The 461373-nt window shown below is 71.5% G+C and carries 416 protein-coding genes, 6 tRNA genes and 1 pseudogene (2 of these 423 only partly in view); 271 read left to right on the plus strand and 152 right to left on the minus strand.

Going from position 1 to position 461373, the window contains the following annotated elements:
• On the plus strand, positions 1-845 hold the 3' portion of the coding sequence (locus tag QOM21_RS19550; protein ID WP_407551806.1) for an RtcB family protein. 349 nt of this gene lie to the left of the window's left edge; 845 of the gene's 1194 nt are visible here — the last part of the coding sequence; its start codon lies beyond the left edge, outside the window; its stop codon occupies positions 843-845.
• Between the two features lie 127 nt (positions 846-972).
• On the opposite strand, the gene QOM21_RS19555 is transcribed toward QOM21_RS19550, so the two are convergent.
• Positions 973-1722, minus strand: a complete 750-nt coding sequence (locus tag QOM21_RS19555; protein WP_407551808.1) for an SDR family oxidoreductase — start codon at positions 1720-1722, stop codon at positions 973-975.
• Between the two features lie 124 nt (positions 1723-1846).
• Entirely contained in the window at positions 1847-2182 is a 336-nt protein-coding gene (locus QOM21_RS19560; protein WP_398553481.1) for a YnfA family protein, read from the minus strand.
• Positions 2183-2321: 139 nt separating this feature from the next.
• Here QOM21_RS19560 and QOM21_RS19565 point away from each other — a divergent pair, with 139 nt between their 5' ends.
• Positions 2322-3050, plus strand: a complete 729-nt coding sequence (locus tag QOM21_RS19565; RefSeq protein ID WP_407551811.1) for an AAA family ATPase — start codon at positions 2322-2324, stop codon at positions 3048-3050.
• Here the strand turns inward: QOM21_RS19565 and QOM21_RS19570 are convergent.
• Entirely contained in the window at positions 3007-4683 is a 1677-nt protein-coding gene (locus QOM21_RS19570) for an FAD-dependent monooxygenase (protein WP_407551813.1), read from the minus strand. The genes QOM21_RS19565 and QOM21_RS19570 overlap by 44 nt on opposite strands.
• Before the next feature lie 115 nt (positions 4684-4798).
• Here QOM21_RS19570 and QOM21_RS19575 point away from each other — a divergent pair, with 115 nt between their 5' ends.
• Entirely contained in the window at positions 4799-5440 is a 642-nt protein-coding gene (locus QOM21_RS19575) for a TetR family transcriptional regulator (RefSeq protein ID WP_407551815.1), read from the plus strand.
• A gap of 28 nt (positions 5441-5468) precedes the next feature.
• Here the strand turns inward: QOM21_RS19575 and QOM21_RS19580 are convergent, their stop codons facing one another.
• Positions 5469-6344 carry a DUF6597 domain-containing transcriptional factor gene (locus QOM21_RS19580; protein ID WP_407551816.1) on the minus strand — a complete coding sequence of 292 codons (876 nt, stop codon included), beginning with the start codon at positions 6342-6344 and terminating at the stop codon, positions 5469-5471.
• 94 nt (positions 6345-6438) lie between these two features.
• Between QOM21_RS19580 and QOM21_RS19585 the strand changes: the two genes are divergently transcribed.
• The 3 genes from QOM21_RS19585 (at position 6439) to QOM21_RS19595 (ending at position 8835) form a co-directional block, all read left to right on the plus strand.
• A complete protein-coding gene (locus QOM21_RS19585; RefSeq protein WP_407551818.1) occupies positions 6439-7071 on the plus strand; it encodes a TIGR03086 family metal-binding protein in 633 nt (210 codons plus the stop codon).
• A gap of 253 nt (positions 7072-7324) precedes the next feature.
• Positions 7325-7963 carry a cupin domain-containing protein gene (locus QOM21_RS19590; RefSeq protein ID WP_407551820.1) on the plus strand — a complete coding sequence of 213 codons (639 nt, stop codon included), beginning with the start codon at positions 7325-7327 and terminating at the stop codon, positions 7961-7963.
• Entirely contained in the window at positions 7960-8835 is an 876-nt protein-coding gene (locus QOM21_RS19595) for an SDR family NAD(P)-dependent oxidoreductase (RefSeq protein ID WP_407551822.1), read from the plus strand. The genes QOM21_RS19590 and QOM21_RS19595 overlap by 4 nt, the downstream gene beginning before the upstream one ends.
• A 96-nt stretch (positions 8836-8931) precedes the next feature.
• On the opposite strand, the gene QOM21_RS19600 is transcribed toward QOM21_RS19595, so the two are convergent.
• Positions 8932-9492, minus strand: a complete 561-nt coding sequence (locus QOM21_RS19600) for a hypothetical protein (protein ID WP_393892856.1) — start codon at positions 9490-9492, stop codon at positions 8932-8934.
• A gap of 307 nt (positions 9493-9799) precedes the next feature.
• Between QOM21_RS19600 and hemL the strand changes: the two genes are divergently transcribed.
• The 8 genes from hemL (at position 9800) to QOM21_RS19640 (ending at position 18300) form a co-directional block, all read left to right on the plus strand.
• Positions 9800-11125 carry a glutamate-1-semialdehyde 2,1-aminomutase gene (gene hemL, locus QOM21_RS19605; RefSeq protein WP_407551824.1) on the plus strand — a complete coding sequence of 442 codons (1326 nt, stop codon included), beginning with the start codon at positions 9800-9802 and terminating at the stop codon, positions 11123-11125.
• Positions 11126-11241: 116 nt separating this feature from the next.
• Positions 11242-11922 carry a histidine phosphatase family protein gene (locus QOM21_RS19610; protein WP_407551826.1) on the plus strand — a complete coding sequence of 227 codons (681 nt, stop codon included), beginning with the start codon at positions 11242-11244 and terminating at the stop codon, positions 11920-11922.
• A gap of 146 nt (positions 11923-12068) precedes the next feature.
• Positions 12069-13289 carry a hypothetical protein gene (locus QOM21_RS19615; RefSeq protein WP_407551828.1) on the plus strand — a complete coding sequence of 407 codons (1221 nt, stop codon included), beginning with the start codon at positions 12069-12071 and terminating at the stop codon, positions 13287-13289.
• Positions 13290-13410: 121 nt separating this feature from the next.
• Positions 13411-14025, plus strand: a complete 615-nt coding sequence (locus QOM21_RS19620; RefSeq protein ID WP_407551830.1) for a TlpA family protein disulfide reductase — start codon at positions 13411-13413, stop codon at positions 14023-14025.
• 7 nt (positions 14026-14032) lie between these two features.
• Complete coding sequence (locus tag QOM21_RS19625; protein WP_393892855.1) at positions 14033-14794, plus strand: cytochrome c biogenesis CcdA family protein; 762 nt, start codon at positions 14033-14035, stop codon at positions 14792-14794.
• A 3-nt stretch (positions 14795-14797) separates the two neighbouring features.
• Complete coding sequence (locus QOM21_RS19630) at positions 14798-16603, plus strand: cytochrome c biogenesis protein ResB (protein ID WP_407551832.1); 1806 nt, start codon at positions 14798-14800, stop codon at positions 16601-16603.
• The gene (gene ccsB / locus QOM21_RS19635; protein WP_407551834.1) at positions 16600-17682 is read left to right on the plus strand and encodes a c-type cytochrome biogenesis protein CcsB; all 1083 of its coding nucleotides are present in this window, start codon (positions 16600-16602) and stop codon (positions 17680-17682) included. Before QOM21_RS19630 ends, ccsB begins: the two co-directional genes overlap by 4 nt.
• A gap of 87 nt (positions 17683-17769) precedes the next feature.
• The gene (locus QOM21_RS19640) at positions 17770-18300 is read left to right on the plus strand and encodes an SRPBCC domain-containing protein (protein ID WP_407551836.1); all 531 of its coding nucleotides are present in this window, start codon (positions 17770-17772) and stop codon (positions 18298-18300) included.
• A gap of 19 nt (positions 18301-18319) precedes the next feature.
• Here the strand turns inward: QOM21_RS19640 and QOM21_RS19645 are convergent, their stop codons facing one another.
• From QOM21_RS19645 to QOM21_RS19660, 4 genes are all read right to left on the minus strand, one after another.
• Positions 18320-19747, minus strand: a complete 1428-nt coding sequence (locus QOM21_RS19645; RefSeq protein ID WP_407551838.1) for an alkaline phosphatase family protein — start codon at positions 19745-19747, stop codon at positions 18320-18322.
• 212 nt (positions 19748-19959) lie between these two features.
• On the minus strand, positions 19960-20604 hold the full coding sequence (locus QOM21_RS19650) for a DUF4291 domain-containing protein (protein WP_407551840.1): 645 nt from the start codon (positions 20602-20604) through the stop codon (positions 19960-19962).
• Positions 20605-20687: 83 nt separating this feature from the next.
• Entirely contained in the window at positions 20688-21116 is a 429-nt protein-coding gene (locus tag QOM21_RS19655; protein ID WP_393892853.1) for a nucleoside deaminase, read from the minus strand.
• Between the two features lie 247 nt (positions 21117-21363).
• Positions 21364-21807, minus strand: a complete 444-nt coding sequence (locus QOM21_RS19660) for a PLD nuclease N-terminal domain-containing protein (RefSeq protein ID WP_407551842.1) — start codon at positions 21805-21807, stop codon at positions 21364-21366.
• A gap of 88 nt (positions 21808-21895) precedes the next feature.
• Here QOM21_RS19660 and QOM21_RS19665 point away from each other — a divergent pair, with 88 nt between their 5' ends.
• A complete protein-coding gene (locus tag QOM21_RS19665) occupies positions 21896-23353 on the plus strand; it encodes a menaquinone biosynthesis decarboxylase (RefSeq protein ID WP_393892790.1) in 1458 nt (485 codons plus the stop codon).
• Entirely contained in the window at positions 23350-24252 is a 903-nt protein-coding gene (gene mqnP / locus QOM21_RS19670) for a menaquinone biosynthesis prenyltransferase MqnP (RefSeq protein ID WP_407551845.1), read from the plus strand. Before QOM21_RS19665 ends, mqnP begins: the two co-directional genes overlap by 4 nt.
• A 70-nt stretch (positions 24253-24322) precedes the next feature.
• Here mqnP and QOM21_RS19675 read toward each other — a convergent pair whose 3' ends face one another.
• Together QOM21_RS19675 and QOM21_RS19680 are read right to left on the minus strand one after the other, a co-directional pair.
• Positions 24323-24961 carry a DUF4870 domain-containing protein gene (locus QOM21_RS19675; protein WP_407551846.1) on the minus strand — a complete coding sequence of 213 codons (639 nt, stop codon included), beginning with the start codon at positions 24959-24961 and terminating at the stop codon, positions 24323-24325.
• Between the two features lie 80 nt (positions 24962-25041).
• Entirely contained in the window at positions 25042-25635 is a 594-nt protein-coding gene (locus QOM21_RS19680) for a rhomboid family intramembrane serine protease (RefSeq protein ID WP_407551847.1), read from the minus strand.
• Between the two features lie 110 nt (positions 25636-25745).
• Here QOM21_RS19680 and QOM21_RS19685 point away from each other — a divergent pair, with 110 nt between their 5' ends.
• Positions 25746-26468, plus strand: coding sequence for a UbiX family flavin prenyltransferase (locus QOM21_RS19685; protein WP_393892786.1), 723 nt, complete (start codon positions 25746-25748; stop codon positions 26466-26468).
• On the opposite strand, the gene QOM21_RS19690 is transcribed toward QOM21_RS19685, so the two are convergent.
• Complete coding sequence (locus QOM21_RS19690) at positions 26465-26599, minus strand: hypothetical protein (protein WP_407551849.1); 135 nt, start codon at positions 26597-26599, stop codon at positions 26465-26467. The two genes, QOM21_RS19685 and QOM21_RS19690, sit on opposite strands and share 4 nt — an antisense overlap.
• A gap of 122 nt (positions 26600-26721) precedes the next feature.
• Here QOM21_RS19690 and QOM21_RS19695 point away from each other — a divergent pair, with 122 nt between their 5' ends.
• From QOM21_RS19695 to QOM21_RS19715, 5 genes are all read left to right on the plus strand, one after another.
• Entirely contained in the window at positions 26722-27180 is a 459-nt protein-coding gene (locus tag QOM21_RS19695; protein ID WP_398553506.1) for an Lrp/AsnC family transcriptional regulator, read from the plus strand.
• A gap of 187 nt (positions 27181-27367) precedes the next feature.
• Positions 27368-28531 carry an aminofutalosine synthase MqnE gene (gene mqnE, locus QOM21_RS19700; protein ID WP_407555728.1) on the plus strand — a complete coding sequence of 388 codons (1164 nt, stop codon included), beginning with the start codon at positions 27368-27370 and terminating at the stop codon, positions 28529-28531.
• Positions 28532-28597: 66 nt separating this feature from the next.
• Positions 28598-29122: a GNAT family N-acetyltransferase gene (locus QOM21_RS19705; RefSeq protein ID WP_407551851.1), complete on the plus strand. Its 525-nt coding sequence runs from the start codon at positions 28598-28600 to the stop codon at positions 29120-29122.
• 113 nt (positions 29123-29235) lie between these two features.
• The gene (locus QOM21_RS19710) at positions 29236-29526 is read left to right on the plus strand and encodes a DUF4229 domain-containing protein (RefSeq protein ID WP_407551853.1); all 291 of its coding nucleotides are present in this window, start codon (positions 29236-29238) and stop codon (positions 29524-29526) included.
• A gap of 395 nt (positions 29527-29921) precedes the next feature.
• The gene (locus QOM21_RS19715; protein ID WP_407551855.1) at positions 29922-31280 is read left to right on the plus strand and encodes a dicarboxylate/amino acid:cation symporter; all 1359 of its coding nucleotides are present in this window, start codon (positions 29922-29924) and stop codon (positions 31278-31280) included.
• Positions 31281-31313: 33 nt separating this feature from the next.
• Here the strand turns inward: QOM21_RS19715 and QOM21_RS19720 are convergent, their stop codons facing one another.
• Positions 31314-32231, minus strand: coding sequence for an alpha/beta fold hydrolase (locus QOM21_RS19720; protein ID WP_407551857.1), 918 nt, complete (start codon positions 32229-32231; stop codon positions 31314-31316).
• A 146-nt stretch (positions 32232-32377) separates the two neighbouring features.
• Here QOM21_RS19720 and QOM21_RS19725 point away from each other — a divergent pair, with 146 nt between their 5' ends.
• A complete protein-coding gene (locus QOM21_RS19725) occupies positions 32378-33046 on the plus strand; it encodes a TetR/AcrR family transcriptional regulator (RefSeq protein ID WP_407551859.1) in 669 nt (222 codons plus the stop codon).
• A 39-nt stretch (positions 33047-33085) separates the two neighbouring features.
• Here the strand turns inward: QOM21_RS19725 and QOM21_RS19730 are convergent, their stop codons facing one another.
• Together QOM21_RS19730 and QOM21_RS19735 are read right to left on the minus strand one after the other, a co-directional pair.
• Positions 33086-34009 carry a MaoC family dehydratase gene (locus tag QOM21_RS19730; RefSeq protein ID WP_407551861.1) on the minus strand — a complete coding sequence of 308 codons (924 nt, stop codon included), beginning with the start codon at positions 34007-34009 and terminating at the stop codon, positions 33086-33088.
• Positions 34009-35337 carry a 3-oxoacyl-ACP reductase gene (locus QOM21_RS19735; RefSeq protein WP_407551863.1) on the minus strand — a complete coding sequence of 443 codons (1329 nt, stop codon included), beginning with the start codon at positions 35335-35337 and terminating at the stop codon, positions 34009-34011. The genes QOM21_RS19730 and QOM21_RS19735 overlap by 1 nt, the downstream gene beginning before the upstream one ends.
• A 71-nt stretch (positions 35338-35408) precedes the next feature.
• Here QOM21_RS19735 and QOM21_RS19740 point away from each other — a divergent pair, with 71 nt between their 5' ends.
• On the plus strand, positions 35409-36710 hold the full coding sequence (locus tag QOM21_RS19740) for an acetyl-CoA C-acetyltransferase (protein ID WP_407551865.1): 1302 nt from the start codon (positions 35409-35411) through the stop codon (positions 36708-36710).
• 218 nt (positions 36711-36928) lie between these two features.
• Positions 36929-38869, plus strand: a complete 1941-nt coding sequence (locus QOM21_RS19745) for an AMP-dependent synthetase/ligase (RefSeq protein WP_407551866.1) — start codon at positions 36929-36931, stop codon at positions 38867-38869.
• Between the two features lie 426 nt (positions 38870-39295).
• On the opposite strand, the gene QOM21_RS19750 is transcribed toward QOM21_RS19745, so the two are convergent.
• On the minus strand, positions 39296-39499 hold the full coding sequence (locus QOM21_RS19750) for a cold-shock protein (protein WP_003984261.1): 204 nt from the start codon (positions 39497-39499) through the stop codon (positions 39296-39298).
• 249 nt (positions 39500-39748) lie between these two features.
• On the opposite strand from QOM21_RS19750, the gene QOM21_RS19755 reads away from it, so the two are divergent.
• The 6 genes from QOM21_RS19755 (at position 39749) to QOM21_RS19780 (ending at position 48297) form a co-directional block, all read left to right on the plus strand.
• Positions 39749-40639, plus strand: a complete 891-nt coding sequence (locus QOM21_RS19755; protein ID WP_407551868.1) for a menaquinone biosynthetic enzyme MqnA/MqnD family protein — start codon at positions 39749-39751, stop codon at positions 40637-40639.
• 101 nt (positions 40640-40740) lie between these two features.
• Positions 40741-42711, plus strand: coding sequence for a protein kinase domain-containing protein (locus tag QOM21_RS19760; RefSeq protein ID WP_407551870.1), 1971 nt, complete (start codon positions 40741-40743; stop codon positions 42709-42711).
• A 140-nt stretch (positions 42712-42851) separates the two neighbouring features.
• Positions 42852-44051 (plus strand): cyclic dehypoxanthinyl futalosine synthase, encoded by a 1200-nt coding sequence (gene mqnC / locus QOM21_RS19765; RefSeq protein ID WP_407551871.1) that lies wholly within the window; start codon positions 42852-42854, stop codon positions 44049-44051.
• A 39-nt stretch (positions 44052-44090) separates the two neighbouring features.
• Entirely contained in the window at positions 44091-44756 is a 666-nt protein-coding gene (locus QOM21_RS19770; RefSeq protein ID WP_407551873.1) for a hypothetical protein, read from the plus strand.
• Between the two features lie 149 nt (positions 44757-44905).
• Positions 44906-45604: a demethylmenaquinone methyltransferase gene (locus QOM21_RS19775; RefSeq protein WP_407551875.1), complete on the plus strand. Its 699-nt coding sequence runs from the start codon at positions 44906-44908 to the stop codon at positions 45602-45604.
• Between the two features lie 251 nt (positions 45605-45855).
• Positions 45856-48297, plus strand: coding sequence for a hypothetical protein (locus tag QOM21_RS19780; protein ID WP_407551877.1), 2442 nt, complete (start codon positions 45856-45858; stop codon positions 48295-48297).
• Positions 48298-48357: 60 nt separating this feature from the next.
• Here QOM21_RS19780 and QOM21_RS19785 read toward each other — a convergent pair whose 3' ends face one another.
• Positions 48358-48867: a GNAT family N-acetyltransferase gene (locus tag QOM21_RS19785; RefSeq protein ID WP_407551878.1), complete on the minus strand. Its 510-nt coding sequence runs from the start codon at positions 48865-48867 to the stop codon at positions 48358-48360.
• A 104-nt stretch (positions 48868-48971) separates the two neighbouring features.
• Here QOM21_RS19785 and QOM21_RS19790 point away from each other — a divergent pair, with 104 nt between their 5' ends.
• A complete protein-coding gene (locus QOM21_RS19790; RefSeq protein WP_398553520.1) occupies positions 48972-50285 on the plus strand; it encodes a geranylgeranyl reductase family protein in 1314 nt (437 codons plus the stop codon).
• A gap of 64 nt (positions 50286-50349) precedes the next feature.
• Here the strand turns inward: QOM21_RS19790 and QOM21_RS19795 are convergent, their stop codons facing one another.
• The 3 genes from QOM21_RS19795 to QOM21_RS19805 form a co-directional block, all read right to left on the minus strand.
• Entirely contained in the window at positions 50350-50913 is a 564-nt protein-coding gene (locus QOM21_RS19795; protein ID WP_407551880.1) for a hypothetical protein, read from the minus strand.
• 510 nt (positions 50914-51423) lie between these two features.
• Positions 51424-52263 carry an ATP nucleotide 3'-pyrophosphokinase gene (locus QOM21_RS19800; RefSeq protein WP_407551882.1) on the minus strand — a complete coding sequence of 280 codons (840 nt, stop codon included), beginning with the start codon at positions 52261-52263 and terminating at the stop codon, positions 51424-51426.
• Positions 52264-52626: 363 nt separating this feature from the next.
• On the minus strand, positions 52627-53421 hold the full coding sequence (locus tag QOM21_RS19805) for a C40 family peptidase (protein ID WP_393892765.1): 795 nt from the start codon (positions 53419-53421) through the stop codon (positions 52627-52629).
• A 724-nt stretch (positions 53422-54145) separates the two neighbouring features.
• Between QOM21_RS19805 and QOM21_RS19810 the strand changes: the two genes are divergently transcribed.
• From QOM21_RS19810 to nuoN, 14 genes are all read left to right on the plus strand, one after another.
• Positions 54146-54505: an NADH-quinone oxidoreductase subunit A gene (locus QOM21_RS19810; protein WP_030262580.1), complete on the plus strand. Its 360-nt coding sequence runs from the start codon at positions 54146-54148 to the stop codon at positions 54503-54505.
• Between the two features lie 9 nt (positions 54506-54514).
• Positions 54515-55069, plus strand: coding sequence for a NuoB/complex I 20 kDa subunit family protein (locus QOM21_RS19815; protein ID WP_407551885.1), 555 nt, complete (start codon positions 54515-54517; stop codon positions 55067-55069).
• Entirely contained in the window at positions 55066-55806 is a 741-nt protein-coding gene (locus tag QOM21_RS19820) for an NADH-quinone oxidoreductase subunit C (protein ID WP_407551886.1), read from the plus strand. The genes QOM21_RS19815 and QOM21_RS19820 overlap by 4 nt, the downstream gene beginning before the upstream one ends.
• Before the next feature lie 91 nt (positions 55807-55897).
• Positions 55898-57220: an NADH-quinone oxidoreductase subunit D gene (locus QOM21_RS19825; protein WP_407551888.1), complete on the plus strand. Its 1323-nt coding sequence runs from the start codon at positions 55898-55900 to the stop codon at positions 57218-57220.
• A 17-nt stretch (positions 57221-57237) separates the two neighbouring features.
• Positions 57238-58059: an NADH-quinone oxidoreductase subunit NuoE gene (nuoE, locus tag QOM21_RS19830; protein WP_407555729.1), complete on the plus strand. Its 822-nt coding sequence runs from the start codon at positions 57238-57240 to the stop codon at positions 58057-58059.
• Complete coding sequence (gene nuoF / locus QOM21_RS19835; protein WP_407551890.1) at positions 58059-59441, plus strand: NADH-quinone oxidoreductase subunit NuoF; 1383 nt, start codon at positions 58059-58061, stop codon at positions 59439-59441. The genes nuoE and nuoF overlap by 1 nt, the downstream gene beginning before the upstream one ends.
• Positions 59438-61945: an NADH-quinone oxidoreductase subunit G gene (locus QOM21_RS19840; protein WP_407551892.1), complete on the plus strand. Its 2508-nt coding sequence runs from the start codon at positions 59438-59440 to the stop codon at positions 61943-61945. Before nuoF ends, QOM21_RS19840 begins: the two co-directional genes overlap by 4 nt.
• On the plus strand, positions 61945-63357 hold the full coding sequence (gene nuoH, locus QOM21_RS19845; protein ID WP_407555730.1) for an NADH-quinone oxidoreductase subunit NuoH: 1413 nt from the start codon (positions 61945-61947) through the stop codon (positions 63355-63357). Before QOM21_RS19840 ends, nuoH begins: the two co-directional genes overlap by 1 nt.
• Entirely contained in the window at positions 63350-63967 is a 618-nt protein-coding gene (nuoI, locus tag QOM21_RS19850; RefSeq protein WP_407551894.1) for an NADH-quinone oxidoreductase subunit NuoI, read from the plus strand. Before nuoH ends, nuoI begins: the two co-directional genes overlap by 8 nt.
• A complete protein-coding gene (locus QOM21_RS19855) occupies positions 63964-64833 on the plus strand; it encodes an NADH-quinone oxidoreductase subunit J (protein WP_407551895.1) in 870 nt (289 codons plus the stop codon). Before nuoI ends, QOM21_RS19855 begins: the two co-directional genes overlap by 4 nt.
• Positions 64830-65129: an NADH-quinone oxidoreductase subunit NuoK gene (gene nuoK, locus QOM21_RS19860; RefSeq protein WP_393892757.1), complete on the plus strand. Its 300-nt coding sequence runs from the start codon at positions 64830-64832 to the stop codon at positions 65127-65129. The genes QOM21_RS19855 and nuoK (QOM21_RS19860) overlap by 4 nt, the downstream gene beginning before the upstream one ends.
• Positions 65130-65142: 13 nt before the next feature.
• Positions 65143-67086, plus strand: a complete 1944-nt coding sequence (gene nuoL / locus QOM21_RS19865; RefSeq protein ID WP_407551897.1) for an NADH-quinone oxidoreductase subunit L — start codon at positions 65143-65145, stop codon at positions 67084-67086.
• Positions 67087-67089: 3 nt separating this feature from the next.
• Positions 67090-68769: an NADH-quinone oxidoreductase subunit M gene (locus tag QOM21_RS19870; RefSeq protein ID WP_407551899.1), complete on the plus strand. Its 1680-nt coding sequence runs from the start codon at positions 67090-67092 to the stop codon at positions 68767-68769.
• A 32-nt stretch (positions 68770-68801) separates the two neighbouring features.
• Entirely contained in the window at positions 68802-70418 is a 1617-nt protein-coding gene (gene nuoN / locus QOM21_RS19875; protein ID WP_407555731.1) for an NADH-quinone oxidoreductase subunit NuoN, read from the plus strand.
• 93 nt (positions 70419-70511) lie between these two features.
• On the opposite strand, the gene QOM21_RS19880 is transcribed toward nuoN, so the two are convergent.
• The 3 genes from QOM21_RS19880 to fahA form a co-directional block, all read right to left on the minus strand.
• Positions 70512-70997, minus strand: coding sequence for a hypothetical protein (locus tag QOM21_RS19880; protein ID WP_407551901.1), 486 nt, complete (start codon positions 70995-70997; stop codon positions 70512-70514).
• Between the two features lie 300 nt (positions 70998-71297).
• Positions 71298-71951, minus strand: coding sequence for a GPP34 family phosphoprotein (locus QOM21_RS19885; protein ID WP_407551902.1), 654 nt, complete (start codon positions 71949-71951; stop codon positions 71298-71300).
• On the minus strand, positions 71948-73210 hold the full coding sequence (gene fahA / locus QOM21_RS19890) for a fumarylacetoacetase (protein WP_407551904.1): 1263 nt from the start codon (positions 73208-73210) through the stop codon (positions 71948-71950). Before fahA ends, QOM21_RS19885 begins: the two co-directional genes overlap by 4 nt.
• A gap of 614 nt (positions 73211-73824) precedes the next feature.
• On the opposite strand from fahA, the gene QOM21_RS19895 reads away from it, so the two are divergent.
• The 4 genes from QOM21_RS19895 (at position 73825) to QOM21_RS19910 (ending at position 78651) form a co-directional block, all read left to right on the plus strand.
• Complete coding sequence (locus QOM21_RS19895; RefSeq protein WP_407551906.1) at positions 73825-74838, plus strand: polyprenyl synthetase family protein; 1014 nt, start codon at positions 73825-73827, stop codon at positions 74836-74838.
• A 276-nt stretch (positions 74839-75114) separates the two neighbouring features.
• Positions 75115-76458: a LolA family protein gene (locus tag QOM21_RS19900; protein WP_407551908.1), complete on the plus strand. Its 1344-nt coding sequence runs from the start codon at positions 75115-75117 to the stop codon at positions 76456-76458.
• Between the two features lie 245 nt (positions 76459-76703).
• Complete coding sequence (locus QOM21_RS19905) at positions 76704-77798, plus strand: ABC transporter ATP-binding protein (RefSeq protein ID WP_407551909.1); 1095 nt, start codon at positions 76704-76706, stop codon at positions 77796-77798.
• Complete coding sequence (locus QOM21_RS19910) at positions 77785-78651, plus strand: ABC transporter permease (RefSeq protein WP_407551911.1); 867 nt, start codon at positions 77785-77787, stop codon at positions 78649-78651. Before QOM21_RS19905 ends, QOM21_RS19910 begins: the two co-directional genes overlap by 14 nt.
• 30 nt (positions 78652-78681) lie before the next feature.
• Here QOM21_RS19910 and rarD read toward each other — a convergent pair whose 3' ends face one another.
• From rarD to QOM21_RS19950, 8 genes are all read right to left on the minus strand, one after another.
• Complete coding sequence (gene rarD / locus QOM21_RS19915; RefSeq protein ID WP_407551913.1) at positions 78682-79731, minus strand: EamA family transporter RarD; 1050 nt, start codon at positions 79729-79731, stop codon at positions 78682-78684.
• 111 nt (positions 79732-79842) lie between these two features.
• Positions 79843-80715 (minus strand): NAD(P)H-binding protein, encoded by an 873-nt coding sequence (locus QOM21_RS19920; RefSeq protein WP_407551915.1) that lies wholly within the window; start codon positions 80713-80715, stop codon positions 79843-79845.
• A gap of 226 nt (positions 80716-80941) precedes the next feature.
• Positions 80942-82036 (minus strand): 2-oxoacid:ferredoxin oxidoreductase subunit beta, encoded by a 1095-nt coding sequence (locus QOM21_RS19925; RefSeq protein WP_407551916.1) that lies wholly within the window; start codon positions 82034-82036, stop codon positions 80942-80944.
• The gene (locus QOM21_RS19930; protein ID WP_407551918.1) at positions 82029-83981 is read right to left on the minus strand and encodes a 2-oxoacid:acceptor oxidoreductase subunit alpha; all 1953 of its coding nucleotides are present in this window, start codon (positions 83979-83981) and stop codon (positions 82029-82031) included. The genes QOM21_RS19925 and QOM21_RS19930 overlap by 8 nt, the downstream gene beginning before the upstream one ends.
• Positions 83982-84275: 294 nt before the next feature.
• The gene (locus QOM21_RS19935; RefSeq protein WP_407555732.1) at positions 84276-84935 is read right to left on the minus strand and encodes a response regulator; all 660 of its coding nucleotides are present in this window, start codon (positions 84933-84935) and stop codon (positions 84276-84278) included.
• 298 nt (positions 84936-85233) lie between these two features.
• Positions 85234-86127, minus strand: coding sequence for a D-alanyl-D-alanine carboxypeptidase family protein (locus tag QOM21_RS19940; RefSeq protein WP_407551919.1), 894 nt, complete (start codon positions 86125-86127; stop codon positions 85234-85236).
• A gap of 240 nt (positions 86128-86367) precedes the next feature.
• Positions 86368-87072, minus strand: a complete 705-nt coding sequence (locus tag QOM21_RS19945; RefSeq protein ID WP_407551921.1) for a sensor domain-containing protein — start codon at positions 87070-87072, stop codon at positions 86368-86370.
• A 210-nt stretch (positions 87073-87282) separates the two neighbouring features.
• Positions 87283-88476, minus strand: coding sequence for a sensor histidine kinase (locus QOM21_RS19950; RefSeq protein ID WP_407551922.1), 1194 nt, complete (start codon positions 88474-88476; stop codon positions 87283-87285).
• 424 nt (positions 88477-88900) lie between these two features.
• Between QOM21_RS19950 and QOM21_RS19955 the strand changes: the two genes are divergently transcribed.
• From QOM21_RS19955 to QOM21_RS20020, 14 genes are all read left to right on the plus strand, one after another.
• Positions 88901-90268: an EsaB/YukD family protein gene (locus QOM21_RS19955; RefSeq protein WP_407551923.1), complete on the plus strand. Its 1368-nt coding sequence runs from the start codon at positions 88901-88903 to the stop codon at positions 90266-90268.
• Positions 90269-91643: 1375 nt separating this feature from the next.
• A complete protein-coding gene (locus tag QOM21_RS19960) occupies positions 91644-93275 on the plus strand; it encodes a hypothetical protein (RefSeq protein WP_407551925.1) in 1632 nt (543 codons plus the stop codon).
• 194 nt (positions 93276-93469) lie between these two features.
• Positions 93470-93871, plus strand: coding sequence for an NADH-quinone oxidoreductase subunit A (locus tag QOM21_RS19965; RefSeq protein WP_407551927.1), 402 nt, complete (start codon positions 93470-93472; stop codon positions 93869-93871).
• Positions 93862-94635, plus strand: a complete 774-nt coding sequence (locus tag QOM21_RS19970) for an NADH-quinone oxidoreductase subunit B (protein ID WP_407551929.1) — start codon at positions 93862-93864, stop codon at positions 94633-94635. Before QOM21_RS19965 ends, QOM21_RS19970 begins: the two co-directional genes overlap by 10 nt.
• Positions 94632-96053 (plus strand): NADH-quinone oxidoreductase subunit C, encoded by a 1422-nt coding sequence (locus QOM21_RS19975; RefSeq protein ID WP_407551930.1) that lies wholly within the window; start codon positions 94632-94634, stop codon positions 96051-96053. Before QOM21_RS19970 ends, QOM21_RS19975 begins: the two co-directional genes overlap by 4 nt.
• Positions 96050-97015, plus strand: coding sequence for a complex I subunit 1/NuoH family protein (locus QOM21_RS19980; protein WP_407551932.1), 966 nt, complete (start codon positions 96050-96052; stop codon positions 97013-97015). The genes QOM21_RS19975 and QOM21_RS19980 overlap by 4 nt, the downstream gene beginning before the upstream one ends.
• A gap of 110 nt (positions 97016-97125) precedes the next feature.
• Positions 97126-97650, plus strand: a complete 525-nt coding sequence (locus tag QOM21_RS19985) for a NuoI/complex I 23 kDa subunit family protein (RefSeq protein WP_407555733.1) — start codon at positions 97126-97128, stop codon at positions 97648-97650.
• A complete protein-coding gene (locus QOM21_RS19990) occupies positions 97647-98255 on the plus strand; it encodes an NADH-quinone oxidoreductase subunit J (protein ID WP_407551934.1) in 609 nt (202 codons plus the stop codon). The genes QOM21_RS19985 and QOM21_RS19990 overlap by 4 nt, the downstream gene beginning before the upstream one ends.
• The gene (gene nuoK / locus QOM21_RS19995; RefSeq protein ID WP_407551936.1) at positions 98255-98635 is read left to right on the plus strand and encodes an NADH-quinone oxidoreductase subunit NuoK; all 381 of its coding nucleotides are present in this window, start codon (positions 98255-98257) and stop codon (positions 98633-98635) included. The genes QOM21_RS19990 and nuoK (QOM21_RS19995) overlap by 1 nt, the downstream gene beginning before the upstream one ends.
• Positions 98632-100629: an NADH-quinone oxidoreductase subunit L gene (locus QOM21_RS20000; RefSeq protein WP_407551938.1), complete on the plus strand. Its 1998-nt coding sequence runs from the start codon at positions 98632-98634 to the stop codon at positions 100627-100629. The genes nuoK (QOM21_RS19995) and QOM21_RS20000 overlap by 4 nt, the downstream gene beginning before the upstream one ends.
• A 99-nt stretch (positions 100630-100728) precedes the next feature.
• A complete protein-coding gene (locus QOM21_RS20005; protein ID WP_407551940.1) occupies positions 100729-102393 on the plus strand; it encodes a NuoM family protein in 1665 nt (554 codons plus the stop codon).
• Complete coding sequence (locus QOM21_RS20010) at positions 102393-103943, plus strand: NADH-quinone oxidoreductase subunit N (protein ID WP_407551942.1); 1551 nt, start codon at positions 102393-102395, stop codon at positions 103941-103943. The genes QOM21_RS20005 and QOM21_RS20010 overlap by 1 nt, the downstream gene beginning before the upstream one ends.
• A gap of 258 nt (positions 103944-104201) precedes the next feature.
• Positions 104202-105062, plus strand: a complete 861-nt coding sequence (htpX, locus tag QOM21_RS20015) for a zinc metalloprotease HtpX (protein WP_407551944.1) — start codon at positions 104202-104204, stop codon at positions 105060-105062.
• Positions 105063-105195: 133 nt separating this feature from the next.
• The gene (locus tag QOM21_RS20020) at positions 105196-105588 is read left to right on the plus strand and encodes a YccF domain-containing protein (protein ID WP_407551946.1); all 393 of its coding nucleotides are present in this window, start codon (positions 105196-105198) and stop codon (positions 105586-105588) included.
• 19 nt (positions 105589-105607) lie between these two features.
• Here QOM21_RS20020 and QOM21_RS20025 read toward each other — a convergent pair whose 3' ends face one another.
• Positions 105608-106342 carry an antibiotic biosynthesis monooxygenase gene (locus QOM21_RS20025; RefSeq protein ID WP_407551948.1) on the minus strand — a complete coding sequence of 245 codons (735 nt, stop codon included), beginning with the start codon at positions 106340-106342 and terminating at the stop codon, positions 105608-105610.
• 143 nt (positions 106343-106485) lie between these two features.
• Positions 106486-106974, minus strand: a complete 489-nt coding sequence (locus QOM21_RS20030) for a YajQ family cyclic di-GMP-binding protein (RefSeq protein ID WP_407551950.1) — start codon at positions 106972-106974, stop codon at positions 106486-106488.
• Positions 106975-107162: 188 nt separating this feature from the next.
• Here QOM21_RS20030 and QOM21_RS20035 point away from each other — a divergent pair.
• Positions 107163-107244 (plus strand) — tRNA-Tyr (locus tag QOM21_RS20035).
• Between the two features lie 86 nt (positions 107245-107330).
• Here QOM21_RS20035 and QOM21_RS20040 read toward each other — a convergent pair.
• Positions 107331-107993, minus strand: coding sequence for an SDR family oxidoreductase (locus tag QOM21_RS20040; protein ID WP_407551952.1), 663 nt, complete (start codon positions 107991-107993; stop codon positions 107331-107333).
• A gap of 99 nt (positions 107994-108092) precedes the next feature.
• The gene (locus QOM21_RS20045) at positions 108093-109367 is read right to left on the minus strand and encodes an amidohydrolase family protein (RefSeq protein ID WP_407551954.1); all 1275 of its coding nucleotides are present in this window, start codon (positions 109365-109367) and stop codon (positions 108093-108095) included.
• Positions 109368-109548: 181 nt separating this feature from the next.
• Between QOM21_RS20045 and QOM21_RS20050 the strand changes: the two genes are divergently transcribed.
• The 6 genes from QOM21_RS20050 (at position 109549) to QOM21_RS20075 (ending at position 112129) form a co-directional block, all read left to right on the plus strand.
• Positions 109549-109621 (plus strand) — tRNA-Thr (locus QOM21_RS20050).
• Between the two features lie 44 nt (positions 109622-109665).
• Positions 109666-109738 (plus strand) — tRNA-Met (locus QOM21_RS20055).
• 88 nt (positions 109739-109826) lie between these two features.
• Complete coding sequence (gene rpmG / locus QOM21_RS20060; protein WP_006604855.1) at positions 109827-109991, plus strand: 50S ribosomal protein L33; 165 nt, start codon at positions 109827-109829, stop codon at positions 109989-109991.
• 86 nt (positions 109992-110077) lie between these two features.
• Complete coding sequence (locus QOM21_RS20065) at positions 110078-110530, plus strand: MaoC family dehydratase N-terminal domain-containing protein (protein WP_407551956.1); 453 nt, start codon at positions 110078-110080, stop codon at positions 110528-110530.
• Position 110531: 1 nt separating this feature from the next.
• On the plus strand, positions 110532-110966 hold the full coding sequence (locus tag QOM21_RS20070) for a MaoC family dehydratase (RefSeq protein ID WP_407551958.1): 435 nt from the start codon (positions 110532-110534) through the stop codon (positions 110964-110966).
• A gap of 107 nt (positions 110967-111073) precedes the next feature.
• A complete protein-coding gene (locus QOM21_RS20075) occupies positions 111074-112129 on the plus strand; it encodes a UDP-N-acetylmuramate dehydrogenase (RefSeq protein WP_407551960.1) in 1056 nt (351 codons plus the stop codon).
• Here QOM21_RS20075 and QOM21_RS20080 read toward each other — a convergent pair.
• Both QOM21_RS20080 and QOM21_RS20085 read right to left on the minus strand, forming a co-directional pair.
• Positions 112119-113159, minus strand: coding sequence for an adenosine deaminase (locus QOM21_RS20080; protein WP_407551962.1), 1041 nt, complete (start codon positions 113157-113159; stop codon positions 112119-112121). The two genes, QOM21_RS20075 and QOM21_RS20080, sit on opposite strands and share 11 nt — an antisense overlap.
• A 152-nt stretch (positions 113160-113311) precedes the next feature.
• A complete protein-coding gene (locus QOM21_RS20085; protein ID WP_407551963.1) occupies positions 113312-114574 on the minus strand; it encodes a pyridoxal phosphate-dependent aminotransferase in 1263 nt (420 codons plus the stop codon).
• A gap of 183 nt (positions 114575-114757) precedes the next feature.
• On the opposite strand from QOM21_RS20085, the gene QOM21_RS20090 reads away from it, so the two are divergent.
• The 50 genes from QOM21_RS20090 to truA all read left to right on the plus strand — a co-directional run bounded on the left by QOM21_RS20090 (position 114758) and on the right by truA (position 154630).
• Positions 114758-114830, plus strand: a tRNA-Trp gene (locus tag QOM21_RS20090).
• Positions 114831-114940: 110 nt separating this feature from the next.
• On the plus strand, positions 114941-115237 hold the full coding sequence (secE, locus tag QOM21_RS20095; protein ID WP_407551965.1) for a preprotein translocase subunit SecE: 297 nt from the start codon (positions 114941-114943) through the stop codon (positions 115235-115237).
• 72 nt (positions 115238-115309) lie between these two features.
• Entirely contained in the window at positions 115310-116179 is an 870-nt protein-coding gene (gene nusG / locus QOM21_RS20100) for a transcription termination/antitermination protein NusG (RefSeq protein WP_407551967.1), read from the plus strand.
• A 169-nt stretch (positions 116180-116348) separates the two neighbouring features.
• Positions 116349-116783 carry a 50S ribosomal protein L11 gene (gene rplK / locus QOM21_RS20105; protein ID WP_401474424.1) on the plus strand — a complete coding sequence of 145 codons (435 nt, stop codon included), beginning with the start codon at positions 116349-116351 and terminating at the stop codon, positions 116781-116783.
• An 80-nt stretch (positions 116784-116863) separates the two neighbouring features.
• Positions 116864-117580 (plus strand): 50S ribosomal protein L1, encoded by a 717-nt coding sequence (gene rplA / locus QOM21_RS20110; protein WP_407551969.1) that lies wholly within the window; start codon positions 116864-116866, stop codon positions 117578-117580.
• Between the two features lie 145 nt (positions 117581-117725).
• Positions 117726-118580 (plus strand): hypothetical protein, encoded by an 855-nt coding sequence (locus tag QOM21_RS20115; protein ID WP_407551971.1) that lies wholly within the window; start codon positions 117726-117728, stop codon positions 118578-118580.
• 292 nt (positions 118581-118872) lie between these two features.
• Positions 118873-119424: a 50S ribosomal protein L10 gene (gene rplJ, locus QOM21_RS20120; RefSeq protein WP_393892715.1), complete on the plus strand. Its 552-nt coding sequence runs from the start codon at positions 118873-118875 to the stop codon at positions 119422-119424.
• An 81-nt stretch (positions 119425-119505) separates the two neighbouring features.
• Complete coding sequence (rplL, locus tag QOM21_RS20125) at positions 119506-119889, plus strand: 50S ribosomal protein L7/L12 (protein WP_393892714.1); 384 nt, start codon at positions 119506-119508, stop codon at positions 119887-119889.
• A 625-nt stretch (positions 119890-120514) separates the two neighbouring features.
• Positions 120515-124000, plus strand: a complete 3486-nt coding sequence (gene rpoB, locus QOM21_RS20130; RefSeq protein WP_398553592.1) for a DNA-directed RNA polymerase subunit beta — start codon at positions 120515-120517, stop codon at positions 123998-124000.
• 97 nt (positions 124001-124097) lie between these two features.
• Positions 124098-127997 (plus strand): DNA-directed RNA polymerase subunit beta', encoded by a 3900-nt coding sequence (locus tag QOM21_RS20135; RefSeq protein WP_398553963.1) that lies wholly within the window; start codon positions 124098-124100, stop codon positions 127995-127997.
• Positions 127998-128336: 339 nt separating this feature from the next.
• Positions 128337-128816 (plus strand): DUF1707 and DUF4190 domain-containing protein, encoded by a 480-nt coding sequence (locus QOM21_RS20140; RefSeq protein ID WP_407551973.1) that lies wholly within the window; start codon positions 128337-128339, stop codon positions 128814-128816.
• Between the two features lie 392 nt (positions 128817-129208).
• On the plus strand, positions 129209-129580 hold the full coding sequence (rpsL, locus tag QOM21_RS20145) for a 30S ribosomal protein S12 (protein WP_003948652.1): 372 nt from the start codon (positions 129209-129211) through the stop codon (positions 129578-129580).
• Between the two features lie 2 nt (positions 129581-129582).
• The gene (rpsG, locus tag QOM21_RS20150; RefSeq protein WP_085925683.1) at positions 129583-130053 is read left to right on the plus strand and encodes a 30S ribosomal protein S7; all 471 of its coding nucleotides are present in this window, start codon (positions 129583-129585) and stop codon (positions 130051-130053) included.
• 39 nt (positions 130054-130092) lie between these two features.
• Positions 130093-132216 carry an elongation factor G gene (fusA, locus tag QOM21_RS20155; RefSeq protein WP_407551975.1) on the plus strand — a complete coding sequence of 708 codons (2124 nt, stop codon included), beginning with the start codon at positions 130093-130095 and terminating at the stop codon, positions 132214-132216.
• Between the two features lie 155 nt (positions 132217-132371).
• On the plus strand, positions 132372-133565 hold the full coding sequence (tuf, locus tag QOM21_RS20160; protein WP_398553595.1) for an elongation factor Tu: 1194 nt from the start codon (positions 132372-132374) through the stop codon (positions 133563-133565).
• A 204-nt stretch (positions 133566-133769) separates the two neighbouring features.
• On the plus strand, positions 133770-134192 hold the full coding sequence (gene panD, locus QOM21_RS20165) for an aspartate 1-decarboxylase (RefSeq protein ID WP_407551977.1): 423 nt from the start codon (positions 133770-133772) through the stop codon (positions 134190-134192).
• Positions 134193-134718: 526 nt separating this feature from the next.
• Positions 134719-135027: a 30S ribosomal protein S10 gene (gene rpsJ, locus QOM21_RS20170; RefSeq protein WP_014054162.1), complete on the plus strand. Its 309-nt coding sequence runs from the start codon at positions 134719-134721 to the stop codon at positions 135025-135027.
• Between the two features lie 14 nt (positions 135028-135041).
• Complete coding sequence (gene rplC, locus QOM21_RS20175; protein WP_398553597.1) at positions 135042-135686, plus strand: 50S ribosomal protein L3; 645 nt, start codon at positions 135042-135044, stop codon at positions 135684-135686.
• Between the two features lie 7 nt (positions 135687-135693).
• Positions 135694-136353, plus strand: coding sequence for a 50S ribosomal protein L4 (gene rplD / locus QOM21_RS20180; protein WP_393892707.1), 660 nt, complete (start codon positions 135694-135696; stop codon positions 136351-136353).
• A complete protein-coding gene (gene rplW / locus QOM21_RS20185; RefSeq protein WP_393892706.1) occupies positions 136353-136676 on the plus strand; it encodes a 50S ribosomal protein L23 in 324 nt (107 codons plus the stop codon). The genes rplD and rplW overlap by 1 nt, the downstream gene beginning before the upstream one ends.
• A gap of 39 nt (positions 136677-136715) precedes the next feature.
• The gene (gene rplB, locus QOM21_RS20190) at positions 136716-137552 is read left to right on the plus strand and encodes a 50S ribosomal protein L2 (protein ID WP_393892705.1); all 837 of its coding nucleotides are present in this window, start codon (positions 136716-136718) and stop codon (positions 137550-137552) included.
• Positions 137553-137564: 12 nt separating this feature from the next.
• Positions 137565-137846, plus strand: coding sequence for a 30S ribosomal protein S19 (gene rpsS, locus QOM21_RS20195; RefSeq protein ID WP_052859621.1), 282 nt, complete (start codon positions 137565-137567; stop codon positions 137844-137846).
• A 43-nt stretch (positions 137847-137889) separates the two neighbouring features.
• A complete protein-coding gene (gene rplV / locus QOM21_RS20200) occupies positions 137890-138237 on the plus strand; it encodes a 50S ribosomal protein L22 (RefSeq protein WP_006604878.1) in 348 nt (115 codons plus the stop codon).
• Positions 138237-139079, plus strand: a complete 843-nt coding sequence (gene rpsC, locus QOM21_RS20205) for a 30S ribosomal protein S3 (protein ID WP_407551981.1) — start codon at positions 138237-138239, stop codon at positions 139077-139079. Before rplV ends, rpsC begins: the two co-directional genes overlap by 1 nt.
• 5 nt (positions 139080-139084) lie before the next feature.
• Entirely contained in the window at positions 139085-139504 is a 420-nt protein-coding gene (rplP, locus tag QOM21_RS20210; protein WP_006604880.1) for a 50S ribosomal protein L16, read from the plus strand.
• Positions 139504-139728, plus strand: coding sequence for a 50S ribosomal protein L29 (gene rpmC / locus QOM21_RS20215; protein WP_030074787.1), 225 nt, complete (start codon positions 139504-139506; stop codon positions 139726-139728). The genes rplP and rpmC overlap by 1 nt, the downstream gene beginning before the upstream one ends.
• Positions 139728-140009 carry a 30S ribosomal protein S17 gene (rpsQ, locus tag QOM21_RS20220; protein WP_248865559.1) on the plus strand — a complete coding sequence of 94 codons (282 nt, stop codon included), beginning with the start codon at positions 139728-139730 and terminating at the stop codon, positions 140007-140009. The genes rpmC and rpsQ overlap by 1 nt, the downstream gene beginning before the upstream one ends.
• A gap of 127 nt (positions 140010-140136) precedes the next feature.
• Positions 140137-140505: a 50S ribosomal protein L14 gene (rplN, locus tag QOM21_RS20225; protein WP_003974257.1), complete on the plus strand. Its 369-nt coding sequence runs from the start codon at positions 140137-140139 to the stop codon at positions 140503-140505.
• A 3-nt stretch (positions 140506-140508) separates the two neighbouring features.
• A complete protein-coding gene (gene rplX / locus QOM21_RS20230; protein ID WP_393892702.1) occupies positions 140509-140832 on the plus strand; it encodes a 50S ribosomal protein L24 in 324 nt (107 codons plus the stop codon).
• A complete protein-coding gene (gene rplE / locus QOM21_RS20235; protein WP_393892701.1) occupies positions 140832-141392 on the plus strand; it encodes a 50S ribosomal protein L5 in 561 nt (186 codons plus the stop codon). Before rplX ends, rplE begins: the two co-directional genes overlap by 1 nt.
• A gap of 2 nt (positions 141393-141394) precedes the next feature.
• Positions 141395-141580, plus strand: a complete 186-nt coding sequence (locus QOM21_RS20240) for a type Z 30S ribosomal protein S14 (RefSeq protein WP_004571834.1) — start codon at positions 141395-141397, stop codon at positions 141578-141580.
• Positions 141581-141817: 237 nt separating this feature from the next.
• Entirely contained in the window at positions 141818-142216 is a 399-nt protein-coding gene (gene rpsH, locus QOM21_RS20245; protein ID WP_393892700.1) for a 30S ribosomal protein S8, read from the plus strand.
• Positions 142217-142238: 22 nt separating this feature from the next.
• Complete coding sequence (rplF, locus tag QOM21_RS20250; RefSeq protein WP_393892699.1) at positions 142239-142778, plus strand: 50S ribosomal protein L6; 540 nt, start codon at positions 142239-142241, stop codon at positions 142776-142778.
• A gap of 3 nt (positions 142779-142781) precedes the next feature.
• Positions 142782-143165 (plus strand): 50S ribosomal protein L18, encoded by a 384-nt coding sequence (gene rplR / locus QOM21_RS20255; protein ID WP_393892698.1) that lies wholly within the window; start codon positions 142782-142784, stop codon positions 143163-143165.
• A 46-nt stretch (positions 143166-143211) separates the two neighbouring features.
• Entirely contained in the window at positions 143212-143814 is a 603-nt protein-coding gene (gene rpsE / locus QOM21_RS20260; protein ID WP_006604888.1) for a 30S ribosomal protein S5, read from the plus strand.
• The gene (gene rpmD / locus QOM21_RS20265; protein WP_362701420.1) at positions 143814-143996 is read left to right on the plus strand and encodes a 50S ribosomal protein L30; all 183 of its coding nucleotides are present in this window, start codon (positions 143814-143816) and stop codon (positions 143994-143996) included. The genes rpsE and rpmD overlap by 1 nt, the downstream gene beginning before the upstream one ends.
• A gap of 1 nt (position 143997) precedes the next feature.
• A complete protein-coding gene (gene rplO, locus QOM21_RS20270) occupies positions 143998-144453 on the plus strand; it encodes a 50S ribosomal protein L15 (RefSeq protein ID WP_393892697.1) in 456 nt (151 codons plus the stop codon).
• 406 nt (positions 144454-144859) lie between these two features.
• Entirely contained in the window at positions 144860-145276 is a 417-nt protein-coding gene (locus tag QOM21_RS20275) for a hypothetical protein (protein ID WP_407551986.1), read from the plus strand.
• 359 nt (positions 145277-145635) lie between these two features.
• Entirely contained in the window at positions 145636-146289 is a 654-nt protein-coding gene (locus tag QOM21_RS20280) for a hypothetical protein (protein WP_407551988.1), read from the plus strand.
• Positions 146290-146622: 333 nt separating this feature from the next.
• Positions 146623-147936 carry a preprotein translocase subunit SecY gene (gene secY / locus QOM21_RS20285; protein ID WP_407551990.1) on the plus strand — a complete coding sequence of 438 codons (1314 nt, stop codon included), beginning with the start codon at positions 146623-146625 and terminating at the stop codon, positions 147934-147936.
• Positions 147936-148589, plus strand: a complete 654-nt coding sequence (locus QOM21_RS20290) for an adenylate kinase (protein ID WP_407551992.1) — start codon at positions 147936-147938, stop codon at positions 148587-148589. The genes secY and QOM21_RS20290 overlap by 1 nt, the downstream gene beginning before the upstream one ends.
• 152 nt (positions 148590-148741) lie before the next feature.
• Entirely contained in the window at positions 148742-149584 is an 843-nt protein-coding gene (gene map, locus QOM21_RS20295; RefSeq protein WP_407551994.1) for a type I methionyl aminopeptidase, read from the plus strand.
• A 179-nt stretch (positions 149585-149763) separates the two neighbouring features.
• A complete protein-coding gene (infA, locus tag QOM21_RS20300; RefSeq protein ID WP_003956442.1) occupies positions 149764-149985 on the plus strand; it encodes a translation initiation factor IF-1 in 222 nt (73 codons plus the stop codon).
• A 60-nt stretch (positions 149986-150045) separates the two neighbouring features.
• Positions 150046-150159: a 50S ribosomal protein L36 gene (rpmJ, locus tag QOM21_RS20305; protein ID WP_003956441.1), complete on the plus strand. Its 114-nt coding sequence runs from the start codon at positions 150046-150048 to the stop codon at positions 150157-150159.
• Positions 150160-150358: 199 nt separating this feature from the next.
• Positions 150359-150739, plus strand: coding sequence for a 30S ribosomal protein S13 (gene rpsM / locus QOM21_RS20310; RefSeq protein WP_006604894.1), 381 nt, complete (start codon positions 150359-150361; stop codon positions 150737-150739).
• A gap of 101 nt (positions 150740-150840) precedes the next feature.
• Entirely contained in the window at positions 150841-151245 is a 405-nt protein-coding gene (gene rpsK / locus QOM21_RS20315) for a 30S ribosomal protein S11 (RefSeq protein WP_004571845.1), read from the plus strand.
• Positions 151246-151271: 26 nt separating this feature from the next.
• Positions 151272-151898 carry a 30S ribosomal protein S4 gene (rpsD, locus tag QOM21_RS20320; protein ID WP_393892692.1) on the plus strand — a complete coding sequence of 209 codons (627 nt, stop codon included), beginning with the start codon at positions 151272-151274 and terminating at the stop codon, positions 151896-151898.
• A 109-nt stretch (positions 151899-152007) separates the two neighbouring features.
• Positions 152008-153030 carry a DNA-directed RNA polymerase subunit alpha gene (locus tag QOM21_RS20325; RefSeq protein ID WP_003956430.1) on the plus strand — a complete coding sequence of 341 codons (1023 nt, stop codon included), beginning with the start codon at positions 152008-152010 and terminating at the stop codon, positions 153028-153030.
• Positions 153031-153157: 127 nt separating this feature from the next.
• Positions 153158-153649: a 50S ribosomal protein L17 gene (gene rplQ / locus QOM21_RS20330; protein ID WP_398553608.1), complete on the plus strand. Its 492-nt coding sequence runs from the start codon at positions 153158-153160 to the stop codon at positions 153647-153649.
• Between the two features lie 105 nt (positions 153650-153754).
• Positions 153755-154630: a tRNA pseudouridine(38-40) synthase TruA gene (truA, locus tag QOM21_RS20335; protein WP_407551999.1), complete on the plus strand. Its 876-nt coding sequence runs from the start codon at positions 153755-153757 to the stop codon at positions 154628-154630.
• A gap of 89 nt (positions 154631-154719) precedes the next feature.
• Here the strand turns inward: truA and QOM21_RS20340 are convergent, their stop codons facing one another.
• Complete coding sequence (locus QOM21_RS20340; protein WP_407552001.1) at positions 154720-155586, minus strand: hypothetical protein; 867 nt, start codon at positions 155584-155586, stop codon at positions 154720-154722.
• A 56-nt stretch (positions 155587-155642) separates the two neighbouring features.
• Between QOM21_RS20340 and QOM21_RS20345 the strand changes: the two genes are divergently transcribed.
• The 8 genes from QOM21_RS20345 (at position 155643) to QOM21_RS20380 (ending at position 164219) form a co-directional block, all read left to right on the plus strand.
• A complete protein-coding gene (locus tag QOM21_RS20345; RefSeq protein ID WP_407552003.1) occupies positions 155643-157271 on the plus strand; it encodes an ABC-F family ATP-binding cassette domain-containing protein in 1629 nt (542 codons plus the stop codon).
• A gap of 24 nt (positions 157272-157295) precedes the next feature.
• Positions 157296-158567: a glycosyltransferase family 87 protein gene (locus QOM21_RS20350; RefSeq protein ID WP_407552005.1), complete on the plus strand. Its 1272-nt coding sequence runs from the start codon at positions 157296-157298 to the stop codon at positions 158565-158567.
• Positions 158568-158807: 240 nt separating this feature from the next.
• On the plus strand, positions 158808-159251 hold the full coding sequence (gene rplM, locus QOM21_RS20355) for a 50S ribosomal protein L13 (RefSeq protein ID WP_393892686.1): 444 nt from the start codon (positions 158808-158810) through the stop codon (positions 159249-159251).
• 41 nt (positions 159252-159292) lie between these two features.
• Positions 159293-159811 (plus strand): 30S ribosomal protein S9, encoded by a 519-nt coding sequence (rpsI, locus tag QOM21_RS20360; RefSeq protein WP_393892685.1) that lies wholly within the window; start codon positions 159293-159295, stop codon positions 159809-159811.
• Positions 159812-159952: 141 nt separating this feature from the next.
• On the plus strand, positions 159953-161359 hold the full coding sequence (gene glmM / locus QOM21_RS20365) for a phosphoglucosamine mutase (RefSeq protein ID WP_407552007.1): 1407 nt from the start codon (positions 159953-159955) through the stop codon (positions 161357-161359).
• A gap of 731 nt (positions 161360-162090) precedes the next feature.
• Complete coding sequence (locus tag QOM21_RS20370) at positions 162091-162429, plus strand: hypothetical protein (RefSeq protein WP_407552009.1); 339 nt, start codon at positions 162091-162093, stop codon at positions 162427-162429.
• 14 nt (positions 162430-162443) lie between these two features.
• Positions 162444-163688, plus strand: a complete 1245-nt coding sequence (locus tag QOM21_RS20375; protein ID WP_407552011.1) for a putative T7SS-secreted protein — start codon at positions 162444-162446, stop codon at positions 163686-163688.
• Between the two features lie 39 nt (positions 163689-163727).
• Positions 163728-164219, plus strand: coding sequence for a hypothetical protein (locus QOM21_RS20380; RefSeq protein WP_407552013.1), 492 nt, complete (start codon positions 163728-163730; stop codon positions 164217-164219).
• Between the two features lie 91 nt (positions 164220-164310).
• On the opposite strand, the gene QOM21_RS20385 is transcribed toward QOM21_RS20380, so the two are convergent.
• From QOM21_RS20385 to coaA, 3 genes are all read right to left on the minus strand, one after another.
• Entirely contained in the window at positions 164311-165024 is a 714-nt protein-coding gene (locus QOM21_RS20385) for a hypothetical protein (RefSeq protein ID WP_407552014.1), read from the minus strand.
• Positions 165025-165169: 145 nt separating this feature from the next.
• A complete protein-coding gene (locus QOM21_RS20390) occupies positions 165170-166120 on the minus strand; it encodes a DUF389 domain-containing protein (RefSeq protein WP_407552016.1) in 951 nt (316 codons plus the stop codon).
• A gap of 55 nt (positions 166121-166175) precedes the next feature.
• The gene (gene coaA / locus QOM21_RS20395; protein WP_407552018.1) at positions 166176-167165 is read right to left on the minus strand and encodes a type I pantothenate kinase; all 990 of its coding nucleotides are present in this window, start codon (positions 167163-167165) and stop codon (positions 166176-166178) included.
• Between the two features lie 234 nt (positions 167166-167399).
• Here coaA and QOM21_RS20400 point away from each other — a divergent pair, with 234 nt between their 5' ends.
• The 9 genes from QOM21_RS20400 (at position 167400) to QOM21_RS20440 (ending at position 176313) form a co-directional block, all read left to right on the plus strand.
• Complete coding sequence (locus QOM21_RS20400) at positions 167400-167702, plus strand: hypothetical protein (protein WP_407552020.1); 303 nt, start codon at positions 167400-167402, stop codon at positions 167700-167702.
• 83 nt (positions 167703-167785) lie between these two features.
• The gene (glmS, locus tag QOM21_RS20405; protein WP_407552021.1) at positions 167786-169633 is read left to right on the plus strand and encodes a glutamine--fructose-6-phosphate transaminase (isomerizing); all 1848 of its coding nucleotides are present in this window, start codon (positions 167786-167788) and stop codon (positions 169631-169633) included.
• A 4-nt stretch (positions 169634-169637) separates the two neighbouring features.
• Positions 169638-170006, plus strand: a complete 369-nt coding sequence (locus tag QOM21_RS20410; RefSeq protein WP_398553623.1) for a holo-ACP synthase — start codon at positions 169638-169640, stop codon at positions 170004-170006.
• Positions 170007-170120: 114 nt separating this feature from the next.
• Entirely contained in the window at positions 170121-171545 is a 1425-nt protein-coding gene (locus QOM21_RS20415; protein ID WP_407552023.1) for an NAD(P)H-hydrate dehydratase, read from the plus strand.
• Positions 171546-171779: 234 nt separating this feature from the next.
• Positions 171780-172547 carry a L,D-transpeptidase gene (locus QOM21_RS20420; RefSeq protein WP_407552025.1) on the plus strand — a complete coding sequence of 256 codons (768 nt, stop codon included), beginning with the start codon at positions 171780-171782 and terminating at the stop codon, positions 172545-172547.
• 81 nt (positions 172548-172628) lie between these two features.
• A complete protein-coding gene (gene alr, locus QOM21_RS20425; RefSeq protein ID WP_407552027.1) occupies positions 172629-173804 on the plus strand; it encodes an alanine racemase in 1176 nt (391 codons plus the stop codon).
• Positions 173801-175165, plus strand: a complete 1365-nt coding sequence (locus tag QOM21_RS20430; RefSeq protein ID WP_407552029.1) for an alpha/beta fold hydrolase — start codon at positions 173801-173803, stop codon at positions 175163-175165. The genes alr and QOM21_RS20430 overlap by 4 nt, the downstream gene beginning before the upstream one ends.
• 117 nt (positions 175166-175282) lie before the next feature.
• A complete protein-coding gene (gene tsaE / locus QOM21_RS20435; protein WP_407552031.1) occupies positions 175283-175819 on the plus strand; it encodes a tRNA (adenosine(37)-N6)-threonylcarbamoyltransferase complex ATPase subunit type 1 TsaE in 537 nt (178 codons plus the stop codon).
• Positions 175820-176034: 215 nt separating this feature from the next.
• A complete protein-coding gene (locus QOM21_RS20440; protein ID WP_407552033.1) occupies positions 176035-176313 on the plus strand; it encodes a hypothetical protein in 279 nt (92 codons plus the stop codon).
• Positions 176314-176360: 47 nt separating this feature from the next.
• On the opposite strand, the gene QOM21_RS20445 is transcribed toward QOM21_RS20440, so the two are convergent.
• On the minus strand, positions 176361-176933 hold the full coding sequence (locus tag QOM21_RS20445) for a L,D-transpeptidase (protein ID WP_407552034.1): 573 nt from the start codon (positions 176931-176933) through the stop codon (positions 176361-176363).
• A 145-nt stretch (positions 176934-177078) separates the two neighbouring features.
• On the opposite strand from QOM21_RS20445, the gene tsaB reads away from it, so the two are divergent.
• The 4 genes from tsaB to QOM21_RS20465 all read left to right on the plus strand — a co-directional run bounded on the left by tsaB (position 177079) and on the right by QOM21_RS20465 (position 179968).
• The gene (tsaB, locus tag QOM21_RS20450) at positions 177079-177777 is read left to right on the plus strand and encodes a tRNA (adenosine(37)-N6)-threonylcarbamoyltransferase complex dimerization subunit type 1 TsaB (RefSeq protein WP_407552036.1); all 699 of its coding nucleotides are present in this window, start codon (positions 177079-177081) and stop codon (positions 177775-177777) included.
• A gap of 68 nt (positions 177778-177845) precedes the next feature.
• Positions 177846-178358 carry a ribosomal protein S18-alanine N-acetyltransferase gene (gene rimI, locus QOM21_RS20455; RefSeq protein ID WP_407555734.1) on the plus strand — a complete coding sequence of 171 codons (513 nt, stop codon included), beginning with the start codon at positions 177846-177848 and terminating at the stop codon, positions 178356-178358.
• 5 nt (positions 178359-178363) lie between these two features.
• Positions 178364-179488 carry a tRNA (adenosine(37)-N6)-threonylcarbamoyltransferase complex transferase subunit TsaD gene (gene tsaD / locus QOM21_RS20460; protein ID WP_407552038.1) on the plus strand — a complete coding sequence of 375 codons (1125 nt, stop codon included), beginning with the start codon at positions 178364-178366 and terminating at the stop codon, positions 179486-179488.
• Between the two features lie 114 nt (positions 179489-179602).
• Positions 179603-179968: a hypothetical protein gene (locus tag QOM21_RS20465; protein ID WP_407552040.1), complete on the plus strand. Its 366-nt coding sequence runs from the start codon at positions 179603-179605 to the stop codon at positions 179966-179968.
• Here the strand turns inward: QOM21_RS20465 and QOM21_RS20470 are convergent.
• Positions 179938-181176: a THUMP-like domain-containing protein gene (locus QOM21_RS20470; protein WP_407555735.1), complete on the minus strand. Its 1239-nt coding sequence runs from the start codon at positions 181174-181176 to the stop codon at positions 179938-179940. The two genes, QOM21_RS20465 and QOM21_RS20470, sit on opposite strands and share 31 nt — an antisense overlap.
• 82 nt (positions 181177-181258) lie before the next feature.
• Between QOM21_RS20470 and QOM21_RS20475 the strand changes: the two genes are divergently transcribed.
• A complete protein-coding gene (locus tag QOM21_RS20475; protein WP_407552041.1) occupies positions 181259-182158 on the plus strand; it encodes a polysaccharide deacetylase family protein in 900 nt (299 codons plus the stop codon).
• Here QOM21_RS20475 and QOM21_RS20480 read toward each other — a convergent pair.
• On the minus strand, positions 182149-183564 hold the full coding sequence (locus QOM21_RS20480; protein WP_407555736.1) for an FtsW/RodA/SpoVE family cell cycle protein: 1416 nt from the start codon (positions 183562-183564) through the stop codon (positions 182149-182151). The genes QOM21_RS20475 and QOM21_RS20480 overlap by 10 nt on opposite strands.
• A 495-nt stretch (positions 183565-184059) precedes the next feature.
• Between QOM21_RS20480 and groES the strand changes: the two genes are divergently transcribed.
• Both groES and groL read left to right on the plus strand, forming a co-directional pair.
• Positions 184060-184368 carry a co-chaperone GroES gene (groES, locus tag QOM21_RS20485; RefSeq protein ID WP_251419252.1) on the plus strand — a complete coding sequence of 103 codons (309 nt, stop codon included), beginning with the start codon at positions 184060-184062 and terminating at the stop codon, positions 184366-184368.
• Between the two features lie 135 nt (positions 184369-184503).
• Entirely contained in the window at positions 184504-186129 is a 1626-nt protein-coding gene (gene groL, locus QOM21_RS20490) for a chaperonin GroEL (protein WP_407552043.1), read from the plus strand.
• 182 nt (positions 186130-186311) lie between these two features.
• On the opposite strand, the gene QOM21_RS20495 is transcribed toward groL, so the two are convergent.
• From QOM21_RS20495 to QOM21_RS20520, 6 genes are all read right to left on the minus strand, one after another.
• Complete coding sequence (locus QOM21_RS20495; RefSeq protein WP_407552045.1) at positions 186312-186998, minus strand: ester cyclase; 687 nt, start codon at positions 186996-186998, stop codon at positions 186312-186314.
• Between the two features lie 147 nt (positions 186999-187145).
• Positions 187146-188204, minus strand: coding sequence for a hydroxyacid dehydrogenase (locus QOM21_RS20500; protein WP_407552046.1), 1059 nt, complete (start codon positions 188202-188204; stop codon positions 187146-187148).
• Between the two features lie 41 nt (positions 188205-188245).
• Entirely contained in the window at positions 188246-189205 is a 960-nt protein-coding gene (locus tag QOM21_RS20505; RefSeq protein ID WP_407552048.1) for a carbohydrate ABC transporter permease, read from the minus strand.
• Positions 189205-190110 carry a carbohydrate ABC transporter permease gene (locus QOM21_RS20510; RefSeq protein ID WP_407552050.1) on the minus strand — a complete coding sequence of 302 codons (906 nt, stop codon included), beginning with the start codon at positions 190108-190110 and terminating at the stop codon, positions 189205-189207. The genes QOM21_RS20505 and QOM21_RS20510 overlap by 1 nt, the downstream gene beginning before the upstream one ends.
• Complete coding sequence (locus tag QOM21_RS20515; protein WP_407552052.1) at positions 190107-191438, minus strand: ABC transporter substrate-binding protein; 1332 nt, start codon at positions 191436-191438, stop codon at positions 190107-190109. The genes QOM21_RS20510 and QOM21_RS20515 overlap by 4 nt, the downstream gene beginning before the upstream one ends.
• A 192-nt stretch (positions 191439-191630) precedes the next feature.
• Positions 191631-192773: a LacI family DNA-binding transcriptional regulator gene (locus tag QOM21_RS20520; RefSeq protein WP_407552054.1), complete on the minus strand. Its 1143-nt coding sequence runs from the start codon at positions 192771-192773 to the stop codon at positions 191631-191633.
• 174 nt (positions 192774-192947) lie between these two features.
• Between QOM21_RS20520 and QOM21_RS20525 the strand changes: the two genes are divergently transcribed.
• Positions 192948-194924 carry a DUF2264 domain-containing protein gene (locus QOM21_RS20525; protein ID WP_407552056.1) on the plus strand — a complete coding sequence of 659 codons (1977 nt, stop codon included), beginning with the start codon at positions 192948-192950 and terminating at the stop codon, positions 194922-194924.
• Positions 194925-195019: 95 nt separating this feature from the next.
• Here the strand turns inward: QOM21_RS20525 and QOM21_RS20530 are convergent, their stop codons facing one another.
• On the minus strand, positions 195020-195793 hold the full coding sequence (locus QOM21_RS20530) for an SDR family NAD(P)-dependent oxidoreductase (RefSeq protein WP_407552057.1): 774 nt from the start codon (positions 195791-195793) through the stop codon (positions 195020-195022).
• Between the two features lie 321 nt (positions 195794-196114).
• Positions 196115-196783, minus strand: coding sequence for an MOSC domain-containing protein (locus QOM21_RS20535; RefSeq protein ID WP_407552059.1), 669 nt, complete (start codon positions 196781-196783; stop codon positions 196115-196117).
• A gap of 80 nt (positions 196784-196863) precedes the next feature.
• Here QOM21_RS20535 and QOM21_RS20540 point away from each other — a divergent pair, with 80 nt between their 5' ends.
• Positions 196864-197775, plus strand: a complete 912-nt coding sequence (locus tag QOM21_RS20540; RefSeq protein WP_407552061.1) for a LysR family transcriptional regulator — start codon at positions 196864-196866, stop codon at positions 197773-197775.
• A 176-nt stretch (positions 197776-197951) separates the two neighbouring features.
• On the opposite strand, the gene QOM21_RS20545 is transcribed toward QOM21_RS20540, so the two are convergent.
• Positions 197952-198284: a WhiB family transcriptional regulator gene (locus tag QOM21_RS20545; RefSeq protein ID WP_393892655.1), complete on the minus strand. Its 333-nt coding sequence runs from the start codon at positions 198282-198284 to the stop codon at positions 197952-197954.
• Between the two features lie 380 nt (positions 198285-198664).
• Here QOM21_RS20545 and QOM21_RS20550 point away from each other — a divergent pair, with 380 nt between their 5' ends.
• The 4 genes from QOM21_RS20550 (at position 198665) to QOM21_RS20565 (ending at position 203081) form a co-directional block, all read left to right on the plus strand.
• Positions 198665-199276, plus strand: a complete 612-nt coding sequence (locus QOM21_RS20550; RefSeq protein ID WP_003948568.1) for a response regulator transcription factor — start codon at positions 198665-198667, stop codon at positions 199274-199276.
• Positions 199277-199556: 280 nt separating this feature from the next.
• The gene (locus QOM21_RS20555; RefSeq protein WP_393892654.1) at positions 199557-200132 is read left to right on the plus strand and encodes a sigma-70 family RNA polymerase sigma factor; all 576 of its coding nucleotides are present in this window, start codon (positions 199557-199559) and stop codon (positions 200130-200132) included.
• Positions 200133-200326: 194 nt separating this feature from the next.
• Positions 200327-201832, plus strand: coding sequence for an IMP dehydrogenase (gene guaB, locus QOM21_RS20560; RefSeq protein WP_393892653.1), 1506 nt, complete (start codon positions 200327-200329; stop codon positions 201830-201832).
• Positions 201833-201953: 121 nt separating this feature from the next.
• The gene (locus QOM21_RS20565; RefSeq protein WP_393892652.1) at positions 201954-203081 is read left to right on the plus strand and encodes a GuaB3 family IMP dehydrogenase-related protein; all 1128 of its coding nucleotides are present in this window, start codon (positions 201954-201956) and stop codon (positions 203079-203081) included.
• A 107-nt stretch (positions 203082-203188) separates the two neighbouring features.
• Here the strand turns inward: QOM21_RS20565 and QOM21_RS20570 are convergent, their stop codons facing one another.
• Positions 203189-204436: a nucleotide sugar dehydrogenase gene (locus QOM21_RS20570; protein WP_407552065.1), complete on the minus strand. Its 1248-nt coding sequence runs from the start codon at positions 204434-204436 to the stop codon at positions 203189-203191.
• Between the two features lie 192 nt (positions 204437-204628).
• On the opposite strand from QOM21_RS20570, the gene QOM21_RS20575 reads away from it, so the two are divergent.
• Entirely contained in the window at positions 204629-206335 is a 1707-nt protein-coding gene (locus QOM21_RS20575) for a glycerol-3-phosphate dehydrogenase/oxidase (protein WP_393892650.1), read from the plus strand.
• Positions 206336-206467: 132 nt separating this feature from the next.
• Here QOM21_RS20575 and QOM21_RS20580 read toward each other — a convergent pair whose 3' ends face one another.
• Positions 206468-207742 (minus strand): serine hydrolase domain-containing protein, encoded by a 1275-nt coding sequence (locus QOM21_RS20580; protein WP_407552067.1) that lies wholly within the window; start codon positions 207740-207742, stop codon positions 206468-206470.
• Positions 207743-207934: 192 nt separating this feature from the next.
• On the opposite strand from QOM21_RS20580, the gene QOM21_RS20585 reads away from it, so the two are divergent.
• Entirely contained in the window at positions 207935-209980 is a 2046-nt protein-coding gene (locus QOM21_RS20585) for a protein kinase domain-containing protein (RefSeq protein WP_407552069.1), read from the plus strand.
• 182 nt (positions 209981-210162) lie between these two features.
• Entirely contained in the window at positions 210163-213426 is a 3264-nt protein-coding gene (locus QOM21_RS20590) for a protein kinase (protein WP_407552071.1), read from the plus strand.
• A gap of 44 nt (positions 213427-213470) precedes the next feature.
• On the opposite strand, the gene QOM21_RS20595 is transcribed toward QOM21_RS20590, so the two are convergent.
• Both QOM21_RS20595 and QOM21_RS20600 read right to left on the minus strand, forming a co-directional pair.
• Positions 213471-214667 carry a winged helix DNA-binding domain-containing protein gene (locus QOM21_RS20595; protein WP_407552073.1) on the minus strand — a complete coding sequence of 399 codons (1197 nt, stop codon included), beginning with the start codon at positions 214665-214667 and terminating at the stop codon, positions 213471-213473.
• A gap of 41 nt (positions 214668-214708) precedes the next feature.
• Positions 214709-216244, minus strand: a complete 1536-nt coding sequence (locus QOM21_RS20600; protein ID WP_407552074.1) for a class I adenylate-forming enzyme family protein — start codon at positions 216242-216244, stop codon at positions 214709-214711.
• Between the two features lie 230 nt (positions 216245-216474).
• Here QOM21_RS20600 and QOM21_RS20605 point away from each other — a divergent pair, with 230 nt between their 5' ends.
• The 3 genes from QOM21_RS20605 to QOM21_RS20615 all read left to right on the plus strand — a co-directional run bounded on the left by QOM21_RS20605 (position 216475) and on the right by QOM21_RS20615 (position 219540).
• A complete protein-coding gene (locus QOM21_RS20605; RefSeq protein ID WP_407552075.1) occupies positions 216475-217629 on the plus strand; it encodes an acyl-CoA dehydrogenase family protein in 1155 nt (384 codons plus the stop codon).
• A gap of 7 nt (positions 217630-217636) precedes the next feature.
• The gene (locus QOM21_RS20610) at positions 217637-218596 is read left to right on the plus strand and encodes an acyl-CoA dehydrogenase family protein (RefSeq protein ID WP_407552077.1); all 960 of its coding nucleotides are present in this window, start codon (positions 217637-217639) and stop codon (positions 218594-218596) included.
• Positions 218597-219066: 470 nt separating this feature from the next.
• Positions 219067-219540, plus strand: a complete 474-nt coding sequence (locus QOM21_RS20615; protein ID WP_393892643.1) for an ATP-binding protein — start codon at positions 219067-219069, stop codon at positions 219538-219540.
• A 48-nt stretch (positions 219541-219588) separates the two neighbouring features.
• Here QOM21_RS20615 and QOM21_RS20620 read toward each other — a convergent pair whose 3' ends face one another.
• Positions 219589-220515, minus strand: a complete 927-nt coding sequence (locus QOM21_RS20620; RefSeq protein WP_407552079.1) for a cyclase family protein — start codon at positions 220513-220515, stop codon at positions 219589-219591.
• A gap of 97 nt (positions 220516-220612) precedes the next feature.
• Here QOM21_RS20620 and QOM21_RS20625 point away from each other — a divergent pair, with 97 nt between their 5' ends.
• From QOM21_RS20625 to QOM21_RS20635, 3 genes are all read left to right on the plus strand, one after another.
• Complete coding sequence (locus QOM21_RS20625; RefSeq protein ID WP_407552081.1) at positions 220613-221527, plus strand: SDR family oxidoreductase; 915 nt, start codon at positions 220613-220615, stop codon at positions 221525-221527.
• Positions 221528-221628: 101 nt separating this feature from the next.
• Positions 221629-222816, plus strand: coding sequence for an acyl-CoA dehydrogenase family protein (locus QOM21_RS20630; protein WP_407552083.1), 1188 nt, complete (start codon positions 221629-221631; stop codon positions 222814-222816).
• A complete protein-coding gene (locus QOM21_RS20635; protein ID WP_407552084.1) occupies positions 222816-223886 on the plus strand; it encodes a Zn-dependent alcohol dehydrogenase in 1071 nt (356 codons plus the stop codon). The genes QOM21_RS20630 and QOM21_RS20635 overlap by 1 nt, the downstream gene beginning before the upstream one ends.
• A gap of 57 nt (positions 223887-223943) precedes the next feature.
• On the opposite strand, the gene tsaA is transcribed toward QOM21_RS20635, so the two are convergent.
• On the minus strand, positions 223944-224372 hold the full coding sequence (tsaA, locus tag QOM21_RS20640) for a tRNA (N6-threonylcarbamoyladenosine(37)-N6)-methyltransferase TrmO (protein ID WP_407552086.1): 429 nt from the start codon (positions 224370-224372) through the stop codon (positions 223944-223946).
• 173 nt (positions 224373-224545) lie between these two features.
• Between tsaA and QOM21_RS20645 the strand changes: the two genes are divergently transcribed.
• Positions 224546-225973 (plus strand): MFS transporter, encoded by a 1428-nt coding sequence (locus QOM21_RS20645; RefSeq protein ID WP_407552088.1) that lies wholly within the window; start codon positions 224546-224548, stop codon positions 225971-225973.
• A gap of 70 nt (positions 225974-226043) precedes the next feature.
• On the opposite strand, the gene QOM21_RS20650 is transcribed toward QOM21_RS20645, so the two are convergent.
• Positions 226044-226688, minus strand: a complete 645-nt coding sequence (locus QOM21_RS20650; RefSeq protein WP_407552090.1) for a flavin reductase family protein — start codon at positions 226686-226688, stop codon at positions 226044-226046.
• Between the two features lie 235 nt (positions 226689-226923).
• Here QOM21_RS20650 and QOM21_RS20655 point away from each other — a divergent pair, with 235 nt between their 5' ends.
• From QOM21_RS20655 to QOM21_RS20665, 3 genes are all read left to right on the plus strand, one after another.
• On the plus strand, positions 226924-227517 hold the full coding sequence (locus tag QOM21_RS20655; protein WP_407552092.1) for an RNA polymerase sigma factor: 594 nt from the start codon (positions 226924-226926) through the stop codon (positions 227515-227517).
• Positions 227514-228245 carry a hypothetical protein gene (locus QOM21_RS20660; protein WP_407552094.1) on the plus strand — a complete coding sequence of 244 codons (732 nt, stop codon included), beginning with the start codon at positions 227514-227516 and terminating at the stop codon, positions 228243-228245. The genes QOM21_RS20655 and QOM21_RS20660 overlap by 4 nt, the downstream gene beginning before the upstream one ends.
• 189 nt (positions 228246-228434) lie before the next feature.
• Complete coding sequence (locus QOM21_RS20665) at positions 228435-228671, plus strand: hypothetical protein (protein WP_407552095.1); 237 nt, start codon at positions 228435-228437, stop codon at positions 228669-228671.
• Here QOM21_RS20665 and QOM21_RS20670 read toward each other — a convergent pair.
• On the minus strand, positions 228668-229582 hold the full coding sequence (locus QOM21_RS20670; RefSeq protein WP_407552097.1) for an enoyl-CoA hydratase/isomerase family protein: 915 nt from the start codon (positions 229580-229582) through the stop codon (positions 228668-228670). The genes QOM21_RS20665 and QOM21_RS20670 overlap by 4 nt on opposite strands.
• Positions 229583-229754: 172 nt before the next feature.
• A complete protein-coding gene (locus QOM21_RS20675; protein ID WP_407552098.1) occupies positions 229755-232013 on the minus strand; it encodes an acetate--CoA ligase family protein in 2259 nt (752 codons plus the stop codon).
• 511 nt (positions 232014-232524) lie between these two features.
• Between QOM21_RS20675 and QOM21_RS20680 the strand changes: the two genes are divergently transcribed.
• From QOM21_RS20680 to QOM21_RS20690, 3 genes are all read left to right on the plus strand, one after another.
• On the plus strand, positions 232525-232974 hold the full coding sequence (locus QOM21_RS20680) for a DoxX family membrane protein (protein WP_407552100.1): 450 nt from the start codon (positions 232525-232527) through the stop codon (positions 232972-232974).
• Positions 232971-233450: a Zn-ribbon domain-containing OB-fold protein gene (locus QOM21_RS20685; RefSeq protein WP_407552101.1), complete on the plus strand. Its 480-nt coding sequence runs from the start codon at positions 232971-232973 to the stop codon at positions 233448-233450. Before QOM21_RS20680 ends, QOM21_RS20685 begins: the two co-directional genes overlap by 4 nt.
• Before the next feature lie 158 nt (positions 233451-233608).
• Positions 233609-234097: a GNAT family N-acetyltransferase gene (locus QOM21_RS20690; protein ID WP_407552103.1), complete on the plus strand. Its 489-nt coding sequence runs from the start codon at positions 233609-233611 to the stop codon at positions 234095-234097.
• Between the two features lie 10 nt (positions 234098-234107).
• On the opposite strand, the gene QOM21_RS20695 is transcribed toward QOM21_RS20690, so the two are convergent.
• A complete protein-coding gene (locus tag QOM21_RS20695) occupies positions 234108-234839 on the minus strand; it encodes a pyridoxal 5'-phosphate synthase (RefSeq protein WP_407552104.1) in 732 nt (243 codons plus the stop codon).
• Between the two features lies 1 nt (position 234840).
• Entirely contained in the window at positions 234841-236196 is a 1356-nt protein-coding gene (locus QOM21_RS20700; protein ID WP_407552106.1) for an FAD-dependent monooxygenase, read from the minus strand.
• Between the two features lie 311 nt (positions 236197-236507).
• Between QOM21_RS20700 and QOM21_RS20705 the strand changes: the two genes are divergently transcribed.
• Both QOM21_RS20705 and QOM21_RS20710 read left to right on the plus strand, forming a co-directional pair.
• The gene (locus tag QOM21_RS20705) at positions 236508-237302 is read left to right on the plus strand and encodes a VOC family protein (RefSeq protein ID WP_407552108.1); all 795 of its coding nucleotides are present in this window, start codon (positions 236508-236510) and stop codon (positions 237300-237302) included.
• Between the two features lie 549 nt (positions 237303-237851).
• Complete coding sequence (locus tag QOM21_RS20710) at positions 237852-239012, plus strand: macrolide family glycosyltransferase (protein ID WP_407555737.1); 1161 nt, start codon at positions 237852-237854, stop codon at positions 239010-239012.
• 51 nt (positions 239013-239063) lie between these two features.
• Here the strand turns inward: QOM21_RS20710 and QOM21_RS20715 are convergent, their stop codons facing one another.
• On the minus strand, positions 239064-239363 hold the full coding sequence (locus QOM21_RS20715) for a DUF6506 family protein (protein ID WP_407552109.1): 300 nt from the start codon (positions 239361-239363) through the stop codon (positions 239064-239066).
• Between the two features lie 164 nt (positions 239364-239527).
• On the minus strand, positions 239528-240712 hold the full coding sequence (locus tag QOM21_RS20720) for a thiolase C-terminal domain-containing protein (RefSeq protein WP_407552111.1): 1185 nt from the start codon (positions 240710-240712) through the stop codon (positions 239528-239530).
• Positions 240713-240950: 238 nt separating this feature from the next.
• Between QOM21_RS20720 and QOM21_RS20725 the strand changes: the two genes are divergently transcribed.
• Both QOM21_RS20725 and QOM21_RS20730 read left to right on the plus strand, forming a co-directional pair.
• Positions 240951-242228 carry an acyl-CoA dehydrogenase family protein gene (locus QOM21_RS20725; protein WP_407552113.1) on the plus strand — a complete coding sequence of 426 codons (1278 nt, stop codon included), beginning with the start codon at positions 240951-240953 and terminating at the stop codon, positions 242226-242228.
• A complete protein-coding gene (locus QOM21_RS20730) occupies positions 242228-242698 on the plus strand; it encodes a nitroreductase family deazaflavin-dependent oxidoreductase (protein ID WP_407552115.1) in 471 nt (156 codons plus the stop codon). Before QOM21_RS20725 ends, QOM21_RS20730 begins: the two co-directional genes overlap by 1 nt.
• Before the next feature lie 239 nt (positions 242699-242937).
• Here the strand turns inward: QOM21_RS20730 and QOM21_RS20735 are convergent, their stop codons facing one another.
• A complete protein-coding gene (locus QOM21_RS20735) occupies positions 242938-243585 on the minus strand; it encodes a TetR family transcriptional regulator (RefSeq protein ID WP_407552117.1) in 648 nt (215 codons plus the stop codon).
• 1242 nt (positions 243586-244827) lie between these two features.
• On the opposite strand from QOM21_RS20735, the gene QOM21_RS20740 reads away from it, so the two are divergent.
• The gene (locus QOM21_RS20740) at positions 244828-247410 is read left to right on the plus strand and encodes a PQQ-binding-like beta-propeller repeat protein (RefSeq protein WP_407555738.1); all 2583 of its coding nucleotides are present in this window, start codon (positions 244828-244830) and stop codon (positions 247408-247410) included.
• Between the two features lie 81 nt (positions 247411-247491).
• On the opposite strand, the gene QOM21_RS20745 is transcribed toward QOM21_RS20740, so the two are convergent.
• Positions 247492-248349 (minus strand): hypothetical protein, encoded by an 858-nt coding sequence (locus tag QOM21_RS20745; protein WP_407552119.1) that lies wholly within the window; start codon positions 248347-248349, stop codon positions 247492-247494.
• 319 nt (positions 248350-248668) lie between these two features.
• Here QOM21_RS20745 and QOM21_RS20750 point away from each other — a divergent pair, with 319 nt between their 5' ends.
• The gene (locus QOM21_RS20750; RefSeq protein ID WP_407552121.1) at positions 248669-249235 is read left to right on the plus strand and encodes a hypothetical protein; all 567 of its coding nucleotides are present in this window, start codon (positions 248669-248671) and stop codon (positions 249233-249235) included.
• A 36-nt stretch (positions 249236-249271) separates the two neighbouring features.
• Here the strand turns inward: QOM21_RS20750 and QOM21_RS20755 are convergent, their stop codons facing one another.
• The 3 genes from QOM21_RS20755 to QOM21_RS20765 are packed head-to-tail and all read right to left on the minus strand — an operon-like array spanning position 249272 to position 251745.
• Positions 249272-250054, minus strand: coding sequence for an enoyl-CoA hydratase/isomerase family protein (locus QOM21_RS20755; protein WP_407552123.1), 783 nt, complete (start codon positions 250052-250054; stop codon positions 249272-249274).
• Positions 250051-250587, minus strand: coding sequence for a Zn-ribbon domain-containing OB-fold protein (locus tag QOM21_RS20760; RefSeq protein WP_407552125.1), 537 nt, complete (start codon positions 250585-250587; stop codon positions 250051-250053). Before QOM21_RS20760 ends, QOM21_RS20755 begins: the two co-directional genes overlap by 4 nt.
• A 6-nt stretch (positions 250588-250593) precedes the next feature.
• Positions 250594-251745: a lipid-transfer protein gene (locus tag QOM21_RS20765; RefSeq protein WP_407552127.1), complete on the minus strand. Its 1152-nt coding sequence runs from the start codon at positions 251743-251745 to the stop codon at positions 250594-250596.
• 91 nt (positions 251746-251836) lie between these two features.
• On the opposite strand from QOM21_RS20765, the gene QOM21_RS20770 reads away from it, so the two are divergent.
• A complete protein-coding gene (locus tag QOM21_RS20770) occupies positions 251837-253480 on the plus strand; it encodes a FadD3 family acyl-CoA ligase (RefSeq protein WP_407552129.1) in 1644 nt (547 codons plus the stop codon).
• A gap of 18 nt (positions 253481-253498) precedes the next feature.
• Here the strand turns inward: QOM21_RS20770 and QOM21_RS20775 are convergent, their stop codons facing one another.
• The 4 genes from QOM21_RS20775 to QOM21_RS20790 all read right to left on the minus strand — a co-directional run bounded on the left by QOM21_RS20775 (position 253499) and on the right by QOM21_RS20790 (position 259539).
• On the minus strand, positions 253499-254089 hold the full coding sequence (locus QOM21_RS20775) for a TIGR03086 family metal-binding protein (RefSeq protein WP_407552131.1): 591 nt from the start codon (positions 254087-254089) through the stop codon (positions 253499-253501).
• A gap of 208 nt (positions 254090-254297) precedes the next feature.
• Positions 254298-255890 carry a class I adenylate-forming enzyme family protein gene (locus QOM21_RS20780; RefSeq protein ID WP_407552132.1) on the minus strand — a complete coding sequence of 531 codons (1593 nt, stop codon included), beginning with the start codon at positions 255888-255890 and terminating at the stop codon, positions 254298-254300.
• A 302-nt stretch (positions 255891-256192) separates the two neighbouring features.
• Complete coding sequence (locus QOM21_RS20785) at positions 256193-256375, minus strand: hypothetical protein (RefSeq protein ID WP_407552134.1); 183 nt, start codon at positions 256373-256375, stop codon at positions 256193-256195.
• A gap of 221 nt (positions 256376-256596) precedes the next feature.
• Positions 256597-259539 carry a BTAD domain-containing putative transcriptional regulator gene (locus QOM21_RS20790; RefSeq protein WP_407552136.1) on the minus strand — a complete coding sequence of 981 codons (2943 nt, stop codon included), beginning with the start codon at positions 259537-259539 and terminating at the stop codon, positions 256597-256599.
• A 305-nt stretch (positions 259540-259844) separates the two neighbouring features.
• Between QOM21_RS20790 and QOM21_RS20795 the strand changes: the two genes are divergently transcribed.
• Positions 259845-261083 (plus strand): amidohydrolase family protein, encoded by a 1239-nt coding sequence (locus QOM21_RS20795; RefSeq protein WP_407552138.1) that lies wholly within the window; start codon positions 259845-259847, stop codon positions 261081-261083.
• 24 nt (positions 261084-261107) lie between these two features.
• On the opposite strand, the gene QOM21_RS20800 is transcribed toward QOM21_RS20795, so the two are convergent.
• Positions 261108-261887 (minus strand): GntR family transcriptional regulator, encoded by a 780-nt coding sequence (locus QOM21_RS20800; protein ID WP_407552140.1) that lies wholly within the window; start codon positions 261885-261887, stop codon positions 261108-261110.
• Entirely contained in the window at positions 261884-262426 is a 543-nt protein-coding gene (locus QOM21_RS20805; protein ID WP_407552141.1) for a UTRA domain-containing protein, read from the minus strand. The genes QOM21_RS20800 and QOM21_RS20805 overlap by 4 nt, the downstream gene beginning before the upstream one ends.
• 518 nt (positions 262427-262944) lie before the next feature.
• Here QOM21_RS20805 and QOM21_RS20810 point away from each other — a divergent pair.
• The 7 genes from QOM21_RS20810 (at position 262945) to QOM21_RS20840 (ending at position 271714) form a co-directional block, all read left to right on the plus strand.
• Complete coding sequence (locus tag QOM21_RS20810) at positions 262945-263241, plus strand: hypothetical protein (RefSeq protein ID WP_407552143.1); 297 nt, start codon at positions 262945-262947, stop codon at positions 263239-263241.
• A 99-nt stretch (positions 263242-263340) separates the two neighbouring features.
• Entirely contained in the window at positions 263341-264288 is a 948-nt protein-coding gene (locus QOM21_RS20815) for an LLM class F420-dependent oxidoreductase (RefSeq protein WP_407552144.1), read from the plus strand.
• 96 nt (positions 264289-264384) lie between these two features.
• Positions 264385-265182, plus strand: a complete 798-nt coding sequence (locus QOM21_RS20820) for an SDR family NAD(P)-dependent oxidoreductase (RefSeq protein WP_407552146.1) — start codon at positions 264385-264387, stop codon at positions 265180-265182.
• A gap of 254 nt (positions 265183-265436) precedes the next feature.
• Positions 265437-266564: an LLM class flavin-dependent oxidoreductase gene (locus QOM21_RS20825; RefSeq protein WP_407552148.1), complete on the plus strand. Its 1128-nt coding sequence runs from the start codon at positions 265437-265439 to the stop codon at positions 266562-266564.
• A gap of 88 nt (positions 266565-266652) precedes the next feature.
• Complete coding sequence (locus QOM21_RS20830; RefSeq protein WP_407552149.1) at positions 266653-268392, plus strand: amidohydrolase family protein; 1740 nt, start codon at positions 266653-266655, stop codon at positions 268390-268392.
• A complete protein-coding gene (locus QOM21_RS20835; RefSeq protein ID WP_407552151.1) occupies positions 268389-269867 on the plus strand; it encodes an aldehyde dehydrogenase family protein in 1479 nt (492 codons plus the stop codon). The genes QOM21_RS20830 and QOM21_RS20835 overlap by 4 nt, the downstream gene beginning before the upstream one ends.
• A 275-nt stretch (positions 269868-270142) precedes the next feature.
• A complete protein-coding gene (locus tag QOM21_RS20840) occupies positions 270143-271714 on the plus strand; it encodes an APC family permease (protein WP_407552153.1) in 1572 nt (523 codons plus the stop codon).
• A gap of 534 nt (positions 271715-272248) precedes the next feature.
• On the opposite strand, the gene QOM21_RS20845 is transcribed toward QOM21_RS20840, so the two are convergent.
• Positions 272249-273766 carry a CehA/McbA family metallohydrolase gene (locus tag QOM21_RS20845; RefSeq protein ID WP_407552155.1) on the minus strand — a complete coding sequence of 506 codons (1518 nt, stop codon included), beginning with the start codon at positions 273764-273766 and terminating at the stop codon, positions 272249-272251.
• Positions 273767-274297: 531 nt separating this feature from the next.
• Here QOM21_RS20845 and QOM21_RS20850 point away from each other — a divergent pair.
• From QOM21_RS20850 to QOM21_RS20870, 5 genes are all read left to right on the plus strand, one after another.
• Complete coding sequence (locus QOM21_RS20850) at positions 274298-275122, plus strand: TIGR03619 family F420-dependent LLM class oxidoreductase (RefSeq protein ID WP_407552157.1); 825 nt, start codon at positions 274298-274300, stop codon at positions 275120-275122.
• A 202-nt stretch (positions 275123-275324) separates the two neighbouring features.
• A complete protein-coding gene (locus tag QOM21_RS20855; RefSeq protein WP_407552158.1) occupies positions 275325-275726 on the plus strand; it encodes a VOC family protein in 402 nt (133 codons plus the stop codon).
• A 132-nt stretch (positions 275727-275858) separates the two neighbouring features.
• A complete protein-coding gene (locus QOM21_RS20860; RefSeq protein ID WP_407552160.1) occupies positions 275859-278507 on the plus strand; it encodes a bifunctional FO biosynthesis protein CofGH in 2649 nt (882 codons plus the stop codon).
• Between the two features lie 195 nt (positions 278508-278702).
• Entirely contained in the window at positions 278703-279722 is a 1020-nt protein-coding gene (locus tag QOM21_RS20865) for a carbohydrate kinase family protein (protein ID WP_407552162.1), read from the plus strand.
• 121 nt (positions 279723-279843) lie between these two features.
• Positions 279844-282054 carry an HAD-IIB family hydrolase gene (locus tag QOM21_RS20870; protein ID WP_407552164.1) on the plus strand — a complete coding sequence of 737 codons (2211 nt, stop codon included), beginning with the start codon at positions 279844-279846 and terminating at the stop codon, positions 282052-282054.
• A gap of 77 nt (positions 282055-282131) precedes the next feature.
• Here the strand turns inward: QOM21_RS20870 and QOM21_RS20875 are convergent, their stop codons facing one another.
• Both QOM21_RS20875 and QOM21_RS20880 read right to left on the minus strand, forming a co-directional pair.
• Positions 282132-282386 carry a hypothetical protein gene (locus tag QOM21_RS20875; protein ID WP_393892596.1) on the minus strand — a complete coding sequence of 85 codons (255 nt, stop codon included), beginning with the start codon at positions 282384-282386 and terminating at the stop codon, positions 282132-282134.
• Positions 282387-282468: 82 nt separating this feature from the next.
• On the minus strand, positions 282469-283428 hold the full coding sequence (locus QOM21_RS20880) for a D-2-hydroxyacid dehydrogenase family protein (protein ID WP_407552166.1): 960 nt from the start codon (positions 283426-283428) through the stop codon (positions 282469-282471).
• Between the two features lie 240 nt (positions 283429-283668).
• Here QOM21_RS20880 and QOM21_RS20885 point away from each other — a divergent pair, with 240 nt between their 5' ends.
• Complete coding sequence (locus QOM21_RS20885; protein ID WP_407552167.1) at positions 283669-284790, plus strand: ADP-ribosylglycohydrolase family protein; 1122 nt, start codon at positions 283669-283671, stop codon at positions 284788-284790.
• Positions 284791-284868: 78 nt separating this feature from the next.
• Here QOM21_RS20885 and QOM21_RS20890 read toward each other — a convergent pair whose 3' ends face one another.
• The 3 genes from QOM21_RS20890 to QOM21_RS20900 all read right to left on the minus strand — a co-directional run bounded on the left by QOM21_RS20890 (position 284869) and on the right by QOM21_RS20900 (position 289175).
• Positions 284869-286473 carry a sodium:solute symporter family protein gene (locus QOM21_RS20890; RefSeq protein ID WP_407552169.1) on the minus strand — a complete coding sequence of 535 codons (1605 nt, stop codon included), beginning with the start codon at positions 286471-286473 and terminating at the stop codon, positions 284869-284871.
• Positions 286474-286970: 497 nt separating this feature from the next.
• Positions 286971-287756 (minus strand): SDR family oxidoreductase, encoded by a 786-nt coding sequence (locus QOM21_RS20895; RefSeq protein WP_407555739.1) that lies wholly within the window; start codon positions 287754-287756, stop codon positions 286971-286973.
• Between the two features lie 183 nt (positions 287757-287939).
• The gene (locus QOM21_RS20900) at positions 287940-289175 is read right to left on the minus strand and encodes a PLP-dependent aminotransferase family protein (protein WP_407552170.1); all 1236 of its coding nucleotides are present in this window, start codon (positions 289173-289175) and stop codon (positions 287940-287942) included.
• Between the two features lie 271 nt (positions 289176-289446).
• Here QOM21_RS20900 and QOM21_RS20905 point away from each other — a divergent pair, with 271 nt between their 5' ends.
• Positions 289447-290331 carry a hypothetical protein gene (locus QOM21_RS20905; RefSeq protein ID WP_407552172.1) on the plus strand — a complete coding sequence of 295 codons (885 nt, stop codon included), beginning with the start codon at positions 289447-289449 and terminating at the stop codon, positions 290329-290331.
• 275 nt (positions 290332-290606) lie between these two features.
• Here the strand turns inward: QOM21_RS20905 and QOM21_RS20910 are convergent, their stop codons facing one another.
• The 3 genes from QOM21_RS20910 to QOM21_RS20920 form a co-directional block, all read right to left on the minus strand.
• Entirely contained in the window at positions 290607-290816 is a 210-nt protein-coding gene (locus tag QOM21_RS20910; RefSeq protein ID WP_407552174.1) for a DUF397 domain-containing protein, read from the minus strand.
• 279 nt (positions 290817-291095) lie between these two features.
• Complete coding sequence (locus tag QOM21_RS20915; protein WP_393892589.1) at positions 291096-291962, minus strand: helix-turn-helix domain-containing protein; 867 nt, start codon at positions 291960-291962, stop codon at positions 291096-291098.
• 406 nt (positions 291963-292368) lie between these two features.
• Complete coding sequence (locus tag QOM21_RS20920; RefSeq protein ID WP_407552176.1) at positions 292369-293145, minus strand: GPP34 family phosphoprotein; 777 nt, start codon at positions 293143-293145, stop codon at positions 292369-292371.
• 239 nt (positions 293146-293384) lie between these two features.
• On the opposite strand from QOM21_RS20920, the gene QOM21_RS20925 reads away from it, so the two are divergent.
• A complete protein-coding gene (locus QOM21_RS20925) occupies positions 293385-296564 on the plus strand; it encodes a D-alanyl-D-alanine carboxypeptidase (protein ID WP_407552177.1) in 3180 nt (1059 codons plus the stop codon).
• A 289-nt stretch (positions 296565-296853) separates the two neighbouring features.
• Positions 296854-298326, plus strand: a complete 1473-nt coding sequence (locus QOM21_RS20930) for a glycosyltransferase family 39 protein (RefSeq protein WP_407552179.1) — start codon at positions 296854-296856, stop codon at positions 298324-298326.
• 6 nt (positions 298327-298332) lie between these two features.
• On the opposite strand, the gene QOM21_RS20935 is transcribed toward QOM21_RS20930, so the two are convergent.
• Positions 298333-299052: an ArsR/SmtB family transcription factor gene (locus tag QOM21_RS20935; RefSeq protein WP_407552180.1), complete on the minus strand. Its 720-nt coding sequence runs from the start codon at positions 299050-299052 to the stop codon at positions 298333-298335.
• 63 nt (positions 299053-299115) lie between these two features.
• On the opposite strand from QOM21_RS20935, the gene QOM21_RS20940 reads away from it, so the two are divergent.
• Complete coding sequence (locus QOM21_RS20940) at positions 299116-300189, plus strand: isocitrate lyase/phosphoenolpyruvate mutase family protein (protein ID WP_407552182.1); 1074 nt, start codon at positions 299116-299118, stop codon at positions 300187-300189.
• 33 nt (positions 300190-300222) lie between these two features.
• Here QOM21_RS20940 and QOM21_RS20945 read toward each other — a convergent pair whose 3' ends face one another.
• Positions 300223-300543, minus strand: a complete 321-nt coding sequence (locus tag QOM21_RS20945; RefSeq protein ID WP_407552184.1) for a hypothetical protein — start codon at positions 300541-300543, stop codon at positions 300223-300225.
• A 475-nt stretch (positions 300544-301018) separates the two neighbouring features.
• Here QOM21_RS20945 and QOM21_RS20950 point away from each other — a divergent pair, with 475 nt between their 5' ends.
• Positions 301019-301726: a hypothetical protein gene (locus QOM21_RS20950; protein WP_407552186.1), complete on the plus strand. Its 708-nt coding sequence runs from the start codon at positions 301019-301021 to the stop codon at positions 301724-301726.
• The gene (locus QOM21_RS20955; RefSeq protein WP_407552187.1) at positions 301723-303042 is read left to right on the plus strand and encodes a sensor histidine kinase; all 1320 of its coding nucleotides are present in this window, start codon (positions 301723-301725) and stop codon (positions 303040-303042) included. Before QOM21_RS20950 ends, QOM21_RS20955 begins: the two co-directional genes overlap by 4 nt.
• 82 nt (positions 303043-303124) lie before the next feature.
• On the opposite strand, the gene recQ is transcribed toward QOM21_RS20955, so the two are convergent.
• On the minus strand, positions 303125-305176 hold the full coding sequence (gene recQ / locus QOM21_RS20960) for a DNA helicase RecQ (RefSeq protein ID WP_407552189.1): 2052 nt from the start codon (positions 305174-305176) through the stop codon (positions 303125-303127).
• Positions 305177-305653: 477 nt separating this feature from the next.
• Here recQ and QOM21_RS20965 point away from each other — a divergent pair, with 477 nt between their 5' ends.
• From QOM21_RS20965 to QOM21_RS20975, 3 genes are all read left to right on the plus strand, one after another.
• Positions 305654-307327, plus strand: a complete 1674-nt coding sequence (locus tag QOM21_RS20965) for a PP2C family protein-serine/threonine phosphatase (protein ID WP_407552191.1) — start codon at positions 305654-305656, stop codon at positions 307325-307327.
• Positions 307324-308370, plus strand: a complete 1047-nt coding sequence (locus QOM21_RS20970) for a B12-binding domain-containing protein (protein WP_407552193.1) — start codon at positions 307324-307326, stop codon at positions 308368-308370. Before QOM21_RS20965 ends, QOM21_RS20970 begins: the two co-directional genes overlap by 4 nt.
• 187 nt (positions 308371-308557) lie before the next feature.
• Positions 308558-309502, plus strand: coding sequence for a hypothetical protein (locus QOM21_RS20975; protein WP_407552195.1), 945 nt, complete (start codon positions 308558-308560; stop codon positions 309500-309502).
• A 24-nt stretch (positions 309503-309526) separates the two neighbouring features.
• Here the strand turns inward: QOM21_RS20975 and QOM21_RS20980 are convergent, their stop codons facing one another.
• Positions 309527-309814: a hypothetical protein gene (locus tag QOM21_RS20980; protein WP_407552197.1), complete on the minus strand. Its 288-nt coding sequence runs from the start codon at positions 309812-309814 to the stop codon at positions 309527-309529.
• On the minus strand, positions 309814-310467 hold the full coding sequence (locus QOM21_RS20985; RefSeq protein WP_407552199.1) for an HNH endonuclease family protein: 654 nt from the start codon (positions 310465-310467) through the stop codon (positions 309814-309816). The genes QOM21_RS20980 and QOM21_RS20985 overlap by 1 nt, the downstream gene beginning before the upstream one ends.
• Positions 310468-310624: 157 nt before the next feature.
• Between QOM21_RS20985 and QOM21_RS20990 the strand changes: the two genes are divergently transcribed.
• Positions 310625-310837 (plus strand): hypothetical protein, encoded by a 213-nt coding sequence (locus QOM21_RS20990; RefSeq protein WP_407552200.1) that lies wholly within the window; start codon positions 310625-310627, stop codon positions 310835-310837.
• A 322-nt stretch (positions 310838-311159) separates the two neighbouring features.
• The gene (gene rsgA / locus QOM21_RS20995) at positions 311160-312320 is read left to right on the plus strand and encodes a ribosome small subunit-dependent GTPase A (RefSeq protein ID WP_407552202.1); all 1161 of its coding nucleotides are present in this window, start codon (positions 311160-311162) and stop codon (positions 312318-312320) included.
• A gap of 141 nt (positions 312321-312461) precedes the next feature.
• Here the strand turns inward: rsgA and QOM21_RS21000 are convergent, their stop codons facing one another.
• The 5 genes from QOM21_RS21000 to QOM21_RS21020 all read right to left on the minus strand — a co-directional run bounded on the left by QOM21_RS21000 (position 312462) and on the right by QOM21_RS21020 (position 315752).
• A complete protein-coding gene (locus QOM21_RS21000) occupies positions 312462-313214 on the minus strand; it encodes a thioesterase II family protein (protein ID WP_407552204.1) in 753 nt (250 codons plus the stop codon).
• A gap of 14 nt (positions 313215-313228) precedes the next feature.
• Positions 313229-313552 (minus strand): ferredoxin, encoded by a 324-nt coding sequence (gene fdxA / locus QOM21_RS21005; RefSeq protein ID WP_407552205.1) that lies wholly within the window; start codon positions 313550-313552, stop codon positions 313229-313231.
• A 41-nt stretch (positions 313553-313593) separates the two neighbouring features.
• Positions 313594-314076, minus strand: coding sequence for a hypothetical protein (locus QOM21_RS21010; RefSeq protein WP_407552207.1), 483 nt, complete (start codon positions 314074-314076; stop codon positions 313594-313596).
• A gap of 123 nt (positions 314077-314199) precedes the next feature.
• Positions 314200-314376 carry a hypothetical protein gene (locus QOM21_RS21015; RefSeq protein ID WP_407552209.1) on the minus strand — a complete coding sequence of 59 codons (177 nt, stop codon included), beginning with the start codon at positions 314374-314376 and terminating at the stop codon, positions 314200-314202.
• A 326-nt stretch (positions 314377-314702) separates the two neighbouring features.
• On the minus strand, positions 314703-315752 hold the full coding sequence (locus QOM21_RS21020; protein WP_407552211.1) for an aldo/keto reductase: 1050 nt from the start codon (positions 315750-315752) through the stop codon (positions 314703-314705).
• 886 nt (positions 315753-316638) lie between these two features.
• Here QOM21_RS21020 and QOM21_RS21025 point away from each other — a divergent pair.
• From QOM21_RS21025 to QOM21_RS21085, 13 genes are all read left to right on the plus strand, one after another.
• A complete protein-coding gene (locus QOM21_RS21025) occupies positions 316639-317769 on the plus strand; it encodes a cytochrome P450 (RefSeq protein ID WP_407552212.1) in 1131 nt (376 codons plus the stop codon).
• 29 nt (positions 317770-317798) lie between these two features.
• The gene (locus tag QOM21_RS21030; RefSeq protein WP_407552214.1) at positions 317799-319448 is read left to right on the plus strand and encodes a condensation domain-containing protein; all 1650 of its coding nucleotides are present in this window, start codon (positions 317799-317801) and stop codon (positions 319446-319448) included.
• 56 nt (positions 319449-319504) lie between these two features.
• Entirely contained in the window at positions 319505-322927 is a 3423-nt protein-coding gene (locus tag QOM21_RS21035; protein ID WP_407552216.1) for an amino acid adenylation domain-containing protein, read from the plus strand.
• Positions 322928-322959: 32 nt separating this feature from the next.
• Complete coding sequence (locus tag QOM21_RS21040) at positions 322960-326586, plus strand: type I polyketide synthase (RefSeq protein ID WP_407552218.1); 3627 nt, start codon at positions 322960-322962, stop codon at positions 326584-326586.
• On the plus strand, positions 326573-327874 hold the full coding sequence (locus QOM21_RS21045; protein WP_407552219.1) for an MFS transporter: 1302 nt from the start codon (positions 326573-326575) through the stop codon (positions 327872-327874). The genes QOM21_RS21040 and QOM21_RS21045 overlap by 14 nt, the downstream gene beginning before the upstream one ends.
• Positions 327871-329178 (plus strand): cytochrome P450, encoded by a 1308-nt coding sequence (locus tag QOM21_RS21050; RefSeq protein WP_407552221.1) that lies wholly within the window; start codon positions 327871-327873, stop codon positions 329176-329178. The genes QOM21_RS21045 and QOM21_RS21050 overlap by 4 nt, the downstream gene beginning before the upstream one ends.
• Positions 329179-329182: 4 nt before the next feature.
• Positions 329183-330196 (plus strand): NAD-dependent epimerase/dehydratase family protein, encoded by a 1014-nt coding sequence (locus QOM21_RS21055; protein ID WP_407552223.1) that lies wholly within the window; start codon positions 329183-329185, stop codon positions 330194-330196.
• Positions 330193-330990 carry a hypothetical protein gene (locus QOM21_RS21060; protein WP_407552224.1) on the plus strand — a complete coding sequence of 266 codons (798 nt, stop codon included), beginning with the start codon at positions 330193-330195 and terminating at the stop codon, positions 330988-330990. Before QOM21_RS21055 ends, QOM21_RS21060 begins: the two co-directional genes overlap by 4 nt.
• Positions 330987-333338 (plus strand): amino acid adenylation domain-containing protein, encoded by a 2352-nt coding sequence (locus tag QOM21_RS21065; RefSeq protein WP_407552225.1) that lies wholly within the window; start codon positions 330987-330989, stop codon positions 333336-333338. The genes QOM21_RS21060 and QOM21_RS21065 overlap by 4 nt, the downstream gene beginning before the upstream one ends.
• A gap of 114 nt (positions 333339-333452) precedes the next feature.
• Positions 333453-334736 carry a homoserine dehydrogenase gene (locus QOM21_RS21070; protein ID WP_407552227.1) on the plus strand — a complete coding sequence of 428 codons (1284 nt, stop codon included), beginning with the start codon at positions 333453-333455 and terminating at the stop codon, positions 334734-334736.
• A 40-nt stretch (positions 334737-334776) separates the two neighbouring features.
• On the plus strand, positions 334777-336102 hold the full coding sequence (ccrA, locus tag QOM21_RS21075; RefSeq protein WP_407552229.1) for a crotonyl-CoA carboxylase/reductase: 1326 nt from the start codon (positions 334777-334779) through the stop codon (positions 336100-336102).
• 72 nt (positions 336103-336174) lie between these two features.
• Complete coding sequence (locus tag QOM21_RS21080; protein ID WP_407555740.1) at positions 336175-337074, plus strand: 3-hydroxybutyryl-CoA dehydrogenase; 900 nt, start codon at positions 336175-336177, stop codon at positions 337072-337074.
• Positions 337075-337099: 25 nt separating this feature from the next.
• Positions 337100-338098, plus strand: coding sequence for a 3-oxoacyl-ACP synthase III family protein (locus QOM21_RS21085; protein WP_407552231.1), 999 nt, complete (start codon positions 337100-337102; stop codon positions 338096-338098).
• Between the two features lie 100 nt (positions 338099-338198).
• On the opposite strand, the gene QOM21_RS21090 is transcribed toward QOM21_RS21085, so the two are convergent.
• Positions 338199-340277, minus strand: coding sequence for a restriction endonuclease (locus tag QOM21_RS21090; protein WP_407552232.1), 2079 nt, complete (start codon positions 340275-340277; stop codon positions 338199-338201).
• 237 nt (positions 340278-340514) lie between these two features.
• Here QOM21_RS21090 and QOM21_RS21095 point away from each other — a divergent pair, with 237 nt between their 5' ends.
• Complete coding sequence (locus QOM21_RS21095) at positions 340515-341189, plus strand: hypothetical protein (RefSeq protein WP_407552234.1); 675 nt, start codon at positions 340515-340517, stop codon at positions 341187-341189.
• A 204-nt stretch (positions 341190-341393) separates the two neighbouring features.
• Entirely contained in the window at positions 341394-341591 is a 198-nt protein-coding gene (locus QOM21_RS21100; protein ID WP_407556028.1) for a LysM peptidoglycan-binding domain-containing protein, read from the plus strand.
• A gap of 157 nt (positions 341592-341748) precedes the next feature.
• Here the strand turns inward: QOM21_RS21100 and QOM21_RS21105 are convergent.
• Positions 341749-342087 (minus strand): annotated as a pseudogene (locus QOM21_RS21105) (peptidoglycan-binding domain-containing protein); the annotation flags it as partial.
• Positions 342088-342224: 137 nt separating this feature from the next.
• On the opposite strand from QOM21_RS21105, the gene QOM21_RS21110 reads away from it, so the two are divergent.
• Positions 342225-342434: a hypothetical protein gene (locus QOM21_RS21110; protein ID WP_407552236.1), complete on the plus strand. Its 210-nt coding sequence runs from the start codon at positions 342225-342227 to the stop codon at positions 342432-342434.
• Between the two features lie 90 nt (positions 342435-342524).
• Here the strand turns inward: QOM21_RS21110 and QOM21_RS21115 are convergent.
• The 3 genes from QOM21_RS21115 to QOM21_RS21125 all read right to left on the minus strand — a co-directional run bounded on the left by QOM21_RS21115 (position 342525) and on the right by QOM21_RS21125 (position 343207).
• Positions 342525-342597 (minus strand) — tRNA-Arg (locus QOM21_RS21115).
• A gap of 62 nt (positions 342598-342659) precedes the next feature.
• Positions 342660-343031: a hypothetical protein gene (locus QOM21_RS21120; protein ID WP_407552238.1), complete on the minus strand. Its 372-nt coding sequence runs from the start codon at positions 343029-343031 to the stop codon at positions 342660-342662.
• On the minus strand, positions 343028-343207 hold the full coding sequence (locus QOM21_RS21125; protein WP_398553990.1) for a hypothetical protein: 180 nt from the start codon (positions 343205-343207) through the stop codon (positions 343028-343030). The genes QOM21_RS21120 and QOM21_RS21125 overlap by 4 nt, the downstream gene beginning before the upstream one ends.
• A gap of 86 nt (positions 343208-343293) precedes the next feature.
• On the opposite strand from QOM21_RS21125, the gene QOM21_RS21130 reads away from it, so the two are divergent.
• Entirely contained in the window at positions 343294-344064 is a 771-nt protein-coding gene (locus QOM21_RS21130; RefSeq protein WP_407552239.1) for a TetR family transcriptional regulator, read from the plus strand.
• 9 nt (positions 344065-344073) lie between these two features.
• On the opposite strand, the gene QOM21_RS21135 is transcribed toward QOM21_RS21130, so the two are convergent.
• Together QOM21_RS21135 and QOM21_RS21140 are read right to left on the minus strand one after the other, a co-directional pair.
• Positions 344074-345321, minus strand: a complete 1248-nt coding sequence (locus QOM21_RS21135) for a M6 family metalloprotease domain-containing protein (protein ID WP_407552241.1) — start codon at positions 345319-345321, stop codon at positions 344074-344076.
• Between the two features lie 97 nt (positions 345322-345418).
• A complete protein-coding gene (locus QOM21_RS21140; protein WP_407552243.1) occupies positions 345419-346261 on the minus strand; it encodes a rhomboid-like protein in 843 nt (280 codons plus the stop codon).
• Between the two features lie 367 nt (positions 346262-346628).
• Between QOM21_RS21140 and QOM21_RS21145 the strand changes: the two genes are divergently transcribed.
• Entirely contained in the window at positions 346629-347279 is a 651-nt protein-coding gene (locus QOM21_RS21145) for a TetR/AcrR family transcriptional regulator (RefSeq protein ID WP_407552245.1), read from the plus strand.
• A gap of 180 nt (positions 347280-347459) precedes the next feature.
• The gene (locus QOM21_RS21150; protein WP_407552247.1) at positions 347460-348983 is read left to right on the plus strand and encodes an MFS transporter; all 1524 of its coding nucleotides are present in this window, start codon (positions 347460-347462) and stop codon (positions 348981-348983) included.
• Positions 348984-349104: 121 nt separating this feature from the next.
• Here the strand turns inward: QOM21_RS21150 and QOM21_RS21155 are convergent, their stop codons facing one another.
• A complete protein-coding gene (locus tag QOM21_RS21155; protein WP_407552249.1) occupies positions 349105-349602 on the minus strand; it encodes a MarR family winged helix-turn-helix transcriptional regulator in 498 nt (165 codons plus the stop codon).
• Positions 349603-349777: 175 nt separating this feature from the next.
• On the opposite strand from QOM21_RS21155, the gene QOM21_RS21160 reads away from it, so the two are divergent.
• Positions 349778-350545: a DODA-type extradiol aromatic ring-opening family dioxygenase gene (locus QOM21_RS21160; protein ID WP_407555741.1), complete on the plus strand. Its 768-nt coding sequence runs from the start codon at positions 349778-349780 to the stop codon at positions 350543-350545.
• 38 nt (positions 350546-350583) lie between these two features.
• On the opposite strand, the gene QOM21_RS21165 is transcribed toward QOM21_RS21160, so the two are convergent.
• Complete coding sequence (locus tag QOM21_RS21165; RefSeq protein WP_407552251.1) at positions 350584-351633, minus strand: questin oxidase family protein; 1050 nt, start codon at positions 351631-351633, stop codon at positions 350584-350586.
• A 341-nt stretch (positions 351634-351974) separates the two neighbouring features.
• Here QOM21_RS21165 and QOM21_RS21170 point away from each other — a divergent pair, with 341 nt between their 5' ends.
• Together QOM21_RS21170 and QOM21_RS21175 are read left to right on the plus strand one after the other, a co-directional pair.
• A complete protein-coding gene (locus tag QOM21_RS21170; RefSeq protein ID WP_407552252.1) occupies positions 351975-352400 on the plus strand; it encodes a pyridoxamine 5'-phosphate oxidase family protein in 426 nt (141 codons plus the stop codon).
• A gap of 124 nt (positions 352401-352524) precedes the next feature.
• On the plus strand, positions 352525-353061 hold the full coding sequence (locus QOM21_RS21175) for a pyridoxamine 5'-phosphate oxidase family protein (protein ID WP_407555742.1): 537 nt from the start codon (positions 352525-352527) through the stop codon (positions 353059-353061).
• A 29-nt stretch (positions 353062-353090) separates the two neighbouring features.
• On the opposite strand, the gene QOM21_RS21180 is transcribed toward QOM21_RS21175, so the two are convergent.
• From QOM21_RS21180 to QOM21_RS21190, 3 genes are all read right to left on the minus strand, one after another.
• Positions 353091-353846, minus strand: a complete 756-nt coding sequence (locus QOM21_RS21180) for a YoaK family protein (protein ID WP_407552254.1) — start codon at positions 353844-353846, stop codon at positions 353091-353093.
• Between the two features lie 260 nt (positions 353847-354106).
• Entirely contained in the window at positions 354107-354628 is a 522-nt protein-coding gene (locus tag QOM21_RS21185) for a hypothetical protein (protein WP_407552256.1), read from the minus strand.
• Between the two features lie 65 nt (positions 354629-354693).
• Positions 354694-355305, minus strand: coding sequence for a GNAT family N-acetyltransferase (locus QOM21_RS21190; protein ID WP_407552258.1), 612 nt, complete (start codon positions 355303-355305; stop codon positions 354694-354696).
• 172 nt (positions 355306-355477) lie between these two features.
• Between QOM21_RS21190 and QOM21_RS21195 the strand changes: the two genes are divergently transcribed.
• From QOM21_RS21195 to QOM21_RS21210, 4 genes are all read left to right on the plus strand, one after another.
• A complete protein-coding gene (locus tag QOM21_RS21195) occupies positions 355478-356479 on the plus strand; it encodes an RNA polymerase sigma factor RpoD/SigA (protein WP_407552260.1) in 1002 nt (333 codons plus the stop codon).
• 302 nt (positions 356480-356781) lie between these two features.
• Positions 356782-357624 carry a DeoR/GlpR family DNA-binding transcription regulator gene (locus QOM21_RS21200; protein ID WP_407552261.1) on the plus strand — a complete coding sequence of 281 codons (843 nt, stop codon included), beginning with the start codon at positions 356782-356784 and terminating at the stop codon, positions 357622-357624.
• On the plus strand, positions 357621-358568 hold the full coding sequence (gene pfkB / locus QOM21_RS21205) for a 1-phosphofructokinase (protein WP_407552263.1): 948 nt from the start codon (positions 357621-357623) through the stop codon (positions 358566-358568). The genes QOM21_RS21200 and pfkB overlap by 4 nt, the downstream gene beginning before the upstream one ends.
• A gap of 472 nt (positions 358569-359040) precedes the next feature.
• The gene (locus QOM21_RS21210) at positions 359041-361167 is read left to right on the plus strand and encodes a fructose-specific PTS transporter subunit EIIC (protein ID WP_407552265.1); all 2127 of its coding nucleotides are present in this window, start codon (positions 359041-359043) and stop codon (positions 361165-361167) included.
• A gap of 116 nt (positions 361168-361283) precedes the next feature.
• On the opposite strand, the gene QOM21_RS21215 is transcribed toward QOM21_RS21210, so the two are convergent.
• From QOM21_RS21215 to QOM21_RS21225, 3 genes are all read right to left on the minus strand, one after another.
• Positions 361284-361544, minus strand: coding sequence for a DUF397 domain-containing protein (locus QOM21_RS21215; RefSeq protein WP_407552267.1), 261 nt, complete (start codon positions 361542-361544; stop codon positions 361284-361286).
• 198 nt (positions 361545-361742) lie between these two features.
• Positions 361743-363086: an Ig-like domain-containing protein gene (locus QOM21_RS21220; RefSeq protein ID WP_407552268.1), complete on the minus strand. Its 1344-nt coding sequence runs from the start codon at positions 363084-363086 to the stop codon at positions 361743-361745.
• Between the two features lie 82 nt (positions 363087-363168).
• Complete coding sequence (locus QOM21_RS21225) at positions 363169-364410, minus strand: CaiB/BaiF CoA transferase family protein (protein WP_407552269.1); 1242 nt, start codon at positions 364408-364410, stop codon at positions 363169-363171.
• Positions 364411-364714: 304 nt separating this feature from the next.
• Here QOM21_RS21225 and QOM21_RS21230 point away from each other — a divergent pair, with 304 nt between their 5' ends.
• On the plus strand, positions 364715-364975 hold the full coding sequence (locus QOM21_RS21230; protein WP_407552270.1) for a hypothetical protein: 261 nt from the start codon (positions 364715-364717) through the stop codon (positions 364973-364975).
• A 91-nt stretch (positions 364976-365066) separates the two neighbouring features.
• Here the strand turns inward: QOM21_RS21230 and QOM21_RS21235 are convergent, their stop codons facing one another.
• Entirely contained in the window at positions 365067-365669 is a 603-nt protein-coding gene (locus tag QOM21_RS21235; protein ID WP_407552272.1) for a YIP1 family protein, read from the minus strand.
• Positions 365670-365753: 84 nt separating this feature from the next.
• On the opposite strand from QOM21_RS21235, the gene QOM21_RS21240 reads away from it, so the two are divergent.
• A complete protein-coding gene (locus QOM21_RS21240; protein WP_407552273.1) occupies positions 365754-366470 on the plus strand; it encodes a VIT family protein in 717 nt (238 codons plus the stop codon).
• Positions 366471-366557: 87 nt separating this feature from the next.
• On the opposite strand, the gene QOM21_RS21245 is transcribed toward QOM21_RS21240, so the two are convergent.
• The 4 genes from QOM21_RS21245 to QOM21_RS21260 form a co-directional block, all read right to left on the minus strand.
• Positions 366558-367790, minus strand: coding sequence for a P1 family peptidase (locus QOM21_RS21245; RefSeq protein WP_407552275.1), 1233 nt, complete (start codon positions 367788-367790; stop codon positions 366558-366560).
• 40 nt (positions 367791-367830) lie between these two features.
• Positions 367831-368634 carry a L,D-transpeptidase family protein gene (locus QOM21_RS21250; protein WP_407552277.1) on the minus strand — a complete coding sequence of 268 codons (804 nt, stop codon included), beginning with the start codon at positions 368632-368634 and terminating at the stop codon, positions 367831-367833.
• Positions 368635-369096: 462 nt separating this feature from the next.
• A complete protein-coding gene (locus tag QOM21_RS21255; RefSeq protein WP_407552279.1) occupies positions 369097-370257 on the minus strand; it encodes a low temperature requirement protein A in 1161 nt (386 codons plus the stop codon).
• A gap of 42 nt (positions 370258-370299) precedes the next feature.
• Positions 370300-370635, minus strand: a complete 336-nt coding sequence (locus tag QOM21_RS21260; RefSeq protein ID WP_407552281.1) for a nuclear transport factor 2 family protein — start codon at positions 370633-370635, stop codon at positions 370300-370302.
• A gap of 188 nt (positions 370636-370823) precedes the next feature.
• Between QOM21_RS21260 and QOM21_RS21265 the strand changes: the two genes are divergently transcribed.
• Together QOM21_RS21265 and QOM21_RS21270 are read left to right on the plus strand one after the other, a co-directional pair.
• Positions 370824-372083, plus strand: coding sequence for an amidohydrolase (locus QOM21_RS21265; protein ID WP_407552283.1), 1260 nt, complete (start codon positions 370824-370826; stop codon positions 372081-372083).
• 111 nt (positions 372084-372194) lie between these two features.
• Positions 372195-373298: a MerR family transcriptional regulator gene (locus QOM21_RS21270; RefSeq protein WP_407552285.1), complete on the plus strand. Its 1104-nt coding sequence runs from the start codon at positions 372195-372197 to the stop codon at positions 373296-373298.
• Positions 373299-373378: 80 nt separating this feature from the next.
• Here the strand turns inward: QOM21_RS21270 and QOM21_RS21275 are convergent, their stop codons facing one another.
• The 3 genes from QOM21_RS21275 to QOM21_RS21285 form a co-directional block, all read right to left on the minus strand.
• The gene (locus QOM21_RS21275) at positions 373379-374593 is read right to left on the minus strand and encodes an FAD-dependent oxidoreductase (protein WP_407552287.1); all 1215 of its coding nucleotides are present in this window, start codon (positions 374591-374593) and stop codon (positions 373379-373381) included.
• 77 nt (positions 374594-374670) lie between these two features.
• Positions 374671-375492 (minus strand): sulfite exporter TauE/SafE family protein, encoded by an 822-nt coding sequence (locus QOM21_RS21280; protein WP_407552289.1) that lies wholly within the window; start codon positions 375490-375492, stop codon positions 374671-374673.
• Positions 375477-376277, minus strand: coding sequence for a GntR family transcriptional regulator (locus tag QOM21_RS21285; protein WP_407552291.1), 801 nt, complete (start codon positions 376275-376277; stop codon positions 375477-375479). Before QOM21_RS21285 ends, QOM21_RS21280 begins: the two co-directional genes overlap by 16 nt.
• Positions 376278-376483: 206 nt before the next feature.
• Here QOM21_RS21285 and QOM21_RS21290 point away from each other — a divergent pair, with 206 nt between their 5' ends.
• Both QOM21_RS21290 and QOM21_RS21295 read left to right on the plus strand, forming a co-directional pair.
• Entirely contained in the window at positions 376484-377857 is a 1374-nt protein-coding gene (locus QOM21_RS21290; protein WP_407552293.1) for a rhodanese-like domain-containing protein, read from the plus strand.
• Between the two features lie 191 nt (positions 377858-378048).
• Positions 378049-378561 (plus strand): AMP-binding protein, encoded by a 513-nt coding sequence (locus tag QOM21_RS21295; RefSeq protein WP_407552295.1) that lies wholly within the window; start codon positions 378049-378051, stop codon positions 378559-378561.
• Positions 378562-378581: 20 nt separating this feature from the next.
• Here the strand turns inward: QOM21_RS21295 and QOM21_RS21300 are convergent, their stop codons facing one another.
• The 10 genes from QOM21_RS21300 to QOM21_RS21345 form a co-directional block, all read right to left on the minus strand.
• Positions 378582-380336: an ABC transporter ATP-binding protein gene (locus tag QOM21_RS21300; protein WP_407552297.1), complete on the minus strand. Its 1755-nt coding sequence runs from the start codon at positions 380334-380336 to the stop codon at positions 378582-378584.
• Positions 380333-381292: an ABC transporter permease subunit gene (locus QOM21_RS21305; protein WP_407552299.1), complete on the minus strand. Its 960-nt coding sequence runs from the start codon at positions 381290-381292 to the stop codon at positions 380333-380335. The genes QOM21_RS21300 and QOM21_RS21305 overlap by 4 nt, the downstream gene beginning before the upstream one ends.
• Positions 381289-382242 carry an ABC transporter permease gene (locus tag QOM21_RS21310; RefSeq protein WP_407552300.1) on the minus strand — a complete coding sequence of 318 codons (954 nt, stop codon included), beginning with the start codon at positions 382240-382242 and terminating at the stop codon, positions 381289-381291. The genes QOM21_RS21305 and QOM21_RS21310 overlap by 4 nt, the downstream gene beginning before the upstream one ends.
• A complete protein-coding gene (locus QOM21_RS21315) occupies positions 382239-383903 on the minus strand; it encodes an ABC transporter substrate-binding protein (RefSeq protein WP_407552302.1) in 1665 nt (554 codons plus the stop codon). Before QOM21_RS21315 ends, QOM21_RS21310 begins: the two co-directional genes overlap by 4 nt.
• Positions 383904-384024: 121 nt before the next feature.
• Complete coding sequence (locus QOM21_RS21320) at positions 384025-384888, minus strand: class I SAM-dependent DNA methyltransferase (protein ID WP_407552304.1); 864 nt, start codon at positions 384886-384888, stop codon at positions 384025-384027.
• The gene (locus QOM21_RS21325) at positions 384885-386225 is read right to left on the minus strand and encodes an MFS transporter (protein ID WP_407552305.1); all 1341 of its coding nucleotides are present in this window, start codon (positions 386223-386225) and stop codon (positions 384885-384887) included. Before QOM21_RS21325 ends, QOM21_RS21320 begins: the two co-directional genes overlap by 4 nt.
• The gene (locus QOM21_RS21330; RefSeq protein WP_407552307.1) at positions 386209-387306 is read right to left on the minus strand and encodes a dipeptide epimerase; all 1098 of its coding nucleotides are present in this window, start codon (positions 387304-387306) and stop codon (positions 386209-386211) included. The genes QOM21_RS21325 and QOM21_RS21330 overlap by 17 nt, the downstream gene beginning before the upstream one ends.
• The gene (locus QOM21_RS21335; RefSeq protein ID WP_407552309.1) at positions 387303-388577 is read right to left on the minus strand and encodes a PLP-dependent cysteine synthase family protein; all 1275 of its coding nucleotides are present in this window, start codon (positions 388575-388577) and stop codon (positions 387303-387305) included. Before QOM21_RS21335 ends, QOM21_RS21330 begins: the two co-directional genes overlap by 4 nt.
• Positions 388574-389395 carry a Rossmann-like domain-containing protein gene (locus QOM21_RS21340; protein WP_407555743.1) on the minus strand — a complete coding sequence of 274 codons (822 nt, stop codon included), beginning with the start codon at positions 389393-389395 and terminating at the stop codon, positions 388574-388576. The genes QOM21_RS21335 and QOM21_RS21340 overlap by 4 nt, the downstream gene beginning before the upstream one ends.
• A gap of 116 nt (positions 389396-389511) precedes the next feature.
• Entirely contained in the window at positions 389512-391026 is a 1515-nt protein-coding gene (locus tag QOM21_RS21345) for an ATP-grasp domain-containing protein (RefSeq protein ID WP_407552311.1), read from the minus strand.
• A 234-nt stretch (positions 391027-391260) separates the two neighbouring features.
• Here QOM21_RS21345 and QOM21_RS21350 point away from each other — a divergent pair, with 234 nt between their 5' ends.
• Both QOM21_RS21350 and QOM21_RS21355 read left to right on the plus strand, forming a co-directional pair.
• Entirely contained in the window at positions 391261-392733 is a 1473-nt protein-coding gene (locus tag QOM21_RS21350) for an alpha/beta fold hydrolase (protein ID WP_407552313.1), read from the plus strand.
• 465 nt (positions 392734-393198) lie between these two features.
• Positions 393199-393507, plus strand: coding sequence for a hypothetical protein (locus tag QOM21_RS21355; protein WP_407552315.1), 309 nt, complete (start codon positions 393199-393201; stop codon positions 393505-393507).
• A gap of 40 nt (positions 393508-393547) precedes the next feature.
• On the opposite strand, the gene mscL is transcribed toward QOM21_RS21355, so the two are convergent.
• The 5 genes from mscL to QOM21_RS21380 form a co-directional block, all read right to left on the minus strand.
• Positions 393548-394045, minus strand: coding sequence for a large conductance mechanosensitive channel protein MscL (gene mscL / locus QOM21_RS21360; protein WP_407552317.1), 498 nt, complete (start codon positions 394043-394045; stop codon positions 393548-393550).
• A 786-nt stretch (positions 394046-394831) separates the two neighbouring features.
• On the minus strand, positions 394832-395665 hold the full coding sequence (locus QOM21_RS21365) for an S-methyl-5'-thioadenosine phosphorylase (protein WP_407552318.1): 834 nt from the start codon (positions 395663-395665) through the stop codon (positions 394832-394834).
• 111 nt (positions 395666-395776) lie between these two features.
• A complete protein-coding gene (locus QOM21_RS21370) occupies positions 395777-396142 on the minus strand; it encodes an FmdB family zinc ribbon protein (protein WP_407552320.1) in 366 nt (121 codons plus the stop codon).
• Positions 396143-396211: 69 nt separating this feature from the next.
• Positions 396212-397603 carry an MFS transporter gene (locus tag QOM21_RS21375; RefSeq protein ID WP_407552322.1) on the minus strand — a complete coding sequence of 464 codons (1392 nt, stop codon included), beginning with the start codon at positions 397601-397603 and terminating at the stop codon, positions 396212-396214.
• A gap of 339 nt (positions 397604-397942) precedes the next feature.
• Positions 397943-399562 carry a potassium/proton antiporter gene (locus QOM21_RS21380; protein WP_407555744.1) on the minus strand — a complete coding sequence of 540 codons (1620 nt, stop codon included), beginning with the start codon at positions 399560-399562 and terminating at the stop codon, positions 397943-397945.
• A gap of 184 nt (positions 399563-399746) precedes the next feature.
• On the opposite strand from QOM21_RS21380, the gene QOM21_RS21385 reads away from it, so the two are divergent.
• Positions 399747-402464 (plus strand): penicillin acylase family protein, encoded by a 2718-nt coding sequence (locus QOM21_RS21385; RefSeq protein ID WP_407552324.1) that lies wholly within the window; start codon positions 399747-399749, stop codon positions 402462-402464.
• A gap of 104 nt (positions 402465-402568) precedes the next feature.
• Here the strand turns inward: QOM21_RS21385 and QOM21_RS21390 are convergent, their stop codons facing one another.
• Entirely contained in the window at positions 402569-403213 is a 645-nt protein-coding gene (locus QOM21_RS21390) for a 5-formyltetrahydrofolate cyclo-ligase (protein WP_407552326.1), read from the minus strand.
• 111 nt (positions 403214-403324) lie between these two features.
• On the opposite strand from QOM21_RS21390, the gene galU reads away from it, so the two are divergent.
• From galU to QOM21_RS21425, 7 genes are all read left to right on the plus strand, one after another.
• Positions 403325-404227 (plus strand): UTP--glucose-1-phosphate uridylyltransferase GalU, encoded by a 903-nt coding sequence (gene galU / locus QOM21_RS21395; protein ID WP_407552328.1) that lies wholly within the window; start codon positions 403325-403327, stop codon positions 404225-404227.
• A 4-nt stretch (positions 404228-404231) separates the two neighbouring features.
• Positions 404232-405548 carry a gephyrin-like molybdotransferase Glp gene (gene glp / locus QOM21_RS21400; protein ID WP_407552329.1) on the plus strand — a complete coding sequence of 439 codons (1317 nt, stop codon included), beginning with the start codon at positions 404232-404234 and terminating at the stop codon, positions 405546-405548.
• Positions 405549-405607: 59 nt separating this feature from the next.
• Complete coding sequence (gene moaC, locus QOM21_RS21405) at positions 405608-406090, plus strand: cyclic pyranopterin monophosphate synthase MoaC (protein WP_393892519.1); 483 nt, start codon at positions 405608-405610, stop codon at positions 406088-406090.
• Complete coding sequence (locus QOM21_RS21410) at positions 406087-406587, plus strand: molybdenum cofactor biosynthesis protein B (protein ID WP_407552332.1); 501 nt, start codon at positions 406087-406089, stop codon at positions 406585-406587. The genes moaC and QOM21_RS21410 overlap by 4 nt, the downstream gene beginning before the upstream one ends.
• A 14-nt stretch (positions 406588-406601) precedes the next feature.
• Positions 406602-407207: a GNAT family N-acetyltransferase gene (locus QOM21_RS21415; protein ID WP_407552334.1), complete on the plus strand. Its 606-nt coding sequence runs from the start codon at positions 406602-406604 to the stop codon at positions 407205-407207.
• 151 nt (positions 407208-407358) lie between these two features.
• The gene (locus QOM21_RS21420; protein ID WP_407552336.1) at positions 407359-408396 is read left to right on the plus strand and encodes a hypothetical protein; all 1038 of its coding nucleotides are present in this window, start codon (positions 407359-407361) and stop codon (positions 408394-408396) included.
• Between the two features lie 75 nt (positions 408397-408471).
• Positions 408472-408544, plus strand: a tRNA-Ala gene (locus QOM21_RS21425).
• Positions 408545-408815: 271 nt separating this feature from the next.
• On the opposite strand, the gene QOM21_RS21430 is transcribed toward QOM21_RS21425, so the two are convergent.
• The 4 genes from QOM21_RS21430 to QOM21_RS21445 all read right to left on the minus strand — a co-directional run bounded on the left by QOM21_RS21430 (position 408816) and on the right by QOM21_RS21445 (position 411865).
• Positions 408816-409211: a GntR family transcriptional regulator gene (locus QOM21_RS21430; protein WP_393892514.1), complete on the minus strand. Its 396-nt coding sequence runs from the start codon at positions 409209-409211 to the stop codon at positions 408816-408818.
• 112 nt (positions 409212-409323) lie between these two features.
• Entirely contained in the window at positions 409324-410364 is a 1041-nt protein-coding gene (locus QOM21_RS21435) for an ABC transporter permease subunit (protein WP_407552337.1), read from the minus strand.
• The gene (locus QOM21_RS21440) at positions 410361-411287 is read right to left on the minus strand and encodes an ABC transporter ATP-binding protein (RefSeq protein WP_407552339.1); all 927 of its coding nucleotides are present in this window, start codon (positions 411285-411287) and stop codon (positions 410361-410363) included. Before QOM21_RS21440 ends, QOM21_RS21435 begins: the two co-directional genes overlap by 4 nt.
• Before the next feature lie 98 nt (positions 411288-411385).
• Entirely contained in the window at positions 411386-411865 is a 480-nt protein-coding gene (locus QOM21_RS21445; protein ID WP_407552341.1) for a GNAT family N-acetyltransferase, read from the minus strand.
• Between the two features lie 67 nt (positions 411866-411932).
• On the opposite strand from QOM21_RS21445, the gene QOM21_RS21450 reads away from it, so the two are divergent.
• Positions 411933-412736, plus strand: coding sequence for an exodeoxyribonuclease III (locus QOM21_RS21450; protein ID WP_407552343.1), 804 nt, complete (start codon positions 411933-411935; stop codon positions 412734-412736).
• 42 nt (positions 412737-412778) lie between these two features.
• On the opposite strand, the gene QOM21_RS21455 is transcribed toward QOM21_RS21450, so the two are convergent.
• Entirely contained in the window at positions 412779-413579 is an 801-nt protein-coding gene (locus QOM21_RS21455; protein WP_407555745.1) for a MerR family transcriptional regulator, read from the minus strand.
• Positions 413580-413786: 207 nt separating this feature from the next.
• On the opposite strand from QOM21_RS21455, the gene QOM21_RS21460 reads away from it, so the two are divergent.
• The 4 genes from QOM21_RS21460 (at position 413787) to QOM21_RS21475 (ending at position 417496) form a co-directional block, all read left to right on the plus strand.
• On the plus strand, positions 413787-415316 hold the full coding sequence (locus QOM21_RS21460) for a flavin-containing monooxygenase (RefSeq protein ID WP_407555746.1): 1530 nt from the start codon (positions 413787-413789) through the stop codon (positions 415314-415316).
• A complete protein-coding gene (locus QOM21_RS21465) occupies positions 415313-416293 on the plus strand; it encodes an alpha/beta fold hydrolase (RefSeq protein WP_407552345.1) in 981 nt (326 codons plus the stop codon). Before QOM21_RS21460 ends, QOM21_RS21465 begins: the two co-directional genes overlap by 4 nt.
• Positions 416290-417171, plus strand: a complete 882-nt coding sequence (locus QOM21_RS21470) for an SDR family oxidoreductase (RefSeq protein ID WP_407552347.1) — start codon at positions 416290-416292, stop codon at positions 417169-417171. Before QOM21_RS21465 ends, QOM21_RS21470 begins: the two co-directional genes overlap by 4 nt.
• A gap of 130 nt (positions 417172-417301) precedes the next feature.
• Positions 417302-417496, plus strand: coding sequence for a hypothetical protein (locus tag QOM21_RS21475; RefSeq protein WP_407552349.1), 195 nt, complete (start codon positions 417302-417304; stop codon positions 417494-417496).
• 93 nt (positions 417497-417589) lie between these two features.
• Here QOM21_RS21475 and QOM21_RS21480 read toward each other — a convergent pair whose 3' ends face one another.
• Positions 417590-420961: a S41 family peptidase gene (locus QOM21_RS21480; RefSeq protein WP_407555747.1), complete on the minus strand. Its 3372-nt coding sequence runs from the start codon at positions 420959-420961 to the stop codon at positions 417590-417592.
• 239 nt (positions 420962-421200) lie between these two features.
• On the opposite strand from QOM21_RS21480, the gene QOM21_RS21485 reads away from it, so the two are divergent.
• The 6 genes from QOM21_RS21485 (at position 421201) to QOM21_RS21510 (ending at position 427166) form a co-directional block, all read left to right on the plus strand.
• The gene (locus QOM21_RS21485) at positions 421201-421773 is read left to right on the plus strand and encodes a TetR/AcrR family transcriptional regulator (protein ID WP_407552350.1); all 573 of its coding nucleotides are present in this window, start codon (positions 421201-421203) and stop codon (positions 421771-421773) included.
• A 482-nt stretch (positions 421774-422255) separates the two neighbouring features.
• Positions 422256-423446 (plus strand): energy-coupling factor ABC transporter permease, encoded by a 1191-nt coding sequence (locus QOM21_RS21490; protein ID WP_407552352.1) that lies wholly within the window; start codon positions 422256-422258, stop codon positions 423444-423446.
• Between the two features lies 1 nt (position 423447).
• Complete coding sequence (cbiQ, locus tag QOM21_RS21495; RefSeq protein WP_407552354.1) at positions 423448-424209, plus strand: cobalt ECF transporter T component CbiQ; 762 nt, start codon at positions 423448-423450, stop codon at positions 424207-424209.
• Positions 424197-424970, plus strand: a complete 774-nt coding sequence (locus QOM21_RS21500; RefSeq protein WP_407552356.1) for an energy-coupling factor ABC transporter ATP-binding protein — start codon at positions 424197-424199, stop codon at positions 424968-424970. Before cbiQ ends, QOM21_RS21500 begins: the two co-directional genes overlap by 13 nt.
• A 77-nt stretch (positions 424971-425047) precedes the next feature.
• Positions 425048-426301, plus strand: a complete 1254-nt coding sequence (locus QOM21_RS21505; RefSeq protein WP_407552358.1) for a serine hydrolase domain-containing protein — start codon at positions 425048-425050, stop codon at positions 426299-426301.
• Positions 426302-426380: 79 nt separating this feature from the next.
• Positions 426381-427166, plus strand: a complete 786-nt coding sequence (locus QOM21_RS21510; protein ID WP_407552360.1) for an SDR family NAD(P)-dependent oxidoreductase — start codon at positions 426381-426383, stop codon at positions 427164-427166.
• A gap of 46 nt (positions 427167-427212) precedes the next feature.
• On the opposite strand, the gene QOM21_RS21515 is transcribed toward QOM21_RS21510, so the two are convergent.
• The 4 genes from QOM21_RS21515 to QOM21_RS21530 form a co-directional block, all read right to left on the minus strand.
• Positions 427213-428091, minus strand: a complete 879-nt coding sequence (locus tag QOM21_RS21515) for an EamA family transporter (RefSeq protein WP_407552362.1) — start codon at positions 428089-428091, stop codon at positions 427213-427215.
• On the minus strand, positions 428088-428231 hold the full coding sequence (locus QOM21_RS21520; protein WP_407552363.1) for a hypothetical protein: 144 nt from the start codon (positions 428229-428231) through the stop codon (positions 428088-428090). The genes QOM21_RS21515 and QOM21_RS21520 overlap by 4 nt, the downstream gene beginning before the upstream one ends.
• 79 nt (positions 428232-428310) lie before the next feature.
• Complete coding sequence (locus QOM21_RS21525; protein ID WP_407552365.1) at positions 428311-429966, minus strand: penicillin-binding transpeptidase domain-containing protein; 1656 nt, start codon at positions 429964-429966, stop codon at positions 428311-428313.
• Positions 429967-430110: 144 nt separating this feature from the next.
• Positions 430111-430998 carry a LysR family transcriptional regulator gene (locus tag QOM21_RS21530; protein WP_407552367.1) on the minus strand — a complete coding sequence of 296 codons (888 nt, stop codon included), beginning with the start codon at positions 430996-430998 and terminating at the stop codon, positions 430111-430113.
• Between the two features lie 816 nt (positions 430999-431814).
• Between QOM21_RS21530 and QOM21_RS21535 the strand changes: the two genes are divergently transcribed.
• The 10 genes from QOM21_RS21535 (at position 431815) to QOM21_RS21580 (ending at position 440537) form a co-directional block, all read left to right on the plus strand.
• Positions 431815-432600, plus strand: a complete 786-nt coding sequence (locus tag QOM21_RS21535) for an alpha/beta fold hydrolase (protein ID WP_407552369.1) — start codon at positions 431815-431817, stop codon at positions 432598-432600.
• Entirely contained in the window at positions 432597-434159 is a 1563-nt protein-coding gene (locus tag QOM21_RS21540) for an amino acid adenylation domain-containing protein (protein ID WP_407552371.1), read from the plus strand. Before QOM21_RS21535 ends, QOM21_RS21540 begins: the two co-directional genes overlap by 4 nt.
• Positions 434156-434419 (plus strand): acyl carrier protein, encoded by a 264-nt coding sequence (locus QOM21_RS21545; RefSeq protein WP_407552373.1) that lies wholly within the window; start codon positions 434156-434158, stop codon positions 434417-434419. The genes QOM21_RS21540 and QOM21_RS21545 overlap by 4 nt, the downstream gene beginning before the upstream one ends.
• Complete coding sequence (locus QOM21_RS21550; RefSeq protein WP_407552375.1) at positions 434416-435570, plus strand: acyl-CoA dehydrogenase family protein; 1155 nt, start codon at positions 434416-434418, stop codon at positions 435568-435570. Before QOM21_RS21545 ends, QOM21_RS21550 begins: the two co-directional genes overlap by 4 nt.
• Before the next feature lie 14 nt (positions 435571-435584).
• Positions 435585-436775, plus strand: coding sequence for an acyl-CoA dehydrogenase family protein (locus QOM21_RS21555; protein ID WP_407552376.1), 1191 nt, complete (start codon positions 435585-435587; stop codon positions 436773-436775).
• On the plus strand, positions 436769-437293 hold the full coding sequence (locus QOM21_RS21560) for a flavin reductase family protein (protein ID WP_407552378.1): 525 nt from the start codon (positions 436769-436771) through the stop codon (positions 437291-437293). Before QOM21_RS21555 ends, QOM21_RS21560 begins: the two co-directional genes overlap by 7 nt.
• 88 nt (positions 437294-437381) lie before the next feature.
• On the plus strand, positions 437382-437798 hold the full coding sequence (gene panD / locus QOM21_RS21565; RefSeq protein WP_393892490.1) for an aspartate 1-decarboxylase: 417 nt from the start codon (positions 437382-437384) through the stop codon (positions 437796-437798).
• Positions 437799-437829: 31 nt separating this feature from the next.
• A complete protein-coding gene (locus QOM21_RS21570) occupies positions 437830-438564 on the plus strand; it encodes an SDR family NAD(P)-dependent oxidoreductase (RefSeq protein ID WP_407552380.1) in 735 nt (244 codons plus the stop codon).
• Positions 438565-438621: 57 nt separating this feature from the next.
• Entirely contained in the window at positions 438622-439434 is an 813-nt protein-coding gene (locus tag QOM21_RS21575) for a phytanoyl-CoA dioxygenase family protein (protein WP_407552381.1), read from the plus strand.
• On the plus strand, positions 439431-440537 hold the full coding sequence (locus tag QOM21_RS21580; RefSeq protein WP_407552383.1) for a zinc-binding dehydrogenase: 1107 nt from the start codon (positions 439431-439433) through the stop codon (positions 440535-440537). The genes QOM21_RS21575 and QOM21_RS21580 overlap by 4 nt, the downstream gene beginning before the upstream one ends.
• Positions 440538-440606: 69 nt before the next feature.
• Here QOM21_RS21580 and QOM21_RS21585 read toward each other — a convergent pair whose 3' ends face one another.
• Complete coding sequence (locus QOM21_RS21585; protein ID WP_407552385.1) at positions 440607-441491, minus strand: helix-turn-helix domain-containing protein; 885 nt, start codon at positions 441489-441491, stop codon at positions 440607-440609.
• Positions 441492-441700: 209 nt separating this feature from the next.
• Between QOM21_RS21585 and QOM21_RS21590 the strand changes: the two genes are divergently transcribed.
• The gene (locus QOM21_RS21590) at positions 441701-442924 is read left to right on the plus strand and encodes an MFS transporter (RefSeq protein ID WP_407552387.1); all 1224 of its coding nucleotides are present in this window, start codon (positions 441701-441703) and stop codon (positions 442922-442924) included.
• 87 nt (positions 442925-443011) lie between these two features.
• Here QOM21_RS21590 and QOM21_RS21595 read toward each other — a convergent pair whose 3' ends face one another.
• Positions 443012-444748, minus strand: coding sequence for a dolichyl-phosphate-mannose--protein mannosyltransferase (locus QOM21_RS21595; RefSeq protein ID WP_407552389.1), 1737 nt, complete (start codon positions 444746-444748; stop codon positions 443012-443014).
• A 99-nt stretch (positions 444749-444847) separates the two neighbouring features.
• Between QOM21_RS21595 and rsmI the strand changes: the two genes are divergently transcribed.
• From rsmI to QOM21_RS21625, 6 genes are all read left to right on the plus strand, one after another.
• A complete protein-coding gene (rsmI, locus tag QOM21_RS21600) occupies positions 444848-445714 on the plus strand; it encodes a 16S rRNA (cytidine(1402)-2'-O)-methyltransferase (RefSeq protein ID WP_407552391.1) in 867 nt (288 codons plus the stop codon).
• A 252-nt stretch (positions 445715-445966) separates the two neighbouring features.
• Entirely contained in the window at positions 445967-446425 is a 459-nt protein-coding gene (locus tag QOM21_RS21605; protein WP_407552393.1) for a hypothetical protein, read from the plus strand.
• A 33-nt stretch (positions 446426-446458) separates the two neighbouring features.
• Positions 446459-447370 carry a TatD family hydrolase gene (locus QOM21_RS21610; protein WP_407552395.1) on the plus strand — a complete coding sequence of 304 codons (912 nt, stop codon included), beginning with the start codon at positions 446459-446461 and terminating at the stop codon, positions 447368-447370.
• A gap of 121 nt (positions 447371-447491) precedes the next feature.
• A complete protein-coding gene (locus QOM21_RS21615) occupies positions 447492-448940 on the plus strand; it encodes a ubiquitin-like domain-containing protein (RefSeq protein ID WP_407552396.1) in 1449 nt (482 codons plus the stop codon).
• 73 nt (positions 448941-449013) lie between these two features.
• On the plus strand, positions 449014-449922 hold the full coding sequence (gene rsmA, locus QOM21_RS21620) for a 16S rRNA (adenine(1518)-N(6)/adenine(1519)-N(6))-dimethyltransferase RsmA (RefSeq protein ID WP_407552398.1): 909 nt from the start codon (positions 449014-449016) through the stop codon (positions 449920-449922).
• A complete protein-coding gene (locus QOM21_RS21625) occupies positions 449919-450818 on the plus strand; it encodes a 4-(cytidine 5'-diphospho)-2-C-methyl-D-erythritol kinase (RefSeq protein WP_407552399.1) in 900 nt (299 codons plus the stop codon). The genes rsmA and QOM21_RS21625 overlap by 4 nt, the downstream gene beginning before the upstream one ends.
• A gap of 307 nt (positions 450819-451125) precedes the next feature.
• Here the strand turns inward: QOM21_RS21625 and QOM21_RS21630 are convergent, their stop codons facing one another.
• Positions 451126-451863: an alpha/beta hydrolase gene (locus QOM21_RS21630; protein ID WP_407552401.1), complete on the minus strand. Its 738-nt coding sequence runs from the start codon at positions 451861-451863 to the stop codon at positions 451126-451128.
• A gap of 181 nt (positions 451864-452044) precedes the next feature.
• Here QOM21_RS21630 and QOM21_RS21635 point away from each other — a divergent pair, with 181 nt between their 5' ends.
• A complete protein-coding gene (locus QOM21_RS21635; RefSeq protein ID WP_407552403.1) occupies positions 452045-453844 on the plus strand; it encodes an ABC-F family ATP-binding cassette domain-containing protein in 1800 nt (599 codons plus the stop codon).
• A 328-nt stretch (positions 453845-454172) separates the two neighbouring features.
• On the opposite strand, the gene QOM21_RS21640 is transcribed toward QOM21_RS21635, so the two are convergent.
• Genes QOM21_RS21640 through QOM21_RS21655 form a run of 4 tightly spaced genes read right to left on the minus strand, consistent with a single transcriptional unit; the run spans position 454173 to position 460431 of the window.
• Positions 454173-454592 carry a hypothetical protein gene (locus QOM21_RS21640; RefSeq protein ID WP_407552405.1) on the minus strand — a complete coding sequence of 140 codons (420 nt, stop codon included), beginning with the start codon at positions 454590-454592 and terminating at the stop codon, positions 454173-454175.
• A 26-nt stretch (positions 454593-454618) separates the two neighbouring features.
• Positions 454619-459415 carry a putative T7SS-secreted protein gene (locus QOM21_RS21645; protein WP_407552407.1) on the minus strand — a complete coding sequence of 1599 codons (4797 nt, stop codon included), beginning with the start codon at positions 459413-459415 and terminating at the stop codon, positions 454619-454621.
• A complete protein-coding gene (locus tag QOM21_RS21650) occupies positions 459412-460029 on the minus strand; it encodes a hypothetical protein (protein ID WP_407552409.1) in 618 nt (205 codons plus the stop codon). Before QOM21_RS21650 ends, QOM21_RS21645 begins: the two co-directional genes overlap by 4 nt.
• On the minus strand, positions 460030-460431 hold the full coding sequence (locus QOM21_RS21655) for an SseB family protein (protein ID WP_407552410.1): 402 nt from the start codon (positions 460429-460431) through the stop codon (positions 460030-460032). It abuts the gene before it with no gap.
• Between the two features lie 443 nt (positions 460432-460874).
• Between QOM21_RS21655 and QOM21_RS21660 the strand changes: the two genes are divergently transcribed.
• Positions 460875-461373, plus strand: partial view of a response regulator transcription factor gene (locus QOM21_RS21660; RefSeq protein ID WP_407552412.1) — the 5' portion only. The gene runs 239 nt beyond the window's last position; the window shows 499 of its 738 coding nt (coding positions 1-499); the start codon lies at positions 460875-460877; the stop codon falls past the right edge of the window.

Here is a 461373-nt window from a genome sequence, read left to right on the forward strand (position 1 = left end):
TCGAGCCGGGCCGGATGCACGGATTCCCGTCGGCCGGGTGGGACGACTTCTGGGCGCGGTTCGACGGGGTCGCGTCGGCGGTCAAGTTCCGTGAGGAGCGGGCCGTGAAGCAGATGGGCTCGCTGGGCGGCGGCAACCACTTCATCGAGTTCTGCCTGGACGAGTCGGGCGCGGTGTGGCTGATGCTGCACTCCGGCTCCCGGAACATCGGCAAGGAGCTGGCCGACTTCCATATCGGGCAGGCGCAGAAGCTGCCGCACAACCAGGGGCTGGTCGACCGCGACCTCGCCGTCTTCGTCTCGGACACCCCGCAGATGGAGGCGTACCGCAACGACCTGTTCTGGGCCCAGGAGTACGCCAAGAACAACCGCGCGATCATGATGGCGCTCTTCCAGGACGTCGTCCGCAAGGAGTTCAAGAAGGCGCGTCCGACGTTCGAGCCGGTGATCTCCTGCCACCACAACTACGTGGCGGAGGAGCGGTACGACGGGATGGACCTGCTGGTGACCCGCAAGGGCGCGATCCGGGCGGGCAGTGGCGAGTACGGCATCATTCCGGGCTCCATGGGCACCGGTTCGTACATCGTCAAGGGCCTCGGCAACTCGGCGTCCTTCAACTCCGCCTCGCACGGCGCCGGTCGGAAGATGAGCCGGAACGCCGCGAAGAAGCGCTTCTCCACGCGGGATCTGGAGGAGCAGACGCAGGGCGTGGAGTGCCGTAAGGACTCCGGTGTGGTGGATGAGATCCCCGGTGCGTACAAGCCGATCGAGAAGGTCATCGATCAGCAGCGGGACCTGGTGGAGGTCGTCGCCAAGCTCAAGCAGCTGGTGTGCGTGAAGGGCTGAGCCGGTGGGCGGGGCCGTTCGTGGACGGTCGCGCTGCCGATGTGGCAAGGAGCCGGGACGCCCGAGGAGGGTGTCCCGGCTCCTTGCCGTGCGGGGTCCGGTGCGGACGGGGTGCCGCACCGAGGTGTCATGTCGTGCGGTGCACCTTGGAGTTGGATGCCTGGGCGCGCGGGCGGACCACCAGCAGGTCGATGTTGACGTGCGAGGGGCGGGTGATCGCCCAGGCGATGGTGTCGGCGACATCGTCGGCGCTGAGCGGTTCCGCGACGCCTTCGTAGACCTTGGCGGCCTTGGCCTCGTCGCCGCGGAAGCGGGTCGTGGCGAACTCGTCGGTCTTGACCATGCCGGGGGCGACCTCGATGACGCGTACGGGCTGTCCGCACAGTTCCAGGCGGAGGGTCTCGGCGAGGACGTGTGCGCCGTGCTTGGCGGCCACATAGCCGCCGCCGCCCTCGTAGGTGGCGAGGCCGGCGGTGGACGACAGCACCACGACGGTGCCGTCGCCCGAGGCCGTCAGCGCGGGCAGCAGCGCCTGGGTGGTGTGGAGGACGCCGAGCACGTTGACCTCGTACATCGCGCGCCAGTCGGCGGGGTCCCCGGTGGCGACGGGCTCCGCGCCGAGGGCTCCGCCGGCGTTGTTGACCAGGACGTCGCAGCGGTCCAGGCCGGCCGCGAAGGCGTCGACCGCCGCGCGGTCGGTGACATCGAGGGCGTACGCCTCGGCGTGCGGCAGCTCGGCGGCGAGTGCCTCGATGCGGTCCTTGCGGCGGGCGGTCAGCACCACGCGGTAGCCGGCCTCGGCCAGCGCTCGCGCGGTCGCGGCGCCGATGCCGCTGCTGGCTCCGGTGACGACGGCGGTACGGGCGTCGGCGGTCATGGCGCTCTCCTCGGGCCTGTGGCGTGTGGTGCGCGCCGCTTCGGGTGCGGAACGGCGGCTGCGGTCTGCCGGATCGCGGTCCGCGGGTGTGCCCGCGGTGCCCGGCCAGGATATGCAGCCGTGGTCAGCGGCCCCGCGGCGCATACATGATCACGGCCATGCCGGCCAGGCAGATCAGGGCGCCGATGACGTCCCAGCGGTCGGGGCGGTAGCCGTCCGCGACCATGCCCCACGCCAGCGAGCCGGCGACGAACACGCCGCCGTACGCGGCGAGGATCCGGCCGAACTCGGCGTCCGGCTGGAGCGTGGCGGCAAAGCCGTACACGCCGAGGGCGATCACTCCGGCGCCGATCCAGAGCCAGCCCCGGTGCTCGCGGACTCCTTGCCAGACCAGCCAGGCGCCGCCGATCTCGAAGAGGGCGGCCAGGACGAACAGCAGGACGGAGCGGGCGATCAGCATGCGGACAGCGTAAGGACGGGACGCGAGGCGTCGGGAACGTCGGGGGAACGTTGGGAAACGGAGGCGTAGGGAGGAGTCGTGGGCGGGCGCGCCCGTCGGGTGCGGGGCGGGTGTCAGTGGGGTGTGAGAGCTTCGGGGCATGCTCATCGAACGTGCTTACGTGGACCTTCCGCAGGGGGAGGGGACGGCGGAGGACGGCTGGCCCTGGACGGTGCCGTGTGTGCGGCAGCTGGTGGAGGAGGGGCTGCCGTTCCGCGCGCCGGTGACGTTCCTCGTGGGGGAGAACGGCTCGGGGAAGTCGACGCTGGCGGAGGCGCTGGCGGAGGCGTTCGGGGTGGATCCCTACGGCGGTTCGGCCGGGTACAAGTACGCGGGATCGCGGGAGCCGTCGGTGCTCGGCCGGGCGATGCGGTTCGACCCGACGTCGGTGGGGCGCCGGATGGTGCGTGGACCGCGCACCTGCAGGCGTGGCTTCTTCCTTCGGGCCGAGACGGCTCTGGAGGCGCTGAGCCGGGAGCGGCTGTCGCAGTCCCCGGGCGACATGAGCCATGGGGAGGGCTTCTTGATGGCCTTCCGGGAGAAGTTCGCCCAGCCGGGGCTGTATGTGATGGACGAGCCGGAGGCCGCGCTGTCCTTCACGTCCTGTCTTGAACTGGTCGGGTTGATGAGCGACTTGGGGAGCGGTGGTGCGCAGATCATCTGCGCCACGCACTCACCGCTGCTGACGGCGCTGCCCGGTGCCGCGATCGTCGAGGTCGGCGACCACGGCATGCGGCAGGCGCAGTGGGCGGAGCTGGGTCTCGTCGATCACTGGCGCCGCTACCTCAAGGACCCGCAGGCGTATCTACGGCATGTGCTCCCGGGGTGAGGCTGCCGGGCGCGCGGGCGGCTTCGGGAGCCGGGGTGGCGCCGGTCCAGTGGCTGAGGGCGTCATGGAGCGCTGAGGCACGCTCGGCGGGGGCGGCGGAGTCGTCGGCCCAGGCGATGTAGCCGTCCGGGCGCACCAGGAGCGCCGTGCGCCGAGCACCTTCCCAGGAGGTGTGCAGGAAGCGGTCGTCGGCGGGCTGCCCGGCGGTTTCGTCGGCCGGGGTGATGAGGACGAACCTGCCCTGGCGCAGGAGTGCGTAGAGGCGGTTGCCGTCGGCGAGGCGGAGGTCGGGGGCGCGGCGGCCGGTGAGCGGGTGGGCGCCGGGCGGGGCCGCGTAGGTGATGCCGATACCGGAGAGGTTGAGCATCGCGCGCCGGGAGAGCGGCCGAAGACGGTTGAGGAGCTGGGCCACGAGGGCGCGGGCCACGCGCCCCGGCGGGGTGTGCAGCAGCGCGAGCCGGACGATGGCGCCGCTGCTGCGCAGGACCTGCTTGCCCACCGGGTGACGCTCGGCGTGATAGCTGTCCAGCAGGCTGTCGGGGGCGCGGCCGCGCAGCACCGCGGCGAGCTTCCAGCCGAGGTTGGCGGCGTCCTGCAGCCCGGTGTTCATGCCCTGGCCGCCGGCGGGGGAGTGCACATGGGCGGCGTCGCCTGCGAGGAAGACGCGGCCCACGCGGTAGTCCGGCACCTGGCGTTCGTCGCTGTGGAAGCGGGAGATCCAGCGGGCGTCGTGCATGCCGTAGTCGCTGCCGAGGGCGAGCCGGGTGACGGTGCGGACCTCGTCGAGGTCGGCCGGGACGGAGTCGTCGGCCTGGCGGTGGCGGTTCCAGCCGATGACGCGGTACCAGCCGTCGCCGAAGGAGCCGATCAGGGCCAGTGCGTCACTGGTGGCGTTGACGGTGAAGGGGGAGTCGGGCTCCTGCGCGAGGCGAACGTCGGCGAGGACGAGGGAGCGGATGACGGACTTCCCGGGGAAGGGCAGACCGAGGGCCTCACGGATGGTGCTGCGGAGGCCGTCGGTGCCGACCAGATACGCGGCGCGGATGCCGCGGACGCCCCGCGGGTCACGGACACGGGCCGTCACGCCGCCGGCGTCCTGCTCCAGGCCCAGCACCTCGCTGTCGTACCGGAAGGTGACGCCGGCCCGGCGGGCGCGCCGCTCCAGCAGCCTCTCCACCTCGAACTGCGGGGTGATCAGCACGAACGGGAATCGGGACGGGAGTGCCGTCGGGTCGAGGGTGGCGCTGCCGAAGAGGCGGAGCCCGCTGAGCGGGTGGCCGCCGGCGACCAGCTCGTCGGCGAGTCCGCGGGCGTCGAGCTGCTCCAGGGTGCGGGCGTGTACGGCCAGCGCGCGGGTGAGGTTGCTGATCGTGTCGGGGCGCCGCTCCAGGAGGGTGACGCGCAGCCCGGCCTCGGCGAGATCCCCGGCCAGCAGCAGGCCCGTGGGACCTGCCCCGACGACGAGGACATCGGCGTCCTGGGCATCGGCCCGGTCGCCGGGCGGGCGGACGGGGGAGACGCCCGGGCCGGGGCCCGCGCCGGTGTCCGGAGTGGCGCTCCGGCCGGTGTCCGGATCGGTGTGCGTGGCGCTGCTCGGGTCGGTGGTGCCGGGTTCGCGGTGGGTGTCCGTCATGGCTGCCCCTCCTGTGCCAACGCATGTGGGTCAACGCGTGTTGGTCAACGCTTGTTGGCAAGCGTAGAGCGGCCGCTTCTGGCATGTCAACGAGCGTTGGCCTACATTTGTGGGCATGGCCGAATCCGCACCGCCCGCCGAGGCCGCGCCCGCGCCCGGGGAACCCGCCTCCGGGGGCCCCGCCCGCCCCCGCCGCTCCGAGGTCACCCGCGCCGCGATCCTCGCCGCCGCGAAGGACCGCTTCGCCGCCGACGGCTACGAGCGCGCCACCATCCGCGCCATCGCGCGCGAGGCCGGCATCGACCCGTCGATGGTGATGCGCTACTACGGCAACAAGGAGGGCTTGTTCGCGGCCGCTTCGGAGATCGAGGTGCGCGCCCCCGACCTCAGCGGAGTGCCGCGTGACGAACTCGGCGCCCGGCTCGTACGCCACTTCCTGGAGCGCTGGGAGGGCGACGAGACGCTGACCGGCATGCTCCGCGTCGGCGTCACCAACGAGGCGGGCGCGGACCGGGTGCGCGGCGTGTTCGCAAGCCAGGTGCGCCCGGTGCTCGCCGCCGTGTGCCCGGTTCCCGAGGAGGCGCCGGCCCGTGCCGCGCTGATCGCCTCGCAGATCCTCGGGATGGCGCTGTGCCGCTATGTGCTGCACTTCCCGCCGGCCGTCGGCCTCGGCCACGACGAGGTCGTCGCCTGGCTGGCCCCCACGATCCAGCGCTATCTGACGGCCGAGAGCCCGGACGGACCGGAGCCCTCCTGACGGTCGGGGCCGGTGTCCGCCGGGGGCGTCAGCGGGCGTAGGCCGTGGGAGGGACGCCGACGGTCGCGGTGACATCGCGGACGAGATGCGCCTGGTCGCTGTAGCCCAGCTCGGCGGCGAGCGCGGGCCAGTCGACCTCCGCGTCGGACGCGGCGCGCTCCAGGGCCTCGTGGACGCGGTAGCGCAGCAGCACCCACTTGGGGCTGACCCCGACGTATCCGGCGAACAGCCGCTGCAAGGCCCGTACGGACATGCCCTCGGCCCGCGCGAAGTCCGCGACGCGGCGGATCGAGCGGTCCGCGCGGATCCGGCCGGCCAGCCCCATCGCGAGTTCGGTCTGTTCCAGGAGCCGCGGCTCGGTGTGCAGCAGCGAGGTCAGCAAGGTGTCGAGCGCGGCCACCCGGTCGTCCTCCACGTCGGGTCCGAGCACCGCCCGCGCGGCTTCCGCCGCGGCGGCCCCGCGCCCGCCTTCCGGGCTCCCGGCGGCGAGGGACACGCCCGCCGCAGGGTCCTCGCCGGTCTCGAAGAGCACCTCGAGCGGCAGCCGGCGCCCGGTCCAGTCGGTGGCCGGCCGCGACGGGGCGAACGGGCGGAAGCCGCCCGGCCGGAACTGCACCCCGCACACCCGGCCGCGCCCCGTCAGCTTCTTGGAGAACAGCTCCAGCCCGACGCCCGCGACCTCGCCGAATCCGGGGCGGTCCGCATAGCGCTGGAGGACGAGGTTCACGCACGGGTGCGGGACGACATGGGTGGCGTACGGCTCGGAGAGATCCCAGTCGATCAGCCAGTAGTGCTCCACATACGGGCGCAGCGCGGCGGCGGGGGTGCGGCGGCGGAACTGCACCCGGGTGAAGAGTTCCGGGGCGTCGACGATGCCCCGGGTATCGCGCCGTGGAGCGGCCATGCAATGAATCCTAGGCGCGGCCGCGAGCGGGCGGCGGCCGGCGCTGTCGCGTTTGTTCAAGCCGTCCCAGACGCCCGGTCGTAGCGTCATCGGCATGACGGACATCACAGGCAGGACGGACGAAGAACAGCGCACTCAGCGGCGGGCGGAGCATCCCGCCCCGATCAGCGAGCTGCTCGACGCGGCGGCGGAGGCGGCGCTTCCGGTGCTGCGCGAGGTCACCGACGACCAGCTGGGGCGGCGGACACCGTGCGCCGAATACGACGTGCGGTCGCTGATCAACCACCTCTTCCAGGTGGTGGTCGCCTTCCAGACGCTGGCCGGCAAGAAGGAGGTGGACTTCCGGTACACGCCCGACCGGCTCGCCGAGTTCGGTGCCCGGTGGCCCGACCGCTTCGCCGAGGAGAGTGCGCTGCTGGTCGGGGCATGGGCCGCACCGGGCGCGGAGGAGGGCCTCACCGGCGGGATGAACCTGCCCGCGCGGACGGTCGGCCGGATGGCGCTGCTGGATCTGACGGTGCACGCCTGGGACGTGTCCCGGGCGATCGGCCGGCCGTACACGCCGGCCCCCGGATGCGTGCCCGAGCTGCGGGAACTGGCCGCCGAGATGGGGCCGACGGCGCGGAAGATGCAGGTCTTCGGTGAGCCGGTCGCGGTGCCGGCCGGTGCGTCCGAGTTCGACGAGCTGCTGGCGGCCACCGGCCGTGACCCGGGCTGGACCGGCTGAGGCGCGTCCCACGGGAGGTGCGCCGAACGCTTCCGGTCCGGTGACGGCGGGTCGCCGGACCGGCCGAGCGGTGCACGCCGCTCCTCGTCACCTCCTTGATCAGCCGTATGCGCTGCTTGCGCCCCACTCGACGGCACCCCGGCGCGTCGCGCTCCTTCGGGACGGACCGCCGGACACGGCGCGGACGTGTCCCGATAGCGCCCGTGCCGCCCGCCCCCTGCCTAGGGTGTGGACCGAGACGGGAGGCCCGCACATGCATCAGCCCGGCCCGAGCGCCCAGCAGCCGAATTCCGTGACACGGCCGAAGCCCGCGACCGCACCGGGGCACCGGCCCTCGGACGCGCCGCCGGCGGGGCCGCCGGCCGGTGACGACCCGCTCCCCCGAGCGCTGATCGACTTCTACGGGCTGGCGCCGCTGCCCCGCGAGGGCGGGCGGTTCCGGCGTACCTGGGCGGGGCCGGAGCGGGCCGACGGGCGGCCCGAGGGATCGGCCATCGTCATGCTGCTGACCTCGGAACCCGGCGATTTCTCGGCCCTGCACCGCCTGCCGACCGACGAGATCTGGCACTTCTACCGCGGCGATCCGCTCACCCTGCTCCTGCTGCCCGATACCGGCCCGGAGGGCGCGCGGGACGACGGCCGGGGAGCCGGTGGCGGCGCCAGGTCCGTCGTGCTGGGCCCGGACGTACTGGGCGGGCAGCATGTGCAGTTCACGGTGCCGGCCGGCACCTGGATGGGCGCCTCGGTCGCCGACGGCGGGGCCTGGACGCTCTTCGGCTGCACCATGGCGCCCGGCTTCACCTACGCGGACTACGAGCACGGGGACGCCGCGGAACTGGCCGCGCGCTTTCCCCGGGAGGCAGCGCGGATCGCCGCGCTGAGCCGCCCATGACCGGACAGCCCGAAACTCCTGGCACTCCTGACACTCCTCCGCTCACCGGCACGCCCCGGGCCGGCGCGACCGCGGCCGATACCGCGGCCGCTGCCGCGGACGGCCGCCGGGAGCTCCCCGACCTCACCGGCCAGGTCGTCCTCGTCACGGGGGCGGGCGGTGGGATCGGCGGCGGCATCGCCCTGCGGTTCGCCGCCGCGGGCGCCGCCGTGGTGGCGCACTTCCGTACGCGGGGCGACGCTGCGCGGGCGCTCGTCGCGCGCATCGTGGACGCCGGCGGCAGCGCGCTGGCACTGGGCGCCGACCTGGCCGAGGAGGCGGAGTGCCACCGCCTGGTGCGGTCGGCCGCCGACTGGCGTGGCCGGCTGACCACGCTGGTGAACAACGCGGGGGTGCAGCCGGTCCAGGAGCTGGCGGGGATGTCCCTCGCGGACTGGCGGGCGGTGGCCGATACCAACGTCCACAGCGTCTTCGCCTGCACCCAGGCAGCGGCCGCCGTCATGCGGGAGGGCGGCGGCGGGTCGGTGACCCATGTCGCCTCCATCGAGGCGGACCGCCCGGCACCCCTGCACGCCCACTACAGCGCGTCGAAGGCCGCGGTGGTGATGCACGCGCGCTCCGCGGCGCTGGAGTACGGGGCGTACGGCATCCGCGTCAACAGCGTCTCGCCGGGGCTGATCGCGCGCCCCGGTATCGAGGCCGACTGGCCGGAGGGGGTGCGGCGCTGGCAGGAGGCGGCACCGGCGCGCCGGTTGGGGCGGCCCGAGGACGTCGGCGACGCCTGCGTCTTTCTCGCCTCGCCGATGGCTTCCTGGATCACCGGTCACGATCTTGTCGTCGACGGCGGGGTCTCGGCCCGCCCCACCTGGTGAGCGAAGGCCGCCCGGACCCCGGGCGCGGCACCGGACGGCGCGTGCACGAACTCGGGGACCACCCCGCTCGGCCCGCCGCCGCACCGGGGCGGTGGCTCAGGGCCAGACCAGGCAGTACGCCTCGTGCCCCGCTTCGTGCAGCCGGTGGCTGAAGTCCTGCCACTCGTGCAGGAGCTGGTAGACGGTGAAGGCGTCCTGCGGGCCGCCGCGGTCGGGGACGGTGGACCAGATGAAGGCCGCCGCGCCGACGGACTCCTCGCCGACCCCGCGCAGCGGGTCGACCACGGTCATGGGGAGTTTGACGACGGCGTAGTCGGGGTGGAGGACGACGAGTTCGAGCGGCGGAACCTTGTGAAGCGGTATGCCCTCTATACCGGTGAGGACCATGGCGGCCATCGTCTCGGGCTTGATCTTCGTGAACATGCCGCCCATGCCGAGTTCATCGCCGCCGAGTTCCTCAGGACGCATGGAAATCGGCACCCGGGCCGCAGTCGCGCCGTTCGGCGCGCCGAAGTATTTGTACGTCACCCCCATGCGGCCGCCTCTGTTTTCCCCACCCTGGATGCCCTCGGTGTCCTCACGCCGGTGGCGACCGCGCTGGGCGCGCTCGGGACCCCGGTCGTCGGTCCCCTCGCCCAGTCCGCCACCGCGATGCATATCTCCACCCGACCACTCGCAGCTACAGCCGCGCAACCCGATCATCGTCTCAGAGACCTCCCCAGTAACCGGCGTGTGAAACGCCCGGCCGCACGCCCCTGCGCGCCTCTGAGACCATTGCTTGCGTGACTTACTCGTACGACGGCCCAGTTTCGCAGATGCGAGGGGGCTGACGCCCGGTAGAGAGCAAGAGGAATCAAAAAGGGACCGAGTGGGAACCGAGCGGCGCCTACAGGTGGTACGCGAGGGGATTCCCGCACCGTTGTCAGCCGGGCCGCGTCCGAGTGCCGCCGCCCTCCCTCCGTTAATGCAGGTCAGGATCACAGTGTCTTTTCCGTATGAAGCCCCTGTTTCGCAGTCGCTGTTCGACCGCGCGTCCGCGGTGACGCCCGGCGGCGTCAACTCTCCGGTGCGGGCGTTCCGCGCCGTGGGCGGTACGCCCCGGTTCATGGTGTCCGGTACCGGTCCGTACCTCACCGACGCCGACGGTCGCGAGTACGTCGACCTCGTGTGCTCGTGGGGACCGATGATCCTCGGCCACTCGCATCCCGCGGTGATCGCCGCGGTCCAGGAGGCGGTCGCCCGCGGCACGTCCTTCGGTACGCCCGGCGAGGGCGAGGTCGAACTGGCCGAGGAGATCGTGGCGCGGATCGCGCCGGTCGAGGAGGTGCGGCTGGTCTCCAGCGGCACCGAGGCGACCATGTCGGCGATCCGCCTCGCCCGCGGCTTCACCGGCCGGGCGAAGGTGATCAAGTTCGCGGGCTGCTACCACGGGCACGTGGACGCGCTGCTGGCAGCGGCCGGCTCGGGCGTGGCGACCTTCGGCCTGCCGGACACCCCGGGGGTGACCGGTGCGCAGGCCGGCGACACGATCGTGCTGCCGTACAACGACATCGAGGCCGTCCGCGCCGCGTTCGCCGCGCACCCGGGGGAGATCGCCTGTGTGATCACCGAGGCATCGCCCGGCAACATGGGCGTGGTCCCGCCGCTGCCCGGTTTCAACCAGGGACTGAAGGACGCGTGCGCGGAGCACGGCGCGCTCTACATCTCCGACGAGGTGATGACGGGCTTCCGCGTCAGCAAGGCCGGCTGGTACGGCATCGACGGGGTGCGCCCCGACCTGATGACCTTCGGCAAGGTCATGGGCGGCGGCTTCCCGGCGGCGGCGTTCGGCGGGCGTGCCGACGTGATGGCGCACCTCGCGCCGGCCGGCCCCGTCTACCAGGCGGGCACCCTGTCCGGGAACCCGGTCGCCACCGCCGCCGGTGTCGCGCAGCTGCGGCTGCTGGACGACGCCGCGTACGAGAGCGTCGACGCGGTCTCCGCCGAGGTGCGCGGGCTGGTCACCGCGGCGCTGGCGAAGGAGGGTGTGGCGCACCGGCTGCAGGTCGCGGGCAACATGTTCTCGGTCTTCTTCACCGACGCCGAGGTCACCGACTACGACGCGGCCAAGACGCAGGAGGCTTTCCGCTTCACCGCCTTCTTCCACTCGATGCTGTCGCAGGGGGTCTACCTCCCGCCGTCCGCCTTCGAGTCGTGGTTCGTCTCCACCGCCCACGACGCCGCCGCCGTCGAGCGGATCGCGGCGGCGCTGCCGGCCGCCGCGCGGGCCGCGGCCGAGGCGACCGCCTGACCGACGGCGGTGCGGCCGTGGACGTGTCGTGCGACGCGCCGTGTGACGTGCCGGAGCCCGGCCGGGGGACCGGCCGGGCCCGCGACTGCATGCAGAGGACTGAATGAATGGGTGACATGAGCAGCGAAGACATGACCGTCGTGCACCTGATGCGGCACGGCGAGGTGCACAACCCCGACGGCGTTCTCTACGGGCGCCGGGCCGGCTACCACCTCTCCGACCTCGGTCGGAAGATGGCCGACCGGGTCGCGGAGCATCTCGCGGAGCGGGACATCACGCATGTCGTCGCCTCCCCGCTGGAGCGCGCGCAGGAGACGGCGGTGCCGATCGCCGGGGCGCACGGTCTGGAACTGGCCACCGACGAGCGGCTGATCGAGGCGGCCAACGTCTTCGAGGGGAAGACCTTCGGGGTCGGCGACGGCGCGCTGAAGAAGCCCGGCAACTGGAAGTACCTGACGAATCCGTTCCGGCCGTCCTGGGGCGAGCCGTACATCGAGCAGGTCGTCCGGATGATGGCGGCGCTCGCCACGGCGCGGGACGCGGCCCGTGGACACGAGGCGGTGGCGGTCAGCCATCAGCTGCCGATCTGGATCGTGCGCAGCTTCGCCGAGCGGCGCCGGCTGTGGCACGACCCGCGGAAGCGGCAGTGCACCCTTGCCTCGCTGACGTCCTTCACCTTCCACGGCGACCGGATCATTTCGGTCGGCTACAGCGAGCCCGCGCGCGACCTGGTTCCCTCCCACCTGCTGGCCGGCGCCAAACCCGCCAAGGGGAAGTCCAAGGCTTTCGGAGCCTGACTCTCCATCAATTGGCGGCACGTCAACAACAGGCAAAATAACAAACATGAGCGATTAATTCGGAACCGCCGTGCCCGGCATGCCCTCTTCCCCGATGTCCGTTTATATGGATATTGAGTTCGGCGAGCACGGATGGGGACGACGGTATGCACGCGATCAGTCGACGGGGCCTGCTGGGCACGATGGTCGGGGCGGCTGCGGCGATGGGGGTCGGCGGCTGTTCCCTGGGCTCGGACGACGCCGCGGACAAACAGCGGGTGAAGAATTCGGTACAGGCCAGGTCGAGGCCCATCGGTGACGGCTCGACCGCCAATTCCGGACCGCAGCCCCATCAGCCGGAGAAGCCCGTACGGCTGGAACCGGGGCAGACCCCGCCGCAGTTCGTCGTCTTCTCGTGGGACGGCGCGGGAGAGGTCGGCAACGGCCTCTTCCCGCGCTTTCTCCGGCTCGCCAAGGACCATGGCGCGGCCATGACCTTCTTCCTGTCCGGGCTGTATCTCCTGCCGGAGTCGAAGAAGCACCTCTACCGCCCGCCGAACAACCGCACCGGCGCCTCCGACATCGGCTACCTCACCGATGGGCACATCAAGGAGACGCTGAAGAACGTACGCGCGGCATGGCTGGACGGCCACGAGATCGGCACCCACTTCAACGGCCACTTCTGCTCGGGCTCCGGGACGGTCGCGCAGTGGACGCCCGAGCAGTGGCGCTCCGAGATCGACCAGGCGATGGACTTCGTCACCAAGTGGCGTACGAACACCGGCTTCAGCGACATCGAGCCGCTGCCGTTCGACTACCGCAAGGAATTGGTGGGCGGCCGCACGCCCTGTCTGCTCGGCCAGGAAAATCTGCTGCCGACGGCCAAGGATCTGGGCTGGCGCTATGACGCGAGTTCACCCGGCGGACTCCAGATGTGGCCCAAGAAGAAGCAGGGAATCTGGGACTACCCGCTCCAGCAGATTCCCTTTCCGGGTCACTCTTTCGAGGTCCTCTCGATGGACTACAACATCCTCGCCAACCAGTCGAAGAACTCGACAAAGGCCCCCTCGTCCAACTACCCGGGGTGGCGGCAGCAGGCCACCGACGCCTATATCTCGGGATTCCAGCGGGCGTACCAGACCAATCGCGCGCCGTTTTTCATCGGCAACCACTTCGAGCAGTGGAACGGCGGCATCTATATGGATGCCGTCGAGGAAGCCCTCAAGCACATCGCGAACGAGCAGAACAAGGATGTGCGGCTGGTGTCCTTCCGGCAGTTCACCGACTGGCTCGACGCACAGGACCCGCAGGTCCTGAGCAAGCTCCAGGGGATGGGCGTCGGGGAGCGGCCGGCCGGCGGCTGGCGCACGTTCCTGTCCGCGGCCTGAAGCCCGGCCGGCCGGGGCGCCCACCGGCTCCCGGGGGCCCGTGACATGCCGATTCGCGTGGCGTGCGACGGTGTGAGGGGGGCGCGGAAGATCCGGAAATGGCCCATGCGAAACTTTTCACATGAGTGCTTGCCGCGCCCCACGCCGCCTCACGAGCCGACGCCGCATCACCCTGCTCGCCGCAGGGGCCGCGGCTGCTTCGCTGACGCTGAGTGCCTGCGGCGACGGCGCCTCCGGCGGCTCGGCGCAGACCCGCTTCGTCCAGGGCAAGAACGGCGTCGACACCGTCCCGAAGAACGAGCGGCAGCCCGCCCCGGCCCTCTCCGGTGAGACCACCACCGGAAAGCAGCTCGACGTCGCGGACTACAAGGGCAAGGTCGTCATCCTCAACGTGTGGGGATCGTGGTGCGGGCCGTGCATCGCCGAGGCGCCGAACTTCACCAAGGTCGCCAAGGACACCGCGGACAAGGGCGTGCAGTTCATCGGGATCAACACCCGTGACTCGGAGAAGTCGCAGGCGACGAGCTTCGAGGAACAGCACGACGTGCCCTACCCGAGCCTGTTCGACCCGACGGGCAAGCTGATGCTGCGCTTCCCCAAGGGCAGCCTCAACCCGCAGTCCATCCCCTCCACGATCGCCGTCGACCGCCACGGCAAGGTGGCCGCGCGCTCGATCGGCCCGCTCGCGGAGGACGATCTGCGCAAGATGATCGAACCGCTGATCGCCGAGAAGTGATCGCGTGATCGAGCTCGCCGCCGAGGCCGCGCAGAACCAGACCGTCCTGACCGGCGCCCTGCTGGCCGCCGTCCCCGTCGCACTGCTCGGCGGGCTGGTCTCCTTCTTCTCCCCCTGCGTCCTGCCGCTGGTCCCCGGCTACATGTCGTACGTCACGGGCGTCACCGGTACGGACCTCGCCGAGGCCCGACGCGGCCGGATGCTGGCCGGTGCCTCGCTCTTCGTCCTCGGCTTCACCGCCGTCTTCGTCTCCGGCGGCGCCCTCTTCGGCTTCTTCGGCCAGACCCTGCAGGAGTACAAGGACGTCATCTCGCGGGTCCTTGGCGCGCTGATGATCCTGCTCGGCCTGGCCTTCGCGGGCATCCTCAAGCGTTTCGGGCAGCGGGAACTGCGGTTCCACAAGAAGCCCGCCATGGGGCTGCTGGGCGCGCCGGTGCTCGGGGTGCTGTTCGGCGTCGGCTGGACGCCGTGCCTGGGCCCCACCCTCACCGCCGTCAACACCCTCTCGATCTACCAGGCGAGCGCGGCCCGCGGCGCCCTGCTGACCGTGGTGTACTGCCTGGGCCTCGGCCTGCCGTTCATCTTCGTGGCGCTGGCCTTCCGCCGGGCGCTCGGCGCGTTCGGCTGGGTCAAGCGCCACTACCTGTGGGTCATGCGGGCCGGCGGCGGCATGATGGTCGCGCTCGGCATCCTCCTCGTCACCGGCGTCTGGGACAGCCTGATGTCCGAGCTCCAGGGCTGGACGCAAAGCTTCACCGTTGGGATCTGATTGATGTCCACCAAGACCGACACGCCCCGCGACCCGGGCGGCGGCCCGGACCCCGGCGCGCAGGCCGCCGCGGACGCGGGCACGGATCTCGGCGCGGCCGGATCCCAGCTCTCCACCGCCCCCACGGAGGACGTCAGCTTTCCCTCGCTAGGCCCGGTCGGCTGGGCGCGGTGGTTCTGGCGGCAGCTCACCTCGATGCGGGTGGCGCTGCTGCTGCTGTTCCTGCTGTCGATCGGCGCGATCCCCGGTTCGCTGATTCCGCAGACCGGCATCGACCCGGTGAAGGTCGACCAGTTCAAGGCCGAGCACGACACCCTGGGCGCGCTCTACGACAAGCTGGGGATGTTCCACGTCTACAGCTCGGTGTGGTTCTCGGCGATCTACCTGCTGCTGTTCATCTCCCTCATCGGCTGCATCGTGCCGCGCAGCTGGCAGTTCGTCGGGCAGCTGCGCAGCCGTCCGCCGGCCGCCCCGCGCCGGCTCACCCGGCTGCCCGCGTACACCACGTGGCGTACGGACGCCGACCCCGAAGAGGTGCTCGGCGCGGCGCAGCGGCTGATGCGCAAGCGGCGGTTCCGGGCGCACCGGGCGGGCACGGCGGTGGCCGCGGAGAAGGGCTATCTGCGCGAGACCGGCAATCTGCTCTTCCACCTCGCGCTGATCGTGATGCTGGTCGCGTTCGCCGTCGGCAGCCTCTGGAAGTCCGAGGGCGGCAAGCTGATCACCGAGGGGGACGGCTTCTCCAACAGCCTCACCCAGTACGACGACTTCAAGTCCGGCGCGTTCTTCGACACCGACACCATGGAGCCGTTCGGCTTCTCGCTCGACAAGTTCGAGGCGACCTACGAGCGCTCCGGCCCGCAGAAGGGCACCCCGCGCGTCTTCCGCGCCCATGTGCGGTACTTCTCCGGCGCCGACGGCAAGGAGCACAAGACCGCGATCGAGGTGAACACCCCCCTCGACATCGCGGGCTCGAAGGTCTACCTGCTCTCGCACGGCTACTCGCCGGCGGTCACCGTCAAGGACGGCCGCGGCAAGGTCGTCTACAAGGGCGCGGTGCCCTTCCTCCCGCAGGACCCCAAGAACTTCACCTCCACCGGTGTGGTGAAGGTGCCGGGCGCGCGGACCGAGGACGGCAAGCGCAACCAGCTCGGCTTCCAGGGCTTCTTCGTGCCGACGTTCGGCGGCAAGGGCTCCGGCTCGATGTTCTCCCAGTTCCCGGCGCTGGACTATCCGGTGCTGACGCTGACCGCCTACCACGGTGACCTGGGCGTCGACTCCGGACTGCCGCAGAACGTCTACCAGCTGCAGAAGAAGAACCTGAAGCAGTACAAGGTCAACGGCGCCCCGTTCGCCAAGATGATGCTGCCCGGCGAGACCATGAAGCTGCCGGGCGGTGACGGCAGTATCAAGTTCACCGGCATCAAGAGCTGGGCCAGCTTCAAGATCACTCACCAGCCGGGCAACGGCCTCGCGCTGGGCGGCGCGGTGGCGGCCCTGGTGGGCCTGGCCGGTTCGCTGTTCATCCAGCGGCGCCGGGTGTGGATCCGGGTCGAGCGGGTCGAGGAGAACGGCGTCGGCGTCACCGTCGTCGAGCTGGCCGGCCTCGGCCGCAGCGAGTCGCCCCGGCTCCCGGAAGAGCTGGGTGATCTCGCCGAGGCACTGGCGCCGCACGCCCCCGTCGTGCCGGACGGGCCCGACGCGTCCGGGACGGGTGCCGGATCCGGCACCGGCCCCGAGTCCGAAGACCCGGCGGAGCCCACCGACTCCACCGACCCTGCTGACCCCTCTGAAGGAGCGCGCGCGTGAACATCGCTGCCGCAGCCAACGAGACGCTGGCGCACAACAGCAATCTGCTGGTCTATTCGGCGATGGCGGTCTACACCCTCGCCTTCCTCGCGCACCTCGCCGAGTGGGTGTTCGGCAGCCGCAGCAAGGTCGGCCGCACCGCCGCGGCGCTGACCGCGACGGTCAGGGCCCCCGCCGCGGCGAGCACCACGGCGCAGAAGGGCGGCACGGCCGTACTGGAGCGCCCGAAGGTCATCACCAAGAGCGCCGCCGGCAGCCGCGACGTCCCCGACGGGCCGGGCGCCGCGGGCGGCACGGAGAAGGGCGACCTCTACGGCCGGATCGCCATCTCGCTGACCGTCCTGGCCTGGGCGATCCACGTCGCCGGCGTGGTCGCGCGCGCCCTGTCCGTGCAGCGTGCCCCGTGGGGCAACATGTACGAGTTCTCCACCACCTTCGCCGCGGTCGCGGTCGGCGCGTATCTGATCCTGCTCGCGCTGAAGAAGAACGTCCGGTGGATCGGGCTGCCGCTGATCACCACGGTCCTGCTGGACCTCGGCCTGGCCGTCTCGGTGCTCTACACCGCCAGCGACCAGCTGGTGCCCGCGCTGCACTCCTACTGGCTGTGGATCCACGTCAGCTGCGCGATCATCTCCGGCGCGGTGCTCTACCTCGGCGCGGTCGCCACCCTGCTGTTCCTCTTCCGCGACCGCTACGAGGCCAAGCTCGCCCACCCGGCGGGCCCGCAGCCCGGCGCCTTCGCCACGTCGGTGCTGGAGCGGCTGCCGTCGGCGGCCTCGCTGGACAAGTTCGCCTACCGGGTCAACGCCACCGTCTTCCCGCTGTGGACATTCACCATCATCGCGGGCGCCATCTGGGCCGAGGCCGCGTGGGGCCGCTACTGGGGCTGGGACCCCAAGGAGGTCTGGTCCTTCATCACCTGGGTCGCCTACGCCTGCTACCTGCACGCCCGGGCCACCGCGGGCTGGAAGGGCCGCAAGGCCGCCTGGCTCGGCCTGGTCGCCTTCCTCTGCTACCTCTTCAACTACTACGGCGTGAACATCTTCGTCACCGGCCTGCACTCCTACGCGGGAGTCTGAGGCCCGCCGCCCGGCGGGTTGCTCCGACCGGCGGCGCACGCCGCGCGCTGCTCTGCGCATCACGGTGCCGTACGCGATCGTGGGCTCATGGAGAGTCCGATCCCGTACGGCACCGTCGTTTCCGGCGGGGAGACGCAGACCATTTCCTTCGCGCTGCGTTTTCCCCAGCCTGTGGAGGAAGTCTGGGCGGCGGTCGCCACGCCCGGAGGGCTGGCCTGCTGGCTCGCCGCCGCCGCGCCCTTCGAGCAGCGCCAGGGCGGCGAGATCACCTTGCGCTGGCTGGACCCGGACGAGCACGGCGCCGCGACCGTCGCCCCGGGCCGGGTGACCGGCTGGGGCCCGAGCCGGCTCGCCGAGTACACCGTCGACGCGCACGGCCGGATCCGGTTCGAGCTGATCGCGGATCCCGGCCGGGCCGCGGACGACGCCTCCGGCACCCGGCTGCGCTTCACCAATGAACTGGCCGCGCCCTACAGCGCGGCCCTGCGCCATCTGGCCGGCTGGCACCAGCACTTCGAGTGCCTGGCCGAGGCGCTGTCCGGCCGGTCCGCGGACTGGCGGGCCTGGAACCTCGAACGCTGGCGCGCGCTGCACGGCGCGTACGAGCGCGCCCGCTGAGCACCTGCCCGGCAGTCCGTCAGCGGCGCTTGCGGTCGCCGTGCTCCTGGACCGGCGGCTGCTGGCCTCCCCCTGGCAGCGTCGGCTTGGGCAGCCGTGTCAGGTCCTGCTGTGCGGCGGCCAGCTGCTCCGCGGTGTCCCGTGGCAGCGGCGGGGGGAGGCGTGCCGGGCGGCGGAAGCCGAACGCCGACGTCAGGTCCCCGAAGGTCTCCCGCCGCCAGTCGCTGATGTTGGGCTCCTGCACGCCCGTCCAGCGCTCCAGGAACTGCAGTACGGAGGTGTGGTCGAAGGCGTCGCCGGCCGCCCAGCCGCCCACCGTCCACGGCGAGACGATCAGGCAGGGGACGCGGAACCCGCCGCCGATCGGCAGGCCCCGGACGAACTCGTCCGGTGTCCCCGGCGGGGGCACCGGCGGCGGAACATGGTCGAACAGGCCGTCGTTCTCGTCGTAATTGAGGATGAAGACAGTCTTGCGCCACACCTTCGGGTTGGCGGCGATGGCCTCGATCTTGCGCGCGACGTAGGCGGCGCCGGCGGCCGGCAGGTACTCCGGGTGCTCGGACTGCGGGCCGGTGGGGATCAGCCAGGAGACGGCCGGCAGCCGGTCGAGGCGGGCGTCGTCCTCGAAGGTGCCGGCCGGCTGCGCGCGCATCCCGCGCTCGTACAGCGGATCGCCCGGCCCGGCCTCCCGGAAGCGCTGGAACTGCTCCAGCAGATTGCAGCCGTAGTCGTCCTCCTCCTGGTAGACCCGCCAGCTCACACCGGCCTCCTGGAGCCGCTCGGCGTACGTCTTCCAGCGGTAGGGCTGGGGCGCGGTGTTGTTGAGGACCGGGCCGCCCAGGGTGCCGCCCGGGTCGAGGGTGCCGGTCATCCAGTAGAGCCGGTTGGGCCAGGTCGGGCCGAAGACCGAGCAGAAGTAGTTGTCGCAGAGGGTGAAGGTCTCGGCGAGGGCGAACTGGAAGGGGATGTCCTCGCGGGTGTGGTAGCCCATCACGTACGGACCGTTCAGCCCGTCGGCCTTGCGGTGCGCGGGCAGCCAGCGGTCCATCTTCCCGTCGTTCCACGCCTCGTGCTGCACAGACCAGGCGTGGCTGGTGGACGGGATGGCCTGGGCGCTGGAGGTGCGGGTGTTGAGGCGGAACGGCAGCAGAAAGCCGTCCGGGTGCTCCGCGTCCGGCTGGTGGAAGACCGATCGCCCGCTCGCCAGGGTGAGCGCGCCGGGATCGGCGAAGCCGCGGACCCCGCGCAGGGTGCCGAAGTAGTGGTCGAAGGAGCGGTTCTCCTGCATGAGCAGGACGACATGCTCGATGTCGTGCAGTGAGCCGTGCGGTGGGGGTCCGGCGGCGACGGCCTTTTGGACGCTGGGCGGCAGCAGTGACAGCGCGGCGGCGCTGCCGATCGCGCCGGCCGCGGAGCCGAGGAGTCTGCGTCGGGTCATAGCGGGCATATGGGTCACTCTCCCTGAGGGGCGTGAACCCTGGGCGCACCGTGTTGACGGCGACGGCGGCCGGGTTCCCCCGCGGCAGGGGGATAGCTGGATGGTGCATCAATGCGCCGCGCGAAGGCGCCAGTTGGCCGGGGGCGGGCGCCCGCGAAGGTGCGACACGCGGGCCCGCGGGGGCCCGTCAGCAGGGCGCGCACCGGCCTCCCGGCGCCGTGTCAGGACACGCGGTCGAGGCCCGGAGTTCCCTCGGGTGCAGGGTAGGGCTGCTCCACCGGAAGCAGCGCGGCCGCCCGCGCCGTCTCGCCGGAGCGGACCAGTGCGTGGATCTCGTGCGCCAGCGGCGTCACGTCGGTGATGCCGACCGTCCACTCGTCGGCGTAGCGGCGCGACGCCTCACCGGCGAGGCCCAGCTGCAGCGAGCGGTACGGCAACTGCTGGAGCCGCAGATCGCGCTCCGGATCCCACTGCACCCGCGCCGGCGACGCCTTCAACTGCTGCTGCCAGGCCGCGCGGTCGGGGTGCCGGGCGGCGTCGTGGTGCGACAGGCAGGCGTGGCGCAGCGCCCAGTCGAAGCCGGCCCGGTCGATCTCGACGGCGAGCACCGTCTCCTGGTCGGCCTTGGTGCCCCAGCCGCAGCGGTACATCATCCACAGGAACGACGGCTTGATCCATGTCATCCGCTCGCGCTTCCAGGCGGCCGGGAAGCGGCCCTCCCGTGCGGCGGGGAGGCCGAGCGCCGGAGCGTACGCCTGGTAGACGGTGACGGTCCGTGCGGTGTGCAGCGCCCGGATGCGGCGCCGCGGCTCGGCCGGGGCGGCGGGTGCGGAGTGCGGGGCCGGGGCGTGCGGAGTGGTGCTCATGGGGCGTCATCGTCGCGGACGCCGCGGTCGGGCTGCCAGCGAATTTCCGTGCGGGGCAGGCCGGTTGCCGTCCCCGCGGCGGCTCACTCGTCGCCGATGTCCTCGTTCCACAGCGCCGGGTGGGCGCCGATGAAGTCACGCATCATCGCCGCGCATCCGGGGTCGTCCAGCAGGACGATCCGTACGCCGTGCCGGGCCAGCCAGTCGTGCCCGCCGTGGAAGGTCCTGGCCTCGCCGATCACCACCCGGGAGATGCCGAACTGGCGCACCAGCCCGCTGCAGTACCAGCAGGGCGAGAGGGTGGTCACCATCGTCGTGCCGCGGTAGCTGCGCTGCCGGCCTGCCGCGCGGAAGGCGGCGGTCTCCGCGTGCATCGACGGGTCGTCGTCCTGGACGCGGCGGTTGCGGCCGCGGCCGAGCAGGGTGCCGTCCGGCCCGTAGAGCGCCGCGCCGATCGGGATGCCGCCCTCGTCCAGCCCGGCGCGCGCCTCGGCGACCGCGGTCTCCAGCATGGCGCGGGCATGTTCCTGCAGGTGGTCCGGGTGCCCGCACGGGTCGGAGTGGCCCGCGGTGCCGTGCAGCCGGAACTCGTCGCGGTCCTGTGCCCAGTCCTGATCCCGTGCCTGGTCCATGCCGGTCACTCTCCTCGCTCGGGGCCGACCCGGCAACGTGCGAACGGGCGAAGTACGGCGGTGACCGGCGGTGCGGCGGTTGCCGCGCCCGCTCCGGGCCCCCGATGCGGCGGGCTCCGGGAGCGTGTCAGCCCTTGCCGGGCGGCGGCGTGTCGTCGGGTCCCGGCGTGCCGTCTCGGGGGCCGTCCTCCTTGCGGCGCAGCTCCTCCTCGCGGCGGCGCAGGTCGGCCTCCCAGTCCTTGAACAGCGCCTCGTCCTTGGTGGCGCCGTCCTTGGAGTGCTCGTCCCCGAGCGACTTGAGGAACTCCGGGTTGTCGTCCGGCGCGACCCACCGGGCGCGGCGGCCGCGGAGCCGGTCGGAGGGCGTGTCACCGTCCGCCGGCGCATGCCTGACCTTGCCGGCGAACAGCCAGGCGACCGGCCCGATGAGCACCTCGCCGAACAGCAGGATGATGATCACCCAGATCACCTTGGGCAGCCCGCGCACCTGTGATTCCGGCGTGTTGAGGCAGTCGATGAACGCGTAGATCCACAGTGCCAGCACCAGAAGGAACGGCAGATACCTGAGCATTGCGGAACGGGCCCCCTGCGAGCGGCGGCGGGCCCGCGGCGGGGCCCGGTGACCCGTACAGGGTAGTGCGTACCGGATACTGGGACGCATGGCTTATGACGATCTTCGCTCGTTCCTGCGCGCGCTCGACAGGGAAGGCGACCTCAAGCGCATCAAGGCCGAGGTCGACCCGTATCTCGAAGTCGGCGAGATCGTGGACCGGGTGCAGAAGGCCGGCGGCCCCGCGCTGCTCTTCGAGAACGTCAAGGGTTCGGCGATGCCGCTGGCCATGAACGTCTACGGCACCGACCGCCGGCTGCTGAAGGCCCTGGACCTCAAGGCGTACAGCGACATCAGCGACAAGATCGGCGGGCTGCTCAAGCCGGAGCTGCCGCAGGGCTTCGTCGGGGTGCGGGAGGCGTTCGGCAAGCTCGCCGGGATGACGCACGTGCCGCCCAAGAAGGTGAAGAGCGAGAGTGCCCCCGCCCAGGAGGTCGTGCTCACCGGCGACGATGTCGACCTCGACGCGCTGCCCGCGCTTTTCACCTGGCCGGAGGACGGCGGCTCGTTCTTCAACCTGGGGCTGACGCACACCAAGCACCCGGAGACGGGCGTGCGCAACCTCGGCCTCTACCGCCTCCAGCGCCACGACAAGCGCACCATCGGCATGCACTGGCAGATCCACAAGGACAGCCGCAACCACTACCAGGTCGCCGCCAAGCGCGGTGAGCGGCTGCCGGTCGCCATCGCCTTCGGCTGCCCGCCGTCGGTGACCTACGCCTCGACCGCCCCGCTGCCCGGAGACATCGACGAGTACCTCTTCGCGGGCTTCGTCCAGGGCAAGCGGATCGAGATGGTCGACTGCAAGACCGTGCCGCTGCAGGTCCCGGCGAACGCCGAGGTGGTGCTGGAGGGCTGGCTGGAGCCGGGCGAGATGCTGCCCGAGGGGCCGTTCGGCGACCACACCGGCTTCTACACGCCGCAGGAGCCGTTCCCGGCGCTGACCATCGACTGCGTCACGATGCGCAAGCGGCCGCTGCTGCAGTCGATCGTGGTGGGCCGGCCGCCGACGGAGGACGGGCCGCTGGGGCGGGCCACCGAGCGGTTCTTCCTCCCGCTCCTCAAGATCATCGTGCCGGACATCGTGGACTACCACCTGCCGGAGTCCGGCGGCTTCCACAACTGCGCCATCGTCTCGATCGACAAGAAGTACCCCAAGCACGCCCAGAAGGTGATGCACGCCATCTGGGGCGCCCACATGATGTCGCTCACCAAGCTGATCGTCGTGGTCGACGCCGACTGCGATGTGCACAACCTCCACGAGGTCTCCTGGCGGGCGCTGGGCAACACCGACTACGCCCGCGACCTGACCGTCGTCGAGGGCCCCGTCGACCACCTCGACCACGCCTCGTACCAGCAGTTCTGGGGTGGCAAGGCGGGCATCGACGCGACGAGGAAGTTGCCCGAGGAGGGGTACACGCGGGACGGGGGCTGGCCGGAGATGGTCGAGTCCGACCCGCGCACGGCGGCGAAGGTCGACCGCCGGTGGAAGGAGTACGGCCTGTGACCAGCGCCGCCGCCGCAGTCCCGCAGCCGGGCAGGACCAGGTCCTTCCTCCGGCTGGTGATGATCGAGCACTCGGTCTTCGCGCTGCCGTTCGCCTATATCGCCGCGCTCACCGCGATGTTCCAGTGGGACCGGAACATCCACTGGGGCCGGCTGCTGCTCGTCACCGTCGCGATGGTCGGGCTGCGGACGTTCGCGATGGCCGCCAACCGCATCATCGACCGCGAGATCGATGCACGGAACCCGCGCACCGCCGGCCGTGAGCTGGTCACCGGCGCGGTGACGGTGCGGTCGGCGTGGACCGGTGCGCTGATCGCCGTCGTCGTCTTCCTCGGCGCGGCCGCGCTGCTCAACCCGCTGTGTCTGGCGCTGGCGCCGGTCGCGGTGATCCCGATGGTGGTCTATCCGTACGGCAAGCGGTTCACGCACTTCCCGCACGCGATCCTGGGGCTGGCCCAGGCGATGGGCCCGGTCGGCGCGTGGATCGCGATCAGCGGCACCTGGTCGTGGGACGCGGTCATCCTCGGCCTCGCGGTCGGGGTCTGGATCGGCGGCTTCGACCTGATCTTCGGCTGCCAGGACGTGCAGGCCGACCGGGCGCACGGCGTGAAGTCGGTGCCGGCCCGCTTCGGCATCCCGGCGGCGCTCCACGGCGCCCGCGCCTGCCACGCCGTCACCACCGGCCTGCTGGTCTGGTACGCGCTCGCCACCGGCGCCGGGGTCTGCTTCTGGGTCGGTCTGGTGGTCGTGGCCGCGGCGTTCCTCTACGAGCACACGATCGTCCGCCCGCACGACCTGTCCCGGCTCAATCGGGCGTTCTTCACCGTCAACGGCTTCATCGGCATCGCGCTCTTCGCCTGCGCGCTGCTGGATCTGCTGGTGCGGGGCCTGTCGGTCTGACGGCCCGTGAGCGGCGGGAGCGGGGGTCGGGCCGTGGGCCCGGCCCCCGTTCGCCGTGCGGCCCGGGCCGTCAGCCCTTGCTGATCGGCCAGGCGATCAGCCGCGGGTACGTCCACAGCTCGCCTCGGGTCGCCTTCACGGTGGCGATGATGGCGCAGACGATGGCGGCGATGCCGTTGGCCGCCATGATCCCGATGACCGTCAGCAGCGGGACGGCGAGCCCGGCGCCGGCGCGCTGGGCCTCGTCCGCGGCGACCGAGAAGATGATGCCGCTCGCGACGTACAGCACCACGCCGATGACCGCCATGATGGCCTGGGTGATGCCGAGGTTCAGCGCCTGGGTGGCGTGGTGGCGGACGTAGGGGTCGTGCTGGTGGCGGTCGTTGCCCCGGATCGTCATGGGGGCGATCCAGCCGGTGACGGCGCCGATCCCGCAGCACATCGCCGAGCCCACGGTGATCGTCAGCAGCGCGCCCAGATGGGCCCACATCGCGGGGCTCGTCGACGGCGACGGCGGCTGGGGACCGTAGCCGGGGTTGGGGCCGTAGGCGGGCCCGGTGGGGTAGCCCGGCGCCGGCGGAGGCCCTGCCGCACCCGGGTAGCCGTAGCCACCGGGCGGTACGCCGGTGTCCCACCCCGGCTGCGCGCCGTACGGCTGCTGCGGTCCGCCCGCCTGGGGCCCGTAGCCGGACTGGTGGTAATCGGACATCTCTGCTCACCCCGTGATCGCTGCGTGCTGCCGCGTCGTGGCCGTGCATCGGCAGGCCCCGCGGCTCGTGCCCGCTGAGACTACGGGACCTGACGGACAGTGGCCCCTGCCGGGACGGGGCGGCTGCGCTCCTTGAAGGCGAAGGCCGCCAGCACTCCGCCGAGCAGGCCGAAGAGGTGCCCCTGCCAGCTGATGCCGCTGTCGGTGGGCAGCGCGCCCCAGACGATGGAGCCGTAGACGGCGGCGACGACCACGCCGATGCCGATGTCGAGGAGCTTGCGGTCGATGAAGCCGCGCACCACGAGGTAGCCGAAGAGGCCGAAGACCACGCCGGAGGCGCCGGCGGTGTTGCTCTGCGGCGGCGCGGTCAGCCATACGCCCAGGCCGGAGGCGAGGATGATCAGCAGGACCACCGCGAGGAAGCGGCGCACCCCGCTGCGCAGCGCGGCGACGAAGCCGAGCAGCAGCAGCGGGAGGGTGTTGGCGCCGAGGTGCCCGAAGCCGAAGTGCAGGAAGGCGGCCGGGACCACATCGACCAGTTCCGCGGGATCGCGCGGCTGGATCCCGAAGGAGTCCAGGGCGTTCCCGGTGGCGACGTCGAGGCCCTCCAGCAGCCACAGCAGCGCCACCCAGCCCAGCATCAGGCAGATGGCGGGCTTCGCACGTCGTGTCATCTCCCGGCCCTCTCTTCTCTCCCGGCGGGCCGCCCGGTGGCGGCTTCGCGGGGTGCATCGTTAAGAACGGCCGTGAAGGGGTCCGTGGTTCCGCCGGATAGGCTCGATGCGTGGAGCCGCCGCACAACAACACCAGTCAGCAGGCCCCCGGCCGACGCCGCCCGTGGGTCGTGGGGATCTCCGGCGCGTCCGGGACGCCGTACGCGGCGGCCGTGCTGCGCGGGCTGCTCGCCGCCGGGGAGGCGGTGGATCTGATCGTCAGCCGGGCGTCACGGCTGACGTTGCTGGACGAGACCACGATCGCGTTCCGGGACGCCCATTGGCGTACCGACCTGCGGCAGTGGCTGGCCCGGGGGGCCGACGGCAAGCCCGACACCTTCCCCGTGACCGAGGCGTCGCTGGCGGATGTCCGCCATTGGGCGGCCGGGGACCTGGCAGCCGGACCGTCGTCGGGTTCGTACCCGGTGAAGGGGATGCTGATCGTCCCGGCGAGCACGGCGTGTGTCGCCGGGGTGGCGCTGGGACTGTCGAAGGATCTGCTGCAGCGGGTGGCGAGCGTGACGCTCAAGGAGCGGCGCCGGCTGGTGGTCGCGGTGCGGGAGACCCCGCTGAACGGACCGACGCTGAAGCAGTTGGTGACGCTGGACGAGGCGGGCGCCGTGGTGCTGCCCGCCTCTCCGGCGTTCTACGCGGGGGCGACTCACATCCAGGATCTGGTGGACTTCGTCGCCGGCCGGGTGCTCGATGCGGCCGAGGTGCCGCACGGGCTGTACCGGCGTTGGGAGGGGGAGCTCGGGGGTGGCTCCAAGGAGGAGGCCCCGGACGCTTCCTAGCGCTTCTCGGCTGCGGCGGCGCGGCCGAAGCGGCGCCGGGCCCGCGGGGCCGCGGGCTGGTGGGCACGGGAACGATTGGCCTGGTCCTGCAGCTCGCGCATGCGGGCGTAGGCCATCTCGATCGAGTACACGGTGACAACTCCTGTGAGATCGTCTCTGATCTTTTGAAAGATTTACAGGGTCTGAGGCCCTGTATGCCTTAGATTCTACATGCAGAACTCGAAAATGCGTAAAGATTGGAAGGCTTGAGGGCATGGACGCGGTGGATAGGCAGCTCATCCAGGCACTTCGCGAGAACGGCAGGGCCTCCTATGCGGAGCTCGGCCGGCTCGTCGGCCTCTCCGGGCCCAGCGTCACGGACCGGATCAACCGCCTCGAGGCGGCCGGTGTGATCACCGGGTACCGCGCGACGGTCGACGCCGCGTCCCTGGGGCTCGGCGTCACCGCGCTGGTCGGCATCTCGCTGTCGGACGCCACCGACCACGAGGACGTCGCGCAGCGCCTGCGCGCCCTCGAAGAGATCGAGGACTGCTGGTTCATCGCCGGCGACGACTCCTACATGCTCAAGGTGCGGGTGGGCGACGTCGACGGCCTGGAGCGCACCATCCGAAGGCTGTCCGGCACCAAGGGCGTCTCCCGCACCCGCACCACGATCGTGCTCTCCACCAAATGGGAGAACCGCGTCGGCGAGCTGCCCGAAGAGGCCGAATAACTCCGGCGGCAGGGGCCGCACACCGGGCGGACGGAGCGCGGCCAGGGGGCTCCGTCCGCTCCGGCATGCAGGGAGTAGGCTCGGCGAAGCTCGTTTTGGCACAGAAATGCCAGAGATACGGCAGAGATACGGCAGATACGGCAGAGGTACGGCCGAGACACTGGGAGGCGACCGGATGGCTGCGTCGATGGATGTGGGCCTCAAGCGCGAGCTGGAGGCGAAGGTCCACGCCGGGGAGCGGCTGACCCGCGAGGACGGTATCGCCCTCTACGAGTCCGACGACCTGGCATGGCTGGGCGGTCTCGCCCACGAGGTGCGCACGCGTAAGAACGGCGACGTCGTGCACTTCAACGTCAACCGTCACCTCAACATGACGAACGTGTGCACCGCGTCCTGCGCCTACTGCTCCTTCCAGCGCAAGCCGGGCGAGAAGGACGCGTACACGATGCGCATCGAGGAGGCCGTCCGCCTCGCCAAGGCGATGGAGGGCGAGAACCTCACCGAGCTGCACATCGTCAACGGCCTGCACCCGACGCTGCCGTGGCGCTACTACCCCCGCTCGCTCAAGGCCCTCAAGGAAGCCCTCCCGCAGGTCTCCCTCAAGGCGTTCACCGCCACCGAGATCCACCACTTCGAGACCATCTCCGGACTCGACGCGAGCGACATCCTCGACGAGCTGATCGAGGCCGGCCTGGAATCGCTGACCGGCGGCGGCGCCGAGATCTTCGACTGGGAGGTGCGCCAGCACATCGTCGACCACGCCACCCACTGGGAGGACTGGTCGCGCATCCACCGCCTGGCACACCAGAAGGGGCTCAAGACCCCGAGCACGATGCTGTACGGCCACATCGAGGAGCCGCGCCACCGCGTGGACCACGTGCTGCGGCTGCGTGAGCTCCAGGACGAGACCGGCGGCTTCCAGGTCTTCATCCCGCTGCGCTACCAGCACGACTTCGTGGACATGCAGGACGGCAAGGTCCGCAACCGGCTGCAGGCCCGCACGACGATGGCGAGCGGCGCCGAGGCCCTGAAGACCTTCGCGGTCTCCCGGCTGCTCTTCGACAACGTCCCGCACGTCAAGGTCTTCTGGGTGATGCACGGTCTGCAGACCACCCAGCTCGCCCTCCAGCACGGCGCCGACGACATGGACGGCTCGGTCGTCGAGTACAAGATCACCCACGACGCGGACAACTTCGGTACGCCGAACAAGCTCACCCGCGACGACCTGCTCGACCTGATCCGCGACGCAGGCTTCCGCCCCGTCGAGCGCAACACCCGCTACGAGGCCATCCGGGAGTACCCGGGACCGGACCCCGAGCGCCGCGAATCACCGCAGCCGATGCGCCTGTGACCAGGCCGTTGTCCGCTCCGTGAACCCTTCGGAACACGGTCGGCGGGGAGAGTTAGGGTCCGGGTCATGGACGTGCGCTTCGACCTGGACCCTTCTGTCACCCCCGAACTGCGGGACGGGATCTGCGCGCTGTGGGCGGATGTCTCCAACGCCGGCGGCGCGGTGGGCTTCGTCCCGCCGGTCACCCGCGAGGACATACGCCCCGACCTTCTCAAGCACCTGACGGCGATGGCCGAGGGGCGCGAGCGGCTGGTGGTGGGCCGCGACGGGGACGGCCGGGTGCTGGCGACGGCGTTCCTCACGCTCAACTCCCACCGCCTGATGCGGCACTGGCTGTGGGTCTACACCGTGATGGTCCACCCCTCCCTCCAGGGGCAGGGCGCCGGCCGCGCGCTGATGACCGCGGTCGCGGACTCCGCCCGCGGCATCGACGGCGTCACCGCTCTCCGCCTCACCTGCCGCGGCGGCACGGGCGTCCGCCGCTTCTACGAAGCCTGCGGCTACAAGGAGGTCGGCCGCGTCCCCGGCGCCATCAAGGTCGCCGACGGCGACTTCCGGGACGACATCACCATGTGGCTCGAACTGGCCTGAGGGCTCCGGCCAGGGCTCTTGCGGGCCGGGCGGGGGCCGGGAAGATCGCTTCCGGGGCTGTGCTTGACTGGACGGAGACCCTTTCGGTTGCCGTTGAGAAGAAGGTCCCTTCCGTGAGTAGCTCCAAGTTCGCCACGCTCCGCTACACCGCCCTTCGCATCGGCCTGTTCGTCGCCTCGTTCGCCGTCGTCTGGGTGCTGGCCTACTTCCGGATCATTCCGCTCGGCATCGGCAGTGCCAACACCGTGTGGCTGCTGCTGCTCGCCATCGTGATCTCCGCGCCGCTCAGCTTCGTGCTGCTGCGCAAGCAGCGGGACGCGATGTCCGAGCAGATCGTGGCGAAGGTCGACCGCCAGCGCGACCGGCTCGCGGCCAACCGCAGCCAGGAGGACGGGCTGCTGTAGCCCGCCCCGGTCCCGACGGCACCGCCCCGACGGACGGGGCGGAAGCCGGGTAAGACACCTCACACACGACAGGCGCCCGGCCGTGGAGTCCCGCTCCACGGCCGGGCGCCTGCCCCGTTCTGCCCGAAATTCTCCGGCGGGGACCGTCGTGACCCAAAGATCTTCTTTGGGTTCCTCAAAGTTGAAGTGTTAACGTACGCGATGTGAAGACTGCAGCAGCGCCTCCGTTCCCCACGAGCATCCCGCTCGTGGCGCGCCTGCATGTCGATCTTTGCCGCTGTGTTTCCGCGGCCTGTTGTCGCCGTTGACCCGATCGCAGCGGCCGGAGATCCTACGGACCTCCTGGCGCCCATCGCCGAATCCCGACGTCTCGATTCGTACCCGGAGTGTGTCCGTTGTCCACGTCTGCCGAGACCTCTGCAGCGCCAGAGGCCCCCAAGACCCCGAAGTCCCGAATACCGAAGATCCCGTTCTGGGCGCAGATCCTGGCCGGTCTCGCCCTGGGTGTGCTGCTCGGCTGGATAGCCAAGAGCGGTGACGTCGGCTGGCTGACGTCCACGCTCCAGCACGTAGGCGACCTCTTCGTCCAGCTGCTCAAGCTGGCCGTCGCCCCCCTGGTCTTCTTCGCGATCCTGGTGTCCATCACCAACCTGCGGCAGGTCAACAACGCCGCCCGGCTCGCCACCCGCACCCTGCTGTGGTTCATGGCGACCTCGCTGATCGCCGTCGCGATCGGTCTGGCCATCGGCCTGCTGACCAACCCCGGCGCCGGCACCGGCCTGACTCCCAAGGACGGCAAGGCCCCCGAGGAGGCCGGGTCCTGGATCGACTTCCTGACCGGCATCGTCCCCACCGACATCATCACGCCGTTCACCGAGCTCAACGTCCTGCAGATCGTCTTCATGGCCGCCGTCGCCGGTATCGCGGCGCTCCAGCTCGGCGAGAAGGCGCAGCCGGTCCTCAACATCAGCCGTTCCGTCCTGGAACTGCTGCAGAAGGCCCTGTGGTGGGTCATCCGCCTCGCCCCGATCGGCACCGTCGGCCTCATCGGCCACGCCATCGCGACGTACGGCTGGAACCTCATCGGCAAGTACGCGACCTTCACCGTCGACATCTACGTCGGCTGCGCCCTGGTGCTGTTCGGCGTCTACCCGCTGCTGCTCGCGACGGTCGCCAAGGTCAACCCGGTGCAGTTCTTCAAGGGCGCCTGGCCCGCGATCCAGCTGGCCTTCGTCTCCCGCTCCTCGGTCGGCACCATGCCGGTCACCCAGAGGGTCACCGAGCGCCTCGGCGTGCCGAAGGAGTACGCCTCGTTCGCGGTGCCGTTCGGCTCGACGACGAAGATGGACGGCTGCGCCTCGATCTACCCGGCGATCGCCGCGATCTTCATCGCCCAGATCTTCGATGTGCAGCTGGGCGTCGGTGAGTACATCCTGATCGCCTTCGTGTCGGTCATCGGCTCCGCCGCCACCGCCGGTCTGACCGGCGCGACGGTCATGCTGACGCTGACCCTCTCCACGCTGGGCCTGCCCCTGGAGGGCGTCGGCCTGCTGATGGCGATCGACCCGATCCTGGACATGATGCGCACGGCCACCAACGTGGCCGGGCAGGCGGTCATCCCGATCCTGGTCTCCGCCAAGGAGAAGATCCTGGACCGCGACGCCTACGCCACCGCGGCCGGCACCGGTCTCGACGGCGACGCCGAGCCGGAGCAGGCGGCCACCGCCGTGCCGGCCACGGCCGGCGTGAGCTGACCCGCAAGGCACCTCACGGCGCCCCCGCAGCCCCTACGGCTGCGGGGGCGCCGTCGTGCTGCCGGGGAGTGCGGCCCGGTCCGCGGCCTCCGTGTGCGCCAGGATCGCTTCGGCCAGCGGGCCCTGGACGGCCGGCGGCAGCGCATGCCCCATGCCCGGGATCTCGACCAGGTGGGCGCCCCTGACGGACTGCGCGAGGTGCTGGGCGTGGGGCGGCGGGAAGACCGGTTCTGCGGGGGCGTGGACGACGAGGGCCGGTACCCGGTTCTCGGCGAGCCGGTCGGTGCGGAGCATGCCGCCGTCGTCCGCACGGCCGTGCGCGGTGTTGGTCCCGTGGTGCCCCGTGTGCGCGATGACCTGTTCCTCCAACGCGCGGAAGTGGTCGGCGTCGAAGGGGAGTTGATCGCCGGCGAGCACCCGCCAGTGCGCGATCCGCCGCTCGATCTCGGCCGCCGGGCCGTGGTCCTCGACCGGGCGGGCCCACATCTCCAGCACCTCGGGCGCGATACCGGGGAGTTCGCCGGCCGGGACCGTGCTGCCGTCGGGCCGGGTGTAGGGGGCGGTGCTGAGGGCGAGGGTGCCGATGAGGGTGGCGCTGAGCACCCGGTCGGGATGGTCGGTGAGCACCATCTGGGCCAGCATGCCGCCCAGGGACATGCCGACGATGTGTGCCCGTGCGATCCCCAGCCCGTCCAGGACCCGGATCGCGTCCTCGGCGAGGTCCGCGATCCGGTAGGGCCGTTCGTCGAATGCCCAGGTGGAGCGGCCGGTGTCGCGGTGGTCGTAGCGAATGACCCGGTGCCGCGCGGCCAGCGCGTCGACCAGCGGGTCCGGCCAGCCGAGCCCGCCGGCCTGGGCGCCCATGATCAGCAGGAGCGGGGGTGCGTCGGGGGCGCCGCGCTGCTCGGTCCACAGCCGGATGCCGGGGGCGGCATCGATGAACTGCTGCATGGTGTGTCCTCCGGAAGGTGCGAGCGGTCAACGCGACGATACGTATCGTCTCGCTCAGCTCCCGTCACGTCAAGACAGCGGGGTGCGGAGGCGGGAGATCGTAAACTTACTAGGCAGTAATGGGGCGGGACGGAAGGACATTCAGGGTGGGAGCTGTGAAGAGCAAACGGATGCCGCGGGCGGTCCGGGAGCGGCAGATGCTGGACGCCGCGGTGCTGACCTTCGCCCGGCGCGGCTATCGCGCGGCCTCCATGGACGAGATCGCCGAGGTCGCCGGGGTCTCCAAGCCGCTCGTCTACCTCTACCTGAACTCCAAGGAGGAGCTGTTCAGCGCCGTCATCAAGCGGGAGTCCGACGCGCTGGTGGACGCCGTCACCGCCGCCGTCGAGCCGGACGGGCCGGCCGACCGCCGGCTGTGGAGCGGGCTGCAGGGCTTCTTCGCCCACACCGCCGCGCATCCGGACGGCTGGGCGGTCCTGCATCAGCAGGCCCGCACCCACGGCGAGCCGTTCGCGCGCGAAGTGGCCACGATGCGCGCCCGGATCGTCGACCTGGTGACGGGCCTGATCGGTGCGACGGCGAAGGAGGCCGGCTGCGCGGGCGAGCCGGCCGACCGGGAGGCGGCCGCGCTCGCCCACGCGCTGATCGGCGCGGCCGAATCCCTCGCCGAATGGGCCAACGGCCCCACGGGCGAGGGGGCCAGGAGTGAGCTTGCCCGCCCTACCGCCAAGGAGACGGCGGCCACGCTCATGAACTTCGCCTGGGCGGGACTCGGCCGTCTGCGGGCCGGCGAACGCTGGAAGCCGGGGGACTGAGGGCGGCGGGCCCTCGGTCCACCCTGCCGCCCTGCCGCCCTACGGGATGTGGACCTCTCCACCGAGGTGGAGCCGAGGCCGGTCGGCCGGGCCGCCGTGCAGGCGGAACGCCGTGCCCTGGCCGTCCTCGCCCGGCCCTTGGGAGTACGAGACGGTCGCCGGCAGCAGTACCGGAGCGCGGAATTCGGCGCCGATGCGGAGCGTGGCGGCGCCGGGCGGGACGGCTTCCGCCGCGCAGCGGGCGAAGGTCCACATGCCGTGGGCGATGGCGCGGGGGAAGCCGAGCAGCCGGGCGGTGAGCGGGTGCAGATGGATCGGGTTGTAGTCGCCGGAGACGCCGGCGTGGCGGCGGCCGAGATCCGCGGCGAGCTGCCATTCGGCGCGTACGGGGAGGTCGGGGGAGTGGCCGGCGGGTGCGTCCGGGGCGTCGCCGGGCGTGGTGGCGGCCCGGTCCGCGGCTGCCCGATGGCGGGCCAGATAGGTGCTGCGGTCGGACCAGACCAGCCGGCCCTCGCGACGTGCCTCGGTGGTCATCACGACCTCCGTGCCACGTCGGTGGGCACGCAACTCCTCGGCGTATACGGAGAGTTCGAGCCGGTCGTCGAGATGCAGCGGGGCCCGCTGGTCGATCGTGATGCCGGTGTGCACCAGCCCGAGCAGCGGCAGCGGGAAGGCGCGGGCGCTCATCAGGCGGGCGGCGAGCGGGAAGCCGAGGATGTGCGGGTAGGTGACGGGCAGCGGCCCGGCCGCCGGGAAGCCGCAGAGCCGGGCGTACGCCGCGACGGCCGCCGGGTCGATCCGCGCGGCGGACAGCACCAGGCGGGTCGGTGGCAGCGCGGCGTCCGGATGCGGGCGTTTGCCGATGCCGGTCAGGACGCCCTTGCCGAGGGCGGGCATCAGGCGGGGCGCGTGGCGCAGCGGCACGGTGTCGGCCGTCGCGGCGGGGCGGGGCGCGTCGCTCATCAGGCCCCCAGCAGGCTCTGCCCGCACACGCGGACGATCTGGCCGTTGATGCCGGAGGAGGCCGGGCTCGCGAGCCAGCCGATGGTCTCGGCCACGTCGACCGGCCGGCCGCCCTGGCCGAGCGAGCTCATCCGGCGGCCCGCCTCGCGGATGAACAGCGGCACCGCGGCGGTCATTCCGGTCTCGATGAAGCCGGGCGCGACCGCGTTGACGGTGACGCCGTGCCGGTCGGCGGCCCGTGGCGCCAGCGAGCGGACCAGGCCGATGACACCGGCCTTGCTCGCCGCGTAGTTGGTCTGCCCGGTGTTGCCCGCGATGCCGGCGATGGAGGAGGTGCCGATGACGCGGCCGGTGTCCCGGCGCAGCGCATCCGCCGACAGCAGGTGGTCGGTGGTGCGCAGTACCGCGCCGAGGTTGACGTCGAGGACCGAACTCCAGCGCTCGCCGGGCATGTTGGCGAGCCGCCGGTCCCGGGTGATGCCGGCGTTGTGGACGAGGATGTCCAGGCCGTCGGCGGGGAGCGCGGCGGCGATCCGTTCGCCCGCGTCGGGTGCGGTGATGTCGAGGGGCAGGGCGCTGCCGCCGAGTCGGCCGGCCACCTCCGCCAGATCCGCCTCGGCCTGCGGGACGTCGAGGCAGATGACCTGGGCGCCGTCGCGGGCCAGCGTCCCGGCGACGGCGGCGCCGATGCCGCGGGCGGCGCCGGTGACCAGCGCGGTGCGGCCGGCGAGCGGGCGCGCCCAGTCGTCCGGCGCGGTGTGCCGGGCCGCGCCGATCTCGATGACCTGGCCGCTGACGAACGCTGACCGCGGGGAGAGCAGGAAGCGCAGGGTGGATTCGGCGGGGTCCGCCGAACCCGGTGCCAGCCGCAGGAGTTGAGCGGTTCTCCCCTTGCCGAGTTCCTTGCCCAGGGAGCGGACGAAGCCCTCCAGCGCCTGCTGGGCGGCGGCCTGGTGGTGGTCCAGCGGGTCGGGGGCGGCACCCAGGACGATGACGCGTGCATGGTCGTCGAGCTCCCGTATGACGGGGTGCAGAGCCGCGTGCACCTCGCCGAGGCCGCCCACGTCTCCGACCCCGGTCGCGTCCAGGACGATGCCGGAGTGGCGGGTGCCCGGGGCACGGTCGGTGTGCACCGTCAGGCCCGTACGGGCGAGGACGGCGGCCGGGTCGGTGGCGGACCTGCCCGCGGTCAGATGGAGCACCGGCCCGGCCGGGCCGGGGTGTTCGGCGCTCCAGCGGCGCAGTGGGGTGGGCTGCGGCAGGCCGAGCCGGCGGGCGAGGAATCGGCCGGGGCGGGAATTGGTGAGACGAAGGTAGTGATCGGGCATTGGCCAACTCCTGGTCCTCGCGTAAATTTACTTCGAAGTAAGGTTACTGTCGGGTCAGGAGTTGGTCGAGGATGCTCAACCGGGATCGGTCAACCGGCGGCACCATCCGGCGGGTTGCCGTCATCGGGGGCAGCCGGATCCCGTTCGCACGGGCGGACGGCCCCTACGCCGCCGCGTCGAACCAGGGCATGCTCACCGCCGCGCTCAACGGCTTGGTCGAGCGGTACGGCCTGGCCGGCGAGCAGGTCGGCGAGTTCGTCGCGGGCGCCGTGCTCAAGCACAGTCGCGACTTCAACCTCGCCCGCGAGACGCTCCTCGGCTCCCGGCTGGACGCCCGCACGCCCGCCTACGACATCCAACAGGCGTGCGGCACGGGCCTCCAGGCCGTCATCGCGGTCGCCAACAAGATCGCGCTGAGCCAACTGGAATGCGGCATCGCCGGAGGCACGGACACCGCGAGCGACGCCCCGCTGGGCGTCAACGACGCGCTGCGCAAGATCCTGCTGGCCGCCCGACGCGCGACATCGACGGGCGACCGGCTCCGCCAGATCGCCCGTATCCGGCTGCGGCACCTGCTGCCCGAGATCCCGCGCAACGCCGAGCCGCGCACCGGCCTCTCGATGGGCGAGCACGCCGCCCGTACCGCGAAGGAGTGGGGCATCGAGCGCGCCCCGCAGGACGAACTGGCCGCCATCAGCCACCAGCGGCTCGCCGCCGCGTACGACCGCGGCTTCCTCGACGATCTCGTGGTGCCCTTCCAGGGGCTGGTGCGCGACCACCAGCTGCGCCCGGACTCGACGGCGGAGAAACTCGCCACGCTCAAGCCGGTGTTCGGCACCGGGACGGCCGGCGCCACCATGACGGCGGGCAACTCGACGCCGCTCACCGACGGCGCGGCGACCGTCCTGCTGGCGAGCGAGGAGTGGGCCCGCGAGCGCGGCCTGCGGCCCCTGGCCTACCTGACCGAGTACGAGACCGGCGCGGTGGACTTCGTCGACGGCGACGAGGGGCTGCTGATGGCTCCCGCGTACGCGGTGCCGCGGATGCTGGAGCGGGCCGGCCTGGGCATCGAGGACTTCGACCTGATCGAGATCCACGAGGCGTTCGCCTCCCAGGTCCTTGCCACCCTCGCCGCCTGGGAGAAGCGGGGTCTCGCGCCGGTCGACCGGGCCCGCCTCAACGTCGCCGGCTCCTCGCTCGCCACCGGCCACCCCTTCGCGGCCACCGGCCCCCGCATCGTCGCCACCCTCGCCAAGCTGCTCGACGAACACGGCCCGGCACGGGACGGCGGTCCCGTCCGCGGGCTGGTGTCGATCTGCGCGGCCGGCGGACTGGGGGTGACGGCGATCCTGGAGCGGGCCGAGGGAGAGTGACGACGACGCCGCCCTTCGGCGGCACCTGTCGGACGACACCCGCAGAGCCCGCTCCGCCCGAACCGACCCGTAGGCCGGGAGAGCGCCCCCACCGCGCCCGCCTCGCGACGAACGCACCGTGCCCCGCAAGAACAGCCGTGCCGTGCCGCCGTCCGCTCCGTCAGTGCGGGAGCCCCCGGTGGCCGGCTCCACTTCGTCCGAGAGATGAGGAGCCGCTCGTGTTCAGCCAGGACAGCCAGGACAGCACAGCCCCCCGATCAGCTACCGGCCCGGCCGCCGGTGGCGGCCCCGCCGAGCCGGAGCAGACCGTCGTCGACGGCATCGTGCGCGAGGTGTCGGTGCCCGCGCTGGTGCCACCGGTGCCCACCGGTTCGCTCGGCGACCTCCCCTTCATCAACGCCGCCGAGGCGCCCGGCGACATCGTGCTGGCCCGCAAGCAACCCAGCGGCGCCTGGCGGGACATCAGCGCCGCGCAGTTCGCCGCCGAGGTCCGCGCGGTCGCCAAGGGCCTGATAGCCCACGGCCTGCGGCCCGGCGACCGGCTCGCGATCATGGCCCGCACGACCTACGAGTGGACCCTCGTCGACTTCGCCGCCTGGGCCGCCGGCCTGGTCACCGTCCCCCTCTACCCCACCTCCTCCGCCCACCAGGCGCAGTGGATCCTGTACGACTCGGGCGCCACGGCCTGCGTCGTGGAAAGCGTCGAGGAGGCCCGGCTGATCAGCGGGATCCGCGGTGAGCTGCCCGGACTCGCGCACCTGTGGCAGTGCGACGCGGGCGCCGTCGCCCAACTGGTCTCGGCGGGGCGCGACCTGCCGGACGCGGCGGTCGAGCAGCGGCTCGCCGCGGTCGGCCCGGACGTCATCGCCACCCTCATCTACACCTCGGGCACCACCGGCCGCCCCAAGGGCTGTGTGCTCACCCACGCCAACTTCTTCGCCGAGGTCGACAACGCCGTCGCGCTGCTGCACCCGGTGTTCACCTCGGTCAGCGAGGAGCCCGCCTCGACACTGCTGTTCCTGCCGCTGTCGCACGTCTTCGGCCGCATGGTCGCCATCGGCTGTCTGCGCGCCCGGGTCCGCCTGGGCCACGCGCCCAGCATCCAGACCGACGAGCTGCTCGGCGACCTGGCCACCTTCCGCCCCACGTTCCTGCTGGCCATCCCCTACGTCCTGGAGAAGGTCTACAACACCGGGCGGGCCACCGCGGAGAAGATGGGCCGGGCCGCCTCCTTCGACCGGGCCGCGCGGATCGCCCGCTCCTACGGCGAGGCGGTCGAGGCCCGCGAGCACGGCACCGGCCCCGGCCCGGGACTCGGCCTCAAGGCGGCCCGAAAGCTCTACGACCCCCTGGTCTACCGCCGCATCCGGGACGCCCTCGGAGGCAAGGTCCGCTACGCCATCTGCGGCGGATCCCCCCTCGGACACCGGCTCGCCGCCTTCTACTCCGGCGCCGGCATCGAGATCTTCGAGGGCTACGGGCTGACCGAGACCACCGCCGCGGCGACCGTCACCCCACCGCTGCGCCCCCGGATCGGGACGGTCGGCCGGCCGCTGCCGGGCACCGCGGTACGGATCGCCGAGGACGGTGAGGTGCTGCTGCGCGGCGGCCAGGTCTTCGCCGGCTACTGGGACGCGGAACAGCTGGGCACGGCCCGCCCGGCGACCGACCGGGGCTGGTTCGCGACCGGCGACCTCGGCGCGCTCGACGCGGACGGCTACCTCACCATCACCGGCCGCAAGAAGGAGGTCCTCGTGACGACGGGCGGCAAGAACGTCGCCCCCGCGCCACTGGAGGACCGGCTGCGCGCGCATCCGCTGGTCGGCCAGTGCATGGTGGTCGGCGACAACCGCTCCTACATCGCGGCGCTGCTCACCCTGGAGCCGGACGGGCTCGTCCACTGGCAGCAGATGCACAAGAAGCGGGACGTACCGCTCGCGGAGCTGGTGCGCGACGAGCGGCTGCTCGCCGACCTCCAGCACGCCGTGGACGACGCCAACAAGCTCGTCTCGCGCGCGGAGTCGATCCGCCGGTTCGCCGTGCTGCCGGTGGACTTCACCGAGCAAACCGGGCATCTGACCCCCTCCCTGAAGCTCCGGCGGGCCGCCGTCGCCCGCGACTTCGCCAAAGAGATCGAGGGGTTGTACCAAAGGACCTGACCCCGCTCTGGAGTCCACGCCCCGAGCGCGTCAGACTGGAACCCCGTGTCACCTCTGTGGGGGAGGTGGCACGGGGTCTTTTTCGCTGCCCGCTTTCGCCGCGGATTCGCCACGGGCGTCACCGCGGGCGGCATCCGGTGGCTCCCCGGGCTCTCCCGGCCGCGTCCGGCACCCCGCCGAAGGCGGAAGCGGAGCCGCGCCGCGCCCGGCCGCGCACACCGAAATCGCCACGCGCTATTCATATCTTCGATGGGGTCCGATTCCGCTCCGGCAAAGAAGACGCAGGCGTCCGCGGAAGGGTTCCGTGGCGTTCTCGCGTGTCTTTCCGTTTGTCGACAAAAGGCAGGAGCCCCTCTCCCCACCGAAGTGGAGGAGCGGGGCTCCTTGGGTACTGCTTAAGTCGACCTAAAGGTCGGACCGGGCAACTCAGACCGGCGTAACGTTCTCCGCCTGCGGGCCCTTCGGACCCTGCGTGACGTCGAAGTTCACCTGCTGGTTCTCCTCCAGGGAGCGGAAACCAGAGGCGTTGATCGCCGAGTAGTGGACGAAGACATCCGGGCCGCCGCCGTCCTGGGCGATGAAGCCGAAGCCCTTTTCAGCGTTGAACCACTTGACGGTTCCGGTAGCCATAAGCCCTCCTTGGGCCAAAGGGTTGCCCTGCTCCAGAACCTGCAAACAAGTCTGAAAACTACAAAAGCCTGCGGGTCACATGCTCCGCAGGCTCTGTACTGCAAGGGAAACCAAACTGCAACTTGCGCTGAGCGTAGCATGCAGCGCTCGTGAGGTGGAAGAGCCAAAGATCACGTTTAGCCGACACGGCCGTCGGCCATAGGTCGCCCCGCCGCTTCGCGGCCCGCCCGACAGGTCTAGCCTCCGCATGTGGACAATTCAACCTTCACAGACGGACCCGCGGAAGCCGCAGCCGATCACCATCGGAGCCGGCCGCGGGTGGGCCACATCCAGTTCCTGAACTGCCTGCCCCTGTACTGGGGCCTCGCCCGCACGGGCACCCTGCTCGATCTGGACCTCACCAAGGACACGCCGGAGAAGCTCAGCGAGCAGCTGGTGCGCGGGGACCTCGACATCGCACCGATCACCCTCGTCGAATTCCTGCGCGCCGCCGACGACCTGGTGGCCTTCCCCGACCTCGCGGTCGGCTGCGACGGCCCGGTGATGTCCTGCGTGATCGTGTCGCAGAAGCCGCTGGACCAGCTGGACGGCGCGAGGGTCGCCCTCGGGTCCACCTCGCGCACCTCCGTCCGCCTGGCCCAGCTGCTGCTCGCCGAGAAGGTCGGCGTCCGGCCGGACTACTACACCTGCCCGCCCGACCTGGGGCTGATGATGCAGGAGGCCGACGCGGCCGTACTGATCGGCGACGCCGCGCTGCGCGCCAACCTGCACGACGGTCCGCGCCTCGGCCTGGAGGTCCATGACCTCGGCCAGATGTGGAAGGAGTGGACCGGGCTGCCGTTCGTCTTCGCCGTCTGGGCCGCCCGGCGCGACTACCTGGAGCGCGAGCCCGTGGTCGTACGCAAGGTGCACGAGGCGTTCCTGGCCTCCCGCGACCTGTCGCTGGAGGAGGTCGGCAAGGTCGCCGAGCAGGCGGCCCGCTGGGAGACCTTCGACGAGCCGGTGCTGGAGCGCTACTTCACGACGCTGGACTTCCGCTTCGGCCCCGACCAGCTGCGCGGGGTCACCGAATTCGCCCGCCGGGTCGGCCCGACGACCGGCTTCCCCGCCGACGTGAAGGTGGACCTGCTGGGGGCCTAGCCCCGCCGCCCGACCGATGCCGAAGCGACGCACAGTTTTCGGTGGCCCGGCACGGCCCGGGTTCTAAGCTGTGGGGGCCGTCGCGAGGGGGAGGCAACGCCATGGAGCCGCTGGCAGGGGACGACCCACGGGTCCTGGGCGGGTACCGGCTGCTGGGCCGGCTCGGCGCGGGCGGGATGGGCCGGGTCTATCTCGGGCGCAGCGCGGGCGGGCGCACCGTCGCGGTGAAGGTCGTCCACGCGCATTTCGCCGCCGACGACCAGTTCAGGGCCCGCTTCCGGCGGGAGATCGAATCGGCGCGGCGGGTCGGCGGCGCCTGGACCGCCCCGGTGCTGGACGCCGACCCGGACGCCGCCGTCCCGTGGATCGCCACCGGCTACGTCGCCGGTCCCTCGCTCGCGCAGGCCGTCGCCGACGTCGGACCTCTGGCCGAGCACTCCGTACGCGCCCTGGGCGCCGGGCTCGCCGAGGCGCTGGCCGCGGTGCACGCGCTAGGGCTGGTGCACCGCGACGTCAAACCGTCCAATGTGCTGCTCACCCTGGACGGCCCGCTGCTGATCGACTTCGGGATCGCGCGGGCCACCGAGGGCACCGCCTCGCTGACGTCGACCGGGGTCTCCGTCGGCTCGCCCGGCTACATGGCGCCCGAGCAGATCCTCGGCAAGGGCACGTCGGGCGCCGCGGACGTCTTCTCGCTCGGCGCGGTGCTGGCGTACGCGGCGACCGGCGCGGGGCCGTTCTCCGGCGACTCCTCGGCCGCGCTGCTCTACAAGATCGTTCACGAGGAGCCGGAGCTCGGCGGCCTGCTCACCGGCGAGCTGCGCGAACTGGTGGCCGGCTGCCTTGCCAAGGACCCCGCGGCCCGGCCCGCGCCGCACGACCTCGCGGCCGGCCTCGCGGGCGAGGGCGGTGCCGCGGGCCTGGTGCGGACCGGCTGGCTGCCCGCCGCCCTGGTCGAGCGGGTCAGCAGGCAGGTGGTGGAGCTGCTGAACCTCGACACGGGCGAGGGCGGTGCGGGCGCGGCGGCGGAGACCGGGCAGGCGACCGAGGGCGGTGCGGCGTCGTGGACCGGCGGGCGGGCCCCGTCACCTTCCCCGCTCGGGGGCGCGTTCGGCCCACCCGATCCCTCATACGGCGCGGCGTCCGGGCTGGTGCCGTTCGACGCTCAGGTGCAGTTGCCGGCGGCGCAGGGGCGCGACGTGCCGGGGGAGGCGGCGGTGGCGCAGGAGTCGCGCGCCGGGCAGGGAGGCGGACCGGGTCCGGCGGGGGGCGCCTCGGCGCCCACGCCAGGGGCCGTCTCCGAAGTCCCCGCGTTCCCCGGTCAGGCACCCGGTCCGCCGCCGCACGCCTCCTGGCCGGTGGCCGGGGCGCCTCCGGCCGCCTCGGGTCCCCAGGTGACCGGCCACGGCCCCGCCCCGGGCCACGCCGAGCTGCCCACGGCCGGGCCGGGCGCGGCGTCGGCGACCTCGGGCGGCTCCAAGGAACGGCGGATCGCGCTGACCGCGGCCGTCGGGGGCCGGAACCGGCCGCGCCGGGTGAGCTGCTCGCTCGTGCTGTCCGTGGCCGGTGCGCTGGCCGCAGCGACGACCGCGGTCTTCGTCTTCCAGCTCCTCCCCGGCGACCACGGCGGCAACGACACCAGCGCGCGGCCGCCCTCGGACACCGGGCGGACGCCTTCCCGCGGGCCCGGCGACACGGGGAGCGGAGGGGCGGCGCCCACCGTCGCCAAGGGCTTCCTCGGCACCTGGACGGGCAGCGTCCGGATGGCGAACGGCTTCCCGAACGGCACGATGACCAGCGTCGTCAAGGCCGGCGGCAAGGGCGACTACGTGATCCACACGACGTACGACGTGGCGGGGGTGCTGAGCTGCGAGGCGAAGTCGAAGCTGGTCTCGTCGACCGGCACGCGGCTGCGGCTCGTCGAGCGCCCCGACGGCAAGCAGGGGCCGGGCTGCACCGGCACCACGTCCGAGGTCACCTACACCCTCGGCAAGGGCGGCACCCTCTCCTTCGTCTCCGCGGACGACGCGGGAGGCAAGCCGCGGGCGACGCTCACCAAGGGCGGCGGCTGACCGGCGGGCGGGCCGCACCCGCCGCCGGTTCATGGCCCCCGCCACCCGCCGCCCCGGGCGGCCCGGCCGCCAACGAGGCCGTCAGACCCCTGGCGTAGGCTGGTTCGGTCGTTATGCCCGCCTCCGAAAGGGACGCCCCGGTGACCGAGAACGCCGACCTCCAGTCCGTACTCGACCGCGCCGCGCAGGGCGGCCGTATCACTCCGGAGGAAGCGCTCGACCTGTACCGCTCCGCACCGCTGCACGCGTTGGGCAAGGCCGCCGACGCGGTGCGCCGCCGGCGCTACGCGGGCACCGAGCACATCGCGACGTACATCATCGAGCGCAACATCAACTACACCAACGTCTGCGTGACGGCCTGCAAGTTCTGCGCCTTCTACGCCGCTCCCAAGGACACCGCCAAGGGCTGGACCCGCGACCTCGACGACATCCTGCGCCGCTGCGCGGAGACCGTCGAACTGGGCGGCACCCAGGTCATGTTCCAGGGCGGCCACCACCCCGACTACGGCGTCGAGTACTACGAAGAGCACTTCTCCGCCATCAAGAAGGCGTACCCGCAGCTGGTCATCCACTCCCTCGGCGCCTCCGAGATCGAGCACATGGCCAGGATCTCCAAGGTGACGCCCGAGGAGGCGATCCGCCGGATCCACGCGGCCGGCCTCGACTCCTTCGCCGGCGCCGGTGCCGAGCTGCTGCCGGCCCGCCCGCGCAAGGCCATCGCGCCGCTGAAGGAGTCCGGTGAGCGCTGGCTGGAGATCATGGAGACGGCCCACGGCCTCGGCGTGGAGTCGACGTCCACGATGCTCATGGGTACCGGCGAGACCAACGCCGAGCGCATCGAGCACCTGCGGATGATCCGCGACGTCCAGGACCGTACGGGCGGGTTCCGCGCCTTCATCCCGTACACCTACCAGCCGGAGAACAACCACCTGAAGGGCCAGACGCAGGCCACCCTCTTCGAGTACCTGCGCATGATCGCCATCGCCCGGCTCTTCCTCGACAACGTCGCGCACATCCAGGGCTCGTGGCTGACCACCGGCAAGGAGGTCGGCCAGCTCTCGCTGCACTACGGCGCGGACGACCTCGGTTCGATCATGCTGGAGGAGAACGTCGTCTCCTCGGCCGGTGCCAAGCACCGCTCCAACCGCATGGAGATCATCGACCTGATCCGTAGCGCGGGCCGCGTCCCGGCGCAGCGCGCCACCACCTACGAGCACCTCGTCGTGCACGACGACCCGGCGAACGACCCGGTCGACGACAAGGCCGTCTCGCACTTCTCCTCGACCGCCATCGAGGGCGGTACGGCCCACCCCGAGCTGAAGCTCGTCGAGGCCAACTGAGCGGCGTACGGCGGGAGTTGAGGGCAGGCTGAGCCGGTCGTGCTGACGATCCACGCCGCCGACGCGGTGTTCGCGCGCGGCGCCCGGTGCGAGGCGGTGGCCGTCGACGGCGGTCTGATCGTGGGCCTGGGCGCGGCGGCGGAGCTGACCGCCGCCCGGCCGCAGGCCCGGGTGCGCCGCTGGCCGGGCCTGCTGACCCCCGGCCTGTTCAACCCCTGGGCCGCCGCGCTGCTCGAAGCGGCCTACCATCCCGACCCGCGCGAGGCCGACGCGCTCGGCACCGCACCCCTCACCGGTGACGCGTTGGCCGCTCTGGCGATGGACGACGCGCGCTGGGGCGCGAGCGCCAGGCGCGGACTCCAGCGGATGCTCCAGCACGGCACGACCGCCGTGGCCGGGCCGTTCCGGCGGCCTGCCGTGCGCAGCGCCGTGACCCGATCCGGCCTGCGGGTACGCGAGCCGGAGACGAGCGCGGAGCCGGCGCGGGGGCGGGCGGACGCGCCCAGCCTGGACCCGTTCGCGGTGCTGCCGCCCGGTATGGCCCTGGACGGTGAGCTGGCCGTCGGCGGCCCGGCCGATTTCGCGGTGTTCGACGTCCCCGTGGGCGAAGGTCCCGAGCTGCCCGACGGAGCGCTGCGGCAGCAGGGCGCGGGCAGCTGCGTGGCCACCGTGCTGGCCGGCCGTCTGGTGTTCCGGCGGCGCTGAGCGGGTGCCTACGGTCCCGCATCGAGGGCCGTGCCGCCGCGCTGCGCGGCCCGCCGGCGCCGGGCCGCGGACCCGCCGCGTGGGCGCCCGGCCGCGACGCCGGGGCGGGCCGCTGCCGGGTGCGGCGGGGCACGGTGGACAATGGCCGGGTGACCCGAGCATCCCTGGACAAGCAGCCGCACGAAGTCGCCGCGATGTTCGACGGCGTGGCGGCGCGCTACGACCTGACCAATGACGTGCTGTCCCTGGGGCAGGCACGCCTGTGGCGCAAGGAGGTCGACCGCGCGGTCGCCGCCCGGCCCGCCGAGCGGGTCCTCGACCTCGCGGCCGGTACCGGCACCTCCTCGCTCCCGTTCGCCAGGACCGGCGCCTACGTCGTGCCCTGCGACTTCTCGGTCGGCATGTTGCGGGAGGGCAAGAAGCGGCACCCGTGGCTGCCGTTCACCGCGGGCGACGGCACCCGCCTGCCGTTCGCGGACGGGGTGTTCGACGCCGTCACCATCTCCTTCGGGCTGCGCAACATCCAGGACACCGACGCCGCGCTGGCCGAGCTGTACCGCGTCACCAAGCCCGGCGGCCGGGTGGTCATCTGCGAGTTCAGCGAGCCGACCTGGGCGCCGTTCCGCACCGTCTACACCGAGTACCTCATGCGGGCGCTGCCGCCGGTGGCCCGCGCGGTCAGCAGCAACCCCGACGCGTACGTCTATCTCGCCGAGTCCATCCGCAGCTGGCCCAACCAGCCCGAACTCGCCGCCCGCATGCAGGGCGTGGGCTGGACGAAGGTCGCCTGGCGCAACCTGACCGGCGGCGTCGTGGCACTGCACCGGGGGACCAGGCCGGCCAACTGACCGCGCCACAGCGGTGACCGCGGGCCCGGGGCGACCCGGGCCGGGGCGGTCGCCGCGTCGCGTCGGGGGCGGTCTCGCTCGGGTAACGACCCTTCACAGCGAGTGAAACGCCGGGAACCATGCGTACGACAGCCGTGTCTGTACGTTCGCCAGTGGCAGTTGTCCGCACTGCCCTTGAATTCCCGGAGTCCGCCTTGTCATCGTTCTGCCCGGACTGTGGTTCTTCGTCGCCGCCCGAGGCGCGGTTCTGCATGGGGTGCGGCCGGGAGCGGCAGGCCGCCGCGCCGCCCACGCCGAGCGGACCGCCGCCCGCTCCGGGAGCGCCGCCGGCGCCCGCGGCCCCGCCCGGACACCCGCCGTACGCCGCCCCCGCCCGCCCTTCGCCCCTGGGCGCCTTCCTCACCCGTACGGCGAAGGGCGACTGGGTTGCGGCACTGAAGGTCGCCGGGTGGCCGACCCTGGTGCTCCTCGTCCTCGCCTGCCTGCTGGGGATCTTCTCCTCCGACGACACCGACGAGGCCGGTCTCGGCTGGGGCACCCGGATGCAAATCGCCCTGGCGCTGCTGTTGCAGAGCGTCGGTGGCGGGGTCAGCTTCTCCGGCAACGCCGGTGCGTCCCTGGGGTCGTTCGGCGAAGGGCTCGCGGGCGAGGCGTCGCTGTCGCTGGTGCCGCTGGTGGCCACGGCGATGTGGGTGGGCGCGCTGGTGATCGCCGCCCGCCGGGGCGGACCCGCCACCACGGTGCCGGAGGCCGCCGTGCCGGGGGCGCTCCCGCAGAGCGCCGTCCTGGAGAAGATCCTGCGGATCGCGGCGCTCTGCGGCGCCGGCACCTTCCTGCTCGGACTGCTGGCACAGCCGTCGTACGGCGGCATCGAGTTGTCGTCGTCGCCGTGGCTCGCGCTGCTGTGGTCCTTCCTGCTGGCCGCCGTGGTGAGCGGTGCGGTGCTCGCGCGGACCGAGGCCCGTGCCTGGCTCGCCACCCGGCCCGCCTGGCGGACCGCCACCGGGGCGCTGCGCAGCGCCCTGTTCGCGCTGCTCGTCGTCCTCTCGGTGTCCGCCGCGGTCACCTTCGTGACCTTGCTGGCCACGGCGGACGACCTCGACGGCGGCCAGGTGCTCGGCATGCTGGCGCTGCTGCCCAACCTCGGTGCGCTGGCCCTCGCGTTCGCGTGGGGCGCGCCGCTGAACGCCGAGTGGAACCTCCCCGACATGCCTTTCCTCGGGTCGGGACGAGAATCCCTCGGCTACTCCGAGCTGGGTGAAATCAGCGGCGGATGGACGGTGTTCGGCGTCATCGTCGGCGCTGTGGTGTGTGCGCTGCTGGTGGGCCACCTGGTCGTACGGCGCAGCGCCGACCGGCGGGAGGCCCTGCTGGCCGCCGGGCTCTTCGTCGTCGCGCTGGTGTGCGTGGTGCTGGTCGCGGGCGCGAGCGTCTCGGCGACGTTCCACGACGGGAGCGACGGCGGCGGCTACGGCGGTGGCCCCGGCTACGGCAGTGGTTACGGCGCGAGCGGCCCGAGCATCGGCGCCCACGCCGAACTGACGGCGAGCCTCGCCGAGACGCTGCTGTTCGCGCTGCTGTGGACGTTCGGCGCGGTGCTGCTCGTGCCGTACCTGCTGATGATCGTGGGACGCGGTGGCCCCTCCGCGCCGACCGCTCCCCACGGCGGCCCGGCGGCCACGCCCGGCTACGGCTATCCGCCCGCGAGCGCCTACGGCCCGCAGGCCGCGGGCGCCCCGTCTCCGGTAGCCCCAGCAGCACCGGCAGCCCCGGCAGCCCCGGCTACCCCGGCCGAGGACGCCGCGGCGCCCTCCGCGCCTCCGCCCGCCGCACACCCCGCATCCGCCACACATCCCACCCCGACCGCACCCGACCTCCCCGCGGTCCGGCCCGGCAACCCCCCGCCCGCCGACGCGACCCCGCCCTTCACCCCGGCCGTCATCACCCCGGCCCCGGGCGACGAGCCCCGGCCGCCGCGGCGCGGTGCCGTGAAGTGGGTGGCGCTGGCCCTGGCCGCGTTCCTGGTCGGCGGCGGCGGCACGGCCGGCGCGCTCTACTTCAAGAACCGGCAGGACGACACCGGCGACAAGGCCGACAAGCCCGCCGCGGTCACGAGCGCATCGCCCGGCGACGACCGCCGCCCCTCGGCGAGCCCGACCGCCTCGGCCACGCCCACCGGCGGCCCGTCCGGCAGCCCGACCGCGGACCCCACCGCCGGAGCCCCGTCACCGGACGCGCAGCTGCCGGACGGCTTCGTCCGGCAGCAGGACCCCAAGGGCTTCTCCATGGGTGTGATGCGCGGCTGGAAGCGCTCGCAGAAGGGCACCCAGATCGACTACAAGGCCCCGGCGGGCAGGTCGTATCTGCGCATCGGGGTCATCCCGGACGCCCCGCAGTCCTCCTACGAGAACTTCAGCACCCTGGAGAAGGGCGCCAGGAAGCGGACGAACTACCAGCGCACGGAGCTGGCGCAGAACACCTTCCGCAACAGCGCCGGTGCCCGCTGGGAGTTCACCTACGTCAACGACGAGACCGGCAACACCATGCACGCCATCGACCAGGCGTATGTCGCCGCCGACGGCACCGAATACAGCATCTACTACGAGTGCGTGGACTCCCTCTACGACCCGGTCGAGGACCAGGTGTTCAGCACGGCGCTCAACACCTGGACGGTGGGCGAGTCGAGCCCGTAGGAGAGGTCGGCGGGCCGTGCCGGGCGGATGCGCCCGGCACGGCCGACAGCCCGAGGGACCTCAGACGTCCAACCGGTGGCAGTAGGCCGTCCGTTCCCCCGTCGGCGTGCGCAGCGTCTCCGCGAGCCGCATGCCCAGTCGCCGGGTCACCGCGAGGGAGCGCTCGTTGCGGGAATCCACCATCGCCACCACCTCCCGTACGCCGGCCTTCCGTACGGAAACGAGCGCCGCCTGTGCCGCGGCCGTGGCGTAGCCCTTGCCCCAGTACGCGCGGCCCAGCCGCCAGCCGATCTCGATCTCGCCGACCGGGCCCCAGTCACCCGGCCAGGGCTGGGCGCCGGTGAACCCCATGACCGCGCCGTCCGCCGGATCCAGCAAGGTGTAGAAGCAGAACCCCCGTTCCGCGTGGTGTCTGCGCTGGCGTGCGGTGAGCTCCTCGTAGACCGACAGCTCGGCCGCCTTGCCGCCGTGGAATTCCATGACGTCGGGGTCGTTGAAGACGTGGTGCCAGTGCCACGCGTCCTCCTCGGTGGGCACCCGCAGTTCGACGGCGGGGAGCGGTGTATTCATCGGCCAACCCTTCAGGTTCTGATCACCAAGGCCCCCATAGACTGCATGTGCCCAGTGCCCGTCGGCACCCAGATATCCAGATATCGACTTCCGGGAGACCCCCCGTGACCGAGCCCGCGTCCGTGACCGAGTCCGTGACCACGCCCCGATCGGAGCACAGCGCGGATGTGATCGTCGTCGGTGCCGGCCCCGCCGGCTCGGCCACCGCCTACCACCTCGCCAAGTCCGGTCTGGACGTGCTCCTTCTGGAGAAGACCGCGTTCCCCCGCGAGAAGGTGTGCGGTGACGGCCTGACCCCGCGCGCGACCAAGCAGCTCGTCGCGATGGGCATCGACATCTCCGAGGAAGCGGGCTGGCTGCGCAACAAGGGCCTGCGCATCATCGGTGGCGGCTCCCGCCTGCAGCTCGACTGGCCGGATCTCGCCTCCTTCCCCGACTACGGACTCGTCCGCAAGCGCGACGACTTCGACGAGCAGCTGGCCCGGCAGGCGCAGAAGGCGGGCGCGCGGCTCCACGAGCGTTGCAACGTCGGCGCCCCGATCATCAACGAGCTGACCGGCCACATCACCGGCGTGCACGCCAAGCTCGGCGAGGAGAAGACCCCGGTCACCTTCCACGCCCCGCTCGTCGTCGCGGCCGACGGCAACTCCACCCGCCTCTCCCTGGCGATGGGGCTGCACCGCCGCGAGGACCGCCCGATGGGCGTCGCGGTCCGCACCTACTTCACCTCGCCCCGGCACGACGACGACTACCTGGAGTCCTGGCTGGAGCTGTGGGACCGCCGCGGCGCCCAGGACCGCCTGCTCCCCGGCTACGGCTGGATCTTCGGCATGGGCGACGGCACGAGCAACGTCGGTCTCGGTGTCCTGAACACCTCCAACTCCTTCAAGGAGCTGGACTGGCGGGAGATCCTCAAGGCCTGGTGCGCCTCGATGCCCGCCGACTGGGGCTACACCCCGGAGAACATGACGGGACCGATCCGCGGCGCGGCCCTGCCGATGGCCTTCAACCGCCAGCCGCACTACACCAAGGGCCTGCTCCTCGTCGGCGACGCCGGCGGCCTGGTGAACCCCTTCAACGGCGAGGGCATCGCGTACGCCATGGAGTCCGGCAGCATCGCCGCCGAGGTCATCGTGCAGGCCCACGCCCGGCAGACCTACGCGCAGCGCGAGCTGGCCCTGCACCGCTACCCGAAGATCCTCAAGGACACCTACGGCGGCTACTACAACCTCGGCCGCGCCTTCGTGAAGCTGATCGGCAACCCGAAGGTCATGCAGATCGCCACCCAGCGCGGTCTGACCCACCCGCTCCTGATGCGCTTCACCCTCAAGATGCTCGCCAACCTCACCGACCCCACGGGCGGCGACGCGATGGACCGCATCATCAACGGCCTCAGCAAGGTCGCCCCCAAGGCGTGACGCGGGCCCGCCGAGGGGGCGTCACCGCCGCCCCCGGCGGGCCTCTGCCGAGGCCGGGGCCTGGTCAGCCGTCCTCGCGAGAGCGGCGGCGGGCCAGCAGGTAGCAGCCGCAGGCCGCGGCGGCGAGGGCGGTGGAGCCCGCGGTGATCATGGTGAGGTCGGCGTTCCCGGCGGCGCCGCCGGCGCCGGCCTGCATCGCGCCGTGCGGGCTCCCGGCGTGCGACGTGGTCACCTGGGGGCGGACCGTGGCGCTCCAGGACTTGCCGCCGGGGCAGGTGCCGTCGATGGCCCACACGGCTCTCTCGCCCGCGCGGTCCTGGTTGCCGGCGATCTTGTCGGTGACGCGGCCGGAGCCGGTGTAGGTGCCGTTGGCGTCCCGGCGCGTCAGCTGGACGCTGCCACGGGTCAGGACCTGGCCGTGACCGGTGATGGTCTCCGGCGGGTGGCCGCCGCGCCGTCCGCACAGCACGGTGACGGTGATGGTGCCCCCGGGGCCGACGGCCGCGGGGCTGACCGCGGCGGACGGGCTGACCTCGCCGACCGGATCGGCGAGCGCGAGCGGGACGGCCGTGCCGAGTGCCACGACGGCGAGCGCGGACGCGGCCAGAGTGCGGCTGACGAGACGCATCGGGTTCCCTCCAAGAAGGACGCTGCGGAGGCGGGCCCGCAGCCGTGGGGCGTTCTTTTCCTGATGCCATGTCAAAGGAGCCGGTCGCGTCACGCATGTCGAACCGTGGGAAGGAGCGGCCACGGACCGGTGACCGAAGGGCCTGCAGAGGAGCGTTCGCGCATGTCGGACCGCGTGTCGCGGGCAGCGGGCGGTCCGCCCGTTCGGCGCATCCCCGGATGCGCGGGAGAAAGGGCGCACTGTCGGCGTGGCGCGGGCGGTGGACGGGCAGCGACGAGGCCGGGGAGGGGCCGGGCGGAGCGGTTTCCGGCTTGGCGGCCGCGGGTCGCCGAGGACGGCGGCCGGCTCGGATGGGCACGAGGGCAGGCCGTCGCGCAGGAGCCGTCGCTCCGGGACCGCGATGCGGGCGGCCGGCGTACCCGAGCCGGTGACGCCGGCGGAGAGCCCTCGGGAGCGTACGGCGCCCAGGTCCGAAGGGGCGCCGTACGGAGACTGAATACCCGCCGGGCGTCAGCCCACGGGAACGGACGCCGGAGCCGACCGGCGTCCGTTCGGCCCGGTCAGCTGTTCGGCGCCCTCCGGTACGGGGACCGCCGCGAAGATGGCGTTCTGCTGCTCCTGAAGTTCGCGTGCGCGCTCCGGCGGGGTGCCGGGCAGCCGCTGCTCCTCGTACAGCTTGTGCGTCTCCAGCTGGGCCGCCTTGCTCTGCGGGGTGTGGAACTGGACCTCGAAGAGCTGGCCGGAGCGGGGCGCGCGCCAGGCGGAGTTGATCGCCTTGTAGCCCGCCTTGCGGTGCCAGGTGTTGGACCAGCGGGTGCTGTCGTTGCCCCACGCGGAGAGCAGCCCGGCCGCCGTGGTGACGCCGGTGCTGTACTCGTCGGCGGGCCACTGCAGGGTGAAGCGGACGGCGTCGTTGATCGCGGCGAGCGACCTGTCCACCGTCTGCCCCGGGGCCTCGCGCATCGCCGTCGCGACCTTGCGCTTGAGCGAGTCGGGTGACTTCAGTCGCTGGTCGAAGCCGATCAGCCGGGCGTCGCTCAGCTCCGCGGCGGCGCGGATCCGGGGGCTGATCGAGCGCTCGGCCTGGCGTGCCCGGGTGACGAACGCGTCGACCTTCTGGTTGTCGGCGGCGGTCAGCTCCAGCCCGTCCTGGTGCCAGCCGCCGTCCGGGTCGGTGGCCGGCCGGTCCGCCGCGGGGGCGGACCGCGGGGCCGCGGCCCCGGTGGGCGGCGAGGCGACCGCGACGGAAGCGGTCGCGGTGTGGACGGCGCCGAGGCCGAGGGCGGAGGCCAGCGCGGCGGCCGTCGCGGCACGGGTGACGAGGCGCCGGGTGAGGCGATGCGTGTTCATCGGAGTGCGGGGTCCCTCTCGCTACGGGGTACCGCGGGTGCCGAAGTGGCATTTGTGCGGCTTGTAGGAGAAGTGAACGATGTGCACCGTCTGTGGAGAGATGTACACGCGGCGGCCGTGCGGTACGTGGCCGGAACATGGCGCTGTACGGCGCAAATCGGACGCCGAGCGCCGCGCGCCGGTCCCCGGAGCGCACGAAGGACCGCCCCTCCCGAGCGGCGGGAGGGGCGGTCCTTTCAGCGGTCCGTCGATGCGGCCGACGGCGGCCGGCGCCGCGGACGGGGCATTCGGCGCGGCTGCTTCGGCCGGTCGAGGCCGAGCGAGCGCCTCAGGTGAAGCAGGTGCCGGAGAGTCTGCAACGCCTCAGAGCACGCGCACGGCGCCGGTCGGCTGGTCGTAGTCCAGCGGACGCTCGACGATGCCGGTGCTGGAGTTCTGCGCGCCGATGAAGTTGCCGTCACCGACGTAGACGCCGACGTGGTAGGCGCTGCCCGCGCTGCCCCAGTACAGGATGTCGCCGACCTGGAGGTTGTCGAGGCCGACCTGGGTGCCGGTGGTCGACTGGTCCTGCGAGACGCGCGGCAGGTCGACGCCGATCTGGCGGAAGGCGGCCTGGGTCAGGCCGGAGCAGTCGTACGCGGAGGGGCCGCTGGCGCCCATCACGTACGCCTTGCCGAGCTGGGCCTTCAGGAAGGAGACCAGCGTCGCGGTGCTGCCGGTGGCGTTGGACGTCGAGAGGGAGGCGGACAGCGTCGAACGCTCGGAGGAGCGCGAGGCGCGGGCCTCGGCGGCCTCCTTGGCCTTGCGAGCCTCCTCGGCCTTCTTCTTCGCCTCGGCCTTCTTCTCGGCGACGGCCTGGTTCTTCTTCGCGGCCTTCGCGGCGTGCGAGACGGCGCTGTCCTGCAGGGCCTGGCGCTCGTAGCTGAACGCGACCTGCTGGGCGGCGTCGGCGCTCTTGGCGGCGCTGGTCGCCAGCGCCGTCGTGATGGTGGGCATCTCCTGGGTTTCGGAGACGGGCTTCTCGGCGGCGTTGGCCGGCAGGGTCGCGCCGGACACCGCGAGGGTGAGGATGCCACCGGTCACGCCCGCACGCAGTGCCCGCGAGGACGCGGAACGGCGGGGCTTCCGGTGGCTGGGTATGAGTGCGTTCGGGGACATGGCACCACGGCTATCAGGAGCCGAAGGTTGCTGCCAACAAAGGTGGAGTGCACCACACTTGACGCGTACGCGATGAACAAAAGGGACTTTTGGCTGCCCGTTGACCCGCCGCCGCGATGTCCGAATTTCGCGATCATGCACCTACGCATGGCATTTGCAGCTCGATGCGGGGTCCGACGGCACTTATCACCTGGCCATCCGCCACGCCAAGGCTTCCCAGCCGTCAAGGACTTAGAGGTCGAAACCTCGTGGGATAGGTCACTCTTGAGTGTCCGTTATGTTCCCGTGACCCGCGGGTGGCGCGACCGCTCGTGAATGCGGGCACGTACCGATGATCACGGTCGGGTCACGGCGGGCCTCCCCAGCGGGTGGAACCCCTATAGCAGTTGACCCCGTCCAGCGCCAATTTGCCTGCACCGCACACGGCTTGATAGTGACGCTGCCCCTCTGACCAGCGGTAACCCGGGTGAATGTCACCTCTCGTGATCACTCGCGCGCTTCACGTATGAAGATCACCGCTCATCCGACTTCATGATCGTTCGTCGGGTGGTGGAGATCACAAAGGCGTTGTCGTACCCCGTGTCGCAGATCACAGACCGACGGGCATAAGATGCAGGCGGTTCGGGCTTGTGAACTGCCTCACATGTGCACGATCTCCACGGGGCGGCCACACGGCCCGAGCGGACCGCCATCCAGTCATCGTCGACTGAAGGGAGCGAGGACGGTGAACGCTTACGCGCCCATCCTCGTACTGGGAGCCCTCGGGGCAGGCTTTGCGATCTTCTCTGTCGTCATGGCCACGCTCGTCGGACCCAGGCGCTACAACCGGGCCAAGCTCGAGGCGTACGAGTGCGGAATCGAGCCGACCCCCCAGCCGTCCGGCGGCGGTCGCTTCCCGATCAAGTACTACCTGACGGCGATGCTGTTCATCGTCTTCGATATCGAGATTGTCTTCCTCTATCCCTGGGCCGTCACCTTCGACGCCCTGGGGCTGTTCGGGCTCGTCGAGATGCTGCTCTTCGCGCTCACCGTCTTCGTCGCCTACGCCTATGTATGGCGTCGTGGCGGCCTGGAATGGGACTAGGGGTCACCCATGGGACTTGAAGAGAAGCTGCCGAGCGGCTTTTTGCTGACCACTGTCGAGCAGGCCGCGGGCTGGGTGCGCAAATCCTCGGTCTTCCCCGCGACCTTCGGACTGGCCTGCTGCGCCATCGAGATGATGACGACCGGCGCCGGGCGCTACGACCTCGCCCGCTTCGGCATGGAGGTCTTCCGCGGGTCGCCGCGGCAGGCGGATCTGATGATCGTGGCCGGCCGGGTGAGCCAGAAGATGGCGCCCGTGCTGCGGCAGGTCTATGACCAGATGCCGAACCCGAAGTGGGTGATCTCCATGGGGGTTTGCGCCTCGTCGGGCGGAATGTTCAACAACTACGCCATTGTGCAGGGTGTTGATCACATCGTCCCGGTGGATATCTATTTGCCCGGCTGCCCGCCGCGCCCCGAGATGCTGATGGACGCCATTCTCAAGCTGCACCAGAAGATCCAGGACACCAAGCTCGGGGTCAACCAGCGGGAGGCGGCCCACGAGGCGGAGGAAGCGGCACTCAAGGCGCTCCCGCTGATCGAGATGAAGGGGCTGCTGCGGTGACCGATCCGAAGAACGCCGACGGTCCCGGCACCCCCGAGGACCAGGACGACAACGTCCCGGCACCACGCGAGGACGCCGGCGACCTCATCGCCACCCGCCGCGGCATGTTCGGCGCGAACAACGGCGGCGACACCTCCGGATACGGCGGGCTCGTCCGCTCCGTCCGGCTGCCCGGCGCCACCGGCCGGCCGTACGGCGGCTGGTTCGACGAGGTCGCCGACGAGCTGGAGGGCGCGCTCGACGAGCAGGGCCTGGTCCCCGAGAACGTCATCGACAAGACGGTCGTGGACCGCGACGAGCTCACCTTCCACATCGAGCGGGAGTACCTGCCCACCGTCGCCAGGACCCTGCGCGACGACCCGGCACTGCGCTTCGAGCTCTGTACGGGCGTCAGCGGGGTGCACTTCCCCGGCGACAAGGGGCGCGAACTCCACGCCGTCTACCACCTGCGCTCGATCACCCACAACCGGCTCATTCGGCTGGAGGTCTCCGCGCCCGACGCCGATCCGCACGTGCCCTCGCTCGTGGAGGTCTATCCGACCAACGACTGGCACGAGCGCGAGACCTACGACTTCTTCGGCATCGTCTTCGACGGCCACCCCGCGCTCACCCGGATCATGATGCCCGACGACTGGCAGGGCTTCCCGCAGCGCAAGGACTACCCGCTCGGCGGCATCCCCGTCGAGTACAAGGGCGCCCAGATCCCGGCTCCCGACCAGCGGAGGTCGTACAGCTGATGCTGCCTTTCCCCGGGGGGCGACCCCCGTTCCAGCAGGAAACTCCCACGTGGCACGGGCCGTCGGTATCGGCACCGCGAGGAGGAGCCCGATGAGTACCTCGCACGCAACGCCCCGCGAGACGACCGAAGGCACGGTCTACACCGTCACCGGCGGCGACTGGGACGAGGTCGCCGCGGCGGCCGCCAAGTCCGACGACGAGCGGATCATCGTCAACATGGGGCCGCAGCACCCCTCCACGCACGGCGTGCTCCGGCTGATCCTGGAGATCGACGGCGAGACCGTCACCGAGGCCCGCTGCGGCATCGGCTATCTGCACACCGGCATCGAGAAGAACCTCGAATACCGCACGTGGACCCAGGGCACGACCTTCGTCACGAGGATGGATTACCTCACCCCCTTCTTCAACGAGACGGCGTACTGCCTGGCCGTGGAGAAGCTGCTCGGCATCACCGAGCAGGTGCCCGACCGGGCGACCGTCATCCGCGTGCTCCTGATGGAGCTCAACCGGCTCTCCTCCCACCTGGTGGCCATCGCCACCGGCGGCATGGAGCTGGGCGCCACCACGATCATGATCTACGGCTTCCGCGACCGTGAGCTCATCCTCGACATCTACGAGTTGATCACCGGCCTGCGAATGAACCACGCCTACATCCGCCCCGGCGGACTGGCGCAGGACCTGCCCGCGGGCGCCGTCGACCAGGTGCGCGCCTTCATCAAGACGATGCGCAGGAACCTCCACGAGTACGACAAGCTCGCCACCGGCAACCCCGTCTTCAAGGGCCGGATGGAGGGCATCGGCCACCTCGACCTGGCCGGCTGCCTGGCCACCGGCGCCACCGGCCCGGTGCTGCGCTCCGCCGGACTGCCGCACGACCTGCGCAAGACCCAGCCCTACTGCGGCTACGACACGTACGACTTCGAGGTGCCGACCGCCGACACCTGCGACTCCTACGGCCGGTTCCTGATCCGGCTGGAGGAGATGCGCCAGTCGCTGCGGATCGTCGAGCAGTGCCTGGACCGGCTGGAGCCGGGACCGGTGATGGTCGCGGACAAGAAGATCGCCTGGCCCGCCCAGCTCGCCATGGGGCCGGACGGACTCGGCAACTCCCTCGACCACATCAAGAAGATCATGGGCACCTCGATGGAGGCCCTGATCCACCACTTCAAGCTGGTGACGGAGGGCTTCCGGGTCCCGCCGGGGCAGGCGTACACCGCGGTGGAGTCGCCCAAGGGCGAGCTGGGGGTGCACGTCGTCAGCGACGGCGGCACCCGCCCCTACCGCGTGCACTTCCGCGACCCGTCCTTCACCAACCTCCAGGCCATGGCGGCCATGTGCGAAGGCGGCCAGGTCGCCGACGTCATCGTCGCCGTCGCATCCATCGACCCCGTGATGGGAGGCGTCGACCGGTGAGCGACGTCAGTTTGGGGATGCCACAGCTCCCCGCCCCCGATTACCCGGCAGACGTACGCGCCCGGCTGGAGGCCGACGCCAAAGAGGTGATCGCCCGCTACCCCGACTCGCGCTCCGCGCTGCTGCCGCTGCTGCACCTCGTGCAGTCCGAGGACGGGCACGTCACCCGCACCGGTGTCCGCTTCTGCGCCGAACAGCTCGGCCTGACCACGGCCGAGGTCACGGCGGTCTCGACCTTCTACTCCATGTACCGGCGCAAGCCGGGCGGCGACTACCAGGTCGGGGTCTGCACCAACACCCTGTGTGCGGTGATGGGCGGCGACGCCATCTTCGACGAGCTGAAGGAACACCTCGGCGTCGGCAACGGCGAGACCACCGACGACGGCGCCGTCACGCTCGAACACATCGAGTGCAACGCCGCCTGCGACTTCGCGCCCGTCGTGATGGTCAACTGGGAATTCTTCGACAACCAGACCCCGCAGAGCGCAAAGCAGCTGGTCGACGACCTGCGTGCCGGACGGGCCGTCGAGCCCACGCGGGGCGCGCCGCTGTGCACGTACAAGGACACCGCGCGGATGCTCGCCGGGTTCCCCGACGAGCGGCCCGGTGCCGTCGAGGCGTCCGGCGGGGCGGGCGCCGCCTCCCTGATCGGGCTGCGCCTGGCCAAGGGGGAAGGCGCCCCCGGACGCGGCGCGGACCACGTCATCTCCCCGCGCACCGCCGACCACCCCAAGGGGCAGCAGCGGCCCACGCACCCCAGCTCGCACGACGCACCACAAGAGACCTCGGCCTCCGATCCGCACCACCCGGCCGGGCCCGCAGCCGAGGAGGGGGAGTGATGACCGTGGCAGCCGAGAACGGCGGTACCGCCGGGCCCGAGGTCGGGGGAGAGGTCAGCCCCGAGAAGCTCCTCACGCCGGTGCTGTCCGCCTTCTGGGACCAGCCCGAATCCTGGACGCTGGAGACCTACCGGCGGCACGAAGGATACGAGGGCATGCGCAAGGCGCTCGCCATGCCGCCGGACGACGTCATCGCCTACGTCAAGGACGCCGGCCTGCGCGGCCGCGGCGGCGCGGGCTTCCCGACCGGCATGAAGTGGCAGTTCATCCCGCAGGGCGACGGCAAACCGCACTACCTCGTCGTCAACGCCGACGAATCGGAGCCCGGGACCTGCAAGGACATCCCGCTCCTCTTCGCCAATCCGCACTCCCTCATCGAGGGCATCGTGATCGCCTGCCACGCGATCCGGTCGAACCACGCCTTCATCTACCTGCGCGGGGAGGTCGTGCCCGTCCTGCGGCGGCTGCACGAGGCCGTGCGCGAGGCGTACGCGGCGGGCTACCTCGGCAAGAACATCCTCGGCTCGGGGCTCGACCTCGATGTCATCGTGCACGCGGGCGCGGGCGCCTACATCTGCGGTGAGGAAACCGCGCTGCTGGACTCGCTCGAAGGCCGGCGCGGACAGCCCCGGCTGCGTCCCCCCTTCCCGGCGGTGGCGGGCCTCTACGCCTGCCCCACCGTGGTGAACAACGTCGAGTCCATCGCCTCGGTTCCCGCGCTCATGAACCGCGGCAAGGACTGGTTCCGGTCCATGGGCAGCGAGAAGTCCCCGGGCTTCACGCTCTACTCCCTCAGCGGCCACGTCACCAACCCCGGCCAGTACGAAGCCCCGCTGGGCATCACCCTGCGCCAGCTGCTGGACATGAGCGGCGGCATGCGGGCCGGCCACCGGCTGAAGTTCTGGACGCCCGGCGGCTCCTCCACCCCGATGTTCACCGACGAGCACCTCGACGTCCCCCTCGACTACGAGGGCGTCGGCGCGGCCGGATCGATGCTCGGCACCAAGGCACTGCAGTGCTTCGACGAGACCACCTGCGTGGTGCGCGCGGTGACCCGCTGGACGGAGTTCTACGCGCACGAGTCCTGCGGCAAGTGCACACCCTGCCGCGAAGGCACCTACTGGCTGGTGCAGTTGCTCCGCGACATCGAGGCCGGCAAGGGCCGGATGGACGACCTCGACAAGCTCAACGACATCGCCGACAACATCAACGGCAAGTCCTTCTGCGCCCTCGGCGACGGCGCCGCCTCGCCGATCTTCTCCTCGCTCAAGTACTTCCGCGAGGAGTACGAGCAGCACATCACCGGCAAGGGCTGCCCCTTCGACCCCGCCAAGTCGACCGTCTGGGCGGACCACAACGCTCACCTGGGGGTGAATGCATGACCGTCACGACAAATGCCCCCAACGGGGGTGGCGAGGCGGCGATCCCGCCGGAAGACCTCGTCTCCCTGACGATCGACGGCATCGAGATCTCCGTCCCCAAGGGGACGCTGGTCATCCGCGCCGCCGAACTCCTCGGCATCGAGATCCCGCGCTTCTGCGACCACCCGCTGCTCGACCCGGCCGGCGCCTGCCGGCAGTGCATCGTCGAGGTCGAGGGCCAGCGCAAGCCGATGGCCTCGTGCACCATCACCTGCACCGACGGCATGGTCGTCAAGTCGCAGCTCACCTCCCCGGTGGCCGAGAAGGCCCAGCGCGGTGTGATGGAACTGCTGCTGATCAACCACCCGCTGGACTGCCCGGTCTGCGACAAGGGCGGCGAGTGCCCGCTGCAGAACCAGGCGATGCAGGTCGGCGACCCGGAGTCGCGCTTCGAGGGCAAGAAGCGCACCTTCGAGAAGCCGGTGCCGATCTCCACGCAGGTGCTGCTGGACCGTGAGCGGTGCGTGCTGTGCGCGCGCTGCACCCGTTTCAGCAACCAGATCGCCGGCGACCCGATGATCGAACTCCTCGAACGCGGTGCCCTCCAGCAGGTCGGCACCGGCGAGGGCGACCCGTTCGTGTCGTACTTCTCAGGCAACACCATCCAGATCTGCCCGGTCGGCGCGCTCACCTCGGCCGCCTACCGCTTCCGCTCCCGCCCCTTCGACCTGGTCTCCTCGCCGTCGGTGTGCGAGCACTGCGCGGGCGGCTGCGCGACCCGCACCGACCACCGGCGCGGCAAGGTCATGCGGCGGATGGCGCAGAACGACCCCGAGGTCAACGAGGAATGGGTCTGCGACAAGGGGCGGTTCGGCTTCCGCTACGCGCAGCAGCGCGACCGGCTGGAGCACCCGCTGGTCCGCAACGCGGAGTCCGGTGAACTGGAGCCGGCGAGCTGGCCGGAGGCCCTGGAGGCCGCCGCCCGCGGTCTGACGGCCGCCAAGGGGCGCACCGGTGTCCTGACCGGCGGCCGGCTGACCGTCGAGGACGCCTACGCCTACGCCAAGTTCGCCCGGGTCGCCCTGGACACCAACGACGTCGACTTCCGGGCGCGGCCGCACAGCGCGGAGGAAGCCGACTTCCTGGCGGCCAGGGTCGCCGGCCGCGGCCGGGACCTGGACGGCGGGGGTGTCACCTACACCTCGCTGGAGAAGGCACCGGCCGTACTGCTGGCCGGTATCGAGGCCGAGGAGGAGGCCCCGGGCGTCTTCCTGCGGCTGCGCAAGGCACACCGCAAGAGCGGGCAGCGCACCTACGGCCTGGCGCCCTACGCCTCCCGCGGACTGATCAAGGCCGGCGGGACGCTGCTGCCGGCCGCGCCCGGCACCGAGACCGAATGGCTGGACGCGCTCGCGGGCGGCGTCGGCCTGGAGGGCGAGGGGCGGGTCGCCGCCGAAGCGCTGCGGGCCGAGGGCGCGGTCATCGTCGTCGGGGAGCGGCTGGCCTCGGTGCCCGGTGCGCTGACCGCCGCGGTCCGTGCCGCGTCCGCCACCGGCGCCGAACTGGTGTGGATTCCCCGGCGGGCCGGTGAACGGGGCGCCATCGAGGCCGGCGCGCTGCCCGGACTGCTGCCCGGTGGCCGGCCGGCCACCGACCCGCGGGCGCGCGACGAGGTCGCCGCGGCCTGGGGTGTGGCGGCGCTCCCGCACCGGCACGGCCGGGACACCGGCCAGATCATCGAGGCCGCGGCCACCGGCGAGATCGGCGCACTGCTGGTCTCCGGCGTCGAGATCGCGGACCTGCCGGACCCGGCCCGCGCGACGACCGCGCTGGACGAGGTCGGCTTCCTGGTCAGCCTGGAGCTGCGGCCCTCGGCGGTCACCGAGCGGGCCGATGTGGTCCTGCCGGTGGCGGCCGTGGTCGAGAAGGCCGGCACCTTCCTCAACTGGGAGGGCCGGGCGCGGCTGTTCGAGGCCGCACTCAAGCCCGACCAGATGACCCGCAGGCACCTGCTGCCGGACGCCCGCGTCCTGCACATGCTCGCCGACGCCCTCGACGTGCACCTCGCGCTGCCCGACATCCGCTCGGTACGCCGCGAGCTGGACCGGCTCGGCGGCTGGAGCGGACCGTACGCCGGTGAGCCGCTGGAGACCGGACGTCCGCTGCCCCGCCCGGAACCGGGCGAGGCGGTCCTCGCCGGGCACCGGCTGCTGCTGGACCGGGGCCGGCTCCAGGAGGGCGACGAGGCGCTGGCCGGCACCCGGCATCCCGCCGTGGCCCGGATGTCGCAGGCCACCGCGCAGGAGAGCGGCGTCAAGGACGGCGACCTGCTGGCGGTCACCGGGCCGGCCGGCTCGGTGCGGCTGCCTCTTCAGGTCACACCGATGCCCGACCGGGTGGTGTGGCTGCCGCTGAATTCCGTGGGCGGTGGCGTGGCCGCCGACACCGGGGCGCGCCCCGGTGACCTGGTGAAGGTCTCCGCCGTCGCCGGTACGCCGGAGCCGGTTGAGGAAGGGGACGCATGATGGAGCGGCTCGATCAACTGGCCGTCGCGGGAACGGCGCTGGCGCAGGAAGACCTGTCGATGTTCGGCCGCGACCCGTGGTGGCTCGTCGTCATCAAGGCGGTCTTCTGCTTCGCGTTCCTGATGCTGACGGTGCTCTTCTCCATCGTCTGGGAGCGCAAGGTCGTGGCCTGGATGCAGCTGCGCATCGGGCCCAACCGGCACGGCCCCTGGGGCATGCTCCAGTCCCTCGCCGACGGCATCAAGCTGATGCTGAAGGAGGATCTGGTCGTCAAGCGGGCCGACAAGGTCGTCTACATCCTCGCGCCGATCGTGGCGGCCGTACCGGCCTTCATGGCCGTCGCGGTGATCCCGTTCGGCCCCGCGGACAATGAGATCTCGATCTTCGGTCAGCGCACCCCGATGCAGCTCACCGACCTGCCGATCGGCATCCTCTACATCCTGGCGACGGCCTCCATCGGCATCTACGGCATCGTGCTGGCCGGCTGGTCGTCGGGCTCGACGTACCCGCTGCTCGGCGGTCTGCGCTCGTGCGCGCAGATGATCAGCTACGAGATCGCGATGGGTATCTCCTTCGCGGCGGTCTTCCTCTACTCCGGGTCGATGTCGACCTCGACGATCGTGGAGGCGCAGCAGAGCAAGTGGTACGTCCTCCTGCTGCCGGTGTCCTTCATCATCTACATCGTCGCGATGGTGGGCGAGACCAACCGCGCGCCGTTCGACATGCCGGAGTCCGAGGGCGACCTCGTCGGCGGGTTCAACACCGAGTACTCGTCCATCAAGTTCGCGATGTTCATGCTCGCCGAGTACATCAACATGGTCACCGTCTCCGCGGTGGCGGTGACGCTCTTCCTGGGCGGCTGGCGGGCCCCGTACCCGATCACCGCCTTCTGGGAAGGCGCCAACCACGGCTGGTGGCCGCTGCTCTGGTTCGTCATCAAGGTCCAGCTGCTGCTGTTCTTCTTCATCTGGCTGCGCGGCACCCTTCCGCGGGTGCGCTACGACCAGTTCATGAAGCTGGGCTGGAAGGTCCTCATTCCGGTCTCGATGGTCTGGCTGATGCTCGTCGCGACCGTCCGGGCGCTGAAGAACGAGGGCTACCAGTTCCAGGAGATCGTGCTGTACGTCGCCGGGGCCGCGGTCGCCCTGCTGCTGGTCTCGCTCGTCGTGGACTTCTTCCGACGCGGCGAGAAGGAGGAGGAGACGGACGGCGACGGTGTCTTCGACCCGATGGCCGGTGGCTTCCCCGTACCCCCGCTGCCCGGACAGAGCCTGCCTCCCGTGCCGCGCCGACGGCCCCGCTGGGGGTCCTCCCGGGCGACGGGCGAGGAGCGCGAGTTGATTGTCAGTGGCGGAGTGGGCACTGTCAGTGACGGAAACGGAATCGATGGAAAGGGGGGCGACGGTGCCTGAGTTCCAGAACCCCGTGGCCGGCTTCGGCGTGACCTTCAAGGCCATGTTCAAGAAGCGGCTGACCGAGCAGTACCCGGAGGAGAAGAAGCCGACGGCGCCCCGCTTCCACGGCAGGCACCAGCTCAACCGCCATCCGGACGGGCTGGAGAAGTGCATCGGCTGCGAGCTGTGCGCCTGGGCCTGTCCGGCGGACGCGATCTACGTCGAGGGCGCGGACAACACCGAGGAGGAACGCTACTCCCCGGGGGAGCGCTACGGCCGCGTCTACCAGATCAACTACCTGCGCTGCATTCTGTGCGGCCTGTGCGTGGAGGCCTGCCCGACCCGCGCACTGACCATGACCAACGAGTACGAACTCGCCGACAGGTCCCGCACCTCGCTCATCTACACCAAGGAAGAGCTGCTCGCGGGCCTGCAGGACACGATGGTCGACTCACCGCACGCGATCTTCCCCGGCATGACGGAGAAGGACTACTACAACGGTCTGGTGACCGAGGCCGCGCCCGGCACCGTCCGGCAGACCGCCGTCTCCAAGGGGGAGGCGCCGCAGGAAGCCGCCGCCACGACCGGTCCGGACGAGCCCGCGGCGCGGGAGGTGACCGAGCGATGAACTCCCTGGCCGCCGCTGCGGCTTCCACGACCTCGACGGGGGAGGCCGTGCAGTTCTGGATCCTGGGCATCGTCGCCGTCCTCGGCGCGCTGTGCACGATCTTGATGAAGCGGGCCGTGCACAGTGCCCTGTCGCTCGCCGGGACCATGATCATCCTGGCGGTCTTCTACCTCGCCAACGGGGCGTACTTCCTCGGCGTCGTGCAGATCGTGGTCTACACCGGCGCGATCATGATGCTGTTCCTCTTCGTCGTCATGCTGGTCGGTGTCACCGCGGCCGACTCCCTCAAGGAGACGCTCAAGGGCCAGCGCTGGCTCGCCGCCGGTGTGGGCATCGGCTTCGGCATCCTGCTCATCGCGGGCATCGGCAACGCCTCGCTCAAGGAGTTCAACGGCCTCGGCGAGGCCAACGCCGGCGGCAACGTACAGGGCCTGGCCGCACTCATCTTCACCAAGTACGTCTTCGCCTTCGAGCTCACCGGCGCGCTGCTGATCACGGCGGCCGTCGGCGCCATGGTGCTCACCCACCGGGAGCGCACGGAGCGTGCCAAGACCCAGCGCGAGCAGGCCGAGGCGCGGGTCAGGGAAGGCAAGCAGGTGCCGCCGCTGCCCGCCCCGGGTGTCTACGCCCGGCACAACGCGGTGGACATCCCCGGGCTGCTGCCGGACGGCACCACATCCGACCTGACCGTCAGCCCGACACTGCGCCAGCGCGGCCAGATCCGCGATGTCTCGGGTGAGTCGCTCGCCGAACTGAAGGCGCTGGAGCGGCGCTCCGAGGAGTGGCTGGAGCGGGATTCCGAGCCCGAGGCTCCCAGGACCTCGGGACCGGGCGCCGCCTCGCCGAAGGAGGAGGCCAAGAAATGAACCCGGTCTACTACCTCTATCTCGCCGCCCTGCTGTTCACCATCGGCGCGGCCGGGGTGCTGATCAGGCGGAACGCCATCGTGGTGTTCATGTGCATCGAACTGATGCTGAACGCCTGCAATCTCGCCTTCGTGGCCTTCTCGCGGATGCACGGAAATCTGGACGGCCAGATCATCGCGTTCTTCACGATGGTCGTCGCCGCGGCCGAGGTCGTGGTCGGCCTGGCGATCATCGTGTCGATCTTCCGCACCCGTCATACGGCCTCGGTCGACGACGCCAGCCTGATGAAGCTGTAAGGGGTCGCACAAAGTGGAGAACTTGATCGCGCTGCTTGTCGCGGCACCGCTGGTCGGTGCGGCCCTGCTGTTGTGCGGCGGCAAACGACTCGACCGCGCCGGCCACTGGATCGGCACGCTCCTGGCGGCCGCGTCCTTCGCCGTCGCGGTGGTGCTCTTCGCCGACATGCTCGGCAAGGGCGCCGAGGACCGTGCCCTGCACCAGCACCTGTTCAGCTGGATCCCGGTCGGCGGCTTCCAGGCCGACCTCGCCTTCCAGCTCGACCAGTTGTCGATGACCTTCGTCCTGCTGATCACCGGGGTCGGATCCCTGATCCACCTCTACTCGATCGGCTACATGGAGCACGACGAGCGGCGACGCCGCTTCTTCGGCTACCTCAATCTCTTCCTCGCGGCGATGCTGCTGCTCGTCCTCGCGGACAACTACCTCCTGCTGTACGTCGGCTGGGAGGGCGTCGGCCTCGCCTCGTATCTGCTGATCGGCTTCTGGCAGCACAAGCCCAGCGCGGCCACCGCCGCCAAGAAGGCGTTCCTCGTCAACCGCGTCGGTGACGTCGGCCTGTCCATCGCGATCATGCTGATGTTCACGACGTTCGGGACGTTCGCCTTCGGGCCGGTGCTCGCCGCGACCGGCGAAACCGGCGAGGGCACGCTGACGGCCATCGGGCTGATGCTGCTGCTGGCCGCCTGCGGCAAGTCGGCGCAGGTGCCGCTGCAGTCCTGGCTGGGGGACGCGATGGAGGGCCCGACCCCGGTCTCGGCCCTGATCCACGCCGCCACGATGGTCACCGCCGGCGTGTATCTGATCACCCGCTCCGGAGCGATCTTCAACGCCGCCCCGGACGCCCAGACGGCCGTCGTCGTGGTCGGCACGGTCACGCTGCTCTTCGGTGCGATCGTCGGTTGCGCCAAGGACGACATCAAGAAGGCACTGGCCGGTTCGACGATGTCGCAGATCGGCTACATGGTGCTGGCCGCCGGCCTCGGCCCGATCGGTTACGCCTTCGCGATCATGCACCTGGTCACCCACGGCTTCTTCAAGGCGGGCCTCTTCCTCGGCGCCGGTTCCGTGATGCACGGGATGAACGACGAGGTAGACATGCGCCGTTACGGCGGCCTGCGCAAGTACATGCCGATCACCTTCATCACCTTCGGCCTCGGCTATCTGGCGATCATCGGCTTCCCGGGCCTGTCCGGGTTCTTCTCCAAGGACAAGATCATCGAGGCGGCTTTCGCCAAGGGCGGCACCGAGGGCTGGATCCTCGGCGGCGCGGCCCTGCTGGGCGCCGCGATCACCGCGTTCTACATGACGCGGGTGATGCTGATGACGTTCTTCGGCGAGGAGCGCTGGCGCAAGGCGCCGACCCCGTCGCCGGCCGAGTCCGCCGAGTCCGCGGCGCAGACGAGCGGCGAGTACACCGCCCCCCATCCGCACGAGTCCCCGAAGACCATGACGATCCCGATGATCGTGCTGGCCTTCGGATCGGTCTTCGCCGGCGGGCTGTTCAGCATCAACGAAGTCTTTGTGAAGTGGCTGGAGCCGGTCACCTCCTTCGAGCACGGCCACTCGCCGCTCAGTGCCACCGCGGTCACCTCCGCCACGGTCGTGGTCATGCTCATCGGCGTCGGCATCGCCTGGCTGATGTACGGCCGCAAGCCCGTCCCGGGCCTCGCCCCGCGCGGCTCGCTGCTGACCCGGGCCGCCCGCCGCGATCTGCTCCAGGACGACTTCAACCACGTCGTCCTGGTGCGGGGCGGCGAGCATCTCACCCGCACGCTCGTCTACCTCGACCACTCCCTGGTGGACGGCGCGGTCAACGGCACGGCGGCCACGATGGGCGGACTCTCCGGCAGGCTGCGCAAGTTGCAGACCGGCTTCGTCCGCTCCTACGCAGTCCAGATGTTGGGCGGGGCCGCCGTGCTCGTCGCCGCGACCCTGCTGATGAGGGGTGTCTGAGCCATGTCCTTTCCTCTGCTGACGGCGACCGCCGTGGTGCCGGCGATCGGAGCGATCGCCACCGCCGCGGTGCCCGCCGCCAAGCGCACCGCGGCCAAATGGCTGGCGCTGCTGTTCTCGTTGGCCACCTTCGTGCTGGCCGTCGTGATCGCGGTCCGGTTTCGGCCCGGGGCCGAAGGCCCCTTCCAGCTGACCGAATCACACGCCTGGATCAGCGACTTCGGAGTCCGCTACGAACTCGGTGTGGACGGCATCGCGGTCGCCCTGATCGCGCTGACCGCCCTGCTGATCCCGTTCGTGATCCTGGCGGGGTGGCATGACGCCGACCCGCTGGAGACCGCGCCGGGCGACGACGCGGCCGCGGCGGAGGCGAGCCGGCGCTGGCGGCCCACCCAGGGCTTCTTCGCGCTGATCCTGGCCGTCGAGGCGATGGTGATCATCTCCTTCGAGGCCACCGACGTCTTCCTCTTCTACATCTTCTTCGAAGCCATGCTGATCCCGATGTACTTCCTCATCGGAGGCTTCGGGGACCGCGCCGGGCAACACGGCGAGGAGCAGGCCGCCACCCAGCGCTCGTACGCCGCGGTGAAGTTCCTGCTCTACAACCTCGTCGGCGGCCTGATCATGCTGGCCGCGGTGATCGGGCTGTACGCCGCCACCGCCGACCAGCTCGGCACCGGCACCTTCTCGCTGCAGCAGATCGTCGAGGCGCGGGCGTCCGGCCGGCTGGACCTCGGCACGGGCACCGAACGGCTGCTCTTCCTCGGCTTCTTCTTCGCCTTCGCGGTGAAGGCGCCGCTGTGGCCGCTGCACACCTGGCTGCCCAACGCCATGGGCGAGTCGACCGCGCCGATCGCGGTGCTGATCACCGCGGTCGTCGACAAGGTCGGCACGTTCGCGATGCTCCGCTTCTGCCTCCAGCTCTTCCCCGAGGCCAGCAGCTGGGCCACCCCGGTCATCCTGGTCCTCGCGGTGATCAGCGTGATCTACGGCGCGCTGCTCGCCGTCGGCCAGCGGGACATCAAGCGTCTGATCGCCTACGCCTCCATCTCCCACTTCGGGTTCATCGTGCTGGGCATCTTCGCGATGACCTCCCAGGGCCAGGGCGGCGCGACGCTCTACATGGTCAACCACGGCATCTCGACGGCCGCGCTGATGCTGGTGGCAGGCTTCCTGATCAGCCGCCGGGGCTCGCGTCTGATCGCGGACTACGGCGGTGTCCAGAAGGTCGCCCCGGTCCTCGCGGGCACCTTCCTCATCGGCGGGCTCGCGACCCTCTCACTGCCCGGCCTTGCACCGTTCATCAGTGAATTCCTGGTCCTGGTAGGCACGTTCAGCCGCTATCCGGTCATCGGCATCATCGCCACGGCCGGCATCGTCCTCGCCGCGCTCTACGTCCTCGTCCTCTACCAGCGGACGATGACCGGGCCGGTGAAGGCCGAGGTGCGGGGCATGCCGGACCTCAAGGTCCGCGAGCTGGTGGTGGTCACGCCGCTGATCGCGCTGCTGCTCTTCCTCGGGGTGTACCCCAAGCCGCTCACCGACATCGTCAACCCGGCGGTGGACCACACCCTGTCCGTCGTGGACAAGAAGGACCCCAAGCCCGCTGTGCGGGTGGACGCCGTGCCCGGCGGAGGCCACGGCCACGCCGCGCGTGATCAAGACGTGGAGGCCGCGAAGTGAGTTCCGTGGCAAGTGTCCACAGCCTGTGGACAATGGCGGCCGAGGCGCCGGGCAGGATTCCCGCGCCGCACATCGAATACGCCCAGCTGTCGCCCACCCTGATCGTCCTCGGCGCCGCGGTCGTCGGGGTCCTGTTCGAGGCGTTCCTGCCGCGCCGCAGCCGCTACTACGCCCAGCTGCTGCTGTCGGTGGTGGCGCTGGCAGCAGGGTTCGCCGCGGTGATCGGTCTGGCCGCCGGCGGCTTCGGCTCGTCCAAGGCCCACGTCGCCGCGATGGGCGCCATCGCCGTCGACGGGCCCGCACTGTTCCTGCAGGGCACGATCCTGCTGGTGTCCCTGGTCGCCGTCTTCACCTTCGCCGAGCGCCGGCTCGACCCGGCGGCGCACGGCAAGCGGGTGGACTCCTTCGCTGCCCAGGCCGCCGCGGTGCCGGGCGGACAGGCGGAACGGGCCGCGGTCAAGGCCGGTTTCACCACCACCGAGGTCTTCCCGATCGCGCTCTTCGCGGTCGGCGGCATGCTGGTCTTCCCGGCGGCCAACGACCTGCTGACGCTGTTCATCGCGCTGGAGGTCTTCTCCCTCCCGCTGTACATCCTGTGCGCGCTGGCCCGCCGTCAGCGGCTGCTCTCGCAGGAAGCGGCGGTGAAGTACTTCCTGCTCGGTGCGTTCTCCTCCGCCTTCCTCCTGTTCGGCATCGCCCTGCTGTACGGCTACTCCGGCACGGTCACCTACGCCGGGATCGCCGAGGTCGTCGCGGACGGCGCCAAGCAGATCGATCCGGCGCTGGCCGGGACGATGGGCAATGACGCGCTGCTGCTGATCGGCGCGGCGCTGGTGCTGATGGGCCTGCTGTTCAAGGTCGGCGCGGTCCCCTTCCACATGTGGACCCCGGACGTCTACCAGGGCGCCCCGACCCCGGTCACCGGCTTCATGGCGGCGGCCACCAAGGTCGCGGCCTTCGGTGCGCTGCTGCGCCTGCTGTACGTCGTCCTCCCGGGCATGCGCTGGGACTGGCGGCCGGTGATGTGGGGCGTCGCGATCGTCACGATGCTGGGCGGTGCGATCGTCGCGATCACCCAGACCGACATCAAGCGGCTGCTGGCGTACTCCTCCATCGCGCACGCCGGCTTCATCCTCGCCGGTGTCATCGCCACCAGCGAGGACGGCGTCTCGTCGGTGCTCTTCTACCTCGCCGCCTACTCCTTCGTGACGCTCGGCGCCTTCGCCGTGGTCACCCTGGTGCGGGACGCGGGCGGCGAGGCCACACATCTGTCCAAGTGGGCGGGGCTCGGACGGCGTTCGCCGCTGGTGGCCGCGGTCTTCGCCGTCTTCCTGCTGGCCTTCGCCGGTATCCCGCTGACGTCCGGCTTCGCCGGAAAGTTCGCGGTGTTCAAGGCGGCGGCGCAGAGCGGCGCGGGCTGGCTGGTCGTCGTGGGTGTGCTCTCGTCGGCGATCGCCGCGTTCTTCTACATCCGGGTGATCGTGCTGATGTTCTTCAGCGAGCCGAAGGCGGACGGCCCGACGGTCGCGGTGCCCAGCCCGCTGACGACGACGGCCATCGCGATCGGGGTCGCGGTCACCCTGGTGCTCGGCCTGGCGCCGCAGTACTTCCTGGATCTGGCAGGCCAGGCGGGGGTCTTCGTCCGCTGAGGACCGCCCGCCGCCGCGGGCCACGCGCAGACGGACGGCCGCCGCCCGGGACCCCGAGGGGTGCCGGGCGGCGGCCGTTGCCGTCGGTGCGGGTCAGCTGCCGTCGGGCACGCCGCTGGGCAGCTGCGGCATGTCCGGGATCTTCACCTTGCCGTCGGTGGACTTGGTGTACTTCTCGGTGGGGCCGTTCTTCCAGTTGATCGTCAGGCTGTTGCCGTCGGAGCCGGACTTGAGCGTGCCCATGGTGCGGGTGGTGTCCCCGTCGGTGCACTTGAGGGCCGCCATGGTCATCCCGGCCATCTCCTGGATCTTGCCGATGCAGGCCGCCTTGTGGCCGTTGCTGAGCGCGACGGTGCCCTTGCTGATGGCGAGGATGAGCTGCCCGTCCGCCGACTTCGTCGTCCAGGCGCCCTCGATCGTCTTGCTGTCCGCGGGCTTGTCGCTGTCCGGAGTCGACGTTCCGGCCTCCGGCTGCTTGCTCGGAGCGCTCTCCTTGCCGTTGTCGCCGCTGCTTCCGCAACCGCTGAGCAGCATCGCGGCGATGGCGGCCGCCCCGGCGAACTGTGCTGCCTTGCGCACGTACGTCTCCTCCGTTGTGGGACAGGGAGACGTGAGGCTAGCAGCCGGACCCCGGCCCGGGGCGGTGGTGAGCGGGTGCGCGGCGGGTTGCGGCAGCGCCGGTACGGAGTTGGTGTCCGGCTGTGACGTGGTGGGACGACGCGTGGGACGAAACGGGCGGGGCCCGGCCGTGGGCCGCACCGGTCCTGCCCGGCAGCCACTCCGATCGCGGCGCCCGTGGGGCACCGTCCCACAGGCCGTGTCCCCCTGGCGCCTCCCGCCCCGCTCGGCCGTAGCCCGCCGCCTCTGCGGCCGTTCCCGCTATCCCCCGGCGTTCGCGGAGTTCTTGTCCTCCTGGACGGCGCGGTGCACCGCCCGCACCGTCCACACCTCCTTGCCCAGACGCTTGAGGTCGCGGCGCAGGGGCCGGAAGCCGCTGCCGGGCAGCAGCTTCGCGTCCAGGCCGGTCGCCGAGGCCAGGGCCGCGAGGAGGCGCGCGCGGTGGTCGGGGAGGCCGGCCTCGACCGCGGCCCGGAAGCGGGCGTGTGCCGGGCCGAGATGGTCCACCGGGCCGGCCGGGTAGCGGGTGTGCGGGAAGAGGCCCAGGGCGCGCCGGGCCTCTCTGCGCAGCGCGCCGCGCTCCTCCAGCCGCCGCAGGCACAGCCCCTGGGCGGACCTGCCCATGCGGCGGACCCACCGGTGGGCGCGTACGCCGTTGCGCTTCGCGGGCCCGGGGAGGGCCGTCAGCGCCGCGTCCAGCACCGGATCGTTCAGCGGCAGCGGTGCGGTGACGGCTATACGGTCGCCGCGCTCGACGGTGACCCGGCCGGCGGCCTCCAGATCGGCCAGCGCGGCGCCGGCCAGGCCGTACCCCAGATACGCCTGCCGGATCACGGGCCTGCCGCGGACCGGGTCCCACGCCAGCAGCAGCAGTTCCTCGGCGAGGGTGAGGGGAGGCGGCGCGGTGCCCGTCACGTCGCTTCGGGGGCCGGGGTGCGCCGCCCGGCCGATCCGGCGGGCCCGGCCGCGTCCGCCCCGGGAGCCGGTGCGGGCAGGACCCGGCCGGTGACCTCGCCGAGGCCGATCCGGGCGCCGTCGGGGCCCGGTGCCCAGGCCGTGAGCGTGACCTCGTCGCCGTCCTGGAGGTAGGGGCCCTTGCCCTGGGTGAGTTCGAGGAGGCAGCCCAGCTGGTCGGGCTCCGGCCCGGAGACCGTGCCGGAGGCGAACAGATCGCCGGTGCGCAGCGAGGCGCCGTTGACCGTCATATGGGCGAGCTGCTGGGCGGCCGTCCAGTACATGGCGGAGAAGGGCGGGCGCGAGACGGTCTCGCCGTTGACGGTCACCTCGATGCGCAGATCGAGTCCGCCCGGTTCCGTGTCCGCGTCGTCGAGGTAGGGCAGCAGCGGGAAGTCCCGGGCGGGCGGCGGGGTCCGGGCCTCGTCGAGGGCGTCGAGGGGCGTGATCCAGGCGGAGACGGACGTCGCGAAGGACTTGCCGAGGAAGGGGCCGAGCGGCACGTACTCCCACGCCTGGATGTCGCGCGCGGACCAGTCGTTGACGAGGCAGACGCCGAAGACGTGGTCGCGGAAGGCGTCGAGGCCGACCGGCTCGTGGAGGGCGGACGGGGCGCCCACGACGAACCCGACCTCGGCCTCGATGTCCAGGCGGGCGGAGGGGCCGAAGGACGGAGCCGGATCCGCCGGGGCCTTGCGCTGGCCGTTGGGGCGCACCACCGGGGTGCCGGTGACGACGACGGTGCCGGAGCGGCCGTGGTAACCGATCGGCAGGTGCTTCCAGTTGGGGGTGAGCGCCTCGCCGTCCGGGCGGAAGATCCGGCCGACGTTCGTGGCGTGGTGCTCGCTGGCGTAGAAGTCGACGTAGTCGGCGACCTCGAAGGGGAGGTGCAGGGTGACGTCGTCCAGCGGGTGCAGGAGCGGGGCGACGGCGGGGCGGTGCGCGGGGTCGGTCAGGGCGCCGCGGACGGTGGCGCGGACCTCCTGCCAGGCGGTGCGGCCGGCGGCCAGCAGCGGGTTGAGCGTCGGCGCGGCGAGCAGCTCGGCGTGCGGGGTGAGGACGGCGCCGGAGAGCGCGCTCAGGTCGAGGACGTGGCTGCCGTAGCGGACGCCGAGGCGGCGCCGCTCGGGTGCGTCGGCGGTGCTGAACACGCCGTAGGGCAGGGTGTGCGGGCCGAAGGGATCGCCTTCCGCCAGGTCGAACGGGCTCTGCTCGGGCATGGACAGCTCCTCGCGTGCGTCGTCGCCGGTGGGCGGCCGGGCCGGCCGGGGTTCGGGTGTCCTGGCCGGGCGGTCGGCGGGCCGGCCAGGGCCGGCCCGTCCGAGGCTCAGCGTACGGGCGGGCGGGGCGTCGCGGGGCGGCCTGTGGACGGACGAACCGGGCAGTGGGCAAGGTGGCCGGTACGCCGTGCCCCATGTCGGCGCAATGTCCGGAAAACCCGGCAGGGCAGGGGCCGTACGCGTGCTGCCCGATACGTTGCGAAAGCCCTGCGCGCGCGGGGGAAGCGCAGGCACCCCCGCCTCTGTGCGGTGGGTGGGCCATCAGCGAGGATGGCCGAAGAAGGCAGGGTCCAAACGGCAGTCCGGTCCTCGGGCACCGGCGTGACAGCAGGGACTCCTGGGGGCCATGGTGGCCTTGCCGCCTCGTCCCGCGTACGGCAAATCCGCATCAATAGGTGATCAAGAACATTCCGGCCCCGTGGTCGGTTGCTTCCGAGGTGGTTCGAGGGGCGGGCGCTCACGGTGATCGAACTGGGACCGGATACGCTGACCAATGGTGGAGACAGCGACAGATCGACATTCCGTTTGATCGTCAGCAGACAGGAGTACCCCTCGTGACCGTCGTCGGGCCCTTCGGGCTGAGCGTGCGGGACCAGGCTCTTGAGGCCGATGTCCAGGCCGGGTTGGCGGCTGTCGAGGAGGGCCTGCTGGAGGCCACCAAGAGTGACGTGCCGTTCATCACCGAAGCCGCGCAGCATCTCGTGCGCGCGGGAGGCAAGCGGTTCCGTCCGCTGCTGGTGATGCTGGCCGCGCAATTCGGTGACCCCTACACGCCCGGCGTGGTGCCCTCGGCCGTCGTCGTGGAGCTGACGCACCTGGCGACGCTCTATCACGACGACGTGATGGACGAGGCCGATGTGCGCCGTGGTGTGGCCAGCGCCAACGCCCGCTGGGGCAACTCGCTCGCGGTCCTGACCGGCGACTTCCTGTTCGCGCGCGCCTCCCACATCCTCGCCGACCTCGGTCCCGAGGCGGTCCGGATCCAGGCCGAGGCGTTCGAGCGCCTGGTGACCGGGCAGATCCTGGAGACCGCGGGACCGCGCGACGGCCGCGACCCCGTCGACCACTACCTCGACGTCCTCGCCGGCAAGACCGGCTCGCTGGTCGCCGTCGCGTGCCGCTTCGGCGCGATGATGTCGGGCGCCGAGGAGTCCACGGTCAACATCCTCACCCAGTACGGCGAACGGCTCGGTACGGCGTTCCAGCTGGCCGACGACGTCCTGGACATCGCCAGTGACTCGCACGAGTCCGGCAAGACGCCCGGCACGGACCTGCGCGAGGGCGTGCCGACACTGCCGGTGCTGCATCTGCGCGCGCGGGCCGAGAGCGACCAGGGCACCTCCGAGGACCGCGCGCTGTGCGAGCTGCTGGCGGGCGACCTCACCGACGACGCCCGGCACGCCGAGGCGCTGGCCGGGCTGCGCGCCCACCCGGCGCTGGAGCAGGCCCGCCGGGACACCGTGCGCTACGCCGAGGAGGCCCGCGCGACGCTGGCCCCGCTGCCGGCGTGCACGGCCAAGGCGGCCCTCGAAGGTCTGTGCGACGCGGTGGTGCACCGCGCGGGGTGACCTGTGTCGGTGCCGATTTCCCCGCGTTGCCGGATTCTCCGTGATGTCCTGGTCATCCCCTAGGGAATGAGCAGTCTCCAGTCGTACGGGCTACGCCGTGCGGTGACCCGGCGTCATCCCTCAGCAGTAGGACGAGTTGCACCCGCGGGCTGACGCCATGCGCCGTTGCATTTGGTGGGATGGAGAACACCACAACGCGGCGGACGGGCCACCATGAGCCCGAGGGTGGACGAGTGCACAGCGCAGCAGCCGCCGCATACGACGGAGGTAGGGCAGATGCCACGGAACGAACCGACCGAGGTCACCGACGAGTGGGGCGAGGGGCGCTCCCCCAGGCGCCGTAAGGCGGTCCGGTACGCCGTGCCGGCCGCGGTGGCGGGGCTGGCGGCGGCGACGATCGGGCTGGTCCCGGCGTTCGCCGGAGGTTCTCCCGAGCTGCCGCAGATCTCGGCGCAGGAACTGATAGCGAAGATGGCGAAGTCCGATGTCCGGCAGCTGTCCGGCACGGTCCGGGTCAGCGCGGATCTGGGCCTGCCGTCGCTGCCCGGCGGTGGCATCCCCGGCGGCTTCGGCGGCTCCGGCGACCGGGGCAAGAGCAGCGCGTCCGCCGACCCGCAGGCGAAGCTGCTGGAGCTGGCGTCCGGTGCGCACACCCTGCGCGTCGCCGCCGACGGGCCCGAGAAGCAGCGGGTGTCGATCGTCGGTCAGGCCGCCGAGTACAGCCTCATCCACAACGGCGACGAGGTCTGGGCGTACGACAGCGGCAGCAACACCGTCATGCACCGCAAGGCGCCCGGCGGCACCGAGCGCGGCAAGCGGCACGGCCTGCCCGGAGGCATGCCCAAGGACCTCCCGCAGGGGTTGCAGCACGCCACCCCGCAGGACCTCGCCAAGGAGGCCCTGAAGGCGGCGGGTGACACCACGTCGGTGAAGGTCGACGGCACGGCGAAGGTCGCCGGGCGGGACGCCTACCAGCTGTCCATCAAGCCCAAGCAGGCCGGCTCGACGATCGGTGCGATCCGGATCGCCGTGGACGCGGACAACGGCGTGCCGCTGAAGTTCACCCTCACCCCCAAGAGCGGTGGCGCGGCGGTGATCGACGTCGGCTACACCAACGTCGACTTCGCCCGGCCCGACGCGAGCACCTTCGCCTTCACGCCGCCCAAGGGCGCGAAGGTGGTCAACGCCGAGGACGCCGCCAAGGACGCGGCAAAGGAGGCCGCGAAGGAGAAGGCCGGTGCCGCCGGCCACCCGGGCGGCAAGGACCGTGCACCGGGCAAGCACGGCGCGCCGGGCAAGGACCTCACGCCGGGCAACCACGGCCCCCAGGGCAAGGACCTGAAGGACGCCGGCGGACCGGAGGTCATCGGCAAGGGCTGGACCTCGATCGCCACGATCAAGGGTGCCGGCGCCGGGCTGCCCTCCGGCAAGGACCAGGGTGAGGCCGGGGACGCGGGCAAGTTCCTGGACAGCATCGGCGAGAAGGTGTCCGGCGACTTCGGCTCCGGCCGGGTCTTCAGCACCCGCCTGGTCAACGCGCTGGTCACGGACGACGGCACGATCTACGTCGGTGCCGTCGACAAGGAGTCCCTGATCGCGGCGGCCGACGCCGCCAAGTAGCGGACACCGGCGGCCCTGGCGCACCAGGGCCGCCGCCGTGTCCCGGCGGAAGGAGCAGCCGGGGAGCCCGCGCGGCTCCCCGGGGGACGGCCCGGCGCGCCGGAGCTCCGGTGCGCCGGGCACCGGACGATCCTGCGGCAGGATGAGCCGGGTGGGCCGTCACACCGGGCCCGCCCCGTACGGCGCCCGCGGGCGGTGCACCTCGCAGGCACGCCGTACGCCACGCCCATGACGAGGGGGAGCCGATGACACAGCCGCCCTACGCAGGCGCCCGCGCCCGTCCGCAGGCCAGTGAATCCGTGCCCGCGCAACAGCAGCCGGCCGAGGAACGGGTGATCGAGACGCGCGGGCTGACCAAGTCCTACCGCGGCGGCACGCTCGCCGTCGACGGCCTGGACCTCGCCGTACCGCGCGGCAGCGTCTTCGGCTTCCTCGGCCCCAACGGGTCGGGCAAGACCACCACCATCCGCATGCTGATGGGGCTTATCGAACCGACCGCGGGCCACGCCCGGGTGCTCGGCCACCCGATGCCCGACGCCGGCCGCCTGGTCCTGCCCCGGGTCGGCGCCCTCATCGAGGGACCGGCCCTCTACGGCTTCCTCAGCGGCCGCGGCAATCTGCTGCGCTTCGACGCCGCCGACCCGACCGCCGACCCCCGCACCCGCAGGCAGCGGGTGGGGCTGGCGCTGGAGCGGGTGGGACTTGCCGCCGCGGCGGGCAAGAAGGCCCGCGCCTACTCCCTCGGCATGAAGCAGCGGCTCGGCCTGGCCGCGGCCCTGCTCCAGCCCCGGGAGCTGCTGGTCCTCGACGAGCCGACCAACGGCCTCGACCCCCAGGGCATGCGGGAGATCCGCACCCTGGTCCGGGAGCTGGCGGCGGACGGCACCACCGTCTTCCTCTCCTCCCACCTCCTCGACGAGATCGAGCAGGTCTGCACCCATGCCGCCGTGATGTCCCGCGGCCGGCTGGTCACCCAGGGCACGGTCGCCGAGCTCTCCGCCACGGTGCCGGAACCGCGCGGCCCCGGCACGCTGACGGTGACGACGCCCGACACCGCCGACGCGGTCCGGGTCCTGAAGGAACACGGCGTGCGGGGTGTCCAGGTCGCCGACGACCGGGTGACCGGTGAGCTGCCGACGGCGGCCGGTCTGCCCGGTCTGCCGGGGCAGGCCGGGGGCCCGGACCCACGCCGGAGAACCGAGACCCCTCTCGAACTCGCCGACCTCAATGCCGCGCTCGTCCACGCCGGGGTACGCGTGCGTGCGTTCGGCGCCGACCGCGCCTCGCTGGAGGACGTCTTCGTGCATCTGACCGGAGAGGGCTTCGATGTCGCAGGCTGAGGCGGTTCTCTACCGCCCCCGACCGCTGTGGTCGCTGGGGCTGCTGCGGAGCGAGATCGGGATGACCTTCCGGCGGGCGCGCACCCTGGTGCTGCTCGCCGTACTGGCGGGCGTCCCGGTCCTGATCGGTATCGCCGTGAAGATCGAGACCGGCGCCGGCGGCTCCGTGGGGGGCGGGGGAGGCCCGGCGTTCCTCTCGCAGATCACCAACAACGGCCTCTTCCTCGTCTTCACCTCGCTGGCGGCGACGATGCCGCTCTTCCTGCCGATGGCCATCGGGGTGATCGCGGGCGACTCGATCGCGGGCGAGGCCGGCAGCGGAACGCTGCGCTACCTCCTCGTCGCCCCCTCGGGACGCACCCGCCTGCTGCTGGTCAAGTACGCCGCGACGATGGCCTTCTGCCTGGTGGGCGCGCTGGTCGTGGCCCTGTCGGCGCTGCTGACCGGCGCGTTGCTCTTTCCTCTGGGCGAGGTGACCCTGCTCTCCGGTGCGACCGTGTCCTTCGGTGAGGGGCTGCTGCGCGCGCTGGCGATGGCGGGAGTGGTGGCGCTCTCGCTCATCGGGGTGGCCGCCATCGGCCTGTTCGTCTCGACGCTCACCCACAGCGGCATCGCGGCGATGGCGACCACGGTCGGGCTGCTGATCACGGTGCAGCTCCTGGACACCGTCCCGCAGTTGGGGTCCCTGCAGCCGTATCTCTTCCCGCACTACTGGCTGTCCTTCGCGGATCTGCTGCGCGACCCCGTCTACTGGGACCAGTTGCAGAAGAACCTCGGGCTCCAGGCGCTGTACGCCGCGCTCTTCGGCTCGGCGGCCTGGGCGCGGTTCACCACCCGGGACGTCACGGTCTAGCGGGGCCGGGAGGCGAACCGCGACCCGCCGTCAGGGCTTGGCGGCGGGCCCCGTGGGGGCCTCCGGGGCCTGCTGCGGTGTCTCCAGCACGGTCGCCTCCACCGCGCCCTGAGCCGCCGCTGCCTGCGCTGCCGCTTGTGCCGCCTCCGCGGCTGCCTCGCCGGCCCGCGCGCCGGCCGCGGTGAGGGCGCTGCGACCGCGCCGGGCGGTCCGCAGCGCGTCGAACGTCAGCACCGAAAGCGCCAGCCACACCAGGGCGAATCCGGCCCAGCGCTCGGGCGGCATCTCCTCGTGGAAGACCGTCAGTCCGAGGACGAACTGGAACGTCGGCGCCAGATACTGCAGCATCCCGAGCGTCGTCAGCGGCAGCCGCACCGCCGCGGCGCCGAAGCAGATCAGCGGCACGGCGGTCGCGATGCCGCAGGCCGCGAGGAGCAGCGACTGGCCCACGCCGCCGCTGGTGAAGCTGGACTCGCCACGGCTGCCGAGGAAGAACAGGATGCCCAGGGCCGGCAGCAGCTGGAGCGCCGTCTCGGCGCTGAAGCCCTCGATGCCGTCGAGCTTGATGCCCTTCTTGACCAGCCCGTACGTGGCGAACGAGAAGGCCAGTCCGAGCGCGATCCAGGGCACCTTGCCGTAGGCGACGGTCATCACGACGACGGCGGTGGTGCCGACGCCGACGGCCGTCCACTGCAGCGGCCGCAGGCGCTCGCGCAGCACCAGCACGCCGAACGCGATGCTGACCAGCGGGTTGATGAAGTAGCCCAGGGAGGCTTCCAGGACGTGCCCGGCGTTGACCGCCCAGATGTAGAGGAACCAGTTCACCGAGATGACGCAGGCGCAGACCAGGATCAGCCCGAGCCGTCCGGGGCGGCGCAGGAGCGGGCGTATCCAGGCCCAGCGGCGCAGCACGGTCAGGATGATGACGGCGACGGGCAGGGACCACGCCATGCGGTGGGCGAGGATCTCCGACGGCGAGGCCGCGTCCAGCAGGTGCCAGTAGAGCGGCAGCAGTCCCCACATGCCGTACGCGGCGAAGCCGTAGGCGAGTCCTGTGCGCTGATCGCTTCGAAGCTGCAAGGGGCCCTCCCGGTGGCGCTGCGTCGACCTGTGAAAGGTAGCGTCGTCCGGCGTTCCTGTCATGCCCGTAAAGAAATACGGTCATGACCTCCGGGGCGGGGCGGGAGCGCGTCAGCTCTGCGCCGGCAGGTCCTTGAGCGCCTCGGCGATCGCCTCGGCGATGGGTGTGGTCGGGCGGCCGAGCAGACGGGACAGGTCGCCGGGGGTGGAGCCCAGCTCGCCGCGGGCGATCCCGGCGTCCGCGTCGGCGGCCAGCTGCGCGCCCATCGCCGGCACACCCGAGTCGATCAGCAGCGCGGCGTACCGTTCCTGCGGCAGATCCTGGTAGCGGATCTCCCGTCCCGTCTGCCGGGACACCTCGGCCGCGTACTCGGCCATCGTCCACGCGGTGTCCCCGCTCAGCTCGTGGACGGACCTCTCGTGGCCGCTGCCCGTGAGGACGGCGGCGGCCGCCTCGGCGTAGTCCCGGCGCGCGGCGGTGGCCACCCGCCCGCCGCCGGCGCTGCCGACCACCGCTCCGGTCTTCAGGGTGGTGGCGAGCGCGCCGGTGTAGTTCTCGTGGTGCCAGCCGTTGCGCAGCAGGCTGTAGGGCACTCCGGACGCGAGCAGCGCCTGCTCGGTGGCGATGTGCTCCTCGGCGATGCGGAAGGTGGCCGTCGGCCCGCCCAGGATGCTGGTGTAGGCGAGCAGCCCGACGCGGGCCTCCCGGGCGGCGTCGATGACCGCGCGGTGCCGGCCGACGCGCTGCCCGGCCTCGTTCCCGGAGATGAGCAGCGCCCGGTCGCCGGCCGAGAAGACGTCCTGGAGCGTCTCGGGCCTGCGGTAGTCGGCGATCCGTACGTCGACGCCGCGGGCCGCGAGGTCCGCGGCCCTGGCCCGGTCGCGGGCGACCGCGACGATCTCGTCCGCCGCCGACCGGTCCAGCAGCGCGTCGATGACGAGCCGGCCGAGGGCCCCGGTGGCGCCGGCGACGACGATGGGCATGTGCAACCCCCAGGCGGAGTGGAAGCCGCCAGCATCGCACTCGCCGTCCGGCCGCAGAAGAGACGCGCCGCACCTGTCGCCCCCGCCCCGCCGGACGGATCGATGCGGCCGTTCCCGCGCCCGCCGGCAGCGCTCCGCGCACGACGAACGGGTGCCCGGTTAAGGAGAGCGCGATGCGGGCGCTGTCCTGCCGGACACCCGTAGGCGTCGCGAAGGGGATCCTCGGTCAGCCGACGACCGTCCAGGTGTCGTTTCCGGCCAGCAGGGAGGCGAGGTCGCCCTTGCCCTTCTGCTCGATGGCGGAGTCGAGCTGGTCGGACATCAGCGTGTCGTAGACCGGCCGGTCGACGCTGCGCAGCACACCGATGGGGGTGTGGTGCAGGGTGTCGGGGTCGGCCAGCCGCGAGAGGGCGAACGCGGTGGTGGGCGAGGGGTTGTGGGCGTCGTGCACCAGCACACCGCCGGCGCCCTCCTCCCGTACGTCGATGACCTTGAGGTCGCCGGTGGCGGGGTCGCGGACGACGCCCTTGGAGCCGAAGCCGTCGGGAGCGAGCGCACCGAAGCGGATCGGCTGGCCGTGCTCCAGGCGGATGACGGCTTCCTCGGCCCGCTCCTTGTCCTTGAGGGCCTCGAACGCGCCGTCGTTGAAGATGTTGCAGTTCTGGTAGATCTCCACCAGCGCCGTCCCCGGATGGGCGGCGGCCTCGCGCAGCACCGAGGTGAGGTGCTTGCGGTCGGAGTCGACGGTGCGGGCGACGAAGGACGCCTCGGCGCCGATCGCCAGCGAGACCGGGTTGAACGGCGCGTCGAGCGAGCCCATCGGCGTCGACTTGGTGATCTTGCCGACCTCGGAGGTGGGGCTGTACTGGCCCTTGGTCAGCCCGTAGATCCGGTTGTTGAACAGCAGGATCTTGAGGTTGACGTTGCGCCGCAGGGCGTGGATGAGGTGGTTGCCGCCGATGGACAGCGCGTCGCCGTCGCCGGTGACGACCCAGACGGACAGGTCGCGCCGCGAGGACGCCAGGCCGGTGGCGATGGCCGGGGCGCGGCCGTGGATGGAGTGCATCCCGTAGGTGTTCATGTAGTACGGGAAGCGGGAGGAGCAGCCGATGCCGGAGACGAAGACGATGTTCTCCTTCGCCAGGCCGAGTTCGGGCATGAAGCCCTGCACGGCGGCGAGGACGGCGTAGTCACCGCAGCCGGGGCACCAGCGCACTTCCTGATCGGACTTGAAGTCCTTCATGGACTGCTTGGCGTCGGCCTTGGGCACCAGGGAGAGTGCCTCGATCTTCGAGGAGCTCTCCGCGATCGTCTCAGTCATTGATGGCCTCCTTAAAGACCTCCGCGAGCTGCTCGGCCTTGAACGGCATGCCGCTGACCTGGGTGTGCGAGCGCGCGTCCACGAGGTACTTGGCGCGCAGCAGTGTGGCGAGCTGTCCGAGGTTCATCTCCGGCACGATCACCTTGTCGTAACGCGCCAGGACCTCCCCGAGATTCCGCGGGAAGGGGTTGAGATGGCGCAGATGGGCCTGCGCGATGCGCTCCCCCGCGCCCCTTACGCGCCGTACCGCCGCGGTGATCGGGCCGTAGGTCGAACCCCAGCCCAGGACAAGGGTGTCGGCGCCCTCGCCGGTCGCGTCCGCCGGATCGTCGACCTCGACGTCGGGCACCTCGATGCCGTCCACCTTCGCCTGGCGGGTGCGCACCATGAAGTCGTGGTTGGCGGGGTCGTAGGAGATGTTGCCGGTGCCGTCCTGCTTCTCGATACCGCCGATGCGGTGCTCCAGGCCCGGTGTGCCCGGCACCGCCCAGGGGCGGGCCAGGGTCTGCTCGTCGCGCTTGTAGGGCCAGAAGACCTCGGTGCCGTCCGCCAGCTGGTGGTTGGGGCCGGAGGCGAACTGGACGCGAAGATCGGGCAGTTCGTCGATGTCGGGGATCCGCCACGGCTCGGAGCCGTTGGCCAGGTAGCCGTCGGAGAGCAGGAAGACCGGGGTGCGGTACGTGAGCGCGATACGGGCCGCGTCCAGGGTCGCGTCGAAGCAGTCGGCGGGCGTCCGCGGGGCCACGATCGGCACCGGCGCCTCGCCGTTGCGCCCGTACATCGCCTGGAGGAGGTCGGCCTGCTCGGTCTTGGTCGGCAGGCCCGTCGAGGGGCCGCCGCGCTGGATGGCGACCACGAGCAGCGGCAGCTCCAGCGACACCGCGAGCCCGATGGTCTCCGACTTCAGCGCGACACCCGGGCCGGACGTCGTGGTGACCGCGAGCTGCCCCCCGAACGCGGCGCCCAGCGCCGCCCCGATGGCCGCGATCTCGTCCTCCGCCTGGAACGTCCGCACACCGAAGTTCTTGTGCTTGGACAGCTCGTGCAGGATGTCGGAGGCCGGGGTGATCGGGTACGAGCCCAGGTACACCGGCAGGTCCGCCTGCTTGCCCGCGGCGACGAGCCCGTAGGACAGCGCCAGGTTGCCGGAGATGTTGCGGTACGTGCCGGTGGGGAACGCCTTCGTGGCCGGTGCGACCTCGTAGGAGACCGCGAAGTCCTCGGTGGTCTCGCCGAAGTTCCAGCCCGCGCGGAACGCGGCGACATTCGCCTCCGCGATGTCCGGCTTCTTGGCGAACTTCGCCCGCAGGAACTTCTCGGTGCCCTCCGTCGGCCGGTGGTACATCCACGACAGCAGGCCGAGCGCGAACATGTTCTTGCTGCGCTCGGCCTCCTTGCGGGAGAGCCCGAAGTCCTTCAGCGCCTCGATCGTCAGCGTCGTCAGCGGCACCGGGTGGACGTGGTACGCCTCCAGCGAGCCGTCCTCCAGCGGGCTGGTCGCGTAGCCGACCTTCGCCATGGGGCGCTTGGTGAACTCGTCGGTGTTCACGATGATGTCCGCGCCGCGGGGCACATCGGCGAGATTCGCCTTGAGGGCGGCGGGGTTCATCGCGACCAGCACGTTGGGCGCGTCACCGGGCGTGAGGATGTCGTGGTCCGCGAAGTGCAGCTGGAAGCTGGAGACGCCCGGCAGGGTGCCGGCAGGGGCCCGGATCTCGGCGGGGAAGTTCGGCAGCGTCGACAGGTCGTTGCCGAAGGTCGCCGTCTCGGAGGTGAACCGGTCGCCGGTGAGCTGCATACCGTCACCGGAGTCGCCCGCGAACCGGATGATGACACGGTCCAGCCGGCGGACTTCCTTGCCTCCGCCGCCGTCCCCGGATGAGCGCTGCTCCCCGACAAGCGCTCCGTCGGCCTGCTCGGCTGGGCTACTGACCTGGCTCGTCACTGCTTCGGACCTCCCTCGAGGCGTGGGGCGTCCCCGCCGGAGGCAGGGCCTGGGACGTGTCGTACCGACTGGTTGTCCCCGCTGCATCGTACGTGGGTAAGGGTGTCCTTCCCTGGGCCGATCACATATTGGACGTCAATATGAGACGCAAATTCGTCCTTATTTGTCATGAAATCATCCCCCTCGTCCCCTCTTCTTCAAGACGCTCCGGACTCCTCCGTTGGTTCTGGGTCCCGCGTCCTGGTCCTCTTCCGGCGGTCCCCCGGCCTGCACTACTGACAGCCTGTCAGCAGGTCATGACCTGAGGTAGGTGAGTACGGCGAGGACCCGGCGGTGATCCCCGTCACTCTGGGACAGGCCCAGTTTCAGGAAGATATTGCTGACGTGCTTCTCGATCGCACCGTCGCTGACCACCAGCTGCCGGGCGACCGCCGAGTTCGTCCGCCCCTCGGCCATCAGCCCCAGCACCTCCCGCTCCCGGGGGGTCAGCTTGGCCAGTACGTCCTGCTTGCGGCTGCGGCCGAGCAGCTGCGCCACCACCTCCGGGTCCAGCGCGGTGCCGCCTCCCGCCACCCGCGCGACCGCGTCCACGAACTCCCGGACCTCGGCCACGCGGTCCTTGAGGAGGTAGCCGATGCCCCGGCTCGATCCGGCCAGCAGCTCGGTGGCGTACTGCTCCTCGACGTACTGGGAGAGCACCAGGACGCCGAGATCCGGGTGGTCCCGGCGCAGCCGGATCGCGGCGCGCACCCCCTCGTCGGTGTGCGTCGGCGGCATCCGTACGTCCGCGACCACCACGTCCGGCAGCGCCCCCGCGGCCGCCAGCTCCCCGATCGTCCTGATCAGCGCCTCGCCGTCGCCCACGCCCGCCACGACATCGTGCCCCCGGTCGGTGAGCAGCCGGGTCAGACCCTCCCGCAGCAGCACCGAGTCCTCGGCGATGACCACCCGCACCGCGCGTTCCACGTGTTCCACGAACCGATCCCCCGCGTCTTTCGAAGCTGCGCCCGGACGGCCTCAGCATTTCAGGATGCGGACGCGGGTGGGGCGGGTGAGGCGAATTGGGGTGCAGGGGGCGGGATGGGCGTCCGGGGGGGGCGAGCCGGGACGGCGGAGAGGGGCTCGACGACACGGCGGAGGGCCCGCTCGTGACCGGGTGTCGCGAGCGGGCCCTCGTGCGTCCGTCGTCCGGACCGCCTCGTGCGCCGGGATTCGTCAGCCGGCGCTTTCGGCGGCGGGACGGCTTCCGGGACTACTTCTTGAAGCCGTAGTCCATCAGCTTCTTCGCGTCCGACGTGCGGTTGGCCACCGAGGAGGAGGTGAGGACGGTGCCGATGACCGTCTTGCCGTTCCGCGTGGCGGCGAAGACCAGGCAGTACTTGGCCTCCGGGCCGGAGCCGGTCTTGACGCCGATGGCGCCGGAGTAGCTGCCGAGCAGGCCGTTGGTGTTCTCCCACGGCATGTAGCGGTAGCCGCCGCTCTTCGTCACGACCTTCTGCTTGGTCGTCTTCGTCTTCACGACCGTGCGGAAGGTGGAGTACTTCATCGCGCTGCTCGCGAGCTTGGTCAGATCGCGCGGCGTCGAGTAGTTCGAGCCCTGGCCGATGCCGTCGAACGAGTCGAAGTGGGTGTTCTTCAGGCCCAGGGTCTTGGCGGTGCTGTTCATCTTGCCGATGAAGGACTTCACGCGCGCGGCCCGCGTGGACCCGCTGCCGAACTTGTCGGCGAGCGCGTAGGCCGCGTCGCAGCCGGACGGGAGCATCAGCCCGTACAGCAGCTGTCGCACGGTGACCTTGTCGCCCACGATCAGCCGGGCCGACGAGGCCCAGTTGTTGTTGACGATGTAGTCGCTGTACGCCTTCTGGATCGTGACCTTGGAGTCCAGGTTGAGGTTGCTCTGCGCGAGCACCACCCGGGCCGTCATGATCTTGGTGGTGGAGCCGGTGGAACGGCGGGTGTCCGCCGCCTTGGTGTAGAGGGTCTTGCCGGTGCCGTTGTTCATCACGAAGCCGCCCTTGGCGACGATCGTGGGCGGCGTGACCGTGGCGGCCTGTGCCGGCGCGGCGAACGCCCCCGCCGCCAGCACGGCTCCCGCGGTGACGACTACCGCAGATACGCGGCGAAAGCCCTTATTGCCGATTTTCAACGTAAATGCTCCAAACGCCCCTGCAGTGCGGACACATGAGAATCCGCTTCACCCTTGAGACGCGTAAACGGCGCCGATGGATGCGCTTCGTGACCGCATCTTCATCCGGTCGAGGACAAGATCCACGTGAACGCCCTACGCGGCGCCGTCGACGGCCGGGGGAGCGGTGGGGTGCCGGGCCCGCCGATTCCTCGACGCGGGCAGGGCGCGCCCGTCGCATCCGGGCAGGGCGTGCCGGGGTCAGCCGTCGTGCCGTGAGGCGCTGAGCAGGCCGCGGGCCATCATCCGGTCGACCTGCGTCAGACCGTGGATCACCCACGGTGTCACCAGGACGAGCACCAGGCCGACCGCGCTGGTGGCCCCCACCTCCCACGGTGTGTCGAGGTACCTGCCGTTGCCGTGATCGTCCCCCCACACCTGGAGGCCCGGCCGGCTGAGGTAGTCGGTGAACGTCCACCGCCACAGCGGATAGGCCAGCATGGCCCAGCCGGTGGTCCACAGGGTCACCGAGACCACGAAGGCGAACACGGCCCAGGGGAAGCGCAGGAGCGAGTGGAGAAGGTGCCGCCAGGACGCCCCGCTCCTCAGCACGGCCGCCATCCAGCCCGTCGCCCCCGGCCTGGTCGCGCGGACGGGCGCCGGACCGGCGATGCGTACCCCCAGCAGCGTGCGGGCCAGGCCGCGCTCGACACCGCCGAGCGCCCGGCAGCCGGCCAGCCCGCCCGCCAGCAGGGGAAAGCCGAGAAAGGTGACCAGCAGGCCGGCGCCGAGCGAGATCACCGCCACCGCGTAGCCGAACATCACCACCGACAGCGGGAGGCCGAGGAGGAGGAAGAGGAACTCCCGCCAGGTGCGCCCGGAGAACGGGGCGCGCAGCCCCACGGGCACGCGGGAGTCGCGGGGCTGCGGTGCGTATGTGCTGTGCGTGCTGTCCGTGGTGTCCATGGTCTCGTCGTCCGTTCCGGCCGGTGGACTCGGCCTGGTTCGCGTTCCGGCCGGCCGCTATGCGGTGGCTCCGGCTGCCACACGCCCAGAGTCCGCGATCGCCGGAGGTCGCACCATGAGGGTCTTCGCCCTCTTCTCCGGGGGTTTTCCCTACCTGCCCGCAGGCGTCCCGGCCGCTTCGGACCTCAGCCGCTGCCGATGCTGCGGCCTTCAGCCCTTCGCCGGTACCCGGGCCCGCCACGGCAGTTCCGCCGTCACTTGGGTGGGCCCGCCGGACGGCGAATGCACCAGGAACCGGCCGTCCACGGACCCCAGTCGCTCCGCCAGGCCGGCCAGCCCGCCGCCGCGGGCCACGCGCGCCCCGCCGCGACCGTTGTCCTCCACCCGCAGCAGCAGCCGGTCCTCGACCCGCCGGATCTCCACAGACGCCTGACCCGCCCCGCTGTGCTTCGACACGTTCTGCAGCAGCTCGGAGACGGTGAAGTACGCGATCCCCTCGATGGCGGGGGCGGGCCGCTCGTCCAGGCTCACCGACGTCGTGACCGGGACCGTGCAACGGCCTGCCAGGGACGTCAGGGCGGGCCCCAGCCCGCGGTCCGTGAGGATCGCCGGATGGATGCCACGGGCGAGGTCCCGCAGTTCCTGAAGCGCCAGCTTCACCTCGCCGTGCGCCTCGTCGACCATCGCCGCCGCCGATTCCGGGTCCTCCAGCAGCTTCTCCTTAGCCAGGCCCAGGCCCATGGCGAGCGCCACCAGCCGGGCCTGCGCGCCGTCGTGCAGATCGCGCTCGATGCGCCGCAGGTCGGCCGCCGCGGTGTCGGTGACCGTCATCCGGTCCGATTCCAGTTCGGCGATCCGCCGCTCCAGCCCGTCGGAGGGCGAGAGCAGTCCGCGGGTCATCGCGCGGTCGACGTTCGCCAGCCCCCGCGTGACCCAGGGCAGGGTCGGCCAGCCCACGAAGAGCAGGACGAGCGTGACCGCGAAGGTGAAGACGGCCCAGGGCAGCCGGACGAAGGCGAACAGCGCGTGCCGCCACGCGACGGAGTCCTGCAGGGAGGCCCACAGCCAGGGGAAGAATCCCCGGTCCCGTGGCCGCAGCGGGCTCGGCTCGTCGACCCGCACCCCGAGCAGCCGCCGCGCCCGGCCCCGCTCCAGCTTCCCGTACTGCCGGCACACCTTCAGGCCCGAGGCGAGCAGCGGCAGCCCGATGACGGTGACGGACAGGGCGAGCCCCAGCACGAGCCAGACCACCAGCAGCACGAACGCGAGCACGCCCAACGGGAAGTTGGTCAGCAGGTGCAGGATCTCCCGCCATGTCCAGGAGCCGAGGGGCGCTCGGGGCGGCGGAGGTGAGGTGCCGTCAGCGGCGCCGTCGGCGGCCCTGGTCCGGGAACTGTCGGTCATGGGCCCCAGATTGCCCGGCCGCGGCCGCCGGTGCCATGGGGTATCCGGGGTGGTGGGGGTGGGGTTTCCCCCACCACCGCGCCGCGGCCGCCGTGCCGGGAGGCGGGGTCCGCGACGCCGGGAAAAGGGGCATTGGTGCAGGCCGGTGGCTATCTCGTTACCGCCGTGGTGGTCGCGGCGCGGCGACGGGACCGTATGGTGTTGCGGAGGAACGGGAGAGGCGAGGGCCGATGGCGCGGGGTGACGACAGCGAGTTGCTGCCGCCGGACTCCGTGCGGCGCCGCAGGCCGCGACACGCGCTGCGGACCAACGAGCAGCGGACCTGCCGGTGCTGGGGCGACACCTCCTCCGTCGGCCGGCGGACGCGCGCGTTCCATCGGCCCGGAGCGGGTCCCGCGGACAAGAACACAGGGACCGCGTCGACATGGTGAGTGTGAGTACGGGCGTGAGCGCCGGGGCGGAACAGCGGACCGGGCTCAGCCGGGTGACGCTGGTCGGGGACCGGCGCCGGATCGAGCTCGTCGTTCCCGCGCACGAATCCCTCGGGGCGCTGCTGCCCGACATTCTCCGGCTGCTCGGTGACCGGGCGAGCGGCGGCCCGGCCGCGCAACGGCTGATCACCTCCGACGGCGCGGTGCTCGCCCCGCACGATTCGCTGGCCTCCGCGCGGGTGACCGACGGCGCCGTGCTGCGCCTCGTACGGGAGCAGGACGGCGTGTTGGCCCCGGCCGGACACGACCACGACCACGCCGAGGACGCGGCCGACCCCCTGGACGTGCGCGGCTGGGGATGGGGCGCGCGGAGCAGGGCCTGGACGGTGGTGACGGCGGGCGTGCTGCTCGCGGCGACCGCCGGCATCGGCGCGGCTTCCTGGTATCCGGGCGGCGCAGTCGCCCTCTGGCTCGGCGTCGCGGCGGCGGTCCTGGCGGGCGCCGGAGCGGCGATCAGCGCGGTCACCGGCCGGCCGGGGCACCGTGCGCCGGGCCTCGCGCTGCTGCTGCAGGGCGGCACGCTCGGTGTGATCGCCTCCTGGCACGCGGCCTCCGGCGGCAGCGCCCGGCTGGCCACCGTCGGGCTCACCGTCGCGGCCGCGCTCGCCCTGCTCGGCCTCTGCACCCCGCTGGGGCGCGGCGGCCTGATCGGCGCCGTTTCGGTCGCGCTCGCGGTGGGCGCCTGGGAGCTGGGCCTCGCGTCGGCCGGCCCGGCGCAGGCGGGCGTGGCGCTCGGCTTCGTCTCCGTCGTCGTCCTCGGCAGCCTTCCGCGGCTCGCCCTCATCGGGGCCGGACTGACCCGGCTGGACGACCTGCGCTCCGGTGGTACGCCGGTCAGCAGGCACCAGGCGGCGGCCGCGCTGGGCGCCACACATCGCGGACTCGCCCTGGCCACGGTCGCGATGGCCGTCTCGGCGGGCGCCGCGGGGGTGCTGGCCCTGGGGGAGCCGAGCGTCTGGACCGTACTGGTCGCGCTGCTGCTCGCCGGGCTGCTGTTCTCCCGCGCCCGCGCCTATCCGCTGGCGGTGGAGGTCGTCGCGCTGCTGGGAGCCGGAACGGCCGTGTGCGTACGGCTCGTTCTGCTGTGTGCGCACGACGGCGGCGCGCCGGCGGGCGCGTTGGCCGCGCTGTGCGCGTTGGCCGGGCTCGCGGTCGTGGTGCTGACGGTGCGTGTGCCGGAAACCATGCGGGCGCGGCTGCGCCGGTGGCTGGACCTGCTCGAATCGACCGGCGTGGTGGCGCTGATCCCGGTGTCCCTCGGGGCTTTCGGGGTCTACGGGCTGCTGTTCGGCGCGTTCTGACCCAGAGGGCGGTGGAGGAATCATGGCGGTGGGTGAGGACGCGGGCGCCGGTGCGGGGGCCCGCGTGAGCGCGGGCGCGGGCGCGGAACGCGGCGTGGACGCGGGAGCCGTTGCGGGTTCGGACGCGGATGCCGGTTCGGACGCGGGCGGGAGCGCTGCGCCCTCGCGGCCGATCGGCCACCGGCCCGCGGGACTCGCCGAGCCGGCCGAGCCCTCGCTCCGGACGCCGTCGCCGCCTCGGCCGGTGAGCCTTTCGAAAGCGTCGGGGGCGCCGGAACGTTCCGGGAGACCCGACCTTCCCGCGCCCTCGGAAGAGCCGGAGCGGGCCGATCGGTTCGAGCGGGAACGCCCTGTGCCGGGGCGTCAAGGTGCCCGGATCGACGGCACGTTGGACGACCGGGAGGGGGGTGTGAGTGCGGTGGATGTGATGAACGTGGCTCCTGAGGCGCGTGAGAAGAGCGAGTGGAGCGGCATGGCGAACGAGGTGGCTGCGGTGGACGGCATGAACGAGGTCGCGACCGGGACCGAACGCGGCACCGGACCGCTTCCCCCGGCGCGGCCGATGCCCACCGCCGACGCACCTGCCGGACGGCTGCCCGCGCCTACGGACGAAGCGCGGCGGCCTGCGGCTCCGGGCGAAGCGTCTCGGTCCGGGCCTACGGACGAAGCTCCTCGGCCCGAGCCGACGGGCGAAGTGCCGCGGTCCGCGGTGGTCGAAGGGCCCGCCGAGCCCGTTGCGGCTCCGCGGCCCGCTGCCCCGCTGCCCTCGCCCTCGGCGTCTGCCGCGGCGTCCCGGCCGACGGGCACGTTGCCGACGCCCTCCGGGCCCGCCGCGGCGTCGGCGCCGGAGGCGGAGCCGTCAACCCAGACACCTTCCGCAACCCAGGCACCTGCTGCCCAGGCACCTGCCGCCCAGGTACCGGCTGGGCCTGCGGCTCCGGCTCCGGCTGCGACCGGAACGGCGACGTTCGAAGCGGAGGAGCCCGGGACCGTGGATGCCGTGACCGCGAGCGCAGACTCGGCGCAGGATTCGACGCAGGCGCCGGCCCCGGCCCAAGCGTCGGCCCAGGCTCCGGCCTCGCCTCCGTCTCCGGCCTCGTCCCCTGCCGCCTTCGACGAGACAGCGGCCCAGGCCGCCCCCGCACCCCAGCCCTCCCCGCTCGCCGACGAGTCCCCGGCCACCAACGAGATCCCCTCGCCGTCGGCGCAGGCGACCACCCCTCAGCCCCCGGCTCCGGCCCCCGCCCAACCGGCTCCGGCCCAACCGGCCCAGGCCCTTCCGCCCGCTCAGCCTCCTGCCCCTCCTGCCCCGAGCCCGTCGCCCGCGGCACCCGCTCCCGGGCGCTACGGGTCCGGGCTGCCGGCGCGGACGCCCGTGTCCGTGCCGCTCCTGCCGCCCGAGCTGGCCGACGGGCAGCCCAAGCCGCGCCGCGGCGACCCGCTGTCGCGGCGGGCCGGGCGGGCGCTGCGCCGGGTGTTCGCCTCGTCCCCGGCGGCCGAGACCGCCGCCGTCACCCGGGCCGCGCACGCCATCCAGCAGCCCGTGACCACCGGCAGGCAGATCGCCGTCTCCAGCATCCGCGGCGGCGCGGGCAAGTCCACCGTCGCCGCCCTGCTGGCGCTCACCTACGCGCACTACCGCTCCGACCCCGTGCTCGCCGTCGAGGCCGACCCGGCGCTCGGCACCCTGCCGCACCGGCTCGGCGCCCGCGAGGTGCGCTGGTCGGGCAGCGATCTCGCGCAGATCGTCGATCCTTCGATGCTGATCACGGACCTGACCGGCTATCTCCTGCCCTTCGCGGGAGGCGGCTGGCTGCTGCCCGGCAGCCAGGGCGCCATCGGGACCCGGCTGGACCTCGACGCGTACCGGGTCGTGATGACGTCACTGCGCCGCCACTTCTCCACCACGGTCGTGGACTGCGAGACGCTGCCCGCGGAGGTGGCGCGCACGGCGCTGGTGACGACGCAGGCACGTGTCCTGGTCACCCCGGCGACCCCGGAGGGCGTGGCCGCCACGCGCTCCGTCGTGGACTGGATCGGCAGCCTGCACCCCGGGCTGCTGCCGACCACGGTGGTCGTCCTCACCCACTCGTCCCCGGACACCGGCGTCGACGTCCGCAAGGCCGCCGAGCACCTCGGGGCCGGCGGCGCGGCGGTCCTTCCCCTCCCCTATGACCGCCACCTCGCGGCGGGCGGCGCCATCCGCACCGAGCTGCTGGGGGAGCGCACGCGTGAGGCGGCGGCGCGGATCGCGGCCGAGACGATGGACCGCGCGGTCTCGCGGGAGCGGGGCAGGCGGCAGCAGCAGTCCGGGGAGCTGCCGGGTGCCGTGCCGACGCAGCCCGCCGCGCCGTCGGCGCCGGCCGGGGCGAGTCCCCCCGGCGGAGCCATGGGATACCCCTCCCAGCCGCAGGCTCCGCAGACGGCCCACTCCCCGGCGCACCCGCCGGTTCCGCCGCCGCAGGGGGGACCGCAGCATGCGCAGGCGCCCCAGCAGCCGTACCAGCCACACCAGCCGTACCAAGCACACCAGCCGTACGAGCCCCACCAGCCGTACGAGCAGCCGTACGCCCGGGCCCAGGCTCCGGGGCAACAGCCTCACCCCCAGCAGCAGCCCCAGTCGTACGAGCCCTACCAGCCCTATCAGCCGCACCAAGCCCAGCAGCAATCCCCGTACCAGCCGTACGGGCAGCCGATGCCGCACAACGCGCAGCCGCAGCAGGCTGTGCAGGTCTCGCAGACTCCGCAGACCCCGCACGGTCAGGGCGCACAGCACCCGCCCGTGGTGCAGTCCCAGGTGGTGCGGTCCCAGCCGGTCGCGGAGACCCAGCCGCTGCCGGTCGTCACGGTTGCGGGGCAGCCGGCGCCGGCCGAGCCGCTCCCGTCGTCGGGCGTCGCGGAACGCCCGGCCGCGAGCGAAACGGGCAGCGGGGCGGGCAGCGCCACTCCGGGCGGCGACGGTGGCCCCGACCTGCGCAGTCCGTTCGACGGCGGCCCGATCCACTGAGGCGCGGTGCCCCGCGCCGCCGCGCGGGGCCGCTCCGCCGCCACCGGGCGCAGGCCCCCAGGTAGGGCGAAGTAGGGACAAGCCCACCGTCGGCCTGACGCGGCTGCTCGGGGCACACGGGGCAGGGCCTAGACTCCCGTCCGTACAGATCGTCGAAGTCGTTGAACAAGCGCAGCAGGGAGCGAGGGGCGGACGTGCCGGACGCGACCGTACGCACCACCATCGCCGCGGACTATTTCCAGGCCTATTCGGTCGTGGGGATCATCGCCGTGATCGGCGTGCTTTTCGTCGCCGTGGCCTTCGGGGCCGGGCGGCTGCTGCGGCCCGTCGTGCCGACACCCGAGAAGCTGCTCACGTACGAATGCGGCGTGGACCCGGTGGGCGAGGGCTGGGCACACACCCAGGTCCGCTATTACGTCTACGCTTTTCTGTACGTCATCTTCGCCGTCGACTCGATCTTCCTTTTCCCTTGGGCGACGGTCTTCGCGGCCCCCGGATTCGGCGGCGTGACGCTCGTGGAGATGTTCATCTTCCTGGGCTTCCTGACCGTCGGCCTGCTCTACGCATGGAAGAAGGGCGTCCTGGAATGGACGTGACCCCCGCCTCCGACGGCTCCGCAGCCGTGCCCGAGAGCTCCGTCCCGCAGTTCGTGCCGGAGCCGCGACGCCTGGGCACACTGGCCCGCCTGGCGCCGGAACCGATGAAGGTGGTCCTCAACTGGGGCCGCCGCTACAGCCTGTGGGTCTTCAACTTCGGGCTCGCCTGCTGCGCCATCGAGTTCATCGCCGCCTCCATGGCACGGCACGACTTCATCCGGCTCGGCGTGATCCCGTTCGCGCCCGGCCCGCGCCAGGCCGACCTGATGGTCGTCTCCGGCACCGTCACCGACAAGATGGCGCCCGCGGTCAAGCGCCTCTACGAGCAGATGCCGGAGCCGAAGTACGTCATCTCCTTCGGGGCGTGCTCCAACTGCGGCGGCCCCTACTGGGACTCGTACTCCGTCACCAAGGGCGTCGACCAGATCATCCCGGTCGATGTGTACGTGCCGGGCTGCCCGCCGCGCCCGGAGGCGCTGCTGCAAGGCATCCTCAAGCTCCAGGAGAAGATCGCCCGCGAGTCGCTGGGCGAGCGGTACGCCCCGAGCGGCGGCGGCGGCGCCGCCGGCGGCGGACGGCCCTCGGCGGCCGCGCTGCGCAGTGGCCTGGTGACGCCGCCGGCCCTGCCGAACACCGCGGGTACGCAGGGCGACGCCGCGACCACCGACGCGGCATCTGACGGTGCGACCACCGGCGCGCAGGGTGATGCCGTGACCGGTGAGGCGAAGAGCGGCAAGAAGACGGCGGGGGAGGAGCCCCGATGAGCGAGCAGCCCGAGCAGCCGGCGCGCTCCGGGCAGCCCAACGGGCCCGAGCAGCCCGGACAGGCCGAGCAGCCCGAAGGGAACGAGACCCCGCAGGCCGCGGCCGGCGAGGAGGCCGCGGCGGACGCTGCCGCCGAGCCCGAGCCCGAGCCCGAGCCCGAGCCCGTCGTCGAGCCCGTTGTCGGCTGGCTGCCGAGTCCCGCGAGCGAGATCTTCGGTACCGGCGCCTCGGCCGAGCTGGCGTACGACCTGCTGACGGTCGACGTACCGGCCGACGGCTGGCTGACCGCGCTCACCGCCGCCCGCGACGACCTCGGCTGCACCTATTTCGACTGGCTGAGCGCCGTCGACGAGCCGGCCACCGGCTTCCGGATCTGCGCGCACCTCGCCGATGTCTCGCACCCCGGTGCCGTCCGCCGGCTGATCGTCCGTACGACCGTGCCGCACGACGGCGCCGCGCTGCCCACCGCTGTGGGCGTGTTCGCCGGTGCGGGCTGGCACGAGCGCGAGACCCACGAGATGTTCGGTGTCGACTTCACCGGCCACCCGCACCTCGTGCCCCTGCTGCTCCCGGAGAACTTCGAAGGGCACCCGCTGCGCAAGGACTTCGTGCTGGCGGCCCGCGTCGTGAAGGCGTGGCCGGGCGCGAAGGAGCCGGGCGAGTCCGAGCACGGCGGGCCCAAGCGCCGGCAGATGCTGCCGCCCGGCGTCCCCGACCCGAACGAGTGGGGCCCGCTGAAGGGCCAGCTGCCGCCCGCGCCCGCGCGGCCGGCTCGTGGTGCGCGTGCGGCGGGCGGTGCGCGCGCGGCGGGTGCTGCCGCGGGCGAGCGCCCGGCACGGCGTACCAGGACGGCGAGCGCAGGCTCGGCCGGCCAGCGGGAGGCGGCCGCCGAACCGACCGCCACCGAGGCGACGGCTTCCGGGGCGGCCAAGGCCGCTGCGGCAGAGTCCGCGCCGGCGGCCGAGCCGCCCGCGCGCACCGAGCGCCCGGAACCCCGTACCCCTGCGGCGAGCGAGGAACCGGCCGGCAGCGGTCAGGCGGACGCGGCCGAGGCCGGGGCGGCGGAGGCTGCCGCGGCCGAGGTCTCGGCACGCGAGGCGGCACCGGCCAAGGAAACCCCCGTCAAGGAAGCCGACGCCCCGGCCGAGGCGGCCCCGGCCGCGGACGCGCCGTGGCACCACGCGCGCCCCGCCTTCGACGACCCGAAGCCGGCGCAGCCCCGTGAGCCGGAGGAAAACGGGCAGCCGGAACCGGATCCCGAGTCGGCCCCGCGGCAGGACAAACCCGCGGCGCCGGCTCCGTCCCAGGACCGGGCCGGAGAGCCCGGGCCCGAGACGGAGCAGGCCCCCGAGCCGGATCCCGGCTCCTCCCACCCCCCGACCACCCCCGAAGACCCGGCAGGAGGCAACGCCCCGTGAGCGACGCTCTCGACATCGCGCTGCGCCTCGTCGCCGTCTTCGTGATCTTTCTGGTGTTCCCGCTGGTCATCGGGCAGACCGAGCACAAGGTCATGGCGCACATGCAGGGCCGGCTCGGCCCGATGTACGCGGGCGGGTTCCACGGCTGGGCCCAACTCGTCGCCGACGGCGTCAAGTTCGTGCAGAAGGAAGACATCGTCCCGGCCGGCGCCGACCGGCGGATCTTCCAGCTTGCGCCCGCCGTCGCCCTGCTGCCGTACCTCCTGGTCCTCGTCGCCATCCCCATCGGCCCCGGCAACGCCGTGGGACAGGTCGTCGACGCCGGCATCTTCTTCGTGCTCGCCGTCATGGGGGTCGGCGTGCTCGGCTCGCTGATGGCGGGCTGGGCCTCGGCCAACAAGTTCTCGCTGCTCGGCGGCCTGCGCACGGCCGCGCAGCTGCTCGCCTACGAGCTGCCGATGCTGCTCGCCGCCGCGTCCGTCGCGATGGCCGCCGGCACGGTCTCGCTGCCCGGCATCATCGAGGCCTTCCACTGGTGGTGGGTGCCGTGGCAGATCGTCGGCGGACTGGTCTTCTTCACCGCCGGCCTCGCCGAGCTGCAGCGCCCGCCGTTCGACATGCCGGTCGCCGACTCCGAGATCATCTTCGGCGCCTACACCGAGTACACCGGCCTGCGCTTCGCGCTCTTCCTGCTCGCCGAGTACGCCGGGATCGTCATCCTCTGCGCCCTGACCACCGTGCTCTTCCTCGGCGGCTGGCACGGCCCGTCCGGCGCCGACGGCCTCGGCTGGCTGTGGACGCTGCTGAAGACCGCGCTCCTCGCCTTCGGTGTCATCTGGCTACGGGTGACCTACCCCCGCCTCCGCGAGGACCAGCTGCAAAAGCTCGCCTGGACCGTCCTCATCCCGCTCGCCCTCGCCCAGATCGCCCTCACCGGCGTCGTCAAGGTGGTGATCTCCTGATGGCCTCGGACCACCAGCATGCCCACGGCACGACCGGAGGCAAGCCCGCGAAGAAGTCCGGCTTCCCCGGATCCGGGCTCGCCAAGGGCTTGGCCGTCACCCTTCGGACGATGACGAAGCGGACGGTCACCCAGCAGTATCCGGATGTCCAGCCCGACCTCCCGCCGCGCACCCGCGGCGTCATCGGGCTGTTCGAGGAGAACTGCACGGTCTGCATGCTGTGCGCCCGCGAGTGCCCCGACTGGTGCATCTACATCGACTCCCACAAGGAGACGGTGCCGCCCGCCGCCCCCGGAGGCCGCGAGCGCAGCCGCAACGTACTGGACCGCTTCGCGATCGACTTCGCGCTGTGCATGTACTGCGGCATCTGCATCGAGGTCTGCCCCTTCGACGCGCTGTTCTGGTCCCCGGAGTTCGAGTACGCCGAGACCGACATCCACGAGCTGACCCACGAGCGCGACAAGCTCCGCGAGTGGATGTGGACGGTCCCCGAACCGCCCGCGCTCGACCCGGCGGCCGAGGAGCCCAAGGAAATCGCCGCCGCCCGCAAGGCCGCCGACAAGCTCGCCGCCCAGCAGCAGGCCGAGGCGGACCGGGAGCAAGGACCACAGGAGACCCCCGGGGAGGGAACGTGACGCTCGCCGCCGCAAGCCACGGCTTCCTGTCGCCCACCGGTGTCGAGATCGCCTTCCTGCTCGTCGGCATCGCGACCCTCGGCGCGGCCGTGGTGACCGTCACCACCCGCCAGCTGGTGCACGCCGCGCTGTGGCTGGTGGTCGCCCTCGGCGGGATCGCCGTGGAATACCTCCTGCTCACGGCCGAGTTCATCGCCTGGGTGCAGGTCCTGATCTACGTCGGTTCCGTCGTCGTCCTGCTGCTGTTCGGACTGATGCTCACCAAGGCGCCGATCGGTCGCTCCCCGGACGCCGATTCGGGCAACCGCTGGGCCGCGCTCACGGTGGCCGTCGCCTCGGCCGCCGCGCTGGTCTGGGTCGTCGTGGACGCCTTCCGCGCCACCTGGATCAACCTCGACGGCCCCTCCCAGGGCTCCACCGAGGTCTCCGGCCGCTCCCTCTTCCAGCACTGGGTACTGCCCTTCGAGGCGCTGTCCGTGCTGCTGCTCGCCGCGCTCGTCGGCGCGATCGTGCTGTCCCGCAGGGACAACGGCGCGGCCACCGGCGCGGCGCCGACCGCGCCCGGGGCCGGTGCGGCTCCCGCCACGCGAGAGGACCAGCGCTGATGCATCTCGCCTACCCGGCCGTCCTCGCCGTCCTGCTCTTCTGCACCGGTCTGTACGGCGTGCTCGCCCGCCGCAACGCGATCCTGGTGCTGATGTCCGTCGAGCTGATGCTCAACGCCGTCAACCTCAACCTCGTCGCCTTCGACGTCTGGCTGCGCGACACCCTGCACGCCGGCCAGTCCCTCACCCTTTTCACCATCGCCATCGCCGCCGCCGAGATCGGCATCGGTCTGGCGATCGTGCTGCTCGTCTACCGCAACCGCGGCAGCTCCGACATCGACCGGCTCCGCGACCTCTCCGAGACGGCGGTCGAGACGGACGCGGCGGACGGGGACACGCAGCAGCCGCAGCCGGACACCAAGGCGGAGGCCACCGCGTGACGCTCACGACCACCGCCGTCCTCGTCCCGCTCCTGCCCTTCCTCGGGGCCCTCGCGGGCCTCTTCCTGGGCCGGCGCGCGCCCGGCTTCGTCCGCCCGCTGGCCGTCCTGCCGACGCTGGCCGCGGCCGCACTCGCCATCTCCGTAGCCGTCGATCAGGGCGGTGGCCCGTCCACCGACGTCGCCGTGGAGCTCACCCCCACCGGCTCGATCCCCATCGACCTGGCCCTGCACATCGACGGCTTCGCCGCGCTGCTCGCCGTCCTGGTCGGTTGCGTGGCGACCTGCGTGCAGATCTACTCCACCGGCTACCTGCGCGACGACCCGCGCTACCCCTCCTACGCCGCGCTGGTCTCCCTCTTCACCTCCGCGATGCTGCTCGTCGTCTACACCGGCGACCTGATGATGCTGCTGGTCGGCTGGGAAGTCATGGGCATCTGCTCCTACTTCCTCGTCGGCCACTACTGGGAGACCGAGGCCGCCCGCGCCGCCTCCCTCAAGGCGTTCCTCGTCACCAAGCTCGGCGATGTCCCCTTCCTCTTCGGCATCTTCGCGCTGGCCGCCGATACCGGCACCTTCCGCATCACCGGCATCCTCGGCTCCGTCGCCCGGGACGGCCTGGACCACCCGACCCTGATCGCGCTGCTGCTGCTCGCCGGTGTCGCGGGCAAGTCGGCGCAGTTCCCGCTGCACACCTGGCTCCCCGACGCGATGGCCGGTCCGACGCCCGTCTCGGCGCTGATCCACGCCGCGACGATGGTCGCGGCCGGTGTCTACGTCGTGGCCCGTCTCCTCCCCGTCTTCGCGGCCTCCGCCGCCGCGCTGGTCGTGCTCGCGGTGATGGCCGCGGTCACCATGGTCGGCTCGGGCCTCGCGGCCCTCGCCCAGGACGACATCAAGCGCGTCCTGGCCTACTCGACCGTCGGCCAGCTCGGTTACATGACCGGCGCGCTGGCCGTCGGCGACCGCGGCGCGGCCGTCTTCCACCTCATCGCGCACGGCGCGTTCAAGGCCCTGCTCTTCCTCGGCGCGGGCGTGATCATCCACGCCGCGGGCACCAACTCGCTCGCCGCCATGTCCCGGATGAGCGGCCTGTCCCGGCGCGTCCCGGACGCCTTCTGGACCATGACGGTCGCGCTGCTCGCGCTCGCCGCGATCCCGCCCTTCGCCGGCTTCTTCTCCAAGGAAGCCGTCCTGGGCGCCGCCGAACACGCCGCCACTGGTGACGCGCACGGCATCCCCGGCGCCGCCGGCTGGACCGTCCTGATCTCGGGTCTGCTCACCGCCCTCCTCACCGCGGCCTACGCCACCCGCCTGTGGCTGCTCGCCTTCCGCGGCAAGGGCGCCGAGGTCCCCGACCACGGCCCGCAGCCGATCTCCATGAACGCCGTGCTGTGGTTGCTCTTCCTCCCCACCGCCGCGCTCGGCCTGGCCGCCCCCTTCCTGCCCGACTGGTTCGACGGGCGTTCGCTGGCCCCGACCCTCACCACCTCCGTCCTCGGCACCGGCATCGCGCTCGTGGGCGGCCTGGTCACCTACGGGGCCTGGCGGCACACCACCGCCCTCGCCGCACGCTTCCCCCTCGGCGCGGTCGTCGCCACCCCGGACGTCACCCCCGCGGTTGCCGAGGAGACGGCCATCGACACCCACGCCCCGGCCTACGGCGACATCGCCGCGGCCCCGGACCCTGCCGACCCCGGCCGGCTGCTCCTCGGCCGCCTGCACCGCCACGCCGCCGTCGGCTTCCACCTCGACGCCGTCTACTCCGCCCTCTTCGTCCGGCCCGTGCGCGCCGCGGCCACGCTCGTCCGCTTCCTCGACCGCGAGGTCGTCGACACGTACGTACGCGGCGCGGGCACCGCCCCCCGCTGGCTGGGCGCCGCCGTCCGCCGCGCCCAGACCGGCAACGTGCAGACCTACCTCGGCGCCCTGGTCGCGGGCTCGCTCGTGCTGGCCGTCGCCGCCGTCCTCGTCGCTACGGGCACGGGAGCCTGACCGATGCCGCACACTCCCGGGGCACGCGCCCCGCATCGCCGGCCGACGCCCCCCGCGGCCGGGCTCGCCGGAGCCGCAACCCTGAGGAGGGCCTGACCCGTGAACCCCACCGCTCTGCAGATCCTCCTCGCGGCCGTCGTCGTGCTGCCCCTGCTGGGAGCCGTCGGCGCTCTGCTGCCGCCCCCGCCGGGTCTGCGCGGCCGCAACCCCGACCAGGCCGTACTGCGCCACGGCGTGACCGTCACCGGCGCCGTCCTCGCCGCGTCCATCGCGCTGGCCGCCGGCTTCGACCACGACCACCCGGCCCGTATGCAGGCCACCACCGACATCAGCTGGATCCCCGCGCTGGACATCCGCATCCACCTCGGCATCGACGGCATCTCGCTCCCCCTTGTCGTGCTGACCGCGCTGCTGACCTTCCTCTGCGCGCTCTACAGCTACTTCCACATGCCGAAGGGCCCGTCTCCCAAGGCATTCGTGGCCCTGCTGCTCGTCCTGGAGGCCGGCACCCTCGCCAGCTTCGCCGTCCTCGACCTGATGCTGTTCTTCCTCGCCTTCGAGATGGTCCTCATCCCGATGTACTTCCTCATCGCCCGCTGGGGCGGTGCGCAGAAGCAGGCGGCCGCTTGGAAGTTCATCCTCTACACGCTGCTCGGCTCCGTCGTGATGCTGCTCGGCCTCCTCCTCCTCGGCGTGACGTCCGGCACGTTCGACATGGTGGCACTCGCCACTGACAACGGCCCGAAGTCCCAGATCAGCCACACGGTCCAGCTGCTCGCGGTGCTCGCCATCGGCATCGGACTCGCCGTCAAGGCACCGATGTGGCCGCTGCACAGCTGGCTGCCGGACGCCCACACCGCCGCACCCACCGTCGGTTCGGTGCTGCTGGCCGGCGTCCTGCTGAAGATGGGCACCTACGGCTTCGTGCGCATCGCGCTGCCCATCGCACCAGAGGGCATGCACACCTTCGCGCCGTACCTCGCCGCGCTGGCGGCCATCGGCATCGTCTACGGATCCCTCGCCTGCCTCGCGCTGGTGCGCAGGGGCGCCAAGGGAGACCTCAAGCGCCTGATCGCCTACAGCTCCGTCGGCCACATGGGCTTCGTCCTGCTCGGCATCGCCAGCCTGACCCCCACCGGCGTCAACGGCGCGCTGTTCGCCAACATCGCGCACGGCCTCATCACCGGCCTGCTGTTCTTCCTCGTCGGCGCGCTCAAGGACCGCTACGGCACCACCGACCTCGACTCCCTCGCCGGCGAGACGGGCGCCGCCCTGTACGGCAGGGCACCGCGCTTCGGCGGCCTGCTCGCCTTCGGCGCCGTCGCCTCCCTGGGCATCCCGGGCCTGGCCGGCTTCTGGGGCGAGATGCTCGCGATGTTCGGCGCGTTCCGGCCGGCCGAGGGCCTCAGCCGGCCCGCCTTCCTGACGTTCATGGTGATGGCCGGTCTCGGCACCCTGCTGACCGCCGCGTATCTGCTGCTCGTCGTCCGCCGCGTCTGCATGGGCGGCTCGCTGCCCTCCGCGGCACCCGCGACGGCATCGGAGGCAGCAGCCGGCACCGCCTCCGGGGGCGGAGCCTCCGCCGAAGCGGCCACCCCGGAAGCCGCGGCCCCGGCCGCGCCCCACATCCCCGACATCGCACGCTACGAATACGCGGCCTGGACCCCCCTCGCCGCGCTCACCGTCCTCGCCGGACTGTGGCCCGCGGCCCTCCTCGGCCTCACCGACCCGGCCGTCCAGCAGCTCCTCGGAGGCGGTAAGTGATGAGCTCGATGACCTCCCTGGTCCAGTCCGTCGACTGGCTCGCCGTCGCGCCGCCCACCATCGCCGCGGCGGTCGCCCTGGTGGTGCTCGTCGCCGACCTGTTCCTCCCGGTGGCCAGGAAGCCGCTGCTCGGCCGGATCGCGACCGCGGGTCTCGCCCTCGCCGCGCTCTCCCTGCTGCCCCTCCTGGGCGACGACCGCCGCACCTTCTGCCTCACCGGTGCCCCCGATGTGTGCAGCTACGTGGCCGACCCCTTCGCCCTCGTCATCCAATTCCTGGTGCTTGCCGGGGCGTTGCTGACCGCCCTGCTGTCGATCGACACCATCAAGGACCACGACCTGCCCGCCGGCGAGTACTGGTTCCTGCTGCTCTCCTCCGCGGCCGGTGCCGCCCTGCTGCCCGCCTCCAGGGACCTCGCGACCCTCGTCATCGCCCTCGAAGTCGCCTCCCTGCCCGCCTTCGCTCTGGTCGGCCTGCGGCGCGGCGACCGCCTCTCCTCCGAGGCCGCGCTGAAGTTCTTCCTGTCCTCGGTGGCGGCCACCGCGGTGATGCTGCTCGGCGTGAGCTTCCTGTACGCGTCCACCGGCAGCCTGCACCTCGCCCGGGTGGCGCAGACCCTCACCGACCTCCCCGACCCCCGGCTGGCCACCCTCGCCACCGCCGGTGTGGCCCTCACCCTGGTCGGCTTCGCCTTCAAGACCGCGGCCGCGCCCTTCCACTTCTGGGTGCCGGACACCTACGTCGGCGCGCCCCTCCCGATCGCCGCGTACCTCTCGGTCATCGGCAAGGCGGTCGGCTTCTCCGGCCTGATCCTGGTGGCGATCGAGGGCTTCCCCTCGTACGCGCACGTCTGGGGCCCCGCGCTGGCCGTCATCGCCGCGCTCACCATGACCGTGGGCAACGTCGCCGCGCTGCGCCAGAAGCCGGACCGGGCGCACAGCGCCGTGCGGCTGCTCGCGTGGTCCTCGGTCGGTCAGGCCGGCTACCTCCTGGTCCCCATCGGGGCCGCCGGATACGCCGACGACCCGGCGCGGGCCATCGGCTCCACGGTCGCCTACGCGCTGATGTACGCGGCGGTGAACCTCGGCGCCTTCGCGGTCGCCGCCCTGGTGGCCCGCACGAGCCCGGCCAACCGCATCAGCGACTACCGCGGCCTGTACGCCCGGCGCCCGCTTGCCGCCCTCGCCCTCGGCTTCTTCCTGCTCTGCCTCGCCGGACTGCCGCCGGGCATCATCGGCCTGTTCGCCAAGGTCACGGTCTTCTCCGTGGCCGTCGACGCGGGCCTGGGCTGGCTCGCGGTGATCATGGCCGTCAACGTCGTGATCGCGCTCTACTACTACCTCCAGTGGACCGCGGTCCTCTTCCGGGGCCCCGCGACCGCCAAGGACGGTGCCGCGCAGGCAGCGGACGGAGCACCGGCCCCGCAGCCGGCCCGCCCCCGGATCCCGGCCGCCCTCACCGCCGCCATCGCCCTCGCCACGGTCCTCGGCATCGCGCTCTCCGGCTACCCGCAGCTCGTCCTGCGCTTCGCCTCCGGAGCCCTGCTCTAGCCGACGGAGCTCCGCTGCGGCCGACGCGGTCCGACTTCAGCTGAAGCCGGACCACGTCGGCCGCAGCGCGTCGCCGCTCACCCGTACGGCGGTACATCGGGCATGCTCCACGACGCGACCCGGGTGCCCCACCTGGCCCCGTCCCCGTGCACAAGGGAACCAGCCCTCCTCATCTGGCGTTGACCGGTGAGTAAGGGTCCACTGGAGAGTGGAGTTCGAAGCAAGGGTTCCCCTGCCGCACCGCTTGGAGGGCGTACCGTGCACCGCCGGCACAACGGGCTCAGGACCGCCGTACTCCTCGGGGGACTGTCCGCCCTCATCATCGTCATCGGCGGCCTCTTCGGCCGTACGGGCCTCATCGTCGCCGTCGTCGTCGCCCTCGGCACCAACGCCTACGCGTACTGGAACAGCGACAAACTCGCCCTCAAGGCCATGCGGGCCCGCCCCGTCAGCGAGTTCGAGGCGCCCGGGCTCTACCGCATGGTCCGCGAACTCTCGACGGCCGCCCGCCAGCCCATGCCGCGCCTGTACATCTCCCCGACCCAGGCGCCCAACGCCTTCGCCACCGGCCGCAACCCCCGCAACGCCGCCGTCTGCTGCACCGACGGGATCCTGCAACTGCTCGACGAACGCGAGTTGCGCGGCGTCATCGGCCATGAGCTGAGCCATGTCTACAACCGCGACATCCTGATCTCGTCCGTCGCCGGCGCCCTCGCCTCCGTCGTGATGTTCCTCGTCAACTTCGCCTGGCTGATCCCGATAGGCCGATCCGACGACGACGAGGGCCCCGGCCTCCTGGGCATGCTGCTGATCATGATCCTCGGGCCGGTGGCGGCGTCCCTGATCCAGCTCGCCGTCAGCCGCTCCCGCGAGTACGCCGCGGACGCCTCGGGGGCCCAGCTCACCGGCGACCCGCTGGCCCTCGCCTCCGCCCTGCGCAAGCTGGAGGCGGGCACCAAGCAGCTCCCGCTGCCGCCCGAGCCGCGTATCGAGACGGCCAGCCACATGATGATCGCCAACCCGTTCCGCGCGGAGGGCATGTCGAAGCTCTTCGCCACCCACCCCCCGATGCGCGAGCGCATCGCCCGTCTCGAAGAGATGGCGGGCCACCGCCCATGACGCCCGGTGGCCGTCGTCCACCACCGCCCCGCCCCCGGTGCACCGGACCTCCGCCGGCGCAACGCCGCAGGGCACTCAGGGCGTCCTTCACCCCAGACACATTTCTCGCCGTGCCCGTGGAAGGCTGACGATCATGAAGTTCCTCCTCAACATCCTCTGGCTGATCCTGAGCGGCCTGTGGCTGGCGATCGGCTACGTCATCGCGGGTCTCATCTGCTGCATCCTCATCATCACGATCCCCTTCGGCATCGCGTCCTTCCGGATCGCCGGCTATGCCCTGTGGCCGTTCGGCCGGACCACCGTCGAACGACGCGACGCCGGCGCCGGCTCGGCGATCGCCAACGTCATCTGGATCGTCTTCGCGGGCTGGTGGCTCGCCCTGGGCCACATCGTCACCGGCCTGGCCCTGTGCGTGACGATCATCGGCATCCCCTTCGGCATCGCCAACTTCAAGATGATCCCGATCTCCCTGCTGCCGCTGGGCCGCGACATCGTGCCCACCGACCAGCCCTTCAGCGTCCGCTGACCGGCGGCCTCCCGGCAGATCAGGCCCGCACGAGCCCCCGGGGCGACGTATACCGCCGGAAGCCGAGCGGTTCGACGCCCGGGAGGCTCGCGATCAGCCGCATCACCTGCCCGCCACTCCTCAGCTTCGCGACGGCCACCCGCTCGTGCGACTCCGCATCCGTCCACTCGCTGTAGTTGACGACCCGGGTGCCGTCCTCGGAGAGATGGAAGTGCGAGGCGATGCCGCCCGCCCCGCTCTGCCGGCCGTCGAACATGTCCATCAGCCCGTCGACGAGCTGCCGCGCGTCGCCTTCCCCCGCCGTCCGGAAGGCGACGCGCACCACGCACCCCGACGCGGGCGCCGCGCCCTGCGGCAGCAGGCTGCGGTACAGCCGGAAGCGGCCGGGCCCCGCGTCACCTTCACCCCCGACACCGACCGGAGCCGCCGCGAGCCCCTCACGCGGCCGGTTCTCCTCGCGCGATACGAACTCCCGGTGGGCCGCGCCGCTCGTCCACTGCGCGTAATCGAGCACGCTGCGCCCGTCCGTCCCGGCGAACATCACCCGCGACAGGAAACCCGCCGGCAGCGGCGTCTTCTCCCAGGCGCGCGCCACCCCGTCCTGGGCCGCCCGCTGCCCCTCGGGGCCGCCCGCGTCCCACTCGCCGATCAGCACGAGGCCACTGTCCGGCCGCCGGATCTCGGGAAACACGTCCGTGCGAAAGGCGTCGCCGGACCCGGAGTCCACCCCATCCGGTGAATGCGTCGATGTCATGGCAGCACCCTCCGGCCTCAACCGGACTTGAGGTCAACCCCCGCCACCGCCGTACAACGCCGGTGGGGCGGCGCGCCCCTGGCACACCGCCCCACCCGGTCCGACCCGCCGGCAGCACTCCTGCCGCCGCCGGCCGCCGGCTGCTACCGGTAGTTCGCGAACTGGATCGCGAAATCCAGGTCCTTCCCCTTGAGCAGCTGCTGCACCGACTGCAGGTCGTCCCGGCTCTTCGAGCTGACCCGCAGCTCATCGCCCTGCACCTGCGCCTTCACGCCCTTGGGGCCCTCGTCGCGGATGATCTTGGCGACCTTCTTCGCGTTGTCCTGCGAGATCCCCTCCTCGATCGAGGCGGAGATCCGGTACTCCTTGCCCGAGGCCTGCGGCTCGCCGGCGTCCAGCGCCTTCAGCGAGATCCCGCGCTTGATCAGCTTGGACTGGAAGATGTCGAGAACGGCCTTCACCCGCTCCTCGGCGTTGGCCTTCATCTCGATCTTCTCGCCCGACCACTCGATCGACGCACCCACGCCCTTGAAGTCGTAGCGCTGCGAGATCTCCTTGGCGGCCTGGTTGAGGGCGTTGTCGACCTCCTGCCGCTCGACCTTCGAGACGATGTCGAAACTGGAGTCGGCCATGTTGAGTTGGCTCCTCGTACGTAGATCCGTCAGGGCTACGGCCCGTGCCGGACCGCCCCGCCAGCCTAGCCACCCACCGGTGATCCGGCGCCGCGGAATCGAGTGGCGAACCACCCCCGGCCATCAGGTATGGTTTACGTCGTTGCCACAGAGCGCCGCCCACAGCGGATCTCCCGGCAGCAAACCCTGGCGGTGTGCCCGAGCGGCCAAAGGGAGCAGACTGTAAATCTGCCGGCTTCGCCTTCCCAGGTTCGAATCCTGGCGCCGCCACAGGTGTGAAGGGGCCCCCGGATCGTAGAAATACGGTCCGGGGGCCCCTTTCGTATGGGCGCGGCGGCCGCCCGTCCGGCCCGGACTCAGTGCGCGGCCACCGCGCGGACCGCCTCGGCGACCGGGACATCACCGTTGATCAGTTCCAGCGTCCGGCCGATCATGCCCGGCTCGGCGAGCAGCTCCGCGAGGACGGCCGCGACATCGTCCCGCGTCACCTCGCCCCGGCCGGTCGCGTCGGCCAGGGTCACCAGGCCGGTGCCGGGGTCGTTGGTCAGGCGGCCGGGCCGCAGGATGGTCCAGTCGAGGCCGGCCCGCGCCCGTACGTCCGCGTCCGCGGCGCCCTTCGCCCGCAGGTACGCCGCGAAGACCGGGTCCGTGCCCTCCGGCGGCTCACGGTCCGCGCCCATGGACGACACCACGAGGAAGCGCCGTACGCCCACGGCCTCGGCCGCGTCGGCGAAGAGGGAGGCCGCGCCGCGGTCCACGCTCTCCTTCCGCTCGACGCCGCTGCCCGGCCCGGCGCCCGCCGCGAAGACGGCCGCGTCCGCGTCCTGGAGGTGCCGCGAGACCTCCTCCACCGACGCCGACTCCAGATCGCAGACCACCGGCTCGGCACCCGCGGCCAGCAAGTCCCCGGCCTGCTCCGGCCGGCGGATCATGCCCGCGACCTCATCCCCGCGCCCGGCGAGCAACCGCTCCAGCCGAAGCGCGATCTGACCATGTCCACCTGCGATGACAATGCGCATGGTGCCGACCGTACGCCGAAGTGGGCCGCACGCCGAAGGACCGGGCCGGGCTCACGGGCCGTCAGGGGCAGTGCACCGCACCGCTGTCGGGGCCACGGCTCAGCGCTGTGACTGCCGGGGCAGATCCAGCGCCACCTCCGCCGCCGAATCGCAGTACTCCCGCACCGCGCTGGTGCGCGCGACAACTCGCCCCCGGTGCACCACGATCCGGCTGTAGGCGAGCGAGAGCACACCGGCGATCCGTTCGCCGCGTACCGCCAGCAACTCGGCGGGGAAGCCCGCCTCGACACGTACCTCCGGCAGGCCCAGCGTCGCCCGCGCCGCGCCGCTCACCGCCTCGTAGGCCGCCTCCGGCGTGGCCTCCCCCAAGGAGGCCAGCAGATACGCCGCCTCAAGGGGGTCGCCGCGGCCCACCGGGTTCGCCACGTCGCGCAGCGCCCCGCTGCCCGCCGCGACCCGCACCCCGGCCGCGCGCAGCAGCCGCACCGGCGCAGGCCGGGACACCCGGGAGCCGTAGCGCTCCAGGGCGGTGCAGTCGCCCTGCGGGAGGCAGACGACGGCGACGTCGGCGGCGGCGAGCTGCTCTGCCACCCGGGACGCGACGCTGCGCGGCATCCGCGCCATCCCGGCGCACGGCCCCAATGCCACCCCGGACCGCAGCCCGCCGGCCATCGCGGCGAAGCGCGCCAGCCGCGCCGGGTCGTCGCCGTCCGTGTGCAGGTCCACCGGGCAGCCGTGCTCCCCGGCCATCTCCAGGACCGTCTCCATGTACCCGGCCGGGTCCGGGTCGAGATCCGGGCAGCCGCCGATGACCGAGGCGCCCATCTTCACGGCGTCCCGCAGCATCGCCAGCCCGTCCGCGCCGGCCACCCCGGTCAGCACCCGCGGGACCGCGACCGCCGCCAGCTCCGCGAGGCCGCGCAGCGACCTGCGGGCCGCGAGCACCGCCTCCAGCGACCGCAGGCCCTGGACGTCGCCGATCCGTACGTGGCTGCGCGAGGCGGTGGCCCCGTGCCCGAGTTGCAGCAGCGCGGCCTCCGTCGTGCGCCGTTGGACGTCCTCGGGCGAGTCGGAGGCGGGCCCGTCGGAGTCCGCGGTCAGGGCCGTGTCGCAGTGTGCGTGGGGTTCGGCGGGGGCGGGCAGCAGGAGATAGCCGGCGAGGTCCACGCGGGAACTCTGCGCCGGGAGGCTGCCGGTCGTCCCGACGGCCTCGATGTGCCCGCCGCCGAGCCGTACGTCCACCGTGCGTCCGTCGGCGAGGCGGGCGCCGCACAGCAGCAGCGCTCCGGCGTCCGACCTTGCAACTCGACCGGAACGATCGGGCTTCCCGGGCTGTCCCGGCTGTGGTTGCGGCTGCGGCGAACCGTCGGACATCGCGCTCCTCGAAGGCACGGGCGTGCAAGATCACGCAGCGTTGCGCCGAGCCTAGGGGGCCGCCGGGAGAGCTTCGAGCAGGCGCGAAAAGTCGTACCGGTGTGGTGCGCGAGGCGGCTGGGGGACGGCCCGGATACGGATTTCACCTTTGGCTGCGGGCCGTGTAATGTCTTCATCGCTCGCCCCAATAGCTCAGTCGGCAGAGCGTCTCCATGGTAAGGAGAAGGTCTACGGTTCGATTCCGTATTGGGGCTCTGGTGTGAGGTTCCTCGCCTTCGGGCGGGGTCTCCCACATCGCAGCGGTGTAGCTCAGTCGGTAGAGCAAGCGGCTCATAATCGCTGTGTCACCGGTTCAAGTCCGGTCACCGCTACTGACAGTAGCCGATTGTGGGCTCGGTCCTCCGATCGGCTACTCTTTTATGCGTTCACCCGTCCATCCGTCCGTCAAGGAGCACTCACGTGGCTGCCACAGACGTCCGCCCGAAGATCACGCTGGCCTGCGTGGAGTGCAAGGAGCGGAACTACATCACCAAGAAGAACCGGCGCAACGACCCGGACCGTCTTGAGATGAAGAAGCACTGCCCCCGTTGCAACTCGCACACTGCGCACCGCGAGACGCGATAACTCAGGCTCGTTCGTGAGGCCGTCCCCATTTCTGGGGGCGGCCTCACGGCGTTGTCACCACTTCTGTACAGGGAGGTTGCGAGCCCATGGCGCTCGACCCGTCTTTTGTCGGACGCACGTACCCGCCCACCGACCCGTACGAGGTCGGCCGGGAAAAGATCCGCGAATTCGCCGAGGCCATCGGTGACAGCAATCCCGCATACACGGACACCGAGACGGCCAAGGCCCTCGGCTACCCCGATGTGATCGCGCCGCCGACCTTTGTGTTCGCGATCAGTTTCAAGGCCGCGGGACAGGTCGTCGAGGACCCGCAACTGGGCCTGGACTACAGCCGGGTGGTGCACGGCGACCAGAAGTTCGCCTACACCCGGCCGGTGCGCAGCGGCGACCGACTGGCCGTCACCTCCACCATCGAGGCGATCAAGACCATGGCGGGCAACGACATCATCGACATCCGCGGTGAGGTGCACGACGAGGCCGGCGAACACGTCGTGACCGCCTTCACCAAGCTGGTGGCCCGCGCCGCCGAGGAGGCCTGAGATGCCCGCGAAGATCTCCTACGACGACGTCGAGGTCGGCACCGAACTCCCGGCGCAGTCCTTCCCCGTGAGCCGCGCCACCCTCGTCCGGTACGCGGGCGCCTCCGGTGACTTCAACCCGATTCACTGGAACGAGAAGTTCGCCAAGGAGGTCGGACTGCCGGACGTCATCGCGCACGGCATGTTCACCATGGCCGAGGCGATCCGGGTGGTCACCGACTGGGTGGGCGACCCCGGCGCCGTCGCCGAGTACGGCGTGCGCTTCACCAAGCCCGTCATAGTCCCCAACGACGAGACCGGCGCGCTGATCGAGGTCAGCGCCAAGGTGGCGGCCAAGCTCGACGACGACGACCGCACGGTCCGCGTCGACCTCACCGCGACCAGCGCGGGCCAGAAGGTGCTGGGCATGTCCCGCGCCGTGGTCCGGCTCGCCTAGGGCTGACCCCGAAGGACACGCCCGGGCGGGGCGTACGCAGGCCCGGAGCCGCCCCGCCCGGGGCGGCCGGCCGACGGCTGCCGGGCCGCCCCCGTACCCTTGGGCGCGTGCAGGAACTCCACGACGCCCCCCTCGCCCCGCTGACCACCTTCCGGCTCGGTGGTCCCGCCTCCCGCCTCGTCACGGCCACCACCGACGACGAGGTGATCGCGGCCGTCCGCGCGGCAGACGACGCCGGCACCCCCCTGCTGCTCATCGGCGGTGGCAGCAACCTCGTCATCGGCGACAAGGGCTTCGAGGGCACGGCGCTGCGCATCGCGACCCGGGGCTTCGCGCTCGACGGCACGACGCTGACGCTGGCCGCGGGCGAGAACTGGTCGGACGCGGTGGCCCGCACGGTCGAGGCCGGACTGGCCGGGATCGAGTGCCTGGCGGGCATCCCGGGGTCCGCGGGCGCCACGCCGATCCAGAACGTCGGCGCGTACGGCCAGGAGGTCTCCGCGACCGTCACCGAGGTCGTCGCCTATGACCGCCGCGCCGGGGAGACCGTCACGATCCCGAACGCCGACTGCGGCTTCTCCTACCGTCACAGCCGCTTCAAGCAGGACCCCGACCGGTTCGTCGTGCTGCGGGTGCGCTTCGCCCTGGAGGACGCCGGCGGGCTCTCCGCGCCCCTGAAGTACGCCGAGACCGCCCGCGTCCTCGGCGTGGAGCCGGGCGACCGGGTGCCGGCCGCCACCGCCAGGGAGACCGTCCTGGCCCTGCGCGCGGGCAAGGGCATGGTGCTGGACGCCGCGGACCACGACACCTGGTCGGCAGGATCCTTCTTCACCAACCCGATCCTCACCGAGGAGGAGCACGCCGCCTTCGTGCAGCGCGTCCACGACCGCCTCGGGCCCGACACCGCACCGCCGGCCTTCCCGGCGGGCGACGGCCGGGTGAAGACCTCCGCCGCCTGGCTCATCGACCGCGCCGGCTTCACCAAGGGCTACGGCAGCGGCCCGGCCCGCATCTCCACCAAGCACACCCTCGCCCTCACCAACCGCGGTGAGGCCACCACCGAGGACCTCCTCGCCCTGGCCCGCGAGGTGCGCGACGGTGTGCACGCGGCCTTCGGTGTCGCGCTCGTCAACGAGCCCGTGACGGTCGGCGTCAGCCTGTAGCCGACGCCGGGTCGTCCGCCAGCCAGGCGTCGATCCCCGCCAGCAGCCGCCGCTGCTCGTCCTCCGGCGCCCGCGAGCCGCGGACCGACTGCCGGGCCAGCTCCGCCAGCTCGGCGTCGGTGAAGCGGTGCGCGGAGCGCGCGATCTCGTACTGCGCGGCCAGCCGCGCGCCGAACAGCAGCGGGTCGTCCGCCCCCAGGGCCATCGGCACCCCGGCCTCGAACAGCGTCCGCAGCGGCACGTCCTCGGGCTTCTCGTAGACCCCCAGCGCCACGTTCGACGCGGGACACACCTCGCAGGTCACACCTCGGGAAGCCAGGCGGCGCAGCAGTGCGGGGTCCTCCGCCGCCCGTACGCCGTGGCCCACCCGCCCGGCGTGCAGATCGTCCAGACAGTCCCGCACGCTCGCCGGCCCCGACAGCTCACCGCCGTGCGGCGCGGCGAGCAGACCGCCCTCCCTGGCGATGGCGAACGCGCGGTCGAAGTCCCTTGCGAAGCCCCGGCGTTCATCGTTGGACAGGCCGAAGCCGATGACGCCGCGATCGGCGTAGCGCACCGCGAGGCGCGCCAGCGTCCGGGCGTCCAGGGGGTGCTTCATCCGGTTCGCGGCGACCAGCACGCGGATGCCGAGGCCGGTGTCCCGGGAGGCGCTCGCGACGGCGTCCAGGATGATCTCCAGTGCCGGGATCAGACCGCCGAGCCGCGGTGCGTACGACGTCGGGTCGACCTGGATCTCCAGCCACCCCGACCCGTCCCGGACGTCCTCCTCGGCCGCCTCGCGCACCAGTCTCTGGATGTCCTCGGGGGACCGCAGACAGGACCGCGCGATGTCGTAGAGCCGCTGGAAGCGGAACCAGCCCCGCTCGTCGGTGGCGCGCAGTTGGGGCGGCTCACCGCCGCGGAGGGCCTCGGGCAGATGTACGCCGTACTTGTCGGCGAGCTCCAGCAGCGTCGTGGCCCGCATCGAACCGGTGAAATGCAGGTGCAGATGGGCCTTCGGCAACCGGCGGACCTCACGAAAGCTCTCCATCCAGAGATCTTGCCGCATGCACCCGGCGCGCCGGTAGGGCCTTTCCCGAAGGGGTGTCCAAGGGAACGTGCGAGCGGGCGCCCGGAACCCTCCGGACGCCCGCTCGCACACGTCGGCTCCCGCCCGCCCGAGGGCGGCGGGGAGCCGCGATGTCAGTCCTTCGCCTCGGCCAGCAGCTTCTGCAGCCGGGAGACGCCCTCGACGAGGTCCTCGTCGCCGAGCGCGTAGGAAAGCCGCAGGTAGCCGGGGGTGCCGAAGGCCTCGCCGGGAACGACGGCGACCTCCGCCTCCTCCAGGATCAGGCCGGCCAGCTCGACGCTGGTCTGCGGGCGCTTGCCGCGGATCTCCTTGCCCAGCAGCTCCTTGACCGACGGGTAGGCGTAGAACGCGCCCTCCGGCTCGGGGCACAGCACGCCGTCGATCTCGTTGAGCATCCGCACGATCGTGCGACGCCGCCGGTCGAAGGCGACCTTCATCTCGTCGACGGCGGCGAGGTCACCGGAGACCGCCGCGATCGCCGCCGCCTGCGCGACGTTGGAGACGTTGGAGGTGGCGTGCGACTGGAGGTTCGCGGCGGCCTTGATGACGTCCTTCGGGGCGATCGCCCAGCCCACCCGCCAGCCGGTCATCGCGTACGTCTTGGCCACGCCGTTGACGATGATGCACTTGTCGCGCAGCTCCGGCACGACGACCGGCAGCGAGCTGAACTCGGCGTCGCCGTAGACCAGGTGCTCGTAGATCTCGTCGGTCATGACCCACAGGCCGTGCTCCGCGGCCCAGCGGCCGATGGCCTCGACCTGCTCGCGGCTGTAGACCGCACCGGTCGGGTTCGACGGCGAGACGAACAGCACCACCTTGGTGCGGGCCGTGCGGGCCGCCTCCAGCTGCTCGACGGTCACGCGGTACCCGGTGGTCTCGTCGGCGATCACGTCGACCGGCACGCCGCCCGCGAGGCGGATCGACTCGGGGTACGTCGTCCAGTACGGCGCCGGGACGATGACCTCGTCGCCCGGGTCGAGGACGGCCGCGAACGCCTCGTAGATGGCCTGCTTGCCGCCGTTGGTCACCAGGACGTTGGCGGCCTCGATCTCGTAGCCGGAGTCACGCAGCGTCTTCGCGACGATCGCGGACTTCAGCTCGGGGAGGCCGCCGGCCGGGGTGTAGCGGTGGAACTTGGGGTTGCGGCAGGCCTCGACGGCCGCCTCGACGATGTAGTCGGGCGTGGGGAAGTCGGGCTCACCGGCTCCGAAGCCGATCACCGGACGCCCGGCGGCCTTGAGGGCCTTCGCCTTGGCGTCGACGGCCAGGGTCGCGGACTCGGAGATCGAGCCGACGCGAGCGGATACCCGACGGTCGGTGGGCGATCCCTGGGGAGGGGTGGCGGGGGACGATGCAGAAGGAGTAGCAGCGCTCATATATGCATCGTCGCAGACCGCCGACCGGCCGGACACATGGGTTTGGCGGCACCACCCGGGACGTTTCTGTTCGACGCCCGGCCCGGAAGCACGTACACTCGCTGACCGTTGGCTCCCAACAGGCCGCCGCGACTCACGCACTTAGTGCAGTCGGCCGCATGCGGTAGGTTGGGGGAACCACAAAGGGTCGTAGCTCAATTGGTAGAGCACTGGTCTCCAAAACCAGCGGTTGGGGGTTCAAGTCCCTCCGGCCCTGCTACACGCACTTGATCACTCAAAGTGCGTGCACGCGTACGTACTGAAATGCACCGCCGTGCGGCTCAACCGGGCGCGGCACGGCCACGACCCGGATTCAGGTGAGGACGAGTGACGGACGCCCTGGGCTCCATCGACATGCCTGAGCGCGGTCGTTCCGACGATGCATCCGAGGAATCCCAGAAGAAGCCCCGTCGCGGCGGTAAGCGCGGCAAGAAGGGCCCCTTCGCGAGGCTCGCGCTCTTCTACCGCCAGGTCGTGGCGGAACTCCGCAAGGTCGTCTGGCCGACGCGCAGCCAGCTGTCGACGTACACCAGCGTGGTGATCGTCTTCGTTGTCATCATCATCGGTCTCGTAACCGTGATTGACTTGGGTATCAACCGAGTCGTCGGGTACGTCTTCGGCTGACCCCCGCGGAGGGCGCCTCAGCGGGCGCCTTTTCGCATGTTCAACCCCTTGAAGCAAGGAAGAAGCAGCCACGTGTCTGACCCGAACCTGAACGACGCCGCCGAGCCCGTCGCGGCTGCAGAGGCCGACGTTGACGAGGCCGTCTCGGCCGAGGTCGAGGGCGACGACACCGCTCTGGAGATCGTCGAGAACGCCGACGGCGCCGACGAGATCGACGCCGAGAACGCTGCTGCCGGCGAGCCCGCCGAAGAGGCCGCGGTGCACGTCGAGAACGACGCGGCCGACGAGGACGAGTCGGCGGAGCCGGCGGAGGAGCAGGAGCCGGTCGACCCGGTGGCCGCCCTCCGTGACGAGCTGCGCACCCTCCCCGGCGAGTGGTACGTCATCCACACCTACGCGGGTTACGAGAACCGTGTGAAGACCAACCTCGAGCAGCGCGCCGTCTCGCTCAACGTCGAGGACTTCATCTTCCAGGCCGAGGTGCCGCAGGAAGAGGTCGCCCAGATCAAGAACGGCGAGCGCAAGACCGTCCGGCAGAACAAGCTCCCCGGGTACGTCCTGGTGCGCATGGACCTGACGAACGAGTCCTGGGGCGTCGTCCGCAACACCCCGGGTGTCACGGGCTTCGTCGGCAACGCCTACGACCCGTACCCGCTGACGCTGGACGAGATCGTCAAGATGCTCGCCCCGGAGGCCGAGGAGAAGGCCGCCAAGGAGGCCGCCGCGGCCGAGGGCAAGCCGGCGCCGTCCCGCAAGGTCGAGGTCCAGGTCCTGGACTTCGAGGTGGGCGACTCCGTCACCGTCACCGACGGCCCGTTCGCGACGCTGCAGGCGACGATCAACGAGATCAACGCCGACTCGAAGAAGGTCAAGGGCCTCGTCGAGATCTTCGGCCGCGAGACCCCGGTCGAGCTCAGCTTCGACCAGATCCAGAAGAACTAGTTTCTTCCGGACCACCAGCCATACCGAGCAGGTCAGACGGGCTTCGCAGCCCTTCTGACCTGCTCGGTTTTTGGCCGCGCGACTATACCCGTTATCGTTGTGCGGTATGCCTCCATCCGGATGACCGGATTGCGGGGCGAAACAACTCTCACTAGGACCCGGAGAGAGCATGCCTCCCAAGAAGAAGAAGGTCACGGGGCTTATCAAGCTCCAGATCAGCGCCGGCGCCGCAAACCCGGCTCCGCCGGTCGGCCCCGCGCTGGGCCAGCACGGCGTCAACATCATGGAGTTCTGCAAGGCCTACAACGCCGCGACCGAGTCGCAGCGTGGCATGGTCGTGCCGGTGGAGATCACGGTCTACGAAGACCGCTCCTTCACCTTCATCACCAAGACTCCGCCGGCCGCGAAGCTGATCCTCAAGGCCGCGGGTGTGGAGAAGGGCTCCGGCGAGCCGCACACCAAGAAGGTCGCCAAGATCACCGACGCCCAGGTGCGCGAGATCGCCACGACCAAGATGCCCGACCTGAACGCGAACGACCTGGACGCCGCGGCGAAGATCATCGCCGGTACCGCGCGTTCCATGGGCGTCACGGTCGAGGGCTGACCGCCACCTCGTAGGCACCCCGTGGCAGGGCCAGGCGCTGGCCCGCACCACGACTCCATCTCCAGCACTCAGGAGCAGCAGTGAAGCGCAGCAAGACTCTTCGCACCGCGGACGCGAAGATCGACCGGGAGCGTCTGTACGCCCCGCTCGAGGCCGTCCGTCTCGCCAAGGACACCTCGTCCGTCAAGTTCGACGCGACCGTCGAGGTCGCCATGCGTCTGGGCGTTGACCCGCGCAAGGCCGACCAGATGGTCCGTGGCACCGTGAACCTTCCGCACGGCACCGGTAAGACCGCCCGGGTCCTGGTCTTCGCGACCGGTGACCGTGCTGCGGCCGCGGAAGCCGCCGGCGCCGACATCGTCGGCTCCGACGAACTGATCGACGAGGTCTCCAAGGGCCGTCTGGACTTCGACGCCGTCGTCGCCACCCCGGACCTCATGGGCAAGGTCGGCCGCCTCGGCCGCGTGCTCGGTCCGCGTGGTCTGATGCCGAACCCGAAGACCGGCACCGTCACCCCGGATGTCGCCAAGGCTGTCACCGACATCAAGGGCGGCAAGATCGAGTTCCGCGTGGACAAGCACGCGAACCTCCACTTCATCATCGGCAAGGTCTCCTTCGACGAGACCAAGCTGGTGGAGAACTACGCCGCGGCGCTCGAGGAGATCAACCGCCTCAAGCCGTCCGCCGCCAAGGGCCGCTACATCAAGAAGGCCACCATCACCACCACGATGGGCCCCGGCATCCCGCTGGACTCCAACCGCACCCGCAACCTCCTCGTCGAGGACGAGGCCGTCTGATCTCCTTGATCGACGCCTCGTAGCGCGTACGTCCCTCAGGCCCCGCTCTCCCCAGGGAGAGCGGGGCCTGAGGCGTTCGGTGTCGGTGCCCTGCACTACAGTCACCCCCGAGGTCCATAAAGGAGATCTAAAGGGGGAGCCTCAAGTGCGTAGCACTCGTATGACCGCCGCTGTGGCGGGAGTTGTCATGATGGCCGGTCTCACCGCCTGTAACGGCGGCAGCGGCGGCAGCGGTGGCGGGAGCGACGCGGCGGGGGAGAAGCAGTCTCCGTTGCAGGCCGCGCTGGCCTCGCTGCGGACGGCCTCGCAGCAGACGGACGGCGAGAAGTCCGCCAAGGTCGACGGCACGGTCAAGAACGGACCGTCGAACCAGGCCATGAAGGGCGCCCTGGACTGGTCCCAGGGCATGCGGATGAACGTCGACATCACCCAGTCCGGGACGCAGTCCCCGGTGGCGGGCAAGCCCATCAAGGCGCTCTACACGCCGCAGGCGATGTTCATGAACATGGGCGCCGCCGGAATGCCGCTGGGCGGCAAGTCCTGGGTGAAGTACGACTACGACGCCCTGGCCCAGAAGATGGGTCCGGCCGGCGCGCTGCTCAAGGACCAGATGCAGAACAACAACCCGACCCGTGCGATGGAGCTGCTGATCGCCTCGGGCAAGGTCAAGGAAGTCGGCAAGGAAGACGTCCGCGGCGTCCAGGCGACCCACTTCACCGGCACGCTTTCGGTGGCCGAGCTGACCCGTATGCAGTCCAAGAACATCAGCGAGTCGGACATGAAGGCCCTCCAGCAGCAGCTGGAGCAGTCGGGTACGAAGAACGAGACCATCGATCTGTGGATCAACGCGGACAACCTGCTGGTCAAGAAGCGCGAGCTGACCGACAGCAAGACCGCCGTCTTCGACTCGACGGTGTTCTACTCCGACTACGGCACCAAGGTCACCGTCGAGGAGCCGCCGGCGGGCGAGACCGTCGACTTCGACAAGATCTCCCAGTAGCCGGGCCGAGGGGGCGCCGTTGCCGCCCCCTCTTTGCCGATTTGCCTGAGCGCAGGCCGTCCCGTACCGTATCCGAGAAGCCAAAGACCGCTGGTTGTCTCTGCGCGTCCGATCTCGGGCGTGTGGTGGCCGAAGGATCCGCTAGCTATTGCGGACGGCCTGCGCAGGTATGTGTGGATGAACTCCCGGACGTATGCCCGGTCGAGTCACGCCCCGTGCGCCTGCGCCGGGGCGTTTGTTTTGCCCAGCCCCTTCTGCGCGGTCCTCATCACCCGGAAGGAGGCCGAGGCTCATGGCGAGGCCCGACAAGGTCGCAGCCGTCGAGGAGATTACGAACAAGTTCCGTAACTCCAACGCTGCTGTAGTGACCGCGTACACCGGTCTTACCGTTGCGCAGCTCAAGGAGCTGCGTCGTTCGCTCGGTGAGAACGCTCAGTACCGTGTGGTGAAGAACACGCTGACCAAGATCGCGGCCAATGAGGCCGGGATTCAGCTGGACGAGCACCTCAAGGGCTCGACCGCTGTTGCCTTCGTTACCGGTGACCCGGTCACGGCGGCGAAGGGTCTTCGTGACTTCGCCAAGGAGAACCCCGCTCTCGTCATCCAGGGCGGTGTCCTTGACGGCAAGGCGCTGTCCGCCGACGAGATCAAGAAGCTTGCGGACCTCGAGTCCCGCGAGGTTCTGCTCGCCAAGCTGGCGGGTGGCATGAAGGCGTCCATGGCCAAGGCCGCGGCGACCTTCCAGGCCCCGCTCACGAAGTTCGCCCGCACCGCGGACGCGCTTCGCAGCAAGGTCGAGCAGGGCGGTGCCGGTACGCCGGCTCCCGCCGAGGCTGCCGAGTAACCACTCGTCCGCCCAGCGGGCCCGTACGCCCGCCATTCATGTACATCCGGCACCAGCCGAATTAGTGGAAGGACCGCCACCATGGCGAAGCTCAGCCAGGAAGACCTGCTCGCGCAGTTCGAAGAGATGACCCTCATCGAGCTCTCCGAGTTCGTGAAGCTGTTCGAGGAGAAGTTCGACGTCGAGGCTGCCGCCCCGGTCGCCGTTGCCGCCGCCGGTGCCCCGGGCGCCCCGGCCGAGGCTGCCGAGGAGCAGGACGAGTTCGACGTCATCCTCACCGGCGCCGGCGACAAGAAGATCCAGGTCATCAAGGTCGTGCGTGAGCTGACCTCCCTGGGCCTGAAGGAGGCCAAGGACCTCGTCGACGGCACCCCGAAGCCCGTCCTCGAGAAGGTCGACAAGGCCGCCGCGGACAAGGCTGCCGAGTCCCTCAAGGGCGCCGGCGCCTCCGTCGAGGTCAAGTGACTTCACTGAGTCTCCGACTCACGTCCTGAGCGCCTGAGGCGCTCGGGGCACAGCGAAGGGCGATCACCCATGCGGGTGGTCGCCCTTCGGCGCTCTCGGCCACGGCTGCGTTGCCCCGGCCCGACGTGCGAGTATGGTGATCTTCGTCGTCCGGACAGGCCCTATGTGACGATCTCCCTGAGGTGGGGGGCCTTGACGAACCGGACGCGGCGCGCAATTCTCGGGACGCGACGCAGAAGCGATCCAGGGTCCGAGGCATGGATCGCGGACGAAGAGGGAAGCATCGGTGTGCGCCACTGGCGCAGGGCTTTCGGCAGGCGCAGGGCATTGGGCGTAGAGAAGAACAACGAGGAGTTCCTCCGGTTCGGAGGGCGAGACCTCCCGGAGGGAGAAGATCGGTATCACGGTGCTGAGCCGGTCTCCGGAACCTCGCTCTGGACATCAGTGTGCCAAGTGGCTACACTGACCCTTTGCGCTGCCTGTTAGCTGCTCCCTGCCCGTCACCAGGGGCATACCTGAATCCGAGTTCAGCTGGATGACCGCCCTGACCAGGGCTTTCCTTCCGACTGCTCGATCCGGGACCGGTACGCGCGTAGTGAGTCCGAGCCCTCGGAAGGACCCCCTCTTGGCCGCCTCGCGCAACGCCTCGACTGCCAATACGAACAACGGCGACAGCACCGCCCCGCTGCGCATCTCTTTTGCGAAGATCAAGGAGCCCCTCGGGGTTCCGAACCTCCTTGCGCTGCAGACCGAAAGCTTCGACTGGCTGCTCGGCAATGCCGCATGGAAGGGTCGCGTCGAGGCTGCGCTGGAGAGTGGGCAGGAAGTCCCCACCAAGTCCGGTCTCGAAGAGATCTTTGAAGAGATCTCCCCGATCGAAGACTTCTCCGGGTCGATGTCGCTGACGTTCCGCGACCACCGCTTCGAGCCCCCGAAGAACTCCATCGACGAGTGCAAGGAGCGCGACTTCACGTACGCGGCTCCGCTCTTCGTCACCGCTGAGTTCACCAACAACGAGACCGGCGAGATCAAGTCCCAGACGGTCTTCATGGGCGACTTCCCGCTCATGACGAACAAGGGCACCTTCTGCATCAACGGCACCGAGCGTGTCGTCGTCTCGCAGCTGGTCCGCTCGCCGGGCGTCTACTTCGACAGCTCCATCGACAAGACGTCCGACAAGGACATCTTCTCGGCCAAGGTCATCCCGTCCCGTGGTGCCTGGCTGGAGCTGGAGATCGACAAGCGCGACATGGTCGGTGTGCGCATCGACCGTAAGCGCAAGCAGTCCGTGACCGTCCTGCTCAAGGCTCTCGGTTGGACGACCGAGCAGATCCTTGAGGAGTTCGGCGAGTACGAGTCGATGCGCGCCACCCTGGAGAAGGACCACACCCAGGGCCAGGACGACGCGCTGCTCGACATCTACCGCAAGCTGCGTCCGGGCGAGCCGCCCACCCGTGAGGCCGCGCAGACGCTGCTCGAGAACCTCTACTTCAACCCCAAGCGCTACGACCTCGCCAAGGTCGGCCGCTACAAGGTCAACAAGAAGCTCGGTGGCGACGAGCCGCTCGACGCGGGTGTGCTGACCACCGACGACGTCATCGCGACGATCAAGTACCTGGTCAAGCTGCACGCAGGCGAGACCGAGACGACCGGCGAGTCCGGCCGGACGATCGTCGTCGAGACCGACGACATCGACCACTTCGGCAACCGTCGTCTGCGCAACGTCGGCGAGCTCATCCAGAACCAGGTCCGCACGGGTCTGGCTCGTATGGAGCGCGTCGTGCGTGAGCGCATGACCACCCAGGACGTCGAGGCGATCACGCCGCAGACCCTGATCAACATCCGGCCGGTCGTCGCCTCCATCAAGGAGTTCTTCGGCACCAGCCAGCTGTCGCAGTTCATGGACCAGACCAACCCGCTGTCGGGTCTGACCCACAAGCGTCGTCTCTCGGCGCTCGGCCCGGGTGGTCTGTCGCGTGAGCGGGCCGGCCTGGACGTCCGTGACGTGCACCCCTCGCACTACGGCCGCATGTGCCCGATCGAGACCCCCGAAGGTCCCAACATCGGTCTGATCGGCTCGCTGGCCTCCTACGGCCGGGTCAACGTCTTCGGCTTCATCGAGACGCCCTACCGCAAGGTCGTCGACGGCCAGGTCACCGAGGAGGTGGACTACCTCACCGCCGATGAGGAGGACCGCTTCCTGATCGCGCAGGCCAACGCGCCGCTGACCGAGGACATGCACTTCGCCGAGCAGCGTGTGCTGGTCCGTCGTCGTGGCGGCGAGGTCGACCTCGTCACCGTCGACGAGGTGGACTTCATGGACGTCTCGCCGCGCCAGATGGTGTCGGCCGCGACCGCCATGATCCCGTTCCTCGAGCACGACGACGCCAACCGCGCGCTCATGGGATCGAACATGATGCGCCAGGCCGTTCCGCTGATCAAGGCGGAGGCCCCGCTGGTCGGCACCGGCATGGAGTACCGCTGCGCGGTCGACGCCGGTGACGTCATCAAGGCGGAGAAGGACGGTGTGGTCCAGGAGGTCTCCGCGGACTACGTCACCGTCGCCAACGACGACGGCACGTACACCACGTACCGCGTCGCCAAGTTCACCCGCTCCAACCAGGGCACCTCCTTCAACCAGAAGGTCGTCGTGGACGAGGGCGCGCGGGTCATCGAGGGCCAGGTCCTCGCCGACGGTCCGTCCACGGACGAAGGCGAGATGGCGCTCGGCAAGAACCTGCTCGTGGCGTTCATGCCCTGGGAGGGTCACAACTACGAGGACGCGATCATCCTGTCGCAGCGCCTCGTGCAGGACGACGTCCTCTCCTCGATCCACATCGAGGAGCACGAGGTCGACGCCCGTGACACCAAGCTGGGCCCCGAGGAGATCACCCGGGACATCCCGAACGTCTCCGAAGAGGTCCTCTCCGACCTCGACGAGCGCGGCATCATCCGTATCGGTGCCGAGGTCGTCGCCGGCGACATCCTCGTCGGCAAGGTCACGCCCAAGGGTGAGACCGAGCTGACCCCCGAGGAGCGCCTGCTCCGCGCGATCTTCGGTGAGAAGGCGCGCGAGGTGCGCGACACCTCGCTGAAGGTGCCGCACGGTGAGATCGGCAAGGTCATCGGCGTCCGCGTCTTCGACCGCGAAGAGGGCGACGAGCTGCCCCCGGGCGTGAACCAGCTGGTCCGCGTCTACGTCGCCCAGAAGCGCAAGATCACCGATGGTGACAAGCTCGCCGGCCGTCACGGCAACAAGGGCGTCATCTCGAAGATCCTGCCGGTCGAGGACATGCCGTTCCTGGAGGACGGCACCCCGGTCGACATCATCCTCAACCCGCTGGGTGTCCCGTCCCGAATGAACCCGGGCCAGGTCCTGGAGATCCACCTCGGCTGGCTCGCCAGCCAGGGCTGGAAGGTCGAGGGTGTCGAGGAGGAGTGGAAGAAGCGTCTCCACGCCATCTCCGCCGACGAGGTCGCCCCCGGCTCCAACGTCGCCACCCCGGTGTTCGACGGTGCGCGCGAGGACGAGATCTCCGGTCTCTTCGAGTCCACGATCCCGAACCGCGACGGCGAGCGCATGGTGAAGGGCTCCGGCAAGGCGCGGCTGTTCGACGGCCGCTCCGGTGAGCCGTTCCCCGAGCCGATCTCGATCGGCTACATGTACATCCTCAAGCTCCACCACCTGGTCGACGACAAGCTGCACGCGCGCTCGACCGGTCCGTACTCGATGATCACCCAGCAGCCGCTCGGTGGTAAGGCCCAGTTCGGTGGCCAGCGCTTCGGTGAGATGGAGGTGTGGGCGCTGGAGGCTTACGGCGCCGCGTACGCCCTCCAGGAGCTGCTGACGATCAAGTCCGATGACGTGACCGGCCGCGTGAAGGTCTACGAGGCCATCGTCAAGGGCGAGAACATCCCTGAGCCCGGCATCCCCGAGTCCTTCAAGGTGCTCATCAAGGAGATGCAGTCCCTGTGCCTCAACGTGGAGGTGCTGTCCTCGGACGGCATGTCCATCGAGATGCGGGACACCGACGAGGACGTCTTCCGTGCAGCGGAAGAGCTCGGTATCGACCTGTCCCGGCGCGAGCCGAGCAGCGTCGAAGAGGTCTGACGGGTCTGGCCGGGGCTCCCACAAGGAGCCCCGGCCGTCCCCGGACCCCCAGTCAGACCATGATTGAGACTCGACCCTGAAAGAGGGATTGACGACAGTGCTCGACGTCAACTTCTTCGACGAGCTGCGGATCGGCCTCGCTACCGCTGACGACATCCGTCAGTGGTCCCACGGCGAGGTCAAGAAGCCGGAGACCATCAACTACCGCACCCTCAAGCCCGAAAAGGACGGACTCTTCTGCGAGAAGATCTTCGGTCCGACCCGGGACTGGGAGTGCTACTGCGGTAAGTACAAGCGCGTCCGCTTCAAGGGCATCATCTGCGAGCGCTGCGGCGTCGAGGTCACTCGCGCCAAGGTGCGTCGTGAGCGGATGGGCCACATCGAGCTGGCCGCTCCCGTCACCCACATCTGGTACTTCAAGGGTGTGCCGAGCCGGCTGGGCTACCTGCTGGACCTCGCGCCCAAGGACCTCGAAAAGGTCATCTACTTCGCCGCCTACATGATCACGTGGGTGGACGAGGAGCGCCGTACGCGCGACCTGCCCTCGCTGGAGGCGCACGTCTCCGTCGAGCGTCAGCAGATCGAGCAGCGTCGCGACTCCGACCTGGAGGCCCGCGCCAAGAAGCTCGAGACCGACCTGGCCGAGCTGGAGGCCGAGGGCGCCAAGGCCGACGTGCGCCGCAAGGTGCGCGAAGGTGCCGAGCGTGAGATGAAGCAGCTGCGCGACCGTGCGCAGCGCGAGATCGACCGCCTCGACGAGGTCTGGAACCGCTTCAAGAACCTCAAGGTCCAGGACCTGGAGGGCGACGAGCTCCTCTACCGCGAGCTGCGTGACCGCTTCGGCACGTACTTCGACGGCTCCATGGGTGCGGCTGCTCTGCAGAAGCGCCTGGAGACCTTCGACCTGGAGGAGGAGGCCGAGCGCCTCCGCGAGATCATCCGGACCGGCAAGGGCCAGAAGAAGACCCGTGCGCTCAAGCGCCTCAAGGTCGTCTCCGCCTTCCTGCAGACCCGCAACAGCCCCAAGGGCATGGTGCTGGACTGCATCCCGGTGATCCCGCCGGACCTGCGTCCGATGGTGCAGCTGGACGGTGGCCGCTTCGCGACCTCCGACCTGAACGACCTGTACCGCCGTGTGATCAACCGCAACAACCGCCTCAAGCGTCTCCTTGACCTCGGTGCCCCCGAGATCATCGTGAACAACGAGAAGCGGATGCTGCAGGAGGCCGTCGACGCGCTGTTCGACAACGGCCGCCGTGGTCGCCCGGTCACCGGTCCCGGTAACCGCCCGCTGAAGTCCCTGAGCGACATGCTCAAGGGCAAGCAGGGTCGTTTCCGTCAGAACCTGCTCGGTAAGCGAGTCGACTACTCGGCGCGTTCCGTCATCGTCGTCGGCCCGCAGCTCAAGCTGCACCAGTGCGGTCTGCCCAAGGCCATGGCGCTGGAGCTCTTCAAGCCGTTCGTGATGAAGCGCCTGGTCGACCTGAACCACGCGCAGAACATCAAGAGCGCGAAGCGCATGGTCGAGCGCGGCCGCACGGTCGTCTACGACGTGCTCGAAGAGGTCATCGCCGAGCACCCGGTGCTGCTGAACCGTGCACCGACCCTGCACCGACTGGGCATCCAGGCCTTCGAGCCGCAGCTGGTCGAGGGCAAGGCCATTCAGATTCACCCGCTCGTCTGCACCGCGTTCAACGCGGACTTCGACGGTGACCAGATGGCCGTCCACCTCCCGCTGTCCGCGGAGGCCCAGGCCGAGGCCCGCATCCTGATGCTGTCCTCGAACAACATTCTCAAGCCGGCTGACGGCCGTCCGGTCACCATGCCCACCCAGGACATGGTGCTCGGCCTCTTCTTCCTCACCACGGATGAAGAGGAGCGCAAGGTCATCGGCGAGGGCCGGGCGTTCGGCTCGACCGCCGAGGCGATCATGGCGTTCGACGCCAAGGAGCTCTCGCTCCAGGCGAAGGTCGACATCCGCTTCCCGATCGGCACCGTCCCGCCGCGTGGCTGGACCCCGCCGGTTCCGGAAGAGGGCGAGCCGGAGTGGCAGCAGGGCGACAGCTTCCGGCTGCGTACGACCCTGGGCCGCGCGCTCTTCAACGAGCTGCTGCCCGAGGACTACCCGTTCGTCGACTACTCGGTGGGCAAGAAGCAGCTCTCCGCGATCGTCAACGACCTGGCCGAGCGCTACCCCAAGGTCATCGTGGCGGCGACGCTCGACAACCTGAAGGCGGCCGGCTTCCACTGGGCCACCCGTTCCGGCGTCACCGTCGCCGTTTCGGACATCGTCGTCCCCGAGGCCAAGAAGGCCATCGTCAAGGGCTACGAGGACCAGGACGAGAAGGTCCAGAAGCAGTACGAGCGCGGTCTGATCACCAAGGACGAGCGCACGCAGGAGCTCATCAACATCTGGACCAAGGCGACCAACGAGGTTGCCGAGGCGATGAATGAGAACTTCCCGAAGACCAACCCCATCTTCATGATGGTGGACTCCGGTGCTCGCGGAAACATGATGCAGATGCGTCAGATCGCGGGTATGCGTGGTCTGGTGTCCAACGCCAAGAACGAGACCATCCCGCGACCCATCAAGGCGTCGTTCCGTGAGGGTCTCTCCGTGCTGGAGTACTTCATCTCCACCCACGGTGCCCGTAAGGGTCTGGCGGACACCGCCCTGCGTACCGCCGACTCCGGCTACCTCACCCGTCGTCTGGTCGACGTCTCCCAGGACGTCATCATTCGCGAGGAGGACTGCGGCACGGAGCGTGGCCTCAAGCTGCGGATCGCCACGAAGGGCGCCGACGGTGTCCTGCGCAAGGCGGACGACGTCGAGTCCAGCGTGTACGCGCGGATGCTGTCCGAGGACGTCGTCATCGACGGCAAGGTCGTCGGCCCGGCGAACGTCGACCTCGGTGACGTGCTCATCGACCAGCTGGTCGCGCACGGCGTCGAGGAGGTCAAGACCCGCTCGGTCCTGACCTGTGAGTCCGCGGTCGGCACCTGTGCCTTCTGCTACGGCCGCTCGCTGGCCACCGGCAAGCTCGTCGACATCGGTGAGGCGGTCGGCATCATCGCCGCCCAGTCCATCGGTGAGCCCGGCACCCAGCTGACGATGCGTACCTTCCACACCGGTGGTGTGGCGGGTGACGACATCACCCTGGGTCTGCCGCGTGTCGTCGAGCTCTTCGAGGCCCGTACGCCCAAGGGCGTCGCCCCGATCTCGGAGGCGGCCGGCCGCGTCCGGATCGAGGAGACCGAGAAGACCAAGAAGGTTGTCGTCACCCCCGACGACGGCAGCGACGAGACCGCCTACGGCGTCTCCAAGCGTGCCCGTCTGCTGGTGGGCGAGGGCGACCACGTCCAGGTCGGTCAGCCGCTGACCGTGGGTGCCATCAACCCGCACGACGTGCTGCGGATCCTCGGCCAGCGTGCCGTCCAGGTCCACCTGGTCGGCGAGGTCCAGAAGGTCTACAACAGCCAGGGCGTGGCGATCCACGACAAGCACATCGAGATCATCATCCGGCAGATGCTGCGCCGTGTGACGATCATCGAGTCCGGCGACGCGGAGCTGCTGCCGGGCGAGCTGGTGGAGCGCACGAAGTTCGAGGGCGAGAACCGTCGCGTCGTGGCGGAAGGCGGCCACCCGGCCTCCGGCCGTCCGCAGCTGATGGGTATCACCAAGGCTTCGCTGGCCACCGAGTCCTGGCTGTCGGCGGCGTCCTTCCAGGAGACGACGAGGGTTCTGACCGACGCGGCGATCAACGCCAAGTCGGACAGCCTCATCGGCCTCAAGGAGAACGTCATCATCGGTAAGCTCATCCCGGCCGGTACGGGCCTGTCCCGCTACCGCAACATCCGGGTCGAGCCCACCGAGGAAGCCAAGGCCGCGATGTACTCGGCCGTCGGTTACGACGACATCGACTACTCGCCCTTCGGCACCGGCTCCGGCCAGGCGGTCCCGCTGGAGGACTACGACTACGGTCCGTACAACCAGTAAGCCCGGACCGGGACACCTCCCGGAACGCGCTGTACGCAGGGCGGTCACCCCGATGGGGTGGCCGCCCTGCGGCGTTCGAGGAGGGCAAGGACGTCGCGCGATCCCCGTACGGGTGGTATTGGCGTGGGCGCCCAGCGCGGGCCGCCCACGGACGGCCGCCGCCCGTCCGCGGCCCAGGCATACCCGCACCACCCGTCCATCCGCGGGAACTTGTCCTCCCATTGCTGCGTCTCTGATGAGAAGATGGGGAGAACTGTCGAGCGGGGGGAGGTTCGCGAAATGGCATTCCAGCCGTGGCAGGGTGGCCAGCCCGTCCAGCCGTCGAATCAGGTGCCGGCCATGCGTGCCTCGCATGCCGATCGTGAACGTGCGGTCGATGTGCTGAAGGCGGGCTTCGCCGAGGGCCGGCTCGGGCAGGCGGAGTACGAGCAGCGGATCACCCGCGCCTATCAGGCGCAGACCCACTCCGAGCTGCAGATGCTGGTCGCGGATCTGCCGCAGGGGCCGGTGCCGCAGGCGCAGTTCCAGCCGCGGCCGCTGCCGGCGACGTTCATGCCGATGCCCATGCAGATGCCGATGCCGGTGCAGACGAACGGCTCGGCCACGGGGGCGCTGGTCTGCGGGATCATGGCGCCGGTGACGTGGGGCCTGACGTCGATCCCGGCAGTGATCCTGGGGCACAAGGCGCGCGCCGAGATCCGCAGGACCGGGGAGCGCGGGGACGGCCAGGCGATCGCCGGGCTGGTGCTCGGCTGGCTGGGGATCGGCGCCTGGGCGCTGTTCTTCCTGGTGTTCATCCTGCTCGCCGCTGTCAACTGACGGCGGGCGCGGGGCGTGGGGCGCCCGGTGGCCGGGGATGTTGCGGGAGTGTGGCGCCTTCTTCCGTACCGCCGTTCATCCCACTACGGTGGCCGCAACGCCGTGAGGAGTCCGGCGTGTCCTTCGCGTGTGCATTTGTTTTGACCGCAGCCCATGCGGTAGGTACGCTCTGACCTTGTGCCTGGGGTGTCCCTGGGCTGCCGCGCGCGCATTCTTCCCCAGCTACGGCCGGGAGCGCACCGAGCACGGCAGCCGGGTTTTGACACCGCAATCTGTCGCCTCCCTCGTTCCAGCGGGGGGTTGGTCTGCAGTGTTCGACACACCCGACCGCGTGGGTCGGGAATGTTCCAGGTTAGCTTTACCGAGACTGGCACACAGAAACCGGAGAAACGGTGCCTACGATCCAGCAGCTGGTCCGAAAGGGCCGGCAGGACAAGGTCGAGAAGAACAAGACGCCCGCGCTCGAGGGTTCCCCCCAGCGCCGTGGCGTCTGCACGCGTGTTTTCACGACCACCCCGAAGAAGCCGAACTCGGCCCTGCGTAAGGTCGCGCGTGTGCGTCTGACCAGCGGGATCGAGGTCACCGCTTACATTCCGGGTGAGGGCCACAACCTCCAGGAGCACTCGATCGTGCTCGTGCGTGGCGGCCGTGTGAAGGACCTGCCGGGTGTTCGGTACAAGATCATCCGCGGCTCCCTCGACACGCAGGGCGTCAAGAACCGCAAGCAGGCTCGCAGCCGCTACGGCGCCAAGAAGGAGAAGTAAGAATGCCTCGTAAGGGCCCCGCCCCGAAGCGCCCGGTCATCATCGACCCGGTCTACGGCTCTCCTCTGGTGACCTCCCTCATCAACAAGGTTCTGCTGAACGGCAAGCGCTCCACCGCTGAGCGCATCGTTTACGGCGCCATGGAGGGTCTGCGCGAGAAGACCGGTAACGACCCGGTCATCACGCTCAAGCGCGCGCTCGAGAACATCAAGCCGACCCTTGAGGTCAAGTCCCGCCGTGTCGGTGGCGCGACCTACCAGGTCCCGGTCGAGGTCAAGCCCGGCCGTGCCGGCACGCTCTCGCTCCGCTGGCTCGTGGGTTACTCCCGCGCCCGTCGCGAGAAGACCATGACCGAGCGCCTCATGAACGAGCTCCTCGACGCCTCCAACGGCCTCGGTGCTTCGGTCAAGAAGCGTGAGGACACGCACAAGATGGCCGAGTCCAACAAGGCCTTCGCGCACTACCGCTGGTAGTCGCAACCCACATCGAGACCGAGAGAAGATTGAGCCGATATGGCCACCACTTCGCTTGACCTGGCCACGGTCCGCAACATCGGGATCATGGCCCACATCGACGCGGGCAAGACGACCACCACCGAGCGGATCCTGTTCTACACCGGTGTCTCTTACAAGATCGGTGAGGTCCACGACGGCGCTGCCACGATGGACTGGATGGAGCAGGAGCAGGAGCGCGGCATCACCATCACGTCTGCCGCGACGACCTGCCACTGGCCGCTGAACGACGTCGACAACACCATCAACATCATCGACACCCCGGGCCACGTCGACTTCACGGTCGAGGTGGAGCGCTCGCTGCGCGTCCTGGACGGTGCGGTGACGGTGTTCGACGGTGTCGCCGGTGTCGAGCCCCAGTCCGAGACCGTTTGGCGTCAGGCGGACCGCTACGGCGTGCCGCGCATCTGCTTCGTCAACAAGCTCGACCGTACGGGTGCCGAGTTCCACCGCTGCGTGGACATGATCGTGGACCGCCTCGGCGCGGTGCCGCTGGTCATGCAGCTCCCGATCGGCACCGAGATGGACTTCAAGGGTGTCGTCGACCTCGTCCGCATGAAGGCCCTGGTCTGGTCGGCCGAGGCTGCCAAGGGCGAGATGTACGACACCGTCGACATCCCGGCCTCGCACGCCGAGGCGGCCGACGAGTGGCGCGGCAAGCTGCTCGAGGCCGTCGCCGAGAACGACGAGGAGATGATGGAGCTGTACCTGGAGGGCAAGGAGCCCTCCGAGGAGCAGCTGTACGCGGCGATCCGTCGCATCACCATCGCCTCCACCGGCGCCGAGGGTTCCGTCACGGTCACCCCGGTGTTCTGCGGTACGGCCTTCAAGAACAAGGGCGTTCAGCCCCTGCTCGACGCGGTCGTGCGCTACCTCCCGTCGCCGCTGGACATCGGCGCCGTCGAGGGCCACTCCGTGAAGGACTCCGACGAGGTGCTCAAGCGTGAGCCCTCCGACGACGCCCCCTTCTCCGGCCTGGCCTTCAAGATCGCGAGCGACCCGCACCTCGGCAAGCTCACGTTCATCCGTGTGTACTCCGGCCGCATGGAGGCAGGCACCCAGGTGCTGAACTCCGTGAAGGGCAAGAAGGAGCGCATCGGCAAGATCTACCGGATGCACGCGAACAAGCGTGAGGAGATCGAGTCGGTGGGTGCCGGTGACATCGTCGCCGTCATGGGTCTGAAGCAGACCACCACCGGTGAGACCCTGTCCGACTCGGGCAGCCCGGTGATCCTTGAGTCGATGGAGTTCCCGGCCCCGGTCATCCAGGTCGCCATTGAGCCCAAGTCCAAGGGCGACCAGGAGAAGCTGGGTGTCGCCATCCAGCGCCTCGCCGAAGAGGACCCGTCGTTCCAGGTCCACACCGACGACGAGACCGGCCAGACCATCATCGCGGGTATGGGCGAGCTGCACCTCGACGTGCTGGTCGACCGTATGCGCCGTGAGTTCCGGGTCGAGGCCAACGTCGGCAAGCCGCAGGTCGCGTACCGCGAGACCCTGCGCAAGCCGGTCGAGCGTCTCGACTACACGCACAAGAAGCAGACTGGTGGTTCCGGCCAGTTCGCCAAGGTGCAGATCGCGATCGCGCCGCTCGAGGGCGACGGGTACGAGTTCGAGAACAAGGTCACCGGTGGCCGTATCCCGCGGGAGTACATCCCGTCCGTGGACGCGGGCTGCCAGGAGGCCATGGAGTTCGGTGTTCTCGCCGGCTACCCGCTGACCGGCGTCAAGGTCACGCTCCTCGACGGTGCGTACCACGAGGTCGACTCCTCCGAGATGGCGTTCAAGATCGCCGGTTCGATGGCCTTCAAGGAGGCCGCGCGCAAGGCCTCCCCGGCCCTGCTCGAGCCGATGATGAAGGTCGAGGTCACCACGCCCGAGGACTACATGGGCGACGTGATCGGCGACATCAACTCCCGCCGTGGACAGATTCAGTCCATGGAGGAGCGCAGCGGCGCCAAGCTCGTCACGGGCCTGGTTCCCCTCTCGGAGATGTTCGGCTACGTCGGCGACCTCCGCAGCAAGACGTCGGGTCGCGCAAGCTACTCGATGCAGTTCGACTCCTACGCCGAGGTTCCCCGGAACGTCGCCGAGGAGATCATCGCGAAGGCCAAGGGCGAATAGCTCCGTCTCCCGATAGTCGGAACACGCTTTAGGCTTGACACCGTCTGCCGGGGTAGACCCCGCAACCCGTGAGGAATACCCCGGCAGCCGGCATCCCAGCAAAGATCACCTGGCGCCGATGAGTAAGGCGTACAGAACCACTCCAGGAGGAACCAGTGGCGAAGGCGAAGTTCGAGCGGACTAAGCCGCACGTCAACATCGGCACCATCGGTCACATTGACCACGGTAAGACGACCCTCACGGCCGCCATTACCAAGGTGCTGCACGACGCGTACCCGGACCTGAACGAGGCCTCGGCCTTCGACCAGATCGACAAGGCTCCTGAGGAGCGCCAGCGCGGTATCACGATTTCGATCGCGCACGTCGAGTACCAGACGGAGAACCGTCACTACGCCCACGTCGACTGCCCCGGTCACGCGGACTACATCAAGAACATGATCACGGGTGCGGCGCAGATGGATGGCGCCATCCTCGTGGTCGCCGCCACCGACGGCCCGATGCCGCAGACCAAGGAGCACGTGCTCCTGGCCCGCCAGGTCGGCGTTCCGTACATCGTTGTCGCGCTGAACAAGGCCGACATGGTGGACGACGAGGAGATCCTGGAGCTCGTCGAGCTCGAGGTCCGTGAGCTCCTCTCCGAGTACGAGTTCCCGGGCGACGACGTTCCGGTCGTCAAGGTCTCGGCGCTCAAGGCGCTCGAGGGCGACAAGGAGTGGGGCCAGTCGGTCCTGAACCTCATGAACGCCGTCGACGAGTCGATCCCGCAGCCCGAGCGCGACGTCGACAAGCCGTTCCTGATGCCGATCGAGGACGTCTTCACGATCACCGGCCGTGGCACCGTTGTCACCGGTCGTATCGAGCGTGGTGTCCTCAAGGTCAACGAGACCGTCGACATCATCGGCATCAAGACCGAGAAGACCACCACCACGGTCACCGGCATCGAGATGTTCCGGAAGCTCCTCGACGAGGGCCAGGCCGGTGAGAACGTCGGTCTGCTGCTTCGCGGTATCAAGCGCGAGGACGTCGAGCGCGGCCAGGTCATCATCAAGCCGGGTTCGGTTACGCCCCACACCTCCTTCGAGGCCCAGGCGTACATCCTGTCGAAGGACGAGGGTGGCCGTCACACCCCCTTCTTCAACAACTACCGCCCGCAGTTCTACTTCCGTACCACCGACGTGACCGGCGTCGTGACCCTCCCCGAGGGCACCGAGATGGTCATGCCGGGCGACAACACCGAGATGAGCGTCGAGCTCATCCAGCCCGTCGCCATGGAAGAGGGCCTGAAGTTCGCCATCCGTGAGGGTGGCCGGACCGTCGGCGCCGGCCAGGTCACCAAGATCAACAAGTAATTGTTGATCGGGGTAACCCGGTAGCTCCCCGGAGCGTTCGAGCCTCGGCTCGGGAAAGCGCCCGTACGACTTCTGTCGTGCGGGCGCTTTCCGCTGTCCGCGGCCGGGAACGGGGCTTGTCAGGGGGGCCGGGGTCGCCGACCATGGGCGGGTCGGCGCGTACTCCCTCGCGGAGGCGCGACCCTTTTTCCCAGGAGTGACGCCGTGCTGCGCACCATGTTCAAGTCCAAGATCCACCGTGCCACCGTGACCCAGGCCGATCTGCACTACGTCGGCTCGGTCACCGTCGACGCCGATCTGCTGGACGCCGCCGACCTGCTGCCGGGCGAGCTGGTCCACATCGTCGACATCACCAATGGCGCGCGCCTGGAGACGTACATCATCGAGGGCGAGCGCGGCTCGGGCGTCCTGGGCATCAACGGCGCCGCGGCCCACCTGGTCCACCCCGGCGATCTCGTGATCCTCATCAGCTACGCACAGGTGGACGACGCGGAGGCGCGGGCGCTGCGGCCGCGGGTGGTGCACGTCGACGCGGAGAACCGCATCGTGGGGCTCGGATCGGACGCGTCGGAGCCGGCGCCGGGAAGTGGTGCGGTGCGGGGGCCGGGAGCGGTGGCGCGCGCTTAGCGGGGGAGAGGCGGCGCCGGGTTGGTTCGAGGGCGGCTGCCGTGGTAGAGGCGCCGGGAGCGGCTGTGGCCGTGTGGCCGCCGCCCCGGCTCTGTCAACGGGGCCGGATTCGTCGCGCGGATCCGGTGATCTTTGCCCGCTCGGCGTGCACGCGGGGGTTGACCGTCGTCGGACTCGGGTAGTGTGTTCGGCCCGATTGGCGGGTGTGGTAGCCCGTATGGCACACTAGCCAGGTTGCTCGGTTGAGTGCCGATGCTGCGCGCCTCCCGCCGGGAGGACCGGAAGCGAGTCCCAGGTATTCGTCGTCCCTTATCAGGGGCGGAAATACGGGAATCTTCCGGGAAGTGTCAGCGGGGTACCAGCCAGGCGCCCGGTGGGTGTTTCACCCCCTCTTCTCCTTCTCGAAGGATCTCCCTTGTGGAGAAACGCGGGAAGGGATGCGACACGCCCGACCGCGTGGGTCGGAGGTGGAACGGAAACGTACCGGGTCCCAGAGCGTTACGAGAGACAGGACTACTGAGTAGCCATGGCGGGACAGAAGATCCGCATCCGGCTCAAGGCCTACGACCACGAGGTCATCGACTCCTCGGCGAAGAAGATCGTCGAGACGGTGACCCGCACTGGTGCGTCGGTCGCAGGCCCGGTGCCGCTGCCCACTGAAAAGAACGTGTACTGCGTCATCAAGTCGCCGCACAAGTACAAGGACGCGCGCGAGCACTTCGAGATGCGCACGCACAAGCGCTTGATCGACATCCTCGACCCGACGCCCAAGACCGTTGACTCGCTGATGCGCCTGGACCTTCCGGCCGGCGTTGACATCGAGATCAAGCTCTGAGAGGCGCGGAACAGATGGCTAAGCAGATCAAGGGCATCCTGGGCGAGAAGCTCGGCATGACCCAGGTCTGGGACGAGAACAACCGTGTCGTCCCGGTGACCGTGGTGAAGGCCGGCCCCTGCGTCGTTACCCAGGTGCGCACCAATGACCAGGACGGCTACGACTCCGTCCAGATCGCCTTCGGCGAGATCGACCCGCGCAAGGTGAACAAGCCCCTCAAGGGCCACTTCGCCAAGGCCGACGTCACTCCCCGCCGCCACCTCGTCGAGGTCCGTACCGCCGATGCCGGCGAGTACACCCTCGGCCAGGAAGTGAACGCCGAGACCTTCGAGTCCGGCGTCAAGGTGGACGTGACCGGCAAGAGCAAGGGCAAGGGCTTCGCCGGTGTCATGAAGCGTCACGGCTTCGCCGGCGGTAAGGCCTCCCACGGTGCCCACCGCGTGCACCGTAAGCCTGGCTCCATCGGTGGCTGTGCCACCCCGGGCCGCGTGTTCAAGGGCATGCGGATGGCCGGCCGTATGGGCAATGAGCGGGTCACCACCCAGAACCTGACCGTCCATGCCGTTGACGCGGAGAAGGGTCTGCTGCTCATCAAGGGCGCAGTTCCTGGTCCGAACGGCGGCCTCGTCCTGGTCCGTACCGCGGCCAAGGGGGCCTGAGGTAACGATGAGCACCATTGACATCCTTTCGCCGGTAGGCGACAAGGCCGGGACCGTCGAACTCCCCACGGAGATCTTCGACGCCAAGGTCAGCATTCCGCTGATCCACCAGGTCGTTGTCGCCCAGCTGGCCGCTGCCCGTCAGGGCACGCACAAGACCAAGACTCGCGCCGAGGTCCGCGGCGGTGGGCGCAAGCCGTACCGCCAGAAGGGCACCGGCCGTGCGCGCCAGGGCTCGACCCGTGCGCCGCAGTTCGCCGGCGGTGGCGTCGTCCACGGCCCCGTGCCGCGTGACTACTCGCAGCGGACGCCCAAGAAGATGAAGGTTGCCGCCCTGCGCGGTGCCCTCACCGACCGGGCCCGCAACAGCCGCATCCACGTCGTTTCCGGCGTGGTCGAGGGCGCGATCTCCACCAAGTCCGCCAAGGACCTCCTCGGCAAGGTCAGCGAGCGCAAGAACGTGCTCCTGGTCGTCGAGCGCAGCGACGAGGCCGCGTGGCTGTCCGCCCGCAACCTGCCCCAGGTTCACATCCTGGAGCCGGGCCAGCTGAACACGTACGACGTGCTCGTCTCCGACGACGTGGTCTTCACCAAGGCCGCCTTCGAGTCCTTCGTGTCCGGCGCGCCTGCTGGACAGAACGATGAGACCGAAGGGAGCGACGCCTGATGAGTGAGGCCGTCGTCACCAGCAAGACCTTCTCGGACCCGCGCGACATTCTCGTCAAGCCGGTTGTCTCGGAGAAGAGCTACGCCCTGCTGGACGAGAACAAGTACACGTTCATCGTCGCACCGGGCTCGAACAAGACCCAGATCAAGCAGGCCGTCGAGGCGGTCTTCTCGGTCAAGGTCACCGGGGTCAACACGATCAACCGTCAGGGTAAGCGCAAGCGCACCAAGACCGGTTTCGGCAAGCGCGCGGACACCAAGCGCGCCATCGTGACCCTCGCCGAGGGCGACCGTATCGACATCTTCGGCGGCCCGACCTCCTGACGGAGGTCGAGTCGTCCGGAATCGGACGAGGACTGAGAAATGGGTATCCGCAAGTACAAGCCGACGACCCCGGGCCGTCGTGGCTCCAGCGTCGCCGACTTTGTCGAGATCACGCGGTCCACGCCGGAGAAGTCGCTGGTCCGCCCTCTGCACAGCAAGGGCGGCCGTAACAACGCCGGTCGTGTGACCGTTCGCCACCAGGGCGGTGGCCACAAGCGCGCCTACCGCGTGATCGACTTCCGTCGTCACGACAAGGACGGCGTGCCGGCCAAGGTCGCGCACATCGAGTACGACCCGAACCGCACCGCGCGCATCGCGCTGCTGCACTACGCAGACGGCGAGAAGCGCTACATCATCGCGCCCCGTGGCCTGGCCCAGGGTGCCCGGATTGAAAACGGCCCTGGTGCCGACATCAAGCCGGGTAACAACCTGTCGCTGCGCAACATCCCCGTGGGTACGACCATCCACGCCATCGAGCTGCGGCCCGGTGGCGGCGCGAAGTTCGCCCGCTCCGCGGGTGCCTCCGTGCAGCTGCTGGCGAAGGAGGGCACCATGGCCCACCTTCGTATGCCCTCCGGCGAGATCCGTCTGGTCGACGTCCGCTGCCGCGCCACTGTTGGCGAGGTCGGCAACGCCGAGCAGTCGAACATCAACTGGGGCAAGGCCGGCCGTATGCGCTGGAAGGGCGTCCGCCCGACCGTGCGTGGTGTCGTGATGAACCCGGTCGACCACCCGCACGGTGGTGGTGAGGGCAAGACCTCCGGTGGTCGCCACCCGGTCTCGCCCTGGGGCAAGAAGGAGGGTCGTACTCGCTCGCCGAAGAAGGCCAGCAACAAGTACATCGTCCGCCGCCGCAAGACGAACAAGAAGCGCTAGGAGCGGGTTTAGATGCCGCGCAGTCTCAAGAAGGGGCCCTTCGTCGACGGACACCTCACCAAGAAGGTGGATGTCCAGAACGAAGCCGGCACCAAGAACGTCATCAAGACCTGGTCCCGCCGCTCCATGATCGTCCCGGCCATGCTCGGCCACACGATCGCGGTGCACGACGGCCGCAAGCACGTCCCGGTGTTCGTCACCGAGTCGATGGTCGGCCACAAGCTCGGCGAGTTTGCGCCGACCCGCACCTTCCGCGGCCACGAGAAGGACGACCGCAAGTCGCGGCGTCGTTGATCGGCGGAGTGCGAAGACTATGACTGACACCGAAGGGACAACCATGGAAGCCAGGGCCCAGGCGCGGTACATCCGCGTCACGCCCATGAAGGCCCGCCGCGTGGTGGACCTTATCCGTGGCATGGATGCCACGGAGGCTCAGGCGGTCCTGCGTTTCGCCCCGCAGGCCGCGAGCGTGCCCGTTGGCAAGGTGCTGGACAGCGCCATTGCCAACGCTGCGCACAACTACGACCACACCGACGCCGGCAGCCTCGTCATTTCCGAGGCGTACGTCGACGAGGGCCCGACCCTGAAGCGGTTCCGTCCGCGTGCCCAGGGCCGTGCCTACCGGATCCGCAAGCGGACCAGCCACATCACCGTGGTCGTCAGCAGCAAGGAAGGAACCCGGTAATGGGCCAGAAGGTTAACCCGCACGGGTTCCGGCTCGGCATCACCACCGACTTCAAGTCGCGCTGGTACGCCGACAAGCTGTACAAGGACTACGTCAAGGAAGACGTCGCCATTCGTCGCATGATGACGAAGGGCATGGAGCGCGCCGGTATCTCCAAGGTGGAGATCGAGCGCACCCGTGAGCGCGTCCGCGTTGACATCCACACCGCTCGTCCGGGCATCGTCATCGGCCGCCGTGGCGCCGAGGCCGACCGCATCCGCGGCGAACTGGAGAAGCTGACCGGCAAGCAGGTCCAGCTGAACATCCTCGAGGTCAAGAACCCCGAGACCGATGCTCAGCTCGTGGCCCAGGCCGTCGCCGAGCAGCTCTCCTCCCGCGTCTCCTTCCGTCGCGCCATGCGTAAGAGCATGCAGTCGACGATGAAGGCCGGCGCCAAGGGCATCAAGATCCAGTGCGGTGGCCGTCTCGGCGGCGCCGAGATGTCCCGCTCGGAGTTCTACCGCGAGGGCCGCGTGCCCCTGCACACGCTCCGTGCGAACGTCGACTACGGCTTCTTCGAGGCCAAGACGACCTTCGGCCGTATCGGTGTGAAGGTCTGGATCTACAAGGGCGACGTCAAGAACATCGCCGAGGTTCGCGCCGAGAACGCTGCCGCCCGTGCGGGTAACCGCCCGGCTCGCGGTGGCGCTGGCGGCGGCAGCGACCGTCCCCGTCGTGGCGGTGGCGGCGAGCGTGGCGGCCGCGGTGGCCGCAAGCCGCAGCAGCAGAACGCCGCAGCCGAGGCCCCCAAGGCCGAGGCCGCAGCCGCTGCTCCGGCGGAGACCCCCGGAACGGAGGCCTGACCGACATGCTGATCCCTCGCAGGGTCAAGCACCGCAAGCAGCACCACCCGAAGCGCAGTGGCATGGCCAAGGGTGGCACCGAGCTGGCCTTCGGTGAGTACGGCATTCAGGCCGTGACCCCGGCTTACGTGACGAACCGTCAGATCGAGTCCGCTCGTATCGCGATGACCCGTCACATCAAGCGTGGCGGCAAGGTCTGGATCAACATTTACCCGGACCGCCCGCTCACGAAGAAGCCGGCCGAAACCCGCATGGGTTCCGGTAAGGGTTCTCCCGAGTGGTGGGTCGCGAACGTCAAGCCCGGTCGGGTGATGTTCGAGCTGTCCTTCCCGAACGAAAAGGTTGCCAAGGAGGCGCTGACCCGCGCCGCCCACAAGCTTCCGATGAAGTGCCGCATCGTGCGGCGCGAGGCAGGTGAGTCGTGATGGCGGCCGGTATCAAGGCGACCGAGCTGCGCGAGCTGAATGACGAGGACCTCGTCGGCAAGCTTCGTGAGGCCAAGGAGGAGCTGTTCAACCTCCGCTTCCAGGCGGCGACCGGACAGCTCGAGAACCACGGTCGGCTCAAGTCCGTCCGTAAGGACATCGCCCGGATCTACACCCTGATGCGCGAGCGCGAGCTGGGCATCGAGACGGTGGAGAGCGCCTGATGAGCGAGAAGAATGTGACTGAGACCAACGACCGCGGCTTCCGCAAGACCCGTGAGGGTCTCGTCGTCAGCGACAAGATGGACAAGACCGTCGTCGTCGCCGTCGAGGACCGTGTCAAGCACGCGCTGTACGGCAAGGTCATCCGCCGTACGAACAAGCTCAAGGCGCACGACGAGCAGAACGCTGCCGGTGTCGGCGACCGTGTCCTCCTCATGGAGACCCGGCCGCTGTCCGCCACCAAGCGCTGGCGCATCGTCGAGATCCTCGAGAAGGCCAAGTAGGCAGTTCCCGCAAGGGAATTTCCGTTAGTTCAGCCTGAGCGTTTCCGCTCAGGTCAGTTCCGCCAGGCTCGGCAGGGACTTCGTTCGAAGTCCCTGCCGGGAACCGGCAGACGATCAGGAGATAGACGTGATCCAGCAGGAGTCGCGACTTCGGGTCGCCGACAACACGGGTGCGAAGGAAATTCTCACCATCCGTGTTCTCGGTGGCTCGGGTCGCCGCTACGCGGGCATCGGTGACGTCATTGTCGCCACCGTGAAGGACGCGATCCCCGGTGGCAACGTGAAGAAGGGTGACGTCGTCAAGGCCGTCATCGTTCGCACCGTCAAGGAGCGCCGCCGTCCCGACGGCTCGTACATCCGCTTCGACGAGAACGCGGCCGTCATCCTCAAGAACGATGGCGACCCCCGCGGCACCCGTATCTTCGGCCCGGTGGGCCGTGAGCTGCGCGAGAAGAAGTTCATGAAGATCATCTCGCTCGCGCCGGAGGTGCTGTAACCGATGAAGATCAAGAAGGGCGACCTGGTCCAGGTCATCACCGGTAAGGACAAGGGCAAGCAGGGCAAGGTCATTCAGGCCTTCCCCCGCGAGGACCGTGTCCTGGTCGAGGGTGTCAACCGGGTCAAGAAGCACACCAAGGCCGGCCAGACCGCCCGCGGTTCGCAGACCGGCGGCATCGTCACCACCGAGGCCCCGATCCACGTCAGCAACGTTCAGCTGGTTGTGGAGAAGGACGGCAACAAGGTTGTCACCCGCGTCGGGTTCCGGTTCGACGATGACGGCAACAAGATCCGCGTTGCCAAGCGGACCGGTGAGGACATCTGATGACTGCCACCACCAACGCGCCGCGCCTCAAGCAGCGCTACCGCGAAGAAATCGCCGGGAAGCTGAAGGACGAGTTCTCGTACGAGAACGTCATGCAGATCCCCGGCCTGACCAAGATCGTGGTCAACATGGGTGTGGGCGACGCCGCCCGCGACTCCAAGCTGATCGACGGTGCCATCAAGGACCTCACCACGATCACCGGCCAGAAGCCGGCCGTCACCAAGGCCCGTAAGTCCATCGCGCAGTTCAAGCTGCGCGAGGGCCAGCCGATCGGTGCCCACGTCACCCTCCGCGGTGACCGCATGTGGGAGTTCCTGGACCGCCTGCTGTCGCTCGCGCTGCCGCGCATCCGCGACTTCCGTGGTCTGTCCCCGAAGCAGTTCGACGGTCGGGGCAACTACACCTTCGGTCTCACGGAGCAGGTCATGTTCCACGAGATCGACCAGGACAAGATCGACCGGACGCGGGGCATGGACATCACCGTGGTCACCACGGCGTCCAACGACGATGAGGGCCGTGCCCTGCTTCGTCACCTCGGCTTCCCGTTCAAGGAGAACTGACCGTGGCGAAGAAGGCTCTGATCGCTAAGGCGGCTCGTAAGCCGAAGTTTGCTGTCCGCGCGTACACGCGTTGCCAGCGCTGCGGCCGGCCGCACTCCGTCTACCGCAAGTTCGGCCTGTGCCGCGTGTGCCTTCGTGAGATGGCTCACCGTGGCGAGCTGCCGGGCGTGACCAAGAGCTCCTGGTAAACCCCTAGTCGGGTTTACCCAGAGGCTCTCGGTAAGCATCGGTCGGCAGGTGCCCCGCCCTTTATCCCGTAGGGTAGAAGGGTTGGGCGCCCCGCCGCCCGAGACCGACCGCGGGCACCGCCCGCATAACGTCGCTTACTACGCCGTAGGTCCCCGCGCCGCACCCGTCCCGACTCTGATCGGGGAGAGGGATGGCGCACATAGGAAACCCCGGCGAGAGAGGCCGAAGGCCAATTCATGACCATGACTGATCCCATCGCAGACATGCTGACCCGTCTGCGTAACGCGAACTCGGCATACCACGACACCGTCGTGATGCCGCACAGCAAGATCAAGTCGCACATCGCGGAGATCCTCCAGCAGGAGGGCTACATCACCGGCTGGAAGGTCGAGGACGCCGAGGTTGGCAAGAACCTCACTCTCGACCTGAAGTTCGGCCCGAACCGCGAGCGCTCGATCGCCGGCATCAAGCGGATTTCGAAGCCGGGCCTGCGGGTCTACGCAAAGTCCACCAACCTGCCGAAGGTCCTCGGCGGCCTGGGCGTGGCGATCATCTCCACGTCCCACGGTCTCCTGACCGGCCAGCAGGCCAGCAAGAAGGGCGTGGGTGGGGAAGTCCTCGCCTACGTCTGGTAACCAGGGAACGGAGGAATAGCTAATGTCGCGTATTGGCAAGCTGCCCATCCAGGTTCCCGCTGGTGTGGACGTCACCATTGATGGCCGCAAGGTGTCGGTCAAGGGCCCCAAGGGTTCCCTTGAGCACACCGTCGCCGCGCCCATCGAGGTCGCCAAGGGTGAAGACGGCGTCATCGCCGTCACCCGCCCGAACGACGAGCGTCAGAACAAGGCCCTGCACGGCCTGTCCCGCACGCTGGTGGCGAACATGATCACCGGCGTGACCACGGGCTACAGCAAGGCACTTGAGATCAGCGGTGTCGGCTACCGAGTTCAGGCGAAGGGCTCCAACCTGGAGTTCGCGCTGGGCTACAGCCACCCCATCGTCGTCGAGGCACCCGAAGGCATCTCCTTCAAGGTCGAGTCCCCGACCAAGCTCAGCGTCGAGGGCATCGACAAGCAGAAGGTGGGCGAGGTTGCGGCCAACATCCGCAAGCTCCGCAAGCCCGACCCGTACAAGGCCAAGGGCGTCAAGTACGCCGGCGAGGTCATCCGCCGCAAGGTCGGAAAGGCTGGTAAGTAAGCCATGGCATACGGTGTGAAGATCGCCAAGGGCAACGCCCGTAAGGGTGCCGCCCTCAAGCGGCGCCACATCCGCATCCGTAAGCGGATCGCGGGTACCCCGGCGCGTCCGCGCCTCGTCGTGACGCGTTCCAACCGCGGCATCACCGCTCAGGTCATCGACGACATCGCGGGCCACACGCTCGCGTCGGCGTCGCACCTGGACGCGTCGATCCGTGGTGGCGAAGGCAGCAAGGGCGACCAGGCCAAGCAGGTCGGGTCCCTGGTCGCCGAGCGCGCCAAGGCCGCAGGTGTCGAGACCGTCGTGTTCGACCGCGGTGGCAACCAGTACGCCGGGCGCATTGCCGCTCTGGCGGACGCCGCCCGCGAAGCCGGGCTGAAGTTCTAAGCCCCGGTTCCGGAGCTAGCGGACGTAACAGAGAGAGGTAAATCCAATGGCTGGACCCCAGCGCCGCGGGAGCGGTGCCGGTGGCGGCGAGCGGCGGGACCGGAAGGGTCGCGACGGTGGCGCTGCCGCCGAGAAGACCGCATACGTTGAGCGCGTTGTCGCGATCAACCGTGTCGCCAAGGTTGTCAAGGGTGGTCGCCGTTTCAGCTTCACCGCGCTGGTCGTGGTGGGCGACGGTGACGGCACCGTAGGTGTCGGTTACGGCAAGGCCAAGGAAGTTCCGGCTGCCATCGCCAAGGGCGTGGAAGAGGCCAAGAAGAACTTCTTCAAGGTCCCCCGTATCCAGGGCACCATCCCTCACCCCATCCAGGGCGAGAAGGCTGCGGGCGTTGTCCTGCTCAAGCCGGCTTCCCCCGGTACCGGTGTGATCGCCGGTGGCCCCGTGCGCGCCGTTCTGGAGTGCGCGGGCATCCACGACGTCCTGAGCAAGTCGCTCGGCTCGTCGAACCCGATCAACATCGTGCACGCCACGGTGACCGCGCTTCAGGGCCTTCAGCGCCCCGAGGAGATCGCGGCCCGTCGTGGCCTGCCGCTGGAGGACGTTGCTCCCGCCGCTCTGCTGCGGGCGCGTGCAGGGGTGACCGCGTAATGGCGCACCTCAAGATCACGCAGACGAAGTCCTTCATCGGTAGCAAGCAGAACCACCGCGACACCCTGCGTTCGCTCGGGCTCAAGCGCCTGAACGACTCGGTTGTCAAGGAGGACCGCCCCGAGTTCCGCGGCATGGTGCACACCGTCCGCCACCTCGTGACGGTTGAGGAGGTCGACTGACATGGCGGAGAACAACCCGCTGAAGGTCCACAACCTCCGTCCTGCCCCGGGCGCCAAGACCGCCAAGACCCGTGTGGGTCGTGGTGAGGCGTCCAAGGGTAAGACCGCTGGTCGTGGTACCAAGGGCACGAAGGCCCGTTACCAGGTTCCGGAGCGCTTCGAGGGTGGGCAGATGCCCCTCCACATGCGTCTCCCGAAGCTCAAGGGCTTCAAGAACCCCGCCCACAAGCAGTTCCAGGTCGTGAACCTGGAGAAGCTGACCGCGCTGTACCCCCAGGGTGGCGAGGTTACGGTGGCCGATCTGGTCGCCAAGGGCGCTGTTCGCAAGAACGAGCTCGTCAAGGTGCTCGGCGCCGGCGAGGTCTCCGTGGCGCTGCAGGTGACGGTTGACGCCGTCTCCGGCTCCGCCAAGGAGAAGATCGCCGCTGCCGGCGGCACCGTCACCGAACTCATCTGAGTCCTTCAGACGTCTCGACGACGTGAACGATCCCGACCGGGGACGCCCTTGCACAGGGCGTCCCCGGTCGGTCTTTTTGTAGAGAATGAAATGCGCGTAGTTTCGTCGGCAAGATGTACATATGGGTAAGCCGTCTCAGGTCCCGCCCCCCCCGTCCTGGGAAAGTTTCCGCCCTCAATGGCCGGTTTTCTACTGAGTTCCGTAATCCCGTTGACAGTGCGAACCGGTAACATTATCTTTATTAAGTCGTCAGCTTGGTCGTAATGAAATGAGTTGACGGTGAATCTCTAGGGGGAGGGTATGTCTACCTGCACATGACCAGGCAGGCTAGGTATCCGAATAGGCCTTCTTCCTGTTCGTCTGATTCTGGCGTTTGTGCGCCTCATCAGGAAGAAAGGAATCTGAAGTGCGAAAGACTCGCATGCTCGGCGTGACGGCGGTAGCGATGGTCACGGGGGCCATCGGCGCCCTGGGTGTTGCAGCGCCTGCAAGTGCTGCGAATGGGAAGTGCTCCAGCTCTGAGCTCTGCGTGTACCGGAACTTCGACCGGCACAAGAGCCAGGGTTATTTCGACCTCAGTTCGCCGGACAGTAACTTCGCGAACGGCAATAACAACTGGTACAACGCCGGCGGAAACCTCAACGATGATATTTCGTCGTACACGGCCGGCACAGGTACGTCCTGTAAGGGCTACAGCCTCTTTGCCGACAAGGACATGCACGGTTCGAAGTTCGACATCCCGAAGGGGTGGGGCGGTAACCTCCTCGGCGCTTACGCGAACTACAACGACGATTTCTCGTCGTACTCGAAGTACGGTTGCTAAGCGACCTACCGGAGCGGCCAGCCCTCATGAGGGCTGGCCGCTCCGGCGGATGTGGAAGCGAATCAATGCGCAAGCGTTTCTTGATTGTCCTCTCGATCGGCGTCACCACAATTACCGGTTGCTCAGCGGGGGGCCCTGCGCAACGGCCCCAGGTCGGCGTGACGCGTCCTGCCGATGCGCTGGACTCGACAGCCGTGGCCACTCCCTTGGACGCGTATCTGCCTGCGCCGACCCTTACTCGAGCCCTGGAGCGAGCCGAGGTGCTGCTTACCAACCGATGCCTGAAGGCATTGGGGTACAGCCGTCACCCGATGCCGACCCCTAAGTCATCGGCTGGCCCGAGGCACCCAGAATTTCTCGTGTTTTCGATAGCGCAAGCTGAAGCGGTCGGATACAACCACCCGAAGGAAGGCGCTACGGCGAGCGAATCCGGCTGGGACGAGAAGGCGCCAAAGGTGCAACGCGACCTTCTCGATGGGAGCCTCAAGGAGTATCGAGGCTCACCCGTACCTAAGGGAGGATGTGTTGCAGATACGGCAGACGAGTTGACAAAGAACTCAAGGGTCCCAAAGAAGATCGAAGGCGGCGGGGTTCAACTCAAGCAGCTCCAGAAGTCCAGCCCAACCTCATTGGGTAGTGCGCAAGTCGGAATTATTCGGCTTGACGCAATATTTTCCACAAAGAAGAACTATCAGTATATGGAAATGATTCGTTCTTGGTCCTCGTGCATGTCCAAGAAGGGGTACATCTACAAGATTCCGGAAACTGCTGTGAACGATGACCGTTGGCGTGGAGATGAGGCTAGCGAAAGGGAGAAGAGGACTGCGGTCGCCGATATGCGGTGCAAGGACCAGGTGAACTACCTAGGGGTTTCAGCCGCGATTCAGTCTGCATACGAAGAGAAGGTGGTCAAGGAGAGGCGGGGGGAGCTCACTCAGCTACGCCGAAACTTGAAAGCCTGGAAGGCGAATGCAGAGGATGCGCTCAGGGGGCCGGGCGGCGACAAAACATAGTCGCTCACTTTGAACGCACGTCTCGGGTGCGCTGAAATAGCTTGATCGCATCGCAGCTCTGCTCACGAGGAGACGTTCGGTGCGTTGGGATGCCGTGTGCGTGGATGTGTGCCAGGCCATCGGGGCGAGGGCTTGGCCTCGCCGGAGAGGCTCGGGTGCGGGACGTCGCGAGGCGCGGCTACAGTCGACTGTTCCCCGGTGGGTACTTGGCGCCGGTAAGGTATGGCAGGTCGCTGTGTCACGGGTGAAGCCCCCGTGCGCACGTCCCATGAGTAATTATCGATACTTGACACCGTCACCTACCGCGCTAACGCGGGGGTCGCAGGAGGCACCGTGCTCACCGCGTTCGCCCGAGCGTTCAAGACGCCCGACCTGCGCAAGAAGCTGCTGTTCACATTGGGCATCATCGTGCTCTACCGGATCGGAGCGCACGTCCCGGTCCCCGGGGTGAACTACGCGAACGTCGAGACCTGCATGAAGCAGGCCGGCGGCAACAGCGGGTTGTTCGCCCTGGTGAACATGTTCAGCGGTGGTGCGCTGCTTCAGATCACGATCTTCGCGCTGGGGATCATGCCGTACATCACGGCGAGCATCATCCTCCAGCTGCTGACCGTCGTGATCCCCCGTCTGGAGGCCCTCAAGAAGGAGGGGCAGACCGGCCAGGCGAAAATCACCCAGTACACGCGCTATCTGACCGTGGCGCTCGCGATCCTGCAGGGCACCGGCCTGGTGGCCACCGCCCGAAGCGGTGCGCTCTTCCAGAACTGCCCGGTCGCCAGCGAAATCGTTCCCAGTGAATCGATCTTCACCACCATCACGATGGTCATCACGATGACCGCCGGTACGGCCCTGATCATGTGGCTCGGCGAGATGGTGACCGACCGCGGCATCGGCAACGGCATGTCGATCCTGATGTTCATCTCGATCGCCGCCGGTTTCCCGGGCGCGCTGTGGCAGATCAAGCTCCAGGGCAAGCTGGCCGACGGTTGGATCGAGTTCTTCGCGGTCATCGCGGTGGGGCTGGCGATGGTCGCCCTGGTGGTCTTCGTCGAGCAGGCCCAGCGGCGGATTCCGGTGCAGTACGCGAAGCGGATGATCGGCCGCCGGTCCTACGGCGGTACGTCCACTTACATCCCGCTCAAGGTGAATCAGGCGGGTGTGATTCCCGTCATCTTCGCGTCATCGCTGCTCTACATTCCAGCCCTCGTTGCACAGTTCAGCGGGTCGAAGGCGGCATGGGCGACCTGGATCGCCACCAACTTCACCAAGGGAAATCACCCGGTTTACATCGTTACGTACTTCCTGCTGATCGTCTTCTTCGCGTTTTTCTACGTCGCCATCTCCTTCAACCCCGAAGAAGTTGCCGACAACATGAAGAAGTATGGTGGCTTCATCCCGGGCATCCGGGCTGGTCGCCCGACGGCCGAGTACCTCAGCTACGTGCTCAACCGGATCACGTGGCCGGGCTCGCTGTACCTGGGGCTGATCGCGCTCGTACCAACAGTGGCGTTGGTGCTTTTCAACGCGAACCAGAACTTCCCGTTCGGTGGGACGAGCATCCTGATCATCGTGGGTGTGGGTCTGGAGACCGTTAAGCAGATCGAGAGCCAGCTCCAGCAGCGCAACTACGAAGGGTTCCTCCGCTGATGCGAATCGTCCTCGTCGGACCTCCGGGGGCCGGCAAGGGTACGCAGGCTGCGTACCTTGCCAAGAACCTCGAGATCCCGCACATCTCCACGGGCGACCTTTTCCGCGCCAACATCAGCCAGGGCACGCCCCTGGGGGTCAAGGCGAAGTCGTTCATGGACTCCGGAAACCTGGTACCGGACGAGGTCACGATCGGCATGGCCGAGGACCGCCTGGAGCAGCCGGACGCTGCCAAGGGATTCCTCCTGGACGGGTTCCCGCGCAACCTCAAGCAGGCCGAGGCGCTCGACGTCTACCTCAAGGGCAACGGCATCAAGCTGGACGCGGTGCTCGATCTCGAGGTGCCCGAGGAAGAGGTCGTGAAGAGGATCGCCGGACGGCGCATCTGCCGCAGCAACTCCGCGCACGTATTCCACGTCGAGTACAAGAAGCCGGCCGCCGAGGGTGTCTGCGACGAGTGCGGTGGCGAGCTGTACCAGCGTGACGACGACCACGAGGACACGGTCCGCAAGCGCCTCGAGGTCTACCACTCGGAGACCGAGCCGATCATCGACTACTACAAGGCCCAGGGCCTCGTGGTCACGATCCCGGCCCTCGGCAAGGTCGAAGAGGTCACCCAGCGCTCGATGACGGCGCTGGGCCGCGGCGAGTAAGCACGCCGCACAGGCTCCGTATACGGCCGCGATGCCCGGCAAGGGCGTCGCGGCCGTATCGTATGGAGGGGGCGGGCGCGCCCGCGCGGTGCCGGTCGGCACGCGTGAAACGCAGTTGTCGTAATCGTCGGTTCAGGAAGGCGTCAGGCGCCATGGTGGAGATCAAGACCCCGGAGCAGATCGCGAAGATGCGTGAGGCGGGGCTGGTGGTCGCCGCCATTCACGCGGCGACGCGGGAGGTCGCGGTGCCCGGCGCCTCGACCAAGGACCTGGACGACGCGGCCCGCAAGGTGCTCGCCGATCACGGCGCGAAGTCGAACTTCCTCGGCTACGGCGGCTTCCCCGCCACGATCTGCACGTCGGTGAACGACGTGGTGGTCCACGGCATCCCCGACGCGGAGACGGTGCTGAAGGACGGCGACGTCATCTCCATCGACTGCGGCGCGATCATCGACGGCTGGCACGGCGACGCCGCGTACACCGCGTTCGTGGGATCCGGTCACTCGGCGGAGCTGGTCGAGCTCAGCCGGGTGACCGAGGAGTCGATGTGGGCCGGTATCGCCGCCGTTGCCAAGGGCAACCGGCTGGTGGACATCTCCAAGGCGATCGAGGGCTACATCCGGCGCCAGCCGCGGCCGGCCGGCGGTAAGTACGGCATCGTCGAGGACTACGGCGGCCACGGCATCGGCTCCCAGATGCACATGGACCCGCATCTGCTGAACTACGTCGACCGCAAGCGCGGCCGCGGCCCGAAGCTGGTGCCCGGTTTCTGCATCGCGATCGAGCCGATGGTCAATCTCGGCACCGCCAAGACGCACGTCCTCGACGACGACTGGACGGTCAAGACGAACGACGGCAGCTGGTCCTCGCACTGGGAGCACTCGGTCGCGCTGACCGAGGACGGCCCGCTGGTGCTGACCGCCGTGGACGGCGGCAAGGCGAAGCTCGCGGAGCTCGGAATCACCGTCGCTCCGGACCCCGCAGCCAAGGCATAAGGGGCCCGAGCGGGCCCGCTGCGCTTAAGGATCACGGCTGGTGGGCAATAATCGTGGATTCGTCTTTTCGAGAGCGCTGACGTAGACTGACGCGTCGGCTCTCGTGCATCCGTGTGTCTGCTTCTCGAAGCGGCCCCCGCAGGAGAGTCGATCAAGGTAGCCGATTCGAAAGGCGAAGCGTGGCCAAGAAGCAAGGTGCCATCGAGATCGAGGGCACCGTGATCGAGTCTCTGCCGAACGCAATGTTCAAGGTAGAACTCCAGAACGGTCACAAGGTCCTCGCGCACATCAGCGGCAAGATGCGGATGCACTACATCCGTATTCTTCCTGATGACCGGGTTGTGGTGGAGCTTTCTCCCTACGACCTCACGCGTGGCCGGATCGTCTACCGCTACAAGTAGATCTTGTCGGCGCCCCGCTCCCGTGGGGTGACGGCACTGACCCGGAGAACCTCACATCCCATGAAGGTCAAGCCGAGCGTCAAGAAGATCTGCGACAAGTGCAAGGTGATCCGCCGTCACGGCCGGGTCATGGTCATCTGCGACAACCTGCGCCACAAGCAGCGCCAGGGCTGACGCACGCCGACCAACCTGCATTTCGCAGTACTTCGCGCGACGCAACACATACGTACATACGCAGTCACCCGACCCCCGCATTCCTTGCGTGGGGACGACACCCCCGGCTCGGAGGCCGGGGACCCGGCTCGTAATTCTTCAGAGTCTTACGGGAACGGTGCTGCGGAAGACCTCCGAATAGCCATCAGGAGCCACATCAATGGCACGCCTCGCAGGCGTTGATCTCCCGCGCGAAAAGCGCGTGGAGGTCGCCCTCACCTACGTCTTCGGTATCGGGCGCACGCTGTCGCAGCAGACCCTCGCCGCCACCGGCGTGAACCCGGACACCCGGGTCCGCGACCTGGCCGAGGAAGACCTGGTCAAGATCCGCGAGTACGTGGACAACAACCTCAAGACCGAGGGTGACCTCCGTCGCGAGATTCAGGCCGACATCCGCCGCAAGGTCGAGATCGGCTGCTACCAGGGTCTGCGTCACCGTCGCGGTCTGCCCGTGCACGGTCAGCGCACCAGCACGAACGCCCGTACCCGCAAGGGTCCGCGTCGCGCGATCGCCGGCAAGAAGAAGCCGGGCAAGAAGTAGTCCTCACCGGACGCACTGCGGTGTTCCGGGGGTCACCTCCGAACCACCGCAGGCCATCGCGGTCCGAGTAGTAGGACCGACCACCTCCACGGGAGTAATGAATGCCTCCGAAGGGCCGTACGGCCGGCGCCAAGAAGGTGCGCCGCAAGGAGAAGAAGAACGTCGCCCACGGGCACGCTCACATCAAGAGCACGTTCAACAACACCATCGTTTCGATCACGGACCCCACGGGCAACGTGATTTCCTGGGCCTCTGCCGGCCACGTCGGCTTCAAGGGCTCGCGCAAGTCCACCCCCTTCGCCGCGCAGATGGCCGCCGAGTCGGCCGCCCGCCGCGCGCAGGAGCACGGCATGCGCAAGGTTGACGTCTTCGTCAAGGGTCCCGGCTCCGGCCGTGAGACCGCGATCCGCTCCCTCCAGGCCACCGGCCTCGAGGTGGGTTCGATCCAGGACGTCACCCCCACTCCGCACAACGGATGCCGGCCGCCCAAGCGTCGCCGCGTCTGACCCGCTGAAGTAGGAGACAAAATAATATGGCGCGTTACACCGGGGCCGACTGCAAGCGTTGCCGTCGGGAGAAGCAGAAGCTGTTCCTCAAGGGCAGCAAGTGTGAGAGCGCAAAGTGCCCGATCGAGATTCGTCCTTACCCCCCGGGTGAGCACGGACGCGGGCGCACCAAGGACAGCGAGTACCTGCTCCAGCTTCGTGAGAAGCAGAAGTGCAGCCGTATCTACGGTGTCCTTGAGAAGCAGTTCGTGAACTACTACAAGGAAGCGAACCAGAAGACCGGCAAGACCGGTGAGAACCTTCTGCGCATCCTTGAGACTCGTCTCGACAACGTGGTCTACCGGGCCGGCTTCGCCAAGTCCCGCGACCACGCGCGTCAGCTGGTCCGTCACGGACACATCAACGTGAACGGCCGCAAGACCGACATTCCGTCGGCTCGTGTGGCGGCGAACGACATCATCGAGGTCCGCGAGGGCTCTCGGAACCTGACCCCGTTCGCGGTGGCGCAGGCCGAGGCCGGCGACCGGACGGTTCCGGCCTGGCTGGAAGCGATCCCGTCGAACCTCCGGGTTCTCGTGCACAGCATGCCCGAGCGCCAGGTGATCGACACCCAGGTGCAGGAGCAGCTGATCGTTGAGCTCTACTCCAAGTAGTAGCGCAATGGTCCGGGCGGTACGGAGCCATTGGCGCCGTACCGCCCGTACCCTTTGAAGTACAGCGGACGTCAAATAGCGGGCGTCCACGACTGAAGGATCGAACACCATGCTGATTGCTCAGCGTCCCTCGTTGACCGAAGAGGTCGTCGACGAATACCGCTCCCGGTTCGTGATCGAGCCGCTGGAGCCGGGCTTCGGCTACACCCTCGGTAACTCCCTGCGTCGTACGCTCCTCTCCTCGATCCCGGGTGCGGCGGTCACGTCCATCCGCATCGACGGTGTCCTGCACGAGTTCACCACCGTGCCGGGCGTCAAGGAGGACGTCACCGACCTCATCCTCAACATCAAGCAGCTGGTCGTCTCCTCGGAGCACGACGAGCCGGTCGTGATGTACCTGCGCAAGCAGGGTCCCGGCCTGGTCACCGCTGCTGACATCGCGCCCCCGGCCGGTGTCGAGGTGCACAACCCGGACCTGGTCCTCGCCACGCTCAACGGCAAGGGCAAGCTGGAGATGGAGCTGACCGTCGAGCGCGGTCGCGGCTACGTCTCCGCCGTCCAGAACAAGCAGGTGGGCCAGGAGATCGGCCGTATCCCGGTCGACTCCATCTACTCGCCGGTGCTCAAGGTCACGTACAAGGTCGAGGCGACCCGTGTCGAGCAGCGCACCGACTTCGACAAGCTGATCGTCGACGTCGAGACCAAGCAGGCCATGCGTCCGCGTGACGCCATGGCGTCGGCCGGTAAGACCCTGGTCGAGCTGTTCGGTCTGGCGCGCGAGCTCAACATCGACGCCGAGGGCATCGACATGGGCCCCTCGCCCACGGATGCCGCCCTGGCCGCCGATCTGGCGCTGCCGATCGAGGAGCTGGAGCTCACGGTCCGCTCGTACAACTGCCTCAAGCGTGAGGGCATCCACTCGGTGGGCGAGCTCGTCGCCCGCTCCGAGGCGGACCTGCTCGACATCCGCAACTTCGGTGCGAAGTCGATCGACGAGGTCAAGGCGAAGCTGGCCGGCATGGGCCTGGCGCTCAAGGACAGCCCGCCCGGATTCGACCCGACCGCCGCCGCCGACGCCTTCGGCGCCGACGACGACGCGGACGCCGGTTTCGTGGAGACCGAGCAGTACTGAGCCTGTCCGGCGAAGGTCCGGGGTCTTCCCCGGGCCTTCGCCGTGTGAATCTTCCGCGGGGCGGCCGCCTCGTGGGAACTGACACCGGTACCTGATACGGCCGGTGCAGCAATGAAGGAGAAACACCATGCCGAAGCCCGCCAAGGGTGCCCGTCTGGGCGGCAGCGCCGCGCACGAGCGTCTGATGCTGCGGAACCTGGCCACCGCTCTCTTCGAGCACGGTCGCATCACCACGACCGAGGCCAAGGCCCGTCGTCTGCGCCCGTACGCCGAGCGTCTGGTGACCAAGGCGAAGAAGGGTGACCTTCACAACCGCCGTCAGGTCATGCAGCTGATCTCCGACAAGAGCGTCGTCCACACGCTCTTCACCGAGGTCGGTCCGCGGTTCGAGAACCGCCCGGGTGGCTACACCCGTATCACCAAGATCGGTAACCGTCGTGGCGACAACGCTCCCATGGCTGTCATCGAGCTGGTGGAGGCGCTGACCGTGGCCCAGCAGGCCACCGGTGAGGCCGAGGCCGCCACCAAGCGTGCGGTCAAGGAAGACGCGCTGAAGAAGGACGAGGCCGTCGAGGCCAAGGCCGACGAGGCGCCGGCCGAGGAGTCCAAGGACGCCTGAGGCTGTCTGTGTGCGCGGACGGGTCCGTTCCCTCTGGGGAGCGGGCCCGTTCCGTATGTCCGGGGGCAGGTCTGTCGAGGGTGTGGGTTTTGAGAGGATCGCGGCGTGAGCGATGAGGTGGAGCCCGGGTACGTACGGGTGCGGCTGGATCTTTCCTATGACGGGAAGGACTTCTCGGGCTGGGCGAAGCAGCGCGAGCGGCGCACCGTGCAGGGCGAGGTGGAGAGCGCGCTGCGGACGGTGACGCGGTCGGACGAGACGTACGAGCTCACGGTCGCCGGACGGACCGATGCGGGGGTGCACGCGCGCGGGCAGGTGGCGCACGTGGATCTGCCGGAGCCGGTGTGGGCCGAGCACGGCGACCGCCTGCTGCGCCGGCTGGCCGGGCGGCTGCCCAAGGACGTCCGGGTGTGGCGTGCCGTGGAGGCGCCGTACGGCTTCAACGCGCGGTTCTCGGCGATCTGGCGCCGCTATGCCTACCGGGTGACCGATCACCCGGGCGGTGTGGACCCGCTGCTGCGCGGCCACGTGCTGTGGCACGACTGGGAGCTGGACGTCGACGCGATGAACGCGGCGTCGCAGGCGCTGCTGGGGGAGCACGACTTCGCGGCGTACTGCAAGCGCCGGGAGGGCGCGACGACGATCCGGACGCTGCAGACGCTGAGCTGGGAGCGCGGCGCGGACGGGATCGTCACGGCGACGGTGCGGGCCGACGCGTTCTGCCACAACATGGTGCGGTCGCTGGTCGGCGCGCTGCTGTTCGTCGGGGACGGGCACCGGCCGGTGGAGTGGGCGGGCAAGGTGCTGGCCGCGGGGGTGCGGGACTCGGCGGTGCATGTGGTGCGGCCGCACGGGCTGACGCTGGAGGAGGTCGGCTATCCGGCCGACGAGCTGCTGATGGCCCGCAATCTGGAGGCGCGCAACAAGCGGACCCTGCCCAGTGCGGCGGGGAGCGCCCCGGGGGCGGGCGGCTGCTGCTGAGGCGGGCGGGGGCGCCGCGCCCGCGGGTGCCACCGGGAGGGTGGCGCCCGCGTGGGGGGGGCGGCTCGGGCGGCGGCGCCCGGCCCGGTTCAGGACTGCTTCTGGGCCCGTTCCTGGGCTTCCTTCGCCTGCTCCCGGGCGGCCTGGGTCGCCTGGTCCTTGCCGCGCTGGGTGATCTGGTTGAAGGCGTACCCGGCGGCGTCCCCGCCGATCCGGCGGGCCTGGGCCTCCGAGCCCGTCACGGGCTTGCCGTTGGTGAAGCCGGCGATCGTGAAGTAGGCGTAGCGACCGGTGGCGTTGGTGTTCATCAGGCATTTCGTGCCCTGGCAGAACGACGCGGGGATGCCGTCACCGGCGAGCGGGGCGAGGTTGGGCTTGCTCTGGTTCTTGACCCGCTCCGCCTTCGCCGGGGAGTCGAAGACCGCGATGCCGACGGTGACAGCCATGCCGCCCTTGGAGTAGGTGGCACGCAGCAGCTGTGAGCAGCCGTTGTGGGACAGCAGGGAGCCGAGGGCGCCCTGGGCGGCGGCTGTGCAGTCCTTGGTGGAGGAGGTCTTCGCGCGCGCGTAGGTGTTCTCGCCCACGATCATCTTCTTCTGCGGGAAGAGAGTGGCGGGAGTGAGAGGGGCCTTGTCCTTCGCCGGGTCGGAGATGTAGTCGCGAGGGTTCGGCGGGGGCGGGACGGAGACATCCGGGAAGGACGGTTTGTCGTCCGGTTCCTCGGTCAGGCCGGACGCCGAGGGCGGCGCCGACGCGCTGCCGCCCTTCGGGTCGCTTCCGCTGGTCATGACCGCGGCGGCCACGATGCCGGCCACCGCGACCGTCGCGAGCGCGCCACCGCCGATGTACATCCAGCGCTTGCGGCGGGCGCGTGCTTCGCTCTCTTCGGCGAGTGCGTCCCAGTCCGGGGTCGTGCCCCCGGGGCCGTCGAACGGCCCCCCTTGCCCAAAGCTCATGCCGCGCATCCTAAACCGATTGGTGGAATGCGCGACGGGCCGTGAGAATCCAGCCCATGGGACATCTTGAAGCCGGGCATCTGGAGTACTACCTGCCGGACGGGAGGGTCCTGCTGGGGGATGTGTCCTTCCGGGTGGGGGAGGGCGCCTCGGTGGCGTTGGTGGGGGCCAACGGCGCGGGGAAGACGACGCTGCTGCGGCTGATCGCGGGGGAGCTGCGGCCGCACGGCGGGGCGGTGACGGTCAGCGGCGGCCTGGGGGTGATGCCGCAGTTCGTCGGGTCGGTGCGGGACGAGCGGACGGTGCGCGATCTGCTGGTGTCCGTAGCGCAGCCGCGGATCCGGGAGGCGGCCGCGGCGGTGGACGCCGCCGAGCTGGCGATCATGACCTCGGACGACGAGGACGCGCAGATGGCATACGCGCAGGCGCTCAGCGACTGGGCCGAGGCCCGTGGCTACGAGGCGGAGACGGTCTGGGACATCTGCACCACGGCCGCGCTGGGCATGCCGTACGAGAAGGCGCAGTGGCGGCAGGTCCGGACGCTGTCCGGGGGCGAGCAGAAGCGGCTGGTGCTGGAGTCGCTGCTGCGGGGCACCGACGAGGTGCTGCTGCTGGACGAGCCGGACAACTATCTGGACGTGCCGGGCAAGCGGTGGCTGGAGGAGCAGCTGCGCGAGACCCGTAAGACGGTGCTGTTCGTCTCGCACGACCGGGAGCTGCTGGCCCGTTCCGCGGAGAAGATCGTCAGTGTCGAGCCGGGGCCCGCGGGCTCCGACGTGTGGGTGCACGGCGGCGGCTTCGCGACCTACCACGCGGCGCGCAAGGAGCGCTTCGCGCGCTTCGAGGAGCTGCGGCGGCGGTGGGACGAGAAGCACGCCCAGCTCAAGAAGCTGGTGCTGTCCCTACGGCAGGCGGCCTCGGTCAGCCACGAGCTGGCCTCGCGCTATGCGGCGGCCCAGACCCGGCTGCGGAAGTTCGAGGAGGCCGGCCCGCCGCCGGAGCCGCCGCGCGAGCAGGACATCACGATGCGGCTGCACGGCGGCCGTACCGGCGTCCGGGCGATCACCTGCGAGGGGCTGGAGCTGACCGGCCTGATGAAGCCCTTCGACCTGGAGATCTTCTACGGCGAGCGGGTCGCGGTCCTGGGGTCGAACGGCTCGGGCAAGTCGCACTTCCTGCGGCTGCTGGCCGGCGACCAGGAGAATCCCGTGGCGCACTCCGGGAAGTGGAAGCTGGGCGCCCGCGTCGTCCCGGGGCACTTCGCGCAGACACACGCGCATCCGGAGCTGATGGGCCGCGCGCTGCTGGACATCCTCTGGACCGAGCACGCCAAGAACAAGGGCCAGGCGATGTCGGCGCTGCGCCGCTACGAGCTGGAGAAGCAGGCGGAGCAGCGCTTCGAGAAGCTCTCGGGCGGCCAGCAGGCGCGCTTCCAGATCCTGCTGCTGGAGCTGTCCGGTACGACGGCGCTGCTGCTGGACGAGCCGACCGACAACCTGGACCTGGAGTCGGCGGAGGCGTTGCAGGAGGGGCTGGAGGCGTACGACGGGACGGTGGTGGCGGTGACGCACGACCGGTGGTTCGCGCGCTCCTTCGACCGGTTCCTGGTCTTCGGGCAGGACGGGCTGGTGCGGGAGACCCCGGAGCCGGTGTGGGACGAGCGCCGTGTCGAGCGGAAGCGCTGAGCGGGCGGCTCATAGCCTGACCGCATGACTGCGGACGAAGCGGGCATTTCTGGCGGCAAGGGAATCGCGGAACTGGCCACGGAGGGCGCGGCGGGGCAGGTCGCGGGAGGCGGTCAGCCGCCGGTCGGCTGGCTGCTCGCCCCGGCTTCGTGGGTGCTGCGTGCGGTGGCGCTCGGCCTGCTGGCCGTGCTGGGTGCGCAGATGTACCGCACCAGCCCGAACGTCGGGATGGACAACGACTTCGTGGTGCGGGCCGCCCGGACGTTTCTGGACGGCGGCGCGCCGTACACCGACAGGCGGTTCCTGTACCTGCCCAGCGCGGTGCTGGCGGCGGTGCCCGAGGCGCTGCTCTCCCGGGGGCAGCTGCGGATGCTGGTCATCGGGGTGGGGCAGGCGGCGGTGCTCGCGGGGTGGTGGGCGTCGCTGCGGATCTTCAAGGTGGCGGCGGGCAGCCGGCTCGCGGCGCTCGGCGTCGTCGGGCTGGTGTTCTTCGAGCCGTTTCGCAATGTGGTGAACATCGGGAACTGGACGCTGGCGTCCGTGGTCGCGCTGCCCTTCGCGCTGCTGTGTGTCCAGCGCGCGCGGTGGGGGGCGGCCGGGCTGGTGGTCGGGCTCGCGCTGGCGGTCAAGCCGATGCTGGTGCCGCTGTTGCTGCTGTTCGTCTTCGGGCGGCGGTGGCGGGCGCTGGCGGTGGCGCTCGTGGTGCCGGTGGCGGCGTCGGTGCTCGCGGCGCTGATGATGCCGCGGCCGGGGATGTTCTTCACGCGGACGCTGCCGTTCCTGCTCCACGGGCAGGACGCCTTCGCCCGGCCCTTCGACGCTTCTCTCGGCATGATCCTGACGCGGTTCGACGTGCCCGGGGCGCTCGCGTACGGGGCGGCCGCGGTGGTGGCCGCGGCGGGCGTGGGCTGCGCCTGGCTGCGGTGGCGGCGGGGGGAGCACGGGCCGCGGCGGCCGGTGGAGACCGCGGCCATGCTGATGCTGGCGGCGTTCCTGGTCTCCCGGCCGTCCTTCGACCACTACCTGCTGGTGGTGCTGCTCCCGCTGCTGGCGTCGGTGGCGGTGGCCGGCTCGGTGCCGCGTACGGTGTGGTTCTGGGTGGCGCTGGTGCCGCAGGTCTCCGGCTTCGCCTGGCCGTATCTGGAGGCGATCCAGCGGCGGGCCTTCCGGGACGCGGCGACGCTGTGGCTGCTCGCCGCGGTGACCGCCCGGGCCTGTGCGCGGCGGCGGGTGGTGCGGACGGTGACCCTGGCGGAGACGGGTCAAGATCGTACGCCGGTTCGGGACGCGTTTTGACCCGTACGGGGTCGGGTCGGTATTCTGCGAGTTCGTTATGCGTATTGGCTTGCTCTATCTCACGTGAGGGGGCCTTACGCCGGTCCACCGGGCCGATTCCCAGAGGCGGACGATCGGGTTGCGTCACCCGTAGTGCCGCCAATGCTGGTGTGATCGACCGTGGTGACCAGTACAGGACCCTTCCCCGAGGTCTTCGGACCGACGGGAGACCCCACCTCTGAAGAAGCGAAGGCTACGACCGTGCGTACGTTCAGCCCCAAGCCCGGCGATGTTCAGCGCCAGTGGCACATCATTGACGCGCAGGACGTTGTCCTGGGCCGTCTGGCCACCCAGGCCGCGTCCCTCCTGAGGGGCAAGCACAAGCCGGTGTACGCGCCGCACGTTGACACCGGTGACTTCGTCATCATCGTCAACGCCGACAAGGTGCACCTCTCCGGCAACAAGCGGAGCCAGAAGATGGCCTACCGCCACTCCGGCTTCCCGGGTGGTCTGCGCTCCGTCCGCTACGACGAGCTGCTCGAGAAGAACCCCGAGAAGGCCGTCGAGAAGGCCATCAAGGGCATGCTTCCCAAGAACACCCTCGGCCGCCAGATGCTCTCGAAGCTGAAGGTCTACGCGGGCGCCGAGCACCCGCACGCTGCTCAGCAGCCGGTCCCGTTCGAGATCACCCAGGTCGCGCAGTAAGTCCGGCCACCCCCTAAGACGAAAAGAATCTGAGGAGCATCGTGGCCGAGACCACTCCCGAGACCCCCGTCGTCGAGAACGAAGACGTGGCCGTCGAGGAATACACCACCGAGACCGAGGTCGTGGAGTCGGAGTACACCTCCGAGTCCCTCGCCTCCCGCTTCGGCGACCCCCAGCCGGCTGCCGGCCTGGGCCGTCGCAAGAACGCCATCGCCCGCGTCCGGATCGTTCCGGGCACCGGTCAGTGGAAGATCAACGGTCGCACCCTTGAGGGCTACTTCCCCAACAAGGTGCACCAGCAGGAAGTCAACGAGCCCTTCAAGGTGCTCGAGCTCGACAACCGCTACGACGTCGTCGCCCGCATCTCCGGCGGCGGCATCTCCGGCCAGGCCGGTGCGCTGCGTCTGGGCGTCGCCCGTGCGCTGAACGAGGCGGACGTGGACAACAACCGCGCCCCGCTGAAGAAGGCCGGCTTCCTCAAGCGCGACGACCGTGCGGTCGAGCGCAAGAAGGCCGGCCTCAAGAAGGCCCGCAAGGCGCCGCAGTACAGCAAGCGCTAACCGCGCTCGCTGCAGCTTGCAGCTCTTGGCGAACGCCCCGGTGGCACACTCCGTGCAGCCGGGGCGTTCGGCTTTCCACGACCAGGGGCGTATACCTGGACTTCAGTCTCTGGTCCAAGCTCATCTACTCGGAGGACACCAGTGGGACGACTCTTCGGCACGGACGGTGTGCGCGGTGTCGCCAATGCCGATCTGACAGCGGAGCTCGCGCTCGGCCTGTCGGTCGCTGCGGCGCATGTACTCGCCGAGGAGGCACCAGGGCGCAGCCCAGTAGGCCAAGGGGGACGGGCGAGCGACGGATCGGCGCTCGAAAGGCACCGGCCGGTGGCCGTCGTCGGGCGCGATCCACGCGCGTCCGGGGAGTTCCTGGAGGCCGCGGTCGTCGCGGGCCTGGCCAGCGCCGGTGTCGACGTCCTGCGGGTGGGTGTGCTCCCGACCCCGGCGGTCGCGTATCTGACCGGCGCGCTCGGCGCCGACCTCGGCGTGATGCTCTCCGCAAGCCACAACCCGATGCCCGACAACGGCATCAAGTTCTTCGCCCGCGGCGGCCACAAGCTCGCCGACGAGCTGGAGGACCGCATCGAGGAGACCTACCGCGGCCACAGCACGGGTGAGCCGTGGGACCGGCCGACCGGCGACGGCGTGGGCCGGGTCACCGTCTACGACGAGGGCTTCGACAACTACGTCGCGCACCTCGTCGGGGTCCTGCCCAACCGCCTGGACGGGCTGAAGATCGTCATCGACGGTGCGCACGGCGCGGCCTCCCGCGTCTCGCCCGAGGCATTCGCCCGGGCCGGTGCCGACGTCATCACCATCGGCACCGACCCCGACGGCCTGAACATCAACGACGGCTGCGGCTCGACCCATCTGCAGCTGCTGCGCGAGGCCGTCGTCGAGCACGGCGCCGACCTGGGTGTCGCGCACGACGGCGACGCCGACCGCTGCCTGGCCGTCGACCAGGACGGCAACGAGATCGACGGCGACCAGATCCTGGCCGTCCTCGCCCTCGGCATGCGCGAGTCCGGCGCGCTGCGCAAGAACACCGTCGTCGCCACGGTCATGTCCAACCTGGGCTTCAAGCTGGCCATGGAGCGCGAGGGCATCGAGTTCCTCCGGACGGCGGTCGGCGACCGCTACGTCCTGGAGGAGATGAAGGCGGGCGGCTACGCGCTGGGCGGCGAGCAGTCCGGTCACGTCATCGTGCTCGACCACGCCACGACCGGCGACGGCACCCTGACAGGTCTGATGCTGGCGGCCCGGGTCGCCGCGACCGGCCGGTCCCTGGCCGAGCTGGCGGGCGTCATGGAGCGGCTGCCGCAGATCCTCATCAACGTCCCCGACGTCGACAAGTCGCGGGTGACCACCTCGGCCGCGCTGACCGCCGCGGTCACCGACGCGGAGCGGGAGCTGGGTGCGACCGGCCGGGTGCTGCTGCGCTCCTCCGGCACCGAGCCGCTGGTCCGGGTCATGGTCGAGGCCGCCGACATCGAGCAGGCACGGTCGGTCGCCGAGCGGCTCGCGGATGTCGTGAAGTCGGCGCTGGGATAGCGCCTCCTGGAACGCCCGCAGCGGGCCCGCTCCCCTCGTCCGGGGGGAGCGGGCCCGCTGTCGTATGCGGGGGGGGGGCGGGGATCGGGGGTCGGGGGAGAACCGGGCGGGCTGCGCCTTGAGGGGCTGTCAGGGGGCATCACCAACTACGCGTCCACCCACGCCACATGATGCGTGGGGCACCGTATTCGGGTGCGGGATGGTGGGCGGATGCAGTGGAAGCGATGGCGGATCTCCACACCGGGGCCCTGCCCGCGCGATGTGACGCCGCCTCGGTTCCTGGAGGCGGAGAAACCGCGGTCACTGCTCTGCTCGGGATCCTTTACCTGGTTGCCCCTCATTGAATCCGTATCGTCCCGCGATTTCCGATATCGATGAGCGTGAGCGCACCGTCGGAAGATTCGGTGAGGGAAATATGGAGACTGCCAGAGACTTCGGGGGAGGTACGGGGAAAACGTTCTGCGTACTCGTGAAGAGGGAGTTTCCCGAACTCGGCGATTTCCACGCCCACTTGAGGCCAATCGGCAGCCGCCCGCTTTGTAGCGTGGCGTCGAACGGACAATTCACCGATACGGCGACCTGCGCAACCAGCCGGATTTATGGGGTGAGTTGCGGACGGAGGGTCCGAAGTGACCCAGTGATCTGACGGGCCCACAGATAGTGATAGATTCGCCAGAACGACAGTGTCAACTCGCCTGTCATTTGCGCATGTTCACGGGGGTGGTTCGAGGGTGTCCGTCAGTCGCGAGGATTTCAAAGCCGATCCGGAAGAGATCAGGGCCGGCGCTTCGGCTGTACTGAAGTCTCTTAACCCGGCCAAGGGCGCAGATTTTGGAGCGCTGAATGATGACTTTGACGGGTCCGATCAGGGCGACAAGATTCTCGCCGATAAGTTTGAGGCTTTTTGCGAGACGTGGGAAGTGGCTTATCTCGTTCTCGGTGACCGCGCAGGCGACATGTCGGACAAGCTGAAAAGCCAAGCGGACACCTATGAGCAAAACGAATCCCATATCGACGAGAACATCAAGTACATAAATCAGCGTCAGCATGAGAACGGTTCGGGGCTGTAACAGCGGGGGCGGGCATGACGGAAGAGCTGGGCGAAACAAAAGACCCCAAGGGGCTCATCCCTGGCAACGCAGGGGACGTCGAGGGCGTTGCGCAGGCGTTGAAGAAACAATCCGGAAAATTCGAGACCGTCGCACGGGAGCTGGGTGCCGTACGAATATCCGGCTGGAACGGTCAAGCCGGCGACCGGTTCTACGAAAAACTTTCCGGTGAGAAGAAGAATTGGCTCTACGCTTCCGATGCGCTGTCCGACGCGGCCGCGGCCGTCAGTGGGTACGCCTCGGCGTTGAGCGCGGCGCAGGGGCAGGCGCGCGAGGCGATCGAGCTGTGGGACGGCGGCGATGAAAGCCAGGCCCAGCAGATTCTGAAGACCGCGCGACAGCATGTGCGGGACGAAGCCGAGTCGGCGGCGGGGAAGCTCAAGGACGCGTCCGGTGGTGCTTCCGACGCGCCGTCCTGGCTGCAAAGGGCGGGCAAGACCGCCGAACAGCAAAAGGAATCGGGAAAGGCCAGTGCCAGCCTCAGGGAACTCTACGAATCCAGCCCGCTGACCGACAGGCCGAACAGCAGGAAGAAGTACTACGGCGCGGCGGGCCCTGAGGACCCCAATGCCAAGAAGCCCCGGGCCACTGAGGTCAAGCTGTGGGAGCGGAAGGCGGAGGTGAGTGCTTGGGAGAAGGAGGCCGAAGGCGAGTCACAGTTCGGAGACGACGGGAAGGTGTCCGGAAAGGCCGGCCTCAAACTTCTCGGCGCGGAAGGCACAGTGGGTGCGTCGGTCACGGACGGCAGAGCCCAGATCGCAGCCGGCGGTAAGGCGTACCTGGCGCAGGCATCCGCGGAGGGCGGCGTCGAGTACGGCCCCGCCGCGATCAAGGCGGATGCCACGGGGTTCGTCGGGGCTGAAGCGGCGACGAACGCATCCGTGGGTAAGGACGGTGTGCACGCGGGTGCCGAGGCTTTCGCGGGCGCCAAGGCAACTGCGAGTGCCCACGCGGATGTGGCCGGTGTCGGGGCCGGTGCCACCGCTGAAGGGTGGGCCGGAGTCGGAGCCGCTGCTCATGCGGACGCCGGCATGAAGGACGGAAAGTTCGTCATCGGCGCCGATGTGGGCGTCGGACTCGGCCTCGGGGGCAAGGTCGGCTTCCAGGCCGAAATCGACCCACAGAAGTTCGTGGACACGGTCGGCGACGTAGGGGACGCGGTAGGTGACGGCCTCGACGCAGTGGGTGACGGGTTGGAGTCCATCAACCCCTTCGGATGACACTGGCCTCGGATTTCGCACGATAGGAGTTGATCCACGATGGCGACCACGCTGCCGGTAAAGATCGAATTTTCGCTGCCGGAGGGCTGGCAGTCTGCACCCCCCGATGAGGTGGGTGCTCCCGGAGCGGCCTTCATCGCACTCCACCTCGAGTCACGGGACACGTTCACCGCGAATATCACGATCGCCGGTAAAATCCGGGATGAAGCCGACCTGGTGACATTCGCGCACGAGTCGGTCGAGCGGCTGCGCGAGGGGGCGGCCGTGAGCGTCGTCAAGCAGGCTCAAGGGGGCTCCCCGGAGGTTCCTGCGTTGACCCAGACGCTGCGACTCTCCACCACATTGCGCGGGTTTCCCGTGGAGCTGGTCCAGAGCCAGGTCTATCTGGTCATGCACGATGCGCACAATCCGACCGAACACGCGGTGATCGAGCTGGCATTGACGGCCAAGCAGTCCCAGCTGGATCAGGTCGCGGACGACTTCGAGGAGTTTGTCCGGTCCATTCGCCCGGCGGGCCCTGACGCGGTGTAAGTCCGGTGCGTCTCGGCCCTCATGGGTGAGCCCCTCGCGATCCGAATCAGCGAGGGGCTCACACGTGGGCACATGTCCTTCGGGCTGCGTGTTACGCCTGCGCCGGCTGGTGGTCCAGGACGTCGCACAGATAGTTCAGCTTCTGCTCGATCTGTTCCGCCCGGAGTCGCCCCCGATGCCAGGTGATCAGATCGTTTCCCTGGAACCGGAGCGGCTCTTCCTTTGCGCGGGGGTCGGACATGAGGAACTGCGCCAAAGAGCCGGTCAGGACATTGCGTGCGAACTCTTCGTCGTTGGCGATCACTCGAAATGCCTCGTCGAATTCGGGGACGCCCAGCTCCATCACCTTGCCGCCGCCGAACAGGGCGCCCACGCGCGCGTTCCACTTGTCCAGCGCCCGCGGCCGTTTAATGACCATCCGAGGTACGGGCGTCGCCGACGCCACGGTGAACACCGTGGAGCGCTGCACCGTGTTCGGGCCGTCCACGTCCGTTCCGCGCGAGTTGTACTCGAAGCAGCAGATGGCGCGACCCCGGAACTCACCGACGATTTGGTCTGCTATGGGGATATTGGTGCCCTGTCCTGGTAGCGGCTCCCCGCCGCAGTAGCGGTCTCCGCCGCCGGGAACCCAAGCGGTGTGGCTCCAGCCCCGGCTCGCCACCAACTGGAGCAGCTCGTCCCGTTGTTCGGTGCTTTGGCCATCCCTTTTCTTCACGTACCGCGAGGCCCAGATGTAACCCCCGAATATGGCGGCCATGAACAGGACCATGCCGATAAGAATGAGTACTTCCCATGCCTCGTTCATGCGGCACGAGTATGTCGGACGGTCCGACGAACGGACGTGTCGGGGCGGCCGGTGGGGTGGGTCGACCCCGTTTGCCCCGCTCCGCAGATGACCTCTTAGGACGTGCCGTCACCTGGGTCTCGGCGGCCCCGTTCGTCCCGTCGGGTCACTTGGCCGCGGCCGTGCCGCCGCGGCGGCGTCGCTGTCCGGACCACAGGGCCTTCTGGGCCAGCAGGGTGGCCACTCCGGCCAGCACGATTCCCACGAGGTTGAGCAGCAGCTGCTCCGATGAGCCGCGGGCCTGGGCGAACTGACCGTAGCTGAGGGCGACCGCGGCGTTGGCGGCGGCCGGGACGGTGGTCACCGAGATGGCCACGCCGACCAGGGCGCCGGACTTGGAGGAGGTCAGCGAGAGCACACCGGCGATACCAGCGAGGACGGCGACGACGAACGAGAACCAGTCGGGCCGGTAGATGAAGTTGGTGTTGGGCCGGGTCGCCTTCAGGGCCTCGGACTCGAAGAGCCCCACCGCGTCCATGAAGAAGGCGAACCCGACCGTCACCACCATCGCCACCGCGAAGCCGACGACCAGCGCCACCAGGGAGCGCCAGGCCAGCCGCGGGGCACGCTGCACCAGCGCCGTGCAGATGCCGGCCACCGGGCCGAACTCCGGGCCGACGGCCATCGCGCCGACGATCAGGATCGCGTTGTCCAGCACCACGCCGCAGGCCGCGATCATCGTGGCGAGCGTCAGGAACGCCAGGTAGGTGACGGAGAGGGTGGACTCCTCGTGGGTGGCGTCGGTGAGCGACTCCCACAGGACGGCGTCGGCGCCCTCGCCCGGTGCGTCGTCCTCCGCGCGGTCGGCGCGCCGGGAGAGCGACAGGTCGATGTTCTCGACCGCGATCGAACCGGCCCGGTCCAGGCCCAGCTTGCGCAGCCGGTCCAGCAGCTCGTCGCCGGCCTCCCGGGCGACGTCGCACATCACCACGTCGCCCTGCGGATCACGGGCGGCGCCGGTCAGGACGACCAGGTGGGCGGTGCCGACAGTGCTCTCCAGCAGCCGCACCACCTCGTCCGTAAGGTCCGTCGGGACGATCAGACGCAGATGCAGCACGGGACAGGCTCCCAGGGGTCGTGGGTGGGGACGGGGCTCCGGGCGGCGCCCGCGGTCAGAGCTTGCGCAGGGACAGCCGCTGCACCTTGTGGTCGGGTCCCTTGCGCAGTACGAGGTTCGCGCGGCCGCGGGTGGGAGCGACATTCTGCTGGAGGTTGGGCTTGTTGACGGTGCGCCACATCATCCGGGCGTAGTCCAGCGCCTCGTCCTCGGAGACCTGGGTGTACTTGCGGAAGTACGAGAACGGGTTCTGGAACGCGGTCTCGCGGAGCTTGCGGAAGCGGCCGAGATACCACTTCTCGATGTCCTCGGTGCGGGCGTCGACGTAGACGGAGAAGTCGAAGAAGTCGGCCAGTCCCAGGCGGGTGCGGCCGTCCTTGCCGGGCAGCGCGGGCTGCAGGACGTTCAGGCCCTCCACGATGAGGATGTCCGGGCGGCGTACGGTCAGCCGCTCGCCGGGCACGATGTCGTAGATCAGGTGGGAGTAGACCGGGGCGCCGACCTCGGCCTTGCCGGACTTCACATCGGCGACGAAGCGGGTCAGTGCCCGCCGGTCGTAGGACTCGGGAAACCCTTTGCGGGACATCAGGCCGCGCCGGTGCAGTTCGGCGTTGGGGAAGAGGAACCCGTCGGTGGTGACCAGCTCGACCCGCGGGTGCTCCGGCCATCGTGCGAGCAGCGCCTGGAGGAGCCGGGCGGTGGTGGACTTGCCGACCGCCACACTGCCCGCGACCCCGATGACGAACGGGGTGCCGGGCTGGGAGCCGTGGCCGCCGCCGGCGTCGCCGAGGAAGGTGTTCAGCGCCCCGCGCAGGTTGCTGCTGGCGCCGACGTAGAGGTTGAGCAGGCGGGACAGCGGCAGATAGACGTCGCGTACCTCGTCGAGGTCGATGACATCGCCCAGACCACGCAGCCGTTCGACCTCCTCGGCGGTCAGTGGCAGGGGGGTCTTCTCGCGCAGGGCGCTCCACTGCTCACGGGTCAGATCGACGTACGGCGAGCTGTCGGCGCGGCGGCGCTGCTGCGGATCGGTCGTCAGGGGCACGCGCCCATTGTGCGCAGCCGCGGCGCACGCTTCATCCCGGGGTGGCTCCCCGGGGGCCGGGGGTGTGGAGACACGCCGCAAGGGGCGGCTTGTGCGTGTCGCGGCCGGGTTGTGGATGTGGGGGTGTGGTTGGGGTGTCTCGACCGGCATGTCTGTACCGGGCAGGTATTCGCCGGTACGGTCTGCGGCGGGACACGGCGCCGATCGCGCGCCGGTGCGAAAGAGGGGGTGGGCGTGCGAGCGCGCCTTTTAGGTCTGCTGCGTCTGCGGGCCAGTGAGGAGAGCCGGAACCGGGGGCGGACGGGCGTGCCGGACGGGTACGCGGACCGGGTGCACGCCGAGCTGGCCGAGGAGCTGCCGGACGAGGACCTGGGTGAGGATCTCGCCGACTTTCTGGACAGCTACGAGCGGGGCAGCAGGCCGGGTCCGGACGAGGAGGAGTTCCTGGCGACGGTGCGCGACGCGCTGGAGCGGATAGAGCGCGGGCGTGGGCGGCCGGGGATCGGGCCGGGGAGCTGCCCCGAGGGCCTGACCTGATCGGTGGGCCGCACGTCGGCGCCCGGTGAGGGGCGTGGCACGTGGTGCGGCGCGCTCCCGGGCCCCCGTCGTAGGGTGCCTTCATGTGCGGAATCGTGGGTTACGTGGGCGGGCAGTCCGCTCTTGACGTCGTTCTCGCCGGGTTGAAGCGGCTGGAGTACCGCGGCTACGACTCGGCGGGGGTCGCCGTGCTGGCCGACGGCGGGCTGGCGGCGGCCAAGAAGGCGGGCAAACTCTCCAACCTGGAGAAGGAACTGTCGGCGCGTCCGCTGCCGGCCGGGTCGACGGGTATCGGCCATACCCGGTGGGCCACGCACGGCGGGCCGACCGACGCCAACGCGCACCCGCATCTGGACAACGCCGGCCGGGTGTCCGTCGTGCACAACGGCATCATCGAGAACTTCGCCGGGCTGCGCGCCGAACTCACCGACCGTGGACACGAGTTGGCGTCCGATACGGACACCGAGGTCGTCGCGCACCTGCTCGCCGAGTGCTACTCCTCCTGCGGGGACCTGCCGGAGGCCATGCGGCAGGTGTGCCGACGTCTGGAGGGCGCGTTCACGCTGGTCGCGGTGCACGCCGACGCGCCGGACCTGGTCGTCGGGGCGCGCCGCAACTCGCCGCTGGTGGTGGGGATCGGTGAGGACGAGGCGTTCCTGGCCTCGGATGTGGCGGCGTTCATCGCGCACACCAGGGAAGCCGTCGAGCTGGGGCAGGACCAGGTCGTGGAGCTGCGCCGGGACGGGGTGACGGTCACCGACTTCGACGGCGCGCCGGCGGAGGTCCGTGCGTACCACGTCGACTGGGACGCGTCGGCCGCCGAGAAGGACGGCTACGACTACTTCATGCTCAAGGAGATCGCCGAGCAGCCGAAGGCCGTCGCCGACACGCTGCTGGGCCGGATCGACGCCTCGGGTGTGCTCTCCCTCGACGAGGTGCGGATCCCGCCGGAGGTGCTGCGGGAGGTCGACAAGGTCGTGATCGTGGCGTGCGGGACGGCGTACCACGCGGGCATGATCGCCAAGTACGCGATCGAGCACTGGACGCGGATCCCGTGCGAGACGGAACTGGCCAGCGAGTTCCGCTACCGCGACCCGATCCTGGACCGGCACACGCTGGTGATCGCCATCAGCCAGTCCGGCGAGACCATGGACACCCTGATGGCGCTGCGGCACGCCCGTGAGCAGGGCGCGAAGGTGCTGGCCATCTGCAACACCAACGGCTCGACCATCCCGCGGGAGTCGGACGCCGTGCTCTACACGCACGCCGGGCCGGAGGTCGCCGTCGCCTCCACCAAGGCGTTCCTGACGCAGCTGGTGGCCTGCTATCTCGTCGCGCTGTACCTCGCCCAGGTGCGGGGCACCAAGTGGGGCGACGAGATCCGGGCGGTGGTGCGCGAGCTGGCGGCCATCGGCACCCAGGTGACGCAGGTGCTGGCCACGATGGAGCCGGTGCGGGAGCTGGCGCGTGGGCTCGCCGACAAGAAGACCGTGCTGTTCCTCGGGCGGCATGTCGGCTACCCGGTGGCGCTGGAGGGCGCGCTGAAGCTGAAGGAACTCGCGTACATGCACGCGGAGGGCTTCGCGGCCGGTGAGCTCAAGCACGGGCCGATCGCCCTGATCGAGGAGGACCTGCCGGTGGTCGTGGTGGTGCCGTCGCCGCGCGGACGCTCGGTGCTGCACGACAAGATCGTCTCGAATATCCAGGAGATCCGGGCCCGCGGGGCGCGCACCATCGTCATCGCCGAGGAGGGCGACGAGGCCGTCGTGCCGTACGCCGACCACCTGGTGCGGATCCCGCAGACGCCGGTGCTGCTCCAGCCGCTGGTGTCGGCGGTGCCGCTGCAGGTCTTCGCCTGCGAGCTGGCCACCGCCCGCGGCAACGAGGTCGACCAGCCGCGCAACCTCGCCAAGTCCGTGACGGTGGAGTGAGCGCGTGATCATCGGAGTGGGGATCGACGTCGCGGAGATCGAACGCTTCGCCGCGGCGCTGGAGCGGACGCCCGAGCTGGCACAGCGGCTGTTCATCGAGGAGGAACTGCTGCTGGAGAGCGGCGAGCGCCGGGGGGTGGCCTCGTTGGCGGCGCGCTTCGCCGCCAAGGAAGCCGTCGCCAAGGCGCTCGGTGCGCCCGGCGGGCTGCACTGGACCGACGCCGAGGTGTACGTCGAGGACAGCGGGCAGCCGCGGCTGCGGGTCCGCGGCACGGTCGCGGCGCGGGCGGCGGAGCTGGGCGTACGGTCCTGGCATGTGTCGCTCAGCCACGATGCCGGGGTCGCCTCCGCCGTGGTGATCGCCGAAGGCTAGCGGGCCGACCCCCCTTCCTCACCCGGCCCGGGGCGGCCCGTCGACACGTCCGGGGCCGCAGTGGCCCTCGCGTGTGGCGGGGGCCGTGCGGCGCCGGGGTGTGAGACTGGCCGCATGAGGACTGCCTACAGCGTGGAGACCGTGCGGGCCGCCGAGCGGGAGCTGATGGCCCGGCTGCCGGAGGGGACCTTGATGGGGCGGGCCGCGGCCGGACTGGCCGTCGCCTGCGGGGAGTTGCTGGGGCGGGTGTACGGCACCCGGGTGACGCTGCTGGTCGGCAGCGGTGACAACGGCGGCGACGCGCTGTACGCGGGCGCCCGGCTGGCGCGCCGCGGCGCGGGCGTCGTCGCGGTGCTGCTGTCCCCCGAGCGGACGCACCCGGGCGGACTCGCCGCGCTGCGGGCCGCCGGCGGGCGGGTGTCGGCCGATGCGCCGCGGGACATCGCCTGGGCCGATCTGGTCGTGGACGGCATCGTGGGCATCGGCGGTCGTGGCGGGCTGCGCCCGCAGGCGGCCGAACTCCTCGGCGCGGTAAGGGAGTCGGCCCTGGTGGTCGCGGTCGATCTGCCGAGCGGGGTGGACGCGGACACCGGCGAGGTGGCGGGGGACGCCGTACGGGCCGACGCGACGGTGACGTTCGGGGCGTACAAGCCCGGGCTGCTGATCGATCCGGCGCGGGGGCGGGCCGGTGCGCTGCGGCTCGTCGACATCGGTCTGACGCTGCCCGAGGACGCCGAGGCGGAGGCGCTGCAGCACGCGGACGTGGCGGATCTGCTGCCGCGCCCGGCGGCCGAGAGCGACAAGTACCGGCGTGGCGTGGTGGGCGTGGTGGCCGGATCGGCGCGCTACCCGGGCGCCGCGGTGCTGGCGGTCGCGGGTGCGCTGCGCGGCGGCGCGGGGGCCGTGCGGTACGTCGGCCCGGCCGCCGACGCGGTGCTCGCGAAGTTCCCCGAGACCCTGGTGCACGCCGGGCCGCCGCACAGGGCGGGCCGGGTGCAGTCCTGGGTCATCGGCCCCGGCCTGGGGGACGAGTCGGACGCGCTGGAGGACGTGCTGGCGGCGGAGGTGCCGGTGCTCGTGGACGCCGACGGGCTGCGCTTCCTGACGCCGCAGCGGGTCCGCGACCGGGCCGCGGCCACGCTGCTCACCCCGCACGCCGGCGAGGCCGCGGCGCTGCTCGGCAGCGGCCGGGAGGAGGTCGAGGTGGCCCGCCTGCACGCCGTGCGGGAGCTGGCCGGGCGATTCGGCGCCACGGTGCTGCTCAAGGGCTCGACGACGCTGGTCGCGGATGCCACCGGGCCCGTACGGGTCAACTCCACAGGGACCGGCTGGCTGGCGACGGCCGGCAGCGGCGATGTGCTCTCCGGGCTGACGGGATCGCTGCTCGCCGCCGGGCTGCCGGCCCGCGACGCGGCATCGGTGGGCGCGTATCTGCACGGCCTCGCGGCCCGCCGCGCGGCAGGCCCGCGGGGCGCCCCGATCGTGGCCACGGAGGTCGCCGACCAACTCGGCGCCGCCTGGCGGGACGTCCTGGACTGACGGCGGCCGGACCGGGCCGGGATCCGGGCGCGGGCGGCGACCCTGCGCGGGTGGCCGGGGGCCGGTCGTTTCGGGCCGCCGTGTCCGGCCACGGCCCGCCTCCGGGCGCCCGGGTCCCGTAAGCGCCTTGCTCCGCACCGCCGTTACGCCCGGTGGGCGAACGCCGCGCGGCACCAGGGCGAAACTGCCGCGGGCCGGGACGCGCGGGCGTCCGGCCACGGCATGAGTGAGTCCATGAAACGCACCCTGCCGGCGCTGCTGGTCGGCGCCCTGCTGCTCACCCTCGACGGTGCGCCCCGGGCCGCCATCGCGGTGCCGCCCGTCCCGGGCGCGGCGGCGGAGACGGCGGCGGCTCCCCGCAGCCCTCAGCGGCCGCACCAGAAACGGCAGCGCGCGGTCCCCGGCGCGGCGTCGGCGCGGTGCAGCAGGTCCGCCGGGCCCTACCAGCAGCAGGCCGAGCGCCATCTGCGCCGCGCGGTGGACGGCCGGCAGTCGGCCGCCGACTGCAAGGCCATCCGCCGATTCCAGCGGGCACACCACATCACGCCGGCGAACGGTTTCGCGGGCCGGGTCACCGGCGCCGTGGTGCGGCTGCTGCGGGCCCAGCGGAACCCGAACAAGGCCGGTCACTGCCCGGTCCGCGCCCGGCGGGTCGCCTGTGTCGATCTGTCGCGGCAGATCATGTGGGTGCAGCGCGGCCGGAAGGTGATCTTCCGGCCGGTGGCGATCCGCTCCGGCCGGCCGGCCTCGAAGACCCGCACCGGCACGTACCGGGTCTACCTGCGGGTGCGGAACCACACCTCGACGCTCTACAACACGCCGATGCCCTTCTCCCAGTTCTTCGACGGTGGGGAAGCGCTGCACGGCGTCTACGGCGACATCTACGAGTCCCCCGGGTCGCACGGCTGCGTCAACCTGAAATGGATGGACGCGGAAAGGTTGTGGGATGTGCTGAAGAAGGGCGACACGGTCCGCGTATGGGGTCGCAGGACCGGAGTGTGAGCGCGCCCGGTCCGGGTGCCGCGGGGCGCGCCACCGCCGGTCCCCCGGGGCTCCGCGGCGCCGCCTGAGACACTGAGGGCGATGAACGAGACAGCGAAGCGCGCCCGCGCCACCGTCGACCTCGCCGCCGTGCGGTCGAATGTGCGTGCCCTGCGGGCCCGTGCACCCCGGGCAGAGCTGATGGCCGTGGTCAAGTCCGACGGCTACGGGCACGGCGCGGTGCCCTGCGCCCGCGCCGCCCGTGAGGCCGGCGCGGCCTGGCTGGGCACGGCGCTTCCCGAGGAGGCGTTCGCGCTGCGCGCCGCGGGCGACACCGGCCGGCTGATGTGCTGGCTGTGGACCCCCGGAGGCCCGTGGGGCGAGGCGGTCGAGCAGGACATCGACGTCTCGGTGAGCGGGCTGTGGGCGCTGCGCGAGGTGACCGAGGCGGCCCGCGCGTGCGGCCGTACCGCCCGCGTCCAGCTGAAGATCGACACCGGTCTCGGCCGCAACGGCTGCCCGCCCGCCGACTGGCCGGAGCTGACCGCGGCCGCCCGCGCCGCCGAGGTCGAGGGCGTGCTCACCATCACCGGCGTCTGGTCGCACTTCGCCTGCGCCGACGAGCCGGGTCACCCCTCGATCGCGCCCCAGCTCACCGCCTTCGACGAGGCCCTCGCGGTCGCGGCGGCGGCCGGGCTGCGGCCCGAGGTGCGGCACATCGCCAACACCCCGGCGCTGCTGACCCTGCCGGAGGCCCGGTACGACGTGGTGCGCGCCGGCATCGGCGTCTACGGCATCTCGCCGAGCCCCGAGGTCGGCACCCCGCAGGACTTCGGGCTGCGGCCCGCGATGACGCTGGAGGCGTCGCTGGCGTCGGTCAAGCGCGTCCCCGGCGGCCACGGCGTCTCCTACGGCCACCACTACACGACGCCCGGCGAGACCACCCTCGCGCTGGTCCCGCTCGGCTACGCCGACGGCGTCCCGCGGCACGCCTCCGGCAGCGGCCCGGTGCTGGTCGCCGGCAAGTGGCGGACGGTCGCCGGCCGCATCGCGATGGACCAGTTCGTCGTCGATCTGGGCGGGGACCGGGCGCAGCCGGGCGACCCGGCGCTGCTGTTCGGGCCCGGGGACCGCGGTGAGCCGACCGCGGAGGACTGGGCCGTCGCGGCCGGAACCATCGGCTACGAAATCGTCACGCGGATCGGATCCAGGGTGCCGCGCGTCTATGTGGACAGCGATGTCGAAGGGGACACGACGGTCACGGGGAGTACGGCATGACGGACGGCACGGGCGCGGCGAAGGCGGTCGAGGCAGCGGTGGAGACGGCCGTGGAGAGCGCCGCCGACGCGGCCGGCAACTGGGCGCGGGCGGGGCGCAGCGCCGGCATCGCCGGTGCCGCGATCGGCGTGGTCGCGGCCGGGGCGGCGGCCGGTGTGGCGATAGAGCGGCTGACGGTCGGCCGGGGGATGCGGCGCAAGGCGCGGCTGGCCCTGGACGCGGCCGGCCCGTTCGGCACGCTGCGCGGCACCCCCGGCACGGCGATCGCCGAGGACGGCACCGCGCTGTACTACGAGGTCGACGAGCCGGGGGAGACCGCCCCGGGGCCCGAGGACGACGGCCCGGGCAAGGGCGGCACCGCCACGGCCAAGACCGACAAGAACGCCAGGGCCGCCCGCGGCGGCAAGAACGCCCGGCCCGCCCAGGACGGCCAAGCCGGCGCCCAGGGCGGCTTCCGCAAGCGGCTGCTCTCGGCCCTGGGGCGACGCTCCGCGGCCCCCACGGTGGTCTTCTGCCACGGCTACTGCCTCAGCCAGGACTCCTGGCACTTCCAGCGCGGCGCGCTGCGCGGCACGGTGCGCACGGTCCACTGGGACCAGCGCAGCCACGGCCGCTCGGCGCGCGGCCATGCCCAGATGGACGGCACCGAGCCGGTCACCATCGATCTGCTCGGCCGTGACCTCAAGGCGGTGCTGGACGCCGCCGTGCCCCAGGGGCCGATCGTGCTGGTCGGGCACTCCATGGGCGGGATGACGGTGATGGCGCTGGCCGATCAGTTCCCCGGGTTCGTGGCGGAGCGGGTGGTCGGGGTGGCGCTCATCGGCACGTCGGCGGGCCGGCTCAGCGAGGTCGCCTTCGGACTGCCGTCGCTCGGCGTCAAGGCATTCCACCGCTTCGCGCCGGGTGTGCTCAAGGCACTGGGCGCCCAGAGCGAGATCGTCGAGCGCGGCCGGCGGGCCACCGCGGACCTGTTCGCGGGGCTCGTCAAGCGCTACTCCTTCGGCACGCCCAAGGACGTCGACCCGGGGGTCGCGCGGTTCGCCGAGCGGCTGATCGAGGCCACCCCCATCGACGTGGTCGCCGAGTTCTTCCCGGCGTTCGCGGTGCATGACAAGACCGAGGCGCTGGTGGCGTACGACACCCTGCCCGCGCTGGTGCTCGCCGGTGACCGTGACCTGATCACCCCCGCCGACCACAGCCAGACCATCGGCGAGCTGCTGCCCGCCGCCGAGCTGGTGTGCGTCGACGGGGCGGGGCATCTGGTGATGCTGGAGCGCCCCGAGCTGGTCAACGACCATCTGGTGACGCTGGTGGAGCGGGCGAGCGCGGGGAGCCGCAGCTCGCGGTCGGCCCGGGCCTGAAGCCTCCGGCGGGCCGGGCGCCGGATGCCGCGCCGGGAGCCAATGAGCCCCCGGACCGTCCCGGCCGCTCCTTCGGGTCCGGGACCGGCATGCCGGGCGGGCCGTACCATTTGCGGCATGAGCACCACCGACGCGACCGCCCGTGTAACCGTCAAGTCACCCGACAAGATGCAGGAGTTGGGTCGCCGCCTCGCCACCCTGCTGCGCCCCGGCGACCTGGTACTTCTCACCGGCGAGCTGGGCGCGGGCAAGACCACGCTGACCCGGGGCCTGGGCGAGGGGCTGGGCGTGCGCGGCGCGGTCACCTCCCCGACCTTCGTCATCGCCCGTGTGCACCCCTCCCTGAGCGGCGGCCCCGCGCTGGTGCATGTCGACGCCTACCGGCTCGGCGGCGGCCTGGACGAGATGGAGGACCTGGACCTCGACGTGTCGCTGCCGGAGTCGGTGGTGGTCGTGGAGTGGGGCGACGGCAAGGTCGAGGAGCTGTCCGACGACCGGTTGCACGTCGTCATCGGCCGGGCCGTGGGTGCGGACGCCCCCGGGGGGCCGGAGGGTGCACCGGAGGCCGACGTGGACGACGTCCGCGAGGTGACCGTCACCGGCCTCGGCCCGCGCTGGGCCGGCACCGGTCTGCCCGCACTCGAAACCTGCTGACCGGGCGCTGCGCGCCGTACGCCGTCGCGGGTTCGCGGCCGCCGCCCCGGGAGCGGCGTGCGAGGGGAGCCCGCCGGGTGCGAACGTCCGGTAGTTTCCGACAAGCCGTCGGTAAGATGTTGCGCGCGCGGGTCCGGGCATGGTCACATGGGTGCAGAGCACCGGTTAGGGCAGCCTAACTTCTGCCGCTTGCCCCAGGAGCCCCGGAGGCGACCATGTCGGCCCACCAGTCCTCCCCCACATCCGAAGGGCGCGGGGGGACCCCCTTCGCGGCGGCCCGGCGCGCCGCCGAGCACGAGGCGCCCGAGCAGTCACCCACGATGCATGAGCTGCTCGCGGCCTGCGCCGCGGCCAGCGCCGTCTCCACGCCCCCCGACGCCCCCTCCCAGGCCGCGCAGGACAGGCCCGCGCGGCGCGCGGACGGAGCGGCGGACGAGGCCGGAACGGACGGCGAGGCCACAGCCGCGTCCACCTCGGGGCGCGACGCGGCGTAGCCCGAACGGGTCAAACCGACGGCGCGAGCCGGTCGGCGGCGGCGGGGTCAGTTGACGACGACGACCTTGGTGCCGTGCAGCGCGAAGTCCCACATCGCCTTGCCGTCGTCCCGCGACTCACGGATGCCACCGGTCTTCTTCTTCGGGTCCGGGTCCGGCTTCGAGCCGTCCACCGCCGCGCTGAAGCCGATCACGACGCCGTCGACACCGGCGAACCGTACGACGTGCTCGATCGCGACGCCGTCCGAGCCCGTGACGCTGACCGAGCGCGAGGTGACGCGGTAGCTCCCGACGGGCGGGCTGACGGTGCTCGGCGCCACCTCGTAGGTGCGCCGTGCCTTGTCGTCCGCGCCCACCAGCCAGACGCGCTCGGCGCCGAGGGAGTACACCACCCGCTCGCCCTTGCCGGAGCCCGCGGGGATCGTGACGGCCTCGGGGGACTTGGCCTTCTTCTTCTGCCGGTCGTGCTTCGTGGGGCTCTTGGTCGCGTGACTGCCGTCGCTGCGGACCTGGGTGAGCGGGTCCGCGGCGGACGCCGACGCCTGGTAGCCCACCACGCCGACCACGACCAGGGCGGCCGCGGTGAGAGCGGTGACGATCGAGCTGCTCCTAGCGGGCACCGCTGTGCCACCTTTCCCGTTCCCGTACTCTCCCCGCCGCCGGCGGGGAGGCCCGTGCCTTGCCGCCCCACTGCCCGGCCGCGCGATTACGGGGCGACGGTAGCACCGGGACGGGCACCGCCGGCCGAGCCGTAGTCTTAAGGGCGTGCTGCTGCTAGCTCTTGACACCGCCACCCCCGCCGTCACCGTCGCGCTCCATGACGGCTCCCGCGTCCTCGCCGAGTCCCGGCAGGTGGACGCGCGCCGGCACGGCGAGCTGCTGCTGCCCGCCGTCGACAGGGTGCTGGCCGAGGCCGGCCTGAAACTCGACGCGGTCAGCGACATCGTGGTCGGCGTCGGCCCGGGCCCGTACACCGGCCTGCGGGTCGGACTGGTCACCGCGGCGACCTTCGGTGCCGCGCTGGACATCCCCGTCCACGGCCTGTGCTCACTGGACGGCATCGCCCACGCCGCCGGGCTGGACGAGCCCTTCGTCGTGGCGACGGACGCCCGCCGCAAGGAGGTCTACTGGGCGCGGTACGCCCCGGCGCCCGGCGACCGGCCCCAGGGGGACGGTTCCCCGGCCCGCCCGGTCCGGCTCGGCGAGCCCGCCGTGGACCGCCCCGCGGACATCGCCGACCAGGTGGCCGGCGTCCCCGCGGTCGGCGCGGGCGCGCTGCTGTACGACACGGTCTTCACCGGCGTACGCCGCGAGGGGCCCGAGCACCAGTCCGCCGGCGCGCTCGCCGCGCTGGCCGCGGAAAAGCTCGCGGCGGGCGAGGAGTTCCTGCCCGCCCGGCCGCTGTATCTGCGCCGGCCGGACGCCCAGGTCCCGGCCAACTACAAGGTGGTCACCCCCAAGTGACGCCCGCCGCGACGCACGGACAACCGGCCGGCGGCCCGGCGGCGCGCGGTGCCGCCACCCTGCGCCGGATGCGCTGGTGGGACCTGGACGCGGTACTCGACCTGGAGCGCGCCCTGTTCCCCGACGACGCCTGGTCGCCGGGCATGTTCTGGTCCGAGCTGGCGCACGCCCGCGGCTCGGACGCCAACCGGCACTACGTCGTCGCCGAGCTGTCCGGCCGGCTGGTCGGCTACGGCGGGCTCGCCGCCGTGGACGGTACCGGCGACGTCCAGACCATCGCCACCGCCCGCGACCAGTGGGGCAGCGGCCTCGGCGCCCGGCTGCTGGGCGACCTGCTGTCCGCCGCCACCGCCTTCGAGTGCCGGGAGGTGCTGCTGGAGGTCCGGGTCGACAACCTCCGCGCGCAGCGCCTCTACGAACGCTTCGGCTTCGAGCCGATCGGCTTCCGGCGCGGCTACTACCAGCCGGGCAATGTCGACGCCCTCGTCATGCGCCGTACCGCGACGGACACCGACACCGAACCGGGCTCCCGGAGCGACGCCCCGTCCGCTCCCTGCGCCCCCTCCGCACAAGGATCGTAGAAACCATGGCTGACTCACGCGGCGGACCGCTCGTCCTCGGCATCGAGACCTCCTGCGACGAGACCGGCGTCGGCATCGTCCAGGGCCACACCCTCCTCGCCGACGCGATCGCCTCCAGCGTCGACGAGCACGCACGCTTCGGCGGTGTGGTGCCCGAGGTGGCCTCCCGGGCGCACCTGGAGGCGATGGTCCCCACCATCCAGCGCGCCCTGAAGGACGCCGGCGTCGCGGCGAAGGACCTGGACGGCATCGCGGTCACCGCAGGGCCCGGCCTTGCGGGCGCCCTGCTGGTCGGCGTCTCGGCCGCCAAGGCGTACGCCTACGCCCTCGGCAAGCCGCTCTACGGCGTCAACCACCTGGCCTCGCACATCTGCGTCGACCAGCTGGAGCACGGCCCGCTGCCGGAGCCGACGATGGCGCTGCTGGTGAGCGGCGGCCACTCGTCGCTGCTGCTCGCCCCGGACATCACCACCGACGTCCGCCCGCTCGGCTCGACCATCGACGACGCCGCGGGCGAGGCGTTCGACAAGATCGCCCGGGTGCTGCACCTCGGTTTCCCCGGCGGTCCGGTCATCGACCGCTACGCGCGTGAGGGCAACCCCGACGCGATCCGCTTCCCGCGCGGGCTGACCGGCCCCCGCGACCCCGCCTACGACTTCTCCTTCTCCGGCCTCAAGACGGCCGTCGCGCGCTGGATCGAGGCCAAGCGGGCGGCCGGCGAGGACGTCCCGGTCGCGGACGTCTCGGCGTCCTTCCAGGAGGCCGTCGTCGACGTGCTGACCCGCAAGGCCGTACGGGCCTGCAAGGACAACGGGGTGGACCACCTGATGATCGGCGGCGGGGTGGCCGCCAACTCCCGGCTGCGGGCCATGGCCGAGCGCCGCTGCGAGGACGCCGGCATCGTCCTGCGGGTGCCGCGGCCCAAGCTGTGCACCGACAACGGGGCGATGGTCGCGGCGCTGGGCGCGGAGATGGTCGCCCGCAACCGGCCGGCCTCCTCCTGGGACCTTCCCGCGGACTCCTCCCTGCCGGTCACCGAGCCGCATGTGCCGGGCGTGGCGCCCGCACCGCACCACGGGCACGACCACGATCACGTTCATGAGGTGAGCAAGGAAAACCTCTACTCCTGAGAGGGCGCGGCCGCCGCGGCGACCGTCGGGCCCGCGGCGCCTGCCGTCTCCCTCCCCCGGACCCGCCGGAAGTCCTACGCTGGTCCCGGCACCGGCGCGGGGAGGCGGCAGGCTGTGGACTGGTTCTGGTGGGTCTTCATCTTCTTCATGGCGGGCGGCTTCGCGAAGGTGGCGGACACCGCCCGCACGGCACTGCGCACCCGCCACGAGCGCAAGATGGAGCGGCTGGAGGGCGCCCGCCGGGAGCGGCAGGAACTCGCCGCGGCCCACAAGCCGCCGGAGCCGGTGTGCGGCTGCACCCACCACCTCGCCAAGCACGACAAGCGCGGCAAGTGCCATGAGCTGGTCGAGGTGGCGGTCGCCTGGGACGCGGACCGCAAACCGGTGCAGTACGAGGCCGGGCAGTGCACCTGCCAGCAGTACATCGGCCCGCAGCCGCTCTCCCAGATCTACGCCGAGGACCTCACCGACCTGGCCTGAGCGGGCTGCCCCAGCAGCATGGTGGGGGCCCCGGCCACCCGGGTGAGGAAGATCGTGCAGGACTTCCCGCCGCCACCGAGCTTCAACTTCCTGCGCAGCTCCTCCGGTTCGACGGCCGAGCCGCGCTTCTTGATCACCGCGATGCCCACCTCGCGCTCCCGCAGCAGCGCCTTGAGCTTCTTGAGGTTGAACGGCAGCACGTCCGTGATCGCGTAGGCGGTCGCGTACGGCGTCCCGGTCAGCCGGTCCGCGGTGATGTACGCGATCGTCGGGTCGATCAGCCGCCCGCCGACCTGCCGGGCGACATCGGCGACGAGATGGGCGCGGATGACCGCGCCGTCCGGCTCGTACAGCCAGTCCCCGACCGGGCCCGGCTCGGGGTCGGGCAGATCCGCACCGAGCAGGGAGCCGCCGGAGGGCAGCAGGGTGGCGCGGCGCGCGCCGGGAGCGAGGGCGGGCGCGGCGCCGGGCGGTGTCGTCCCGAACCACAGGACGGCCTCCTTCACCTCGCCGGAGTCGGAGATCCACTCCGTCTCGGCGTCGGCGGGCAGCGCGTCGTGCGGCACCCCCGGGGCGATCTTCAGCGCTGCGAACGGCGCCGCCCGCGCCGCCTCGACGGCCCAGGACAGCGGCGGCGAGTACGCCTCCGGGTCGAAGATCCGCCCGCCGCGCACCCGGCTCCTGCGTGCCGGGTCCACGAACACCGCGTCGTATCCGGCGGTGTCCACCTCGGTGACGTCGGCGCACCGCACCTCGATCAGCTCCGCCAGCCCCAGCGCCTCGGCGTTCGCCCGCGCCGCGGCGCAGGCCAGGGGGTCGCGGTCGACGGCGAGGACACGGATCCCGGCCCGTGCCAGGGCGATGGCGTCGCCGCCGATGCCGCAGCAGAGGTCGGCCAGGGTGCCGATGCCCAGCGCGGCGAGCCGGGCGGCGCGGTGCGCGGCGACCGTCGCGCGGGTGGACTGCTCGACGCCGTTGGGCGTGAAGTACATCAGCTGCGCGTCCGCCCCGAACTTCGCCGCCGCCCGCTGCCGCAGCCGTGCCTGCCCGAGGGCGGCGGAGACCAGCGGCGCGGGGTGGTCGCGCCGCAGCCGGGTCGCGGCCGCCAGTTCGTCGGCCGGATCGTGGTCACGCAGCGCGGTCAGCAGCGCCTGTCCCTCGGGGGCCAGGAGCGCGGAGAAGGTGTCGAGGTCGGTCACCTTCCCCATTGTGGGCCAGCCGGTGGACCGCGCCGCGTGCCGGTCGGCGGCGCCGTCGCGGCGGCCGGCCGCGCTGCCAGAATCCGGCGTCATGCGGCTTGTCGGACTTCTGCGGGGCAGACCGGTCCGGGACGTGGTGGTGTGGTGCGTACTGGGTGCGGCGGCCGGCTACGGCGCGGTGGCAGGAGGGGGCGGGCGGGACGACGAGCCGGTCAGCGGCTCCGGCATCGCCGCCCCGGCCGCCGGTGCGGCCCTCGGCCCGGCACGCGGGCAGGAGGGCGCATCGGCCCGCAGGGCGGCGGTGGCCCGGCGGTGGGGCCTGGCGGCGCCGCCGCTCCGCGCCCCGAAGCCGCCCAGCGAGAAGCCGGACCTGGTCCCTGCGCGGCGGGCCGGCGGCCGCGAGCTGCCGGCCGTCGTCTCCCGGGTGCCGACCGATCAGCGGGTGGTCTTCCTGACGATCGACGACGGGGACGACAAGGACCCCGAGTTCGTGCGGATGATGCGCGAACTCGACGTCCCCTACAGCGCGTTCCTCAGCCACTACCTCGCCAAGGAGGACTACGGCTACTTCCGCGGCATGCAGAAGCTCGGCACCGGGCTGCACAACCACACCCTGAACCACCCCTTCCTGCCGGGGCTGGACGCGGCCGGGCAGCGCAAGGAGATCTGCGGGCAGCAGCGCAACCTGCGGCGCGAGACCGGCCGGCGGCCTCGGCTGTTCCGTCCGCCCTACGGCGAGTACACCGCGCAGACCCTGCGCATCGCGCGCTCCTGCGGCATCCGCGTCGTGCCGCTGTGGACGCAGGAGGTCTTCCCCGACCGGATGGACCACGGCGGAGCGGACCGGCGGCTGCACCCGGGCGACATCATCCTGACCCACTTCCGGGGCCGCGGGGACTGGCCGGGCTCGATGCCCGACGTGGCGCGCAGGGTGCTGCGTACGGCCACCGAGCAGGGGTTCGCCCTCGCCCGGCTGGAGGACTACGTGTGAGAGCGGCCGGGCTGCCTGCGCCGCCGCCGCGACCTGCCGGCGCCGGGGCCCACCGGTTCGCGCCGGCGCTGGGCGGTGTCGCTGATCCGCAGCAGCAGCGCGATCATCATCCAGTTCGCGACGAGTGACGAGCCGCCCTTGGCGAGGAAGGGCAGGGCCTTTCCGGTCAGCGGGATCAGGCCGGTGACGCCGCCGGAGACGACGAAGACCTGGAGCACGAGCGCCCCGGAGAGCCCGACCGCCAACAGCTTGCCGAACGGATCGCGGGCGGTGAGCGCGACCCGCAGGCCGCGCTGGGCGAGCAGCGCGTACAGCAGCAGTACGGCCATCACCCCGGCCAGGCCGAGCTCCTCGCCGACGGTGGTGAGGATGAAGTCGCTGTTGCCGGCGAAGCCGACCAGTTCCGGATGGCCGCGGCCCAGGCCGCTGCCGCCGATGCCGCCGCTGCCGAAGCTGAACAGCGCCTGGGCGGCCTGGTCCGAGATCAGCCCCGGCGGCCGCTCGGACTCCGGCAGGAAGATGTCCATGGGATGCAGCCAGGCCATGATCCGGCCCTTGACGTGTGGCTCGACGGAGCCGACGACGGCCGCGCCGACCGAGGCCATGGCCAGGCCGCAGAGCACCCAGCTGGTGCGCTCGGTGGCCATGTAGAGCATGATCACGAAGACGCCGAAGAAGATCAGCGAGGTGCCCAGGTCGCGTTCGAAGACCAGCACCAGGAGGCTGATGACCCAGATGGTGAAGATCGGCGCGAGCTGCCGGCCCGGCGGCAGCTGCACCCCCATGACGCGGCGTCCGGCCAGCGCCAGCGCATCGCGGTTGACGGTGAGATAGCCCGCGAAGAACACCGAGATCATGATCTTCACGAACTCGCCGGGCTGCAGGGACAGCGGCCCCAGCAGGATCCAGCGCTTGGCCCCGTACATGTCGGCGCCGAAGAAGGCCGGTGCCATCAGCACGACCAGCGCGACCACCATCGTCAGATAGATGTAGCGCTGCAGGATCCGGTGGTCGCGCAGGAGCATCAGGATGCCGATGCAGACCCCCACGCCGATCACCGTCCACACCAGCTGACCGTCCGCCGCCTGGGCGGTCTTCAGCCGGGGGTCCGCGGCGTAGGTGATGTCCAGGCGGTGGAGCAGGACGAGGCCGAGACCGCTCAGCAGGGTGGCCAGCGGCAGGATCAGCGGATCGGCGCGCGGCGCGAAGCGGCGGATCACCAGATGCGGGATCAGCGCCACGAAGAACATGGTGGCGGCGAACGCGGCCAGGCCCTCGGGCGGCCGGCCGGTCATCGCCAATCCGGTGGAGACGTAGCCGAACACCGCTATCAGCACCACGAAGCCGAGCAGCCACGCCTCGGTCCTGCGGCGGTCCGGTGCCCGGGCGAGCGCGGCGAAGGTCATCGTGCGCTCGGCGTCGCTCTCGGGCTCGCCGGCCGCCCGGGGCGCGCTGGTCGGTCCACGCACGGTTTCCTCCGCCATCGGTTGTCGGAGCCGCGGCCCGGACGGAGCCGTCGGGGCTGTTCGGAGCTGTCGGGGGTGCAGGGGCCGCGGGCTCAGCAGTCGAGGAGGTAGACGGGGCAGCCGCGGGCAGGGTTGCGGCGGCAGCGGAAGGTGTGGCCGATTCGGTGCGGGACAAGGGCCGGCGGGGGGCGGCCGGTGTGCGGTGCGGCCCGACCGGGGGAGGTGCCGCGTCAACCAGCCGTGCACGACGCGCGCAGCACAACTGGCACTCCGCTTGACCGAGTGCTAACCGCGTCATAGTCTCGGCATTGGCACTCTCCACCGGGGAGTGCCAAACACAGCGACGGGCAGGTCCGGCACCCGCGACGACGGATCCACCTGGTCGCCACCTCAGACAGTTAACCCCGTGAGATCTCCGAAGGGGGAGGTCGGATCGTGACGACCGCCAGCACCAAGGTTGCCATCAAGCCGCTCGAGGACCGCATTGTGGTCCAGCCGCTCGACGCCGAGCAGACCACGGCCTCTGGCCTGGTCATTCCGGACACTGCCAAGGAGAAGCCCCAGGAGGGCGTCGTCCTGGCCGTGGGCCCGGGTCGCTTCGAGGACGGCAACCGTCTTCCGCTCGACGTTTCCGTCGGCGACGTCGTGCTCTACAGCAAGTACGGCGGCACCGAGGTGAAGTACAGCGGCGAGGAGTACCTCGTCCTCTCGGCTCGCGACGTTCTCGCGATCGTCGAGAAGTAATTCACCCAGAATTGCCTAGATCTGCGCCCCTGGTTCCCGCGTCTAAACAACCCGGGGCAGGGGCGCAGTTCGTTTGAGCGATAGCGGCCACCGCTGCGTGGCCGAGGATCGCAACGAGAGGACTTGAAGCAACCCATGGCGAAGATCCTGAAGTTCGACGAGGACGCCCGTCGCGCCCTCGAGCGCGGCGTCAACAAGCTTGCCGACACGGTCAAGGTGACGATCGGCCCCAAGGGCCGCAACGTCGTCATCGACAAGAAGTTCGGCGCGCCGACCATCACCAACGACGGTGTCACCATCGCCCGTGAGGTCGAGGTCGACGACCCGTACGAGAACCTCGGTGCCCAGCTCGTGAAGGAGGTGGCGACCAAGACCAACGACATCGCGGGTGACGGCACCACCACCGCCACCGTGCTGGCCCAGGCGCTGGTCCGCGAGGGCCTGCGCAACGTCGCCGCGGGTGCCTCCCCGGCCGCCCTCAAGAAGGGCATCGACGCCGCGGTGAAGGCCGTGTCCGAGGAGCTCCTCGCGACCGCCCGCCCGATCGACGACAAGACCGACATCGCCGCCGTGGCCGGCCTGTCCGCGCAGGACAAGCAGGTCGGCGAGCTCATCGCCGAGGCGATGGACAAGGTCGGCAAGGACGGTGTCATCACCGTCGAGGAGTCCAACACCTTCGGTCTGGAGCTGGACTTCACCGAGGGCATGGCCTTCGACAAGGGCTACCTGTCGCCCTACATGGTCACCGACCAGGAGCGTATGGAGGCCGTCCTCGACGACCCGTACATCCTGATCCACCAGGGCAAGATCGGCTCGATCCAGGACCTGCTGCCGCTGCTGGAGAAGGTCATCCAGGCCGGCTCCTCCAAGCCGCTGCTGATCATCGCCGAGGACGTCGAGGGCGAGGCCCTGTCGACCCTGGTCGTGAACAAGATCCGTGGCACCTTCAACGCCGTGGCCGTCAAGGCCCCCGGCTTCGGTGACCGCCGCAAGGCGATGCTCGGCGACATGGCCACCCTCACCGGTGCGACCGTCATCGCCGAAGAGGTCGGCCTCAAGCTCGACCAGGCCGGTCTCGACGTGCTCGGCACCGCGCGCCGCGTGACCGTCACCAAGGACGACACCACCATCGTCGACGGTGGCGGCAACTCCGAGGACGTCGTCGGCCGCGTCAACCAGATCAAGGCCGAGATCGAGTCCACCGACTCGGACTGGGACCGCGAGAAGCTCCAGGAGCGCCTCGCCAAGCTCGCCGGTGGCGTCTGCGTCATCCGCGTGGGTGCGGCCACCGAGGTCGAGCTCAAGGAGAAGAAGCACCGTCTGGAGGACGCCATCTCCGCGACCCGCGCCGCGGTCGAGGAGGGCATCGTCTCCGGTGGTGGCTCCGCTCTGGTGCACGCCGCCAAGGTGCTGGAGGGCTCCCTCGGCAAGGAGGGCGACGAGGCCACCGGTGTCGCCGTCGTCCGCCGCGCCGCCGTCGAGCCGCTGCGCTGGATCGCGGAGAACGCCGGCCTCGAGGGCTACGTCATCACCGCGAAGGTCGCCGAGCAGGACAAGGGCCAGGGCTTCAACGCCGCCACCGGCGAGTACGGCGACCTGGTGAAGGCCGGCGTCATCGACCCGGTCAAGGTCACCCGCTCCGCCCTGGAGAACGCCGCGTCGATCGCGTCGCTGCTGCTCACGACCGAGACCCTGGTCGTCGAGAAGCCGGCCGACGAGGAGCCCGCCGATGCCGGTCACGGCCACGGTCACTCCCACTGACGCCTGACGCACCACTGCCGCCCCGGCGGCACGGAAAGGCCCCTGTTCCCGCTCGTGAGCGACGGGAGCAGGGGCCTTTTCGTCTGTCGGCTCCGGTTGTCGGTTGTCGGCCCGGTTCGTCGGGCCGGCCTCGTCCATCCGTCCTGTCGATCGGTTCCGCGGCCGGTCCTGGGCCGGGACCGTCAGCCGGTGAGCTGCCGCATCAGGCCCATCAGGTCCTCGTGCCACCAGCCTTCCTGGATCTTGCCGTCCTTGAACCGGAAGATCGTGGTGCCGGTCATGATGCACTGCCTGCCGGTCGGCGCGATGCCCATGAAGTCGCCCTTGTGGGTGCCGGTCCAGGTCCACAGCGTCACCACGTCGTCGCCCTGGCAGATCTCCCGCTCCAGGCTGAAGGTGAAGTCGAAGGCGGCACGCCAGCCGCTGACGTCGTTGCGGATGTGCTGCGAGCCGACGGTCTCCGTCGGCTTCGCGACATCGTGGTCGCGGTAGTCGGACGCGAAGATCTCGTCGACCGCGTCGAGGTTGCCGCCGACGGCGACCTCGTGGAAGAACCGGCGGGATGTTGCCTCGTTCAACTGTTCTTCACGGACCACGTCGAGGTCGGTGAAGGTGGGCACCCCGTCGCAGAGCGCCACCATGTCCTGGAAGATCCGCTCCGTCTCCGGCAGCCGGGAATTCTTCATGGCCTCGTCGTACGACGGGAATTCGACGATCTCGACGATATGTGCGTCGTCGGAGCGGTCCTTGCCGATGAGGCTGTGGGTGGCGGTCCGCCTGCCCTTGGTCTGGTCGACCCATTCGTCCATGAGCCGGTCCATGTCATCGAAGTGGTCGGTCTTGAAGTCGATTATCTGTGCGAATCGCATGGCGTCTCCCGGGGTGGGTGGGACACTGCCATTTTAGTGGTTATGGGGTGATTCGAGGCCGGGCCTTTCCCTCGGATCGGCCCGGTTCGGTGAGCGGTGCCGGGCCTCGCGAGCCCGGCAAGATCCAACCGACTCTGCGGGCACTCCCTAAGCCGAGTGGTGCAGCGACTCCGGGAGCACCGGGTGCGCGAAGGGCAGCCCGGACGCGTAGCGCTCCAGCTCGTCCAGGGCCTGGTCCGTCATCCGGTGCAGCTCGGTGCCCAGTGAGCCCGCGATGTGCGGGGTCAGCAGCACGTTCGGCAGCTCGTACAAGGGGGAGGCGGCGGACGGGACTTCGGGCTCGGTGACGTCGAGTACGGCGTTCAGCCGCCCGGAGACCAGCTCCGGCAGGAGCGCCGCCTCGTCGACCAGTGAGCCGCGGGAGGTGTTGATCAAGGTCGCGCCGTCCGGCATCCGGGCCAGTTCGCGGGTGCCGAGCAGATGGCGGGTGGCAGGCAGCTCAGGGGCGTGCACGGAGACGATGTCGCTGTCGGCGCAGAGGGTGTCCAGCGAAACGGGCGTGACGCCCAGGGCGGCGGCCCCGGCGGTGTCGACGTAGGGGTCGTGCAGCAGGACACGCAGGTCGAACGGGCGCAGCAGTTCGATGACGCGGCGGCCGATGCGGGAGGCGCCGATGATGCCGACGGTACGGCGGTAGTTGCCGGCGTCGGCCAGCTCGCGCTGCCAGTCGTGCGGAGCGCGCAGGGCGCGGTGGCGCCGCGCGCTGTGCAGCACCTGCTTGTTGGCGAGAAGGATCATGGCCAGGGTGTATTCGGCGACCGGCAGGGCGTTGGCGGCGGCCGCGGAGGTGACGGCGATGCCGCGGGCCCAACACGCCTCCGTGACGTGGTGTTTGACCGATCCGGCGGCGTGGATGACCGCGCGCAGGCGGGGGGCCGCGGACAGTACGCGCTCGGTGAGCCGGGGCGCACCCCAGCAGGTGAGGAGGACCTCGGCCTCGGCGAGGGCGGCGGCGATCTCCGGCGCCGGGTCGGCCAACTCGTGTGCGACGAGCCGGTGGTCGGTGCGGGCGAGGGCCGCGAGGCGGGTGTGGTGGCGCTCCGCGATGAGCCGTTCGGCGATGCCGGGGCCCATGGCCAGCAGCAGGGTGGGCCGGGCCGGCGGGATACCGGCAGGTCCGGGGGCGTTGTCGGTGGTGGGGTGCATGGTGGTACCGGTGCTCCTTCACGGTCGCCCGACGTCCGTCGTCATTTGACGCTGCCGGCGGCGAGGCCGGCCTTCCAGTGTCGCTGGAGGGCGACGAAGGCGATGATCAGCGGGATGACGGCGAGGAGTGATCCGGTGACGACGAGGGGGTAGTAGGACGGCTCGGCGTGGGTGTTGCTGTTCCATGCGTACAGGCCGAGGCTGAGCGGGAAGAGCTGTTGGTCGGAGAGCATCACCAGGGGGAGGAAGAAGTTGTTCCAGATGGCCGTGAACTGGAAGAGGACGATGGTCACGAAGCCCGGCATGATCATGCGTAGGCCGATGGACCAGAAGATCCGCAGTTCGCCCGCGCCGTCCATCCGCGCGGCCTCGATCGCCTCGCGGGGGAGGTACCCGGCGCTGAAGACCCGCGCGAGATAGACCCCGAAGGGGTGCGCGAGGACGGGTATCAGCACCGCCCAGTAGGTGTTGACCAGACCGGTCCTGGCGGCGAGCAGGTACAACGGCAGCGCGAGCGCGGTGGTGGGCACCAGCACGCCCAGCAGGACGACACCGAACAGCTTCTCCTTACCGGGGAAGGTGTAGACGTCGAAGGCGTATCCGGCGGCGACCGACACCAGCGCGGAGAGCAGTGCGCCACCGCCCGCGTAGAGCAGGCTGTTGGCGTACCACCGCAAGTAGAGGCCGTCGTGGAAGGACGCCAGCCGGGAGAGGTTGCCGCCGAGGTCGAAGCCCTCGAAGGAGAAGGCGTCGCCGGCCAGCAGCCCGCCGGCGTCCTTGGTGGCGGCGGTGACCAGCCACACCAGCGGCAGGAGTGTGTAGACGACGGCGAGGACGAGCGTGCCGTTGACGGCGGCCTTGGACAGCCGGCGGCCGGGGGCCGGGCGAGCGGCTCCGCGGAGGATCCCGCGGGGCGGCCGCAGGGGAGCCGGCCCGGCGACGGGCGCGGTGTCCCGCTCCGCGAGGTCGCCGGCCGAGCGGGCGGCCGGGGTGTGGGTCATCAGGTCGTCCTGCCCTTCTTCCGGGTCTTGGGTGCGCGCCGCGAGAAGCGTGTGACGGCGAAGGACAGCGCCGCGGCGGTGAGCGCGAGCAGCACGGAGGCGGCCGCCGCCAGGCCGTAGTCGTTACGGGTGAAGGCCGCGGCGTAGGCATACATGTTCGGGGTCCAGGCGGAGTTCAGCGCGGCGGACGAGGCCTGGTTGATGATGAGCGGTTCGGTGAAGAGCTGGAGCGAACCGATCACCGTGAAGAGGGCGACCATCACCACCGAGGAACGGATCAGCGGGATCTTGATGCCGGTCGCGATCCGCCAGGCGCCCGCGCCGTCCACCGTCGCCGCCTCGATCACCGAGCGGTCGATGGCCTGGAGGGCGGCGTAGAAGATCACCATGTTGTAGCCGAGCCACTCCCACAGCGCGATGTTGACGACGGCGGGCAGCGCGCCGGAGGGGGAGAGAAAGCTGAAGTCCAGCCCCCCTGACCGCAACACGCCCACGACCGGGCTGAGTTGGGGCGTGTAGAGGTAGACCCAGATCAGCGCCGCGATGATGCCGGGCACGGCGTGCGGGAGGAACAGCGCGAGCTGGAAGAAGCGCCGGGCGCGGGCCAGGGTCGAGTCCAGCAGCAGGGCGAGCGCCAGCCCGCCGGCCAGCAGCAGCGGGATGTAGAGGGCGCAGTAGCCGAGCAGGACGAGGAAGCCGTCGCGGAAGGCGTGGTCGCCCAGCGCGGTGAGGTAGTTGCCCAGTCCGGTGAAGACCGTCCGGGTCCCGCCGAATCCGAGCCCGGACTGCTGCTCGGTGAAGAGGCTGAGCCACAGCGCGTAGCCGATCGGCAGCACCATCACGACGGTGAAGAGCGCGAAGAACGGGGTCAGCAGGACGGAGACGGCACGGGCTTTGGCGCTCACCGGCCGGCGACCTTCAGGCCGCGCTTGCGCAGCTCCTTCACGGTCGCCTCCTGCGCGGTGCGTACGGCGCCGGCGAGCGTGCCGTCGCCGTCCGCGGCCTTGCCGAAGGCGTCCTTGAGCGCGCTGTTGGTGGTGCCGCCGGTCGGGCCCCATGTCCAGTTCCTGCCGATGGCCGCGGCGGCGCCGTCGAAGACGTCGTAGACGTCCTGGCCGCCGTAGAACCGGGTGTCGAACGCCTTCTCCGCGACCGGGCGGAGTGCCGCGGCCGCCGGGTAGGCGCTGGACTCGCCGGAGGAGAGCCGGGCCTTGACGGCGGCCGGGGAGGTGGACATCCACGTCGCGAACTCCACGGCCGCCTCGGCCTGGTCGCTGTCCTTGGTGACCGCCCAGGTGGAGCCGCCGAGCATGCCGCCGGCCGGCTTCCCGTCCCAGGTGGGCACGGGGGCGGCGGCCCATTTGCCGCTCTGGTCGGGAACGAGGCTCTTCAGTACGCCGGCGCCCCAGGACGCACCGAGGTAGCCGACGGTGTCGCCCTTCTTGAGCGCGTTGGTCCACCCGGGGCTGAAGGAGGTAGCGCTGTTGACCAGGCCGTCGTCCAGCAGGCCCTGCCAGTAGGCGGTGACCTTCTTGGTGGCCGGGTCGGTGGTGTCCACCTTCCAGGCGTCGCCCTGGGTGGCGAACCACTGCCCGCCCGCCTGCCACACCATCGCCTCGAAGGTGGTCGGGTCGTCCGGGAAGAAGGTGCCGATCCGCGCCGTGGGGTCGGCCTTCCTGGCCGCGGCCGCCGCGGTCCGGAAGTCGTCCCAGGTGCGGGGCACCTTGATCTTGTGCTTGGCGAAGAAGTCCTTGCGGTAGTAGTACGTCTGGGGCGCGGCGTCGAAGGGCACCGCCCAGTTCTTGCCGCCGAGCGTGGTCAGCTCCACGGCCTGCGGGAGCAGCTTCTTCTTGAGGTCGTCGCCGACGTAGGGGGTGATGTCCTGCAGCGCGCCCTGGCTGACGAATTCCGGCAGCGAGGGGTATTCGATGCTGACCAGGTCGGGGGCGTTGCCCGCCTTGACCGCGTTGGAGATCTTCGCGTAGCCGCCGGCGCCGCCGGAGGGGATCTCCTCGTACGTCACCTCGATGTCGTCGTGGGTGGCGTTGAACGCGTCGACGGTCTGCTGGGTGCCCTTCGTCCAGCCCCAGTAGGTGATCTTCGCGGGCCCACCGTCGCCGCCGGCCGCGTCACCGGTGGTGCCACCACATGCGGTGAGGGCGGTGAGGGCGGCGAGGGCACCGGATATCGCGACGGAGGTTCTGCTCCAACTGCGGATCGTGCTGCGGCTCATGGCATGACTCCTGGGCTGGCGGCCTGGACGGCCTCACGGCCTGACGACCTGACGGCGAAAGGAAAGCGGGAAGCGATGGCGGCGATCCTTGGACGCGTCATGAGCGAAGTCAAGAGCGAACGATTGAATGATCGAAAAACGAACAAGAAGTGAGTGTTCCGGGATGCGGTGGCGCGCTCGGCGGCCGGGCCGTCAGCCCTGCGTGCGGCTCTCCTCCGGGGGCGCCCCGGCTCCGCAGGAGGCCCGTACGCGCAGCCGGGGGAGCAGCGCGAGATGCCGCCGGGCCGCCGGCTCCGCCCCGTCCGCCGCCCGGTCCGCCGGCCCGCCGCGCACCGACCTGCCCCAGCGCTCCAGCAGCAACTCGGCCGCCAGCCGCCCCACTTCACGCTTGGGCGGCGCCACCGCGGTCAGGGGCGTGTCCGCGAGCGCGGCCACCTCGTCGTCGTAGGCGACCACGGCCAGATCGCCCGGCACCCGCACACCCAGCTCCGCCAGCCGCTGCACCAGCTGGATCGCGTCCACGTCGTTGTGCACCAGCGCCGCCGTCGCCCGCCCGGACGTCACCGCCGTCCACAGTGCCTGCACACCCCGCTCGAAACCCGCCGGATCACGGTCCGCCGGCGCGTCGATCACCGGGTGCGGCCACTCCAGCCCCAGGGCGCGCAGCGCCTGGTCGTAACCGGCCCGCACCGCCAGCGCCGTGGGACTGTCCGCCCGCGCCACCAGCAAGGGGGCCGCATGCCCCTGCCCCACCAGGTGCCGGAGGGCCAGCAGCACGCCGTGCGCGTGGTCGGAGCACACCCGGTCCAGCCCGGCCAGCGGGCCGCCCGGATCCACCGACCGCTCCAGGAGGACGGCGGGGACCGGGAGTTCGCCGATCCAGTCGCCGTGCTCCGCCTGGTCGGCGCGGCCGCGCCAGCCCGGCGCGATCAGCAGCCCCTCGGCGCCCGCCGCCAGCAGCCCCTCGGCCCGCGCCCGGTCCTCCTCCGGCCGGTAGTCGGAGATCCGCAGGATCAGCCGGGCACCGGCCCGCGCCGCCGCCTCGTGCGCACCGTGGATGACGTCGGCGAAGTAGTAGGTGGCCGACGGGGCGAGGAGCCCGAGCACCGGGGCGGTGCCGACGCCGGCCGCCGCCCCGGCGGTGCGCGGCCGGGGCCAGGACACCGATCCGTGCGCCCGGTCGACCAGGCCCTTGCGGGTGAGCGTCTCGACGTCCCGCCGCACCGTCACCGGCGACACCCCGAGCCGCGCGGCGAGGTCGGTGACCCGGGCCGTGCCCTGTTCCCGTACCAAGGTCAGCAGGCGGTCGTGGCGTTGTACTGCGCTCTCGCGCACGGCGCATTCCCCCTCGCGTGTGGCGGCCCCGGGCGGCCGGATGGCGGACGAGCCTAGTCCAGCCCGATCGATCGCAACAGGAATCGATCGTTCGATCCTTTCTCTTGACGTTCGATCATCCGGGGCTGAAGGATGCCCGCGTCGCCCGGCCGGCCACCGCCCTCAGGGGAGCCCATGACCGCACCCTCCAGCCGCAGCCCTCTCCCGCCCTCCGCTCGCGGCCCTCTCCCGCTCTCCACTCGCGGCCCTCTCCCGCCCTCCACTCCCTGCCCTTTCCCCCTCCCGCCCGAGGACCGCGACCTCAGCCCGTACACCGGCTGGACCCGCGCCCACTGGGAGGCGGCGGCCGACGGCCTGCTCGGCGCCACCGTGCCGTACGCGTCACCGGGCCACGGCCTGATCGCCCTCCCCGGCGCGCGCCCCAGCTCCTCCGGAACCCGCTCGGACGGCCTCGAAGGCTTCGCCCGGACCTTTCTGCTCGCCGCCCTCCGCGTCGCCGGCAGCGAAGGACACGACCCCCGCAACCACCTCGAACGCTTCGCGGCCGGACTCGCCGCGGGGAGCGAAAACCCCACCACACAAACGGAGTTGACGTCGGATAACCCCGACTCCTGGCCCAGGATCGACGCCGTCCGCCAGGCGTACGTGGAAGCCGCCTCCCTCGCCCTCGGCCTGCGGCTGACCCGCCCCTGGCTGTGGGACACCCTCGACGACGCGGTCCGCGCCCGCGTCGTCGACTGGCTGCTGCCCGCGCTCGCCCCGTCGCCCGTCGACAACAACTGGTGGCTCTTCGGCCTGACCGTCGGCGGTTTCCTGCTCGACGCGGGCATCGAGAACGTACGCGCCCGCGCCGCCGTCGACCGCGCGCTGACCCGCATCGAGGACTGGTACCGCGGTGACGGCTGGTACACCGACGGGGACAACCGCGCCTTCGAGCACTACAACGCCTGGGCGCTGCACTTCTACCCCGTCCTGCACGCCCACCTCGGCGGCGACGACGCGCTCCTGGCCACCCACGGCGCGCGGCTCGCCACCCACCTCGCCGACTACACCCGCCTCTTCGACGCCAACGGCGCCCCGCTGCCCTTCGGCCGCTCGCTCACCTACCGCTTCGCCGCCGCGGCGGCCCCCTGGGTCGGCGCCCTCACCGGGCACACCCCGCTCACTCCCGGAGCCACCCGCCGACTCGCCTCCGGCACGCTGCGCCACTTCCTCGACCGCGGCGCCGTCGACCGGCGGGGCCTGCTGACGCTCGGCTGGTACGGGCCCTACCCGCCCATGCTCCAGAGCTACTCGGGCCCGGCCTCGCCGTACTGGGCGTCCAAGGGCTTCGTCGGCCTCCTGCTGCCCGCCGGCCACCCGGTCTGGACCGCCCGCGAGGAGCCACTCCCCGCCGAGACCCGCGACGCCGGGCTGCCCCTCGGCAGGACCGGTCTGCTGGTGCAGTCCACCGTCTCCGACGGCCTGGTCCGCCTGCACAACCACGGCAGCAACTCCACCCTCGCCGCCCCCGACCCGTACTACGCCCGCTTCGCATACTCCACGCGCACCGGCCCGACCGCCCCCGGAGCCCCGGCCGACAACCACTTCGCCCTGCTCGTCGACGGGCGGCCCACCACCCGCGGCGATGCCCACCCGCACGGCGCGGGACCCGGCTGGGCCGCCTCCACGCATACGCCGCGCCACGCCGACGGCACCGAACTCCCCGGCGTCCGCGTGCTGTCCGCCACCGCCGTCCACGGCCGGACCGAACTGCGCGCCCATCTGGTCACCGGCGCGCCACCCGGTACCCGGGTACGCCTGACCGGCTGGGCCACCGCCCCGGACGGCCCGACCGCCCAACTCCACCCCGTCCACGGCTTCGACGGCCCACCCGCGGACACGCCGACCGGCAGCACCCTCATCGGCCCCGGCACCCGCACCGCCGTGCTGGAAGGCACCGTCACGGCCCCCGAGGGCGGCCTCTTCCTGGCCCTGGCCTCGCTGACCGCGGATCCGTCACCCGCGCCGGTCCACACCCTGGCCGCCGTCCACGTGGCAGCGGATGCCGTGCGCGTCACCTGGCACGACGGCACCGGCACCGAAGTCCCCTTCCCGTACCACCCCGACGCGGCAAGGGCCGGTGCTCGGCCCCCTGCGGAGGGGGCCTGAGCACCGGCCCTGGAACGAACATCGCGCGCGCCGCCCGGCCACGGGGCACCACGGCCGCCTGGCCCCCCGCCGGGTCCAGCGGCCGTCCGCCCGGGTCAGCGCGGCCCGTACTTCCGGCCCGTCCTGGAGGTGAGACCGCCGATCAGCCCACGAGGCGCCAGCTTCACGGCACCCATCAGGGCCTTGTACCGCGGATCCGGAATGGACAGGGACTTGCCCCGCGTCAGGTCCTTCATCGCCGCGTCCACCAGCTTGTCGGCGTCCAGCCACATCCAGCCGGGGATGTTGTCCGTACCCATCCCCGCCCGCTGGTGGAACTCGGTGCGGACGAAGCCGGGGCACAGGGCCATCAGCCGCACACCGCTGCCCGCCAGATCCCGGGCGGCACCCTGCGTGAACTGGACCACCCACGCCTTGCTGGCCCCGTACGTACCGCGCGGTACGAACGCCGCCACCGACGCCACGTTCACCACCGCGCCGCGCCGCCGGTCGCGCATCCCGCGTACCGCCGACGTGGTCAGCCGAAGCACCGCCTCGCAATGCACCTTCAGCATCGTCAGCTCATCGGCCATCGACACTTCGAGGTACTCGCCCTTGTTGCCGAACCCGGCGTTGTTCACCAGCAGATCCACCGGCTGCCTGGGGTCGGCGAGCCGCGCCTCGACGGCCGCGATGCCGTCCTCCGTGGACAGGTCGGCGCTCAGCACCTCCGCCTCGATGCCGTGCCGGTCGTGCAGCTCGGTCGCCTGCTCGCGCAGCCGCTTCTCATCGCGCGCCACCAGCACCACGCTGTGGCCGTCACTCGCGAGCCGACGGGCGAACGCTGCCCCGATGCCCGCCGTCGCTCCCGTGATCAATGCAGTCGTCATATAGGCACGCTATCCGTCCACGGCGCGGGGGCGGTGACCTCGGATGTCCGCCATCGCGCGGATGGCCGGGCGCCGGTGGCTCAACCCCCATGGCGCGCGTGCAGGTTGCCGCGAGCGCCGTGCCTCCGGGTGTTCCCCGGAGGCCGGTCGCGGCCCCGTCACCTACACACCTTCTCCACCCCGCACCCCGAAGCGGCACCGGGCAGGTGACGGGACTTCACCCACTCGTCGTCGTGCGCCGGGCGCGCACCAGCGCCCGCCTCGATGGCGTGCGCCCCCGCAGCACGCGCCCCGTGGCAGGCGTCGAGGTCCCACACGCCGTCAGTTCCCCTGTCGCTCCACGTACGCCAGCGCCTTGTCCCGCGCCAGCGGATGGAGCGCGTCGCCGGCCTCCAGCAGCCGTCTCAGCAGCGCCCGCTCGCGGGTCAGGGCGCGGAACGTCAGCGCGACGGTCACCTCGTGGTCGGGGCGGTGCAGCAGCTCGACGCGGTCCCCGGCGCGGATCTCGCCCGGTTCGACCACCCGCAGATACGCGCCCGGTACCGCGGTCTCGGTGAACCGTTTGATCCAGCCGCGCTCGCCCATGCGGCCCTGGAACGTGCGGCACGGGACGCGCGGGGAGGTCACCTCCAGCAGCACCCGCGGACCGACCCGCCAGCGCTCGCCGATCCGGGCGCCGGTGACCTCGACGCCCAGGGTGGTGAGGTTCTCGCCGAAGGAGCCGTTGGGCAGCTCGCGGTCCAGCAGCCGCTCCCACTCGTCCAGGTCCTCGCGGGCGTAGGCGTACACCGCCTGCTCGTCGCCGCCGTGGTGACGGAGATCGACCACGGTGTCACCCGTGAGCCCGCTTCCGCCGGTGCCCCCGGGGCCGGGGGCGGTGACCGTGACCGGCCCGGCCACCGGCCGCTTGTCGATGCCTGTCTCGCCGCTCTTGGCGCGGGTGTGTTCGGAGGGCGCGGCGCGCCCCACATTCACGGTCAGCAGCTTCATGCCCGGCACGCTAGCCAGCTCCAATCAAAGCGTCGAGCAGGTTTCTCTCGATCTCTCCAAGATGCGCTTATACTCCAAATATGATCGAGGCCCGTCATCTCCGCGTGCTGCGCGCCGTCGCCAGGACCGGCTCCTTCTCCGCCGCCGCCCGCGAACTGGGCTGCACCCAGCCGGCCGTCAGCCAGCAGATGAAGGCCCTGGAGCAGTCCGTGGGCACCCCGCTCCTGGTGCGCGCGGGCCGTGGGATGCGGCTGACCCAGGCGGGCGAGGCGCTCGTACGCCACGCGGTCGGCATCCTCGCCGGGCTCACCGCCGCCGAGGAGGAGGTCGCCGCGATCACGGGCCTGCGAGCGGGCCGGGTACGGCTGGTGTCGTTCCCGTCCGGCAGCTCGACACTGGTACCCACCGCGCTGGCGAAGATGCGCGCCGCACACCCCGGCACCCGCGTCTCGCTGGTCGAGGCCGAGCCGCCGCGCTCGATCGAGATGCTGCGCAACGGGGACTGCGAGATCGCGCTGGCCTTCCGCTATCCGGAGGTGCGCGGCGCGGACCCGGCGGCCTGCGCCGAATGGGAAGACCTGGTGGCCAGGCCGATCCTGGCCGACCGGCTCATCGGCCTGGTCCCCGACGGCCACCGGCTGGCGGCGGGCGGCACCGCTCGCTTCACAGAACTGGCCGACGACCCGTGGATCGCGGGCTGCCCGCGCTGCCGCACGCATCTGGTCGAGGTCTGCGAGAGCGCGGGCTTCACGCCGCGCATCGACTTCGCCACCGACGACTACCCGGCGGTGATCGGACTGGTCGGCGCGGGCCTCGGCGTCGCGGCGCTGCCCGAACTCACCCTGGAGTCGGTGCGCCCCAAGGGGGCCACGGCGGTGCGGCTGGAGCCGGCCGTGCACCGCGAGATCGTCGCGCTCACGCTGCCCGACCTGGCGCGCGTCCCCGCTGTCGAGGTGATGCTCGACCAGCTGGTCGAGGCCGCGGGGCGCTGACGCCCGGGCGGCGGCCGAGGGGCGGGGCCGGCAGGCGCGAACGGCGCCGGGAAGCCGGCGCGGGGTATCTGCGGCCCAGGGAGCCGCGGGAGCCCGGCCGGTTGTCCGGTCGGGGGTGGGGTCGAATGCCCGATCCAGGAAGGATCGTTTCTTCAGCGGTGATCCACTCCGGGTGATCAGGCGCTGGTCACGCCGGCGTGGCCGGTCATGGAGGTCGCGGGGATCAGGCGGTGGCGTGCCCGGCCCATGAGCTCCTCGCGTTCGTCCTCCGTCAGTCCGCCCCAGACCCCGTAGGGCTCGCGGACCGCCAGGGCGTGCGCCGCGCACTCGGCCCGTACCGGGCAGCGCATGCACACCTCTTTCGCTGATGTCTCACGCGCGCTGCGGGCCGCTCCGCGTTCCCCTTCGGGGTGGAAGAAGAGCGAGCTGTCCACGCCGCGGCAGGCCGCGAGCAGCTGCCAGTCCCAGAGGTCTGCGTTCGGGCCCGGAAGGCGGGAGAAATCTGCCATTGCTTGTCCCCTCGAAGCGATGCTGTTTTCGGGCTCGGTGCTCACGACCGTACATCTACTGTCCAAGTAGATGTAAATATGACTCATTGCGAATCTAGCCGCAGACGCCACGAAAATGGAAGAAAGAGGGCCAAATAGGGCATAGGGTGCACGCGCGGAGGCCGGTCGACCATGAACCGTCTGCGTATCCGGCTCCTCACGGAGCGTGCTGAAGTCGGTCACCGAAGCCGTAACTCTTTCGAGTGACCGTCGTTGAGTGTGCGGAGGCGGTTGACAGAGGTAGTCCTCGGGCAGGTGTCCGAGGGCCGTCAATCGCACAGGTGACGATACGTACCAGCCTGGAGGCTCAAGGTGACGCGCATCAGCTGCGGAGGACGGTCATGACATCCGTCCTCGTCTGCGACGACTCCCCGCTTGCCCGAGAGGCGCTCCGACGGGCGGTTGCGACCGTGCCCGGCGTCGAGCGCGTGACGACCGCGGCCAACGGGGAGGAAGTCCTCCGCCGCTGGGGTGCCGATCGCTCGGACCTGATTTTGATGGACGTACGGATGCCGGGACTCGGCGGTGTCGAGACCGTGCGTCGGCTGCTGTCCGCCGACCCCGGCGCAAGGATCATCATGCTCACGGTGGCCGAGGACCTGGACGGTGTCGCGCTCGCGGTCGCCGCCGGTGCCCGCGGCTATCTGCACAAGGACGCCTCGCGCGCGGAGCTGCGGGCGACGGTGACCCAGGCGCTCGCCGACCCGACGTGGCGGCTCGCCCCGCGCCGGCTGCGGTCCGCCGAGATGGGCGCCGCCCCGACGCTCACCGCGCGGGAGATCCAAGTGCTCGAAGGCATGAGCCACGGCCGCTCCAACGCCGAGATCGGCCGTGAGCTGTTCCTCTCCGAGGACACGGTCAAGACCCACGCCCGGCGCCTTTTCAAGAAACTGGGTGCCTCCGACCGGGCGCACGCGGTGGCGCTGGGGTTCCGCTGGGGACTGGTCCGCTAAGGCATCGTGACGTGCAGCGATGCGGGGGAGTGAGAGTCCCCGCCCGCCCTGCGGCGGGCGGGGCGGCGAAGCGCCCCGCGCGCTGCGTGTGCACCGCAGCGGTCCGTTTCCCCGCGCGGTGCCGCATCCTTGAGGTATGGAGTTCCTCGGGGACGGGTCGGTCGGGCACGAGGGGAGGGCGCAGGAGATGACTGCCGGCGCACCTGCCGCTCATAACGCTTCAGTGCACAAGTACGGACCTGGTGCCGCGGATCGTGTCGCGCCAAGGCACCATGGACCGATGCGCGATGACGGCAACCAGGAGATCGGCGATCTCGTCGCACGCGCAGTCGAGGGGGACCAGCGGGCCACGCACGATCTCCTGGCCCATGTGCACCCCCTCGCGTTGCGTTACTGCCGCACCCGGCTCTCCCGGCTGCCGGGTGACGCGCGGCACTTCGTCGAGGATCTCGCGCAGGAAGTCTGTGTCGCGGTGCTCTGCGCGCTGCCGCGCTACCGCGACACCGGAAAGCCCTTCGAGGCGTTCGTCTTCGCCATCGCCGGCCACAAGGTCGCCGATCTGCAGCGGGCCGCGATGCGTGGCCCGGGCAGCACGGCCGTGCCGTCCGACGAGATGCCCGAGCAGCCCGACGACTCCCTGGGCCCCGAGGAGCGTGCGCTGCTGAGCAGCGACGCCGAGTGGGCCAAGAAGCTGCTGGCGAACCTGCCGGAGAACCAGCGCGAGCTGGTGCTGCTGCGGGTCGCGGTCGGGCTGACGGCCGAGGAGACGGGGCAGATGCTGGGGATGTCGCCGGGTGCGGTCCGGGTCGCCCAGCACCGCGCGCTGAGCCGACTGCGGGCGCTGGCCGAGCAGTAGGGCGAGCGCCCCCGGCGGTCGCCGCGGGGACCGGACGGCGGGGTGCGGGGAGCCCGTGGCCGCGGCGTGACGCGGCCGTCGGTGTCCGTAGAAAGGTACGAGTGATGAGGCCCTCATCGATCGTGGAATGGGACACCTGATTAGGCCGTTAGCATGGGAGTCCGCGCTGAGGCAAGAGCATTGGGGAAGGTGTCATGAGTGACAACGTCGACGGTATGCCCGCCAAATTCGCCATGCTCGGGCTGACATACGACGACGTTCTGCTGCTGCCCGGCGCGTCGGAGGTGCTGCCCAACGCGGTGAGCACCGCCTCCCGGGTCTCGCGGAACGTCACGGTCAACATCCCGCTGCTGTCCGCGGCGATGGACAAGGTCACCGAGGCCCGGATGGCCATCGCCATGGCGCGTCAGGGCGGCGCCGGTGTGCTGCACCGCAACCTCTCCATCGAGGACCAGGCCAACCAGGTCGACCTGGTGAAGCGCTCCGAGTCCGGCATGGTCACCGACCCGATCACGGTCCGCCCGGACGCCACGCTCGCCGAGGCCGACGCGCTCTGTGCGAAGTTCCGCATCAGCGGCGTGCCGGTCACCGACGCCTCCGGCAAGCTGCTGGGCATCGTCACCAACCGCGACATGGCCTTCGAGCTGGACCGCAGCCGTCAGGTCCGCGAGGTCATGACGCCGATGCCGCTGGTCACCGGCAAGGTGGGGATCTCCGGTGACGACGCCATCGAGCTGCTGCGCCGCCACAAGATCGAGAAGCTTCCGCTGGTCGATGACGCGGGTGTGCTCAAGGGCCTGATCACGGTCAAGGACTTCGTCAAGGCCGAGAAGTACCCGAACGCCGCCAAGGACGCCGAGGGCCGGCTGGTCGTCGGTGCCGCGGTCGGCGTCGGCGACGCGGCGTACGACCGGGCCCAGGCGCTGGTCGAGGCCGGTGCCGACTTCCTGGTCATCGACAGCGCGCACGGCCACAGCCGCGGCATCCTCGACATGATCGCCAAGGTCAAGTCCAACATCGGCGTCGATGTGGTCGGCGGCAACGTCGCCACCCGCGACGGCGCCCAGGCGATGATCGACGCGGGTGTCGACGGCATCAAGGTCGGCGTCGGTCCCGGCTCCATCTGCACCACCCGGGTGGTCGCCGGTGTCGGCGTGCCCCAGGTCACCGCGATCTACGAGGCCGCGCAGGCCGCCCACGCGGCGGGCGTGCCGCTGATCGGTGACGGCGGGCTGCAGTTCTCCGGCGACATCGCCAAGGCCATCGCGGCCGGTGCGGACACCGTGATGCTCGGCTCGCTGCTGGCCGGCTGCGAGGAGTCGCCGGGCGAGATGGTCTTCATCAACGGCAAGCAGTTCAAGTCCTACCGCGGCATGGGCTCGCTGGGTGCGATGCAGTCCCGCGGCCAGGGCAACAAGTCCTTCTCCAAGGACCGCTACTTCCAGGACAACGTGCTCTCCGAGGACAAGCTGGTCCCCGAGGGCATCGAGGGCCAGGTTCCCTACCGCGGGCCGCTGGCCTCGGTCGCCCACCAGCTCGTCGGCGGTCTGCGCGCCTCCATGGGCTATGTCGGCTCCGCGGACATCGACGAGCTCAAGGAGAAGGGCCGCTTCGTCCGCATCACGTCCGCGGGCCTGAAGGAGAGCCACCCGCACGACATCCAGATGACGACCGAGGCGCCGAACTACTCTCGACGCTAGGCGGGACTTCGGGGACGCGCCCTAGCATGTCCCCGCATCCGAGCCCGTGGCCGCACCCCGGCCACGGGCTTCGGTGTGTCGGGGATACTGGAACGGCAGACGTAGAGGAAAGGCCACACACGTGACTGAGATCGAGATCGGACGCGGCAAGCGCGGCCGCCGGGCATACGCCTTCGACGACATCGCCGTCGTCCCGAGTCGCCGCACCCGCGACCCGAAGGAGGTCTCGATCGCCTGGCAGATCGACGCCTACCGTTTCGAGCTGCCGTTCCTGGCCGCTCCGATGGACTCGGTGGTCTCCCCGCAGACCGCCATCCGCATCGGTGAGCTGGGCGGCCTCGGCGTCCTCAACCTGGAGGGTCTGTGGACCCGCTATGAGGACCCGGAGCCGCTGCTCGCCGAGATCGCCGAGCTGGACGGCGCCACCGCCACCAAGCGGCTCCAGGAGATCTACGCCGCGCCGATCAAGGAAGAGCTGATCGGCCAGCGGATCAAGGAGGTGCGCGACTCGGGCGTCGTCACCGCCGCCGCCCTGTCGCCGCAGCGGACCGCGCAGTTCTCCAAGGCCGTCGTGGACGCCGGCGTGGACATCTTCGTGATCCGGGGCACCACGGTCTCCGCCGAGCACGTCTCGTCGGCCGCCGAGCCGCTGAACCTCAAGGAGTTCATCTACGAGCTCGACGTCCCGGTCATCGTGGGCGGCTGCGCCACCTACACCGCGGCGCTGCACCTGATGCGGACCGGCGCGGCGGGCGTGCTGGTCGGCTTCGGAGGCGGCGCCGCGCACACCACCCGCAACGTCCTGGGCATCCAGGTGCCGATGGCGACGGCCGTCGCGGATGTCGCGGCCGCGCGCCGGGACTACATGGACGAGTCCGGCGGCCGGTACGTCCACGTCATCGCCGACGGCGGCGTGGGCTGGTCCGGCGACCTGCCGAAGGCGATCGCCTGCGGTGCGGACGCGGTCATGATGGGCTCCCCGCTGGCCCGTGCCACGGACGCGCCCGGTCGCGGCCACCACTGGGGCATGGAGGCGGTCCACGAGGACGTGCCGCGCGGCAAGCGGATGGACCTCGGCGCGGTCGGCACCACCGAGGAGATCCTGTGCGGTCCCTCGAACACGCCGGACGGGTCGATGAACTTCTTCGGCGCGCTGCGCCGGGCGATGGCGACGACCGGCTACTCCGAGCTCAAGGAGTTCCAGCGGGTCGAGGTGACGGTCTCGCCGTCGCAGCACGACAACGCCTGACGCGGTCGCAGCACCCCGCACACCGCAGCACACCGCACCGCAGCCCGGCGACACACGAGGTCGCCGGGCTGCGGTGCGTTCTGCTCGGTGTGTTCCGCGCCGGCCCGTCAGAGCCGGTGTGCCGCGCCCGTCGGGGTCGCGCCGCGGGTGTCGAGGAGCAGCTGCGCCTTGACGGAGAGGCCCTGGAGGTCGTAGGTGCGGTGGGGCTGGAGCAGGATCGTCAGGTCGGCGGCCGCCGCGGCCTCGTAGAGGGAGTCGACGCGGGGGACCGGGCGGTCCAGGACGTTCCATCGGGGGACGTAGGGGTCGTGGTAGGTGAGGTGTGCGCCGAGCTCCATGAGGCGGGAGGCGATCTCGCGGGCGGGGGAGCCTTCCTGGTCGCCGATGTCCGGCTTGTAGGTGACCCCGAGCAGGAGGACGCGGGCGCCGCGGGCGGACTTGCCGTGTTCGTTGAGCAGGGTCGCGCAGCGCTGGATGACATAGCGCGGCATCCGGCCGTTCACCTCCTGCGCCAGTTCGACCATGCGCAGCGGGTAGCCGAGTGAACGGCCTTTGTACGAGAGGTAGTTGGGGTCCACGGGGGCGGCGTGGCCGCCGATTCCGGGGCCGGGGCGGAAAGCCTGGAAGCCGAACGGCTTGGTCTCCGCGCAGCGGATGACGTCCCAGAGGTCGACCCCGATGTCGTGGCAGAAGACCGCCATCTCGTTCATCAGGGCGATGTTGATGTGGCGGTAGTTGGTCTCCAGCACCTTGGCCGTCTCGGCCTCGCGGGGGCCGCGGGCGCGCACGACCTTGTCCGTCAGCCGGTTGTAGAACGCCGCGGCGGCCTCGGTGCAGGCGGGGGTGAGGCCGCCGATGACCTTCGGGGTGTTGGCGTAGTGGTGGGTGCGGTTGCCGGGGTCGTGCCGGCTGGGGGAGCAGGCGAGGTGGAAGTCCCGCCCGGCGATGAGCCCCGAGCCCTCTTCGAGGAGGGGGCGCAGGAATTCCTCGGTGGTGCCGGGGTACGCGGTCGATTCGAGGATGACCGTGGTGTGCGGACGCAGGTGCGCGGCCAGAGTGCGGGCGGCGTCGGCGATGGCGGTCAGGTCCAGGGCGCGGTCCTCGCCGAGTGGCGTGGGTGCGCAGATGACGGCGGTACGGACCTTGCCGAGGGCGCCGGGGTCGGTGGTGGTGCGAAGGCCCGCGGAGAGCAGGCGGCGGATCTCGGTCGCGGACAGCGGCCCGTCGGCCCCCGCGGGGGTGGCCGCGCGCGGGTCGGGGTCGTAGCCGAGGGTGCTGATGCCGGCGGCGATGGCGGCCTGGGCGAGAGGGAGGCCGAGGTGGCCGAGTCCGATGACGGCGAGGTCTGCTGGCATGGCTGCTGCCGTCCTTCCCGAGCGATTCCGGATGGCGCATAAGTAGACTAAGCCGACATTTGACCCAGAATGGGGATTGGTGGATCAAGGTGACGGGGTGTTGCCGTACTGGGCGGAGGGTGGATACCGGCACGTAGCGCGGACAGAATCGACGGACGGGGGGTGTGGCCCCGATCACAGCGGGAGGCAGTGGTGAAGACAGCGACACTGGGACCGGCGCAGCGTGCCGAGGCGCTCGCTCGAATGGCGGAGCGGGAGCTGGACGTTCTGGTGGTCGGCGGCGGAGTCGTCGGCGCCGGCACGGCACTGGACGCGGCGACACGCGGGCTGAGCACCGGGCTCGTCGAGGCGCGGGACTGGGCATCGGGCACGTCGAGCAGGTCGAGCAAGCTCATCCACGGCGGCCTGCGCTATCTGGAGATGCTGGACTTCGCGCTGGTCAGAGAGGCGCTCAAGGAACGCGGACTGCTCCTGGAGCGGCTGGCGCCGCATCTGGTGAAGCCGGTGCCGTTCCTCTATCCGTTGCAGCACAAGGGGTGGGAGCGCTGGTACGCCGGCTCCGGCGTCGCGCTGTACGACGGCATGTCGATCTCCTCGGGACACGGCCGCGGCCTGCCCGTGCACCGGCACCTCTCGCACAAGCGCGCCCTGCGGGTGGCGCCCTGCCTGAAGAAGGACGCCCTGGTCGGTGCGTTGCAGTATTACGACGCGCAGATGGATGACGCCCGGTATGTCGCCACGATGGTGCGTACGGCAGCGGCCTACGACGCGCAGGTCGCCAACCACGCCCGCGTGGTGGGATTCCTGCGCGAGGGCGAGCGGGTCGTCGGCGCGCGGGTGCAGGACGGCGAGGGCGGCGGCGAGTACGAGATCCGCGCCCAGCAGATCGTCAACGCCACCGGGGTGTGGACCGATGACACCCAGGCGATGATCGGTGAGCGCGGGCAGTTCCATGTACGGGCCTCGAAGGGCATCCATCTGGTGGTGCCCAAGGACCGGATCCACTCCACGACCGGGCTGATCCTGCGGACCGAGAAGAGCGTGCTGTTCGTCATCCCGTGGGGACGGCACTGGATCATCGGGACGACGGACACCGACTGGGACCTGGACAAGGCGCACCCGGCGGCCTCCAGCGCCGACATCGACTACCTGCTGGCGCATGTCAACGAGGTGCTCGCGGTGCCGCTGACCCGGGACGACGTCGAGGGGGTGTACGCCGGTCTGCGGCCGCTGCTGGCGGGCGAGTCGGACGCCACCAGCAAGCTGTCGCGCGAGCACACGGTCGCGCATCCGGTCCCCGGCCTGGTGGTCGTCGCGGGCGGCAAGTACACGACGTACCGGGTGATGGCCAAGGACGCCGTGGACGAAGCGGTGCACGCCCTGGACCACCGGGTCGCGGAGTGTGTGACGGAGGACGTTCCGCTGGTGGGTGCCGAGGGGTACAAGGCGCTGTGGAACGCCCGGGCCCGGATCGCGGCCCGCACCGGCCTGCACGTGGTGCGCATCGAGCACCTGCTGAACCGTTACGGCTCGCTCACCGAGGAGCTGTTGGAGCTGGTGGTGGCCGATCCTTCGCTGGGTGAACCGCTGACGGGCGCGGACGACTACCTGCGCGCCGAGGCCGTCTACGCCTGCACGCACGAGGGCGCCCGGCACCTGGACGACGTACTGACCCGGCGGACCCGCATCTCGATCGAGACCTTCGACCGGGGCACCCGCTGTGCCCGCGAGGTGGCCGAGCTGATGGCGCCCGCGCTGGGCTGGGACAGTGACCAGGTCGAGAAGGAGATCACGCACTACGAGAAGCGGGTCGAGGCGGAGCGCGAATCGCAGCGGCAGCCGGACGACCTGACGGCGGACGCGGCCCGCCTGGGGGCGCCGGACATCGTGCCGCTGTAGCGCTCCCGGCAGGAGCGGGAGCGCCGGGCGCGTACGGACAGGTGGCGGGCGGTTGCCGGGAGATCCGGTGGCCGCCCGCCGTTCGTCCCCGGGAGTGCCGGATCGGGAATGCCGAATGGGGAATGCGGGCGGCTAGTCGGGCGGCTTCGTGGTGGACGGCGGGCAGAACTCCGCCGTCAGGACCGCCGTTCCGTGGTCCGGATCGGTCAGGGCGTCGGTGTTGACGCGGTAGCTGACGAGGTGGCGGCCGTCGGCGGTGCCCGCGGTCTGCGCGTACGAGCCGTTGATGTCGCCGTTGTGGCCCCAGACCGTCACGCCGCAGGGCAGCTCGGTGGCGTACAGGCCGAGGCCGTAGGTGCCGTCGGTGCCCGCCTCGTTGCGCAGCTGCGCCATCTGGCGCGGCGGCAGGAACGTGCCGCCGAGCAGCGCGGAGAAGAAGCGGTTGAGGTCGTCGAGGGTGGTCACCATCTCGCCCGCCGCGCCCGCCCGGCTGGGGTCCAGGGAGGTGGTGTCCACCTGGTGGGCGCCGATGCGGGAGTAGGCGCGGCCGTGCGGTTCGGGCAGCGCCGGGTCGGTGCCGGGGAAGGAGGTGTCGTGGAGCCGGGCGGGGGCGATGATGCGGCGGCGGATCTCCTCGGCGTAGGAGCGTCCCGTGACCGCCTCGATGACCAGGCCGAGGACGAGGTAGTTGGTGTTGGAGTAGGCGAAGGGGGCGCGCTCGCCCCGGGAGCCCACGGCCGGTGGGTGGCGCAGGGCGATGCGCAGCAGTTCGGCCGGGGTGTGGCTGTCGTAGCGGTGGGCGCGGAAGCCCTTGCCGTACAGCTCGCGGGCGAGCCGGGCGTCCTCGGTGTAGTTGAACAAACCGCTCGTATGGTCAAGGAGCTGGCGGATCGTCACATTCCGAAGATCGCCGAGGTCGCCCTTTCCGGTGGCGGGCACGGATTTCGGCAGACGGGCGGCCGCGGTGTCCGTCAGGGACAGCTCGCCCTCGGCGACGAGTTGCAGCACGACGGTCGCGACCAGCGTCTTGGTGAGGCTGCCGGCCCGGAAGTGGTCCGCGCGGGCCATGGGGCGGCCGCTGCGGACATCGGCGACGCCGGCCGTGGAGAAACGGGAGCCGTGGAAGCGTCCGCCGCGGGTTATCAGGGAAGCGGCGCCGGGCGCCCCGTCCCGTACCAGGCGATGCAGGGCCCGCACCGTCGTGGCGGGCGGCTGCTCGACGCGTCCCACGGGCGATACCGGTATGGTGCGCTCGCCGCCCGTACACGCCGTCAGGGCAAGTACGGTCAGGGTGGTCTGGAGAACGAGCGCGCGCGGGCGCACCGCGGCCCGGCGGCGGCGCGCGGCCGACGGCGGTGCCTGGCGGTCGGCGCCGGCCGAGGCGGCGCGGGGCGAGCGCTTCGTCATCGGGACTCCCGTTCCTCGGGGGCCATCATGACGGGTGCGCGTGACGCCGTTCCGCATGGACCCGGGCCTTCCCCACCGCCGCGGATGAGGGAGAATGAAGGCTCTGCCAGGGTGGGTTGTCCGAGTTGGGCCAGTTTGGTGATCGATGAGAAATCGAAGCTGCCAACTCGGCTGGATTGCAGAGGGGATTCAGTGGGCGACGAGGTCGAGATGGACGGCAAGGAGGGCAGGCTGCTCGCCGGCCGGTACCGGCTCGCCGATGTTCTCGGCCGGGGCGGTATGGGCACGGTCTGGCGGGCACGCGACGAGGTGCTGGGCCGTACGGTCGCGGTCAAGGAGCTGCGCTTCCCCGGCGGGGTGGAGGAGGACGAGAAGCGTCGTCTGATCACCCGCACGCTGCGCGAGGCGAAGGCCATTGCCCGGATCCGCAACAACGGAGCCGTGACGGTCTACGACGTGGTCGACGAGGACGACCGCCCCTGGATCGTGATGGAGCTGGTCGAGGGCCGCTCGCTCGCCGAGGTCATCCGCGACGACGGCGCGCTCACCCCGCGCCGCGCCGCCGAGGTGGGCGTGGCCGTGCTGGACGTGCTGCGTGCCGCCCACCGCGAGGGCATCCTGCACCGCGATGTGAAGCCGTCCAACGTCCTGATGTCGGACGACGGCCGGGTCGTGCTGACCGACTTCGGCATCGCCCAGGTCGAGGGGGATCCCTCCGTCACCTCCACCGGCATGCTCGTCGGCGCGCCTTCCTACATCTCCCCGGAGCGGGCCCGCGGCCAGAAGCCGGGCCCGCCGGCCGACATGTGGTCGCTCGGCGGACTGCTGTACGCATGCGTCGAGGGCGTGCCGCCGTACGACAAGGGTTCGGCCATCGCGACCCTGACGGCGGTGATGACCGAGCCGGTCGAGCCGCCGAAGAACGCCGGTCCGCTGGAAGAGGTCATCTTCGGCCTGCTGGTGAAGGACCCCGCGGGCCGGCTGGACGACGCGGGCGCGCGGTCGATGCTGCTGGCCGTCACGCACGCCCCGGAGCCGAAGCCGGAACCTCCCCTGGACGCGACGCGCGCGATGACGCTGCCGTCGGCGCCCGCAGAGGAGTCGAAGCCCGCCGCCCGGCCGGCGAAGCCGAAGCCCGCGCCCAAGCCGCGGACGCAGCGCAAGCCCAAGGCGAAGCCCGAAGCGGCTTCGGGAGTGGCGGCGGCGGCCGGTGCCGGGACCGGGACGGCCGACAAGGCCGCGGAGGCCGACGCGCCGGAGCGCACGCCGGCGAGCGCCAAGGCCGGTCGCCCGCGCCCGGCCGCCGGCAGGGAGCAGAAGGCGGCGGGGGGCGCCGAGTCGAGCCGGGCCGGCTTCGACACGGACGCCGCGAAGGAGCGGATGCGCGGCGCACTGCAGTCCGTGCGCAACGCGGCGGCCTCGGCGACCGCCACGGCACGCCCGGAATCCAGACCCGGGGACGCCGAACGCCCCGGCTCCGCACGGCCGTCGGTGACGGACGTCGTTCCGCGCCGCACCCTGATCATCGGGGCCGTCGTGGTGGTCCTGGCGGTGCTGGGCACGATCCTCGCCTTCGCGCTCGGCGGGGGCGACGAGAAGAAGGGCGCCAAGGGGGCCGCCAAGGACGACAAGGCGTCCGCGGCCACGGCGGCGAGCAAGGCGAAGCCCTCCGAGGACTCCGACGAGGAGGACACGCCGGAGCCCGGCGAGGACCCGGCGAAGGAGGAGCCGGCCCCGTCGCCGAAGCAGCCGAGTGCCACCCCGGACGGCGACAAGGCGCTGCCGGAAGGCTTCGTCCCGGTCTCCAACGGCCGGTTCCACTTCGCCATGGCGATGCCCAAGGGCTTCAAGCAGACCGGTACGGCGGGCCAGGGCTCGGGCGCCATATACAGCGCCTCCGGCGGGTTCCCGCGCATCCAGATCGACTACAACGCCAAGCCCGGCACGGACGCGGCGGCCTCCTGGCGCAGCCTGGAGCCCAGCGTCCGCAACTCCAGCGAGAACTACCACCTGATCAGCATCAAGTCCGTGAAGTGGCGGGGCTATCCGACCGTCGCGGACTGGTCGTTCACCCGCCGGCAGAGCGGCGAGAAGGTGCGCGTCCTCAACCGCGGCTTCCGGGCCGACGACCAGCACGGCTACGCCATCATGATCACGTGCAAGGCGGGCGCCTGGGCGGAGAAGGAGTGCAAGGACGCACGCGAGACGGCCTTCAGGACGTTCGCCGTGAAGGACTGACGGGACCTCCCGGGCAACGCGCGGAGCGTGGTGGCCCGGGGCTTCCCTGTCGCGGTGCGGGGTGGGCGGCTCCGGACGGACCACCCGCCCGGCCCGCGGGGTTGGGCAGAGCAGGTCTCAACCCGGGGGCCGGGCACGTATCGTGAGACATCGAAGTCCATACGCATCCGCAAGAGGCGGTAATGCGACCGGAACCGACCGGCGGCGTGCGTGTCACCGGCAGGCTCCGCGAGGACGGTGGCCAGCACGCGCTGTGGGGAGGCGTCGTGGACGAGTACGCGGGACGAGTGCTCGCCGAGCGCTACCGTCTGCCGCTGCGCGCCCCGGGTGACGACGACTTCACCGAGACCCGGGCGTTCGACACCTACAGCGGGCAGGAGGTCCTGGTCCGCCAGGTGCCACTGCCCGAGGTGGTGGACGCGGAGGTCGTCGAGCAGGAACCGGCGTACGGTCCTCACGGCCGCAGGCGCACCACCGATGCCGGAGTGCGCGCGGCCCCTGCGACGGGCACGGCGGGCGCGGCCGATCGCAGTCCTCGGGATCCCGCGGTACGCCGCGCGCTGGAGGCCGCGACGGCTGCCGCGCAGCTGCCCGATCACCCCCGGCTGGAGCAGGTCTTCGACGTCTTCGCGCAGCACGGCAGCCTGTGGATCGTCGGCGAACTCGTCGCGGCGCGTCCGCTGTCCGCGCTGCTCGCCGAGCGGGCGCTGTCCGCACACCGCGCCGCGGAGATCGCCGCCGATGTGCTCACCGCCCTGCGCGCCCTGCACACGCAGGGTTGGATCCACCGCAACATCACCGCCCGCACGGTCCTGGTCTGCGCCGACGGCCGGGTGGTGCTGACCGGTCTGGCGGTGGGCGCGGCGCAGGAGGCGCTGTGCGGCTACGCGCCGGTGCCCGGCGAGCGGGAGAACGGGCCGGGGACCGCGCAGCGTCCGGCCGACGGCGCGGGCGAGGTGCGGGACGACGCGTCCGCGGATGCCGCGGGTCCGGTGTCCCATGGGGCAGTTGACGCGCCAGGCGGCGACCCGACGCGCCGGCAGGCGGGGTTTCCCGGGGCGGACGCGGCTTCGGGGCAGGGCGTGCCGCCTCCTGCCGCAGCCGCGGACGCCAACTGGCCACCGCTGTCGGGTGGCAGAGGCGTACCGGCCCTGAGCGGGACGGCGGATGGTACGCACGGTACGGACGCGCCGGGCGGTGCCGATGCCCCGGGTGAGCCCGGTGTGACGGACGCGGACACGGCGGCCGGCCGGGGCCCCGAAGGCGCCGAGGTGGACCCGCGGCGGGTACGGGCCGGCGCCATCGCCGCCTACCGTGCCGGTGCTCGCGCGGCCGCGGTCCGGGCGGCGCTGCCGGACGGCGAGGCCGGGCGCAACGGGTCCGGTGACGAGGCGCCCGCCCGGCCCGTGCCGGGCGCCGCGGACGCCGGGGCGCAGAGCGTGCCGGGGGCGCGGCACCACGACGACACCGACTTTCCGCCGGGCCCCGACGCGTACACCGAAGCCGAAGCCGGCGCCGACGCGGGCCGGGCGACGGGCTTCCCGGGAGGCTCGGCTCTCGACTCCTCGGGGCGCCAGGAGGGCGGAATCGTTCCGTCGGCCCGCCAGGGCACCGCGGAAGGACCGTGGTTCAGTCCGTACAGCGATCACATCGACGGGAGCGCGGGGCAAGACGCCGGACGATCGCAGGACGCCGGCGTCGCGCCCGCGGACGACCGAAGGGGCACCCCGACCGGCGGTGTCCGGGGCGCCGGTCCGCTGCCCGCGCCGCGCCGCGAGGCATCCGGGGCGGAGGCCGACGGGCCGGGCACGGGGGCGGGGGGCAGCGCCGAGGCCGGCGAGCGATCCGCGCCCGCCGCCCCGGCCAGGACCTCACTGACGAAGGTCGTTCACGCCCCCGTGGCCCCGCCGGGCGCCGCCGCCCCGGAGCAGCGCGGCCCCGCCTCCCTCGCGTACGGCCGGCCCTCGGCCGCGCTCGCCGCGGAGCGGGCCCGGCAGGCCCGGTTGCAGGTCATCGGCCCGGTCACCGAACGCTGGTCGCCCGAACAGGCCGGTCCGGTGCACGAGAACTGGCAGTTGGCGCCGCCGGTCGGTCCGGCGACCGATCTGTGGGCCGTGGGCGCGCTGCTGTTCCGCAGCGTGCAGGGGCATCCGCCGTTCCCCGAGGAGAGCGCGGCCGAGCTGGCGCAGCTGGTCTGTTCGCAGCCGCCCGCCCCCGCCGAGGAGTGCGGCGCGCTGCGGCCCGTCGTCGAGTCGCTGCTGCGCGGGGACCCGGCCGACCGGCCGGACGTCGAGGAACTGCGTGGCTGGCTGCGCTCGTTGATCCGTTCGGCCCCGGAGCCGGAGCTGGGCAGCCGGGTGGTGACCGTGCCGTCGAGGGACCGGGCCGCCGACCCGGGACGGCTGCCGATCGTGCGGCGCCGCGGTGAACTCGTCCGCAAGGGACGCCACAAGAAGAGCCGTGCCCGCCGCGAGCGACACCCGCAGGTCCCGGCCGCCGCACGGGCGACAGCCGCCCCCGCGTCCCGTCCGCAACGGCTCCCCAAGCAGCCGAAGCCGCTGCGCGGCCCCGCTCCCGCCAGGCTCACCGAGCCGCCGCACTCCGCCGGGGCGACCGGGCCCGGCGGGGACTCTCGCCGACGCGGTGGCCCGGCCGCTGAGCCCTCGGCGCAGCAGAGCCCGGTGGAGGTCGGATGGGACGGCGCCCCGCCGCGTCGGCCCGCAAGGGCGTCAGGAGGGCCACGCCGGCTGGGCCTGTTGCTGCTCGGGCTGGTGATGGCGCTGTTGGTGGCCGCGGTCGTCTACGCCATGGTGTTCCTGCCGAAGTCCGGTGCGGAGGCCGGGAAGGGCGGTGCGGACCGGGTGGACACGCCCGGCCCGTCGAACCCCGGCGGCAGCACGGCGCCGGGAGAGGGCAAGAACGACGGTCAGGGCGGCGACGGGGACGGCGGCGCGGGTGGCACCCGGGCGCCGCAGACCGGCGCGCCCGCCGACCTCGACCAGGGCTTCGAGGTGCGCAGTGATCCGGAGGGCTTCCAGGTCGCCGTCCGCAAGGGCTGGGAGCGGCGCGGCGAGAACGACCGCGGCCAGGTGCGGTATGTCGGCGGGGACTACGAGCTGGTGGTGGTGCCCGGCCGCGACACCACGGCCCGCTTCGGCACCGACCCGATGGCCTACCAGCAGGACAAGGAGGCCGAACTGGCGCCGTACCGCGACTCCAGCTGGTCCTCCGCCTCCGGGCTCCGGCGGATCGACGTCGGGAGGACGGCGATGGCGGAGGGCACCTTCACCTGGCGGGACAGCAGCGGGCGCGAGGTGTACGTCCGCAACCTCGCGATGATCCATGAGGGGCGCTATCACCTCGTGCTCCTGATCGGACCGGACAACGAGCGGCGCGAGGTCGACCACCTCTACGACCAGGCCACGGACGCCTACCGCCCCGGCTGACCCCGCAGCACCCGACGTCGGCGAGCGGGCGGTTCACCGCGCGGTCAGCCGGTCAGCTCCCGCTCCAGCGGCGTCCGGAAGCGCGGCGTGATGCGGACCTCGCCGACCCAGGCCGCGAGCCGGGCCGCCTCGTCAGCGACCGTGCTCGCGGCCTCGCGGCCCCCGTCGTCCGTGAGCAGTCGCCAGACGATCTCGCCGTCCGCCCGCTGGGCCCAGCCGCCGATGATCCGGCCGTTCCACCACACCGTCGGGCCGACGTTGCCGCTGCGGTCGAAGAGCCGCGGTACGTGTCCGGGGTCGAGGTACCAGTCGCGGGCCTTCCAGCCCATGGCGGTGGGGTCGAGAGCCGGCAGCAGCGCGGCCCAGGGCTCGGGCGGCGCGACCGGTGCGAGGTCTTCCGGCAGGACGAGACCGTCGGTGCCGTCGGCGCCGTCGTGCAGAAGGACTTCGACCGCGCCGGTCGCGGCCAGCGCGCGCCGGGTGTCGGTCAGCGTCCAGCCCGTCCACCATTTGAGGTCCTCGACGGTCGCCGGGCCGTATGCCGCGAGCCAGCGGCGGGCGAGGTCGGCGCGGGCCTCCTCGGCGGGCGGCGCCGGCCGGTCGGAGAGCGCGGTGCCCGGGGCCCAGCGGAAGGAACTGCTGGTCCAGCCGCCGCGCGGGCGGCCCCGCCGGATCCGGCCCTCGGCGGCCAGCACCCGCAGGATGCGAGTGGAGACGGCGACCGCCGCTTCGTACGGCTTTCCGGGGGAGACCAGGATCGTCTCGCGCAGACCGGGCACGTCGGCGGCGAGTTCGGCGGCGGTGGCCGCGCCGCGTGCGGCCAGTGCGGCCAGGGTCAGGTGCTCGACGTCGGCCAGCCGTCGTTCGTCCCAGCCGGGCACCCCGTCCAGCACCCAGGCGGTCATGCCGCGCCGTTCCCGCGCGGCGATGGCCTGCGCGGTCGAGGACCAGACGGCGGGCACCAGGTCGGCGGCCACGGCGAAGAGGGTGCGGCGCATGCAGAGCAGCCTGACCAGGGTGACATCGTCGTAGAGGGCGTGCTCGACGGCACCGGGGTCCGGTGCGGCGAGCCGTGCCCCGGCGGCGAGGTGGACGGTCGCGGCGTCGGTGGCATGCAGGCCGAGGACGGCGTCGGCGACCGCCTCGGGGGTGGCCGCCCGGTGCGCGGGCGCGAGGAGGTGGCGCCGCCCGAGGCGGGCCCGGCGGCCGGCGGTGTCGATGCGGGGGCGGGGGTCGCTCATGCGACGAAGGTACGGGGCATTGCGGACAGCAGATGTCCGCTTTACGGTCGGCCCACCGCGGTGTCGCCGAAGCGGTCCCGGAGGTCCTGTTTGAGCACCTTGCCGAGTGTCGCCCCGCGGGGCAGCGCGGCGAGCACTTCCAGTTGCTCGGGAAGCTTGTGCGGCGCCAGGCCCTGGGCGCGCAGGTGGGCGGTGACGTCCGCCAGCGTCAACTGCCTCAACTGCGTTGACTGCAGGGTCTGTTCGATGACCGCGCAGACGCGTTCGCCGCGGGCGGGGTCCGGCAGCCCGATGACGGCCGCGTCGGCCACGTCCGGGTGGCGGTGCAGGAGTGCCTCGATCTCCTGAGGAGAGATGTTCTCGCCCTTGCGGATGATGAGGTCCTTGAGTCGGCCGGTGACGACGAGATGGCCGGTGGGGGTGAGGCGGCCGAGATCGCCGGTGGGGAGGTAGCCGTCGGCGTCGAAGGGGTCCGGCTCGTCCAGGTAGCCGCGGCAGACGGCCGGGCCGCGCAGCCGTATCTCGCCGGTGCCGGGGGTGATCCGGACGTCCATGCCGGCGGCCGGCCGGCCGGCGGTCGTGGCGAGGTGCTCGGGGAGGTCCGTCGGATCGCCCATGGTCACCATCGGTGCCTCGGTCATGGCGTAGCCGTGGGCGAGCCGGCAGCCCAGCTCGGCGACGGCCTCGTGGTACAGCTCGGGAGGCAGGGGCGCGCCGCCGCCGGCCAGCAGGCGCAGGGACGGCAGCAGTCGACGGCCGGGCGGAAGGGCGCGCTGGGCCGTGAGGAAGAGCTGGTAGAAGGCGGTTGAGCCGCCCGCGACGGTGACGTGGTGGCGGCGGTAGGCGGCGAGCGAGCGGGGCAGCGCGAAGTGCTCGAGCAGCACGGCGGGGATGCCGTGCAGGAGCAGCATGACGGTGTAGTCCGGGCCCGCCACGTGGGCGTAGGGGAAGGCCATGGAGCCGACGTCGGACGGGCCGATGCGCAGTGCGCCGGCCAGACAGCGGCCGGCGGTGAGCAGGCTGCGGTCGGTGTGCAGCACGCCCTTGGGGCCGGCGGTGGTGCCGGAGGTCCAGTAGATCCAGCGGACCTCCTCGCCGTCGTCGGGGGGCGGGGGGAGGATCGCCGGATCGGCCTCGGGGAGGGCGGCGTGGACGTCGATGACGGTGAGCGGGCCGGGGAGGTTCCAGGCCAGGCGATGCGCCATCGCGGTGTGGTCGAAGCCGCGCCAGGTGCCGGGGACGGCGAGGAAGGCCGCTCCCGTGCGCCGCAGCACCTGGCCGACCTCGTGGTCGCGGTAGAGCGGGACGACCGGGCTCTGGACGGCGCCGATCCGGGCCAGGGCCAGGCTGAGCACCACGGTCTCGATGCGGGTCGGCAGTTGCCAGACGAGCCGAGTGCCGGGGCGTACGCCCCGTGCGTACAGGCCGGCGGCGACGCGTTCCGCGCGCCGGTGCAGGGCGCCGAAGGTCAGGCGGCGCTCGTGCCGTGCGGAATCGGCTCCCTGGATGAGCGCCGGCGCGGACGGGGTGAGTGCCGCGCGCCACGCGAGCAGGTCCCAGAGCGTGTTGCCGGCCATGCGGCCTCCCGAGAACTGACGAGCCGTCAGATGTGGGGCAGAGGGTAGCCGCGGACGTCTTGTCGGTCCAGAGGGGCCGGGGCTAGGCTCTTTCTGACGGTGCATCAGATACGGCGAGGGGAACCGGATGGAGCCACCGCACACCGACTCGATCTTGCCGCCGGTACGCGGCAGCGCCGGGTCCGTACCGGGCCCCGAGCGCGACAAGTGCGCCGAGTAGTGGGCCCGGCATGGACCTGACCTGCACCGAAGAAGAGGAAGCCTTCCGGGCGCGGCTGCGGCGGTGGCTGGACACGGTGCTGCCCCGGCTTCCCGCCAAGCCCGCCGCGACCGACTGGCCCGCCCGCCGGGCCTACGACGCGGCCTGGCAGTGCATGCTCCACGACGCCGGATACGCCGGCCTGCACTGGCCGCGGGACGCCGGCGGGCAGGGCGCCACCCCCACCCAGCACCTGATCTTCCTGGAGGAGTCCGAGCGCGCCGGGGCGCCCTACGTCGGCGCCAACTTCGTCGGTCTGCTGCACGCCGGGCCGACCATCGCCGCCGAGGGCACCGCCGCCCAGCGCGCCCGCTGGCTGCCGCCGATCCTGCGCGGCGAGGAGATCTGGTGCCAGGGCTTCAGCGAACCGGACGCGGGTTCCGACCTGGCCGCACTGCGTACCAGGGCGGTCCGCGACGGCGACACATACGTGGTCAGCGGCTCCAAGATCTGGACCTCGCACGCGGAGGTCGCCGACTGGTGCGAGCTGCTGGTCCGCACCGACCCCGCGGCGCCCCGGCACCACGGCCTGAGCTGGCTCGCCATGCCGATGGACGCGCCGGGTGTGACCGTGCGGCCGCTGCGCACCCTGGCCGGCTCCACCGAGTTCGCCGAGCTGTTCCTCGACGAGGTCAGGGTCCCGGCCGGCAACCGGGTCGGGGCGGAGAACGACGGCTGGCGGGTGACGATGGTGACCCTCTCCTTCGAGCGCGGCACCGCCTTCGTCGGCGAGGTGGTTGCCTGCCGCCGGGTGCTCGGCGCGCTCGCCGGGGCCGCCCGCGCCAACGGCCGCTGGGACGACGCCGTACTGCGCCGCCGGCTCGGCCGGCTGAACGCGGAGTTCACCGCGCTGTGGCGGCTCACCCAGTGGAACGTGAGCGGCGCCCAGCGCACCGGCGGCGTGCCGGGCATCGGCGGCTCGGTCTTCAAGCTGCGCTACTCGCACGCCCGCCAGGAGCTGTACGACGCAGCGGCGGAGGTGCTGGGCGCCGGGGCGCTGGACGCCGGCCACGCCTGGGTCGCCGACCGGCTCTCCGCGCTCTCGTACACCATCGCGGCCGGCACCTCGCAGATCCAGCAGAACATCATCGCCGAGCGGATCCTCGGCCTGCCGAAGGGGCGGTGACCACGCCGTGGACTTCCACCTCACCGATGATCAAGAGGCGTTGCGCGCCGGCACCCGCGAGCTGCTGGCGGGCCGGTTCGGCCGGGACCGGCTGCGCGCCGCCGTCGACGAGCCCGCACTGGACCGGGCGCTCTGGCGCGAGCTGGGCGACGCCGGTTTCTTCGCCCTGCGGCTGCCGGAGGCGGCCGGCGGGGTGGGCCTGGGCCTCCCGGAGGCGGTGCTGGTCTTCGAGGAGGCGGGACGGGCGCTGCTGCCGGGACCGCTGGCCGCCTGCCAGCTGCTGGCGGGGACGGTGGACGGCGCCGCGACCGGTGAGCGGATCGTGGGGCTGTGCGACGCCGCGGCCGACCCGACGCTGTGGGAACACCCGTGCGACTGTGATGAGCTGATCCTGGTGGACGGGCCGCCCGGCCCGGGCCGCGACGGCGGGGCGTACCGCAGCGGCGCGTCGGCCGTGGACCGGACGGCGCTGACCTCCATCGACCCCCTCACGCCGCTCGCCCGTGTCACGGACCGCCCGCAGGGCACACCGCTGCCGCTGGACGCGGCCCGGCTGCGCCGGGAGGCCGCCCTGCTCGCCGCGGCCCAGCAGCTCGGCAGCGCGGCCCGCACGGTCGAGATGGCGGTGGCGTACGCGCGGGAGCGGGAGCAGTTCGGCGCGGCGATCGGGTCGTTCCAGGCGGTCAAACATCTGTGCGCCCAGATGCTGGTACGCGCCGAAGTCGCCAGGAGCGCGGTCTACGCGGCCGCGGTGACGGAAGAGGCGCTGGAGGTCGCCGGGGCGAAGCTGCTCGCCGACGACGCCGCGGTGCGCAACGCCCGGGACTGCCTCCAGGTGTACGGCGGGATGGGCTTCACCTGGGAGGCGGACGTCCATCTGCACCTCAAGCGCGCCTGGCTGCGGGCGGAGAGCTGGGGGACGGCGGGCGAGGCGGAGCGGCTGCTCGCCGAGGGCCTCGTGGCCTGACGGCCGGGCCTGACCGCGCGCGGTGGTCGCCTCTGGGTGGCCATGTCGGACTCACGCAACCCGTGTGCGAAATGTCGGACTCACCACACATAAGTGGTCACGGACAGTCGATATCGGGTTGTGTCCTAGGCGTGACTCGTCACAGGGGGGAGTCGCTCCTTGGCTCGGGTACGCTCCGTTGGGTGCGAGTGGTTCTGTGGCGCAACGACCGCGGTGCCGTCGGTAGGACGGCTCCGGGATGCGGACTGCACACCGCTCGTTTCGGGCCGGGGCCCGGTATTTCCCCGTGTTCGACTCCCCGCGAAGCGCGTCGCACAGTATGCAGTACGCATACTCCCTTGCGTTGGAATATGCCCGAAGCGCTTGTTGGGGTGACTCAACGTCAACCATGCTGTGCTTCGCCGGGGTCACGCACCGTGACTCCGTGGAGGCGCGAGGCGATGTTTCCGCCGGTTCGGATGGTGTGAGCGGTGCAGGTGCTTCAGGTGCAGTTGGAGGTGCGGCCCGACCCCGCGGAGGTGGGGCGGGCCCGACGGTGGGCCAGGTCGCGGCTCGTGGGGTCCGGCATAGGAGCCGACGAGCCATTGGCGGAGACGCTGATCCTGTTGATCTCCGAGCTCGTCACGAACGCCGTGGTGCACACCGGCTGCGCGGCCGAGCTGCGGATGTGCTTCTCCGGCTCGGGGGCCGTGGTCGGGACGGTCCGGGTCGAAGTGGCCGACGCCAGTGCCCGGCCACCACGTCGGCGGCACGCCGACGGTGACGAGACCAACGGCCGCGGCCTCGAACTGGTCGACGGACTCGCGGACCGCTGGGGCTGGCAGCCCGAGGGCGCCGGCAAGCGGATCTGGTGCGAGGTCGACCGGGGGCAGCCGCTGCTGATGGCGGCGGGAGCGGACCTCGGGGCGTACGAGCCTCCCCGCGTCATGACGCGTCGCGCCTGAGGCCGGGAGGCCGACCGGTCGTCGGCGAGGGCCCTCCGGCCGGGCGGGTCACAGCACGGCGACGGGCGCGACGGGTGTGCCGGACCCTCCGACGAACGGTTCGGCCATCGCGGACAGGAAGAACGCGCCGTCACCCCGCTCCACGCAGGCCGCGGACAGCTCCTCCAGGTTCCAGTTCTGGCCCTGGAGCATGCCCATCTCGACGAGGTGGAGGGCGTGCACCGGCAGCCACAGATTCTCGATCTCCGGCGGGAAGATCTCGAAGGTCAGGGTGTCGTTGGCGACGGCCGCGACGTCGCGGGCGTGGAACCACTCCGGGGTGCGCAGCGAGAGGCCGGGGGAAGGGAAGGCGTACGCCTCGCGGTCGCCGGCGAGGTAGTGCTGCACCTGCCCGGTCCGGACGAGGACGAGGTCGCCCGCCCGCACCGTGGTGCCCGCCAACTCCTCGGCGGCGTCCAGGTCTTCGGGAGTGACGGCATGCCCGCCCGGAAGCCGGTCGGTGCCGTGGGCGCGCGCCACGTCGAGGAGGACGCCGCGGGAGGCGATCGGGGTGGCCTTCTCTATGCCGAGGCGGGTGGCGCCTGCGTGTGCGGTGACGGAGTCGGCCGGGCGGTTGTTGTAGAGCCGGCCGGCGTACGAGACATGGGTGAGGCCGTCCCAGTGGGTGGCGGCCTGCAGCCCCATGGTGACCGCGTCGTCCGAGGTGGCGATGGTGCCGGGGCCGAAGATCTCCTGGTTGATGGCGGTCATGGTGTGCAGCGGATTGACCCGCCCCGGGATCATGCCGGTCTGCACCCCGTCCTGCCGGAGCGGCAGAGCGAGCGGGATGCGCCGGCCGGAGCGGACGCAGTCGACGGCGTCCCGTACGGCCTGCTCGGTGATCAGGTTCAGGGTGCCGATCTCGTCCTGTGGCCCCCAACGGCCCCAATTGTTCACGCGCGCGGCGATCTCGTGGAACTCCTGTGGCAGGGGCATGGGCCCTCCTCGGCGGGTTCGGCCCCGGGTCTTGTGTTCGGACCGGGTCTGCTCAAAAATCTAACGGTCCGTCAGAAACTGCGGGAAGGGGCGCGGCATGGGGAACTTCTTGGCCGGCAAGGTGATCGCCGTGACGGGGGCGGGGCGCGGCATCGGCCGGGCGGTCGCCCTCGCCTGCGCGGAACAGGGCGCGAAGGTCGTCGTCAACGACTACGGGGTCTCGATCGCGGGCGGCGAACCGAGCAGCGAGGTCGCCGAATCCGTGGTGAAGGAGATCGAGGCGGCCGGGCACATCGCGACGGCGGTGGCCGACGACGTGTCCACCATGGCGGGCGGGCAGCGCATCGTGGACACCGCGCTGGCGCAGTACGGCCGGATCGACGGGGTGGTGTGCGTCGCGGGGATCCTGCGGGAGCGGATGCTGTTCAACATGTCCGAGGAGGAGTGGGACCCCGTCGTCGCCACCCATCTGAAGGGCACCTTCACCGTCTTCAAGGCGGCGAGCGCGGTGATGCGCAGGCAGGGTTCGGGCACGCTGGTCGGCTTCACCAGCGGCAACCACCAGGGCAGCGTGTCCCAGGCCAACTACTCGGCCGCCAAGGGCGGGATCATCTCGCTGGTGCGCAGCGCGGCCCTGGGGCTGCACAAGTACGGCGTCACGGCCAACGCGGTGGCGCCGGTCGCCCGTACCCGGATGTCGGCGAATGTGCCGATGGAGCTGACGGAGATCGGGGAGCCGGAGGACGTGGCGGCCCTCGTCGTCTATCTGTTGAGCGAGCGGGCCCGCGAAGAGGGCATCACCGGGCAGGTCTACACCGTCGCGGGCCCGAAGATCGCGGTCTGGGCGCAGCCGAGGGAGCTGCGCTCGGTGTACGCCGGGGACGGCGGCTGGACGCCGGAGCGGATCGGTGAGGTGCTGCCGGGGTCGGTCGGCACGGACCCGATGCCGATGCTCGCGCAGGTCACGGCGATGGCGGCGGCCGCAGCCGAGAAGGCGCGCCCCAACGCCTAGGCCGTGTCGAGCCGAGGGCCCGGCGGCCGTCGGACGCGGCAGCCGGGGCGCGACAGGAGCGGGAACCCCGTGCGGAGCGCGGGCGGTGGCGGGAGGCCGGGGTGGACTTCGGGTTCGCAGATGAGGACGAGGCGTTCCGGGGGGAGGCGCGGCGGTGGCTGCGCGCGCACCTCGTGGGCGCGTACGCCGATGCGGCGGGGCGTGGCGGGCCGGGCAGCGAGCACGAGGCTCCGCGGGCGCGCCGGGAGTGGGAACGCGAGCTGGGTTCCGGCGGCTGGATCGGACTCGGCTGGAGCGAGGCGTACGGCAATCGCACGGCGACGCTGACGCAGCAGGTCGTCTGGGCCGAGGAGTACGCCAGGGCGCGGGCCCCGGGGCGGATGGGGCACATCGGGGAGAACCTGCTGGCGCCCACCCTGCTGGCGTACGGGGACGACGCGCAGAAGCGGCGCTTCCTGCCGCCCGTCGCGCGAGGCGAGGAGCTGTGGTGCCAGGGGTACAGCGAGCCCGACGCAGGATCCGACCTGGCCGGAGTGCGGACCGCCGCGGTCCGGGACGGCGACGTCTACCGGGTCACCGGGCAGAAGATCTGGACCTCGCTGGCCGCGGAGGCCGACTGGTGCTTCGTGCTGGCGCGGACCGATCCCCGCGAGCGGCGGCACCGGGGCCTGTCCTTCCTGCTGGTGGCGATGGACCAGCCGGGACGGATCGAGGTGCGGCCGATCCGCCAGATGTCGGGCACGGCAGAGTTCAACGAGGTGTTCTTCGACGGGGCCGTGGCGCGGGCCGGGCATGTGGTCGGCGCGGAGGGCAACGGCTGGCGGGTGGCGATGGGGCTGCTGGCCCGGGAGCGCGGCGTCTCGACCTTGGTCCAACAGATCGGATTCGCGGCCGAGCTGGCCGAGGTCGTCGAGACCGCGATCCGCTCCGGAGCGGTCCTTGATCCGGTGCTGCACGATCAACTGGTCTGCCAGTGGGCGGAGTTGAAGGTCATGCGGTGGAACGCGCTACGGACCCTGGGCGCGGCCGGTGATGCCGGAGCGCCCAGTGTGGCGAAACTGCTGTGGGGCGGCTGGCACCAGCGCCTGGGGGAGCTGGCGATGCGGGTGCGCGGGGCCGCCGCCGCGCTGGGGCCCGCGGACTGGACCGCCGAGGCGCCGTACGCGCTGGACCCGATGCAGCGGCTGTTCCTGTTCACCCGGGCCGACACCCTCTACGGCGGCTCGGACGAGATCCAGCGCAACATCATCGCCGAGCGCGTGCTCGGCCTGCCCAGAGTGGAGCGGTGATGAGAGGCGTCATATTCGACGGTGAGCAGCCCCGGGTCGTGGACGATCTGGAGGTGCGCGACCCGGGCCCCGGCGAGGTGCTCGTCGGCATCCGGGCGGCCGGGCTCTGCCACAGCGATCTGTCGGTGGTCGACGGCACGATCCCGTTCCCGGTCCCGGTGGTGCTGGGGCACGAGGGTGCGGGGGTGGTCGAGGCCGTCGGCCCCGGCGTCGGCCATGTGGTCCCCGGCGACCACGTCGCGCTGTCGACGCTGGCGAACTGCGGGGCCTGCGCGGAGTGCGACCGGGGGCGGCCGACGATGTGCCGGAAGGCGATCGGGATGCCGGGGAAGCCGTTCCGCCGGGGGGCGAAGCGGCTGTTCCAGTTCGCGTCGAACTCGGCGTTCGCGGAGCGCACCGTCGTCAAGGCCGTGCAGGCGGTGAAGATCGCCCCGGACATACCGCTGACGTCCGCCGCTCTCATCGGCTGCGGCGTGCTGACCGGCGTCGGGGCGGTGCTCAACCGGGCGAAGGTGGACCGGGGTGACTCGGTCGTGGTGATCGGCACCGGCGGCATCGGGCTCAACGTGCTCCAGGGTGCACGCCTCGCCGGGGCGTCGACGATCGTCGCGGTCGACGCCAACCCCGCGAAGGAGGCGGTGGCGCGGCAGTTCGGGGCGACGCACTTCGTCGACGCGTCCGCGGTGGGGGACAGCGTCAGAGCGGTCCGGGAGATCCTGCCGACCGGGGCCGACCACGCCTTCGAGTGCGTGGGCAGTACGCGGCTGATCCGGCAGGCGATCGATCTGCTCGACCGGCACGGTCAGGCGGTGCTGCTGGGCGTGCCGCCGGCCACGGCGGAGGCGTCGTTCCTGGTCTCGTCGATGTATCTGGACAAGTCGATCCTGGGCTGCCGCTACGGCTCCGCACGGCCGCAGCGCGACATCGCGCTGTACGCCGGTCTCTACCGCGAAGGACGGCTGCTGCTCGACGAGTTGGTCACGGAGACCTACCCGGTCGAGGACTTCGCGAAGGCGGCGGACGACGCGCACCACGGCCGGGTGGCGCGGGGGGTGCTGACCTTCGACTGACGGGCGCACCGGGCGCCGCGTTTCCGAGCGGCGCTGTCTGCGGCCGGCCTGGCACCCTCATCGCTCGGCCCCCGGGTCGAGCACGGGCTTCACATCGATGACGGGAGTGGCGTCCAGCGCCTCCAGATTCCGTACGCGCACCCGCAGGCCGTCGATCGCCGTGACGGTCACCCGGTGCAGCCCGACCGGGTTCGGCCGGTCGGGCGAGCGCGTCTGGAACACCCCCGTCTCCGGGCGCGGTTCCTCCCCGCGCGGGTGGACCGCCAGGACGTCACGATGTGCACGATCGAGCCAGGTCAGCACGATGATCTCCGCGTCCACCCGCAGATCGCGCAAGCCTTCGCGCACGCCCGGCGCGAACACCAGCCAGGCTTCGGGCGCGCCCTCGTCGCCCTGCTTCGGTGCCGTGGCGCGGTCCGTCAACGGGGACTCGACCCGCCCGATCGGCCGGAGGACATACTCTCGCTCGTCGATCACGTCTCCCATCTCTCGCCCTCCCCCTCTGACGCTCCGGTACTCCTTCGCCCCGGTCGTCCCTGGCACCCTGTCCGTTTCATCGTCCCCACCGGGCCAGGCTCGGCCACCTGCTGGCCCGATCCTGGCGAACCGTGGCCCTCCGGCCACTCGTTCCGGCCGGGCGGCGCGGCCAAGCTGCTCTGGTGACCCAGATACCCGAACTGCCCCTGACCGTCGCGGGCCCGACGGAAGCGGCGGCCCCCGATGCCACGGCCCCCGACGCCACGGCCCCTGGCACCGCGGCCCCCGGCACCGCGGCCCCCGAGGCCGCCCCGCGCGCCCCCGCGCCGCACCGTCGGCGTCCGCACCGGGCCTGGGTGGTGGCCGCGGTCACCTTCCTCACGATCATCGGCGCGGCCGGCTTCGCCTCCCTCCCGGGCCTCCTCATCGACCCGCTGCACGCCGAATTCCACTGGTCGCGCGGCACCATCGGCTTCGCGGTCTCGGTGAACCTCGCCCTGTACGGCCTCACCGCGCCGTTCGCCGCCGCCTTGATGGACCGCTTCGGCATCCGGCGGGTGGTCGCCGCCGCCCTGTCGGTGATCGCGGCCGGCGCGGCGCTGACCGTCTTCATGACCAGCAGCTGGCAACTCGTCCTCTACTGGGGCGTCCTGGTCGGCCTGGGCAGCGGGTCGATGGCGCTGGCCTTCGCCGCGACGGTCACCGGCCGCTGGTTCACCGAGCGGCGCGGGCTGGTCACCGGCATTCTCACCGCGGGGGGCGCCTCCGGGCAGCTGGTCTTCCTCCCGCTGCTGTCCTGGATCGTCGATCGGCACGACTGGCGCCCGGCCGCCGTGACCGTCTCCCTCGCGGCCGTCGCCGTCGTCCCCCTGGTGTGGCTGCTGCTGCGGGACCACCCCGCGGACGTCGGCCTCGCGCCGTACGGGGCGACGGAGTTCGTGCCGAAGCCGCCCCCGCAGCGCGGCGCCGCCCGGCGCGCGGTCCGGGCCCTGGTCTCGGCGGCCCTCCCCGCCAGGTTCCGTTCGGGGGGCGGGACTCCCGCGGGCCCGTTCTGGCTCCTCGCCGGCACGTTCGCGATCTGCGGGGCCACGACGAACGGGCTGGTCAAGACCCACTTCGTGCCTGCCGCGCACGATCACGGGATGCCGATGACGGCGGCCGCCTCGCTGCTCGCGGTGATCGGCGTCTTCGACATCGCGGGCACGATCGCCTCCGGCTGGTTCACCGACCGCTTCGACACCCGCCGGCTGCTCGCCGTCTACTACGGCCTGCGCGGTGTGTCACTGATGTTCCTGCCGCTGCTGCTCGCGGACTCCGTCCATCCGCCGATGCTCTTCTTCATCGTCTTCTACGGCCTGGACTGGGTGGCGACGGTCCCGCCGACCATCGCCCTGTGCCGCGAGTACTACGGCGAGGACAGCGCGATCGTCTTCGGCTGGGTACTGGCCGCTCACCAGGTGGGTGCCGCGGCCATCGCCTTCGTCGGCGGCCTGGCGCGCGACGCCTTCGGTACCTATGACCCGGTGTGGTTCGCCTCCGGCGCCCTGTGCGCCGCCGCGGCGCTCATGGCCCTGGCCATCCGGCGGAGGCGGGTGGAGAGTCCGCGGTAGGCGCGCGGAGGGTACCCCTGGCAGGCAGGCAGGCAGGCAGGCGGACCGCGGGACGTGCCGGGTGCGCCGGTCAGGCGCTGAAGCGGCCGAAGGCGCCCCGGTGGAAGAGGAGCGGACCGCCCTCCGCCGCGGCCGGATCCGAGCCGAGGGCCTCGACGCGGCCGACCACGATGAGATGGTCGCCACCGGTGTGCACCGCCTGGATCGCGCAGTCGACCCAGGCGGGGACGTCCGTCAGCCGGGGTGACCCCGTGACCGGGGCGGAGACGTAGGGGACACCGGCGAACTTGTCGCCGCCGCTGACCGCGAACCCGCGGCACAGCTCGCCCTGTTCGGCCCCCAGGACGTTGACGCAGAAGACGCCGGCGCGGGCGATGCGCGGCCAGGTGGTCGACGTACGCGCCACCATGAACGTCACCAGGGGCGGGTCGAGGGAGAGCGAGGCGAACGACTGGCAGGCGAACCCCGCGGGCCCGTCCTCGCAAGGCGCCGTGATGACCGTGACGCCGCTGGCGAAGTGCCCGAGGACCGCACGGAACTCGCCCGGGTCCACGGGCGCCCGCTCGCCGTCCCGGACCGCGCGCAGCGCCGGCCGGGGCAGCGGGGCGGTGGAGGGGGCCGCCGACGGCGCGGCGGCCGTGGTCGGTGCGCCGACCGAACGCAGATACCGCACGGCCGTGGCCGCCATTCCCGCATGTCCCATCATGCTTTCCATTGAATCTGATGCAGCGTCAGATGGGAAGGGAGGGGAGCCGGGGGACGGGACGGAGAGGGAGGGGAGAGCGGGAGTGCCCTCGGGCGCGGCCACCCGCAGGGGTGGTTTGAGGGCGCCCAGGGGGTGAGGGGCGGCGGATCGGGAGGGTGCCGCCGTCGGGTTGCTGATTGGCTGCCATCCGTACGGGTACCAACCCGGCCGCGCCCGTAGCCAAGCACGGGGAGAGTTCCGGTTCATGGCCGATGCGACGCCGTCGTCACCCTCGTCCACCGCCTCACCCACCTTCGACGAGGTCTTCTGCGGGCTGTTGCCCCGGCTCTACCGGCGGGCGGTGATGGTGGCAGGTTCGAGACAGTCCGCGGAGGATGTGGTGCATGAGGCGTACCTCAAACTCGCCGCACGTCCGCAGCGCTTCCTGGCCCACCCGGAGCCGTACGCCTACGCCTTCACCACCGTGCTCAACGTCGCCCGCGACTCCTACCGCAAGGACCGGCGCCAGGTGCTGTTCGACGCGTGGGACGGCGTCGAGGAGGTCGGCGCGGGCGGCGGGTCCGGCGGTGCGGGAGCCGGCCTCGGCGGGGCGCCGGGCGGCTGGGACGGTGGCGTGGGCCGGCGGCACGCCGAGCTCGAAGTCGTGCGGTTACTGGGGCGGTTGTCGCATCGCCAGGCCGGGATCGTCATCCTCGTGGACCTCGACGGGTACACCATCGACCAAGCCGCGGAGATCATGAAGGTGCACCGCGGTACGGCCGCCCGGCATCGCGCCCGCGCGTTGGACAGGCTGCGCGCCTACCTCGTTGAATCGGAGCACGGACGGGCGGGGAGGTGAGCGACACGGTGGGCGCGGGGCCGAGGTACGGCGGCGAGGCGAAGGACGGCGCGCACGGGCCCGAGGGCGGCCCGGAGGCGGACGGCGGTCCCGGGGGCGTCGGCGGCGTGCGCGGCGGGGGTGGCCAGGGCTTCGGCGGGGGCCAGGGGGACGGCTTCGGGGAGGACGCGGAGGCGCTGCTGCGCGCGCGGTTGCGCCGCGCCGACGAGCAGATCGAGATGCCGCCGGGGCTGTGGGCCCGCATCAAGGAGCCGGGCGGGCAGGCGGTGGCGCCCGCGGTGGTCGCGCTGCCGCGCCGCCACCCGTACGTCATCGCGCTCACCGTCGCGGCGACGGTGGCCGCCGTGGCACTGGGTGTGTGGTGGCTGGTGAGCGCGGGCACCGGCGCGCAGCAGCCGGCCGCCACCGGCCCGACGGTGCCGCTCACCGTTTACAACAGCGAGTCGGCCTGCCGCGCCACCCGCTCCCTGGAGTGCGCACTGCGCCTGGCCAAGGACCCGTACGCCGAGTACGCGGCGCGGGACAACGCCGCCGGCCGGGTCTGGCACGGAGCTGTGCTGGCCGCGCGGTGCGTGATCACCGACGGGCGGCTGGTCCGTGACGAGGCGGGCGTGACGTCCTCACGCTGGTATCGGGTACGCAGCGCCGAGGGCGTGACGGGCTGGCTGCCCGGGGTGCGTACACGCAACACCCGTGAGGTGCCGGTCTGCGGCGCCGAGGAGAAGTGATCGCGGGGGGGGCGGGGCGGACGGGCGCGGCGGGGGAAGGGTGGGGCTCGTTCGATGACGAGCCCCGTGGTTCGACCCGTAGCGGCACGTGACGCAGGTCACCTCGGCCCGTGTCATACGGACCCCGGGCGTCGACCGTGTTCCGTGTGGACGGCTCCGGCGCGGGGCCGGCGGAGACGGGAGTCGACGATGAGGTCAACCGACAGGCTCGGCGGCGCCGTCCGGGCCGGCATCCTCGCGGCCGGGCTGCTGGTGCTGGCGGGCGCGGCCACGGGCAGCCCGGCGCCCACGGGGCACGGGGAGGCGCGGGTGGCCGGCACGCACCGCGCAGAACGCCCGTCCACGCCGCCGCCGGCGGCGAGCCGGGGAGTGGAGGCCGACCGTGCGCAGGGACGAGAGGCGGTCCGCGGCCGGGGCTCGGACTAACGCCCCCGGTACGTCGGAGTGCGGCGTTCGACGAAGGACGCCACGCCCTCCTGCGCGTCCGCAGTGGTCATGTTGATCTCCTGGGCGGTCGCCTCGGCGGCGAAGGCCGCTTCCCGGCCGGCGTCCAGCGACGCGTTGACCAGCTGTTTGGTGAGGGCGAGCGCCCGGGTCGGGCCCGCCGCCAGCCGTTCCGCCCACTCCCGAGCGGTCTTCGCCAACTCGCCGTCCGGGACAGCCCGGTTGACCAGCCCCAGGCGCTCCGCCTCGGCTGCCGGCAGCGCGTCCCCGAAGAACATCAGCTCCTTGGCGCGCTGCGGACCGATCAGCCGCGGCAGGAGGTAGGCCCCGCCGCCGTCCGGCACCAGCCCGCGCCGTACGAACACCTCGACGAAGCGCGCGGATTCGGCGGCGAGCACCAGATCGCAGGCGAACGCGAGATGGGCGCCGAGGCCGGCCGCGGTGCCGTTGACGGCGGCGATGACGGGCTTCTCGCAGTCCTGCACCGCGGCGATGAAGCGCTGGGCGCCACGGCGAATCATCCGGGCGACATCGCCGGGCACCCGGTCGCCGGCCGAGGGCGACCCGCGCAGGTCCGCGCCGGCACAGAATCCCTTGCCGGTCGCGGTGATCACGACGGCCCGTACGTCCGGGTCGGCCGAGGCGTCGGCGAGCAGGTCGATGATGCGTTCGCGCTGTTCCCAGGTGACGGCGTTCATCGCGGCGGGCCGGTTGAGCGTGATCCACGAGACGCCGTTGTCAGTGGCGTGGAGTACCAATGAGTGGACGGGGCCGGCGGGATCGGTCCGGCCGGCGCCTTCGGCGGGGGCCGGTGCCGTGTTCCGGGATGTGGAGGGCGTCCGGGGGGTGTCGGGGGTGTTCGGCGGGTTGGCGGGCTCGGGGGAGGGCGTCATGGGGGAGCGGCTCCAGATCGTGCGGTCGGGGAGCGTGCGGTGGAGAAGCGTGCGGTGGGGCTGTGCCCGGTCGGCGGTGGCGGCGGCGTGGGTGGTGTGGGCGCGGGTGGTGCTTCTGCTGTCGCCGGTGCATGTGCCATGGCCGAGGCCGCGGCGCCCCGCGCCGCCGCGCTCAGTGGCAGACGGCGAGCGCGTCCAGCGCCACGGCGCCCTGCCCGCGCGGCAGGACGACCAGCGGGTTGATGTCCAGCTCCGCGAGGTCGTCGCTGAGTTCGAGTGCCATGCGCTGCACGCGCAGCACGACTTCGACGAGCGCGTCGACATCCGCGGGCGGGGCGCCGCGTACGCCGTCGAGGAGGGCGTGGCCGCGCAGTTCGCCGAGCATCGCGCGGGCGTGGTCCTCCCCGAAGGGCGGTACCCCCACCGCGACATCGCGCAGCACTTCCACGAGCACCCCGCCGAGGCCGACCGTCACCGTCGGGCCGAAGAGGCTGTCGTGGGTGACGCCCACGACCATCTCGACACCGGGTTCGACCATCTGGCAGACCAGGACGCCGTCCAGCGGGATGTCCTCGTAGCGGGCGATGTCGGTGAGTTCGCGATAGGCGTCGCGGACCTGGCTGGCGGAGGTCAGCGCGATCTTCACGAGCCCGAGTTCGCTCTTGTGCGCCAGTTGCGGGCCCGATGCCTTCATGACCACCGGATAGCCGACCAGGCTCGCCGCCCGTACGGCCGCCGCGGCGCTGGTCACCAGCTGTTCGCGGGGGACGCGGATGCCGTAGGCGCGCAACAGCTGCTTGCCCGCGTGCTCACTGAGCTGCCGGCCGGGACGGATCAGCGCCTGCGCCTTGCGGGCGGAGGGCGACGGCACGCGCGGCGCGTCGTCGAAGGGGGAGCGGTAGCCGGCGGTGAAGCGGTGGTGGTCGAGATAGGCGCGGACGGCGGTGATGCAGTTGCCGAAGGTGCGGAAGGTCGCCACCCGCGAGGAGCCGAGGAGGGTGGTGCGGTAGGCGTCCTCGGTGCCGACCGGCGAGCCCCACACCACGCACACCAGCTTGTCGGTCTGCTCCGCCGCCTCCACCAGGTCCTTCGCGAGCTTGTCGCTCATGGGCGGGAAGGGCCCGGTGATCGGGCAGATCAGCACGCCGACGGACGGGTCGGCGAGGATCGCGTCGATGATCTTGCGTCCTCGCCAGTCGCCGACCGGGTGCCCGCCGTTGTCGATGGGGTTGGCGACGTGCAGATAGTCCGGTATCCACTGGTGCAGCTCGCTCTGCTTGGCGTCCGCGAGGGTCGGCAGCCGCAGCCCCGCGGCGGTCGCCAGATCGGCGAAGTGCGCACCGGTGCCGCCCGAGATCGAATAGACGGCGACTCCCTCGGCGGTGGGCTTCTTGGCGCGGGCCAGCAGTGCCGCGGTGTCCTGGAGCTCGTCGAGGCCGTCCACCCGGATCACACCGAACTGCCGCATCGCGGCGTCCACCACACCGTCGGCGCCGGTGAGCTTGCCGGTGTGTGAGGCGGCGGTGCGGGCGCCGGTCTCGGTACGGCCGACCTTCACGGCGACGACCGGCACCTTGTTGCGGGCCGCGCGGTCGGCGGCGAGCAGGAAGCTGCGGCCGTCCTTGAGACCTTCCACGTACGCGGCGATGGCGCCGACCTCGGGGCGGGAGGCGAAGTAGGAGAGGAAGTCGGCGGTCTCCAGATCGGCCTCGTTGCCGGTCGGTGCCCAGTGGGAGAGGCGGATGCCGAGTTCCTGGAGGGTGAAGACCGGGCGGCCCTGGTGGCCGGACTGGGTGATCAGCGCGATGGCCGGTCCGTCCAGGTCGTCGCGGAACTTCTCGAAGGCGTTGAGGTTGGTGTTCGGGCCGAGCAGCCGCAGTCCGGAACGCTCGACGGCCTCGGTCAGCCGGGCCTGGGCGGCCGCGCCGTCCGCTCCGGTCTCGGCAAAGCCGGAGGCGAAGGCCACCGCGAACTTCACCTTGGCCTCGGCGAGTTGCTCGATGACGGGCACGGGGTCGGCGACCAGCACCACGCCCAGATCGACCGGTTCGGGCAGCTCGCCGACGGCAGCGTGGCAGGGCAGGCCGAAGACGTGGGAACGGCCCGGGTTGACGGGATGGAGCCGGGCGCCGACGCGCTCGGCCCAGTCGATCAGCTGCCGGGTGATGCCGGTGTTGGGGCGGCCTTCGCTGTCGGAGGCGCCGATCACCGCCACCGAACCGGGCCGGAAGAAGCGGTCCAGGTCGGGCACCGCGGCGTGCAGCGGGCGGCCGCTGACATCGAGGTCGACCGCTCCGTCGGCCCGTTGCCCGCCGCTGTCGCCGATCGGGTCCCGCACGCCGTGGACGGTGTGGGGTGGTTGCTCCCCGCAGGCCACGACGCGGGCCGGCCGGGAGTGCGTGGTGAGGGTGCCGTGAGTCGATCCAAGCATCGCAGACGCCCGCTCCTGTGTGACGGCTCTCATTACTTGACCTGACGCATGGTCAGATTACTGAACTGACGGCACGTCAGGAATGGGGCTGCACGGTAAAGCTTCCCGCGACGGGCGGGTGCCCGAACCCCGGTCCGGAGTCGATCGGGTTTCGTTCGACGGGATGGCGTCTCCGGACAGGGCGGTCGGGGCGCCGCACCGGACGCGGCGTTCGGGGGTGCGGCCGCGCGGTGTGCGTGCGGGTGGTCGTGTTTGCCCCCTTGCGGAGCGTGGTGGCTTTCGGTTGAACTGACGTACCGTCAGAAATGCTCGAAGGTGGTGGGCGGCGGCGTGCGCTTTGGTGCTTGTCTCGTGCTCCCGCGCGCGTGGAGAGGCGCCGGGTCGTGGCGTGTGGCCCGGGAAGCAGGGCGTGCCGCGCGCCACCGCAGTGGCGTCGTGCGGCGGGCGTCGTGGTCAACGGGCGTGACATGCGGTCCACGGATTCGGGTGAGCAGCGGGAAGGGCGTGCGCGATGCAGACGATCTGGCTCGACGGAGCCGAATGGCAGGCCGTGCTCCGTATCGGTCTCGGCCTGTGGTGGCTGGAGAGCTGGCGCCACAAGGACAAGAAGGACTGGTTCCAGGGCAAGGGCGTCGCCTGGGCGGCGGACGTGGCCGACAAGCACCGCTGGGGTGTCGTCCGGGGCGGCTTCGACAAGGTCGTACGTCCGCGTCCCAAAGCGATGGCGTATGTCGTCGCCTACGCGGAACTCGCCCTGGGGCTCGGCCTCGTGCTGGGCTTCCTCACGCCGATCGCGTTGATCGCCGGTCTGCTGCTCAATCTGATCTACCTCGTGCTGATGATCCACGACTGGGCGGAGCAGGGGCAGAACGCGATGATGGCGCTGATCTCCCTGGTCGCCCTCTTCGCGATGAGCTGGCAGGTCTGGTCGCTCGATGCCGCGATGGGAGCCTTCCTGTGACGGGGGCGGGGAGTGCGGCGCGGTTCGATCTGCCGGAGGTGGACGCCTTCACCCGGCCGTACTGGGACGCGGCGGCTGAAGGGCGGTTGCTGTTGCGCCGGTGCCGTGCCCGAGGGTGCGGGGCCGCTCACCACTACCCGCGCGAGTTCTGTCCGTACTGCTGGAGCGAGGACGTCACCTGGGAGCCGGCCGGGGGCCGGGCCACCCTGTACACGTGGTCGGTCGTGCACCGTAACGACCTGCCGCCCTTCGGCGAACGGGTCCCCTACGTGGCTGCCGTGGCCGACCTCGCGGAGGGCCCCCGGATGATGACCGAGATCATCGACTGCCCGGAGGCGGACCTGCGGATCGGCATGCCGCTGGTGGTGTCCTTCCGCGCGGAGCGGGCGGTGGCGGACGGCGGCGGGGCTGCGGTGGGCAAGGGAGGGGCCGCGGGCCGGGGCGGGCCGGTGATCCCCGTATTCCGGCCCGAATAGGCCGCGTTCCCGACCGGGCCGAGCGAGTCCGGGCGACGCAAGCGACGAGGTACGCCGACAGCCCGACAGCCCGACAGGCGACCGTCGGCCCCGGGGTTCGTGACCGGAGGGGGCGAAATGGCGTGGCATGCCGTTCGTGCGCGCGGCATGCTGGGTTGGTGCTGATTCGTGAAGCGACCGCGGCCGACTGGCCCGCCATCTGGCCCTTCCTCCACACCATCGTGGCCGCCGGGGAGACCTACACCTACCCCCAGGACCTCGATGAGCCGACCGCCCGGGACATGTGGATGCTCCGGCCGCCGGGCCGTACGGTCGTCGCCGTGGACGAGTCGGGCACGGTCCTGGGCACGGCCAAGATGAACCCCAATCACATGGGCCGCGCCTCGCACATCGCGAGCGCCAGCTTCATGGTCGATCCGCAGTACGGCGGACGCGGCGTCGGGCGGGCGCTGGGGGAACACACGCTGGTCTGGGCGCGCGCCGAGGGCTACCGCGCCATGCAGTTCAACGCGGTGGTGGAGACCAACACCGGCGCCGTCGCACTCTGGAAGTCCCTCGGTTTCGAGATCGTGGGCACCCTCCCGGAAGGCTTCCGGCACCCCACCAAGGGCTATGTGGGGCTGCATATCATGTACCAGAAGCTGTAGGGCGCCGGCCTCACGGCCACAGCAACTCCTGCCGCCAACCACCCTTCTCGCGAAGGTAGTTGAGGCGAAGGTGGCGGCGTTGCGCGTCTCCCTGGAAGAACTCGACCTCTTCGGGGTGCAGGACGTAGAGCGTCCAGCTCGGGACGGGTGCGTCCGGCTCCCTCCGGGCGCGGTCCCAGGCGGCGGCCGAGGCCCGCTCCAGCTCCTCGGTGGAGGAGAGCACCTCACTCTGGTGCCCGACGAGCGCCGCGGCCAGCGCCCCCGTCGACCGGCGGTGCAGATCGGCCGCGCTCTCCTCCGGGCCCGCCGCGGTGACCGTGCCCCGTACGCGTACCTGACGTCCGACCGCCGGCCAGTAGAAGCCGAGGGCGGCCCGCGGCCGGGCGGCGAGTTCACGGCCCTTGCGGCTGCCGCGGTGGGAGGCGAAGTGCCAGCCCTGCTCGTCGGCGTCGTGCAGCATGAGGGTCCGCACGGACGGGTCGCCGTCCGCGTCGGCCGTCGCCAGCGTCATCGTGTGCGGCTCGGGAACCCCCGCCTCCGCGGCCTCCCGCAGCCACCGGCGAAAGAGCGCCAGGGGCTCGGCCGGCGCGCGGGCCGGGTCGAACGCCGGCAAGGCGTTCTCCCAGACCCGCAGCCCGCGCAGCAGATCGCGGAACGCGCGGGAGGCGGCATCGTCGGTGTGCCGGTCGGCGGCGGGGGCGTCGTCGTCCGGAGTGTCCTGGTGCGCGGGAAGATCGGCCATGTCAGGCAGCGTACGGCGGGCCGCCGGGCGCCGAAGCGGAGGCCGCCGCGGGAGCCGGTGCCGGTGTCGCCGCGGAGGACGCGGCCGACCGCGCCGGATAGTCCTTGAGCGTGATGGCGTGGGCGGCCCGCTGCACCTCCCCGGCGATCTTCTTCGCGATCAGCTTCTTCCACGGCATGTGCGGCAGCATCCGCAGCATCAGGTGCCGGAGCCGGATCTGCCACCGGGAATCCACGGTCATCTCCTTCGCGTACTTCCGCGCCAGCGCGTGATTGACCGCGACATAGCCGCGCATCGCCGTCTCGTACCGTGCGAAGGCCACCGCCGGATCGCCACCGGACGCCGCCAGCTCCCCGGCCAGGACGTACGCGCCGACCAGCGCGATCCCCGTGCCCTGGCCCGAGGCCGGTGACGCGCAGTGCGCGGCGTCGCCGAGCAGCACCACGCGCCCGCGCGACCAGCTGTCCATCTCGATCAGGCTCATGGCGTCGAAATAGAGGTCGGGTGCCTCGCGGGCCGCTTCCAGCATCCGCGGCACCTGCCAGCCGTCCCCGGCGAACGCGCCCTCCAGCAAGGCGACTTGCTGCGCGCGGTCCCGGTGGTCGTACGACAGGAGCGGCGAGCGGAAGGCCAGCATCCCTTTCGCCGCCGGGTCACCGGCCGAGCTGTAGGCGGACACCATCTTTCCGGGGACCAGGTGGTACAACTCCTCACGGTCCAGGTCGAGTTCGTTGGGCATGGAGAAGGCCGAGATGTAGGCGCCCAGGTGCCGTACGAACGACTTCTCCGGTCCGAAGGTCAGCCGCCGTACCGTCGAGTGCATACCGTCAGCGCCGACGACGAGATCGAAGCGGCGTGGCGCGCCGTGCTCGAAGGTGACCTCCACGCAGCCCGGCCCGTCGCCCCGGCCGTCGGTGCCGGCGCCGCCGTCGGGCTGCTCGGTCAGGGAGGTGATCGAGTCGCCGAAGAGGTACTCGACGTCCCCCTTCGTGCGGTCGTGCAGGAGGCGCGACAGCTCGCCGCGCATGATCTCGTCGTCGCGGCCGACCCGGGCGCCGAAGATGCCGGCGGGGAGGGTCGCGATGCGTTCGCCCTCGTCGTTCACGTAGGCACCGGTCCGCATGTCCGTGCTCGCGCGCCGGATGTCCGGCAGGAGGCCCATCCGGTCGACGACGTCGATGGCCGCGCCCCTGATGTCCACCTTGTATCCGCCGGTCCGGAGCTCGGGGGCGCGTTCGACGACGGTCACGGCGAAGCCGTGGTGGTGCAGCCGGTGGGCGAGGGCGGGCCCGGCGATGCCGGCGCCGGAAATCAGCACGGTCTGAGGGGTGCGCAGGGGTGAACCGGGTCCGGACATGACGGTGTTCCCTTCGGTTGTGGTGCGCCTGGGTGGGATGGGACATCTGTGGTGGCGCCTGTCGGGTGCTCGCGCTGCGGACGGGCGCGCGCGATGCGGGGCGGTTGGCCGATTTCCGGGCCGGTGCGCTCGCGCCGACCGGCCGATGCTCGACTGTACAACCGTCTCACACGCTTGTCTATGACGCTTGTATAGATCCCCTGTAGCGATCCGGCGGCGCCGGAGTTGAGGCGATCGAGGACCGGAACTGTCCGCGATGCTCTCTAGCGTGGTCCGTGCCCGCGACGGACCATCACACCGAGGAGCATCCGATGAGCGAGGTCACCATCAACCAGCCGTACGGCACACCCACGTGGATCGATCTCGGGGTGGCCGACCTCGAACGGGCGAAGTCCTTCTACGGCGCGCTGTTCGGCTGGACGTACGAGGAGCGCTCCTCGGCGACCGGGCCGTTCACGATGTGTCTGCTGCGTGGGCGGCGGGTGGCGGCGTTCCGGCCCCGGTCGGCCGCGGACCCCGACGGCGAGTCGTGGTGGCAGATGTACGTCGCGGCCGACGACTGCGACGCCACAGCCGAACGCATCACGGCCGGTGGCGGCACGGTGCTCCAACAGCCCAAGGACATCGGCACGTTGTGCCGCACGGCCGTCGTCGAGGACCCGGTCGGCGCCCGCTTCAGCCTGTGGCAGGGGCGCGCCCTCGCCGGCTGCGAATACGTCAACGAGCCCGGCACTCTGGTGCGCAACGACCTGGCCACCTCGGCCCCCGAGCCCGCCCGCGGCTTCTACGCGGACACCTTCGACTTCACCCTCGACGGCAACAAGGACCTCCCGGACTTCGACTTCACCTTCCTGCGGCGGCCGGACGGGCACGAGATCGGCGGCGTCTTCGGCGACCCGGGGGCCGCTGCGTCCCGGTGGCGGACGACGTTCGAGGTCGACGGAACGGATGAGGCGGCCGCGCGCGCGGTCGCCGCCGGCGGTACGGCATCGGAGCCGACGGATGCCCCGTACGGGCGGATGGCCGACATCACCGACCCCTTCGGTACCGCATTCGGTGTCATCACCCGCCTGCCCGCCGGACGGGCAGCGGCGGAAGGCGAGTAACAGGGGCGTACGCGGCGGTAGTTGGGACGGTTGTCGGCGGCCGCGGGACTGACGGGGGAGACGGGGGCTGACGGGCGGCGGGCAGGTGGGGCGGCGAAGAGGCGGGCAGGGAGCGGCCAGGGAGAAGGCGGGGCAGAGCGCGCCCGGGGCAGGGCCGGCGGTGGCGGACGGACGGCGGCAGAACGGCGCCGGACGCAGGGCGGCAGGGCCCGGCACCGTGAAAAATTGCTTCGCCCGATCCGCGGCCCGCGTCTACTCTTCCCGTATGAAGTTTCTCCAGATCTACGGCTGAGACGCCCGAGGGCGCTCTTGCCGCCCCGCCGCCCGTACCCACCTGCGCCCCGCGCGCGACCGGCTGAGCCGCCGTCGTCGCCGTGGTGCCGCTCGGTCCGGGCCTGTCGTCCTCATCCGCCGTAGCTCTGTACCGAAGGACATCCCATGATGCGTCGTATTCACCCTGCCCACGACGTCCACCAGGCGCACAGCGCCGCCACCCGCCAGGCCCGTCAGGGCATCGGCGACTCCCACCGGCCGGCCGCCCACATCGCCATGATCGGCGCGCCGATGGTCAGTCATGTGCTGCCCGGGCTGGACGTCATCCGGGAGCTGGTGGCCCGCGGTCATCGCGTGACGTACGCCAACAGCGACCACGCGGCCGAGCTGATCGCGACCACCGGCGCCGAGTTCGTCCGCCTCACCACCACCCTGCCGGTCGCCGACAACAACTGGCCGCAGGACCCGATCGCCGCCTCCTCGCTCTTCCTCGACGACGCGATGGCGATGCTGCCGCAACTGCGCGCCGTGTACGACGACGACCCCGCCGACCTGTACCTCTACGACGTCGGGGCCTACGCCGCCCGCGCCCTGGCCGAGGCCCAGGGCCGGGACGTCGTGCAGCTGTCGCCGACCTTTGTGGGCTGGGAGGGCGCCCAGGAGGAGTTCGCCGCGGCGTTCGCCGGGCTGCCGGGGGCCGACGTCTACCGCGCGCGGTTCGCGGCGTGGCTGGCGGAGTGCGGTGCGGTCACCACGGACGTGGACGCGTTCTCCGGCCGGCCGCGAAGGGCGCTGGCGATGATCCCGCGAGCCATGCAGCCGCATGCGGACCGGGTGGACGACGAAGCGGTGACGTTCGTCGGGCCGTGCTTCGCCGACCGGCTGCGGGAGCAACAGGGTGCCTGGACGCGGCCCGCCGGGGCCGAGAAGGTGCTGCTGGTGTCCCTGGGATCGGCGTTCACGCGGCAGCCGGAGTTCTACCGGAGTTGCGTGGCGGCCTTCGGGGAGCTGCCCGGCTGGCAGGTGGTGCTGCAGATCGGCAAGCACACCGATCCGGCGGAGCTGGGCGATGTGCCGTCGAACATTGAAGTGCGCTCCTGGGTACCGCAGTTGGGGATCCTGGAGCAGGCGGACGCGTTTGTGACGCATGCGGGCATGGGAGGCAGCGGCGAGGGGCTGTACGCCGGTGTGCCGATGATCGCCGTGCCGCAGGGCGCCGAACAGTTCCTCAACGCCGACCGGCTGGTCGAGCTGGGTGTCGCCCGCCGCATCGACACGGCGGATGCCACGGCCGAGGCACTGCGTACGGCCCTGGAGGAACTCACCACGGACGAACGCGTCGCCGCACGCTCGGCCGAACTCCGCGCCGAGGCCCGCGCCGAGGGCGGCGCGAGCCGGGCCGCGGACATCATCGAGCAGCGGATCGGGAGGCTCTAGACCGGCGGGCAGCGGCCGGGTGGGCCGGGGCGACGCGCGGGCGGTAGGCGGTCAGGAGAAGATCGCGTGCACCTGATCGACCGCTTCCGGCCCGTAGCCCACCGTCCCCACGGGGACCGCACCGTCGATCGCCTCGATGATGCGCCCGGCCCACACCGGCCCGAACCCGCCGCACAGCTCGATCAGTTGCACACCCTCGTCCACCAGCCGCCGTGCCACCTCGACGGCTTCCTCGGGCTTCGCCACCCCGACGAGCACGGTGCGGCACGCACCCGTGTCCACGGTGTTGGCATCGCCGCCCGCGGCGCTGCCGGCCGCCGTGTAGATGAATCCCCAGTGCGTGAGCGCCATGTGCGAACCCCCTGTGCTCGTCGAAGCCACCAGCCAAGCAGAACGGGGCCGTGGCCGTACCGGATCGGAGGCGACCCGCGCGTGATCCACACCTCACGGCGGGAGCCGGGCGCGCGGCCTCCTGACACGGCTCGCGGGACCGGTCGGCCCCGGGCCCTAGGGCTCTAGTCCCGCCCCAGGATCATCGTCCCCGACGAACAGAACCAGCCGCCGGTGCCGGAGGCGACGGCCAGCTGGGGCAGACGGCCGTCGGGCCGGTGGACCTGGCGGCCCGGCCCGGCCTCCCCCCGGAGTTGGCGTACCGCCTCGACCAGGAGGAACAGGCCGCGCATGCCGGGGTGGCAGGCGGCCAGGCCGCCGCCGTCGGTGTTGACGGGCAGCGCGCCGTCCCGCAGCAGCCGGCCCTTCTCCACGAACGCCCCGCCCTCGCCCTTGGCGCAGAAGCCGAGGTCCTCCAGCGTCACCAGGGTCATGTAGGTGAAGGCGTCGTACAGCTCGGCGAGGTCGATCTCCGAAGGGCGGACGCCGGCGCGCTGAAAGGCGAGGCGGCCGGAGACCGCCGCGGGCGAGACCGTGAAGTCCGGCCACTGGGACATGCTGGTGTGGGAGACCGCGGTGCCGGAGCCCAGTACCCATACCGGCGGTTTGGCGAGGTCGGCGACGTGGTCCTCGGCGACGAGCAGGACCGCGCAGCCGCCGTCGGAGCGGATGCAGCAGTGCAGCTTGGTGAACGGGTCGGCGATCATCGGGCCGGACAGGACGTCGTCGACGGTGATCGCAGTGCGGTACATGGCGTCCGGGTTGGCTGCCGCGTTGGCCCGTGCCTGGACGGCTATCTCCGCCAACTGATCGAGTGTGGTGCCGTACTGGTGCATGTGGCGGCGGGCGGCCATGGCGTATTTGGCGATCAGGGTGTGCCCGTAGGGGACCTCGAACTGGAGGGGGCCGCCTGCCCCGAACGAGAGGTTCGAGGTGCGTCGCCCGGCCTTGATGTCGGCGCGGGCCGTGGAGCCGTAGACGAGGAGGACGGCGTTCGCGTGGCCCGCGGCGATCGCGTCGGCGGCGTGCGCGGCCATGACTTCCCAGGTGGCGCCGCCGACCGACGTCGAGTCGACCCAGGTCGGGGTGAGGCCCAGGTATTCGGCGACCTCGACGGGCGCCAGGGTCCCGAGACCGGCCGAGGCGAATCCGTCGATCACCGACCGGTCCAGGCCGGAGTCGGCGAGCGCGCGGCGGGCGGCCTGGGCGTGCAGGGCATAGGGGGTGGCGTCGTCCACGCGTCCGCAGTCGGACAGGGCAACTCCGGCGACGGCGACCTTGCGATTCCCGGAAGGGCTCCCTGAAGGCATTATCTGACGGTACATCAGATCTGGTGGGGCCGGGCAGGGGGCGCGCTCCCGGGTGGCCCGGGGTGCTCCGCGATCCGCTTCCACCGCTGCGCGTGACTGGGAAAGTGCGGGCCGGATCCCTACTATGACGGCCCGTCAGTTAGAGCGGGCGTGTCCAGTGGTGCCGTGGTGCCAGGCGGCGCGCACCGCAGCCGCTCGCGCTGACGGGCCCTGTCGCACGGCCGGGAGGAGCCCGCCGATGGATGCCGCGTTCACCGAGGAGCAGGACGAGATCCGCCGCACACTGCGCGATCTGCTGCACAAGCACTGCGGTCCGGACGAGATCAAGGCGGCGGTGCGCACCCCGCCGGGCCACGACGAGGCGCTGTGGCGCCGGCTCGCCCAAGATCTCGGGCTGCCTGGCCTCGCGCTGCCCACCTCCTACGGAGGCGCGGGGTTCGGCCCCACCGAACTCGCCCTGGTCGGCGAGGAGACCGGCCGCGCGCTGCTGCCGTCGCCGCTGGTCGCGACCGCGGCGCTGGCCGCTCCGCTGATCCTTTCGCTGGGCACCGACCGGCAGCGCACCGAATTGCTGCCCGCCATCGCCGCCGGGCAGCTGACCGGGGCGCTGGTCGTGCCCGGCGGACAGCTGACCACCGCGCTCGCGCTGACCGGGGCCAACGACGGCGACTGGGCAGGCGGCGGCCGGTCCGGCGGGATACAGGCACGGGTCGACGGCGGAGTCTGGCGGCTGTACGGGGAGGCCGGGCAGGTCCTGGACGGCCAAACCGCCGGCGTACTGGTGGTGGCCGCGCACACCGGCGGTTTCGCGCACGGTCGCACGCAGCTCTTCCTCGTACGGACGGATGGCCGGACATCGGAAGGGGACGCTCGCGGTGCCCCGCCCGCCGAGGTGTCCGGCCTGCTGCGGACCCGGCAGACGGTGATGGACGAGACGCGAAGCCAGGCAAGGGTGGAACTCCGCGAGGTAGCGGCCGAGTTGCTGGGGGAGTCCGGTGACGACGGAGCCGCGGTGGCCTCCGCGCTCGCGGCGGCGGGGTCGGTGGCGGCCGCGGTGCTGGCCGCCGAGGCGGTCGGTGCGGCCGACGCGGCGCTGGCCCGCACCGTCGCCCATGTCCAGGCGCGCGAGCAGTTCGGCCGGCCCATCGGGTCCTTCCAGGCGGTCCAGCACCGGCTCGCCGACCTGTATGTCGCGGTGCAGGCGGCACGCTCCGCGGCGTACTACGCGGCCTGGACGGTGGGTGGTGACCCGGCAGCCGGGGCCCGCGCCGCCGCAGAGCCGGGCGTGTGCGCTCTGGCGCTCGCGCAGGCGCTGGAAGCGTTGCGGACGGTGGCGGCGGAGGCGGTGCAACTGCACGGCGGCATCGGCTTCACCTGGGAGCACGACGCGCATCTCACCTTCAAGCGGGCGGCCTGCGACGAACTGCTGCTGGGCCCCGTACACCGGCTCCGGGCGTACGCCGCGGAGCAGGCCGGGCTGTTCACACCCGGCACGCGAGAGGCGGTCGGTGCCTGATGCCGCCCGGTCTGCGGATGGTGCAGAAGGTCTCTTCCACGCGAGCGTTCGCGCGGATCGCGCCGCACGTCGTTCCCGCGGTGGACCGCGCGGTGCACCGGCTGACCCGGGGCCAGGTCCTGCTCAGCGCGCGGATGCTGCCCGGGGTGATCCTGACCGCGACCGGCGCCAGGAGCGGGCAGCCACGGCGTACGCCACTCGCGTGCATGCCCGAGGACGGGGGCAGCTGGCTGCTCATCGGCAGCAATTTCGGGCGGCCCGGACATCCCGCCTGGACGGGCAATCTCCTCAAGCATCCCGAGGCGTCGGTGAGTTGGCACGGTGCGGATATCGCGGTACGGGCCCGGCTGCTCACCGGGGAGGAGCGGGAGCGGGCCTGGCGCGCGGCGCTGGCGTTCTGGCCGCCGTATGCGGCCTATCAGGCGCGCGTCGAGCGGGAGATCCGGCTGTTCCGGCTGGAGCGGCGCTGAGCCTCCGCGGTGAGGGCGCGTCGCCGGTGCCGTGACCTGCGGTCAGCGCACCGCTGGATGCGCCGCAGCGGCGCGGGTGCACGCGCAGCGGGTGCCGTTCGAACCCCTGAGGGGCGGGACGGCACCCGCTGTGTGTGCGGCTGTGCGGCTATGGCAGGACGGATACAGGACGGATCGCGAACTGTCCCGGACGGGCCGGGATGTCGGGGCACACCGTGTGAACACGATGGCGCCGCGCGTTACTTCGTCGGCTTCTTGCCGGTGACGCCGAGGTGCACCAGCAGCGCCAGGTTCGGCTTGAGCTCCGCCTGCTTGACGCCCCAGCTCTGGAAGCCCTTCTGGTGTCCGGCAACCGCCGCGAGCATCGCGACGATCGAACCGGCCATGGCCGCCGGGCTCACGTCCTTGTCGACCTTGTTCTTGCTCTGCAGCTCGCGGATGGACTCCGCAAGGGAGTTGTTGACGGCGTTGAGGATCTTCAGGCGGATCTTGTAGAACCGCTTGTCGCCCTCGGCCGCGCCCAGGTCCACGACGCGCAGAATCGCGTCGTGCTTGCGCCAGAAGGAGAGGAAGCCGTCGACGAGCTCCTCCGCCGTCTGCCAACCGGACTTGCCCACCCAGGAGCGTCCGGCGACGAGATCGGTCAGAGTTGCGCCTTCTTTGGCCATCTCCTCGGCGATTTCGAGGACGGCGCCTTCCACGTCCGGGAAGTACTGATAGAACGTAGCGGGTGAAGTGCCCGCCTTTCGGGCCACATCGATGACCTTGACGTCCCGATACGGCGATGAACTGAGCATTTCGCTGAGGCAGTCGAGCAGCTTTTGCCGCGTTGCCTGCCCGCGGCGGCCGGCAACTCTGCCGTCGACGGTTCGCACTTGTCCTGTCATGCCGTCAGCTTACCGAGGGGTGATCGGAGCGCGATTTGGCTGCCTGCAAATGGGGATGCGGGAGTTCACGGCGCTCTGTTTTTCGTCGCCGCGCGGAGGGCGGCCCCGCGGGCGCTCGTACCGGCGATGGGCGGCCTCCGGGCGGGTCGCGCCGTCCGCGTGTGACGGGCCGCCGAAGAACGGTCGGCGGCGGTTGGTCCGAACCGGTGAATGGTCTTATCAACAGGCTGTGGAAAACTTCTGTGCGTAAGGCGCGGGCCATCGCGTCGCTCGCAGGGTAAGTGGCCGCCGCCTGGAGTCCGTTGAGCGTCGCGCGGCCCCATATCGATCGTGTGTGCGAATTATTCGCCGGGCGGGGCGCCTGGACCGCCGCTAGCGTGGAGGGGTGGCCGCGCTCGCGGACGGCGCACCGGGCCGGGCGGATGCGGCGCCGCCCGTTGCCGACGGGGGCACGCGGGCTCCTCGGTAGGGCCGTCCCCGCGCTCCGCGACCGGCGTCAGCGGCAGTGCCGCGGTCGCTCGCGACCCACTCCGGGCGGCCCGTTCGCGGTTCTCGGTGACAATCAGGGGCCACCTTCGGCGTCATGGCCACGAAATGGCGTCCGGGACCCCAGAATTGAAGAAGCGTTCGCGCGCGGACGCGGAGATGTACGGGCAGGCGACGGCAGGGATGGCATGACCGGTAGGGGATGGGCGCGCGGCCGGAGGGCCGCGGCGGTGACGAGGCGGGCCGCGCCGGCGGTGGCGCGCGGCGGGAGAGCGCCCGGTCGGCCGCCGCGCTACGGAATACCCGCGGCGGGTGCCCGGCCGGTGTGACGCGCGGCGTCCGGGGCGGGTGATGCGCATGTTTTCGGCCACCACCCGTCGGCTTCACCGCCGCGGCGAGCGTGCGGTGAGGGTGTACGTATCGGGCACCGCGACATCTGCGGACGATCCGCAACCGACCGGTAACCCCGTGGCAACCGCGCCTCGGCGGACGTATCGGTGCACGTCAGGCGGGGGTGCGTTACGCCAGGTAACGACCTCGGTGCGCATCGCCGGGGGTGAGTCGTGACACGGCGCACGGGCCCCGGGTTCGCAACCGTCGGCCCGGCCAGGAAGAATCAGTTCGCGTACGGCCGTCTCGGCACTCCTTGCCGCAGGCGGGGAGACGCTGCACGGGGCGGTGGCTCTCGGCGGCTCGTGGCTATGGAGAGTCTCTTTTTTCGCCCCACGGGGAGGTGGCAGGCAAGTGGTGGAGCAGCTGAAGCAGCTGACGCAGCACGATCCCCGGCGGATCGGCCCGTTCGAGGTGCTCGGCCGTCTCGGGGCCGGCGGCATGGGTCTGGTCTATCTGGCGCGTTCCGCGTCCGGCCGGCGCGTGGCGATCAAGACGGTGCGCACCGAGCTCGCGGAGGACCAGCTGTTCCGGGTCCGCTTCACCCGTGAGGTGGAGGCGGCCCGCGCGGTCAGCGGCTTCTACACCGCCGCGGTGGTGGACGCCGATCCCCGGGCGGCGGTGCCGTGGCTGGCGACCGCCTACGTCCCCGCGCCCTCCCTCGAGGAAATAGTCAATGAGTGCGGGCCGTTGCCGGCCCAGGCGGTCCGCTGGCTGGCGGCCGGGATCGCCGAGGCGCTGCAGTCCATCCACGGCGCCGGCCTGGTCCACCGCGACCTCAAGCCGTCCAACGTCCTGGTCGTCGAGGACGGCCCCCGGGTGATCGACTTCGGTATCGCCTCCGGGGTGTCCAACACCCGTCTGACGATGACCAATGTGGCCGTGGGAACACCGGCCTACATGTCGCCCGAGCAGGCGCGCGACTCGCGCAGTGTGACGGGCGCGAGCGATGTCTTCTCCCTGGGCTCGACCCTGGTGTTCGCCGCCACCGGGCATGCGCCGTTCCACGGCGCGAACCCCGTCGAGACCGTCTTCATGCTGCTGCGCGAGGGCCCGGATCTGGCGGGGCTGCCCGACGAGCTGCGTCCGCTGATGGAGTCCTGCATGCAGATGGAGGCGCCGCACCGGCCGTCTCCGGCCGACCTGCAGTCCCAGCTCGCCCCGCATCTCTTCGGATCCGGCAGCGACGACAGCGGCACGGCCTCCGCCTGGCTTCCGGCCGGCGCGGTGGCGCTCATCGAGGGGCGGCGCGGCGGCCGGTCGTCCGTTCCCCAGGCCGCACCCCAGCGCGCCAACTCCGGCCAGGGGCGCGCTGCCGGCCGGCCCGCGCCCGCCGCGGCGGCTCCCGTGCCGCAGCCCGTGCAGCCCCCGCCGCGGCCCGACAGCCCGCCGCCCACCGGCTGGCCCGGCCAGATCGGCGCGGGCCCGGGTGCGCACCGCGGAGGCGGCCCCCGCGGCGCCGGCCCCGGCCCGATGCCGCCGCAGGTCGCGGCGCTCGGCCCGGACGCCTCGACGGCCCGGGTGACCCCGGTCTCCGCGGCCCCGCCCGCATCCGCCCAGGCGCCCGCCACCGCGCTCTCCTCGCCGCCGGAGGGCCCCGGCGGCCCCGTACGGCTCGGGGGCTCGCCGGCCCCGATCGGGCCGGGCCCGCGCGCCGCGGACGCCCGTGAGCCGCAGCCGCACGCCCATGCCGGCCCCGCGACGAACTGGGTGCGGCCGCCCGGAGGCGGCCCGACGGGCGGTGTTCCCCCGCAGGGTCCCCCGAACGGCGCCCCGGCGGGCGAAGCGGCGCCCCCCGAGGCGCCCGCCGCGGAACCGGGCCGCTGGCGCCCCTGGCGGTTCCGGATGTCGAACGACGTGTGGGGTACCCCCGCCGTCGCCGACGACCTGCTGTACGTCACCTCGTTCGAGGTGCACGCCCTCGATGTGGCCAGCGGGCGGCGGAAGTTCAAGACCCGCGACGTCGCCTGGGCGATGGCCGTCGCCGACGGCCGGATCCACGCCTCCGACGGCCCGAGCCTGTACGCCCTCGACGCCGACGACGGCGCCGAACGCTGGCGGCTCAACACCGAAGGCTGGGTCTACGCCCTCAAGGTCGATCGCGGGACCGTCGTCACCGCCACCCGCGGCGGCGGTGTCCAGGCGTGGGAGGCCGGCAACGGCGAGCTGCTGTGGGAGATCGGCGGCGTACAGACCGATTTCGAGACGGCCGAGGCCGCGCCCGTGGTGCACGACGGCACGGTGTTCGTCTGGGCCGACGCGCGGCTGAAGGCGCTGGAGGCGCGCACCGGCGCGGAACGCTGGTCCTACCCGGTGGGGGACGCGGCGTCCTGCGGCGGGGTGCCGATGCGGCTGCTGCCCGCTTCGGACGGCATGGTCTACGTGGTCGCCGGCACCCGGGTGCTGGCGATCGATATCGCGCGCGGCGATGTCCGCTGGCACTTCGAGGCGCCCGCGGCGTTCCTGTGTCCGCCGGCCTTCGCCCCCGGCCCGGCCGTCACCGGCGGCGGGGTCTATCTGGCGGACTACCTCGGTACGGTCTACGCCCTGGACGCGGCGGACGGCCGTGACCGCTGGCGCATCGCGACGGAGGCACGGCAGTCCACCGAGCCGGTGCTGGTCGCGCACGGCGCGGTCCACCTGGGCAGCGGCAAGGCGCTCTACACGCTGGACGCGGTGACCGGCACCCCCCGCTGGCGGTTCCAGGCGGGCGCCGAGGTCGTGGGCGCGCCGGTCGTCGCGGAGGGCCGGGTGCACTTCGGGTCGGCCGACCACTGCCTGTACACGCTGGACGCGATGGGCGGTCAGCTGCGCTGGAAGCTGGCCACCGGCGGCGAGATCACCGGTTCCCCGGTGGCGGTCGGCGGCGTGGTCTACGCGTGCAGCAAGGACCGCTGCGTCTACGCGCTGGACGCCGCCAAGGGGACGGGGCTGGCCCGGCGGTCGTAGTCGCCGGGCCTCCGGGACCACTCGGCCGCGGAACCCGACCGGCCTTCGCCGCCCTCCTGTCGGCGGTATCGGATCCGCCCTTCACTGCCGTTCGTCGTGCGGGCCTCGGGGCTCGTCCGGCTGCGGGCGGCGGGGCTGCCGATGCTCCTGACCCCACTTCACCGGGGGCGTGGGCGGCTGCGGATGCGTCGGCCGGGTCGGCTGCTCCCAGGTGTGCTGCGGGGGCGGCTCCGGCCACGGTGCGGTGGGTACGTCCTGCGGCGGCGCCGCGCCGTGCGGGGGCTCGGTGGTGGCGGGCCCGGCACCCGTGGGATAGGGCCACTCGTCCCGGTCGTCGGTCATCGGACGGTCCTGGACCACGGGTTGGGGCGCGGTCGACCGCTCCTCGTCGTAACCGTCCCGGGCGTACGGGCCGTACCGATCGTCCCGGGCGTAGTGCTCGTCACCTGCGTACTGATCGTCCCGGCCGTAGGCGTCCCGCTCGGGCTGCCCGTAGTACCCGTCGTCATAGCGGCCGTCGTCGACGCGGTGGCGTCGCCCGCGCATGATCAGCGCGCCGAGCAGGAGCAACACCCCGCCCCCCAGGGCCGCGGCCGCGCCGAGGCCCAGACCGCCGTCGGTGCCCGCCGTGAGCTGGCCCTCGGCCTGGCCCTGGCGGATCATCCACAGGATGGTGAAGCCGAGCACGACCACACCGGCGAGGGCCACCATCAGGCGTGCCCGCAGCATCACGCCGATCAGGGTCAGCACGGCGGCGAACAGCATGGGCAGCAACAGCGAGCCGAAGAGTTCGGCCCCGCTGTCGGTGATCCCGCCGAAGAGGTCGTCGATGCGGATGTCGCTGCCGTGACGGCCGTCGTACCAGGGACGGAAGGGGCTCCAGACGGCGGCCGCCGCTCCGATGAGGGCGATCAGGCCGCCGAGTACGTTGCGCACCACTGGCGTCGCCTCGTTTCGCGTCGTCCGGTCGTCCTCCGTGACCGACGCTACGCCTGACGGAACCCTCTCGCTAGACATATGCCCGTTTACACGGCATGTCCTGCACTTTCGGGGCAAACGGGATGTTTGACCTTCCCTTCGGCTGCTCGCGCCACACCCGCGCCACGCGCCGCACGGCCTCCTCCACCGCCCGGGAGTGGTTACTCCTCGGTCGCCCATGGGCCCGTACGGGTGGCACCTCGCCCTTGCTATGGTGCCGTGCACGCGTCAAGTCGTCGGCGGCGCGGCACATACGGTTTTCACGGGGGACGAGCACGCAATGAACGAGCGCACGCGCATACGCAGGGGCTTCCGCAGGGGTACCCGGGTGGCCGTCGCGGCCGGTCTGGTCCTGGCCACGGTCGCCGTGGCCGGCGGCTGCGCACGCGGCCACAGCAGGGGCGGCTTCATCGGCGGCATCGGCGGGGGCTCGGACCACACCGTCTCCGCGCCCTCCTACTCCTACTCGCCGACGCCCGACCCGTACGAGACCCCGACGTACGAGCCGTCCTACTCGCCGTCGCCGACGCTGGAGACCTTCGACCCGGACGGCCGGTCCGACGTCGACGGCAGCGGCTGCGACTACTCCGAGTCGCTGCGGCAGTTCTCCTACACCGTCTCGGTGACCAACCCGTCGACCTCCGACACCTTCTCCTACGACATGGCCGTCAACTGGATGAAGGCGAAGCCGGCGGACGGCAAGGCGTACGGGCTGCACCAGCGCAGCATCGTCGTGGGCCCGGGGGACACCGAGACCTACACCGCCCGCTACACCATCAACCAGGCGTCCGTCGGGCAGTTCTGGTTCACCTGCCAGATCACGCGGGCCCAGAAGACCCGCATGTGACACGGCAGAAGCCGGAGGCGCCGGGGAGCGCGCGGGTCACCGCACCCTGATGTCCCCGGCCGCTGCGCCGTCCCGGCGCCGTGCGGCGAACAGCCCGGCCTGGCGTTCCGGCGGCAGATTGCCCAGCGCGATTAGCTGCGGCGCCTGGGCGAGGGCCTGGGACCTGGCCGCCTCCTTGGCCGCCCACAGGGCGCGTACGGTGCCCTGGACCGCCTCGGTCGGCTGCGCGGCGAGCACGGCGGCGCAGCGCAGGGCCGCCTCGGTGGCCGCGCCCGGCTCGGTCAGCTCGGAGACCAGCCCGATCTCGTACGCGCGCGGTGCGCCGAGCCGCTCCGCGGTCCCCATCAGGGACAGCCGGGCGATCTCCCCCAGGGGCATCCGCTGGGCCATGGCGATGGTCTCGTAGGCGCTGACCATCCCGTAGGTGGTGTGCGGGTCGAAGAAGGTGGAGGAGGTCGAGGCGATGATGAACTCGGCCTCGCCCAGAAGGTAGAAGGCACCGCCGCAGGCCATGCCGTCGACCGCGGCGATGACGGGTTTCCACAGGTCGTTGGCCTTCGGGCCGATGCGGAGCAGCGGGTCGTCGAGGGAGTAGGGCGAGGCGGGCTGGGGTACGTCGACGGAGCGGTCGACGCCGGTGCAGAAGGCCCGGCCGCCGGCGCCGGTGATCACCGCCGCCCGCACGGTGTCGTCGAAGCGCAACGCCCGCCAGACGGCCTCCAGTTCACCGGCCGTGCGCAGGTCGACGGCGTTGTGCCGGTCGGGCCGGTCGAGGGTGACCAGCGCGACCCCGGCCTCGATCTCGGTGCGGAGCGTCATGGCCGCTCCAGGAGCCAGCGCGGCACGGTGACGCCTCCGGGCATGGTGTGGAACGCGACCTTCACCGGGGCGCCGATGCGCAGCCGCGCCGGGTCGACGGAGTCGAGGGCGGCGTCGGCGGAGCTGACGAGATTGCCGACGAGGCGGATGCCCGGGGCGTCGGCCAGCTCCACGATGACCGCGTTGTAGGGCGCCTGCGCCGCGTAGGCGGGCAGCAGCGGCGGGTGGGGCACGACGTAGGACCAGATGCGGCCGCGGCCGCTCATGCGCTGCCAGTGGGCGTCGAAGGACTGGCAGCGCGGGCAGCAGGGGCGGGGCGGGAAGCGCGGGGTGTCGCAGCCGGAGCAGGTCTGGACGCGCAGCTCGCCCCGCGCGGTGTATGCCCAAAAGGGTGCGCCGTCGTCGTCGGGGACGGGAAGCAGCAGGCCGTCGCCGTTGTCGGGCCGGTTGTCGGTGGCGGGTGCCACGACCGTGCCGACGACTTCCCGAACCGACTCCCGAACGGATTCGCCGATGGATTCACGAGCGCTCATCGCGTATCAACTCCTCAGCAGCAGGGCCGAGGTGGGCACACCCTCGCCCGCGGTGACCAGACAGGTGGCGGCGTCCGGTATCTGCGCCGTGCTGGTGCCGCGCAGCTGTTTGACGCCTTCGGTGATGAGGTTGAAGCCGTGGACGTACGCCTCCGACAGGCCGCCGCCGCCGGTGTTGAGGGGCAGCCGCCCGCCGATCTCCAGTGCGCCGCCCTCGGTGAACGCCGCGCCCTCGCCGCGTCCGCAGAAGCCGTAGCCCTCCAGCGAGAGCGGGATCAGGGGGGTGAACGCGTCATAGATCTGGGCGACGTCGACGTCCTGCGGCCCGAGGTCGGCGCCTTTCCAGAGGTGCCGGGCGGCGGTCCAGGCGGGGCCGGTGAGCGGGTCGTCGTTCCAGTAGTTGACCATGCCGTGGTGCTGGGCGGGCAGGCCCTGGGCCGCGGCGTGGATGTAGGCGGGCCGGTGGCGGCAGTCCCGGGCGCGGGCGGCGGAGACGACGACGCAGGCCAGCGCCCCGTCCGTCTCCAGGCAGTTGTCGAAGAGGCAGAGGGGCTCGCTGATCCAGCGGGCGGTCATGTACATCTCGCGGGTCAGCGGGCGTTCGTACATCATCGCGGCCGGGTTCTGGTTGGCGCGGTTGCGGCAGGCGAGCGCGACGTTGAAGAGGTGGTCGCGGGTCGCGCCGTATTCGTGCATGTAGCGGCGGGCCAGCATGCCGATCTCGTCGGCCGGGCGCAGCAGTCCGAAGGGCCGGGTCCACTGCCCCGGGGTCGGCAGCTGGACCTGGGTGTTCTTCCAGGGGCGCGGTCCCGAGCCGCGTTTGCGCGACCGCCAGGCGACGCCGACGCTCGCCTGGCCGGTGGCGATGGCGGCCGCGAGATGGGCCACCGTCGCGCAGGAACCGCCGCCGCCGTAGCCGACCTTGGAGAAGTGGGTGACGTCCCCTGCCCCGATGGCCTTGGCGATCTCGACCTCGTCGGTCTCCTCCATCGTGTACGACGCGAAGGCGTCCACCTCGGAGGGGGCGATGCCGGCGTCGTCGAGCGCCGCGAGGATCGCCCGGCAGGCCAATGTCTTCTCCGACTCGGGGAGTTGTTTGGCGAAGGGCGTCTGTCCGATGCCGGCTATCGCCGTAGCGTCCTTGAGGGTCCCTGCCATCGCCACCTCCGTGGTCGGTCGTCCGTGCTGACAGCCGAGGAGGCTACCGCTAATCTGACGGGTAGTCAGCTCTTTCGCGGGAGGTAGTGCGATGTGCGGTGACCTGGAATCGCGGGCGGACCTGGAGTACGGCACCCTTCCGGGGCTGGTGCGCGCGGCGGCCGAGCGCCATGGACCCCGCGAGGCCGTGGCCGACGGCCGCACCCGGCTGTCGTACGCCGAGCTGGGGGAGCGGGTGGAGCGGGCCGCCGCGGCCTGTATCGCCTCCGGCGTCGCGCCCGGCGACCGCGTCGCGGTCTGGGCGCCCAACACCGTCGACTGGATCGTCTCCGCCCTCGGCGCCGTGACGGCCGGCGCCACCCTCGTCCCGGTCAACACCCGCTTCAAGGGCGTCGAGGCCGCCTATGTCCTGCGCCGCACCCGCGCCAAGCTGCTCTTCGTCACCGGCACCTTCCTCGGGACCTCCTACGTCGCCTCGCTGCGCCGCGCCGCCCAGGAGGGCACGGGACCCGGCCCGCTGCCGGGACTGCCGCACCTGGAAGAGGTGGTGGTGCTCTCCGACGACGCCCCCGCCGACTTCGTCCCCTGGCGGGACTTCCTCGCCACCGGCGAGGCGGTGCCACGCGCGACGGTGCGCACCCGTGCCGACGCGCTGCGCCCCGACTCCCCGTCGGACATCGTCTTCACCTCGGGCACCACCGGTCACCCCAAGGGCGCGGTGATCACCCACGCGCAGACCCTGCGCGCGTACGACGTCTGGAGCGAACTGGCCGGTCTCCAGGAGGGCGACCGCTATCTCATCGTCAACCCGTTCTTCCACACCTTCGGCTACAAGGCCGGCGTCATCGCCTGCCTGCTGCGCGGCGCGACGATGATCCCCCAGCCGGTCTTCAGCGTGCCGGCCGCACTCGCCAACATCGCCGCCGAACGGGTCTCCGTCCTCCCCGGGCCGCCCACCCTCCACCAGCAGATCCTCGACCACCCCGACCGCGAGCGGCACGACCTCTCGGCGCTGCGCCTGGTGGTCACCGGCGCGGCCGTGGTCCCGCTGCAACTGGTCGAGCGGCTGCGGGACGAACTGAAGGTCGCGACCGTCCTGACGGCGTACGGCCTCTCGGAGAGCTCCGGCATCGTCACGATGTGCCGCCGCGGCGATCCACCGGAGGTCATCGCCTCGACCTCCGGCCGCGCCATCCCCGGCACGGAGATCCGCGTCGTCGACGCCGCGGGCCGGGAGACGGCACCCGGCGACCCCGGCGAGGTGCTGGTCCGCGGATACCACGTGATGTCCGGCTACTTCGAGGACCCGGCCGGCACGGCCCGCGCGATCACCCCCGACGGCTGGCTGCGCACCGGCGACGTCGGCGCCCTGGACGCGGACGGCAACCTCCGCATCACCGACCGCATCAAGGACATGTTCATCGTCGGCGGCTTCAACGCCTATCCCGCGGAGATCGAGCAACTCCTGGGCCGCCACCCGGATCTCGCCGAGGTGGCCGTGATCGGGATACCCGACGCCCGGCTCGGCGAGGTCGGCAAGGTCTTCGCGGTCCGCCGCGCCGGCTCCTGCCTCACCGCCGACGACCTGATCGCCTGGTCCCGCCGCGAAATGGCCAACTACAAGGTCCCGCGGGAGGTCGCCTTCGTCCCGGCCCTGCCGCGCAACGCGAGCGGCAAGATCCTCAAGACCCGCCTGCGCGGCGGCCTCCCCGGACCGGCGGGCGCCACCGCCTGACCGCCCCGCCGGGCCCGGCTACGCCCCCTTGGGCGTCCAGCCGGGCCGGCGGCCGCTGAGCGCCACCACCCGGTCGAGGAGCGGTGCGTCGTCCGGGACCGGGACGGGCGGGCCGAACATGGGCTCGTTGCCCTCGCCCTCCGCCGAGGGCGCGAGCAGCGCGTAGGAGACCTCCAGGTACACCCGGTCGGGCGCGTACTCCTGGCCGGTGGCCTGGGCGAGGTCCCAGCCGTGCAGCACCAGTTCGTTGACGGCTACCTGGCCGGCGACGGGTGCGGGCAGGGCGATCCCGCCCGCCTGGGTGTCGCCCTGCCAGGCGTCCGGGGTGCGCCACGCCTGCGTCAGCGCGGCGAGGTTGGCCTCCAGCGCGCCGCGCCAGCCGGGCTCCACGTCCGGCACCGTCCGGCCGGGGTCGGTGTTCGTCGACGGCCCGAGGTCCTTGCGTGCCGCGTCGCGGAAGGCGGCGGTCAGCCCCACGAGGTGGCCCAGCACATGGCGCACCGCGTACTTCTCGCACGGCGTGGGCGCGTCGAGCTGGTCCTCGGTGGTGTGCTCCGCCAGCCGTGCCACCAGCCGGGCCTGTGCGTCGAAGTCGATGGTCTCGCTCATGTCCGGGTCCTTCCGTCCTGCCGGGGCCGTCCGGGTGGGGACAGGCCGTACGGGCGTCACGGCCCGTACTCAGTGAAGACTTCCGCGGCGACCGGAACTCATCGCCTTCTGCCGGACCCGGTCACCCCGGTGGGCGACGCACGCCCCGCTCGCGGTCCGCGCACCCGCCCGAGCCGCACCCTCCGTGCGCGCCGTGCGCGCCCCTGCGTCAGTCCGCGTACGTCTCGCGCAGCGCTGCCTTCAGCACCTTGTTCAGCGGGCCGCCGCGGGGCAGCTCCGCGACGGTCTCCAGTTGCTCGGGCAGTTTCTGCGTCATCAGCCCGGCCGCCCGGAGGTGCGCGGTCAGGCTCTCCAGGGCGGGCGGTGGGGCGGCGGGGTCGGCGAGTGTGATCACCGCGCAGACCCGTTCGCCGCGGACCGGGTCGGGCAGCCCTATGACGGCCGTGTCCGCCACGGCGGGGTGGGTGCGCACCAGGTCCTCGACCTCCTGGGCCGAGATGTTCTCGCCCTTGCGGATGATGATGTCCTTGAGGCGTCCGGTGAGGACGAGATGCCCGTCGGGGCGCAGCCGGCCCAGGTCTCCGGTGCGGAAGTAGCCCTCCGCGTCGAAGGCGTCCGCGGTCAGCGCGGGGTCGGTGTAGCGGCGGAAGAGCATGGTGCCCTTGAGCGTCACCTCACCGGTCTCCCCGGGCCCGGCCTCCGTGCCGTCCGCCCGGACGATCCGCACCCGCGCGCCCGCGACCGGCCTGCCCACGGTCCGCGACAGCTGCTCGTCGCTGTCGTACGGCGTGCCCATCGCGATCATCGGGCACTCCGTCATCCCGTAGCCGTGGAGGATCGCGCACTCCAGCTCCCGGCCGGCCGCCGTGTACAGCTCCGGCGGCATCGGTGCGCCGCCGCCGGAGAGCAGCCGCAGCGAGGGGATCAGCCGTCCCGCGTGCGGCGCCTCCTGCCGGTGGCGGCGCGACGCGTCGAGGAACGCCTGGTAGAAGGCGGTGCTCCCGCCCGCCATGGTCACCCCGTGCCGCCGGTAGACCTCCGCCGCGCGGCTCGGCTCGAAGGCGTCGAGGAGGACCGCGGGGAAGCCGCTGACCAGCATGGCGATGACGTAGTCCGGGCCGGCGATGTGCGCGTAGGGGAAGGCGATCGAGCCGATGTCGTCCGGCGACATCCCCAGCGCGGTCGCCAGTCCGACGCCGCCGGCGATGAGCGTGGCATCGGTGTGCTCGACGCCCTTGGGGGACGCGGTGGTGCCGGAGGTGTAGTAGATCCAGGTGGTGGCGTCGTCGCCGTCGCGGCCGCTGCCCGGACCACCGGGCCCGGCGCCCGCCGGCGCGTCCGGCACGGTGCTGTCGCCGTCCGGGCCGGCCGTCGGCAGGCCGTCCTCGACGGAGATCACCCGCACCCCGTCCCCGGCCAGCTCCCGCACCATCGCGGTGTGGTCGAACCCGCGCCACTCGCCCGGTACGAGGACGTACTCCGCGGCCGACTCGGCGAGGATGAAGCCCACTTCACGCTCGCGGTGCAGGGGGATGATCGGTGTCTGCACGGCGCCGAGCCGGGCCAGCGCGAGCGAGGCGATGACGGTCTCGATCCTGGTCGGCAGCTGCCAGGCCACCCGGGAGCCGGGACCGATCCCCAGCTCCCGGAAGCCGGCCGCCACCCGAAGTGCCTCGTCGCGCACCGCGTCGAAGGTCACGGTCCGCCCGTCACCGTCGAAGAACATCGGCTTGCCGCGCGAGGCCCGCGCGCGGTACTCGACCAGCTCCCAGAGTGTCTGTAGGCGAGCGGACTCGAACACGGCGGCGCCTCCTGGCTGCGAGCGGGGCGGAGCGGGCCAACGGGCCCCGGTGTGCCTGCCTGCACGGCAGGGCCGGGCGGCGTGACTCTAGCAGCGAAACTGACGCACCGTCAGGAGGTGTGCGGGCCCGGACGATCGCGGGCCCGGAAGCCGACGGGCGCAAACACAGTCGGGCCCTGAAGCGAACGGCCCCCGGACATGCCGCAGGGGCCGGCCCCGATGGCTCCCCTCCTGCCATCAAAGCCGGCCCCTGCGATCCCCCGGATTCACCCGGTGAAACTGGTGACCTCGTGGTGCCGGTCTCAGTTCTTCGGGTCGCCGAACGGCTGGTGATTGTCCTTGGGCTTGACCGTTCCGTCGGCCGCCACCGGCATCGTGCTGTCCGCCGTGGTGGCTTCGAGGCCGACGATCGGACGGTGGCTGTCCAGCGGCTTGAGGATGTCCTTGTCGTCGCCTGCCTGCTGAGCGAGGTTCTCGCTGCTCAACGCAATCAACTCCTGTATGTGGGCACTGATCGGTCCTCCCGGCCGGCAACTCCCCCGAGTATCGCCGGACGGGCGGACCTGGCCGGACACCATACGGTGGGGCCTCGTCACCGAGCCGCTTGCCCCCCGAGGCGGCGGATCGGTATGAGGAAGAGAATGGCCGGTGGCGATGAACGATCGATAAACGCCGTTGATTATGCCCTTGACCTGCGGTGATGCGGCTATGCCGCGGCGGCGACGGTCAGCAGCCGGTGCACCCTGGCGCTCTCGGCCGAGCCGAGCCGCTCGTAGACGGCGAGGGCCTCCTGCCAGCACACCCGTGCCCGGCCGCTGTGCCCGACGCCGTTCAGCGCGCGTCCGAGGGCCGTCAGCGCGTTGGCGCGCCACAGCTCACCGCCGGTCACCCGGAGGGTGGCCAGGGCCTGTTCGGCGTGGTTGGCGGCCTGCGTGGGCCGCCCCGCCGCCAGATCGACCTCGGCCAGCCGGAAGTACGTCATGCCCTCCCAGAACCTCTGCCGGCTGTCGCGGAAGATGTGCAGCGCTTCGAGGAGCTGCTGCGTGGCGTCGTCGAGGCGCTGGGCGAGGGTGAAGGCAACGCCCAGCGCGTACATCCCGTTGGCGAGCCGCCGGGTCGCGCCGATCTGGCGGTATATCGCGACGCCCTGCTCGGCGAGCTGGATGGCGCTCTCCACCCGCCCGGTGTCGAGGTGGACCCGGGAGAGGTTGCACAGCGCGCTCGCCTCGGACTGCTTGTTGTCGTCGTCCCGGAACGCGTCCAGCGCCTGGCTCAGATACTCCTCGGCGTCCGCGTGCCGGCCCTGCTCGCCCGCGATGATGCCGCGGTCGTTGGGCGCGTAGGAGGAGGAGAACGGGTCGTTGGTGGCCAGGCCGAGCAGCATCGCGTACTTGGCGTTCTCGTCCGCCTCGTCGAGCCGGCCCGCCAGGGTGCGGGCGTAGGTGAGGGCGGTGTGGATGCGCGCCTCGGCGTGCTTGTCCCCCAGCTCGCGGGCGGCGGCGAGCAGGGCCGTGTTGACCTGCTCGTACTGCAGGGCGTACGCGCCGGACTCGGCGAGGTCCTTGGTGAGCAGGAGCAGGTCCGCGGCGCGGCGCAGGGTGTCGCCGCCCCTGGACTGCTTGGCGCAGGCGAGCAGGCAGCCGGCCTCGCTGAACAGCCACTCCAGGGCCGGGGTGCGGTCGGTGAAGTCCAGCCCGGGATAGTGGGTCGGCTCCATGTGGTCGACGAGCCGGTCACCGGGGCGTTCGAGGAGGTACATGCGGGCCGCGGTCGCCGAGTAGAAGTCCAGCAGCCGTGACAGAGCGGCGTCCCGCTCGGTCGGCGGGTGCTCGTCGCGCTCGGCGCAGGAGCGCGCGTAAAGCCGGACCAGGTCGTGGAAGCGGTAGCGGCCGGGGGCCGCGGACTCCAGGAGGCTGGCGTCGACCAGGGACTCGACGAGGTCCTCCGCGTCGTCGAGGTCCATGTCGAGGATCGCGGCCGCGGCGGCGAGGGAGATGTCCGGCCCGTCGGCGAGGCCCAACAGGCGGAAGGCGCGGGCCTGGTGGGGCTCCAGCTGGCCGTAGCCCAGCTCGAAGGTGGCCTTGACGGCGAGGTCGCCGGCGCGCAGCTCGTCCAGCCTGCGGCGCTCGTCGGCCAGCTTGCGGGCGAGGATGGAGACCGTCCACGTCCGGCGGGAGGCCAGCCGGGACGCGGCGATGCGGATGGCCAGCGGCAGGAAGCCGCAGGCGCCGACGACGGCCATGGCGGCCTGCCGTTCGGAGGTGACGCGCTCCTCGCCCACGATGCGGGTGAAGAGGGTCAGCGCCTCCTCGGGGCTCATCACATCGAGGTCGATGAGGTGTGCCCCGGCGAGGTCGATCATGCGGGCGCGGCTGGTGATCAGCGCGGCGCAGCCCTCCGCGCCGGGGAGCAGCGGGCGGATCTGCGCGGCGTCGCGTGCGTTGTCCAGCAAGGCCAGTACCCGGCGGCCGGCGAGCGTGGAGCGGTAGAGGGCGGCGCGCTCCTCCAGGCCGTCGGGAATGGAGGAGTCGGGCGTGCCCAGGGCGCGCAGGAACGCGCCGAGGACGGCCACCGGCTCGGAGGGGGTGTGGCCGGCGCCCTGGAGGTCGGCGTAGAGCTGCCCGTCGGGGAAGTGCTCGCGGGCGGCGTGCGCGACGTGGACGGCGAGGGTGGTCTTGCCGACGCCGCCGATACCGGTGAGCGCGGACACCGCCATCACGCTGCCCTCGGCGGTGGCGAGCTGCTCGCCGAGTTCGGCGACGAAGGCGGTGCGGCCGGTGAAGTCGGCGACCGTGGCGGGAAGTTGCTGAGGACGCACGACGACCTTGTCGCCGGCGTCCGGGTCGTCGTCGACGACGGGTGGCGCGTCCAGCTCGGTGTCGGCGCGCAGGATGCGCTGCTGGAGCTCGGAGAGTGAGGCGCAGGGGTCGACGCCCAGCTCGTCGGCGAGCAGCCGGCGGGTGTCGGCGTAGACGGCGAGTGCCTCGGCCTGCCTGCCGCTGCGGTACAGCGCCAGCATGAGCAGTTCGCGCAGCCGTTCGCGCAAGGGGTGGGCGGCGGTCAGCGCCGTCAGTTCGGAGACCACCTCGGCGTGGTAGCCGACCTCCAGGTCGAGTTCGAGGCGGGTCTCGACGAGGGAGAGCCGCCACTCGTGCAGGCGGGTGCGCTGGGTGTCGGCGTACGGGCCGGCGAGGCCGGCGAGCGGTTCGCCGTCCCACAGGGCCAGCGTGGTGTCGAGGAGTTCGCGGGCCCGGCCGCGGTCGCCGGCGGCCTTGGCCTTCTCCGCCTCGGCGGCGAACTGCTCGGCGTGGTCGTGGTCGAGGTCCAGTGGGCGGTTGTCCGCCGAGCGGATGGCGTAGCCGCCGGACTCGCTGACCAGCACGTCGGCGTCCTCGCCGAGCGCCTTGCGCAGCCGGGAGGCGTAGGTGCGCAGGGCGGCGAGCGCGGCGTGTGGCGGTTCGTCACCCCACAGTGCGTCGACCAGCTCCGCGGCGGTGGCGGTGGCTCCGCCGCGCAGCAGTAGGGCCGCGAGCAGCGCGCGCTGCTGCGGTGAGCCCGCTGCCAGCGGGGTGTCGCCGCGCCAGGCCCGTACGGGACCGAGCACGGTGAAGCGGAGCCGCCCCCGCCCCTGCCCCGGACCGACGTCCATGGTGTCCCCCTGCCCTGTGCTGTCCGTTCGCGCTGATCGCACCGTTCGCATCGGCCAGTCTGCCTTGTCGCGGGTGCTTACGTCAGTAGGGGTCCGGAGCGTGCACAAAGCCTCCTCGGCCGATGGCGCCGGGGTGGGCGGCGCGCGGTGGGGCGCGCTGCATCCGCATTCATGCGCCCCTCGCGCGCTGGTGCTACCGGAGTGCGCCCCCTTTCGCCGCCGTTCCGTCGACCCGTGCCGGCCTTCGTATGCCGCTCCGGGCAGGCCCTGCACCATTGCTGACGGATCGTCAGATCAGCGCTACCGTGGACGGCATGGAGAGCTTTCCGAAGATCATCTCGGTGGACGACCACACGGTGGAGCCCCCGCACGTCTGGCGCGACCGGCTCCCGTCGAAGTACCACGACGTGGGCCCGCGCATCGTCCGCGCACCCGTGCGGGAAATGACCTTCGTGGGCGGGAAGTTCGCCCCGAAGATGGGAGACGCCGGCGAGGACGGGCCGATAGCCGACTGGTGGATCTACGAAGACCTGCACCGGCCGCTGACCCGGCTCGACACCGCCGTGGGCTGCTCACGTGACGACATCAAGCTCGAAGGCATCACCTACGAGCAGATGCGGCCCGGCTCCTTCAGCGTTCCGGAGCGGCTGGCCGACATGGACGTCAACCACGTCCAGTCGGCGCTGTGCTTCCCCACCTTCCCCCGGTTCTGCGGCCAGACCTTCACCGAGGCCAAGGACCGCGAACTGGGGCTGCTCGGGGTGCGCGCGTACAACGACTGGATGGTGGAGGAGTGGTGCGGGCCGGAGGCCGGGGGCCGGCTGATCCCGCTGGCCCTCATCCCGCTGTGGGACGCCGAACTGGCCGCCGCCGAGGTGCGGCGCAATGCCGCCCGCGGGGTGCGCGCCGTCTGCTTCAGCGAGATCCCGCCGCACCTGGGTCTGCCCAGCGTCCACACCGACTACTGGGACCCGTTCCTGCGGGCCTGCGACGAGACCGGCACCGTCATCGCGATGCACATCGGCTCCTCCAGCAGGATGCCGTCCACCTCCGCCGACGCGCCGGCCGCGGTCGGCTCCACGATCACCTTCGCCAACTGCTGCTTCTCGATGGTCGACTGGCTGATGAGCGGCGCCTTCGACCGGTTCCCGACCCTGAAGATCATGTATGCCGAGGGCCAGATCGGCTGGATCCCGTACATCCTGGAGCGCGCGGACGTGGTCTGGGAGGAGAACCGCGGCTGGGGTGGCATCGGCGGCAAGGTGCTCCGCCCGCCGTCCGAACTCTTCACCGAGCACGTCTACGGCTGCTTCTTCGACGACGCGTTCGGCCTGCAGAACCTCGACGCGATCGGCGTCGGCAACGTCCTCTACGAGACCGACTACCCGCACTCCGACTCGACCTGGCCCCGCTCCAAGGAGGTCGGCGAGTCCCAGATGGCCCACCTGGCCCCGGACGTCGTCGAACGCATCGTCCGCGGCAACGCCATCGAACTACTGGACCTCACCCCCGAGGGCCTGTGGGGACCGGGGGCGGCGGGGTGAGGGGGGCGCGGTTCGTGCGGGGCGCTATTGCGGGGTGAACTCGTATTGAAGTTCGTACAGATGGCCGGCCTTGACCATCACCGTGGCCTCGATGGGCCTCTCGTGACGGCTGTGGACGACCCGGAGAGTCCGCAGGACGGGGAGGTTACTGGGGAGGCGAAGGGCTTCGTACTGCTCCTGGGTGGGGACGCGGGCGGAGACCCGGTCGATGCTGAGCCCTGGCGGATGTCCCAGCTCGGCCAGCAGGGTCGGCGTACCGCCCTTGATCTTTCGGCGCTCCGCTATGGCGGTGCCGCGAGCGAGGTCCGGCGGGTAGTAGCACTTGACCAGTTCGACCGGGTCGTTATCGATCAGTAGGAGCTGGCAGCGCAGCAAGGCCGTGCCGCCGCTCGCGAGGTTCAGGGCACCTGCGACATCGGCCGGCGGCACGGCCTCGGAGACCTCCAGCAACTTGCTGCGTGCCTGTGCCCCGGTCTTCTCGGCTTCGGTGAGCCAGCGGTAGGGCTCCCCGGGACCGGCCGGAGCGGTGAAGCGAGCGGGCCGCACCGTCTGCTGCCGGTGCGCGCGGACGGTCACCGCCGCTCCGGCCCGGCCGACGACCAGGCGTTCGTCCTTGAGGAGTTGGAGCGCCTTCTGGACCGTGGCGTTGGAGGCGTCGAACCGGGTTTTCAGCTGAGTGGTGGAAGGCAGCTTGGCCTCCGGCGGCAGGTCGCCACTCATGATCTCGTCGCGTAGGTCGGCGGCGATCCGTTCATGCAGGGAGCGCCGGTCGAACGCTTCGTCTTCGGTTCTGGGCACGGTCATCCGATCCTGATCTCGTAGCGAAGCCGCTGTAGGTGTCCGGGCATCGCCATCCTGTCGACCTGGATCGGTCGTTCGCTGCCGTCCAGCGTGACCCGCGTCAGCTGAAGCACCGGTTGGTCCATGCCGGTGCGCAGTGCGGCGCACTCCTCGGCGCTGGGCAGCCGGGCGATGACGTCCTCCTGGACCCGAGCGCCGACGTGCCCGAGCGAGGCGAGCAGGGAGACCGCCCCGCCGATAATCCTGGCGGTCCCGGCCAGCCGAGTTCCTCGTGCGATCCGGGCGGGGTAATAGGTGTCGGTCAACTCGCAGGGGACGTCGTCGAGGAGCATCACCCGACGGCGTACGACGATATTCTCACCCTCGGCGACCTCCAGAAGCTCTGCGATGTCGGGCGGGGCCGGGACCTCCCCGGCGTGGGCGATGCGTTGAGTGCCCCGGTGGCCCCGGGCGGCAGCCTCCGCACCCCAGGCGTCTGCCTGCCCCTTCTCCCTGGGCGTGACGTACGGAATCGAGCTGCTGACCCACTCGCTGGTGCCCACGGCGTCCTCCTGCGCGGCCGGTGATCTCAATTCGTCGGTTACACGGTAAGCGACTTCTCGGAGCCACCACCATCCGCAACCTTGCTGCTTTCTATGAATAGCAGTACGGTTGCCAGGTCTTGGAGCCCAGGATCAAGGTGGTGGTTCACCGTGCTTCTGTCACGGCAGAGTCGTACTGTTCCGACCCGCACTTGCGCCGGCGCGGCATCGAGCCCCCCAGCCGGCACCCTCGCCCGTAACCTCAAGTCGCCGTTCCGTCTGTTACGGGCCATGCCGGGCAGTCGTCGCCCAGTTGGCATGCGACCCCTCGCGCCCTGTGGGGTCACACCGTTCGGGACCCTGACCCGCGTACCGATGCTGCGCGGTGAGGGCACCGTCATGGTCCGTCCCTACCTCGTGGCGCACGAGCGCCGGCAGGCTCTGCGGCATCGGCTCGCCCGACCGCGCGCCTTTCGGGTCGCTGCGCACGGCGTGGAGCTCAGCCCCTGGTCGGGCCGTGACGTACAGGAGGTCACGCGATGAGTGCGCCGCAGGGAGCGCGGCTGCTGCCGTGGTCGACGCCGGAGGGTAAGACCTGCCTCCTGGTGGGTGACGGCACGGGGCTCGTCTCCCGCGTCGCGGACAGCGTCGAGTCCGTCCAGCTCGGCATGGCGGACGAACTTCTCGGCCATGCGGCAGACATGCTCAGTGATCGCAGAGCGACAGCCGAAGAGCTGCGCTTTCTCGCGCGCCGCCTGACCGAAGCCCTACGTGACGTATGCCGCGTGGCCGAGAGCAGGGGTGCCCGGTTGCCAGTACGGAACCGAGGCCAGTAGGGCAGGGCTACGCACCCCCTGCCCCTTGCCTCATGGCTCGGCAGGCAGCACGATGACCGGACTCGTTATTTGACGGTGCGTCAGATCAAGGGGTTCGGCATGTCACAGGTCCTACCGCAGAGGCGACTGGCGTACGGCATGCAGCTGCCCGTGCAGTCGCAGAGCACCCTGTACGCGGAGAGCTGGGAGGCCGCGGCCGGGCCCGCCGATCTGGTGGAGGTGGCGCGGGTCGCGGACCGGTGCGGCTTCGCGTACGTCGCCTGCTGCGAGCACATCGCGATTCCGCGGCGGCTGGCCGATGCGATGAGCACGGTTTGGTACGACCCGGTCGCCACTCTCGCGCATCTGGCGGCCGTCACCGAGCGGGTCCGGCTGCTCAGCCATGTCGCGGTGGTCGGCCTCAAGCACCCGCTGGTCAGCGCGAAGCAGTACGCGACGCTTGACCGGCTGTCCGGTGGGCGGCTGATCCTCGGTGTCGGTGCCGGGCATGTGCGCGAGGAGTTCGAGGCGCTGGGCGTGCCGTTCGCGCAGCGCGGTGCGGTGCTCGACGAGACCGTCGACGCGCTGCGGGCGGCGCTCGGCCCGGCGGAGTTCCCCGAGTTCAAGGGGGCGCGGTTCGAGTTCTCCGACCTGGGGCAGGCGCCGCGGCCGGTGCAGGCGCCACCGCCGGTCTGGGTGGGCGGCTCCTCGCCGGCCGCCGTGCGCCGGGCCGCGGTGCGCGGGGACGGCTGGCTGCCGCAGGGCGACCGGCGGGAGCAGCTGCCGGCGCAGATCGGGACGCTGCGGCGCCTGCGGGAGGAGGCGGGCGTCGGGCGGCCGGTGGAGATCGGCACCATCGCCGAGCCGCTGTACGTGGGCGATCCGTCCTGGCACGTCGGACGGCGGACCCTCTCGGGAGCTCCGGAGCGGATCGCGGCGTCGCTGCGGGAGTACCGCGCGATGGGCGTGACGCAGCTCCAGGTGCGGTTCCGCAGCCGCAGCAGAACCGAACTGACCGACCAGATGGCCGCGTTCGCCGAGGACGTCGCGGTGCATCTCGGCGACTGAGCCGGTCTCCCGGCGGCGCGAGCGCCGGGCCGGCGGGGCGGAACGCACGGACCGGGCGCGCGCGGTCGCGCCGCAGGAGAGCGTGGGGAGACGGATATGGGCAAGCTGGACGGGCGGGTCGTGATCGTCACGGGTGCGGCGCGCGGGCAGGGCGAACAGGAGGCGCGGCTCTTCGTCGCGGAGGGCGCGCGGGTGGTGCTCGGCGATGTGCTGGACGGGCCCGGCGAGGCGCTGGCGAAGGAGCTGGGGGAGGAGCGGGCCCGGTACGTCCCGCTGGACGTGAGCCGGGAGGCGGACTGGGAGGCAGCGGTCCGCACCGCCAAGGCGGCGTTCGGCAAGGTCGACGGGCTGGTCAACAACGCCGGGATCCTGCGCTTCAACGAGCTGGTGTCCACCCCGCTGGAGGAGTTCCAGCAGGTCGTCCAGGTCAATCAGGTCGGTGCGTTCCTGGGGATGAAGGCCGTCGCGCCGGAGCTGGCGGCGGCCGGCGGCGGGACGATCGTGAACACCGCGTCGTACACCGCGCTGACCGGCATGGCCTTTCTGACCTCCTATGCCGCGACGAAGGCGGCGATCGTCGGGATGACGCGGGTCGCGGCGATGGAGCTGGCCGGCCGGGGGATCCGCGTGAACGCGATGTGCCCGGGTGCCGTCGACACCCCGATGACGAACCCGGACCGGGTGGCCGCGGACGGCGGGCCGAAGGCGCCCGACGAGGCCGGCAGCGCGGCGCTGGACGAGTTCTACGGGAAGGTCGTCCCGATGGGGCGGATCGGGCAGCCGGAGGAGGTCGCCCGCCTGGCGCTCTTTCTGTCGTGCGAGGACTCCTCCTACATCACCGGGCAGCCGTTCGTCATCGACGGCGGGTGGCTCGCAGGGGTCTCGGTCCTCTGACGCGACGGGGCCTGGCGGCCTTCCGCAGCAGTAGCTGACGCTTCATCAGGTATTGACGACGCGTGCGGGCCGGTGCGAGAGTCACGATCTGACGGTACGTCAGATAGGCGAGGAACACGTACGCCCGGCCGGCCGTGGCAGCCGGCTCAACAGCCGAATCGGCTCGGCCGGGCACTTCGGCCACATCGCGGCGGTGACACGGACACACCCATCTTCCGGGGGGCGACCCCCGCACCCCGAAGGAGTGAACACCCATGGAATTCGGGCTCTTTGTGCAGGGCTATGTGCCGGCGGCGCGGGCGAAGGACGACCCCGAGGCCGAGCACCACGCACTGATGGAGGAAACCGAGTACGTCATCCAGGCCGACAAATCCGGCTTCAAATACGCCTGGGCCTCCGAGCACCACTTCCTGGAGGAGTACTCCCACCTCTCCGCCAACGACGTCTACCTCGGCTACCTCGCGCACGCCACCGAACGCATCCACCTCGGCTCCGGCATCTTCAACCCGCTGGCCCCCGTCAACCACCCCGTCAAGGTCGCCGAAAAGGTCGCCATGCTCGACCACCTCTCCGAAGGGCGCTTCGAATTCGGCTCCGGGCGCGGCGCGGGCAGCCACGAGATCCTCGGATTCATGCCGGGCGTCACCGACATGAACCACACCAAGGAACTCTGGGAGGAGACCATCGCCGAGTTCCCCAAGATGTGGCTCCAGGACGAATACGTCGGCTTCAAGGGCAAGCACTGGGAACTGCCGCCGCGCAAGGTCCTGCCCAAGCCGTACGGGAAGTCGCACCCGGCCATGTGGTACGCCGCAGGCTCCCCCTCGTCCTACGCCATGGCCGGCAAGAAGGGCCTGGGCGTCCTCGGCTTCAGCGTGCAGAAGGTCTCCGACATGGAGTGGGTCGTCGACTCCTACAAGACCGCCGTGAAGGAAGCCCGGGCCATCGGCGACTTCGTCAACGACAACGTCATGGTCACCTCGACCGCCATCTGCGCCGAGACCCATCGCAAGGCCGTCGAGATCGCCGTCGGAGGCGGCCTCAACTACCTCCAGTCCCTGCTGTTCCGCTACCACGACACCTTCCCCCGGCCGGACGGCATACCGGAGTGGCCCGAGCTGCTGCCCGAGTACACCGAGGAGATCATCGAGCTGCTGATCGCCGAGGAGCTGATGATCTGCGGCGACCCCGACGAGGTGCTCCAGCAGTGCAAGCGCTGGGAACAGGCAGGCGCCGACCAGCTCTCCTTCGGCCTGCCCATCGGTGTCAGCCGCGAGGACACCCTCAACTCGATCAAGCTGATCGGCGAGCACGTCATCCCGAAGATCGACACCGACCCCGTGCACCGCACCACGCGCTTCCGCCAGGCAGCGGGCAACTGAACCGCAGCAACGGGACGGGCAGGGAGCGGCACCCCGGCCGGGCCGGGCGCGCCCCCCTTCCCGCACCCAGCGAGAAGGGATCCACGTCATGCTCGACCACCTGATCAAGGGCGCAACCGTCGTGGACGGGACGGGCGCCCCCGGCCGCGCCGCCGACCTCGGCATCCGCGACGGACGCATCGCCGTCGTCGCCGCCCCCGGCACGGTCACCGAACCCGCCCGCACCACCGAGGACGCCACCGGCCTGATCCTCGCCCCCGGATTCGTCGACCCGCACACCCACTACGACGCGCAACTGTTCTGGGACCCCTACGCCACCCCCTCGCTGAACCACGGCGTCACCACCGTCGCCGGCGGCAACTGCGGATTCACCCTCGCCCCGCTGCACCCCGACCGCCCCGACGACGCCGACTACACCCGGCGCATGATGAGCAAGGTCGAAGGCATGTCCCTGGTCGCGCTGGAAGAAGGCGCCCCCTGGAACTGGCACAGCTTCGGCGAATACCTCGACGCCCTGGAAGGCCGTATCGCGGTCAACGCCGGCTTCATGGTGGGCCACTGCGCCCTGCGGCGGTACGTCATGGGCCCGGACGCGATCGGCGGCCAGCCGACCGACGAACAACTCGCCGCCATGCTGGAGCTGTTCCACGACGCGATGAACGCCGGCGCCTGGGGGCTGTCCACCACCCAGTCCGCCACTCACTCCGACGGCGACGGCAGCCCCGTCGCCTCCCGGCACGCCCGCCCCGCCGAACTCCTCGCCCTCTCCCGGGCCGTCGCCGACCACGAGGGCACCCAGATCGAAGCCATCGTCGCGGGCTGCCTCGACCAGTTCGACGACGACGAGATCGACCTGCTCGTCGACATGTCCGCGGCCGCCGGACGCCCGCTGAACTGGAACGTACTGACCATCGACGCGGCCGTACCGGAACGGGTGCCCCGCCAGCTCGTCCCCAGCGAACGGGCCCGCAAGGCCGGCGGCCGGATCGTCGCCCTCACCATGCCGATCCTCACACCCATGAACATGTCCCTCGGCACGTTCTGCGCCCTGAACCTCATACCGGGATGGGGCGACATCCTCGGCCTTCCGGTACCCGAGCGGATCGCCGCACTCCGCGACCCGGACATCCGCGCGGACATGCTGCGCCGCGCCGAGAGCAAGGAAGCAGGCGTCTTCCGCCGGCTCACCCACTTCGCCCGCTACGTCATCGGCGACACCTACTCCCCGGCCAACGACGGCCTCAGCGGCCGGGTGGTCGGCGACATCGCCGCCGAACGCGGGCAGGAACCCTTCCACTGCCTCGTCGAGATCTGCGCCCAGGACGAGCTGCGCACGGTGCTGTGGCCCATGCCGACCGACAACGACCCGGCCAGCTGGGCGCTGCGCCGGGAGACCTGGGAGCACGAGGACGTCCTGCTGGGCGGCTCGGACGCCGGCGCACACCTGGACCGCATGTGCGGCGCCCCCTACACCACCCGCTTCCTCGGCGACTGCCTGCGCGGCCGCAAGCTCGTCGGCCTGGAGCGCGCCGTACAGATGCTGACCGACGACCCGGCCCGGCTGCTCGGCCTGCGTGAGCGCGGCCGGATCGCCGAGGGCCACCACGCCGACCTGGTGCTCTTCGACCCCGAGCGGATCGACGCCGGGCCCGCCACGCTGGTGCACGACCTGCCCGGCGACAGCCCGCGGCTGGACTCGCGGGCCCTGGGCATCGTGAGCGTACGGGTCAACGGGGTGGAGACCATCCGCGAGGACGTCGTGACCGGCGCGGTGCCGGGCACGGTGCTGCGGTCCGGACGGGACACCGAGACCGTGAGCACCCGGTGAGCGGTCGCGAGGCGGCGGCCGAGCGGCTGTTCATCGGCGGCGAGTGGATCGAGCCGGAACGCGGCCACTACGCGGTGCGCAACCCGGCGACCGAGGAGATCGTCGGCAGGGCCCCGGAAGCGAGCCCCGCACAGGTGGCGACGGCGGTGGCGGCGGCCCGGGACGCGTTCGAGAGCTGGTCGCGCACCGCCCCGGAGGAGCGCGCGAGGATCCTGGACCGCGCCGCGGAGGTGATGCGCCGCGAATTCACCGGCTACGCCGCGCTGGCGCAGGCGGAGAGCGGCGCGACGACGGGCACCGCGCGAGCCATGCAGGTGGGCGTGGCCGTGGCGCGCTTCAGGCGCTACGCGCGCGGCGCCCTGGAACCGGTCGAGACCGGGCTGCCGCCGCAGATCAACGAGGCGGGGCCGTTCGGGAAGGCGGGCGTCCTCGGGGCGCTCGCGGTACGGCGACCGGTCGGAGTGGTCACCTGCATCACCTCGTACAACAACCCGTGGGCGAATCCGGCGGGCAAGGTCGCGCCGGCGCTGGCGATGGGCAACACCGTGGTGGTGAAGCCGGCCCCGCAGGATCCGCTGTCGGTCTTCCGCATGGCGGAGGCGCTGGCCGAGGCCGGGGTGCCGCCGGGGGTGGTCAATGTCGTCACCGGCACCCGGCCGGAGGTCGGCGAGGCCGCGGTCGCGGCGGACGGTGTGGACATGGTCAGCTTCACCGGATCCACCGCCGTCGGGCAGCGGATCGCCCAGGAGTGCGGCCGGGGGATGAAGCGGCAGCTGATGGAGTTGGGCGGCAAGGGCGCGGCGCTGGTCTTCGACGACCTGGACGGTCAGGGCCTCGCGGCGGCGGTGGCGGGCGTCGGCACCACCTTCTCCTTCTACAGCGGCCAGATCTGCACCGCGCCGACCCGGGTCCTGGCGCAGCGCGGCATCTACGAGCGGCTGGTGGACGGGCTCGCGCGGTATGCGTCCGCCCTGAAGGTCGGGGACCCGACGCGACCGGACACGGTCGTGGGCCCGGTGATCTCCGCGGCGCACCGGGACCGCGTCGAGTCGTATGTGGAGCTGGCCGGGAAGGAGGGCGCGCGGCTGGTCACCGGGGGTGAGCGGCCGGGGTGCGAGCGGGGCTTCTATGTGGCGCCGACGCTCTTCGCGGACTGTACGCACACGATGCGGGTGGTCCGCGAGGAGATCTTCGGCCCGGTGGTGGTGGTCGTGCCGTTCGACGACGAGGAGGAGGGCATCGCACTGGCCAACGACAGCGACTACGGGCTGCTGGACTACGTCTGGTCCGGCGATGTGGCCCGTGCCTTCCGGGTGGCCGGTCGGCTGCGGGCCGGCGGGGTCGGGATCAACACGGTCGGGCGGAACATGGAGGCGCCCTTCGGCGGCTTCAAGCGCAGCGGGGTCGGGCGGGATGTGGGCTCGTACGCGCTGCACGCCTACAGCGAGCTGCAGTCGCTGGTGTGGCCCGGGTGAGGCGGCGCGACGAGGCGGGGGAGGAGGGCTGGGGGCGGGGCCGCGAGAAGCGGGCCGAAAACCGGATGGGAAAATTTTGAACCGGGACGAAACGGACAGTGCTGCGGTTCTCGCAATGCGGAAAGTTTGCGTCAGGGTGGGTGAGTTGAAGGCGTGAAGCGCGATTCACCTGGTTATTGATAGATCAACTTCGCAAGATTACCTTCATGTTGAAGGTTGTTCTCGCGGAGGATGATCTTCCGCATACGGAAACAGCAGCGCTTAACGTCCTGTTCATGGTTCAGGTAGACCCCCGGCCCCAGACCGGAGACACGGTAACGAGCGTCAGCGACAGTGGCAGCGGCAGCGGCACCCGCAACAAGGGCCTCAGCGGCAACTCCGTCGGCTTGCTCGGCAGCGCGGTCATCGGCGTATCGACCGTCGCCCCCGTCTACTGCCTCACCTCCACCCTCGGCCCCACCGTCGGGGAGGTCGGGCTGCAGATGCCCGCCGTCTTCCTCGCCGGCTTCCTGCCGATGCTGCTCGTCGCCTTCGCCTACCGCGAGCTCAACAAGGCCGTGCCCGACTGCGGCACCTCCTTCACCTGGTCGGTCAAGGCGTTCGGCCCGCGCGTCGGCTGGATGTGCGGCTGGGGCCTGGTGATCGCGACGATCATCGTGCTCTCCAACCTCGCCGGCGTCGCCACCTCGTTCTTCTACCTCCTGCTCGGCGAGCTGACCGGCAGCTCCTCCGTCGCCGCCCTCGACGGCAACAAGCCCGTCCACGTGCTGACCTGCCTGGCCTTCATCGCCGTCGCCACCGCCATCAGCTACCGCGGCATGACCGCCACCAAGGGCGTCCAGTACGCGCTGGTCGGCCTCCAGCTGGCAGTACTCGCGATCTTCGTCGTGATGGCCGTGATCAAGGCTCGCTCCGGCGACTTCGCCGGCTCCCTGGACTTCTCCTGGACCTGGCTCGACCCCTTCGCCGTCCAGTCCTTCTCCGCCTTCACCGCGGGACTGTCGCTCTCGATCTTCATGTTCTGGGGCTGGGACGCCTGCCTGACGGTCAACGAGGAGACCGCCGGCAGCGCGAAGACGCCCGGTCGCGCCGCCCTGCTGGCCATGCTCGTACTGATCGGCTCCTACCTGCTGACCGCCGTCGCCTCACAGATGTTCTCCGGCGTCGGCGACAAGGGCCCCGGGCTCGGCAACCCGGACACCTCGGACAACGTCTTCGCCGCCCTCGCCGACCCCGTGATGGGCACCGTCCTCGGCGTGCTGCTGTTCGTCGCGGTCCTGGCGTCGGCCGCGGCCAGCCTGCAGACCACCTTCATCCCGGTGGCCCGCACCGTCCTGGCGATGAGCGCCTACGAGGCACTGCCCCGGTCCTTCTCCGACATCCACCCGCGATTCCGCTCGCCCGGCCGGGCGACCATCGCCGCGGGCGTGGCCACCGGCGTCTTCTACGCCGTCATGAGCTTCCTCAGCGAGAACGTCCTCATCGACACCATCTACGCGCTGGGCCTCATGATCTGCTTCTACTACGCGATCACCGCTTTCGCCTGCGCCTGGTTCTTCCGCCACTCGCTGCGCGACTCCGCCCGCGACCTGCTGTTCAAGGGCGTCTTCCCGGTCCTCGGCGGCGTCCTGCTGGCGGCCGTCTTCGCCAAGACACTGATCGACATGTGGGACCCCGCCTACGGCTCCGGCAGCGAGGTCTTCGGCGTCGGCTCCGTCTTCGTCATCGGCGTCGGCCTCCTGCTCGTCGGCTTCGTGATCATGCTGGTGATGCAGCGCCGCAGCCCGGCCTTCTTCCGCGGCCAGGTCCTGACCCGCTCAACACCGGCACTGGTGGTTGAGGAGTAGCGAGGAGCAGGGGTGGGGGTGCGGGGGTAGTGCGGGCCCCCGGGGCCCCCTCCCCTCCCCTCCCCCCTCCCCTCCCACCCCCGCCGCCTCGGCCTCTGACCGCCGCCGCCCGTCGCGCGGCGGGGGACGGGCAACCCGCCTCGGCCTCTGCTCGCCGCCGGCAGGCGCCACCGCGGGCGGAGCGCCACGGCGTGCGGACGCCGTACGCGGGTACGCTCCGTCTGCTTGGACGCCGACCGCCCCCGGGCATGCGCCGCCTATCGCGCCGCCGCCCGGCACGCACAGCTCCAGGCACGCGCCACCGCAGGCCCCGTGGCCGCAGGGGGCACTGCCGCGGGCACGGGCCGTCTGCCTCGGGGCACTGATCGCCGGCACTCGCCGCATGTCAGCGCCGCCGCGGGCATGTCCCGTCTGCCGCGGGATCTGACCACCCAGGGCGCGCCCCACCTATCGCGCCGCCTATCGCCCCCGCCGCCCCCCAGATCGCCCCCTCAGACCTCGCCCTCAAACCTCACCCTCGGGCCGTATCCCCGCTCACGTCCCGTCGAGGAAGATCGGGTTGGTCAGTGCTGCCATCGGGCCCGGGAGTGCTGGTGTCGTCGGTGGGTGGCGGACCTCGGCGCGGACGTATGCGGCGTTGTCGGGGGTGGTCTGCCAGCTGACGGCGCCCGTGCCGGAGTCCGGCAGTGGCGCGGTGAACAGGCGGCCCTGGTCCGTGACGAAGGAGGCCGTGCAGCCCGGGGCGCCCCGGACCCGCAGCCGGGCGGTGACCTTCGACGAACGGGAGGCTGCCAGCCGCTCACCGATACCGGCGACCTGGCCGCGCTCACCGATGACCGTGAACTCCACGTCGACCTCGGACGACTCGGCGATCCACACCCGGCCCGCCCGTATGCCCTCCAGCAGTGCGCGCCGGGACAGATCGTCGGCCAGTACGACGGTCTGTGGGAGGCCGATGACGTCCGGGTCGCGGTGGGCATCGCTGTGGCCGACGGCCGGCAGCCAGGCCCCGCGCCCGCGGGTGTGCGCGACGAGGGTGTTGTCCCACTCGGCGAGCGTGACCTCGTCGTCGGGGGTGTAGGGGCCGTTCCACACCTCCACCGCGTCGGCGTCGTTGAGGCCGAACTTCCAGTTGCAGCCGATGCAGGTGGCGTGCGGGTGCGCCGGGATGACCAGGCCGCCGGCCCGCCGGATGGCGCGGGCGTACTTGCCGAAGGCGTTGTCACGGGCCCGATAGCGCCAGTCGATGAAGACGCCAGGGTCGGTGCCCATCGCCACGACGTGGCCGTTGCGGGTGGTGACCTCCTCGCCGATGAGGATCAGCAGGTCATCGCCCCAGAGCCCCTCCCAGGCACGGTGTGAGGACGTGGTGTTGTGCTCGGTCGTGGTGAGGAAATCCAGCCCGGCCGCGCGGGCCAGCGCGGCGATCTGCGCAGGGGTGCGCCTGCCGTCGGAGTGGATGGAGTGCACATGGTTGTCGCCTCGGTACCAGGCGCGGCCCCGCCCCCGGGCGCGCTCGGGCGGGTATTGGGGAGGCGGGGTGTTTCCCGGCGGGCCGTGTCGCAGCGTGACGGTCACGTCGTAGGAGAGTCCCTGCGGGGCGACGGTGTACGGGCCGAGGGCGATATGCCAGGTGCCGGCGTTGACGGGTCCGGGGAGATAGCCCGGGGTGGCGTCGTCGGCGCGCAGGAAGAACTCCGTACGCGCCCCGCCCGACCAGCCGCGGAAGCCCGCCCCGCCGAGGTCCGTGCCGCGTTCGTCGAAGATGCCGATGTCGCATGCGTTGCCCGCGGTGCCCTCCGGGACGGCGGGCTTGTCGTAGGTGTAGGAGACGGCGATCTCGCGGACGCCGCGCGGCACTTCGACCGGGAGGTAGACGAAGTCGGGTGCGCCCGTGGGCAGATGGCCGGTGATCCGGCGGGTCTGCTCGGCCCGGTCGTCCCCGGGCCGGCCGTCTGCGGGTGCCGCGTCGGCGAAGCTCACAGGTCCGAGCGTAAGCGCGCCCGTGGCGCCCGCAACCGCCGAAAGTCTCAGAACGTCCCGTCGTTCCATCCCCGCCCCCTTGCCGTGGCTTCCCCTGGTGTCCCTGCCGGTGTTGCTGTCGCCGTCACTGGTGCCGTGATCGCCGGACGGTGGTGGCGCCCGTGCCCTGCGTGGTGCCTCGGTGCCGCTGCGGCGCCGTGGCGGATCGGGTGGTGATCGAGTGGTGGATCGGTGGTGGCCGACCCAGGTCCTGACCAGCCTCTCGTCCGCGTGGTGCGGCCTGTGGTCGTACGGTTCGCAGCGCCTTTGTGCCCTCGCGCCGACTCCTTCCGCCGCCGCGTCCCGATGTCTCCGTCCCCTCGCGCTTGGCCCGGTCCTGCCGGTTCGTTCGGTCCGACTGGTCCGGCTGGTCCGGCTGGCCCGACCTGCCCGACCTTTCGCGCGGTCCGCCCGGTCCGCCGTGTGACCCTTCGTTTCGCTTCGTTTCGCCGTGTGAAAACTGTTGTACGCGGCTGTGACACGGAGGGAAAGGCCTGTGGATAACCGCCGGTCGGTACGGCAACATTCGGTCCCCCATACGCCTGACGCGGAGGTGCGCCCATGCGGATCGCGACCACGATCTTCCTGACCGACGAGACGATCCGGCCCGACCGGCTCGCCCGCGAGCTGGAGCAGCGCGGCTTCGCCGGCCTCTACCTGCCCGAACACACCCACATCCCGGCGAGCCGCGACACCCCCGCGCCGATGGGTGAGCCGCTGCCCCGCGAATACGGCCGCACGCTCGACCCGTTCATCGCGCTCGGCCAGGCGGCCGCCGTCACCGAGCGGCTCGGCCTGGGCACCGGCATCACCCTCGTCACCCAGCACGACCCGGTCGACCTCGCCAAGCAGGTCGCCACCCTCGACTTCCTCTCCGGCGGCCGCTTCACCCTCGGTGTCGGCTACGGCTGGAACGTCGAGGAGGCCGCCGACCACGGTGTGCAGTGGTCGACGCGGCGTGAGCTGACCCGGGACCGGATGGCGGTGATGCGGGCGCTGTGGGCGGCGGAACCCACCGCCTACAAGGGTGAATTCGCGTCCGTGCAGGCGTCCCTCGCCCACCCCAAGCCCGCACACGGCGCACCGCGCACGCTGCTGGGCGGCGGGGCCGGGCCCAAGCTGTTCGCGCAGATCGCCGAGTACGCGGACGGCTGGCTGCCGATCGGCGGGCGGGGACTGGCCGAGACCGTGCCGGTGCTGCGGCAGGCGTGGCGGGACGCGGGGCGCAGCGGCGAGCCGGTGGTCGTGCCGTACGCGGTGCGCCCGTCGGCCGGGAAGCTCGCGCACTACCGCGACCTGGGTGTGTCGGAGGTGGTGCTGCAACTTCCGCCGGCCGGTGAGGCGGAGGTGCTGCGCACACTGGACGACTTCGCGCAGTACCTGTGACCGGCGGGACGGGACGGCCGCTGCCCGGCCGAGGCAGGGTGGCCGTTTCGGCCAAGTGACCGGCGCGGCGTAGGACGGCTGCCTAGGACCATCGGCGTACGGGCAGCGGGGCGGGTCGGTTCGGAAGACCGATCCACCCCGGCGCCGGGCCGCCCTAGCGTCGAAGGGGACAGCCCAGACCGACGGTCCCAGGAGAATCCCCATGCCCTCGCTCGACCACACGATCGTGCACAGCACCGACCGCTTCGCCTCCGCCCGGTTCATGGCCGGGCTGCTGGACGCCCCCGAGCCCAAGGCGTTCGGCCCGTTCGCGGTGCTGAAGCTGGACAACGGCGTGGCGCTCGACTACGCGGAGCACGTCACCGAAGGGCAGCGATTCGTGCCCACGCACTACGCCTTCCTGGTCACGGAGGACGAGTTCGACGCGATTCTGGGCCGCATACAGGCCCAGGACCTGCCCTACTGGGCCGGCCCGCGCCACCACCAGCCGCAGACCGTCAACCGCCTGGACGGCGGTCGAGGCGTCTACATCGACGACCCCGACGGCCACAGCATGGAGTTCTTGACCCGCACCTACTCCGACGAACTGCTGGCCGGCTTCTAGCGTGTGCGCCGCCGCTGCCCGGGAAGTGCCCGTCCACGGCGCGGAGGGAACCTCCGTATGACGTGACCAGTGGCACACCACGCCGTCGGTTTTCACGGCGGCGCTGTCGGCGGGCGCTCGTATGCTCGGAGGATGACTTCCAGCGCGCAGGGACCTGACCAGGGATCCGACCGAGGCATCAACCGGCAGACCACCCCGGCCGCCGACTGTCCCGTGCCGCCGACGGCGAATTCGATGCGCCGTGCGCTCAAGCGCGCCCGCGACGGCGTGGCGCTGGACGTCGGCGAAGCCGCGGTGCTGCTCCAGGCCCGCGGCGACGACCTCGCGGACCTGTGCGCCTCCGCCGCCCGGGTGCGGGACGCCGGCCTGGAGGCCGCGGGCCGCCCCGGCGTCATCACCTACTCCCGGGGGGTCTTCATCCCCCTCACCCGCCTCTGCCGCGACAAGTGCCACTACTGCACCTTCGTCACCGTCCCCGGCAAGCTGCGGCGCGACGGACACGGCATGTTCCTCTCGCCCGACGAGGTCCTCGACATCGCGCGGCGGGGCGCCGAAATGGGCTGCAAGGAAGCCCTCTTCACCCTCGGCGACAAGCCGGAGGACCGCTGGCCCGAGGCCCGCGAGTGGCTGGAGGCCCACGGCTACGACGACACCCTCTCCTACGTCCGCGCCATGGCCATCCGCGTCCTGGAGGAGACCGGGCTGCTGCCCCACCTCAACCCCGGGGTGCTGTCCTGGACGGACTTCCAGCGCCTCAAGCCCGTCGCCCCCTCCCTGGGCATGATGCTGGAGACGACCGCCGAGCGGCTGTGGAGCGAGCCCGGCGGCCCGCACCACGGCTCGCCCGACAAGGAGCCCGCCGTCCGCCTGCGCGTCCTGGAGGACGCCGGGCGCTCCAACGTCCCCTTCACCACCGGACTCCTGATCGGCATCGGCGAGAACTACGAGGAGCGTGCCGAGTCCCTCTTCGCCCTGCGCCGCGTCCAGCGGGCCTACCACGGCATCCAGGAACTCATCATGCAGAACTTCCGCGCCAAGCCGGACACGGCCATGCGCGGAATGCCGGACGCCGAGCTGGAGGAACTCGCCGCGACGATCGCCGTCGCGCGGCACGTCATGGGCCCCTCGACCCGCATCCAGGCGCCGCCCAACCTGGTCGACGGGGAGTACGCGATGCTCATCGGCGCCGGCATCGACGACTGGGGCGGGGTCTCCCCGCTGACCCGCGACCACGTCAACCCCGAGCGCCCCTGGCCGCAGATCGACGACCTGGCCGCGCACACCGCCGCGGTCGGCTTCGAACTGCGTGAACGGCTGCCCATCTACCCCGAGTTCATCAAGCGCGGCGAACCCTGGCTCGACCCCCGGCTGCTGCCGCACGTCCGCGCCCTGGTCGACCCGGAGACCGGGCTGGCCCGCGAGGACGCCGTCGTCGAGGGCCACCCCTGGCAGGAGCCCGACGAGGGCTTCTCGATGAGCGCGTCGGGCCGCACGGACCTGCACCACACCATCGACACCGAAGGCCGCACCGCCGACCGCCGCGACGACTTCGACGAGGTCTACGGCGACTGGGAGGCACTGCGCGAGGCAGCCGCCCCCGGGATGGCGCCCTCCCGCCTCGACGCCGACGTACGGCAGGCGCTGGCGCAGGCCGCCGAGGACCCCACCAAGCTCTCCGACGCCGAAGCGCTGGCACTGCTGCACGCCGACGGCCCCGCCCTGGACGCCCTCTGCAAGATCGCCGACGATCTGCGGCGCGCCACCGTCGGCGATGACGTCACCTACATCGTCACCAGGAACATCAACTTCACCAACGTCTGCTACACCGGCTGCCGTTTCTGCGCCTTCGCCCAGCGCCGCACCGACGCCGACGCCTACACCCTGTCCCTCTCCCAGGTCGCCGACCGCGCCCAGCAGGCGTGGGACGTGGGCGCGGTGGAGGTCTGCATGCAGGGCGGCATCCACCCCGATCTGCCCGGTACGGCCTATTTCGACATCGCCCGCGCCGTCAAGGAACGCGTCCCCGGCATGCATGTGCACGCCTTCTCGCCGATGGAGGTCGTCAACGGCGCGACCCGCACGGGGATGTCCATCCGGGAGTGGCTGACCGCCGCCAAGGAGGCCGGACTCGACACCATCCCCGGCACGGCCGCCGAGATCCTCGACGACGAGGTCCGCTGGATCCTCACCAAGGGCAAGCTGCCGACCGCCACCTGGGTCGAGGTCGTCAAGACCGCCCATGAGCTGGGCATCCGTTCGTCCTCGACGATGATGTACGGCCATGTCGACCAGCCCCGCCACTGGCTCGGCCACCTGCGGCTGCTGGCGCAGGTGCAGCAGGAGACCGGCGGCTTCACGGAGTTCGTCACCCTCCCCTTCATCCACACCAACGCCCCCGTCTACCTCGCGGGCATCGCCCGTCCCGGCCCCACCACCCGCGACAACCGGGCGGTGACGGCCATGGCCCGGGTGCTGCTGCATCCGCACATCACCAACATCCAGACCAGCTGGGTCAAGCTCGGTACGGAGGGCGCGGCCGAGATGCTCCGCTCGGGCGCCAACGACCTCGGCGGCACCCTGATGGAGGAGACCATCTCCCGGATGGCCGGGTCGAGTTACGGCTCCTACCGCTCCATCCAGGACCTCGTCGCCATCGCCGACGCCGCGGGCCGCCCGGCCCGCGCCCGTACGACGACGTACGGCCCGGTCAGCGACGAACGGCAGTCCGCCGCGCTCGCCTCGGACGGCCACCTGCCCGAGCTGCTGCCCGTGTTGGACTAGCCGGCCCGCCGTTCGGCCGGCCGACGCGCAGGCCGGCCCGTTATCGCCCGTCCGCTGCGTACGCGTGTCGTACGAGCGGGCAGGGCGGTCGCGTCGGGCGCCGCGAGGAGCCGGTCCAGGACTCAACGACTTCCCTTTCGGCCATGTCTGCCGCTCGCTGGTTTTGTTCACCGGGCTGCTGCCTACATTTCCGCTATGACTGACGGGCCATGCGCGTCCCCTGCGTCTGCGGGGGCACCCGGTGCCGGGCCGACGGCCGGACGGCACCCCGAGGCACCGGCCGCACCGGCCGCGCCGGTGGAGGCGACCGGGCCCGGACCCGTCCTGGTGGCCGGGGCGTACTCGGTCGATCTGGTCTTCCGTGAGCCCGCAGGCCCGGTCGCCTACGGGACCGAGGTGTGGGCCAAGGGCTTCGGCATGGTGCCCGGAGGGGCGTTCACCCTCGCCATGGGGCTGCGGCGACTGGGGCACGACGTCGTGTGGGCCGCCGACTTCGGCGATGACGTCTTCAGCAAGCACGTCCTCGCGACCGCCCGGGACGAGCATCTCGACGAGCGCGGCTTCCGGCACCACGCGCGCCCCGTACGCAACATCACCGTCGCGTTGTCCCACCCCGGGGACCGCGCCATGGTCAGTTACGAGGACCCGGTGCCGTCCCGCCCCCTCGCGGAGCTGATCGCGACTCACCGGCCCGCGGCACTGATGCTGCCGTATCTCCAGTACGGCCCCGAGGTGTCCGAGGCCCTGGACGTCGCCGCGCGGACGGGCACCAAGGTCCTCATGGACTGCCAGGACCGCCCCGGCAGCATCGGCATGCCCGAGGTGCGGAAGGCGCTCGGACAGGTGGACGTGTTCGCTCCCAACGCCGCCGAGGCGCTGCGTGTCACCGGGGCGCGCACCGTCGACGAGGCGCTGGAAGTGCTGGCCGACCTGGTGCCCACGGTCGTCATCAAGCGGGACCGGGAGGGCGCCGTCGCCGTCGGGAACGGCGAACGCGCCGCCCTGCAGGCGCCACCGGTCGAGGTGGTCGACACCACCGGCGCCGGCGACTGCTTCAACGTGGGCTTCCTGCACCGCCGTCTCGCGGGCGGCACGCTCGCCGCATGCCTCGCCGCCGGAGTCGCCTGCGGAACGGCGTCCGTCACCGCCGCGGGATCGAGCGCCGCACCGGACACCGCCGGCCTGCGGCGCTGGCTCGCCCGCGTCACGTCCTGACGCCGCGCACCCGGACCCCGGCCGGAGCCAACTGCCCCTCGGCCTGGGGATGTCCGCTCGCGAGACCGCACAGCGCCACCTGTTCCGACACCGACACCCATTCGACGACAACGGGGGAAGCATGGCGTGGATACCTGGCGATCAGACGGGGCCGAAGCCGGCGCCGCCCCTCCCGGACGCGAACCCGAAGGTGCTGGTGACCGACCTGGACGGCACGCTCCTCGGCGGCGACGACACGGACCGCCGGCGGCTGCGTGCGGCCCTGGAACGGCACCCCGAGGTGACCGTTGTCTTCGCGACCGGCCGCGGACTGCCCTCCGTCGAGCGCATCCTCCGCGACGACCCGCTCGTCCCCCGGCCCCGGTGGATCATCGCCGACGTCGGCGCGAGCGTCATCGACGGCGTCGGAATGAGCCGGGTGGACCTCCTGGAGAGCCGCCTGCGGCTGGGCTGGCCGGGGCGGCGCCGCGTGCGCTCCGCTCTCGCCGCCTTCACCGAACTCGTCCACCAGGACGCGGTGGCGCAGGACGGCCGCTGCTCCTTCTACCTCCGCCCCGAACAGCTCTCCCCGCAGCTCACCGACGCGGTGCGGGAGCTGGGCTGCGGCTGGACGTACTCCGCGGACCGCTACTTCGACGTCCTGCCGGCCGCGGCGAGCAAGGGCAACGCCCTGGCCCTGCTGGCCCGTAAGCACCAATGGCCCATGGAATCCCTGCTGGTGGCAGGCGACTCCCTCAACGACCTCTCCCTCTTCCTGCTCGGCGCCCACGGTGTCCTCATGGGGAACGCCGAGCCCGCCCTGGGCGAGCGGATTCCGCACGGCGCCACCGTCCACCGGCCCGACCTCCGGGGAGCTGCGGCGATCCTGTCCGCCCTGGAGAACCTCGGCTGGGTGGAGCGCACCGCGGCCGTCGTTGTCGGCTACCACCGCCCACCGGTACGCCGGGCCGACGGGGGCTGGCGCCCGCCACTGAGCCCGAACGGCATCCTGCCCACCTTGCGCAGCCTGTTCGCCACCACCGACATGGACGCCGTCTGGGCCACCTCGCTCGTCGGCGGCGAGGCGCCCCACGACGGGGCGCCGCAAGGTGATGCGCCCCACGGTGAACCGCCCCACGACGAATCGCACGGGCGCGTGTCACTCCACGCCGCAGCACTCCACGCCGCAGCACTCCGCTCCGCAGCACGGGAGACCGGCCTCCCGCTGGCCCTCCTGCCCGTGACATCCGCCCAGTGGACGGGCTACTTCCACCGGGCGTGCAAGGAGACGCTGTGGCCCGTCCTGATGTCGCAACCGGAGCGGATGCGCCACGACCCCGCGGCCTGGACGCAGTACGAGACGATGAACAACCGTTTCGCCGACCACATCAGCGCCCACGCGGCCCGCGACGCCACGGTCTGGCTGCACGACTACAACCTCTGGCTCGTCCCCGGACTGCTGCGCGCGACACGGCCCGACCTGCGCCTCGGACTGTTCCACCACACCCCCTTCCCGCCACCGGAAACCTTCGCCCGCATCCCCGAAGCCGCCCGGATCCGCGACTCCCTCGCCTGCCTGGACTGGGCCGGATTCCACACCGCGGTCTTCGCCGACCACTTCCGGCGGACCCTCGCCGACGGCCCCCGCACGCCGCGTACCGGCATCCACCCCCTGGGCATCGACCGCCCCATGGTCGAGTCGCTCGCCCGGTCCCGCGCCCCGCAACCCCGCCCCCGCGACGCGGCCGCCCTAATCCTCTCCGTGGAGCGCCTGGACTACGCCAAGGCCCCGCTCCAGAAGATCCAGGCCCTGTCCACCCTGCTCGCCGAACGGCCGGAACTGCGCGGACGGTTACGCTTCCGCCTCGTCTGCCCGCCCCCCGAACCGGGCATCCGCGCCTACGCGACCACCCGCGAAGCCCTGGAACGCGACATCACCGCCCTCAACGACGCCTGGCGCACCGACAGCTGGCAGCCCGTCGACTACATCCCCCGGGCCCTGCCGTTCGCCGAGGTCGTCGACCACTACCTGGCGGCCGACGTCCTCTGGGTGACCTCGCTCGAGGACGGCATGAACCTCACGGCCAAGGAATTCATCGCCGCACAAGCGGCCACCGGCCGGTCCGGAGTGCTCGTCCTGTCCCGCTCCACCGGAGCGGCCTCCCAACTCGCCCCCACCGCGCTGCTCACCGACCCGCGCTCACCCAGGGACCTCGTCGACACCCTGCACCGCGCCCTCACCATGCCGCCCGGGCAGCGCCGCACCCATATGACCCGTCTCGCCGGGCTCCTCGACGACCCGAGCCCTGCCGCGTGGGCGCACCGGATCATCACCGCCATTCGGCAGGCGTGAGCCGCCGCCGGTGACGGGAGCGCGCCATGCCCCGGCCCGCGGGGCCGGTGATGGTGGCCCTCTCCCGAGGAGGGGCGTCATTCCCCCTCGTACTCCGCCTCGTGCTGCAGGATGCACTGCTGCCATTGCGACAGTGCCTCCTCGCGGTCGCCTCCACTGTCCTGGGCGGCGGCGATCAGCGCGTCGGCGGCCATGGCGGCCAGCCGTACGGCGATATGGCAGACGTCGCGCTGCGGGAGCGGCCGGAGGAGTTCCACCGCGCCGTCGCTGTCGCCGGAGAGCGCGGAGGCGACGACGGCCATGGTGGTGCGGTCCCACTCGTACTCGGACATGGAGGGAGCATGCCCATCCGGCGCCGCCGCCAGTATCGAACTTGCGAGCGGCGCGAGCGGCGGGCGCGGACCTCCTCGGCCCCTATCCCAGGCGTCGTACCGGCGTGCCCGCGAGGTAGGCGGTGATGTTCTCGACGGCCTCGGAGAAGTACCCCTCGTAGTTGCGGCGGGTGACGTAACCCAGGTGCGGGAGGGCGAGGACGTTGGGGAGGGTGCGCAGCGGGTCGTCCTCCGGCAGCGGCTCATGGTCGAAGACGTCCAGACCGGCGCCGGCGATCCAGTGCTCGCGCAGCGCGCGGAGCAGCGCGGCCCGGTCGACGATGCCGGCCCGGGAGGTGTTGACGAGGTAGCTCGTGGGCCGCATCCGGCGCAGTTCGTCGGCGCCCAGCAGGCCCCGGGTGCGGTCGCTCAGGACCAGGTGCACGGTGACGAAGTCGCTGGTTTCGAGGAGTTCTTCCTTGTCGGCGGTGGCGCGTACGCCCGACTCCGCGGCGCGCTCCGCGGTCAGGTTCTGGCTCCAGGCCGCGACGTCCATGCCGAAGGCCTGGCCGATCCGGGCGACGCGGGTGCCGATCCTGCCCAGGCCGAGCAGCCCGAGCCGCCGGCCGTGCAGATCGGCGCCGAGGGTGCTCTGCCAGGGGCCGTTCCCGCGCATCGCGGCGCTCTCGGTGGCGACGTTGCGCGCGAGGCCGAGGAGCAGCGCCCAGGTCAGTTCGACGGGCGGTTCGATGTTGCTGGCCGTGCCGCAGACGGTGACCCCGAGCCGGGCGGCGGCTTCCAGGTCGATGGAGGCGTTGCGCATGCCGGAGGTGATCAGGAGCCGGAGGCGGGGCAGCCGGTCGAGGAGGGTTGCGGGGAAGGGGGTGCGCTCGCGCATCGCGACGACGATCTCGCAGTCGCCGATCGCGTCGACCACCTCGTCCTCGGAGCGGAACGGCTGCCGCAGGGTACGGACGTCCACGGCACCGGCGAGGGGCGACCAGTCGGCCATCGAGAGGGCGACGTCCTGATAGTCGTCGAGCACGGCGCAGCGCGGAGTCATGCGGGTTTCTCCTGATGCGGTAGGGAGCTAGGGGAGGGGCTGATGGTTCGGGTGGGGCGGCAGGGGCGTACCGGTCGTGGCCTGGGACGTTCGATTGGGGCCGTACCGGTCATAAGCCTCCTCGCGGATGACTGTTCACAATACGATCCTGGCCTCAAATTGATCATTCTTGGTCGATTACAGTGCTGCGCCAGGGGGTCCGCAAGGCCCCGGGACGTTGTGAGCTTCAGGAGGGGCGCAGTGAGCGCAGCGGCAGGCAACACCGCTATCTGGGGCCGCGCCGAACAGCAGGACTTCCGCAGCCGGGTCCGCGGCTGTCTGCTCGGCGGTGCCATCGGCGACGCGCTCGGTGCCGGTATCGAATTCGACTCGCTCGACGCGATCCGCAAGGCGCACGGCCAGGAAGGCGTGACCGACTTCGTATCCGCCTACGGGCGGCGCGGAGCGGTCACCGACGACACCCAGATGACCCTCTTCACGGTGGACGGGCTGATCCGCGCCCAGGTGCGCCGGGACACCGGAGCCTGGCACCCGCCCACCGACGTGCACCGCGCCTATCTGCGGTGGGCCGTCACCCAGCGCGACTGGGGCCCCGACGAGCGCAAGACGGACGACGGCTGGCTCGCCCGCGAGGAGTGGCTGTACTCCCGGCGGGCGCCCGGCAGGGCTTGTCTGAGCGGTCTGGGCGACGAGGTGATGGGCACTCTGGACAAGCCCAAGAACCCGGACTCCAAGGGCTGCGGCGCCGTCATGCGCTCCGCGCCGTTCGGGCTGCTGGTCGGCTGGGAGCCGCAGCTGGTCTTCCAGCTCGCCGTCGAGTGCGCGGCCCAGACCCACGGCCACCCCACCGGCTATCTCGCGGCCGGTGCCTTCGCCGTCATCAGCCATTCGCTGGCACGCGGCGAGGACCTCGACGGCGCCGTGCAGAAGGCGTTGGTGCATCTGGGCACCCGCCCGGGCCACGAGGAGACCACCGACGCCCTCAAGCGCGCGCTCGGCGCCGTACGGCAGGGCATGCCGACACCGGCCCGGGTGGAGTCGCTGGGGCAGGGCTGGACGGCGGAAGAGGCGCTGAGCATCGGCGTGTACTGCGCACTGGTGGCCGAGGACGTCCGGCACGGGCTGCTGCTCGCCGTCAACCACGGCGGCGACAGCGACTCGACCGGAGCCATCTGCGGCAACCTCCTCGGCACGCTGCACGGTGAGACGGCGCTGCCGCCCGTGTGGCTGGTCGAGCTGGAGGGCCGGGACACGATGCTCCAGCTCGCCGACGACTTCGCCATGGAGATGACACAGGGCCCCGCACTCCACGGCCCCGCCGGCTCGGCCCCTGGCTGGCTCGCCCGCTACCCACGGGCATGACGTCCCCCGGACCGGGCGCGCCGCCGCACACGCCCGGCCCGAGCAGGAACCCGCCGAGTCGGGGGCCCCGTACGGGACTCAGTGGGGCTTCGGCGTCCCGCCCGTCGCGTCTCCCGCGACGCCACCGGGGACGGCATCCCGCTCCGCCCCGTCCTCCTGCTCCGGGATCCGCAGCTCGGCCGCGGAACCGTCGTCGTCCTCCCCGGAGTTGATCCGCGCCAGCAGCGCGTCACGCTCCGGCGTCGCCTCGGGCCTGAGGAGGCCGATGAGGATGAACAGCACCAGTGAGGTCGCGACCGGCGACACGATCTGGATCTGGAGCTGCACCTCGCTCAGCCCGTAGTTGGTCAGCCAGAAGGCGAACAGCCCGGCCGCCCAGGACGTCAGGGCCGCCGTCGGACCACTCTTGCGGAACGTCGGCAGCATGCCGAGCAGGAACGGGATGGAGATCGGCCCGACCAGCCCGGCCACCCACTTGATGACGACGGTGATGATGTCCTTGAAGGTGGGGGAGTTGACCTGCGTCGCGATCGCCATCGACAGCGCCAGGAAGGAGACCGTCGACAGCCGCGCGGCCAGCAGCCCCGCCCGGTGCGACCAGTTGCGCGCCCGCTCGCCCAGCTTCGGCAGCGCCGGGGCGATATCGCGGGTGAAGACCGCCGAGATGGCGTTGGCGTCCGAGGAGCACATGGCCATCGTGTGCGAGAAGAAACCGACGATGACCAGCCCGAGCAGGCCGTGCGGCAGCAGGTGCTCGGTCAGCAGTGCGTACGAGTCCGAGGCGTCCGGCTTCTGCGCCTTGACCAGCAGCGGCGCGACCCACATCGGGAAGAAGAGGACCAGCGGCCAGATGAACCACAGCGCCGCCGACAGCCGCGCCGAACGCCTGGCCTGCCGGGCGTTGCGGGTGGCCATGTAGCGCTGGGCCTGGTTCCACATGCCGCCGCTGTACTCGAACGTCTTGATGAAGAGATAGGCGAGCAGGAACGTCACGGTGTACGGGCCGACGGTCGGCTGGGTGTGGGTGTCCGGCAGCTTGTCCCACACGGTCCACAGCGAGCTGAAGCCGCCGAGTTCGCCCATGACCGTGACCAGCATGGCGACACCGGCCAGCAACTGGATGACGAACTGCCCGAGTTCGGTGAGGGCATCCGCCCAGAGCCCGCCGACGGTGCAGTAGATGCCGGTGATCACGCCGGTGATGAGGATGCCCTGGTTGAGGGACATGCCGGTGAAGACGGACAACAGGGTCGCGATGGCGGCCCACTTGGCCCCCACGTCCACGATCTTGAGCAGCACGCCCGACCAGGCGAGGGCCTGCTGCGTCGGGAGGTTGTAGCGGTTCTTGAGGTACTCCAGCGGCGAGGCGACACCGAGCCGCGAGCGCAGCCGGTTCAGCCGCCCGGCGAACAGCTGGGCGCCGATGGCGATGCCGACGGCGATGGGGAAGGACCAGGTGACATAAGAGGTGACACCGTATTGGTAGGCGATGCCGGCGTAACCGGTGAACATCACCGCGCTGTAGCCGGACATGTGGTGGGAGATGCCGGACAGCCACCACGGCATCTTCCCGCCCGCGGTGAAGAAGTCGCTGACGTCGTCCACGCGTTTGTGCGACCACACGCCGATGGCGATCATCACGCCGAAGTAGCCGATGAGCACGGCCCAGTCGAGACTGTTCATGCCCCCTCCAGGGGTCCGCCTTGTGAACGAGGAATCACTTCGCCGTGACGTCCTGTGGGGCGGTTCCCCGTGCGGGAGCGGGGACTTCGGGGATTGAACCGTCGAACGAGCGGTCCGGTCAAGGGCAGTTGTGGTCACGGATATGAACCGGGATCAGCAAAGCGAACGATTTTGCCGTCTCTTGACCTTCCCGGCCGTTGTCCCGCGCGGGACGCCGAACACACGATGAGCGGACACTTCGCCGGGCGCCATTGCCCGTCCACACGGAACCCATCGACCGAACGGAACCCACCGACCGAACGAAATTCACCGGCCCGCGAGATCCGCCGATCGCACGGAACCCACTCGCGTCGACAGCACCAGGCGAGGCGCCGGACGGCGTCTCCGCGCGGGAGCGGGATCCCGGGCGGACGACAGGGCGACGGCAGCTCGCTACCGCGGAGGAACGTCGTGTGCCCGGCCCGGAACGGCCGGAAGCGCCGGAGAGGAGGCGCCGGCTAGCGCATCAGCTCGCCCGCGTTGACCAGCAGCGACTGGCCGGTGATCGCGCGCGCCCGGTCGGACGCCAGGAAGACGGCGCTCTCGGCGACATCGGCGTCCGTCGCCAGTTCCGGCAGGGCCATCCGTTCGGTGAGCCGGCCCAGCACCTCGGACTCCGGAACGCCTTCGTTGTGCGCCGCGAACCGCACGTAGGACTCGACCGGCGGGCCCCACATCCACCCCGGCTGCACGGTGTTGACGCGTATCCGGCTCGGCCCCAGCTCGCGCGCCAGGGAGTACATCGCCGACACCAGCCCGCCCTTGGACGCGGCGTACGCGGCCTGCTGCACCTGGGAGGGCGCGGCGAGTGACGACTGGGTGCCGATCATCACCACCGATCCGCCGCCGCGCGCCGTGAGGGCGGGCAGGCAGGCGCGGGTCATCCGCAGGGTGCCGAAGAGATTGACGTCCGCGACCTCGTGCCAGGCGTCGAAGTCGGCGTCGCGCAGGCCGCCGAAGAGGGAGTCCAGCGCGGCCACATGGATCACCGCGTCGACCCCGCCGAACCGCTCCACGGCCAGTGAGGCGAGCGCCTCGCACTGGGACTCGTCGCGGATATCGGTCACCCGCCAGGCCGTGTGTTCGCCCGAAGGGTCGATCCGGGAAGCCGACTTGGCGAGGTTGTCCGCGGTGCGGGCGCCCAGGACCACGTCCGCCCCGTCCCGCACACAGGCCGCCGCGACCTGGTGCCCGAGCCCCGCTCCGACGCCCGAGACGACGACCGTCTTGTTCCGCAGCAGCATGTGCGCCTCCAGGTCCCGCTCGCGCATTTCCTGACGATGCGTCAGGTTACGGCGCGGGTGCGGGAATGACCAGAGGGGTGCGGCAGGGGAAGACCGGAGGCAGACGCCCGCATGCCGGAACCGGCCCGGGGCTGATCGGGCCAGGCCGTCCCGGATCAGCCCTTCCCCTACCTCTCCCGCTCCTCATTCCTCCTGGCGGGCGCTCCCGTGGGCGCTCCCCAGCGCCGTCGCCAGTCGGACGAGGCCCTCGCGGATCTCGTCCGGGGAGTGCGTCACGAACGACAGGCGGATGGCCGTCGCGTCCGGCGGTCCGGCGAAGAACGGCGCGCCGGGGACGTAGGCGACGTCATGCCGCACGACCTCGGGCAGCAGCGCCGTCGCGTCGTAGCCCTCCGGCAGGGTCGCCCAGACGAACATGCCGCCCGCCGGACGGTTCCACCGCGAGCCCTCGGGCAGCGCGACGGCCAGGCCGTTCACCAGTGCGTCGCGCCGGTCGCGATACGCGCCGCGCACCCGCTCCAGATGCGCGTCCAGGTCCGAGACCGACAGGTACCGCGCCGCGGCTGCCTGGTCGACCGTCGAGGTGTGCAGGTCGGCGGCCTGCTTGGCGATGACGCAGGCACGCCGCAGGGCGGCCGGCGCGCGCAGCCAGCCCAGACGAAGGCCCGGCGCCATCACCTTGGAGAACGACCCGAGCAGCGCCGTACGGTCCTCCGCGCCGGGGAAGGTGGCGACCCACGGCACCGGCTCGCCCTCGAAACGCAGCTCGCCGTACGGGTCGTCCTCGGCGATCCACAGCCCGCGGCGGGCGGCGACCGCCGCGACCGCGGCCCGGCGCTCGGCGGACAGCGTCCGTCCCGTCGGGTTCTGGAAGGTCGGCACGACGTAGAGCAGCTTGGGCCGCTCCCGCGCGGCGATCTCGTCCAGCGCCTCGGGCAGCAGGCCCTCGTCGTCGGTCGGCACCGGCACCACCCGGGCGCCGGCGAAGGAGAATATCTGCAGCGCCGCGAGGTAACAGGGGTCCTCGACCAGGACCACGTCGCCCGGCTCCAGCAGGGCGGTGGCCAGCAGCGAGAGACCCTGCTGCGAGCCGGTGGTGACGATGAGGTCGTCGGCGTCCGTCGCCAGCCCCCGGGCGGTGGTGCGCGCCGCGACCGCCGCACGCAGCTCCGGGCTGCCCTCGCTGGTGGAGTACTGCAGCGCGCGCCGCGGCTCCTCGGTCAGCACATGCTGGAACGCGGCCGCTATGCCCGTCGCGTCGAACAGCTCGGGCGCGGGCAGCCCGCCGGCGAACGAGATGACCTCGGGGCGCGCGGTCAGCGCCAGGATGTCGCGTACGGGCGAGCTGCCGGTCTGGACCGCGCGCGCGGCGAGATCGGGCGTGGGGGTGACGGCGTCGGCGAGGGTGGCGTCCGGCATGGCGGCTCCAATCGGTCATCGTCTGCGTTAACCGGCGTTAGCTGCAGATGTCACGCAGCTTAAGCGGCGGGTGACCCGGTGCGCAGCCCTGCCCGCATGATGAGCCGGACGGTGAGCGGGTGGGCCGCCAGCGGTGAATGCCGGAAGGTCGCCGACTGCGCGGGGCCGGCTGCGAGGGGCCCCGTCCGGTCAGCGGCGACGGGTGGACGGTGAGCGGCCGGTCGCTCCCCACCCCTCCCTTTCTGACGCTCCGTCAACTACACCTGTCCTCATGACCGAGGACATCGCACACCCTCCGGAAGAGCCGGACACCGCGCCCGCCGCGGAAACCGGCAGCGCCGCCTACGCCGCCCTGGCCTCCGTCGGCCCCTACGGCGTGCACCCCGGGCACGCGCTGATCACCATGGTCGAACCGCACCCCGGCCACGAACACGCCTACAACCGCTGGTACGAGGACGATCACTACATCGCCGGTGCCATGGCGATGCCCTGGATGTTCGCCGGGCGCCGCTGGGTCGCCACCCGGGACCTGCAACTGCTGCGCCGCCCGGAGGGGTCCGCCGTCGCCCGGCCGGTCACGGCCGGCTGCTACCTCTCCACCTACTGGATCACCGAGGGGCGCTACGACGAGCACATGAAGTGGACCGTCGGCATCAACAAGCGCCTCAACCGGGACGGCCGGGTCCACCAGGACCGCACGCACGTCTTCACGGCCTTCCAGGACCACGTCGCGACGGTCTACCGGGACGGTGCGGCAGGCCCCCGGGACTTCCACGCGTTGGACCACCCGTACGCCGGGCTGGTCCTGGAGGTGATCGACACGGACGGGCCCGAGCAGCGCGCGGCGCTGGCGGAGTGGCTGCGGGACCGGCACCTGCCGCGACGGCTTGCGGGCTCGCCGGCGGCCATGGTCACCGTCTTCCGGCCGACCCCGCTTCCGGGCGACCGTATGACGTATGTGAAGCAGGTCGAGGGCGTCGACACCCGGCTGACGCTGCTGTGGTTCCTCCAGGAGGATCCGCGCGACGGCTGGGCCGCCCACTTCGCCGACCGGGTCGCCGCGGTCGCGGAGTCGGGCCTGGGGAGGGTGGAGTTGGTCGCGCCGTTCATCCCGACGGTTCCCGGGACGGACCGGTACGTCGCCGAACTGCGCTGACCTCCCGGGTGCGAAGGTGTGCGGCGGCGGCGCTTGCAGGGAGGGTGGCGCCGCCCCGCCGCATGGCCGAGCCCCCTCGGCCGGGACGGCGATCCAGTCGAGAGGGCTCGTTCTGCGGTGATGCGGGTGGTGCGGGCAGTGCTGGTGGTGCGGGTGCTGCTCCATCGGCGGCAGCCGGGGCGTGGCCGGCGGCGGTGCCGGTCCTGTCGGGCCCGCCGCCCCATGGCCTCGCGGTCGGCCGGTAGCCGGTGACCTGAGGCCGTTGGCCGGTCAGCTCACGCCAGGTCGTACGAACCGCCGGCGACGCCCGACACGAAGCTGCTCCAGGCGGAGTTGTCGAACGTCAGTCGCGGACCGTCCGGGTCCTTGGAGTCGCGTACCGCGATGGCTGCGGTGGTCGGCACGGCGATTTCCACGCATGCGCCGTTGCCACCTGAGTACGAGGACTTCGTCCAGGAGAACGCGGAATTGGGTTGAATGGCCATGTTCACTCCGACTCACTCTGAGTTGCCGTGGATTTCGGTAGTGCAGACGCTACGCGCCAACATCACGTGCCACAGCGGCCGTTCACCCGTCCGAATGGCATATTCCTTGATCTCTTTTCAAGGAAGTCGGCCCAGGTGTACCGTGCGAACCCAGTAACCGGAATGTCTGATTCCGCAGCTGAAGACCTGCTTTTCTCCTCCCCGTCTCCTCCTCCGTCCCCTCCTCGTCGACCGTTTCGCAGCGCGCCGGGCGGCCCGTTCACTGCCGCGCGGGACTCCTCACCCCACGGCGTCCGCATGGGATTTGGCCGCAGCGGCGATGAACTCCCGACTTTGGTCCGCATTCAACGCTTGGGCACGCAGATGCTCGTACATGATCGTGTACTTGTGGACATCGTTGGTCTTCTCCAGATAAAGATCGCTGGTGACCCCTTCGATGTAGACCACGCTGGAATCCGCGGCGTCGTCGAATTCCAGGATCGAGAACGTCCCCGACATTCCGGCGTGCGCGCCGGTGTCGTACGGCAGTACCTGCACCGTGACATGCGGCAGATGACTCACCTCGACGAGGTGGTCCAGCTGCTCGCGCATGACCAGGTGGCTGCCGACCACCCGCCGCAGGGCGCTCTCGTCCAGCACCACCCACAGCCGCAGCTGCCGCTCCGGGTCGTTGACCCGCTCCTGGCGGCGCATGCGGACCTGGATGCGCTTCTCCAGCTGGTCGGGCGCGAGCTCGGGGACCGTGCCGGGAATGACGGCCTCGGCATATCCCGGTGTTTGCAGAAGGCCGGGCACCAGCAGGGACTCGTAGACGCGTAGCGAGGCCGCCTCGGTCTCCAGGCCGATGTAGACGCTGTACGGGATGTCGCCGAAGGCGTGCCACCAGCCCTGCTGGCGCGAATCCTTGGCCATCTGCATCAGCGAATCGACTATGCGGTGATCGTCCACTTCGTAGACGCCGCACAGATCACGGACATCGCGCTGGCTGATGCTGCGGCGGCCGTTCTCCAGCCTGCTGATCTTCGACTGGGAGACGAGCAGACGCTCGGCCACCTCTTCCGCCGTCATGCCCTTGAGCTCCCGGAGCCTTCGCAGCTCCTGGCCCAACCGGCGTCGCCTGACGGTGGGGTTGACATTGGACGCCACGGGACGTGCACCTCCGGCTCCGTACTGCTGTCGTTTCCTGCTCAGCAGAGTGCCACCCCAGGTAGACGCCGCGCAGTGAAATGCACACAGAAGGCGATCGCGCATGCGCGCGGGGTGGCGGGCCGGCCGTCGTCCGATGCGGCCGGTCCGCCACCCCGCGCGTTCTTGCTGCGGCTCCCGAACGGGACGGTGGGGACGGTGGTGCGGTGGTGCGAACGCGCTCGCACGGCCGTGCTCGCACCCGCCGTCGCGTGCCCCTGATGCGAGGCGCGCGAGGCGGGTGGAGCGAGGCGTGCGGCCGTGCTCGGTGGTGCGTGTGTGCCCTGATCGATGGTGCGACCGTGCCGGGTGGTGCACCGCGCGGTCTCGGGCGCGGCGTCGTGCGGGTGGGGCGGTCCGGCGTACGTCAGCGGGCGCCGACGCGCGCCATGCTGCCGTGGCCGTGCCGTGACGGGCCCGGCATGCCTGCCGGTTCCGCCGTTGCCCGGGCCGGCTGCCGGACGGGTCCCGGAGCTGCGCCCGGTACCGCGGCGGCGGCCTGCGCCCGCCGTGGCTGCGCGCCCACTCCGTTCTGCACATCCATGACGGCGTGTGCGACCAGCCCGCCCATCGGGTCGTGCCGGATCAGGTCCCGGAGCCGGGAGCGCGATGAACGCCCTTCGTTCCCCGGGTAGAGGTGCTTGCCGAGTCCGACCGCATGGGCCAGCGCGGCGAGCGCCGCGGTCCGCGGGTCCGGTGGTACGCCGGTGCGGATCGCGTTGTCCAGCCGGGCCCTGATTTCCCGGCTGATTGCCGTCTCCGTCGCTTGGTAGCGCGTCGTCGGCAGCACCCCGCACATCTGTCCCGCCACGGCATGCACCATGCCGCACCGCTCCAGGTGCGTGAGATACGTCTGGCGCAGCCCCAGCCGGGGCCCGCCGATCCAGTGGACCGCGCGTACCGGACTGCCGCGTCGGCGCAGCAGTTCGAGTGCGGAGTCCAGAGTCGGATCTCCTGTCGGCCGTGGCATCACCACGGCGATACGATCCCCGTCTGGGGCTATCCGTCCTGCCAGAGCCAGCTCTACTAGCTGGGCCCCGGCCAGGCCGAGGTCGAGCGACTGCGGCTGCGCTGTGGTGCCCGTTGCCGGGTCCAAAGCGAGCAGCAGAAGCTCCTCCGGAATTGTTCTGCGGCTCCTGCCCATCCATGCCTCCCCGCGTGGATGAATGACAGGGTGACCCCTCTCACATTCATCTGTCGAGGGTGCGTGGGGGGTTCGATAGGGAACCGGTAGGTATGTCGTTCTCGTCTAGCACGTCGGCGACAACTTCCGCGGGGTGCGGCAGGGACCGGTTTCGCGTGGCGGCGAGGCGCCGCCACGCGTACACAGGACACTTGGGAACACTGGGCCAGGCAGCAGTGCGACGTACGAAGGAGACATCGGTGGCGGGCGAGTCCCCCGACAAGTCGGACAAGAAGCAGTCGTCGGGGGAGACGGCGCGGAGCGCACGCGATCCGCGCCTGACCGTCTTCCGCGGAGAGCCGGACGAACCGGCGAAGCAGGCGGAGGCCGAGACGGCAGCCGGGGAGCACGCCGAGCGCGCGAAGGGCGCCGAGGACGCGCAGGGCGCGGACGCGGGCGGGCCCTCGGCGGACGGCGCGCCCACGGACGGGGCGGAGAAGGCGTCCGAGTCGCCTCAGGGGGCCGAGGGCGGCGAGAGCGTCCCCGGGGGCGGCGACGACCGTCTGCGGGACGCAGTGGCCGCCTGGGTCGCACACAAGGGCGACGAGGGCGACGAGGCCGGCGAGGGCGCTGAGCCCGCCGGGGGTGCCGCTGGTGGCGGCGTCGCGGATGCCGACAGCGATGCCGAGAGCGCGGCGCCGGCGGAGTCCGTGGCGTCGGGTGAGGGCTCGGATGCGACCGACGCGACCGACGCGACCGACGCGGCGGATGCGGCGGAGGCGAAAGCGCGTGCGGGTGCGAAGCCGGCTGCAAAGTCCGATGCCGAGGCTCGGGCGGGCGGCGGGGCTGCGGCCGAGTCCGGTTCCGGGTCCGGGGCGGGCAAGAAGTCCGGGGCGAAGCCGAAGGCCGGCGGCAAGGCGAAGGCCGGCGGTGCTGCCAAGGCGGGCGGTGCTGCCAAGGCCGGCGGTGGGGCGAAGCCTGCCCGTACGGCGAAGGGCAAGACCGAGTCCAAGGTGGAGTCCACGGCCGAGGCGAACGACGAGCCCGAGGTGAAGGCTGAGCCCACGGCTGAGCCCGAGGTGAAGGCTGAGTCCAAGGCCGAGGCGAAGGTCGAGCCCGAGGTGAAGGCTGAGTCCAAGGCCGAGGCGAAGGTCGAGCCCAAGGCTGAGCCCAAGGTCGAGTCCAAGGGCGGGGGCGGCTCCGCGTCCGGGGCCGTGGATCAGCCGACGGCTGCGTTCAAGACCGTCGGGCCCCAGAAGAGCAAGAGCAGCAGCGCCGACAACACCTCCAAGGGCGGCGCCGAGGGTGGCAGCGCCAAGGGCGACGCCAAGGCCGGCTCCAAGGGGGGCGGCACCGGTGGTGCCGAGGACGGTGACGGGGGCGACGAGGCCGAGGTCGAGGGATCGGCGGTCGACGACGCGACGCGCGTATTCGCGATCGCGAAGTCCAAGGTGGCGTCCGCGGGGAAGGCCGTGGATCAGCCCACCACCGCCTTCAAGATCGCCCCGCCCGCTGACGGCGGCACGAGCAGCAAGAACAAGAGCAAGGCCGAGGCCGAGCCCGAGTCCGACTCCGAATCCGGGTCGGGGTCCGAGTCGGAGTCCGAGGCGTCGGGCGAGGCCCGGAGCCAGGACAAGGGCACGGGGGACGGCAAGGGCGCGGCTGCTGCGAAGGGCGCCGGCAAGCCCGGCAACGGCGACAAGAGCAGCGACAAGGCCGGGGACAAGCCCGGCGACAAGCCCGGCGACAAGGCCGGGGACAAGCCCGGCGACAAGACCGGCGACGAGACCGGTGATGCCGGGAAGGACGCCGGGACGAAGGCGGCTCGGCCGGCGGAGCGGGAAGTCGAGCGCACCAGCCAGTTCGTGGCGCTGAAGTCGACGGACGCGGGTGCGGCGGAGAAGTCGCTGGGCAAGACGGCGGACCGTACGCCCCTTCGTGCCCCGGGCCAGAGCCCCGACAAGGCCCCCGGCAAGGCCGCGGGGGCGGGGGTTCCGCTCCCCGCCGAGACCGAGCCCGCCGAGCCCGCACGCCCCGGCTCCCCGCCGGCCGCGGGTGCCGCCGCGAGCACCGGAGCCACCGCATCCGCCCCGCCGCAGGCCGAGCCCGGCGCCCTGCCGGAGTCCGAGCGGACCCGGCAGGAGCCGCTGCCGCCGCTCGATCTGCTGGCGCGGCTCACCAACACCCCGCCGCCGCCGGAGACCCCGCTGCGGACGGTCGTCCGCCGGTTCAAGATCTGGACCCCGCTGGTGATCCTGCTGGGCATCATCTTCGTGGTCGCCCAGTCGGCGCGCCCGCTGCCCGCACCGGAGCTCGCCGTCGGCTCGTCGACGGCGTTCACCTTCGGGGGCGGCAAGCTGTCCGTGCCGTGGCCCGACCAGGGACAGACCGCGGCGGAGGTCGTCGGCGTCGGCAGCTTGGGGACGTCGGGCAAGGCGAAGCCGGTACCGACCGCGAGCGTGGCCAAGGTGATGACCGCCTACGTCATCCTGCGCGATCACCCGCTGAAGAAGGACGAGAAGGGCGAGACGATCCGCATCGACGCCGAGGCGGAGGCCGACTCGAAGAAGAAGGACGAGTCGCGGGTGCCGCTCAGGGCGGGGCAGCAGTTCAACCAGTACCAGATGCTGCAGATGCTCATGATCCCGTCCGGCAACAACGTCGCCCGGCAGCTCGCGCGTTGGGACTCCGACACCGAGGAGGCGTTCGTGAAGAAGATGAACGCCGCCGCCAAGGAACTGGGGATGACCAACACGAAGTACACCGACCCCAGCGGCCTGGACAAGGCGACCGTGAGCACCTCCGTCGACCAGCTCAAGCTCGCCGAAGTGGTGATGAAGAACGACGCGTTCCGCGCGGTCGTCGCCACCGAGAACGTCAAGATCGACGGTCTGCCGACGACGCTCTACAACAACAACAGCCTGCTGACGACGATGCCGGGCGTGGTGCGCGGCATCAAGACCGGGTCGAGCTCGCCGGCCGGCGGCGCGTTCATGTGGGCCGCGTACCGGACCGTCGGCGGCAAGGACCAGCTGCTGCTCGGCGTGATGATGGATCAGCGCACCAACAGCCCCGACTCCAACGCCCACCTCAAGCTGGTGCTGGAGAACAGCTCGAAGGTGATCACCGCGACGCGGGACGCGCTGGTGTCGGACAAGGTGGTGAAGAAGGGGCAGGTCGTCGGCTACGTCGATGACGGCCTCGGCGGCCGGACCCCGGTCGTCGCCACGAAGGACCTGTCGGCGGTCGGCTGGCCCGGGATGAAGGCGACGTTCGCCATGAGCGACGGCGGCAAGGCCGTTCCGCACACGGCGAAGGCCGGGACGCAGGTCGGCGTGCTCACGGTCGGCAACGGCGCGAGCGAGCAGAAGGTGCCGGTGGCGCTCCAGAAGGACCTGACCGAGCCGACGTTCGGGTCGAAGCTGACGCGGATCGGGTGACCCCATGGCTCCGGGCCGGACCAGCACGCTCCGCCGGCCCGGAGCCCACCGATCGCCGCGGCGATCCGCAGCGATGAGGGCGTGCCGGTCTCGTCCGCACGCGGCAGTGCCGGCCGCCGGGGCTCCCCGGGGCAGCAGCACTTCAGGCAGTATCTGTGGTTCCCGGCGGTGCTGCCGAACCCGGTGGTCCCGCCGTCTTTGCCGTCCCGCCGTTCCCCAGCAGTGCGTCCGTACGTGACCGGAGACCGTCATCGACGTAGCGCAAGCGCAGAAGACGTTCGCGTCCTCCGTGACCGCCCCTGGCACATGGGCGGCGCGGGGCGCGGTGGTGGTGATGCCCTCGGGCCTGATGCTTCTCCTGGGAGCCTGGGGTGTGCGCCGTCAGGACGCCATATGGCGGGACGAGGCCGTCACCTACGACATGGCGCACCGCAGCCTGGCCGACCTGTGGCCGACGTTGCAGCACGTCGACGTCGTACACGGCCTGTACTACGCGCTGATGCACCTCTGGTTCCTCGGCTACGACGCGACCTTAGGCGGCACCCTCGGCGCGGTCATCGGCCTGCGGCTGCCGTCCGTGGTCGCCATGACCCTGGCCGCCGCTGGTCTCGCGCTGCTGGGGGAGCGGCTGGTCGGGCGCCGCGCGGGGCTCTGCGCGGGGCTGGCCTTCGCGCTGATCCCGGTCGTCCAGCAGTACGCGCAGGAGGGGCGTTCGTACGCGACGGTCTGCGCGCTGGTCGTCTGGTCCACCTACCTGCTCGTCCTGGCCGCCGCCCGTCCGCGCCCGCGGCTGTGGATCGGCTATACGGCGCTGATGCTGTTCGCCTGCCTGCTGCACGAGTTCGCGTCGCTGGCCCTGCCCGCCCACGGAGCCGCCCTGGTCCTCGCGCGGATGCCGCGCCGGGTCCTGCGCGCCTGGGCGCTCGCCTCCGTCACCGTCCTCGCCGGGCTGGCCCCGCTCGTGGTCTTCAGCGCCCGGCAGTCGGCGCAGATCAGCTGGCTCATGTGGCCGGACCCCGTTCAGCTGCTGACCTTCGCCGTGCTCGCGGTCCTCGGCGTCGCCTGCGCACGCGTCCCGGTGCGCTCCCGCGGCCCGGTCGGGCTGCGGGCCGTCGGCATTCCGCTGCTGCTGCTCCCCACCCTGCTCCTGCTGCTCCTCTCCCACGTCGAACCGGCCTACGTCGACCGCTACGTCCTCTACTACGTCGCGGGCTTCGCCCTGCTCGCCGGTGCCGCGCTGGCCCGGCTGCTGCGCCCGGTCGGCGAACGTGGCCAGACCCGCCGGCGGCAGGTGCGGTGGGCGGCGGTGCTCGTCCTCGTCCTGGCCGCGCTGCTGCCCGTCAATGTCCACCTGCGCAGTCCGGACAGCCGGGTCGACGACCTCACCGCCATCGCGCGGACCGTGGGGGAGGTGGCGCGGCCGGGTGACGGTCTGCTGTTCATGCCCTCGCGGCGCCGGGTCTGGGTCGCGGCGCACCCGGACGGCTTCCGCGGGCTGCACGATCTCGCCGTGGCCAAGAGCCCCTTGGCCTCACACACCCTCTACGGCACCGAAAGGTCCGGTGACGCGATCCGCGACCGGATGCTGGCGGCCCGCCGCATCATCGTCGCGGGTGACCCGGACGGCCAGCCGACCGATGCCAACGACCAGGAAATCGCCAAACGCGCCACCCTGCGGGACGCGTTCGCGGTGTGCAGCAGCCGCGAGGTCCACGGAGCCCGCATCACGGTGTACGCGCGGCCGGGAGAGTGCGGGGAGTAGTCCCGTTCACACCAGGCCCGCGGCTTCGCCGTCGATGCCGAGGAGGTCGTGCAGGGCGGCCGCACCGTCCGGGGTGAGGCGTACGGCCCGGCCGCTGCCGATGCGCCGGACCCATCGCCGGTCGAGCAGCTGTTCACAGAGCCGGGCTCCCGCGGTTCCTGCGAGGTGCCGGCGTCGCTCGGTCCAGTCGACACATCCACGGGCCTGCGGGCGGCGGCCGCTGCGCAGCCCCGCCGGCGGGATGCCGAGGCCGTCGGAGAACCAGTCCCGGCCGGCTTCCGTGAGGGCGAAGCCGCCGTCCTGATCGAGCAGCCCGCGCCCGGTCATCGCGTCGGTGATCGTGACGCCGAGCCGCCCGGCCAGATGGTCGTAACACGTCCGGCCACGGGCCAGCGCCGCGGAGACGTTCGTGGCGCGCAGGCCGCGTGGCGGCGGTGCCGGCGCATCGAGGTGGGCGGTCAGCGACTCCAGCAGCTCCGCCACGCGGGGGCCCGCGAGCTGCACATAGCGGTGGCGGCCCTGGCGCCGCTCGACGAGCAGTCCGCCCTCGGTCAGCCGGGTCAGGTGCTCGCTCGCCGTCGAGGGCGCTACCTGCGCGTACGCCGCCAGCTCACCTGCGGTCCAGGCCCGGCCGTCCAGCAGCGCGAGGCAGAACGCGGCCCGGGTGCGGTCGGCGAGCAGTGCCGCCAGCCGGGAGAGTTCGAGACTGTAGGGCGGGGTCGTCATACATCCATTGTCCGCCGTGACGCTTCGGCGCTCACCGAAACGACCGGGCTCTACGGTGCCCGCATGACCCCTTCGGAACCCGCTGCCCGTCCCGGTCCCGGCCCCGTTGCCGGTCCCGGCCCCCAGGCCGATTCTCCGGTGCCCCGCGCCGACTCCCCTGGCGACGCCGCCGCCCCCGGGGATGCGGCGCCGCGGCCGGCCGCGTCCCACGTGGCCGCCTTCCACGCCCTGCACCACGCCGATGAGCCGCTGCTGCTGCCCAACGCCTGGGACGTCGCCTCGGCCGCCGCGCTCGCCGACGCCGGCCACCCGGCCATCGGTACGACGAGCCTGGGGATCGCGGCGGCGCACGGATACCTCGACGGTCAGGGGCTGGCAGAGGTGCGGGAAGCGACACTGTCGCTGGCACGACGCCTCGGGCGCCTGTTGCCGTGCCCGTACACGGTCGATATCGAGGGCGGATTCGTCGGTGAGGTGCTGCGTGGTGAGACGGCCGGTGGTCGCGGTTTGAGCGGCCATGTCGCTTCCCTGGCAGAGGAGTTGGCGAACCTCGGGGCCTCCGGTGTCAACCTGGAGGACGGCTTGCCGGGAGGCGCAGGACTGCAGGACGCATCCCTGCAGGCCGAGTTGATCGAAGCAGTGAAGGAGAAGGCGCCGCGGCTGTTCCTCAACGCCCGTATCGACACGCACTGGTTGACGGACGATCCGCCGCCCCTGTCGGTGACGCTCGCACGTGCTGAGCGCTATCTGGCCGCGGGCGCGGACGGCATCTTCGTGCCGGGAGTGGTCGCGGACGAGGACGTGGCCGCGCTGGTGGCCGCGATTCCGGCTCCGGTGAACATCCTCTTCGCCCCGGCACGACACACCGTCAGGCGTCTGGCGGACCTCGGGGTACGCCGTATCAGCACCGGTTCGCTGCTCTTCCGTACGGCGCTGCGGGCCACCCTCGCCGCGGCGGATTCCGTCCGCGCGAGCGGGCGGCCCTACGACGGGGCGCACGGGATGGCCGGGGCCCGCGAGGCTGAGGGGGCGGCCGGGGTGGAGTGGCCTGGCGAAGGGGAGGGCCGCGGCGTTCCCGGTTACGAGGAGGTGCAGCGGCTGGCGGAGGAGCGGCCTCGCGGGCGAACGCGCCAGTGAGGCGCCGGGCCGCGCGCCGAGCGAGGGCCGGTCTCAGGCGCGCTGAGCGCGGCCGCTCCGCCGTGCCGCGGGCGTCGCGGTCGTGCGGCCTCCCTGGTTGCGGCGGTGCAGGGCGATGCCCGCGCCCACCGCGCCGAGTGCGCCCGCGCCGCCGATCAGGCCGGCCCTGGGGAGTTGCCCGGCCCTCTCGGCCAGTCCGGCCAGGCCGTTGTCGGGCAGCATGATCGACGTCCGGCCGCCCGCGGGCGCGGTGGAATCGGCTGCGAAGGCGGCGCTCGCGGGAAGCAGCAGAACGGCCAGCGCGCCGGTCGCGACGGCGGTGGTACGGATGACGGAGCGGCGCTGGGCCCGCATGGGTACTCCTCGTCGTGGGCGGCCCGGGCCGCCGATGGGTGCTGCGCGTACGACAACTGAGCCCGAATGAGGTCACGGCCGCCGGCACGCTGAGGGAGGAACGCTACGGAGCGTCCTTAACGGCGATCCATCCGTTGTGTAACAGTCAGCGAGATCTCGTGGGTCATTCGTGTGACGGTGGCCCGGCCGAAGGCCCGTCGAACGGCTGATAACGGGCGCCGGACAGGCCGCCTCGCGGATTCCTTCCACCGGTACACGGACACTGCGCGCAATATGTGTGGGTATGTACCCGTCGGGCTTCCGACTGCGACGTCGGGCCATCGGGCTGCCAGGCGCCGCGCTGGGCTGATGGTGGCGGTTCGGGACGGCGGGCGCGTCGGGCGCAGGTCGGGCGTGACGGGCGCGACGGACTGCGCAAGGTCGGCACCGGGCGGCGTGACGCCGCTCCGGGGCCATCGATGAAAGCGGTGGCAGCATGCGGAGGTGGTGGACGCGGACGGCGCTGTCTGCCGTCCTCGCGCTGATCCCGCTCGCCCTCGTCGCGGGGTGCGCGGGCGTCGAGGGGCTCCAGAGCGACGGGCGGGCCAGGGACGTGAAGGCGCCGCTCGCCCTGTGGCCGGAGTACTCGCCCGCACCGCTCGCACGGGAGGACAACCCGGCCGCCCTCGAACGCGTACCCGGCCTCGCCCCCGTCCCCAGCGGCGACATGACAGGCGTGAACCAACTCACGGTGCTGGACGCCGACCTGACGGCCGAGGGGCGCCCGCCGCCGAAACCGAGTTCCGTGCGACGCCCCGTGTTCCACGACCTCACCGACGACCGCGAACCGGACCTCATCACCGTCGTCGACATCGACCCCCGCACCAGCGAACTGCGGGTGTACAGCGTCCAGGACAAGGCCATCACCCGGGTGCTTTCGCTGCGCGGGGTGCTGGCCGGCGTCGAGCTCGCGGCGGGGCATCTCGCGATCCGCGAACCCACCAAGGACCCGCGCTACGTCAGCGTCACCGACTACGTCTGGGACGGTGACTCGATGGGCCTGTGGGACCTCACCCTCGACGAGGCGCGGAAACCGCCGACACCCTCGCCCAGTGGCCGGCAGAGCCCCTCACCGGTTGCGGGCCGGGCGGTTGCGGGAGAGGCGCCGGGCTCCGTCTCCTCGGCTGTCGGGGGCGGGGCGTGAGGATTCCGGCGGTCTCGCTCCGATGGAAGATCGCACTGACCGTGACGGCGGTGTGCTGTGCGGTCGCCGCCGTCCTCGGCGTCCTCGTCCACAACGCGGTGGCCCGCCAGACCGTCGGCCAGGTCCGCAAGGAAGCCCGCGCAGACCTCGACACCGCCCTCGACCTCTTCGAGTACGGCACCTCCCGCGAGGGCATCAACTCCGTCCTCGATCCGCCCGAACTCCCCGCACCCCTGACGAAGTTGGCGCGTGGGGGAGAGCGCGGCAGCATGGTCGGCACCTACCACGGCCGGCCCGTGATGTGGGCGGCGGCGCCGGCGGACGATCAGGTCATGGCCGTCTGGTCGCCGTACGGCAATACCCGGCGCTCCCTGGAGATGCTGGATACGGCCATCCTCGGCTCGGCCGTCCTCGCCGCCACCGCCGTCGCCCTCGCCGGACTGTTCCTCGCCCACCGCATCAGCCGCCGGCTGAGCGTCACCGCGGCCGTCGCCCGCCGCATCACGGCCGGCGATCTCGACGCGCGGGTCGGCGACAGCGCAGGGCCCGGACCACGTGGTGGCCCTGCCGGACGGGACGAGGTGGGGGCGGTCGCCGCCGCACTGGATTCCGTCGCCGGCTCCCTGCAGAGCCGCCTCCAGGCCGAACAGCGCTTCACCGCCGATGTCGCCCACGAGCTGCGCACCCCGCTCACCGGAATCCTCGCCTCGGCCGATCTGCTCCCGGAGGGCCGGCCCAAGGAAATGATCAACGACCGGCTGCGGGCGTTGCACCGGCTCACCGAGGATCTGCTGGAGATCTCCCGGCTGGACTCGGGCGCCGAACACGCCGACCTCGCGGCGTACGAACTCGGCGCGCTGGTCGAACGGTCCGTACGGGCCACCGGGCTGGACACCGAGGTGCGGGTCGCCGCGGAGACCGTCGTCGACACCGACCGGCGCCGCCTCGACCGGATCCTCGCCAACCTCGTCATCAACGCGCACCGGCACGGCCGGCCCCCGGTGGTGGTCACCGTGGACGCGCCGCCCGGCGGCCTGCCGACCATCGAGGTCCGCGACCACGGGCCCGGCTACCCGGACGATCTGCTGCACCACGGGCCGCAGCGCTTCCGTACCGACGCCCCGGGGCGCGGCAGGGGGCACGGCCTCGGTCTGACGATTGCCGTCGGCCAGGCAGCGGTGCTCGGCGTCGACATCGACTTCACCAATGCCCCCGACGACGGCGCTCGCGCCGTCCTCCGCCTCCCGATGCACCCACCGCCCGACACCCCGGACTTCGAGCGGGCCCCTGAGCCCGATCCGGAGCCCGATCCGTGAGGCCAGTGGCGGAGGCTCGGTGTCGCGAAGTTGCGGTGTCGCGACGGCGCGCGGCAGGTTCGGGGCGTCCAGCGCTCGCTGCTCACCAATCGATGGCTTCGTCCTCCGGCCCTGGTTCGTACTGGTCGTCCTCGGGCGGCTCCTCCAGGATCGGTGCGCCGGCCGCACCGCCGCGTGCGGGACGTCCGCTTGGCTTCCGGCTGCCCACCCCCGTCGAAGGAGCGCGCGCAGGGGCGGGCGCGTCGGCGGCGTCCGCCGCAGGCTCCGCCTCGCGGCCCGCCAGTACGTCGAGGATCTGCTGCCCGTACTTCGCGAGCTTGTTCTCGCCGACACCGTTGACCGTGCCCAGTTCGGCAGTCGATGAGGGCCCGGCGGTGGCGATCTCCCGCAGCGTCGCGTCATGGAAGATCACATACGCGGGCACACCCTGCTCCTTGGCCGTACGGCCCCGCCAGGCGCGCAGAGCCTCGAAGACGGGCAGGGCCTCCTCCGGGAGGTCCACCGGCGCCGCACGCTTCGCCTTGGCCTTCGCCGCCCGCGCGGCCTTCTCCGGCTCGCGTCGCATCGGGACCTCGCGCCCGCCGCGCAGCACCTCGCCGCTGGCCTCGGTGAGCACCAGGGTGCCGTAGTCGCCCTCGACGGCGAGCAGTCCCTGCGCGAGCAACTGCCGCACCACGCCCCGCCATTCGGCTTCCCGGAGGTCTTCCCCGATCCCGAAGACGCTCAGCCCGTCGTGGTCGAACTGAATGACCTTGGCGGTCTTGCGGCCCATCAGGATATCGATGATCTGACCCGCGCCGAACTTCTGTCCGCGTTCGCGCTGCAGCCGCACGACCGTCGAGAGCAGCTTCTGCGCCGGCACGGTGCCGTCCCAGGTCTGCGGCGGCGCGAGGCAGGTGTCGCAGTTGCCGCACGGCGTGCTCTTCTGGCCGAAGTACTCCAGCAGCCGCACCCGCCGGCACTGCACCGTCTCGCAGAGGGCCAGCATCGCGTCGAGGTGCGCCGAGAGCCGCCGCCGATGGGCGTCGTCCCCCTCGGAGCCGTCGATCATCTTCCGCTGCTGCACGACATCCTGCAGCCCGTACGCCAGCCAGGCGGTCGAGGGCCGGCCGTCCCGACCGGCGCGGCCGGTCTCCTGGTAGTAGCCCTCCACCGACTTCGGCAGATCCAGGTGCGCCACGAACCGGACGTCCGGCTTGTCGATGCCCATGCCGAACGCGATCGTGGCGACGACGACCATGCCGTCCTCGCGCAGGAACCGGGACTGGTGCTCGGCGCGCGTCCGGGCGTCCAGCCCGGCGTGGTACGGCAGGGCGTCGATGCCGTTCTGCACGAGGAACTGCGCGGTCTTCTCCACGGATGCGCGGGACAGGCAGTAGACGATGCCGGCCTCCCCGGGATGCTCCGTGCGCAGCAGGTCCAGCAGCTGGCGCTTCGGCTCGTTCTTCGGCGCGATGCGGTACTGGATGTTGGGCCGGTCGAAGCTCGCCACGAAGTGCCGGGCGTCCTGCATGCGCAGCCGGGAGGTGATCTCGTCGTGCGTCGCATCGGTGGCGGTGGCGGTCAGCGCGATCCGGGGCACCTCGGGCCAGCGCTCGTGCAGCATCGACAGGGCCAGGTAGTCCGGCCGGAAGTCGTGCCCCCACTGGGCGACGCAGTGCGCCTCGTCGATCGCGAAGAGCGAGACCTCGCCCCGGTCCAGCAGCTGGAGCGTCTGCTCCACGCGCAGGCGCTCCGGAGCGAGATACAGCAGGTCGAGCTCCCCGGAGAGGAACTCGGCCTCCACCAGGCGCCGCTCGTCCATGTCCTGTGTGGAGTTCAGGAAGCCCGCCCGCACGCCGAGCGCCCGCAGGGCGTCGACCTGGTCCTGCATCAACGCGATGAGCGGCGACACGACCACTCCCACGCCGCTCCGCACCAGTGAGGGAATCTGATAGCAGAGCGACTTGCCGCCGCCGGTCGGCATGAGGACGACCGCGTCGCCGCCCCCTATGACGTGCTCGATGATCTCCTGCTGACTGCCGCGGAACGCGTCATAGCCGAAGACCCGGCGCAGCACCTGCACCGCCTCGTTCGTCCCCGCCGCGCCTTCCATATCCATGTCCTCGACCACTTCCACGTCCGCCAGAGCCATTCCCGAAGCCTACGAGCTTTGCGGCGGCCCGCGCCGACCCTGTGGACAACTCCGACGGCACCCGCACGGCAGGACGCCCCCGGGCACCACGTGGCGCACCGCCCGGGCCCCCGCCCGCCTGCCGATATCGCGTTCGGACGGGCGGGCGTAGCGTGGAATCGAGACGGGATCCAGGAGACCCGGCGGCAGCGTCCGTGCCGGGTCCGAGGCGGAGGCGGCCGGCGCCGGGCCGGGAGAAGCGGCGACCACCGGGGGCCGGAGAAGCGACGGTCAGCAGCGGGGCGGGAGAAGCGGCGGTCGGTACATGGGACTCTCTGCCAGGCGCTCACCTCTTCGGTGCCCGTGCGGCGCCCGTCGACCGGGGCCCGACGACGCGCCGAGCCGCCACCGATGACGCCCGGAGGCCGTGAGGAGACCTCGGTCTCGGGCGGTGCGGCGCTACCGGCGGGCCCCGGGCCGCGGTACACGCCCGGCTCCGTGCCCGCGCGTCTGCTGGACCTGCTGGACCAGGCCCTGGTGTGGTGCGAGGCGTCCGGGGCGGTCAGCGGTTTCAACCGTCCCGCGGCCCGGCTCTTCCCGCGCCTGCGGGTGGGCGAGGTGCTGGGACCGGCTGCCGGGCCGATGGCGACGGCCTTCGCACGGGGCGACGCGGACTTCGACGCCTCCTTCGAGGGCCGCAGGCTCGTGGGGCGCCGGGAGACATGCGAGGGCCGCGCGGTGTGGCTGGTGAGCGACCTCGGGGTCCCGGGGGAGCGCGAGGGCCCCCCGGGCGGGAGCCCGCCGAACGACGCGGACGCCGCACGCGACGATGCGGACACCCCGGGGAGCGACGCGGACGCCCCGTACGACCGCGCCGCCACCCTGCGCGAATACCAGGTCACTCTGAAGGCCGAGCGCGAGCACTCGGCCTTCCTGGAGCGCGCGGGAGCGCAGCTGGGCGGCTCGCTGCACCACGGCCGGACGGTCCGCACCCTGGCCCGGAGCGTGCTGCCCCTCCCCGTGGACGCGGCGGTCGTCGTGCTGCCCGTACACGGCCGCCGCAGCTCATGGCACCGAGCCGGGCCGGGCGGGGCCGAGGCTTCCGGACAGCTGCCGACGGAGGTCCTGGACCGTGTGCCGCCGATCGACGATGCCCTGTCCGGTCTGAGCCCCGGGGCGGGCCCCTTCCCCGCGGACGAGCTGCGCGACCTCACCGATGTCCTGCCGCCCCACCTGACCCGCGGTGGCCAGGCACTCGTGCTGCCCCTCTCCGGGAGCGGCGTCTCGGCCGGGGCGCTGCTCCTGATCCGCCTCCCGGAGCGGCAGGGCTTCGCCGGTCCCGACATCGAGCTGGCGCGGCAGTACGCCGCCCGAGCCGGACTCGCGCTCTCCACCGCCGCCCTCTACTCCCAGCAGGCGCAGACCACCGCCGTCCTCCGGGCGAACCTGGAGCCCCGTCCGCTGCCCGCAGTCGACGGCGTCGGCCTGGGTGCCGCCTACCGACCCGCCGCCCAGGCCCTCCGCATCAGCGGCGACTTCTACGACGTGGCGCCGCGCCCCGACGGAGGAGTCTCGTTCTTCTTCGGCGACGTGTGCGGCAAGGGTGCGGAGGCCGCGGTGCTCGCCGGCCTGGTCCAGCAGAGCCTGCGCACTCTCGCACTGACCGACACCGCCCCCGTACGGGACCTCCACCTGCTCAACGACGTACTCCTCGGCGACGACAGCCGCTTCACGACACTCGTCACGGGCACCGCCCGCCCCGCCCCGGACCACGGCCTGACGGTGGTGACCGCGGGCGGCGGGCACCTTCCCCCGCTGATCCTGCGCCGCGACGGCCTCGTCGAAGAGGTCGCGATCGACGGCACCGTGGTCGGCATCCTGCCCGACCCGTCCTTCGACCTGACCACCTCCCGGCTCGCCCCGGGGGAGCTGATGCTGCTCTACAGCGACGGCGTCACCGAGGCCCGCGGCGGACCGAGCGGCCACGCGCTGTACGGCGACGAACGGCTGGCCCGTGCCCTGGCCGAGTGCCAGGGCATGCCGGCCGGCGCGGTCGCCGAGCGGGTCGAGCTCCTCACCGCCCAGTGGCTGGGCGGCCGCCCCCACGACGACATCGCCGTACTGGCCCTCCAGGCCCCGCCACGGCCCCACCCGGCACAGGACGTCCCGTGAGCCCCGCGATCACCGATGACGACCGAGCCGCCTTCGACCGCCACGTGATGCGCGGCGACGAGGCCGCCGCGGCCGGTCTGGCCGTGCGCCTGGTGGAAGAAGGTGTGCGCGCCGAGGACGTGCTGCTCGACCTGGTGGGGCCCGCGCAGGTGGCGGTCGGCGCCCGCTGGGCCTCCGGCGAATGGACCGTGGCCCAGGAGCACGCCGCCACCCACGTCAGCGAACAGGCGATCGCGGCGGTGAGCGCCGTCACCGCCGCCGAGCCCGACAGCCCTCGCGCCCATGGAACGGCGGGCGGTGTACTGGTCGCCTGCAGCGACGGCGAATGGCACGTCCTGCCCGCCCGGATCCTGTCCGAAGTCCTCCGGCTGCGCGGCCATGACGTCCGGTTCCTCGGCGGTCACGTCCCCGAGGCCCGGCTGGTCTCCGAACTCCACCAGACCGGACCCGATCTGGTGGCCCTGTCGTGCACCCTCCCGATGCGCCTCCCGCTCGCGTACCGCCTGATCCAGGCATGTCGGCCGGTCGGCGTCCCCGTCCTCGCGGGCGGTGCCGGTTTCGGTCCCGACGGCGCCTGGGCCCGCACCCTGGGAGCGGACCTCTACGCCGCCGACGCCCCCGAGGCCGACGGGCTGCTCCGCCGCCGGTGGCCCCCGCCGCTGACCGGCCGGCCCTCGATCGCGCCCGAGTGCGCCGAGGCGTACGCCCAGTTCGTCCGCCGCCGCTCCGAGCTCTTGCACCGCGTCGTCGCCCGGCTGCACGCGCGCCACCCCGTGCTCCGCGACCCCACCGACCAGGAGTACGACGCCACCACCGCCAACCTGAGCCATCTGCTGGACTCCCTCGCCGCTGCCGTGTTCGTCGACGACACCCAGCTGTTCACCGACTTCCTCTCCTTCGCCACGTCCTTTCTCACCGCCCGCTCCCTCCCGTCCGACCGCCTCGTCACGGTCCTGGAGACCCTCGCCGAACTGCTGCGCGACTCACCGCTGTTCATGCGGCACCTCGACACGGGACGGCGATGGCTGGCGGAGAATGCCTGACGCCGCATCAACCCGCCTTTGCCGCCGCCCCCGATCGGCCGTGACCGGCGGACCCCGGCCGCGGATCTTCCGCTTTTCTTTCAAAGCGCTGACACGCTCGCGGCCGTCGGCATTAGAATCCCGGCCAGGGGATCCATTGGCCGGGGGGCCGGGATCCGGGGGTCGAAACGGGGGGAATGGGCCACGCATGCTGCGGGACAGGTCGCACCACCGATACGAGAGAATTCGCATCATCGAGGAGTGGAGCCGCGCCGGAGTATTGGCGGAACGCCGGCGGCTGCCCATCGAGGAACAATTCCGGGAGCGTCTGGACGGAACGGGAGCCCGGCTCTTCAGGCCGGTGAGTCTCAGCTACTCCGACGACACCTGGTACAACACCCAGATCTCCTACCTGCTGGAAGCCTACGACGCGCTGCCCAACCGTCCCGACATCGCTTTCGACTCGACCTGGAAAGTATTCGAATCGACGGCCACCAGGACGGCCAGGAAGCTCTCGGGAAAGCCGCGCAACATCACCGAGGCCCTGAAGTACCTGAGTGAGCATGTCGCGCTGGACGGAGCGGTCCTGGACAGCCTCCTCGGCGAGCTCCCCGGCCAGACCTGCGAGTACCTCTTCAAGAAGATCGTCACGCAGGTGTCGGGCGAGAACTGGAACAAGATCAGAGGAAGGCTGACACCGGGCAACGACCGCAATGACGCGACCGGCGAGAGAATCAGGGACTTTCTCGTGCTCGTCGAAGGGAAGTACCTTCCCGCCGCCGACCTGGACACCAATCGAAAAGGCGCCATGCTGCTCCGCCGTGCGCTGGCCGGTGAAACCCTGAGCATCGACGGAACCGAGGTGACGCTTCCGGAGAAGGCGCGCCTGCGCATTCTCATGAGCGGCCTTCTCTACACCGCGAGGAACGAGCGCACGCACGGCGAAGCGTTTTCACCCTTCTACAGCAGTACGGCGACCCTCAGGACGTACACGCACCCGCACTACCTTTTCCTGTCGACCTATGCGCTGGTCCACCTCATGTGGTCCCGTGGCGGTGAATCGTTCAGCCCACCGGAAAAGGCCGTGGAGCAAAACGTCATCGACAACTTCAGTGAGGCAAAGGACCTGTACGGCCGGCACTGGACAGGTTGAAATCTCCTGACCGCCGCCCCTCTTTCACCGTCGACCGGGTGCGGGAACGACGGCCTCGCTCCCCTGGCGTACGGCGTGCAGAGCGGCGGCGTGCAGCGTTTCCAGCCCGCCCGGCTCCACGGGAGCCGGGCTGCCGGTGAGCGTGTACCACTCCTCGGCGCCGGTGTACTGGATGTGCACCGTCGCCAGGCCGTCGGGCCCGAGGACGGTGGAGAGGGTGAGGTCGCCCGTGATGACGCCGACCTCGTCGGTCATCGCTCCGCCCGGGCCGGCCGTCGCCGTGCCGACACATCGCCTGGGTGCTTCGGGCATCAGGCGCAGGTGTCGAGCATCGTGACGAGCTTGTCCGCCTCCGGCCGCGTCACCGACAGGTCGTAGAGGTGCTTGACGTCCGTCCAGGCCCGTGCGTAGGTGCACCAGTAGTCGTGGTTCGGCGGACTCCACTGGTCGGGCGACTGATCGCCCTTGCTCCTGTTGGAGCCGGCGGACACGGCGATGAGCTGCGCGTGCTGCAGATCGTTGGCGAACTCCGTGCGCCGGGCCGTCGTCCAGCCGTCCGCCCCCGACCGCCACGCGTTGGCCAGCGGCACCATGTGGTCGATGTCCACCTGCGACGCCGCTGTCAGTGTGCGGTTGTCGTAATGGCTGAGCCAGGTACCGGAAACGGCCCGGCACTGGGCGTCCCGCGTGACGTTCTGACCGTCCCGCTTCAGCACGGTCTCCCGGGTGTCGCAGGAGTTGCCCTGCTGGATCCAGTGCGGGAACTTCGCCCGCGAGTAGCCGTCCATGGAGTGCGGTGGCTCGACGGTCAGGTCCGCGAGCTCGGAGCGGGCGACATCCGCGGAAGGCGGATCGGGCATCTCGACGGGAGTCGTGGCGGCCGGAGCGGCGGTGACCGGGCCGAGAACGGCGGCCAGAGCGAGAGCGGCGACAGAACACAACCGTCGGGCGCGTGTGGGGATCATGTGTCAGGAATATCCGACATACTGCCCGGAACGGGGTACCGTGCTCCAGGTGGCGGCGTGTCATCCAGGGCGGCACCGGAGCCCGAGCCCGGTGCCTCGCGGCGCCCGGCCGGAAAATGCCGGGCGGACGGATCGTGTTCGGCGGCACTCTGGAGCCATGACGCGCTGGAAGCTCTACGACAACTGGACGGCGGATCTCGGTGGGCTCACCGTCGAGCAGCTGCGCGAGCGCAGATCCTTTGCGGCACGGCGCGCCCAGGACGCCGTGGCGCGGCGCGCGGGCCGCAACCCCAAGGCCGCCCGCGATTGGCGCGAGAAGCTCCGCGCCGTGGAGGACGAACTCCAAAAGCGCGGCGCCGGCGACACGTAGTCACGTGCCGGGGTTTCCAGGCCGGGCCGGGCATGGATCGCCAACTCGTGGCGGGTGCTGCTTTCATGATCGGCAGTCACCTCGTAAATCGGTTGGCATCCGCCCTCGGCTGTCGTTAGTGTGAGGGTGTTTGCTGCGGTGGCTGTCGGCTGCCGCGGGCAGTCGTATGAGAACGGGAGGTGTGACCGATGGCGGTCTCTGTGCAGGGCGTTGCCCGCAACCAGACGTTCGTTCGCTCCACCTCCGCGGTGTCCGGCTGACCACTGCATTCCTTGCGCGCCTGTGAGCGCGCCGCCGGAGCCGCCCTTGTGAAGGGTTTCTCTTGATTCTCTCTTCTCCCTCGTCTTCCTCCCCCTCGCCGCACCCTCTCGCCTCCTATGGCTGGGACGAGAGCTGGGAAGCCGAGTTCGCCCCCTACGCCGAGCAGGGCCTGCTGCCCGGCCGTGTCCTACGCGTCGACCGCGGACTCTGCGACGTCGTCACGCCGTGCGGCGCGGTGCGTGCCGACACCGAGTACGTCGCTCCCCGGGATCCGATGCTGGCCGTGTGCACGGGGGACTGGGTCGCGGTCGATCCCGAGGACAGCGACCGGCGGTACGTACGGACGCTGCTGCCGCGGCGCACCGCGTTCGTGCGGTCGGCGTCGTCCAAGCATTCCAAGGGCCAGGTGCTGGCCACGAACATCGATCACGTCATCATCTGCGTGTCGCTCGCGGCCGAACTCGACCTCGCGCGGATCGAGCGGTTCCTGGCGCTCGCCATGTCCTGCTCGGACGGTGAGGCGCTGCTGCACGGTACGACCGACTCCCGGGAGTCGGGGGTGCGGCCGCTCGTCGTGCTGACCAAGGCGGATCTCGTACCGGACGCGGTGACGCTGTCGCATCTCCTGGAGGACGTGGAGACCGCGGCGCCCGGGGTGCCGGCGCTGCCGGTCAGTGCGCAGACCGGGGACGGACTCGACGTCCTTGCCGCAATCGCCTCCGGGGGGACATCGGTGCTGCTCGGGCAGTCCGGAGCGGGCAAGTCGACACTCGCGAACGCGCTGGCCGGGCAGGACGTCATGGACGTCCAGGCCATCCGCGACGTGGACGGCAAGGGCCGCCACACGACGACCACGCGCAACCTGCTCGTTCTGCCGGGCGGGGGCGTCCTGATCGACACCCCCGGGCTCCGTGGCGTCGGCCTCTACGATGCCGAAAGCGGCGTCGGGCAGGTGTTCTCGGAGATCGAGGAGCTGGCAGGGCGCTGCCGCTTCCACGACTGCGCGCACGAAAGCGAGCCGGGGTGCGCGGTGCTTGCCGCGATCGACTCCGGGGAGCTGGCCGAGCGGCGGCTGGAGAGCTACCGCAAGCTCATGCGGGAGAACCAGTGGATCGTCGCCAAGACCGATGTGCGGGTGCAGGCCGAGCTGCGCAAGGACTGGAAGCGTAAGAAGGTGCAGGGCAAGGCCGCCATGGAGGCGAAGCGGGGGCGTTGGCGTTAGCACCCGCCCGGCTTCGCGATGACCGCTCCGGGGAGCTGCCTCAGCTCCCCGGACGGCCGGGATCCGTCGGCCGGTGCCGCCACGGCGGCGACCGGTGCGGCGGCCCGGCGCGGCGGCACCCGGCGAGGTGAGAAAGCGCGCTCAGCGTTCCGGAACGAGGGCTGCGGAGCGGATGAGGTCCGCGACCGCCGGCCAGTTGTCCTGGAGGTAGAAGTGGCCACCGCTGAGGGTCTCCAGGCGAAACGGGCCGGTGGTGTGACCCGACCAGGCCCCGATGTCGTCGAGTGACGCCACCGGGTCGGCGTCACCGCCCAGCGCGAGCACGGGGCAGTTCAGCGGCTCGTCACCTCGGGGGCGGTAGGTCTCGCTGGCTTGGTAGTCGCCGCGGATCAACGGCAGCAGCAGCGCGCGCATCTCCGGGTGCTCCAGCAGCTCGGTGGCCGTACCGCCGAGCCAGGACACCTGCTTCGCAAGTGCCGTGTCGTCGAGCAGGTACGAGGTCGTCAGTCGCACCCGCGAGGGCGCCGGACGGCCCGATGCGACCAGGGAGAGAGGGCCCTCGTCACCGAGCCGCAGGGCCACCTCGTAGGCGAGGATCGCGCCCATGCTGTGCCCGAAGAAGACGGTCGGCACGTCGGCGGCGGCCTGCCGGAAGGCATCGGCGATGCGGTCGGCCAGTTCGTGGAGATCCGTGATGACGGGTTCGTCGTGCCGATCCTGGCGCCCCGGGTACTGCACGGCGACGGCCTGCATGTCGCCGGCGAGCTCGGATCCCAGCGGCCGGTAGACGCTCGCGGAACCTCCGGAATGGGGGAAGCAGACCACTTGCGGTGTACGGGCCCGCTCGTGGCCGGACGGACCGAGGCGTTTGAACCAACGGGAAGGATCGGGCATGGTCCGTCTCCTTGTCAGACGCGCGTTTGCAGAGGAAGCGCGGCGATGAGGGGATGGTCCCGCTCGATCATGCCCAGTTTCGAGGCGCCGCCGGGAGAGCCGAGCTCGTCGAAGAATTCGACATTCGCCTGGCGATAGTCCTGCCATTCCTCCGGCGCGTCGTCCTCGTAGAAGATCGCCTCGACCGGGCAGACCGGTTCGCAGGCGCCGCAGTCGACGCACTCGTCCGGATGAATGTAGAGGGAGCGCTCGCCCTCGTAGATGCAGTCGACCGGGCACTCCTCGACGCAGGCCTTGTCCTTGACGTCGGCGCAGGGCTGAGCGATTAAGTATGTCACTCTGCTATTCCTCGTTCGGTGTGACGGGAGCTGTACTGACGTCAGATCAGGCCGATACGAATACTCGTATCCAAGTTGTCGAGGGCGGAGTAGCAGTAGGACGCCCTCGTCGCCGAAATGAGCGGTGCACCCCACCTCTTGGCGACCAGCGCGGAGTGGCAGGCGGCCAGGACCTCGGCGCCCGTCACGCGGCGGTCGAGGTATCCGGCGTACAGCTGCCCGGCGGAAACCGTCTCCGCGGGAGTGAGGTCGACGATCTCAACTCCCCCGCTCTCCTGGAACTTTCGGACCGGTACGCCCGTGCCGTCCCGGTGATCGCGTGCGCACTCCTCGTCCCAGCACGTACGCATGCTGCAGGCGACGGCGAATGCCACGGCCGGCGTGATGAGGCGGATCGTCCCCGCTCGTGCCGCGTCGCCCACGGCCGTGCCGTCCGGTGTGTGGCCCACGGCGATCCGGTACAGCGAGAACGGGTCGACCACGGCGACTTCGGCGGTCTCCAAGAGTTCATCCTGGACAGCCACTGCAATATCTCCTCGATGGTGACGCGAAGGGGGAGGTGAAGCGGCCCTGTGGCCTTGCGTGGGATCTGCCACGCCCGTGCCATGGATGCCCGGTCGACGGACGAGCCACTCACTGATGGGCGATCAAAGACCTTGCCAGATCGGGTCGTTGCTCTCGCGACCGGGGCCGTCGGGGCTGTGCTCGGACACGCGCTGGGGACGGAGCGAGGCGCGGGTGACCGGGCGCTCGTACGTCTCCATCCTGGCCATCCCGTCGCCGGGCGCGGTGCTTTGCTCCGATGTCTCGTGAACCTTGCTCACGGGAGTCTCCTCAAAGTAGCTCCGTCGCCTTGGGACCCGTCGCGGCGGGAACGGCCAGGAATATGAAGCAGCCACCAGGCGATGACGAATGGGGACCCCCGGAGGATGACGGCGAAGAGGAACGGGCCGTCGGGGTCGCAGAAGAGGCTTGTACCGGAGTCGAGGACGCCGGCAAGGACCTCGAAGAAATCCTTGCCCGGTACGCGCCTGGGTGTCAATGGGTGGCCGGCATGTTCCTTCCGTGCGGGCTATTGATAATGCACGGAAGATGGCTCCCTATTCATCGAACGGGCGCCAAGATGCCAAGAGTGTGTCAAGTTTATTGCTTATCCAGCAGACCGATCCGCGAGTGGGCGACGCCGGAGTGCGGAATCGGCCACCGCCGGCGGCGGCCAGGAGGCGATGGGGTCGTACAGGTTGGTCCCTGGCGGGACGATCTCGTCGATACGGTCGAGCGCCGCCTCGTCGAGGGTGACCGAGGCGCCCTTCACCGCGTCCTCCAGCTGCTTCATGGTCCGCGGGCCGATGATCGCCGAGGTGACGGCGGGGTGCGTCGTGACGAAGGCCAGGGCGAGCTCGGGCAGGGTGCAGCCGAGGTCGGACGCCAGGTCGATGAACTGCTCGACGGCCTCAAGTTTGGCCTGGTTGGCAGGAATTGAGGGATCGAAGCGGGACGGAACGGCTGCCGGGCGGCCCTTCGTGAGGTCGATGTCCTGTCCCAGGCGGTACTGGCCGGACAGGAAGCCGAAGGCCAGCGGACTCCAGGTCAGCACGCCCATCCGGTAGCGCTGACAGGCGGGGAGGACGGCGCGCTCGATGCCCCGCGCGAGCATGGAGTACGGGGGCTGTTCGGTACGGAAGCGCTGCAGGCCCCGGCGCTCGGACACATGGTGCGACTCGACGATGTCCTCCACGGGGAAGGCCGAGCAGCCGAAGGCCCGTATCTTTCCCTGCTGTACCAGGTCGGTGAGGGCGCCGAGGGTCTCCTCTATATCGGTCGTGTAGTCCGGGCGGTGCACCTGGTAGAGGTCGATCCGGTCGGTGTTCAGCCGTGCGAGGCTCTCCTCGACCGCCTGGACGATCCAGCGCCGCGAGTTGCCGCTGCGATTGCGGCCCTCGCCCATCTGGAAGTGCAGCTTGCTGGCGAGTACGACGTCGTCGCGCCGGCCCTTGAGCGCCTTGCCCACGATCGTCTCGGACTCGCCGGCCGAGTACATGTCCGCCGTGTCGACGAAGTTGATTCCCTGGTCGAGGGCGGTGTGGATGATCCGGGTGCAGTCGTCGTGGTCCGGGTTTCCCGCGAGGCCGAAGTTCATGGTGCCCAGGCAGTAGGCGCTCACTTCGATGCCTGTGCCGCCGAGTGTGCGATAACGCATGGTCATGACTCCCTGACTGTCTCGTTACGGAGAGGAATGGGGATCGCATGGCGCTGGAAACGCGCCCCACGCAGGAGGAGTCCGGAGCGGGCGCCGAGGGAGGCCAGGGCGCTGTGGGGGCCGCGTTCGAATGCAAGATCATACACACGGCCTCTGCTCGGACAATGGGCAATTGAAGGTTGAACACCATGGGGCTCGCCGTGCGCTACCCCGTGGCCGAAAAGTACCCGGGTGGCGAGAAGCGCCTGCGACCTGCCGACGGCACCTCAGAGCGCTCCCAAGCCATGACGTGACCTCCTCGGCGACCCGGGCCGAGGGCCGGTCGGCCGGCGCAAGTGTGGCGTCACGAGGTGACCGAATCATGCCGAGTAATTGACTGAATTCCGATGCAATAAATGAAGTTCATTATTACTTCGGTGGCGGTGTTTGAAAGCCTCGAACCCGGGGGATCAGCGCTCGCCGCGAACTGGCCGAATCGTGACTGATCGTTGCATACAGAGCGGTTGAAATGCGACATACCGATGGAATGGAGGCATGGAAATTCGCTGTTGACACTCGTTCATAAGGCGTGTTTGGATCGCTTCGAACTTGGGCGGGTGGGTTTGCGTCACGGAGGATGCGAGAGCCCGCAGGAGTTAGTCCATTTCATTTGCTGTTCATTGACGCGACGCCTTGCGGGCGAGTTCCATGGGAACTCGGAGTACTTGACAGCCGCGATTCGATTCGACTGCTCGCGTCAACTGTTTTCGTGATGCATCAATGAAAGGATTCGGTCATCTCTATTCAACAAACTCGGATGTCCGGATGTCCCGTTGATGCGGGATCAGCTGATCTCATCGACCCGAACTTGTACAGCGATGGCAACGCGCACGAAATCTGGCGTCAGATGCGCGAGATGGACGGCCTCAGCTGGCACCAGGTGGATGAAACACGCGGTTTCTGGTCGGTTGTGAAGTTCGCCGACACGGATCTGGTCCTGCGCGACACCGCCACCTTCACCTCCGAGCGGGGCACACTGCTCGACCTCCTCGGAACCGACGATCCGGCCGGCGGCCAGCAGCTCGCCGTCACGGACCCGCCGCGGCACACCGAGCGGCAGGCGCGGTTGAAGAAGGCCCTGGCCGTCAAGGCCGTGGACCGGCAACGGGAGATGATCCGGCCCAAAGTGCTCGACCTGCTCGAACCATTAGGTGACGGCGGGGTATACGACTTCGGCACCGCCATGCTGGGGCTGCCCATGTCGGTCACCGGCACGATGATGGGGCTGCCGGAGGTGGACTGGGCCTGGCTCAGCCGGCTCACCACCGTGTGCATCGCCGCCGACGACCCCGAATTCCAGGACGAGGGCGGCAAGGAGGCCACGCTCCAGTCGGCCCACCGGGAGCTCTTCGGCTACTTCCAGGACCTCATGCGCCACCGCCGTGACAACCTCGGCGACGATCTGCTCAGCGTGCTGATCTCCACACGCTTCGAGGGCCGGCTCATGTCCGCCAGCGAGATCGTGGCGAACTGCTACAGCCTGCTGCTCGGCGCCAACGTCACCACGCCGCACGCTCCCACCTTTGTGATGGCCGAATTCACCGGGACCGATGTGCTGGCGGACTGGGCGGCGCATCCCGAGGTCAACGGCACCGCCTACGAAGAGGCGCTGCGCTGGGCCTCGCCGGTCAACCACGTGCTGCGCTATGCCACTCGGGACACCGAGGTGCGGGGCACGAGGATTGCCGCCGGGGAGGCGGTCGTGGCATGGCTCGGCGCGGCCAACCGCGACGAAGAGGTCTTCGAGAACAGCCACACCTTCGACATCCGCCGAAAGCCCAACAAGCATCTGGCTTTCGGAATCGGGCCGCACTACTGCGTGGGGCACAGCGTCGCGAGGGTCACCATCGGCATCCTCTTCGAGGAACTGCTCGGCCGCTATGAGGATTTCCGGCCCGCCGGCAAGCCGGAACGGCTGATCTCGAACTTCGCGTCCGGTTACAAGCACGTGCCCATCACGGCGCGCCGCCGCACATGACCGAGCCGGGTGCTTCGAAAGGTTCCGCAGTGTCTGCACACAACCCGTCCGGCACGGTGTGGTACGAAGCAAATCCGGCCCAGAAGGGGCTGTGGGTACTCGACCAGGTCGAACAACTCCGCCCCACGAGCCTCATCCCGGCCGTCGTGGAATTCAAGGGTCCCCTCGATCACCGGTTATTCGTCTCGTCCATTCAACGGGTGCTCGACCGGCATCCGGCGCTGCGCTCCCGATTCCGGCTGGACATCCAGCACCGGCGGATCGAGTACCGCACCGATGGCGAGCCGGCCGAAGCCGGATTCATCGACGCGGCGGCCGAGGGCTGGTCGGAGCAGGAGCTGACCCGGCTGGTCGACGTGCTGTGCTACGCGCCCTTCGATCTCGGGAGCGAGCCGCCGGTCCGGGCGGAGGTGATCCGGGTCGACACCGAGACCACGCTGCTCGTCCTCACCGTGCATCACATCGTCTGCGACGGCTGGTCGCGCAGCCTGATCATCGCCGAGATCGCCGAGGTGTACCGGGCGTTGGCGGCGGGTTCCGAACCCCGGCTCAGCTCGCCGCCGCACCCCAGTGATGTGATCACCATGCTCGGGGCGGACGCCCTGGACGAGCGGCTGCCGGACGTCGTCGAACGCCTCGGCGGCGCACCGATCGAGGTCGAGGTGCCGTTCCGGCGGGACACCGACGACACCTCCCTTGCGGGAGACACCCTCTCCACACAATTCGACGAGGATCTCACCGAGGCCCTCCTGGCGGCCGCCGGAGAAGAAGGCTGCACGCCTTTCATGGCCGGGGTCGCACTGCTGGCCGGGACACTCGCAAGGACCGGCAGCCAGCGGGACTTCCTCTTCGCCTTCGGCTGGCCGGGGCGGGGCGACCCCGCCATTGCCGAGGCAATCGGCATGTTCATGAATACCGTCATGATCCGGGTGACGCTGGACGACACCACGACATGGCGCGAACTCCTGCGGAACGCACGCTTCGGGGCAATGGAAGCGTTCATCGACGGTGATGTGCCGTTGGACGCGGTGACCGCCGCGCTCCGGCCGGAGCGTGACGTCATCTGGCCGCCCCTGTCGGCAGTGCTCGTCAATATGGCCGAGGTCCCCAAGGACATGGCGCTCGCCCCGGGTGTGGTGGGCCGGCTCCAGCCGCTGCCCTCACTGCACATGAAATACGACCTCGGTCTGTTCGTCCGGCTGAACGAGGAGTCCGGCCGTAACCGGCTGGAGCTCTCCGCCGACTTCATCAAGGCCCTGTACCCCCGTGACGCCGTTTCGGAATTCCTAACCGATCTGCGGCGCAGCGCTGTTGCCCTTTCTCATTCCCTGGAGGAAACCGTGACCGAACCGTCCGCCGCCGAAGCAGACCTCTCCACCCCCGAGGCACGCATCGCACTCGTGCGCTCGCTGTGGCAGGAAATCCTCAAGATCGATGATGTTGCCGACGACGTCAGCTTCTTCGATGTGGGTGGCGACTCGCTGCTGCTGATCGTCCTCGTCGAGCGCATGACGCAGGCTTCGGGCCGCGTCATCAAGACGATGGACCTCTTCCGCGCGGGAACGGTGCGCGGGCACGCCGAGTTGCTCTCCGCCGCTGCCGGGGGCACCGCGTCCGGTTCCACCGGCAGCGCCCGCGACCGCCTGCTCGGCGCCGCGCGGGCCGGCGGCCAGGACTGACCCGGCTGCGTCCCCCGGGTCACGGCTACCGCACCGTCCTCTTTGGAGATTGACCAATGACGCTTGAAGATCTTGCCTCCGCCGTTCTGGGCACGGATGTGGACACCGCGAGTTTCTCGACGCAGAGCTTCATCGAGCTGGGCGGGGACTCGCTCCGCGCCATGCGTCTGGACGCGATGGCCCAGGAACGGCTCGGCCTGAAATTACCGCTGAAGGCCCTGCTGGGGGGCGAGCCACTGACCACCGCCCTCGGCCAGGCGGAAGCCGCACCCGCGGCCCCGGCCGCCGGGACCGGCGCCCCGGCGGAGCAGGATCTGAACGGTCTCTCGCACACGCAGCGCGGTATGTGGCTCATCGAGAGCATCACCGGCGGCTCCCCGTACAACCTGGTCTTCACCGCGTTCGTCGACGAGGGAGAGCTGGACCTCGGCACCTTCCGCGCGGCGGTCGGCGCGACCGTCGCACGGAACGAGGGGCTGCGCACCGTCTTCACCGAGGGTGACAACGGTGTCGTACGCGAGGTTCTCGACGAGCACACCCCCGAGTTCAGCAGCTTCACGCACGACGGCGCGCCGGACGGCTTCGAGGAGTACGTACGGCGGATCACCGGCGAGGAGTCGCGCCGCCCCTTCGACCTCAAGGCCGAACCCGCCGTAAGGTTTCTGCACTTCGCGCAACCGTCGGGGCGGCAGGCCGTGGTGCTGACGGCGCATCACATGGTGCTGGACGGCTGGTCGGTGGGTCTGACCCTCAAGGAGATCTTCGCCCACTACGAAGAGCTGAACGGCGGCGCGCCCGCCGGCCTCGGCCCCGGCGTCTCCCTGAGCGCGCTCATCCGCAGCCAGGAGGAGCAGCGGGCCGGCGGTGTGTGGGACCGCGACGCCGAATTCTGGTCCGGTCACCTGGCCGGTGTCCCCACGGTGCTCGATCTGCCCGCCGACGGTCAGCGGCCCCCCGTCCAGGACGCGGCGGGAGACCGAGTCCCGCTCGACCTCGGCGGTGCCGCGAGCGCCAAGGTCGCCGCCCGCGCCCGGGAACTCGGCATCACCCCGTTCGCCCTGCTGCTCGGGGCCTTCGGCCTGACGCTGAGCCGGACCACCGGCGCCCGCAGCCTGCTCATCGGTGTGCCGCTGCTGGGGCGCGGGACCGCCGAGCTGGAGCGTCTCGTCGGGGTCGCGGGCAACCTCGTACCCGTCCGGATCGACGTGGACGACGAGTCGACGACGGCGGACTACCTCCGCTCGGTACAGCGGTCCCTGACGCTGAGCATCGACGCCGGGCACCTGCCCTTCGAGGAGCTGGTCGCCCGTCTCGGTCTGGAGCGGAGTGTCGGCTGCCACCCACTGGTCCAGGTGTGCTTCGGCATGCACGACCAGCTCGTGCCGAGTCGTCTGACGACGCGGACGCTGGACGTCCGGGTCGAGGAGGGCCACGGCGGCGGAGCGCAGTTCGACCTGACCCTTCTGGTCGGCCGGTCGGAGCCCTCGCTGGCCGGGCACGTCGAGTACGCGACCTCGGTGTGGAACCAGGCCGAGGTCGACGGATTCATCGCCGACTTCCGAGCCGCGACCGAGCAACTGGCCGCAGAGGAACTGGCGTTGGAGGACGTGCGCTGCCTCTCCGACGAGCGCCGGGCACAGCTCGCGGCGATCAACGTGGTCCGCGAGGAGTTTCCCACCACGTCCGTGGACGACCTGTTCAGGGAGACGGCCCGAAGGTTCCCCGACGCGGTGGCGGTCCGCGAGGGAACGGTCGAACTGACCTACTCGCAAATGGCATCGGCCGTCGCCGAGCAGGCGCGGCTGCTGCGCGAGGCGGGCGTCGGATCCGGTGACACGGTCCTCATCGGGGTCGAGCGTTCCGTCGCCGAGGCGGTGGCGGTCCTGGGCACCCTGACGGCCGGCGCAGCGTACGTCGGCGTGGACCTGAGCCTGCCCGCCGCGCACACCGAGCTGATCGTGGCCAAGGCCGCACCGGCCGCGGCACTGGTCGCGCCCGAGGCGGCCGGCCACGAAGGGCTCCGGCGCGTCGCTCTCGTCAGGACCTGGGACACCTCCTGGGCACCCTCCGGCGACGAGCCCGCGGAGCTGCCCAAGACGGACCCGGCTCGGCAGGCGTACGTGGCCTTCACCTCCGGCTCCACCGGCGAACCCAAGGGCGTCAGCATTCCGCACCGCGCCGTCATCCGGCTGGTCCACGAGGCCGGTTACGTACGGACCGGGCCCGGCGAGGTCATGCTCCGGCTGTCGCCGCTGGCCTTCGACGCCTCCACCCTCGAACTGTGGGGAGCGCTGCTGACCGGCGCCACGCTGGAGGTGTACCCGGCGTCGGCGCTTCCTTCCCCGACCGAGCTGGGCGCCTTCCTGCTGGAGCGCGAGGTGACGGTCGCCTGGCTGACCGCGGGCCTCTTCCGCCTGGTCGAGGAGTTCGCCCCGGACTCCCTCGGCGGGCTGAAGCAGCTGCTGACGGGCGGTGACGTCGTCCCGCACGACCACGCCGCGCGAGCCCTGGCCCGCCACCCCGAGCTGGTCATCACCAACGGCTACGGACCGACCGAGAACACCACCTTCACCGCCACCCACACGGTGCGCCGGCCGGAGGACATCTCCGGGCCGCTGCCGATCGGCACGCCCGTCCCGGGCACGCGTGTGTACGTACTCGACGACCGCGGGCGGCAGGTCCCGCCCGGTGCGGTCGGCGGACTGTACACGGGCGGTGAGGGACTGGCCGACGGCTATGTGGGGGACGAGGCGGAGACCGCCCGGTGTTTCGGGCACTTCTCTCCCGACGTCCAGGAGCGGCTGTACCGCACCGGCGATGTCGTACGACTCGACACCCGGGGCCGACTGGCCTACCTGGGACGCTCCGACGATCAGGTCAAACTCCGCGGCTACCGCATCGAACTCAGCGCGATCAGCGACGCGTTGAAGGCCCACCCCACGGTGCAGGACTCGGTGGTCGTCGTCACCGGTGACAACAGCGCGGAGAAGCGGCTGGTCGCGGCCGTCGTCCCGGCCCCGGGCGCGGAACTCGGCACGGGCGAGCTGCGCGACCGGCTCGCGGGCACGCTGCCTTCCTACATGGTGCCCACGCTCTGGGCGCTCGTGGACAGCATCCCGGTGACGCCCAACGGAAAGGTCGACCGCAAGGCACTCGCCGCGGTGGCCGCTCCCGCGGGACAGTCCGCCCCCGCCGCCGCGGCAGCCGCACCGGCGGCGGCCGACGACGACGTGACGGCGGCCATCCGCGCCCTCTTCACGGAGGCGATCGAGCGCACGGGCAGCCGCTCGGGCGACGCCGCCCAGCGGATCGACGACGACACCGACTTCTTCGCGAGCGGCGGTACCTCGCTGGGCGCCGTGCAGTTGATCCGGCTGGTGAAGGAGCGGCTGGGCGTGACGCTGAAGCTGCGCGACATCCTGCTGACGCCCACTCCGGCCGGCGTCCTGCGGGTGGTCGAGAAGGCCCGGAACAAGTGAGCGGCCCGGTGAAGGGCAGGGGGAGCGCGGAGATGGGCACGGAGCATGCGATCGCCGTCGTCGGAATGGCGTGCCGGTACCCCGGTGCGGCCGATGTGCGGGAGTTCTGGGAGCTGCTGCGCGGCGGCGTCGAGGGGATCACCCGTTTCGACATCGACGACCTCGTCGCGAAGGGCGCGGACCCCGATCTCGTACGGCGCCCGGAGTTCGTACCGGCCAAGGGGGTCCTGGACGGGGCGCAGAACTTCGACTGGCCGTTCTTCCGGTACAACCGGGCGGACGCCGCGAACATCGATCCGCAGCAGCGCGTCTTCCTCGAATGCGCCTCGACCGCCATCGACGACGCGGGGCTCGACCCCGGCAGGTTCCCGGGGCGGGTCGGTGTGTACGCCGGATCCGACCGGACCCTGCTGGACGCGGGGGACGACGTGACCCCGCTGGTGCGCGTCGTCAGCCACGAGAAGGACTTCGTGGCCACGAGGGTGGCGTACAAGCTCGGGCTGCGGGGCCCTGCGGTCACCGTGCAGACCGCCTGCTCCACCTCCCTCACCGCGATCCACATGGCCACCCAGGCGCTGCTCGGCGGCGAGTGCGACGCGGCTCTCGCGGGCGGTGTCGCCGTGTCGCCCCTGGGGGAGTGGGGCTACCTCCACGAGCAGGGCAGCGTGCTCTCCCCGGACGGCCACTGCCGTCCCTTCGACGCGCAGGCGGGCGGCACCATCCCCAGTGAGGGCGTCGGGGTCGTCGTTCTCAAGCGCCTGGCGGACGCCCTGCGGGACGGCGACCGGATCGCGGCGGTCGTCCGCGGCTCGGCGCTCAACAACGACGGGGCGGACAAGCTCGGCTTCACCGCCCCCTCCATCCCCGGCCAGAGCGAAGTGATCCGGCACGCGCACAAGGTCTCCGGCGTCTCGCCGTGGGAGATCGACTACGTGGAGTGCCACGGCACGGCGACCCCGATGGGCGACCCCGTGGAGGTGGCCGCGCTGACCGATGCCTTCGGGACGGCGCCCGAGGACCACACCACGACGTGGCTGGGCGCGGTCAAGAGCAACATCGGCCACACCAGCGCGGCCGCCGGCGTCGCGGGCTTCATCAAGACGGTGCTGATGATCGAGCGCCGGGAGCTGGTGCCGACGCTCCACTTCACCAGCCCCAACCCGCTGCTGGACCTGGACTCCTCACCGTTCCGGGTGTGCACGCGGACCGAGCCCTGGCCGGCCGGCGGGACGCCCACGGCAGCGGTCAGCGCCTTCGGCGTGGGCGGCACCAACGCCCACGTCATCCTCCAGGCGGCCCCCGAGCGGGAGCTCCCGACGGCCGGACCCGGCCCGCACGTCCTCACGCTGTCCGCGGCGTCGCCCGACGCGCTCGGCCGGCTGCGCCAGGACCTGGCCGGCCCCCTGGAGTCCGACGGCACCCTCGAACTGCCGCGGGTCGCTCGCACGTTGGCGGACCGGCGGCGCTTCGCCCACCGCCAGGCGATCGTCGCGCAGGACCGGGCCCAGGCCGCCGGGCTGCTGCGCGACGCGCCGCAGCCCGCCGCGGGCAAGCCCCTCTCGCAGGTCGCCTTCCTGTTCCCCGGCCACGGTGTGCTGCGGCACGCGGCAGGTGCGCCGGCCTACCGGCTGCTGCCCGAATTCCGTGAGCGGTTCGACGAGATCGGCGAGTTCGTCCGCGGCACCTACGGGCTCGACCTCTCGCCGATCGTGACCGAGACCGACGTACCGCCCGAATGGTTCAACGACCTGGCGCACCAGCAGGTGGGGCTGTTCGCGATCGGCTACGCGCTCGGACGGCAGCTGGGCGAGTGGGGGATCAAGCCCGCCGCGCTGTTCGGCAACAGCGTCGGCGAGTACGCGGCCGCAGCCCTCGCCGGGGTGTGGTCACCGACGGACGCGGCGGTCCTGGTCCACGAGCGGGCACAGGGATTCCGCGCCACCGAGCCCGGCCGGATGGTGGCCGTCAGCGCGCCCCTGGAAGAGGTGGCCCGCCGGATTCCCCCGGAGGGCAGGGTGGCGGTGTCGATGGTCAGCCGCGGCGGGGTGGCGATCTCCGGCCCGGCGACCGAGATGACGGAGCTGCTGGAAGGCGACGCCCTGAAGGGGCTGGACCTGCGCGTGCTGAACGTCGACCGGGCCGCCCACTGCGACATCCAGGCGCCCGTGGCCGACCGGCTGACGAAGCTGATCACGGCCATGCACACGCAGCTTCCCGCCCTGCGACTCGTCTCCGACGTCACCGGCGACTGGGCCGGCCCGGACGCCGTGTGCGGTCCCGAGTACTGGGCGGAGCAGGTCTGCCGGCCCGTTCAGCTGGACGGCGGCATGCAGACCCTGCTCGGGTCGGACTGCGACACGTTCGTCGAGCTCGGACCGGGCAGCACGATGCTGGGCGCACTGCGCTTCCGCGAGGAATGGGACCCCTCCCACCACACGGGCGTGCCGATGCTCGGCAGGCCCGAGGACGGCGAGAGCGGCCTGCTGCGGGCGCTCGGCACCCTGTGGGAGCGCGGCCTCGACGCCGTGGAGGAGACCCTCGCGGGCACCGGGGACCGTCCGTTCCGCTGCTCTCTGCCGGGACACCCCTTCGTCGCCCAGGACCCGCGGACCGAGCCGCCGCGCCCGGCGTCGGGCCGGGAGCGCCGCACGCCCGCGGCCGGCGGCCGGCCGACGGCGCGCGCCCAGGTGGAGGAGCTGTGGTGCAGGGCGCTCGGAGTGTCCTCGGCGTCCCCCGCGGACAACTTCTTCGCCTTCGGCGGCGAATCGCTGATGGTGCTGAACCTGATGGCCCAGCTGCGGGACAAGAGCGGAGTCCTCGTCTCGGCCGCCGAGTTCATGCGCGACCCCACCTTCGGGCATCTGCTGGAACTGGCCGAGCAGCAGTGGGACGCCGCCACTCCGGCGCCGTCGCCTGTGGGTGTCGCCACCCTGCGGGAGGGCACCGGCAGGCCGCTGTTCCTGGTGGCCGACGCCGCCGAATCCGCGCTCAGCTACCGCGAACTCGCCGAGCAGCTGGACACCGACCGCCCGGTGCTCGGTCTGGAACCGCAGGCCGCCAACTCCTCGCGGATGTCCGTCCGCAACGCCGCCGCCCACCACGTCGCAGCACTGCTGCGCGCGCAGCCCACCGGGCCGTACACCGTCGGCGGATGGTCCTTCGGCGCAGTGGTGGCCCACGAGATCGCCCTCCAGCTCACCGCCCGGGGCGAGCAGGTCGACATGCTCGTCTGCCTCGACGCCTACGCGCCGGGCAGGGCGGGCCGGCCCATCGGCGCCGACGCCGGGTTCGTCCTGGGGCATCTGCGCCTCATGGCGAGCGCGGCGCTCGGCCTCGGCCAGGTCGGGGCACAGGCCCGGCGCAACCCCGCCCTGCGCGGGCTCCTGCTCGACAAGTTCCGCGTGCTCTCCCGCTATCGGCCACGGCCGGTCACCTGCCCGGCGGTGGTCCTCAAGGTCGAGGTGGACCGGCGCGAGGCGGAACTGCTGCGCCGGAGCATACGGGGCCTGTACGCGGGCGGGGTGACGGTCCTTCCCGTGAGCGGCGATCACTGGTCGATGCTCCGGAAGCCGCACGTACCGGAACTCGCCGCGGCGCTGCTCGAAGCACTCCCGCAGGACGCACCATCGGAAGAAGGAAAACACTGTGACGCTCGATGACCCTCCGGGCCAGGCCACGACCCTCGGAGAGGAAACGGCGCCGCCGGCGAAGGCGAAGCCCTCGCTTCTGCGCAACCGCTCATTCCAGGCACTGTGGAGCAGCGAGGCGTTCGCCGGCGTCGGCGAGCACGCCGCCGCGATCGCCTATCCCCTGCTGATCCTGGCAAGTTCGGGTTCGGCCGCCTTCGCGGGGGCCGTCGGCTCCGCCCAGCTGCTGGCGAACGGCCTGTCGTCGTTCTTCGGCGGCATCCTCGCCGACCGGGTGGACCGCAAGCGGCTCCTCCTTGGCTGCAACCTGGTCAGGGCCGTGCTGCTCGGGCTGTTCTCCGTGATGATCTTCTCGGGGCCGGTCAACGTGTTCGTCACGTTCGGCATCGCCATCGTGTCGTCCTGCTGCTTCGGCCTGTCGATGCCCGCGGGCATGGCCATCGCCAAGCAGCTGGTGCGGCCGGATCAGGTCACCCAGGCGACCGCGCAGAACCAGATCAGGCTGTACGGCGCGATCATGGCAGGGCCGTCCGTCGGCGGTGTCCTGTACGGCGCGGCCCGCGCCCTTCCCTTCCTCGGCGCGTGCGTCTCCTTCGCGACCTCCACGATCCTGATGCTGTTCGTCAAGAACACCCCGCGGACGGTGTCCACCGCCCAGGGCAAGAAGGAACTGTTCGGGGGGTTCCAGTACATCGTCCGCGATCCCGTGCTGCGCCCCGTGATGATCGCCATGACCTTCTCGAACCTGGCCTTCAACACGACCGGTATCTCACTGGCCGTCATCGCCACCGGCAAGGCCCGCGGCGCGTCGGAGTCCTTCATCGGCCTGACGATGTCGGTGGCCGGCAGCGGCGCGCTCATCGGCGCGCTGCTGGCCGGGACGGTCATCAAGCACATCCGCCCGTCGATCGTCTTCATGGCCGGATACTGGATCGGCCCGGTCGTCGCCGTACTGCTGATGACGGCCCCCGGGGTCCTGCCCCTCGGCCTGCTCACCGCCTGCGTGTACATCCGGGGCCCGCTCATCAACGCGGCCTACCTGACCTACGTCGCCAAGTGCGTACCGGACGGACTCCAGGGCCGGGTCATCGGCGTCATGCTCTTCACCACCACGATCATCTCGCCGATCGGCGTGCTCGCCATCGGATCGATCTTCGATGCCTGGGGCCCGGTCTGGGTGTTCGCCGCCGTCGCCGTGATCGCGACGATCGGCGCACTGCCGACCCTGAGCCGCGGCATCCGCACGCTGACCTCGCTCGACGAGACCCCTCGGTTAACGACAGCAAAGGACATGTCATGACTCAGGACGCAACAGAGGTGCCGGCGAGCGGCAAGGCCGACGAGCCGCTCCCGCCGGAGTTCTTCACCGAGCCCCTGGAGGACCGCTACACGCGGTACGCCGAGCTGCGTGAGCAGTGCCCGGTGCGGGCCATCAACCACCCGCCGGGCGCCGAGGCCTACATCGTGTCCGACTACGACATGGCGCTGAAGGCGTTCGGCGACCCCCGCATCTCGAAGTCCCTGGACAACACCCCGAAGTGGTTCCGCGACCAGCTCTTCGAGGCCAGCCCGGTGCAGTCGCGCAACATGCTCATCGCGGACGGCGCCGAGCACTCGCGGCTGCGCAAGCTCGTCAGCAAGTCCTTCGTGCCGCGCCGGATGGAGAACATGCGGCCGCGGATCCAGGAGATCGCGGACGACCTCATCGACGCCTTCCCCGAGTCGGGTGAGCTCGACATCGTGGAGTTCGCGCGGGTGCTGCCCGTCATGGTGATCTTCGAGTACCTCCGGGTGGACCTCGCGGACCGGGAGATGCTCTACAGCTGGTCGCACATCCTCGGCGGTGCCCCGTACGCCGACGAGGAGGGCAACAGGCGGCTGAAGGAGGTCAGTTCCCAGTTCGAGAAGTACATTCTCGACCTGCTGGAGGCCCGGCGCTCCGACATGGGCGAGGACCTCGTGAGCCAGTTGCTGCGGGCGGCCGAGGAAGAGGACCGGTTCACCATCGACGAGGTCGCCTCGACGATGTCCCTGCTGATCATCGCCGGGCAGCGGACCACCACCAGCCTCATCTGCAACGGCACTCACGCACTGCTCACCCACCCCGACCAGCTCGAACTGCTGAAGTCCAAGCCGGAGCTGGTGATCTCCGCCGTCGAGGAGTTCCTGCGCTACGAGTCCCCGGCCTACCGCGGCACCCTGCGGGTCGCGGCCCAGGACATGGAGATCAACGGCGTCGAGATCGGCAAGGAGGCGTTCGTCCACCTGATGATCGGGGCCGCCAACCGCGACCCGAAGGTCTTCCAGGACCCCGACCGGCTCGACATCACCCGTCAGGCCAACCGCCACCTCGCCTTCGGCCACGGACCGCACTTCTGCCCGGGTGCCCCGCTGTCCCGGCTGGAGGGGCACGTGGTCTTCCCGACCCTGCTGCGCCGGCTGTCCGGTCTCACCCTGGACCCGGACAAGGAGCCGAAGTGGGTCGCGGACAACTCGGTCGGCCGGGGTCTGACCTCGCTGCCCGTGAAGTACGACCGCCGTCTGCCGCGCGACGCCGGTGCCGCCGGCGCGTCGGGCTGCCCTGTCAACCACGGGAGCGTGTGATCTCATGAAGCTGCTTGTACTGGGCGGGACCCTCTTCCTGTCGCGCGCCATAGCCGAGGAGGGTGTGCGACGCGGCCACGACGTGGTGTGCGCGGCCCGCGGCACGTCGGGCAAGGTCCCCGAAGGCGCCACCCTCGTCAAGATCGACCGCGAGGCCCCCAACGGCCTGGACGCGCTGGCCGGCCAGAAGTTCGACGCGGTGGTGGACGTCGCCGCCATGTCCTACCCGTGGGTGCGGGACGCGTTGGCCGCGGTCGGCGCCGAGGCGGGCCACTGGACCTTCGTGTCCTCGATCAACGTGTACGCCGACGCGGTGTCCGTCGGGCAGAACGAGGACGCGCAGCTGCACCGGCCCGCCCAGAGCGGGGCGGACCAGGAGGTGCGGATCGAGCACCCCGACCTGTACGGCTCCATCAAGGTCGCCAGCGAGAACGCGGTGCGCGAGGAGATGGGCGACCGTGCGTTCATCGTGCGCTCCGGCCTGATCGTGGGGCCCGGGGACCGCTCCGACCGGTTCGGCTACTGGGTCGCGAGGATCTCCAAGGGCGGCCGGGTCGTCGTACCGGACAGCCTCGAACAGCCCACGCAGTACGTCGACGTACGCGACATGGCTGCCTGGATCGTCGACGCCGGCGAACGGCGGATCGGCGGCATCTACAACGGTGTCGGCCGCACCCGCCCGTTGGGCGAGGTCCTGGCGGACATCGTCGAGGCGGTGGGCCCGCCGGGAACCGAGCTGGTCCCGGTGCCCGAGGACCAACTGGAGCAGGCCGGCGTCCAGGTGTGGCGCGGCGACAAGTCGCTGCCCCTGTGGGTGCCCCCGGTCGACTACGGATTCATGGCGCACGACCACTCCCGGTCGGCCGCCGCGGGCTTCCGGCACCGCCCGTTCGCGGAGATCGTCGCGGGCGTCCTCGCGTACGAGCGCGAACTCGGGCCGGACCGCGAGCGCAAGGCCGGACTCACCCCGGCCGAGGAGGCCGAGCTCCTGGACCTGGTGAAAGGCGGAGAGTCTTGAGCACAGCTTCTTGGCGGCGCATCAGTGAAGGAAACCCCCACAAGGCCGTCCTCGCGGTCGACTTCGACTCGACGGCACGGCCGGAGGCGGGCTTCCGCCGGTTCGCCGCACTGCTGAAGCCGGACCGCGAGATCTGGCAGACCACTCAACCCGACGCGGCCGACACGGAGTTGCTGTCCGCCGAGACCTACCTCCAGGGGTGGCGGGAGCTGCCCGAGGGTGTGCGCGGCCATGTCGACACCGTCATGGGCTACTGCGTGGGCGGCGTGTTCGCCTCGGCGCTGGCCGACGAGATCGCCGGGGAACAGGGCGCCAGGCCGGCCCTCCTGCTGTTCGATCCGGAACCGGTCGACCAGATGTCGCTCTACCGCGACCTGAAGAAGACGGTCGACACCATGTCGCTCCTTTCCGAGGAGGAGCGGGAGGGCTACATCGCGGAGGCGCGGGGCCTGTGCGAGACCGAGCGGGACGACTTCGGCTCCCTCGCCCGCCAGGTGATCAAGCTCTACGAGACCGCCGCGGGCGTCGTCTTCGACCAGCTGGAGTTCGACGAGGAGACGAGTGAGGACCTGCTGGGGCTGTTCCGCTCGTACATCTCCTACCTGTTCGCGGCCCGGCAGCTGAACCCGGAACAGGGCTGGGCCACGGCCGGCGCGCTGACCTCGGCGCAGTCGAGCCCCGGCGCCCCGCACGCCCTCTGGGAGCGGAGCTTCCCCCTCGGCACCGAGGAGATGCTGAGCAGTCCGGACGTGGCCGAGGCCACGCACCGCTTCCTTCAGGAGCGTGGCGCATGACCGCGATGGAGATCCGAGGGCAGCACAGCGACACGGACGCGCGGGACGAAGCCGCCCCCCGTGCGGTCTTCGCCGGGGCGCTCCTCCAGGCCCTCCCGTCCGACTGGACCGATCTCGCGGTCGCCGTCACGGCGGCCTACCTGCACCGGATGACGGCGGCCCGCGACCTCGTGCTCGCCGTGGACTCCGTGCCCGTGCGACTCACCGTCGAACCCACGACGACCGTCGCCGACCTGGTGGCCGAGGTGCGCGAACGCCGCGGCGCAGCGGGCGGGTTCGCGCCGCCCGGGGACGACGCCCCGCCGCTGGGCGCCCAGGTCTTCCTCACGGACGACCCGGCCCGCGTGGAAGACCTGGCCTTCGTCTTCGACTACCGCGAAGGGGAGCTGCGGACCGAGGCCCGGGGGAACCCCGACCGCCTCACGCCTGAGCAGACGGCCGAACACACCAGTCGCATGGGCCACTTCGCCGAGCGGCTGATCGGGAAGGGGCCGGCCGCCGAGGTGGGCGAGGTGGACCTGCTCACCCCGGCCGAACACCACCGGATCATGCAGGAGTGGAACGACACCGCGCACGAGGTCTCGCAGCTCACGCTCCCGGAACTGGTCGAGGCCAACGTCGCCGCCCACCCCGACCGGCTCGCCATCAGCCACCACGACCAGCGGCTGACCTACGCCGAACTGGACGCCCGGGCGAACCGGATCGCGCGGGTGCTGCTCGGCCGTGGCGCGGGCGCCGGGGACATCGTCGCGATGGTGCTGTCCCGCTCGATCGACTACGTCGTCACCGCACTGGCCATCGTCAAGACCGGCGCGGCCTACCTGCCGGTGGACACCGGCTACCCGGTGGAGCGCATCAACCAGGTGCTCTCCGACGCCGGCGTCTCGCATGTGGTGACCGTCGCAGAACTGACGGACTCGATCCTGGTGGCCGCCGAGCAGCTGGTGCTCGACGAGGACAGCACGCGGGACCTCCTGGCGTCGGCCGACCCGAGTGCGCCGGCCGACGTCGACCGGCGGGCCCCGCTCACCCCCGACGCCCCGGCCTACGTGCTCTACACCTCGGGCTCCACGGGTCGCCCCAAGGGCGTGGTGATCGCCCACCGGGCCATCACCAACCGGCTGCACCACATGCAGCACCAGATCCCGCTGGGCCCCGACGACCGGTTGCTGCAGAAGACTCCCGCCGGGTTCGACGTGACCGTGCGCGAGGTCTTCTGGCCCCTCCTGGCGGGGGCGTCGATCGTGGTCGCCGACCCCGAGGGGCACCGCGACCCCGCCTACCTGGCCGAGACGATCGTGGCCGAGAGCATCACCATCACCCACTTCGTGCCCTCCGGGCTGAAGGTGTTCCTCCAGGAACCCGACGCGGCCCGGTGCGTGAGCCTGCGCCGTGTGGTGTGCGGTGGCGAGGCCCTGCCGGCCGAACTGCAGGCATGGTTCGCCTCCGTGCTGGAGGCCGACCTGTTCAACGTCTACGGGCCCACCGAGGCGGCCGTGGACGTCTCGTCGATGCTGTGCCCGCGGAACCCGGAGCCCGGACCGGTGCTGATCGGGCGCCCGGTCTGGAACACCAAGCTGTACGTCCTCGACGAGCAGCGCAGGATGCTGCCGCCCGGCGTGACCGGCGAGCTCTACCTCGCCGGTGTGCAGCTGGCCGAGGGCTACCTCGGCCAACCGGAACTGACCGCCGACCGCTTCGTCAGCGACCCGTTCGGCGAACCCGATGCCCGCATGTACCGCTCGGGGGACGCGGCCCGCTGGCGTGCCGACGGCGAGATCGAGTTCTTCGGCCGGCTCGATCACCAGGTGAAGATCCGTGGCTTCCGGGTCGAGCTGGAGGAGATCGAGTCGGTGCTGCTGCGCGACGGGCAGCTCAGCCAGGCGGTCTGTCTCGTACGCGAGGACGTGCCGGGTGACCAGCGGCTGGTCGCCTACATCGTCCCGGTGGCCGGCACCGAACCTGATGGGGAAAAGCTCCGTGCTCAGGCGGTGGCGGCACTGCCCGACTACATGGTGCCCACCGCGTTCGTCGCCCTGGACGCACTTCCGCTCACCCCGAACGAGAAGCTCGACAGAAAGGCCCTGCCCAAGCCGGAGGCGCCGGTGGCCCGAGCCGGCCGTGAGCCCGCCACGCCCCAGGAGCTGCTCGTGGCCGAGCTGTTCGGCGAGCTCCTGGGGGTCTCCGCGGTCGGCGTCGACCAGGAGTTCTTCGGGCTGGGCGGCAACTCCCTGCTCGCCAGCCAACTGATCAACGAGATCCACAAGCGCAGCGGCGTCCGGTTGCGCATCAAGAAGATCTTCGATGACTCGACCGTCCGGGCGATCGCCGCACTCATCACGGCGTAGTCCCACCGCGGTCCCTTCGCGAACCCGCCGGCCGGCGCGGGCCTTCCCCCCCCCGCCGGCCGGTACCCCCGGCATTCCCGCATACACATCGGCCTTCGGAGCGGAGTAGTCGAAATGCGCACACTGAAAGTAGCGCTGCTGGGCTGTGGAGTCGTCGGCAGCGACGTCGCCCGCTACTTGGAGAGACACGCCGCCGACCTCACCGCGCGCATCGGGGCCCCGGTGGAACTCGCCGGGATCGCCGTCCGCCAGGCCGGTCTGCCCCGTCCCGGTGTGCCGGAGCACCTCATCACCACCGACGCGGACGAACTGGTGCGGCGCCCGGACGTCGATGTCGTCATCGAGGTCATCGGTGGAATCGACCGCGCCCGCGACCTGATCACGACCGCGTTCGCGCACGGCGCCTCCGTGATCAGCGCCAACAAGGCGCTCATCGCCGCGGAGGGTGCCCAACTGCACGCCGCGGCCGCGGCACACGGCGTGGACCTCTCCTACGAGGCCGCCGTCGCCGGCGCCATCCCGCTGCTGCGGCCGCTGCGCGAGTCCCTGGCGGGAGACCGGGTCCGCCGCGTCCTCGGCATCGTCAACGGCACCACCAACTTCATCCTCGACAAGATGGACTCCCACGGCGCCGACTACACACAGGCGTTGAAGGAGGCGACCGCGCTCGGCTACGCCGAGGCCGACCCCACCGCCGACGTGGAGGGCTACGACGCCGCGGCCAAGGCCGCCATCCTCGCCGGGTTCGCCTTCAACACCCGCGTACGGCTCGACGAGGTGCACCGCGAGGGCATCACCGCGATCACCGCGGCCGACATCGACAACGCCAAGGCCGTGGGCTGCGTCATCAAGCTCCTCGCCGTCTGCGAACGTGGCGCCGACGGCTCGTCCGTCACCGTCCGCGTGCACCCGGCGATGATCCCGTCGACCCACCCGCTGGCATCGGTACGCGGCGCGTACAACGCCGTCTTCGTGGAGGCCGAGGCGGCAGGACAGCTGATGTTCTACGGCCCCGGCGCGGGCGGGGCGCCCACCGCCAGCGCGGTGCTGGGCGATCTGGTCGCGGTGTGCCGCAACAAGCTGGCGGGCGTCGCCGGGCCCGGCGAGGCGGCGTACAACCGGCTCACCGTGTCCCCCATGGCGGATGTCGTCACCCGCTGCCATCTCAGCCTCGACGTGACCGATCAGCCCGGCGCCCTCGCCGAGGTGGCCACGGCCTTCGCCCGGCACGGCGTCTCCATAGAGACCTTCGCCCAACGGCGTCGGGACGGCGGCTTCGCCCTGGCCATGTCCACGCACCACACCACGGACGCCGCGCTGTCCGCGGCCATGTCCGAGCTGCGAAATCTGGACCACGTCCACGGTGTCACGAGCATCATCCGCGTCGAGGGGACCTGAATTCCGGCCCCCGAGAGGGACGAAAATGAAGGAGTTAGCCATGGATTCTTTGGCCGAGGCCGTACTGCACGGCGCATCCGCGGACGACATCGCACGCGAGCCCGTACCGCAGGAATACGTGGCCGCACACATCAACGCGGCCGACACCGGAATGTTCGAAGGGGTGGCGGACAAGGACGTACGCAAGTCCATCAACGTCGGCCGGGTCCCCATGCCCGAGCTGGCACCTGATGAGGTCCTCATCGCGGTGATGGCCAGCTCCATCAACTACAACACGGTGTGGTCGGCGACCTTCGAGCCGCTGCCCACCTTCCAATTCCTCAAGCGCTACGGCAAGGTCGGCGGTTTCGCCGCCCGCCATGACCGGCCCTACCAGGTCGTCGGATCCGACGCGTCCGGAGTCGTGGTCCGCGCCGGCGCCGGCGTCAACCGCTGGCGGGCGGGCGATCATGTCCTCGTCTCCTGCATCCAGACCGACGACCACGAACCGGCCACGCACAACGACAGCATGCTCAGCGCGGGCCAGCGCGCCTGGGGCTACGAGACCAACTTCGGCGGCCTGGGGCACTACGCGGTGGCCAAGGCCAGCCAGCTCATCCACAAGCCGCCGCACCTCACCTGGGAAGAGTCCGGCAGCAGCATGCTGACCGCGTCCACCTCCTACCGCATGCTGATCGGCGAGAAGGGCGCCCGCATCAAGCTCGGTGACATCGTGCTCATCTGGGGTGCCACCGGCGGCCTCGGCGCCTTCGCCGTCCAGTTGGTGCGCAACGCCGGCGGCATCCCCGTCGGTGTGGTCGGATCCGAGGCCAAGGCGGAAGCGGCCCGGGCCCTCGGCTGCGAGGTGGTGATCAACCGCGCCGAGATCGGTCTGGACGGACCGGCGACGCCCGAGGAGACCATCGAGCGGGCGAAGCGGCTGGGCAAGCTCATCCGCAAGGAGACCGGCGAGGACCCGCATGTGGCCTTCGACTACGTCGGCCAGGCCACGTTCGGCATCTCCGTCTTCGTGGTCCGCCGCGGCGGCACGGTCGTCACCTGCGGATCGAGCACCGGATATCAGCACAGCTACGACAACCGCTATCTCTGGATGAATTCGAAGCGGATCCTCGGCTGCCATGCGGCGAATCTGCATGAACAGGCCGAATGCGGCCGCCTTTTCGGCCTCGGCCGGCTCGCCCCGATTCTCTCCACCGTCTACCCGCTCCAGGAGGTCGGAGAGGCGGCACGCCTGGTCCAGCAGAACCGGCACACGGGAAAGGTCGGCGTGCTGTGCCTGGCTCCGGAAGAAGGACTCGGCGTGACCAACCCGCAGCTGCGCGAACGCATCGGCGCCGCACGCCTGAACCCGCTGCGCAACCTCTGATCGTACGGGCCTGATCGAACGGAAAGAGTCACCATGTCGCACCAACTGATAGACCCGATGAGCATGGCGGACATGCCGTCGGTTTCGCCGGCCGAGTCGGCTGCTGCGGCCGCGCAGCGCGTTCTGAGGGTGGGGGTCGTCGGTTGCGGCGTGATGGGCGCCGGACTGGCCGAGGTCTGCGCGCGGGCCGGACGCGAGGTACGCATCGTGGCCTCCGGGGACGAGGGGATGGCGCGCGGCAGGCGACGGCTGGAACGGTCGCTGGCAAACGGTGTACGCAAGGGCAAGATCACCGAAGCCGACCGTACGACGCTGCTGGAGAGGATTTCCTTCGTCACCGACCTCGGAGATCTCGCGGACCGGCAGCTGGTACTGGAATCCGTGCCCGAGGACGAAGCCACCAAGCTGGAGATCTTCACCGCTCTGGACAAGGTGGTCGAGGACCCGGAGGCCATTCTCGCCTCCAACACCTCGTCCCTTCCGATCGCCAAGCTGGGCCGGGCCACCGCACGGCCGGGCCGAGTGGTCGGGGTGCATTTCTTCAACCCGGTCTCGGTGCTGCCGCTCGTCGAGGTGATCAGTTCGCTGCTGACCGCCGAGCGGACCACCGCCGTCACGGAGGCATTCGTCACCGACGTCCTGGGCAAGGAGGTCGTCCGGGCCGGCGACCGCTCCGGATTCGTGGTGAACGCACTGCTGATTCCCTATCTCATCTCCGCCATCAGGATGCTGGAATCCGGATTCGCCACCGCCGACGACATCGACCGGGGCATGAAGCTCGGCTGCTCCCACCCGATGGGACCGCTGGCACTGGCCGACCTCATCGGCCTGGACACCGTCGCCGCGGTCTCCCAGGCCCTGTACGAGGAATTCAAGGACCCCGCCCACGCGGTGCCTCCGGTGCTCTCCCGCATGGTCGACTCCGGGCTCCTCGGGAGGAAGACCGGCCGCGGTTTCTACAGCTATGAATGACGACGCCCCACGGGAGGCACGCGCCATGTCACATCAGTCCATCGGGATCCTCGGAACCGGTTCGTACGTACCCGAGCGGCACGTCAGCAATGCAGAGGTGGCCGAACGCGTCGGCATTTCCGAGGAATGGATCGAACGCAAGACGCAGATAACCGGCCGTCGTTATGCCGCTCCCCATGAAGCGACATCGGATCTCGGTCTGCACGCCGCGAACGCCGCGCTGAAACGCTCCGGCATCGCCGCCGGCCAGATCGACTACCTCATCGTCTCCACCTCGACCCCGGACTCGCCGCAGCCGCCCACCGCCTACCACGTACAGCGCGGGCTGGGTGCCGATGCCGCCGCCTGCTTCGACATCAACGTGGTCTGCAGCGGCTTCGTCTACGGCCTGAAGCTGGCCCGCAGCCTGGTCGCCTGCCACCCCGGCAGCCACGCGCTGGTCGTCGCCGCCGACGTCTACTCCCGGATCCTGGACTTCTCCGACCGCCGCACCGCCGTGCTGCTGGGCGACGGCGCCGGCGCGGCCGTCGTCGGCGAGGTACCCGAAGGACGCGGCTTCGTGGACTTCGAACTGGGCAGCCGGGGCGACGCCCATGAGCTGATCCGCGTGGAGGCGGGCGGCAGCCGGATACCGACCTCCCCCGAGACCATCGCGGAGGGCGGCCACTACTTCCGCATGGAAGGCAGGGGCGTCCGCGACTTCGTCATGGAGAACTTCCCGCCCTTCGTGGACCGGCTCTGCGCCAGGACCGGCATCCCCCGGGAAGCCGTCCAGCACTTCGTCCCGCACCAGCCCAACGGCGTCCTGCTCACCGAACTCGTCGAACACGCGGGCCTGTCCCACGCGTTCACCCACCGCACCCTCGAACGCTACGGCAACGTGGGCGGCGCCTCCTGCGCGGTCACCCTCGACGAGGCCAACAAGTCCGGCCACCTGGAAGACGGCGACCTGGTCCTGATAGGCAGCTTCGGCGGCGGCATGTCCATAGGCGCCGGCCTCCTGCGCTGGTCCGACACCACCTGACCCCTGAGCGAACCCTGGAGCGAGCCCACCCCGCCGGAGGGCGGGGTGGGCTTTGGGGTGAGGGCCGTCATCGGGCACCCGGGCACGGCCCGGGCTGCTATCAGGTCACATCGATGCCGTACTCCTGGACCAGTTCCTCCAAGCCGCCTCGGTAGCCCTTGCCTCCGGTGACGAACTCCCAGTCACCGTTGGAACGGCGGCGGAACGACCCCAGGACGAGAGCGGTCTCGCCATCGCGGCCGTCGGAGACCTTCAACTGGTCGAGCGGTGTCCCCTCGGAGTCCAACAGCCGGATACCGGCGTCGGCGAACCCGGACAGGTCGGCCCCGGGGTTGGCGACCGGATCGACCGCGGCGATGACGACCAGGCGGTCGGCACACGCCGGTAGGGCATCGAAGGAGACCTGGATGGCCGCTCTGTCCGGCGCGACGGGGAGGAGCGCACGGACCGCGCCATCGGGTGTGCGGGGGTTGTTGTAGAAGACGAAGTGGTCGTCGTCCAGGACCCGGTTGCCGTGGCATACGAGTGCGCATACGTCCAAGCCGACACTGCCCGACCAATACATGCCCAATACGTTGTGGTCGTCCGCGCTGCTCTCATCAACAGGCGCTGTCCGCTGGGCGGGCACCGTGCGTTCACCACTGCCCAGCCGCCCGCGCAGCCCGTGGCGGTGCAACAGATCGACCAGTTCGGAGCCGGCCACCAGTTCCAAGGGCTTGCCGTTGGCGAAGGTGTGCGAGCCGGGGCCGAATCCGGACGTCGTGACCAGCACACCCTTGTTGGCGCCGGCGTCCTGGACGGTGCCGTACAGGTCGCGGACAGCTGTCGGAGGCACGGTGTTGCGATAGCGCTTGACCTGTACGACGATCTTGCCGCCGCGAATCGGGGTCGGATCCAGCGCATCGACGTCCACGCCCCCGTCGTTCGAGCGCTGAGTGGTCACGGCCTGCATCCCCATGGCCCGGAACAGATCGGCGACCAGTGCTTCGAAGGCGAGGGGATCCATGTCGTACAGATCCGGCTCCGCGTCGCCGCCATGGGTGACGACGCTGTTGCCGACATCCTCGGGAACGCGCCCGGGCCGCACGGTCGCGTACTGATCGGGGCGCGACGACAGCTGCCCCCGGAGCCCGTCCACCAGGCAGTCGACGGCGTTCACCTGCTCCAGATGCAGCGCGGTGAACGCCGGACGCGAGGCCATCACGGTGCCGAGGAACATGGGAGCACGCCGGCCGGTCGTCGGGTCGTGATCGTCCACGAACCCGTTCAACGCAACCGAATCCAGCGCACCGAACTCATCGGCCGCGAAGAGTTCACGCAGGACCAACAGGAGACACTGCGCGAGTACGTCCCGGTACAGGGCGCGGCGCTGAGTGACCGGTCGCGGCGACTCCTTCTCCTGATCGGCATTGATCATGTACCGCACCGACTTCGCCTCCGGGACGACGTCGTACCTGGGCAGCTCCCAGTTCAGTACCAACTGGCGCGCCCCCGAGTCATACGCGGCGGACACCTGGCGCGGCAGGTCCTCCGGCCATCCCGTCGAGGCGTAGAGGGCAGCGGAGAAGTACTCCACAGCGGCCTCGGGATCCCCGTTGCGCAGCCCCGTCGTCATCTCCGCGATGCCGGCGTTGTACCGACGGATCTCGCCCAACTGCGCCTCGGCCCACTGCTGGTACTGCAGCTGGTAGTCGGCCAGCACGCGCTGACGCTGCGCTTCGGCGGCCTGTGCTGCCTGCCAGTCGCGCTCGTACCTGGACCGGGCCTCCGCTTGCGCCTGGGCCCGCCGTCCGGCGGTCCAACCGCCCTGCGGCTGGTACTGGTTCGCGTCCGGCATACGGAGGGGGTGCGCGAGCTGCCCCGGGGAGAACGCCTCGACCTGCTCCGCACGGGTCAGCGCAGCGGCCCTGAACGCCGGAGCCCGGCACCCCGCCGCTAAGAGGCCCTGCAACGCCTCGACCCGCGCGTCGATCTCCTCCGTGCGCCGCCGGGCCTCCGCCTCGCGCTGCTCGCGGTATGCCGCTTTCTGCTCACGGTGGCTGCGCGCCATCTCCCGCTGATAGGCGCGTTGTTGCCTGTCCTGGTCCCGCTGGTATCTGGCTTGCGCCTCACGTTGACGTTGCTGTTGGCGCTGCGCTTCAGCCCAGACACCGACCAACCCATTGGAGCGACGGCTCATGCTCTACAGGCCCTCCCCACCAGCGACTCGGCGTGCGTGCACCGAGCCCTGACCCCATAACCAGCAGTGATGAGGCGACTCTAGTCGGCAACCAACCGCGCGCCCATGCCCTTGCTCCAGATGACCTCAACTCCACCCCAACCTGCTCATACCAGAGTTGAAAAGTCAGGCATGCCGACCGGACATGCCCCATAGGCTGCGGCACACGGCGCGCCGCCGCCATGGGAGGAGCCACCGTTGGACGACCGGTTACGAAGCCTCGTCGACACCCACGCCGGGCGCAGCCAGGCCCCGGTGCGATTCCGTCCCGAAACCTGGCGCCCATGGCTGGAGCCCCACGGGGCCGGAGGGGTTCTCGACGCGGGCAAGGAGTGCCGGAGCGACCCGAGCGACCGCCTGATCAGCCGGGACGACTTGACGGCGATAAGAGCGCGCGCCGGCGACGACCCCGACGGGCTGCGCGACCTGTTCGCGGCCGTCATGATCTGGGGCTCGGGCACGACCAATGGACGCGGCCCACGGCACACGCACGCAGCCCTGTCCGACGTCCGCCTGCGGACCGTTCTGCGGACCACGCGCGAATCGGTCCGGCAAGGGGACGTGAGCGCGGCCTACAGCCAGTTCGTCCTCAACGGCGTCCGACGCTCCTTCTTCACCAAATGGTTCGCGGCCGTGGACGACCGAGGCCCCGGGAGTGACCGCGCCCTGATCCTCGACAACCGCGTCCTCCGCTCACTGAACGCCCTCGGGTGGTCCAGCCATGAGGCGGCAGGCACGCGCCGCTGGCCAACGAGGTACGCCACCTACGTAAGCACCATGCACGGCTGGGCCGGAGCCCTCGGAGTCACAGCCGACCGGCTGGAGTGGCTCCTGTTCGACCTGAACGGCCAGGTCCACACCGACGGCCCCTGAGCCCGCGCGAGCCCGCCGCCAGGCAGGAACCCTGCCGCCCACAAGGGCGCCAGGGCCCACGACCAGCCACTTCTCTGTGCCCCGGCAGGATTCGAACCTGCGACACCTGCTGCCGGGCCCTCAGTGCTCCTGGTGTGGCGGGCCGTGGATGCCTGAACGAAGTGCTTCCGAGCGAAGTCCATCCACCCGGACTAGCGTGGAGATATGACGACAAACACGGCACACACGTACTGCACGGTCAAGTCCGGTGACACGCTCACCGCCATAGCTGCCAGGTTTGGGACGACGGTCGACGAACTCGTGGACTGGAACAGCATTCCTGACAGGAACCACATCGAGGTCGGGCAGCAACTGATCGTCGCCCTGGCGGACGAAGCCATATCAGGGCAGGGCAGCGAGTGATCCTCGCCGAATCGGCACTGATGGCGGTCTGACGAGAGTTTCGGCGGCGGCTGCAGTCCAATCGCTGCCGTCTGCTCACGCTTTCAGAGCGCGCAGACGCTTCAGCAGACACAGTCAGGCGAGTTGGCCCAGAAGATAAGGGGAAAGACCAGGTCTGCGCGCCGATAACGCCGTCGACCGTGATCGCGGCGCACTTCTGGAATCTCTTGGTCGCGGCATCGGTGGCCGGATCGAATGATCCGTCCTCGAGCAGCCCGGCCCTCCGCGTCGACAGGTTGAGGTAGCACTGCGCCTGCTTGAACGCCTCCCCCGACGAACCATGTGTGAGCGTAGGGCGGCTGACGGCGAAATTGCATGGTTGGGTCGGTTGGGTCATCACGAGGCTCCTGTCATGTGCGTGCCTGAGTTCGGTCTGCAGCACCCGAGTTGACTGCGGCACAGCAACGGAGTGCTCGACGGAGTACCGGCCGGCAGCTCCTGGGCCTGTTAAAGGCATGCTGCCGTGGCACTGGTTGCGGCCTCCCGGAGAGGCGCAGGACCGCTCACGCCGCGCGGTGAGGAGTTCCGTCGGGCGTGCCGAGCGGTGGCCAGGGTGGGCGGTCGTCTGTCCCTGGTGCTTCCGGTATCAACCCGGTGGCCTTTCCGGTCGAACTCCTGCCGGACGTACGTGAGCACCTGGAGCACTTCGCCGGTGCCGGCCGGGATGGGCACGTCTTCCTCGGGCCCCGGGGCACGCCGCGAGCCGCGCTGATCTATCAGCACATGGTCAACGGCAGGGACCGTGAGATCGCCGACCGGTGGGGCGCGATGATCCGTAAGACACGGAGTGATGTGGACTCGTAGCGGGCGTTGTGGCACGTGAGTGGCACGGCCGGGTGTAAGCCAAAGGGCCAGTTCGAGAGGTTGTTGCCTCTGAGCTGGCCCTTCTTGGTGTGCCCCCGGCAGGATTCGAACCTGCGACACCCGCTTTAGGAGAGCGGTGCTCTATCCCCTGAGCTACGGAGGCGGGGGGATCGGGAAGATCCGGCGACCAGCGTAGCGGATGGTGGGGTGGGGGTGGGCGGTGTGTCAGCCGCCGATGTGCCAGCTGACCGTGCCGTCGGTGGTGACCAGGGTGAGGAGGATGGCCAGGTCGATGGCGCCGAGGGCGATGCCCAGGAGGGCGCGGCCGCGGCGGTTGGTGTGGTGGGCCAGGGCGAGGCCGCCGAAGATCAGGGCGCAGGGGCCCAGGACGATGTTGCCCACCAGGGTGCCGAGCAGGCCGAAGATGAAGGAGGCCACGGCCATGCCGTCGGCGCGTGAGCGGGACGGCTGCGCGGTGGTGGCCTGGTTCGCGGCCCGGTCGGGTGCGGCGTCGGTCTCGGGGGCCTGGGCCGGCTTCCGGGGGCCCGTGGTGCCGGCGGCGTCGCGCTCGGTGTGGGGCTTGGTGAGGGTGTTCATCGGGTGGTCCCTCCAGCCTTGTGGCGGTGTTCGCGGATGGCGAAGATCAGCAGCCAGCCGGCGATGGCGGCGGCCGCGGCGAGGGCTACGGGGACCGGGAGGTGTGCCGCGGTGCCCAGCAGTACCCCCAGTAGGAGCAGGGCTGCGACGAGGAAGAGCATGATCTGCCTTTCCAACTCAGAGGACAGTTGTTCACTCAGTTATCGAGTCTACGGCCGCCCACGGGTGGATGTGGTCGGAGAACGGTTGTTTACTGGATGACATGAGTCACACCCTTGGGGTCCGGCAGGCCCAGAAGCAGAAGACCCGTCAGGCGCTGCTCGACGCGGCGCTCGGCCTGTTGGAGGAACAGAGCCTGAGCAGCCTGGGGTTGCGGGAGGTCACGCGCATGGTGGGCATCGCCCCGACGGCGTTCTACCGGCACTTCCGGGATCTCGGTGAGCTGGGAGTCGCGCTGGTCGAGGAGGCGTTGGGCAGTCTGCATGTGATGGTGCGCGCGATCCTCGCCGAGCAGGCGGCGGCCGAGGAGCGGATAGACCGTACGGTCGCGGTGGTGGAGCGGCATGTGCGTGAACATCCCGCCCATGTGCGGTTCGTGGCGCGCGAGCGGCACGGCGGGGTGCGGGCGGTCCGGCTGGCCATCGCGGACGAACTCGAGCGGTTCGCGGCCGAGGTGGCGGCCGCGCTCAAGACGCAGCCGGTGTCGGAAGGGTGGACCGACGAGGACGTCCGGATGCTGGCGGAGCTGTATGTGGACCGGCTGGTGACGACGGCCGCGGAACTGCTCGACGCCGAGGATGCCGCGGCGCTCGCCGCCGCCGCTGAAGGGGCGGAAGCGGGTGGAGGGGCGGAAGCGAATGACGGGGGCACGCGGGAGGGCGCTTCGGGCGCCGGTATGGGGCGCGATGGCGCGCCCGCCACGGTCGAGGGGCAGCGTGAGCGCGTCGTACGGGTCGCGCGGCAGCAGCTGCGGCTGATCAGCATCGGTCGCCGTCATTGGCGGGAGCGGGAGCAGGTGGAAGAGGGGGAGTGAACCGCCGGCCTATGTGCGGGCCGGGGTGACGCGTATGCGGTAGCTGCCGTCGGGGTTCTCGGTGAGGACGGAGACGGCCGCGCCGCTCTTGCGGTCGCTGTAGGTGGTGCCGGGGCGGAACGTGGCGTCGGTCAGTTCGGCGTTGACGTACTTGTCCTTGGTGAAGCAGCCGCCGCTGCGCGGTGTGGCGTCCACGACGCGCAGCGGGCCCCGGCCGGAGGCGACGTGGGCGGCGACGCGGTAGACGAGGACGCCGGGACGGCAGACCGCCGGGTCGAGGGGGCCGCGGCTGCGTGCCTCGACGACGAGGGCGGTGCGCGGGGAGGTCGGTATCACGACGATCTTGGTGCCACCGCGGGCGGGCGTCGGGGTCAGGACGTGCTCGGTGGGCGTGCCGTGGCGCGGGGCGCAGCGCACCTGGCCGGCGGAGAGCCAGCCGAGCTTCCACTTGTGCCAGCCGAGGAAGTCGTTGGTCGGCCCCCAGTCCTCGTCCATCGGGTCCCAGTGGCCGACCGCAGGCGAGGTGCCGTGGCTGTCGGTGTAGTAGAGGTCGGGGAGCCCGAAGGAGTGTGCGTTCTCGTGGTTGAGGACGCGGAAGGCGCTGTCGCCGGTCTGCCGGCTCCAGATGAAGGACGCGTTCCGGAACGGCACGCCGTCGGCCGTCCGCAGGCCCATGTCGCCGCCGCTGAAGGTGACCGACAGGACCGTACGGGTCGCGGGCGGGCCCGCGTTGGGCGCGGCGAGGACGTTGACGATGTCGTAGTCGCGGAAGTCGACGGAGGGGTCGACTGCCCTCACGATCTCCCGGGAGAGGGCGTGGTAGCCGGTGTCGGACGCCGGGTCGAAGGTGCCGCCGCGGGTGATGCCGTAGGCCGCGAGGGGCCGGGCCATCCGTATCCACTTCAGCAGTGGCCTGGGCCGGTAGTCGAGCTTCCCGTAGGAGCTGGCGCGGAAGTAGTCCGTCGCGGCCGGGAAGAACTCGGCGAAGCGGGCCGCGGGGGATATCTCGGCACGGGCGTCAGGGAAGTCGATGAAGAGGGTGAGGGCCTTCACGGTGCCGTGCGAGCGGGCGTAGCCGGTGGGGGTGGAGGAGGCTTCGGCGACGTTGTTCTGGATGCCGCGCAGGGCGCACGGCCCGGTGGGCTGCGTACCTGCCTGCGGGGGTTTGGCCGCGGCGGTGGGTGGCGAGCCCAGCGCTATGGCGGCGGCCGCGGTGGCCGCGCCGGCGGCCAGGGCCGCGGATATCTTCTGCATCATGCTGATCACCCTGTGTCACCGGGTGATCGCTCGCGCGCGGGGTTAGGTCATCTGGAGTCAACGGGAGTCGGTGAGGCCGGTGGCCGGTGGCCGGAGGTCATGGGGACGGCGGAGGCGCAGGGGGAGACGGGGCGCGGGCAGGCGGAGCCGGGGGCGTGGCCGAGGGGGTGGCGGCGCTCCAGGTGCCGGGCCGGTGTCGGACGAGGGGGTAGCAGGCCAGGCCGATCACCACGGACGCGAAGTGGCCGATGTCGGTGAAAGTGGGGTGGCCGGTGGCCAGCGGGGCGGTGTAGAGGGCGAGGATCCCGGCCGCGTAGAGGTGGCTCCAAGGGCGGGGGAGCCGGTAGGCGAGGACGGCGATGATCCCGGCGAGGGCGTAACTGACCCCTACGTCCAGGGTGTTGACGGCCGAGCGCGGGGCCAGGCCGGCGTCGATGGCGAGTGCCAGTACACCCTCGCTGAGGTAGGTCGCGCCGATGTGGGCGGTGCCCAGGACGGCCAGCCAGCGTTTGGTGCCCAGCCAGCGCTCGGCGGGGACGTGGAAGACCTGGTAGAGGACGAAGTAGCGCGACCAGTCGCCGCCGTCGAGCCAGAGCGCGCTGGTGAGCAGCACCTGGCCGGGCGAGAGCAGCAGATTGTGGATGTTGGTCGAGCGGTGCTGCAGGAAGCCTTCGGTGAAGTCCGGGGCCTGCTGGTTCATGATCGCCGAGGTCGCGAGCAGGATCACGAGCCAGGCGTGGGCGCCGGGTGCCCGGCGGACGTATGCCACGGGGGCAGTCAGCAGGACGGAGGTCGCGGCGAAGGGCCGGGAGGGCGCTTCGGCGGGGCGGGCGGAGGCCGGCGCCGGGGGACGACGAGGGGCCCGGGTGCGGGCTCGGACGGCGGCCCTGAGGGCGGTCCAGGCGGTGCGAGGGGCGGCGAGCCGGGGCCTTCGGCGCATAAGGGATAAATTAGCAACGTCCGTGCGGGAGGGGTGGAGGGGGTACGGCTCGACGGGTGAGTTCGCCCGCGCGGGGCGGGCGTGGCCGTCGCTCAAAGGCGTCTCGTGCCGGTGGCGGCTGCGGGGGCCGTGGGGCGCGACGCGCGTCTGCGATGGGCGCGATGCCAGGTGTGACGCAGGTCACTCAAGCGTGCGAAATATCCGGGGAGGGTGTCCCCGTTTAACGAGACGTTGGCGCGAAACGGGGAGCATGTCCCCGGTTCGCTCCGGTGTCGTGGCGGCCGTCCCGCCGACCGCGACCGTCCGTCCTGACCCGCCCGGTCCGCCGTACGGCTCGGGACGCCCGAGAAGTGAGAGGAGTGCCGCCGTGACCGCCACCGACAGCCGTACGAAGCCCCCGCAGCCGCGTCTGCGGGCCGATGCCCTGCGCAACCGGGAGCGGATCATCGCGGCCGCCCGCCAGACGATGGTCGAGTTCGGCGCCGAGGTGTCGCTCGATGAAATCGCTCGACGGGCCGGGGTCGGCAATGCGACCCTCTACCGCCACTTCCCGGATCGCCTTGAGCTGATCCATCACGTCACGCTCTCCGTCATGTCCCGCACCGCGGACTGCGCGGAGGCCGCCCTTGCCGAGGAGCCCGATGCCTTTCGAGCGCTGAGGCGCTTCGTCCATGCCGCGGTGGAGGAGCGCATCGGTGCCCTGTGCCCGCTGCTATCCGACGGTGTGGATCTCGACCATTCCGAACTCCGCGCGGCCCGCGGGCGCCTGGAGACGGCCATCGAGGCCGTCATGGGTGCCGCGCGCGACAGCGGCCAACTGCGTACCGACATCGCCGTCGGTGACCTGATGGTCGCCCTCACCCAGCTCACCCGCCCGCTGCCGGGCAGTGGCTGTATCGACTTCGACAAGTTCGTGCACCGGCACCTGCAGCTGTTCCTGGACGGCCTGCTGACGCCCGCGCGCTCCGAACTCCCCGGTGCCGCGGCCACCCTGGAAGACCTCAGGCACCGGTCATGAGCTGAACCCCGGCCCTTCCGGCCGCCCGCTCCACAGGTCGTCGCGCGCCCGATGCCTGCCGTCCGGCCGTCCCCGGCCTCGGCCCCTCCGGTCGTAGCGACCTCACCACATCCGTTCGCCCCAACTCTTCGTCACCCACGTCCCGTTATTCGCTCACCGCACCACTAGGTGGACCCAGCCATGCCTGAAACAGCCCCGTACGTCGATCCCCGGCGCTGGAAAGCGCTCATATTCATCGCCCTCGCGCAGCTCATGGTCGTCCTCGACGCGACCATCGTGAACATCGCGCTGCCCTCGGCCCAGGCCGACCTCGGCATCACCGACGCCAACCGGCAGTGGGTCATCACCGCCTACGCCCTCGCCTTCGGCGGTCTGCTGCTCTTCGGCGGGCGCATCGCCGACCTGTGGGGGCGTAAGCGCACCTTCATCATCGGTCTGGTCGGGTTCGCCCTCGCCTCGGCGATCGGCGGCGCCGCGGCCAACCAGGGAATGCTGCTGGGCGCGCGTGCGCTGCAGGGCGCCTTCGGTGCGCTGCTGGCGCCCGCCGCGCTCTCGCTGCTCGCGGTGACCTTCACCGAGGCCAGGGAGCGCGCCAAGGCGTTCGGCATCTTCGGTGCGATCGCCGGTGGTGGCGGCGCCGTGGGGCTGATCCTCGGTGGCGTGCTGACCGAGTACATGAACTGGCGCTGGACGTTCTTCGTCAACATCCCGTTCGCCGTCGTCGCCGCGACCGGCGCGGTCCTGGTCATCCGCGAGCCCTCGGAGAGCCGTAACCCCTCCCGGCTGGACGTCCCCGGCGTCATCCTGGCCACACTGGGTCTGGTCTCGCTGGTCTACGGGTTCACCCGCGCCGAGTCCGACGGCTGGCTGGCCGCCCCGACCATGGGCCTGTTCGCCGCGGCCGCCGTGCTGCTACTGGCGTTCGTGCTCGTCGAGTCCAAGGTGAAGGCGCCGCTGCTGCCGCTGCGGGTGGTCGCCGAGCGGAACCGCGCCGGTGTCTACGCGTCGCTGGGCCTGGCCATCATCGGCATGTTCGGTCTGTTCCTCTTCCTGACCTACTACCTGCAGATCGTGAAGGGCTACACCCCGGTCGTCACCGGCCTGGCCTTCCTCCCGATGATCGTGGGCATGATCGTCGGCTCGACGCAGATCGGCGCCCGGCTGATGACCCGGGTCCGGCCGCGACTGCTGATGGCGCCCGGCTTCCTGGCCGCCGCCCTCGGCATGCTGGTGCTGACCCGGATCGACCTGGACACGTCCTACCCGGCGCTGATCCTGCCCGGCTTCCTGCTGCTGGGCCTCGGCATGGGTACGGCGTTCATGCCGGCCATGTCACTGGCCACGCACGGCGTCCAGCCGCGGGACGCCGGTGTCGCGTCCGCGATGGTCAACACCTCGCAGCAGGTCGGCGGCGCCATCGGTACGGCGCTGCTGAACACCATTGCGGCGAGTGCCACCACGGCGTACGCCACGTCGCACGCCGCCGGTGCGCGCTCCGTGGATCTGCTCAAGCTCCAGTCGATGGTGCACGGCTACGCCACCGCCATCTGGTGGGCCGTCGGCATCCTCGTCCTGGCGGCGGTCATCGCCTTCACCTTCATCAACACCGGTCATCAGGGCGGCAGTTCCGCCGTCGGCTCCTCGGGTGACGGTGCGGCCGCGGCCGAGGGCGACGAGGTCCGGGTGCCGGTCATGGCGCACTGAGGACGTTCCGCGGGACGGCGGCGCGGCGGGGCTTCCCGTACCGTCCGCCGGCCCGTGGGAATCCGGAAATCCGACAGGCGTCGGCCTCCCGGCCCCTCGCACCTCCGATGTGTCGGAGGCGTCAGCGGAGCCAGGGGAGGTCGGCGCCTTCCGGCTGCAGGCCGTCGGCCATCGCCCGGCAGATCTGGGCGAGTTGGCCGACCTGCTCGGGGGAGAGGCGGTCGAACATGGCGGCCCGGACGGCGGCGACATGGCCGGGGGCGGCCTTCTCCAGGACCCGCAGTCCCTCGTCCGTGAGGTGGGCGTTCTGGCCCCGCTTGTCGGACGGGCAGTCCTCGCGGCGCACCCAGCCGTTCTTCTCCAGGCGGGCGATGGCGTGCGAGAGCCGGGAGCGGGTGATCTTGGCGTTCTGGGCCAGCTCGGTCATCCGCAGGCGGCGGCGCGGGGCGCGGGAGAGCTGGACGAGCAGGCCGTAATAGACGTGCGGCATCCCGGCGTCGCGTTGCAGCTGGCGGTCGAGGTGGTCCTCCAGGAGCGTGGTGGCGTGGAGGTAGGACTGCCAGGCGTACTGCTCCTCGTCGCTGAGCCAGCGGGGCTCGGCTGCGGGTTCGTTGCTCATAGCATCCATTCTCTCACCGTCCACCCGGTTATTGAAGATTTAACAAAGAGTGCGTTATGGTGGGATTATTGCTTGAACTCTCAAGCAGTGCGTCCTTCAGGATTGCCCGGCGCGTACCTGGTGCCCGGTACCCGGTACCCGCCGAATGTGACGTTGTGGAGTTGCCATGTCCGTGATGCCGGCCCTCTACCTCAGCCATGGCGCGCCGCCGCTCGCCGACGACCCGGTGTGGCCCGGACAGCTCGCTGCCTGGGCCGCCGAACTGCCCCGCCCCGAGGCGGTGCTCATCGTCTCCGCGCACTGGGAGGAGGCCCCGCTCGCGCTCGGCGCCACCGAGACGGTGCCGCTCGTGTACGACTTCTGGGGCTTTCCCGAGCACTACTACACCGTCCGCTACGCCGCCCCGGGCGCTCCCCGGCTCGCCGACCGCATCCGGAGGACACTGCGCACCGCAGGTACACCCGTGCAGGACATCCCCGACCGCGGGCTCGACCACGGCGCGTACGTCCCGCTGGTCGAGATGTTCCCGGCCGCCGACATCCCCGTGCTCCAGATCTCGATGCCCACCCTCGACCCGCGCCGACTGTATGAGATCGGCCGCAAGCTCGCGCCGCTGCGCGAGGAGGGCGTACTGATCGTCGGCAGCGGCTTCTTCACCCACAATCTGGCGGCGCTGCGGCACCGCGGTGACGGTCCGCCCGCCTGGTCGGCGGAGTTCGACGAGTGGGGGCAGCAGGCGCTGGCCGCCCAGGATCTCGACGTGCTGTTCGACTTCGCCCACAAGGCCCCGGCCGGGCAGCTGGCCCATCCGCGCACCGAACACTTCGCGCCGCTCTTCGTGACGCTGGGAGCCGCCGACGCCCAGGGGCAGCTGGACAGCGGGCGCAGCGTCATCGACGGCTTCTGGATGGGGCTGGCCAAGCGGTCCGTGCAGTTCGGGTGAGGGGACGGCGGGGCCGTGGCCCCCGCGCCGCTTCCGCCTCAGACGTCGCGGCGGATCAACTCCAGGGCGCGCACGGCGGCCGCCAGGGCGCGGTCGTCGCCGTCCGGCGTCCATGAGGCCACGTCCAGCGCGGTGTCGGTGAACTTGATCGCGTGCTCGTCGCCGTGTGCGGTGGCCCGGGTGAAGACCTCTTCGGGATCGAGCGTCCCGGTACGCAGCGGCGGCAGCGGCTCGTCGGGGGTGTAGACGGCCGTGAGCGCGGCACTCGCCGCCCAGGCCGCGCCCAGCGAGGGCGCCCACAGCTCGCGGGGGAGCGCGGGCAGGGTCCGCAGCACGGCGTTGGGTGCGGTGGCGGCGTGTACGAGCAGCACCTCGTCACCGTGCCCGTAGTCGAGATAGCGATGCGTGGCCGCCCGTACCAGCGCGGCCAGTTGGGTGCGGGCGGCGTCCGGCTCCTGCGGAGCGTCGACGGCCTCCGCGGCGGCCTGCCAGCCGTCGGTCCCGGGCAGCTGGGCCAGGCCCTTGAGGACGCCGACCTGCTGGTCGGCGACGTGCGGGAGGGAGGCCAGCGCGTCGGCGGGGGAGGCGGTGCCGGCCGGCCGCACGGTCACCGGCAGCGGCGTGTGGCGCGCGGCCCAATAGCCCAGAGCATGCGCCAACTCGGCGATCCGCGGCGCCTCCTCGCCCTCCTCCAGCAGGGTGCGGACGGCGTGCCCGACGCGGATGACGGGGTGCGTCGCGGCGCCCGCGATGCCGGGCAGCAGCCGGGGCCACCACTCGGCCAGCACCTCGCGCCAGGGGCGTTCGGCGACCTGCCGCGCCATGTAGCGGGTCCAGTCGGTGACCCTGCTCGGATCTCCCATCGCCTGCTGCCAGTTGGCGTCGGTGAGGGGGGACTGCGGGCTCGGGACCGCCTCCAGCTTGGTGGCGTAGTGGTCGACCCAGCGGTGGACGGAGCCGGCCCGGCCGTGCCGGACCAGGGCCTCGACGGCCATCGGGCCGTGATTGCTCAGGAAGCCGCGGAACTCGGGGCCGGTGGTGTGCAGGCGCTCCAGGGCTTCGTCGAGGGTGCCGCTCGTCGTATCCATGCTTCGAGGCTAGGACGGCGGCCCGCCGCGGCGGAACGGTCGGCGGCCCTACACCGGAGGTCGCACGCTTCGCGGCCGGGACCTAGGCGGAGAGGCGGGACGGTGCGGGTCCGCCGGCGGGTGACGGGCGGTATCGGGTGCCTTGTGTGAGCGTGGGAGGGCGGCTCGGGGCGCGGTTCCGAGGTATGACGGGTTCCGCTGCGGACTGCGGACTGCGGACTGCGGACTGCGGACTGCGGACTGCGGGCTGCTGGGACTGCGGATCACCGGGCTGCGGCCGTGGATCGCGGTCCGGTGGTTCGGTGACCCGGCGGGCCCATTGACCTCACGAGGAGTGTGCGATGTCGCTGACTGTGGAGGAACGCGAGCGGTTCTTCGCCGAGCCGCTGGTCGCCGTGCTGTCGGTCGCGGCGGGGAGCGAGCGCGGGCCCGTGACGGCGCCGGTCTGGTACGCGTACCGGCCGGGTGACGACATCATGCTGTTCACCGGCCGGGCGTCCCGTAAGGCACGGCTGATCGAGCAGGCAGGCCGCTTCACCCTGACGGTGCAGCGCACGTCGCCGTCCTATCGCTACGCCGCCGTCGAGGGGCCCGCCGCCTTCGTCGCCGTCACACCCGAGCTGGTCGAGAGGGTGGCGCGCCGCTATCTGCCGGCCGACGAGGTCCCGCGGTACGCGCGCGACGTGCTCAGCCGGGGCGAGGAGCTGATCGCGATCCGGCTGCGGCCCGAGCGGTGGAACGCGGCGGACCTGGGGCCCTCCCACTGAGCGGGCCCGCGAGGGCCCCGCGAGGAGAGCTGCCAGGGGACTCCGCCCGGGACTCCGCGAGGAATCCGGACAGTAGACGTCAGGTATGGGCGGCAAGGTAAACCCCATGACGACGGGTGGAGCCATGACGACGGGTGGAGCCATGACGGGTGAGATGGCGGACGGGGCGGCGGCGTGGTCGGAGATCGTGTCGGCGGAACCGGAGTTCGCGGCGCGGGTGCAGGAGCGCTTCGGGGCGTTCGAGCACCACGTCCTGGGAACCCTTCGCAAGGACGGCGCACCGCGACTGACCTGCCTGGAGGCCGACTTCCGCTTCGGTGAGCTGTGGCTCGGGATGATGCCGGGCTCCCGCAAGGCGCTCGACCTGCGCCGCGACCCCCGCTTCTCGCTGCACGCCAACCCCGGACCGGGCACGGACACGGCGGGCGGCGATGTGCGGGTCTCCGGGCGGGCGGTCGAGGTGACCGACCCCGAGGTGGTCGCGCGGTACGCCGCCGCGGTGCGGCCCCCGGAGCCGTTCCACCTGTTCCGGGCGGAGCTGACGGAGATGGTGCGTACGTCGATCGGCGATCCGTATGTGGTGCTGGAGACCTGGCGGCCCGGCCGGCCCTTGCGCACCGTGCGGCGCAAGAGCGATGACTCGCCGCCAGAGGTGAGGTGAACGACGCACCGCGGATCAGCCCGGAGCGGCTATGCGTGGGGGCGTTGCCACTCGGCTTCTTTCCTTGAAAGTACGGCGACCATCGCCGCGGCGATCAAGAGCAGAGCGATGGCGAGGAGCAGCGGCGCGCGCACGTCGCCAACCCGAAGGAGAAGGCCACCGCAGAACGCGCCGAACACCACGGTCAGGACCGAGACCACCCCGCTGGTCACACCCCGGCCTCTGCCACCGGCCAGTTTCGAGTCGGCGGCGACAGCGGTGAAGGTGAGCGTCGCCACGATCGTTCTCATGTCCTTCAAGTTGACCTGCCGGGTGAGCGCCGCTTGGAAGCCCATTCCGCATGCCAGGGCGGCGATCGCGGCCCAGCGTCGGGCGGAGGGCACCGTCCCTCCCTCGTCCACTCCCCACAGCAGGGCGACCGCGATAACGACCAGTACCACCACGACTGTTGCGCTTCCGCACAACAACCACCCCCGGTGGTGCGCCAGCGACTGCACGGCCCTGCCACCGGCGACACAGCCGACGAGGAATGCCCCGATCGCGACGGCGGACGGGGTCACGGCTGTCCCCACTGCCGACAGGCCGAACCCGACGAAGATGAGATTGCCGGCCATGTTGGCGACGAAGACTTTGCCCAGCACGAGATAGCTGACCGAATCCACCAACCCGGTCACCGTCGTCAGCAACAACAAGAGGGCGGGAAGGGGGCCGTCGGAGCCGCCAAGGAGAGTCCGCAGGGGATCGGCCCTCTCGGGAGGGCCGTCATCGCTGTGAACCGCTGCCACGGCCTGTCTCCCACCAGCTACTTTCGCAGGGAGAAACACCGTACCGTCGCGCCCCGACGAGAGCCTGATGACACGCTGTCCGCCGGTGGCTGCTCTCCACCGGCGGTCGCGTATTTCCGTGACTGCCGCTCACGCGGCAGGAGCAGCGCACCCGAACTCGCCGAAATGCAGGCAGGGTCTTTTCTCATGAAGCCGCCGGAATTCGCGGCGAGTTCTGCGGAGAGCGCATTCCTGCGCGGTGGCGGGTTGGCGGCCCGCCGTCAGTGGGCGCCGTGCGGGCGGTGGACCCTGCGCGGACGGTGCAGGCCGTGCGACTCGCGCACCCGGTGGGTGCGGAAGAGGTACAGCGAGACGACGAACATGCAGCCGGCCATGAACAGGCCCCAGCCCACGGACTTCAGCACCGAGGGCCCGCTGATGCTGTAGAGCCAGCCCATCGCGCAGCCGAAGAGCGCGGCATATGCCAGCGCCCGGGTCTCCGTGAGCATCGAGGACTGGAAGTGCACCAGCACCAGCCCCAGCGCACCGGAGACCACTGCCGCGATCAGTCCGAGCAGCGCCGCCTGGGCGCCCTTGGCGCCGCTGGTGTGGTCGAGCCAGATCGTGTAGCAGCCGAAGCCGAGGGCCGCGAGGACGGGCAGGACCACCTTTGCCGACAGATGGCGCCCGGCGGGCGGCCGCGAAGGCGTCCCGGAGTCGTTGGCCGTCGCGCCGTGCTCGGCGTCGACGGTGCCGTGGGAGCGGGCCGCACCCGTGTCGCGTCGGCGAGCGTGCTTCTGCATGGCGGGCTCCTCTCGATTGCCCTCCTGTCCAGGCGACACCCGGTCGCCGTCCGCGGCAACCGGAGTCAGCTCAGATCCTTCTGGTACCAGGCGACGTCCCAGTAGCGGCCGAATTTGCGGCCCACCTCCGTGTACGTACCGATGTGCCGGAAGCCGAACCGGGCGTGCAGGCGGACGGATGACTCGTTGGGCAGGGCGATGCCGGCGTACGCGCGGTGGACGTCCTCGCCCGCCAGGGCTTCGAAGAGGGCCTCGTAGAGCAGGGTGCCGACGCCGCGGCCGACGGCGCGTGGCGCGCAGTAGACCGTGACCTCCACGGAGGTGGCATAGGCCGCCTTCGGCCGGAACGCGCTGCTGGTCGCGTAGCCGAGCAGGGCGCTGTCGTCCCCGGTGCGGCCCCCGGCGCCGTCCCCGCAGCCACCCCCCGGTTCGTCGCCGTCCTGGGGCCCGGGGCGCGGGCCTGTGGGTTTGCCGTCCGCCTCCTGGGCAACCAGAAGTCGATGAGGGCCGTCTTGTGGGTGGGAGGCCAGCCACGGACGGCGCTGCTCGCAGGAGAAGGGCTCGGTGTCGAACGTGAGGGGCGTCTCGCGGATGTAGTGGTTGTAGAGCTCCGTGAGGGCCCCGAGGTCCGCCGCAGAGCCCGCCCTGACCTGCACGTCCCTGCGCTCCGGCAGCATGCGACCTCCCTCGGTGAGGGGGCAGGGTACTGCATGATCACAAAAAAGGACGGCGGCAGGGGAATTCTGTCCGGATTCCAGCCGTTGTTTCCTTCGGACGGGTCACTCGGTCACCCATCGGGTTTCCCGCGCCACCGTCCCGCGACCGACTCATCGCAAAGGGAGCACACGCATGGCAACCCGTGCCGTCGCCCGTCGTCAGGCCACCAGCAGCGGTTCTGAGGGGGCCAGCAGCGTTCGCGCCGTAGGCGGGGAGATCGCCGACCGCGACCTGGTCGGCATGTATCTCGACGAGATCGCGCGCACCCCGCTGCTGGATGCCGCGAAGGAGGTCGAGCTTTCCCAGACCATCGAGGCGGGCGTCTACGCCCAGCAGATCCTGGACGGCGAGGTCACCGAAGGCAATGCCGCAGGTGCCGACCGTGAGGAGCTGGAGGCGCTGGTCGCCGAGAGCGCAAAGGCCAAGGACGTCTTCATCCGTTCCAACCTTCGGCTCGTCGTGGCGGTCGCCCGCCGCTACCCGCGCGCCGGTCTGCCGCTGCTGGATCTGATCCAGGAGGGCAACGCCGGTCTGGTGCGCGCGGTGGAGAAGTTCGACTACGCCAAGGGCTTCAAGTTCTCGACGTACGCGACGTGGTGGATCCGCCAGGCCATCACCCGCTCCATCGCCGACCAGTCCCGCACGATCCGGCTGCCCGTGCACCTCGTCGAGGAGCTGGGCCGGATCCGCCGGGTGCAGCGCGAGTTCAACCGGGAGAACGGCCGCGACCCGGAGCCCGCGGAGGTCGCGGGCGAGCTGGGCTCCACGCCCGCCCGTGTCACCGACGTCCTCGACTGGGCCCGCGACCCGGTCAGCCTCAACATGTCGGTGGACGACGACGGCGACACCCAGTTCGGCGATCTGCTGGAGGACACCTCCGCGGCCTCGCCCGAGCAGTCCGTGCTCTCGCTGCTGCGCAGTGAGGAGCTGGAGGGCCTGATCGACCGCCTCGACCACCGCACCGCCTCGATCATCAAGGCGCGCTACGGCATCGAGGACGGCCGCGAGCGCACGCTGACCGAGGTCGGCAAGCAGCACGGCCTCACCCGTGAGCGGATCCGCCAGATAGAGAAGCACGCGCTCCTCGACCTGAAGCGGATGGCCGGCGACACGGGGTTCGACGCCGCCGCGTAAGGCAGCGCGCCCCGTTCGCGCTCCGTGACCGATCGCGCGAGATTGTCCGTGAGCGAGCCCCGATGCCGTTTCCGGCGTCGGGGCTCCTTTGTGTGGGTGGGGTCTGCCCGGCGTGGGTGTGCCGACTGCCGACTGCCGACTGCCGACTGCCGGCCGCCGCAGGCGCCTGCGGCGGCCGACCGAAGGTGCGGGCCATGTCCGTTTGAGTCCGCAGGCTGCCCGGATCTGTTTACTTCACAGAAATGTGTGCGTAGCATCGCGCTGAAACCACAGTTTCGGGCATCGAACGGACGCAAACGCTGATGTATGCACCTGAGCGCCAGCAGGAGATTCTGCGGCTCGCCCGCGAGGGCGGGCGGGTGGACGTGCTGTCCCTCGCCGAGGAGTTCCAGGTCACCGCCGAGACCGTACGGCGCGACCTGAAGGCCCTCGACCGCGCGGGCCTGGTGCGCCGAGTGCACGGCGGCGCCATCCCGGCCGGTCGGCTGGACTTCGAGCCGGACCTGGCCCAGCGGGACGTCGTCGCCGCCGACGAGAAGCTGCGCATCGCACGCGCCGCGCTCGCCGAACTCCCCCGGAGCGCCAACGGCGGGCCCGGCGACGGCGCGGCGGACCCGCCGTCCGCGGCCGCTTCCGCCGCTGCCCGCTCCGGCGGCCCCACCGGCACCGTGATCATGGATGCCGGGACCACCGCGGCCCGGCTCGCCGCCGAGATGCCGCTGGACGCCGAGCTGACCGTCGTCACCCACGGTCTGCCGGTCGCCGCCCGGCTGGCCGACCACCCGGGGCTCACCCTGCACCTGGTGGGCGGCCGTATCCGGCACCGCACGCGGGCCGCGGTCGACGACTGGGCGCTGCGCGCCTACCGCGAGATCAACGCCGATGTGCTGTTCCTCGCCACCAACGGTTTCTCCCTGGACGGCGGCCTGACCACCCCCGACCTCGCCGAGGCCGCGGTCAAACGGGCGCTGATCGCCGCCGCCCGCAGGGTCGTCCTGCTCGCCGATTCCGCCAAGTTCGGGCAGCAGCACTTCGCCCGCTTCGGCGAGCTGTCGGACGTGGACCTGCTCATCACCGACACCGGGCTGAGCCCCGACGACGCCCTCGCCATCGAGCGCGCGGGTACGGAAGTAGTGCGCGCATGATCCTCACCGTCACCCCCAACCCCAGCCTGGACCGTACGTACGAGATCCCGGCGCTGGAACGCGGAGCCGTGCTCCGGGCCACGGCCGACCGGATCGACCCGGGTGGCAAGGGCGTCAATGTCTCGCGTGCGGTCGCCGCGGCCGGCCACCGCACCCTCGCGGTGCTGCCGCTTGGCGGGCCCGCGGGCGCGGCGCTCGCCGGGCTGCTGAGCGCCGAGGGCATCGAGGTGGCCGGTGTGCCGGTGGCGGGCCAGACCCGCTCCAACATCTCCGTCGCCGAGCCGGACGGCTCCCTCACCAAGATCAACGCGACCGGCCCCGAACTGACCGCGGAGGAGTCCGAGGCGCTGCTGGCGACGGTCGGTGAGCGATCCGCGGGCGCCGACTGGATCGCCTGCTGCGGCAGCCTGCCGCGCGGCCTCGCGCCCGAGTGGTACGCCGAGCTGGTCGCGCGGGCCCACCGCGCCGGCGCGCGGATCGCCCTGGACACCTCCGGCCCCTCGCTGACCGCCGCGCTGCGCGAGCGCCCCGACATCGTCAAACCGAACGCCGAGGAGCTCTCCCAGGCCGTCGGCCGCCCGCTCGCCACCATCGGCGACGCGGTCAAGGCCGCGGAGGAGCTGCGCACCTCGGGCGCGCGCGCCGTCCTCGCCTCGCTGGGCGCGGACGGCCAGCTGCTGGTCGACGACGACGGCGCCCACTTCGGCAGCGCCCGTGTCGCCGCGGTGCGCAGCAACGTCGGTGCGGGCGACGCCTCGCTCGCCGGTTTCCTCGCCGCGGGCGGCACCGGGGTTCGCGCCCTGGCCGCGGCGGTGGCGCACGGCGCGGCCGCCGTCCAGCTCCCCGGCAGCGCGATGCCGACGCCTGACGACCTGGCTCCGGCGGCCGTCACGACGACCGACGACGTCCCCCTCGACCGCCCGCTCACGGAGCCGGTGTCATGAACCGGCACGGCGCGGGCTTCGAGCGGCGGGCCGCGGAAGGCCCGGCGGGGCGTTCCGGAGCCGGTCCTGGATACGCCGCGCGTCCTGCCGCCCTCGACCTCCGCACGGCCCGGCTTCGGGCCGACAGTCGGCGGACCCGCCCTCGTGGCGACAACAGACCGGCCGATGCCGCTCCGGGCCACCCCCGCCCGGCCTTCGGCCGTGACCCGGTGTTCGGCCGCCACCCGGCCGATCGGGCACCCCGGCGCCGCCCTTGCGGCCACCGAGCGGCCGACCGGCACCGCTGCCGGCCTCGCTGCCGGGGCCTCCGCTCCACCCCGCCCGTCCCCCTACCACCGCACCGCGTACCGCCCCACTGCGTACCACCCCCATACGCACTCGCGGCGCACCTCCGTCCCCATGTGCACGCCCCCTCCCATTCCCCGTCCCGTCCCCACCGCCCCCTCGGCGGATACGCGCAAGGGAGCCCGCGATGAGTGAGCTGATCACCGCGGAACTGGTCGATCTCGACCTGTCCGCCGAAACGAAGGATGCCGCGGCCCGATCGTTGGCCGAGCGGATGGTCGCGTCCGGTCGCGTCACCGACCTGGAGGGCTTCCTGGCGGATGTGGCCGCCCGCGAGGCCCAGATGCCCACCGGTCTCGACGGAGGCATCGGCATCCCGCACTGCCGCAGTGCACACGTCTCGGCGCCGACGCTGGCCTTCGGGCGCTGTCCGTCCGGCATCGACTTCGGCGCACCGGACGGCCCGGCCGACCTGATCTTCCTGATCGCGGCCCCCGCGGGCGGCGACGCGGATCATCTGGCGATCCTGTCCACTCTTGCCCGCCACCTGATGGACGAGCAGTTCACCGGCGCGCTGCGGTCCGTCACGGATCCGGCGCGAGCGGCCTCTCTCATCCGCGGCGAGGACCCGGAGGCCGAGCCCGAGACGGCCGAGTCCGAGAAGGCCGAGCCCGAGGCCGCCCCGGCGTCCGGGGCGGAGGCCGATGCCGCGGCCGAAGGGGAGTCCCCCGACACCGCCCCCGAGGCCCCCGCGGGAGCCTCGCCTGAGGCCGAGCCTCCGCAGCCGCCCGCCGAGGAAGCCGCCCCGGCCTCGGATGCCCCGGCCCCCGAGGCTCCTTTCCGCATCGTCGCCGTCACCTCCTGCCCCACCGGTATCGCGCACACCTACATGGCGGCCGAGTCGCTGGAGAAGGCCGGCAAGGCCGCCGGCGTCGAGGTGGTCGTCGAGACGCAGGGTTCGGCGGGCTTCGAGCGGCTCGACCCGCGGGTCGTCGCGGACGCGGACGGCGTGATCTTCGCGCATGACGTCGAGGTGCGGGACAAGGACCGGTTCGCCGGGAAGCCGACCGTCGACGTCGGGGTCAAGGCGGGCATCAACCGCCCCGCCGAACTCATCGCCGAGGTGCGCGGCAAGGCCGAGCGCGGCGACGCGAGCGCCCCGGCGCGGGATGCCGCGCCCATGGACAAGGGCGGCGACGCGGCCGACGGATTCGGCACCCGGCTGCGCAAGTGGCTGATGACCGGCGTCAGTTACATGGTGCCGTTCGTCGCGGCGGGCGGCCTGCTCATCGCGCTCGCCTTCGCCATCGGCGGCTACACGATCGACAAGGCGCCGTCCGTCGCCGACCACTTCATCTGGACCGAGGCCACCAGTTGGGCGGCGCTGCTCTTCCAGATCGGCGGGGTCGCCTTCGGCTTCCTCGTGCCGATCCTGGCGGGCTACATCGCCTACGGAATGGCCGACCGGCCGGGCCTCGTCCCGGGCTTCGTCGGCGGTTCCATCGCCCTCACCATCAACGCCGGCTTCCTCGGCGGCCTGATCGCCGGTCTGCTCGCGGGCGGGGTGGTGATGGCGATCCAGCGGGTCAGGATTCCCCCGGTCCTGCGCGGCATCATGCCGGTCGTGGTGATCCCGCTGATCTCCTCGGCGATCGTCGGGTTCCTCATGTTCCTGGTGATCGGCAAGCCGATCGCCGCCCTGCAGAAGGCACTCACCGACTGGCTGTCCGGGCTCTCCGGCGCCAATGCGGTCATCCTCGGCGTCATCCTGGGCCTGATGATGTGCTTCGACCTCGGCGGCCCGCTGAACAAGGTCGCGTACGCCTTCGCGGTCGGCGGTCTCGCCAACCCCAACGAGGGCAGCCTGAAGGTGATGGCCGCGGTGATGGCCGCCGGCATGGTCCCGCCGCTGGCGATGGCGCTGGCCACGACCGTCCGCGGCCGGCTGTTCACCAAGACCGAACGCGACAACGGCAAGGCGGCCTGGGTGCTCGGCGCGTCCTTCATCACCGAGGGCGCCATCCCCTTCGCCGCGGCCGACCCGCTGCGGGTCATCCCCTCGGCGATGGCCGGCGGCGCGGTCACCGGCGCCCTGTCGATGGCGTTCGGCTGCACCCTCCGTGCCCCGCACGGCGGCATCTTCGTCGTGCCGCTGATCGGCCAGCCGCTCCTCTACCTGGTCGCCATCGCCGCCGGTACGTGCGTCACCACGGGCCTGGTGATCCTCCTCAAGGGGATGCGCAGGTCGCGCGACGCGCGGCAGGAGGCGGCGACGGACACCGCCGAGGAGGGCAAGGTGGCGGTCGCCGCCTGACCGGTCCGCGCACCGAAAGCAGTTCCTGAACGCCGGGGCCCCCACGAGCGGTGACGTGGGGGCCCCGGCGTGTGCGCAGCGCCCCTCGGCCGGGTCCGCGCCACGGTGAGATGCCGTCAGTCGGCGGTGGTGTAGGCGATGAAGAGGGACCAGGCGGGCGCGGAGAAGGTGAGCTGCGAGCCGCCGCCGGCCCGTGTGGAGTCCCGGACGTACACCGGAGCGCCGGGCTTCGGCCCGGCGGCCATTTCGAGGCAGGCGCTCTCGCCGTCGTTGCTGTGGCTGGACTTCCGCCACATCAGCGCCTCTTCTGGGCTGTCGCCCTCGCCGCCCGGACCGCGTCCGGACGTATCGCGGTCCGGTATCGCCTTTTCACTCATCGCTCGTCCCCCATCCGTTCGCTCCCCCTGACCCGTACGGGATGCATTCCCCTCGTCGGGGGCGCGTTACCGTCGCCCGCCCGCCGGGCGCGCGCTCCCATCGAGGCGGCGGCAGGCGAGGCGCCTTCGGTGCCACGAAAGACGGTGGCCGGCCCCTCCAGGGGACCGGCCACCGTCGTGTCCGTCAGCAGCCGCCGGTCAGGAGGCGCTGCCCGCCTGCCAGTCGGCCCAGGACAGGTTCCAGCCGTTGAGGCCGTTGTCCGGCTTGATGGTCTTGTCCTTCGAGTTCTTCACGATGACGACATCGCCCACCAGCGAGTTCTCGAAGAACCACTTGCCCGGGGTGTTGCCGCCGCCGCCCTTGGCGTCACGCAGGCCGACGCAGCCGTGGCTGGTGCCGGCGCGGCCGAAGATCGACGGGTCGCCCCAGTAGTTGCCGTGGATGAAGGTGCCGGAGGACGACAGGCGCATGGCGTGCGGGACATCCTTGATGTCGTACTCGCCCTTGCCGTCGCCCTTCGTGAACCCGACCGTCGAGCCGTCCATCCGGGTCTGCTCGAACTTCTCCGAGATGACCATCTGGCCGTTGTAGGTGGGGTTCTCGGGGCTGCCGCCGGAGATCGGGATGGACTTGAGGGTCTTGCCGTCCCTCTTGACCGTCATGGTCTGGGTGTCCATGTCGACGGTGGAGACCTGCGAGCGTCCGATGGTGAAGGACACCGTCTTGGACTGCACACCGGTGATGCCCTCGCCGCCCTGCACACCGTCCAGGTCGATCTTCATGGTGACCTTGGAGCCGGCCTTCCAGTACTCCTCCGGCCGGAAGTCCAGGCGCTGCGCACCGAACCAGTGGCCGACGACCGGCTGACCGCTGCTGGACGTCACCTTGATGTGGGACTGGACGTCCTTCTTGTTGGTGATCATCTTGTCGAAGTTGAACGACACCGGCATGCCGACGCCGACGCTCTTGCCGTCGTCGGGGGTGTAGGTGCCGATGAAGCTGTTGGCCGACGAGACGGTGGTGAACGTCGCGTTCTCGGTGGCGGAACGCCCCTTGGCGTCCTTGGCGTTCGCGACCAGCTGGTACTTGGTGCCGCGCTCCAGCTGGGCCGAGGGCTTCCAGGTGGAGCCGTCGGACGATATGGCGCCCGGCACGACGGTCCCGGAGTCGGCCGCGGTGAGCTTCACATCCGTCAACTTGCCGCCGGTGACCTTCACCCGGGTGTCGTTGATGCTGGCGTCCGTGGCGCCGTCCTTCGAGGAGACTTTGATCTTCGCGTCGGAGGCGTCCTTGGCGGCCGCGGCGTCCGCACCCGCCTGGCCGTTCTTGCCGTCGTCGTGACCGCCGGCCTCGGCGTTCCCCCCGCAGGCGGACAGGGCCAGCGCTCCGGCGGCCAGCAGTGCGGTCGCGGCCAGCGTGCGTCGCATCCGGCGGGAGCGCGGCATGCCCGTCCCCTGCTGCTCGGCAGGCTGGCGCAGCTGGTGCGGGGTGCGGGACCGAGCGGGCACAGGGTTGTCCGGCGATGTCACGAGCTGCTCCATACGAGGGTGTGGTGTTTTCCGTGCTGGTAAACAGCACCTGCGGACGTTTTTGGTTGCGGGTCCGGTTGCGTTGTGACCAACATCACACCCGTGGGGGCAGGGGCTGATCACGCGGCCCGGACAGCCAGGTTCGCAGCGGTGCCCCGTGTTCGTCCAGGCGGGGTGGCGCGGCAGGTTGGGAAATCGGGGTCCCCGAGAGGCGTAGCGGGCTGGTGACTTGGGGAATCCGGCCGTCGCCCACAGAGGTGACGGGGTCGAGCCCGAGCCGCCGTGCCAACTCCAGGGCCTCGGACAGCGTGTTGACCGGGCCGCACGGCACGGATACCGCGGCGAGCCGCTCGGTCCACCCCTGCGGGGTGTCGGCCACCAGCCGGTCCTCCAGCGCATTGATGAGGTCTGTGCGGTTTTGCACGCGATCCTGATTGCGGGCGAACCGGGGGTCGTCCGCCAACCGCGGGCTGCCCAGGGCCGTCACGAGCGCCCGGAACTGCCGGTCGTTGCCCACCGCCACCGCGAGCAGCCCGCCGCGGCAGGCCAGCGTCTCGTAGGGGGCGATGCTCGGGTGCCGGTTGCCCATCGGTCCCGGGTCGCGGCCGGTGGCCAGATAGCCGGAGGTCTGGTTGACCAGTGAGCCGAGGAGGGAGGACAGCAGGTTGACCTCGACCAGCTGGCCCTCGCCGGTGCGGTCGCGGTGCCGGAGCGCCGCCAGGATGCCGGTGGTGGCGTCCTTGGCGGTCAGTACGTCCACCAGGGCGACGCCCGCCTTCAGGGGCGTGCCGCCGGGCTCGCCGGTGATGCTCATGAGGCCGCCGACGGCCTGCACGACGAAGTCGTAGCCGGGCAGGTGGGCGCCCTCGCCGGAGCCGAATCCGGTGATCGTGCAGTGCACCAGGCCCGGGTGGGCGGCGCGGGTGCTGGCATGGTCGAGGCCGTACTTGGCGAGCGACCCGGGGCGGAAGTTCTCGATCAGCACGTCCGCCCGGCGCGCCAACTCGCGGGCCGCGGCCGCGTCGTCCGGGTCGCCGAGGTCCAGGGTGAGGCCGCGCTTGGAGCGGTTGGCGGCGTCGAAGTACGCGGCGGTGCCGTCCGCGGCGAAGGGCGGGCCCCATGCGCGGGTGTCGTCACCGGTGCCGGGCCGTTCCACCTTGATCACCTCGGCGCCGAGGTCGGCCAGCGTCGCGGCGGCCAGCGGCCCGGCCAGTACCCGGCTGAAGTCGGCCACGAGGACGCCCTCCAGCGCGCGGGCGGGCGGCCCGGCAGGGGCGGCGTGCCCGGTGCCGGCGTCGGCGGGTGGCAAGGGCTGCGGCTCGGACGGCTGCGGCACGTGCGTACTCCTCACGTCGCGGACGGTGTGTGGTCATCGTCAGGGGTGATCTTCGCCCGGGGGAAGCCTCCGGGGTGTCCAAGGGATCTGCCGGGACCCTGCCGTGCCGGAGGGGTGAGGGGCGGATGGGGGTGCGCTCCGGTGCACTTCGGGGCGCGCTTCGTGTGGCATGCCGGGAAAGCGATGAAATGTCATAGGACGTGCGTCACTTCGGGACGTAAGTCCCCTAATCCCCCTGTCGAAAGGCCCGAAGTGTGGTGTCTACTGGGATCTGATCCGTGCCCCGCCCGTTCTGGAGGCCCGTATGCACCCCTCCGCTGCGCTGCTGCAGCAGATCGGCTTCGCCGTCCTGCTCGTCGCGATCGTCGTCTGGGTCGCCGGCCTGCTCAGACTGATGCGACGGGAGCGGGACGAGGCGCCGGCCGCGGGCGGCGCCAAGGAGCTGCTGGATTCCGTGCCGCGCCAGACCGGTCCGGCCGGACCGCCGTCGGAGAGCGTGCAGCTGAGCGAGGCGGAGCGGGAGGCGTTCGCCGGTCTCGTACGGCAGTTGACGAGCCGCAGCTGACGCGTCCGCCGACGAGCGGCGGGCGAGCGCGCGAGAACCGGCCGCCCGGTGCGTGGCCGGCCCGGTCCCCGGCGGCCCCGGTGGAGCGAATTCAGCGCACCGGCCCGAGCTTGAGCAGGGCCAGCGCGGCGAGCATCTGCACCGACACCGCGGCCGCCGACTTCCTGGTCGACAGATGGTGCTGCCCCCGGATGAGGAGTACCGCGAGGACGTAGCCGAACCCCCAGGTCGTCCAGGTCGCCGCCTGCACGAACGTGGTGCCGGCCGGCAGCAGTGCGGCGAGCGCGAGACGCGGCAGGTCGGTGACCCAGAACAGCACGATGAACAGGCTCGCGGTCGGCGCGAAGCGGCCGTTGCCGCCGAGCGTGCGGGCGATGGCGTGGGTCACGGCGCCCAGGGAGAAGCTCGCCGCCAGCACGCCCGCCTCGGCGAGCCCGGCGAGCTGCAACGCCATCGTGCGGTTGGCGGACCACTGTTGACGGAACGCCTCCACCGTCAGCACCCCTATGGCGCCGCTGATCAAGCACATCAGTACCGCCGCGCTCCACGCGCTGCGGTCCCGCGCCTCGTCCATGACCTCCACCGGCCGGTACCAGAGCCCGAGGATCAGCCGGTGCCACCACAGGCGGCGGCGCGGAGCGGGCTCGCGAGGGGCGGGCTGGACAAGCGTGGGCGGAGGAGGCGGTACGGACATACGGCCGTTCTACCACCGGCGAATTCAGGACGATGCGGGGGCGTCGGGGCGGGGTACGAGGGCCCCGGGTGAGACGCTCGGCCGGTGACTGTTGAGACACCGGAGCACGACGAGGCGCACGGCGGCGGGCTCGGCAGCCGCCTCAACTGGCTGCGGGCCGCGGTACTCGGTGCCAACGACGGCGTGGTCTCCACGGCCGGCCTCGTCGTCGGTGTCGCCGGCGCCACCGACGCGCGCAGCACCCTGCTGACGGCGGGACTGGCCGGGCTGCTGGCCGGATCGATGTCGATGGCAGCCGGCGAGTATGTGTCCGTCTCCACCCAGCGGGACTCCGAAAAGGCGGCGCTGGAACAGGAGAAGCGCGAACTCGCCCGCGAACCGCAGGCCGAACTCGTGGAGTTGACCGAACTCCTGGAGGGCAAGGGGCTCAGTCAGGAGCTGGCCCGCGAGGTCGCGGAGCAGCTCACCCGAAAGGACGCACTGCGCGCGCACGCCGAGGTCGAGCTGGGCATCGATCCCGACGAACTGACCAACCCCTGGCACGCGGCCGGCGCCAGCTTCCTCGCCTTCACCGCGGGCGCCCTGCTGCCGCTGCTGGCCATCGTGCTGCCGCCCGTGGCGCTGCGGCTGCCGGTCACGGTCGCCGCGGTGCTCGCCGCGCTCGCCCTGTGCGGCTGGACTAGCGCCCGACTGGGCGCGGCACCGGTCGCCCGGGCGGTGGTGCGCAACGTGGCCGGGGGCGCGCTCGCGATGGCGGTGACGTACGGGGCGGGTGCGCTGCTGGGAGCGGCGGGGGTCTGACGGGGCGATGAGGGCTCGGGGTGCTACCGGTGCGTCGGGGCACCCGGACGCCGCGTCAGCCGGTCGCCCGCGGCGGCACCCTGACGGTCAGCCGTACAGCTCTCGGTAGGAGGGGAACAGCCCGCCAGGACCGTCCACCGTCTCCGCCGCGAGGGCGGCCTCGACCACCGCGCGCGTCAGCGCGTCCGCCCCCGCGGCCAGGATGTCGTTCAGCGCGCCGGCCTGCGCGTGGACCCCGAACGCCGGATCGGAGAGAGCTTCGTCGGGTGCGAGCGGGCGGGTACCCGTGGACAGCGCGAAGACCGTGTCGCCGTCGGAGAGCAGATGGACCGGGCGGATGGCGCGCGCCAGGCCGTCGTGCGCGGTTCCGGCGAGCTTGTGGGCCTGGGCGCGGGTGAGGGCGGCGTCGGTGGCGACGACCGCGAGCGTGGTGTTGAGGGGCGGCCGGACCGAGGCCGCCCAGCGGTCCTGCGAGATCCGCACGGCTTCGGCCAGCCGGCGCCGGGCGGTGGCGTGCACCGAGGCGGCGGGGAAGGCCGCGGGGCCCTCGGACTGCCGGCCGTAGAGGGCGCCGGTCCGCGGATCGGCGAAGGAGCCAGCCGCGTTGACGGCGGCGAGGGCGGCGACGGTGGCTCCCGACGGCAGCACCACGCTCGCCGTCCCGATGCCGCCCTTGATCCCGCCCGCCACCGCGCCCGTTCCCGCGCCCGTGTTGCCCTGCGCCACCGGAGCACCCGGGGCGCCCGCCACCGCGCCCGTTCCCGCGCCCGTGTTGCCCTGCGCCACCGGAGCACCCGGGGCGCTCGCCGCCGCGGCCTCCGCCGCCGCCCGGCCCAGCGCGGCGTCCGGCCGGGCCCGCCAGTCGCCGCCACGCCCGAGGTCGAACAGGGCGGCGGCCGGGACCACCGGCACGACCTGGGCGGGATCCGGCCCGACGCGGAAGCCGCGGCCCTGCTCCTCCAGCCAGCGGGCCACCCCCGAGGCGGCCTCCAGGCCGAAGGCGCTGCCGCCGGTCAGCACGATCGCCTCGACGTGCTGCACGAGATTGCGCGGGTCCAGCGCATCGGTCTCGCGGGTTCCGGGGCCGCCCCCGCGGACGTCGACGGCCGCGATCGCACCGCCTTCGGGGGCGAGGACGACGGTGGTGCCGGTCAGGTGTCCGCCGCCGACCCGCTGGGCGTGGCCCACCCGGAGGCCGGCGACATCGGTCAGGGCGTCGAGCGGGCCCGGAGGGCGGGGTGTGTCCGCCGTCCGGGCCTCCTGCTCGTTCCGCTCGTCGTGTGCGTTCCGTGCGTCAGGTCCCCGCTCCGCGTCCGCCATGACCCATGCGTACCACGCGGCCGTGCGGCCCGGCGGGCGGTCAGTGGCCTGCCGGGCCCATCACGATGACCGGGTGCAGGGCCGGGTCGAGGGTGCGCAGGAGTTCCCGCATCGCTCCCGGCTTGAGGGACACACACCCCTGGGTGGGGCCGTCGTGGTCGACGTGCAGCCAGACGCCGCCGCCCTTCCCCGAGCCCTGCGGACGTTGCTGGTCCAGCGGGGACGTGCCGGCGACACGGTTGTAGTTGATGGCGATGACGTAATCGAATGCGCCGGCCAGCGGCTCGCCCTCCACGCCGGTGCCGTTGGCGACGAAGCTGCCGCTGCGGTCGTAGGGCAGCTTGGTGCCCTCCGGCGGGGCCAGCCGGCCGCCCGCGTCGGTGAGGGTGTAGATGCCCTCCGGGGAGCGCAGGTCGCCGTAGCGGTGATCGTCGGTCCAGCCGCGGGCCGCGTTGTGCGCGGGCCAGGAGGGGCCCGGCCGCCAGTCGCCGGAACGCTCCGCGCGGGTGTAAAGGACGACGCGGGAGTCGTAGGAGTCGGCGCTCTTGCCCGTGACGATCAGTGCCTGGCGGGAGTTGGCCGGTATCCGCTTCCGGGTGGCGTCACTGAGGCCGGGGATCGGCCGGGGGGCCGTGGCGGCGTTCGGCGGAGCGGGGATCTCCGGGCCGGCGGCGCTCTTGGAGGTGCCGTTCCTGGCGTCCGTCAGACCGTCGTGGTCGTCACCCGAGGCCGGCCAGGCCCACAGGGCGGTGCCGACGAGGGTGGTGAGGGCGAATGAACTGACGGCTTTGCTGCGCCGGGACAGCCTTCTGCGCGCGCGGGACTGAGCGTGGCGGGCGGCCATGGCGGGCGTCTCCTCAGGTGCGGACGGGTGGACGGCCCGTGTTCCCGTGGGGGACACGCCGGGCATAAAAAGGGCAATATGCACCCTACCGTGTCTCCGGGAAGGCGCACGCGGTGCAGGGGGTCAAGGGTGAGGGGCCGGGGGTCGAAGTCCCGGGAAGTGTGGCTTTTTGACAGGTAATTGATGGGGTGACGGGCATTGGGGTGAAGGGGAGGGGCGCATTGCCCCGGGGCGGAAGGATGGCCGAGATGGGGGGTAACACCGTCTGAAATCAAGGGAGTTGTTGCCCGCATGGACGCCTGGTCCGGTGGGCGGCCGGGGTGGGGTGTGAAGCGGATGGGGGACCTGTCCGGCGGACGGGTGTATGGCAGCGGCCCGGGGGCCGCGGACGGCCGTTCGGCACGCTAACGGGGGAACTCCCACCGGAGGCCGTGACCGGCTCGGGTGACCGCGACGGAGCCGCTACTGCTCCGCCAGGGCGGTGCCCTGCCGGGCCGTCAGAGTGGCGCCGACGGCGACCGTGACGGAGGCCACCAGGCCGGCCGCCAGGACCGCCCAGTGCCCGGCGAAGGTGCAGGCCAGGATCAGCACCGAGGACACCGGCAGGACCAGCTGCTGGGCGATGCCGCGCTTCTGGTGCCGGGAGTGGATCAGCCACACCATGAACAGGAACAGGGCGGCCGGCACCGTGACGCACGCGGAAGCGGCGAGAACCGACAGATGCGCCGCCCCGCTCGACTCCTCGACCGCGACCTCGATCCCCGCGCCGACCGCGGCCACCGAGCCGTACACGGCGTAGTGGCCGTAGCCCCACACGAACGCCTGGCGGTTGGAGCGCAGGTGGAGGTGGATGGGCACCGCGAAATAGATCCAGTACGCGGCGAAGACCAGCAGCAGCCCGCCGCCCGCGATGGGCAGCAGCGTGCCCAGCTCGTCGTTCTCGTCCAGGGCGGTCTGCACGGCGACGGTGGCCGCCGCGACCGTCTCGCCGAGCACGATGATGGTGAACAGGCCGTAGCGCTCGGAGATGTGATGCGGATGCCAGGTCGTCTGGCGCTCCCGCTCGGCGAGGGTCGGCACCGACAGCTCCAGCAGGGCCATCACCAAAAAGGCCCAGGGCGCGGCCGAGGACGGCAGGAACAGCAGCGTCAGCCAGCCGACCTGGCAGAGCGACACGCCCAGCGCGTAGCGCAGCGCGGTGCGCCGCTCGGCCCCCTCCGCGCCGTACGCGGCCCGCAGCCACTGGGTGACCATCGCCAGCCGCATCACCAGGTAGCCGAGCCAGGTCACCAGGAAGTCGCTGTCGTCGAAGGCGCGGGGCACGCCCGCGGCCAGGATCAGCACACCCGCCATCTGTACGAGGGTCACCACGCGGTAGAGCGCGTCGTCGGTGTCGTACGCAGAGGAGAACCAGGAGAAGTTCATCCAGGCCCACCAGATGGCGAAGAAGAGCATCAGGTAGGCGGTGATGCCGTGGCCCGGGTGGCCTTCGGCCAGGCCGTGCACCAGCTGCCGGCCGGCCTGGGCGATGGCGACGACGAAGCACAGGTCGAAGAAGAGCTCCAGCGGGGTGGCGGAGCGGTGCGCCTCGTGGCGGCTGCGCGCCCTCATGGAGACCGGCATGTCAGCTCCTGTCGTCCGGTGTCACGAGGCCGCCGCTGCCGGTCAGCCCGTGATCCGCATCAGCGCGATCCGGTCGCCCTCGACGGTGAAGGCGAAGTCGGACGGGCCGTTGAAGCCGTTCCCGCCGACCTGGGTGCTGACCGTTGTGGTGGGCCCCTGCGACCGCGCGCCGGTCACCTCCAAGGTCACCTGCTTGCCGATGAACTCGGCGTCGCTCCAGCCGCGGATCGCGGCGGGACCGCGGAACTCCCGTCCCCAGTCGTCCACCGCGCCGTCCTCGGCGAACGCGGCGAGGAATCCGTCGCTGTCGCCGTCGTTGGCGGCCCGCAGGGCGCGCTCGACGGGGGAGGGGAGAGGCGGGCCGGACGCGCTGGTCATGGCGGCTCCTTGCACTGCTCGTGGTCCTCGGACGGACCGGGCCCCTCAGTACAGCGCGGGTGGGCGACACCTGCTACGAGGGGCGCGGGGCAGGCGGCGTGTCGTGTCGCCGGAAGGGGCCCGGCCGGGTGACGCCGGTCGCGCGGACCGGCGCCCGGGGGCGGCCCGCTCCGTGGTCGAATGCGCGTATGAGCGACAGTGACCACTCCCTTCCCGCTTCCGTCCTGGACCCGCTCGACGCCCGCCTCGCGGACCTCGTCGCGCTCTACGAAGACCTGCACCGCAACCCGGAGCTCGGCTTCCATGAGACCCGCACCGCCGCGGAGGCCGCCCGCCGGCTGACCGAGTACGGCTACGAGGTCACCACCGGTATCGGCGGCACGGGGGTCACCGGCGTACTGCGCAACGGCCCGGGGCCCGTCGTCCTGCTGCGCGCCGACATGGACGCGCTGCCCGTCACCGAGCGCACCGGCCTGCCGTACGCCTCCACGGTCGCGGGCCGGATGCACGCCTGCGGCCACGACGTCCATGTCACCTGCCTGCTGGGTGCCGCCGATCTGCTGGCGGCCGGGCGGGACCGGTGGTCCGGCACCCTGATCGCGCTCTTCCAGCCCGCCGAGGAGGTCGGCAACGGCGCCCGCGCCATGCTCGACGACGGCCTCTACAGCAAGCAGCTGGTGCCCGTCCCCGACGTGGTGCTCGCCCAGCACGTCGCCCCGTTCGGCGCCGGGCTGATCGCGTACTGCCCCGGCGCCTGCATGGCCGCCGCGGACAGCCTGGAGATCACCTTCCACGGCAGCGGCGGGCACGGCTCGCGGCCGGAGACCACCGTCGACCCGATCGTGATGGCGGCGTCGTTCGTGCAGCGGGTGCAGTCCGTGGTGGCCCGGGAGGTCGCGCCCAAGGACCAGGCCGTGGTCACCGTCGGCTCCTTCCACGCCGGGGACAGCGCGAACGTCATTCCCGACCAGGCCGTGGTCCGGCTCAGTGTGCGCAGCTTCGACGAGACGGTGCGGTCGAGGGTTCTGGCCGCCATCGACCGCATCGCGCGTGCCGAGGCCGCCGCCTCCGGCGCCGAGCGGGCACCGGAGACGGAGATCCTGGACTCCTTCCCCGTCACCGTCAACGACCCCGCCACGCTGCGGGAGGTCAACGAGACCTTCACCGGCCTCTTCGGGGAGCAGCGGCTGTTCGCCTACGATCCGGCGTCCGGCAGCGAGGACGTGGGACTGCTGGCGACGGCCGTCGAGGCGCCCCTCTACTACTGGTGGCTCGGCGGCTGGGAGCCGGAGGAGTTCCACACGGCGCTGGCGGCCGGCCGGCTGGCCCAGGACATCCCCTCCAACCACTCAGCGCGCTTCGCGCCGGTCGTCCGACCGACCCTGACCATGGGCGTGCAGGCGCTGACGACGGCGGCGCTCAGCCGGCTGGATCCGGCGCGGGACTGACGGGCCGGCACGTCCGGGCGGGCGCCGGGCGGACGGCTTGACCTTGTCCTTGGGGGAAGCCCCAGCATCGGCCGGGCCGGGCGAGGCGCCCGGTACGAGGAGGGCGGACAGGTGGACGGCAACGGGCCGGGCGGCAGCGAGCGGCGGGGCGAGCACGCCGGACTGCTGACGATCGGAGCCTTCGCACGCGCGTCCCGGCTCTCGCCGAAGGCACTGCGCCTCTACGACGAGCTCGGTCTGCTGACGCCGGCCCGCGTCGATCCGCTCACCGGCTACCGCCACTACGCCCCGGCCCAGCTGGAGCGTGCCCGGCTGGTCGCCTGGCTGCGCCGGCTCGGCATGCCGCTGGCCCGCATCCGCGAGGTGTGCGAGCGGCCGCCGGGCCCGGCGGCCGAGCTGGTCGCCGCGTACTGGGCGCAGGTCGAGGCGGACACCGCGGCCCGCCGGGACCTGGCCGCCTTCCTCGTCGACCAGCTGTCCAGGAAGGACACCGTCATGACCGAACCGCACACCCCTGTGACGATGCGCAGCGCCGCTCTGACCGACCGGGGCCTGGTCCGTCCGGCCAACCAGGACGCGGCCCACGCGGGACCGCGGCTGCTCGCCGTGGCCGACGGCTACGGCGAGGGCGGGGAGCAGGCCGCGGCCGCCGCCCTCCAGGAGCTACGGCCCCTGGAAGGACGGGACCTGACGGCCGTGGATCTGCTCACCGCCCTGGAGGAAGCGGCCCACCGGGCGCACCGGGCCGCCCCCTCGGGGGACGCGGAGGCGGGCAGCACCCTGACGGCGCTGCTGCGCTCCGGGTCCCAACTGGCGCTGCTGCACATCGGGGACTCCCGTGCGTACGTCCTGCGGGATTCCGGGCTGGTGCGGCTCAGCCACGACCACAGCCTGGTGCAGTCGCTGATCGACGAGGGCCGGCTCACCCCCGAGGAGGTGCCGTCGCATCCGCAGCGCGCCCTGCTGCTGCGCTCGCTGCACGGCGGCGCGGAGTTCGCGCCCGACCTGGAGCTGCTGGACGCCCGGCCGGGCGAGCGCTATCTGCTGTGCACCGACGGGCTGTCGGCGGTGGTGCCGGCCGAGGAGATACGGCGGACGCTGAGCGCGGCGGCCGGTCCCGAGGAGGCCGTCCGGGACCTCGTCGCGCTCGCCCATGCGTCCGGCGCGCCGGACAACATCGGGTGCGTCGTGGCGGACATCGTCGCGGTGGCCTGAGAGCAGCCAGGTGCCCCTGGGGGGCGGAGCGGGGGCCGGGCCGGGGCCGGGGCGAGCGTTCGGCCCCGGCCCCGGTGGCCTCAGGCGCGGCCCTTGAGCATGCCGTTGAAGTAGAGGCGCGGCAGTCCGTAGCGCTTGAGGAACCACATGTCGGTGCGTTCGCGGGTGGTGTCGAGGAGGGGAATCGACGGGGCGGGCCGCAGGTCATAGTCGAACTCGGCGAGCAGCATCTTGTGCCGGGCGGTGACCAGGGGGCAGGAGGTGTATCCGTCGTAGCGGGCGGTGGCCGGGCGCCCGCGGAGCCCGGCGAGCAGGTTGGCGACGACGACCGGGGCCTGCTTGCGGATCGCCGCACCGGTCTTGGAAGTGGGCAGATTGGCGACGTCGCCGAGCACGAACACCTGCGGGAAATCCGGGTGCTGGAGGGTCTCCCGGTCGGCCTTGACGTATCCGTAGGGGGACTCGGGGTCGGCGAGCGGGCCGTCGGCGAGCCACTGGGGGGCACGCTGCGGCGGTACGGCGTGCAGCAGGTCGTAGCGGAGGGTCTCGGTCGTGCCGTCCGTGTGGTCGGTGACCACCGCCTCGCGGGCCGCGCCGTCGAGGTGGGTCAGCTCCGACCGCAGCCGTACCTCGATGCCGTACCGCCGGGCGGTCTCCTCCAGCGCCCGGGAGAAGACCGGCACCTTGAACAGGGCGGGCTCCGGGATCACCAGGACGGTGCGGATGGCGTCCAGGACTCCGCGCTTGCGCCAGTAGTCGGCCGCCAGATAGGCGATCTTCTGCGGGGCGCCGCCGCATTTCACCGGCCCGGACGGCATGGTGAAGACCGCCGTGCCGCGCCGCATCCGGCGGATCATCTCCCAGGTGAGCGGGGCGAGATCGGCCCGGTAGTTGCTGGTCACGCCGCCGTGCCCGAGGGCTTTCGCCAGGCCCGGCACGCCGTCCCAGTCGAGCTGGAGTCCGGGCGCGAGGACGAGGCGCCCGTAGGACAGGACCCGGCCGGAGGCCGTGGTGACGGTGCGGGCGACCGGATCGACGGCGGCGGCGCGCTCGCGCAGCCAGCGCACGCCGGACGGTATGACGTCCGCCTCGGTGCGCAGCGCGGCCCGCAGCGGGGCCTGGCCGCCGCCGACGAGGGTCCACAGCGGCTGGTACCAGTGCGTCTCGGACGGCTCCAGCAGAGTGATCTCCCGGATCCCGGCCCGGCGTAACCGGGCGGCGACCGTGATGCCCGCGGTGCCACCTCCGACGATGAGGACCTGGTGGTGGGACGGGGTGGCGGTGGCGGGCGTCATGCGAACCTCCTGGGCGGATGGGCGGATGGGCGGATGGGCGAATGAGGGGGCAGGTGGACGGGGCGGGTGTGGGGGTGTCAGAGGCGTGGGACGGCGGTGGCCGCCAGGGCGACGGCGAGGACGGCGACCAGTGAGGCGAAGGCGGCGCTCAGGACCTGCGGCGGCAGACGTGCGGCGAGCCGGTTGCCGGCGTAGCTGCCGAGCGCCGTGCAGGCGGCGACGCCGGCCAGCAGCGGCCAGTCCAGGACGCCGGTGCCGGCCCGAGTGGCCAGCGCGGTCCCGGAGTTGATGACGATGACGAGCAGGGACGTGCCGACGGCCACCGGCATCTCCATGCCCAGTACCAGCGTCAGGGCGGGCACGACGACGAAACCGCCCCCGACGCCGAAGAAGCCGGTGAGCAGGCCGACGGCGGAGGCGGTCGCGGTGACACGCACGGGACGGGAGCGCAGGGGGACGGCGCCCCCGGGGAGCGGTGGCAGGGGCTCCGAGGCCACGCCGGCGCGCGCCGCTTGCGCGGCCCGGCGCTCCCGCAGGCTCCGTAACAGCAGCGCCACCGCCACCGCGCACATCAATCCTGCGAACGCCGCCATCAGCACGGCCGGTTCCGCCGCGGCGCTCCAGCGCGAGCCGAGGTAGGTGCCGGCGGTGCCCAGCGTGCCGAAGGCCGCGCCGGCCGACCAGCGGACCCGGCCCGCCGCCGCGTGGCAGGCCAGACCGGTGACGGCACCGACCGCGACCACCACCAGGGCGCCGGCGGTCGCGGTGTGCGGCGACTGGCCCGCCACATACACCAGCGCGGGCACGGCGAGGATCGAACCGCCGCCGCCCAGCGCCCCCAGCAGCAGACCGATCAACAGCCCGCACGGGAGCGCCGTGACGGCTATGAGGACGGACACGAGGCCCGCGGCGCGAGGGCGACGGACCGGCTGTCACCGGACCACTCGGCGACGAACGTGAACCGGTCGCCGCGCACCACCGTCTCGCGCCACTCCACCGGCCGTTCACCGGCCCGGCCCAGCCGCTCGATGGCGAACGCCGCCTCCCGGTCGGCCAGGCCGAGCAGCCACGCCTGCCGGACGTCGGGCAGGAACGGCTGGATGCGCTCACGGCCGCCGCTGACCTTCACCCCGCACCTCCGCGACAGTTCGCCGTAGAGCGAGGTGTGCCCGAAGTCGGCGTCCAGCAGCGGCTCGGCGAGGGCGGCGGGCAGATAGGCGGTGTCATGGGCGAGCGGCTCGCCGTCCGCCAGCCGCAGGCGTTCCAGCACGATCAGGGGTGCGTCGGGGACCAGCCCCAGCTGCCCCGCGATCGTCCCGTCGGCGGTCCGCTCCAGCCGCAGCACCTCGCTGCGCTGGTCCACCCCCTGGCCCTCCAACTCCCGGAAGAGGCTGTAGAGCGAGCCCAGGGGCTGCTGGATGCGCCGGGTGTCCAGCCGGCTGGCTCGGCCGCGCTCGGCGATGACCAGGCCGTCGTCGCGCAGCTTGCGCAGCGCCTCGCGGACGGTGTGCCTGCTGACCTCGTACTCGTCAGTGAGCCGGTGCTCGGCCGGGAACTCCTCGGTGAACGCGCCGGCATCCATGCGGCGGCGAAGATCGGCGAAGAGCTGGGCCCACAGGGGCAGCGGCGAGCGGCGGTCCAGTGGCCGGGGGCCGTGGGCGCCCTCCGGCGGCTCGGTCGTCATGTCGGTCCTCCGGGAGCGGGTGGCGCTGTCTGCGGTGAGCCGGCGCCGGGTCAAAGTGCCGTACGGGTGCGTGGGTTGGCGTCGAGCGGGCTTGTCGTCGCCCAGCCGCCTCCATAATGTACGTACATCCGTGCATCCGCACAACGCACTGTTTCCGTCGGCGCCCGTACGACCCGCGCGGGTGCCCGCGCCCCTGGAGGCCGACCGTGTATTTCGCGCAGTACTACCTCGACTGCCTCTCCCAGGCGTCGTATCTGATCGGGGACGAGAGCACCGGACGGGCCGTCCTCGTCGACCCGCGCCGGGACATCGACGACTATCTGAGCGACGCGGAGGCGGCCGGTCTGCGCATCGAACTCGTCATCGAGACGCACATTCACGCCGACTTCCTCTCCGGGCACCTCGAACTGGCCCGCGCGACCGGCGCCACCATCGCCTTCGGGGAGGCCGCGGCCACCGGCTTCCCGATACGGCGGTTACGCGACGGCGAACGCCTCGACCTCGGATCCGGCGCCGACGGGGGCGTCACCCTCACCGTGCTGGCGACCCCCGGGCACACCCCCGAGTCCATCTGCCTGGTGGTCCGCGAACACGCGGCGGACGAGGTGCCGTTCGGGGTGCTGACCGGTGACACCCTCTTCGTCGGCGACGTCGGCCGCCCCGACCTGCTCTCGGCCGCAGGACACAGCCCGCACGACATGGCCCTGCGGCTCCGCCGCTCCCTGCACACCAAACTCCTCACCCTCCCGGACGCGACCCGGGTCTTTCCCGCGCACGGCGCCGGCTCGGCCTGCGGCCGCAACCTCTCCACCGAGACCAGCTCCACCATCGGCGACCAGCGCCGCCTCAACTACGCGCTGCAGCCGATGCCCGAGGACGAGTTCGTCCGCCTGGTCACCGCGGGCCAGCCCGCCACCCCGGGCTACTTCGCGCACGACTCGGCCCTCAACCGTGACGGCCACCCTCTGCTGGAGCCCACGCCGTTGGCCGCCCTCACCCTGGAAGAGGCGTTGACGGCCCGGGACGAGCACGGCGCCGCCCTCCTCGACTGCCGCCCCCTGGACGTCTACACCCGGGCCCATCTCACCGGCTCCCTGCACACGAGCCTGGACACCCGCTTCGCGGAGTACGCCGGCAGCGTCGTGGCGCCGGGGACGCCGATCGTGCTGCTCGCCGACGCGGGCACGGAGGACGAGGCGCGCCTCCGCCTTGCCCGGATCGGCTACGACCGTGTCCTGGGGTATATCCCCGACCCGGCCGCGGCCTTGGCCCGCGAGCCCGCCCTGACCTCCGTGAGCCACCGCATCGGGATGGACGAACTCCCGGACGAGCACGTCCAGTTGATCGATGTGCGCAACGCGTCCGAGTTCGCCGACGGCGCCCTGCCCGGCGCGCGTAACCTCCCCCTGGCCACGCTCTGCGACCACCTCACGCTGCTGGACAGGCGCCGCCCCGTCGTCCTGTACTGCCGCAGCGGAAACCGGTCGGTGATCGCGGCGGCGCTGCTGGAGGCCCGTGGGTTCGCCGATGTGTGTGATGTGGCCGGGGGTTACGAGGCGCTGGGGGCGCGTGTGGGGTGACGGCCGCAGGGCGACGCCGCCCGCACGCCTCCTGCCTCGGCCCGTGGAAAAAGGTGCCGGCCGGGGGAATGGGCCTGCCAAAAAGCGGGCAGGAAGGCGCGGGGCGCCACGGGCACGCGGCACGGTCCCGTACAGCGGACGTTCAGCGATCGTTGATCGCCACTCTCCATGCTGAGCGCATGTTGCGCAGTGTGATCTCAGAGCACGCAGAAAACGCCCGGGAGGCTCACGACCCGCAGGCGTCGCGGATCGCCCTCACCTGGTCAGGGGAGCCGGGCCGGATGGAGGAGCTGACACACGGCATGCTCCTCGATCAGGCCCGGCGGGCCGCCGCCGCGCTCACCCGGCTCGGGGTGCGGGCCGGCGACCGGGTGGCGGTGCATCTGCCGCTGGTGCCCGAATCGGTGATCGCCACGCTCGCCTGCGGCCGGCTGGACGCGATCCGCACCACGCTGCCGGTCTCGCTGACCGTGACCGAACTGGCCGCCCGCACCCGTGACTGCGACGCCCGCGTGGTGATCACCGCGGACGCCGCGTTCTGGGACGGCGCGATACGGCCGGTGAAGCCGCTGCTCGACCACGCCCTGGCCCGTGGCGGGACCGGCCGGGGGCGGACGGTCCTGGTGGTGAACCGGTGTGCGCGGCCGGTGTCCTGGACGCCCGGCCGCGACCGGTGGTGGCACGAGGAGCTCGCCGCGGAGTGAGCGCCGCGGCGCAACGCCCCTCAGGGGAGCGCCGCCGCGGTCCGCCACCTGGCCGCCGCGACCAGCGAGGCGGTGAAGGGGTGCGTGGGTGCCGTCAGCACCCGCGCGGCCGGACCGGCCTCGACCACCTCGCCACCGTCGAGCACCGCGATCCGGTCCGCCAGCGCCGCCGCCGTGTCCAGATCGTGCGTGATCAGCACCAGGCCGGTCCCGGTGCGCTCCCGCAGCAGCTCGCCGAGCAGCTCGACGATGCCCCGGCGGCTCGCCGCGTCCAGACCCGATGTGATCTCGTCGCACACCAGCACCCGTGGGCGCGCCAGCAACGCCCGTGCGAGTGCGGCACGTTGCAGCTCGCCGCCGGACAGCCGGCCGGGTGGGCGCTCGACCAACTCCGCCGACAGACCGACCCGCGTGAACACCGCCCGCGCCTCCTCCCGCGCCGTCGCTCCGGGCACGCCCCGCAGCCTTACCGCCGTCCGCGCGGTCTGCGCCAGCACCGTCCGGTGCTCGTCGAAGGCGGCCCGTGCGTCCTGGAATACGTACTGCAGCGCGGCGATCCGGTCCGTCGGCCGGTCCCGCACGCTGCGCGGCAGGTTCTCTCCGTCCAGGGTGACCGCGCCGTCCCAGTCGCGGTGCAGCCCGGCGACACATCGCCCGAGCGTCGTCTTGCCGCTGCCGGACCGGCCGACGACCGCCAGGCAGGAGCCCGGCGCGACGTCGAGCGATACGTCCCGCAGTGCCACCACGGAGCCACGGTGCCCTGACCGGTCCGCCGAGGGCGCGTCCGGCCGACCCGAGCGGCTCCGGTAGCGGGCGGCGGCGATGCGTAGCTGAAGCCCGGGGGCGGGCGAGTTGCCCTTGGCGCCACCCTGCCCGTCCGGGGTGTGCTCCGGAGCCGCGTGTCCAGGGGGCGTCCGTCCGGGTGCCTTCTGCACGGGCGCTCCCGGCCCGGGTACGTCCGGCCCGGGTGTATCCGGCACAGGATTCCGGGGCTCCGGTATCTCCGGCCCGGAGGCGAGGAGTTCGCGGGTCCACGGGTGTTCCGGCGCCAGGAGTACCCGCCCCGCAGGCCCGGACTCCACCACGCGGCCCTCGCGCAGCACCACCACCTCATCGGCCAGGGCGCGGACCACGTCCAGGTCGTGGCTGAGGAGCACCAAGGCGATGCCCTGGCGCACCATCCGCTCCAGCTCCGCCACGATGCGGCGTTTGGTCAGCGCGTCCTGGCCGGTCGTCGGCTCGTCCGCGACGATCACCCGGGCGCCCAGCAGCAGCGCCTGTGCGAGCACCACGCGCTGCTGCTGGCCACCGGAGAGCTGGTGCGGAAAGCGGCGCAACAGTTCCTCTCCGAGGTCCCCTTCGGGCAACTGGGCCAGGGCGAGGGCTTCCCGTACACGCGCTCGGGCGGCGGAGCGCCGCTGCCGGCGCGGGAGTTCGGGGAGCCCGCCTCGCGCGATGTCGTACAGCAGCGCACCGACCCGGCGGGCCGGATTGAGGACCGCGGCCGGATGCTGGGGTACGTACCCGACCGGCCCGCCACCGGCCACCCGCACCCCGCCCTCGACCCGCGCGCCGGGCGGGTACTCGCCCAGCATGGCGAGGCCCGTGGTGGTCTTGCCGCTGCCGGATGCGCCGACCAGTGCGGTGACCGTGCCTGCCCGCACGGTCAGCGACACACCGTCGACGAGCGGCCGTCCTTCGACCTCGATCCGCAGCCCGGTCACGGCTGCCGCGGGGCCTTCCGGGCTGTCGTCGGGGCGCGTGTGCGGGGTCACTTGGCCGATCCCTTCGTCGTACGGGGAGAACGTGAAGAACGGGGCGAACGGAGAGAACGGGGCGAACGGGAAGGGGCCGTGGCGGCGCCGGAGCGGGGGCCGGGGACGCCCCGAGGGCGCGGTGGCGCGGAGCGGTCCGCGAGAGCGGTGTCGCCGAGGAGGTTGGTGCCCATCGACAGGGCCACGATCAGCAGGGCGGGCACCACCACCGCCCACGGCTGGACGAACAGGCCCGTGCGGTTGCGGTCGACCATCACGGCCCAGTCCGCGGCGTCCGGATCGACGCCGACGCCCAGGAAGGCGGCGGTGGCGACGAGATAGAGCACGCCGGTCATCCGTACGCCCGCGTCGGCGGCCAGGGTCCGCAGAGCGGAGCGGGCCACGTAGCCGACGGCGATCCGCCACCAGCTCTCGCCCTGCATCCGCAGGGCCTCCACCGCCGGGCGGGCGGCGGCCTCGGCCGCCGCGGCCCGCACCAGACGGGCCGCGTCCGGCACATTGATCAGGGCCACCAGCAAGGCCAGCCCCGCAGCGCCCGGTGCGAACACCGTCGCCACCAGCAGCACCATCAGCAGCGACGGCACGGCGAGCAGCACATCCAGCGGCCGCATCAGCAGTTCCTCCAGCCACGCGCGGCGGGTGAGCGCGGCGGCGAAGGCGAGGGGCAGCGCGATCAGATATGCCGACACGGTCGCCGCGAGCGCGATGACCACCACCGACCGGCCGCCAAGCAGCAGTTGACGCCAGACGTCCTGGCCCGCGAAGTCGGTGCCCAGCGGATGCCCGTCGGCGGCGGTGAACGACGCCCCGCGAGGACCCGGCAGCCCCGCCACCACGGGTCCCAGCAGCGCGAGGAGCAGCGGCACCGCCAGCAGGACCGCCCCGAGAACGAACCGGGCGGGGGAGCGGGCGGGCAGCCGCGAAGGCGGCGCGGCACGGAGGTGTCGGCGGCTCATGCGGCCACCCCCGTACGCGGTGCCAGGCGGTGCGTGACCAGATCGGCACCCAGGTTGAGGACGACGGTGACCAATCCGAACACCACCGCGAGGCCCTGCACCACCGGCAGGTCACGGGCCGACACCGCATCCAGCAGGACCGTGCCGAGGCCGGGGATGACGAACAGCGCCTCGACGACGATGACGCCGCCCAGCAGCCAGTCGACGGTCCGCGCGAGCTGCTGGGCCGCGGGGGCCACGGCGTTGGGCAGGGCGTGCGCCCAGCGGACCCGGGCGGGACCGATGCCGTACCGGCGGGCCTGCGCCGCGTACGGCGAGGCCAGCGCGTCGACCATGCCCGCCCGGACGAGCCGGCTGATCGAGCACACGGGGCGGGCCAGCAGCACCGCCACCGGCAGTACCAGCGCCGCCGGGTGGGCGAGCAGATCACCGCCGTAGCCGACGGCCGTCGGCGGCAGCCAGTCGAGCCGCAGCGCGAAGACGAACACCAGCAGCACACCGAAGGCGAACTCGGGGACGGCGTAGACGCCGAGGGTCACCGCGCTGATGACGCGGTCGGCGCGCCCGCCCTCGCGCCGCGCGGCCAGCACGCCGAGGCTCACCCCGACGGGCACCAGCAGGACGACCGTGAGCGTCGCGAGCAGCAGGGTCGGCCCCAGGCCGTCGGCCAGATACCCGGTCACCGGCCGACCGGTGACGAGGGAGTGCCCGAAGTCGCCGTGCAGCAGCGCCCCGGCCCAGTGCGCCAGCCGCTCGGGCGCCGGCCGGTCCAGCTGCATCGTCGCGCGGATCGCGGCGATACGCTCCGGGTCCGGCTGGTCCCCGGCGAGCGCGACCGCGGCATCGCCCGGCAGCGCCTCGGTCAGCGCGAAGACCAGCAGGACGACGGCCGCCGTCTGGCCGGCGCCCAGCAGCAGCCGTCGCGCCACGAAGGACCGCAGGCCGCTCATGCCAGCCAGACCTTGTCGAAGCGGGCCCAGTCGAGGGAGTTGGCGGGTGCCTGCCGCGCGACGCCCCGGACGTTGGTGGCGGTCCCGACGAGCCAGTCCGCGAATCCCCACACCAGGAAGCCGCCCTCGGTGTGCAGTCGGCGCTGCATCCGCCCGTACAGGGCGGTTCGCTCCGCGCGGTCGGCGGTGGACTGGGCCTGCCGGTAGAGCGCGTCGAAGTCCTTGTGGTGCCATCGGGTGGCGTTGGTGGTGGAGTCGGTCAGCAGCCGCTGGGAGAGGTGCATCTCGATGGGCATGGCCCCGGAGCGGTAGGAGCAGAGCGTGCCGGAGTCGAGGATGTCGCTCCAGTAGCTGTCGGCGTTGCGGTGGCGCACCGTCACCCGCACCCCGGCCTTCGCCGCCTGGTCGCGGAAGATTCCGGCCGCCTCGGTGAATCCGGCCGCGACGTCGGACGTGTCGAGGGTGACCCGCAGGTCCTCGGCACCGGCCGCCTTGAGCAGCTGGCGGGCGCGGTCCAGGTCCTGCTCGCGCTGCGGCAGCCCGTCCGCGTAGTAGGCGTAGCCCTTGCCGAAGAGGTCGTTGCCGATCTCGCCTGCCCCGGACAGCGCACCGCGCACCAGCTCCGCGCGGTCCGCGATCAGGAAGAACGCCGCGCGCACCCGCTTGTCGTCGAACGGCGGCCGGTCGGTCTTCATCGCGAACGCCTGCATCGCGCTGTTCTTCAGCCGGATGATCCGCACCTGGCCGCCGCGCTCATGGGCGCGCGCCGTGGCCGGGCTCAGCTCGTGGGCGTACTCGATCTGCCCGCCGAGCAGCGCGTTGATCCGTGCGGACTCCTCGCCCGCGGCCACGAACTCCAGCTCGTCGAGGTGGGGTGCGCCGTCCCAGTAGTCCTCGAAGCGCCGCAGCACGGTGCGCCTGCCGGGAGCGAAGGAGACGAAGCGGAACGGCCCGGAGCCGACCGGCTCGGTGAAGGAGTCGCTGCCCTCCGGCACGATGTACGCGCCGAACGCGGCCAGGATGTCGGGGAATTCGGCGGTGGGGCGCTTCAGCCGGAACTCCACGGTGGTCCGGTCGACGGCCCGGCTCGCCGCGAGGTCGAGCGGCTCCAGGTCGGCCTTCGAGCGGAACGCCTTCTTCGGGTCGGCGATGCGGCGGTAGCTGAACAGCACATCGGCGGCGGTGACCGGCCGCCCGTCGTGGAACGTGGCCTTGCGCAGGGTCACCGTCCAGCGGTCCAGCGTCTTGTTCGGCTCCCACTTCGCGGCGAGCCGGGGCCGCGGCGCCAGGTCCGCGCCGAAGTCGGCGAGCTTGTCGAAGAGGGCCTTGGCTCGGGCCGCGTCGGAGAACAGGTTCGCCAGATGGGGATCGAGGGTCTCGTTCACGCCACCACCGGCGAACGCCGCCCGCAGTCGGCCACCGCGCCGCGGCGGCCCGTCGTCGCCTCCGGAGCCGTCGGAGGCGCCGCCCGAGCCGCAGCCGGCGAGCGCGAGCGCGCCGAAGGCGGCGGCGCCCGACGCCCCGGCCAGGAAGCCGCGACGGCGCAGCGCGCCCCAGGAGCCCGCGGCGTGCTTCTCGGCGGGGCCGGTGCGGCCAGTGGTGTGGGTGGTGTCGGGCCGGGCGGCGGAGTCGGGCTTACGGGACGGCGGATCGTTTCTCATGGCGGCAACTCCTGTGAGCGGAATGGAAGCTGGGGCCGTGCGCCGGGGGTGCGGGCGCTCGGTGAGCGGGGACAGCGCGTCGTCGGAGCGCGGTCGTCCCGCGGACGTCGGTCGGAGGCCGTCAGGGCGCGGTCGTCAGGCGCGCGACGACGTGCAGGCGGTCGGCGTCGGTCCGGTCTCCGGGTACGTCGTTCTCCTGCCAGCGAGGCTCGGTGCGCGGCCCGGGACCGTCGTGGAGCGACAGCACCGTGAAGCCGTGCGCGGTCAGAAAGCGCCGCAACTCCAGCGGGAGCAGCAGCCGCCACGCGGAGTGCTGCTCCACCGGCTGCGCCCCGTCGTCGGTGGACCAGACGCGGCTGCGGCGCAGCAGCTGCGCGGTGCGGTCGACGCGCAGCGTGGTCCGTGCCCGGTAGGCCGTGCCGCGCCAGGTGAACGTGTGCTCCGTCGGCGCGTCCAGCAGGTCCGTACGGCCCAGGAAGTACGCGCCGTTGCGCAGTTCGGCGACCAGCAGGCCGCCCGGCTCCAGAGCCCGGCGGCAGGAGTCCAGCAGGCCGTCGAGTTCGTCGTTGGTGTGGCAGTACAGCAGCGCGCTGTCCAGACAGACGACGGCGTCGAATGCGCGCGCACCGAGGTCGAAGCGGCGCAGGTCGGCGCGGGTGTAGGCGGGCCCGGGATGGTGGCTGCGGGCGTGCGTGAGCATCGCCTCGGAGAGGTCGGCGCCGACCACCTGCCGGCCCGCCGCCTGGAGCCGCGCCGCGTCCCGGCCGGTCCCGCACCCGAGGTCGAGCACCCGGCTCCCGGCTCCGTGGCGGCGCAGCGTGGCCTCCGCCCAGCGGGCGGCCAGCCCTTCCGGATCGGGGAACCGGACCTCGTACAGCTCGGGATGGTCGGTGAGCAGGTTCCGGCCGGGGTCGCCGCCGGGGAACGCGCCGGAGTGAACACCAACAGAGCTGTCGTTAAGGGGAGTTGTCCCGTCATGTGTCATGTGCTGCACGTTCCTTTTTCGCGAGACGGTGTCGGTGCGGGTGACGGCTGCGGTGAGGCCGACGTACGGACCCCGGGCGCCCCCGCCCCCGGCGCGGATCCGGGCCGGGGCTCCGGCAGCGCCTGCCGCCGCCGCAGCCGGTCGACAGCGGCTGCCGACGCCAGGCCGAAGAGCAGGCAGCAGGCCCACGGCAGCCAATGCGCCGCACGCTCCGCGCCGGCGTCCATCGCCCAGCCGACCAGGGCGTTGCCGCCCGCCGCCGCCACCCCCGACACGACGTAGAAGACACCGAAGAAGGTCCCGGTCAGCGACGATCGGCCGAAGCCCGGTATCAGCTCCATGACGAACGGCTGGGCGATCATCACGCCGAGCGAGAGCAGCAACGCACCCGCCAGCACCGGCAGCAGACCGAGCACCGCCTGCGCGGTGCCGTCCGGGCGGCCCGCGCCCGCCACCGCCATCGGGGGCACGAACGCCAGCGCCATCAGCACCAGCCCGAGGGTGATCCACCGCCCCCTGCTGCCGCGCTGCCGCAACGCCCGCGTCAGGCGCATCTGCAGCGTCAGACCGGCGAGCGTCACGGTCAGGAAGACCAGGGCGGACGCTCCCGCCCAGCCGGTGGCCTGCCGCGCCCCCTGGGGCAGCAGCAGATACAGCTGGTTCTCCAGGGTGAACATGCCGACCATGCCCAGCGCGAACGCCACGAACGCGCGGTTGCCCACCACCTCGCGCCAGTCCCCGAGCACCCCCGACGTCGCCGGCGGCACCTCGCGGGTCGGCAGCACCAGCGCCTGCGCGACGGTCAGCAGTGCGAAGATCGCGGCAGCGGTGAGCGCCGAGGCCCGGAAGTCGACGAGCAGCAGCGCGCTGCCCAGCAGCGGGCCGATCAGCGCACCCGTCGTCGCGAAGACATTGAACAGCGCGAACGCCTCCGCCGTGCGGTCACCCGCCTCCTGGGCGAGGTAGGCGCGGACCGCCGGGTTGAACAGCGCCCCGGCGAGCCCGCTGAGCACCGACGCGGCGAGCAGGACCGCAAGGCCGTCGCCGAGCGCGAACAGGGCGAAGCCCACGGCCCGCAGCCCGCACCCGGCGATGATCACGCCGCGCGCGCCCAGCCGGTCGGCGGCCGACCCGCCCACGAGGAACAGCCCCTGCTGGCTCAGATTGCGCACGCCCAGCACGATCCCGACGACCGCGGCCGACATCCCCAGGTCCTCGCCCAGGTGGGTGGCGAGGTAGGGGATCAGCAGGTAGAAGCCGGTGTTCACACCCAGCTGGTTGACCAGCAACAGGCGTATCGCGAGCGGGAACTCCCGTATCTCATGCCAGGTCCGCACGATGCCGCCCTCCTCCCGGACCGGCCACCGCGGCGCGCCCCGGTGCGCGGGGTCTGATGCCGAGGCCGACCCCTTCACCGGCACCCACGGTGCCGTCACCGCCGCCGATGCCCGTCCACGGGTCGCGGGCGAGCAGCAGATGGCCGTCCAGGTCGACCCAGCGGGCCCGGTCGGCGAGATGGACCGCGGGCGCGATGCCGAGTGTGCTCGCGGTCAGGCAGCCCAGCATCAGGTCCGTACCGCTGCCGGCCAGCAACTCCGCGATGCGCAGCGCCGCGTGGACCCCGCCGCACTTGGCGAGCTTGACGTTGACGCCGTGGACGCGGCCGACCAGCCGCCGTGCGTCCTCGTAGCAGACGGCGTCCTCGTCGGCGATGAGCGGCAGCGGTGAGCGGGCCGCGAGCCGGGCCAGCGCCTCCGGATCGCCGGGCGCGATCGGCTGCTCGACGGCCTCGACGCCGAGCGCGGCGTAGCGCGGCAGCAGCTCCGTCGCCTGCGGGACGCTCCAGGCGCCGTTGGGGTCGAGCAACAGGCGGGCGCGCGGGGCGTGTTCACGGATGGTGCGGACGCGGGCCAGGTCCTCCTCGGGGTCGGCGGAGCCCGCCTTGACCTTGAGGAGGGTGAAGCCGCTCGCGGCGAGGCAGGCGGCCAGCGCCGCTGCCCGTTCGGTGGTGGTGATCCCGATGGTGCGGGCGGTCGCGGCGGCCGGCGGGGTCAGCGACCCCAGGAGCTGGTGGACGGGTGCTCCGGCGCGCTTGCCGACGAGATCGAGCAGCGCGGACTCCACCGCGGCGCTCACCGCGGGCGGCGTACCGGGGCCCGGCAGTTCACCGCCGCGTACGGCGCCCAGCGCGGTCTCCGGGTCGCCGCAACGCCCGATGCCGGCGGCCGCGTCGCGCAGCAGCCGCACCAGGGTCTGGGCGTCGAGCCCGTAGTAGGCGCTGGCCACGACCTCGCCGTGGCCGCGCAGCCCGCCCCGCTCGACGGTGAGCCAGACGGCGTCGCGGGAGGCCATGGTGCCGCGCGAGATGCGCAGCGGCTCGGCGAGTTCGAGGCGCGTGACGCGCACGGTGGTCTTCATGCGGGGGCCTCCTGCGGGGGATGCGGCCGGCCCGGGGCGGCCGGGGAGGGCACGGGTGCGGGGGGCGTAGCCGAGGTGGCGGCTCGGGGGGCTTCCGAGGTGGCGGCTCGGGGTGCGTCCGCGGCCGGGGGCTTGTCACCGTCCTCGGCTCGGCGGGCCTCGCACGGGTCGACCACCGTCGTGCACCGCGTCCAGCCGGTGGCCTCCGCGGAGGCCGGATGGGCGATCTCGACGGGTCGGCAGCGGGCCGTCGTACAGTCCACGCCGTGTGCCGTGGTGAAGTCCTCGTCGTAGACGGTGGACAGGTAGCGGTGCGGCCCGTCGGGGAAGACGGTGGCGACGACCGCTCCCGGCTGCATCCGCGCGGCCCAGGCGGCCACGAGCGCGGCGGCGCCGGTACTCCAGCCGCCGCTGACGAAGCACGAACGGGCCAGCCGCCGGCAGGCGTCCGCGGATTCCGCGGGACCGACCCAGTGCACCTCGTCGAACGCCTCGTAGGCCACGTTGCGCGGATGGATGCTGCTGCCAAGCCCTCGCATCAGCCGGGGCCTGGCGGGCTGGCCGAAGATCGTGGAGCCGGTGGCGTCCACGCCGATCAGCCGCAGCGACGGCCAGCGGCGACGCAACGGAGCGACCAGCCCCGCACTGTGCCCGCCGGTCCCCACGCTGCACACCAGCACGTCCAGATGCGGCAGCTCGGCCACCAGCTCAGCGGCCAGGGAGCCGTAACCGGCGGTGTTGTCAGGGTTGTTGTACTGATCGGGCCAGTACGCGCCGGGCAGCTCGGCGAGCAGTGCACGCAGCCGGGCCAGCCGGGCCGCCTGCCAGCCACCGGGCTCGACGGGCCGGTCGACGAGTTCCAGGCGCGCACCGTACGCCCGCAGCAGCCGGCGCATCGACGGCTCCAGCTCGGTGTCACCGACCAGCACCACGGGATGGCCCAGGGCCTGCCCGGCGAAGGCCAGACCGATACCCAGGGTGCCGGACGTGGACTCCACCACCGGCGCGCCGGGCCGCAGCTCACCGCGCTCGCGGGCGCCCCGCAGCATGGACACCGCGGCGCGCGCTTTCATCCCGCCGACGCCGTGCCCTTCGAGCTTCGCCCAGAACCCCGGCTGCGGGGACGGCAGATCGCCACTGATCCTGGCCAGCGGCGTACGGCCGAGCAGCCCCAGCAGCCCGGGGTCACCGGGCCCGGCAGCGCCGCAGGGGTGCGGCACCCCCGGACACAGGACGGACTCCAAGGTGGCGTCGGGTGCGGACGTGGTCATGGCATTCCCCCATAGCGATGGATGACTCCGGGGCCGCCGTCGAGCCAGAAGAACGGATAGGGCTCGGCGCACACGGCGTGCACGCCCGCACCCACGAACCGGGGCAGCACGGCGCTGCCGGTCTGCGCGAACAGGACCATCGGCAGCCCGTGCGCGGCGGCCCTGGCCCGCAGCGGCTCGAACGTCCCGTTGCCGAGCGTCATCCCGGAGGCCAGCACCGCGTCACAGCGGCCGACCGCGTCGAGCGCGTCGGTCACCACCGGCTCGCCCCACTCCGTCGTGCCGCCCTTGAGATCACACGCCAGATACCGCAGCCCCCGAGAACGCAACGCCTCCAGAAGCGAGTTGACGACGCCGACGACCAGCACCCGGCCCCCGGGCGGCAGCGCCCCGGAAGCCAGCAGCTCCACCACGGCCCGCGCCCTGGCCCGGGACTTTCCCAGCGAGGACCCGGCGGGCAGGGCGACGGGCCGGGCGCCGTTCTGCGGTGTGTGCGGCGCGAGGTGCATCAGATACGCGTCCAGGGCGGCGGTCCGCACCACCTGGAGCGGATGCGCCAGCAGCGACGCCACATCGGCGCCGACCGCGTCCTCCACGGCGGTGGCGGGCAAGGCACCCGGCTCCGCCGCGCAGGAACCGACGGCGGCCCCGAGCCGCAGACTGAGGACCTCGTTGCGGTATCCGCCGCCACGCCCCTCGTGGCGTACGGCTTGACTGGTGGCGAAGGCGGTGGAGATTCGCAAGCCCTTCGGGTCGGGCCCCAACCGGCCTGCCGAAACGGCCTCTTGCAGAGCTGCGAGGCTGTCCCAGCCGGTCAGAACGCCGTGGGGTGCACCCGGCGGCGAGGGAGTGTCCGCGGATGCGCCCCACTCCGTGGACGGACAGCTGCCCTCATGCGTCTCCAGGGCCGCTCCCGGCCCGTCCGCGCGCACGCTCATCGGGCCGCCACCCGCGGCCGCACCGTGGCCAGCAACTCGGCGACACGGTCGCGCGCCCCGCCGCCTTCGGCATCGGCGGCCATGATGTGGCCCAAGTAGCCGTTGTTGTCCCCGGACGCCCGCACCCGCACGCCGGGCTCGGCGAGCCGCACCTCCAGCACCCCGGGCAGGGACTCCAGTCCCGCGACCCCGGAACGCACTTCAGAGGCGGCGTCCTCGGCAGGTGTCGGGGTCGCACCACCGGTCGTGCCTCCGCGCCCGCTCCCGTGAGCCTCGTCAGACGCGTCCCCCTGCCCGCCCTCACGCACCTCGCCGGGCACGGCGGCACGTTCGCCGTCAGGCACGGCACCCGGCACGGCGGCCCATTCGCCGTCAGCCACATCACCCGGCACGGCGGCAGGCACGTGCGCACGCGCCTCAGTCAGGCCGTCCGGGCGTTCCTGCCCCACTTCGTAGCCCTCCAGGACGCCGTCCTGTCGGGGGAGCAGGAAGCCGATCGCCGCGCTGCGCACGCCCGTCGAGCGGGTGGCCAGGTCCGGTTCGCGCCCCAGGGCGAGGTCCACACATGCGCCGGCGAGGTCGATACCGGTGACATGCCGGACGAGCTCGGTGATCCGATTGCCCGCCGGACGCGGGTTGACCTCGACGACCCGGGGGCCGGCCGAGGTCAGCTTGATCTCCGTATGGGCGACGACCTGGTCCAGGCCCAGCCCCGAGACGGCCGCGACCGCCGTCTCCACGGCGGCCGCCGTCTCCTCCGAGCCCAGCCCGGCGGGGAACATGTGGCCCGTCTCGATGAACGCGGGCGCGCCGCCCACACTCTTGTCGGTCACGCCGACCGCCCGCGTCACACCCCCGAACGACACCGTCTCGACGCTGACTTCGGGTCCGTCGAGCAGCTCCTCCAGCAGCACGGCGGGGGAGCGCAGCTGGCCACGGGCGTTGACCGGGAAGGCGTCCAGCGCGCGGTGCGCCTCGGCCAGCTGCGCCTCGTCGTCGACGCGGCGTACGAACATCCCGGCGCACAGGTCCACCGGCTTGAACACCAGCGGATAGCCGACCTCCTGCGCCGCGACCGCCGCCGCCGCGAAGCCGTCGCAGACCGCGAAGCGGGGGCCGGGCAGACCGGCCGCCTCCAGTGCGCGGCGGGTGCGGTCCTTGCGGCAGGCGGTGGTCACCGAACGCGCGCTCGGGCCCGGCAGGCCGAGGTGCTCGGCGATCCCGGCCACCGCGGGCAGGTAGTAGTCGCACGAGCTCAGCACCCCGTCGAAGCGCAACGCGGCGTGCAGATCGGCGACATGAGGCAGGAGTGCGGGCACGTCGTTGGTGTCCGCGGTGAGGACGTGCCGGGCGCCGAGCAGCGGGTGCTCGACCCCCTCGGGCGCGGAGCGCAGGTAGTGCTGGAGGTCACGGGTCAGAAAGGTGAAGGTGTGCCCGGCCTCGGTGATCGCACGTGGCAGCAGCCGGCTCATCGCCCCGACCCAGCTCTCGACCATCAACAGATGCCCCATGACTCTCCGTCCGCGCTGAGGGATCCGGGCAGGCGGGGCGAGCCCCGGGCCGTGGATCCGGTTGACCGAGCCCACACGATATCGATAATCATTTTCATTGTCATGTCTGATCCCGCCTCTTCCCCGATGGAGCGCCGCATGCCCTCCCCACTCCTCCCGTCGCGACTTCTCCCACGCCTCCGGCCCCCGCTGCGCCCGATATCCCGACGCCGCCGCGCGGCACCCACAACCGCCGTGCTCTCCCTGGCCGTTACCGTCACCCTCACCGCGGTCTCGCCCCTCCCCGAGAGCCCACGCGACGCCCCTGCCCCTGCCCCCGCCCCACCCCCGCCCCTCACCTTCGGGCCGTGCCCCAGCTCGGTACCGGACCCCGCCCCGCCCGCCCGGGTCACCTGCGGTCGGCTCGCCGTACCGCTCGACCACAGCGACCCGCACGGCCCGCAGATACGCATCGCCGTCTCACGGGTCCGCGCCACCGGCACCCCTGCAGAACGCCGCGGCGTCCTCCTGGTCAACCCGGGCGGGCCCGGCGGCTCCGGCCTCCCCTACGCCGTCACCAAGCGCGCCAAACTCCCGCCGTCCGTACAGCGCGCCTACGACGTCATCGGCTTCGACCCCCGCGGCACCGGCCTCAGCGCCCCCGCCGACTGCGGCCCCATGGGCGGCCTCTTCGACGCCCCCGGCGCCGACCCCGTCCCCCGCGACGGCCACGAGGAGAAGGCCCACCTCGACAGGCTCCGGCGCCTGGCCGACGACTGCGCCCACACCGTCGGCGCCGCGCTGCCGCACCTGTCCACCGAGCAGACCGCCCACGACATGGACGCGCTACGCGCCGCCCTCGGTGAACCCACCATCGGCTTCCTCGGCGTCAGCTACGGCAGCTACCTCGGCGCCGCTTACGCCGCTGCCCACCCCCACCGCGTCGGCCGGATGGTCCTCGACAGCGTCGTCGGCCCCTGGTCCTGGCACGACTTCGACGTCCGCCAGGCCCGCGCCATGCTCCGCCAACGCGCCACCCTCTTCCGCCTGCTGGCACGCGACCGCTACGGCCTCGGCGACACCCCCCGCGCCGTCCGCCTCTCCTACACCCGCGTACGCGCCGGCCTCGCGCGTCACCCCGTCGACGGCTTCGGCACCGCCGACTTCGACCGCACCGTCTACCGCGCTCTCGGCCGCACCGAGCGCTGGGCCGCCCTCGGCGACGGCCTGCACCGCTACCTGCGGGACGGCACGGTCACCGGGCTACGCCCCGACGAGGACTTCGCCGGGCCCGCGTCCCGTACCTACGAAGCCGCCAACCGCGTCGTGAAGTGCGCGGACGGACCCGGTCCTGCCCCCGCGGAAGTGCTCGCCGACATCCGCCGCCTGCGTCGCCTCGACCCCCTTCCGATCCTCACCGGACTCGAAGCCTCCGCCTGTGCCTACTGGGGCCGGGGGCCGGCGCCCCGCACCCCGCTCGGCAGCCCCCACGCGCCTCCGGCCCTCCTCGTCGCCTCGGCACACGACCCGGTCACCCCCATCGAAGGCGCCCACGCCCTGCGCCGCACCCTCCCCGGCTCGCGGGTGATCACCCTGGACGACGACTACTCGCACGGCGTCTTCGCCAGCCGCGGCAACGCCTGCGTCGACGACACGGTCGCCAACTACCTCCTCAACGGCACCCAGCCGCCGACCGACGTCCACTGCACGGGCCCCGGCCTGCCCTAGCCTCCCGCCGCGGGACGCCCCGGCGGGCCCCTGCCCGTCTCCCCGCCTCGCCGTCTCCCCGCCTCGCCGGGAACCGGCGGTTGAGGCGCGGGCCTGCCCTTCAGGGGGCGCCGACGCCTCCTCACCGCAACTACCGCCCGCCCGATCCGGCCCTCCCCCATGAAGAGGGCCGAGAGAGAGGAGTCCGCCCGCTCAGCTGCGGCCGCACACACCGCGAACACAGCGGCCGCCGCAGGCGCGGAGGCGACAGCAGCCGCACGCGTACCGGGGGAGGGGCCTGGCGCGCTGCCTCGGGTGCCGCCGTCGGCGGGCATGGCGGGCACCCCGAGGCGCAGGTGAGGGCTTGCCGGTCGGTGTATCGGCGGGGGTATGGGCGGGGCCGGGGCGCGAGTGGTTCGGGCGGTGCCGGGCCGTCGAGGTCGCGGGCGGGCCCGTGCGCGGTCCGCGCGCCCGTACCCTGAAGAGGTGAGCACCACCCCCGAACCCGAATCGGCCGAGTCCTCCCCGGCCCCCGAGGCGCAGCAGCACGCCGCCGAGCAGGACGCCTCGGAGCAGCCCGCCGCGGAGAGCGCCGAGGCTGCGACGCCTCCCGCGTCCGCATCGGCCCCCGCGCGCCCGGCCTCCCGGCCCGCGGCGCTGATCTTCGACGACCCGCTGAGCCGGCAGTCCTCGGACGACACCGACCGCGGCTGGGGCGAGCGGCCCTCCGCCGGCTCCGACAGCGCCGCCGACCTGGCCCGTTTCCTCGACGAAAAACCGCCCCACCACCTCTGAGCGAGGCGACGGGGCGGCGTGTGCCGGTCCGCTGTGCCCGCTAGTACTGCCGCTTCTGCGCGATGACGGTGGCCGAGGTGGAGGAGTGCGGAGCGGAGGAACCCTCGCGCTGCGCGACCAGCGCGTCGCGGATCTCGGTGAGCAGCTCGATCTCGGTCGGGTCCGCCGGGGCGATCGCCTTCTTGGCGTCCTGGCGGGCCTTCCACTTGGTCATCGGAAGGATCATGAGGAAGTAGACGACCGCCGCGGTGATCAGGAAGGTCAGCGCGGCGCTGAGCACCGAGCCCCACAGGATGTAGATCCCGTCGGTGTACTCGCTGGTCTTCTTGTCGATGTGGCAGGTGGTGAGGCACGTCTTGTAGTTGTCGAGGTTCTGCGAACCGAGCGCGCCGATGATCGGGTTGATGACGCCCTTGACCACGGTATTGACGATGTTCGTGAATGCCGCACCGACAACGACCGCGACAGCGAGTTCGATGACGTTGCCGCGCAGCAGGAATTCCTTGAATCCCTGCAGGACGCCCTGATTCTCGCTCACCTTGCAGCCTCTTTCCTTGCTCACTACGGACGGTGCACCAACGCTCAGCACCGCAACTTACGGCAGGGCAGGGCGGAGATGTCCAATCCCGCCACCCGAACCGGCGATCGGCCGGCGCTTCGGTGCGGGCCCGGCGGATGTCGGGTAACGGACGGACCGGGACGGCGATCCCGGTGCTGCGGGCGTGCCCCCAGGGGCATGCGGCAGGCGCCCGGCCACCCGGAGCAGTTTTCCGTGCGAACCGGACAGATGCCACTCGATCTTGCCGCACGACTACCGCCCTCCGCCGGCCGCGGGAACCGGACACAGCGGTCCGGACGACATGCCTGCGGCACCCTGCGCGAGCCCGCAGGCCAGTGCTGCGGCCGCCATCGCCAGGCCGGCGGCCATCACCCGCAGGCGGGTCGTCGGCCGCCAGGGGCGCCGGCCGCCGCCTGCCCGAACCGGAGAGAAGTGCGGCACTTCACACGACGGGGGAGCGGGGAGCGGGGAGGGGCAGAGAGGTGGGTCGGTGGTGGAGGAGCGGAGCATGGTGATCACCGCCTGCGGTGAGGGATTCGGACTCGGCGATCACCACCGTGCCGGAATTCGCCACGGCCCGCGCAGGGCTGTGTACAACCACGTTCCTGTGGACAACCCGGCCACCCGAAAGGGGCGGCCGGGCCCCCGGAGGGCGGCAGAGGCCCAGGAGCCCTGGGCCTCCCGGAAGCCCGATGCCGCAAGCGAAAGCCCGACGCCGTAGGCCGAGGCCCCAATGCCGAAAGACGTAAGCCGGAGCCCCGCCCCTCAGGGCAGTTCGATGCCCAGGTCCCAGCCGTCGTGGGCGCCCACGCACAGGCAGTCGCGCTCGGCGTTGTCCGGCAGGGCGGCCACCGCGTCGAAGAGCACCTCGCGCAGGCGGCCGACGTTCTGGCCGAACACCTCCAGCACTTCCCCGTGGGAGACGCCGTCGCCCGCCTCGGCGCCCGCGTCCAGGTCGGTGACCAGGGTCAAGGACGTGTAGCAAAGGCCGAGTTCACGGGCCAGGACGGCCTCGGGGTGGCCCGTCATGCCGACCACGGACCAGCCCTGCGCGGCGTGCCAGCGGGACTCCGCGCGGGTCGAGAAGCGGGGGCCCTCGATGACGACGAGGGTGCCGCCGTCGACCGGCTCCCAGTCGCGGCCCCGTGCGGCGGCCACCGCGGCCTGGCGCCCGGCGGTGCAGTACGGGTCGGCGAAGGTCAGGTGGACGACGTTGGGGACGCTGCCGTCGGGCAGCGGCCGGCCGTCGAAGTAGGTCTGCGTGCGGGCCTTCGTGCGGTCGACGAGCTGGTCCGGTACGAGGAGCGTGCCGGGGCCGTACTCGGGGCGCAGTCCGCCCACCGCGCACGGGCCGAGCACCTGCCGGACGCCGACCGAGCGCAGGGCCCAGAGGTTGGCGCGGTAGTTGATGCGGTGCGGCGGGAGGTGGTGCTCGCGGCCGTGCCGCGGCAGGAACGCGACCTGGCGGCCCGCCACCTCGCCCAGGAACAGCGAGTCGCTGGGGCTCCCGTAGGGAGTGTCCACCGTGATCTCGGTCACGTCGTCGAGGAAGGAGTAGAACCCCGAGCCGCCGATGACACCAATTTCCGCGTCAGCCATGCCGGTCACACTATCGGGGAGCGGCGGCCGCCTGACAGCGGATGCCTGCGCCGGGGGCCGAAACGCGACGCACCCCGCCGTCGGTGACGGCGGGGTGCGGGAGGAAGCGTGTCAGGCGGCCGAGCTGCTGCTCGTGGAGCCCGCCTTGCTGCCGGACGACGACGAGGACGAAGCACTCGACGACGATGGCGACGATGGCGACGGCGAAGACGACGACGTCGACTTGCTGTCGGAGCTGCTGGACGAGGAGCTCGACGCATCCGAGGAGGCGGTCTTCGCGGGGCTGCTGCTGGACGACGAGCCGCGGCTGTCGTTGCGGTAGAACCCGGATCCCTTGAAGACGATGCCGACCGCGGAGAACACCTTCTTGAGGCGTCCGTTGCAGCTCGGGCAGTCGGTGAGCGCGTCGTCGGTGAACTTCTGCACCGCCTCGAGGCCCTCGCCGCACTCCTTGCACTGGTACTGGTAGGTCGGCACTGTGACTTCCTCCTGGCACTCTCAGTCGTTGAGTGCTAACAACGTTCCATAGTGCAGTATTCCTGCCCGTCAGTCCACTGCGACCGGCGTACGGTGACCGACTCCACGGCCGCCGTCGTGCTCCCGCGGCCCCTGTGACCAGGCGTCGCCGGCCGATTCGCAGGCGTCGAGAGGGCCGGCTTCCGTGTCGTACGAGGACCGTACGCCGGTGGTCGCGGAGCCCGCTGCGGCAGAGCCGACGATCAAGGTCGACGAGCGCGGCAGCAGGTGGGCGCGGAGCGCCAGCAGCACCGTCAGGGCCAGCGTCGTACCGGCCAGCGGCACCAGGAATCCGGCGCTCGGGCCGAAGCCGTCGGCGAGCCGGCCGGACGCCGTGGCGGCACCGGCCTGGCCCAGTGCGACCGCGCCGGTCAGCCAGGTGAACGCCTCGGTGCGGGCGGTGGCGGGCACCAGCGACTCGACGAGCGTGTAGCCGGTGATCAGGGCCGGGGCGATGCACAGGCCGACGAGCAGGCCGACGGCGCCGAGCAGCGGAACCGCGGTGACCGCCCACAGGGGGGTGGTGGCCAGGGCCAGCAGTCCGTAGGAGACCAGCAGGCGGCGCCGGGGGCCGACCTTCCACGCGATCGCGCCACAGGCGATGCCGGCCAGCATGTTGCCGCCCGCGAAGACCCCGTAGAGCACGCCGTTGATGCCGGGCTGCCCGATGTCCTGGGTGAAGGCCGTCAGCGAGACCTGCATGCCGCCGAAGACGGAGCCGATGCCGAAGAAGGCCACGATCAGGACGCGTACGCCGGGGATCGAGAGCGCCGAGACGCGCGGCCGGTCGCCGTCCGCGGGCCGGTGCACGGGCGGCTGGCTGCGCCGCTGGGAGGCGAACAGCAGCCCGCCGGCCAGAGTCAGCACGGCCTCGGCGATCAGCCCGGCCGCCGGGTGGATGCCGGTGCACAGCGCGGTGGCCAGCACCGGGCCGACGACGAAGGTGAACTCGTCGGTCACCGACTCGAAGGCGGCGGCCGTCGGCATCAGCGGCGAACCGCCGAGCCGGGAGGCCCAGCGTGCCCGCACCATCGGGCCGACCTGCGGGGTGGAGGCTCCGGTGGGCACGGCCACCGCGAGCAGCGCCCACAGGGGGGCGTGGGCGAGGGCCAGGGTGATCAGCGCGGCGACGCCCGCGACGTGCACCAGCACACCGGGGAGCAGCACCGCCCGCTGGCCGAAGCGGTCGGCGAGCTTGCCGCCCTGGGGGGCGAACAGCGCCATCGCGACACCGGTCGCGGCGGACACGGTGCCGGCGGTGCCGTAGGAGCCGGTGGTGCTCTCCACCAGCAGCACGATGCCGATCGTGAGCATCGCGAAGGGCTGCCGGGCCAGAAAGCCGGGCAGCAGGAACGTCCAAGCACCGGGGGTGCGCAGCAGTTGTCCGTATCCGGGACGGGATTCCTTGACCGCGGATGCCACGGCCGGGCCTTTCTGCTGCCTGGTAGCGCGCAGCCGCGAGGTCGTCACGGGAACGCGCCGAGAGCTGTCCTCTCGCGCAGGACCGAGTGATACCGCGTGGTCCGCACCGTTGAGGTGATGGCTGCGTGTGGCAGGGGACCGCGGCCGCCGAGCGGTCGCGCCAGCTCTGCGTCAGGCAGAGGTGGTTCGTTGATTTGCCTCTTCATACTACAGGCCGAAGCGCGTGAAGCCCTGGGATTAACCAGGGCTTCACGCGGATTCCCTTGGGATCCGTGGAGATCTACAGCACATTCGGACGGTCGGCCGAGGCCGGTGGCCGGCGGCTTCGGCCGGCGACGGTCAGCGCCGGTCGCGGCCCTTGGGGGGCCGGTCCCGCGGCGCCCCGGGACGGCGGGCGACCGTGCCGCCCTGCCGCTTGGGTCCCTGGCCGCGGGCGGACGGGGAGGGACGGGCGCCCCCGGCGCCCCCGGTGCCCAGCCAGCCGGCCAGCTTGCCGCCCTGCGAGACCGCCTGCAGCCGGTTCTCGGCCGCGTCGCGCACCGGGTCCGTGGCCACCACCAGCAGCTCGTCCCCGTGCCGCAGCACCGTCGTGGGCGCCGGTACGAAGCTGGTGCCGTCCCGGACGATCAGGGTGACCGCCGCGCCCGCGGGCATCCGCAGCTCGCCGACCTCGACGCCGTGCATCTTGGAGCCCGGTCCGATGGACGTGGACAGCAGATGGCCGCGCAGCCGCTCCAGCGGCGCCGACTCGATGCCCAGGTCGGCCGTCTCTCCCGCGGCGCCGGACGCCCCGATCCGCAGCCGCTTGGCGAGCCACGGCAGGGTCGGCCCCTGGATGAGGGTGAAGACGACGACGAGGACGAAGACGATGTTGAAGACCCGCTCGCTGTCGGGGACATCGCTCACCATCGGAATGGTGGCCAGCACAATCGGCACCGCACCCCGCAGTCCCGCCCAGGACAGCAGGGCCTTCTCCCGCCAGGGCATCCGGAACGGCAGCAGGCTCGCGAACACCGACGTCGGCCGGGCCACGACCGTCAGGATCAGGCCGATCACGAGCGCGGGTGCGACATCGTCCAGCATCTTGTGCGGGGTGACCAGCAGACCGAGCAGGACGAACATGCCGATCTGGCCGATCCAGCCCAGTCCTTCGGCGAAACCGCGGGTGGCCGGGGCGTGCGGCAGTTTGGCGTTGCCGAGGATCACCGCCGCCAGATAGACGGCGAGGAAGCCGGAGCCGTGCGCGAGGGCGCCGGCCGCGTAGGCGGAGACGGCGATGGCCATGACGGCGATCGGGTAGAGGCCGGACGCGGGCAGCGCCACGTGCCGCATGCCGTACGCGCCGAGCCAGCCGATGGCGATGCCGATGGCGGCGCCGATCGCCAGCTCCAGGGCGATGTGCCAGAGCAGGACGTACCAGTGCTCGAAGGGTCCCGCCGCGGAGAAGGCCACGACGAGGATGACCACGGGGGCGTCGTTGAAGCCGGATTCGGCTTCCAGGATGCCTGTCAGGCGTGCGGGCAGCGGAACGCTGCGCAGCACGGAGAAGACCGCGGCGGCGTCCGTGGAGGACACCACCGCGCCGATCAGGAGCGCCTGACGCCATTCCAGGCCGGCCAGGTAGTGCGCTCCGGCCGCGGTGACCCCCACGCTCACCGCGACACCGAAGGTCGAGAGCAGTGCCGCCCGTGGCAGCGCCGGCTTGATCTCTTTCCACTTCGTGCCCAGGCCGCCCTCGGCGAGAATCACGACCAGGGCGGCATAGCCCAGGAGTTGGGTCAGCTCCGCGTTGTCGAAGACGACGCCGCCGATCCCGTCCTGTCCGATGGCAATGCCGATCCCCAGGTAGATGAGCAGGCTGGGGAGCCCGCTGCGCGAGGAGAGCCGTACCGCGGCAACCGCGACGAGCAGCACGAGCGAGCAGATCAGCAGGAGTTCGTTGAGGTGGTCGACAGTCAGGAGCTGGTCCCTCCTTGCACGGGTTGCGGGCGCGGGCGTTCCTTACCGTATCTAGTTACTGAGACTAACAATTTACCATTACTTGAAAGTTGGACGTGCTGGCGGTGACTCCGCGTAGGGGTCGCCGAACCCGTGCGCCTATGGTTGCCTCCAGCACTCCCACCCTGCCCCTCGAAGGACAGAGATGCCCGCCAACAAGTCCGGCCCAGCCCCCAAAAAGAAGAAGGGGCGGCGCGGCCGCCTCGTACTGATCACGGTCGTGCTTCTGCTCGTGGCGGGCATCGGCTTCGGTGCGTTCTGGGGCGTCAGCACGGTGCGCGCCTCGTTCCCCGAGACCACCGGCTCGCTCAAACTCCCGGGCCTGACCAACCCGGTCGACGTCTCGCGCGACGCCCGCGGCGTCCCGCAGATCTACGCCGACACCGACGAGGACCTCTTCCGCGCCCAGGGATTCGTCCAGGCCCAGGACCGTTTCTGGGAGATGGACGTCCGCCGCCACATGACGTCGGGCCGGCTGTCGGAGATGTTCGGCAAGGACCAGGTCGAGACCGACTCCTTCCTGCGCACCCTCGGATGGCGCGACGTGGCGCAGAAGGAGTACGACACCAAGCTGTCGCCCAGCACCAAGAAGTACCTCCAGGCGTACTCCGACGGCGTCAACGCCTACCTCAAGGACCACGAGGGTTCGGCGCTGTCCCTGGAGTACGCGGCGCTGGACTTCCAGAACGACTACAAGCCCGAGAAGTGGACGCCCGTCGACTCGGTGGCCTGGCTCAAGGCGATGGCCTGGGACCTGCGCGGCAACATGCAGGAAGAGATCGACCGGTCCCTGATGACCAGTCGCTTCAGCGCGGCGCAGATCGATCAGCTCTACCCGAAGTACCCGTACAAGCGGAACAAACCGATCGTCGAGGGCGGCGCGGTCGACCCGGCCACCAAGCAGTTCCGGCCCAAGAGCACGGCCAACACCACCCCGGCCGGCACCGGTGCGGGAGCGGCCGTCGGGCTGCAGTCGCAGCTCTCCTCGCTGTCCAAGTCCCTCGACAAGATCCCGGCGCTGCTCGGCCCCAACGGCAACGGCATCGGCTCCAATTCCTGGGTCGTCTCCGGTGACCACACCACCACCGGCAAACCGCTGCTCGCCAACGACCCGCACCTCGCGCCGCAGATGCCCTCGCTCTGGTATCAAATGGGCCTGCACTGCCGCACCACCGGCCCGCGCTGCAACTTCGACGCCTCCGGCTTCACCTTCGCCGGTATGCCGGGCGTCGTCATCGGCCACAACCAGGACATCTCCTGGGGCATGACCAACCTCGGCGCGGACGTCTCCGACCTGTACCTGGAGAAGATCAACTCCGAGGGCTACCTCTACGACAACCAGCAGCAGCCGTTCACGACCCGCAAGGAGACCATCAAGGTCGCCGGCGGGGCCAGCCGCGAGATCACCGTCCGCTCGACCAACAACGGCCCGATCGTCTCCGACCGCGACGACGAGCTGTCCACCGTCGGCAAGAGCGCTCCGGTCGGCAACGCCGCACCGGACCGCGGCGACGGCTACGCCATATCGCTGCGCTGGACGGCGCTGAACCCCGGCCGTTCCATGGACGCCGTCTTCGAGCTCAACCAGGCCAAGGACTTCACCGGCTTCCGCAAGGCCGCCGCGCACTTCGAGGTGCCGTCGCAGAACCTGATCTACGCCGACACCAAGGGCAACATCGGCTACCAGGCCCCCGGCACCGTCCCGGTCCGCGGCAAGGGCGACGGCACCTACCCGGCACCGGGCTGGGACCCGAAGTACCGCTGGACCGGCTACATCCCGCAAAAGGCCCTGCCCTACGAGTACAACCCCCGGCGCGGCTACATCGTCACCGCCAACCAGGCCGTCGTCGACGAGGACAAATACCCCTACCTCCTCACCAAGGACTGGGGCTACGGCGCCCGCAGCCAGCGGATCAACGACCTCATCGAGTCGAAGATCAAGGACGGCGGCAAGGTCTCCACGGACGACATGCAGACCTTCCAGATGGACAACAGCAGCGAGATCGCCCGGCTGCTGACGCCCTACCTGACGAAGATCGACATCAAGGACCCGTACGTCCGCGAGGCCCAGCAGCTGCTGGAGGGCTGGGACTTCACCCAGGAGCCCGACTCCGCCGCGGCCGCCTACTTCAACGCCGTCTGGCGCAACACCCTCAAGCTCGCCTTCGGCAACAAGATGCCCAAGGAACTGCGGGTCGACGGCCAGTGCCTGAACGTCCGCCCCGCCAACGAGACCGGCCCCGCCGACGACCTCGACAAGCTCGTCCGCGAGTGCGGCGAGCGGGCCGCGGACTCCGCGCAGCCCGACGGCGGCGACCGCTGGTACGAGGTCGTCCGCCCGCTCCTGGACGACCCGGGCAACGCCTGGTGGAAGACCGAGGACCGGGCCGGGCGCCCCGGCGACGCCAACCGCGACCAGCTCCTCGCGCACGCCATGCAGGAGGCCCGCTTCGAGCTGACCAGCAAGCTCGGCAAGAACATCGACAACTGGAGCTGGGGCCGGCTGCACCAGATGTTCCTGAAGAACCAGACCCTGGGCACCGACGGACCCGGCTTCCTGCAGGGCCTGTTCAACCGCGGCCCGTGGAACCTCGGCGGCGGCGAGGCCGCCGTCGACGCCACCGGCTGGAACGCCGCGGGCGGCTACAAGGTCACCTGGGTCCCGTCGATGCGCATGGTCGTCAACCTCGACGACCTCGACAAGTCCCGCTGGATCAACCTCACCGGCGCCTCCGGCCACGCCTACAGCGCCCACTACTACGACCAGACCGACAAGTGGGCCAAGGGCGAGCTGCTGCCCTGGGCGTTCAGCGAGCAGGCCGTCAAGAAGGCCGCCAAGGACACGCTGACGCTGTCACCGTAGGGGCGCGGTGGCACCGCAGCCGTACAGAACGCCGTGGGGCGGGCCGGAACCTTCCGGCCCGCCCCACGGCGTTCGGGGGCGCGCAGAGTCCGCAGCCCCCGGCCTCAGGGGCCCAGGCCCTCCGCCCGCGCGAAGCGGTGCACCGCCGACGGGGTCACCGCGGCGTGCACATGCCGGTCGTGCGGCTCGACCGGCACCGACTCCAGCACCTCCGCGTCGTACAGCAGCACCACCAGCGCCGGATCGGCACCGGCCCGCTCCAGACGCGCCAGCACCCGGTCGTACGAGCCGCCGCCGCGCCCCAGCCGCAGACCCCGGCCGTCCACCGCCAGGCCGGGCAGCAGCACCACATCGGCCCCCGTCACGGCCTCCGGACCCAGCCGCGGCCCGTCCGGCTCCAGCAGCCCGCGGGCGGCCGGCAGCAGATGCGCGGCACCCTCGTACGCCGCCCAGTCGAGGTCGTTGTCCGGGAGCAGCACCGGCAGCAGCACCCGCACCCCGGCCTCGTGCAGCCGGTCCAGCAGTTCATGGGTGGACGGCTCGTAGCCGATCGAGACGTACGCGGCGACGGTCAGGGCGGCAATCGGGAGCGGCGCCCCGGAGGGCTTTTCACCACCGTCCTCGGCGGCCGTCCCCGACACCGCCCGCAATTCGTCCAATTCCAGCGTCCGCCGGGCCAGCGCAATACCCGAATCCGACACGACACCCGGCAGCAAGGCTCTCCTCATCTCCAGGAGATCTCGCCGCAACCTGCGCTTTCTATCGTTGTCCACGCTCACTGTGCGCCCTTGCTCCCACTCTCATGCTGTATTCACCAGACCCTCATCATCCTTCCGATAGGGCCGGTTATGGTGGCGCGCATGACTCCATCGCACACGCGGATCAGCAAGGCTGTCATTCCCGCAGCCGGCCTCGGCACCCGGTTTCTCCCTGCCACGAAGGCCACCCCCAAGGAGATGCTCCCGGTCGTCGACAAGCCCGCCATCCAGTACGTGGTGGAGGAGGCGGCAACCGCCGGGCTCTACGACGTCCTGATGGTGACCGGACGCAACAAGCGCCCCCTTGAGGACCACTTCGACCGCAACTACGAACTCGAAGAGGCGCTGCACCGCAAGGGTGATGAGTCCCGGCTCTCCAAGGTCCAGGAATCCAGCGACCTGGCCACCATGCACTACGTGCGCCAGGGCAACCCCAAGGGCCTCGGCCACGCCGTCCTGTGCGCCGCGCCGCACGTCGGCGACCAGCCCTTCGCGGTGCTCCTCGGCGACGACCTCATCGACCCCCGCGACCCGCTGCTGCAGCGCATGATCGAGGTGCAGGAGCAGCACGGCGGCTCCGTCATCGCCCTGATGGAGGTCGACCCCGCGCAGATCCACCTCTACGGCTGCGCGGCCGCCATCCCCACCGGAGACCCCGACGTGGTCGGGGTCTCCGACCTGGTGGAGAAGCCCGCGGTGTCCGAGGCCCCCAGCAACCTCGCCATCATCGGCCGCTACGTCCTCGACCCGGCCGTCTTCGAGGTGCTGCGCAAGACCCAGCCGGGCCGCGGCGGCGAGATCCAGCTGACCGACGCCCTCCAGGCACTGGCCTCCGACCCGTCCCTGGGCGGCCCGGTGCACGGCGTCGTCTTCAAGGGACGCCGCTATGACACCGGCGACCGTGGCGATTACCTCCGTGCCATTGTCAGACTGGCATGCGAACGTGAGGATCTGGGTCCGGACTTCAGGACCTGGCTGCGCAGTTTCGTCACCGAGGAGATGTAAGACGTTGAACGGCACCACCGGCCAGACCAGCCACCAGGACCGCGTCTGGTCGGTGGCCGAGCATCTCGACGACGTCCTGTCGAAGATCCACCCGCTGGAGCCGATCGAGCTGCAACTCCTGGACGCCCAGGGCTGTGTGCTGGTGGAGGACATCACCGTCCCGGTCGCCCTGCCGCCCTTCGACAACAGCTCCATGGACGGCTATGCCGTCCGTGTCGCGGATGTCGCGGGCGCCACCGAGGAGTTCCCCGCCGCGCTCACCGTCATCGGAGATGTCGCGGCGGGCAACGGCGAACTGCCGCCCGTCGGCCCCGGCGAGGCCGCCCGCATCATGACCGGCGCCCCGGTGCCGCCCGGCGCCGAGGCCGTCGTCCCCGTCGAGTGGACCGACGGCGGTACCGGCGAGGGACCGGCCGCCACGATGCGCGCCCACAGCGCCGCACCCGAGGGCGCCGCGGGCGAGGTCCGCGTCCACCGCCCGGTCACCGAGCGCGCCCACATCCGCGCCCGCGGCAGCGATGTCCGGGCGGGGGAGAGCGCCCTGCGGGCCGGCACGGTCCTGGGGGCCTCGCAGATCGGCCTGCTCGCCGCCATCGGCCGCGGCACGGTCAAGGTCCGCCCCCGCCCCCGGGTCGTCGTCATGTCGACCGGCAGCGAACTCGTCCAGCCCGGGGAAGAGTTGGGGCCGGGCCAGATCCACGACTCCAACAGCTTCCAGCTCACCGCCGCGGCCCGCGACGCCGGAGCCATCCCCTACCGCGTCGGCGCCGTCGCGGACGACGCCGAGACGCTGCGCGCCACCCTGGAGGACCAGCTCATCCGGGCGGACATCCTCGTCACCAGCGGCGGCGTCAGCGTCGGCGCGTACGACGTGGTCAAGGAGACCCTGGCCGGCCTGTCCGCCGAGGAGGGCCGGGTGGAGTTCCGCAAGCTCGCCATGCAGCCCGGCAAGCCGCAGGGCTTCGGCCTCATCGGCCCCGACCGCACCCCGCTGCTTGCCCTGCCCGGCAACCCCGTCAGCTCCTACGTCTCCTTCGAGCTGTTCGTACGCCCCGCCATCCGCGCCCTGATGGGCCTGCGCGACGTGCACCGTCCCACCGCGCGTGCGGAATGCACCGAGGCGATCGCCTCCTCGCCCGAGGGCAAGCGGCAGTTCCTGCGCGGCGCCTACGACCCCGCGGCCGGCCAGGTCACCCCCGTCGGCGGCGCCGGCTCCCACCTGATCAAGGCACTCGCGCACGCCAACGCCCTGATCATCGTCCCCGAGGACGTCACCGGGGTCGCCCAGGGCGACACCGTGGACGTCGTACTGCTCGGGTAGCCCACGGCCGCTGCGGGTACGGTGTCGTCGCACAGGCGGCAGTCCGGACCGGGAGAACGATGAGCAGCGGCCAGCAACACCTCACCCATCTCGACGCGGCGGGCGCGGCCCGGATGGTCGACGTCTCCGACAAGGACGTCACCGCCCGCACCGCCCGCGCCCGCGGCCGCGTCCTGGTCTCGCCGCGTGTCATCGAACTGCTCCGCGGTGAGGGCGTGCCCAAGGGCGACGCCCTGGCCACCGCCCGGATCGCCGGGATCATGGGTGCCAAGCGCACCCCCGACCTCATCCCGCTGTGCCACCCCCTCGCCGTCTCCGGGGTGAAGCTGGACCTCTCGGTCGCCGACGACGCCGTGGAGATCACCGCCACGGTCAAGACCACCGACCGCACCGGCGTCGAGATGGAAGCCCTGACCGCCGTCTCGGTGGCGGCCCTCACCGTCGTCGACATGGTCAAGGCCGTCGACAAGGCCGCGGTCATCTCCGACATCCGGGTCGAGGAGAAGACCGGCGGCAAGTCCGGCGACTGGAGCCGGCCGTGACCGCGCCCCGCGCCCTGGTGGTGACCGCCTCCAACCGCGCCGCCGCCGGTGTCTACGCGGACAAGGGCGGCCCCCTGCTCGTCGAGGGACTGGCCGCCATGGGCTTCGAGGTCGAAGGCCCCCAGATCGTCCCGGACGGCGACCCGGTCGAGGCGGCCCTGCGCGCCGCCGTCGCCGCCGCGTACGACGTGGTCCTGACCACCGGCGGCACGGGCATCTCGCCCACCGACCGCACCCCCGAGGCGACCCGCCGCGTCCTGGACCACGAGATCCCCGGCATCCCCGAGGCGATCCGGGCCGCGGGCCGGGCGAAGGTGCCCACCGCGGCGCTCTCGCGTGGCCTGGCCGGCGTCGCCGGCCGCACCGTGATCGTCAACCTGCCCGGCTCGACGGGCGGCGTCCGCGACGGTCTCGCCGTCCTCGCCGACCTCCTGCCGCACGCCGTCGACCAGGTCCGCGGCGGCGACCACCCCAGACCGTCCGGGAGCCCGAGCTGAACGCGTCCTGGCCGGTGGTCCTGACGGACGGAGATGTCTCCCTCCGCCCGATAAAGCTGCGCGACCACCGGCCCTGGCGTGAGGTCAACCGCCGCAACCGCGACTGGCTGCGGCCCTGGGAGGCGACCATCCCGCCGGCGCCGCCCGGCGCCCGCCCGCCGCACCGCCCGACATACCGCCAGATGGTCCGTCACCTGCGCGCCGAGGCACAGGCCGGCCGGATGCTGCCCTTCGTGGTCGAGTACCGCGGCCGGCTCGTCGGCCAGCTGACCGTCGCCGGCATCACCTGGGGTTCGATGTGCTCGGGCCATATCGGGTACTGGGTGGACCGCGAAGTGGCCGGCCGCGGTGTCATCCCGACCGCCGTGGCGCTCGCCGTCGACCACTGCTTCCGCTCGGTCGGCCTGCACCGCATCGAGATCTGCATTCGGCCGGAGAACGTCCCCAGCCGCCGCGTGGTCGAGAAACTCGGCTTTCGCGAGGAGGGCATCCGCCCGCGCTACCTCCACATCGACGGCGCCTGGCGTGACCACGCGGTATTCGCCCTGACCGCCGAAGAGGTGCCCGAGGGGCTGCTCAACCGCTGGCGGCACGAGAAGCCCGGCACACCCCACAAATAAAATATGTGTTCGAAATTGTTCACGGGATGACCGGATTCGCGGGCTGCTGATCTCAACAATCACAAAAAAAGTTCGAGATATCAGCCAGATCGTGCGACACACCGGCTCAATTGGCGGATGGCCCCACGCAAACCCCTCTACCGTGTGAGTTGTGAGAAGCAGCGGCCTCATCTACGCAGTCATCGTCGGGGCCTGGGCCGCCTACTTGGTGCCGATGTGGCTCCGTAGGCAGGACGAGCTCAACGAGGCCCGTCCGACCGAGCGCTTCAGCACTGCCATCCGGCTCCTGTCGGGACGTGCGGCCATGCAGCGCCGCTACGCCAAGGGGCTGGAGGAGTGCCCCGCCGACGATGCGGGCGACGAGCAGGACCCGGACGCCGCGGCCGAAGCGGCCGACGTCCGGCCGTTCGGTGACCCCGAATCCTCCGAGGCCGCCACCCACACCCGCGTCAAGCCCAACCCCTCGCGCCCCACTGCCGCCGAGCGGACCAAGCGCGCCAAGGTCCTCGCCCGGCGCCGGCGCACCATCACGATCCTCTTCCTCACCTTCACCATCGGCGCCATCGTCGCCGCGGTCGGCGGTATCGCGTTCCTCTGGGCGCCGGGCCTCCCGGCCCTTCTGCTGAGCGCGTACATCATTTACCTGCGCAGCCAGGAGCGGCGCCGCTTCACCTTCACCATGGACCAGCGCCAGGCGGAGGCGGCGGCGCGAAGGCTGCGGGAGGGCAGGCCCCGCCCTCAGCCGGCGGCCGACGAGCCGCCCGCCGACGACCACCCGGGCGACGCCCGCACTGACCCCACCCCGGCCGCCCCCGAACCGCCGCGCGCCGCCACCCCCGCGCACACCGCGGGCCGCCGTGCCCTGGTCGAGGAGACCGACCACGCCGAGTGGGTCGACCAGCAGCGCGAACGCGAGCGTCCGCGCCCCGCGTCCGGCAGCTGGGAGCCGGTCCCGGTCCCCCTCCCGACGTATGTCACGGCGCCGGTCGCCCCGCGCGCCACCAGCCACGTCGACCTCGAAGCCGACGACGCCTGGAGCTCCGCCCGCTCCAGCTCCGCCCCCGACCACCCGCAGCCGGACACCTCGCAGCAGGACCGCCCCACCGGCTCCGGTCGCCGCGCCCGCGGCCGCACCCCCCTCTTCGACCAGTACGAGGACGACGAGCGCCCGCGCGCCGCGAACGAGTGACGGCCCTTCGCTGACCAGCACCGGAAGCGATTTCCGAGCACCGCGATCGAGATGCTAGAGTTTCACTCGTCGCAAGGGCCTGTGGCGCAGCTGGTAGCGCACCTCGTTCGCAACGAGGGGGTCAGGGGTTCGAGTCCCCTCAGGTCCACCGCAGACATCAAAGCCCCCACCGGAGAGATCCGGTGGGGGCTTTTTGCGCGTCGTGGGGCTGTGGAGCACGGCGACCACCCGCCCAACTGGCCCGTGCACTCAGAGGGTGGAGAGCCGGATCACAAAGGCCACCGGGCTGCGGACGCCGTGGGCCGCTGGGTGCGGTCCAGGGGGCGCTGTGACGGAAGGCGGCCGGGTGAACGGCGGAACGGGAGCCGTCCGTTGAGGCGGCTCCCGCTCGGGGTGGGGCGGTACCGGGACGGCTGGGCTCAGCTGTCCGGGTAGCGGTCCTGCAGTACGGAGTTCAGCAATGCCTGCACGTCCTCGCGGGCCAGGCCCTCCGAGTGGGCCCGGTCCATCCAGGAGCGCAGTTCCTCGCGCAGCAGGGCGTCGGCGGCCGATTCGGGGCGGGCGAGGGTGCGGCTGACGAAGGTGCCGAGGCCGGGGCGGGGTTCGACCAGGCCCTCGCGTTCCAGCTCGCGGTACGCCTTGAGCGTCGTATTCGGATTGACCTTCGTGGTGGCGGCGACCTGCGCGGCCGTCGGCAGGCGGTCGCCCTCCACCAGGATGCCCAACCGCAGTGCCTGCTGGACCTGCTGGACGATCTGGAGGTAGGTGGCGACGCCGCTGCGGCGGTCGATGCGGAACTCGACGACGCTCACCACCTCTCTCGTTCTCGCGCGTGGGGCGGGGAGGGGGCCCACCGCGACCGACTGATCATCGGGGCGGCCGGGCCGGGTGTCAAAGCGCCACCCGGCTTGATGCGCGGCTCGCGGTTCAGAGCGGCCGCCTACGGGCGCGCCACACGACCAGCGTGAGCACCGCCGCGGTCAGGGCCAGCAGGATCCCCGCGCCGAGCCACTGCATCCCGGCCATCTGATCCGGAGCGAAGTACTGGGTCACGCGGTTGACGATGCCGAGCTCGGCGCGGCATGCCTCGGTGTTGTCGCCGGCGCAGGTGCTGAAGCCGTACAGCTTGCCGTCGGCGGTGGCCACCCAGTCGTCCATCTGTACGGCGCCCGCCGGCAGGTCCGGGCTCTCGCCGTTGTACGGCCAGACCATGCTGCGCAGCGTGCCGAGCTGTGCGCGCAGGCGTTCGTCCCAGGCCACGGACGTCACCGTGGCGAAGAGGGCGGTGAGCACCATGGCCGGTACGACCCGCTTGACCAGCATGCCGATGGCGATGCCGCAGGAGGTCATGAAGAGCGTCATGGAGATCAGGACCGGGCCGGTGCTCTCGAAGGCGCCGCCCTGCAGCCAGTCGCCGAACAGCGCCACCTTGCGGGCCGGCCACCACAGCCAGGTGAACGCGGCCGTCAGCGCGGCGGTGCACAGCACCGCGACGGTCAGCGGCAGCCCGATGCTCGCGGCGATCCACTTGCCGCGGCCGGTGGACTGGGTGGTGAGCAGCTTGATGGTGCCCCGTTCCTGCTCGCCGGCGATCAGCGGTGCGCCGAAGAAGATGCCGACGATGGCGGGCACGATCTGGAGGAACTGGGTGTCCTTGCTGAACTGCGAGCTGAACTTCTCCTGGAACTCCGTCAGCAGATGGTCGTCGGGGGTGGGGTCGCCGCCCCGGGTCTGCAGGAAGTCCATCACCTCGAAACGCTGGTAGGCGAAGAACGCGCAGGCCAGGACGGTGACCAGGATGCCGGCGCGCAGTGCGTTGCGGTGCCGGTGCCAGACCACCCAGAGCGGGCCGCGCAGCAGCGGGTGCCGCGAGGTGTCGGAGGGTGCCGGGGTGCCGGCCGGGGCGGCGCTCGTCATGTTCCTACCGTCCGTGCCGGTGTGGGTGGTGTGGGTGCCGGAGCTGCTCATGCGGCGGCCTCCGGCTGTCCTTCGACGCGCGCCTCGTCCGCGATCAGCGTGGGTGCGTCGGGCGAGCGGAGGTAGGCCAGCAGGACCTCCTCCATGTCGGGCTCGGCGGCATCCCAGCTGTCGTTGACCGGGCCGCCGGGTCGGATCATGGCGGTGAACTGCCGCCCGGCTACGTGGGCTTCGACCACGGTGTGCCGGCTGTGCAGTTCCTCGGGGATCGCGCCGTCGGTGGCGAGGCCGGTCACCAGGGCGTGCGCGGGCACCAGTTCGTCCGTCAGGCCGGCCATCCGGATGCGTCCCTCGGCGAGGACGACGAGGTAGTCGCACATGTCCTCCATCTCGGAGAGCATGTGGGACGACATCAGCACGGTGGTGCCGTGCTCGGCGGCCTCGGCGAGCAGCAGCCCGGACATCTCGTGGCGTGCGAGCGGGTCCAGGTCGGACATCGGCTCGTCGAGCAGCAGGAGGTTCGGCCGCTTCCCGAAGGCCAGGGCGAAGGCGACGCGGGTGCGCTGGCCGCCGGAAAGGGTGCCGACGCGGGCCGTGAAGGGCACGTTCCCGGCCCGGATGATGCGCTCGGCGAGGGCCTGGTCCCAGCGCGGGTTCAGCTCACGGCCCAGGCGCAGGGTCTCGGCGACGGTGAAGCGGGGGTAGAGCGGCTTGTCCTGGGCGAGGAAGGCGATCCGGTCCAGGACGGCCGGGTCGGAGACCGGCACGCCGAACAGCTTCAGGCTCCCGGCCGTGGGGTGGACCAGCCGGGTCGCGGCGCTCAAGAAGGTGCTCTTGCCCGCGCCGTTGGGCCCGACCAGCGCGCAGATATGGCCCGCCGGGAGTCGGAAGGAGCAGTCCCGCAGGGCCCAGCCGCGGCGGTATTTCTTCCCCAGGCCGGTGGCTTCGATCGCCCATGGGCTCGTCTCGCTCACGGGATCCCCCCTTTAACTAGTTCATTAGTGGAATGAGTATGGGGAGGGGCCCGGAGCGATGTCAACAAGAACGAGGACGGGGAGGGGGCTCCCCGTCGTCAGTCGGTCAGCAGCGACTTCGCCATGCAGCGGCTCTGCTCGTAGGTGCGGTAGTAGCCGAACTTGGTCACCATGCGGTAGCCGCTCGACGTGTACAGCGCGATCGCCTCCGGCTGCTCGGTGCCCGTCTCCAGCACCATGCGGGTGCGGCCGGCGGCCCGTGCGTCGGCTTCGAGGGCGGCCAGGATCCGCCGGGCGAGGCCGCGCCCCCGGGCCTCCGCGACCACGAACATCCGCTTGATCTCGGCGTCGCCCGCCGCGTACCCCTCCGCCACGTCCTCCTGCCGCCGCCAGCCGCCGGTGGCCAGCGGGCGTCCGGCCTCGTAGGCGAGCAGGTAGGTGCCGTTGGGCGGCGTGAACATCGCCGGGTCCAGGGGTGTCATGTCTCCGTCGCCGTAGCGGCGGACATACTCCTGCTGGACCAGTTCGTCGAGCGCGACCGCGTCGGGGTGGTCGTAGCGCACAGGGCGGATCTCCATTGTCGGAATCGTACGGGCGTCCGGGTGCGTGGCGCGACGCGCTCCGGGAGATGGGTATCGTGCCGGGATGCTCACCGTGACCTCTGTGAATGTGAACGGGCTGCGCGCCGCCGCCAAGAAGGGCTTCGTGCCGTGGCTGGCGCAGACCGACGCCGACGTGCTGTGCCTGCAGGAGGTACGGGCCGAGACCGACCAGCTGCCCGAGGAGGTGCGCGAGCCCGAGGGCTGGCACACCGTCCACGCGCCGGCCGCCGCCAAGGGCCGGGCCGGGGTCTCGCTCTACACCCGGCGCGAGCCGGAGCGCGTCCAGGTGGGATTCGGGTCGGCGGAGTTCGACGGCAGTGGGCGGTACGTCGAGGCGGACCTGCCCGGCGTGACCGTCGCCAGCCTCTATCTGCCCTCCGGCGAGGTCGGCACGGAGCGGCAGGAGGAGAAGGAACGGTTCATGGCGGAGTTCCTGCCGTACCTCGTCGCACTGCGCGAGCGGGCCGCGGCGGACGGCCGTGAGGTGGTGGTGTGCGGTGACTGGAACATCGCGCACCAGGAGGCCGACCTGAAGAACTGGAAGGCCAACCGGAAGAAGTCCGGCTTCCTCCCGGAGGAGCGTGGCTGGCTCACGCAGGTCCTCGACGCGGACCGGGGCGGCTACGTGGACGTCGTCCGCGCCCTGCACCCGGACACCGAGGGCCCGTACTCCTGGTGGTCCTACCGCGGTCGCGCCTTCGACAACGACGCGGGCTGGCGGATCGACTACGAGATCTCCACGCCGGGTCTCGCCGTGCGTGCGGTGAAGGCGTACGTGGAGCGTGCGGCCAGCTACGACCAGCGGTGGAGCGACCACGCGCCGGTGACGGTGGTCTACGACCTGTAGACCGCGCGCGATCTTTCCGGCTGCCCGCCCGGGTGGCGCCCGTCAGTCCCTGTCGCGGGGCGCGGGCTCCCCGCCCGCCGCTCCGTCCTCGCCCTGTGTGCCGGGCTCCGCGGCCGCCCCGGAGTCCCGTGTGCCCAGCCAGTGATCCAGTTCGCGGCGGGTGCGGCGGTCCATGGCCATGGAGAGCTCCGCTTCGAGGACGCCCTTGGAGAGCGGGCGGAGCTTGTCCATGGTCTCGGCGATGCGGTCGACCTCGCGCGGACCGGGGGGCCGGCCGTCCGCGGCGCGATCCAGTACGTCGGACAGGACGTGGGTGCGGATCAGGGTGGTGAAGATGTCGGCGAGGGCGTCGGCGTGGACCCGGACCTGGCGGCCCGCGTCGAGGACGGCGGCGAGCGGGACGCCCGCGGCGACGAGCTCGGTGGAGGCGTCCAGCAGGCGGCGGCTGATGTGGACGAACTCGTCGCCGTCCACGGCGAGATAGCCGATGTCGAGGGAAGTGGCGAGGTTCTCGACGGTGACATCGCCGCTGAAGTGGTCGGCCAGCTCCTCGGGGGTGAGGCGGACCGGGGTCTCCTCGGACCAGGGCGCGACGATGGTGTCCTCCAGGCCCAGGAGTTCGCCGACGTCCCGGCCGCTCTCGAACGCGGAGAGGAGTTCGGCGATGCCGCCGAGGGTGTGGCCGCGCTCCAGCAGGGCGGCGATGGTGTGCAGCCGGGCGAGGTGGTGCTCGTTGTACCAGGCGACGCGGCCCTCGCGGCGCGGCGGCGGGATGAGCTTGCGCTCGCGGTAGAAGCGCAGCGTACGGACCGTGATGCCGGCTTCCGCCGCCAGCTCGGCCATGCGGAATTCGCGCTGCTCGCGCTCCTCGTTCGCGTTCTTGTTCGCTGCCACCTGCTCACCCTATGCCGGGGATGTGCCTCCGGGCCGAGGTGCAACCGTCGGTAACTTCCCTGCGCCTGACCCCTACCGCTCGGTACGGAGCTGGCCTACTCTCCAATCGTGCCAGTGATTGCTGGCGGGATCGATGCGGACTCGGGAGGCGGCGGCATGGCCGAGCGCGAGCACGAGCATGTGCGGGTGGCGGTGATCGGATCGGGATTCGGTGGTCTGGGGGCGGCCGTGCGCCTGCGCCGGGCGGGAATCACCGATTTCGTGGTCCTGGAGCGGGCCGACTCGGTGGGCGGCACCTGGCGGGACAACAGCTATCCGGGATGTGCGTGCGATGTGCCCTCGCACCTGTACTCCTTCTCCTTCGCGCCCAACCCGCAGTGGCCGCGGAACTTCTCGGGGCAGCCGCACATCCGCGCCTACCTGGAGCAGGTCGCCGACACCTTCGGGCTGCGCCCCCACATCCGCTTCCGCTCCGAGGTGCGGAGCCTGCGGTGGAGCAACGAGGAGCTGCACTGGGAGGTCGAGACGGCGAGCGGCGCGCTGACCGCCGACGTCGTCGTCTCGGCGACCGGGCCGCTGTCCGACCCCAAGATCCCCGACATCCCGGGCCTGGACACCTTCCCGGGCAAGGTCTTCCACTCCGCCCGCTGGGACCACGACTACGACCTGCGCGGCAAGCGCGTCGCCATGATCGGCACCGGCGCCTCGTCCATCCAGATCGTGCCGGCCATCCAGCCGACGGTGGACCGGCTGACCCTCTTCCAGCGCACCCCGGCCTGGGTGCTGCCGCGCGCCGACCGCAAGATCTCCGCGGCCGAGCGGTGGCTGCACGACAAGGTCCCGGCGACCCGCGCCGCGCGCCGCGGACTGCTCTGGGGCATCAGGGAACTCCAGGTCAGCGCCTTCACCAAGCGCCCCAACGAGCTGGGCCTGATCGAGGGCCTGGCCAAGGCCCATATGAAGAGGGCGGTCAAGGACCCGGCGCTGCGCGCCACCCTCACCCCCGACTACCGCATCGGCTGCAAGCGCATCCTGCTCTCCAATACCTATTACCCGGCGCTCACCCGGCCCAATGTGGACGTGGTGGCGTCCGGGCTGAAGGAGGTGCGGGGGAACGTCCTGGTCGGGGCGGACGGCAGCGAGACCGTGGCCGACGCGGTCGTCTTCGGCACCGGATTCCACGTCACCGACATGCCGATCGCCCAGCGCGTCACCGGCGCCAACGGCACGACGCTGGCCGAGGAGTGGAAGGACGGCATGGAGTCGCTGCGCGGCGCGAGCGCGGCCGGCTTCCCCAACTTCCTGACCATCATCGGCCCCAACACCGGCCTCGGGAACAGCTCGATGATCCTGATGATCGAGGCCCAGCTGAACTACCTCGTCGACTACATGCGCCAACTCGACACCCTCGGCGGGAAGATCGCACTCAGCGCCCGGCCGTCCGCGGTGCAGGAGTGGACCCGTACGATCCAGCAGCGCATGGAGCGCACGGTGTGGAACACCGGCGGCTGCGACAGCTGGTACCTCGACTCCAACGGGCGCAACACCACGGCCTGGCCGGGGACGACGTCGGAGTTCAGGAAGGTGACCCGGCAGGTCGACCTCGCCGAGTACGAAGTGCTGCGGGTGCCCGCCGCACGGACCGCCGGCCCCGCCGGCGACAAGACCGCGGAGGTGGCGGCATGAGCAGGCCGGGACATGTGACGACGGGCCCGTACGCGCCGCCCGCCCCGCGCAGGGAGCTGACCGTGACCTCGTCCGACGGATCCCGGCTGTACGCCGAGGTCCACGGCCCCGAAGGTGCCCCCGCGGTCGTCCTGGCGCACGGCTGGACCTGTTCGACGGCGTTCTGGGCTCCGGTCGTGCGGGACCTCGCCGCCGACCACAAGGTGGTGGTCTACGACCAGCGCGGGCACGGCCGCAGCCCGGCCGCCGGGCCGGGCGGCTACAGCACCGACGCGCTCGCCGACGACCTGGCCGCGGTGCTCGACGCCACCTTGGAAGCGGGCGAACGGGCGGTGCTGACCGGCCACTCCATGGGCGGCATGACGGCGATGGCCGCCGCCGAGCGGCCCCAGCTGACCGAGCGGGCCGCGGCGATCCTGCTGTGCAGCACCGGCAGCGCGGACCTCGCCGCGGAGTCCCGGGTCATCCCGCTGCGCACCCCCGGCGGCCGCCGCCGGGCGCACCGGCTGATGCTGACCTCGCGTGCGCCGCTCGGCCCGGTCACGCCGGTCGGCAAGCGGGCCTTGAAGTACGCGACGATGGGCCCCGGGGCCACCGCCGAGCAGATCGAGGCATGCGCCCGGATCGTGCACGCCTGCCGGCCCGGCGTGCGGTCGCGCTGGGGCAAGGTGCTGGCGAGGCTCGAACTGACCGGCTCGCTGGCCCGGTTGCAGGTGCCGACGGCCGTCATCGCGGGCACCGCCGACCGGCTGACCCCGATCGTGCACGCCCGTCGGCTGGCCTCGGTGCTGCCCGACTTCCGCGGTCTCACCGAGCTGCCCGACGTCGGGCACATGACCCCCATCGAGGCGCCGGACGTGGTCATCGGCCGCATCCGCGAACTCGTACGGGACCATCTGGACACCACGCAGACCGCCCGCGCCGCGGTACCGCCGCCCCGGGGCGGCACGCGGCAGAAGAAGGAGAAGTCGGCATGAGCGCGAGCAGGAAGCTGGAGGGACAGGTCGTCGTCGTCACCGGCGCGGCCCGAGGGGTGGGCGCGCTGTTGGCCCGCAAGCTGTCGGCGCGCGGCGCCACCCTCGCGCTGGTCGGCCTGGAGCCGGACGAACTGCGCGGCGTCGCGGCGTCGCTGCACGGCCCCGCGCACCACTGGCACGCCGATGTCACCGACCACGAGGCGATGGCGCAGGTCGCGGGCGAGGTCAAGGACCGCTTCGGGAAGGTCGACGCCGTCGTCGCCAACGCCGGTGTGGCGACCGGCGGCCCCTTCGTCGACTCCGACCCGGTCGCCTGGAAGCGGGTCATCGAGGTCAATCTGATCGGCGGTGCGGTCACCGGCCGCGCCTTCCTGCCGGTGCTGATGGAGTCCCGCGGCTACTTCCTCCAGATCGCCTCGCTGGCCGCGATCACCCCGGCTCCGATGATGACCGCGTACTGCGCGTCCAAGTCGGGGGTGGAGGCGTTCGCGCACAGCCTGCGTGCCGAGGTCGGCCACAAGGGCGTACGGGTCGGCGTCGGCTACCTGAGCTGGACCGACACCGACATGGTGCGCGGCGCCGACCAGGACGACGTCATGCGCGAGCTGCGGTCCCGGCTGCCCTGGCCGTCCAACAAGACCTACCCGCTGGGCCCGGCGGTCGACCGGATCGTGGCGGGCATCGAACGGCGTGCCCCGCACGTCTACGGCCAGTGGTGGCTGCGCGGTATGCAGTCGATCCGCGGCTATCTGCCGTCGGTCATCGGCTCGGTGGGGCAGCGCGAGATGCGGCGGTTCGGCAGCCGGCTGGACGGGATGCGGGTCGGTCTGGTCGGTGCGGGCGGCGAGGCCGACGAGAAGGCGCGCACGAACCGGTAGCCGGGCCGGGCACGGCCGCCCGGGCGGGCGGATACGGACGGTAGCGCCTGGTGATCGAAATGCGACGAATGTCCGTTCATGTGAGTCTGGTTGGGTCCGATCCCCGACACCCCTCACAGGAGTGGACAGCATGGGTCTCGCAGACCAGTTCAGGGACAAGGCCGAGCGGCTCAAGAACGAGGCGCGGCGTCAGATGGGCAACGCCGAGGACCCCGCTCGGGCCGAGCGCGAGGAGCCTGACCGGCAGCCCGGCGAGCGTGGCCGGCAGGGCCGCGAGCCGGGCCAGGGCGTCCGCGACGAGATGCAGGACCGTCTCGGGAGCTGACCGGCGCGCAGGTCCTGAACGCCCCGCGTGACGCGCAGGCGAGAGGGGCGCACCCGATCCACCGGGTGCGCCCCTCGGCGCGTGCCTGCCCGGTCAGCCGCTGCGCGGCGGGAGCGGCGGCCGGCGGAGGTCGGGGACGTCCGAGAGGTCCGGCGGGACGGCCGCGGGGTGGCGGTCGAGCAGCTCCAGCGCCGTACGCACCGCCACGCCGAGCTGCGGATGGCGGCCCTCGGCCCAGTGCAGCGGCGAGCGCAGGGCCTCGATGTCGACGTCCACGCCGTGGTTCTCCACGCCCCAGCCGTAGAGCCGGAACCAGGCGGCGTTCATCGGCACGGTGATGGCGGTGCCGTCACCCAGCCGGTGCCGTCCGGTCATCCCGACCACCCCGCCCCAGGTGCGCATGCCCACCACCGGGCCGATGCCCTGGAGTTTGAAGGCGGCGGTGATCATGTCGCCGTCGGACGAGGTCATCTCGTCGGCGACCGCGACCACCGGGCCGCGGGGTGCGTTGCCGGTGTACGACACCGGCTCGGCGTTGCGGGTGAGGTCCCAGCCCAGGATGGTGCGGGTGAGCTTCTCGATCACCAGCTCGGAGATGTTGCCGCCCGCGTTGCCGCGTACGTCCACGATCAGTGCGGACCGGGAGACCTCCATCCGCAGATCGCGGTTGAACTGTGCCCAGCCGGAGCCGCCCATGTCGGGGATGTGCAGATAGCCGCACTTGCCGCCGCTCAACTGCCGTACCACCTCCCGGCGTTTGGCCACCCAGTCCTGGTAGCGCAGGGGCCGCTCGTCGATGAGCGGGACCACCGCGACCCGGCGGGCGGGTCCGGTGCCGTCGGCGGGGGAGAAGGTCAGCTCGACGGTGGTGCCGCCGGCCGCGGCCAGCAGCGGGGACGGGCCGGCCACCGGATCGACCCGGCGGCCGTCCACATGCGTGAGCGCGGAGCCCTCGCGGATGCCCGTACCGGCCAGCGGGGAGCGGGCCCTGGAGTCCGAGGACTCGCCGGGCAGGATGCGCTGGATCACCCAACGCCCGTCCCGGCAGGCGAAGTTGGCGCCGAGCAGGCCGATCGCGCGCTGGTAGTGCGGCGGGCCCTCGTTGCGGCGGGCGCCGACGACGTAGGCGTGCGAGGTGCCCAGTTCGCCCAGCACCTCGCGCAGCAGGTCCGCGAACTCGTCGGGAGAGGTGATCCGGTCGAGCAGCGGGCGGTACTGATCCAGCACCGCGTCCCAGTCGATGCCGCACATTCCCGGGTCCCAGAAGTACGCCCGGACGATCCGGCCGGCCTCCTCGTACGCCTGGGCCCACTCCGCGGGGGGATCCACGTCGTGCAGGATGCGCCGCAGGTCCAGGAAGACCGTCGAGTCGCTGTCCGGCAGTTCGTTGGCCGGCACCGCGCGTAGATCCCCCTCGTCGTTGACGACGAGGCGGGTGCCGTCCCCGCTCAGCGCGAACTGGTCCAGGGAGCTGGTGAGTTCGGTGCGCCGGGCCTTGGTCAGGTCGAAGTGCTCCAGGGTGGGCTGGCCCGAGGTGTTGTCGGGGTTGGCGAAGGTCTCGCCCAGCGCGCCGGAGATGGGCCAGCGCAGCCAGACCAGTCCGCCGCCGCTGACCGGCGCGAGGGAGGAGTACTTGGACGCCGAGACCGGGAACGGCGTGACCCGCTCGGACAGCCCTTCCACCTCCACCAGCACCGGACCCTCGTCGCCCGGAGGGTTCTCCCCCGGGTCGAGCCCGCCGGCCGCGGGCCGTCCCTCCGGCGACAGCGCGAAGGGGGACGGGGTGGCGGAGGACAGCGGGACGAGATACGGCCGGCAGCCCAGCGGGAAGGACAGGTCGCCGGTGTGCACGTCGTAGACCGGGTCGAAGCCCCGCCAGGACAGGAACGCCAGATAGCGGCCGTCGCGGGTGAACACCGGCTGTTCGTCCTCGAACCGGCCGTTGGTGACGTCCACGAGGGTGCGGTCGGCGAGCTTGGCCATCTTGATCTCCCGCAGCGTGCGGCCGATGCCCGGGTGCGACCAGGTCAGCCAGCGCGAATCGGGGGAGAACGCGAGGTCGCGCACGGGGCCGTTGGCGGAGCGGATCAGCTCGGCGACCTCGCCGGGCCCCGGGTCGCGGTAGGCGCCGGGATCGCCCGCGGCGTCCGCCGCCCCCTCGGCGCCGGCCGGCTCGGCGGGCTCCGTCGCGGCCGCGTCCGGCCGCGCGACGTTCACCAGCAGCAGCCGGCCGTCGTGCGAGGCCACGGCCAGCCGTTCGCCGTCCGGCGAGGACACCATCTCCTGGACCCGTCCGAGCTGCCCGGTGGCCAGTCGGCGCGGCTCCCCGGGGCCGCTGGCGCGCGGCAGGTTGGCGATCTCGATGGCGTCGTCGCCCTCGGCGTCGGTGATGTACGCGATCCGGCCGGTGGAGCCGAGCATCTCGGGCAGCCGGACCCGGATGCCGGGGATGTCGTGGATGGTGCGGGCGGGGCCGTCGCGGTGGGTGAGCCAGTACAGGCTCCCGCGGACGCCGACCGCGCTGGCCCGGCCGGTGGAGTCCACCGCGAGTGAGGTGACGTGCGAGGCGGCGGGGACCTGGTGGGTGCGCCGTCCGGCCCGTGGCCCGCCGAGGCGCACCGCCAGCTTGCGCGGCACGGCGTCCGGGCTCAGGTCGTCGATCAGCCAGATGTCGCCGGCGCACTGGTAGACGATGCGGGAGCCGTCGGTGGAGGCGTGCCGGGCGTAGAAGTCGGCGTGGTCGGAGTGGCGGCGCAGGTCGGTGCTGTCCGGCAGGCAGGAGTAGACGTTGGCGACGCCCTCGTGGTCGGAGAGGAAGGCGATCCGGCCGCCGACGAACATCACCGCGTCGAGGTGCCCGCGCAGGTCCGGCATCAGCCGGGTGCCGTGCAGCCACATCCGGCCCATGGCGCCGCCGCGGTAGCGCTTCCACGCGGCGGGCTCGTGCGGAGGCTTGCCGGTGAGCAGCAGGGTGCGGCGCTCACCGTCGAACTCGGCGACGGCGAGGTCCGACACCGGCCCCCAGGGCAGCTGGCGGCCGGGGCTGCCGTCGGTGGGGAGGGTGTAGGCCCAGGAGTAATAGGAGAACGGCTGGCCGTGCGAGGAGACCGCGAGGATCTGCGCGTTGCCCTCCTTGTCGGGCGGTGTCCAGCCGCAGACCCGGGCGTCGGTGCTGCCCCAGTACGTCAGCCGCCGGGCCGGGCCGCCCTCGACCGGCGCGAGGTGCACCTCGGGGTCGAGGCTGCGCCAGGTCGTGAAGGCGATGTGCCGGCCGTCGGGGGAGAAGCGGGGGTGGCTGACGCGGGTGCGGTCGACGGTCAGCCGCCAGGCGCGGCCGGGCTCCTCGCCCTCCGGGGCGATCGGAGCCACCCACAGATCGTCCTCCGCGGCGAAGCAGAGGGTGTCGCCGCTCAGGTGCGGGAAGCGCAGATACGAGGGGGGCGGGGGACCCGGCGGGGCGGGCATCCGGCGCAGCCGCCCGGGCGGTGTGGCGGGGCTCGGCTCCAGGTGCGGTGCGCTGGTCTCGGGTGCGTCGCTCACGCACCCATCGTTTCGGGCCGGGCACCCCGCGGCAACTCGGCCTGGTGACGGGGACCACGTCGGGAAACGCTCCCGTTTCGCCGGGTCCGCGAGTACCGTCGAGGTGTACGAAACCGTTTCGTTCGCCTCGTCGGGCGCCGTACGGTCCGACCAGGAGGTGCGCCATGGGACGCAGCCGGCTGACTCCCGAGCGGGAGGCCGAGCTCTGCGCCGCCGTCCTCGACCTGCTCCGCGAGGTCGGCTACGACGCGCTCACCATGGACGCCGTCGCGGCGCGTACACGCTCCAGCAAGGCCACCCTCTACCGCCAGTGGCAGGGCAAGCCCGAGCTGGTCGCCACGGCCCTGCGGCACTCCAAGCCGGTCAGCACCGCGGACATCGACACCGGCAGTGTGCGCGGCGACTTCGCCGAACTGGCGCGCCGCGCGGACGACGGGCAGCTGGCCAAGGACGCCGCCCTGATGCGCGGTCTGGGGCAGGCCGTGCACGGCAACCCCGATCTGCACCGGGCGCTGCGCGAGGTGCTCCTCGACCCCGAGGTGACCGGCCTGGAGGCGATGCTGCAGCGCGGCATCGACCGCGGTGAGATCGCCGCCGACTGCCCCGCGCTGCCGTTCGCCGCGCACATGCTGATCGGCGCGCTCGTCACCCGGCAGCTCATCGAGGACCGCAGTGCCGATGCCGCGTTCCTCTCCGCCTATGTCGACGCCGTGGTGCTCCCCGCCCTCGGCGTCTGAACCGATGGCCGGCGGCGGACCGCCGACGGCCTCCGAGAACTCCGGGACCGCTGTGTGAGCGGAGCGGCTCCCGGAGCCTGCGCCCGCCCGTGGGGACGGGAGCGGCGCGCGAGTGAAGGGCCCGGTGGCGGCCTCCCGTGAGGAGGGGCCGTCGCCGGGCCCTTCCGTTTCTCCGGCCGCTCCGGGGCGGCCGGAGAGGCGCATCCCGGGGACGGCCCGGATGCCGTGAGCCCGTTGCTCGCGCAGTGAGTGATCTCATGCGGACGGAGACCCGACCGGAGGTCCGGATTCCCGCCCTGGAGGCCGCGCCCGGCGTTATCCACCGACCCGTAACCATTTGCCCGGCCATGGTGGACGCCACGGCCGCCCGGGGCGCCCTCGCCGCTGCCGCCGCAGCCGTCTCGCATCGCAGGCGCTCTTGCAAGCTCTTTGCAGGAGGCCCGAACATAGGGGGGTTGCACAGCTGAAGCGGAGACCCTGAGATGCACGTACCCGATGGATTCATCAACGCGCCGGTGTCGGCCGCGGCCGGTGTGGTCGCCGCGGCCGCCGTCGCGGTCAGCCTGCGCGGCGCCCGGCGCGAACTGGCGGGTGCGGGCTCGGGCACGGGCGGCGGCGCGGAGCGCACCGCACCGCTCGCCGGTCTCGTCGCCGCGTTCATCTTCGCCGTCCAGATGCTCAACTTCCCCGTCGGCGCCGGCACCAGCGGCCATCTGCTGGGCGGCGCCCTCGCGGCGATACTCGTCGGGCCGTACACCGGCGTGCTGTGCGTCTCGGTGGTGCTGCTCATGCAGGGCGTGCTGTTCGCCGACGGCGGGCTGACGGCGCTCGGCGTCAACATCACCGACATGGCGATCGTGACCACCGTGGTCGCCTACCTGCTCTTCCGCGGCCTGGTGAAGGTCCTCCCGCGCCGCCGCTCCTCGGTCACCGTCGCCGCCTTCGTCGCCGCCCTGATCTCGGTGCCCGCCGCCGCGATCGCCTTCACCGCCCTGTACGCCCTGGGCGGCACGGCCGACGTCCCGATCGGCAAGGTCTTCACCGCCATGGTCGGCGTCCACGTCCTGATCGGTATCGGCGAGGCCGCGATCACCGCGCTGACCGTCGGCGCCGTCATCGCGGTACGCCCCGACCTGGTCCACGGCGCCCGCGGTCTGACCAAGCCGCTGGAACTGCGCACCACGCCGGTGACGGCGCCCGCCGCCCCGGCGCCCGCCACGGGCGACCTCGGCACGGCCGCCCGCGACGCGGCCCCCGCCGAGCCCGCGCCGGCCCCCGCCGAGGCCCCGGCCCCCGCCGACGACGCTCCCGCGCCCGCCGCCGCCCCGCGCCGCTCCGCCCGCGGCGTCTGGCTGGCCGGCCTCGCCGCCGCCCTGGTGTGCGCGGGCGGCGTCAGCTACTACGCCTCCGCCAGCCCCGACGGCCTGGAGAAGGTCGCCCACGACCAGGGCATCGACGCCAAGGCCGAGGACCACGCGGCCAAGGACTCCCCGCTCGCCGACTACGGCGTCAAGAACCTCGCCGATCCGCGGCTGTCCGGCGGTCTGGCCGGGGTGATCGGTGTGGGCGCGACCCTGACCGTCGGCACCGGCGTGTTCGTGGTGCTGCGCCGCCGCCGGGCCGCGAGCTCCGACGGGCAGCCGGCCGGGGCCCGTCCGCACGGCGGCGCCTGACATGGGCGCGGGCCACGCCCACAAGCTCTACCGGCACGGGCACTCGCCGGTGCACGCCCTGCCGCCGCACTGCAAGATCGCGGCCGTCTTCTGCTTCGTCCTGATCGTCGTCTCCACCCCGCGCGAGCAGATCTGGGCGTTCGGGCTGTACGCCGTGCTGCTCGCCGCGGTGGCCGGCGCTGCCCGCGTCCCGGCCGGCTTCCTCCTCAAGCGGCTGCTCATCGAGGTGCCGTTCGTGGCGTTCGCGGTCCTGATGCCGTTCGTCGCCGAGGGCCCGCGGGTGAGCGTCCTCGGCATGAGCCTGAGCGAGTCCGGACTCTGGGGCGCCTGGAACATCCTGGCCAAGGGGACGCTGGGGGTCGCCGCGTCGGTCCTGCTGGCCTCCACCACCGAACTGCGCGAACTCCTCCTCGGCCTGCAGCGCCTGAAGATGCCGCCGCTGCTCGTCCAGATCGCCTCCTTCATGATCCGCTACGGCGATGTGATCACCGACGAGATGCGGCGGATGCGCATCGCCCGGCTCTCCCGCGGCTTCGAGGCGCGCGGGATACGCCACTGGGGCGTGCTCGCCAAGTCCGCCGGCGCCCTGTTCATCCGCTCCTACGAGCGCGGTGAGCGCGTGCACCTCGCCATGGTCAGCCGCGGTTACACCGGCACCATGCCGGTCCTCGCCGAGACGACCGCGAGCCGCGCACAATGGACCCGCGCGGCCGCCCTCCCCGCCACCGCCCTCGCCGTATGCCTCCTGGGATGGACCCTTTGAGCACCGCAACGCCCGCCCCGTCCCTCGACATCGCCGGGCTCGCCTACGCCTACCCCGACGGCCACCAGGCGCTCTTCGGCGTCGACCTCACCGTCGGCCGCGGCGAGCGGGTCGCGCTGCTCGGGCCCAACGGCGCCGGCAAGACCACCCTCGTGCTGCACCTCAACGGCATCCTCGAAGCGGGCGCCGGCACGGTCACCGTCGCCGGGCTGCCGGTGGACCGGGGCAATCTCGCCGAGATCCGCCGCCGCGTCGGCATCGTCTTCCAGGACCCCGACGACCAGCTGTTCATGCCCACCGTCCGGGAGGACGTCGCCTTCGGGCCCGCCGCCTCCGGGCTGCGCGGCGCCGAACTCGACGCCCGCGTCACCGAGGCGCTCACCCGCGTCGGCATGGCCGAGTACGCCGACCGGCCCCCGCACCACCTCTCGTTCGGCCAGCGCCGCCGGGTCGCCGTCGCCACGGTGCTGGCGATGCGCCCGGAGATCCTCGTCCTGGACGAGCCGTCCTCCAACCTCGATCCGGCGTCCCGCCGTGAACTGGCGGACATCCTCCGGTCGTTGGACGTGACGGTGCTGATGGTCACGCACGACCTGCCGTACGCGCTGGAGCTGTGCCCGCGCTCGGTCGTGCTGTCCGGCGGCGTCATCACCGCCGACGGCACCACCCAGGACCTGCTGTGCGACACGGAACTGATGCGCACCCACCGCCTCGAACTGCCCTTCGGATTCGATCCGCGCTCGGTGACGCTCCCCCTGTGACGAACCCCACCCACCGCGGCCCTGGTCACCAGCACTGATCCGCACGTTGCACCATTGATGGGTCACCGACGCGACGGATGAGTGGGAAGCAGGAATCAGTGGTGGACGTCCAGGGCACGGTCGAGGACGGCTTCGAGCCGGTCCGGGACGCCTTCGCGGCAAACTTCGCACAGCGCGGCGAACGGGGCGCGGCCGTCGCCGTGTACCGGCACGGGCGCAAGGTCGTCGACCTGTGGGGCGGCACGAAGCACGGTGACGGCGGACCGGACGCCCCCGCCTCCGCGGAGCCCGCCGACGGCCCGCAGGACGGGCCCGCCGCGCCCTGGGAGGCCGACACCGCGGTGCTGGTGCGCTCCGCGAGCAAGGGCATCGCCGCCGTCGTCCCCCTCCTGCTGCACCAGCGCGGACTGCTCGACCTGGACGCGCCGGTCGGCACGTACTGGCCGGAGTTCAAGGCGGCGGGCAAGGACCGCGTCCTGGTCCGCCATCTCCTCTCGCACCGCGCCGGGCTGCCCGTCCTGGACACCCCGCTCACCCCCGAGCAGGCCGTCGACGGCGTCAGCGGCCCCGCCGCCGTCGCCGCCCAGGCCCCCGCCTGGACGCCCGGCGAGGACCACGGTTACCACGCGCAGACCTACAGCTGGCTGATCGGCGAGCTGGTCGCGCGCATCACCGGCCGCAGCATCGGCAGCTGGATCGCCGAGGAGATGTCCGGCCCGCTCGGCCTGGACCTCTGGATCGGGCTCCCGCCCGCGCTGCACTCCCGCGTCGGCCGGCTCGCCGAGATCGAGACGCCCGCCCCGGCCGCCTCGGCCGGCCTTCGGGTGCGCCCCAAGCAGTCCGTCACCGACGCCTACCTCGACCCGGCCTCGCTCACCCGCCGCGCCTTCGCCGCGATCTCCCCGGCACCGGACGAGAACGCCGCCGCCTACCGCGAGGCCGAACTCCCCGCCTCCGCCGGCATCGCCACGGCACGCTCCCTGGCCCGCTGCTACGCCGCCCTCATCGGCGCCGTCGACGGCCACCCCCGCCTCTTCGCCCCCGCGACGCTGACCCTGGCCCGCACCGAGGAGTCCGCAGGGCCCGACCGCACCCTCGTGGTCAACACCCGCTTCGGCCTGGGCTTCATGCTGCACGGGGCGGCCGCCCCGCTCCTGGCGCGGGGCTCCTTCGGCCACCCCGGCCGCGGTGGCTCCCTCGCCTTCGCCGACCCCGAGAGCGGTCTCTCCTTCGGCTACACCACCAACGGGATGCAGCAGAACGTGACGGCCGACCCGCGCGCCCAGGCGCTGGTGCGGGGCCTGGCCGCGGCGGTCCGCGCCGCGGGATGAGCCCCGCCACCCGTCCTGGGTAGAGAGCACACAGGCCGGGGCACCCGGCCGGACGGTGTGCGGCGGGAAGGGCGGAGCCATGACGCGGCGATTCGACGGGTACGGGGTGCTGATCACCGGCGCGGGCCGGGGCATCGGGGAGGCCACCGCACGGCGGCTGGCCGACGAGGGGGCCCGGGTACTGATCACCGACCTCGACGGAGCGCGCGCGGAACGCGCCGCGAAAGGCATCCGCACGGCCGGTGGCGACGCCGCGGCACTGGCCTGCGACGTGGCCGACCGAGCAGCGGTGGAGGCCGCCGTGGCGTACGCGGCCGAGCGGTTCGGCGGCCTCGACGTGCTGGTCAACAACGCCTGCTCCTGCCACCCCGACACCCCGGAGTTCGAGGACCAGCCGGACGAGGACTGGACGGCGGACCTCGACATCACGCTCGGCGGCGCGTTCCGCTGCGCACGGGCCGCGCTGCCGCACCTGGCCGCCGCAGGCGGCCGCGGCGCGATCGTCAACATCGGGTCCGTCAACGGCATCCAGGACTTCGGCAACCACGCCTACAGCGCCGCCAAGGCCGGCCTGGCCAGCCTGACCCGCACCCTCGCCGGCCGGGCCGCGCCCCGGGGCGTACGGGTCAACCTCGTCGCTCCGGGGACGGTCGACACCCCCAACTGGGACGGCCACGAGGACGCGTTGCGCCGCGCCGCGCGCGCCTATCCGCTGGGCAGGGTGGGGCGCCCCGAGGACATCGCCGCCGCGGTCGCCTACCTGGCCTCGGCCGACGCCGCCTGGGTCACCGGCATCACGCTGCCCGTCGACGGCGGGGTGCTGAACGCCAACACCGAACTCCGCAAGGCGCTGAAGGGCGGCTGAGCCGGGGCGGGGACCCGTCCGGGCGCCCGGCGCCCGGTCCTCGCGCCTACCCCGCGTGCAGCATCAGGCCGATGCCGACGACCATCAGACCTGCCGCGGCGATCCGCGGAGCGCCGAAGCGCTCCTTGAAGAACACCGCGCCGATGGCGGCGCCGACGATGATGGAGGACTCCCGCAGGGCCGCGACCGGGGCCAGCGGTGCCTTGGTCTGCGCCCACAGCACCAGGCCGTACGCGAAGACCGACAGCACTCCGCCGAGCAGCCCGCGCAGCGCGATCGGGCGCAGCTGGGTGAGCAGCGCGCGACGGCGGGTGGCGAGGGCGTAGGCCGGGATGGCGATCCCCTCGAGGACCATCAGCCAGGCGATGTAGCCGAGCGGGGTGCCGGAGGCGCGGACGCCGAGGCCGTCGACGGTGGTGTACGCGGCGATGGCGAGCCCGGTGGCGAGGGCGGCGGTGATCGCCGGCCACTGGACGGAGGGGCCCGAGGTGCCCTCGGGGCCCTTCCGGCGGGCGCCGCGCATGCCCCACAGGGCGACGCCGACCAGGCCGGTCGAGGCCAGGACGACACCGGTCAGCGCCCAGGCGTCCGGGATCTCGTGCACGAAGACGGCGGCGAGGACCGTGACGACCAGCGGTGCGGTGCCGCGGGCGATCGGGTACATCTGGCCGAACTCGCCCAGCCGGAAGGACTGCATGAGCAGTGCCTGGTAGACGACGTGCAGGACGGCGGAGCCCAGCAGGAAGGGCCAGGCGCCGGCGGCCGGCAGGGGCGTGAAGGCGGCCAGGACGGCGCCGCAGAGCGCGCCTCCGCCGCCGACGAGGGTGAAGGCGAGGAGCTGGTCGCGTATCCCGTGGGCGATGGCGTTCCACCCGGCGTGGGTGACGGCGGCTATCAGGACCGCCACGACGACGAGCGGGGTCACGCGGTGCGCTCGCGCAGGTCGGCCGCCCGGCGGGCCCGGACGGTCGTGCCCGGCGCGGCGGGCGCCGCGGAGCCTTCGGGACGTGCCGGGGAAGGGCTGGTGGTCGTGGCGGTGGGTGTGGGGGACGCGGAATCGCTCATGGCCCGCACGCTAGCGAAAGCTGTACGGGCCATGCGAACCGATTCCACCGGGGGCGCCCGAGCGGGCGCCCCGCCGTGGTCAGCCGGCGGTGAGGATGGCGCGGACCACGGGGCCCGCGTTGGAGCCGCCGTGGCCGCTCGCCGGGACGACGGCCGCCGCGGCCAGGTCGTCGCGGTAGGCGGTGAACCAGGCGTTGGGCTTCTTCTGCCCGTCGACCTCGGCCGAGCCGGTCTTGGCGCCGATGTCACCGCCGATGCCGGACATCGCCTCGGCGGCCGTGCCGGAGGTCGCCGTCAGCCGCATCAGCGACTTCAGTCCGGCCGCGGTGCCGGGCTTCATGGCGCGCGGCGCCTTGGCGAGCGTCCGGTTGTCGAGCGAGGGCGACACGATGTACGGCTGGTGGAAGGAGCCGGCGCGGACCGTCGCGGCGAGCGTGGCGACGTTGAGCGGGTTCATCCGGACGCCGCCCTGGCCGATCAGCGAGGCCGCCATCTGCGCGTCGCTCTGCACCGGGACGTTGCCGTCGAAGGTGGGGATGCCGGTCTGCCAGTTCAGGCCGATGCCGAAGACATCCCGGGCCTCCTTGGTCAGATCGTCGTCGCTGAGCTTCTCCGCCTGCGAGATGAAGGCGTTGTTGCAGGACGCCGCGAAGCTCTGGGCGAAGGTGCCCTTGGGGATCTCGGACTTGTCGAGGTTCTGGAACTTCCAGCCGCCGACGGTGACGTACTTGGGGCACGGGTGCGCCTTGCCCGGCGACGTCATCCCCTTGTCCATCAGCATCGCCGCCGTCACGATCTTCATCGTCGAGCCGGGGGCCAGCGAGCCCTGGGTGGCGACGCTGAAGCCCTTCGCCGGGGAGTTGGCGATCGCCAGGATCTCTCCGGTGCTGGGCTTGACCGCGGTCGCGGACGCCGCCTTCTTGCCCTTGACCGCGTTCTCCGCGGCCGTCTGGAGGCGCGCGTCCAGAGTGGTCTTGAGCGTGCCGGGCGTGCCCTTGGAGAGCACCTTCAGCGTCTTGTCCGGCTGCTGCTCGGCGGCCTTGGCGGCCTTGGCGCGGTGGATGAACAGCTCCACGCCGGGCTTGCCGTCGGTCTTGTCGCCGTACTTGTCCCGCAGGCTCTCCAGCACGCCGGCCAGCGCCGGGTGGGATGCGGGCGTCAGCTCGGTGCCGTTGCGGTCCACGGCCTTGATCGGCGGCGCCTCGGCCTCGCCGGTGCGCAGTTCGTCGCCCTTGGCCAGGTCGGGGTGCAGCACCGCGGGCTTCCACGCGACGCGCGGCTTGCCGGTGGCGGTGTCACGCTGCACGTCCATCGAGGTGCGGTACGAGATGGGGGCCTTGGTCCCCTTGAAGTCGATCTGCGCGGCGACCGTGTAGGGCACGGTGCCACCGGCGGCCTTGCCGGGGGTGAGCGTCACCTTCGAGAACTTCGCCTGCTTGCTGAAGGTCTCCAGTGCGCTCTTCGCGGTGGTCGGGCTGTCGGTCAGCGCGGCGGCCTTCGCGGCGTCGCCGGACTGCCAGGCGGTCAGGAACGCCCGCGTGGTGGTGTGGACCTCCTTGGCGGTCAGCGGCCCCGTCCGCACCTTGGGCGCGCTGTCGCCCGGTGCGGCGTCCGACGACCTGACCTCCTGCGGGGACGACTCGTCCGAGCCGCCGAACAGCGTGAAGCCGCCGACGACTCCTGCCACCAGGGCAACCGATCCGCCGATCAGCCCGTACTTCACCTCACGGCGCATGCCACCGATTCCCTCCCGAGTGCCTCGTCCTTGAATACGCACACAAGAACGTGCGTCGCACTCTAAGGGACACGGGGAAACCGTGAGTCTCGATCCGAGCACGGTCCGGTGACACGCTGTCCACAATCTGTGACACGGGCCGCGTCACACCCCCGCCTTCGCTCTGCCGTCCGCGTCGCCGGACGGCAGCTCGCCCGCTGCCCGCCAGGCCCGGTCGGCGAACCGCGCCGCCTGGGGGTGCGCGCCGTGCGAGGGGTGGGCGAGGTGGGCGCGCACCGTGGGGGCGCCGGTCAGCGGGACGAGGCGTACGGAGGGGTGGGTGTAGCGCCGGGCGGCGGAGACCGGTGCGGTGCCCACGCCGAGACCGGCGGCCACCTTCTCCAGCCATTCGTCGAAGTTGCGGCACTCCGCGCCGATCACCGGCCGGCTGCCGTCCTGCCACATGTCGGGAAAGGTGGTGCCGCTGACGGTGTTGATGATCAGCGGCCAGTCCGCCAGCTCGGACCAGTCCAGCCGGGTGCGGTCGGCCAGCTGCCAGCTTGCGGGGACCGCCGCGACCCGCGGTTCCTCGTAGAGGAACACCCCGCGCAGCCCCTTGGGGAGGGTCTCGCCGCGCAGCAGCCCCAGATCGACCACGCCGGTGTCCAGGCCGGCCAGCGGGGTGTCGCAGCGGACGAACTCGACATCGACCCCGGTCTCGTCGGTGAACCGGGCGGCGAGACGGGATAACCCCTCCGGAAGGCCCCAGCTGAACCCGACCCGAAGCCGCTCGCCCTCGCGCAGATCGGTGAGGACCGAGTCGAGCTGGTGCAGCAGCGGGGCGACGGCGTCGCGCAGCTTTCCGCCCTTGTCGGTCAGTTCCGTTCTGCGGGTGGTGCGCTCGAAGAGCCGGACGCCGAGGGATTCCTCCAGCGTCCGTATGTTGCGGGTCAAGGTCGGCTGGGCGAGATGGAGACGGCGGCCGGCCGCGGTGAACCCGCCTTCCTCGGCGACGGCCAGAAAGCATCGGAGATGACGCAGGTCGATGTTCATTCTTGGAGCGTATAGGTGATGCAGCAATGTCATTTCTCCAACCCCGGCAGGCTGTCTAGTCTTCTGGTGTCACCGAGCGGACGGGGTGCCCGGCGAAGTGCGTAACGGCCGGTACCCATGACCTGACGTCTGCGGGTGTACAGCCATGTGTGTAACGGGGGTATGTGATGCAGAATTTCCTGAGCAGGCAGTTGGTCGGCGATACGGAAAAGCTGGACAAAGAAACCGCAAAACAATCCGCCGGCCGGCCGGGCGCCTCGATCCGCCGTCCCGCCGGCGCGGCCGGATGCCGGGGAGCGGCGGCCCGTGGGGGAGCGCGGCCGTCGGCCAGGCCGGTCGGCATGCGGTGCCGGGCCCCTGGCCGCGGCTGACCGATTTCCGGAAGGCGTCGCCGCGATGTCGCCTGCGTGCGCCTTTCCGTTCTCCTGCCGCCGGGCTTTCGGGTGCGCTGCGCCCGCCTCTTCGCCCACCCTTTCCGTAATCATTCCGTAAAGCTTTCTTGCGGCGTCCTGTGCCGCCCAGGTGGCTCGTGCCGCCGTTAATTGGGCTGCAATGCGGCGCGCTGTCCTCGCGTTGCCGTGCCGGTCCTGCGGAAATGCCGTGGGGGTCGCACCGAGTCGTCGGACATGCGATGTGCGGGCGGGATCAGTGCTGCCCAATTAAATGTTCACCGATCAACTATCTCTTTCCGTCATTCCGGCCGACTCCCGGGATTCTTCTGCGCGCCGCCGCGCGCCGCCGCCCCGACGTTTGCCGTCGGCCGGATCCGCCGGAATGTCCATTCTGATACCGCAAACCACCGAGAAGGATATTGATGTGCCGATAATCGACACGCGCAACGGTCCCCTCGAATACGTCCTCACCGACGGCGACCCGGACCTGGCGCCCCTGGTGTTCCTGCACGGCGGCCTCGGCTGCATCGCGGCCTGGGGCCGCTTCCCCGCCCGGCTCGCCGCCGCGACCGGACGGCGCGCCCTGGTCTACTCCCGCCACGGCAACGGCGGTTCGGGCCCCGACCCCCTGCCGCGCACGCCGCGCTACATGCACGAGCACGCCCACCACGTGCTGCCCGCCCTCCTGGACGACCTCGGCCTGCACCGCCCGGTGCTGGTCGGGCACAGCGACGGCGCCTCCATGGCCCTGCTGTACGCCTCCGTGCGCCCGGCGGCAGCGGTGGTCGCCATGGGGCCGCACATGTACTTCGAGGAGCAGAACCGGCTGGGCATCGAGGCCGCCCGCGCCTCCTACGAAGCCGGGCCGCTCGCCAGGAAGATGGCCCTGGTGCACGACGAACCGCGCACGGTCTTCGAGCGGTGGAGCGAGGTCTGGCTCTCGCCCGGCTTCCGTGACTGGTCCATCGAGGACGACCTCGACGTGACCGCACCCGTCCTGATGATCCAGGGCGACGCGGACGAGTACGGCTCGCTCGACCAGCTCGACTCCGTCCGGCGCTCGGTACGCGGCCCGGTGCAGCGGCTGGTCCCCGAGGGCTGCGACCACTACCCGTACCTGGTCCGCCCCGAACTCGTCATCGACACCACCCTCGCCTTCCTCGCCGCGCACCCGGACCCGGCGACCGCCTCCGCGGAGGCGGCACGGTGACCGGCGCGAGCACCCCGCGGCTCGACGCCCTGCTGGCCCGCTCCGCGCACACCCACCCCGACCGCACCGCCCTGGAGGGGCCGGGCGAGAGCTGGACATACGCCCAACTCGACCGTGCAGTCGACGCGTTGGCCGCGCAGTTGGCCGAGGCCGGCGTCGCGCCCGGCGACCGGGTCGGCGTCTACGCGCCCAAGACCCCGGCCACCGTCATCGCCCTCTACGGCGCGCTGCGGGCCGGCGCCGTGACCGCGCCCCTCGACACCGCCGACCCGCCCGAGCGCACCGCCCGCATGCTGCACAACGCGGGGGTCTCCCTGATGGTGACCACCGACCGCGCGCTGGCCGCCGGCCACCGGGCCGCGGCCCAGGCCCGCGGCGGCAACCCGGCCGAGGAGGGCGCTCTGGCCCACGGTCTGCACTGGCTGCGGGTCCTCGCCCCCGACCAGCGGCCGGCGCCGCTGCCCGCACCCGCCGACCGCGGCGGCTACATCCTCTTCACCTCCGGCAGCACCGGCTGGCCCAAGGGCGTGCTGCTCTCGCACGAGAACGTCGCGCACTACGCCCTGTGGGCCGCGGGGGAGTTCGGCCTCACCCCGGACGACCGGATCGGCTCCCAGGCCGCCCTCACCTTCGACCTGACCACCTTCGACCTGTTCAGCGCCGCCGCCGCGGGCGCCTGCACCGTCCTGATGCCCGACCTGCTGCGCGCCTTCCCGCGCGATGTGGTCGGCTGGCTGACCGAGCAGCGCATCACCGCCTTCATGGCCGTGCCCTCCCTCTACCACGGCATGCTCCAGCAGGGCGGCATCGCCGACACCCCGCCGCCCGCTCTGCGCATCGCCGCGTTCGGCGGGGAGGCCTTCGCCACGCCGCTGCTGGAGCGGTATCTGCGGCTCCTCGACACGGTGCCGTTCTACAACCTCTACGGACCCACCGAGACCAACGCCTGCACCTACCACCGCGTCCCCGCCGACTGGACCGCCGACCAGGAACTGACCATCGGCCGCGGCATCGGCGGCGTCCACCTCGACGTCCTCGACGAGGACGGGCGGCCCACCGACGGCGAGGGCGAGCTCTTCATCGCCGGGCCCACCGTCTTCCAGGGCTACCTGCGCGGCGGTGAACTCAGCGACCCCACCGTCACGGTGACCTTCCGCGACGGCGTCGCCCGCCGTGCCTACGCCAGCGGCGACATCGCCCGGCTCACCCCCGACGGCCGGGTCTTCCTGCGCGGCCGGCGCGACTCCCAGGTCAAACGCCGCGGCCACCGCATCGACCTGCTGGACATCGAGAGCGCCGTCCTGGAACTGCCCCGGGTCGCCACCGCGGCCGTGGTCGCCAAGGCCGGCGAGCACGCCGGCCAGATCTGGGTCTACGCCAGGACCGACGCCGGCGAACGGGAGGTCCTGGCCGGTCTGCGGGACGCCCTGCCCAAGCGGATGCTGCCCGACCGGGTCGTTCCCGTCACCACCCTGCCCACCACCACCAGCGGAAAGGTCGACCGCCGCGCCCTGAGCGAGGCCGCCGCCCCCGCACCACTTCAGGAGAGCCGCACATGAACACCGTCGAAGACCTCTGCACCCTCATCGGCCGCCGCATCACCTGGGCCCGCGGCGAGGACCCGCAGTCCCTCACCCCCGACACCCCCCTCCTGGAGAGGGGCCTGATCGACTCGCTGGCGATCATGGAGATCGTCGCCGCACTCGACAAGGAAGCCGGCGTCACCCTGCCCGACACCGAGATCGTCGCCGCCAACTTCCGTACGCCCAAGGCCCTGTGGGCCGCCATCGGTGCCCTCGCCGGCGAGGGCCGCGCATGACCGCCACCGGCCCGCTGCGCACCGGCGACCCGCGCACCGAGCAACTCGTCGACCACTACCGCGACCTCGCCGCACCGCGGTGGGAACAGGTCGCGGACAAGGACTTCGCTGCGCAGTGGCAGGCCATGGCCGACCTCGGTGTGCTCCGCCTCGCCGAACCGTCCGACGAGACACCGGGACCGGTCACCCGCGCGCTCGCCACGATCGAGGGCATCGGCCTGGCCGGCGTCGACCCCGGACTCTGCTACGCCCTGGCCTCGCAGCTCTTCGGCATGCAGTTCCCGCTGCGTGCCGCCCTCTCCCCGGACGCCTGGCGCGCCGTGGCCGACGTCCAGGACGGCGGGGTGCTGCTCTGCCACGCGCTGACCGAGCGCAAGGGAGGCAGCGACCCGCTGTCGATGGCCACCCGCGCCCGGCGCGAGGGCGGCGGATGGGTCCTCGACGGCGCCAAGACCTTCATCACCGCCGCACCCGTCGCCGACCGGGCGATCATCTTCGCCCGCACCGCCGAGGGCCGCTCGCCCTTCGCGCTGTCCGCCTTCCTCTTCCCCCTCGACCTGCCGGGCGTCTCCCGCGGCGAGACCTTCGACAAGACCGCGCTGCCCACCGTCCCGATGGGAGAACTCCTCTTCGACGGCGTGCGGTTGCCGGCCGGGGCGCTGATCGGCGAGGAGGGCTCGGGCCTGGCGGTGATGGCCTCCACCACCGCCTGGGAGCGCTCGGTGATCCTGGGCTACGCCCTCGGCCCCATGCACCGCACCCTGGCCAGGACCGTCGACTGGGCGTGCGGCCGCGAGCACTTCGGGCGCCCCATGGGGGCAAGCCACCAGGTCGCCGCCCGCGTCAGCGACATGGCGCTGGCACTGCACCGCTCCCGCGTCCAGCTCTACGCCATGGCCGCCCGGCTCGACGCCGGGACACCGGCCCGGCAACTGGCCGCGGAGGCCGCCCTCACCAAGATCTCGGTCTCCGAGGACTACGTACGCCTCACCGAGCACGCCACCGCGCTGTCCGGCGTACGCGCCTTCCTCACCGACTCCGAACTGACCGCCGACCTGGCCGGACCCATGGCCGCACTCACCTATGCCGGCCCCAACGACCTGCTGCGGGTCGGCATCGCACGGCAACTCGGCCTACCCGTCGAGAACTGACCCGGAGGACTTCGATGACGCTGCCGACACATCTGGACGACATCCTCAAACTCGCCGCGGAGACCGGCGCCGCCCTCGCCCCGCTCGCCGCCGACGTGGACGCCGCCCGCCGCGACGGTCACGAGACCTACGCCATCCTGCGCGACTCCGGCCTCCTGGGGCTGCTCGCGCCCCGCGAGGCGGGCGGCGCCGGCCTGGGCTTCGGCGACTACTGGCGGGTGCTGGCCGAAATCGGCACGTACAACGGCGCCGCCGCCCTCGGATTCAACATGCACCACGTCGTCATCGGCGCGCTCGCCGACGCGGCGGGCACCGCCCTGCCGCCCGCCGCGGAGCGGTTCCGCGCCTGGATGCTGGACGAGGTCGTACGGGGCCGCAAACTGTTCGCCTCCGCCACCTCCGAGGCCGGCCGGGGCGCCAAACTCCGCGGCATGCAGACCCGCTACCGCCTCTCCGACGACGGCGAGAGCTACCTGCTCACCGGCAAGAAGTCGTTCGTCTCCCTCGCCGGCGTGGCCGACTACTACGTCGTCGCGGCCGCCGCCGACGACGGCACCGAGGACACCGGCGACGTCTCGCACTTCGTCGTCGCCGCCGACGACCCCGGAGTCGGCTTCGGCACCGTGCACAGCATGTCGGCGATGTACGGCACCAGCACCGCCGCCATGACCCTGGACGCGGTACGGGTGCCCCGCTCCCGGCTCTACCTCGGCGTCGAGGGCATGTCGCTGTTCAAGGTCGTGCGGGAGCCGCACTGGATGATCGCCGGTTACACCGGCGCCTACCTCGGCATCGCCGAAGCGCTCTTCCGGCACACCACCGAGCACGTCACCGCCACCCCCGACCGCGCCGGTTCTCCGGTCCTCCAGCAGGAGCTGGGCCGGATGTCCGCCCGGCTGCGGGCGGCCCGCGCGCTGCTGCACGAGGCCGGCGACCTGGTCGACGCGGAGCGCGGCAGCCTGGAGGCCAACGCCATGGTGCACGCGGCCAAGTACGTCGTCGGGGAGGTGGGGCAGCAGCTCGCCCAGGACGCGCTGCGCATCTGCGGCTCCGCCGCCGTGAGCCGCAGCCACCCGCTGGAACGCCTCATCCGCGAGGCGTCGTTCGCCTCCGTCATGCCGGCCAAGCCGCACGAGTGCCTGGAATACCTGGGCAAGGCCGCGGTCGGCGTCAACCTGTACGACGCGCGGGCCTTCGCATGGTGACCCCGGTCGCCGACGCCGACGCGCGCACGGTGACGCGGGACGCCTTCCGGGCCCTGATGGGCTCCCACCCCAGCGGCGTCGCGGTCATCACCACCGCCGACGAGCGCGGCACACCCCACGGCTTCACGTGTACCGCCCTGTGCTCGGTCTCCCTCGATCCGCCGCAGCTGCTGGTGTGCGCCAACACCTCCGGCAGCACCCTGCCGGTGCTCGCCGCACGCGGCGCCTTCGTGGTCAACCTCCTGCACGGCGAGGGCCGCCGCGCCGCCGAGGCGTTCGCAGGACCGGCCGCGGACCGGTTCCGGACCGTCCCCTGGCGGCCGGCACCCGCCACCGGGCTGCCCGCGCTGGCGGAGGACGCGCACGCCCTCGCCGAATGCCGCGTCAGCCGGCTGGTGCCGGCCGGTGACCACACCGTCGTCATCGGCGAGGTCCTGCGCACCGAGACGCCCGACCCGGCGCCCGGCGCCGCCCCGCTGCTGTACGGCCGGCGCCGCTACGCCACCTGGCCCGGCTGAACGGCCGGACTCACCCGATCCGCACCACCCACCACACGAGTCACCACGCCCGTCACCACAACCAGTCACCACACAGGACAGGAACACCATGTACCGCACCATGATGAAGTCGAAGATCCACCGCGCCACCGTCACCCAGGCCGACCTGCACTACGTCGGATCGCTGACCATCGACTCCGACCTGATGGCGGCCGCGGACCTGCTGCCCGGCGAGAAGGTCGACATCGTCGACATCGAGAACGGCGCCCGGCTGTCCACGTACGTCATCGAGGGCCGGGCCGGCTCCGGCGTGATCGGCATCAACGGCGCGGCCGCCCGGCTCATCAGCCCCGGTGACCGAGTGATCATCATCGCCTACGCCGCCATGAAGAACGAGCAGGCCGCCGCCTTCGTCCCCAGCGTCGTCTTCGTCGACGAGCACAACGCCGTCGCGGACCTCGGCGGCGACCCGGCGGCCGTACCCGACGGCGCCGGGCTGATCCGCGGCGACCTGATCGCCAACTGACCCCCGCGCCCGCTCACTTCAGGGAGCCCTCATGACGACCTCCGTGGTCAGCGGCGGCACCCGGGGCATCGGACGGGAGCTGAGCCTGCGGCTCGCCGCCCTCGGCCACCGGGTCATCGCCCTCTACCGCGGCGACGAGGACGCCGCCCGGCAGACCGTACGGGCCGGGGACGGGCGGATCGAGGCTCTGCGCTGCGACCTCGCCCGCCCCGACGAGATCCGGGCGGTGTGCGCACGGATCACCGACGCGCACGGCGCACCGGGCGTCCTCGTCAACAACGCCGGGGTCAACCGCGACCGGCCGTTCCTGTCCATGACCGGGGAGGACTGGGACACGGTCCTGGCCACCAACCTCTCCGGCCCCTTCCACCTCAGCCGCGCCCTGGCCCCCACGATGGTCGCGGCCGGTGGCGGCAGCATCGTCAACATCGCCTCCACCACCGCCCTCCGCCCCCGCCCGGACGGCGCCAACTACTGCGCGAGCAAGGCGGGACTGCTCCAGCTCACCAAGTGCATGGCGCTCGAACTCGCCCCGCACATCAGGGTCAACGCACTGCTCCCCGGTTTCACCGACACCGAGGAGGTCACCGAGCGCTACCGGCTCGACGACCCGGACAGGCGGGCCGCCGTACTGGAGAGCATCCCCCGGGGCCGGCTCGGCACCGCCCGGGACATGGCGGACGCCCTCGAATTCCTGGTGACCGCCCGCAGCGGATACGTCACCGGGCAGCAACTCATCGTCGACGGCGGCCACTTCATGGGCTGACCGACCCGCCCCGAGACCCGACGGATTTCCCCTCATCCTCAGGAGAAGAAGACACTCATGCGACTCACCCAGTCACAGGTCGACCAGTACCACGACAACGGATTCCTGATGCTGGAATCCCTCCTGGACGCGCGGGAGGTGGAGAGCCTGCGGGCGGCCTTCGCGCGCGACAGCGGGGTCCCCGGCCCGCAGGTCGTGACCGAGGAGGGCGGCACGGAGGTCCGCGCGGTCTACTCCTCGCACCAGCGGCAGCCGGAGTACGCCGGGCTCGTTCGCGACCCCCGCATTCTGGCGCCCGTCCAGCAGCTGCTCACCGACGACGTCTACATCTACCAGTTCAAGATCAACGCAAAGCCGGCCTTCGGCGGCGACAAGTGGGCCTGGCACCAGGACTACCTCGCCTGGCGCCTCGCCGACGGACTGCCCGCCCCGCGGCAGGTCAACATCGGCGTCTTCCTCGACGACGTCACCGAGTTCAACGGCCCGGTCATCTTCCTGCCCGGCTCGCACCGCGGCGGGCTCGTCCGCGAGGGCCGGGCGGACGCCGCGAAGTCCGACCAGCACCTCGACCCCGACGACATCTCGCTGACCCCCGAGCAGCTCGCCGAGCACGTCGACCGGCACGGCATGACCAGCCCCAAGGGCCCGGCCGGCTCCGTGGTGCTCTTCTCGCCGGAGATCGTGCACGGCTCGGCGCCCAACATGTCGCCGTTCGCCCGCCGGCTGCTGATCGCCACCTACAACGACACCGCCAACCTGCCGCGGCCGGCCGGTGACCCGCGCCCCGACTACGTCGTGTGCCGCGACACCGAGCCGCTGCGCGTCCTGCCCGCGCCGTTCTCCGAGTCCCTGCGGGCGGTGACGGCATGAGCGAGCGCACCGGACGCGCCGTCGTCCTGGAGGAGTTCGGCCAGCCGCTGCGGCTGCGCACCTTCGGGCTGCCGCCGGCCCCCGACGGCGGGATGGTCGTCGCCTGCGGCTACGGCGGGATCTGCGGCACCGACCTGCACCTGCGGCAGGGGCACCTCGACATACCCGTACCGCTCGTCCTGGGCCATGAAGGTCTCGGCGTCATCAGCGAGTTGGGGTCCTGGGCGCACCAGGACGCCACGGGCGCGCCGCTGGCCGAGGGCGACACGGTGATGTGGGCCTCCTCCATCGCCTGCGGCGTCTGCCCGCCCTGCCGGCTGCACCGCGAACCGACCCTGTGCGAGAACCGGCGCACCTACGGCGTCAACCGCTCGCTCGCCGACGGCCCCGAGCTGTCCGGCTCCTGGGCCGACCACATCGTGCTCCAGCCCGGCACCACCGTCGTCAAGGTCGCCGACGGCACCGACCCGCTCGCGGCCATGTCGCTCGCCTGCGCGGGGCCCACCGTGGCCCACGCCCTGTACGAGCGCAGGCCGGTCCGGCTCGGCGAGGTGGTGGTGGTCCAGGGCAGCGGCCCGGTCGGCCTGGCCGCGGCGGCCTTCGCGCAGCTGGCCGGGGCCGCCAAGGTCATCGTCGTCGGCGGGCCGGCCGGACGGCTGGCCCAGGCCGCCGCGGCCGGCATCGGCGACGTGCACCTGGACATCGCCGGCGCCGACGACCCCGAGCAGGTGCTCCGCGAGGTGCGGGCCGCCACCGGCGGGGGCGGCGCCGACCTGGTCATCGAGTGCGCCGGGGTGCCGGCCGCCGTCGGGCAGGGCCTCACGCTGGCCCGCCGGGGCGGTACGTACCTGGTCATCGGGCAGTACACGGACGCCGGTGACACCCTCGTCAACCCGCACCAGATCGTCCACCGGCAACTGGACGTCATCGGCTCCTGGGCCTTCACCGGCGCGCACCTCGTGGAGTACGTGCGGCTGCTGCCGGCGCTGACCGCCCGCTTCGACCTCGCGAGCCTGGTGACGCCGTTCCCGCTGGCGGAGCACGCCGACGCGCTCACCGCGGTCGCCGACGGCTCGGTGATGAAGGCGGTACTGACGAGCTGACCGCCGGTGCGGCGGCGAGCCGACGGGCCGGGCACGCGGTGTGCCCGGCCCGTCGACCGCCTGCCGCCGTCACGCCCCCTCGCGCCCCTGCCCCGCGAGCCGGCCCACCGCCGTCTCCGTCGCCCGGTCGTCGGGGAGGTAGGCCAGGAAGTGATGGCCCGGCTCCTCGACGGCGGCGAGCTTGACGTACCGCAGCCGCAGATCGCCCGCCACCGGATGGCGGAAGTGCCGCACGGCGGGATGGAAGGCCGAGGTCTCCCGGCCCTCGTACCACCGGGCCGCGTCCGGATCTTCCAGCAGCTCGTCGGTGATCTCGGCGTACCGGCCGTCCTGCGGATGGCGGGCCGCCTTCGCCCGGAACTGGCCCAGCAGACTCCGCGCCTCGCCCTCCCACTCGGCCAGCAGGGTGCGGGCCGGCGGCCAGCGGAAGACCAGCCACAGCAGGTTGCGCTGCCTGGGCGCCAGCCGGGCCGGGTCGGTCAGCAGTGCCGCGTAGCCGCTGTTCCAGGCCAGCAGGTCCCAGTGCGGGTCGAGCACCACGGCCGGGTTCGGCGCCAGCGTCTCCACCAGCGACAGCAGGTTCCGCGACACCCAGCCCGGCGGCTGCCCGGCCGGTTCTGCGCGCTCCACGAACGACATGACGTGCGCGCTCTCGTCCGCGTCGAGCCGCAGGGCGCGCGCCACCGACCGCAGCACCTGCTCCGACGTACGGACCCGGCCCTGCTCCAGCCACGCGTACCAGGAGCTGCTGATGCCGGCCAGCTCGGCGACCTCGCCGCGCCGCAGGCCCGGGGTGCGGCGCCGCGGCGAGCCGGGCAGCCCCACCTCGTCCGGAGCGAGCCGCTCGCGGCGCGAGCGCAGAAAGGCGCCCAGCTCGCGGCGCGGGCCGCTCGCCGGTCCGCTCCCGGCGGGGGTACCCGCCCGTGCGTTCTCCGCCGGTCCGACGCCGCGCATGCCGGCCGCTCCTCCCCGTGACCGCTGCCCTGTCACTGCTGCCCCTGCCCCTGCCCCTGCCCCTGCCCTGCTCCCTGGCCCGGCGCCGCGGAGCGTCCGGCAGGGTGTGACAAAGGGTAATCGGCTGCGGTCCGGCGAGGGGCTGTCCCGGTGATGGGCTGGAGGTGCCGGACCCGAGCGGGCCGGCACGGAACGGAGAGGAGCTTTTCGTGGGCACCACAGACCCCGCCGCCCCCGGCATCGAAACCCGCGCCACCGACACCACCGGCGCCCCTGACACCCCCGCCCCCGGCTTACCCGCCGCCGCACTACGGCTGCTGCGCACCGCCGGCTTCGTCAGCAACTTCGACCGCTTCTGCATCACGCCGATGCTGCTGCTGATCGGTACCCAACTCGGCGTCTCACTGCCGACCGTGATGCTGGCGGCCAGCGGCTACTTCCTCGCCTACGGCCTGATGCAGCCGGTCTGGGGCCTGGCCAGCGACCGGCTGGGCCGGGTACGGGTGATGCGCCTGTCGCTCGCCGGGGCGGCTGTCGCCTCCCTCGCCTCGGTGCTCGCCCCGGACGCACCCGTCCTGATCGTGGCCCGCGCCGCGGCCGGCGCCTTCTTCGCCGCCTCCATCGCCGCGTCCATCACCTACGTCGGCGACACCGTGCCCGCCGCGGTCCGGCAACGGCCGCTCAGTGAACTGATGACCGCGTTCGCGCTGGGCACCGCGGTCGCCACGGTCGTCGCCGGTGCGCTCGCGCACTACGTGAGCTGGCGCCTGGTCTTCGCGCTCCCCGGCGTGATCGCCCTGTATCTGACCGTCGCCCTGCGCCGCCTGCCGGAGCCGGCCCGCCCGCCGGCCGGCTCCCTGCTCGCCCCGATCCGGGTGGTGCTGCGCTCCCGCTGGCAGTGGTACGTGATGGCCGTGGCGATGCTCGAAGGCGCCGTCCTGCTGGGCTTCCTGACGTACGTCGCCCCCGCCCTGGAGTCCCAGGGAGCCTCGGCGACGCTGGCCGGCGCGGTCTCCGCGCTGTACGGCGTGGGCTCGATGTCGGCGGCCCAGATGGTCAAGCGGCTGGTCGGACGGTGGACGCCGGTGCGGCTGATCGTGGCCGGCGGGGTGCAGATGGCCCTGGCCTTCGGCCTCGCCGCCGCAAGCCGCTCGGTACCCGCGCTGGTGCTGACCGCGCTGCTGCTCGGCGGCGGCTGGTCGTTCATGCACTCCACGATCCAGTCCTGGGCAACCGCCCTCTCCCCGACGGCCCGCGCCACCGGTGTCGCCATGTTCGGACTCGCCCTCTACGTCGGCAGCGCCCTGGCCAGCACCCTCGCCGCCGCACCCGCGGAACACCACGCCTACCAGGGGCTCTTCCTGACGGCCGCGGTGCTGACCGTCCCGCTGACCATCGCCGCGGCACTCGGCCGCGCCCGCTACCGCGGCTGAACCACAGTTCTCACGGCAGCGTTCCAGGGCGTTCCTACGACGACGGGCCCGGCACCACGAGGTGCCGGGCCCGTCGCGTCAGCGGCGCTACACCCAGGTGTCGAACCACATCCGGTTGTGCCAGGCCGATTTGGGGATCGGCTGGCCGGTGTAGAGCGGCCAGAAGTAGATGAAGTTCCAGATGATGAGCAGGACCAGGACGCCCGCGCCCACCGCGCCGATGGTGCGGCGGCGTTCCGACGAGCCCGGTGGCCCGATGATCGCGCCGATCATCATGGCCAGCGCCAGGCACAGGAACGGGACGAACACCACGGCGTAGAAGAGGAAGATGGTCCGCTCCTGGTAGAGGAACCAGGGCAGATAGCCGGCCGCTATACCGCAGGCGATCGCACCGGCCCGCCAGTCCCGGATGAACAGCCAGCGGTAGAGGACGTACAGCAGCGCGAAGCACGCCGCCCACCACAGCAGCGGGGTGCCCAGGGCCAGTACCTCGCGCGCGCAGCCCTCGGCGGCCGTACAGCCGTCCTGGCCGGCCTTGGGGTCCTCGTAGAAGTACGACACCGGCCTGCCGAGGACCGGCCAGCTCCAGGGGTTGGACTGGTAGGTGTGCGGTGTGGTCAGTCCGGTATGGAAGGAGTAGACCTCGGTCTGGTAGTGCCACAGGCTGCGCAGCCAGTCCGGCAGCCAGGTCCACGAGCCGGTCCGCCCGTCGGGGCTCGTCGCCCAGTCGCGGTAGTAGCCGCCCTTGGTGGCGAGCCAGCCGGACCAGGACGCGAGGTAGGTGGCGAGCGCGACGACGACGGTGGAGCCGAACGCGGGCAGCACATCGCGGCGCAGCACCGCGCGGAACGGGTGCCGGGCGCCGGCCGTACGCCGGCCCGCCAGGTCCCACAACACCGCCATGAGCGCGAACGCCGCGAGGTAGTACAGGCCGTTCCACTTCGTGGCGGCGGACAGGCCGAGGCACACCCCGGCCGCGATCCGCCACGGCCGCCATCCCAGCCGCAGCCAGTCGCCGACGTCCGCGTCCGGCCGCGCCACACCACCCCCGTCGACCGGCAGTGCCGCCGCGAGCCGGGCTCTGGTGCGGTCCCGGTCGACCAGCAGACAGCCGAAGGCGGCCACCACCCAGAACATCACGATCAGGTCCAGCAGCGCGGTGCGGCTCATGACGAAATGCAGCCCGTCGACCGCCAGCAGAACGCCCGCCAGACAGCCGAGCGCCGTCGAGCGCAGCAGCCGGCGGCCGATGCGGCAGATGAGCAGCACCGACAGCGTGCCGAGCAGCGCGACCGAGAACCGCCAGCCGAAGGGGTTCATGCCGAACGCCCACTCGCCCGCCGCGATCAGCCACTTGCCCATCGGGGGGTGCACCACATACGAGTGCTCGGGCGTGAGCAGGATCTTCGCCGGATGCCCGATCAGCGCGTCATTGGCGTTCTTCGCCCAGGTGCCCTCGTAGCCGTACTGCAGCAGCGACCAGGCGTCCTTGGGGTAGTACGTCTCGTCGAATATCACCTTGCGCGGGGAGCCGAGGTCCCAGAACCGCAGGATCCCCGCGAACAGCGCCACCAGCAGCGGCCCGGTCCAGCCCGACCAACGGGCGAAGCGGTCGGCGGCGGCCGGGCCCGCACCGAGCAGCGCCCACACCCGCTTGCCGGGCGTGGGGAACGGGGGCACCAGCCGCTCACGGACATCGGCCGGACCTCGGCGGACGTACCCGAAGCGGCGCAGCCGCCGCTGCCACCCCGGGGGCTGCTGGGCCGGCTCCCCGGCGCGATGGGCGTCGGCGTCGGCCGCGGTGTCACTCGTCACCCGGCCCATCGTAGGGAAACCGCCTGTGGACCGGTGCGCCCGCGCCGCCGGACGGGTTCCGGTGCCTCGCGGCGCGGCGCCGTCCGAACGGGCTGGGAGGATGGGGGCGTGACTGGAACGCTGGTACTTGCAGGGACGCCCATCGGCGACGTCGCGGACGCTCCGCCGCGGCTCGCCACCGAACTCGCCGCCGCCGATGTGATCGCCGCCGAGGACACCCGTCGGCTGCGCCGCCTGACGCAGGCCCTGGAGGTCGCGCCGACCGGGCGGGTGGTGTCGTACTTCGAGGGCAACGAAGCGGCCAGGACACCCGAGCTGGCCGACGCGCTGGCCGGCGGCGCGCGGGTCCTGCTGGTCACCGACGCCGGGATGCCGTCCGTGTCGGACCCGGGCTACCGCCTGGTCGCCGCGGCCGTCGAGCGCGGCATCAAGGTCACCGCGGTGCCGGGCCCCAGCGCGGTGCTCACCGCCCTCGCCGTGTCCGGCCTGCCGGTGGACCGCTTCTGCTTCGAGGGCTTCCCGCCCCGCAAGCCGGGCGAGCGGCGCTCCCGGCTGCGGGAGGTCGCCGACGAGCGCCGCACCCTCGTCTACTTCGAGGCCCCGCACCGCCTGGACGACACGCTCGCCGCGATGGCGGAGGTCTTCGGCGCGGACCGGCGGGCCGCGGTCTGCCGCGAGCTGACCAAGACGTACGAAGAGGTCAAGCGCGGGCCGCTGAGCGAGCTCGCCCCGTGGGCGGCGGAGGGCGTACGCGGTGAGATCACCATCGTCGTCGAGGGCGCCCCGGACACCGGGCCGCAGGACCTCGACCCGGAGGAGCTGGTGCGCCGGGTCCAGGTGCGCGAGGACGCGGGGGAGCGGCGCAAGGAGGCCATCGCCGCGGTCGCGGCGGACGCCGGACTGCCCAAGCGCGAGGTGTTCGACGCGGTGGTCGCAGCGAAGAACGCCGCGAAGGGCGCCGCGAAGAATTCCTAGGGACGCGCCGCACCGGCCCTGCGCGGTCCCCGCGCAGGCCACGGCGCGAACCGACCCGCCGGAAGGTAAATGACCGGCCTGGAAGGTAAAGCGAAGGCCCCCACAGCGGGGCCTTTTCCCTACAGCCCGCCAAATCTGGGCCAATAGGGAAGAAGGACTGGTGCGCCGCGGCCGGGAAAGGCGTCCACTGAGGGTGGGACGTTCGACGTTCGGTCCCCAAAGACCTTGTCCGGCGGACAAGAGGAGCGGCACATGAGCGAGATCGCACAAACCGGCCCGGCCACCGCCAGCACTGCCGGCCCCACCCCGCACAGCGAGCCCACGGCACACGAGGCGTACGCCTTCGCCTGCATGCGATGCGGCCACGGCTGGGAGCAGGCCTACGAGATAGCCCACCCCGTCGACGCCAAGGGCGAGCTGCACGTCGTCTACTACGCCGACGGCGAGCGCGTGCCGTCCCCCCTCACCCAGCCCGTCTGCCGGAACTGCGGCGGCAACGTGGTGCGCATCATGCGCGCCGGTCAGGTCTCGATGGTCTCCGAAGCGATCGCCGGACTCCACCAGCGCCGCGGTCCCGGGAGCGCGAGCGGGCAGACGCCCGCGGCGGACCCGGCCTCCGAGAAGGACGCCGAGCGCACCCCGGAGCCCGCGGGACGCCACCACTGGCACCTCTCCGACCTGCTGCGTCCCTTCCAGCACCACCACAAGTGAGCCGCGGGCCGCGGTCCTCGTAGGATCGCGGCCATGGCACAGCAAGCCCAGACTCCCGCACCCGGCAAGGCGGCCAAGCCCGCCAAGGACGCACCGCCGCCGCTGCCCGAACCGCTTCGGGTGCCGGTCGCGGACTCGCACACCCACCTGGACATGCAGGAGGGCACCGTCGAGGAAGCGCTCGCCAAGGCCGCCTCGGTGGGCGTCACCACCGTGGTGCAGGTGGGCTGCGACCTCGCGGGCTCGCAGTGGGCGGCGGACACGGCCGCCGCCCACGACAGCGTGCGGGCCACCGTCGCGCTGCACCCCAACGAAGCGCCCAGGATCGTCCTCGGCGACCCGGACGGATGGTCCCGGCAGGGTGCAAGGGAGCCCGGCGGCGACAGCGCGCTGGACGCCGCCCTCGACCGCATCGACGCGCTGGCCGCCCTCCCGCACGTCAGCGGCGTCGGCGAGACCGGCCTCGACCACTTCCGCACCGGGCCCGACGGCATGGCCGCCCAGCAGCGGTCCTTCCGCGCCCACATCGAGATCGCCAAGCGGCACGGCAAGGCCCTGGTGATCCACGACCGGGAGGCGCACGAGGACGTCCTGCGGATCCTGCGGGAGGAGGGCGCGCCCGAGCGGGTCGTCTTCCACTGCTTCTCCGGTGACGCGGAGATGGCGAAGGTCTGCGCGGCAGCGGGCTACTTCCTGTCCTTCGCCGGAAACGTCACCTTCAAGAACGCCCAACCGCTGCGCGATGCGCTCGCCGTTGCCCCTCCCGAACTGGTGCTCGTGGAGACCGACGCGCCGTTCCTCACCCCCGCGCCCTACCGCGGGCGGCCCAACGCGCCGTACCTCATTCCGGTCACCCTCCGGGCGATGGCCGAGGTCAAGGGGATGACGGAGGACGCGATGGCCACGGCAGTCGCGGCGAACACGGTGCGCGCCTTCGACTGCTGACCGGCCCCCGGAGCGGGCGGACGATGCCCGGCAGTAACGCTGTGTAGCGGGTCGACTTTGGAGAGTTACCATCCCTCCGCTACATTCGGCCGTCCACCGCATCTGTGGCATGTGGAGCGTCGTGAGTCATTCGCAGAGCAGCCACCGCGCCGCGCGCGGCCGGCGCGGCCGGAACCCGGGCGCCACCGGATCGTCGTACGAGGCGAAGGCACCGTACGAAGTGAAAGCCTCGTACGAAGTGAAGGCACCGTACGAGGCGAAGGCGTCGTTCGAGGTCAAGTCGCCGTACGTGCAGAGGGCGCCGTACCCGCGCCACGACCTCCGCACCACCTCCGGGTCGCCCGGACCGATGCCGCGGCAGACCGGGCCCTCGCCCGCACCGTCCCCGGGCGGCCTCCGGCCCGCACCGGTCCTCCCCGTCCCGGGCGGCCGCGCCGCCGCGCGCCGGACGGGCCGCAGGCGGCGCCACGGCACCTCCCCCGAGGCACTGCGCCGACTGCTGCCCAGGGCCCTCGTGGTCGCCTTCCTCGCCGGCGGCACCACCGCCTTCATCGCCCACGACAAGGCCGTCCGGCTCACCGTCGACGGCACCCCCCGCACCCTGCACACCTTCGCCGACGACGTCGACGACCTGCTGGACGACGAGGACCTCGACATCGGCGGGCACGACATCGTCGCGCCCGCCCCCGGCACCGCGCTCAGCAGCGGCGACGACATCGTCGTCCGGCACGGCCGGCCGGTGGTGCTGACCATCGACGGACAGCGCCGCCAGGTGTGGACCACCGCGGACACCGTGGACGGCGCCCTGCGCCAGCTCGGCGTCCGCGCCGAGGGTGCCCACCTCTCCCTCGCCCGCTCCCGGCGCATCGACCGGCACGGCCTGGAGCTGGCCGTACGCACCGAACGCTCGGTGGTCTTCCTCGCCGACGGCCGCGAATACCGCGTCCGCACCAACGCCGCGACCGTCCGGGAGGCCCTGGCCGAAGCCGGACTGGCGCTGCGCGACGAGGACACCACCTCGGTGCCGCAGGACAGCTTCCCCCGGGAGGGCCAGACCGTCTCGGTGCTGCGCATCACCGGGTCCAGGGAGATCCGCGAGGAGTCCGTCCCCTTCCGCACGATCAAGCGGGTCGACCCGCAGCTCACCCGGGGCACCGAGGCCGTCGTCCAGCAGGGCCGCCCCGGCGTGCGGCGGGTCGCCTACCGGCTGCGCACCGTCAACGGCGTCGCGGAGAAGCCGAAGCGGCTGGGCACCCACGTCGTCCGCAAGCCCCGGCCGCAGATCGTGCACATCGGCACCAAGATCCTGCCGACCTCGGTGCGGGGCGCCGACCACCTCGCCTGGGACGCGCTCGCCCACTGCGAGGCGGGCGGCCGGCCGAACGCCGTCGACGCCTCGGGCACCTACGGCGGCCTCTACCAGTTCGACGTCGCGACCTGGCGGCGCCTCGGCGGCACCGGCCGCCCGCAGGACGCACCGGCCCTGGAACAGACCTTCCGCGCCAAGAAGCTCTACATCACCCGGGGGGCGAGCCCGTGGCCGGTCTGCGGCCGTAAGCTTCACCGGTGAACGAGCGCAGCGAGCGAACAACGGAAAGGCGCGCACGGCGGGCGACCGCGACGGCGCGCAGCGAGGCTTCGGCATGACTGAGAGCAGCACCACCGACGAGTCCGGGCCTCTGCTGGGACCCGCCGATGTGCGCGAGCTGGCCGCCGCGCTGGGCGTGCGCCCCACCAAGCAGCGCGGGCAGAACTTCGTCATCGACGCCAACACCGTCCGCCGGATCGTGCGGACCGCCGGCGTCCGCCCCGACGATGTCGTCGTCGAGGTCGGCCCCGGTCTCGGCTCGCTGACCCTGGCGCTGCTGGAGGCGGCCGACCGGGTCACCGCCGTCGAGATCGACGAGGTGCTCGCCGCCGCCCTGCCGGCCACCGTCGCGGCCAGGATGCCCGACCGCGCCGACCGCTTCGAGCTGGTCCACCGCGACGCCATGCACGTCACCGAGCTCCCCGGCGCGGCGCCGACCGCCCTGGTCGCCAATCTGCCCTACAACGTCGCGGTGCCGGTGCTGCTGCACATGCTCGCGACCTTCCCGACCATCGACCGCACCCTGGTCATGGTGCAGGCCGAGGTCGCCGACCGGCTCGCCGCCCGTCCCGGCAACAAGGTCTACGGCGTGCCGTCGGTCAAGGCGAACTGGTACGCCGAGGTCAAGCGGGCCGGCTCCATCGGCCGCAAGGTCTTCTGGCCCGCCCCCAACGTCGACTCCGGGCTGGTCTCCCTGGTACGCCGCGACAAGCCGATCGAGACCTCGGCCAGCCGTGACGAGGTCTTCGCCGTCGTCGACTCGGCGTTCGCCCAGCGCCGCAAGACGCTGCGGGCCGCCCTGTCCGGGTGGGCCGGGTCGGCCGCGGCGGCGGAGGCCGCACTGGTCGCCGCGGGCGTCTCGCCGCAGGCCCGCGGCGAGGCCCTGACCGTCGAGGACTTCGCGCGGATCGCGGAACACAAGGGACCGGGCGGCACCCGGGGGATCAGGGAGGCATCGGCATGAGCGGCGCGATCACCGTACGGGTGCCGGCCAAGGTCAACGTCCAGCTGGCCGTCGGCGCGGCCCGCCCCGACGGGTTCCACGACCTGGCCAATGTCTTCCTCGCCGTCGGCCTCCACGACACGGTCACCGCCACCCCGGCGGACGCCCTGCGGATCACCGCCGAGGGCCACGACGTCGACCGGATCCCGCTGGACCGCACGAACCTCGCGGCCCGCGCCGCGGAACTGCTCGCGGCCCGGCACGGCATCGCGCCGGACGTCCACCTGCACATCACCAAGGACATCCCCGTCGCGGGCGGCATGGCCGGCGGCAGCGCGGACGCCGCGGGCGCGCTGATGGCCTGCGACACCCTGTGGTCGACCGGCTCCTCCCGCGAGGAACTGCTCGACATCTGCGCCGAGTTGGGCAGCGATGTGCCGTTCAGCCTGGTCGGCGGGGCGGCGCTGGGCCGCGGCAGGGGCGAGCTGCTGACGCCGCTGGCCGTCGGCGGCACCTTCCACTGGGTCTTCGCGGTCGCCCCCGGCGGCCTGTCGACCCCCGCGGTCTACGGCGAGTTCGACCGGCTCACGGCGGACACGCACGTACCCGAGCCCGAGGCGTCCCCCGAACTGCTGGCCGCCCTGCGGGACGGTGACGCCACCGCGCTCGCCGCGACGCTGGCCAACGGCCTCCAGCCGGCGGCGCTCTCCCTGCGTCCCGAGCTCACCGCGACCCTCAAGGCCGGTACGGATGCCGGCGCCCTGGCCGCGCTGGTCTCCGGCTCCGGGCCGACGACCGCGTACCTGGTCGAGGACGCCCAGGCCGCGGAGAAGGTGGCCCAGGCGCTGCTCGCCTCCGGCACCTGCCGCGCGGTACGGGTGGCGGACTCCCCGGCGCGGGGCGCGACGGTGCTCTAGGGCGTATCCGCACAGTCCCGCCGGGCCCCGACGCCTGGTACGCACGCTCGCCGCGTTGCCGGGATCGTCCACGTGGACCCACTACGAGGGCGACCCTCCGCCTTGCGATCGCACGCACCGGACGCCGCGGGCCCCGCCTTACGGGCGGACGACCTTACGGGCGGACGACCGTCCGGGCGGACGGCGGGACTTCGCGGACATGGCTTTGGCGGTCGTCGCGCCGTCGGGGCGACCGTCGTCCGGGAAGTGACCTCGACGCCGGGTGCGCGGACGCGCGGGTGCGCGGGTGCGCGGGTGCGACCGTGCGCTACGCGGCCGCCGCGGCCAGCACCTCGGCCACCAACCGGCCCGCCTGTACGGCGTGTTCGGCGGTCGCCGGCAGGCAGCGGTTCGTCGAGGGGGCGTATTCGGCCATGATCGCGCCCGCGTGGTCGGTCCCGGTCTCCCGGAGCGTCACCGGCCGGCCCGCGGCGCGCAGCGCCTCCGCCAGGTCGCGGGAGTGCCCGGCGTCCACGAGGGTGTCGTGGCTGCCGTGGACGAGATGGACCGGCACGGCCGGGTCCAGGCCCGCGGCGAGGTCGGCCAGCGGAACCGCGCCGGTGGTGAACGCCGGGCGGTCGTAGCGGCCCGCGACACCGACCACCGCCGACGGCCGCCATCCGTCCGCCACCTCGGGCCGCAGCGCGACACTCAGTGCCGCCGGAGCCCCCGCCGACCAGCCGGCCAGCACGAACGACTCCCCGTCACCGCCCAGCCGGCCCGCCTCCTCGCGGACGTAGGCCAGCGACTCCAGCAGGTGTGACCGGCCGCCGTCCGCCGCGTCCGAGCGCCAGTCCGGTACGAGCACCAGCAGGCCGTTGGCCGCCGCCGTCCGCGCCAGCGGTTCCAGGACATCCCGCTCGTCGGGCCCGATGCCGTGCCAGAGCAGCACGGTCGGCGCCGGCCCGGACGACCCCGCCGGACGGTGGACGTCCAGCTGCTTGCCGCTCGGCCCGTAGACCAGCCCGCGTTCCGTTTCCACTGCCGCACCCGTGTCCGAAGTCATGCCGAGCACGCTATCCAACAGCGATCACGGCCACCGGCGATCAGGGCCTCCCCGGCGACCGCAGGGCCGTCGGCGCGCCTCGTCGCGCCCGCGTGGTCCGCATCCTCACACCCGGGCCGAGCCGTTCCGCACGCCGACTAGGCTGGGATGGTCGATTCATGTGAACCACCGCAGGAGTGAGATGGCCGTCAACCTCGTCAATCTGGAAGCCGTCGGCAAGGTCTACGGGACCCGTGCCCTGCTCGACGGTGTCTCGCTCGGCGTCAACGAGGGGGACCGGATCGGCGTCGTCGGACGCAACGGGGACGGCAAGACCACCCTGATCCGGATCCTCGCCAAGCTGGAGGAGGTGGACAACGGCCGCGTCACCCACAACGGCGGCCTGCGTCTCGGCGTCCTCACCCAGCACGACTCCCTCGACCCGGCCGCCACCATCCGGCACGAGGTCATCGGCGATCTCGCCGACCACGAGTGGGCCGGTAACGCCAAGATCCGCGACATCCTGACCGGCCTCTTCGGCGATCTCCACATGCCCGGCTTCACCCACGGCCTGGACACCGTCATCGGCCCCCTCTCCGGAGGCGAACGCCGCCGCATCGCCCTCGCCAAGCTGCTCATCGCCGAGCAGCACCTGATCGTGCTCGACGAGCCCACCAACCACCTCGACGTCGAGGGCATCTCCTGGCTGGCCGGGCATCTGCGGGCCCGCCGCTCCGCCCTGGTGGTCGTCACCCACGACCGGTGGTTCCTGGACCAGGTCTGTACCCGCATGTGGGACGTCCAGCGCGGCGACGTCCACGAGTACGAAGGCGGCTACAGCGACTACGTCTTCGCGCGGGCCGAGCGTGAGCGGATCGCCGCCACCGAGGAGGCCAAGCGGCAGAACCTGATGCGCAAGGAGCTGGCATGGCTGCGGCGCGGCGCCCCCGCCCGTACGAGCAAGCCGCGCTTCCGCATCGAGGCCGCCAACGAACTGATCGCGGACGTGCCGCCGCCCCGCGACACCACCGAGCTGATGAAGTTCGCCAACACCCGCCTGGGCAAGACGGTCTTCGAGCTGGAGGACGTCAGCGTCCAGGCAGGCCCCAAGGTGCTGCTCAAGCACCTCACCTGGCAGCTGGGCCCCGGCGACCGGATCGGCCTCGTGGGCGTCAACGGCGCCGGCAAGACCTCCCTGCTCCGAGCCCTGGCCGAGGCGGCCCGCACCCAGGGCGAGGCGCAGCCGGCGGGCGGCCGCATCACCGTCGGCAAGACCGTCAAACTCGCCTACCTCTCCCAGGAGGTCGGCGAACTCGCCCCGACACTGCGGGTGCTGGAGGCCGTCCAGCAGGTGCGCGACCGCGTCGACCTCGGCAAGGGCCGGGAGATGACCGCCGGGCAGCTGTGCGAGAAGTTCGGCTTCACCAAGGAGAAGCAGTGGACGCCGGTCGGCGACCTGTCCGGCGGTGAGCGCCGCCGGCTGCAGATCCTGCGCCTCCTCATGGACGAGCCCAACGTCCTCTTCCTCGACGAGCCCACCAACGACCTCGACATCGAGACCCTGACCCAGCTGGAGGACCTCCTCGACGGCTGGCCCGGCTCGCTCATCGTCATCAGCCACGACCGCTACTTCATCGAGCGCACCACCGACCGCGTCCACGCCCTCCTCGGCGACGCCACGCTCCGCATGCTCCCGCGCGGCCTCGACGAGTACCTGGAGCGCCGCAAGCAGGTGATCGACGCCGCGGTCCCGGCGGCCCCCCAGCAGACCTCCGCCCCCAAGAAGGCCGCCGCCGTCAACCGCGCCGCCCAGAAGGAACTCCAGAAGATCGAACGCCAGCTGGACAAGATCGTCACGAAGGAAACCAAACTCCACACCCAAATCGCCGAAAACGCCACGGACTTCGAAAAGGTCGCGGGCCTGGACGCCCAACTCCGCGAACTCACAGCGGAGAAGGACGAGCTGGAGATGCGGTGGCTGGAGCTGGCGGAGGAGGCGTAGGGGCCTCGGTGCGCCGACGGCCTTGCGCAGTCCTTGGTTCGCATCCACCGGCGGCGCATTTCCTCGCCGTGCCGCTGTAAGCCATTTGCTGCACGCTAGCCGTCGTTCCGGCAGGTGGCGAATCTGAACGGAGCGCGCTCCATTCGATGCGCCCTTCCGCATCGGCGTCGGCCTCAATGGCCTCTACGCTCCTCGCTCACGCGTCCTCCGCCGACTACCTGTGCGCCGCTCATGCCCAGCCTCTCGCTTTCTCAACGGCGGGGCAGTTGCCGCCACGAGATGCGGGTGGTTTGGTCGATCAAGGCGACAGGCATTCGGTTTGAAGTTGTCAGCGGGTTTGGTCTTCACGCCCCTCGGTGTTCATCACGTAATCCTGTAGTCGAGAGATGATGAGGGCCAAGTCGCTATTGGCTAGCTCGCAGAAATCCGGGTCGCTCAATGTAATTCGCATGACCGCTTGTCGAAAGCTGATATTATCGGAAGAGCACTCATTGAGGACCCGCGACGGCGCCAGGAGCCAGTTTCTGGCGGAATAATCAAGAGTCCAGTCGTTCTCCGTTGGGCTATTGCGCACCAGCGTCTCGATGAGTCGCGCAATTTCTACATCGCCGCCATCGGCGAAACGCCAGGCGACATGTGGGGATTGCGTGTACCCTTCCACTGGATTACGCCCCGAGGACGTCCTGATCCACTCGATAGGATCGAACAAGGACAGCGTCTTCAAAATTTGTTGGCCGGTTACACTCATATCGGCTCCCATTCCGCGCTGACACCTCACCACAGGGGCCCCCTATATGGCCCGTGGCCCGATATGATTTTCAAGTCTGGATTCAGGTGCCTTATCGCTCGCTTGAAATCACCCAGAGGTACGGGGTTGCTACCCAGTTCGGGGTCGTATATGTACTTACCGTCGGTGTACACGTCGTGATACTTAAACTCCTCAGCGAGACGTCCACCCTCCTGGGGGACTCTGAACATCTCTCCCGAGTGGCTCGTAAAGTTGATTATCTCCCCTTTCCCTTCGGATCTTTTCATAATGTAATTGGCGAGCTCCGCGCAGTCAACGTTTCCGCCCACTGGGGCGACCCGCATGGCGTCAATTGCCGCCTGATGCGGTGGGTGAGAAGGGTTTGGAGGTCGGAAGTCGAACGGCCCTCGTTGCTCCGAGCCCGCCTCGCAGGAAAACAGCCCGAATGGGTCAACGTAGCTGTTTGGGTTGCTTACGTATGCACTTGGGTTAGGGGATGGCTCTAGTCCGAGAGGGTCTGTGGATATGTAATGCCCGACCTCCGAGTCGTAGTGTCGAAGTAAATTGAAGTGAAGCTGCGTCTCGGGGTCGAAATACTGACCCGGGAATCGCAGTGGAGTGTATGCCGTAGCTCCGTTGTCCCAGGTGGTGGTGCCCCAAAGGGTGGCGCGTTTACTCCAAGCTATCTCGCCGTATTCGGAAACGAGTTCCGCTGGGGTGCCAATTGAATCAGCGACAATGGAGAAGAACCTTTGGTCGATGACGCGTTGCTCGGTGCTAGATATATCCGAACCCGAGGTCTTGCGCTCGGTCTGGGTGAGCGGGGTGAGCCCTTTGTGGTCCCACGTGAGCGTTATGGACTCTTGGTGGCCTGAGGAACGGGCGGTTTGTTCGGTGAGAGTCAGCCCATCCCACGCAAAGTCCGTGTGCTCGACCACCCTGGCGGCGTCAGGAGAGAAGCGTTGCTTGGCTACTCGGCGGCCGGAAGGCTCGTAGAGATAGCGCCAGGTTGTACCGTCCGGCGTTGTTACGGCAGCGAGCCGGTCTTCGGCACTCCACGTGTATCGCCAGGTATCTGGTTTGCGGGAGAGACGGGTTTTTTGGCGGACAGTTACTCGGCCGAGGGGATCGTGTTCGTAGCGGATTCTGCCGGCGCGGGTGATACGGGTGCCGGTGTAGGTGCGGTCGCCTCGGGCTGAGGGGTTGGGGTGGCGGTCGGGCCAGGTGGCGTGGGTTTGGTTGCCGGCTTCGTCGTAGGCGTAGGTCTCGGTCCAGTCGGTGGCGTGGACGGCGGTGACGCGGCCGGCGCGGTCGAGGTCGAAGGTGCGCCGGCCGGTGTGGGAGTCGTCGATCGCGGTGAGGTTGCCGTCGGGGCGGTAGGTGTAGCCGCGGTGGAGGACCCGGTGGGCTTCCGCAGCGGCAGAGTTCTGTGCCCGGTCCGCCCCGGTGGCCGCCGTGGTGAGCGATTGGTTGGTGAGGCGGCCGGTGGGGTCCCAGGTGTGGGAGAGGGCGAGGTTGTCGCCGATGGTGCGGGTGAGTTCTTGGCCGGCGGCGTCGTGGTCGAAGGTGAGGACGTGGCCGGCGATGTCCATGGCGGTGCGGTTGCCGGCGGCGTCGTAGGTGTAGGTGGTGGTGTGGCCGGTGGGGGTGGTGCGGGAGGTGCGGCGGCCCAGGGCGTCGTAGGTGAACGTCATGGTGCGGCCGTTGACCGATTCAGCGGTGACGCGGCCGAGGATGTCGCGGCTGTAGGTGACCGTGGCATCAGCGTTGGCGGCCTGACGGAGCTGGCCACTGGAGTCGTGGGTATATGTGGTCAGCAGCCCTGCGGCGTTCTTCTCGGTGATGCGGCCAAGGGTGTCACGGGTGTAGGCCGTCACCTCGCCCAAGGCATTGGTGCGGGTGGTCAGTTGGCCAGCCGCATCATGGGTGTAGGCCAGGATCCGGTCGTCGAAGTCGGTCTCGGATATGAGGCGGCCAGCCAGGTCGTACGTGTAGTTCCAGGTCAGCCCCTGGGGGTTGGTGACCTGGGTGAGACGTAGTTCGGTGTCGTGGGTGAAGGTGTGGCGGACGCCGTCGGGGTCGGTGCGGGCCGTGAGCAGGTCGAAGTGGGTGTATTCGAAGCGGGTGGTCTGGCCGATGGCGTCGGTGTGGGAGGTGCGGTTGCCCTCGCCGTCGTAGGTCCATTCCTCGGTGGCGCCGGTGGCGTCGATACGGGCTGCCAGCTTGCCTTCGACGGTCCACACCATGTGGGTGGTCTCGCCGAGTGGGTCGGTGACGGAGGCGGTGCGGCCAAAGGCGTTGCGCCGGTAGTGAGTGGTGGCGCCCAGGGGATCGGTGAGGGTCAGCGGTAGGCCGGCCTCGTTGCAGTAGAGGCGACTGGTGTTGCCGAGCGCGTCGGTGACCGAGGAGACGTGGCCGCGAGCGTCGTGGGTGTAGCTGGTGGCGGCGCCTGTGGGGTCGGTGGTGGCGGTGCGGTTTCCGTCGGCGTCGTAGGTGTGGGTCCAGGTGGTGCCGTCCGGACCGGTGGTGTTCAGAGGCAGGCCGAGATCGTTGTAGCTGGTGGTGGCGGTGGATCCGTCGGGGAGGGTGACAACGGTGGGGCGGCCCTCGGCGTCGTACGTGAAGTGGGTGGTGCGGCCCAAGGGGTCGCTGGTGGAGAGGACGCGGTGCTTGGCATCGCGGACCGTACGGGTGGTGGCACCAGTGGGGTCGGTCTCCGCGACGATCTGGTGGCGCTCGTTGACCTCGTAGCGGGTAACGCCGCCCTGGGAGTTGTGGAACAGGTTGGTACGCAGGCCCGTTACGGGATCCGGGTCGCCCCAGGCGAACGTGGCGCGGAGGTGGCCCTCGATGCCGCCTTGTGAGGTGCAGCGGTCATCGTCGTCGTAGACGTAGGTGTAGCTGCTGTTGTTGGTGTCCGTCCAGGACGTGATGCGGCCGTCGTCGTCGTAGGTGAAGCGGAGCGGGAGGCCGGAGGAGTTGGCGGTGGTGGTGAGGTTGCCGGCGTCGTCGTAGCCGTACGTCATCAGGAGCTGGTCGCTGCCGTCGGGGGCCGCACCGGCGAGGTGGAGGGCGGTGATGCGGCCCTCGTCGGTGGTGAGCAGGAGGCGGTAGCCGGCGCTGTGGGTGATGGCGGTGGGGGTGCCGTCTTCGGTGTAGTCGAAGGTGTGGTGGTTGCCGCGACGGTCGGATATCTCGTCGAGGACGGCGAGGCCGTCGGTGTAGGTGGTGAAGTACCAGCGCATGCCGGAGGACGGGTCCGTGAGGACGTAGTCGCCGTCCGGGGTGCGTTCGAGCGGGCGGCCCTCGCCCTCGACGGGCACCGTGGGGACACCTACGGCCGGGTGCGGGTAGAGAAGGAAGTTGCCTTCCTCGCCGATGAGGATGACGCCCTCGGAATCGATCTCCAGGCGCTGGTCGGCGGTACTCATCCACGTGGGGCCGAACCAGCGGCCGGTGCGGTGGGACGACTCGAAGGTGCGGGTGAAGGCGAGGGGGAGGCTGCCCGGGAGAGTGATGTCCGTCTGCGGCAGGACCATGCGGCCGGTCGCCATGTCGATCGGGTCGTTGCCGAAGGTCTTGCACCACCGGGTGCGGGCCCGGTCCATGACGGTCCGCTTGCCGCCCTCCTTGGCGGCCTGCCGGGCCGCGCCTTCGGCGGCATCCCTGGCGCCCGCCTTGGCCGCCCCCTTGGCCAGCCCGCCCGCGCCCTTGCCGCCCGCCGCGTTGACGACGGCGGCGCTGAAGGAGTCGAGCGGGTCGCTTCCCCACCCTGATCCGACCACGCTCTTGGCGGTGTCGATGGGGTGGAGGGGGGCCTGGGCCAGGCCGAGAAGGGTGGTGGAGACGTTGGAGGCGAACTGCCAGGGGTGGGTGAGGTTGTAGGGGTCGAGCGGATTGACCGTGCGCCCCAGCTTGACGGTGTCCGCCGCGGCCTTCAGGGCGCCGCCCATGAGGTGCATGTTCGCGGCGGGCAGCGCGGTGCCGAAGTCCGATATCGCTGCGCCTGCCAGGGAGGTGAACGCCGGCTTCTCCGGTGCGTGCGCCAAGGCACCCTTGATGGCGTTGCGGGCGCGGGAGGCGGCTTCGTTTCGCTGGCTGCGGGCATCCTTGAGCATGTCCTGGGCCGCTTCGCGGCCCTCGGCGCCCGGGTCGGTATGGACGACGGGCTTTTGCGGCTCGTCTCCCGGGTCGGCGTTACGTGAGATCGCCGCGTTGTAGGCGTCGACCGCGGCGTTGTACGTGTCGACCTTCGCCTTGTACGCATCCACCGCACGCCGGGTGGCTTCCTGCGCCTGGCGGTACTTGTCGATGGCGTCCGAGGCCTTGTGCTGGGCCCAGGTCACCGTTTCCGCGTAAGCCTTCAGAGCCTTGTGGGCGTCGTCGCAGGCGTCGGCGGCGTGCATCCACTCCTTGGGGTGCATGTCGAACTTCTCGCGGAAGGCGTCGGCTGCCTTACCGGTCCAGTGCTGGCCGGAGCCGAGTTTGCGCATGCCGTTCGCGACCCGGTCGAAGGCGGCGGAGAAGTCCTTCAGGTGCGACGCGGACTCGTTGATCTTCTCGGCGTCACCGTGGATGAGCTCCTTGGGGTCCTCGCTCTCGCCGAGCTGACGCTCATCGACATGGGCGCCCAGCGCCCCTGCCACCTTCGCGCCGCCGGAGCGCACGGCATGCGCGGCGTCGTCCGCGCCGACCGTCTCCAGCATGTCCCCGGCGATGTCGGAGCCGTGCTCGACGACCTCGCCCGCGCCACGCTCCACGGCGTTGGTGAACTTGCTCGCGCCGTCCCCGACCGCGTTTGCCGCATCCCCCAGCCAGCTCACTTCTGCTCCCCCTTGTGCGCCTGCGACGGCGTGTTCGGCTCCAGCGTGGCCGTGGTCTCGGCCGGGTCCTCCCCGCCGTTCATGAGGCGGTCAGGGATCGAGGTGACGTCGTGGCCGAACTGCTGCTCCGCCTCGAGCACCTCTTTGTAGCCGTCCCGCGACTGCTGCGAATTCGGGTCCCAGTCCGCGTCGTCGAACTGCGACAGGGGGTTGGCGACCTTCCCCCAGGACTGCTTGTGCAACTGCTCGGCGGTCAGGGTCGGGTCGCCCCACGCGGCGTTCGCGGTCTGCTTGAGCGCGTCGGAGGCGTACTGCTCCTGCTCGTAATAGAAACCGGCGGTGATACCCAGCTTCTGGGAGAATTCGTTGGCGTTCTGCATCAGACCGCGGACGCCCCAGCCCCAGCGCTCGCAGAACGAATCCAGCACGGCGGCGAGATCGTCATCGCCGCATTCCACGCTGTCCAGGGACAATGTGTCGAAGCCCCGGCCCAGTTGGGCTTCCATATCGAAGCCCAGCTCTTTCAGCTCGGCCGTCGCGGCTTTGATGCCTTTGGTGAGCTGCTCGAACGCCTCAGGTTCGAGGTGATACCCCGAACCGCCGATCAGACCCATTTAGGCGTTTCCCCCCTGCGGTGCGTCAGATATGTCCAGGGCCACGGAGTCCGGCACGATCCCTGCCACCGGCGGGAAGAGCATCCCGTGCTCGCCGCCCGCGTCCAGCGCCACACCCGTCGGCCCCTCGATGGCCGGAATCAGCACGTCAAGGACGCGCGCCCCGGATGCGGTCAGGTACTGCCACTCCGCGCCCGGCTCGCCGCCGCGCGAGAGGGCGAAGCGGGACATGGCCTCTTCGTCGGTGAAGGCGTACAGCCAGCGAATACCGTCCAACTCCGCCGAAAGGAGCGTTTCGTTGGCGGTCGGCAGCAACACATGCGTGCGCCGGAACTCCCCTACCAGCGCGGCCGGATCCGGCGCTCCCGCGTGAACTGCCAATACTTCTTCGGCCAATGACATGACGGCCTTCCCCCGATTCTTCACCCCAACTGCTGTACCTACTTTGACATACGGCACTGACAGTGACGTCGGCGTGCCTCGGCAGGAAAACCGGCCGCAAGTTCTTTTTATGCTCAACGATTTTCTGGCCGTACTCCGATGACTTCTGCCTCCATGACCTCAAGAGCCCGGCTCGCATAGCGCGTTCGCCGGGCTCCGCCGCGTTTCGTCCCCGCCTCATCCGCCCGGCTTCATCCGCGCGAGGTGCCGAGGTGCGGTGCGATCGGGTGCCGAGGTCCGGGCGTCCGGGTGTCAATCGGCCCCGATTGGCCGGGAGTCCCGCATTCCGGGGGCTTCTCCCCGGTAGGGGGCGCGCTCGGCCGGTCGAGCGTGTAGCTTCCCGGGGACAAGGGGCCCGGCGGGGGCCGGGGGCGGGGTCCGCCGGGGATGGAGGGGGTTGCTCGATGGGCGTGCGGCTCATGGTGGTCGACGATCATCGTCTGCTGGCCGAGGCGCTCGCCTCGGCCCTGAAGCTGCGCGGGCACCGCGTGCTGGCGGCTGCCGCGCCGTGCGCCGGGGCCGCGGATCTGGTGGTGAGCCGGGCGCCGGAAGTGTGCCTGCTGGGGACGGCCGCGCCCGCCGAGCCGGGTGCCTTCGACCCGGTCGTACGGATCAAGAAGGAGCGGCCGCAGGTCGCGGTGGTGGTGCTGGGGCCGGTGCCCAGTCCGCGCGGGATCGCTGCCGCCTTCGCGGCCGGGGCGTCGGGGTATGTGCGTAACGACGAGCGGATCGAAGGCGTGGAGCGCGCCATGATGAAGGCGCGTGCGGGGGAGGCGGCCATCTCGCCGCGCCTGCTGCAGCAGGCTTTCGAGGAGCTGCTGCACCCCGTCGCGAAGCCGGACGACGAGGGCGCGCGGCTGCTGCAACTGCTCACCCCGCGCGAGGTCGAGGTGCTGATGCGGG

It is taken from the genome of Streptomyces sp. Pv4-95 (assembly GCF_045782725.1).
In the GTDB taxonomy this organism is placed as follows: Bacteria; Actinomycetota; Actinomycetes; order Streptomycetales; family Streptomycetaceae; genus Streptomyces.

Coding starts and splice junctions, on each gene's coding strand:
- QOM21_RS19555 (WP_407551808.1), bottom strand. CDS start 1,722: ATGACCGCCGACGCCCGTACCGCCGTCGTCACCGGAGCCAGCAGCGGC.
- QOM21_RS19560 (WP_398553481.1), bottom strand. CDS start 2,182: ATGCTGATCGCCCGCTCCGTCCTGCTGTTCGTCCTGGCCGCCCTCTTC.
- QOM21_RS19565 (WP_407551811.1), top strand. CDS start 2,322: ATGCTCATCGAACGTGCTTACGTGGACCTTCCGCAGGGGGAGGGGACG.
- QOM21_RS19570 (WP_407551813.1), bottom strand. CDS start 4,683: ATGACGGACACCCACCGCGAACCCGGCACCACCGACCCGAGCAGCGCC.
- QOM21_RS19575 (WP_407551815.1), top strand. CDS start 4,799: ATGGCCGAATCCGCACCGCCCGCCGAGGCCGCGCCCGCGCCCGGGGAA.
- QOM21_RS19580 (WP_407551816.1), bottom strand. CDS start 6,344: ATGGCCGCTCCACGGCGCGATACCCGGGGCATCGTCGACGCCCCGGAA.
- QOM21_RS19585 (WP_407551818.1), top strand. CDS start 6,439: ATGACGGACATCACAGGCAGGACGGACGAAGAACAGCGCACTCAGCGG.
- QOM21_RS19590 (WP_407551820.1), top strand. CDS start 7,325: ATGCATCAGCCCGGCCCGAGCGCCCAGCAGCCGAATTCCGTGACACGG.
- QOM21_RS19595 (WP_407551822.1), top strand. CDS start 7,960: ATGACCGGACAGCCCGAAACTCCTGGCACTCCTGACACTCCTCCGCTC.
- QOM21_RS19600 (WP_393892856.1), bottom strand. CDS start 9,492: ATGCATCGCGGTGGCGGACTGGGCGAGGGGACCGACGACCGGGGTCCC.
- hemL (WP_407551824.1), top strand. CDS start 9,800: ATGCAGGTCAGGATCACAGTGTCTTTTCCGTATGAAGCCCCTGTTTCG.
- QOM21_RS19610 (WP_407551826.1), top strand. CDS start 11,242: ATGAGCAGCGAAGACATGACCGTCGTGCACCTGATGCGGCACGGCGAG.
- QOM21_RS19615 (WP_407551828.1), top strand. CDS start 12,069: ATGCACGCGATCAGTCGACGGGGCCTGCTGGGCACGATGGTCGGGGCG.
- QOM21_RS19620 (WP_407551830.1), top strand. CDS start 13,411: ATGAGTGCTTGCCGCGCCCCACGCCGCCTCACGAGCCGACGCCGCATC.
- QOM21_RS19630 (WP_407551832.1), top strand. CDS start 14,798: ATGTCCACCAAGACCGACACGCCCCGCGACCCGGGCGGCGGCCCGGAC.
- QOM21_RS19640 (WP_407551836.1), top strand. CDS start 17,770: ATGGAGAGTCCGATCCCGTACGGCACCGTCGTTTCCGGCGGGGAGACG.
- QOM21_RS19645 (WP_407551838.1), bottom strand. CDS start 19,747: ATGCCCGCTATGACCCGACGCAGACTCCTCGGCTCCGCGGCCGGCGCG.
- QOM21_RS19650 (WP_407551840.1), bottom strand. CDS start 20,604: ATGAGCACCACTCCGCACGCCCCGGCCCCGCACTCCGCACCCGCCGCC.
- QOM21_RS19655 (WP_393892853.1), bottom strand. CDS start 21,116: ATGCTGGAGACCGCGGTCGCCGAGGCGCGCGCCGGGCTGGACGAGGGC.
- QOM21_RS19660 (WP_407551842.1), bottom strand. CDS start 21,807: ATGCTCAGGTATCTGCCGTTCCTTCTGGTGCTGGCACTGTGGATCTAC.
- QOM21_RS19665 (WP_393892790.1), top strand. CDS start 21,896: ATGGCTTATGACGATCTTCGCTCGTTCCTGCGCGCGCTCGACAGGGAA.
- QOM21_RS19675 (WP_407551846.1), bottom strand. CDS start 24,961: ATGTCCGATTACCACCAGTCCGGCTACGGGCCCCAGGCGGGCGGACCG.
- QOM21_RS19680 (WP_407551847.1), bottom strand. CDS start 25,635: ATGACACGACGTGCGAAGCCCGCCATCTGCCTGATGCTGGGCTGGGTG.
- QOM21_RS19695 (WP_398553506.1), top strand. CDS start 26,722: ATGGACGCGGTGGATAGGCAGCTCATCCAGGCACTTCGCGAGAACGGC.
- mqnE (WP_407555728.1), top strand. CDS start 27,368: ATGGATGTGGGCCTCAAGCGCGAGCTGGAGGCGAAGGTCCACGCCGGG.
- QOM21_RS19705 (WP_407551851.1), top strand. CDS start 28,598: ATGGACGTGCGCTTCGACCTGGACCCTTCTGTCACCCCCGAACTGCGG.
- QOM21_RS19720 (WP_407551857.1), bottom strand. CDS start 32,231: ATGCAGCAGTTCATCGATGCCGCCCCCGGCATCCGGCTGTGGACCGAG.
- QOM21_RS19730 (WP_407551861.1), bottom strand. CDS start 34,009: ATGAGCGACGCGCCCCGCCCCGCCGCGACGGCCGACACCGTGCCGCTG.
- QOM21_RS19735 (WP_407551863.1), bottom strand. CDS start 35,337: ATGCCCGATCACTACCTTCGTCTCACCAATTCCCGCCCCGGCCGATTC.
- QOM21_RS19740 (WP_407551865.1), top strand. CDS start 35,409: ATGCTCAACCGGGATCGGTCAACCGGCGGCACCATCCGGCGGGTTGCC.
- QOM21_RS19750 (WP_003984261.1), bottom strand. CDS start 39,499: ATGGCTACCGGAACCGTCAAGTGGTTCAACGCTGAAAAGGGCTTCGGC.
- QOM21_RS19760 (WP_407551870.1), top strand. CDS start 40,741: ATGGAGCCGCTGGCAGGGGACGACCCACGGGTCCTGGGCGGGTACCGG.
- QOM21_RS19780 (WP_407551877.1), top strand. CDS start 45,856: ATGGGGTGCGGCCGGGAGCGGCAGGCCGCCGCGCCGCCCACGCCGAGC.
- QOM21_RS19785 (WP_407551878.1), bottom strand. CDS start 48,867: ATGAATACACCGCTCCCCGCCGTCGAACTGCGGGTGCCCACCGAGGAG.
- QOM21_RS19795 (WP_407551880.1), bottom strand. CDS start 50,913: ATGCGTCTCGTCAGCCGCACTCTGGCCGCGTCCGCGCTCGCCGTCGTG.
- QOM21_RS19800 (WP_407551882.1), bottom strand. CDS start 52,263: ATGAACACGCATCGCCTCACCCGGCGCCTCGTCACCCGTGCCGCGACG.
- QOM21_RS19805 (WP_393892765.1), bottom strand. CDS start 53,421: ATGTCCCCGAACGCACTCATACCCAGCCACCGGAAGCCCCGCCGTTCC.
- QOM21_RS19815 (WP_407551885.1), top strand. CDS start 54,515: ATGGGACTTGAAGAGAAGCTGCCGAGCGGCTTTTTGCTGACCACTGTC.
- QOM21_RS19825 (WP_407551888.1), top strand. CDS start 55,898: ATGAGTACCTCGCACGCAACGCCCCGCGAGACGACCGAAGGCACGGTC.
- nuoE (WP_407555729.1), top strand. CDS start 57,238: ATGCCACAGCTCCCCGCCCCCGATTACCCGGCAGACGTACGCGCCCGG.
- nuoF (WP_407551890.1), top strand. CDS start 58,059: ATGACCGTGGCAGCCGAGAACGGCGGTACCGCCGGGCCCGAGGTCGGG.
- QOM21_RS19840 (WP_407551892.1), top strand. CDS start 59,438: ATGACCGTCACGACAAATGCCCCCAACGGGGGTGGCGAGGCGGCGATC.
- nuoH (WP_407555730.1), top strand. CDS start 61,945: ATGGAGCGGCTCGATCAACTGGCCGTCGCGGGAACGGCGCTGGCGCAG.
- QOM21_RS19855 (WP_407551895.1), top strand. CDS start 63,964: ATGAACTCCCTGGCCGCCGCTGCGGCTTCCACGACCTCGACGGGGGAG.
- nuoK (WP_393892757.1), top strand. CDS start 64,830: ATGAACCCGGTCTACTACCTCTATCTCGCCGCCCTGCTGTTCACCATC.
- QOM21_RS19870 (WP_407551899.1), top strand. CDS start 67,090: ATGTCCTTTCCTCTGCTGACGGCGACCGCCGTGGTGCCGGCGATCGGA.
- nuoN (WP_407555731.1), top strand. CDS start 68,802: ATGGCGGCCGAGGCGCCGGGCAGGATTCCCGCGCCGCACATCGAATAC.
- fahA (WP_407551904.1), bottom strand. CDS start 73,210: ATGCCCGAGCAGAGCCCGTTCGACCTGGCGGAAGGCGATCCCTTCGGC.
- QOM21_RS19900 (WP_407551908.1), top strand. CDS start 75,115: ATGCCACGGAACGAACCGACCGAGGTCACCGACGAGTGGGGCGAGGGG.
- QOM21_RS19905 (WP_407551909.1), top strand. CDS start 76,704: ATGACACAGCCGCCCTACGCAGGCGCCCGCGCCCGTCCGCAGGCCAGT.
- QOM21_RS19910 (WP_407551911.1), top strand. CDS start 77,785: ATGTCGCAGGCTGAGGCGGTTCTCTACCGCCCCCGACCGCTGTGGTCG.
- QOM21_RS19920 (WP_407551915.1), bottom strand. CDS start 80,715: ATGCCCATCGTCGTCGCCGGCGCCACCGGGGCCCTCGGCCGGCTCGTC.
- QOM21_RS19925 (WP_407551916.1), bottom strand. CDS start 82,036: ATGACTGAGACGATCGCGGAGAGCTCCTCGAAGATCGAGGCACTCTCC.
- QOM21_RS19945 (WP_407551921.1), bottom strand. CDS start 87,072: ATGGACACCACGGACAGCACGCACAGCACATACGCACCGCAGCCCCGC.
- QOM21_RS19950 (WP_407551922.1), bottom strand. CDS start 88,476: ATGACCGACAGTTCCCGGACCAGGGCCGCCGACGGCGCCGCTGACGGC.
- QOM21_RS19955 (WP_407551923.1), top strand. CDS start 88,901: ATGGTGAGTGTGAGTACGGGCGTGAGCGCCGGGGCGGAACAGCGGACC.
- QOM21_RS19970 (WP_407551929.1), top strand. CDS start 93,862: ATGGACGTGACCCCCGCCTCCGACGGCTCCGCAGCCGTGCCCGAGAGC.
- QOM21_RS19975 (WP_407551930.1), top strand. CDS start 94,632: ATGAGCGAGCAGCCCGAGCAGCCGGCGCGCTCCGGGCAGCCCAACGGG.
- QOM21_RS19985 (WP_407555733.1), top strand. CDS start 97,126: ATGACGAAGCGGACGGTCACCCAGCAGTATCCGGATGTCCAGCCCGAC.
- nuoK (WP_407551936.1), top strand. CDS start 98,255: ATGCATCTCGCCTACCCGGCCGTCCTCGCCGTCCTGCTCTTCTGCACC.
- QOM21_RS20010 (WP_407551942.1), top strand. CDS start 102,393: ATGAGCTCGATGACCTCCCTGGTCCAGTCCGTCGACTGGCTCGCCGTC.
- QOM21_RS20020 (WP_407551946.1), top strand. CDS start 105,196: ATGAAGTTCCTCCTCAACATCCTCTGGCTGATCCTGAGCGGCCTGTGG.
- QOM21_RS20025 (WP_407551948.1), bottom strand. CDS start 106,342: ATGACATCGACGCATTCACCGGATGGGGTGGACTCCGGGTCCGGCGAC.
- QOM21_RS20030 (WP_407551950.1), bottom strand. CDS start 106,974: ATGGCCGACTCCAGTTTCGACATCGTCTCGAAGGTCGAGCGGCAGGAG.
- QOM21_RS20040 (WP_407551952.1), bottom strand. CDS start 107,993: ATGCGCATTGTCATCGCAGGTGGACATGGTCAGATCGCGCTTCGGCTG.
- QOM21_RS20045 (WP_407551954.1), bottom strand. CDS start 109,367: ATGTCCGACGGTTCGCCGCAGCCGCAACCACAGCCGGGACAGCCCGGG.
- QOM21_RS20065 (WP_407551956.1), top strand. CDS start 110,078: ATGGCGCTCGACCCGTCTTTTGTCGGACGCACGTACCCGCCCACCGAC.
- QOM21_RS20070 (WP_407551958.1), top strand. CDS start 110,532: ATGCCCGCGAAGATCTCCTACGACGACGTCGAGGTCGGCACCGAACTC.
- QOM21_RS20080 (WP_407551962.1), bottom strand. CDS start 113,159: ATGGAGAGCTTTCGTGAGGTCCGCCGGTTGCCGAAGGCCCATCTGCAC.
- QOM21_RS20085 (WP_407551963.1), bottom strand. CDS start 114,574: ATGAGCGCTGCTACTCCTTCTGCATCGTCCCCCGCCACCCCTCCCCAG.
- rplK (WP_401474424.1), top strand. CDS start 116,349: ATGCCTCCCAAGAAGAAGAAGGTCACGGGGCTTATCAAGCTCCAGATC.
- rplJ (WP_393892715.1), top strand. CDS start 118,873: ATGGCGAGGCCCGACAAGGTCGCAGCCGTCGAGGAGATTACGAACAAG.
- rplL (WP_393892714.1), top strand. CDS start 119,506: ATGGCGAAGCTCAGCCAGGAAGACCTGCTCGCGCAGTTCGAAGAGATG.
- QOM21_RS20140 (WP_407551973.1), top strand. CDS start 128,337: ATGCGTGCCTCGCATGCCGATCGTGAACGTGCGGTCGATGTGCTGAAG.
- rpsG (WP_085925683.1), top strand. CDS start 129,583: ATGCCTCGTAAGGGCCCCGCCCCGAAGCGCCCGGTCATCATCGACCCG.
- fusA (WP_407551975.1), top strand. CDS start 130,093: ATGGCCACCACTTCGCTTGACCTGGCCACGGTCCGCAACATCGGGATC.
- rpsJ (WP_014054162.1), top strand. CDS start 134,719: ATGGCGGGACAGAAGATCCGCATCCGGCTCAAGGCCTACGACCACGAG.
- rplC (WP_398553597.1), top strand. CDS start 135,042: ATGGCTAAGCAGATCAAGGGCATCCTGGGCGAGAAGCTCGGCATGACC.
- rplD (WP_393892707.1), top strand. CDS start 135,694: ATGAGCACCATTGACATCCTTTCGCCGGTAGGCGACAAGGCCGGGACC.
- rplW (WP_393892706.1), top strand. CDS start 136,353: ATGAGTGAGGCCGTCGTCACCAGCAAGACCTTCTCGGACCCGCGCGAC.
- rplB (WP_393892705.1), top strand. CDS start 136,716: ATGGGTATCCGCAAGTACAAGCCGACGACCCCGGGCCGTCGTGGCTCC.
- rpsS (WP_052859621.1), top strand. CDS start 137,565: ATGCCGCGCAGTCTCAAGAAGGGGCCCTTCGTCGACGGACACCTCACC.
- rplV (WP_006604878.1), top strand. CDS start 137,890: ATGGAAGCCAGGGCCCAGGCGCGGTACATCCGCGTCACGCCCATGAAG.
- rpsC (WP_407551981.1), top strand. CDS start 138,237: ATGGGCCAGAAGGTTAACCCGCACGGGTTCCGGCTCGGCATCACCACC.
- rplP (WP_006604880.1), top strand. CDS start 139,085: ATGCTGATCCCTCGCAGGGTCAAGCACCGCAAGCAGCACCACCCGAAG.
- rpmC (WP_030074787.1), top strand. CDS start 139,504: ATGGCGGCCGGTATCAAGGCGACCGAGCTGCGCGAGCTGAATGACGAG.
- rpsQ (WP_248865559.1), top strand. CDS start 139,728: ATGAGCGAGAAGAATGTGACTGAGACCAACGACCGCGGCTTCCGCAAG.
- rplX (WP_393892702.1), top strand. CDS start 140,509: ATGAAGATCAAGAAGGGCGACCTGGTCCAGGTCATCACCGGTAAGGAC.
- rplE (WP_393892701.1), top strand. CDS start 140,832: ATGACTGCCACCACCAACGCGCCGCGCCTCAAGCAGCGCTACCGCGAA.
- rpsH (WP_393892700.1), top strand. CDS start 141,818: ATGACCATGACTGATCCCATCGCAGACATGCTGACCCGTCTGCGTAAC.
- rplF (WP_393892699.1), top strand. CDS start 142,239: ATGTCGCGTATTGGCAAGCTGCCCATCCAGGTTCCCGCTGGTGTGGAC.
- rplR (WP_393892698.1), top strand. CDS start 142,782: ATGGCATACGGTGTGAAGATCGCCAAGGGCAACGCCCGTAAGGGTGCC.
- rpsE (WP_006604888.1), top strand. CDS start 143,212: ATGGCTGGACCCCAGCGCCGCGGGAGCGGTGCCGGTGGCGGCGAGCGG.
- rpmD (WP_362701420.1), top strand. CDS start 143,814: ATGGCGCACCTCAAGATCACGCAGACGAAGTCCTTCATCGGTAGCAAG.
- rplO (WP_393892697.1), top strand. CDS start 143,998: ATGGCGGAGAACAACCCGCTGAAGGTCCACAACCTCCGTCCTGCCCCG.
- QOM21_RS20290 (WP_407551992.1), top strand. CDS start 147,936: ATGCGAATCGTCCTCGTCGGACCTCCGGGGGCCGGCAAGGGTACGCAG.
- map (WP_407551994.1), top strand. CDS start 148,742: ATGGTGGAGATCAAGACCCCGGAGCAGATCGCGAAGATGCGTGAGGCG.
- rpmJ (WP_003956441.1), top strand. CDS start 150,046: ATGAAGGTCAAGCCGAGCGTCAAGAAGATCTGCGACAAGTGCAAGGTG.
- rpsM (WP_006604894.1), top strand. CDS start 150,359: ATGGCACGCCTCGCAGGCGTTGATCTCCCGCGCGAAAAGCGCGTGGAG.
- rpsK (WP_004571845.1), top strand. CDS start 150,841: ATGCCTCCGAAGGGCCGTACGGCCGGCGCCAAGAAGGTGCGCCGCAAG.
- rpsD (WP_393892692.1), top strand. CDS start 151,272: ATGGCGCGTTACACCGGGGCCGACTGCAAGCGTTGCCGTCGGGAGAAG.
- QOM21_RS20325 (WP_003956430.1), top strand. CDS start 152,008: ATGCTGATTGCTCAGCGTCCCTCGTTGACCGAAGAGGTCGTCGACGAA.
- rplQ (WP_398553608.1), top strand. CDS start 153,158: ATGCCGAAGCCCGCCAAGGGTGCCCGTCTGGGCGGCAGCGCCGCGCAC.
- QOM21_RS20340 (WP_407552001.1), bottom strand. CDS start 155,586: ATGAGCTTTGGGCAAGGGGGGCCGTTCGACGGCCCCGGGGGCACGACC.
- QOM21_RS20345 (WP_407552003.1), top strand. CDS start 155,643: ATGGGACATCTTGAAGCCGGGCATCTGGAGTACTACCTGCCGGACGGG.
- QOM21_RS20350 (WP_407552005.1), top strand. CDS start 157,296: ATGACTGCGGACGAAGCGGGCATTTCTGGCGGCAAGGGAATCGCGGAA.
- QOM21_RS20375 (WP_407552011.1), top strand. CDS start 162,444: ATGACGGAAGAGCTGGGCGAAACAAAAGACCCCAAGGGGCTCATCCCT.
- QOM21_RS20380 (WP_407552013.1), top strand. CDS start 163,728: ATGGCGACCACGCTGCCGGTAAAGATCGAATTTTCGCTGCCGGAGGGC.
- QOM21_RS20385 (WP_407552014.1), bottom strand. CDS start 165,024: ATGAACGAGGCATGGGAAGTACTCATTCTTATCGGCATGGTCCTGTTC.
- glmS (WP_407552021.1), top strand. CDS start 167,786: ATGTGCGGAATCGTGGGTTACGTGGGCGGGCAGTCCGCTCTTGACGTC.
- QOM21_RS20415 (WP_407552023.1), top strand. CDS start 170,121: ATGAGGACTGCCTACAGCGTGGAGACCGTGCGGGCCGCCGAGCGGGAG.
- QOM21_RS20420 (WP_407552025.1), top strand. CDS start 171,780: ATGAAACGCACCCTGCCGGCGCTGCTGGTCGGCGCCCTGCTGCTCACC.
- alr (WP_407552027.1), top strand. CDS start 172,629: ATGAACGAGACAGCGAAGCGCGCCCGCGCCACCGTCGACCTCGCCGCC.
- QOM21_RS20430 (WP_407552029.1), top strand. CDS start 173,801: ATGACGGACGGCACGGGCGCGGCGAAGGCGGTCGAGGCAGCGGTGGAG.
- tsaE (WP_407552031.1), top strand. CDS start 175,283: ATGAGCACCACCGACGCGACCGCCCGTGTAACCGTCAAGTCACCCGAC.
- QOM21_RS20440 (WP_407552033.1), top strand. CDS start 176,035: ATGTCGGCCCACCAGTCCTCCCCCACATCCGAAGGGCGCGGGGGGACC.
- rimI (WP_407555734.1), top strand. CDS start 177,846: ATGCGCTGGTGGGACCTGGACGCGGTACTCGACCTGGAGCGCGCCCTG.
- tsaD (WP_407552038.1), top strand. CDS start 178,364: ATGGCTGACTCACGCGGCGGACCGCTCGTCCTCGGCATCGAGACCTCC.
- QOM21_RS20470 (WP_407555735.1), bottom strand. CDS start 181,176: ATGGGGAAGGTGACCGACCTCGACACCTTCTCCGCGCTCCTGGCCCCC.
- QOM21_RS20475 (WP_407552041.1), top strand. CDS start 181,259: ATGCGGCTTGTCGGACTTCTGCGGGGCAGACCGGTCCGGGACGTGGTG.
- QOM21_RS20480 (WP_407555736.1), bottom strand. CDS start 183,564: ATGACCTTCGCCGCGCTCGCCCGGGCACCGGACCGCCGCAGGACCGAG.
- groL (WP_407552043.1), top strand. CDS start 184,504: ATGGCGAAGATCCTGAAGTTCGACGAGGACGCCCGTCGCGCCCTCGAG.
- QOM21_RS20495 (WP_407552045.1), bottom strand. CDS start 186,998: ATGCGATTCGCACAGATAATCGACTTCAAGACCGACCACTTCGATGAC.
- QOM21_RS20500 (WP_407552046.1), bottom strand. CDS start 188,204: ATGCACCCCACCACCGACAACGCCCCCGGACCTGCCGGTATCCCGCCG.
- QOM21_RS20505 (WP_407552048.1), bottom strand. CDS start 189,205: ATGACCCACACCCCGGCCGCCCGCTCGGCCGGCGACCTCGCGGAGCGG.
- QOM21_RS20515 (WP_407552052.1), bottom strand. CDS start 191,438: ATGAGCCGCAGCACGATCCGCAGTTGGAGCAGAACCTCCGTCGCGATA.
- QOM21_RS20525 (WP_407552056.1), top strand. CDS start 192,948: ATGACCGCACCCTCCAGCCGCAGCCCTCTCCCGCCCTCCGCTCGCGGC.
- QOM21_RS20530 (WP_407552057.1), bottom strand. CDS start 195,793: ATGACGACTGCATTGATCACGGGAGCGACGGCGGGCATCGGGGCAGCG.
- QOM21_RS20535 (WP_407552059.1), bottom strand. CDS start 196,783: ATGAAGCTGCTGACCGTGAATGTGGGGCGCGCCGCGCCCTCCGAACAC.
- QOM21_RS20540 (WP_407552061.1), top strand. CDS start 196,864: ATGATCGAGGCCCGTCATCTCCGCGTGCTGCGCGCCGTCGCCAGGACC.
- QOM21_RS20545 (WP_393892655.1), bottom strand. CDS start 198,284: ATGGCAGATTTCTCCCGCCTTCCGGGCCCGAACGCAGACCTCTGGGAC.
- QOM21_RS20550 (WP_003948568.1), top strand. CDS start 198,665: ATGACATCCGTCCTCGTCTGCGACGACTCCCCGCTTGCCCGAGAGGCG.
- QOM21_RS20555 (WP_393892654.1), top strand. CDS start 199,557: ATGCGCGATGACGGCAACCAGGAGATCGGCGATCTCGTCGCACGCGCA.
- guaB (WP_393892653.1), top strand. CDS start 200,327: ATGAGTGACAACGTCGACGGTATGCCCGCCAAATTCGCCATGCTCGGG.
- QOM21_RS20570 (WP_407552065.1), bottom strand. CDS start 204,436: ATGCCAGCAGACCTCGCCGTCATCGGACTCGGCCACCTCGGCCTCCCT.
- QOM21_RS20580 (WP_407552067.1), bottom strand. CDS start 207,742: ATGACGAAGCGCTCGCCCCGCGCCGCCTCGGCCGGCGCCGACCGCCAG.
- QOM21_RS20590 (WP_407552071.1), top strand. CDS start 210,163: ATGCGACCGGAACCGACCGGCGGCGTGCGTGTCACCGGCAGGCTCCGC.
- QOM21_RS20595 (WP_407552073.1), bottom strand. CDS start 214,667: ATGAGCGACCCCCGCCCCCGCATCGACACCGCCGGCCGCCGGGCCCGC.
- QOM21_RS20600 (WP_407552074.1), bottom strand. CDS start 216,244: ATGGCCGGCAACACGCTCTGGGACCTGCTCGCGTGGCGCGCGGCACTC.
- QOM21_RS20605 (WP_407552075.1), top strand. CDS start 216,475: ATGGACCTGACCTGCACCGAAGAAGAGGAAGCCTTCCGGGCGCGGCTG.
- QOM21_RS20620 (WP_407552079.1), bottom strand. CDS start 220,515: ATGCCCCTGCCACAGGAGTTCCACGAGATCGCCGCGCGCGTGAACAAT.
- QOM21_RS20625 (WP_407552081.1), top strand. CDS start 220,613: ATGGGGAACTTCTTGGCCGGCAAGGTGATCGCCGTGACGGGGGCGGGG.
- QOM21_RS20635 (WP_407552084.1), top strand. CDS start 222,816: ATGAGAGGCGTCATATTCGACGGTGAGCAGCCCCGGGTCGTGGACGAT.
- tsaA (WP_407552086.1), bottom strand. CDS start 224,372: ATGGGAGACGTGATCGACGAGCGAGAGTATGTCCTCCGGCCGATCGGG.
- QOM21_RS20650 (WP_407552090.1), bottom strand. CDS start 226,688: ATGGAAAGCATGATGGGACATGCGGGAATGGCGGCCACGGCCGTGCGG.
- QOM21_RS20655 (WP_407552092.1), top strand. CDS start 226,924: ATGGCCGATGCGACGCCGTCGTCACCCTCGTCCACCGCCTCACCCACC.
- QOM21_RS20665 (WP_407552095.1), top strand. CDS start 228,435: ATGAGGTCAACCGACAGGCTCGGCGGCGCCGTCCGGGCCGGCATCCTC.
- QOM21_RS20670 (WP_407552097.1), bottom strand. CDS start 229,582: ATGACGCCCTCCCCCGAGCCCGCCAACCCGCCGAACACCCCCGACACC.
- QOM21_RS20675 (WP_407552098.1), bottom strand. CDS start 232,013: ATGCTTGGATCGACTCACGGCACCCTCACCACGCACTCCCGGCCGGCC.
- QOM21_RS20680 (WP_407552100.1), top strand. CDS start 232,525: ATGCAGACGATCTGGCTCGACGGAGCCGAATGGCAGGCCGTGCTCCGT.
- QOM21_RS20695 (WP_407552104.1), bottom strand. CDS start 234,839: ATGGCCGATCTTCCCGCGCACCAGGACACTCCGGACGACGACGCCCCC.
- QOM21_RS20700 (WP_407552106.1), bottom strand. CDS start 236,196: ATGTCCGGACCCGGTTCACCCCTGCGCACCCCTCAGACCGTGCTGATT.
- QOM21_RS20705 (WP_407552108.1), top strand. CDS start 236,508: ATGAGCGAGGTCACCATCAACCAGCCGTACGGCACACCCACGTGGATC.
- QOM21_RS20710 (WP_407555737.1), top strand. CDS start 237,852: ATGATCGGCGCGCCGATGGTCAGTCATGTGCTGCCCGGGCTGGACGTC.
- QOM21_RS20715 (WP_407552109.1), bottom strand. CDS start 239,363: ATGGCGCTCACGCACTGGGGATTCATCTACACGGCGGCCGGCAGCGCC.
- QOM21_RS20720 (WP_407552111.1), bottom strand. CDS start 240,712: ATGCCTTCAGGGAGCCCTTCCGGGAATCGCAAGGTCGCCGTCGCCGGA.
- QOM21_RS20725 (WP_407552113.1), top strand. CDS start 240,951: ATGGATGCCGCGTTCACCGAGGAGCAGGACGAGATCCGCCGCACACTG.
- QOM21_RS20730 (WP_407552115.1), top strand. CDS start 242,228: ATGCCGCCCGGTCTGCGGATGGTGCAGAAGGTCTCTTCCACGCGAGCG.
- QOM21_RS20735 (WP_407552117.1), bottom strand. CDS start 243,585: ATGACAGGACAAGTGCGAACCGTCGACGGCAGAGTTGCCGGCCGCCGC.
- QOM21_RS20750 (WP_407552121.1), top strand. CDS start 248,669: ATGAACGAGCGCACGCGCATACGCAGGGGCTTCCGCAGGGGTACCCGG.
- QOM21_RS20755 (WP_407552123.1), bottom strand. CDS start 250,054: ATGACGCTCCGCACCGAGATCGAGGCCGGGGTCGCGCTGGTCACCCTC.
- QOM21_RS20760 (WP_407552125.1), bottom strand. CDS start 250,587: ATGAGCGCTCGTGAATCCATCGGCGAATCCGTTCGGGAGTCGGTTCGG.
- QOM21_RS20765 (WP_407552127.1), bottom strand. CDS start 251,745: ATGGCAGGGACCCTCAAGGACGCTACGGCGATAGCCGGCATCGGACAG.
- QOM21_RS20770 (WP_407552129.1), top strand. CDS start 251,837: ATGTGCGGTGACCTGGAATCGCGGGCGGACCTGGAGTACGGCACCCTT.
- QOM21_RS20775 (WP_407552131.1), bottom strand. CDS start 254,089: ATGAGCGAGACCATCGACTTCGACGCACAGGCCCGGCTGGTGGCACGG.
- QOM21_RS20790 (WP_407552136.1), bottom strand. CDS start 259,539: ATGGACGTCGGTCCGGGGCAGGGGCGGGGGCGGCTCCGCTTCACCGTG.
- QOM21_RS20800 (WP_407552140.1), bottom strand. CDS start 261,887: ATGACCGTGCCCAGAACCGAAGACGAAGCGTTCGACCGGCGCTCCCTG.
- QOM21_RS20810 (WP_407552143.1), top strand. CDS start 262,945: ATGAGTGCGCCGCAGGGAGCGCGGCTGCTGCCGTGGTCGACGCCGGAG.
- QOM21_RS20815 (WP_407552144.1), top strand. CDS start 263,341: ATGTCACAGGTCCTACCGCAGAGGCGACTGGCGTACGGCATGCAGCTG.
- QOM21_RS20820 (WP_407552146.1), top strand. CDS start 264,385: ATGGGCAAGCTGGACGGGCGGGTCGTGATCGTCACGGGTGCGGCGCGC.
- QOM21_RS20825 (WP_407552148.1), top strand. CDS start 265,437: ATGGAATTCGGGCTCTTTGTGCAGGGCTATGTGCCGGCGGCGCGGGCG.
- QOM21_RS20830 (WP_407552149.1), top strand. CDS start 266,653: ATGCTCGACCACCTGATCAAGGGCGCAACCGTCGTGGACGGGACGGGC.
- QOM21_RS20840 (WP_407552153.1), top strand. CDS start 270,143: ATGGTTCAGGTAGACCCCCGGCCCCAGACCGGAGACACGGTAACGAGC.
- QOM21_RS20845 (WP_407552155.1), bottom strand. CDS start 273,766: ATGGAACGACGGGACGTTCTGAGACTTTCGGCGGTTGCGGGCGCCACG.
- QOM21_RS20850 (WP_407552157.1), top strand. CDS start 274,298: ATGCGGATCGCGACCACGATCTTCCTGACCGACGAGACGATCCGGCCC.
- QOM21_RS20855 (WP_407552158.1), top strand. CDS start 275,325: ATGCCCTCGCTCGACCACACGATCGTGCACAGCACCGACCGCTTCGCC.
- QOM21_RS20860 (WP_407552160.1), top strand. CDS start 275,859: ATGACTTCCAGCGCGCAGGGACCTGACCAGGGATCCGACCGAGGCATC.
- QOM21_RS20865 (WP_407552162.1), top strand. CDS start 278,703: ATGACTGACGGGCCATGCGCGTCCCCTGCGTCTGCGGGGGCACCCGGT.
- QOM21_RS20870 (WP_407552164.1), top strand. CDS start 279,844: ATGGCGTGGATACCTGGCGATCAGACGGGGCCGAAGCCGGCGCCGCCC.
- QOM21_RS20875 (WP_393892596.1), bottom strand. CDS start 282,386: ATGTCCGAGTACGAGTGGGACCGCACCACCATGGCCGTCGTCGCCTCC.
- QOM21_RS20880 (WP_407552166.1), bottom strand. CDS start 283,428: ATGACTCCGCGCTGCGCCGTGCTCGACGACTATCAGGACGTCGCCCTC.
- QOM21_RS20890 (WP_407552169.1), bottom strand. CDS start 286,473: ATGAACAGTCTCGACTGGGCCGTGCTCATCGGCTACTTCGGCGTGATG.
- QOM21_RS20895 (WP_407555739.1), bottom strand. CDS start 287,756: ATGCTGCTGCGGAACAAGACGGTCGTCGTCTCGGGCGTCGGAGCGGGG.
- QOM21_RS20900 (WP_407552170.1), bottom strand. CDS start 289,175: ATGCCGGACGCCACCCTCGCCGACGCCGTCACCCCCACGCCCGATCTC.
- QOM21_RS20905 (WP_407552172.1), top strand. CDS start 289,447: ATGACCGAGGACATCGCACACCCTCCGGAAGAGCCGGACACCGCGCCC.
- QOM21_RS20910 (WP_407552174.1), bottom strand. CDS start 290,816: ATGGCCATTCAACCCAATTCCGCGTTCTCCTGGACGAAGTCCTCGTAC.
- QOM21_RS20920 (WP_407552176.1), bottom strand. CDS start 293,145: ATGGGCAGGAGCCGCAGAACAATTCCGGAGGAGCTTCTGCTGCTCGCT.
- QOM21_RS20935 (WP_407552180.1), bottom strand. CDS start 299,052: ATGACGACCCCGCCCTACAGTCTCGAACTCTCCCGGCTGGCGGCACTG.
- QOM21_RS20940 (WP_407552182.1), top strand. CDS start 299,116: ATGACCCCTTCGGAACCCGCTGCCCGTCCCGGTCCCGGCCCCGTTGCC.
- QOM21_RS20945 (WP_407552184.1), bottom strand. CDS start 300,543: ATGCGGGCCCAGCGCCGCTCCGTCATCCGTACCACCGCCGTCGCGACC.
- QOM21_RS20950 (WP_407552186.1), top strand. CDS start 301,019: ATGCGGAGGTGGTGGACGCGGACGGCGCTGTCTGCCGTCCTCGCGCTG.
- recQ (WP_407552189.1), bottom strand. CDS start 305,176: ATGGCTCTGGCGGACGTGGAAGTGGTCGAGGACATGGATATGGAAGGC.
- QOM21_RS20975 (WP_407552195.1), top strand. CDS start 308,558: ATGCTGCGGGACAGGTCGCACCACCGATACGAGAGAATTCGCATCATC.
- QOM21_RS20980 (WP_407552197.1), bottom strand. CDS start 309,814: ATGCCCGAAGCACCCAGGCGATGTGTCGGCACGGCGACGGCCGGCCCG.
- QOM21_RS20985 (WP_407552199.1), bottom strand. CDS start 310,467: ATGATCCCCACACGCGCCCGACGGTTGTGTTCTGTCGCCGCTCTCGCT.
- QOM21_RS20990 (WP_407552200.1), top strand. CDS start 310,625: ATGACGCGCTGGAAGCTCTACGACAACTGGACGGCGGATCTCGGTGGG.
- QOM21_RS21000 (WP_407552204.1), bottom strand. CDS start 313,214: ATGCCCGATCCTTCCCGTTGGTTCAAACGCCTCGGTCCGTCCGGCCAC.
- QOM21_RS21020 (WP_407552211.1), bottom strand. CDS start 315,752: ATGCGTTATCGCACACTCGGCGGCACAGGCATCGAAGTGAGCGCCTAC.
- QOM21_RS21025 (WP_407552212.1), top strand. CDS start 316,639: ATGCGCGAGATGGACGGCCTCAGCTGGCACCAGGTGGATGAAACACGC.
- QOM21_RS21035 (WP_407552216.1), top strand. CDS start 319,505: ATGACGCTTGAAGATCTTGCCTCCGCCGTTCTGGGCACGGATGTGGAC.
- QOM21_RS21040 (WP_407552218.1), top strand. CDS start 322,960: ATGGGCACGGAGCATGCGATCGCCGTCGTCGGAATGGCGTGCCGGTAC.
- QOM21_RS21050 (WP_407552221.1), top strand. CDS start 327,871: ATGACTCAGGACGCAACAGAGGTGCCGGCGAGCGGCAAGGCCGACGAG.
- QOM21_RS21055 (WP_407552223.1), top strand. CDS start 329,183: ATGAAGCTGCTTGTACTGGGCGGGACCCTCTTCCTGTCGCGCGCCATA.
- QOM21_RS21065 (WP_407552225.1), top strand. CDS start 330,987: ATGACCGCGATGGAGATCCGAGGGCAGCACAGCGACACGGACGCGCGG.
- QOM21_RS21070 (WP_407552227.1), top strand. CDS start 333,453: ATGCGCACACTGAAAGTAGCGCTGCTGGGCTGTGGAGTCGTCGGCAGC.
- ccrA (WP_407552229.1), top strand. CDS start 334,777: ATGGATTCTTTGGCCGAGGCCGTACTGCACGGCGCATCCGCGGACGAC.
- QOM21_RS21080 (WP_407555740.1), top strand. CDS start 336,175: ATGCCGTCGGTTTCGCCGGCCGAGTCGGCTGCTGCGGCCGCGCAGCGC.
- QOM21_RS21085 (WP_407552231.1), top strand. CDS start 337,100: ATGTCACATCAGTCCATCGGGATCCTCGGAACCGGTTCGTACGTACCC.
- QOM21_RS21090 (WP_407552232.1), bottom strand. CDS start 340,277: ATGAGCCGTCGCTCCAATGGGTTGGTCGGTGTCTGGGCTGAAGCGCAG.
- QOM21_RS21100 (WP_407556028.1), top strand. CDS start 341,394: ATGACGACAAACACGGCACACACGTACTGCACGGTCAAGTCCGGTGAC.
- QOM21_RS21120 (WP_407552238.1), bottom strand. CDS start 343,031: ATGAACACCCTCACCAAGCCCCACACCGAGCGCGACGCCGCCGGCACC.
- QOM21_RS21130 (WP_407552239.1), top strand. CDS start 343,294: ATGAGTCACACCCTTGGGGTCCGGCAGGCCCAGAAGCAGAAGACCCGT.
- QOM21_RS21135 (WP_407552241.1), bottom strand. CDS start 345,321: ATGATGCAGAAGATATCCGCGGCCCTGGCCGCCGGCGCGGCCACCGCG.
- QOM21_RS21140 (WP_407552243.1), bottom strand. CDS start 346,261: ATGCGCCGAAGGCCCCGGCTCGCCGCCCCTCGCACCGCCTGGACCGCC.
- QOM21_RS21150 (WP_407552247.1), top strand. CDS start 347,460: ATGCCTGAAACAGCCCCGTACGTCGATCCCCGGCGCTGGAAAGCGCTC.
- QOM21_RS21155 (WP_407552249.1), bottom strand. CDS start 349,602: ATGAGCAACGAACCCGCAGCCGAGCCCCGCTGGCTCAGCGACGAGGAG.
- QOM21_RS21160 (WP_407555741.1), top strand. CDS start 349,778: ATGCCGGCCCTCTACCTCAGCCATGGCGCGCCGCCGCTCGCCGACGAC.
- QOM21_RS21165 (WP_407552251.1), bottom strand. CDS start 351,633: ATGGATACGACGAGCGGCACCCTCGACGAAGCCCTGGAGCGCCTGCAC.
- QOM21_RS21170 (WP_407552252.1), top strand. CDS start 351,975: ATGTCGCTGACTGTGGAGGAACGCGAGCGGTTCTTCGCCGAGCCGCTG.
- QOM21_RS21175 (WP_407555742.1), top strand. CDS start 352,525: ATGACGACGGGTGGAGCCATGACGGGTGAGATGGCGGACGGGGCGGCG.
- QOM21_RS21185 (WP_407552256.1), bottom strand. CDS start 354,628: ATGCAGAAGCACGCTCGCCGACGCGACACGGGTGCGGCCCGCTCCCAC.
- QOM21_RS21190 (WP_407552258.1), bottom strand. CDS start 355,305: ATGCTGCCGGAGCGCAGGGACGTGCAGGTCAGGGCGGGCTCTGCGGCG.
- QOM21_RS21195 (WP_407552260.1), top strand. CDS start 355,478: ATGGCAACCCGTGCCGTCGCCCGTCGTCAGGCCACCAGCAGCGGTTCT.
- QOM21_RS21200 (WP_407552261.1), top strand. CDS start 356,782: ATGTATGCACCTGAGCGCCAGCAGGAGATTCTGCGGCTCGCCCGCGAG.
- pfkB (WP_407552263.1), top strand. CDS start 357,621: ATGATCCTCACCGTCACCCCCAACCCCAGCCTGGACCGTACGTACGAG.
- QOM21_RS21210 (WP_407552265.1), top strand. CDS start 359,041: ATGAGTGAGCTGATCACCGCGGAACTGGTCGATCTCGACCTGTCCGCC.
- QOM21_RS21215 (WP_407552267.1), bottom strand. CDS start 361,544: ATGAGTGAAAAGGCGATACCGGACCGCGATACGTCCGGACGCGGTCCG.
- QOM21_RS21220 (WP_407552268.1), bottom strand. CDS start 363,086: ATGGAGCAGCTCGTGACATCGCCGGACAACCCTGTGCCCGCTCGGTCC.
- QOM21_RS21230 (WP_407552270.1), top strand. CDS start 364,715: ATGCACCCCTCCGCTGCGCTGCTGCAGCAGATCGGCTTCGCCGTCCTG.
- QOM21_RS21235 (WP_407552272.1), bottom strand. CDS start 365,669: ATGTCCGTACCGCCTCCTCCGCCCACGCTTGTCCAGCCCGCCCCTCGC.
- QOM21_RS21245 (WP_407552275.1), bottom strand. CDS start 367,790: ATGGCGGACGCGGAGCGGGGACCTGACGCACGGAACGCACACGACGAG.
- QOM21_RS21250 (WP_407552277.1), bottom strand. CDS start 368,634: ATGGCCGCCCGCCACGCTCAGTCCCGCGCGCGCAGAAGGCTGTCCCGG.
- QOM21_RS21255 (WP_407552279.1), bottom strand. CDS start 370,257: ATGCCGGTCTCCATGAGGGCGCGCAGCCGCCACGAGGCGCACCGCTCC.
- QOM21_RS21260 (WP_407552281.1), bottom strand. CDS start 370,635: ATGACCAGCGCGTCCGGCCCGCCTCTCCCCTCCCCCGTCGAGCGCGCC.
- QOM21_RS21265 (WP_407552283.1), top strand. CDS start 370,824: ATGAGCGACAGTGACCACTCCCTTCCCGCTTCCGTCCTGGACCCGCTC.
- QOM21_RS21275 (WP_407552287.1), bottom strand. CDS start 374,593: ATGACGCCCGCCACCGCCACCCCGTCCCACCACCAGGTCCTCATCGTC.
- QOM21_RS21285 (WP_407552291.1), bottom strand. CDS start 376,277: ATGACGACCGAGCCGCCGGAGGGCGCCCACGGCCCCCGGCCACTGGAC.
- QOM21_RS21305 (WP_407552299.1), bottom strand. CDS start 381,292: ATGAGCCGCCGACACCTCCGTGCCGCGCCGCCTTCGCGGCTGCCCGCC.
- QOM21_RS21310 (WP_407552300.1), bottom strand. CDS start 382,242: ATGAGCGGCCTGCGGTCCTTCGTGGCGCGACGGCTGCTGCTGGGCGCC.
- QOM21_RS21315 (WP_407552302.1), bottom strand. CDS start 383,903: ATGAGAAACGATCCGCCGTCCCGTAAGCCCGACTCCGCCGCCCGGCCC.
- QOM21_RS21320 (WP_407552304.1), bottom strand. CDS start 384,888: ATGACACATGACGGGACAACTCCCCTTAACGACAGCTCTGTTGGTGTT.
- QOM21_RS21330 (WP_407552307.1), bottom strand. CDS start 387,306: ATGAAGACCACCGTGCGCGTCACGCGCCTCGAACTCGCCGAGCCGCTG.
- QOM21_RS21335 (WP_407552309.1), bottom strand. CDS start 388,577: ATGACCACGTCCGCACCCGACGCCACCTTGGAGTCCGTCCTGTGTCCG.
- QOM21_RS21345 (WP_407552311.1), bottom strand. CDS start 391,026: ATGGGGCATCTGTTGATGGTCGAGAGCTGGGTCGGGGCGATGAGCCGG.
- QOM21_RS21365 (WP_407552318.1), bottom strand. CDS start 395,665: ATGGCTGACGCGGAAATTGGTGTCATCGGCGGCTCGGGGTTCTACTCC.
- QOM21_RS21385 (WP_407552324.1), top strand. CDS start 399,747: ATGCCCGCCAACAAGTCCGGCCCAGCCCCCAAAAAGAAGAAGGGGCGG.
- galU (WP_407552328.1), top strand. CDS start 403,325: ATGACTCCATCGCACACGCGGATCAGCAAGGCTGTCATTCCCGCAGCC.
- moaC (WP_393892519.1), top strand. CDS start 405,608: ATGAGCAGCGGCCAGCAACACCTCACCCATCTCGACGCGGCGGGCGCG.
- QOM21_RS21435 (WP_407552337.1), bottom strand. CDS start 410,364: ATGAGCAGCTCCGGCACCCACACCACCCACACCGGCACGGACGGTAGG.
- QOM21_RS21445 (WP_407552341.1), bottom strand. CDS start 411,865: ATGGAGATCCGCCCTGTGCGCTACGACCACCCCGACGCGGTCGCGCTC.
- QOM21_RS21450 (WP_407552343.1), top strand. CDS start 411,933: ATGCTCACCGTGACCTCTGTGAATGTGAACGGGCTGCGCGCCGCCGCC.
- QOM21_RS21455 (WP_407555745.1), bottom strand. CDS start 413,579: ATGGCCGAGCTGGCGGCGGAAGCCGGCATCACGGTCCGTACGCTGCGC.
- QOM21_RS21460 (WP_407555746.1), top strand. CDS start 413,787: ATGGCCGAGCGCGAGCACGAGCATGTGCGGGTGGCGGTGATCGGATCG.
- QOM21_RS21465 (WP_407552345.1), top strand. CDS start 415,313: ATGAGCAGGCCGGGACATGTGACGACGGGCCCGTACGCGCCGCCCGCC.
- QOM21_RS21470 (WP_407552347.1), top strand. CDS start 416,290: ATGAGCGCGAGCAGGAAGCTGGAGGGACAGGTCGTCGTCGTCACCGGC.
- QOM21_RS21475 (WP_407552349.1), top strand. CDS start 417,302: ATGGGTCTCGCAGACCAGTTCAGGGACAAGGCCGAGCGGCTCAAGAAC.
- QOM21_RS21480 (WP_407555747.1), bottom strand. CDS start 420,961: ATGCCCGCCCCGCCGGGTCCCCCGCCCCCCTCGTATCTGCGCTTCCCG.
- QOM21_RS21485 (WP_407552350.1), top strand. CDS start 421,201: ATGGGACGCAGCCGGCTGACTCCCGAGCGGGAGGCCGAGCTCTGCGCC.
- QOM21_RS21490 (WP_407552352.1), top strand. CDS start 422,256: ATGCACGTACCCGATGGATTCATCAACGCGCCGGTGTCGGCCGCGGCC.
- cbiQ (WP_407552354.1), top strand. CDS start 423,448: ATGGGCGCGGGCCACGCCCACAAGCTCTACCGGCACGGGCACTCGCCG.
- QOM21_RS21500 (WP_407552356.1), top strand. CDS start 424,197: ATGGACCCTTTGAGCACCGCAACGCCCGCCCCGTCCCTCGACATCGCC.
- QOM21_RS21505 (WP_407552358.1), top strand. CDS start 425,048: ATGAGTGGGAAGCAGGAATCAGTGGTGGACGTCCAGGGCACGGTCGAG.
- QOM21_RS21510 (WP_407552360.1), top strand. CDS start 426,381: ATGACGCGGCGATTCGACGGGTACGGGGTGCTGATCACCGGCGCGGGC.
- QOM21_RS21520 (WP_407552363.1), bottom strand. CDS start 428,231: ATGAGCGATTCCGCGTCCCCCACACCCACCGCCACGACCACCAGCCCT.
- QOM21_RS21525 (WP_407552365.1), bottom strand. CDS start 429,966: ATGCGCCGTGAGGTGAAGTACGGGCTGATCGGCGGATCGGTTGCCCTG.
- QOM21_RS21530 (WP_407552367.1), bottom strand. CDS start 430,998: ATGAACATCGACCTGCGTCATCTCCGATGCTTTCTGGCCGTCGCCGAG.
- QOM21_RS21545 (WP_407552373.1), top strand. CDS start 434,156: ATGAACACCGTCGAAGACCTCTGCACCCTCATCGGCCGCCGCATCACC.
- QOM21_RS21550 (WP_407552375.1), top strand. CDS start 434,416: ATGACCGCCACCGGCCCGCTGCGCACCGGCGACCCGCGCACCGAGCAA.
- QOM21_RS21555 (WP_407552376.1), top strand. CDS start 435,585: ATGACGCTGCCGACACATCTGGACGACATCCTCAAACTCGCCGCGGAG.
- QOM21_RS21560 (WP_407552378.1), top strand. CDS start 436,769: ATGGTGACCCCGGTCGCCGACGCCGACGCGCGCACGGTGACGCGGGAC.
- panD (WP_393892490.1), top strand. CDS start 437,382: ATGTACCGCACCATGATGAAGTCGAAGATCCACCGCGCCACCGTCACC.
- QOM21_RS21570 (WP_407552380.1), top strand. CDS start 437,830: ATGACGACCTCCGTGGTCAGCGGCGGCACCCGGGGCATCGGACGGGAG.
- QOM21_RS21575 (WP_407552381.1), top strand. CDS start 438,622: ATGCGACTCACCCAGTCACAGGTCGACCAGTACCACGACAACGGATTC.
- QOM21_RS21580 (WP_407552383.1), top strand. CDS start 439,431: ATGAGCGAGCGCACCGGACGCGCCGTCGTCCTGGAGGAGTTCGGCCAG.
- QOM21_RS21585 (WP_407552385.1), bottom strand. CDS start 441,491: ATGCGCGGCGTCGGACCGGCGGAGAACGCACGGGCGGGTACCCCCGCC.
- QOM21_RS21595 (WP_407552389.1), bottom strand. CDS start 444,748: ATGGGCCGGGTGACGAGTGACACCGCGGCCGACGCCGACGCCCATCGC.
- QOM21_RS21605 (WP_407552393.1), top strand. CDS start 445,967: ATGAGCGAGATCGCACAAACCGGCCCGGCCACCGCCAGCACTGCCGGC.
- QOM21_RS21610 (WP_407552395.1), top strand. CDS start 446,459: ATGGCACAGCAAGCCCAGACTCCCGCACCCGGCAAGGCGGCCAAGCCC.
- rsmA (WP_407552398.1), top strand. CDS start 449,014: ATGACTGAGAGCAGCACCACCGACGAGTCCGGGCCTCTGCTGGGACCC.
- QOM21_RS21625 (WP_407552399.1), top strand. CDS start 449,919: ATGAGCGGCGCGATCACCGTACGGGTGCCGGCCAAGGTCAACGTCCAG.
- QOM21_RS21630 (WP_407552401.1), bottom strand. CDS start 451,863: ATGACTTCGGACACGGGTGCGGCAGTGGAAACGGAACGCGGGCTGGTC.
- QOM21_RS21635 (WP_407552403.1), top strand. CDS start 452,045: ATGGCCGTCAACCTCGTCAATCTGGAAGCCGTCGGCAAGGTCTACGGG.
- QOM21_RS21640 (WP_407552405.1), bottom strand. CDS start 454,592: ATGAGTGTAACCGGCCAACAAATTTTGAAGACGCTGTCCTTGTTCGAT.
- QOM21_RS21650 (WP_407552409.1), bottom strand. CDS start 460,029: ATGGGTCTGATCGGCGGTTCGGGGTATCACCTCGAACCTGAGGCGTTC.
- QOM21_RS21655 (WP_407552410.1), bottom strand. CDS start 460,431: ATGTCATTGGCCGAAGAAGTATTGGCAGTTCACGCGGGAGCGCCGGAT.